380 protein-coding genes, 10 tRNA genes, 1 other RNA gene and 6 pseudogenes (2 of these 397 only partly in view) are annotated in these 461,373 nt (G+C 55.0%); 137 read left to right on the forward strand and 260 right to left on the reverse strand.

The window, feature by feature from the left end; all coding sequences use genetic code 11:
- From WJU22_RS24310 to WJU22_RS24330, 5 genes are all read right to left on the reverse strand, one after another.
- Nucleotides 1-859 carry the 5' portion of an amidohydrolase family protein gene (locus WJU22_RS24310; protein WP_341840769.1) on the reverse strand. 227 nt of this gene lie to the left of the window's left edge, so 859 of the gene's 1,086 nt are visible here — the first part of the coding sequence; its start codon is at nt 857-859; its stop codon lies beyond the left edge, outside the window.
- A gap of 37 nt (nt 860-896) precedes the next feature.
- Nucleotides 897-2,084, reverse strand: coding sequence for a glycoside hydrolase family 130 protein (locus WJU22_RS24315; protein ID WP_341840770.1), 1,188 nt, complete (start codon nt 2,082-2,084; stop codon nt 897-899).
- 33 nt (nt 2,085-2,117) lie between these two features.
- A complete protein-coding gene (locus tag WJU22_RS24320; protein WP_341840771.1) occupies nt 2,118-2,471 on the reverse strand; it encodes a hypothetical protein in 354 nt (117 codons plus the stop codon).
- A gap of 33 nt (nt 2,472-2,504) precedes the next feature.
- Entirely contained in the window at nt 2,505-4,919 is a 2,415-nt protein-coding gene (locus WJU22_RS24325) for a TonB-dependent receptor (RefSeq protein ID WP_341840772.1), read from the reverse strand.
- Nucleotides 4,920-5,212: 293 nt separating this feature from the next.
- Nucleotides 5,213-6,094 carry an SMP-30/gluconolactonase/LRE family protein gene (locus WJU22_RS24330; RefSeq protein WP_341840773.1) on the reverse strand — a complete coding sequence of 294 codons (882 nt, stop codon included), beginning with the start codon at nt 6,092-6,094 and terminating at the stop codon, nt 5,213-5,215.
- Nucleotides 6,095-6,220: 126 nt separating this feature from the next.
- Between WJU22_RS24330 and WJU22_RS24335 the strand changes: the two genes are divergently transcribed.
- Complete coding sequence (locus tag WJU22_RS24335) at nt 6,221-7,732, forward strand: PQQ-dependent sugar dehydrogenase (RefSeq protein ID WP_341840774.1); 1,512 nt, start codon at nt 6,221-6,223, stop codon at nt 7,730-7,732.
- Nucleotides 7,733-7,782: 50 nt separating this feature from the next.
- On the opposite strand, the gene WJU22_RS24340 is transcribed toward WJU22_RS24335, so the two are convergent.
- The 12 genes from WJU22_RS24340 to WJU22_RS24395 form a co-directional block, all read right to left on the reverse strand.
- A complete protein-coding gene (locus WJU22_RS24340; protein ID WP_341840775.1) occupies nt 7,783-8,130 on the reverse strand; it encodes a hypothetical protein in 348 nt (115 codons plus the stop codon).
- A gap of 106 nt (nt 8,131-8,236) precedes the next feature.
- Nucleotides 8,237-9,808 carry an SLC5 family protein gene (locus tag WJU22_RS24345; protein ID WP_341840776.1) on the reverse strand — a complete coding sequence of 524 codons (1,572 nt, stop codon included), beginning with the start codon at nt 9,806-9,808 and terminating at the stop codon, nt 8,237-8,239.
- Nucleotides 9,805-11,193: a hypothetical protein gene (locus tag WJU22_RS24350; protein WP_341840777.1), complete on the reverse strand. Its 1,389-nt coding sequence runs from the start codon at nt 11,191-11,193 to the stop codon at nt 9,805-9,807. Before WJU22_RS24350 ends, WJU22_RS24345 begins: the two co-directional genes overlap by 4 nt.
- Before the next feature lie 15 nt (nt 11,194-11,208).
- On the reverse strand, nt 11,209-11,967 hold the full coding sequence (locus WJU22_RS24355) for an SDR family oxidoreductase (protein ID WP_341840778.1): 759 nt from the start codon (nt 11,965-11,967) through the stop codon (nt 11,209-11,211).
- Between the two features lie 28 nt (nt 11,968-11,995).
- Nucleotides 11,996-13,174, reverse strand: a complete 1,179-nt coding sequence (dgoD, locus tag WJU22_RS24360) for a galactonate dehydratase (RefSeq protein ID WP_341840779.1) — start codon at nt 13,172-13,174, stop codon at nt 11,996-11,998.
- The gene (locus WJU22_RS24365) at nt 13,171-14,493 is read right to left on the reverse strand and encodes an aspartate aminotransferase family protein (protein WP_341840780.1); all 1,323 of its coding nucleotides are present in this window, start codon (nt 14,491-14,493) and stop codon (nt 13,171-13,173) included. Before WJU22_RS24365 ends, dgoD begins: the two co-directional genes overlap by 4 nt.
- A 110-nt stretch (nt 14,494-14,603) precedes the next feature.
- Nucleotides 14,604-14,825 carry a hypothetical protein gene (locus WJU22_RS24370; RefSeq protein WP_341840781.1) on the reverse strand — a complete coding sequence of 74 codons (222 nt, stop codon included), beginning with the start codon at nt 14,823-14,825 and terminating at the stop codon, nt 14,604-14,606.
- A 5-nt stretch (nt 14,826-14,830) separates the two neighbouring features.
- Complete coding sequence (locus WJU22_RS24375) at nt 14,831-16,309, reverse strand: RagB/SusD family nutrient uptake outer membrane protein (RefSeq protein WP_341840782.1); 1,479 nt, start codon at nt 16,307-16,309, stop codon at nt 14,831-14,833.
- Nucleotides 16,310-16,320: 11 nt separating this feature from the next.
- Nucleotides 16,321-19,407, reverse strand: a complete 3,087-nt coding sequence (locus WJU22_RS24380; RefSeq protein ID WP_341840783.1) for a TonB-dependent receptor — start codon at nt 19,405-19,407, stop codon at nt 16,321-16,323.
- A 1,052-nt stretch (nt 19,408-20,459) separates the two neighbouring features.
- Nucleotides 20,460-21,092, reverse strand: a complete 633-nt coding sequence (locus WJU22_RS24385; RefSeq protein WP_341840784.1) for a GntR family transcriptional regulator — start codon at nt 21,090-21,092, stop codon at nt 20,460-20,462.
- A gap of 72 nt (nt 21,093-21,164) precedes the next feature.
- Nucleotides 21,165-22,136: a YihY/virulence factor BrkB family protein gene (locus WJU22_RS24390; protein WP_341840785.1), complete on the reverse strand. Its 972-nt coding sequence runs from the start codon at nt 22,134-22,136 to the stop codon at nt 21,165-21,167.
- Complete coding sequence (locus WJU22_RS24395) at nt 22,129-22,899, reverse strand: alpha/beta hydrolase (protein WP_341840786.1); 771 nt, start codon at nt 22,897-22,899, stop codon at nt 22,129-22,131. The genes WJU22_RS24390 and WJU22_RS24395 overlap by 8 nt, the downstream gene beginning before the upstream one ends.
- Nucleotides 22,900-23,924: 1,025 nt before the next feature.
- On the opposite strand from WJU22_RS24395, the gene WJU22_RS24400 reads away from it, so the two are divergent.
- From WJU22_RS24400 to WJU22_RS24415, 4 genes are all read left to right on the forward strand, one after another.
- The gene (locus tag WJU22_RS24400) at nt 23,925-26,360 is read left to right on the forward strand and encodes a tetratricopeptide repeat protein (protein ID WP_341840787.1); all 2,436 of its coding nucleotides are present in this window, start codon (nt 23,925-23,927) and stop codon (nt 26,358-26,360) included.
- Nucleotides 26,361-26,683: 323 nt separating this feature from the next.
- On the forward strand, nt 26,684-27,283 hold the full coding sequence (locus WJU22_RS24405; protein WP_341843792.1) for a sensor histidine kinase: 600 nt from the start codon (nt 26,684-26,686) through the stop codon (nt 27,281-27,283).
- 40 nt (nt 27,284-27,323) lie between these two features.
- The gene (locus WJU22_RS24410; RefSeq protein WP_341840788.1) at nt 27,324-29,255 is read left to right on the forward strand and encodes a sigma 54-interacting response regulator; all 1,932 of its coding nucleotides are present in this window, start codon (nt 27,324-27,326) and stop codon (nt 29,253-29,255) included.
- A 70-nt stretch (nt 29,256-29,325) separates the two neighbouring features.
- Nucleotides 29,326-30,246: an NAD(P)/FAD-dependent oxidoreductase gene (locus WJU22_RS24415; protein WP_341840789.1), complete on the forward strand. Its 921-nt coding sequence runs from the start codon at nt 29,326-29,328 to the stop codon at nt 30,244-30,246.
- On the opposite strand, the gene WJU22_RS24420 is transcribed toward WJU22_RS24415, so the two are convergent.
- From WJU22_RS24420 to WJU22_RS24440, 4 genes and pseudogenes are all read right to left on the reverse strand, one after another.
- Nucleotides 30,247-30,918, reverse strand: coding sequence for an NAD-dependent epimerase/dehydratase family protein (locus tag WJU22_RS24420; protein WP_341840790.1), 672 nt, complete (start codon nt 30,916-30,918; stop codon nt 30,247-30,249). It abuts the gene before it with no gap.
- Nucleotides 30,919-30,970: 52 nt separating this feature from the next.
- Complete coding sequence (locus WJU22_RS24425; protein WP_341840791.1) at nt 30,971-32,176, reverse strand: multidrug effflux MFS transporter; 1,206 nt, start codon at nt 32,174-32,176, stop codon at nt 30,971-30,973.
- Nucleotides 32,177-32,296: 120 nt separating this feature from the next.
- Nucleotides 32,297-33,456 (reverse strand): annotated as a pseudogene (gene uxuA / locus WJU22_RS24430) (mannonate dehydratase).
- Nucleotides 33,457-33,479: 23 nt separating this feature from the next.
- Nucleotides 33,480-34,700 carry a molybdopterin molybdotransferase MoeA gene (locus WJU22_RS24440; protein ID WP_341840792.1) on the reverse strand — a complete coding sequence of 407 codons (1,221 nt, stop codon included), beginning with the start codon at nt 34,698-34,700 and terminating at the stop codon, nt 33,480-33,482.
- A 94-nt stretch (nt 34,701-34,794) separates the two neighbouring features.
- On the opposite strand from WJU22_RS24440, the gene WJU22_RS24445 reads away from it, so the two are divergent.
- The 8 genes and pseudogenes from WJU22_RS24445 to WJU22_RS24480 all read left to right on the forward strand — a co-directional run bounded on the left by WJU22_RS24445 (nt 34,795) and on the right by WJU22_RS24480 (nt 42,764).
- The gene (locus WJU22_RS24445; RefSeq protein WP_341840793.1) at nt 34,795-35,838 is read left to right on the forward strand and encodes a cyclic nucleotide-binding domain-containing protein; all 1,044 of its coding nucleotides are present in this window, start codon (nt 34,795-34,797) and stop codon (nt 35,836-35,838) included.
- Between the two features lie 368 nt (nt 35,839-36,206).
- Nucleotides 36,207-37,562: a mercuric reductase gene (locus tag WJU22_RS24450; protein WP_341840794.1), complete on the forward strand. Its 1,356-nt coding sequence runs from the start codon at nt 36,207-36,209 to the stop codon at nt 37,560-37,562.
- Nucleotides 37,559-38,290, forward strand: a complete 732-nt coding sequence (locus tag WJU22_RS24455; protein ID WP_341840795.1) for an ABC transporter ATP-binding protein — start codon at nt 37,559-37,561, stop codon at nt 38,288-38,290. The genes WJU22_RS24450 and WJU22_RS24455 overlap by 4 nt, the downstream gene beginning before the upstream one ends.
- A pseudogene (locus tag WJU22_RS24460) lies at nt 38,287-39,319 on the forward strand (ABC transporter permease/substrate-binding protein); the annotation flags it as partial. The gene WJU22_RS24455 and the pseudogene WJU22_RS24460, both read left to right, overlap by 4 nt.
- Before the next feature lie 150 nt (nt 39,320-39,469).
- Entirely contained in the window at nt 39,470-39,829 is a 360-nt protein-coding gene (locus WJU22_RS24465) for a glycine betaine ABC transporter substrate-binding protein (protein WP_341843794.1), read from the forward strand.
- A gap of 1 nt (nt 39,830) precedes the next feature.
- Entirely contained in the window at nt 39,831-41,018 is a 1,188-nt protein-coding gene (gene egtB / locus WJU22_RS24470) for an ergothioneine biosynthesis protein EgtB (protein WP_341840796.1), read from the forward strand.
- Complete coding sequence (gene egtD, locus WJU22_RS24475) at nt 41,015-41,998, forward strand: L-histidine N(alpha)-methyltransferase (protein WP_341840797.1); 984 nt, start codon at nt 41,015-41,017, stop codon at nt 41,996-41,998. Before egtB ends, egtD begins: the two co-directional genes overlap by 4 nt.
- Before the next feature lie 124 nt (nt 41,999-42,122).
- Nucleotides 42,123-42,764 (forward strand): hypothetical protein, encoded by a 642-nt coding sequence (locus tag WJU22_RS24480; RefSeq protein WP_341840798.1) that lies wholly within the window; start codon nt 42,123-42,125, stop codon nt 42,762-42,764.
- Nucleotides 42,765-42,854: 90 nt separating this feature from the next.
- Here the strand turns inward: WJU22_RS24480 and WJU22_RS24485 are convergent, their stop codons facing one another.
- From WJU22_RS24485 to WJU22_RS24510, 6 genes are all read right to left on the reverse strand, one after another.
- On the reverse strand, nt 42,855-44,672 hold the full coding sequence (locus WJU22_RS24485) for a SusD/RagB family nutrient-binding outer membrane lipoprotein (RefSeq protein ID WP_341840799.1): 1,818 nt from the start codon (nt 44,670-44,672) through the stop codon (nt 42,855-42,857).
- A gap of 26 nt (nt 44,673-44,698) precedes the next feature.
- Nucleotides 44,699-48,307 (reverse strand): SusC/RagA family TonB-linked outer membrane protein, encoded by a 3,609-nt coding sequence (locus tag WJU22_RS24490; protein ID WP_341840800.1) that lies wholly within the window; start codon nt 48,305-48,307, stop codon nt 44,699-44,701.
- 175 nt (nt 48,308-48,482) lie between these two features.
- The gene (locus WJU22_RS24495) at nt 48,483-49,682 is read right to left on the reverse strand and encodes a FecR family protein (RefSeq protein WP_341840801.1); all 1,200 of its coding nucleotides are present in this window, start codon (nt 49,680-49,682) and stop codon (nt 48,483-48,485) included.
- Between the two features lie 89 nt (nt 49,683-49,771).
- Nucleotides 49,772-50,365: an RNA polymerase sigma-70 factor gene (locus WJU22_RS24500; RefSeq protein WP_341840802.1), complete on the reverse strand. Its 594-nt coding sequence runs from the start codon at nt 50,363-50,365 to the stop codon at nt 49,772-49,774.
- A gap of 90 nt (nt 50,366-50,455) precedes the next feature.
- Entirely contained in the window at nt 50,456-51,346 is an 891-nt protein-coding gene (locus WJU22_RS24505; protein WP_341840803.1) for an aldo/keto reductase, read from the reverse strand.
- A gap of 4 nt (nt 51,347-51,350) precedes the next feature.
- Nucleotides 51,351-53,576, reverse strand: coding sequence for a beta-N-acetylhexosaminidase (locus WJU22_RS24510; RefSeq protein WP_341840804.1), 2,226 nt, complete (start codon nt 53,574-53,576; stop codon nt 51,351-51,353).
- A 110-nt stretch (nt 53,577-53,686) separates the two neighbouring features.
- Here WJU22_RS24510 and WJU22_RS24515 point away from each other — a divergent pair, with 110 nt between their 5' ends.
- The 7 genes and pseudogenes from WJU22_RS24515 to glsA all read left to right on the forward strand — a co-directional run bounded on the left by WJU22_RS24515 (nt 53,687) and on the right by glsA (nt 62,430).
- Nucleotides 53,687-55,213 carry an amidohydrolase family protein gene (locus WJU22_RS24515; protein WP_341840805.1) on the forward strand — a complete coding sequence of 509 codons (1,527 nt, stop codon included), beginning with the start codon at nt 53,687-53,689 and terminating at the stop codon, nt 55,211-55,213.
- Between the two features lie 591 nt (nt 55,214-55,804).
- Nucleotides 55,805-56,137: pseudogene (locus WJU22_RS27325) on the forward strand (DJ-1/PfpI family protein); the annotation flags it as partial.
- 74 nt (nt 56,138-56,211) lie between these two features.
- Complete coding sequence (locus WJU22_RS24525) at nt 56,212-56,661, forward strand: GlxA family transcriptional regulator (protein WP_341840807.1); 450 nt, start codon at nt 56,212-56,214, stop codon at nt 56,659-56,661.
- Between the two features lie 569 nt (nt 56,662-57,230).
- Nucleotides 57,231-58,622, forward strand: a complete 1,392-nt coding sequence (locus WJU22_RS24530) for a glutamate decarboxylase (protein WP_341840808.1) — start codon at nt 57,231-57,233, stop codon at nt 58,620-58,622.
- Nucleotides 58,623-58,658: 36 nt separating this feature from the next.
- A complete protein-coding gene (locus WJU22_RS24535; protein WP_341840809.1) occupies nt 58,659-60,110 on the forward strand; it encodes an amino acid permease in 1,452 nt (483 codons plus the stop codon).
- A gap of 24 nt (nt 60,111-60,134) precedes the next feature.
- Nucleotides 60,135-61,412, forward strand: coding sequence for a DcaP family trimeric outer membrane transporter (locus WJU22_RS24540; RefSeq protein ID WP_341840810.1), 1,278 nt, complete (start codon nt 60,135-60,137; stop codon nt 61,410-61,412).
- 19 nt (nt 61,413-61,431) lie between these two features.
- The gene (glsA, locus tag WJU22_RS24545; RefSeq protein WP_341840811.1) at nt 61,432-62,430 is read left to right on the forward strand and encodes a glutaminase A; all 999 of its coding nucleotides are present in this window, start codon (nt 61,432-61,434) and stop codon (nt 62,428-62,430) included.
- Between the two features lie 83 nt (nt 62,431-62,513).
- On the opposite strand, the gene WJU22_RS24550 is transcribed toward glsA, so the two are convergent.
- Together WJU22_RS24550 and WJU22_RS24555 are read right to left on the reverse strand one after the other, a co-directional pair.
- Nucleotides 62,514-63,404 (reverse strand): 3-hydroxyacyl-CoA dehydrogenase family protein, encoded by an 891-nt coding sequence (locus tag WJU22_RS24550; protein ID WP_341840812.1) that lies wholly within the window; start codon nt 63,402-63,404, stop codon nt 62,514-62,516.
- 62 nt (nt 63,405-63,466) lie between these two features.
- A complete protein-coding gene (locus WJU22_RS24555; RefSeq protein WP_341840813.1) occupies nt 63,467-64,105 on the reverse strand; it encodes a carboxypeptidase-like regulatory domain-containing protein in 639 nt (212 codons plus the stop codon).
- Between the two features lie 111 nt (nt 64,106-64,216).
- Here WJU22_RS24555 and WJU22_RS24560 point away from each other — a divergent pair, with 111 nt between their 5' ends.
- A complete protein-coding gene (locus tag WJU22_RS24560; RefSeq protein ID WP_341840814.1) occupies nt 64,217-65,317 on the forward strand; it encodes an Mrp/NBP35 family ATP-binding protein in 1,101 nt (366 codons plus the stop codon).
- Here the strand turns inward: WJU22_RS24560 and WJU22_RS24565 are convergent.
- Nucleotides 65,314-65,754 (reverse strand): RDD family protein, encoded by a 441-nt coding sequence (locus WJU22_RS24565; RefSeq protein ID WP_341840815.1) that lies wholly within the window; start codon nt 65,752-65,754, stop codon nt 65,314-65,316. The two genes, WJU22_RS24560 and WJU22_RS24565, sit on opposite strands and share 4 nt — an antisense overlap.
- Nucleotides 65,755-65,807: 53 nt before the next feature.
- Here WJU22_RS24565 and WJU22_RS24570 point away from each other — a divergent pair, with 53 nt between their 5' ends.
- Nucleotides 65,808-66,434 (forward strand): FMN-binding negative transcriptional regulator, encoded by a 627-nt coding sequence (locus WJU22_RS24570; protein ID WP_341840816.1) that lies wholly within the window; start codon nt 65,808-65,810, stop codon nt 66,432-66,434.
- A 43-nt stretch (nt 66,435-66,477) separates the two neighbouring features.
- Here WJU22_RS24570 and WJU22_RS24575 read toward each other — a convergent pair whose 3' ends face one another.
- A complete protein-coding gene (locus tag WJU22_RS24575) occupies nt 66,478-67,845 on the reverse strand; it encodes a Gfo/Idh/MocA family oxidoreductase (RefSeq protein ID WP_341840817.1) in 1,368 nt (455 codons plus the stop codon).
- 30 nt (nt 67,846-67,875) lie between these two features.
- Nucleotides 67,876-68,739, reverse strand: coding sequence for a sugar phosphate isomerase/epimerase family protein (locus WJU22_RS24580; RefSeq protein WP_341840818.1), 864 nt, complete (start codon nt 68,737-68,739; stop codon nt 67,876-67,878).
- A gap of 116 nt (nt 68,740-68,855) precedes the next feature.
- Here WJU22_RS24580 and pyrF point away from each other — a divergent pair, with 116 nt between their 5' ends.
- Nucleotides 68,856-69,656: an orotidine-5'-phosphate decarboxylase gene (gene pyrF / locus WJU22_RS24585; protein ID WP_341840819.1), complete on the forward strand. Its 801-nt coding sequence runs from the start codon at nt 68,856-68,858 to the stop codon at nt 69,654-69,656.
- Nucleotides 69,657-69,732: 76 nt separating this feature from the next.
- Here the strand turns inward: pyrF and WJU22_RS24590 are convergent, their stop codons facing one another.
- The gene (locus tag WJU22_RS24590) at nt 69,733-70,176 is read right to left on the reverse strand and encodes a hypothetical protein (protein WP_341840820.1); all 444 of its coding nucleotides are present in this window, start codon (nt 70,174-70,176) and stop codon (nt 69,733-69,735) included.
- Between the two features lie 78 nt (nt 70,177-70,254).
- Between WJU22_RS24590 and WJU22_RS24595 the strand changes: the two genes are divergently transcribed.
- From WJU22_RS24595 to WJU22_RS24605, 3 genes are read left to right on the forward strand one after another with little or no spacing between them, the layout of a single operon-like run.
- The gene (locus WJU22_RS24595; RefSeq protein WP_341840821.1) at nt 70,255-71,118 is read left to right on the forward strand and encodes an acyl-CoA dehydrogenase family protein; all 864 of its coding nucleotides are present in this window, start codon (nt 70,255-70,257) and stop codon (nt 71,116-71,118) included.
- Complete coding sequence (locus tag WJU22_RS24600; protein WP_341840822.1) at nt 71,040-71,432, forward strand: acyl-CoA dehydrogenase family protein; 393 nt, start codon at nt 71,040-71,042, stop codon at nt 71,430-71,432. Before WJU22_RS24595 ends, WJU22_RS24600 begins: the two co-directional genes overlap by 79 nt.
- Nucleotides 71,433-71,452: 20 nt before the next feature.
- Complete coding sequence (locus WJU22_RS24605; RefSeq protein ID WP_341840823.1) at nt 71,453-72,433, forward strand: FAD:protein FMN transferase; 981 nt, start codon at nt 71,453-71,455, stop codon at nt 72,431-72,433.
- A 72-nt stretch (nt 72,434-72,505) separates the two neighbouring features.
- Here the strand turns inward: WJU22_RS24605 and WJU22_RS24610 are convergent, their stop codons facing one another.
- The 9 genes from WJU22_RS24610 to WJU22_RS24650 all read right to left on the reverse strand — a co-directional run bounded on the left by WJU22_RS24610 (nt 72,506) and on the right by WJU22_RS24650 (nt 78,323).
- On the reverse strand, nt 72,506-73,129 hold the full coding sequence (locus WJU22_RS24610) for an outer membrane beta-barrel protein (protein WP_341840824.1): 624 nt from the start codon (nt 73,127-73,129) through the stop codon (nt 72,506-72,508).
- 47 nt (nt 73,130-73,176) lie between these two features.
- The gene (locus WJU22_RS24615) at nt 73,177-73,821 is read right to left on the reverse strand and encodes a DUF4136 domain-containing protein (protein ID WP_341840825.1); all 645 of its coding nucleotides are present in this window, start codon (nt 73,819-73,821) and stop codon (nt 73,177-73,179) included.
- A gap of 266 nt (nt 73,822-74,087) precedes the next feature.
- Nucleotides 74,088-74,732: an HAD family phosphatase gene (locus WJU22_RS24620; protein WP_341840826.1), complete on the reverse strand. Its 645-nt coding sequence runs from the start codon at nt 74,730-74,732 to the stop codon at nt 74,088-74,090.
- A gap of 63 nt (nt 74,733-74,795) precedes the next feature.
- A complete protein-coding gene (locus WJU22_RS24625) occupies nt 74,796-76,109 on the reverse strand; it encodes a DUF2130 domain-containing protein (RefSeq protein ID WP_341840827.1) in 1,314 nt (437 codons plus the stop codon).
- Nucleotides 76,110-76,254: 145 nt separating this feature from the next.
- Nucleotides 76,255-76,338, reverse strand: a tRNA-Leu gene (locus WJU22_RS24630).
- A 107-nt stretch (nt 76,339-76,445) separates the two neighbouring features.
- Nucleotides 76,446-76,703, reverse strand: coding sequence for a Txe/YoeB family addiction module toxin (locus WJU22_RS24635; protein WP_341840828.1), 258 nt, complete (start codon nt 76,701-76,703; stop codon nt 76,446-76,448).
- 2 nt (nt 76,704-76,705) lie between these two features.
- Nucleotides 76,706-76,960, reverse strand: a complete 255-nt coding sequence (locus WJU22_RS24640) for a type II toxin-antitoxin system prevent-host-death family antitoxin (protein ID WP_341840829.1) — start codon at nt 76,958-76,960, stop codon at nt 76,706-76,708.
- Between the two features lie 90 nt (nt 76,961-77,050).
- Nucleotides 77,051-77,134 (reverse strand) — tRNA-Leu (locus WJU22_RS24645).
- 46 nt (nt 77,135-77,180) lie between these two features.
- Nucleotides 77,181-78,323, reverse strand: coding sequence for a HAMP domain-containing sensor histidine kinase (locus WJU22_RS24650; RefSeq protein ID WP_341840830.1), 1,143 nt, complete (start codon nt 78,321-78,323; stop codon nt 77,181-77,183).
- 126 nt (nt 78,324-78,449) lie between these two features.
- Between WJU22_RS24650 and WJU22_RS24655 the strand changes: the two genes are divergently transcribed.
- Together WJU22_RS24655 and WJU22_RS24660 are read left to right on the forward strand one after the other, a co-directional pair.
- Entirely contained in the window at nt 78,450-79,487 is a 1,038-nt protein-coding gene (locus tag WJU22_RS24655) for a glycosyltransferase family 2 protein (RefSeq protein WP_341840831.1), read from the forward strand.
- 59 nt (nt 79,488-79,546) lie between these two features.
- Nucleotides 79,547-79,741: a hypothetical protein gene (locus WJU22_RS24660; protein WP_341840832.1), complete on the forward strand. Its 195-nt coding sequence runs from the start codon at nt 79,547-79,549 to the stop codon at nt 79,739-79,741.
- Between the two features lie 823 nt (nt 79,742-80,564).
- Here the strand turns inward: WJU22_RS24660 and WJU22_RS24665 are convergent.
- Nucleotides 80,565-80,637, reverse strand: a tRNA-Gly gene (locus WJU22_RS24665).
- 195 nt (nt 80,638-80,832) lie between these two features.
- Between WJU22_RS24665 and WJU22_RS24670 the strand changes: the two genes are divergently transcribed.
- Nucleotides 80,833-82,041, forward strand: a complete 1,209-nt coding sequence (locus WJU22_RS24670) for a DUF6786 family protein (RefSeq protein ID WP_341840833.1) — start codon at nt 80,833-80,835, stop codon at nt 82,039-82,041.
- Here the strand turns inward: WJU22_RS24670 and WJU22_RS24675 are convergent, their stop codons facing one another.
- Together WJU22_RS24675 and ribD are read right to left on the reverse strand one after the other, a co-directional pair.
- Entirely contained in the window at nt 82,042-82,638 is a 597-nt protein-coding gene (locus WJU22_RS24675; protein WP_341840834.1) for a YigZ family protein, read from the reverse strand.
- A gap of 9 nt (nt 82,639-82,647) precedes the next feature.
- The gene (ribD, locus tag WJU22_RS24680) at nt 82,648-83,637 is read right to left on the reverse strand and encodes a bifunctional diaminohydroxyphosphoribosylaminopyrimidine deaminase/5-amino-6-(5-phosphoribosylamino)uracil reductase RibD (RefSeq protein WP_341840835.1); all 990 of its coding nucleotides are present in this window, start codon (nt 83,635-83,637) and stop codon (nt 82,648-82,650) included.
- 99 nt (nt 83,638-83,736) lie between these two features.
- Between ribD and prmC the strand changes: the two genes are divergently transcribed.
- Complete coding sequence (prmC, locus tag WJU22_RS24685) at nt 83,737-84,591, forward strand: peptide chain release factor N(5)-glutamine methyltransferase (protein ID WP_341840836.1); 855 nt, start codon at nt 83,737-83,739, stop codon at nt 84,589-84,591.
- Nucleotides 84,592-84,647: 56 nt separating this feature from the next.
- On the opposite strand, the gene WJU22_RS24690 is transcribed toward prmC, so the two are convergent.
- From WJU22_RS24690 to WJU22_RS24705, 4 genes are all read right to left on the reverse strand, one after another.
- A complete protein-coding gene (locus tag WJU22_RS24690) occupies nt 84,648-85,061 on the reverse strand; it encodes a biopolymer transporter ExbD (RefSeq protein WP_341840837.1) in 414 nt (137 codons plus the stop codon).
- 24 nt (nt 85,062-85,085) lie between these two features.
- Complete coding sequence (locus WJU22_RS24695) at nt 85,086-85,805, reverse strand: MotA/TolQ/ExbB proton channel family protein (RefSeq protein WP_341840838.1); 720 nt, start codon at nt 85,803-85,805, stop codon at nt 85,086-85,088.
- Between the two features lie 74 nt (nt 85,806-85,879).
- Nucleotides 85,880-87,130: a peptidase T gene (gene pepT, locus WJU22_RS24700; protein ID WP_341840839.1), complete on the reverse strand. Its 1,251-nt coding sequence runs from the start codon at nt 87,128-87,130 to the stop codon at nt 85,880-85,882.
- An 83-nt stretch (nt 87,131-87,213) separates the two neighbouring features.
- The gene (locus WJU22_RS24705) at nt 87,214-87,642 is read right to left on the reverse strand and encodes an FKBP-type peptidyl-prolyl cis-trans isomerase (RefSeq protein WP_423737748.1); all 429 of its coding nucleotides are present in this window, start codon (nt 87,640-87,642) and stop codon (nt 87,214-87,216) included.
- Between the two features lie 100 nt (nt 87,643-87,742).
- Between WJU22_RS24705 and WJU22_RS24710 the strand changes: the two genes are divergently transcribed.
- Both WJU22_RS24710 and fmt read left to right on the forward strand, forming a co-directional pair.
- Entirely contained in the window at nt 87,743-88,903 is a 1,161-nt protein-coding gene (locus WJU22_RS24710) for a DUF1343 domain-containing protein (protein ID WP_341840840.1), read from the forward strand.
- Between the two features lie 19 nt (nt 88,904-88,922).
- On the forward strand, nt 88,923-89,840 hold the full coding sequence (gene fmt, locus WJU22_RS24715; RefSeq protein WP_341840841.1) for a methionyl-tRNA formyltransferase: 918 nt from the start codon (nt 88,923-88,925) through the stop codon (nt 89,838-89,840).
- Between the two features lie 92 nt (nt 89,841-89,932).
- Here the strand turns inward: fmt and WJU22_RS24720 are convergent, their stop codons facing one another.
- The 6 genes from WJU22_RS24720 to hemH form a co-directional block, all read right to left on the reverse strand.
- On the reverse strand, nt 89,933-90,982 hold the full coding sequence (locus WJU22_RS24720) for a LysM peptidoglycan-binding domain-containing protein (protein ID WP_341840842.1): 1,050 nt from the start codon (nt 90,980-90,982) through the stop codon (nt 89,933-89,935).
- Between the two features lie 123 nt (nt 90,983-91,105).
- A complete protein-coding gene (locus WJU22_RS24725) occupies nt 91,106-92,488 on the reverse strand; it encodes a methyltransferase RsmF C-terminal domain-like protein (RefSeq protein ID WP_341840843.1) in 1,383 nt (460 codons plus the stop codon).
- Nucleotides 92,489-92,515: 27 nt separating this feature from the next.
- Complete coding sequence (locus tag WJU22_RS24730) at nt 92,516-94,087, reverse strand: NAD(P)(+) transhydrogenase (Re/Si-specific) subunit beta (RefSeq protein ID WP_341840844.1); 1,572 nt, start codon at nt 94,085-94,087, stop codon at nt 92,516-92,518.
- 7 nt (nt 94,088-94,094) lie between these two features.
- A complete protein-coding gene (locus WJU22_RS24735) occupies nt 94,095-94,403 on the reverse strand; it encodes an NAD(P) transhydrogenase subunit alpha (protein WP_341840845.1) in 309 nt (102 codons plus the stop codon).
- 29 nt (nt 94,404-94,432) lie between these two features.
- A complete protein-coding gene (locus tag WJU22_RS24740) occupies nt 94,433-95,566 on the reverse strand; it encodes a Re/Si-specific NAD(P)(+) transhydrogenase subunit alpha (RefSeq protein WP_341840846.1) in 1,134 nt (377 codons plus the stop codon).
- Nucleotides 95,567-95,703: 137 nt separating this feature from the next.
- The gene (gene hemH, locus WJU22_RS24745) at nt 95,704-96,747 is read right to left on the reverse strand and encodes a ferrochelatase (RefSeq protein ID WP_341840847.1); all 1,044 of its coding nucleotides are present in this window, start codon (nt 96,745-96,747) and stop codon (nt 95,704-95,706) included.
- A gap of 306 nt (nt 96,748-97,053) precedes the next feature.
- Here hemH and hemA point away from each other — a divergent pair, with 306 nt between their 5' ends.
- From hemA to hemL, 7 genes are read left to right on the forward strand one after another with little or no spacing between them, the layout of a single operon-like run.
- Nucleotides 97,054-98,307: a glutamyl-tRNA reductase gene (gene hemA / locus WJU22_RS24750; RefSeq protein ID WP_341840848.1), complete on the forward strand. Its 1,254-nt coding sequence runs from the start codon at nt 97,054-97,056 to the stop codon at nt 98,305-98,307.
- A gap of 13 nt (nt 98,308-98,320) precedes the next feature.
- On the forward strand, nt 98,321-99,238 hold the full coding sequence (gene hemC / locus WJU22_RS24755) for a hydroxymethylbilane synthase (RefSeq protein WP_341840849.1): 918 nt from the start codon (nt 98,321-98,323) through the stop codon (nt 99,236-99,238).
- Nucleotides 99,222-99,944: a uroporphyrinogen-III synthase gene (locus WJU22_RS24760; protein WP_341840850.1), complete on the forward strand. Its 723-nt coding sequence runs from the start codon at nt 99,222-99,224 to the stop codon at nt 99,942-99,944. The genes hemC and WJU22_RS24760 overlap by 17 nt, the downstream gene beginning before the upstream one ends.
- Complete coding sequence (hemE, locus tag WJU22_RS24765) at nt 99,941-100,969, forward strand: uroporphyrinogen decarboxylase (protein ID WP_341840851.1); 1,029 nt, start codon at nt 99,941-99,943, stop codon at nt 100,967-100,969. The genes WJU22_RS24760 and hemE overlap by 4 nt, the downstream gene beginning before the upstream one ends.
- Nucleotides 100,962-101,876, forward strand: coding sequence for an oxygen-dependent coproporphyrinogen oxidase (gene hemF / locus WJU22_RS24770; RefSeq protein WP_341840852.1), 915 nt, complete (start codon nt 100,962-100,964; stop codon nt 101,874-101,876). The genes hemE and hemF overlap by 8 nt, the downstream gene beginning before the upstream one ends.
- A 26-nt stretch (nt 101,877-101,902) precedes the next feature.
- On the forward strand, nt 101,903-102,874 hold the full coding sequence (gene hemB, locus WJU22_RS24775; RefSeq protein WP_341840853.1) for a porphobilinogen synthase: 972 nt from the start codon (nt 101,903-101,905) through the stop codon (nt 102,872-102,874).
- Nucleotides 102,875-102,887: 13 nt separating this feature from the next.
- Entirely contained in the window at nt 102,888-104,177 is a 1,290-nt protein-coding gene (gene hemL, locus WJU22_RS24780; RefSeq protein ID WP_341840854.1) for a glutamate-1-semialdehyde 2,1-aminomutase, read from the forward strand.
- Nucleotides 104,178-104,273: 96 nt separating this feature from the next.
- Here hemL and WJU22_RS24785 read toward each other — a convergent pair whose 3' ends face one another.
- A complete protein-coding gene (locus WJU22_RS24785) occupies nt 104,274-105,047 on the reverse strand; it encodes a dienelactone hydrolase family protein (protein WP_341840855.1) in 774 nt (257 codons plus the stop codon).
- 70 nt (nt 105,048-105,117) lie between these two features.
- Nucleotides 105,118-105,909, reverse strand: coding sequence for a hypothetical protein (locus tag WJU22_RS24790; RefSeq protein ID WP_341840856.1), 792 nt, complete (start codon nt 105,907-105,909; stop codon nt 105,118-105,120).
- Nucleotides 105,910-106,083: 174 nt separating this feature from the next.
- Between WJU22_RS24790 and WJU22_RS24795 the strand changes: the two genes are divergently transcribed.
- Nucleotides 106,084-106,677: a DUF4142 domain-containing protein gene (locus WJU22_RS24795; RefSeq protein ID WP_341840857.1), complete on the forward strand. Its 594-nt coding sequence runs from the start codon at nt 106,084-106,086 to the stop codon at nt 106,675-106,677.
- A 158-nt stretch (nt 106,678-106,835) separates the two neighbouring features.
- Here the strand turns inward: WJU22_RS24795 and WJU22_RS24800 are convergent, their stop codons facing one another.
- The 11 genes from WJU22_RS24800 to WJU22_RS24850 all read right to left on the reverse strand — a co-directional run bounded on the left by WJU22_RS24800 (nt 106,836) and on the right by WJU22_RS24850 (nt 137,765).
- A complete protein-coding gene (locus WJU22_RS24800; RefSeq protein ID WP_341840858.1) occupies nt 106,836-108,038 on the reverse strand; it encodes a hypothetical protein in 1,203 nt (400 codons plus the stop codon).
- Nucleotides 108,035-111,280, reverse strand: a complete 3,246-nt coding sequence (locus tag WJU22_RS24805; RefSeq protein ID WP_341840859.1) for a tail fiber domain-containing protein — start codon at nt 111,278-111,280, stop codon at nt 108,035-108,037. Before WJU22_RS24805 ends, WJU22_RS24800 begins: the two co-directional genes overlap by 4 nt.
- Nucleotides 111,281-111,301: 21 nt before the next feature.
- Complete coding sequence (locus WJU22_RS24810; protein ID WP_341840860.1) at nt 111,302-113,323, reverse strand: tail fiber domain-containing protein; 2,022 nt, start codon at nt 113,321-113,323, stop codon at nt 111,302-111,304.
- Between the two features lie 22 nt (nt 113,324-113,345).
- Nucleotides 113,346-115,991 (reverse strand): tail fiber domain-containing protein, encoded by a 2,646-nt coding sequence (locus tag WJU22_RS24815; RefSeq protein WP_341840861.1) that lies wholly within the window; start codon nt 115,989-115,991, stop codon nt 113,346-113,348.
- Nucleotides 115,992-116,012: 21 nt separating this feature from the next.
- Nucleotides 116,013-118,730, reverse strand: a complete 2,718-nt coding sequence (locus WJU22_RS24820) for a tail fiber domain-containing protein (RefSeq protein ID WP_341840862.1) — start codon at nt 118,728-118,730, stop codon at nt 116,013-116,015.
- 272 nt (nt 118,731-119,002) lie between these two features.
- A complete protein-coding gene (locus WJU22_RS24825) occupies nt 119,003-119,377 on the reverse strand; it encodes a hypothetical protein (RefSeq protein ID WP_341840863.1) in 375 nt (124 codons plus the stop codon).
- 12 nt (nt 119,378-119,389) lie between these two features.
- Entirely contained in the window at nt 119,390-127,843 is an 8,454-nt protein-coding gene (locus WJU22_RS24830) for an RHS repeat-associated core domain-containing protein (RefSeq protein ID WP_341840864.1), read from the reverse strand.
- Nucleotides 127,844-127,911: 68 nt separating this feature from the next.
- On the reverse strand, nt 127,912-128,652 hold the full coding sequence (locus WJU22_RS24835; RefSeq protein ID WP_341840865.1) for a hypothetical protein: 741 nt from the start codon (nt 128,650-128,652) through the stop codon (nt 127,912-127,914).
- Nucleotides 128,653-128,656: 4 nt separating this feature from the next.
- A complete protein-coding gene (locus tag WJU22_RS24840) occupies nt 128,657-132,088 on the reverse strand; it encodes a hypothetical protein (protein ID WP_341840866.1) in 3,432 nt (1,143 codons plus the stop codon).
- A 13-nt stretch (nt 132,089-132,101) separates the two neighbouring features.
- Complete coding sequence (locus WJU22_RS24845) at nt 132,102-132,578, reverse strand: hypothetical protein (protein ID WP_341840867.1); 477 nt, start codon at nt 132,576-132,578, stop codon at nt 132,102-132,104.
- 18 nt (nt 132,579-132,596) lie between these two features.
- The gene (locus WJU22_RS24850) at nt 132,597-137,765 is read right to left on the reverse strand and encodes a PA14 domain-containing protein (protein ID WP_341840868.1); all 5,169 of its coding nucleotides are present in this window, start codon (nt 137,763-137,765) and stop codon (nt 132,597-132,599) included.
- Nucleotides 137,766-137,920: 155 nt separating this feature from the next.
- Here WJU22_RS24850 and WJU22_RS24855 point away from each other — a divergent pair, with 155 nt between their 5' ends.
- Nucleotides 137,921-138,166, forward strand: coding sequence for a hypothetical protein (locus WJU22_RS24855; RefSeq protein WP_341840869.1), 246 nt, complete (start codon nt 137,921-137,923; stop codon nt 138,164-138,166).
- A gap of 110 nt (nt 138,167-138,276) precedes the next feature.
- Here the strand turns inward: WJU22_RS24855 and WJU22_RS24860 are convergent, their stop codons facing one another.
- The 7 genes from WJU22_RS24860 to WJU22_RS24890 form a co-directional block, all read right to left on the reverse strand.
- On the reverse strand, nt 138,277-139,368 hold the full coding sequence (locus WJU22_RS24860; protein ID WP_341840870.1) for a hypothetical protein: 1,092 nt from the start codon (nt 139,366-139,368) through the stop codon (nt 138,277-138,279).
- An 8-nt stretch (nt 139,369-139,376) separates the two neighbouring features.
- Entirely contained in the window at nt 139,377-141,704 is a 2,328-nt protein-coding gene (locus WJU22_RS24865; protein WP_341840871.1) for a hypothetical protein, read from the reverse strand.
- Nucleotides 141,705-141,981: 277 nt separating this feature from the next.
- On the reverse strand, nt 141,982-142,383 hold the full coding sequence (locus tag WJU22_RS24870; RefSeq protein WP_341840872.1) for a hypothetical protein: 402 nt from the start codon (nt 142,381-142,383) through the stop codon (nt 141,982-141,984).
- 4 nt (nt 142,384-142,387) lie between these two features.
- On the reverse strand, nt 142,388-142,804 hold the full coding sequence (locus tag WJU22_RS24875; protein WP_341840873.1) for a hypothetical protein: 417 nt from the start codon (nt 142,802-142,804) through the stop codon (nt 142,388-142,390).
- 55 nt (nt 142,805-142,859) lie between these two features.
- Complete coding sequence (locus WJU22_RS24880) at nt 142,860-143,135, reverse strand: hypothetical protein (RefSeq protein WP_341840874.1); 276 nt, start codon at nt 143,133-143,135, stop codon at nt 142,860-142,862.
- Nucleotides 143,136-143,233: 98 nt separating this feature from the next.
- Nucleotides 143,234-143,392, reverse strand: a complete 159-nt coding sequence (locus WJU22_RS24885) for a hypothetical protein (protein WP_341840875.1) — start codon at nt 143,390-143,392, stop codon at nt 143,234-143,236.
- 30 nt (nt 143,393-143,422) lie between these two features.
- A complete protein-coding gene (locus tag WJU22_RS24890; protein ID WP_341840876.1) occupies nt 143,423-143,632 on the reverse strand; it encodes a hypothetical protein in 210 nt (69 codons plus the stop codon).
- Nucleotides 143,633-143,794: 162 nt separating this feature from the next.
- Here WJU22_RS24890 and WJU22_RS24895 point away from each other — a divergent pair, with 162 nt between their 5' ends.
- Nucleotides 143,795-144,898, forward strand: coding sequence for an ionic transporter y4hA (locus WJU22_RS24895; protein ID WP_341840877.1), 1,104 nt, complete (start codon nt 143,795-143,797; stop codon nt 144,896-144,898).
- Nucleotides 144,899-145,047: 149 nt separating this feature from the next.
- Here the strand turns inward: WJU22_RS24895 and WJU22_RS24900 are convergent, their stop codons facing one another.
- A complete protein-coding gene (locus WJU22_RS24900; RefSeq protein WP_341840878.1) occupies nt 145,048-145,437 on the reverse strand; it encodes a DUF5071 domain-containing protein in 390 nt (129 codons plus the stop codon).
- A gap of 22 nt (nt 145,438-145,459) precedes the next feature.
- Nucleotides 145,460-146,251: an O-methyltransferase gene (locus tag WJU22_RS24905; protein ID WP_341840879.1), complete on the reverse strand. Its 792-nt coding sequence runs from the start codon at nt 146,249-146,251 to the stop codon at nt 145,460-145,462.
- A 191-nt stretch (nt 146,252-146,442) separates the two neighbouring features.
- Here WJU22_RS24905 and WJU22_RS24910 point away from each other — a divergent pair, with 191 nt between their 5' ends.
- The 10 genes from WJU22_RS24910 (at nt 146,443) to WJU22_RS24955 (ending at nt 159,434) form a co-directional block, all read left to right on the forward strand.
- Nucleotides 146,443-147,681, forward strand: a complete 1,239-nt coding sequence (locus tag WJU22_RS24910) for a hypothetical protein (RefSeq protein WP_341840880.1) — start codon at nt 146,443-146,445, stop codon at nt 147,679-147,681.
- A 112-nt stretch (nt 147,682-147,793) separates the two neighbouring features.
- A complete protein-coding gene (locus WJU22_RS24915) occupies nt 147,794-148,744 on the forward strand; it encodes a hydrogen peroxide-inducible genes activator (protein WP_341840881.1) in 951 nt (316 codons plus the stop codon).
- A 51-nt stretch (nt 148,745-148,795) separates the two neighbouring features.
- Nucleotides 148,796-149,356, forward strand: a complete 561-nt coding sequence (locus tag WJU22_RS24920; protein WP_341840882.1) for an RNA polymerase sigma-70 factor — start codon at nt 148,796-148,798, stop codon at nt 149,354-149,356.
- 100 nt (nt 149,357-149,456) lie between these two features.
- Nucleotides 149,457-150,536, forward strand: coding sequence for a FecR family protein (locus WJU22_RS24925; RefSeq protein ID WP_341840883.1), 1,080 nt, complete (start codon nt 149,457-149,459; stop codon nt 150,534-150,536).
- Between the two features lie 238 nt (nt 150,537-150,774).
- Nucleotides 150,775-151,254 carry an STN domain-containing protein gene (locus WJU22_RS24930; RefSeq protein ID WP_341840884.1) on the forward strand — a complete coding sequence of 160 codons (480 nt, stop codon included), beginning with the start codon at nt 150,775-150,777 and terminating at the stop codon, nt 151,252-151,254.
- Nucleotides 151,142-154,027: a TonB-dependent receptor gene (locus tag WJU22_RS24935; RefSeq protein ID WP_341840885.1), complete on the forward strand. Its 2,886-nt coding sequence runs from the start codon at nt 151,142-151,144 to the stop codon at nt 154,025-154,027. Before WJU22_RS24930 ends, WJU22_RS24935 begins: the two co-directional genes overlap by 113 nt.
- Nucleotides 154,028-154,038: 11 nt before the next feature.
- Nucleotides 154,039-155,532 carry a RagB/SusD family nutrient uptake outer membrane protein gene (locus WJU22_RS24940; RefSeq protein WP_341840886.1) on the forward strand — a complete coding sequence of 498 codons (1,494 nt, stop codon included), beginning with the start codon at nt 154,039-154,041 and terminating at the stop codon, nt 155,530-155,532.
- Between the two features lie 21 nt (nt 155,533-155,553).
- Nucleotides 155,554-156,372 (forward strand): LamG-like jellyroll fold domain-containing protein, encoded by an 819-nt coding sequence (locus WJU22_RS24945; RefSeq protein WP_341840887.1) that lies wholly within the window; start codon nt 155,554-155,556, stop codon nt 156,370-156,372.
- Nucleotides 156,373-156,381: 9 nt separating this feature from the next.
- Nucleotides 156,382-157,725: a glucoamylase family protein gene (locus WJU22_RS24950; protein WP_341840888.1), complete on the forward strand. Its 1,344-nt coding sequence runs from the start codon at nt 156,382-156,384 to the stop codon at nt 157,723-157,725.
- Nucleotides 157,722-159,434 (forward strand): family 43 glycosylhydrolase, encoded by a 1,713-nt coding sequence (locus WJU22_RS24955; RefSeq protein WP_341840889.1) that lies wholly within the window; start codon nt 157,722-157,724, stop codon nt 159,432-159,434. The genes WJU22_RS24950 and WJU22_RS24955 overlap by 4 nt, the downstream gene beginning before the upstream one ends.
- 63 nt (nt 159,435-159,497) lie before the next feature.
- Here WJU22_RS24955 and WJU22_RS24960 read toward each other — a convergent pair whose 3' ends face one another.
- Nucleotides 159,498-161,642, reverse strand: a complete 2,145-nt coding sequence (locus WJU22_RS24960) for a carboxy terminal-processing peptidase (protein WP_341840890.1) — start codon at nt 161,640-161,642, stop codon at nt 159,498-159,500.
- A 204-nt stretch (nt 161,643-161,846) separates the two neighbouring features.
- The gene (locus WJU22_RS24965) at nt 161,847-163,025 is read right to left on the reverse strand and encodes a PQQ-dependent sugar dehydrogenase (RefSeq protein ID WP_341840891.1); all 1,179 of its coding nucleotides are present in this window, start codon (nt 163,023-163,025) and stop codon (nt 161,847-161,849) included.
- Nucleotides 163,026-163,151: 126 nt separating this feature from the next.
- On the opposite strand from WJU22_RS24965, the gene WJU22_RS24970 reads away from it, so the two are divergent.
- Nucleotides 163,152-164,408, forward strand: coding sequence for an MFS transporter (locus tag WJU22_RS24970; RefSeq protein ID WP_341840892.1), 1,257 nt, complete (start codon nt 163,152-163,154; stop codon nt 164,406-164,408).
- Nucleotides 164,409-164,549: 141 nt separating this feature from the next.
- Here the strand turns inward: WJU22_RS24970 and WJU22_RS24975 are convergent, their stop codons facing one another.
- Nucleotides 164,550-164,966 carry a YkgJ family cysteine cluster protein gene (locus WJU22_RS24975; RefSeq protein WP_341840893.1) on the reverse strand — a complete coding sequence of 139 codons (417 nt, stop codon included), beginning with the start codon at nt 164,964-164,966 and terminating at the stop codon, nt 164,550-164,552.
- A gap of 250 nt (nt 164,967-165,216) precedes the next feature.
- On the opposite strand from WJU22_RS24975, the gene gcvP reads away from it, so the two are divergent.
- Entirely contained in the window at nt 165,217-168,099 is a 2,883-nt protein-coding gene (gene gcvP / locus WJU22_RS24980) for an aminomethyl-transferring glycine dehydrogenase (RefSeq protein WP_341840894.1), read from the forward strand.
- 287 nt (nt 168,100-168,386) lie between these two features.
- A complete protein-coding gene (locus WJU22_RS24985; RefSeq protein WP_341840895.1) occupies nt 168,387-171,164 on the forward strand; it encodes an outer membrane beta-barrel family protein in 2,778 nt (925 codons plus the stop codon).
- Nucleotides 171,165-171,201: 37 nt separating this feature from the next.
- Here the strand turns inward: WJU22_RS24985 and WJU22_RS24990 are convergent, their stop codons facing one another.
- Genes WJU22_RS24990 through WJU22_RS25000 form a run of 3 tightly spaced genes read right to left on the reverse strand, consistent with a single transcriptional unit; the run spans nt 171,202 to nt 174,081 of the window.
- Nucleotides 171,202-172,530 carry a HAMP domain-containing sensor histidine kinase gene (locus tag WJU22_RS24990; RefSeq protein WP_341840896.1) on the reverse strand — a complete coding sequence of 443 codons (1,329 nt, stop codon included), beginning with the start codon at nt 172,528-172,530 and terminating at the stop codon, nt 171,202-171,204.
- 2 nt (nt 172,531-172,532) lie between these two features.
- Nucleotides 172,533-173,210, reverse strand: a complete 678-nt coding sequence (locus WJU22_RS24995; protein WP_341840897.1) for a response regulator transcription factor — start codon at nt 173,208-173,210, stop codon at nt 172,533-172,535.
- Between the two features lies 1 nt (nt 173,211).
- Complete coding sequence (locus WJU22_RS25000) at nt 173,212-174,081, reverse strand: hypothetical protein (RefSeq protein ID WP_341840898.1); 870 nt, start codon at nt 174,079-174,081, stop codon at nt 173,212-173,214.
- A gap of 55 nt (nt 174,082-174,136) precedes the next feature.
- On the opposite strand from WJU22_RS25000, the gene WJU22_RS25005 reads away from it, so the two are divergent.
- Nucleotides 174,137-174,490 (forward strand): hypothetical protein, encoded by a 354-nt coding sequence (locus WJU22_RS25005; RefSeq protein WP_341840899.1) that lies wholly within the window; start codon nt 174,137-174,139, stop codon nt 174,488-174,490.
- Between the two features lie 8 nt (nt 174,491-174,498).
- Here WJU22_RS25005 and WJU22_RS25010 read toward each other — a convergent pair whose 3' ends face one another.
- The 3 genes from WJU22_RS25010 to WJU22_RS25020 all read right to left on the reverse strand — a co-directional run bounded on the left by WJU22_RS25010 (nt 174,499) and on the right by WJU22_RS25020 (nt 177,410).
- Nucleotides 174,499-175,269, reverse strand: coding sequence for a hypothetical protein (locus WJU22_RS25010; RefSeq protein WP_341840900.1), 771 nt, complete (start codon nt 175,267-175,269; stop codon nt 174,499-174,501).
- Between the two features lie 44 nt (nt 175,270-175,313).
- Nucleotides 175,314-176,837 carry a DUF4955 domain-containing protein gene (locus WJU22_RS25015; RefSeq protein WP_341840901.1) on the reverse strand — a complete coding sequence of 508 codons (1,524 nt, stop codon included), beginning with the start codon at nt 176,835-176,837 and terminating at the stop codon, nt 175,314-175,316.
- A gap of 63 nt (nt 176,838-176,900) precedes the next feature.
- Nucleotides 176,901-177,410 (reverse strand): DinB family protein, encoded by a 510-nt coding sequence (locus WJU22_RS25020; protein WP_341840902.1) that lies wholly within the window; start codon nt 177,408-177,410, stop codon nt 176,901-176,903.
- 86 nt (nt 177,411-177,496) lie between these two features.
- On the opposite strand from WJU22_RS25020, the gene WJU22_RS25025 reads away from it, so the two are divergent.
- The 7 genes from WJU22_RS25025 to WJU22_RS25055 all read left to right on the forward strand — a co-directional run bounded on the left by WJU22_RS25025 (nt 177,497) and on the right by WJU22_RS25055 (nt 184,903).
- Nucleotides 177,497-179,386, forward strand: coding sequence for a CocE/NonD family hydrolase (locus WJU22_RS25025; RefSeq protein ID WP_341840903.1), 1,890 nt, complete (start codon nt 177,497-177,499; stop codon nt 179,384-179,386).
- Nucleotides 179,387-179,416: 30 nt separating this feature from the next.
- Nucleotides 179,417-180,124 (forward strand): hypothetical protein, encoded by a 708-nt coding sequence (locus tag WJU22_RS25030; protein ID WP_341840904.1) that lies wholly within the window; start codon nt 179,417-179,419, stop codon nt 180,122-180,124.
- Between the two features lie 35 nt (nt 180,125-180,159).
- Nucleotides 180,160-180,873: an FKBP-type peptidyl-prolyl cis-trans isomerase gene (locus WJU22_RS25035; protein WP_341840905.1), complete on the forward strand. Its 714-nt coding sequence runs from the start codon at nt 180,160-180,162 to the stop codon at nt 180,871-180,873.
- 95 nt (nt 180,874-180,968) lie between these two features.
- Complete coding sequence (locus tag WJU22_RS25040; protein ID WP_341840906.1) at nt 180,969-181,718, forward strand: LytTR family DNA-binding domain-containing protein; 750 nt, start codon at nt 180,969-180,971, stop codon at nt 181,716-181,718.
- Nucleotides 181,715-183,367 (forward strand): histidine kinase, encoded by a 1,653-nt coding sequence (locus WJU22_RS25045; protein ID WP_341840907.1) that lies wholly within the window; start codon nt 181,715-181,717, stop codon nt 183,365-183,367. The genes WJU22_RS25040 and WJU22_RS25045 overlap by 4 nt, the downstream gene beginning before the upstream one ends.
- Nucleotides 183,334-183,621, forward strand: coding sequence for a hypothetical protein (locus tag WJU22_RS25050; RefSeq protein WP_341840908.1), 288 nt, complete (start codon nt 183,334-183,336; stop codon nt 183,619-183,621). The genes WJU22_RS25045 and WJU22_RS25050 overlap by 34 nt, the downstream gene beginning before the upstream one ends.
- A gap of 112 nt (nt 183,622-183,733) precedes the next feature.
- Nucleotides 183,734-184,903 (forward strand): tetratricopeptide repeat protein, encoded by a 1,170-nt coding sequence (locus tag WJU22_RS25055; protein ID WP_341840909.1) that lies wholly within the window; start codon nt 183,734-183,736, stop codon nt 184,901-184,903.
- 3 nt (nt 184,904-184,906) lie between these two features.
- Here the strand turns inward: WJU22_RS25055 and WJU22_RS25060 are convergent, their stop codons facing one another.
- From WJU22_RS25060 to WJU22_RS25105, 10 genes are all read right to left on the reverse strand, one after another.
- Nucleotides 184,907-185,179, reverse strand: a complete 273-nt coding sequence (locus tag WJU22_RS25060) for a hypothetical protein (RefSeq protein WP_341840910.1) — start codon at nt 185,177-185,179, stop codon at nt 184,907-184,909.
- 33 nt (nt 185,180-185,212) lie between these two features.
- A complete protein-coding gene (locus WJU22_RS25065) occupies nt 185,213-185,887 on the reverse strand; it encodes a WG repeat-containing protein (protein ID WP_341840911.1) in 675 nt (224 codons plus the stop codon).
- Between the two features lie 197 nt (nt 185,888-186,084).
- Nucleotides 186,085-187,083, reverse strand: coding sequence for a chorismate synthase (locus WJU22_RS25070; protein WP_341840912.1), 999 nt, complete (start codon nt 187,081-187,083; stop codon nt 186,085-186,087).
- Nucleotides 187,084-187,087: 4 nt separating this feature from the next.
- Nucleotides 187,088-188,365, reverse strand: a complete 1,278-nt coding sequence (gene aroA / locus WJU22_RS25075) for a 3-phosphoshikimate 1-carboxyvinyltransferase (RefSeq protein WP_341840913.1) — start codon at nt 188,363-188,365, stop codon at nt 187,088-187,090.
- A 2-nt stretch (nt 188,366-188,367) separates the two neighbouring features.
- Nucleotides 188,368-189,393 (reverse strand): 3-dehydroquinate synthase, encoded by a 1,026-nt coding sequence (gene aroB / locus WJU22_RS25080; RefSeq protein ID WP_341840914.1) that lies wholly within the window; start codon nt 189,391-189,393, stop codon nt 188,368-188,370.
- Nucleotides 189,394-189,415: 22 nt separating this feature from the next.
- A complete protein-coding gene (locus WJU22_RS25085; protein ID WP_126247001.1) occupies nt 189,416-190,501 on the reverse strand; it encodes a chorismate mutase in 1,086 nt (361 codons plus the stop codon).
- Nucleotides 190,502-190,537: 36 nt separating this feature from the next.
- Nucleotides 190,538-191,380 carry a prephenate dehydrogenase gene (locus WJU22_RS25090; RefSeq protein WP_341840915.1) on the reverse strand — a complete coding sequence of 281 codons (843 nt, stop codon included), beginning with the start codon at nt 191,378-191,380 and terminating at the stop codon, nt 190,538-190,540.
- Nucleotides 191,377-192,561 (reverse strand): pyridoxal phosphate-dependent aminotransferase, encoded by a 1,185-nt coding sequence (locus WJU22_RS25095; protein ID WP_341840916.1) that lies wholly within the window; start codon nt 192,559-192,561, stop codon nt 191,377-191,379. Before WJU22_RS25095 ends, WJU22_RS25090 begins: the two co-directional genes overlap by 4 nt.
- A gap of 23 nt (nt 192,562-192,584) precedes the next feature.
- Entirely contained in the window at nt 192,585-193,415 is an 831-nt protein-coding gene (locus tag WJU22_RS25100) for a prephenate dehydratase (protein WP_341840917.1), read from the reverse strand.
- A 605-nt stretch (nt 193,416-194,020) separates the two neighbouring features.
- Entirely contained in the window at nt 194,021-194,236 is a 216-nt protein-coding gene (locus WJU22_RS25105; protein WP_341840918.1) for a hypothetical protein, read from the reverse strand.
- A 223-nt stretch (nt 194,237-194,459) separates the two neighbouring features.
- Between WJU22_RS25105 and WJU22_RS25110 the strand changes: the two genes are divergently transcribed.
- The 4 genes and pseudogenes from WJU22_RS25110 (at nt 194,460) to WJU22_RS25125 (ending at nt 197,474) form a co-directional block, all read left to right on the forward strand.
- The gene (locus tag WJU22_RS25110) at nt 194,460-194,933 is read left to right on the forward strand and encodes a sigma-70 family RNA polymerase sigma factor (protein ID WP_341840919.1); all 474 of its coding nucleotides are present in this window, start codon (nt 194,460-194,462) and stop codon (nt 194,931-194,933) included.
- 546 nt (nt 194,934-195,479) lie between these two features.
- A pseudogene (locus WJU22_RS25115) lies at nt 195,480-195,784 on the forward strand (trypsin-like peptidase domain-containing protein); the annotation flags it as partial.
- Nucleotides 195,785-195,820: 36 nt separating this feature from the next.
- On the forward strand, nt 195,821-196,045 hold the full coding sequence (locus WJU22_RS25120; protein WP_341843795.1) for a hypothetical protein: 225 nt from the start codon (nt 195,821-195,823) through the stop codon (nt 196,043-196,045).
- 151 nt (nt 196,046-196,196) lie between these two features.
- Nucleotides 196,197-197,474, forward strand: a complete 1,278-nt coding sequence (locus WJU22_RS25125) for a hypothetical protein (RefSeq protein WP_341840920.1) — start codon at nt 196,197-196,199, stop codon at nt 197,472-197,474.
- 59 nt (nt 197,475-197,533) lie between these two features.
- Here the strand turns inward: WJU22_RS25125 and WJU22_RS25130 are convergent, their stop codons facing one another.
- The 19 genes from WJU22_RS25130 to WJU22_RS25220 form a co-directional block, all read right to left on the reverse strand.
- The gene (locus tag WJU22_RS25130) at nt 197,534-198,292 is read right to left on the reverse strand and encodes a hypothetical protein (RefSeq protein ID WP_341840921.1); all 759 of its coding nucleotides are present in this window, start codon (nt 198,290-198,292) and stop codon (nt 197,534-197,536) included.
- Between the two features lie 108 nt (nt 198,293-198,400).
- Nucleotides 198,401-198,586: a CsbD family protein gene (locus WJU22_RS25135; RefSeq protein ID WP_126246991.1), complete on the reverse strand. Its 186-nt coding sequence runs from the start codon at nt 198,584-198,586 to the stop codon at nt 198,401-198,403.
- Between the two features lie 170 nt (nt 198,587-198,756).
- Complete coding sequence (locus WJU22_RS25140; protein WP_341840922.1) at nt 198,757-199,590, reverse strand: aldose 1-epimerase; 834 nt, start codon at nt 199,588-199,590, stop codon at nt 198,757-198,759.
- Nucleotides 199,591-199,604: 14 nt separating this feature from the next.
- Entirely contained in the window at nt 199,605-200,933 is a 1,329-nt protein-coding gene (gene xylA, locus WJU22_RS25145) for a xylose isomerase (RefSeq protein WP_341840923.1), read from the reverse strand.
- A gap of 11 nt (nt 200,934-200,944) precedes the next feature.
- Nucleotides 200,945-202,432 carry a xylulokinase gene (locus tag WJU22_RS25150; RefSeq protein WP_341840924.1) on the reverse strand — a complete coding sequence of 496 codons (1,488 nt, stop codon included), beginning with the start codon at nt 202,430-202,432 and terminating at the stop codon, nt 200,945-200,947.
- Nucleotides 202,433-202,470: 38 nt separating this feature from the next.
- Nucleotides 202,471-204,117, reverse strand: coding sequence for a sodium/sugar symporter (locus WJU22_RS25155; protein WP_341840925.1), 1,647 nt, complete (start codon nt 204,115-204,117; stop codon nt 202,471-202,473).
- A 148-nt stretch (nt 204,118-204,265) separates the two neighbouring features.
- Nucleotides 204,266-205,681, reverse strand: coding sequence for a RagB/SusD family nutrient uptake outer membrane protein (locus tag WJU22_RS25160; protein WP_341840926.1), 1,416 nt, complete (start codon nt 205,679-205,681; stop codon nt 204,266-204,268).
- Between the two features lie 17 nt (nt 205,682-205,698).
- A complete protein-coding gene (locus WJU22_RS25165) occupies nt 205,699-208,722 on the reverse strand; it encodes a SusC/RagA family TonB-linked outer membrane protein (RefSeq protein ID WP_341840927.1) in 3,024 nt (1,007 codons plus the stop codon).
- Nucleotides 208,723-209,119: 397 nt separating this feature from the next.
- On the reverse strand, nt 209,120-210,589 hold the full coding sequence (locus tag WJU22_RS25170) for an alpha-L-fucosidase (RefSeq protein WP_341840928.1): 1,470 nt from the start codon (nt 210,587-210,589) through the stop codon (nt 209,120-209,122).
- 18 nt (nt 210,590-210,607) lie between these two features.
- A complete protein-coding gene (locus tag WJU22_RS25175; RefSeq protein WP_341840929.1) occupies nt 210,608-212,995 on the reverse strand; it encodes a glycoside hydrolase family 95 protein in 2,388 nt (795 codons plus the stop codon).
- Between the two features lie 88 nt (nt 212,996-213,083).
- Nucleotides 213,084-214,046: an FAD-dependent oxidoreductase gene (locus WJU22_RS25180; RefSeq protein ID WP_341840930.1), complete on the reverse strand. Its 963-nt coding sequence runs from the start codon at nt 214,044-214,046 to the stop codon at nt 213,084-213,086.
- A gap of 219 nt (nt 214,047-214,265) precedes the next feature.
- Nucleotides 214,266-215,522, reverse strand: coding sequence for a threonine ammonia-lyase (gene ilvA, locus WJU22_RS25185; RefSeq protein WP_341840931.1), 1,257 nt, complete (start codon nt 215,520-215,522; stop codon nt 214,266-214,268).
- A 136-nt stretch (nt 215,523-215,658) separates the two neighbouring features.
- Complete coding sequence (ilvC, locus tag WJU22_RS25190) at nt 215,659-216,702, reverse strand: ketol-acid reductoisomerase (protein WP_341840932.1); 1,044 nt, start codon at nt 216,700-216,702, stop codon at nt 215,659-215,661.
- Nucleotides 216,703-216,750: 48 nt separating this feature from the next.
- Nucleotides 216,751-217,293 carry an acetolactate synthase small subunit gene (gene ilvN / locus WJU22_RS25195; RefSeq protein WP_126246979.1) on the reverse strand — a complete coding sequence of 181 codons (543 nt, stop codon included), beginning with the start codon at nt 217,291-217,293 and terminating at the stop codon, nt 216,751-216,753.
- A gap of 25 nt (nt 217,294-217,318) precedes the next feature.
- A complete protein-coding gene (gene ilvB / locus WJU22_RS25200; protein ID WP_317126940.1) occupies nt 217,319-219,067 on the reverse strand; it encodes a biosynthetic-type acetolactate synthase large subunit in 1,749 nt (582 codons plus the stop codon).
- Nucleotides 219,033-220,712, reverse strand: a complete 1,680-nt coding sequence (gene ilvD / locus WJU22_RS25205; protein WP_341840933.1) for a dihydroxy-acid dehydratase — start codon at nt 220,710-220,712, stop codon at nt 219,033-219,035. The genes ilvB and ilvD overlap by 35 nt, the downstream gene beginning before the upstream one ends.
- Nucleotides 220,713-220,975: 263 nt before the next feature.
- Entirely contained in the window at nt 220,976-221,878 is a 903-nt protein-coding gene (locus WJU22_RS25210) for a branched-chain amino acid transaminase (RefSeq protein WP_341840934.1), read from the reverse strand.
- A gap of 432 nt (nt 221,879-222,310) precedes the next feature.
- Nucleotides 222,311-223,378 (reverse strand): aminoglycoside phosphotransferase family protein, encoded by a 1,068-nt coding sequence (locus WJU22_RS25215; protein ID WP_341840935.1) that lies wholly within the window; start codon nt 223,376-223,378, stop codon nt 222,311-222,313.
- 5 nt (nt 223,379-223,383) lie between these two features.
- On the reverse strand, nt 223,384-224,283 hold the full coding sequence (locus WJU22_RS25220; protein ID WP_341840936.1) for a sugar phosphate nucleotidyltransferase: 900 nt from the start codon (nt 224,281-224,283) through the stop codon (nt 223,384-223,386).
- Between the two features lie 260 nt (nt 224,284-224,543).
- Here WJU22_RS25220 and WJU22_RS25225 point away from each other — a divergent pair, with 260 nt between their 5' ends.
- From WJU22_RS25225 to WJU22_RS25245, 5 genes are all read left to right on the forward strand, one after another.
- On the forward strand, nt 224,544-225,878 hold the full coding sequence (locus WJU22_RS25225; protein ID WP_341840937.1) for an alpha-L-fucosidase: 1,335 nt from the start codon (nt 224,544-224,546) through the stop codon (nt 225,876-225,878).
- Between the two features lie 39 nt (nt 225,879-225,917).
- Nucleotides 225,918-228,239, forward strand: a complete 2,322-nt coding sequence (locus WJU22_RS25230; RefSeq protein ID WP_341840938.1) for a family 20 glycosylhydrolase — start codon at nt 225,918-225,920, stop codon at nt 228,237-228,239.
- A complete protein-coding gene (locus WJU22_RS25235) occupies nt 228,223-228,873 on the forward strand; it encodes a hypothetical protein (protein WP_341840939.1) in 651 nt (216 codons plus the stop codon). Before WJU22_RS25230 ends, WJU22_RS25235 begins: the two co-directional genes overlap by 17 nt.
- Nucleotides 228,792-229,304, forward strand: coding sequence for a hypothetical protein (locus tag WJU22_RS25240; RefSeq protein ID WP_341840940.1), 513 nt, complete (start codon nt 228,792-228,794; stop codon nt 229,302-229,304). The genes WJU22_RS25235 and WJU22_RS25240 overlap by 82 nt, the downstream gene beginning before the upstream one ends.
- Nucleotides 229,305-229,435: 131 nt before the next feature.
- A complete protein-coding gene (locus tag WJU22_RS25245; RefSeq protein ID WP_341840941.1) occupies nt 229,436-230,143 on the forward strand; it encodes a hypothetical protein in 708 nt (235 codons plus the stop codon).
- On the opposite strand, the gene lipB is transcribed toward WJU22_RS25245, so the two are convergent.
- On the reverse strand, nt 230,140-230,877 hold the full coding sequence (gene lipB / locus WJU22_RS25250; RefSeq protein WP_341840942.1) for a lipoyl(octanoyl) transferase LipB: 738 nt from the start codon (nt 230,875-230,877) through the stop codon (nt 230,140-230,142). The genes WJU22_RS25245 and lipB overlap by 4 nt on opposite strands.
- Nucleotides 230,878-230,921: 44 nt before the next feature.
- On the opposite strand from lipB, the gene WJU22_RS25255 reads away from it, so the two are divergent.
- From WJU22_RS25255 to WJU22_RS25265, 3 genes and pseudogenes are all read left to right on the forward strand, one after another.
- Nucleotides 230,922-231,986 (forward strand): RluA family pseudouridine synthase, encoded by a 1,065-nt coding sequence (locus WJU22_RS25255; protein WP_341840943.1) that lies wholly within the window; start codon nt 230,922-230,924, stop codon nt 231,984-231,986.
- Nucleotides 231,987-232,202: 216 nt separating this feature from the next.
- A pseudogene (locus WJU22_RS25260) lies at nt 232,203-233,005 on the forward strand (SDR family NAD(P)-dependent oxidoreductase).
- Nucleotides 233,006-233,130: 125 nt separating this feature from the next.
- Complete coding sequence (locus WJU22_RS25265; RefSeq protein ID WP_341840944.1) at nt 233,131-234,792, forward strand: gliding motility-associated C-terminal domain-containing protein; 1,662 nt, start codon at nt 233,131-233,133, stop codon at nt 234,790-234,792.
- 70 nt (nt 234,793-234,862) lie between these two features.
- On the opposite strand, the gene WJU22_RS25270 is transcribed toward WJU22_RS25265, so the two are convergent.
- From WJU22_RS25270 to WJU22_RS25300, 7 genes are all read right to left on the reverse strand, one after another.
- The gene (locus WJU22_RS25270) at nt 234,863-235,777 is read right to left on the reverse strand and encodes a hypothetical protein (protein WP_341840945.1); all 915 of its coding nucleotides are present in this window, start codon (nt 235,775-235,777) and stop codon (nt 234,863-234,865) included.
- 57 nt (nt 235,778-235,834) lie between these two features.
- The gene (locus tag WJU22_RS25275) at nt 235,835-236,692 is read right to left on the reverse strand and encodes an anti-sigma factor (protein ID WP_341840946.1); all 858 of its coding nucleotides are present in this window, start codon (nt 236,690-236,692) and stop codon (nt 235,835-235,837) included.
- Nucleotides 236,693-236,707: 15 nt separating this feature from the next.
- The gene (locus tag WJU22_RS25280; protein WP_341840947.1) at nt 236,708-237,223 is read right to left on the reverse strand and encodes an RNA polymerase sigma factor; all 516 of its coding nucleotides are present in this window, start codon (nt 237,221-237,223) and stop codon (nt 236,708-236,710) included.
- A gap of 135 nt (nt 237,224-237,358) precedes the next feature.
- Nucleotides 237,359-237,937: a peptide deformylase gene (gene def, locus WJU22_RS25285; RefSeq protein WP_341840948.1), complete on the reverse strand. Its 579-nt coding sequence runs from the start codon at nt 237,935-237,937 to the stop codon at nt 237,359-237,361.
- A 46-nt stretch (nt 237,938-237,983) separates the two neighbouring features.
- Nucleotides 237,984-238,397, reverse strand: coding sequence for a Holliday junction resolvase RuvX (gene ruvX / locus WJU22_RS25290; protein WP_341840949.1), 414 nt, complete (start codon nt 238,395-238,397; stop codon nt 237,984-237,986).
- A gap of 3 nt (nt 238,398-238,400) precedes the next feature.
- Entirely contained in the window at nt 238,401-239,273 is an 873-nt protein-coding gene (locus WJU22_RS25295; protein ID WP_341840950.1) for a UbiA-like polyprenyltransferase, read from the reverse strand.
- Between the two features lie 3 nt (nt 239,274-239,276).
- Nucleotides 239,277-239,810 carry an RNA methyltransferase gene (locus WJU22_RS25300; RefSeq protein ID WP_341840951.1) on the reverse strand — a complete coding sequence of 178 codons (534 nt, stop codon included), beginning with the start codon at nt 239,808-239,810 and terminating at the stop codon, nt 239,277-239,279.
- A gap of 86 nt (nt 239,811-239,896) precedes the next feature.
- Between WJU22_RS25300 and mutS the strand changes: the two genes are divergently transcribed.
- Nucleotides 239,897-242,494 (forward strand): DNA mismatch repair protein MutS, encoded by a 2,598-nt coding sequence (gene mutS, locus WJU22_RS25305; protein WP_341840952.1) that lies wholly within the window; start codon nt 239,897-239,899, stop codon nt 242,492-242,494.
- A 152-nt stretch (nt 242,495-242,646) separates the two neighbouring features.
- On the opposite strand, the gene WJU22_RS25310 is transcribed toward mutS, so the two are convergent.
- The 6 genes from WJU22_RS25310 to WJU22_RS25335 form a co-directional block, all read right to left on the reverse strand.
- Nucleotides 242,647-244,407 carry a SusD/RagB family nutrient-binding outer membrane lipoprotein gene (locus WJU22_RS25310; protein WP_341840953.1) on the reverse strand — a complete coding sequence of 587 codons (1,761 nt, stop codon included), beginning with the start codon at nt 244,405-244,407 and terminating at the stop codon, nt 242,647-242,649.
- Nucleotides 244,408-244,427: 20 nt separating this feature from the next.
- Complete coding sequence (locus WJU22_RS25315; RefSeq protein ID WP_341840954.1) at nt 244,428-247,637, reverse strand: SusC/RagA family TonB-linked outer membrane protein; 3,210 nt, start codon at nt 247,635-247,637, stop codon at nt 244,428-244,430.
- Between the two features lie 905 nt (nt 247,638-248,542).
- Nucleotides 248,543-249,745 carry an ROK family protein gene (locus WJU22_RS25320; RefSeq protein WP_341840955.1) on the reverse strand — a complete coding sequence of 401 codons (1,203 nt, stop codon included), beginning with the start codon at nt 249,743-249,745 and terminating at the stop codon, nt 248,543-248,545.
- A gap of 309 nt (nt 249,746-250,054) precedes the next feature.
- Complete coding sequence (locus WJU22_RS25325) at nt 250,055-251,755, reverse strand: SusD/RagB family nutrient-binding outer membrane lipoprotein (protein ID WP_341840956.1); 1,701 nt, start codon at nt 251,753-251,755, stop codon at nt 250,055-250,057.
- Between the two features lie 21 nt (nt 251,756-251,776).
- Nucleotides 251,777-255,004, reverse strand: coding sequence for a SusC/RagA family TonB-linked outer membrane protein (locus tag WJU22_RS25330; protein ID WP_341840957.1), 3,228 nt, complete (start codon nt 255,002-255,004; stop codon nt 251,777-251,779).
- Nucleotides 255,005-256,203: 1,199 nt separating this feature from the next.
- Nucleotides 256,204-257,241 carry a LacI family DNA-binding transcriptional regulator gene (locus WJU22_RS25335; RefSeq protein ID WP_341840958.1) on the reverse strand — a complete coding sequence of 346 codons (1,038 nt, stop codon included), beginning with the start codon at nt 257,239-257,241 and terminating at the stop codon, nt 256,204-256,206.
- Between the two features lie 200 nt (nt 257,242-257,441).
- On the opposite strand from WJU22_RS25335, the gene WJU22_RS25340 reads away from it, so the two are divergent.
- Nucleotides 257,442-258,320 (forward strand): AraC family transcriptional regulator, encoded by an 879-nt coding sequence (locus WJU22_RS25340; protein ID WP_126246952.1) that lies wholly within the window; start codon nt 257,442-257,444, stop codon nt 258,318-258,320.
- 173 nt (nt 258,321-258,493) lie between these two features.
- Here the strand turns inward: WJU22_RS25340 and WJU22_RS25345 are convergent, their stop codons facing one another.
- From WJU22_RS25345 to WJU22_RS25365, 5 genes are all read right to left on the reverse strand, one after another.
- Complete coding sequence (locus tag WJU22_RS25345; RefSeq protein WP_341840959.1) at nt 258,494-260,128, reverse strand: SusD/RagB family nutrient-binding outer membrane lipoprotein; 1,635 nt, start codon at nt 260,126-260,128, stop codon at nt 258,494-258,496.
- A 24-nt stretch (nt 260,129-260,152) separates the two neighbouring features.
- The gene (locus WJU22_RS25350; RefSeq protein WP_341840960.1) at nt 260,153-262,303 is read right to left on the reverse strand and encodes a hypothetical protein; all 2,151 of its coding nucleotides are present in this window, start codon (nt 262,301-262,303) and stop codon (nt 260,153-260,155) included.
- Nucleotides 262,300-263,595 carry a SusC/RagA family TonB-linked outer membrane protein gene (locus WJU22_RS25355; RefSeq protein ID WP_341840961.1) on the reverse strand — a complete coding sequence of 432 codons (1,296 nt, stop codon included), beginning with the start codon at nt 263,593-263,595 and terminating at the stop codon, nt 262,300-262,302. Before WJU22_RS25355 ends, WJU22_RS25350 begins: the two co-directional genes overlap by 4 nt.
- A 4-nt stretch (nt 263,596-263,599) precedes the next feature.
- Entirely contained in the window at nt 263,600-264,631 is a 1,032-nt protein-coding gene (locus WJU22_RS25360; protein WP_341840962.1) for a FecR family protein, read from the reverse strand.
- A gap of 72 nt (nt 264,632-264,703) precedes the next feature.
- The gene (locus WJU22_RS25365) at nt 264,704-265,141 is read right to left on the reverse strand and encodes a sigma-70 family RNA polymerase sigma factor (RefSeq protein WP_341840963.1); all 438 of its coding nucleotides are present in this window, start codon (nt 265,139-265,141) and stop codon (nt 264,704-264,706) included.
- Between the two features lie 393 nt (nt 265,142-265,534).
- Between WJU22_RS25365 and WJU22_RS25370 the strand changes: the two genes are divergently transcribed.
- The 3 genes from WJU22_RS25370 to WJU22_RS25380 all read left to right on the forward strand — a co-directional run bounded on the left by WJU22_RS25370 (nt 265,535) and on the right by WJU22_RS25380 (nt 267,305).
- Entirely contained in the window at nt 265,535-266,404 is an 870-nt protein-coding gene (locus tag WJU22_RS25370) for an SPFH domain-containing protein (protein ID WP_341840964.1), read from the forward strand.
- A gap of 3 nt (nt 266,405-266,407) precedes the next feature.
- Nucleotides 266,408-266,599, forward strand: a complete 192-nt coding sequence (locus tag WJU22_RS25375; RefSeq protein ID WP_341840965.1) for a hypothetical protein — start codon at nt 266,408-266,410, stop codon at nt 266,597-266,599.
- Between the two features lie 148 nt (nt 266,600-266,747).
- Entirely contained in the window at nt 266,748-267,305 is a 558-nt protein-coding gene (locus WJU22_RS25380) for a hypothetical protein (RefSeq protein ID WP_341840966.1), read from the forward strand.
- 71 nt (nt 267,306-267,376) lie between these two features.
- On the opposite strand, the gene WJU22_RS25385 is transcribed toward WJU22_RS25380, so the two are convergent.
- Nucleotides 267,377-269,698 carry a M1 family metallopeptidase gene (locus WJU22_RS25385; RefSeq protein ID WP_341840967.1) on the reverse strand — a complete coding sequence of 774 codons (2,322 nt, stop codon included), beginning with the start codon at nt 269,696-269,698 and terminating at the stop codon, nt 267,377-267,379.
- 6 nt (nt 269,699-269,704) lie between these two features.
- Nucleotides 269,705-270,295: a HupE/UreJ family protein gene (locus tag WJU22_RS25390; RefSeq protein WP_341840968.1), complete on the reverse strand. Its 591-nt coding sequence runs from the start codon at nt 270,293-270,295 to the stop codon at nt 269,705-269,707.
- A gap of 69 nt (nt 270,296-270,364) precedes the next feature.
- Here WJU22_RS25390 and WJU22_RS25395 point away from each other — a divergent pair, with 69 nt between their 5' ends.
- Nucleotides 270,365-270,853: a DUF6702 family protein gene (locus tag WJU22_RS25395; RefSeq protein ID WP_341840969.1), complete on the forward strand. Its 489-nt coding sequence runs from the start codon at nt 270,365-270,367 to the stop codon at nt 270,851-270,853.
- 2 nt (nt 270,854-270,855) lie between these two features.
- Here WJU22_RS25395 and WJU22_RS25400 read toward each other — a convergent pair whose 3' ends face one another.
- From WJU22_RS25400 to WJU22_RS25555, 32 genes are all read right to left on the reverse strand, one after another.
- Nucleotides 270,856-271,353: a hypothetical protein gene (locus WJU22_RS25400; protein WP_341840970.1), complete on the reverse strand. Its 498-nt coding sequence runs from the start codon at nt 271,351-271,353 to the stop codon at nt 270,856-270,858.
- Nucleotides 271,296-272,147: a phenylacetate--CoA ligase family protein gene (locus tag WJU22_RS25405; RefSeq protein ID WP_341840971.1), complete on the reverse strand. Its 852-nt coding sequence runs from the start codon at nt 272,145-272,147 to the stop codon at nt 271,296-271,298. Before WJU22_RS25405 ends, WJU22_RS25400 begins: the two co-directional genes overlap by 58 nt.
- Nucleotides 272,148-272,157: 10 nt before the next feature.
- Nucleotides 272,158-272,520 (reverse strand): holo-ACP synthase, encoded by a 363-nt coding sequence (acpS, locus tag WJU22_RS25410; RefSeq protein WP_341840972.1) that lies wholly within the window; start codon nt 272,518-272,520, stop codon nt 272,158-272,160.
- Nucleotides 272,517-274,193 carry a C45 family peptidase gene (locus WJU22_RS25415; RefSeq protein ID WP_341840973.1) on the reverse strand — a complete coding sequence of 559 codons (1,677 nt, stop codon included), beginning with the start codon at nt 274,191-274,193 and terminating at the stop codon, nt 272,517-272,519. Before WJU22_RS25415 ends, acpS begins: the two co-directional genes overlap by 4 nt.
- 3 nt (nt 274,194-274,196) lie before the next feature.
- Nucleotides 274,197-275,705: an NAD(P)/FAD-dependent oxidoreductase gene (locus WJU22_RS25420; protein ID WP_341840974.1), complete on the reverse strand. Its 1,509-nt coding sequence runs from the start codon at nt 275,703-275,705 to the stop codon at nt 274,197-274,199.
- Nucleotides 275,698-279,525: a 1-acyl-sn-glycerol-3-phosphate acyltransferase gene (locus WJU22_RS25425; protein WP_341840975.1), complete on the reverse strand. Its 3,828-nt coding sequence runs from the start codon at nt 279,523-279,525 to the stop codon at nt 275,698-275,700. The genes WJU22_RS25420 and WJU22_RS25425 overlap by 8 nt, the downstream gene beginning before the upstream one ends.
- 56 nt (nt 279,526-279,581) lie before the next feature.
- Nucleotides 279,582-280,781 carry a DUF2062 domain-containing protein gene (locus tag WJU22_RS25430; RefSeq protein WP_341840976.1) on the reverse strand — a complete coding sequence of 400 codons (1,200 nt, stop codon included), beginning with the start codon at nt 280,779-280,781 and terminating at the stop codon, nt 279,582-279,584.
- A 2-nt stretch (nt 280,782-280,783) separates the two neighbouring features.
- Nucleotides 280,784-281,146 carry a 3-hydroxyacyl-ACP dehydratase gene (locus tag WJU22_RS25435; protein WP_341840977.1) on the reverse strand — a complete coding sequence of 121 codons (363 nt, stop codon included), beginning with the start codon at nt 281,144-281,146 and terminating at the stop codon, nt 280,784-280,786.
- Entirely contained in the window at nt 281,146-281,760 is a 615-nt protein-coding gene (locus WJU22_RS25440; RefSeq protein WP_341840978.1) for a hypothetical protein, read from the reverse strand. Before WJU22_RS25440 ends, WJU22_RS25435 begins: the two co-directional genes overlap by 1 nt.
- Nucleotides 281,747-282,379 carry an outer membrane lipoprotein carrier protein LolA gene (locus WJU22_RS25445; RefSeq protein WP_341840979.1) on the reverse strand — a complete coding sequence of 211 codons (633 nt, stop codon included), beginning with the start codon at nt 282,377-282,379 and terminating at the stop codon, nt 281,747-281,749. Before WJU22_RS25445 ends, WJU22_RS25440 begins: the two co-directional genes overlap by 14 nt.
- Nucleotides 282,372-283,076, reverse strand: coding sequence for a polysaccharide deacetylase family protein (locus tag WJU22_RS25450; protein ID WP_341840980.1), 705 nt, complete (start codon nt 283,074-283,076; stop codon nt 282,372-282,374). Before WJU22_RS25450 ends, WJU22_RS25445 begins: the two co-directional genes overlap by 8 nt.
- 61 nt (nt 283,077-283,137) lie before the next feature.
- On the reverse strand, nt 283,138-284,187 hold the full coding sequence (locus tag WJU22_RS25455) for a beta-ketoacyl synthase N-terminal-like domain-containing protein (protein ID WP_341840981.1): 1,050 nt from the start codon (nt 284,185-284,187) through the stop codon (nt 283,138-283,140).
- A 63-nt stretch (nt 284,188-284,250) separates the two neighbouring features.
- Nucleotides 284,251-285,447, reverse strand: coding sequence for a beta-ketoacyl-[acyl-carrier-protein] synthase family protein (locus WJU22_RS25460; protein ID WP_341840982.1), 1,197 nt, complete (start codon nt 285,445-285,447; stop codon nt 284,251-284,253).
- Nucleotides 285,444-285,707, reverse strand: coding sequence for a phosphopantetheine-binding protein (locus WJU22_RS25465; RefSeq protein ID WP_240646658.1), 264 nt, complete (start codon nt 285,705-285,707; stop codon nt 285,444-285,446). The genes WJU22_RS25460 and WJU22_RS25465 overlap by 4 nt, the downstream gene beginning before the upstream one ends.
- Before the next feature lies 1 nt (nt 285,708).
- Complete coding sequence (locus tag WJU22_RS25470; protein ID WP_341840983.1) at nt 285,709-286,323, reverse strand: hypothetical protein; 615 nt, start codon at nt 286,321-286,323, stop codon at nt 285,709-285,711.
- Nucleotides 286,320-287,567 carry an NAD(P)/FAD-dependent oxidoreductase gene (locus WJU22_RS25475; protein WP_341840984.1) on the reverse strand — a complete coding sequence of 416 codons (1,248 nt, stop codon included), beginning with the start codon at nt 287,565-287,567 and terminating at the stop codon, nt 286,320-286,322. The genes WJU22_RS25470 and WJU22_RS25475 overlap by 4 nt, the downstream gene beginning before the upstream one ends.
- 20 nt (nt 287,568-287,587) lie before the next feature.
- A complete protein-coding gene (locus WJU22_RS25480) occupies nt 287,588-288,655 on the reverse strand; it encodes a class I SAM-dependent methyltransferase (protein ID WP_341840985.1) in 1,068 nt (355 codons plus the stop codon).
- Between the two features lie 23 nt (nt 288,656-288,678).
- A complete protein-coding gene (locus tag WJU22_RS25485) occupies nt 288,679-289,815 on the reverse strand; it encodes a beta-ketoacyl-[acyl-carrier-protein] synthase family protein (RefSeq protein WP_341840986.1) in 1,137 nt (378 codons plus the stop codon).
- Complete coding sequence (locus tag WJU22_RS25490; RefSeq protein ID WP_341840987.1) at nt 289,812-290,237, reverse strand: acyl-CoA thioesterase; 426 nt, start codon at nt 290,235-290,237, stop codon at nt 289,812-289,814. The genes WJU22_RS25485 and WJU22_RS25490 overlap by 4 nt, the downstream gene beginning before the upstream one ends.
- A 27-nt stretch (nt 290,238-290,264) precedes the next feature.
- Nucleotides 290,265-290,918 carry a hypothetical protein gene (locus WJU22_RS25495; RefSeq protein WP_341840988.1) on the reverse strand — a complete coding sequence of 218 codons (654 nt, stop codon included), beginning with the start codon at nt 290,916-290,918 and terminating at the stop codon, nt 290,265-290,267.
- A 13-nt stretch (nt 290,919-290,931) separates the two neighbouring features.
- On the reverse strand, nt 290,932-291,351 hold the full coding sequence (locus tag WJU22_RS25500; protein WP_341840989.1) for a 3-hydroxyacyl-ACP dehydratase: 420 nt from the start codon (nt 291,349-291,351) through the stop codon (nt 290,932-290,934).
- Between the two features lie 13 nt (nt 291,352-291,364).
- A complete protein-coding gene (locus WJU22_RS25505) occupies nt 291,365-292,246 on the reverse strand; it encodes a lipid A biosynthesis acyltransferase (protein ID WP_341840990.1) in 882 nt (293 codons plus the stop codon).
- Complete coding sequence (locus WJU22_RS25510; protein ID WP_341840991.1) at nt 292,246-292,503, reverse strand: acyl carrier protein; 258 nt, start codon at nt 292,501-292,503, stop codon at nt 292,246-292,248. The genes WJU22_RS25505 and WJU22_RS25510 overlap by 1 nt, the downstream gene beginning before the upstream one ends.
- A 118-nt stretch (nt 292,504-292,621) precedes the next feature.
- On the reverse strand, nt 292,622-293,842 hold the full coding sequence (locus WJU22_RS25515) for a beta-ketoacyl-[acyl-carrier-protein] synthase family protein (protein ID WP_341840992.1): 1,221 nt from the start codon (nt 293,840-293,842) through the stop codon (nt 292,622-292,624).
- Between the two features lie 81 nt (nt 293,843-293,923).
- On the reverse strand, nt 293,924-294,652 hold the full coding sequence (gene fabG / locus WJU22_RS25520; protein WP_341840993.1) for a 3-oxoacyl-ACP reductase FabG: 729 nt from the start codon (nt 294,650-294,652) through the stop codon (nt 293,924-293,926).
- Nucleotides 294,653-294,694: 42 nt separating this feature from the next.
- Entirely contained in the window at nt 294,695-296,248 is a 1,554-nt protein-coding gene (locus tag WJU22_RS25525; protein WP_341843796.1) for an aromatic amino acid ammonia-lyase, read from the reverse strand.
- Between the two features lie 259 nt (nt 296,249-296,507).
- Nucleotides 296,508-297,794 (reverse strand): hemolysin family protein, encoded by a 1,287-nt coding sequence (locus WJU22_RS25530; RefSeq protein WP_341840994.1) that lies wholly within the window; start codon nt 297,792-297,794, stop codon nt 296,508-296,510.
- 26 nt (nt 297,795-297,820) lie between these two features.
- Nucleotides 297,821-298,558 carry a ZIP family metal transporter gene (locus tag WJU22_RS25535; protein WP_341840995.1) on the reverse strand — a complete coding sequence of 246 codons (738 nt, stop codon included), beginning with the start codon at nt 298,556-298,558 and terminating at the stop codon, nt 297,821-297,823.
- The gene (locus WJU22_RS25540; protein ID WP_341840996.1) at nt 298,555-299,136 is read right to left on the reverse strand and encodes a phosphatase PAP2 family protein; all 582 of its coding nucleotides are present in this window, start codon (nt 299,134-299,136) and stop codon (nt 298,555-298,557) included. The genes WJU22_RS25535 and WJU22_RS25540 overlap by 4 nt, the downstream gene beginning before the upstream one ends.
- Nucleotides 299,136-299,345, reverse strand: a complete 210-nt coding sequence (locus WJU22_RS25545; RefSeq protein ID WP_341840997.1) for a hypothetical protein — start codon at nt 299,343-299,345, stop codon at nt 299,136-299,138. The genes WJU22_RS25540 and WJU22_RS25545 overlap by 1 nt, the downstream gene beginning before the upstream one ends.
- The gene (locus tag WJU22_RS25550; RefSeq protein ID WP_341840998.1) at nt 299,342-299,884 is read right to left on the reverse strand and encodes a class I SAM-dependent methyltransferase; all 543 of its coding nucleotides are present in this window, start codon (nt 299,882-299,884) and stop codon (nt 299,342-299,344) included. The genes WJU22_RS25545 and WJU22_RS25550 overlap by 4 nt, the downstream gene beginning before the upstream one ends.
- Nucleotides 299,885-299,901: 17 nt before the next feature.
- Nucleotides 299,902-301,923 (reverse strand): LTA synthase family protein, encoded by a 2,022-nt coding sequence (locus WJU22_RS25555; protein WP_341840999.1) that lies wholly within the window; start codon nt 301,921-301,923, stop codon nt 299,902-299,904.
- Nucleotides 301,924-302,170: 247 nt separating this feature from the next.
- On the opposite strand from WJU22_RS25555, the gene glmM reads away from it, so the two are divergent.
- On the forward strand, nt 302,171-303,475 hold the full coding sequence (gene glmM, locus WJU22_RS25560) for a phosphoglucosamine mutase (protein ID WP_341841000.1): 1,305 nt from the start codon (nt 302,171-302,173) through the stop codon (nt 303,473-303,475).
- A gap of 122 nt (nt 303,476-303,597) precedes the next feature.
- The gene (locus tag WJU22_RS25565; protein WP_341841001.1) at nt 303,598-304,725 is read left to right on the forward strand and encodes a cysteine desulfurase family protein; all 1,128 of its coding nucleotides are present in this window, start codon (nt 303,598-303,600) and stop codon (nt 304,723-304,725) included.
- A 549-nt stretch (nt 304,726-305,274) separates the two neighbouring features.
- On the opposite strand, the gene WJU22_RS25570 is transcribed toward WJU22_RS25565, so the two are convergent.
- The 5 genes from WJU22_RS25570 to WJU22_RS25590 form a co-directional block, all read right to left on the reverse strand.
- Nucleotides 305,275-305,964 carry a DUF3800 domain-containing protein gene (locus WJU22_RS25570; RefSeq protein ID WP_341841002.1) on the reverse strand — a complete coding sequence of 230 codons (690 nt, stop codon included), beginning with the start codon at nt 305,962-305,964 and terminating at the stop codon, nt 305,275-305,277.
- 100 nt (nt 305,965-306,064) lie between these two features.
- Nucleotides 306,065-306,757, reverse strand: a complete 693-nt coding sequence (locus WJU22_RS25575; protein WP_341841003.1) for a LytTR family DNA-binding domain-containing protein — start codon at nt 306,755-306,757, stop codon at nt 306,065-306,067.
- A gap of 78 nt (nt 306,758-306,835) precedes the next feature.
- Nucleotides 306,836-307,957 (reverse strand): sensor histidine kinase, encoded by a 1,122-nt coding sequence (locus WJU22_RS25580; protein ID WP_341841004.1) that lies wholly within the window; start codon nt 307,955-307,957, stop codon nt 306,836-306,838.
- A gap of 133 nt (nt 307,958-308,090) precedes the next feature.
- On the reverse strand, nt 308,091-308,393 hold the full coding sequence (locus WJU22_RS25585) for a DUF4907 domain-containing protein (protein ID WP_341841005.1): 303 nt from the start codon (nt 308,391-308,393) through the stop codon (nt 308,091-308,093).
- Nucleotides 308,386-309,408, reverse strand: a complete 1,023-nt coding sequence (locus tag WJU22_RS25590) for a hypothetical protein (RefSeq protein ID WP_341841006.1) — start codon at nt 309,406-309,408, stop codon at nt 308,386-308,388. Before WJU22_RS25590 ends, WJU22_RS25585 begins: the two co-directional genes overlap by 8 nt.
- A gap of 259 nt (nt 309,409-309,667) precedes the next feature.
- Here WJU22_RS25590 and WJU22_RS25595 point away from each other — a divergent pair, with 259 nt between their 5' ends.
- Both WJU22_RS25595 and WJU22_RS25600 read left to right on the forward strand, forming a co-directional pair.
- Nucleotides 309,668-310,888: a DUF4270 family protein gene (locus WJU22_RS25595; protein WP_341841007.1), complete on the forward strand. Its 1,221-nt coding sequence runs from the start codon at nt 309,668-309,670 to the stop codon at nt 310,886-310,888.
- A 73-nt stretch (nt 310,889-310,961) separates the two neighbouring features.
- The gene (locus WJU22_RS25600; protein ID WP_341841008.1) at nt 310,962-312,188 is read left to right on the forward strand and encodes a hypothetical protein; all 1,227 of its coding nucleotides are present in this window, start codon (nt 310,962-310,964) and stop codon (nt 312,186-312,188) included.
- Between the two features lie 71 nt (nt 312,189-312,259).
- On the opposite strand, the gene WJU22_RS25605 is transcribed toward WJU22_RS25600, so the two are convergent.
- Nucleotides 312,260-313,624 (reverse strand): GH1 family beta-glucosidase, encoded by a 1,365-nt coding sequence (locus WJU22_RS25605; protein ID WP_341841009.1) that lies wholly within the window; start codon nt 313,622-313,624, stop codon nt 312,260-312,262.
- Between the two features lie 92 nt (nt 313,625-313,716).
- On the opposite strand from WJU22_RS25605, the gene WJU22_RS25610 reads away from it, so the two are divergent.
- Nucleotides 313,717-314,763, forward strand: a complete 1,047-nt coding sequence (locus WJU22_RS25610; RefSeq protein WP_341841010.1) for a formylglycine-generating enzyme family protein — start codon at nt 313,717-313,719, stop codon at nt 314,761-314,763.
- A 298-nt stretch (nt 314,764-315,061) separates the two neighbouring features.
- Here the strand turns inward: WJU22_RS25610 and WJU22_RS25615 are convergent, their stop codons facing one another.
- From WJU22_RS25615 to WJU22_RS25715, 21 genes are all read right to left on the reverse strand, one after another.
- Nucleotides 315,062-317,056, reverse strand: a complete 1,995-nt coding sequence (locus WJU22_RS25615) for a T9SS type A sorting domain-containing protein (RefSeq protein ID WP_341841011.1) — start codon at nt 317,054-317,056, stop codon at nt 315,062-315,064.
- Between the two features lie 24 nt (nt 317,057-317,080).
- On the reverse strand, nt 317,081-317,437 hold the full coding sequence (locus WJU22_RS25620; protein WP_126246902.1) for a BlaI/MecI/CopY family transcriptional regulator: 357 nt from the start codon (nt 317,435-317,437) through the stop codon (nt 317,081-317,083).
- Between the two features lie 62 nt (nt 317,438-317,499).
- Complete coding sequence (locus tag WJU22_RS25625) at nt 317,500-318,639, reverse strand: carboxypeptidase-like regulatory domain-containing protein (protein WP_341841012.1); 1,140 nt, start codon at nt 318,637-318,639, stop codon at nt 317,500-317,502.
- Nucleotides 318,640-318,760: 121 nt separating this feature from the next.
- Nucleotides 318,761-319,912: a TlpA disulfide reductase family protein gene (locus tag WJU22_RS25630; protein WP_341841013.1), complete on the reverse strand. Its 1,152-nt coding sequence runs from the start codon at nt 319,910-319,912 to the stop codon at nt 318,761-318,763.
- A 73-nt stretch (nt 319,913-319,985) separates the two neighbouring features.
- Nucleotides 319,986-321,071: a TlpA disulfide reductase family protein gene (locus WJU22_RS25635; protein WP_341841014.1), complete on the reverse strand. Its 1,086-nt coding sequence runs from the start codon at nt 321,069-321,071 to the stop codon at nt 319,986-319,988.
- Nucleotides 321,068-321,667 carry a bifunctional phosphoribosyl-AMP cyclohydrolase/phosphoribosyl-ATP diphosphatase HisIE gene (gene hisIE, locus WJU22_RS25640; protein ID WP_341841015.1) on the reverse strand — a complete coding sequence of 200 codons (600 nt, stop codon included), beginning with the start codon at nt 321,665-321,667 and terminating at the stop codon, nt 321,068-321,070. The genes WJU22_RS25635 and hisIE overlap by 4 nt, the downstream gene beginning before the upstream one ends.
- A gap of 38 nt (nt 321,668-321,705) precedes the next feature.
- Nucleotides 321,706-322,461 (reverse strand): imidazole glycerol phosphate synthase subunit HisF, encoded by a 756-nt coding sequence (gene hisF, locus WJU22_RS25645; protein ID WP_341841016.1) that lies wholly within the window; start codon nt 322,459-322,461, stop codon nt 321,706-321,708.
- Between the two features lie 2 nt (nt 322,462-322,463).
- Nucleotides 322,464-323,609, reverse strand: coding sequence for a 1-(5-phosphoribosyl)-5-[(5-phosphoribosylamino)methylideneamino]imidazole-4-carboxamide isomerase (hisA, locus tag WJU22_RS25650; RefSeq protein WP_341841017.1), 1,146 nt, complete (start codon nt 323,607-323,609; stop codon nt 322,464-322,466).
- On the reverse strand, nt 323,606-324,199 hold the full coding sequence (hisH, locus tag WJU22_RS25655; RefSeq protein WP_341841018.1) for an imidazole glycerol phosphate synthase subunit HisH: 594 nt from the start codon (nt 324,197-324,199) through the stop codon (nt 323,606-323,608). The genes hisA and hisH overlap by 4 nt, the downstream gene beginning before the upstream one ends.
- 2 nt (nt 324,200-324,201) lie before the next feature.
- Entirely contained in the window at nt 324,202-324,972 is a 771-nt protein-coding gene (gene trpA / locus WJU22_RS25660; RefSeq protein WP_341841019.1) for a tryptophan synthase subunit alpha, read from the reverse strand.
- A gap of 7 nt (nt 324,973-324,979) precedes the next feature.
- Nucleotides 324,980-326,185, reverse strand: a complete 1,206-nt coding sequence (gene trpB / locus WJU22_RS25665; protein ID WP_341841020.1) for a tryptophan synthase subunit beta — start codon at nt 326,183-326,185, stop codon at nt 324,980-324,982.
- Between the two features lie 7 nt (nt 326,186-326,192).
- Nucleotides 326,193-326,813, reverse strand: coding sequence for a phosphoribosylanthranilate isomerase (locus WJU22_RS25670; protein WP_341841021.1), 621 nt, complete (start codon nt 326,811-326,813; stop codon nt 326,193-326,195).
- Nucleotides 326,810-327,601 carry an indole-3-glycerol phosphate synthase TrpC gene (gene trpC / locus WJU22_RS25675; protein ID WP_341841022.1) on the reverse strand — a complete coding sequence of 264 codons (792 nt, stop codon included), beginning with the start codon at nt 327,599-327,601 and terminating at the stop codon, nt 326,810-326,812. The genes WJU22_RS25670 and trpC overlap by 4 nt, the downstream gene beginning before the upstream one ends.
- Complete coding sequence (gene trpD / locus WJU22_RS25680) at nt 327,598-328,587, reverse strand: anthranilate phosphoribosyltransferase (RefSeq protein WP_126246891.1); 990 nt, start codon at nt 328,585-328,587, stop codon at nt 327,598-327,600. Before trpD ends, trpC begins: the two co-directional genes overlap by 4 nt.
- Before the next feature lie 42 nt (nt 328,588-328,629).
- The gene (locus WJU22_RS25685) at nt 328,630-329,199 is read right to left on the reverse strand and encodes an aminodeoxychorismate/anthranilate synthase component II (protein WP_341841023.1); all 570 of its coding nucleotides are present in this window, start codon (nt 329,197-329,199) and stop codon (nt 328,630-328,632) included.
- Nucleotide 329,200: 1 nt separating this feature from the next.
- Entirely contained in the window at nt 329,201-330,613 is a 1,413-nt protein-coding gene (locus WJU22_RS25690; RefSeq protein WP_341841024.1) for an anthranilate synthase component I family protein, read from the reverse strand.
- 212 nt (nt 330,614-330,825) lie between these two features.
- The gene (gene hisB, locus WJU22_RS25695) at nt 330,826-331,956 is read right to left on the reverse strand and encodes a bifunctional histidinol-phosphatase/imidazoleglycerol-phosphate dehydratase HisB (protein ID WP_341841025.1); all 1,131 of its coding nucleotides are present in this window, start codon (nt 331,954-331,956) and stop codon (nt 330,826-330,828) included.
- On the reverse strand, nt 331,957-333,006 hold the full coding sequence (hisC, locus tag WJU22_RS25700) for a histidinol-phosphate transaminase (protein ID WP_341841026.1): 1,050 nt from the start codon (nt 333,004-333,006) through the stop codon (nt 331,957-331,959). It abuts the gene before it with no gap.
- Between the two features lie 7 nt (nt 333,007-333,013).
- Nucleotides 333,014-334,315, reverse strand: a complete 1,302-nt coding sequence (gene hisD, locus WJU22_RS25705) for a histidinol dehydrogenase (RefSeq protein WP_341841027.1) — start codon at nt 334,313-334,315, stop codon at nt 333,014-333,016.
- Nucleotides 334,316-334,326: 11 nt separating this feature from the next.
- The gene (gene hisG, locus WJU22_RS25710; protein WP_205687034.1) at nt 334,327-335,181 is read right to left on the reverse strand and encodes an ATP phosphoribosyltransferase; all 855 of its coding nucleotides are present in this window, start codon (nt 335,179-335,181) and stop codon (nt 334,327-334,329) included.
- Between the two features lie 267 nt (nt 335,182-335,448).
- Complete coding sequence (locus WJU22_RS25715; RefSeq protein WP_341841028.1) at nt 335,449-336,738, reverse strand: FAD-dependent monooxygenase; 1,290 nt, start codon at nt 336,736-336,738, stop codon at nt 335,449-335,451.
- Between the two features lie 534 nt (nt 336,739-337,272).
- On the opposite strand from WJU22_RS25715, the gene WJU22_RS25720 reads away from it, so the two are divergent.
- Together WJU22_RS25720 and WJU22_RS25725 are read left to right on the forward strand one after the other, a co-directional pair.
- Entirely contained in the window at nt 337,273-338,304 is a 1,032-nt protein-coding gene (locus tag WJU22_RS25720) for a sensor histidine kinase (RefSeq protein WP_126246884.1), read from the forward strand.
- On the forward strand, nt 338,273-338,962 hold the full coding sequence (locus WJU22_RS25725) for a response regulator transcription factor (protein WP_341841029.1): 690 nt from the start codon (nt 338,273-338,275) through the stop codon (nt 338,960-338,962). The genes WJU22_RS25720 and WJU22_RS25725 overlap by 32 nt, the downstream gene beginning before the upstream one ends.
- Here the strand turns inward: WJU22_RS25725 and WJU22_RS25730 are convergent, their stop codons facing one another.
- From WJU22_RS25730 to WJU22_RS25745, 4 genes are all read right to left on the reverse strand, one after another.
- Entirely contained in the window at nt 338,963-339,439 is a 477-nt protein-coding gene (locus WJU22_RS25730; protein WP_341841030.1) for a lipocalin family protein, read from the reverse strand.
- Between the two features lie 203 nt (nt 339,440-339,642).
- Nucleotides 339,643-340,509, reverse strand: coding sequence for an alpha/beta hydrolase (locus WJU22_RS25735; RefSeq protein ID WP_341841031.1), 867 nt, complete (start codon nt 340,507-340,509; stop codon nt 339,643-339,645).
- Between the two features lie 39 nt (nt 340,510-340,548).
- The gene (locus WJU22_RS25740) at nt 340,549-341,214 is read right to left on the reverse strand and encodes an SGNH/GDSL hydrolase family protein (protein WP_341841032.1); all 666 of its coding nucleotides are present in this window, start codon (nt 341,212-341,214) and stop codon (nt 340,549-340,551) included.
- Nucleotides 341,215-341,223: 9 nt separating this feature from the next.
- Nucleotides 341,224-343,086, reverse strand: coding sequence for an FAD-dependent oxidoreductase (locus tag WJU22_RS25745; RefSeq protein ID WP_341841033.1), 1,863 nt, complete (start codon nt 343,084-343,086; stop codon nt 341,224-341,226).
- 174 nt (nt 343,087-343,260) lie between these two features.
- On the opposite strand from WJU22_RS25745, the gene WJU22_RS25750 reads away from it, so the two are divergent.
- From WJU22_RS25750 to WJU22_RS25775, 6 genes are all read left to right on the forward strand, one after another.
- Entirely contained in the window at nt 343,261-344,490 is a 1,230-nt protein-coding gene (locus WJU22_RS25750) for an ROK family transcriptional regulator (protein WP_341841034.1), read from the forward strand.
- 80 nt (nt 344,491-344,570) lie between these two features.
- On the forward strand, nt 344,571-345,464 hold the full coding sequence (locus tag WJU22_RS25755; RefSeq protein ID WP_341841035.1) for a PhzF family phenazine biosynthesis protein: 894 nt from the start codon (nt 344,571-344,573) through the stop codon (nt 345,462-345,464).
- Between the two features lie 27 nt (nt 345,465-345,491).
- The gene (locus WJU22_RS25760; RefSeq protein WP_341841036.1) at nt 345,492-346,169 is read left to right on the forward strand and encodes a helix-turn-helix transcriptional regulator; all 678 of its coding nucleotides are present in this window, start codon (nt 345,492-345,494) and stop codon (nt 346,167-346,169) included.
- A 36-nt stretch (nt 346,170-346,205) separates the two neighbouring features.
- Nucleotides 346,206-347,519 (forward strand): GntP family permease, encoded by a 1,314-nt coding sequence (locus tag WJU22_RS25765; RefSeq protein ID WP_341841037.1) that lies wholly within the window; start codon nt 346,206-346,208, stop codon nt 347,517-347,519.
- A 46-nt stretch (nt 347,520-347,565) separates the two neighbouring features.
- A complete protein-coding gene (locus tag WJU22_RS25770; protein WP_341841038.1) occupies nt 347,566-348,261 on the forward strand; it encodes an HAD family hydrolase in 696 nt (231 codons plus the stop codon).
- Nucleotides 348,258-348,881, forward strand: a complete 624-nt coding sequence (locus WJU22_RS25775) for a CatA-like O-acetyltransferase (RefSeq protein ID WP_341841039.1) — start codon at nt 348,258-348,260, stop codon at nt 348,879-348,881. The genes WJU22_RS25770 and WJU22_RS25775 overlap by 4 nt, the downstream gene beginning before the upstream one ends.
- A 69-nt stretch (nt 348,882-348,950) precedes the next feature.
- Here WJU22_RS25775 and WJU22_RS25780 read toward each other — a convergent pair whose 3' ends face one another.
- Both WJU22_RS25780 and WJU22_RS25785 read right to left on the reverse strand, forming a co-directional pair.
- Nucleotides 348,951-349,574, reverse strand: coding sequence for an alpha/beta hydrolase (locus WJU22_RS25780; protein WP_341841040.1), 624 nt, complete (start codon nt 349,572-349,574; stop codon nt 348,951-348,953).
- A gap of 12 nt (nt 349,575-349,586) precedes the next feature.
- Nucleotides 349,587-350,537 (reverse strand): ring-cleaving dioxygenase, encoded by a 951-nt coding sequence (locus WJU22_RS25785; protein ID WP_341841041.1) that lies wholly within the window; start codon nt 350,535-350,537, stop codon nt 349,587-349,589.
- Nucleotides 350,538-350,767: 230 nt separating this feature from the next.
- On the opposite strand from WJU22_RS25785, the gene WJU22_RS25790 reads away from it, so the two are divergent.
- On the forward strand, nt 350,768-351,625 hold the full coding sequence (locus WJU22_RS25790) for an AraC family transcriptional regulator (protein ID WP_341841042.1): 858 nt from the start codon (nt 350,768-350,770) through the stop codon (nt 351,623-351,625).
- 124 nt (nt 351,626-351,749) lie between these two features.
- Complete coding sequence (locus WJU22_RS25795) at nt 351,750-352,265, forward strand: DUF417 family protein (RefSeq protein WP_341841043.1); 516 nt, start codon at nt 351,750-351,752, stop codon at nt 352,263-352,265.
- A 285-nt stretch (nt 352,266-352,550) separates the two neighbouring features.
- On the opposite strand, the gene WJU22_RS25800 is transcribed toward WJU22_RS25795, so the two are convergent.
- Nucleotides 352,551-352,621, reverse strand: a tRNA-Gln gene (locus WJU22_RS25800).
- 125 nt (nt 352,622-352,746) lie between these two features.
- Between WJU22_RS25800 and WJU22_RS25805 the strand changes: the two genes are divergently transcribed.
- Both WJU22_RS25805 and WJU22_RS25810 read left to right on the forward strand, forming a co-directional pair.
- Complete coding sequence (locus WJU22_RS25805) at nt 352,747-353,850, forward strand: AI-2E family transporter (RefSeq protein WP_341841044.1); 1,104 nt, start codon at nt 352,747-352,749, stop codon at nt 353,848-353,850.
- Between the two features lie 135 nt (nt 353,851-353,985).
- Nucleotides 353,986-354,984 carry a carboxypeptidase-like regulatory domain-containing protein gene (locus WJU22_RS25810; protein ID WP_341841045.1) on the forward strand — a complete coding sequence of 333 codons (999 nt, stop codon included), beginning with the start codon at nt 353,986-353,988 and terminating at the stop codon, nt 354,982-354,984.
- 90 nt (nt 354,985-355,074) lie between these two features.
- Here the strand turns inward: WJU22_RS25810 and WJU22_RS25815 are convergent, their stop codons facing one another.
- A complete protein-coding gene (locus WJU22_RS25815) occupies nt 355,075-356,343 on the reverse strand; it encodes a DEAD/DEAH box helicase (protein ID WP_341841046.1) in 1,269 nt (422 codons plus the stop codon).
- A 247-nt stretch (nt 356,344-356,590) separates the two neighbouring features.
- On the opposite strand from WJU22_RS25815, the gene WJU22_RS25820 reads away from it, so the two are divergent.
- Nucleotides 356,591-357,451, forward strand: coding sequence for a hypothetical protein (locus WJU22_RS25820; protein WP_341841047.1), 861 nt, complete (start codon nt 356,591-356,593; stop codon nt 357,449-357,451).
- 67 nt (nt 357,452-357,518) lie between these two features.
- Here WJU22_RS25820 and WJU22_RS25825 read toward each other — a convergent pair whose 3' ends face one another.
- On the reverse strand, nt 357,519-358,148 hold the full coding sequence (locus WJU22_RS25825) for a M949_RS01915 family surface polysaccharide biosynthesis protein (RefSeq protein ID WP_341841048.1): 630 nt from the start codon (nt 358,146-358,148) through the stop codon (nt 357,519-357,521).
- A 167-nt stretch (nt 358,149-358,315) separates the two neighbouring features.
- On the opposite strand from WJU22_RS25825, the gene WJU22_RS25830 reads away from it, so the two are divergent.
- From WJU22_RS25830 to WJU22_RS25840, 3 genes are all read left to right on the forward strand, one after another.
- Nucleotides 358,316-359,179 carry an AraC family transcriptional regulator gene (locus tag WJU22_RS25830; protein WP_341841049.1) on the forward strand — a complete coding sequence of 288 codons (864 nt, stop codon included), beginning with the start codon at nt 358,316-358,318 and terminating at the stop codon, nt 359,177-359,179.
- A 92-nt stretch (nt 359,180-359,271) separates the two neighbouring features.
- Complete coding sequence (locus WJU22_RS25835) at nt 359,272-359,712, forward strand: MauE/DoxX family redox-associated membrane protein (protein ID WP_341841050.1); 441 nt, start codon at nt 359,272-359,274, stop codon at nt 359,710-359,712.
- Nucleotides 359,713-359,790: 78 nt separating this feature from the next.
- On the forward strand, nt 359,791-360,120 hold the full coding sequence (locus WJU22_RS25840) for a hypothetical protein (RefSeq protein WP_341841051.1): 330 nt from the start codon (nt 359,791-359,793) through the stop codon (nt 360,118-360,120).
- 64 nt (nt 360,121-360,184) lie between these two features.
- On the opposite strand, the gene WJU22_RS25845 is transcribed toward WJU22_RS25840, so the two are convergent.
- Both WJU22_RS25845 and WJU22_RS25850 read right to left on the reverse strand, forming a co-directional pair.
- A complete protein-coding gene (locus WJU22_RS25845; RefSeq protein ID WP_341841052.1) occupies nt 360,185-362,002 on the reverse strand; it encodes a RagB/SusD family nutrient uptake outer membrane protein in 1,818 nt (605 codons plus the stop codon).
- Between the two features lie 11 nt (nt 362,003-362,013).
- Nucleotides 362,014-365,511, reverse strand: coding sequence for a SusC/RagA family TonB-linked outer membrane protein (locus tag WJU22_RS25850; protein WP_341841053.1), 3,498 nt, complete (start codon nt 365,509-365,511; stop codon nt 362,014-362,016).
- A 234-nt stretch (nt 365,512-365,745) separates the two neighbouring features.
- Here WJU22_RS25850 and WJU22_RS25855 point away from each other — a divergent pair, with 234 nt between their 5' ends.
- The 3 genes from WJU22_RS25855 to WJU22_RS25865 are packed head-to-tail and all read left to right on the forward strand — an operon-like array spanning nt 365,746 to nt 367,435.
- Complete coding sequence (locus WJU22_RS25855; RefSeq protein ID WP_341841054.1) at nt 365,746-366,300, forward strand: RNA polymerase sigma-70 factor; 555 nt, start codon at nt 365,746-365,748, stop codon at nt 366,298-366,300.
- A gap of 32 nt (nt 366,301-366,332) precedes the next feature.
- Complete coding sequence (locus WJU22_RS25860; protein WP_341841055.1) at nt 366,333-366,965, forward strand: hypothetical protein; 633 nt, start codon at nt 366,333-366,335, stop codon at nt 366,963-366,965.
- Nucleotides 366,959-367,435 (forward strand): FecR family protein, encoded by a 477-nt coding sequence (locus tag WJU22_RS25865; RefSeq protein ID WP_341841056.1) that lies wholly within the window; start codon nt 366,959-366,961, stop codon nt 367,433-367,435. Before WJU22_RS25860 ends, WJU22_RS25865 begins: the two co-directional genes overlap by 7 nt.
- Nucleotides 367,436-367,499: 64 nt before the next feature.
- Here WJU22_RS25865 and WJU22_RS25870 read toward each other — a convergent pair whose 3' ends face one another.
- Nucleotides 367,500-368,906 (reverse strand): hypothetical protein, encoded by a 1,407-nt coding sequence (locus tag WJU22_RS25870; protein ID WP_341841057.1) that lies wholly within the window; start codon nt 368,904-368,906, stop codon nt 367,500-367,502.
- Nucleotides 368,907-369,319: 413 nt separating this feature from the next.
- Here WJU22_RS25870 and WJU22_RS25875 point away from each other — a divergent pair, with 413 nt between their 5' ends.
- The gene (locus tag WJU22_RS25875; protein WP_341841058.1) at nt 369,320-369,865 is read left to right on the forward strand and encodes a CAP domain-containing protein; all 546 of its coding nucleotides are present in this window, start codon (nt 369,320-369,322) and stop codon (nt 369,863-369,865) included.
- A gap of 265 nt (nt 369,866-370,130) precedes the next feature.
- Here the strand turns inward: WJU22_RS25875 and WJU22_RS25880 are convergent, their stop codons facing one another.
- Entirely contained in the window at nt 370,131-371,306 is a 1,176-nt protein-coding gene (locus WJU22_RS25880) for a hypothetical protein (protein WP_341841059.1), read from the reverse strand.
- A 16-nt stretch (nt 371,307-371,322) separates the two neighbouring features.
- Nucleotides 371,323-371,580 (reverse strand): hypothetical protein, encoded by a 258-nt coding sequence (locus WJU22_RS25885; protein WP_341841060.1) that lies wholly within the window; start codon nt 371,578-371,580, stop codon nt 371,323-371,325.
- On the opposite strand from WJU22_RS25885, the gene WJU22_RS25890 reads away from it, so the two are divergent.
- A complete protein-coding gene (locus WJU22_RS25890; RefSeq protein WP_341841061.1) occupies nt 371,573-371,902 on the forward strand; it encodes a hypothetical protein in 330 nt (109 codons plus the stop codon). The genes WJU22_RS25885 and WJU22_RS25890 overlap by 8 nt on opposite strands.
- Before the next feature lie 210 nt (nt 371,903-372,112).
- Here the strand turns inward: WJU22_RS25890 and WJU22_RS25895 are convergent.
- From WJU22_RS25895 to rplK, 12 genes are all read right to left on the reverse strand, one after another.
- A tRNA-Gln gene (locus WJU22_RS25895) sits at nt 372,113-372,183 on the reverse strand.
- Nucleotides 372,184-372,353: 170 nt separating this feature from the next.
- On the reverse strand, nt 372,354-373,370 hold the full coding sequence (locus tag WJU22_RS25900; protein WP_341841062.1) for a glycosyltransferase family 9 protein: 1,017 nt from the start codon (nt 373,368-373,370) through the stop codon (nt 372,354-372,356).
- Complete coding sequence (locus tag WJU22_RS25905) at nt 373,348-373,959, reverse strand: DUF4254 domain-containing protein (protein WP_341841063.1); 612 nt, start codon at nt 373,957-373,959, stop codon at nt 373,348-373,350. Before WJU22_RS25905 ends, WJU22_RS25900 begins: the two co-directional genes overlap by 23 nt.
- Before the next feature lie 491 nt (nt 373,960-374,450).
- On the reverse strand, nt 374,451-375,881 hold the full coding sequence (locus WJU22_RS25910) for an APC family permease (protein WP_341841064.1): 1,431 nt from the start codon (nt 375,879-375,881) through the stop codon (nt 374,451-374,453).
- Between the two features lie 72 nt (nt 375,882-375,953).
- Nucleotides 375,954-376,550, reverse strand: a complete 597-nt coding sequence (locus tag WJU22_RS25915) for an OmpH family outer membrane protein (protein ID WP_341841065.1) — start codon at nt 376,548-376,550, stop codon at nt 375,954-375,956.
- A 181-nt stretch (nt 376,551-376,731) separates the two neighbouring features.
- A complete protein-coding gene (locus WJU22_RS25920) occupies nt 376,732-377,754 on the reverse strand; it encodes a glycerophosphodiester phosphodiesterase (protein ID WP_341841066.1) in 1,023 nt (340 codons plus the stop codon).
- A gap of 524 nt (nt 377,755-378,278) precedes the next feature.
- On the reverse strand, nt 378,279-382,577 hold the full coding sequence (rpoC, locus tag WJU22_RS25925) for a DNA-directed RNA polymerase subunit beta' (protein WP_341841067.1): 4,299 nt from the start codon (nt 382,575-382,577) through the stop codon (nt 378,279-378,281).
- Nucleotides 382,578-382,746: 169 nt separating this feature from the next.
- Nucleotides 382,747-386,577: a DNA-directed RNA polymerase subunit beta gene (rpoB, locus tag WJU22_RS25930; RefSeq protein WP_425165461.1), complete on the reverse strand. Its 3,831-nt coding sequence runs from the start codon at nt 386,575-386,577 to the stop codon at nt 382,747-382,749.
- Nucleotides 386,578-386,766: 189 nt separating this feature from the next.
- The gene (gene rplL / locus WJU22_RS25935) at nt 386,767-387,138 is read right to left on the reverse strand and encodes a 50S ribosomal protein L7/L12 (RefSeq protein ID WP_109698344.1); all 372 of its coding nucleotides are present in this window, start codon (nt 387,136-387,138) and stop codon (nt 386,767-386,769) included.
- Nucleotides 387,139-387,214: 76 nt separating this feature from the next.
- On the reverse strand, nt 387,215-387,754 hold the full coding sequence (gene rplJ / locus WJU22_RS25940) for a 50S ribosomal protein L10 (protein WP_341841069.1): 540 nt from the start codon (nt 387,752-387,754) through the stop codon (nt 387,215-387,217).
- Between the two features lie 69 nt (nt 387,755-387,823).
- A complete protein-coding gene (gene rplA / locus WJU22_RS25945; RefSeq protein WP_341841070.1) occupies nt 387,824-388,513 on the reverse strand; it encodes a 50S ribosomal protein L1 in 690 nt (229 codons plus the stop codon).
- Between the two features lie 45 nt (nt 388,514-388,558).
- The gene (rplK, locus tag WJU22_RS25950) at nt 388,559-389,002 is read right to left on the reverse strand and encodes a 50S ribosomal protein L11 (RefSeq protein WP_126246850.1); all 444 of its coding nucleotides are present in this window, start codon (nt 389,000-389,002) and stop codon (nt 388,559-388,561) included.
- A gap of 410 nt (nt 389,003-389,412) precedes the next feature.
- Here rplK and WJU22_RS25955 point away from each other — a divergent pair, with 410 nt between their 5' ends.
- Complete coding sequence (locus WJU22_RS25955; RefSeq protein WP_341841071.1) at nt 389,413-390,480, forward strand: lactonase family protein; 1,068 nt, start codon at nt 389,413-389,415, stop codon at nt 390,478-390,480.
- A gap of 75 nt (nt 390,481-390,555) precedes the next feature.
- A complete protein-coding gene (locus WJU22_RS25960) occupies nt 390,556-391,116 on the forward strand; it encodes a DUF1579 domain-containing protein (protein WP_341841072.1) in 561 nt (186 codons plus the stop codon).
- 338 nt (nt 391,117-391,454) lie between these two features.
- Here WJU22_RS25960 and nusG read toward each other — a convergent pair whose 3' ends face one another.
- The 11 genes from nusG to rpsU form a co-directional block, all read right to left on the reverse strand.
- Nucleotides 391,455-392,030: a transcription termination/antitermination protein NusG gene (gene nusG, locus WJU22_RS25965; RefSeq protein WP_298717376.1), complete on the reverse strand. Its 576-nt coding sequence runs from the start codon at nt 392,028-392,030 to the stop codon at nt 391,455-391,457.
- Nucleotides 392,030-392,224 carry a preprotein translocase subunit SecE gene (secE, locus tag WJU22_RS25970; RefSeq protein ID WP_298717379.1) on the reverse strand — a complete coding sequence of 65 codons (195 nt, stop codon included), beginning with the start codon at nt 392,222-392,224 and terminating at the stop codon, nt 392,030-392,032. The genes nusG and secE overlap by 1 nt, the downstream gene beginning before the upstream one ends.
- Nucleotides 392,225-392,354: 130 nt before the next feature.
- Nucleotides 392,355-392,425 (reverse strand) — tRNA-Trp (locus WJU22_RS25975).
- Nucleotides 392,426-392,535: 110 nt separating this feature from the next.
- Nucleotides 392,536-393,723: an elongation factor Tu gene (gene tuf, locus WJU22_RS25980; RefSeq protein WP_126246845.1), complete on the reverse strand. Its 1,188-nt coding sequence runs from the start codon at nt 393,721-393,723 to the stop codon at nt 392,536-392,538.
- Nucleotides 393,724-393,948: 225 nt separating this feature from the next.
- Nucleotides 393,949-394,020: transfer RNA gene (locus tag WJU22_RS25985), tRNA-Thr, on the reverse strand.
- Nucleotides 394,021-394,036: 16 nt separating this feature from the next.
- Nucleotides 394,037-394,109 (reverse strand) — tRNA-Gly (locus WJU22_RS25990).
- 58 nt (nt 394,110-394,167) lie between these two features.
- Nucleotides 394,168-394,253 (reverse strand) — tRNA-Tyr (locus tag WJU22_RS25995).
- 21 nt (nt 394,254-394,274) lie between these two features.
- A tRNA-Thr gene (locus tag WJU22_RS26000) sits at nt 394,275-394,348 on the reverse strand.
- 232 nt (nt 394,349-394,580) lie between these two features.
- Nucleotides 394,581-394,880: an HPF/RaiA family ribosome-associated protein gene (locus tag WJU22_RS26005; protein WP_341841073.1), complete on the reverse strand. Its 300-nt coding sequence runs from the start codon at nt 394,878-394,880 to the stop codon at nt 394,581-394,583.
- 252 nt (nt 394,881-395,132) lie between these two features.
- The gene (locus WJU22_RS26010) at nt 395,133-396,098 is read right to left on the reverse strand and encodes a tyrosine-type recombinase/integrase (protein ID WP_341841074.1); all 966 of its coding nucleotides are present in this window, start codon (nt 396,096-396,098) and stop codon (nt 395,133-395,135) included.
- A 78-nt stretch (nt 396,099-396,176) separates the two neighbouring features.
- Nucleotides 396,177-396,374, reverse strand: a complete 198-nt coding sequence (gene rpsU / locus WJU22_RS26015) for a 30S ribosomal protein S21 (RefSeq protein ID WP_126246843.1) — start codon at nt 396,372-396,374, stop codon at nt 396,177-396,179.
- 123 nt (nt 396,375-396,497) lie between these two features.
- On the opposite strand from rpsU, the gene WJU22_RS26020 reads away from it, so the two are divergent.
- Genes WJU22_RS26020 through truB form a run of 4 tightly spaced genes read left to right on the forward strand, consistent with a single transcriptional unit; the run spans nt 396,498 to nt 399,952 of the window.
- Nucleotides 396,498-397,106, forward strand: coding sequence for a riboflavin synthase (locus WJU22_RS26020; RefSeq protein ID WP_341841075.1), 609 nt, complete (start codon nt 396,498-396,500; stop codon nt 397,104-397,106).
- On the forward strand, nt 397,103-398,092 hold the full coding sequence (locus WJU22_RS26025) for a nitronate monooxygenase (protein ID WP_341841076.1): 990 nt from the start codon (nt 397,103-397,105) through the stop codon (nt 398,090-398,092). Before WJU22_RS26020 ends, WJU22_RS26025 begins: the two co-directional genes overlap by 4 nt.
- Complete coding sequence (locus WJU22_RS26030) at nt 398,089-399,240, forward strand: MFS transporter (RefSeq protein ID WP_341841077.1); 1,152 nt, start codon at nt 398,089-398,091, stop codon at nt 399,238-399,240. The genes WJU22_RS26025 and WJU22_RS26030 overlap by 4 nt, the downstream gene beginning before the upstream one ends.
- Before the next feature lie 19 nt (nt 399,241-399,259).
- A complete protein-coding gene (gene truB, locus WJU22_RS26035) occupies nt 399,260-399,952 on the forward strand; it encodes a tRNA pseudouridine(55) synthase TruB (protein WP_341841078.1) in 693 nt (230 codons plus the stop codon).
- On the opposite strand, the gene WJU22_RS26040 is transcribed toward truB, so the two are convergent.
- Nucleotides 399,940-402,372: a BamA/TamA family outer membrane protein gene (locus WJU22_RS26040; RefSeq protein WP_341841079.1), complete on the reverse strand. Its 2,433-nt coding sequence runs from the start codon at nt 402,370-402,372 to the stop codon at nt 399,940-399,942. The genes truB and WJU22_RS26040 overlap by 13 nt on opposite strands.
- Nucleotides 402,373-402,458: 86 nt before the next feature.
- On the opposite strand from WJU22_RS26040, the gene WJU22_RS26045 reads away from it, so the two are divergent.
- Nucleotides 402,459-403,196 (forward strand): TrmH family RNA methyltransferase, encoded by a 738-nt coding sequence (locus tag WJU22_RS26045; RefSeq protein ID WP_425165384.1) that lies wholly within the window; start codon nt 402,459-402,461, stop codon nt 403,194-403,196.
- Here WJU22_RS26045 and WJU22_RS26050 read toward each other — a convergent pair.
- Nucleotides 403,189-404,412: an ABC transporter permease gene (locus WJU22_RS26050; protein WP_341841081.1), complete on the reverse strand. Its 1,224-nt coding sequence runs from the start codon at nt 404,410-404,412 to the stop codon at nt 403,189-403,191. The two genes, WJU22_RS26045 and WJU22_RS26050, sit on opposite strands and share 8 nt — an antisense overlap.
- 44 nt (nt 404,413-404,456) lie before the next feature.
- Between WJU22_RS26050 and WJU22_RS26055 the strand changes: the two genes are divergently transcribed.
- Nucleotides 404,457-405,749, forward strand: a complete 1,293-nt coding sequence (locus tag WJU22_RS26055; RefSeq protein ID WP_341841082.1) for a DUF5103 domain-containing protein — start codon at nt 404,457-404,459, stop codon at nt 405,747-405,749.
- Here WJU22_RS26055 and WJU22_RS26060 read toward each other — a convergent pair.
- From WJU22_RS26060 to WJU22_RS26085, 6 genes are all read right to left on the reverse strand, one after another.
- On the reverse strand, nt 405,746-407,095 hold the full coding sequence (locus WJU22_RS26060) for an NAD(P)/FAD-dependent oxidoreductase (RefSeq protein WP_341841083.1): 1,350 nt from the start codon (nt 407,093-407,095) through the stop codon (nt 405,746-405,748). The two genes, WJU22_RS26055 and WJU22_RS26060, sit on opposite strands and share 4 nt — an antisense overlap.
- Nucleotides 407,096-407,352: 257 nt before the next feature.
- Nucleotides 407,353-408,060: an MIP/aquaporin family protein gene (locus WJU22_RS26065; RefSeq protein ID WP_341841084.1), complete on the reverse strand. Its 708-nt coding sequence runs from the start codon at nt 408,058-408,060 to the stop codon at nt 407,353-407,355.
- A 38-nt stretch (nt 408,061-408,098) separates the two neighbouring features.
- The gene (glpK, locus tag WJU22_RS26070) at nt 408,099-409,595 is read right to left on the reverse strand and encodes a glycerol kinase GlpK (protein ID WP_341841085.1); all 1,497 of its coding nucleotides are present in this window, start codon (nt 409,593-409,595) and stop codon (nt 408,099-408,101) included.
- 177 nt (nt 409,596-409,772) lie between these two features.
- Complete coding sequence (fsa, locus tag WJU22_RS26075) at nt 409,773-410,423, reverse strand: fructose-6-phosphate aldolase (protein ID WP_126246831.1); 651 nt, start codon at nt 410,421-410,423, stop codon at nt 409,773-409,775.
- Nucleotides 410,424-410,528: 105 nt separating this feature from the next.
- An RNA gene (gene ffs / locus WJU22_RS26080) (signal recognition particle sRNA small type) lies at nt 410,529-410,628 on the reverse strand.
- Between the two features lie 121 nt (nt 410,629-410,749).
- Nucleotides 410,750-411,454: a hypothetical protein gene (locus WJU22_RS26085; RefSeq protein WP_341841086.1), complete on the reverse strand. Its 705-nt coding sequence runs from the start codon at nt 411,452-411,454 to the stop codon at nt 410,750-410,752.
- Nucleotides 411,455-411,560: 106 nt separating this feature from the next.
- Here WJU22_RS26085 and WJU22_RS26090 point away from each other — a divergent pair, with 106 nt between their 5' ends.
- A complete protein-coding gene (locus tag WJU22_RS26090) occupies nt 411,561-412,361 on the forward strand; it encodes a class I SAM-dependent methyltransferase (protein WP_341841087.1) in 801 nt (266 codons plus the stop codon).
- On the opposite strand, the gene WJU22_RS26095 is transcribed toward WJU22_RS26090, so the two are convergent.
- A complete protein-coding gene (locus WJU22_RS26095; RefSeq protein WP_341841088.1) occupies nt 412,362-413,312 on the reverse strand; it encodes a nitrilase family protein in 951 nt (316 codons plus the stop codon).
- A 154-nt stretch (nt 413,313-413,466) separates the two neighbouring features.
- Between WJU22_RS26095 and WJU22_RS26100 the strand changes: the two genes are divergently transcribed.
- The gene (locus tag WJU22_RS26100) at nt 413,467-413,838 is read left to right on the forward strand and encodes a hypothetical protein (protein ID WP_341841089.1); all 372 of its coding nucleotides are present in this window, start codon (nt 413,467-413,469) and stop codon (nt 413,836-413,838) included.
- A gap of 82 nt (nt 413,839-413,920) precedes the next feature.
- On the forward strand, nt 413,921-414,454 hold the full coding sequence (locus tag WJU22_RS26105) for a TlpA disulfide reductase family protein (RefSeq protein ID WP_341841090.1): 534 nt from the start codon (nt 413,921-413,923) through the stop codon (nt 414,452-414,454).
- On the opposite strand, the gene aroE is transcribed toward WJU22_RS26105, so the two are convergent.
- From aroE to WJU22_RS26120, 3 genes are all read right to left on the reverse strand, one after another.
- Nucleotides 414,451-415,173, reverse strand: a complete 723-nt coding sequence (gene aroE / locus WJU22_RS26110; protein WP_341841091.1) for a shikimate dehydrogenase — start codon at nt 415,171-415,173, stop codon at nt 414,451-414,453. The genes WJU22_RS26105 and aroE overlap by 4 nt on opposite strands.
- Nucleotides 415,174-415,241: 68 nt before the next feature.
- Entirely contained in the window at nt 415,242-416,006 is a 765-nt protein-coding gene (locus WJU22_RS26115; RefSeq protein ID WP_126246825.1) for a phosphosulfolactate synthase, read from the reverse strand.
- 197 nt (nt 416,007-416,203) lie between these two features.
- Complete coding sequence (locus WJU22_RS26120; RefSeq protein ID WP_341841092.1) at nt 416,204-417,574, reverse strand: tetratricopeptide repeat protein; 1,371 nt, start codon at nt 417,572-417,574, stop codon at nt 416,204-416,206.
- A 228-nt stretch (nt 417,575-417,802) separates the two neighbouring features.
- Here WJU22_RS26120 and WJU22_RS26125 point away from each other — a divergent pair, with 228 nt between their 5' ends.
- Nucleotides 417,803-418,195 (forward strand): hypothetical protein, encoded by a 393-nt coding sequence (locus WJU22_RS26125; protein WP_341841093.1) that lies wholly within the window; start codon nt 417,803-417,805, stop codon nt 418,193-418,195.
- 550 nt (nt 418,196-418,745) lie between these two features.
- Here WJU22_RS26125 and WJU22_RS26130 read toward each other — a convergent pair.
- The 3 genes from WJU22_RS26130 to pafA form a co-directional block, all read right to left on the reverse strand.
- The gene (locus tag WJU22_RS26130) at nt 418,746-419,408 is read right to left on the reverse strand and encodes a hypothetical protein (RefSeq protein ID WP_341841094.1); all 663 of its coding nucleotides are present in this window, start codon (nt 419,406-419,408) and stop codon (nt 418,746-418,748) included.
- Nucleotides 419,409-419,465: 57 nt separating this feature from the next.
- Nucleotides 419,466-420,239, reverse strand: a complete 774-nt coding sequence (locus WJU22_RS26135; RefSeq protein ID WP_341841095.1) for an enoyl-CoA hydratase/isomerase family protein — start codon at nt 420,237-420,239, stop codon at nt 419,466-419,468.
- A gap of 117 nt (nt 420,240-420,356) precedes the next feature.
- Entirely contained in the window at nt 420,357-422,033 is a 1,677-nt protein-coding gene (gene pafA, locus WJU22_RS26140) for an alkaline phosphatase PafA (RefSeq protein ID WP_341841096.1), read from the reverse strand.
- 140 nt (nt 422,034-422,173) lie between these two features.
- On the opposite strand from pafA, the gene WJU22_RS26145 reads away from it, so the two are divergent.
- The 4 genes from WJU22_RS26145 (at nt 422,174) to WJU22_RS26160 (ending at nt 427,484) form a co-directional block, all read left to right on the forward strand.
- Nucleotides 422,174-423,415 carry a pyridoxal phosphate-dependent aminotransferase family protein gene (locus WJU22_RS26145; protein ID WP_341841097.1) on the forward strand — a complete coding sequence of 414 codons (1,242 nt, stop codon included), beginning with the start codon at nt 422,174-422,176 and terminating at the stop codon, nt 423,413-423,415.
- A gap of 636 nt (nt 423,416-424,051) precedes the next feature.
- Nucleotides 424,052-426,079 (forward strand): TonB-dependent receptor, encoded by a 2,028-nt coding sequence (locus WJU22_RS26150; RefSeq protein ID WP_341841098.1) that lies wholly within the window; start codon nt 424,052-424,054, stop codon nt 426,077-426,079.
- Between the two features lie 8 nt (nt 426,080-426,087).
- Nucleotides 426,088-426,393, forward strand: a complete 306-nt coding sequence (locus tag WJU22_RS26155; RefSeq protein ID WP_341841099.1) for a hypothetical protein — start codon at nt 426,088-426,090, stop codon at nt 426,391-426,393.
- The gene (locus WJU22_RS26160; RefSeq protein WP_341841100.1) at nt 426,393-427,484 is read left to right on the forward strand and encodes a PepSY-associated TM helix domain-containing protein; all 1,092 of its coding nucleotides are present in this window, start codon (nt 426,393-426,395) and stop codon (nt 427,482-427,484) included. The genes WJU22_RS26155 and WJU22_RS26160 overlap by 1 nt, the downstream gene beginning before the upstream one ends.
- Here WJU22_RS26160 and WJU22_RS26165 read toward each other — a convergent pair.
- Together WJU22_RS26165 and purL are read right to left on the reverse strand one after the other, a co-directional pair.
- Nucleotides 427,467-428,051: a hypothetical protein gene (locus tag WJU22_RS26165; RefSeq protein WP_341841101.1), complete on the reverse strand. Its 585-nt coding sequence runs from the start codon at nt 428,049-428,051 to the stop codon at nt 427,467-427,469. The genes WJU22_RS26160 and WJU22_RS26165 overlap by 18 nt on opposite strands.
- A 218-nt stretch (nt 428,052-428,269) precedes the next feature.
- Nucleotides 428,270-430,492: a phosphoribosylformylglycinamidine synthase subunit PurL gene (gene purL / locus WJU22_RS26170; protein WP_341841102.1), complete on the reverse strand. Its 2,223-nt coding sequence runs from the start codon at nt 430,490-430,492 to the stop codon at nt 428,270-428,272.
- 257 nt (nt 430,493-430,749) lie between these two features.
- Here purL and WJU22_RS26175 point away from each other — a divergent pair, with 257 nt between their 5' ends.
- The 6 genes from WJU22_RS26175 (at nt 430,750) to WJU22_RS26200 (ending at nt 439,163) form a co-directional block, all read left to right on the forward strand.
- Entirely contained in the window at nt 430,750-432,945 is a 2,196-nt protein-coding gene (locus WJU22_RS26175; RefSeq protein WP_341841103.1) for a glutamine synthetase III, read from the forward strand.
- Nucleotides 432,946-433,084: 139 nt separating this feature from the next.
- A complete protein-coding gene (locus WJU22_RS26180; protein WP_341841104.1) occupies nt 433,085-434,623 on the forward strand; it encodes a TlpA disulfide reductase family protein in 1,539 nt (512 codons plus the stop codon).
- Between the two features lie 105 nt (nt 434,624-434,728).
- Nucleotides 434,729-436,258 carry a TlpA disulfide reductase family protein gene (locus WJU22_RS26185; protein ID WP_341841105.1) on the forward strand — a complete coding sequence of 510 codons (1,530 nt, stop codon included), beginning with the start codon at nt 434,729-434,731 and terminating at the stop codon, nt 436,256-436,258.
- A gap of 54 nt (nt 436,259-436,312) precedes the next feature.
- A complete protein-coding gene (locus tag WJU22_RS26190) occupies nt 436,313-437,122 on the forward strand; it encodes a hypothetical protein (RefSeq protein WP_341841106.1) in 810 nt (269 codons plus the stop codon).
- A 117-nt stretch (nt 437,123-437,239) separates the two neighbouring features.
- Nucleotides 437,240-437,518, forward strand: coding sequence for a glyoxalase superfamily protein (locus WJU22_RS26195; protein ID WP_341843797.1), 279 nt, complete (start codon nt 437,240-437,242; stop codon nt 437,516-437,518).
- 97 nt (nt 437,519-437,615) lie between these two features.
- Nucleotides 437,616-439,163: a TlpA disulfide reductase family protein gene (locus WJU22_RS26200; RefSeq protein WP_341841107.1), complete on the forward strand. Its 1,548-nt coding sequence runs from the start codon at nt 437,616-437,618 to the stop codon at nt 439,161-439,163.
- A 571-nt stretch (nt 439,164-439,734) separates the two neighbouring features.
- On the opposite strand, the gene accC is transcribed toward WJU22_RS26200, so the two are convergent.
- The 3 genes from accC to efp form a co-directional block, all read right to left on the reverse strand.
- Entirely contained in the window at nt 439,735-441,072 is a 1,338-nt protein-coding gene (gene accC, locus WJU22_RS26205) for an acetyl-CoA carboxylase biotin carboxylase subunit (RefSeq protein WP_341841108.1), read from the reverse strand.
- An 81-nt stretch (nt 441,073-441,153) separates the two neighbouring features.
- A complete protein-coding gene (gene accB / locus WJU22_RS26210; RefSeq protein WP_341841109.1) occupies nt 441,154-441,639 on the reverse strand; it encodes an acetyl-CoA carboxylase biotin carboxyl carrier protein in 486 nt (161 codons plus the stop codon).
- Nucleotides 441,640-441,705: 66 nt separating this feature from the next.
- Nucleotides 441,706-442,272: an elongation factor P gene (gene efp / locus WJU22_RS26215; RefSeq protein ID WP_126246810.1), complete on the reverse strand. Its 567-nt coding sequence runs from the start codon at nt 442,270-442,272 to the stop codon at nt 441,706-441,708.
- Nucleotides 442,273-442,613: 341 nt separating this feature from the next.
- On the opposite strand from efp, the gene WJU22_RS26220 reads away from it, so the two are divergent.
- From WJU22_RS26220 to WJU22_RS26235, 4 genes are all read left to right on the forward strand, one after another.
- On the forward strand, nt 442,614-442,952 hold the full coding sequence (locus WJU22_RS26220; RefSeq protein ID WP_341843798.1) for a hypothetical protein: 339 nt from the start codon (nt 442,614-442,616) through the stop codon (nt 442,950-442,952).
- 118 nt (nt 442,953-443,070) lie between these two features.
- Nucleotides 443,071-444,009: a malate dehydrogenase gene (mdh, locus tag WJU22_RS26225; protein WP_126246808.1), complete on the forward strand. Its 939-nt coding sequence runs from the start codon at nt 443,071-443,073 to the stop codon at nt 444,007-444,009.
- A gap of 144 nt (nt 444,010-444,153) precedes the next feature.
- On the forward strand, nt 444,154-444,729 hold the full coding sequence (locus WJU22_RS26230; protein ID WP_341841110.1) for a YceI family protein: 576 nt from the start codon (nt 444,154-444,156) through the stop codon (nt 444,727-444,729).
- Nucleotides 444,730-444,804: 75 nt separating this feature from the next.
- Nucleotides 444,805-445,269 (forward strand): MarR family winged helix-turn-helix transcriptional regulator, encoded by a 465-nt coding sequence (locus WJU22_RS26235; RefSeq protein ID WP_126246806.1) that lies wholly within the window; start codon nt 444,805-444,807, stop codon nt 445,267-445,269.
- A gap of 3 nt (nt 445,270-445,272) precedes the next feature.
- On the opposite strand, the gene WJU22_RS26240 is transcribed toward WJU22_RS26235, so the two are convergent.
- From WJU22_RS26240 to WJU22_RS26250, 3 genes are all read right to left on the reverse strand, one after another.
- Nucleotides 445,273-446,517, reverse strand: a complete 1,245-nt coding sequence (locus WJU22_RS26240; RefSeq protein ID WP_341841111.1) for an MFS transporter — start codon at nt 446,515-446,517, stop codon at nt 445,273-445,275.
- Between the two features lie 89 nt (nt 446,518-446,606).
- Entirely contained in the window at nt 446,607-447,308 is a 702-nt protein-coding gene (locus WJU22_RS26245) for a DedA family protein (RefSeq protein WP_341841112.1), read from the reverse strand.
- 83 nt (nt 447,309-447,391) lie between these two features.
- Nucleotides 447,392-448,771 (reverse strand): dicarboxylate/amino acid:cation symporter, encoded by a 1,380-nt coding sequence (locus WJU22_RS26250; protein WP_341841113.1) that lies wholly within the window; start codon nt 448,769-448,771, stop codon nt 447,392-447,394.
- Between the two features lie 191 nt (nt 448,772-448,962).
- On the opposite strand from WJU22_RS26250, the gene WJU22_RS26255 reads away from it, so the two are divergent.
- Nucleotides 448,963-450,411, forward strand: a complete 1,449-nt coding sequence (locus tag WJU22_RS26255; RefSeq protein WP_341841114.1) for an amino acid permease — start codon at nt 448,963-448,965, stop codon at nt 450,409-450,411.
- Between the two features lie 140 nt (nt 450,412-450,551).
- Nucleotides 450,552-451,262 carry a YebC/PmpR family DNA-binding transcriptional regulator gene (locus WJU22_RS26260; protein ID WP_126246802.1) on the forward strand — a complete coding sequence of 237 codons (711 nt, stop codon included), beginning with the start codon at nt 450,552-450,554 and terminating at the stop codon, nt 451,260-451,262.
- Nucleotides 451,263-451,452: 190 nt separating this feature from the next.
- Here the strand turns inward: WJU22_RS26260 and WJU22_RS26265 are convergent, their stop codons facing one another.
- The 4 genes from WJU22_RS26265 to WJU22_RS26280 all read right to left on the reverse strand — a co-directional run bounded on the left by WJU22_RS26265 (nt 451,453) and on the right by WJU22_RS26280 (nt 457,758).
- Nucleotides 451,453-452,409 carry a D-2-hydroxyacid dehydrogenase gene (locus tag WJU22_RS26265; protein ID WP_341841115.1) on the reverse strand — a complete coding sequence of 319 codons (957 nt, stop codon included), beginning with the start codon at nt 452,407-452,409 and terminating at the stop codon, nt 451,453-451,455.
- Nucleotides 452,410-453,972: 1,563 nt separating this feature from the next.
- Nucleotides 453,973-454,317 carry a hypothetical protein gene (locus WJU22_RS26270; RefSeq protein ID WP_341841116.1) on the reverse strand — a complete coding sequence of 115 codons (345 nt, stop codon included), beginning with the start codon at nt 454,315-454,317 and terminating at the stop codon, nt 453,973-453,975.
- 20 nt (nt 454,318-454,337) lie between these two features.
- On the reverse strand, nt 454,338-455,270 hold the full coding sequence (locus tag WJU22_RS26275; RefSeq protein ID WP_341841117.1) for a J domain-containing protein: 933 nt from the start codon (nt 455,268-455,270) through the stop codon (nt 454,338-454,340).
- Nucleotides 455,271-455,382: 112 nt separating this feature from the next.
- The gene (locus WJU22_RS26280) at nt 455,383-457,758 is read right to left on the reverse strand and encodes an alpha-ketoacid dehydrogenase subunit alpha/beta (RefSeq protein WP_341841118.1); all 2,376 of its coding nucleotides are present in this window, start codon (nt 457,756-457,758) and stop codon (nt 455,383-455,385) included.
- 217 nt (nt 457,759-457,975) lie between these two features.
- On the opposite strand from WJU22_RS26280, the gene WJU22_RS26285 reads away from it, so the two are divergent.
- Together WJU22_RS26285 and WJU22_RS26290 are read left to right on the forward strand one after the other, a co-directional pair.
- A complete protein-coding gene (locus WJU22_RS26285) occupies nt 457,976-458,380 on the forward strand; it encodes a DUF1573 domain-containing protein (protein ID WP_341841119.1) in 405 nt (134 codons plus the stop codon).
- Nucleotides 458,381-458,494: 114 nt separating this feature from the next.
- A complete protein-coding gene (locus WJU22_RS26290; RefSeq protein WP_341841120.1) occupies nt 458,495-459,688 on the forward strand; it encodes a pyridoxal phosphate-dependent aminotransferase in 1,194 nt (397 codons plus the stop codon).
- 847 nt (nt 459,689-460,535) lie between these two features.
- Here the strand turns inward: WJU22_RS26290 and carA are convergent.
- Nucleotides 460,536-461,373: pseudogene (gene carA / locus WJU22_RS26295) on the reverse strand (glutamine-hydrolyzing carbamoyl-phosphate synthase small subunit) (its annotated part continues 209 nt past the right edge of the window); the annotation flags it as partial.

Here is a 461,373-nt window from a genome sequence, read left to right on the forward strand (position 1 = left end):
ACTTTTCGAAAAACGCGCGCGCCATTTGGGGCTGACGGCCCAGTTCGGCGATCACGGCCCCGAATTCCACCACGATATTTGGCATTTCGTCCATCAACCGGGACAGCTTCGCCAGATCGTTGGCGTACCAGCCGAAGTGCGCGTCGATGAACGTGGTTTTGGGATGCTTTTTGAACATCCGGTGCTGCTCGGCGATGAGCGTTTCCCAGGGCGCGGGATCGTTGGGCCCGCGCTTGCGGCCGGGATGGGTCACGATTTCCAGCCAGCGCTCGTTGTGCTCGTCTACCGGGTCCCAGAAGGGTTTGGGATCGGCGGTGTGGATCAGCACGGGAATTTTCAACTCCCCGCATTTGGCCCAAATCGCGTCCAGCCGGGGATCGTCGACCGTCACGCGGTTGCCTTTATTATCTTTCACGCTGAGGCCGAGGTTCTTGAAAACCTTCAGTCCGCCCGCACCTTCGCGCACATCCTGTTCCAGTTGCGCCACGGCTTTGGCCGTCCATCCCTCCTCCCCGATCCCATTGAAATTAATGTTGTGGAACACGAGGAAACGCTTCGGGGCGCTGGCTTTGATGTTATCCGTCATGGCTTTCAGCCCGCTGCCGTTGCCACCGCTGAGGTTGACCATCACGCGCATATTGAGCTTATCCATGGCGCTGGTCAGGTTCCCGAGCGATGCGGAGCCCATGTTCCATTGGTGGTTATGAACGTCGACGAAAGGGTATTTGGCGCGCGACAACGGATGTTCGGGTACTTTCAGCGTGGATACGGGATCGTACTTTTCGAAATCCATTTTCTGCTGCGCGATGGCGGCGGCGGAGCACAGGAGGCAACCGGCGAAGGCATAAGTTCTGAGCATAAGCGTTAAGGGTAAGATAGCTCACTAAATCTACACATTACAGGGGATTCTGCAAGCCGAAAATGACGAGCGGCGATCCCGGCGCTTCCGGCACGGGGTCTGCCACGCCCGGCTGCGCGGGATCATAAATGGCGACGCCCACCCGGGAATCGGCGCATCCGTAATACAGGTACCACTTCCCGCCGAGGAAAGCCATCCCTTCGATGAACACCGTTCCATCTCGATACTGACCGCTTTTCTCGAAAGGCGCCATGGGCCGGAGGAACGGCACGTCCAGCCGGGCGATGGGCCTGGTCGGGTCGGCCGCGTCGAAAAGCACCTGGCCCGCGCAATAGGCATTGGCGTTGAAACGGGGATCGCGGTTCGGGCCGGACTTGTTCTTCCCGTTATACAGCAACAGGATGCCGGACGCGGTTTTGATGGCCGGAGGACCGCATTCCGTGAGATCGCTGTCGAAATAACCGTTACGTGGACGGATAAACGCCTTCAGCTCGCCCACCGTATCCACCACGGGCTCCCAGTCGGTCAGGTTATCCGACCAGGCCCCGTACACCCCGTTTTCGCCCCAATACATGAAATATCGGCCGTTGATCTTCGAGATCACCTGTTTACCGTCTGCGACCTCCGTCACCAGCGAAGCGGATTTGCTCCACCGTTCCACGAATTTACCGTTGAAAGCCTTCGCGAAAGCGGGCCCGTGCTTTTGCCAGTGCACCAGGTCCCGGGAAGTAGCCACGCCCAGCCGCGCGACCTTGCGGTTCCATTGGGTGTAGAGCATCACGTAAAGCCCGTCGGGCGTTACGGCCACGCGCGGGTCTTCGCATCCGCCGGGGTATTCGTTCACCTGCTGGCTATCCGGCCCGGGAAAAAGCACGGGTGTGCGCATCCTGTCAAAAGTAATCCCGTCGCTGCTTTCGGCATGCCCGAGGCGGGAAGTGCGGAAACCGATGCCCACGCCCGATTTGTCTTCGGCACGGTACAGCAGTACGATGCGCCCGTCTTTCACCGCCGCTGCGGGGTTGAACGTGTCGTTGGATTCCCAGGCCACGGAATCGCCGCGCATGGGGCACCAGAATTTTACAAGACTGTCGGGGGAAATGACGGGATTGACGCCTTCGGGCCTGACGAACCCTCCCATGGCCCATCCGGGAAGGCGATGTTGCGCGATGGCGGGCTGCAGGCTGAGCAACAGCCATAGCACCGCCAGGAAACGTGGAATTTTCATATTCGGAATATACGAAAAAACCCGGCGAATGTATTATTCTCCGGGTTCCAGGGCGCGCCGCATGAAGCTGCGCACTTCGTCGTTGAGATCGTCGGCCGAAAGCATGCGGAAGTGATGGTTCACCTGCTGCTGCCCCGGCACGGGCGCGATCTTCTGAAAGCACAGATTATCCGGAAACGCCCTGGGGAAAGGGAACACCGCATGTATAAAGTTCTTTCCGACCTGCGTCACGTAAGCGGCATGGCCGCCGCGGCCGTTGATGGCGATCATGGATTTGAGGGGCTCCTCACCCGTGGCGCCTTCCTGTTTAAACGCGTCCAGGAAAGCGGCGTACAGTGCGAGGGCTTCGCTGGATTTGCCTTTCAGCAACGGATGTGTATCGCTCATGGGCTTGCATTTCCTGCAAGTTACGAAACGGCATCAACCCGCACGGCGACTTTCCTCCTCGCTGCCCGATTTCCGTTCACGCGCGCCTTCCACTTTCGAATTCCCGAAGCGGTAGGTGAACGAAACGTTCAGCGTCCGGTTTTGCCAGCGGTTGTTCACGTCGAGGTACACATTGTTGAAATCCGCCGTTCCCCGGAAACGGGCGGAAGCGAAAATATCGTTCACGCTCACTTTCAGCGTGCCTTTCTTGTTCATCACCGTTTTCTGCACGCCGGCGTTGGCGGCCCACATCGCTTTCGAGCGCCAGATGCCGTATACGTTCGGTGCTTCGTACCAGCCGCTCAGCTCGATCTTGATCTCCTTCGGCAAAGAAAAGGTGTGGGTGGAATTGAAATGCCAGGAAAGGCTCTTGGTGGAAAAATCCCCGAGAGAATCGCGGATGTAATACTGATTATGGAAAATGGAGGCATTGGTGTTCGCGTTCCACCATTTCGTGAAATCCACCGGCAGCGTCACTTCCGCCGAAATATTCTTCCGCGTTCCCAGGTTCCGGGAAGTGCTCGTCGTCACCCGCGATTTTTCGTTCAGGATCAGATATTCGTCGATCACGTCGTTGGTTTGCGTGTAGCCCGCGGAGAAAATGTATTTATTCTTGAAGGTGTACGACAGTTCGGTGTTATGCGTGTATTCCGGCGTGAGGTAAGAGTTCCCGCGGAAAAAGGTGTATTTGTCGAGGAAGAACATGAACGGGTTCAGTTGTCCGTATCCCGGCCGGTTGATGCGCTTGTTGTAGGTGGCGCCCACCTTGTGATCGTCCGAGATTTTATAGTCGACGGTGAAATTGGGAAAGAAATCGGTATAATATCTTTTGATGCGGTTCTTCAGCGAAATCGAATTTGCATCGGAGGAAGTATGTTCCACGCGGAGCCCTGCCGTCATATCGAGCTTCTTCCAGTTCTTTTTCAGGGTGGCGTAGCCGGCAATTACGTCTTCGCGGTAAATGAACTGATCGTATTGGGAATAGACGGGTTTGTAGCCGCCGCCAACCAGCGAATCGTACGCCATGTTGTTGTCCGTTTCCACGAAACTCCCTTTGGCGCCCGCTTCCAGCTTGGTCGATTTGTTCAGCGCCTGCACCCAGTCTGCCTTGATGCTGCGGATTTTGATATGGGTGAAAGGCAGGGTACGAAGGGCGCTCTGGTTGAGTATTTTGTGATCGGATTCGCGGCGCATGCTGTCAGACAAATACGTGTGCATGCGGTTGTAGAATTTCGCGTAATCCGCGTCCATGGAGAATTCCGACCCCAGTGTATCGATCTTCAGCTTATAATTCAGGTTGGTGGAAATGCCACGGAAACGGTTGTTGCCCGTTACGTCGGAATACAATACCGAATCGATATTCATTCCCGGCCGCATGATCTCCGTGGCACTGGGCGCCGAGCGCCAGAAAGCGTTGGTATACCCGTTGGCCATCACGCCGATGGTTTGCTTGTCATTGAGGAACCAGTCGAACCCGATCTTCCCGGAACGGTTGAGAAAATCGTTTTTCTGGAATACGCTCTGGTGATAATGCAGCGGCTCGTCGCCCCCGGTTTTACGGTTCAGTTCGCGGGTATTGAACCCCTGGCGGTCGCCGAGGTTGAAATTCCCGAAAGCGTTGAACTTCTTCGTTCTCCAGTTGAGCGTTACACCGGTGCTGTAATACATATATCTGCCGTTGCCGCCCGAAAGGCTCACCGAGCCGTTGAAGCCCGTCAGCTGGCCTTTTTTCGTCTTGATATTGATGATGCCCGAAGAGCCGGCGGCGTCGTATTTCGCACTGGGACTGGTAATTATTTCGATGGAAGCCACGCCTTCCGCGTTCATGCTTTTCAGCAGTTCGGCGAGCGCTTCGTTGGACAGGTACGTCAGTTTCCCGTCGATCATCACCGTAACGCCCTGTTTGCCTTTGAGGACGAGGTTATCGTCTTTATCCACGGTAACGCCCGGTGCGCGGCGAAGGAGGTCGAGCACGGAGTTGCCGGCCGCGGCTACGCTGCCTTCCACGTTGAGCACCGTTTTTCCTTCGGCGCGTTCGATGAAGGGTTTCTGCGCCGTTACTTCAACGCCTTTCAGGCTTTTGGGAGCAGCCTGGAGGATGAGGGTTTTAAGGTCTATGTTTTTCTCCTGCAACTGGAAAGCGGCTGTGCGGGCGGTGGTGAACCCCATCTGGGAGGCTTCGATGAAATATTTCCCGGGGCTAACGGACTCGAACTGGATTTTGCCGTCGGTATCGCTCATCTGTCCCTTCACGAGCGATGAATCTGCGGTCTTTTTCACGACCACACTGGCGAAAGGAAGCGGGTTCCCTCCTGCGTCGGTGACCTTGAGGTAGATATTGCGTTGCGCAAACGAGACGGATGTGCACACGACGAGGATCAGCACGGTTAGAATGGAGCGGAGTTGCATAACAAGGTTAAATAATAGTTGCTGTAAGGATGACGCTGTTAAAGTTCGCACGGATTCACGGTTTTCACGGGCCGTTCATCCCAAATCCGCGCTACTGGATTATTTGACGGGATAATCCTGCGGCAGCGGCGTTCTTAATAAAGACGTGCCGCAATGCCGTTAGTTGCAGGCAAATGACGGGTGGTTGGGATGGCCGATGAGTGGCAGGAAACGGCACGGCACCGGCAAACGATTGCGGGCAACGTGCAGCGGGTACGTACGGGCACGTACGGAACTTGAGCTAACTACTTGATTTATAAATCGATGTAACCAGAAGGAACTCCCGAAACACCCGGCTGCACAGCAAACAGGCTGCCGGAAAGGGGGTATTGTGCCAGGTCGGTTTCCTTCGCTGCGGTGGTGATGAGCAGCGTGCCGAGACGGGGACCGCCGAAACAGCAGGCCGTAACATTGGGAACGGGGATTTCGATGAAGTTGATCTGTTCGCCGGTGGCAGGATCGTACCGCCCAACGCCGAAACCGCCCCACAGCGCGATCCACAGCATGCCTTCCGCGTCGCAGGCCATACCGTCCGGCAAGCCGGATGCCGGCGGGATGGTGATGACGATGCGCTCGTTGGCGATCGTGCCGTTTTCTTCGATGTCGAATGCCACGATGGTGCGGGCGAGGCTGTCGGTATAATACATCGTTTTGCCCCCAGGGCTCCAGGTGATGCCGTTTGAGCAGGCTACGGCGGGATAGCGCACTTCAGCGCCCCGGCCTTTCCCGATCAGATACAGATCGCCGCCGCCCGCGCGGTGATCGAACGTGGTGGTACCGATCCAGAGGCGGCCCTGCGCGTCGGCGGCGCCGTCGTTGCACCGGAGATCGTTCCAGCGGAGGCCCATGTCTGTGAGCAGCGTTGTAGTGCCATGCAGCAGGCTGAGGCGGGAAATGCCGCCGTGATGGGCGATGATGAGGTGGTCGCGGTCTTCCGGCAGGGCGAGGGAAACGTGGCGGCCGGGCGTCCATTCGTAGATTTCGCCTGCAGGCGCCTCCCGCACAAAAACCTTTCCGGCGGCGATGTCTACCCATATCCAGCGGTGGTGCGCGCCGTCCCAGCGCGGGCTTTCTCCCAGCATGTTCCCGGCTTCCAGCCATAGCGGCGCCACTATCCTTTCGTGCATTTTCATCATGCGGAAAATTATTAAATAAAATCCTTGTCTGCACACAATTTCAGCAAAATATCCCTATCTTTCGGGTACGTACCCGTAAATCCGGGTTTTCCGTTCCATGTCTGTGATAACGATTATGCATACACGATGAAAAAATGGCTTCCTTACCTGCTGCCGGTTTTACTGCCGGCGGGCGTGATTTTGTCCTGCAGCGGGCCGGGCAAACGATTCAACCAACCCGTAACATCCGCGCTGGCGCTCGATTCCACCACCCTGGGTATTTCTACCGTAGCGGAAGGACTGAACGTTCCCTGGGAAATCTGCTGGGGGCCCGACGGGCATATCTGGTTCACCGAACAAAGCGGCACGGTCAGCAAAATCGATCCGGTTACGGGCGAAAAACAGCTGCTGCTCACCATTCCCGAAGTATACCGCCACCGTTCGCTGGGCTTGCTGGGCATGGCCGTTCATCCCACAGAACCTTACGTTTACCTCGACTACACCCACCGCAATCCCGATTCCTCGATCGTATCGCGCCTCGTGCGCTACACCCGCGGCAACGATACGCTCACCGATCCGAAAATACTGCTGGAATTCCCGGGCAACACGGGCCACAACGGCTCCCGCGTCATCATCGGGCCAGACGGGAAAGTGTATTTCTCGACGGGAGACGCCGCGCACGACGAATTCGCCGGAGACACGGCAAAGCTCAACGGCAAAGTACTTCGCCTCAATGCCGACGGTTCCGTTCCGGCAGACAACCCATATCCGGGGAATTACATGTGGTCGCGCGGGCACCGCAACATCCAGGGCATCGCGTTTACCGACAACGGACAACTCTTCGCATCCGAACATGGCGATGCTACCGACGATGAGCTGAATCACATTCAAAAAGCCGCCTATTACGCATGGCCGCACATCGAAGGGTTTGCCGACCGGGCAGATGAAAAAGCGTATGCCGATACGTTCCCCTTCACCCCGCCCGTCATGGCCTGGACGCCCACCATCGCGCCGGCCGGCATCGACTATTATAACCATCCCGCCATCCGCGACTGGCAGAACACCATTCTGCTCGGAACGCTCAAAGGCGCCAGCCTCCACGTGATCCGGCTCAACGACGCGCGCGATTCCGTGCTGGATGAAAAAATATATTTCACGCAGCAGTTCGGCCGTATCCGCGACATCTGCGTATCGCCCGAAGGCGATATCTACCTTGCCACCAGCAACCGCGACTGGAACCCCGGCAAAGGGTTCCCCATCCCGGCAGACGATCGCATCATCCGCCTATCTCCCATCCGGGATGCGAAAGGCCTCACGATGTTGCCCGGCCCCGCCGCCGCGCCTGCCACGCCTGTAGCGAAAGGACCCGCCATCTACAAAAGTTATTGCGAAGCCTGCCACAAGGCAGACGGCAAGGGCGTTCCCGGCTCGTTCCCCGCGCTCGACCAAAGCAAGGTCGTAACCGGCAAACCGGAAGCCTTGCTGAACATCCTGCTCAACGGCAGCAAATCTTCCGCCACGGAGCAAATGCCCGCGTTCCAGTTTTTGTCTGACGACGATATCGCGGCCGTGGCCACGCATATCCGCAGTTCGTGGGGCAACAAGGCAAACGCCGTTGCGCCCGAAGCGGTGAAATCATTACGGAAACCGGCAAAGTGAAGAAGAAAACCAACCGGCATTTCGAAGCCCTCCCGCGCGGAGGGCTTTTTTTATTCGGTGAAGGCGAGCAATCGTTGGCGGGTGATGACGAGGACACCCCTTTTCCGCGGATCGTCATGATCGAGTTGCGCCATCGTAGCGGTAGACTGTTCCGCCAGCCATCCGATGAATTCTTCGCGGGTACGGAACCGGCGCGGGCGTTGCATCACGCCTTTGTACAGCTCGCCGTAGAGGAAATCCCCGAAATCGTCTTTCTCCATGCCCATCCCGCAATAGCCCGGCCGGCGGTAGCCGATGGAGCATCCTTCTTCCAGGCGTGCGGCCACGTTCCCGGCGAGCGTTTCGCCGAATGGCAGGGTATCCTGCGCCAGTGCTTCGATGGTAGGTTGCGGTTGCATGGCATTCCCGGTTTGGATACATGAAAATAACGGGAATGGCGGACATAAAAAACGGGGGCGAGGATAAATCCCCTCCCCCGCGGTCGTCTATGTGTACAAAAGCTTTTTACGCGAAACGGATGTAGAAAAACAGGACCGCCGCAGTGATGATGGCCCACCAGAATGCGGGGTTGCGGATGCCGCGGTTCATGGCGCGCTGGTCTGCGGGCAGTTGCAGGCTTTCCCTGTTCCAGATGAGCCCGGCCAGTTCTCCGGCCGGTTTGGGTTTGGTGACAAGGCTTACCACCACGCAAACGATCATGCAGGTCCAGAACACGATGCCCGTGCGGTTGAAAAACGGCATGCCGGGCATGGCGCGGTCGAGGATGATCGATAGCGGGATGGTGAGAGTCCCTGCGGCGAGGGCGCCCGCGTTCGTGGTACGTTTCCACAGGATCCCGAGGAGGAACATGGTGGCGATGCCCGGCGTAAACCAGCCATAGGCGTTCATCAGGTACAGGAATACCGGTTTTTCGCTGTGCTGGATGAAAAGCGCCGAACAGGCTACGCCCACCACTATCACCACCGCGCCGGACAGCTTCCCGAAACGGACAGCTTCCGCGTCGGTCGCGTTTTTCCGGAAGTACGGCAGGTAAATATCGTTGGTGAGGATGGAAGTGCAGGAATTGATAGCCCCGCTCAGGTGCGACATCACCGCCGCAATGAGCCCCGCCATCACGAGCCCGACGAGGCCGGACGGCAGCAAATTAGCCACCAGCACGGAAAACAGCTGATCGGGCTTTTCCAGGTCGGGAAAGAGTTTGGGCGCTACGAGCGCCGGAACGGTAATGATGAGTGGCACGAGGAATTTCAGGTAATCGCCGAACACCACGCCCATCCGCGCATGCCACTCGTTTTTCGCCGCCAGCACGCGCTGCACGAGGAACTGGTTGGTAGCGCAGTAGAAAACGCTGATGCAGACGAGCCCACCGAGGTACATCGTCCACGGGAAATCGGGATCGGTATGCGGCAGGATGAGATCCCAGTTTTTGGTGGTTTCCAGCACCGCGGAAATACCGCCCGCTTTGGAAACCGTGGCAAAAGTAAGGATGATGCCGCCCAGTACCAGCACACCGAGCTGCAGCATTTCCGTCCAGATAACGGCGCGGAGGCCGCCCAGTACGGTATACACACCTGTCAGCAGCGCCAGCACGATCACGCAGGGCATGATATCGAACCCGAAAAGCGTATTCAGCGAAACAGCCCCGAGATACAACACCGCCGCGATTTCCACGAAAATGTACGTCAGCAGGATAAGGCCCGCGTAAGTTGTGCGCGCCGCACCGCTGAACCGCCTTTCCAGGAACTCAGGCACGGTATAAAAGCCATTCCGGATATAAAACGGCAGAAAAATCCACAGCAGCGCATTGAAACCGAGCAATATCGCGCCCCATTCCATGGCGATAGCTACGAAACCGCGGTTGTATGCGGCGCCCATGGCACCTACGAGGTGATGGCTGCTGATGTTGGCGGCGATAATGCTGCCGCCGATCATCCACCACGACATCTTATCGCCCGCCAGGAAATAATCCCGGCGCGTCTTTTGGTTTTGGCGGGAGGCGTAAATGCCGAGGGCTATCACCCCCAGGATGTACACACCGAAAATAACGGCGTCGAGAGCTGTCAATTGGAGATTCATGCGTGGATGTTCAGTTGATGGGAAATGTCGATCGCGGTGCGTGTGAGCAGTTCGAGGCCGCCTTCCGCGAAAGGTGTTTGCCAGACGGCGTATGCATCCCGCCCATAATGGCCGGCCGGCGGCAGATATCCCGCATAACCGTTTACGATGTTGATAACGGCTACCGGCGCGGGTGCCAGCTCGCGGCGCAGCTCTATTTGAAAGTCGGAATAGGCTTCGTTGGGTTGGCCGGCGAGGAAAGCGCCTCCCAGTTTCCAGACCCATAGCGGCATATCGGCATGGGAACCATCGCCGAGGGATTTACGGATGCCCCGCTGCCGCCACAGGCGCTCCTTGCGCACATGGTCTTCGCAGGCCGCCCATTCCGCCTCGATGGCTGCGAGGGTGGGCAAATCTTTCAGGGGCATGGAGATCACCTGCATGCTGGTTTTGAGATCGGTGGAAGGTGAAAATTCCCCTTCGCGCCAGATCCCCAGCGGCGCACCGGATTCCACGGCCCCCTGGTACACGAGCTCCCTGCCGGCGGGCAACATCCCGTTGAGCGAAGAAAGTACCGCGTGCCCCAGTTGGCGGCCGTACCGGTCTGCCAACGCCGTATCGCCACTGTATTGCTCCCCGGGCGAAAGCTCCCCGGAAGCGCCCTGCAGGAAAAGGCAAGGCGCCCCGGTGGCCGATTCCACCGTTTCCCGCATGGCGCCCACGTAATCGGGCGAAATGAGTTCGTTATCCCAGGCCAATGTGGTGGGATGGCAGGCGTAATTGACGATCGTTCCGAGCGGTTGTCCGTTCGCGGAAGTGATGCGCCCGGTAAGGAGGGTATCGTCTGCCGGCGTTGCCGGGTCCATCCCCACCACGTACCGCTTACCACCCGGCTCGGGCAGGTCGCGGTTCACGGCCAGCGCGCAATGCCCATACGCCCAATCGAGCGTAGCGGGCGCCGCGGAAGCCAACGCTTCCCTTGCCGCTGCGATGGCCATTTCACGGACGTGGCGGAGATAGGGAACGATGAATTCCCCACCGGGCTTCACGGCGTCTTCACTGAAGGTGCCCGGTCCGGCGTGGGTGTGCGACAGGCAGAACATGAGCCGCGAAGCATCCAGTCCGAGCGCGGAGAGGATGCCTTCGCGAAGTTCCCTTTCGTCCTGCGCGCTTTTCCACCAGCCCAGATCCGCGCCGATGAGCACCAGCGGTTCCGAAGCCGCGTCCGTTTTGAATACCGTGCATACGAGCATGAGCGGCCGGTGGATGCCGGCGGCCACGTCGTGCCGCGCCGCGCCCCAGTTCCGGGCGAAAATGCCGACGGGCGGCGTTATATCTCTTTGTGCCACTCCGATGATGCCGGCGAATGCGGCGGGCCGGAGCGGCGCCATGGCAGAACGGTGCATGGTAAAGGAATTCGTTTAGCGTAATAGGTTGAGGCCGCCGTCCATCAGCAGCGTGGAGCCGGTGATGTGGCGGTTTTGCGGATCGCAGAGCTTGACGATCTCCCGGGCGATTTCCGCGGGCGTGATCAATTTGCGGACAGGCGTTTTCCGGGCGGCGGCTTCCCGCTGCTCGGGGGCTTTTTCCCATACCTGGCGGCTCACGCCGGCGTCTACATACCCCGGCGCAATTTCGTTGACCATTATACCGTGGGGCGCCAGTTCCAGCGCCATGCTTTTGCACAGCATCCGCATGCCCGCTTTCGATACCGCGTACGCCGGAATCCCGGGATGTACTGCCTCCGCCGCCCAGCTGCCCACATACACGATGCTGCCGGGCTGTTGCAGCTCCAGCATGCGCCGGGCCGCGGCGCGCGTAAGGTAAAATGCGCCATTCAGGTTGATATCGATCTCGCGCTGCCACTGGTCTGCCGTTACGTCGAACAGCCCGGCGATGGTCACGGTAGCCGCATTGGCCACCACCATGCGCACCGGCCCGAGGGCCGCTTCTGCCGCGGATATCCAAAGGTCGACCGCTTTGGGATCAGACACGTCTACCCGCGTATAATGGGCAGCCACGCCGCTGCTTTCGATCTCCAGAAGCAGCGGCGCGGCCCTGTCCTCCGGCAATACGTCGCCGATGGCGATGTTGGCGCCGAGCGCGGCGAAAGCCTTCGCCACGGCGCTCCCGATATCTCCCAAACCTCCGCTTACCGCGAGTGTTGTACCGTTGAACATATGAATGATTTGATTTGTCTTTTGCTGATTACCAATCGCCCACAGCGCCGTCGCGGTAGAAGCTCCGTTGCAGCACTTCCTGTTCGAAAGGATGCTTCTTCACTACGGCTTCATTGATCTCGATGCCGAGGCCCGGGCGGTTATTGGGTTTCACGATACGGCCTTTCTTTTCCACCACGAAACCTTCGCTCACCACTTCTTCCCGCCAGGGCACATCGCTGTGCACGCTTTCGCAGATGGCGTAAGACGGGGTGGCAAAACCCAGTTCGATGGAAGCCGCCGTGCTCACGGGCCCCTGCGGGTTGTGCGGCGCCAGCGCCACGCGGTAAGCGTCTGCCAGCGCGGCGATGCGGCGCACTTCGCTCAGGCCGCCACAGTGGGTGATGTCTGGCTGCAACACGCTCACGGCGCGCTTTTCCAGCATATCCTTGAATGCGGCCACGCCCACGAGGCGCTCGCCACTGGCGATGGGCGTGCTCACCGCAGCCTGGATGGCGGCGATGCCGTCCATGGCTTCGGGCCAGCAAGGCTCTTCGAAGAAGTAAAGTCCGTAGGGCTCCAGGGCTTTGGCGAATTGCATGCCCATGAGCGGACTGGGCCGCGCGTGGCAATCCACCATGATGTCGATGTCTTCACCTACCGCGTCGCGCATGGCCTTTACGCAGGCCTCGGCGTAGCGGATGGGGCGCAAACCTTCGAGGGGCATGGTTTCGGGAACGGCCATCGACTTGAAGGCCGTGAAACCCTCTTCCACCGCCTGCTGCGCCAGTTCGCCGAAGCGGTTGGCGTCGTCGGCGCGGGTTTCGTAGAAATCTTCCATCTTACCGCCGCCGAGGTGGCAGTACAGCCGGATGTAATCGCGGACACGGCCGCCCCAAAGCTCGTGGCAGGGCACGTTGTGGATTTTGCCGAGAATGTCCCACAGGGCGAGGTCGATGCCGGAAATGGCCGTGCCACGCACGATGCCGTTGCCGTGCCAGAAGTGCTGGCGGTACATCATCTGCCAGAGGTATTCGATGCGCCGGGGGTCTTCCCCGATGAGCAGTTGCGAAATATCTTCGATGGCGCCCACTACGGAACGGGTATGCCATTCCAGCGTAGCTTCGCCCCAGCCGTACAATCCGGGCTGGTCGGTGATCACTTTCACGAAGATCCAGTTGCGCATCCGCGCGTGGCAGACCTGCGTTTCAATTGCCGTTATTTTCATATGGCCGCAACGATTTTTTGTGTTTTTTCCAATGTTTCCGCGATGTCCGCTTCGGTATGTGCATAAGAAATACTGCCTTGCTTGATGGGTGTGGGGAAATTGAAAATCCCTTCACCGATCAACTTTTCGCGATACAATTTATCGAACGCGAAATCGTGGCTGGTAGCGATGTCGTGAAAATCCACCGGCACATGGTCCATGAAATACACGCAATACGCCGAGCCCTGGCGCGCCACGTAAAACGGACGGCCCTTTTTCGAAAAAATATCGTTCAATCCCTTTTCCAGCGTAGCGCCGAGCCTTTCCACATGCCCGTACACATCGGCTTTCGGATCGGCCAGTTTTTCAACGGTGGCGATGGCGGCGGCGGTTGTGAGCGGATGTGCGTTGTAAGTACCCGCGATGAGCACTCTTTTCTTCTTTTCGGGATGGATGAAGTAATCCATGTACTGTTTTTTCCCGGCGATCACGCCCATGGGATAACCGTTGGCCACGGCCTTGCCGAAAGAGCTGAGGTCGGGCGTAACGCCGCAAATGGATTGGTAACCGCCGATCGCGTGCCGGAACCCGGTTTTCACTTCGTCGAAGATAAGAAGGAAACCTTCTTTGTCGGCGAGGTCGCGGATGGCCTGGAGGTATCCGTCTTTCGGTTTGAGAATGCCGACGTTCTGGAGGATGGGCTCCATGATGACGCAGGCTACCGGGTAGCGTTTGAGCACGTATTGAATGGAATCGATGTCGTTGTAGTTCACCACATGCACGAGGGCCTGGTGGCTGGCGGGGATGCCGGCCGACAGCGGATCGATCGGGTATTCTCCGGGGCTCACGCGTGCGCCGATGTCCGTCAGCGCGCTGATGACGTTGCAAGCCACGTCGTTATGCCAGCCGTTGTACCCGCCCTGCATCACGATCACATGGTCTTTACCGGTAACGGCGCGGGCGATGCGGATGGCGTGATAGGTGGCTTCGGAGCCGGTGGTGGTGATCTGGACGCTGTCTGCCGAGGGCACGTGCTTTACGAACAGCTCGGCGAAAATGCCTTCCAGGTTGGTAGGCCCGGCGCTCATGAGGAGCGAATCGGCGTTCAAAGTGGCTGCTACGGCGTTGTTCACATCGGCATCGTTATGACCGAGGAACGCGGCCGCAAAACCCGCCTGGTAATCGATGTACTCGTTGCCTTCGAGGTCCCAGACGCGGCTGCCTTTACCTTTCACGAAGCAAATGTTAGGTTCGGATTTGCGGTTCAGCGATACCACGCCGCCGGGAATCCATTTTTCATTCTCCTGTAATAATGCGGATGATTTGGGCCATGCATTCATAAACTGTACGGTTATATTCTAAAAAGACTTTTTCCATCGTTGCGCCGCGGGCTTCCTTCCGCCCCGGCGATCGTTGCTCACGGCATACGCGGTCCGCGCATCCCGTAAATTCAAAAAAGACGCACGTAGGGTGCGCCCATTTGAGAATGACCGGCCGGGAGGCATTCCCCCCGGCCATTGGTCATCTCCACTTTCTCCATGGCCGCCTGGGCAGCCCTGCTATCGTATCTTTCATCATCTCCTGCGCAGGCACAGGAGCAAACGTCCACTTCCGCAAACCAACCATGCGTCATTTCCATGCAACCCTCCGCGAAAGTGGACCTGTCTTTCATCTACACTACTTTTTATATCCTTCGTTCTGGTCCATCACACCGGGATTGTACTGGTCTACCTGGCGCTGCGGGATGGGGAACACCGTCATGTACGACTGCGGGCTGAGCGTCACCGTTTCGGCCGCGTTGTTGGCGGGCACGTACAGGCGCTCTTCCTGGGCCATAACGGTCAGGTATTTGCCGGTGCGCACGAGATCGTACCAGCGGTCTCCCTCGAAAGCCAGTTCCAGCTGGCGTTCCAGCAGCAATTTGTCGAGGAAGTCGTTGGCGTTCGCGATATCCCCGGCGGTATAATTATGGCTCGTTCCGGCGAACGCTCTTTCCCGAACGCGGTTCAAAGCGGTCAGCGCGCCGGCTTTATCGCCGGAATTATACAGCGCCTCAGCTTGCAGGAGCAACACTTCCGCGAAGCGGATCATCGGCAGATCGAGGCCGGAAGTATTGTACAGGTGCTTGTTGGCGTATTTGCTGACATAGGGATAGAATGTCGGCGGATCGTTGGGCGCCGTGGGCGTCACCAGCCAATCGGTAATCGTTTTGGCCTTACGGGTATCGCCCGCTACGAAGCGCTTGTTGAGGCTCCAGGAAGGCAGCGCCGTTTCCACGCCACGCTCCACGATGCCGTACACGCCGCCGTTGGGGATGAACGCGGTAGACAGGGTTTGCCCGTTCACGCTTTCCACATACTTCATCGTGAATACGACTTCGCTGTTGTCTTCCGTTGCCGGGTCCCACAGGGTGGCGAAGTTCGGCACGAGGTTGTACCCGAAATCGTTCACCGCTTTATTCAGCACTTCTTTCGCATTGTTATAATCTTTACGGTAGATGTACACTTTGCCGAGCAGGGCCGTGGCCGCGCCTTTCGACGTTCTGCCCTTTTCCATATTCGCCGCCAGCGGCAGTTTGTCGACCGCGTCTTTCAGATCGGCGATGATGAGGTTGTACACTTCATCCACCGAAGCGCGGCGCTGCGCGCGGGCCTCCTCGATGGAAATCTGCGACGTCACCAGCGGCACGCCGCCGAAAGTGCGCACCATGTCGAAGTACAGCAACGCACGGAGGAATTTAGCCTCGCCGATGTACTGGTTCTTCGCGCTGCCGGCGTAATCCGTCGGCTTGTCGATGTTGAGCAACACCTGGTTGGCGCGGTAAATGCCCGCGTAGTTGGATTCCCAGAAGTTGCCGAGCACATTGTTCTCGGTATTCATCGTCAGTCCGTCGAGGTCTACCGCTCCTGCGATGGGCGTGTTGGTAGACATGTAGAGGTTGTCTGACGGGGCGTCCATGATAATGTAATCCGTCATCCGGCGCGCCTGGAGGTTGCTGTAGATGCCGATCACGGCTTTATTCATTTCGGAGGATGACCTGAAATAGTTGGTCGTCGTCAGTATGGACTCCGGTTTCATGTTCAGCAGCGCATCATGACAACCGGCTGCGCCGATGAGAATTGCGAGTGCCTGCAGGGAGAAAAATATTCTTTTCATACTGAATGCGATTAGAAGTTAAAGTTGAATCCGATGGCGTACACACGGCTGATAGGTTCGGAACCGGAATTGTAACCGGGGCGACTGTTCACGCCTCCGATTTCGCCGAGGGTGCTGCCTTCAGGATTATACCCGTGGAATCCTTTTTTCGTGAAGATGAAAGGATTGCCGGCGGAAAGATAAGCGCGGAAAGAGTTGATGCCGAGGCGTTTGAACGCCGCATCGGGCAGGGTGTAACCCAGGTTGATGTTGCGCACGGCCAGGAAGCTCGCGTCTTCGATATAAATGTCGGAACCAGACTGGCGGGTGAGCGTGCTGAGCGCGGACCCGGGCATTCTGCCGTCGCCGGTTTCGGAGGTAGACCACCACTGGTTGGCTACGATGGAGCGGCGCATGGCACCGAGCAGCGCGCCCTGGTAGAACTGGTTTTCGTACGTGAACATTTTGGCGCCGAGGGAAGCCTGCATGGCGATGCTCAGGTCGAAGTTCCTATACGTGAAATTGTTCACCATACCGAGGATGGCCTTGGGCTGGAAGTTGCCGAGCAGTTGCTTGTCGGCCGGGGTGATGAAGCCATCGCCGTTGGTGTCTTCGAAGATGGGATTGCCGGGTTTGGTGCCCGCCAGCGAAGGATATTTGCCGAGCGAAGCGGCGTCGTTGAACACGCCGATGGTGCGGTAGCCGTAGTAGGAGAACATCGGCTCCCCTACCCGCAGGATCCACGACATCTGCGTGGTACCGTCGGTAGAGATGCGCTCGTTCACGCCGCCCAGATCTTCTACCCGGTTCTTGTTCATCGCCAGGTTGAAGTTGGTTTGCCAGGTGAAATTCGGTTTGAGGATGTTCTTGGTCGTCAGTTCGATTTCGAAACCCTTGTTGCTCACGTCCCCGATATTGCTCAGGCCGCTCACGAAGCCGGTGGTGGCGGGAACGGTTACCTGGTACAGCAGGTCGTAGGTACGTTTGCTGTAGTAATCGGCTACGATCTGGATACGGTTTTTCAACAGGCCCAGTTCGATGCCCACGTCCCAGCCTTTGGTTTTTTCCCAGCCAAGGTCGTTGTTTTCGAAGTTGTTTTGTGCCTGGCCCTTGATCGGGGTGTTGTTGGGCGAATAGATCGCGTCCTTGATCTGGCCGAGGTACTGGAAGTCGCCGATGTTGAAGTTACCGGTAATGCCCCAGCTGCCGCGCACTTTCAGGTCGCTGACAACGTTGAGGTCTTTCATGAAATCTTCCTGCTTGATGCGCCAGGCCACGGAAGCCGAGGGGAAGTAGCCCCATTTGTTGTTGGCACCGAAGCGGGAGCTGCCGTCTGTACGGATGGATGCAGACAGGAGGTATTTCTCTTTATACCCGTAATGCACGCGGCTGAAGTAGGAAACGAGGCCCCAGGCGGAGTTCGCAGTGTACGATTTGGTTTGGTCGATCACGGCGTTATTGAGCGTGTGGATCGTTTCGTTCACGAAAGAATTCGGTACGGCATACATGTACGATCCTTTGGAACGGTTTTTCTGGTACGACGCGCCGGCGATGGCCGACAGGTCGTGCCCGCCGCGGAACGAAGTGTTGTAGCTCAGTACGTTTTCGTTCAGCATGTTGATGTTGGACGTGCTGATGTCGTTACCGCTATTCTGGAAGTTAGACAGCGCATAGCTGGTCTGGAAGAAATCGGAATTGTTGTAAGCGATGGTGGAGCCAACAGACGAGCGGAGGGAAAGCCCTTTGGCCAGGTCTACTTTCAGGTAGGCTTCGCCCACATTGGAGAAGGTGGCGCCGTAGCTGTAGGTGCCGTTGAGGATCGCGGAAGGGCTGGTTTGACTGGAAACCGGGCCGCCCCAGTAATCCTTAGGGCGGGGATAGGTGCCGTCGGGCCGCTGAACTTCCACGAAACTGGGTATCTTGGCGAAATCGCTCATGACGCGGTCTGTCATGCGGCGCTTGCTGTACGAGGGGTTCAGCATGAAGCCGATGGAAACGGCTTTGCTGGCTTTCACGTCTACATTGGCGCGAACACCGTAGCTTTTGAACCAGGTATTTTTCATCGTTCCGATCTCGTCTTTATACGTACCGGAAACGTAATACGTCATTTTTTCGGTGCCGCCGCTTGCGGAGATGTTATAGCTCTGCATGGGAGCGGTCTGCATCACTTCATCCTGCCAGATCACGTTGGCACCGTTGTTCAGGACGGGGCTCACCTGGTAGGTGGCGGGGCGGCGGGCGTCTCCCCAGACCGGGATGGAGAGATCGGCGTTGGGATTGGCCCAGAGCCATTCGCGGTTCTGGAATTTCACGGCGTAGTCGTAGTATTCCTGGCCGGTCATCCAGTCGTCGTGCAGGCGGGCTTTGGAAATACCGGCGAAACCGTTGAAGTTGAAACGGGTTTTGCCGGCGGAGCCTTTTTTCATGGTAACGATGATCACACCGCCGGCGGCGCGGGAGCCGTAGATGGCGGCGGAGGATGCGTCTTTCAGTACTTCGATCGACTGTACATCGTTCATGTTGATCATGCCGAGGTTGCCGCCGGGCACACCGTCTATCACCACGAGTGGTTCGTTGCCGGCGTCGATGGAGCTGGCGCCGCGGATGCGGATGGTGGGTGCCTGGCCGGGCTGGGCGCGGTTTTGGGAGATGTTCACACCGGCGAGGCGGCCAACGAGGGCGGCTTCGGGGCGCCCTGCGGGCACCTGGTCGAGGATGGTGTTCTCGACTTTGGTGACGGCTGCGGTCACGGAGCTTTTCTTCATGGTGCCGTAACCGATCACGACGGTTTCATTGAGCATGGTTTTGCTCTGGGAGAGCGTGATGCGGATGTTCGTCCGTCCGCCCACGGGCACTTCGATCTTGTCGTACCCGATGTAGGAAACTACGAGAACGGCGTTGTTGGCGGCGCGGATGGAGAATTCGCCGGTGGGTGTGGTGGCGGCGCCGTTGCTGGTGCCTTTCACGACGATGGTGACGCCGGGAAGCGGCGTTTGACCGATGCTGTCTACCACGATCCCTTTGATTTCGTGGGCATCCTGGGCAAAGGCGGGCCGGGTGGAATAGATGCCGGCGAGCGCGATGAGTAACCCAAAGAGGTAAAGGTGTCTTCCTTTCATGATGCTTTGGTTAATAAAATGATGCGATTAAAAAAATGATGCGTCGCGCCCCTGCGCGAAGTCTTAGCTGGTCTCGGACTGCCGGGGAAGAAAAGGGGCAAAGCCTTCCCTGTCCGCCCGCCGGCAGCGTTTCTCATGTGGTATTTTAAAAATTCGAATGTTGGCTAATGGTAATCCCCTGATCGATCCGCCGAGGCCGGGTACGTACACGCAGCTACTGCAAATAAAAGCGGTGCATTCCGCTATACTGCTCCGGGTACGTACACGTAATATAAACGTGGTTATCCTGGCGAATGTCTTATCCGAATAAAACCGGTACGTACTTGCTGATCCATAACATGATTTTTGTGGCAATTATTCCCCTGAAACAAGTTCCGGGTACGTACACGTATTTTAGACGATGTCTACAAATATAAATTTCTTTCGTAAACAAAAAAATAAAAAAAGAAGAAAATTTCGGGCTATCTCGATCCTGTAAGCAAATTGCATTCATAAAATGTAAACGATTTTCCGCGCCCCGTTCATCCCGCCTGTTCAACGCCTGTAAAAGCCACTTCCCCTGTTTGTTTATTATCCCTGCAACATGCAAAGCGCCATCAATCCCCTCCATTCCAATTCCCACAATTTTCGCCTAATATCCGCCACCATCGGCATTTTCATAATTCAGCCAAGGACTCGTCCTCCCGCAAAAAGGTGAATCTGGCAAGGCGATCCGCCGGCAACGCTTTGAAAGAAAGTAAAATTTACCTACGATTCGCCACCATTGGCATTTTCATGAAATCCTGCCAAGGAATCGTCCTGCAGCAAAAAAGGTAAACATGACAAGGCGCATTCGCCGGAAACACCTTGATAGATAGTGAAATTGCCTACAATTCGCCACCATCGGCATTCTTACAATATTCAAAAGGATTCGCCCTGCTGCAAGGTTGGATCTGCCAAGACACATTCGCCGGAAACGCCTTCCAAGTAATTAAAAATAGCCTGAACGAATGATAGCAATGAAAAAAGGCGCCCTTCCCCGGCGCCTCCTCCTATATAATATGGTGTATCTGTCAAATCAGCCCCAAAGCCGTCTCCTCCCCTCTTTCGAGATGCTTCACCAGCGTGGATTGCGCCAGCTTGAGGTCTTGCTTGCGGAGCGCGTTCACGATCTGGCGGTGCTCCCGGTCGGTCTGCGCATAATCGTCCATCAGCATTTTACCCAGTTTCATATGGAAAAGCGGAATATTACTGAATTGGTACAGCTCCATCAGCTTGGCGTTACAAGCCCCGGAGATGAGGGTTTCGTGGAACTTCATGTCCGCATCGCAGGCGCCGCCGAGATATCCCTTTTCGACCATGGCGGTAAAGTCTTCGCAGATTTTATCGAGCGTATCCAGCAAAGCCGTGTTGGGCTTTTGCGCCAGGAGGCGGAGCGCACCCAGTTCCAGGAGCTCCCGCAGCTCGCGGATCTCCCTGATATCGTTCGGGGTCATCGACTTCACGAAATATCCACCCTTTTCACCGAAAACAACGAGGTTTTCTCCCAACAGGCGCGTCAACGCCTCCCGCACCGCCATCCGGCTCACCGCCGTTTTGCGCGCCCACTCGTCCTCCTTCAGGCGCATGCCCGGAACGAGCTGATTGGATAGGATCTGACGCCGGAGGTCAACATACACTTTATTCGCTAAGGAATCTGTTTTCATGGGTGATTTTGTATACGAATTTCAGCCGTAAAAGTAAACAAGAAAAACCATACCGTCAAGGTCGGCACCCTGCTACTCCGGCCGTACGTCCTGCAATTGGTACTTGATGGCATATTTCCGGGGCTGGATGGGCCGGCCGCTGGCATCGGCCCAAACGTTGGCGAAGGTAGCTCCGTAGTAAAAGATAAGCGAAACGTAGAAAACAAACAATAACAATAATACGGTGGAGGCAGACGCCCCGTAAATGCTGTTGATATTGCTGTACGTCAATAGCCAGCGCAGCACGAGCTTCCCGATGTTGAAGAGGATCGCGGTCACGAAGGCGCCCGTCAGCAGTATTTTCCCGTTCACCCGGCCATCCGGCAGCAGGTAGAATACGAGTGCGAACCAGAGCGTGGCGGAGAGGACGGACAGCAGGTATTGCAGCGCGCTGTTGTAATACATGCCCACATCGGGCCAGTAGCGCAGGAGATATTCGCCGATGAAGGCCGAGGCGGAATCGCCCACGATCCCCAGAACGAACAACACCCCGGTACAAAGGATGAGCGCCACGCCTTTCAGCCGCGACACCATGATCTGCCGGAAATTGCCCCGGACCACCGGCCGGATGCTCCACAACTGGTTCACCGAGCTCGTCATCACCTTGAGCAGCGTTGTGGCCACGAACAACAGGAAAACGAACCCTATCCCCGCGATCAGCCAGTTCTGCGCAATCCCCCGGAACGCCTGGAGGGTTTCCACCACTTCGTGCGTCGCTTCCGGACCGATCACTTCCCGCAGCTCGCCAAATAGCTGCCGCGAGATCAGCCGCGGTTCGAACAGCAGGCGCAGCGCCTGGATAATGATGATGAGGATGGCAGGCAGCGCGAACGTCGTGAAAAACGCCGTGGCACCCGCCATCCGCAGGGGATCGTTCGCCTGCAATACATTGAACGCTTCCCTGAACGCATACACGAACGATTTCCATCGCCCTTCCCTTCTTGTTTCGCTGTTGATCATAAGTGCGGCGGCACCGCCATGGCGGCCCGGCGCGAAATTATACATTTTCCTTCAGCCAGCCGTGGATGTAAGCCGCATTTTCCTGCCAGCCGCTTTGCCCCAGCACGGAGTGCGTTTTGCCGGAAAACAGCTTGTATTCCAAAACACCTTCGCTTTTACCGTACTTTTTGAAATTGGTATGGTTCAGCGAAGCCGGCATGATCTGATCTTTTTCGCCGGCCACGAAAAGTAGCGGCACGTGGGGTTTTCTGAAATCGACCTTCCCTTCCTTGCCCAGCGCATCGCGCGATACGCGCTTGGATTCGGGGATCACGAGCTGGTCGTACGTCGCCTGTTGCTCCTTCAACGGCAACCCGTTCGTAAAGGAAAACTGCCACTGCGGGAACGACATGAGGAAGGTTTTGGAAACCGGTGTGAAGAAGCCCAGCGGCCCCCAGGTAGACCGGAAAAAGGCAGGAGACAGCGTCAATACACCAGCAGGCGGCACGGAATGTATCGCCACGCCCGCCGCGGCAATATCGCGCTGGAGCATGAGCTGAACGAGCAGCCCGCCGAACGAATGGCCGATCAGAATAGGCTTTTCGGGCAACCGGGAAATGATGTCGCTGAAATAGTTTTTTAAATCGGCCAGCCGGATGGATCCAATGGCGGGGTCGGGCTGACGGGCGCGCAGCGTAGCGGGCTGTTCCGATTTGTGGGGCCACGGTGGCACGATGCACTGGTAACCCTCTTGCTCGAAATAAGCTTTCCAATCGTCCCAGCAGGAATGATGGACGAAGCAACCGGTCAGAAAAACGATAGTTTTCATATAGCGTGTTTTGGGATACGTGCCAAATGCGGTGCCATATCGCCTGCCCCTTGTCCAGCAAGCGTTTAGGCCCGAAGCGCTGCGCCCGCGGATCGAAATATCGTGGCGGCGCTCCGGTTTCAACGAAATACAGTCGTCGGTTCCGGGGCCTGTGCGGACGGCTTTCGCCGGACCGTGCGCCGCGCCGTATTGGCCCGCTTTCCGTTTTTCCGCAATAAAACAACAGTATGGCCCGCACATTGTTCGACTTTCGCCTTTCCCCCTTCATTTCACGCATGGCCACGGCGCTTTTGCCGCAGTTGACGGGGCCCCTCCGCGCGGGGGGCTACCGTCGGCGGAAACCGGTTTGCCCTGTCCTCCGGACCGCGGCCCAACCGTCCCGGAACGTCACGAAATTTCGTGGTTTCGCGTCCCTACCTACGAAATAAAGTTGTACTTTGACCGGCGTAGCAGACGGGCCTTCAATTCAACATCAACACCAATCAATCCGGCATCCCGCCGCCATAGCCTCCCCGCCCGGGAGCACCGCGGCCCCGCCAGTTTTTCTATAGCTTTGGCCTGTTTTATGAATTGCCCCTATTAAAATGTCAACATGCTGCACACCTGGACCGCCCCTTGCCTGAATTCAATCCTTCCCGCAACTGCCCTCCCGCAGTCCCGGCCGCAAATGCATGGCTCCATCCCGTCAACCCATCGCTTTCAAACCTGTCGAACCGGAGGTTGCCAGCCATGAAACCCATTCAATTACATACGAGGCTCCCAAAACTCAGCGTTGCGAAATGCAGGCTGAAACCGGCCGCGCAAAACGCTTCAGACCATCGCGCGTCCATCGCCCGGTCAGCGAACGATACGCCGCGCGCGGCTGCCCTCATCGATGCCGGTAAATCCTGCATAAAAAAACCGGGTGGGTTAATTTCCGGTCCCGACAACGCAGCCTACTTCCTGGTTTCCCGATTACATTTGCAACCGCAAGCAACCATATCCACCCATTCCGAACATAACTATCAGCGAGGAGATCTGCAACCATGAGCCCGTTCCGTACATATATCAAGACTATACAAACAAGGCTGCTGATCGCCAGCCTGCTCATCATCGCCTCCCGGGCTTCGGCACAAAACATCCCTGCCCTGCGGGCATCCATCGCCCAGGCGGAGAACGATTCACTGAAAGCCTTCTTCCTCAACGAAACCGGGAAAGCATACCTGTTCAAGCCCGGCGAACTGAAAAACGACCTCGACAGCGCAGGGTACTTCTTCGACCAGGCGCGCATCCTGGCACAACGCACCGGCCATTACAAACAGTATCTTACCAGCCTGTTCAACATGACCAGCCTCTGGATAGAAATGGGAACGCCCTGGCGCGCACGGGAGGTTGTTTCAATATTGAGCGACGATCAGCAGGCCAGTGTTTATGCCAGGCTTAGTTATCATTATACTTTCAAACCGGGAGAATACGCCTACGACCTGGATACCGCGCTGATGTACGGTAAAAAAGCGATCGCCATTTCCCGGAAAACCGGTAATATACCCGTGCTGGGAAACACTGCACAGACGATGTCTACGGCCTACATCGAGGCAAACCAGCTGACCAATGCGCTTACAATGCTGTCAGACGTTCCCGCCCAGGCGCATTACATCATTTACCACCGCGTGGGTTACCAGTACCTGATGCGGCGCGACAAATCTCCCGGCGACGTAGACAGCTCCGAAACCCACATCCGCAATTCCATTCGCCTTGGCATCCAGTTCAACAAGCGCGACCTGGAACATCGGAACTACTACACCCTCGCCCTGATCGAGTTCCACCGTAACCGGCATGTCCGCGCAAAAATGTTCATGCCGCACCTGCAGGGTGTGCTGAAGGCGGATATCTGCATGACGCTCGCCCGCTGGCACTTCATACATACCAACGAGCCGGACAGCGCCCGTGTGTATGCAAAAATGGCCATCGCCAACTGGGACCCCGAGCGTCACCAGCAGCTGATAAAGTCTGCCAGGAATTTTTTATCGGCCGTAGACATCATGGAGGCCTCGCGGCGGGTGGTCGTGGAAACCGTGCCCGGTGCGCAACGGTTCCGGAAGTTTATTGATATGGGAAGGCAATACCAGTCCGGATTCCCGGCGTTCGACGTTACCCAGCTGAGCATTTCCGTCAATTATATACAGAGCGCCATCAAAATTGCCGATTCGCTGAACATCGACACCATGCGCATCCTGGCCTGGAAGGAAATGGCAAAAACGCAATGCCTCCTGGGCGATGTTCCGGAAGCCCGCAAATACATCCTGCTCGCGCTTTCCAAATACAATCACCCGCAAGATACGCGCAACAGGGCCCTGATCTGGATGCATTTCGGCAACATCATCCGCCGCCAGCGCCCGCAATACTGTGACGTCGCCGAAGCATACCTCAATGCCAGCCTGCTGTTCGCAAAGGCGGGCGATATGGAAAACGAACTGAACACCGGCATGGAATCCGCCAGCTTCCTTCAGGAAGACGGCCGGCCCGAAGAAGCCAGCAAGCTCCTGCTCGGTCTCGCCAATAAATACGCCAACACCGATCGCGCCCCCACTTACAAAATCAACCGCCACCTCGCGCTCCTCGCCCAGATGCGCGGCGACCTGGGAGCGGCGCTTCGCTATGCCATGACGGGTTTACGGCAGGCAGAACAACAGAACGATAAACTTGTAACTACCATAATGTTCGTCCGGCTGGGCGAGATCTACCGCGATCTCGTCCAATACGAAAACAGCATCGACGCATACCGGAAAGCGGTCGCCAACGCGCATGGAACCGGCCCGGATTACGACTATTATGCCGCCCTCGCCCTCACGGAACTGCTGATCGAACACCGCAGCGCCGCCGAAGCCCTGGCATTTGTAAAGCAGGTATATAAAGACAATCCGCCCGTGAGCTATTATCCCGAACGCCTCATGGAAGCCGCGCTGGCACAATGTTACAATGCGCTGGGACAAACGGGGGAAGCGGAAAAATATTACCTGTCGTCTATCCGGAACATCGACCATATCCGCGTGGGCGATAAACTCTACACCCGGCTGCAACTCAACGTCGGCAAGTTTTATCTCGGGCAAAAAAATATACCATCGCCTCGGAGCACCTGCGCAAAGCCCTCAGCTACCGGCCAGACATCGCCAGCATATCCCTCACCAACAATGCGCATTACATGCTCTTCCAGTGCGATTCCGCCATGGGCATGTACCGCCAGGCCATCGATCAATACCAGCTCTACAAATACTATAACGATTCGCTGTTCAACGTCGCCAAAAGCCGGCAGATTTCTGAATTGCAAATCCAGTACGAAACGGAAAAGAAAGACCAGTCGCTCCTGCTGCAGGAACAGGAAATCCGCCTCCGCGAACAGGATATCATGCTGCTCATGCGGAAAGAGCTCCTGCAAAAATCACAGCTTAACCAGGCCATCCTCCAACGGGAACAAAGCCTGATGGACGCGCGGCGTAAAGACCAGGACATCCAGCTGAAACAAAACGACATCGCCCTGCTCACCCAACGCGCCGAAATCCAGCAAAGCAAACTGGAACAGGAAAGGCTCATGCGCAACGTTTCCTTCGGCGGCGCGGTACTGCTGCTCGCCATCATCGGGCTGCTGATCAACGGTTACCGCCTCAAGCAGAAAAACAACCAGTCGCTGCAGGAAAAACAGGTGGAAATCGGTCAGAAAAACGCTTCGCTGGAAAAGTTGCTGCACGAAAAGGAATGGCTGCTGAAGGAAATACATCACCGCGTGAAGAACAACCTGCAAATCGTCATGAGCCTGCTCAACAGCCAAAGCGCCTTCCTGCAGAACGATGCCGCGCTCGTAGCCATCCGCGACAGCCAGCACCGCGTGCAGGCGATTTCGCTCATCCACAAAAAACTGTACCAGTCAGACAATGTGGGCGTCATCAACATGCCGCATTACATCCATGAACTGGTGGATTACCTCCTGGATTGCTTCGACGCCGGCCGGAACGTGCGCTTCCGCATCAACGTAGCGCCCATCCGGCTAGACGTTTCGCAGGCCGTGCCCATCGGGCTCATCCTCAACGAAGCCATCACCAATTCCATCAAATACGCATTCCCCGGCAACCGCGAAGGCAACATCCACATTACGTTCGACCGGTCGGCAGCAGGGCATTTCACCCTGACGGTCGCCGACGACGGGATTGGACTGCCGCCGGATTTCGAGCCGGGGCAAAGCCGGTCTTTGGGAATGAGCCTCATGGAAGGTCTCAGCAACGACCTCGGCGGCCATTTCAACATCCGGAACACGACAGACGGCGGAGCGGAAATTTCGGTATGGTTCGAAGATGAAAATTTCATCCGCCCCGAATTGCTCGACCGGCCCGCGGGTTCCGTCAATCAATAAAAAAACGCGTTACTACAGGCTTAACAGGAAACATCGCCATATGAATGAAAAAGTGCTGATCGTAGAAGATCAATTTATCGAAGCCAACGACCTCCGGCTCATGCTGGAAAAAGCAGGGTACAGGGTGTGCGGGATCGCGCGGTCGGTACCACAGGCGCAGGAGCTTATCCGGCAAGACAAGCCCGACCTCGTGCTGCTGGACATATTCCTCAAAGGCAGGCAAACCGGCATCGACCTGGCGCATGAGCTGCGCGAGCAACATATCGCTTTCATTTACCTGAGCGCCAATTCCAGCCAGGACGTGCTTACCGCCGCCAAAGCCACGCAGCCCTATGGCTTTCTCGTGAAGCCCTTCCGCGAGCGCGATGTGCTGGCAACGCTGGAAATAGCCCGGTTCCGGCACGAAAACAGCCTGGAATCGCACCTGCGGCGGGAAACGGCGTTGCGGAAGGAACTGGCGCAATTGCAAGCCTCCGGCGGAACGCCGGAACAGCGGCTGTTGCAGGCGGGCATAGCATTGCAGCCTTACGTTCCCTTCGAATACCTGTCCGTCAGTTTCCGGCGGAACGGCGAGGTGCGCCATCTGCGCGACTATCGACGGATCGGGTTCAACGAATACCAGGAGCTGGGCGCCACGGAGCTGGGGAACATCACCGGTTTGCCGGCCGACGCGCTGGAGAAACTGCTAAGCGCGCAGCCCTGGGAAACCCCTGCATTGTTCAACGGTGCCGATTTCACGCGGGAGCAGCGGAATGTTCCGCTCATGCAACAACTCGCGAAATCCTTCCACCTCCAATCCTCTTTCGTATATCCGTTCACTTTACACAACGGCCATACCTGCATCCTCCATTTCTACAGCAAACTGCCCGACGCTTTCCAGCAACCGCATACCGAGATTTGCCATCGCCAGCGCGACCTGCTGGCCGAACTGGCGGAAAGCAGCGCCGGCGCCGCCCCCGAGCGCGAAGGCACGCCTGCAGCCAGGAAAGCGCCGCCGGCAAAGGTGTTCAACGGCATCGTCGGCAACAGCCACCTGCTGCTCAAAGTGTTCGACCACCTTTCCCAGGCCGCACCGATAGACACTTCCATCCTCATCCTCGGCGAAAGCGGCACCGGCAAGGAAAGGATCGCCGATTGCATCCATCAGCTGTCGCCCAGGCGCAACAAGCCCCTCGTGAAAGTGAACTGCGCCGCGCTGCCCGCCACCCTCATCGAATCGGAATTGTTCGGCCATGAAAAAGGCGCCTTTACCGGCGCGATGGACCGCAGGATCGGCAAGTTCGAACAGGCGCACGAAGGCACCGTGTTCCTCGACGAAATCGGCGAAATGCCCGTGGAACTGCAGGCCAAACTGCTGCGCGTGCTGCAGGAAAGGGAAATCGAGCGCCTCGGAAGCCGCGCGCCCATCAAGATCAACGTGCGCTTCATCGCCGCCACCAACCGGAACCTCGAAAAAGAAGTAGCCGAAGGAAGATTCCGCCTCGACCTCTATTACCGCCTCAACGTTTTTCCACTCACTTTGCCCAGCCTGCGCGACCGGGCCGAAGACATTCCCCTGCTTGTACAGCATTTCATCGATGTGTTCAACAACAAGACCGGCAAACGCATCCAGGGCGTCAGCGATAAAGTGATGGCACAACTGCAGCAATACCACTGGCCGGGCAATATCCGCGAACTGGAGCACATGATCGAGCGCGGCATGCTGCTCAACCGCGGGCCACTCATCGAAGAAATCATGCTGCCCGGAAACCCAAGACCGCCCGAGCCCGTACAAAGTACGACGAACATACTGCCAGACAGCCGGGTGAAAACGATCCATGAGAACGAGCGCGATCACATCCTCAGCGTCCTCAAAAAATGCAATGGCCGCGTATGGGGTGCCGGCGGGGCCGCGGAACTACTACAAATCCCTCCCACCACGCTTCATTCGAAAATGAAAAAACTCGGCATCCGGAAAGAACACCTCAGCTGATCCGTGAAAAGTACAATTTTGACCGGCATTAGCACAATGGTCCGTATCCCGGAAAGCCTATTTTTGCAACATGGTTTCAAATAATAACATCCAGGTTTACGAAGTCGCCATCGCAGGCGGATCGTCGGCAGGCCTCAGCGCCGCGTTGACATTGGGGCGGACGTTGCGCAAGACCGTCGTGATAGACGGCGGATCGCCGCGCAACCGCTTTGCGGCCCATGCCCATAATTTCTTCACGCGCGACAATACCCCGCCTTCCGAACTGCTCCGCATCGCCCGGGAGCAGTTGCAGCCGTATGAAACGGTAGACCTGGTGGAAGGGTACATCACCGCCGCGTCAAAAACGGACGGTGGTTTTCTGCTGGAAACCCGCGCCGGTGATAAATACTTCGCGAAAAAAATCGTGCTGGCCACCGGTTTGAAAGACGACCTGGACGACATTCCCGGGCTGGAGGAACTCTGGGGCAACCGCGTCATCCATTGCCCGTATTGCCACGGCTGGGAAGTGCGCCGGCTGCCGGTTTGCGTGATCGCCAACGGCGAAGCAGCAGAACATTACGCCGTTACATTATCCAACTGGCACAGCGATATCACCTTCCTCACCCAGGGCGAAAGCCGGATCAGCGCGGAAATGACGGAAAAATTCGTGGAGAAGGGATACAAGCTGAACACCGCTCCCATCAAGGGTTTGGAGAAAAGCGGAGAAGGTGTGAGGATCACGCTGCAGAACGGGGATGTGCTGGAAACCGGCGCGGTGTATTACCGGCCGCAGAAACTGTTGTACCACAATTCCCTGGCGGAACAACTGGGCTGCGAAATGAGCCCCGAGGGCGTGGTGACCGTCAGCCCCATGTTCGAGACCACCGTACCAGGCGTTTTTGCCGCCGGCGACCTCACGCATGCGGGGCTTCACCAGTTATACATGTCGGCCATGGGCGGACATCTGGCCGGTACCAACGCCAACCGCCAGCTGACGCAGGAGGCCTGGTGATCAGGGTTTGGCGGCGAGTTTGTGTATGTCCCTCACTTCGATGACATTGGAAGTATAGCCGTTGCGGGAAACTTCGATCATGGCCTTTCCCAGCTCCTGCAGCGTGCTGGCAAAGCCTGGGAAAAGGGAACGGAAGAATGGGAACATCCAGCCGAGGTATTTGTAGATCGTGACGAGGTTCTTTTGTCCTTTCGTTGCTTTCAGCAATCCTGGCCGAAACGCGAAAACCTTGCGGAAAGGGAGTTTCATAAGATCGTTCTCCGTTTTGCCCTTTACCCGCGCCCACATGACGCGGCCATGTTCGGACCCGTCGGTCCCGGAGCCGGACACATAGCAAAATGCGATATCGGGGTTGACGGCGGCCATCACTTCGGCCACGTGCATCGTGAGCACATAGGTTTGCCGGTAATATTCCGGTTCGCTTTTTCCGACGGATGAAACGCCCAGGCAGAAGAAACAGGCGTTGTAGCCGGTAAACTGATCGGCGATGGACTTGACGTTGAAAAAATTCTCATGGATGATCTCCTTCAGTTTGGGATGGCTGTACCCCGACGGTCTGCGATTGATAATCAATACTTTCTCGACATTCGGGTTTTGCAGGCATTCCAGGAGAACGCCCTCTCCGACCATTCCGGTGGCGCCTGTGATGATGACGCTAAGGTTTTCTGGCATGAGGGGTTGGATTTTTTCCGAAAGTAATACAAATCCCTCAAAACCGCGCCCGTCAGGAATGCGCCGTTTTCCGCGAAGCGATGACCGTTCGCCCCACAGCCAGTATCAACAGTGATAGCAAAGCGGCAACCGTCATGCAGGCGGCCATGGGGAATGCGGTATTTTCCTTGAAAAGGCTCACGAACACCGAAGCCAGCGCGCCTGCGCCCATTTGCAGCGCGCCCATGAGCGCGGAAGCCGTTCCTGCATTGCGCGCAAACGGCGCCAGCGAAAGTGCGGCGGTGTTGGGGTTCACGAAACCCAGGCAGCAAAGCAGTACGGCCAGCGTGCCGATCGTGCCCCACAGGCCCAACCATCCCGCACCTGATCCCCAAACAAACAACAGGGCGGCTACGCTCATCACAGACAGCGCCACGGGCAAGATCTGCTCGCTACTGTAGCGTTTCAACATGATGGTATTTACCTGGCTGGAACCGATGAAACCCACGCTCAGCGCGGCAAACACCCATCCATATGCTTTATCGGACAATTGGAACACCTGCATAAAAACTTTCGGCGAACCGGAAACGTACGTGAACAACGCGGAAAACGCCACGGCACCGGTGAGCGCGTAAGTATAGAATTGCGGCTCTTTCCACACCGACCAGAAATTGCGGATAATGGGCGCCGGCTTGAGCGACAGCGAAGTATCGGGCCGGAAGCTGTCTGGCAGCCAAAAGATACACGCCAGCAGCATGAGCGCCCCCATCACGGCGAGTATCGTAAACACCGAATGCCAGCCGATGGCGCTGGTCACATATCCGCCGACGGTAGGCGCTACCATGGGAGACGCGCCCACCACCAGCATCAGCAGCGCAAACACTTTCGCGTTTTCATGGACGGGGAACAGATCGCGCACCATGGCCATCGCCGCCACCGTAGCCGCACAGGAGCCCACCGCCTGGAAGAACCGCAGCCACACGAGGCCGTCCAGCGAGGTGGCGAACGCACAACCTACCGATGCGGCGATGTAGAGCAGCAGCCCTATGTACAGGGGTTTCTTCCGCCCGAAGCGGTCCAGCAGCGGGCCATACAGCAATTGTCCGGCGCAGATGCCGATGAAATAACTGGACAATGTCAGTCCCACTCTTTCCACATCCACCCCCAAATCTTCCGCGATGGCGGGAAAGCCGGGCAGGTACATGTCGATCGTAAAAGGGCCCAGCGCGGTCAGGCTGCCCAAAATGAGAATCAGCGATAAATAAGTCGAACGTTTCAAACCGGGATTCGAATAGACGGTTGTGCTGCGTGGCCGAAAGCCAAACGGCGCAACAGATGATTAGACAATAAATTTCAATGCAGATTGTGAAGGAGAATGCCCGGCAAAGATAGGAATTTTTCAACTCCGCAAAATCCCCATTTCAAGCCCCCTCAGCTCCGCAAGCCCTTTCAGCCGCCCGATGCCGCTGTAACCGGGATAAGTTTGCTTCGCCAGATCGTCGAGCATCTGGTGGCCATGGTCGGGCCGCATGGGCAGCGAAACATTGCGCTGGCGCATCGATTGCGTGAGGGCGCGCACCACGGCGTACATGTCTACATCGCCATCGAGATGATCGGCTTCGTAAAAATCGCCCCCGGCCAGGCGGCGGATGTTGCGCAGGTGGATGAAATGGATACGGTCCCCCAGCCGCGCTACGATCCCCGCCAGATCGTTATCCGGCCGCACGCCCAGCGAACCGGTACAGAAACAGATGCCGTTGGCCGTTTCGGGCGATGCATTCAAAATAGCCGCCAAATCCGCTTCGGTGCTCACGATGCGCGGCAAGCCCAGCAAGGGATACGGCGGATCGTCCGGATGAATGGCCAGGCGGATGCCGTTTGCTTCCGCCACCGGCGCCACCTGGCGGAGGAAGTAAAACAAGTGCTCCCGCAGCTTCGCGGCATCGATGTGGTCGTATTCGGCCAGCGCCCGGAGAACTCCTTCGCGGGTAAAACGGTCGTCGCTGCCGGGCAGCCCCAGGAGCGCGTTGTGGAAGAGGGTTTCACGTTGTTGCGGCGTGAGGGATTGTAATTTTTTTCGGCGGATTGGATTTCCTCGGCCGAATAATCCGCTTTCGCACCGGGGCGGTTCAGCAGGAAAAGATCGAACGCGATGAACGCGGCGCGGTCGTAGTAGAGGGCACGCGCGCCGTTGGGAAGTTCGTAACTCACGTTGGTGCGCATCCAGTCCATCACCGGCATGAAATTGTACGTCACCGTTGACACGCCGCATCGGGCGAGGTTTTCCAGGCTTTCCTGATACCGTTGGATATGGCCCTGAAAATCGCCGCTGGATTTTTTGATGTCTTCATGCACGGGGAGGCTTTCCACTACCGACCAGCGCATGCCTTCGGCTTCGATCAGCGATTTTCTTTTTTCGATCTCTTCAATGGTCCAGGTTTCGCCCACGGGGATGTGGTGAAGGGCTGTCACAACGCCGGTGCAGCCGGCTTGTCGGATATCGCGCAGGGAAACGGGGTCTTTGGGCCCGAACCAGCGCATGGTTTGTTCCATCGGCATGAAAGTGGAATGTTAAGCGGCAATCAAAATGGGGAATTCTGCCTGAAAATCCAAACCGGGAAGGCGTTTCCCGCTTCGAAAACGTTTGAAGTCGATGGAAGGGCCATGAATCCGTCGGCCAGGGCCAGCGCGGAAAGGTCGCCCGAGCCCTGGTGCGGGATGGGCAAAGCCTGCAAAACCGCTTCTCCGGAAACGTATAATTTAACGGGGATGAAGTATTCCAACGGCCGGGCGAACGTCAGGGTTTCGGAGAGTTTCGCCAGCACGGGCTTCCGGTCGGGCAAGCCCAGGCAAACTTCCAGCCACGGCCGGATGTAGCGTGCGTAATTGGTCATGACCGACTGCGGGTTCCCCGGCAGGGCAAATACGACCGGCCCACCGGACATCCTGCCGAAGAGGATTTTCTTCCCCGGCTTCTGCCCTACGCCATCCACGATCTTTTCCATGCCGGCTTCGGCGAGCACTTCGGGGAGATGGTTGAACCGCCCGTCGCCCACGGCGCCGGTACAGATCAACACATCGCATCTATGGAGCAAAGGAAGCAATTCTTCGGCCATGCGCGGCTTTTCATCTGCAAGGTGAACGATATCGGCTGGGATCCCCATTTCCCGCAAACCCGCCGCCAGGCTGTAAACGTTCGACATGCGGACCTGGTGCGGCTCCGGTGTTTCGCGCACCTCCACCAGTTCGTTCCCCGTGGCCACGAGCAGCACTTTAGGCAGGGCGCTAACTTTCACTTCGGCTTTCCCCGTTCCCGCCAGCACGCCGATTTCTGCCGGGCCGATGCGTACGCCCGGCTCCAGGAGCGGCTTTCCGGCATGGGCATCCGCTCCTTTGCGGTGGATGTGATGGCCGGGCTGAACGTTCCCCGGCACGGTGAACCTGCGGAACCCTTCATGCTCGGCAACTTCCAGCTGATCGAACGGAACAATGGTGTCTGTGAGGTCGGGCAGTACCGATCCGCGCATCACTTCCATCCCGTCTGCCAGGTTGGCCAGTTGCAGGCGCGGCATACCCGCGGCCTGGATGCCGCCGGAACCGAAAACACGTTGTCCGCGTTCATAACTTTCAAATGCGATGGCGAGGCCGTTGACCGTGACGCGGTCGTATGGCGGGAAGGGCCTGTCTGCATGCACCGTTTCGCGCAACACGCGGCCTTCCGCCGCTTCGAGCAAAACGGTGGTGACACCAAAACCAGCGGCTGTGCGCAGCATGGCGTTGTAAGCTTCCGATACGGTCATCATAATCGTGGGTTTTGCTTCCTCAATTTATTCAATTAAGGGGAAGGCATCAAATCGGCACCGCCAACAAATGCGGGAAGGGCTTTGTTTATACAGCATGCAAACCATTCTCCTCGCCGAAAGAAAAGACCGCAAACGCGGCAGCCTGGCACCGTTGCTGGAAACGGCGGGATATACGGTGGAAGTGGCGGCCGACGGGCAAGACGGCATCCTCCGGATGCGCAGATCGCCGCCCGATCTCGTGATCTGCGATATGGACATCAAGGGGGTAGACGGGCTGGGGATGCTCCACGTCATGCAGCAGGAAGGCCCCTTGCAGCTGGTGCCCGCCATCCTTCTCATGAACGACTGGGACCCGCGCCGCTACCGTGAAGCGATGCAAATGGGAGCGGATGATGTGATGGTACGCCCGTTTTCCGGCGCCGAGTTGCTGCAAACCGTGGCCATCCGCCTCGAAAAACGGCATCTTCTCCTCCAAAATGCCGCCGCCATTGATCCGGCCGACGAAAACGATTTCCGCAACGTGATCCGCGCCTTCATAACCGACCGCAATACCGTCCGCCTCGCGCCCCATGAAGTGATCTACCGCGAAGGCGAAACGCCGCGGTACATGTTTTACATCATTTCCGGGAAAGTGAAAACCGTGAAAACGCATGAAGACGGGAAAGACCTCCTGATCAGCCTGTACAAAACCGGCGATTTCTTCGGGTACATCGCGCTGCTGGAGGAAGAGCGCTACAAAGCCACGGCCCTGGCGATGGACGAAACCGAGCTGGCCCTCATCCCGCGGAAAGATGCGGAGGAAATGCTGGGCCGCGTACCGCTGATCTTCCAGAAATTCGTGAAAATGCTGGCCAGGAACCTCACGGAAAAGGAAAACCGGCTGGTCGGCATCGCGTATGACACCCTGCGCAAAAAAGTGGCCAGCGCGTTGGTGCATTTGCGGAACAAATATCACCAGGGCACTGGCCAGTATAAGGTCAACATCGCCAGGGATGAGCTGGCATCGCTCGCCGGCACGGCAACGGAATCGCTGATCCGTACCCTCGGCGAATTCAAGCAGGAAAAACTGATCGCCATCAAAGGGCCTTTCATCACACTGCTCGAACCCGGCCGGCTGGAAGATATCGCCTTCCATTAGCGGACGTTATTGGGAATTTTTGCGAATGAATGACAAAGAACGCCCGGAGCAATTTATTATGCTGATGAATTACCATTACTTTCCGTTACCTGTTGCCGCGGGCGCTCTTACTATTTTTTTGGGGAACATCGCCGCCGCCATAACAGCGGCGGAGATGTTTTTTGTATGAAGCGGGTATTATGTTGATGTCAATTTCATATTGCAAATGTAGAAACGGCCCGATATGTGTGGAATGATGCGGATCAGTCGTAAATTGATATTGGTCAGGACGGAACGGTTTTTGGACGCGTGCCCCCTGACCCACGGTCCGAACATTGTACCGGCGCGGCTTGTTATAGTAGCTTTAGCGCCAGCAAAACCCTTTCCGGATGAAGAAATATGATGCCATCATTATCGGGGCCGGCCAGGCGGGAACGCCCCTGGCGCGGAAACTGGCCAAAGCCGGCTGGCGCACCGCCCTGATAGAGCGGCGCAAGATCGGGGGCACCTGCGTGAACGACGGTTGCACACCCACCAAAACCATGATCGGGGCGGCCAGGGAAGCATATATGGCCGGGCGCGCCCAACGCTTCGGCATCCCTTCCGATCCTTCACATATCGATCTCCGCAAAGTAAAGGCACGAAAGGATGAGATCGTGGGCCAGGCGGTGGATGGGCTCACCAAATCCATCGGATCTACCAAAAATCTCGATTACATCGAAGGACAAGCCGCTTTTTCCGGTATGAAAACCATCGAAGTGAACGGAGAAACCCTCCAGGCCGACAATATCTTCATCAACACCGGCGCCCGCCCCGGCATCCCGGATATCGAAGGCCTCCACACCGTGCCCTATCTCACTTCCACCACCATCCTCGACCTCACGGAAACGCCCAAACATCTTTGCATTCTCGGCGCGGGGTATGTGGCCATGGAAATGGGACAAATGTTCAGGCGCTTCGGCGCCCAGGTAACCCTGCTGGAAAAGAATACCCGCATCCTCGGGAAAGAAGACGAAGACGTGGCGGCCGAAATCCATAAAATCCTCGAAGAAGACGGCATCACGATCTGCTGCGGCGCCGAACTGCGGAAGGTCTCAACGTCCAACGATCAGATATTGCTGGAACTGAACGGACGCCAGCTGACCTCCAGCCATTTGCTCATCGCCGCCGGCCGGACGCCCAACACCGGCGACCTCGGGCTGGACAAAACCGGCCTCCGCACCACCGGCAACGGCATCATCCCCGTCAACGAAAAACTGGAGACCGGCGTGCCCGGCATTTACGCCATGGGCGATGTGAAAGGCGGGCCGGCATTCACGCACATCTCTTACAACGATTACATCATCATTTCCAAAAACATACTCGAACAGCAACAACGAACGATCCGGGACCGGCCCGTACCTTACTGCATGTTTACCGACCCCGAGCTCGGCCGCATCGGGCTTACCGAGCAGGAAGCGCGGGAACAGGGGAAGAACGTGCTCATCGCCAAAATCCCCATGACGAAAGTGGCGCGCGGCGTGGAATCGGGAGATACGCGGGGCTTGATGAAAGCCTTGGTGGACAAGGATTCCGGCCTGATACTCGGCGCCGCCATCCTCAGCGTGGCGGGCGGCGAAATTATGTCCGTAGTGCAAATGGCCATGATGGGCGGGCTCCGCTACGACCAACTGCGCGACGGCGTTTTCGCCCATCCAACGTTCTCGGAATCGCTCAATAACCTGTTCATGTCTATCGACCCATGATTGAAGCCAGCCAACTTAACAAATCCTTCGACGGCCGCGTGGCGGTGCAGGACGTTTCCTTCCGCGTGCCGGAAGGCGGGCGCCTCATGCTGCTGGGCACCAGCGGCAGCGGCAAAACCACCACCCTCCGGATGCTCAACCGCCTCATCGACCCCGACGGCGGCACCGTACTCTTCCGCGGACAGGACACGCGTACCTTCCGCCCGGAGATCCTCCGCAGGCAAATGGGTTACGTGATGCAGCAATACGGGCTGTTCCCCCATTACACCGTCGCCGAAAACATCGCCATCGTGCCGCGGCTATTACATTGGGACAAGCCCCGCATCCGACGGCGCACCGAAGACCTGCTCCGGCAGCTCGGTCTTTCCTGGGACGCCCACGCCCATCAATATCCCAACCAGCTCAGCGGCGGGCAACAGCAGCGTGTGGGCCTGGCGCGCGCGCTGGCGGCCGATCCGCCGGTATTGCTCATGGACGAGCCCTTCGGCGCCCTCGATCCCGTCACCCGCACCCGCATCCGCCAGGAGTTCCTGGAGCTGGACGAATTCAAAAGCAAAACGGTGGTGATGGTAACACATGACATCCGCGATGCGCTCGAACTGGGCGATCATATCGGCATTATGGACAAAGGCCGGATCATCCAGATGGGCACGCCCGACGAATTGCAGCAAAACCCCGCGAACGATTTCGTGGCGGCATTCCTTCACGGCCAAACCGATGCGTCATGAAAGAGTTCCTCCAATTCCTCGAAAGCCAGTCGGGCAAGCTGCTGGAACAAACGCTGACGCACATTCACCTTACGCTGCTATCTGTAGCGCTGGCGATATTGGCCGGCGTGCCTTTGGGCATCCTCATCGCACGGAGGCAAAAGCTGGCGGGCGTTACGCTCGGTTTTGCAGGCGTGATGCAGACCATTCCGAGCATTGCGCTGCTGGGTTTTCTCATACCCTTGCTGGGCATCGGCCCCAAGCCGGCGATCTTCGCATTGTTCCTATACGCCTTGCTTCCCATCATCCGCAATACCTACACCGGCATCCGCGGCGTAGACGCCACCGTGCGCGAAGCCGCCGTGGCCATGGGGATGACGCGCAGCCAGGTCTTGTTCAAAGCGGAACTGCCGCTCGCCATGCCCGTGATCCTCGCGGGTATCCGCACCGCCGCCGTCATCAATGTGGGCGTGGCTACGCTGGCGGCGTACATCGCGGCCGGCGGACTGGGCGAATTCATCTTCGGCGGCATCGCATTGAACAATACCAACATGATCCTGGCGGGCGCCATCCCGGCGGCTTTGCTGGCGATTTTGTTCGATTTCCTACTGTCGCGCGCCCAGAAATTAAGCATGCGGCACTTCCGCTGGGCGGGCGCGGCGGCATTGATCGTGTTTGCGGTCTCCGCCATGACGCCTGCCGCCAAAGGCAAACTGCTCGCGGGTTTCACGCCGGAGTTCATGGGGCGTGAAGACGGATGGCTGGGCTTAAAACGGTTGTATGGACTGAAAATCCCGACGGTGGTCATAAACGATGCCGTCATGTACCAGGCCCTGCACGAAGAAAAACTGGATGTAGTGAGCGGATACAGTACCGACGGGCGTATCCGGGCGTTCCATCTCATTACCCTCGACGACGACAAGCTCATCTTCCCCCTACCACGCTGCGCCGGTGGTGCGGAAAGATGCCCTGGAGCGGTTTCCCGAGCTGGGGCCCGCGCTCGGTCTCCTCGCCGGGCGGATCAACGATTCGGTGATGACTTATCTGAATTACCGCGTCGATTTTTTGAAGGAAAGTCCGGCCGCGGTGGCGCGCGGGTTCCTCGAAAAGGAAGGTCTTTTCAAACCCTCGCGGAACGGGAAGAAGGGCGTGGTGCGGATGGGGTCGAAGATATTCACGGAGCAATACATCCTTTGCGAAATGTATAAAATCCTGGTGGAAGGGAACACGGAATTGTCAATTTCTTCGAAAACCGGGCTGGGTGGCACGAAAATTTGTTTTGATGCATTGACGAATGATCAGATCGACTTCTATCCGGAATATACCGGCACGGGCCTGCTCGTCATTTTGCAGGAACCCCTGACCGATAACCTCCGGCATAAAGACAGCGCCTATAATTTCGTGCGCCGGCAATTCGATCAGAAATACGGACTGCAATGGCTGCAGCCCATCGGTTTCAACAACGCATACGCACTGATGATGCGGGAAGAAGCGGCCCGGAAGATGGGTATCCGCAGCATTTCCGATCTCACGCGTTTCCTGGATACGCAAAAAAACTGACATGATAGACGTAACTATTCCCACGGCGCTCCTGCGGCATTACGCACAGGTACGCAAATGGACGGAAACCATTTGCCGTCCGCTACAAAAAGAGGATTATGTGGTACAACCTGTAGAAGACGTGAGCCCTCCCAAGTGGCATCTCGGGCATACCACCTGGTTCTTCGAGACGCTGGTGCTGAAAAAATTCCTGCCGGGCTACATCGAGTTCGATCCCATGTTCAACTTCGTTTTCAACAGCTATTACGAAAGCCTCGGCGCCCGCGTGATCCGGACAGACCGCGGCAACCTCAGCCGCCCCACCGTAGACGAGATCTACAAATACCGTAAATACGTGGACTCCGCCATGGAACAACTGCTCGCCCAGCCGCTCCCGGAAGAGGCCGAAACCCTCATCACGCTGGGCTGCAACCACGAACAGCAGCACCAGGAGCTGTTGTGGTACGATATCAAGTACATCCTCGGCAATAACCCGCTTTTTCCGCCGTACAACGAATCGCCCGCGCCCGAAACGCCCCGTTCCGCGCCCATGCATTTCATCGATATGGAAGCCGGCGTGTATGAGATCGGGTTTGCGGGGGAAGGGTTTTGCTACGACAACGAGCTGGGCCGGCACAAAGTTTACCTGGAGCCTTACGCCATTGCCGACCGGCCCGTCACCAACGGCGAATTCCTCGCTTTCATAGACGCCGGCGGGTACAGGGAATTCTCGTACTGGCACGCCGAAGGCTGGGACTGGGTGAAGCGCAACAACATCCAATCGCCCATGTACTGGCATTTCGACGAAGGCCGATGGATGAACTACACGCTGCAGGGCCTGGTGCCCGTGGATCCCGCTGAAATACTGTCCCACATTAGCTTTTACGAAGCCGCGGCCTTCGCCGCCTGGAAAGGTCTACGCCTGCCCACGGAATTCGAGTGGGAAGCGGCGTCCGGGAAATTCCCCTGGGGGCAGCGTTGGGAATGGACGGAAAGCGCGTATCTCCCCTATCCCGGCTTCGAGCGTGTAGCCGGAGCCGTGGGCGAATACAACGGCAAGTTCATGGTGAACCAGAAAGTGCTGCGCGGCGCATCGGAATTCACGCCCACAGGCCATAGCAGGGCTACTTACCGCAATTTCTTCCATCCGCACCTTCGCTGGCAGCTCACAGGCATCCGGCTGGCTAAAACCTTAAAACCGTCATTATGAGAACAGTAACCGCAACACCGGCGCCACCGCTTTCCCGGGCGCGCCAGGCTTTCCTCCGCGACGTGCTGGAAGGGCTGCAGGCGCATCCCAAAAGGCTGCATTCGAAATACTTTTACGATGCCGCCGGCGACGCACTGTTTCAGCAGATCATGCATTGCCCCGAATATTATCTCACGCGCTGCGAGATGGAAATCCTCGAAAGGCAGTCGCCCGCCATCGTCAGCGCCATCCGCGCCGTGGCGCCGCAGGCCGACCTGGTGGAGCTGGGGGCGGGAGACGCTTCCAAGTCTGTGCACCTTTTGCGGGAATGGATGCGCGCGGGGATGGGGGAACGGTATTTCCCCATCGACATATCTTCCAACATTATCCGTCATTTGCAGGAAACGCTGCCGGAAAGGATTCCCGGGCTCGACGTGCAGGGCCTCAACGGCGAGTACATGGACATGCTGGCCAAATCCGGCCAGGCTGCCGGCTGCGCGCGGGTAGTGATGTTCATGGGCAGCAGCATCGGGAATTTTACGCCGGAGGAAGCCGTGGGGTTCCTCGGCGAGGTGCGCCGGCAGCTGCGCCCGGGAGATATGCTGTTGATCGGTTTCGATCTCCAGAAAAACCCGCGTCAGGTTCTGGATGCGTATAACGATCGCCAGGGCCTCACCCGCGACTTCAACCTGAACCTGCTCACCCGTATCAACCGCGAGCTGGACGCTGATTTCGAGCGGGATCAATTCCTGCACTATCCGACGTACGACCCCTCGTCCGGCGCCTGCAAAAGTTTCCTCATCAGCCTCCGCGACCAGGCCGTTCACATCGGCGGTGCATTGATCCGTTTCAGGAAGGATGAGCCCGTGTTCATGGAGATCTCGCAGAAATACACACCGGAAGGCATCCGCGAGCTCGCCGCGCGAACGGGCTTCTCTCCCATCCGCAATTTCACGGACGAAAAAGGCTGGTTCGTTGATGCGCTTTGGCTCGCCAAATAAAGGAAGCCATCATTCAATCCACTGAAAGTCAATCCAAAAGAACAACAATAGCGTGCACGGATAACTGTTGGCCGCAACAATTCCGCCCAAGGCTTGTTAGCATTGTAGCAAAAGCACCAAAACCATGAAAACTTACAACTATCTTACCCTGTTTGTGATATTTCTGCTGGCGGCCTGCGGAACTACCACACAAGTGACGAATTTCTGGCGGGCGTCTAACCCCTCCCCCGAAAAATCGTACAACACCATTTTTATAGCCGCCATGGTACACAACCAGAACGCCAAGCAATCCATTGAGAACAACCTGGCCGCTGCGGCGCAAGACAGGGGCTACAAGGCGATCAAGAGCGGCGATATCTTTCCGCCCAACTTCACCCGCGAGAACGTTCCGTCGAAGGAAGCCATTCTCAATAAAGTGCGCGAATTGGGCGCAGACGCCATTTTCACCATCGCCGTGGTGGATAAAACCAGCGAAACCCGCTATGTGCCCGGCTCCGGCCCCTACGCACCCTATCCCGCCTGGGGCTGGTACGGCAGCTTCTGGGGATATTATAATTACTATTACCCGATGATGTACAACCCGGGGTATTACACGACCGATAAAACTTACTTCCTCGAAAGCAACCTCTACGACGCACAAAACGAATCGCTGCTGTTTTCCGTGCAGTCGGAAACGATGAACCCCAACGGGATCGACGACTTTTCGCGCAGCTACACCAAGGCGCTTGTTTCCGCGCTGGAAAGACAAGGTCTGCTGAAGAAATAATGATTCGCAGGTTGATATAAAAAGGCAAAGCTGACCGGGAAACCGGTCAGCTTGTCGTTAAAATACAAATGAACAATTGATATAAATTCTTTACTGTTTGTCCCACCAGATACGGCCGCGCGAATCCAGGCGGTCGTTGCCATATGCGGCGTCTTTCGACTTCATATCATTGATGGCGGCTTCCAGGCTGCCGGCCATTTGCACGGTGGTTACCGGCAAAATGTACCTGCGCGGGATCGTCAGGTTCGTAGAACCGTTGAACAGGTTTTCGAGGTACGCGATACCCGAACCGTCGCCGATTTTGTTCGCAGCGCCGGCGCGGTAATCGTCGAACTGCGGATAACCGGTGCGTTTCCACATAGCCCAGGATTCTTCGGGCTGCGTGAGGTAATTCACCCAGGCTTGCGAATAAATGCTGGCGAGGCCGGCGTAGGGATAACGGGTGAGGAAATCGCCGAGCACCGCGTCGGCAGCGCCGGGCAGGTTCTGGCTGATCCCTTTCTGCTTGTAGAAATCGAAGGAAGCCGTCACCCCGTCGTTATACCATTGCGCGGCGGATTTGCCCAATCCGTTGCCGCCTTTCGCTGCAATTTCGGCCATCATGAAGCAGGCTTCGGCGTAATTGAGCAGGTTGGTGCGCATGGGGATGGTGCCGCCGTCTACCACCGTTTCATCGAGATGCAGCGAGGGATTCCCCACTTTGAAGCCGCCGTTTTTCACGAACAGCCGGGTGTTGATGAGGGAAATGTAGCTCAGCGTTCTCGTGGCGGTACCGGAGCCGGAGGTAACGGTGAACTGTTTGGTTTTCGTTTGTCCTTCCCAACCATACGGCGCCGAGGCGGAAGCCGAGAAAACGTGTTTGCCTACGTACCGGCTGTAGTTTACGGCCGCGGAATCGAGCGTGGCTTTGGCGGCCGCGGTGCCGTTGGCTTTCACGTCGTTGTAACCGGCATAGTTGGTGCCCCAGTCGTTCTGGCGAACGAGCAGCGGCAGGCGCGGATCGTTGGTGGAGCGAAGGAATTCCACGAAGGCGAACGAGGCTACGTATCCGTTCTGGATGCCGTCGATATCGTCGATATTGTTATTCCAGTCGCGGGTGTTGGTATATCCGAAAGATTCTTCCTGTTTGGAGATGATCTTTCCGCCGAAGTTGGTGGCAATATCCGTCAACACCGCTGTCAGGTGTGCTGCGTCGCGCTTTTCATAGCGTTGTGCGATCTTGATGCGCAATGTATTGGCGAAACGGATCCATTTGTCTTTATCACCGTTGAAGAAGAAATCCTGTTTCACGAACGGGATCTGTTCTGCGTCTACGGTAGCAGACAGTGCTACTACGGCCGCTTTCAGGGAGTTATCGAAATTCTTGTACAGGTCCCATCCGAAGTCGAATTTCGGCGTGGGGAATTCCGTTACCTTGAAGGCCTGGCTGTAAGGCAGACCGCCGTAAATGTCAGACACTTTCCAGGCGTCGTAGGTGTTCATGATCTCGCAAACGGAGCGCAGGTTGGCGTACCCTTTCTTCACGGCGCCTTCTTCCATCTTGTCGATTTTAGCGATGATGCGGTTATAATCGCGGCCGGTGGAAGTGAAGTAGTCGGAATAGAAGCTGCCGGAGGGGCTGGGGAACGTAGTTTTCCCCGGATCGCAGAAAGCGCCTTCCATTGCGTCTTTATCGACAACGTCGGGCGTGATGTATTGCATATACCGGAGCGATGATCCGTATTTGGAGATGAGCATGCTGCGGCCGGCCATGGAATAGTCCATGGTGGCGGCGGTGAAGAGGAACTCGGGCTTGGTGTCGTTAAGGGCCTGCGGGTTCGTGTTGGCTTCCTGGAAATCCTTTTTGCAGCTCTGCGTCATGATGCCGGTCAGCACAAGGCCCATTGCCAGTTTATTGAAATGCTTCATGTGGATTGTCGTTTTTGATGTGCAGGTTAGAAACTGATGTTAAGGGTTACGGCGTAATTGCGGGAGAACGGTACAGCCCCGGTGATCATGGGATTGAAGGGGTTGTTGCTCTGCAGCGATTCGGGGTTCTGTCCACCGTTCAGGCCGTTGTACAGGTACCCGATATTGCGCGCCGTGAACCGGAGGCCTGCGCCTTTCATGCGGATTTTGCTCACGATGGCTTTCGGCACCTGGTAGCCCAGCGAAACTTCGCGGAGCATCACCCACGATACGTCGGTAACGGAGCCGTTGTCGAGATAAGTGCCCCAGCCATAGGAGTTCAGGTAATAGCTGGCGGCTTTCCAGGGCTCTACGAGACCGGCTTCATATGCCTGTCTGAACGTCATGCCACCGATATCCTTGCCATTGATGGGAGATTTCTCACCCGCTCTGAACACTGCATCGGGAACGGCGCCATCGTAAATCGTTTTGCCGTTGTAAGAATCCGTACGGGCCACGCCGCCGTTTTCCTGGTCGCGGTACTGGAGGCTGTTGAGGAGGTTACCCCGCTGCATGCCGTAGTTGTAGGCTTCGGAGTAAGCCTTGCCGCCTACGCGCGCATCCACCTGCATGTACAACTGGAAATCCTTATAACGCAGATTGGTGTTCACACCAGCCAGCCAATCGGGCTCTACGCGGCCGATGGTTTGGCGCTCACCGGGCTTGAACTGCTTCGGCACCCAGGAATACTGCATGAATTTATGTTTCGTTTCGGGGTCTGTGCTTTCTGCATAACCGCCCACGCTGATCAGCGGGAACCCGGTGGCCGGGTCGCGCTCGCGCCAGGAGGAGTTGGCGGTCAGCACACCAAAATCGCCGCCTTCATAAGCCCAAACGCCTGCGCCATCATAATCGCCCATGAGCTCGCGCGCTTGCAGCGACGGGTGCAGGGAAATGATCTTGCCGCGGTTGCGGGTGAAGTTGGCGGACACGTCCCAGCGGAAGTTCTTGCTGCGCACGGGCGTCACGTTCACCAGCACTTCGATCCCCTGGTTCTGGATATTGCCGGCATTGATACGGCGGAGGCTATACCCGGTCTCGATCGGGTTGGGGATGGTGATGATCTGGTTGAAAGTGTTGGTACGGTACCAGGCAAAGTCCAGGCTCACACGGTCGTTCAGGAACGAGAGGTTGGTACCCAGTTCCAGGGAACGCTGGATCTCGGGCTTCAGGTCCATGATGGGCAGTACGTTCGCGTTCTGCATGGTGGCCGTTACTACAGACTGGCCGGCGCCGTTGAGGGTAGTGCCCTGCAGGTAGCTGCCGAAGCTCGTCTGGTAAGGGTCCGTGCCTTTACCCACCCAGGCCAGCGAAGCACGCAGCTTGCCGAAGCTCAGCCAGGTAGGCATAGCGCTTTTCCACATGTCGCTGAAAGCCCAGGACACGTTCACGGAAGGATAGAATACGGAGAAATTGTTTTCGCCCGGCACGCCTTCGGGATACATGAGGGAAGACAGCCAGTCGTTACGGCCTGTCAGTTCCAGGTTCAGATAATCTTTCCAGCCGAAGTTCAGGATCGCGCCCACGGCTGCGGCGCGCGAATCTGGCGAACGGTAGCTGTAGCGGCGCTGGTTCGTGATATCGTTTACGGAGTTGGTGAGCGTGAACACGTTGGGAACGATGAGGCCGCCGTTGGTATTGGCGCCATATTCTTCGCGCACGCCGTTGCCGTAATACTCGTTGTACAGGCGAACATCGATGTCGAGATCGCCGTTCAGGGCTTTGCGGGCGCCATGGGCCATGAACAGGTAGTTGTAGGAAGAGCGGTAATCGCCGCCTACGGAATAATAGCCACCGGAATGGAATTTCCCGCTGCCTTTTTCCTTCTGTTCGGAGAAGATTTTATAGCTGTTGATGTTGGCTTTCGCAGACACATCGATCCATTCGTTCAGCTGCGCTTTCAGTTGCAGGTACGCCAGCAGTGATTTCTCACGGCGATTGTTATCGCGGTTGTCGAACCGGTTGAAGGCAGCGTTCACGACGTTGTCGTACTGCGAATAACCATAAGAGCGCATGGAGTTATCGGGCAGGCGGTAATTCGCTTTCCAGTCGGCCAGATCGGTATTGCGCGGTACGGAATAATACGTGAGGAAGCCGAGGTTTTCGCCGCCGGTCCAGTAGTAACGGCCTTGTCCGTAAGGATTGCGGGCATCCGTCAAAGCATAGGTGGCGCCGGCTTCCAGGGAAAATACGTTATTGATCTTACCGGTGGTGCGGAAGTCGAAGTTGTTCCTTTTCACCTGGTTGTTGGGGAGCGTTCCGTCGTTCCGGAGGTTGGAATAGGAAAGGCGGTACGTCACGTTATCGCTGCCGCCGGAAATGGCGACGTTGTTGTTGATATAGTTCCCGTTCTGGAAGAAGGTTTTCCAATTATTGGCCTGTGGGGAAAAAGGGACCATTTTGGTGGGATCGTAAATGGAGGGGTGCATGCTGCCGTCCATTTTCGGGCCGAAGCTGTAGGAGGTGGAAACCTGCGTGCCATCGGGCTTCCAGTTGCCTTCGCGGAAAAACGCGGAGCCGGAGCCGTAGACGTCTTGCAGGGGGAGGCCGTTGCGGTAAATTACCTGCGACTGGTAAGTGCTGTTGAACGAAACGCCGATCCCCTGCCCGGAGGAGCCTTTCTTGGACGTGATGACGATCGCGCCGTTAGCCCCGCGGGTGCCGTAAAGGCTCGTGGCCGCAGCGCCCTTGAGCACGGTGATGCTTTCATAATCGTCCGGGTTGAGGTTCTTGAGCTGGGAGCCCTGGTCTACCCCGTCTGCATCGTAAGTATTGGTTTCGATCACCATACCATCGACCACGAAAATCGGCTGGTTGTTTTTGTCCAGCGATTTGGCGCCGCGGATGATGATGGAGGGCGACGATTGTACTCCGGCCGCGCCCATCACGTTGATGTTGAGGCCGGCCACCTTGCCCTGGAGCGCGGTAATGGGAGAAATCGTGTTGGCGCGCTGTACTTCTTCCCCTTTAACGGTGGTGAGCGCATATCCGAGCTTGCGGTCTTTTTTCGTGATGCCGAGCGCTGTTACCACTACGTTTTCGAGCGTCTGCGAGTTTTCGCGGAGCACGATATTGACCTGGAGGCTGGCGCCTACGGTCACTTCCTGGTTGGTGAAGCCGATGAAGCTGAACTGGAGCACGTCTCCGGCCTTCGCCTCTACGGTGAACTCGCCGCGGGCGTTGGTAGACGTTCCGCGCGTGGTGCCTTTCACGCGAACGGTAACGCCCTGGAGCCGCAGGCCGGTGGAGTCAGACACCACGCCGCGCACTTCCGCGAACCGCGCTTCCGCCACGTCTGCCATTGCTTTTTCCTTCACCACCACCGTATTCCCTACGATGGTGTAACCCAGCGGCTGCCGGGCGAAGCAGAGGTCCAGCACCGTTTCCAGGCGTTCGTTGGTGACGTCCAGGGAAACGCTTCCGGCTTTGCGGAGCAGCGATTCGTCATAAAAAAATGCATACCCGGTTTGCTTCTTGATGGCACGGAAAATCTTTTCCAGTGATACATTCCGCTGCGAAATCGTCACGTTCTGGGAAAAGGTTTTGGCGCTGATCTGCAAACAGAAAGCCAGGAGAAAGGCGGCTGTCAGCTTCATACACAAATAGATTTTGGGACTCGGCCCAGGTCGGAAATACCGGGCGCCACGTAGAATTTTTTGCATACTTTCGTACAGGTTTGGGTGATAAAATGCTGTTATCGCTAAATTCTTCCTTTATAGGGACGATACCCGAACTTCCGCCGCCCTGACTCTCACCTCAGGGCGGTTTCCATTAAGGCATTACTATTATTTTCTTGTCTTCTATCCTGAAATGCACGTTGGATGCCTCCAAAATGCGCAGTACTTCCGATGCCTTCGAGTTCCGGGAAATATCGCCCCCGAAACGCCTGTCGGGGATGCGCCCTTCATACTCGATCTCCACGTCGTACCAACGCGCCAACTGGCGCATCACGGCGTAAAGGCTGGTTTGGTCGAAAGAAAAATATCCGTTTTTCCACGCCATCACGGCGTCTGTGTTCACTTCATGCTGTACCTTGATCTCCCCTTCCCCGTTCACGATCGATTGCTCGCCGGGCCGGAGCCTCCGTTGCTGGCCGCCTGCCGAAATCTCCACGCTCCCTTCCAGCAGCGTGGTTTCCATGGCCGCCTCGTCTTCATACGCCTGCACGTTGAAATGCGTGCCCAGCACCCGTACTTCCATTCCGCGGCTCATCACCACAAAGGGTATCCCATCCTGTTTCGCCACTTCGAAATACGCTTCCCCGCTGATCTCCACCCGCCTTTCCGCACCGGTGAACGCCGCCGGGAACCGGATCGATGACGCCGCGTTCAGCCACACGGCCGAACCGTCTGCCAGCAGCAGCCGGAACTGTTTGCCTCGGGGCGTTTGCACGGTATTGAACACCACATCCTTCCCGCGATTTTCCTTCCCGTCATACCGTAACCCGCCACTGCCCTGGATCACGGCCATTCCGCCCTGCACCGCCAGCGTACCCGCGCCGGCACTGTCCAGCACAATACGGTCGCCGTTGCCCAGCGTCAGTATCGCGCCGTGGGTGCCGGGCAGGATGTCGCGCCCGGATTGGGTGGCTATATGTTGAGAGTAGCTTTGATCGGCAGACCGCCGGCTGATGAAGAGCCACGCCGCCAAGCCCAATACGAGCAGCACTGCGGCCGCAGCGGCCAGGCGTTTCCAGGATTGCCGGCGGATGGGGATCTCCTGTCGTATGGCAGGACTGATCGCTTCGGCTTCTTCCATCAACTGGCGGTATTTATCGCTCCAGTCGAGGTGCGAACCGGCGCTGCTTTGCTTCGCATCGTCCCAGTTCCGGCGCATAACGGCCGACAGTCCGGGCAAATCGTCGCCATGCTCCGCCATGCGCAGCATTTCGTCCAGTTCCTCCCGCGAGATCGTTCCGCTGAGGTACCGGCTACAGAGCAATTCCCATTTACTGTGTTCCTGATCGTTCATGCAAATGTTGGATAGGCAGCGTTTGCGGCTGTCAATGAAGTAAGACGGATAAAAAAACGGGAGTAACTAGTGGATGCGGAAATATTTTTTTATACCCTGCCCAGGAAGAGGATCAGCAGGGCCAGGTCCATTTCCCTGGACAGGTAGCTGCGGATGAACCGCTGCGCCGCTACGATGTGGTTGTTGACGGTGGAACGGGATATCTGTAATTGGGTGGCGATCTGGTCGTGGCTCATGTCGGATTCGCGGCTGAGCTGGTATACTTTTCGCGCCTGCGGCGGAAGCAATTCCACCGCCCTGCGCAATTTCCCTTCGAATTCGCGTTGCTGCAACTGCATATCCGGCCGCTCCCCGGCAGCCGCCTGGATGTCGTCCCAGAGGAGCTCGCGGAGGGCGCTGTCTTTGGCCGCTGCGCGCAGAAAGTCGATGGATTTGTTGTGCGCCACCCTGAAAAGGAACGCGTCGAAATTGCGGACCTGCACCAGCAGTTCGCGCCCCAGCCATATTTTCATGAAAACGTCGAGCACCAGCTCTTCGGCCACCTGCTCCGACCGGATGAATTTCGAAACGAACGCGAAAAGCCGTCCGCGGTATTCGTCAAATAATTCCCTGAATGCAGGCTCGTCGCCTCCTGCAATCTTCCGCAGAATCAATTGTTCATCGTATAGCTTGTTGGCTTGCAAGGAGAAATAAATTATCGCTTGGTTGACTGTTGATATACTACCCCTGTACCATCAAACGTAAAAATAAAAGCGAATACTACCAAATTAAAGTCAGACATAATTTTCATATTCCCGCACCGGCACACTGGCGGTAAGCATTTCGTATTCCGCTTCGTTGAACCGCGGCGCTTCCGCGGCCGCGTCCTCCAATTGTTCGATCGTTCGCAAACCCGCCACCGCACTCGTTACCGCGGGATGCATGAGCACGAATTTCATGGCGGATTGCGCGGGCGTACGGTGTTTGCCGGACACTTCTACAATTGCGGCCTGCGCATTTTCCACTTCCTTTTTCGAAAGGTGGAGATAGTCGACGGCGGGCTTCCCCGCCAGCAAACCCTTTGCCAGACTGCCGCGGGCCAATACGCCGATGTTATGGTGCTCGAGAACGGGAAGACAGGAAACTTCGGGCCGGCGGTCGAGCAGGCTGTATTGCATCATCACGCTTACGATGTTGCTGCGTTTCGCATATTCGCGGATCACGTTGGGGCGGATCGAAGAAATGCCGTAATGGCGGATTTTCCCTTGTTGTTTCAGCAGCTCGAACGCTTCGATGGTTTCATCGATCGGGTCATCCATCGTTCCGCCGTGCAACTGGTACAGGTCGATGTAATCGGTTTGCAGGCGCTGCAGGCTTTTGTCCGCACACGCCAGGATGTACTCCTTCCGCGGGTTCCAGTCCCACCCCGACCCGTCGGCCCGCCATTGGTTGCCGGCTTTGGTGGCGATGATGACGTCTTTCCGTTTTTCCTTCAGCGCCTTGCCGACGGTGCTTTCGTTGAAGCCCTTGTCGTACAGGTCTGCCGTATCGAAAAAGTTGATGCCCAGTTCCAGGGCGCGATGGAGGATGCGCGCGTTGGCGGCATCGTCCATCCCGAGCGACATACATCCGAAAGACACTTCACTGATGCGCAGCCCGCTGCTGCCGAGGTTCGCGTAGTTCATACTTCTAATATACGATAATCTCGTCCGTGAACAGGAAACCCTTCTGCACCGGTGCTATCACGCGGATGTAGCGGCCGTGCCTTCCGCTGAGGTTGAATTTAAAATCCTTGAAGATGAGTTTTTCGTGCGTGGGCGGTACGTCGTTTTCCATGGTGACCGTTGCCGTCAACGCCAACTCGCGCACGTCATCAGCTATCTGCACCTGCACATGCGGCGGCATGTACACGCCGGGGCCGGTGAGTTGCATGAACCCGATGGAAAGGCTTTCCAGCGGCTGCGATTCGCCGAGGTCGATGGTTACGTCTACCCCTTTGCCCAGGAACCCCTGCCATTGGCCGTCTCCATAGGTGAGCGATCCGCGGTAGCCGTTGACGAGGGTTTGCGCTTGCTGCGCAGGGTAACTGCCGCTCCAGGGCGCGTTGTAGGTCACGGTTTTGCCGATCGCCTTGTGATAATTGACGGGCACGGTCACGGGGCGGCCCATGAGCATCGTGTCGCGGAAGATGGCGGCTGTGAGGGTTGCAGTGCCGGGGACTTCCACCGGTTTTACGTACAACGTCGAATTCGCTGTGGGGCGCGAGCCGTCGAGCGTATAGCGGACCACGGGTTGGAATTGTTCGGTCTGGAAGGAAACGATCGTTTGTTTGCGAATGGTGTCGATCACCGTTTTCGGTTCCAGCTGCCACGACGGGCGGTAGTAATTCACCTGTTTCCTTTGGAGGAGGCGGTAATGCGCCTGCAGGCGGGTCTTGAAATCTTCCCATCCGCGTTTTTCCTGTTGCGACCACAGTACTTCCGACAGGGCGATCATGCGCGGGAACACCATGTATTCCACCTGGTAGGTGGTGGGCATATATTCCGCCCACACGTTCGCCTGTGCGCCGAGGACGTGATGGGCTTTTTCTGCGGGAAGCTCGGCGGGGATGGGCTCGTAGGCATATACTTTCGAAAGCGGAAGGTAGCCGCCGATGGTGAGGGGCTCGGTAGACGGGTCTGACTGGTAGCTGTCGAAATAACAATAACCGCCGGGCGTCATCACCACGTCGTGCCCTTCGGAAGCGGCCGTGATACCGCCTTTCTCGCCGCGCCAGCTCATGACGGTGGCTTCCGGCGCGAGGCCGCCTTCGAGGATTTCGTCCCAGCCCATCAGTTTGCGGTTGTGGGCGATGAGGAATTTCTCCATGCGTTTCACCGCGTAGCTCTGGAGGGCTTCTTCGTTGGCGAGGCCATGCTCCTTCATGCGGCGCTGGCATTTGGGGCATTTCTTCCAGGCAGATTTATCAGCTTCGTCGCCGCCGATGTGGATGTATTGCGAAGGGAAGATATCCATCACTTCGCGCAGCACATCTTCGAGGAAAGTAAAAGTGCTATCGTTGCCCAGGCAGAACTCCGATTGTTTATAAGGCTCGCCCGCGCAGGAAAGGTGCGGGTAAACGGCCAGTACCTCTTCCGAATGCCCCGGCATTTCGATTTCCGGGATCACGGTGATGCCCCGGCGCGCGGCGTATGCCACTACGGCGCGGGCTTCGTCCTGCGTGTAAAAGCCGCCATAGGCGTTGGGATTGCCTTCTTCCACATAATGCCGCGGGCTTTTCCACCATTCCATGTAATTGGCGTGCGTGCGCCATGCGGCTTTCTGGGTGAGCGCCGGATATTTTTTGATCTCGAGGCGCCAGCCGGCACCGTCGGTAATATGCCAATGGAAAACGTTCATCTTGTACATCGCCATGAGGTCGATGTATTTGTACACGAAAGTGAGGGGGAAGAAGTGGCGGGATACGTCGAGATGCAGCCCCCTGTACCCGAAGCGCGGCCGGTCCGAAATGGCAACCGCCGGTAGGATTTTCGGGTCGGGTTGCGTGGCCATGATCTGCAAGAGGGTATATATTCCATGAAGGGCACCGGCGCGTCCGGATGCGTAAATCCGTATTTCCTTCGGACCGATGAGCAATCTGTACGCTGCGCTATCCGCCACCTGCCGCGTGATTTCGCGGAGGATGCGGACGTTGCCCATGCCGGCTTTCCGGAAAGGCATGCCCGAGTGTTCGGACAGCAGGGCCGCCACTTCGCCGAAAGGCGCATCCGCCGTGATAGCGGTTTGAGGGGTGATGGTAAATTGTCCGGTCTGTTCCTGGACCTGTACCGGCGCGGGAATAACATTCACCCGCCCCGTTTGCGCCTGCGCCTGCATGCCTGCGGCCAGCAGCGCGATCAATCCGAGTCGCTTCATTTGTTCACTGTGTTAATTAACCGGGGTGAAATTACTATTTCCGTATAAAAATGCCGGGATTGTTTCAGCATGTACCATCCGGTGAAACGGGCAGCACGTATTTTCACGGGATGAAACGAACGCTCCTGTTACTATCGCTCGCCGCCGTGTTTTCCGGTGCGCGCGCGCAAAAAGCGCCCGCCGATCTCATCATCCGCTCCGTATCCGTCATCGACGTGGAGCATGGCCGTACCGCTTCCGGACAGGCCGTGGTGGTGAAAAACGGGCGCATCGTGGCCGTCACCCCAGACGGTAAACTGCGCCATACCGCGCCCGTGGTGGTAGACGGTTCCGGCAAATTCCTCATGCCCGGGCTGTGGGACAACCATATGCATTTCGGCGGAGGAGACACCCTTGCCCACGAGAACCGCAACCTGCTCCCGCTCATGCTCGCCTATGGCGTAACCGGCGTGCGGGATTGCGCCGCCGATATCAGTCATTTCGTGCTGCCCTGGCGCGACTCCATCGCCAAGGGGCTCCTGGAAGGCCCGCACATATTCACTTCCGGGCCTAAGCTCGAAGGCTACAAATCTGTCTGGAAAGGCGATATCGAGATCGGAACGAAGGAAGAGCTCGCCAAAGCCCTCGATTCCCTGCAGGGCCTGCACGTCGATTTCGTGAAGATCACCGACAACACCCTCCAGCCCGAACTGTACCTCGAAAGCATCCGCCAGTCGCGGAAGCGCGGCTTCGCCATTTCCGGCCACGTGCCCTACGCCATTCCCATGAAAGCGATCGTGGACGCGGGCCTCAGCTCCGTCGAGCACATCCCTTACCTGCTGAAAGCCGGTTCGTCGGAAGAGGAAAGCATCAGTGCACAGGTAGCCGCCGGCACGCTGAAAGGCCGCGCGCTGACAGACAGGATCAATGCCACTTACGATAAAACCGCCGCGCTGAAAATGTTCCGCTACATGGCCTCCAAAGGCACCGCGGTAACGCCTACGCTGAGCCTCGGGCATATTCTTTCCTATTGGGATGAATACGACCGGAGCCACGACGATTACCTGCGATACATCGGGCGCGGCCTGCAAAGCACCTACACCGGGCGCATCAACAGCATCGGGAAGCATGATGCCACGGCCATCGCGTTTCGCAAGGCGAATTACGAAAAATCCGCCGCCGTACTGGCCGACCTGGTGGAAGCCGGCGTCACGATCCTGGCGGGCACCGATGCGGGGTACCTCAATTCCTACTGCTATCCCGGCCTGGCGCTGCACGAAGAGCTGGCGTTGATGGTGAAATACGGGATGACGGCGCAGCAGGCGCTGAAAGCTTCCGTGATCAACGGGCCGAAGTTCCTGGGGCGGAAAGGCTACGGCGCCGTGGCGCCTGGCATGCACGCGGATTTGCTGCTGCTCGACGCCAATCCGCTGGACGACATCCACAACACGCAAAAGATCCGCGGCCTCGTTTCCGGGGGAAATGGAGAGACCGCGCCTATCTCGATAACCTGTTGGCCGAAACAGCCAGGCGTACAGCCGCAGGTATATAAACCAGCCAAATCCTTTGGAACAAACCAGGGCCGTTTCCTTTACTGGAAGCGGCTTTTTTTTGCCCGTCATTTTTACCGCTCATCACGGAGATTTTTCAATTATTAGTTTTTTAATATATTTAATGAATTAATACTAGCGGATAGATACCGATAGTCTGGAAGTAGCCATTAGCACGACACCGATTACATCAGAAAAAAGGGTAAAATGACGGAAGAAAAGCACAAACCGCTGGAAATTATTGAAAACCTGAAGTTGCCACCGCCGGAGCAGGAAACCCCGAAGCCAGGGAGGGATTGTCCGGCCTGCGGGGCCCGGTCCAGCAAACAGGCGGGTTTAACCCATTGCGTGTATTGCGGGCATGAGTTTTCGTCCGGGCAGCCGTCCGGGGAACGGACCTGACAAGAAATTCAAACATCCGAAGCCGGCCGAAAGTGCCGGCTTTTTCTTTGAAAAGTGCAATGCGGCCGATGGGTTAGAACCCAGCATTGGAGGGGGATTACGCGCCACGGCTGTTGCATAAATATGCGTGCGGCGGGGCCGGTTGTGACGGAAAAATTGTACTTTCGGCATTCACCGCCAATGCCATTTATGAAAAAACTATCCATTCTTCTCACGAAGCATTACAGACCTATCAGCATCGCGGCGCTCCTGGACGTCTTCCAGACGGTTAATCACTATTACCAGGAAAACACAGGTATGCCTTACTTCGACATCCGGTTGATCCGCCATCCTGAAGACGGGACGGTCGCGTTTCCGGACGAGCAGTATCAGCCGCTGCACCATGAGGAGGTGACGGTGTCTGACCTGGTGCTGATCCCGGCATTCCGCCCGGGGAACATTTCGGATTATTTGCGGGAGAACTCGGCGTTCATTCCGTGGGTCCGCCAGCAGGCGGCGAAAGGGGCGGAAGTGGCGAGCTTCTGCACGGGGGCTTTTATGCTGGCCGCTACCGGTTTGCTCGACCAGCGCAGGGCCACTACGCACGTTACGGCCGTTGAGGCGCTGTCGCGCATATTCCCAGAAGTGATCGTAGACGCCGATGTGGTGGTTACGGACGACCGCGGGGTGTATACGAGCGGGGGGCCACGTCCACTTTCCACCTGTTGCTGCACATCCTCGAAAAGTATTGCGACCGCAGTACGGCTATTTACACGGCGAAAGTGTTTGCCATCGACATGGACCGTGCGGGGCAGTCGTATTTCGCGAACTGGTCGCCCTCCCGCGCGCATAACGATGAGCTGGTGACGGCCGCGCAGCAGCGGATGGAAGAGCGTTTCCAGGACCGGGTGACGGTGGAGGAAGTGATACACGACCTGCCGGTGAGCCGCCGCAATTTCATCCGCCGGTTCAAAACCGCAACGGGCATAACGCCCATCGAGTATTTGCAGCGCATCCGGATCGAAGCGGCTAAAAAGCTGCTTGAAGGGAAACAGGAAAACATTACCGGCGTCATGATCCAGGCCGGGTATGAAGACGCGAAGGCGTTCCGCCAGCTGTTCCGCAAGATCGTTGGCCTCTCCCCCAAAGAATACCGCGAAAAGTACGCGGGTTAACCCTTTCCACTGACTCTAAAAATCTGTCTTGCCAGCAAGCCGGGTCTCCCTTCAGGACCGGGGTGGAGAAGGTATGTGCGGATGCATGCAGGTAATGCCTATTACTAATCGAAAAAACCAGCTGATTTATTCAGCCGATAGGCTCTTGCATCAAAAAGATATCCTATGCCTTTCCGTCCGATGACTTCGTCTATAAAAAACTGGACTATACATATCTCGCCGATAGCTTAGTGCGTAAAAAAGATAGCTTATCCGGCCGTTGACACCGTACTCCAGAAAATATCCATTACTATCCCTCCAGTGGCCTCGTGCATCAAAAGCTAACCTCTTCGCCCGATACCCCGTCCTTCAAAAATGGATCTCTTTATCGATCCATTAACAACAATAAGACGATCGTACCTCATCCCCACTGCCGTTGAACAAATCAAATTAATTCCTGTTAATCAAACAGTAAACCCTTTCCGATACATCAGCACTGCACCCTATTATATGCATGCGCCGCCGGCAGCGCCCGGCGAAGCCATGCCCGGTATCACCATATTATCCTTAATCCAATAAATAGTGTTAACATGGCATTACATGAAAAAAACGCGGTTCGGGGATTCTTCAAGGAAGCAGTGTACGCATCCTCCGATCTGACCATCTCGGCGCCCAAATACAAATTCCCCGGCGCGGAAATGGACCCCAGACATGCTTACGCGATCGTGTCAGATGAAATGCTGCTCGACGGCAACTCGCGGCAGAACCTCGCTACTTTCTGCCAGACGTGGGTGGAACCGGAAGTTCACCAGATCATGGACCTCACCATCGATAAAAACATGATCGACAAAGACGAATATCCCCAAACAGCCGAAATCGAAAACCGTTGCGTGCACATGCTCGCCGATCTCTGGAACTCGCCAGACGCATCCAACACCATCGGCTGCTCCACCACCGGATCGTCTGAAGCCGCCATGCTCGGAGGCCTCGCACTCAAATGGCAATGGCGCAACCGCCGGAAAAAAGAAGGGAAAGACACCAGCAAACCCAATATCATCACCGGCGCCGTCCAAATCTGCTGGCATAAATTTGCCCGGTATTTCGACGTGGAAATCCGCGAACTGCCGCTCTCGCCCGATAAACTCACCCTCAACCCCGACGATGTTGCCGCCGCCTGCGACGAAAACACCATCGGCGTTGTGCCCACCTTCGGCGTTACGTTCACCTGTATGTACGAAGACGTAAAAGCCATCAGCGACCGCCTCGATAAACTCCAAAAGGAAAAAGGGCTCGATATCCCCATGCACGTAGATGCCGCCAGCGGCGGGTTCATCGCCCCATTCGTAAACCCCGAGATCGTGTGGGACTTCCGCATCCCCCGCGTGAAATCCATCAACGGCTCCGGCCACAAATACGGTCTTTCCCCATTGGGCGTGGGCTGGGTGATCTGGCGCGATCGGACCGACCTGCCCGAAGACCTCATCTTCTACGTAGACTACCTCGGCGGTAACATGCCCACCTTCGCACTCAACTTCTCCCGCCCCGGCGGACAAATCATCACCCAATACTACAATTTCATCCGGCTGGGCCGCAGCGGCTACAAAAAAGTGCAGGAAGCTGCCCTCGGCCATGCACAATACATCGCCGATGAAATTGAAAAACTGGGCATGTTCACGCTTTTCTATAACGGCAGGGGCGGCTTGCCCGGCGCCAGCTGGAAGATGAAAGACGGCATCAAGCCCGGATTCACGCTGTACGACCTTGCAGACAGGCTGCGCATGCGCGGATGGCAGGTACCCGCTTACCCGCTTCCCGCCCATATGCAAGACGTGGTGATACAGCGGATACTCGTGCGCCATGGCTTCAGCCGCGATATGGCCACCCTGTTCATCAACGACGTGAAGCGCGAGATCGAGTATTTCAAAAACCACCCCGTTTCTTCTTCTGCCACGCAGAAAGAATCCGGCGGTTACCACCACTAACGCGCAACCATCCTATTCCTCATCAACAACAACGATATGGCATCTGCAAATAAATCGATCTCCACCGTTCAGCTGGCTTTAATGACAGCGGCGGCGGTGATCTCCCTCCGGGGGCTGCCCATGATGGCGAAGGAAGAGCTGACGATGTTCTTCTACATCGGGTTCGCCACTTTCCTCTTCCTCATGCCCGCCGCGCTGGTGGGCGCCGAACTGGGCAGCGCCTTCGCCGCGAAAGGGGGCGGTGTATATACCTGGGTGAAGGAAGCATACAACCAGAAACTGGGTTTCCTCGCCATTTTCCTGCAATGGATCCAGAATGTGGTTTGGTATCCTACCGTTCTTGCATTCGCCGCGGCCAGCATCGCCTACATGATCGGCCGGCCGGAACTGGCCCTGAACGGCACTTTCGTGGGTGTCTTCTCCATCGGCATCTACTGGTTCGCGACGTGGATCACGTTTAAGGGGACAGACATCGTGTCGAAGATCTCCAGCCAGGGGTTCCTCATCGGCACCGTGCTCCCCGGCGTGGCGGTCATACTCCTCGCGGCGATCTGGCTCGCGGGCGGCCATCCGCTGGAGTTCCTCAACATCCCTGCGGAGCAGCATTCCCTCGTCCATGAAACCCAGGGCCGCATCCATCCCCGCCTCGTCCCGGGAATTCACGGCATGGGCGATATCGCATTTCTGGCGGGCATCCTGTTGCTGTTTGCCGGCGTGGAAGTACATGCCGTACATGCACAGGAGCTCTCCAATCCGCAGAAACAATTTCCCGCCGCTATTTTCCTCGCGGCGCTGATCTCTTTCGGGCTCTTCACACTGGGCTCCCTCGGCATGGCGGCCATGCTCCCGTACGACCAGATCGACCTGCAGGGCGGATTGCTCGTGGCGTTCGACCAGCAGTTCGCACGGCTGGGCGTGCCCTGGCTTACCAACATCATGGGCGCCCTCGCGGCTTTCGGCGTGCTCGCCGGCGTGATGTCGTGGATATCCGGGCCCAGCCGCGGTTTGCTGTGGACCGCCAAAGACGGGCAACTGCCGCCGTTCCTCGCGCATACCAATAAAAACGGCGTGCAAAGCCATATCCTCATCGTGCAGGGATCCATCGTGTCGGTACTGTCTGGCCTGTATTTCGTGATGGACGATGTGAACGTGGCTTTCTTCCTGCTCAGCGCCCTCACTATCGGGCTGTACCTCATCATGTACATGCTCATGTACGCATCGGCCATCAAGCTGCGGTACACGCAGCCCGACCTGGTGCGCGCCTACAAGGTGCCGGGAGGCAATACCGGGATGTGGCTGATCGCGGGGATAGGGTTCATTGCCGTGGCGTTTTCCTTCGTGGTGGCGTTTTTCCCGCCCACGCAGCTACCAGTCGGCAGTCCAGCCTTCTATGTCAGCGTAGTGGCGATCGGCACCGTCGTTTTCGTAGCGGCGCCGTTCCTCATCAGCGCATCCGTCAAAAAGAAACCCGCACCCGCAAAAACCTGATCCACCAATACGTACATCATGAACATGCGACCAATATTTCGGCTGGCCGCGCGATGTGCGCTCCTGGCCGCCGGCACGCTGGCTGTAACCCACGCCCGCGGCCAGGATCCTAACTCCCAGGCGCGCCTCGACTCGCTCGAAGCCCGCATGCGCAGGCTCGAGCTCCGCATCAACCGCATCGACCCCGATCCCCGCTCCCAAACCAGGAGCGCCATCGAATCGGGCAGGTTCGGCGGTTTCGTGCTGGCAGACAACAAAGGCGTATCGCTGGAAATCGGCGGCTTCGTGCAGTTCGACGCCATTCACGACTTCCACCGCACGTCCAACCACGACGCGTTCCAGCCCAGTTCCATCCTCATTCCCAACGATCACAAAACGAGCACTTCCTACTCCATCCGTCAAACCCGTTTCAACTTCATCGGCACCATTCCCATCGGGAAAAATTCACTGAAAACCATCCTCGAATTCGATCTCTTCAACCCCGACGGTTCCTCCGTTCCCCGCCTCCGACACGCCTGGGGCGAATACGGCCGCTTCGGCGCAGGACAGTATTGGTCCAACTTCATGGACATCGACGTGTTCCCCAACACGCTCGATTATTATGGTCCGAATTCGATGGTTTTCACCCGGCAGGTGCAGGTGCGATACACGCAACCGGTAGGTGAGCATACGAAAATCGCCGTCTCGCTGGAAAAACCCAGCGGCAACATCACCTTGCCCGCAGACAGCGGCTACGCCAGCCTGCAGCAGTTGCCAGACGCGGTGCTGAGCATCCGGCACGATTGGGGGACGGGCAACCACATCAAACTGGCCGGCGCCTTTCACCCGCTCACATACGAAACGCCCGCGCTCGACCGCAAAAGCGCGCCGGGCTGGGGCGTCAACCTCACCGGCGCGTTCCAGTTGCCGAACAAGGATAATTTCGTATACCAGGCCGCGTATGGCGAAGGGATCGCGAATTACCTAAACGACATCGGCGGCAACGGATACGATGCCATCTACCATTCTCCCGAAAAAAAGCTCAATACCGTACCGGCGCTCGGTTTGATGGGGTTCTACGACCATTGGTGGTCAGACAAATGGAGCAGCACCGTGGGATGGGCGTACCTGACGCTGAAACCCAAGGCCTATCAGCCTCCGGCGGATTTTAACTGGTCGCACTACGGCGTGGGCAACCTGCTGTGGTACCCCAACGGTTTCATGAAAGTAGGCATCGAATATCTATACGGTTACCGGAACAACATCGATAGTATGAACGCGGACAATCACCGCCTGCAGCTCTCCGCGATGTTCAAATTCTAAACCTCAAAAACGTGTAACAATGAAACGTTTGATAATGGGTCTGATGGCCGTTCTCCTCCTTCCGCTGGCCGCGCTGGCGCAAGATCTGAACGCGCTGCTGAAGGAAACGCATGCGAAGTTCGCCAACCTTCCCGGCGGCGCCAACGCGAACTACATTCCCTTCCTCGCCAACGTTCCTTCCAACCTTTTCGGCATTGCCATCGTAACGGCGGATGGAAAAGTGTATGAAGTGGGTGATTCGAAATACGAGTTCGGCATCGAATCCATTTCGAAAGCGTTCGTGCTCTGCAAGGCGATGATGGACGTGGGGCCAGACAGTATCATGCACGGCATCGGCGTCAACGCCACCGGCATGCCTTTCAATTCGGTGATCGCCATCGAGCTGGAAGGATATTCTCCGCAGAACCCGCTGGTGAACGCCGGCGCCATGGCGGCCAACAGCATGGTGAAGGGGCCGGATAAAGATGCGCAATGGCAGATCGTGCTGGATTACCTGGGAGCTATGGCCGGGCGGCCGCTGAAACTCATCGATGAACTGTATAAGTCCGAAGCCGCCACCAACCAGCACAACCGTGCCATCGCCATGCTGCTGGAGGCTTACGGGCATATGTGGGCCGACCCGCTCGACGCGTGCGACAGTTACACCAAACAATGTTCCGTGGGCGTTTCCGCCAAAGACCTCGCAGTCATGGCCGGCATGCTGGCCAACGGCGGCGTGAACCCGGTTACGCGTAAACGTTTGCTGAAAGCGGAATACGTACCGAAAGTTTTGGCGGCGATGTCTATGGAAGGATTATATACCACATCGGGGGAATGGCTGTACCAGGTGGGGCTTCCTGGCAAAAGCGGTGTAGGCGGCGGCGTGATCGCCGTGGCGCCGGGCAAAATGGCCATCGCGGCGTTCGCGCCCCCGCTGGACCCTGTCGGCAACAGCGTGAAGGCCATGGCGGCGATCCAGTATATATCCGAAAAACTCGATCTCAACCTGTACAAGTCAACTGCCAGAAAGGAGCAGTAACAAGGATATAGATGTGGGATTTGATGGAAAGACCCGCCAGGCGATCACTGTAGCCGGCGGGTCGATTATTTTGCGGAAGTATTTTATTGACGGAAGCGATCGCTTACCACGAGGTCTTTCCCCGCGCCTTCATATTTGTAGAAACCCTTGCCGCTCTTCACGCCCAGGTGCCCTGCGGTCACCATGTTCACCAGCAGCGGGCAGGGCGCGTATTTCGGTTGTCCCAATCCGTCGTGCAGCACGCGGAGGATGGAAAGGCACACATCGAGGCCGATGAAATCCGCCAGTTGCAGCGGGCCCATGGGGTGCGCCATGCCCAGTTTCATCACCGTATCGATGGATTCCACGCCCGCTACGCCTTCATACAGTGCAATGATGGCTTCGTTGATCATGGGCATGAGGATGCGGTTGGCCACGAAACCGGGATAGTCGTTCACGATACAGGGGACTTTGCCCAGTTTGAGCGACAGTTCCCGCACCGCGGCCGTGACGTCGGGTTCGGTGGCATACCCATTGATGATCTCTACGAGTTTCATCACGGGCACGGGGTTCATGAAGTGCATCCCGATCACTTTGCCGGGGCGCGAGGTGGCGGCGGCGATTTTGGTGATGGAGATGGAAGAGGTATTGGTGGCGAGAATGGTGCCGGGAGCGGTGTGCTGGTCGAGATCGCGGAAGATGCGGAGTTTCAGGTCCACATTTTCGGTGGCGGCTTCCACTACGAGCTCCACGCCTTTCACGCCGGCGGCCATATCGGTAAAGGTGTGAAGATTGGCGATGGTGCTTTGCTTCACGTCTTCCGTAATGATTTCCTTGGCGAGCTGGCGGTTGAGGTTGCGGACGATCGTGTCCAGGGCTTTATCGAGCGCGGGCTGCGCCACATCGATGAGGTGAACGGTGAAACCGTTTTGCGCAAACACGTGCGCAATGCCGTTTCCCATCGTGCCGGCGCCGATCACGGCTACTTTCTGCATAACGTACAATTTTGGTGAATGATGCGGCAATTTAGGAAAAAGCGCGCACCGGGCCGCGGGGGTTAGTTTTTCCTTTTAAAATCGCCCCGTTTCCAGGATTCGATGAACTGGGCCCAGGCCAGCGGGTTGAAGATGTTCTGCGGCGGCATCTGACCAGCGTAGTACAGCGATTGCTGCTGCTTCTGCATGAACACGTTATACGCTCCGCCCGCATCGATCGGCATGCCCTGCGCAATGGCGCGCAGCTTGGCCTGCTCGTTGTTTTTCCTGGCTATTTCGTACATATCGTTCGGAATATCCATGCTCACGAACAGTTTCTCGAATTCGCGGCGGGTAGGGTAAGGCTTGATGATGGTTTCTGTCAGGTACACCGTGTCTTCCGCCATGAGCTGGATCATGGAATAACGGTTGCCCGGCAGGTCGAGCGGGATTTTGTAGTCCTTCTTGCGGAAGCCTACGGCACTGAACTGCAGCGTATCCCCTTTAAACGCAACGATGGAAAAAACGCCCACGCTGTTGGAGATGGTGCCGCGGCCCTGGCCCTTCACGAGGATGCTCACCGCCGGTACGGCACGCAGGCTGTCTGCCGTCATGGTAATACCGGATATCTGTATGATGCTGTCCCTGAACGCTTTGAATTGCGCAGCGGAAAGTAAAGGCAAGCACACCAGGGAAAAAAGTATGACAAGATTTCTATACATGTGTAGGCACTAAGATACAGGAACTGACCCGCAATGTCCAATATAATAGCGACAAATTAAACCTCATTTATGGTTAACTTTGCAGATCGCAATCAAATTTAACAACATTTTATGATCACAAAAGAGAAGGTCCTCGAGGCGCTGTCGAATGTGGAAGAACCCGATCTGGGAAAGGATCTGGTGACCCTCAACATGGTGAAGGACATCGAGATCGAAGGAAATAAAGTTACGTTTACGGTGGTGCTCACCACGCCTGCGTGCCCGTTGAAGGAACTCATCCGCAACGCGTGCATCCATGCCATTCACCACCTCGTCAGCAAGGAAGCGGAAGTAGAAGTTAAAATGACTGCCAACGTCAGCTCCAACAGGAAAGACGGCAATACCCTGCTACCGAATGTCAAAAATATCATCATGGTCGCCTCCGGCAAAGGCGGCGTAGGCAAATCCACCGTAGCCGCCAACCTGGCGATCGCCCTGGCGCAGGACGGTGCCAAAGTAGGCCTCATGGACGCCGATATTTACGGCCCCAGCGTGCCCATCATGTTCGGCGTGCGCGGCCAGCGGCCGATGATGGTGAACGTCAACGGCAAAGGCATGATCGCCCCCATGGAAAAATACGGCATCCAGTTCATGTCTATCGGATTGCTGGTAGACGAAAAACAAGCCATCGTATGGCGCGGCCCCATGGCCAGCAGCGCCCTGAAACAATTCGTGAGCGACGTGCACTGGGGCGACCTGGATTACCTCGTGATCGACATGCCCCCCGGAACGGGCGACGTTCACATCACCCTCGTACAATCCGTGCCCGTAACCGGCGCCGTGATCGTGACCACCCCGCAAGACGTGGCCCTGGCAGACGCCAAGAAAGGCATCTCCATGTTCAGCTCCCCGCAGGTGAACGTGCCCATCATCGGCCTCGTGGAAAACATGGCGTACTTCACGCCCGCCGAACTGCCGGAAAACAAATATTACATCTTCGGGAAAGAAGGCGGCATGCGCCTCGCGGAAGAACTGGAAATCCCGTTCCTCGGCCAGATCCCGCTGGTCCAGAGCATCCGCGAAGGTGGCGACGACGGCGTTCCGGCCATTACCGGCACCGATCCCGTTACGCAGAAAGCCTTCACCGAATTCGCCGGCAATACCGCCCGCAATATCGCGATGCGCAATGCCAACATAGCGCCCACGAAGATCGTGGAGATCACGGAGCGCTAAGGCAACGAATGCTTCAACACCACTACACTCCCGGCGCCGAGGTCGTGAAGGGCCCGGCGCTCGGGGTTGAAGTGGATCGTGATGAACGAAAGCCACCCCAGCAGGCATTTCAACACATAACGCGCATATGCCGCCCAGATCGGGATCTTCTTACGGATATCGGCCGACCGGCGCACCCTGATACCGGTGACCCAGTTGCCGACCGTACACCCGATCGCCGTACACAGCGGTTCATACACGCCCCAGAGCGCCAGGAAAATGACGATATTGATCCATTCCGGCGCCCCCTCGCCCAGGCTGTCCAGCAACCGCGACGCCGGCAACATTAGCAGCACAATAAATAACAGGTCGATGAAAGAAGATTGAATGCGCTTGACCAGCGTGGGGAACGCAGGCTCCTGCCCTTCGGCAGGCATAACGGGAACGGTTGAGTCCATGGTATCGGGATTAATTGTCAAACAATATATCATAAATAATCATACTTATCAACATGTACGCCCCTAAACAAACACAGGAACACGATTTCGAAACCATTGCCGCCTTTATCCGCAAACACGCCTTCGCATTGCTGCTGAGCGTGCGCGACGGCGCTCCCTACGGCACCCACATCCCGGTAGAACTGGAAGAAAAGGGACCGGGCTCCTTCGTGCTGAGAGGCCACCTCGCCAACGCAAATCCCCAAACGGAAGATTTCAGCTCCGGGCAAACATTCCTCGCCGTTTTCACCGATCCCCACGCCTACATCTCCTCCTCCTGGTACGAAAAGGAGAAAATCCCCACCTGGAACTACATCGCCGTGCATATCTACGGCAAACTGCGCATCCTCTCGGAAGCGGAACTGGTCGAATCCCTCACCCGCCTGATGAACAAATACGAAGCCTCGTCCGAACATCCCGTCCGCATGGCCGACGTCCCGGAAAAAGCCATGCAGGCGAGTCTTAAAGCGATCACCGGCTTCGAAATGTCGCTGGATAAAATCGAGACGCGCTTCAAACTGAGCCAGAACCGCAACGACCGCGACTACGCCAATATCATCTCACATCTCAACGCCACGGGCGATACGCAGGCTGCGGAGATCGCGGAGGAAATGGCGAAAAGACGGCAGGCCGGACAGTAACCCGTCCAGCCCGCGCGCCTTCGTTTATGAGTGCAATAAAAAACTACAGGGTAAATACTTTCCCGCCGACCATCACGTCCTGCTTCGCTTCGTCGAACGTAGCGCGCAGCCCCGTGCGGTAAGCCGCCGTGCCCATGATGAGGGCGATGGAGTGGCTGTATGCCGCTTCGATAGGCGCGTTGGTTTTCAGGTCTTGCTTGCGCACGCAATCCATCCAGTTGCGGACGTGGGCGTTGGTGGTATCGTCTCCGCCGGTGTTGGCGCCCGCTTCCACGCCGGCCGCGGCCGCGAGGCTCATTTCGGGCAGCAGGTTCGCTTTCAGGCCCATCGCCGCCGCTTCTTTTTCGCGGAGGCCGCCGTTGGGGGAAATCTTGTTGGTGCTCATGTCAATCATCCCACCGTTGGAATAATACAGTTCTTTGGTACCGCCCGCTGAGTTATGGAAACGCGAGCTGTACACCACCTGGAAGCCCGACGAAGGATCGTTCTGCGGACCATATTCCAGAACCGCAGTGAGCGTATCCGCGTTGGTGCGCCCGTCTTTCCACTGATAAATGCCGCCGCCGGCCACTACGCTGCGCGGATGTTCGAGGCCGGAGAACCAATGCACGGTATCGATCTGGTGCGTCATCCACTGGCCGAAGATGCCGGAGGAATAAGGCCAGAAGAGGCGGTATTCGAGGTATTTGCGGGGGTCCCAGTTTTCTTTCGGGCGGGTGCAATGGAACCGCGCGAAGTCGACGTCGGCCTGGCGGATTTCGCTGACCAGGTCGGGCCGGCGCCAACGGCCGGGCTGGTTTACGTTCCAGGTCATTTCCACCATCGTGATGGGACCGAATTTGCCATCCTGGATGAATTTGGCCGCGGCATGGTACCCCGCGCCGCTGCGGCGCTGCGTGCCCACCTGGAACACGCGTTTGGAGGCTTTCACGGCCTTGAGCGCATTGCGGGCGTCTTCCATCGTTTCGGCGAAGGGCTTTTCGCAATACACGTCTTTCTTGTTATTCACGGCTTCGATGGTATGGAAGGCGTGCTGGAAATCGGCCGTGGCGATCATCACCGCGTCGAGGTCTTTGATCCGGTACAGTTCGTCGTTATTCACACAGGCCTGAACGGAGTGGCCGAACTTGCCTTCCAGTACGGATTTCCCTTCTTCCCGGCGGCGCTTCCAGATGTCGGAAACGGCTACGATGTCGAAATTCAGGTCTTTGTAATTGTTGAGGAAACAGGGCATGAGCGCCTGGCGGAAACGGTCGGAAAAGCCGACCACGCCCACGTTCACGCGGTCGTTCGCCCCCAGGATGCGGGCATAGCTGCTGGCCGGCATGCCCATGGCGCTGAGCGCCACGCCGGCGCCCCCCATCATGGAGAGTTTCAGGAATTCGCGGCGGTTCTTGTTGCTAATAGTCATAGTGGAATGATTTTATGATTGTTGCGTTGATTACTCGTAAGCTTCGGTCAGTTGTTGAGTGAGATATGCCAATGCGGGCCTGCATTCTTCCGGCATGTTCTTCCATCCGCACTCCATGGTGATGCGGCCTTTGTAACCCGCTTTCTTCAGCATGGCGAGATACGGCCTGAAATCCTGGCCCGCCGTGCCCGGGGCACGCCGTCCCTCCTTTTCCGCGATGTGGCAATGCACCAGGTACGGCGCCGCGGCGAGGATCGATGCGGGATCTTCCCCTTCGCGCAGCATGTGGTAAATATCCACCGTTACCCGGAAATTGGGATGGTTGACGGATTTGGCGATGTGGGTGACGATGGAAAGACTATTGATGAAGTTATCTTCTGTCTTGTTGAGATTCTCCATGGCGATGATGCGGTCGTATTTCTTCGCCACATCGGCCATTTTCCGGGAAATAGCGATCAGCTCCCGCAATGCGGTGGCCGAATCCTGCCCTTCCATCAATTTCCGCGCGCCGGCCGAACCGAACACGATGATCTTCACGCCTGCTTCCCGGGCGCGCTGCATGAGGGTATCTACATACCCGAGAATTTCCTTTTCGTTGGCTTCCGGGCCCGTGAGCCGGATGGTGCCGGGAAGGAAGAGGTTGCAGGTGACAAGGTCGAGCTTCATGGCCCGGATCCTGCCCAGAAACCGGTGATAGGCCGTGTCGGGGACAGACGGGGCGAACAGCTTCCGGGCGCCTTCCTCGATATGCGCAAACCCGGCCGCAGCAAGGAGACTGTCGTTCTCCAAAGACGTAGCCACGCCTATTTTCGGCAACCCGCGCTTTTGTGCATTCGATTGCATAAAAGGCAGGCAAAGGAGGAGGGCGAACAGTAATTTTTGATAAAGTTTCATGGAAATCAGTTTTTCGACAATCGTGGACCGGGGAAAAATTAAGAAGGAAAATCGGAAAATCAAAATCAGGAATTGACAAAAATGCCGGAAATTCGCGCTAACACTGAAAACATATTATGAATAGACAGGAATTGGTGCAGCTCATCAGGGACAGGAAATCTTACTTATGTATCGGTCTGGATACGGACATGCAGAAGATTCCCAAACACCTGCATTCCCACCCCGACCCGATGTTCGCCTTCAACAAAGCCATCATCGACGCCACGCAAGACCTTTGCGTCGCCTACAAGATCAACACCGCATTTTACGAGTGCCAGGGCATCCGCGGATGGGAAAGCCTCCAGCGCACCATCGAGTATATTCCCAAAACCGTTTTCACCATCGCCGACGCCAAACGCGGCGATATCGGTAACACCTCTGCCTACTACGCCAAAACCTTTTACGAAACCTACGGCTTCGACTCCGTGACCGTAGCGCCGTACATGGGCCGCGACAGCGTGGAGCCCTTCCTCGGTTTCAGCGACAAATTCGCCATCGTGCTCGGCCTCACCAGCAACGCCGGCAGTGCCGACTTCCAGCTGCAACCCGCCGGCGACGGCCTGCTGTACGAAAAAGTGCTGCGCACCTGCGCATCCTGGGGCACCCCGGACAATATGATGTTCGTAGTGGGCGCCACGCAGGCAGATTCCGTAGCCGCCATCCGCAAGATCGTACCAGATCACTTCCTCCTCGTGCCCGGTGTGGGCGCGCAGGGCGGCAGCCTCAAGGATATTTCCGAAAAGGGGATGAACGGTGATGTAGGGTTGCTGGTAAATGCCAGTCGCGCCGTGATCTACGCCGGTAACGACGAGAAGTTCGCGGAAGACGCGCGCGCCGCGGCACAGGCCCTTCAGGCGGAAATGGCGACTTACCTGTAAGTCGAACCCGGTAAAAGTTATTGGAAATCATAGTGAAACGCTCCCGGCCGGGGGCGTTTCCGTTTTTTGGGCAAGCTTATTTGAAAACGCAGTTGCGGGCCGTCCACCAGGGCTTGATGTTGAACCGGAGGCGGCCCGTCGCCACGGCGGAGTCCGCCATTACCATCTTTACCGCATCCAGGCTGTCGGCCGCTTTCAGGACATATATCCCCCGCAAATCTTCATATTCCGCAAACGCGCCGGCCAGCATCATTTTGCCTTCGCGGGTGAGGTTGCGGATGTGGAGCACGTGCGCTTCGTCTATCAACGCGGCAGACGCGGGGTCTTGCTGCATATGGTCGCCGTTCCGGAAAAAAACCATCCAATACTGCTGCACGATGGCGGCCTGTGCCAGGGAATCCGCCGGGGCGGGCAGAATCGTCACCGTTCCTTCCGGCTTATGTTTCAGCCGGGAAGAAAAACTGGCGATCACGAACGTCAGGAAAACGCCCAGCAGGAACACAGGTATCAATTTGGCCATAAGCGACAGATTTGCCGGCCGAAGGTACAACTTTGACGTAATTCCGTAAATTCGGAGATACAGCAAAAATCTAACACCATGCACCAGGACTTATTCCAATCGCCCGATTATTACGCCATCGACGAATTGTTGACAGACGAACACCGCCTCGTGCGCACCGCAGTGCGCGACTGGGTGAAGAAAGAGATCAGCCCGATCATCGACGATTGCTGCCAGCGGGCGGAGTTCCCTCATCATATTCTCCGGCCGCTGGGCGCCCTCGGCTGCTTCGGCCCCACGATCCCCGCGGAGTACGGTGGCGGCGGGATGGACCATATTTCCTACGGCCTCATGATGCAGGAGCTGGAGCGCGGTGACAGCGGCATCCGTTCTACGGCGTCCGTACAGGGTTCCCTGGTCATGTACCCCATTTTTGCGTTCGGCAGCGAAGAACAGAAAAAGCGTTTCCTGCCGCGCCTGGCCAGCGGGGAAATGATGGGCTGCTTCGGGCTCACGGAGCCGGATTTCGGCTCCAATCCAGCGGGAATGCTGACTTACTTCGATGACGACGGCGACCATATATTACTGAACGGCGCGAAGATGTGGATTTCCAATGCCCCCTTCGCCGACATTGCCCTGGTTTGGGCGAAAGATCCCGAAGGCAAGGTGCGCGGCGTGATCGTGGAGCGCGGGATGGAAGGGTTTTCGACCCCGGAAACCAAAGGCAAATGGAGCCTCCGGGCCAGTGCCACCGGCGAATTGGTGCTCGACAACGTCCGCATCCCGAAAGCTAACCTGCTGCCCGAAGCCCGTGGGCTGAGGGCGCCCTCTCCTGCCTGTCGTCTGCCCGTTACGGCATCGCCTGGGGCGCCATCGGCGCGGCGATGGATTGTTACGACACTGCGCTCCGCTACGCGAAAGAGCGCGTACAGTTCGGCCGCCCCATCGCCGGGTTCCAGCTGATCCAGAAAAAACTGGCGGAAATGATCACCGATATCACCAAGGCACAACTCCTCAACTGGCGCCTCGGCATGCTCCGCAACGCCGGTAAAGACACAGCCGAACAAATCTCCATGGCCAAGCGCAACGCCTGCGAAACCGCGACGCGCATCGCCCGGGAGGCGCGGCAGATCCTCGGCGCCATGGGCATCAGCGGCGAATATCCCATCATGCGCCACATGATGAACCTCGAAAGCGTCATCACCTACGAAGGCACGCACGAAGTGCACCTCCTCATCACCGGCATGGATATCACCGGCCTGAATGCTTTCTCATGACGTTTTATTATTTTGGCCGCATGAAGGGAATTTTTCTGGCCGGATGCCTCCTGGCCTCCATCCACGTAGCCGCGCAACAGACCGTTACCATCTCCGGGAAAGCACAAGGCACCTATTACATCGTGAAATATCTCGGGAAAGACACCACTTCGCTCAAACCCGGAATAGAATCCCTGTTCCGGCAGATCGACCGCTCCCTTTCGCTCTACCAGCCCGGGTCGCTCATCAACCGGTTTAACGAAGGCGAAAAAGTAGTAATGGATGCCTACATGCGCCCCGTGGTCCGGAAGGCGCAGGAAGTGAGCCGTATCACCGACGGATTGTTCGACATTACCGTGAAACCGCTCGTAGACCTTTGGGGCTTCGGCGTGGTGCGGCATAAAAAGGGGCGCCCGTCGGATGCGGATATCCAGCAAACGCTTAAACGGGTGGGTTATGAAAAACTTATCATCCGCGCCAAATACCTGCTGAAAAAACAGCCTGGTGTAGAAATCGACTGTAACGGTATCGCGCAGGGATATACCACCGATGTGATCGCTAAATTTCTGCAGTCGCGCGGGATCAGGAATTACCTGGTAGACGTGGGCGGAGAACTGGCGGCGAAAGGCCACAACGATAAAAACCAGCCCTGGAGCGTGGGGATAGAGCGGAAAGACGGGAACGCGGGGAACGGGGCGCTGCTGCATTTGAGCGATCGCGCGGTGGCCACCAGCGGTAATTATCAACGGTTTTTCGACGAAGGAGGCACCCGTTTCGCCCATACCATCCACCCCAAAACCGGCGAAGCCGTCCACAACAACATCATCACCGTCACCGTTACCGCACCCGATGCCATGACGGCCGATGCTTACGACAATGCGCTCATCCTCCTCGGCGTGGAAAATGGCCTGGAATTCATCCGCCAACACCCGAAACTTAAGCTGGAAGCGTTTTTCATTTATAAAGATACCGACGGTACCATCCGCGAAAAATATTCCGAAGGCTTCTTCAGCGAGCCATAGCGGCAAAAAAATGGGGCCGCCCAAATTGGCGGCCCCTCCACTTCACATGTTCCGTTAAATTGGTGGTCCTTATTACTGGATATGGAACTTCAAACCTATGTTGGCCTGTACCGTGTTGAAATTCTTGATTTCGAACTGTTTGTACGGCGCATAATTATATTGCACGCTGGCGTTGAACATAAACGGTGAATATTTCCCGAAAGGCACGTTCACGCCCACTTCCGGGCTCACCTGGAACGCCCATTTATTTTCTTTCTCCACGAATTCGCCCCAGTATTTCTCGTAATTCATGTTGGCGGTACCGATCCCCAGGCCTGCATACGGCAGCACGGCCGCGTCTGGCTTGGTGAATGTGTATTGCACGGTAGCGAGGATGGGAATGGTTTGCAGCGTGCGCGTTTGCACGGCGGAAATGTCTTCGCCTTTGCCGGGATACACGGCACGCGGCACCCTTTCATAAAAATCCCCGAAACCGGTTTTCAAACCCACTGCCAGCTGATCGTTCAGGTGATATTGCACACCTACGTTCCAGCCACGGAAACTTGTCTTGTCAGCATAATCTTTCAGCGAGCCCAGCGGCTGCGCGATGGAATAATTGACGTTAACGGAAAGGGGCGGACGGCTCTGTGCCTGGGCGGCAACGGCGCCGCCGGCGATCAATGCCAGGCCCATTATGATGGTTTTAATACTTTTCATGACTTGTCGATTTTAACTTTACCTGTCTGTTACAAAATCCCACTCGTTTAGTTGGTGGTTTTCAGATACTGACTCTGGTCGAAAACGGCTTTCACCATGGATTCGACGTTGTTGCCGTTCCAAACGCCGGAACCGCGCAGCATGACGTTCCAGATGGCCGTCAACTTGTTGCCTTCGCCGGTTTTGGCGTTCTTCAGATCGAGCAGGTCTACCGCAACGGATTTCTCGTTATAGCGGAAAACGTTGTAGTAACTGGGGAACCAGTATCCCCATCCGGGATAGCCCCAGTAACCGGTGTCCCAGTAACCTGGCCATCCGGCCCAGTAACCCGGGTTGTATCCGATGGAAGTAGTGGTATTGTCGATGCGGCTAACGTTCATGGCGAGGTCAGGTTTCGCCGCTTTGTCTACCAGCGTATATCCGCGGGCCTGCATCTGTGATTTGAGTTGGGCTAACAGCTGCTGGTCGTACTGGGTCAATTCTTTTTTGGAGCCCTCCCTGTTGCTGATCACCGCAACGGAGTCCACTATACTGAACGTTTTGAATGTGGTGAAATCAGCCTTTTCGTCGTAGTTGGTCACGTAAATGCGCGACTCTTCCGCAGTCATATCGTTCAGCGGCTCTTTACGGCAACTGCTGACCAACACTACGAAAGCGGCAAGCGCACTTAACATCAGTCCTGTTCTTTTCATATGCTTTCGATTTTATTTCCTTATAGTATGCTAAAAATGACCGGCGATGCAGCCCATCCTATCTTCAGGCGGGCACGCATCTTCATTCATCACATCTATCAACAGCACGTTCCGGCCTGTTTCCTATTCAAACGCTATAGACGCGTGAATGTTACCGGCCGTTTACCAGAAAAACGTTAAAGTTGACTAAAGGAAATGTTAAAGCAAAGCCGCCATGGTGGCGGCTTGCATAAATATTTTCGATGATATGAAAACGAGATGGGATATTACTGTTGTTGCTGGATCGCAGCGCTGGAAAGGATTCCGCGGCTAAGAAGGGCTTCGCGCAATTGTTCGGGTGATTGGAAGTGGATGGATTCGATCCCGAATGCTTCCGCGCCTTTCACATTGCGGAGATTATCGTCGATAAAGATGGCCTGGCTTTTGTCGATCGCGTGGCGGTCTGTAAGCAACTGATAAAATGCCGCATGGGGTTTGCGCATTTTTTCCCGGCCAGACACCACGATCCCGTCGAACCACTGCAACCAGGGGTATTCTATCAGCGCGATGGGAAATGTTTCGTTAGACCAGTTGGTGAGTGCGTATAATTTATATTGGCCGCTTTCCTTCAGTTCTTTCAGTATCTCCACCGTACCGGGAATATCGCCGCCCAGCATTTCCTTCCACCTGCCGTAGAACGCGCGGATCTGCGCTTCGAACGCCGGGTGTTCCGCTACGAGCAGTTCCGTACCGTCTTGCAGGCTGCGGCCTTCGTCCTGCATCTCGTTCCAGTCGGATGTGCAGATATTTTCCAGGAAGTAATCCGTTTCTTCCGGCGTTTTGAAAACTTTATTGTACAGGTAGCGCGGGTTCCAGTCTACCAGTACGGCGCCGAGATCGAATATAACGGATTGATACTTTTGGTTTTTCATGTAGTAAATGTATGACGGCAAAATCCGCCGCGCAAGGTTTATATCACATTTTTTTTGAAATTGTCAATCGTTGTTGTTGTCGGGCGAGCCGAGCAATGCTTCGGCGGCATCGTCGAGCAATTGCAGGTCTACCGAATCGCTCCCGGCGATGCCTTCGATGGAGCCTTTGATGTGGGCCGCATTGAGCAATACTTTTTCCAGTTGTTTTTCGCGGGCTTTCCATAGTTTTTCCATGGCTTCGCGTTCTTTCTGGATGGATATTTTCATGGACCGGAACCCTTCGCGGATGGCGCTCCATTGCTCGGCGAACTCGCCGCTGGTGAGGTAATGGTAGAGCAGGTGCATCTTGTCGCCTTTGTTCTCCTGCGTTTTGGCGGCGTTGTAGACTTTGAGGATGGCGTCGCGCAGCACGAACGTGAGGCTTTTCACTTCGTGGAAAGTGCAAACCCATACGCCTTCCTTTTCGCCGAAGCGGTCCATGTCTTTGGGAAGCGCCTGGGTTACCAGCACGGCCACGTCTGCGCCCTGGGAGCGCATGTCTGCCTTCAGCTTTTCGATCCATTCGCGGGAGAAGTCTTTCGTGCGCTTGGATTCATAAATGATCCTTCCGCACTCCTGGCCAAACTGGTTGCGGACGGTCTGGATGCAATCCGCCCCTCTTACGCCTTTGCCGACTTCGCTCACTTCATCGAACGGGAATGCGGCGCGCAGCATTTCTTCCAGCGCCAGTTCCTGCACTTCGCCCTGGAGCTGCATGGAGCCCTGTTCGGCTTTCCGGCGCATCTCTTCGGCGAGGCGGCGCTGATCGTCGAGCTGCTTTTCCATTTCCTTCAGGCGCAGCTGGTATTCGGTTTCGCGGATATTATTGCGTTCGCTTTCTTCCCGGCGGATCTGTTCGGCGATATGGTTCCGTTCTTCGATGATTTTTTTCTGGAGGATGAGGTCGAGCTCCTGTTCGCGGTTCTGGAGCTCCTGTGTTTTGCGGAGAAAGTCCAATTCCTGGAGGCGCGCCTGTTTCAGCTTTTCTTCGTTGGCCATTTGCGCTTCGCGCATGAGGCGGAGCTGGTTTTCGTAATCGGCCGACACGTTTTTGCGGATCTGTTCGCCCAGGGCTTCCTGCATTTTGGCTTTTTCGGCCTGGAGGCGGTTATGCAATTCATCTTCCTGCCGCTGCTTGTCTTGCGAGACTTGCTGGCGTTCCAAAACGATTTGCAGTTTGGCCTGTTCTATTTCTGATTTCTGGGCTTCGAGGGCCTCCACGCGCTTGCGCCACTCGGTCTCCATTTTTCCGCGGAGGTCTTTCTTGATTTCGGCCGCCATGGCGTCTTCCATGACAAACAGGTGTCCGCAGTTCGGGCAGTTGATGTTCGTTCCCATATTTCACATGATTTGGCCTGCGGTCAAATTACAGGCGCTGGTGCGCATTGTATCTGCGCAGTGGTAAAGGTAGCCGATTTTTGGTGACGGTGGTGCATGAAAAAAGGAGTTACTTCTCACGAAATAACTCCTTTTCAGGACGGTGTGCGGAGGAAGAGATTCGAACTCTCACACCCTTTCGGGCTCTACCACCTCAAAGTAGCGCGTCTACCAATTTCGCCACCTCCGCGTTTGTCGGGGTCGCAAAAGTAAATTCTTTTTTGATAATTGCATCATCCGGCCTCTGAAATTTGGAAAAATATATTCCTAAACCATACCGGCAATTTCTTTCAATGCTTAATGATAATGAAATCTACATTGAAGAATATGAAGCCGCTTTTCTCTTACAGCATACACCAGCCTGTGTTCGTCTGTAATACGGCGACTCCAGAAGCCCGCTAAATCTCCTTTCAGCGGTTCAGGTTTACCCAATCCTTTAAACGGTGAACGCAGCGTGTCTTTTATGAGATCATTAATCCGCTGCAGGATTTTTTTGTCTTGGTTTTGCCAATAAAGATAATCTTCCCATGCATGGGTTTGCCACGCTAACTCCATAACTACTTTTCTATAAGTTTACGTTTAACGGATTTTCCTTTATTCATTTCCGTTATTGCTTCTTCTAGTCTTTTACGGTTAGCTTGGGTACTTGTCAAATGTAACGTTTCCTGCAATGCGTTGTATTCATCGAGGTCCATAACCACAACATTTTTCCCTTGTGATCTGGCTACTACAACAATCTCCCTGTCATTATTCACTGCGTTGAGATTTTCGGTGAGATTGCTACGGAATTCGGAATAGTTAACAACTCGCATAAGTACGTATTTAAGTACAAATATACGTACAAATAATAAATATGCCGGCATAAAAAAAGCACCGGCTGAATGTTCTGCCGGTGCTTTTAGTGCGGAGGAAGAGATTCGAACTCTCACACCCTTTCGGGCTCTACCACCTCAAAGTAGCGCGTCTACCAATTTCGCCACCTCCGCGTTGGGGTTGCAAAAATAAAGCCTTTTCACAAATATCCAAATAAAATTATTTCCTAAGCCAGATCCGGAAGGTGGTCCCCTTGTTCATTTCCGACGATTTCACCGTCAGCCGCCCCTTGTGATAATCCTGGATGATGCGCCTGGCAAGGGAAAGGCCCAGGCCCCACCCTCTTTTCTTGGTGCTGAAACCCGGGTGGAACACCTTTTCCTGCAGCCGCTTCGGGATGCCTTTGCCGGTATCGCTTACATCAATAATAAGGTGGGCGGAATGGTTTTCGATGAGCACCTGGATATCGCCTTTCCCTTCCATGGCGTCCAGCGCATTTTTCAGGAGGTTTTCCAGGACCCAGTCGAACAAAGTGGGCGAAATCATCGCCGTAACTTCCTGCTCGGCCGTTTGCAGCGAAAAATTGACTTTCTGGGGCGCCCGCTTCTTGATATATGCCATCACGGACGCCACCTGCTCTACCACATTCCGCTCTTCCAGGTTGGGGACGCTTCCGATCTTGGAAAACCGGTCGGTAATCAGCTTCAGGCGGTCCACATCCTTGGCCAGTTCCGCGGCGAGAGGGCGCACTTCGGCCGTTTCCTTCAGGATTTCCACCCAGGCCTCCATGGAAGACAGCGGCGTGCCCAGCTGGTGGGCGGTTTCCTTGGCCATGCCCACCCAAACCTGGTTCTGGACGGCCCGGTTGGTGGACGACAGCGCGAAGAGCGTCAGCGCAATGAACAGTGCCACCACCAGCAGCTGGATATAGGGATAATACCGCACCTGCCGCAGGATGAGGGAGTCTCCATAATAAATGTAGTTGTTGGAATGCGAATCCACCGCCATGATGAACGGCGGGTGCTGCCGCCGGAAATCCTCCAGCTGGCGGGCCAGGTACCCCGGATCGCGCAGGATCTGCGCGGAATCGAGGTTCGCATGGTCTTTGATCCGGCCCTGCTCGTCTGTGAGGATCAGCGGGATCGTAGTGTTGGTCGTCACGATCTGCACGGCCAGGTTGATGTTCGCGTCGGAGGGCGACTGCAGCAATTCCTGGTTCGCCTCCACCCAGGTGGCCACTTTCTTCGTTTCCTCCTGCCGTATTTTTTCGGACAGGTTGTTGACGAACCAGATGGTGGTGATGATAATGGCGGCCGCCACGGCGATCAGCGAAAATTTCCAGCCGATAATTTGTTTAAACATCAGGATTTGAATAATGACGGCCCGCAAGCCGTTAACAATAAACTAATTTAGTAATATTTGGAGGCTTTGTTGCATATTTGCAACGCTAAAAAAATTCTGAAAAGCCAAAACTTACGTCTTTTGTCAATGCTGCCAACGGTCGCGGTCGTTATCCTCAACTGGAACGGAAAGGGATTCCTCGAGAAGTTCCTGCCCTCCGTGTGCGCGTCTGTGTACGACGGGCAGCTGGACATTTACCTGGCCGACAATGCCTCCACAGACGATAGCGTGGCTTTTACCGAACAGCATTTCCCTGCGGTAAAGATCATCCGAAATGCTTCCAACAGCGGTTTCGCAGGCGGATATAACGAGGCTTTACAGCATGTGAAGGCCGATATTTTCGTATTGCTGAACCAGGACGTGGAAGTGGAGCCCAACTGGATAGGGCCCGTGGTGAAGCATATGCTGGCCAATCCGGACATGGCGGCCTGCCAGCCCAAGCTGCGCGCCTGGGCCGAGCGGGACAGTTTCGAATATGCCGGAGCGGCGGGTGGCTGGATGGACATCCTGGGGTATACTTTCTGCCGCGGGCGCATCCTGTATACCACGGAGAAAGACAACGGGCAGTACGATACGCCGCAAGACATCTTCTGGGCCAGCGGTGCGGCGCTTTTCATCCGGTCTTCGGCGTTTTTCGAGGCCGGGGGGTTCGATCCCTACTTTTTTGCGCATATGGAGGAGGTGGACCTTTGCTGGCGGCTGCAGCGGGCGGGCTACCGGATCGGGTATTGCCCGGATTCGGTGGTGTACCATGTGGGCGGCGGGAGCCTTCCGCAGGGGAATCCGCGGAAGCTGTACCTCAATTTCCGCAACAACCTTATCATGCTGCGCAAGAACCTCCATTTCCAGGAGCAATGGATCATTCTCACGCAGCGCCTGGCGCTCGACATGATGGCCGCCGCCAAGAGCCTCGTTTCCGGCAAACCGAAAGATATGACCGCCATCTTCCGCGCTTACCGCGATTATTACCGCTGGCGCCGCGAAGTGGACCAAAACCAGCCCGATACCCTCCCCCGCAAGCGGCTGTTCGACCTGCAGGGCGTATTCCACGGCATCATGATCTGGCGCTACTACTTCCTGAACCGCAGGAAGTTCTCCGAATTATCGAAGTCTGGGAAGAAATAAACGGGTTATTTGGACTTTGCCGATTTACTTTGTAAGTTTGCACAGCGAAAAAAATGTATATGGAGCATACAGTTGAAAATAAGAATGACTTCACCCGCGACTGGGTATCTTCCTCCCGTTTCCTGTTTTACCTGAAACTGGCTTGTGTACTGGGTTTTGTGCTGGGCGGCTGCTACAAGCTGTCTGAGCATCGTTACAAAAAACCGAAAGTGCATGTAAACGAAAGCTCCCTTTACAACCCGAAATACAAATAATCTCCGGATGTAAAATATTTAAAGCCGTACTGAAAAGTGCGGCTTTTTTTGTGCCGCTTCCCCTCCTTTTTCCCCGTTCCGCAGGATGATTTTCGTCAGTTTTCCCCATCCCGCTTCCCATCCCGCAAAACAATCGTTATTTACCCTTACTTCCAGTGATATTCCTGCCGGATTACATGGTTTGGACTTGATTGACAGCAGCAGATCACGATAGGAATTAAAATTCCGGCTGGATTACATAGGTTGACTTGAATAATAGCAGCAGATCGCTGTAAGAAGTAAAATTTCCTGCCGGATTACGTAGGTTGAACCTGAATGATAGCCGCAGATCACGATATGAAGTAAAATTCCTACCAGGTCACATGGTTTGAACCTGAATGATAGCAGCAGATCACGATACGAAGTAAATTTCTTGCCGGGATTACATGGGTTGAACTTGCATGATAGCAGCAGATCGCGATTTAAAGTAAAATTCCTGCCGGATTACGTGGTTTGAACTTGAATGAAAGCAGCAGATCGCGAAAGGAAAATGAAAGATGAAAATCGGGTAGATGGAAGCTGAAAGGAATAAACCGGCAGATGGAAGCAGGATCCATCAACTGTACCATCAAATCAGCCCCAAACAGCCGCCAAAACAGCTATCGTACGCATCACCTGCCTGTACTTACAAAACGCTTACAAACAAGCCGCTACACATCTAAAATCGAAAGGAAACCCATCCACCGGCTGAACATGCTTAAAAACCGGCGGAACCGCCTGAGAAAGAAAGGATTACATCCAACAAAAAAGCCTGACTGCTATGCAATCAGGCTTCTGTTTTCTGAGCGGAAGACCGGGCTCGAACCGGCCACCCCGACCTTGGCAAGGTCGTGCTCTACCAAATGAGCTACTTCCGCTTGTCCGTTTTGGGATTGCAAAAATAGGAAAGAGTTTGAATTCAGCAAATAATATTCTCAAAAAACTTGAAAAAAATTTTCCGCTGTGCAGTCGAAAACTTTGTAGCCCGCGCCCATACTGCAAATGCGCGCTTACCGTTATTAAAGAAATTGATTTATCATTGTACAATCCTTAGATTGCGAGACCATTCTTCTATGCATAAATCCATTCCGGCCGTATGCTTCCTTTCACTGTTGTTCGCCTGCAACAACAAACCCAGGGAAGCTAAGGCCCCTGTTCAACAGGCAGAAACCATATCACGGCCAGATAATTTCGCGGAAGACCTCGCCTTCCTGCGCGATTTTACATCGCCGGCCATTTTGAAAGACAGCACCAGTAAGTCTTCCATCGCCATCGTGAGCGCCTGGCAAGGGCGTGTCGTCACTTCTACCGTGGCCGACGACGGACGTAGTTTCGGATGGCTCAATTACGCCACCATCGAAAACGGCAAGCAATATCATTTCAGCACTTTTGGTGGAGAAGACCGGCTGCTGCTCGGCCCGTCGCCCGACAGCGCCCTTCAATTCCCCGCGCATGGATCCGCCGATTCGGCAACCGCCACCGTCATTCCCGATCCGCTGCGCGATTCCGCCGTTTTGCGGCAGGTTTCCTCCGCCAAAGGCGTTACCGTCTACGAAGGCAATATCAACCTCCCCAGCGCGAAAGGGACCATTTTAAACGCCGGTATTTCCCGCACCATTTCGCTCCTTTCCCGCCGCGACCTACACAATTATCTCGGCGCAGACATCCACCGGAGCGTGCATGCCGTGGGGTTCCATACAGACAATATCATCGTCAACACCGGCACCCATCGCTGGGATACGGCTTTCGGCACCACGGCGATCCGCGTCCGCGGCATATTCCCCGTCAGCGCCAATTCCATCGCCATCATCCCACTAAAGCCCGGCGGCAACGTTAGTTCCGCAGCACCTTTGCCCAAAGAGCGTTTCGTGGTAAAGAACAACGTCGCGTTTTTCAGGGCCGACGGAAATTTCGAAGCGGAACTTGGAGTAAAACAGGCTGCGGCGTTGAATTTCATGGGTATCTACGATCCGGAGCGCGGTGTGTTGACCGTTATCCAGTTCACCATGCCACGCCAGGCGCAGCTCTACCTCGGCGAAACCGCAACAGATGCGCGCGCGGAAGTTTTCCGCATCCGCAACAACGGGCCCGGCGATACCAATGCCCCCGGCCGTTTCCTGGAAATACAAAGCTCCTCGCCGGCCGCATTGCTGAAGCCCAAAGGCAGGATGCAGCACTTCCACCGCACCATCCACCTGGAAGGTAGCGAGAAGCATCTCGGCGAGATCACGAAGAAAATATTCGGCGTTACGCTGAAAGAAATTACGGCCGCGCTCCCCTGATCAAAGTTGTTTGATCTCGAGGTTGTAGATATCGCGCAGCCGGAGCAAAGTGAGGTCCAGACTGGCTTTGGGGATGCCGATCTCCATGCTGCAGAACAGCTGGATATCCTGTTGCAAAATGGTGCAGTTATTCTGCTTCACCACCATCATCACATCGTTGAGGATCGTATAGTCGAATATCAGCTGGAACCGCGCTTCCACGTTTTTCTGAATGGCCGGCACCAGTTGCAGCACCAGCGCGCAGCTCATTTTGTAGGCGTTGATCAGCCCGGGCACCCCGAGCAATGTGCCCCCGAAATACCGTACCACAACCACCAGCACGTCTGTCAGCTGTTTGCTGTCGATCTGCCCGAGAATGGGTTTCCCGGCCGATCCTGCCGGCTCGCCGTCGTCTACCGCGCGGAACTGGAGGCCGTCGGTCCCCAACCTGTATGCGTAGCAGTGATGCGTGGCTTTGGGGTGTTCCTTCTTCACTTCCTGCAGGCATTCTTTGACCTGTTCGGCATTTTTTACCGGGAAGGCGTATGCGAGGAATTTGCTTCCGCGGTCTTTGAATTCTGCTGTTGACTTCTTCTCAATCGTATAGTAAACGTTCATTTCCTGGGTTTAATGCTCGGCGGGAACGAAGATGTCGATCCGGTCGCCGGCGATGTGGTTGCTTTCGAGCATGCGGGCATTTTTGAGCACGGGCGCGGAAAGGCCGCCGCCCAATGCCGTTTGCCCGGTGATGATGCGGGCCTCGTCCCAATGCCCGCCGCTGATGAATTGCTGCAAGAGTACGGCGCCGCCTTCCACGATCACGCTCAGCACGGATTCTCTGTGCAATTGCGCGAGCACCTGCGGCACGAGGGGTTGGGCGGTGTCGATCTCGGTGGATGTGAGGATGAGGGTGCGCACGGAACCGTCTTTCACATAATGGCTTCCCGGCACTTTATCCTGCAGGTCGAGCACGATGCGGACGGGCGATTTGCCCGGCCAGAGCCTGGCGGTGAGCCGCGGGTTATCCAGCAAAGCAGTTTGTGTTCCGACCATGATCCCCGCTTCCTCTGTTCTCCAGCGATGCACCAGCCGATCCGCAAACGGGTTTGAGATGCGAACGGGCTCGCGGTTGGCGGGGGCGATGTATCCGTCGGCCGATTGCGCCCATTTGAGGATCACGTAGGGCCGTTGTTGTTCGTGGAAGGTGAAAAAGCGCCGGTTGAGGTGGCGGCATTCCGATTCCAGTACGCCCAGGGTAACGTTGATGCCTGCGTTGCGGAGTTTTTCGATGCCTTTGCCGGCCACTTTCGAGAAGGCGTCGATACAGCCTATCACGACTTCCGGGATGTTCTGCGAAACCACGAGATCGGCGCAGGGCGGCGTTTTGCCGTGATGGGCGCAGGGCTCGAGGGAAACGTAGAGGGTAGACCGGGGGATCAGTTCCTGCAGTTCCGGCGGTACGGAGTTGACGCAGTTGACCTCGGCGTGGGGGCCTCCCCAATGGTGGTGATACCCTTCGCCGATGATGATGCCTTCATGCACGAGCACGGCACCCACCATGGGGTTGGGCGCGGCATGACCTGAGCCCTTGAGCGCCAGGTCGATGCAACGTCGCATAAAAAATTCGTGCGGGTGATGGTCTATCATTGCGTCGTAAATGAGATATTTGCAAAAATATCGTTTCAGCGGCGATTTTCCGCTGATTTGCCGTATAACATGACCATCCAATCCGCATTCGCAGACCTGACCAATGCCATCCGCCCCCTGTACGACGCCCGCGAAGCCGCCAACATCGCGCATTTGCTCATGGAGCACATCACGGGGCTTGGCAAGCTGGACCGCATCGTGCATAAGGATATGGACCTCCCGCCCCGGTGGGAATCGCAGTACCAGGAAGGCCTGGCGCAACTGCTTTCCGGCAGGCCCATCCAGCACATCACCGGCAAAAGCTGGTTTTACGGCATGGAGCTCATCGTGTCTGACCAGGTGCTCATCCCCCGGCCGGAAACGGAAGAACTGGTGGAATGGGTGCTGCTCGACCATCCCTCCCACCCCGCCCTCCGCCTGCTCGATATAGGCACCGGCAGCGGATGTATCCCCATCGCCCTGAAAAAACACTGGCCATCTGCCGATATCTGGGCCATGGACGTGAGCCCCGGCGCCCTGGAAATTGCGGCCCGCAACGCGCAAATGCAACACGCGCCCGTTAATTTCATCCGGCAGGATGTGCTCGACCCGCAGGCCGCCGCTCCCCTTCCCGCCCTCAACGTCATCGTCAGCAACCCGCCTTACATCCCCCAAAAGGAAAAAGCCGGCATGGACACCAACGTGCAGCAGTTCGAGCCGGCTACGGCGCTGTTCGTCCCCGACAACGATCCCCTGCTTTTCTACCGCCGCATCGGCCAACTGGCCCAGGAGCGCCTGGAACCCGGAGGCAGACTGTATTTCGAGATACATGAAGATTACGGGGAAGCGGTGAAGGCGGAGCTCCTCCATCAAAAGTTCACAGACGTCATCCTTAAAAAAGACATGTTCGGGAAAGACCGGATGGTGCGGGCCACGAAGGCATAAAAAAACTGCACCCGTTACGGATGCAGTTTATCATGGTTTGTAAGTTTCCTTTTCGTTTACCGCTTTGGCGCGTTTTGCGGCTTGGCGGTGCCCAGTACCGTTTTGGCACCCAGCTCCCGTGCGATCTGCATCACAGAAACCACGGCACTGATGGGCACGGATTCTTCCGCGTTGATGACGATGGTGGGGTCCACTTCGCCGGCGGGAATTTTAGAAGCGAGTGCGGCCTGCAGCTCGCTGAAGTTAACGGGGTTGGTGCCCACGAAATACTTCTGCCCCGCGTCTATGCTCACCACCACCGTTTGCTTGGCTTTGGTGTTGGAAGCGGCCTTCGGCAACGCCAGTTTGATGACGTTGGGATTGGCCAGGGTGGAGACGATGAGGAAGAACAGCAGCAGGATGAACAGGATATCGTTCAAAGCGCCGCTGTGCAATTCCGCATGTCTTTTATTTCGGCTCCGCAGGTTCATGATGCTTCAGTTTCAATTGAAAAATTAACGTTTAACCGGCTCCATCAGCACGTCGATGAACTCGGAGGAAGCGGCTTCCATCTTGTTCACCACTTTGTCTATCTGCGCCTGCAGGTAGCTGTAACCTACATACGCCACGAGGCCGATGATGAGCCCTGCTGCGGAGGTCACCATTTTCACGTAGATACCGCCGGCGATGGTGCTCAGCGTAATATCCGACGTCTGGGAGATGTTGAAAAACGTCTGGATCATCCCGGCGATGGTGCCCAAAAACCCGAACATCGGGGCGATGCCGGCGATGATGGACAGGATCACGAGGTTCTTTTCCATTTTATATACTTCCAGCTTGCCGACGTTCTCCATCGATTTCTCGATGCTGTCTACCGGTTTGCCGATCCGCTGGATGCCTTTATCGATCATCCGCGCGATGGGGCCCTGTGTGTTCTTGGAAAGCGAACGGGCGGCGGAAATGTTGTCGGAAGTGATGTGATCGCGGATCATCGGCATGAAATTGCTTTCGAGCTTGCCGGCGCGGGCGATGGTGAGATATCTTTCCACGAACACATAAATAGCGATCACGGAAAGCACCCCGAGCGGGATCATCAGCGGTCCGCCTTTCACGATCATATCCCACAGCTTCATTTCCTGCGCGGCGGTGGCGGCCCCTTGTGCGGCCGTGGCCACGGTGTCGGCCTTCGGCAACAGCAGCGAGTCCTGCATAAGCGTTACGAGTCCTAGCAACATGTATTAAATTTTCGTTCTTTTTTGTATTAACAAGGGATCAAAGTAATAATAAAAACGCATTCCCCGGCAATAAATTATACGGCGCGCTCCTCCCATACACGAGCGAGCTGGATGATCACATCAACGGCTTTCTCCATATCCTGCACGCTCACGAATTCGTGTTTGGAATGCAGCGCCATTTCACCGGTAAAGATGTTCGGGCAGGGAAGGCCCATGAACGAGAGCCGCGAACCGTCTGTCCCGCCGCGGATGCTCATTTTCAAAGGCTCCACACCGGCCCGGCGGATCGCTTCTTCAGCGTTGGCAGACACCTGCGGGAACTTGTCGAGCACCTCTTTCATGTTACGGTATTGTTCCTTCACCTGGAAAGTGCCCGTGGCACCGGGGTGTTTGGACACTACGTTCTCCATGATCTTGCGAAGATAAAACTCGTGCCCTTCCAGTTCCGCCGTCGTAAAATCGCGGATGATGAATTCGATCTCCGCCTTTTCCACGATCCCTTCGATGCGCACGGGATGAATGAACCCCTGGCGGTCTTCGGTGGTTTCCGGGCTGAGAATGTCTTTCGGCAACGAATGCAAAATCTCCGCAGCGATCTTGATGGCACTAACAAGTTTGCCTTTCGCCGCTCCCGGATGCGCGCTCACACCCTGGATGGTGATCTTGACACCGTCTGCCGAGAAAGTCTCGTCTTCCAGCGCGCCCAGTTCTCCCCCGTCGAGCGTATACCCGAATTCGGCGCCCAGCTTCTGCATATCAACATGCTGCACGCCCCTTCCCACTTCTTCGTCGGGCGTGAAGAGGATCCGGATTTTGCCATGCGGCACTTCCGGATGCTGGATGAAGTACTGCGCTGCGTCCATGATTTCAGCGACACCGGCCTTGTTATCCGCCCCCAGCAAGGTTTTGCCGCTGGCGGTGATGATATCGTCGCCGATCTTCTGCGAGAGGTACGGATGTTCCTTCACGGAGATGATCTGCGAGGGATCGTCGGGCAGGATGATGTCTTGCCCGTCGTATTTTTTATGTACGATGGGCTTCACGTCTTTCCCGGAGCAATCGGGCGCCGTGTCCATATGCGCGCAAAGGCAGATAACGGGCACCGGCTTTTCGGAAGTGGCGGGGATGGTGGCATATACATACCCATGCTCGTCCAGCTCGGCGTCTGCGATGCCGATTTGCTGCAATTCCTGTACCAATATGCGGCCCAGGTCTTTTTGCTTTTCGGTGGATGGGAATGTTTCGCTCTGCGGATCGGATTGGGTGTCTACCGTCACGTAGCGGAGGAAGCGTTCGGTGACGGAGTATGCATATTTCTTGTCCATATGGGAAGGGTCTAAAAAAGTGAAAGTAAAAAGCAGCGGACCACTTTTTACTTTCAGGAATTGTATGATGGAACGATCGTTGATTAAACGATCTCTACCAGTTCGATGTCGAAAACGAGGGGCTCGCCGGCGAGGGGATGGTTGGCATCCAGGGTGATGAATTCCTCTGTGATGGCTACCACCTTCACCGGGAATACCTGGCCCTGGGGGTTGCTCATCTGGAGGTCCATACCTACCTGGGGATTCAGGTCGGCCGGGATGTTCGCTTTGGGGAACTCCATGATCAGCTCGGGGCTTTTTGCGCCGTATGCTTCATCAACCGGGATGTTCAGCGTTCTTTTATCACCAGGCTTCATATCGATGACACCGTTGTCAAAACCCTTGATCACCATACCGGAGCCCACCTTGAACTCAAGCGGATCTCTGCCTTCGGAGGAGTCAAAAGTCTGGCCATTTTGTAACCGTCCGTGGTAGTGCACGCGAACGGTATCACCGGTCTTAACTTGTTGCATATAAATTTTTTAAAATAAGATAATAGAAGGTGAAGGTACGTTTTTTGTTTTTTATTTACGGAATGCCGCCTTATTTTGTTGATTTCAACCCGATTTCCGCATGACACGATTCGTGAAACTACTGATCCTCTGTTGCTTTCCCATGGCCGTTTGGGCGCAAGACGCGAACGTGCGCACCGGCGCACAGCGGACCGACGTTTACCTCCCCCTCCTGAAAGGCAAACGGGTGGGCATGCTCGTGAACCAGACCGCCATGATCAGCCCGAGCGTTCACCTGGTAGACTCGCTCCTGGCGCTCAAAGTCAATATCGTCAAGATTTTCAGTCCGGAGCATGGTTTCCGGGGGATGGCAGACGCCGGCGAGAAGGTCGGCAACAGCCGCGACGCGCGCACGGGCCTGCCGATCGTTTCCCTCTACGGCAAACACCGGCAGGCCGACGCGGCCGACCTGGCGGATGTGGACGTCCTTGTTTTTGACGTACAGGACGTGGGCACCCGGTTCTATACCTACATCTCCACCCTGCAGGAGCTCATGGAATCGGCCGCGAAATTTGGCAAGCCCCTCATCGTCCTCGACCGGCCCAATCCCAACGGCCATTATATCGACGGGCCCATCCTCGATACCGCCTTCCGCTCCTTCGTGGGCATGCAACCCATCCCCACCGTACATGGCATGACCGTGGCGGAATATGCGCAAATGCTTAACGGCGAAGGCTGGCTGGCGGGGAAAGTGCGCTGCCGGCTCACGGTAGTTCCCTGCGAAAACTACGACCATACAACCATGTACCAGCTGCCGGTGAAACCTTCGCCGAACCTGCCCAATATGCGGAGCATCTACCTGTACGCGTCTACCTGCCTTTTCGAGGGAACGGTTTTCAGCCTCGGCCGCGGAACGGACAAGCCTTTCCAGGTGTACGGCCATCCGCTGCTGCCCAAAAATCTCTTCTCCTTCACACCGAAAAGCGTACCCGGCGCGAAATCCCCCGTATTGATGTACTCCACCTGCTACGGCTACGACCTTACCACCATCGACCCGAAGGCAGACGAGATCGATCTGAGCTTCCTCCTCAACGCCTATCGCCTTTTCCCCGAAAAAGCACGTTTCTTCAATAACTTTTTCGATAAACTGGCGGGCAGCGACATCCTCCGGAAACAAATACAGCAGGGCCTTTCCGCCGAGGCGATCCGCAAAAGCTGGGAACCCGGTTTACAACGTTTCGCATCCATCCGGAAGAAATACCTGTTGTATACCGATTTCTAAATTGAATACATTTGCACCCATGAGAATCATTTTTATGGGAACGCCCGACTTCGCCGTTGCCTCGCTCGATGCGCTGGTGAAAGCCGGGTACAACGTAGTGGCGGCGATCACCGCGCCCGACAAACCGGCCGGCCGCGGGCTCCAGCTCCAGCAAAGCGCCGTGAAGCAATATGCCGTGGCGCACAACATCCCCGTGCTGCAACCCGAAAAACTGAAAAACCCCGCGTTCCTCGAAGAACTGCGCGGATACCGGGCCGACCTCCAGGTGGTGGTCGCTTTCCGCATGCTGCCGGAACTGGTGTGGGACATGCCGCCGCTGGGCACCATCAACGTGCATGCCTCGCTGCTGCCGCAATACCGCGGCGCAGCGCCCATCAACTGGGCCATCATCAACGGCGAAAGCAAGAGCGGCGTCACCACCTTCAAGCTCCAGCATGAAATCGATACGGGTAATATCCTTTTCAAATCGGAAGTGCCCATCCGCCCCGACGAAACCGCCGGCGAACTGCACGATGCGCTCATGCAGGCGGGCGCCGAAACGCTCCTCCGCACCGTGGCCGCGCTGAAAGAAGGCAATCTCCAGGGCCAGCCGCAAGACGATATCGACGCCGGCGAGCTGAAACATGCGCCGAAGATCTTCAAAGAAGATTGCAAGATCGACTGGGAACAGCCGCTGGAGCAGGTCTACAATCTCGTTCGCGGCCTCAGCCCCTACCCTACCGCATTCACGACGCTGCAAGACAAAACCCTGAAAATCTACAAAGCCACCACGGATGCCGTTGCGCACGTTCATAAGCCCGGCAGCGTGGTCAGCGATAAAAAAACATATCTCAAATTCGCCGCGCACGGTGGTTTCCTGAATGTGCTGGAGCTCCAGCTGGAAGGGAAAAAGAAGATGGGCGTGGAAGAATTTCTGCGGGGATTCCGGTTTGAATAGCGAATTTCTCTTTTCATATATCGGAGATCCCTGAAATAAAAACGGGGCGCCTGGTGACAGGGGCCCCGTTTTTATTATGCAGTATTGATGTGCTATTTCAGGTCTTCGTAGCTCAGCTCGCAGTAGAAGCGGCCTTCGCTGATACCGAGGGCATCCTGCGCGGCGTCGCTCAGTTTGATGATGAGGTTCGCATTGGCTTTCAGCTGCGGGATGGCGTCGAGCACTTTGGCGTACACGGAGCGGCCGGTGAGCGGGTTGGTTACCTTCACGATGGTGCCGCGCGGCACGGAATTATGCAAGGCGTAATACTTGCCGGAACCTACCACTGCATTGCTTTTGAACCAGGATCCAGGGCCTTTTTCCTTCGTCACGTCGCGGCCATTGCCGGTTTGCTGGTTGAACATCCCCTCGAAGCCACCTTCGGGCACTTCGGGCGTACGGCCCAGGCTGGTCGGCGCTTTTTCTACGGGTTTGGATTCCGGAGCAGCGGTTTGGCTGTTGGAAGAAACGGGCTTGTTTTCAACGGGCGGTTTGGCCACTGGCTTGTTCTCCGGCGCGGCAGACTGGCTCGCAGCCGCTACAGGCTTGCTTTCCACGATTTGCGGCTTTTCCACCGGCTTGGGCACGGCGGCTACCGGGGTTTCTGCGGCGGGAGGCGGCGTAGATGCAGACGCCGTGGGCAATACGACCGACTGGCCGCTGCCTTTCACGTACCCTACGATGAGGAACGCATCTTTCTGCACACCGTCGCCCGAAAGGCGGTTCCATTCCCGCACATTTTCCAGCGGCACTTTACCGTAATTAACATGAATGCGGTATAGTGTTTCTTTTTCGGTGACACGGTGATATACCGGGCGCACGCCGGCGCCGGCGGATTTCGTTTGCACGAAATTATTCTTATTGAGGGGGATGAGGACCGATTTGCCGAGGCTCAGTCCGGCCGCCATATCCATCTTGTTCCTTGCCGCAATCTCTTTGGGGCTCAGGCCATAAGCCCTGCCAAGGCTGTACCAGGTCTCTCCTTTCTTCACGGAATGCGTCAAATAGAGATCGGGCGATGCGCCCTGTACCAACAGCGTATCCTGTGCGGCTACCCTTATCGTACCGGCCATCAAAACACCCAACATTACTGACTTTAACATATTTACTAATACTTTAAGGGAACGAATATAAAAGTTTCCATCCAATTTACGGCTCCTGGCGCGCAAAGTAAATATCCACGCGAATTATGCACATCTGTAAGAACGTTGCGAAGCCCGTCCATATTATGTTTCCGGCATACCGGATTTCAAAATGCGCATTTCTTTGGGATAGTAGTTATTGACACGGTTGGGAAGGATTTTCGCCCATCCCAGATTCATCCCGCGAAAACGCATGAGCGCCCAGCCTTTGAGGGGCTCGCCGAGCCGGAGGTCTTCCCTGCGAAGATAATGCAATGCATCTTCCAAAGTTAGTTCCACACCGGGCAAATCCTGCGAAATAACCGTGCTGAGCGCCAGCTGGTGGTCGGGGATCAGTTCTTTCCCCGTAAGCTGGCCCGCTTTCACGCCCGCTTTCCGGATGTACAACTGTTGCAGCAGCGGCATGTCTTCTGCTACGGCGGGCGACAGCAACAGCACTTCGCCTTCGTGCAGCATCATGCGCACATCCGCGCCAGGCTTGAGCCAGGGCAATACGCGCTCCGCATCTTTCTTCGGCAGTTCCGTGAATTTCTGTTTTCCTTTTTTCGGTGGAACGGCTTCGCCTGCTTTCCGGAAACAGGCGATGAAAAACCCTTCGCCCTTCACTTTATCGGGATAAAACCGGTACCCAAACGCCCGATGCACCGGCGATTCCGTGGCTACGATGTTCCATTCCGGCTGCAATTGCAACGGCAACGAAACGAGTTGTTCGTGGTCCATAAGCCAATCGAGCAGCTGTTCATCTTCTTCGCGCGCGTAGGAGCAGGTGGAGTAAATGAGCACGCCGCCGGGTTTGAGGGAAGGGAGCGCATCGGCCAGAATCCTTTGCTGGCGCTGGCTGCAGAGCATCACATTGTCGTACGACCATTCGTTGACGGCCTCCGGATCGCGGCGGAAGAGGCCGGAGCCGGAGCAAGGCGCATCCACGACCATCAGGTCGAAAAATCCCTCCAGCCGCGAAAAATCCCGCGGGTCGTTGTTGGTGACCACTACGTCGGTAGTGCCCCATCTCGATAAATTATCCGCCAGCAGCGCGGCCCTCGGCCGGATGACCTCATTGGAAACGAGGAAGCTCCCGGCCGGGAGCGCCGCTTGTATCAGCGTGCTTTTACCGCCCGGCGCCGCGCAAAGATCGAGCGCTTTTAACGGCGCTGCCGCGGAAATCGTTTGCCGCAGGGCTTCTTCGAGGAACATCGACGAAGCTTCCTGCACGTAATACGCGCCGGCATGGAATTGCGGATCGAACGTAAAGGACGGGCGGGTGGAAAGATAGTAGCCACCGCTGGCCCAGGGCACGCGCGTAGTTTCCAGCTGGGGGAATACGGACGCAACATCCTGCACCTTCTGCGGCTGCAAACGCACGCTGGTGATCCTTTCCGGAGATTGGTGCACCGCCAGGAAAGCGGCGGCATCGTATCCCGGAAGGCCTGTCAGTGTATCGATAAATGCCTGTGGTAATGCTGGCACGGAAATATTTTCCGCAAATGTAAAGATTTATAACGTCTTCACTTCCGCCACCAGCTGTTGCAGCACCGACTTGGCGTCGCCGAAGAGCATGGAGGTTTTGGGCTGGAAGAACAGTTCGTTTTCGATGCCGGCGTATCCGGGCTTCATACTGCGCTTGTTCACGATCACCATTTTGGCCAGTTCCACCTCCAGGATGGGCATGCCGTAAATCGGGCTGGAAGGATCGTTTTTGGCAGCGGGATTTACCACGTCGTTGGCGCCCAAAACCAGCACCACGTCCGTATTCGGCATGGCGGCGTTGGCGGTCTCCATTTCCTCGAGTTTCTCGTACGGCACATCCGCTTCCGCGAGCAAAACGTTCATATGCCCGGGCATGCGGCCCGCCACGGGGTGGATGGCATAATTCACTTCCACCCCTTTTTCCTCCAGCAGTTTTTCCAGCTCATGGCAAACGTGTTGCGCCTGCGCCACGGCGAGGCCGTATCCCGGTACGATCATCACTTTACTGGCATACCGCATCATAACGGCTGCATCGGCAATCGTCACTTCTTTGTAATTGCCCTGATCTTTCGGACCGCCGCCGGCGGAAGTTGCTTTTGCGCCGAAAGACCCGATCAGCACGTTTTTCAGCGACCGGTTCATGGCCTTGCACATGAGAATGGTGAGGATGGTGCCCGCAGAACCTACGAGAATACCGCCGGTGAGCATCACGGGGTTGTTGTACAGGAACCCGCCGCAGGCCGCGGCCACGCCGGTAAAGGAGTTGAGCAGCGAAATCACGACAGGCATATCCGCCCCGCCGATGGGCATTACGAACATGACGCCGTATACGATAGACAATGCGAGGGTAACGTAAAATAGTGTATTGATCAACGTCGTGTCTGCCATGCTTTGCAGCTCGATGTTGGGGAATGGCGCCGCAGGCGGATTGGACGTCCAGCTCCCGTTGCCGCCGCTGAACTGCTGGTGCACGTCTATCAGCAACCATGCCCCGGCGATAACGATCGCCGCCAGCACGATGAGGTTCACGATATGCTGGCCGTTGAACGAAAAATCCTTCACTTTTCCATTCAGTTTCCCCCAGGCCACCATACTGCCGGCAAAAGAAACGGAACCGATAATGAGGCCCAGCAGGATAATAAGGTACTTGCCGACGGGATTGCCGAAGCCTGCCCCAATGTTGATATCGCCATGCTGTGCGGCCTGGCCGATCGCGTCTTGTATGAACTTACCGATGTTGACGGTGATATGTCCGTTGGCGAGATGATCGAACTCCACGATGGAAATGAGCATCGCGCAGGCGCCGCCCATACCGTTGAAAAGGCTCACCATTTCGGGCATGGCGGTCATTTTCACTTTTTTTGCGGCCAGTACGCCGACAACGGTACCGATGAAGAGCCCGCCGAATAACCAGCCAAAATTATGCAGCCGTTCCCCGTTTTCCTCGTACAGGAAAATGGTGCCGATGATGGCGATGAACATGCCGGCCGCCGCTATGAGATTGCCTTTGCGGGCGGAGGCGGGGTTGCTGAGCATCTTGAGGCCCACGATGAACGTGATGGAGCCGATGAGGTAAGCGAGCGTCAATAATCCGGACATAAGGAGCTTATTTCTTCTTTTTAAACATTTCCAGCATGCGATCGGTCACCACGAAACCACCTACCACGTTGAGCGTGCCGAGTATCACGGCGAGGAACCCCAGCACCAGGGCCAGCCAGTTGTCCGCCTCGGCCTTTCCCATCACGATGATGGCGCCGATGATCACCACGCCGTGAATGGCGTTGGCGCCGCTCATGAGCGGTGTGTGCAGAACGGACGGTACCCGCGAGATCACTTCGATCCCCAGGAAAATGGACAGTATCACGATGTATACCATCTCGATGTGGAGTTGCAGAAAATCCAGGATTGCGGTCATAATTCGGTCTGTTGGAATGGAATGAAATATCAGACGGCCGCGGGTTGCAGCTGTTTCACGCGTTCGTTCACCACTTGCCCTTCCCTGGCGATGCAGGCGCCCTGCACGATGTCGTCCGCAAAATCCGGCTGGCACTGCCCTTCTTTTCCGATGAGCAGTTTCAGGAAATTATGCATGTTTTTCGCGTAGAGCTTGCTCGCATCCGCAGGTGCCGTGCCGGCCAGGTCGGAATTGCCGATGATGGTGATACCGTTGTGGACGATGGTTTCGCCGTTTTTCGTCAGCCCCGTGTTCCCGCCCGTTGCCGCTGCCAGGTCGATAACGACGCTCCCCGGCCGCATGGCTTCCACCGCTGCCGTGGGCAACAGAATGGGCGCGGGCTTGCCGGGAATCTGGGCGGTGGTGATCACGATATCCGCTTTGGCGGCGCTTTCCGCGATGCGGGCCGCCTGCCGTTTTTTGAAATCTTCGGATTGCTCCACGGCGTAACCGCCCGCTTTCGACGCGTCTGCCGCGCCTTCCACTTCCACGAACTTCGCGCCGAGGCTCATCACTTCCTCCTTCACGGCCGGCCGCGTATCGAACACTTCCACCACGGCACCCAGCCTGCGCGCCGTAGCGATCGCCTGGAGGCCGGCCACGCCGGCGCCGAGGATGAGCACTTTGGCCGGCGGAATGCTGCCCGCGGCGGTCATGAACATGGGGAAATAGCGGCTATACGTGAAAGCGGCCAGCAGCACGGCTTTGTACCCTGCAATGTTCGCCTGGGAACTGAGTACGTCCATACTTTGGGCGCGGGTAGTGCGGGGGATGGAATCGAGACTGAAAATGGTGAACTGCCTGCCGGCCAGTTGTTGCATCAGTGTGGGGTTGAACAGGGGCTGGAACACGCCGGCCCAGGTTTTTCCGGGCGGTACTTTTTCGACATCCGCCGCTTCCGGCGGACGGATCGTCAGCAGCACGTCTGCGCCCTTCAGGATATCTTCACGGGATTTGAGGGCTGCCCCGGCTTCGCGGTAACCGCTGTCCGGATAAAACGCCCCGGCCCCTGCGCCTTCCTCCACCCAAACTTCCACCTGTTGCTGAACAAGTTGCTTCACGACTTCCGGAACGAGCGATACCCTGTTTTCACCTGATTTTTCTTTGAGAACGGCCAAGATCATCGGGTTGGAATTTAGCTGATGGAATTTAGTGAAAAAATCCGGTCTGGCCGAAATAAATCTCACCGCGCACCACCGTACCCGCACAAAAAAAGCCGGCGCATACACGCCGGCTTCCGTTTCTATCTTTTTCAAGGTTTTTAAACCATAACAGTTTCCATTTTTTCGCGGCACAGGATGCCGAGGGCTTTCACCCATTCGGGATGTGTGTTCACACAGGGAATCATCGTGAAAGAATCGCCGCCCGATTCGATGAAGGTGTGTTTCCCTTCCACCGCGATCTCTTCCAGCGTTTCCAGGCAGTCGGACACGAACGCCGGGCAAGCCACCAGCAGCTTTTTCACGCCTTCTTTCGGCAGCGAGCGCAGGCGCTCGTCGGTATACGGCCGGATCCATTCTTCCCTCCCGAGGCGGCTCTGGAACGAAACGCTCCATTTTTCCCTCGGGATGCCCAGTTCCTTCGCAACCAGCTCCGCCGTAACGGTCACCTGGTGGCGGTAACACTGCTTGTGCGCGCGGGAATCCACGTGGCAGCAGTCGTTCACCTTCAGGCAATGCCCGCCCGTTACGTCGCCTTTACGTATATGCCTTACCGGTACACCGTGATAGCTGAAGAGAAGATGGTCGAAATCCTGTTCCACATACGGCCGCATGCTTTCCGCAACGGCGTGGATGTAGTCGGGATGGCGGTAAAACGGCTCCACGATCTTCATTTCGAAGGGATACTTTTTCCTGCGGTAGATTTCCTTCGCGTATTCCGCGGCGGTCTCGAAGCTGCTCATCGCGTAGTGCGGGTACAGCGGCACGAGGATGACGTTCTTCACGCCGGGATGTTCTTTCACGATCTTGTTGAACGTGAATTCGGGGGAAGGGTTGCCATATCGCATGGTGATTTCCACCGGCATTTCGAGATCGTGCTGGAGCGCTTTCTGGAGTTGCTGGGTGAGCACGATGAGCGGGGAGCCCTCTTTCCACCAGATACTCTTATAAGCTTCGGCACTCTTTTCCGCGCGTTTCGGAACGATGACGCCGCCCACGAGGATCTTGCGCATCAGCCAGGGGTAATCGATCACCCGTTTGTCCATCAAAAATTCGAGGAGGTATTTCTTCACGTCCGGAACGGCGGTGGAATCCGGCGATCCGAGGTTCATGAGCACGATTGCGGTATCAGATATTGCGACCATATAACTTGTCAAATTCCTGCAAAAGTAAGTGCTTTTACAGGGAACTTCCGCATGATCTGTCATTAAATTGTTAGATTCGTTTTGATGGAACCAGCCACGGAGGCCGACTTTACTATGACATCCATCATGGCTCTACGTCATGCGATTGTTACAATGCGGCAGCAGAACGGCGTTCAGCCACCTGATCAAAATCATTTTTTCACAGCGGCATTCACCATAGGGAGAAATGACAGACCGGTGACAGCCCCTGACGTGGTTTTGAAGGGTATGACAGTATTTTTGCACCCGGAAGCTTTTAAGAAAATCATGCAGGTCAATCAGCCTAAAGACATATCGAATTTTCATATCGTTGGGATCAACTATAAGAAAACTGACGCTGCGATCCGGGGACTTTTTGCCATAAACCAGGACCAATACCAGCAACTTTTACAGGCGGCGCAATCCGCCGGCATGAACGATCTGTTCGTGCTCTCCACTTGCAACCGCACGGAAGTTTACGGATTCGCGACGGACCCTACGGTGCTCATGCGCCTCCTTTGCGATGCCGCCAACGGCAACCCGCAGGTATTTGCGCAGATGGCATATGTCAAATCGGGGGAAGGCGCCGTCAGGCATCTTTACCAGGTGGGCACGGGGCTGGACAGCCAGATCCTCGGCGACTATGAGATCATCGGCCAGATCAAGGGCGCAGCCAAGTTTGCGAAAGCGAACGGATGTGTGGGCACTTTCCTGGAAAGACTGGTGAACAGCGTGCTGCAGGTTTCCAAGCTCATCAAGAACGAAACCGGCCTCAGCTCCGGCACCGTTTCGGTGGCATTCGCCGCCGTCCGGCTCCTGGAAGCCAAAGTGGCCGATATCCAAAATAAGAACATCGTATTGCTCGGTGTGGGCAAAATCGGCCGCAACACCTGCAAGAACATGATGGAATACCTGGGCGTGCGCAACATCACGCTCATTAACCGGACTACGGCCGTGGCGGAAGATTTCGCCGGGAAGCACGGGTTACGGTACGCTCCTTTCGAGCAAATGGACGAATCGCTCCGCGCGGCAGACGTGATCTTGGTGGCCACCAACGCCCCCCAGCCCACGATCCTCCGCAAACATATGGAAGGTACGGCATCCAAACTGGTAGTAGACCTTTCCATCCCCTTCAACGTTGCCCCTGACGTGCGCGAACTGGCCCATGTCGAAGTCGTGAACGTAGACGATCTCGGCAAGATCCAGGACGAAACCCTCGCCCGCCGGCTCAACGAAGTTCCCAAAGCCATCTCCATCATCGAGGAGCATATGGAAGAATTCCTCTACTGGCACAAAATGCGCAAGCATGCCGTGGTACTCAAAGCGGTCAAGGAAAAACTCACCGAAATCCATGCCCGCGAGATCAAGGAACAGAAAAACGGCGCACATTATAACCTGGAAGACATCGAGGAAGTTTCTTCCCGCATCATCCAGAAAATGATCAATCTCATGGCCGGAAAAGTGCGCAAGGAAACTGAAAAGGGCGATATGTACATCGCCATGATCAGTGAAATATTCGAGACCGGCGCAAACCAGGAATAAAACAATGGACAAAATGATCCGAATAGGAACACGGGATAGCCAACTCGCCATGTGGCAGGCTAACCTGGTGAAAGATTTATTGACACAAAACGGCCATGCCGTAGAACTGGTCCCCATCAAAAGCGAAGGCGACATCGACCTGGTAACGCCTCTTTACGAGATCGGCGTTCAGGGCATTTTCACCAAAACGCTCGACATCGCGCTGCTTTCCGGTAAGATCGACGTCGCCGTCCATTCCTTCAAAGACGTGCCCACACAGCTGCCCCAGGGGCTGATCAACGCCGCCATCCTGGAGCGCGGGCCGGTGAAGGATTTGCTCGTCCATAAAGGCAGCACCGCATTCCTCGACGATCCCGCATCCACTGCCAATATCGCTACCAGCAGCATCCGCCGCAGGGCGCAATGGCTCCGCCGGTACCCCCATCACCAGCTCCACAACCTCCGCGGCAACGTCATCAAACGCCTGGAAAAGCTCGCCGCCGAGAACTGGGACGCCGCCATTTTCGCCGCCGCAGGGCTGGAGCGGATCAACGTTCGCCCGGAAAACTCGCTGGAGCTCGACTGGATGATCCCCGCACCTGCACAGGGCGCCATCGTGGCCGCCTGCCGGGAAGATAACACTGCAGTCCGCGAAGCCCTGGCTCCGCTGCACCATATAGATACCGCCATTTGCACCGGCGAAGAGCGCGCTTTCCTGCGCACCCTCCTCGGCGGCTGCACCACGCCTATCAGCGCCTACGCCTACATCAGCGACGGCGAACTGTTTTTCGAAGGCAGCCTCTGCAGCCTCGACGGCAGCCGGTCGCTCCTCGCCACCCGCCGCGTCGCCGTTTCGGCCGCCGCCGGCACGGGGCACGACGCCGCGCTCGACATCATTTCCCAGGGCGGAGACGCCATCATCCAGGAAATCAAACATGCCCAACAGCGATAAATACCGCATATTAAGCACCAAATCCCTCCAGGAATCGCTGCGCCAGGCCGCCGCAACACGCGGCATCGCCCTGGTAGACCAGCCTTTCATCGACATCCTGCCGGTACGCACGCCCCAACTGGACGCGCGGCTGAAGGAAATCGCCCTCGGTGGACAGGTACTCGTTTTCACCAGTCCGAACACGGTAAAATCCGTGACCGGGTATTGGCATAACGGCGTGAAACAGCGGATATACTGCCTCGGCGGCGCCACGCTCGAAGTAGTGCAGGCCGAAATCCCCGGTGCGGAAGTGCTGGCCACGGCAGCCAGTTCCCTGGAACTGGCGAAGCTCATCGTATCGGACGCCTCCATCGGAAAAGTGGTGTTCCTTTGCGGGAACATCCGCCGAAACGAGCTGCCCGAGCACCTTTCCGCCCACCAGATCGGCGTGGAGGAACTGGTCGTGTACCATACCGTGGAAACGCCCGCTTTGCTGGGCGAGCGGTACGACGGGGTACTGTTTTTCAGTCCCAGCAGCGTCCGCAGCTTTTTCCAGCAGAATACGCCTGACGGGGAGACCGTTTATTTCGCCATCGGCGAAACGACGGGGGCCGCTGTGCAGGAAATTACCGGCCGGCAGCCGGTCATCGGTGCGGAAGCTTCGGTTCCCGCGCTGGTGCAGACAGCCATCGATTATTTTGACAACATCAATAATAGCAACGAATGAACGGATTACAGAACGACCTGCTGCTGAAGGCCCTTTCGGGCAGCCCGGTACCCCGCCCCCCGGTATGGATGATGCGCCAGGCCGGCCGCTTTTTGCCTGACTATATCAAGCTCCGTGATAAATATTCCTTCTTCGAGCGCTGCCAGACGCCCGAACTGGCCACCGAGATCACCGTGATGCCGGTAGACCAGGTAGGGGTAGACGCGGCCATCATTTTCTCCGACATCCTCGTGGTGCCGCAGGCGATGGGCATGGAAGTGCAGCTCGTGGAAAAATTGGGCCCCCTCCTCCCCCAGCCTATCAAATCGGCAGCAGACCTTAACCGCATTCACATCCCCGACGTGAAAGACAGCCTGCATTACGTGATGGACGCCCTGCGCCTCACCAAACAGACGCTGGCCGGCCGCGTGCCCCTCATCGGCTTCGCCGGCGCCCCCTGGACGCTGCTTTGCTACATGGTTCAGGGCAAGGGGTCCAAAACCTTCGACGAGGCCAAAGCTTTCTGCTACACCCAGCCCGAAGTGGCGCACGAACTGCTGGACCGCATCACCGAAACCACCATCGCCTACCTGAAAGCGCAGGTGGAAGCGGGTGCAGACGTGGTACAGATCTTCGATTCCTGGGGCGGACTGCTGAGCCCGGATGATTTCGAGAACTTCTCGCTCCGGTACATCCGCCGCATCGTGGCCGCATTGCAGGGCGTTGCCCCCGTGATCGTGTTCGCCAAAGGCGCCTGGTTCGCGCTGGAAGAAATGGCCGCCACCGGCGCGCAGGGCCTCGGCCTCGACTGGTGCATCAAACCCGGACTGGCCCGCCAGTTTGCCGGCCCCGACGTAACTTTGCAAGGCAACTTCGACCCCGCGCAGCTCATGAAGCCCATCCCGGAAATCCAGAAATCCGTGAAAGCCATGATCGACGCATTCGGGCCGCAGCGCTACATCGCCAACCTGGGCCACGGCATTTTGCCGAACATCCCGGTAGATCACGCCAAAGCATTCATCGAAGCCGTTAAGAACTATGCATAATATTTCCGTAAAAGACCGATTCGTCCCCTTCATCCACCAGCTGCAGAACGAGATCTGCGCTGCGCTGGAACAGGCCGACGGGAAAGCGAAGTTCCGTGAAGACCGCTGGGAGCGGCCGGAAGGCGGCGGGGGCATTACCCGCGTCATCTCCGGCGGCAACGTTTTCCAGAAAGGAGGCGTGAATACCTCGGTCGTAAGCGGGAAACTGCCGCCCGTTATGGCACAGCAGTTCAAAGTGCCGGACAACAGCAGCTTCCTGGCGGCGGGCCTTTCGCTCGTCATCCATCCCGAAAACCCTTACGTGCCCACGGTGCACGCCAACTGGCGGTATTTTGAGCTGTACGGGGAAGACGGATCGGTGCGGGATATGTGGTTCGGCGGAGGGGCAGACCTCACGCCGTATTACATCCTGGAAGGTGACGGCGTTCATTTTCACCGTACCTTCAAGGAGGCCTGCGGCGGATATTACGAACAATATAAGCGCCAGTGCGACGAATACTTCGTCAACAAGCACCGGAACAACGAAGCCCGCGGGATCGGCGGCGTGTTTTACGACTACCTTCGTCCATCGGCGGAGCGTACCGCCGAAGACCTGCTGCAGTTCCAGTTTTCCAACGGCAATGCGTTCATATCCTCCTACCTGCCCATCGTAGAAAAGCGGAAAACCGCTCCCTACGGCGAAGCGCAGGTAGAGTGGCAGGAATACCGGCGCGGCCGGTACGTGGAATTCAACCTGATCCACGACCGGGGCACGCTGTTCGGGCTCAAGACCAACGGCAGGATCGAATCGATCCTCATGAGCCTCCCCGCCCGCGCGCGCTGGGAATACGACTACCACCCGGCACCCGGCAGCCCGGAAGCGGAACTGCTGGAATACCTCAAGCCGCGTGAATGGGTAAAACCGTAACAGACGAACTTTAAAATATTTCAGTGATGATCAGAAGAAACAGAATTTTGCGCACCTCCCCCGCCATCCGTGCGATGGTAGCGGAAACCATTTTGACCCCGGCCAACTTCATCGCCCCGCTTTTCGTGGTGGAAGGTAAAGGCGTGAAGGAAGAGATCGCGTCCATGCCCGGATACTTCCGTCATTCCCTCGACGGCACCGTGCAGGAAGCGAAGGAATTGTGGGCCATGGGCATCCGGAGCGTGCTGCTGTTCATTAAATGTGCGGATGAACTGAAAGACAACAAAGGCACCGAAGCCCTGAACCCCGACGGGCTCATGCAGCGCGCCATCAAAGCCGTGAAGGACGCCGTTCCCGGAATGGTAGTGATGACCGACGTTGCGCTGGACCCCTTCTCCATCTACGGCCACGACGGCATCGTGGAAGGGGAAGAGATCGTGAACGACGCTACGGTGGAAGTGCTGGCGCAGATGAGCCTCAGCCATGCGCAGGCCGGCGCGGATTTTGTGGCGCCCAGCGATATGATGGACGGTCGTATTGGCGCCATCCGCGACATCCTCGAAGAAAACAACTTCACCAAAACCGGCATCATGGCCTATAGCGCCAAATATGCCAGCTGCTTCTACGGTCCTTTCCGCGACGCGCTGGATTCCGCGCCTGGTTTCGGTGACAAGAAAACATACCAGATGGATTATGCCAACGCCCGCGAAGCCCTCCGCGAAACGCTGATGGACGTAGACGAAGGCGCCGATATCGTGATGGTGAAACCCGCCATGGCGTATCTCGACATTATCCGCCTGATCAAAGACAGCGTAACCGTTCCCGTGAGCGCCTACCATGTATCCGGCGAATACGCCATGATCAAGGCGGCGGCGAAAATGGGATGGATCAACGAAGAAAAGGCCATCCTGGAAAGCCTGACCAGCATCAGGCGGGCCGGGGCCGACCTCATCGCCACGTACTTCGCCAAAGATGCGGTACGCCTGTTAAACCAATAAAAACCCTGCAAAGATGTTTACAAAGAGCCAAGCATTATTCGAAAAGGCCGGCAAATCGATCCCCGGCGGCGTGAATTCTCCCGTGCGCGCATTCCGCAGCGTGGGCGGCACGCCCGTGTTCATGCAGCACGCGAAAGGCGCGTATATGTACGACGTAGACGGCAACCGCTATGTGGATTACATCAACTCCTGGGGCCCCATGATCCTCGGCCATGCGTATGAGCCCGTGGTGAAAGCCATACAGGAACATGCCACGTTCAGCACGTCTTTCGGCGCGCCCACCGAGCTGGAAGTGACCGTAGCCGAGCTGATCGTAAGCATGGTGCCCAATATCGACATGGTGCGCATGGTGAACTCCGGCACGGAAGCCTGTATGAGCGCCCTGCGCCTCGCACGCGGGTTCACCGGCCGTAACAAGGTCATCAAGTTCGAAGGGAATTACCATGGGCATGCCGACTCGTTCCTCGTGAGCGCAGGCAGCGGCGTGGCCACCCTCGGTATTCAGTCCGTCCCCGGCGTTACGGCGGCTGTGGCGGAAGATACCCTCAGCGTTCCTTACAACAACCTCCCGGCGGTAGAGCAACTCGTCGCCGAAAATCCCGACCAGATCGCCGCCATCATCGTGGAGCCCGTTGCGGGCAACATGGGCTGCATTCTGCCACAGCCGGGATTCCTGGAAGGTTTGCGTGCGATCTGCGATAAGAACGGCATCCTTTTCATCATGGATGAAGTGATGACCGGCTTCCGCCTCGCCAGGGGCGGCGCGCAGGAGCTGTTCAACATCAAGGCCGACATCGTGACCTTCGGCAAGATCATCGGCGGCGGCATGCCCGTTGGCGCCTTCGCCGGAAGGCGCGAGATCATGGAGCACATCGCCCCCGCGGGCAAAGTGTACCAGGCCGGTACCCTCAGCGGCAACCCCATCGCCATGATCGCGGGATACACGCTCCTGAAAACGCTCAACGATCACCCGAACATCTATACCCAGCTGGAAGAAAAAACCAATGCACTGGTAAGCGGCCTGCGCGAAGCGTTGGGCGCGGCCGGCGTCGTTCACCAGGTTAACCACATCGGTTCCATGATGAGCGTGCATTTCGCGGAATATCCCATCGTGGATTTCACTTCCGCTTCCGGCGCCAATAACGAACTGTTCCGCCGGTTCTTCCACGCCATGCTGGAAAGAGGCGTATACCTGCCGCCTTCCGCGTTCGAGAGCTGGTTCATCAGCCACGCCCTCGGCCAGGAAGATATCGACTTCACCATCGATGCCGCCAAAGCGGCGATGCAGGCCATCAAAGCATAAAAAAACAGCCTGGAGCGCCATGCTCCGGGCCTGTTCATACATCGTTAACGATCAATCCGGTATTGTGAGAGTGGAGCTGCCTTCGGGCAGCTTTTTTTATTTCAGCTGATGCGAGAACAGCCATGGCAGTAATCCAGGCTCGGCAAAGGCACTGTCCCAGCTATTGTGGCCCACGCCGGGGTATTCCGTGTATTTCACGTCGGCACCTTTTTCCTTTAATATTTCGTAGAATTTCCGGCTGGAAAACGGCGGCACCACTTTATCGTCGGCCCCATGGAAAATCCAGACCGCCGTGTTTTTGGCGTACCGCTTGGCCAGCTTCTCGTTGCCCGCGCCGCAAATGGGGAACGCGGCGGCGAAGCGCCTGGGGAAACGGGACAGCATATCGAAAGTTCCCATGCCGCCCATCGACAGTCCGCCGACGTACACCCGTTTAGTATCCACGCTGCCGGATGCGATCAGGCTGTCTATCAATTGGTACAGCAAACGAGACGGCGCCGTGGGCGGAAGGGATGCGGGTACGCTGAAAACGCGGTTGCCTTCGGCGTCTTGCGACGTCATTACCGGTGCCCACATGGCATTGTCTGCGCATTGGGGGAATACGACAAATGCGGGAAACTGCTGGCGCAGGGAATCGTTGAGGAAGAACCGGCCGCCGTTGACCAGTTGCTTTTCATTATCGGACCCGCGCTCGCCGATGCCATGCATGAAAATGATGAGCGGATATACTTTCGCGGCGTTGTAGTCTGCCGGCGGAAGGAACCGGTACGGCAGGGTTTCCGTTCCGCGCGTGAACCAGCGGGCCTCATAGCCCTGTGCGCCTGCGAACAACGGAATGATCATCAACAAGGATAGTAAAATTCGTTTCATATCGTCAAGATAAGCAATTACCGGGCCTTTTTGCAGGTGTTAACAATTTGGACACGCAAGCGGATAAACGTTAAGTTTTATCCCGATGCTCCCAGTAAAACCCGCGGACCTGGTTGAACATGAGCTGGCTGAAACTTTCCAGCGTTTCGATGCTGATCTCGCGGAAACGGTTGCGGTAGCGAAGGGCGAAGTAAACGGAGCCGAGCGTCGGGTATTTGACGTCTTCGTACGCCAGTTTAACCTCACGCCCCGCATTGAGCCGGAAACCTTTAAAGCCCCCGCGATTGTACTCATATCTTTCCAGCAGCTGCCTGCCGGATTCATCGAACCGGTACATAAACTCTCCGCCGTACATGGCCACATCGGCCGGCTGCAGGGCAGGCAACAGGTAAATGGAAATGCTGCGGTCGCCGTTGAGGCGGATGAATTTGTTCATCCGTACGTACGAACGCCCCAGCATGAGGCCCGCATACTTGTAAGACGACCGTATGCAGCGGGACACTGCATGCAGCATGGCCGTATCCGGCCTGGGCTCGTTAACGGCCTCGATGGAATCTGAATGATTGATGCGGAAATGCAGCGCCAGGTCGTACGCCGTATCCTGGAACTTGCCGTAGGCCCCGTACCAGAGGCTGTCGCGCCCCTTGTACACGAACCACTCCTTCCCCGTGCGCTGCAACAGGTCCATATCCGCGTGGGTCACGGTATCGGAAAGGCGCCAGGCGGCGCTGTCGTATTCGATCAGCCATTCGGCCGTGCGCACGTGCGCCGAAAACTCCGCCACCGGGAACGCCGGCTTGTGCGCCAGCCCGTTGACATGCAAATGCACCAGCAGAAAAGCCAGGTATTTCCAGAGTATCATAGGACAGGGTACTTAAATCCTTCCCTCAAATATATAAAATATTATAATACATAGAACAGATCAGACATTCCGGGAAGCAAACTCCACACTTTTCCGCAAACTTTGGTTAACAGCAGGAGGAAAACGGGTGGCACAGAATTTTCACTTTGTTACCTGAACCCAAATCCTGCATATATGAAAAGATTGATGGTATATGTGATCCCATTCGCGTTAGGCTTTGCAGCCTGCAACAACGCCGGCACGCAAAACAACAGCGACACTACCCTGCCCTCCGACACGGGCATCACCGACAACATGGCCCGCGACGTGAACCGGGACGTACTCCCCAATGATTCCGTACGCGACGACTCCAAGAACCTCGTGAAAGCCGCTGAAGACGGCCTGTTTGAAGTACGACTCTCGACCGATGCGCAATCTAAAGCCAGCACGGCATCCGTGAAAACGCTGGCCAAACACATGCAGCAGTCGCACGAGAAGATCAATAAAGATTTGAAGGCACTTGCCGCTCAAAAAAGCATCGTGACACCTACGGCCATCAGCGATGGACAGTCGAAAGACATCAGCGACCTCATGGAAAAGAGCGGTAAGGATTTCGATAAGGCATATGTAGACAAGCTCGAATCGGCACATAAAGACGCGATCGACTTATTCGAAAAGATGTCGGAAAAGGCAGAAGATCCGGACATCAAGGCATTCTTTACCAAGCACTTGCCCGAGCTTCGTATGCATCTGGACATGGTGATGAAAGAGAAAGACAAATTGAAGTAATCCATCTCTTCTTCAAGGGTGGCCTACATCAGCGCCTGAGATACAAACCTTTAGGAAAAATACCTGATCCGGGTAATGCCGGCGAAGGGAATGGAGAGATTGGATAAGGGACCGGTCATATTGACCGGCCCCTTTTTTTATGCGGAATAGTTACTGTATCAAGGTCCCGGCGGACGGATCTCCACCCTGAAAGTGCGCGTGGCGCCGGCCGGTATGGTGACGGATGTGGTGGTGGCGGCGGTGAGCAGGCGGTCTTCGACCAGCACTTCATTGGAAAAAATGTGGAGCCTGGCGTTGGAGGCGCCCTGGAAATTAAAGTTCAGCACCGTGTTGGCGTCTGCCGCTAAGTTGACGGGGGCGTTCAGGTTGGCTGAACTTGAGCCGTACGCTACGGTACCAGTTACCGATGTAAAATTACCCACGGTGATGGTCCGCGACTCCGGGTAGCGGCAAATGTTCCCCACGGTCTGAATGTTCCGGGTGGTATACAGGAGGTTCAGTTGTGCTTCTGTGGCGGCTTCCAGCTGCGTGGTGTCGTTGTTGTAGACTTCACATCCCATCTGCCCTTCGTTCCCGGTATTTTTACCGGCGAGGTACAGTTCATGGATGCCGGCCGACAGCGTGATGGGGAAAATATGCCATACCCTGAAAGATTCTTCTGTAAAGGGGTTCAGATCATTCCGGACAAAATCCGCTCCATCGATCTGCAGCCGGAAGTAGTTGTCTGCCGCCACCCCGATGTAATACTTCCCTGCAACGGGCGCATAGAAACGGCCTCTGGTATAGACCCATTCCGTTCCGAGGCCGGCAACGTTATTTCCCCAGATGCCCGACCGGTTGAGCGGGCCGTAGAAGCCGGCTGCCATGAGCGACATGCCCGCGGTAGTATCGCCTTTCGCGGCCAGGGGCTGGTTGGGCGGAAGCGTGGTACAGGTGGCAGATTGATCGCGCCAGGTCGTGTTTGTTGACCCGAACATCCGGCGCTGGAATGCCTGCAGGTTGGTGGAAAAGCTGGAATACAAAAACGCGCTGCAGGAAGTGTATTCCTTCAACGGAACATTGCTCGCCTGCATGTATTGCGGCCCGTGGCAGGGGATGTTCGTTTCCATCGGTACGATCTCCGATTCCCAGGGCATGCGCCCCGCTTGTGCCGGTAAAAAGCGTTCTTCCAATACCAACCAGGTTTTCGAGTTGGCGGTGTTGATGGAAAGATTGTCGTTGGGGATGGTGGTCCCGGTTTTCTGCGTGTACGTTTTATCCGTCACTTTCGTGCGGATGTACTGGTTGGTGACGAGGCGGTTCTGCGCATGGAGCGCGCCGGTCATCAGTAATGCGATCATTAAAACGAGCACTTTCTTCATTTTCCTGCTTTTTGCTGTTTCAAAATATTGTCCATCGCGGCTTCCAGCTTTATGAGCCGTTCTGCCAGCGCTTTATTTTCTGCGGAAAGTTGTTCTTTTTCTGCTTTCAGTTCCTGTACCGCTTTCACCAGGAGGCCTACGGTGCTGGCCTGATCTACGCCATTGCGGCCGGGCGTGGCCATTTCATCGGGCACTTCGTCTGCGATGAAACCGATATTGCGGTGGCCGGTGCTGTCTGCCTTAAAGCGGAAAGTGCGCACCTGCGCTTTGCCGAGCACATCCAGCGCGGAAGCGGAGAAAGGCTGGATATCTTTTTTGAGGCTGCGGAGGGAAGACTGGTAGAATGCGGTGGCGGTGGCCGAACCGGACAATGTCAGGTTACCTGTACCTGCAAGCGAAGCGACGTTGGTGGAACCCGCGTACCACTTGAAGCCGGTACCGGCCGTGGAGGTGGAAAACCATATGTTGTTCGATTCCATGCCGATGGCATAATCTACCGTAGTAGGGCCAAACGACGGGGAAAGGATGATCCTGGTGCCGATGCTCCGGGTGTTCACAACGGGAGCGCCGACGCCTTGTGCAGGGAAAAGGATGTTGTTGGCGCTACCGTGCTTCATGGCGAAGGTGCCGCCGTTGTAGCTCAGTTCCACATTCCCGACGTTCAGGAAATTGCCGCCTTTCGGAAGGATGTGCACGTTACCGCTATCGCTTGAAACTTGCATATCGACCGCGTTCAACGTTCCCTTCCCAACATATCCGTACCGTCTGGTATTCGTACTATCATAAAACCCGAACCAGGATAAAAAATCGTTCCCGCCTCGATCTCCCATAACGCGGCTGCTATTCCCTACCGAAACCCTCCCGGGCATCCAGATATGACCGGTAGCACGGTTCATCGTCATCGCATATTGGGGATTGTTTCCAGCATCGCTGTACCTCCAGATATGCAGGTCGCCGCCCGCATTTGCACCGGTTTCGTTGTTATTGAGGCCGATACCGAACCGTAAAACGTCTGCCGAGTTATGAATCCGGATGCTGGCGTTGCCATTAGCCAGCTTAGTGATCAGGGATGCATCGGTTTTCAGCGTTCCTTTCAACCATAAATTGCCGGTTTGGGACGAATCCACCTGTTTCATTATATAATTCCCGCTGGCGGAGGCTTCCGTCAAAATTGGACTGTTATTGATGCGGCCTTCGGTTTGGGTAAGATAAGTTGTTGCGGTTGCATGGCCTCCATTATTATAAATTGCCAGTTTTGTTTCCGCCTGAACCGGTTTGTTGAAATAGTAGGATTCCCGGTCGGTCCAGAAATGCGCAAAAGTTGCGTTCCGGGCCCCCAATTCCAGGTAACCGGAAGGAGTGGTCACTTTCAGTGAATTGTTGACGCCCTTGGAAAGCTGCGTATTGTCATCGTCCAGGTACAGCTCAGTGGGCCGGCCGGTGGCGATATTTTGCGGTACATTATCCATCCAGGTAGAAGCACTGGCGATCTTAAAATCAAAATAACCCAGGTACCATGTAGTGACCTGCAAAGGCCCGTCGATATAAAAATAACAAAGGGTATTGAATTCGCCTGCGTTTCCTGCGGCATACACGTGGATGTAATCTTCCCATTTGCCTGTGCCCTTATTGCTCGTTAACCAGTAATTATAGGAATTCGTTCCGAATGCGTTCGCCGCGGGCATCAGCGTGTATCCGACGGGGATCAGGGCCCTGATGCGCGTCACGTACACCTTGTTTTCCGAAGAGCTGTAGTTCAGCCTGATCCCGCCCAGCCCTGGCAGAATGTTGTTGGGCGAAGCCCCAGGCGTGGAAGTCACCTTCAGGTAATAGCCAGACGTATTAGGCACCGCCGCGTTCAGCACGGCGTTGCTTCTTTCGATCGTAATGGCGTTGCTTCCACCCACATTATTGTAAATATTGAGCCCGTTCCAGCCTCTTCTGAACTCGGGGTCGATCGTTACCGACGCTCCGCCCATACCGTTCCAGAACTGGTTGATGGTATTGTTTTCGGGGTTGGGGGAAAATCCGTTCTGCAGCAACGCTCCGCCAAATCTCGCCTGGCCTCTTACCTGCAATCCGCTGGTGCTGTCGTCTTCCGAAGGATTGTTCACCAATAGCCGTTGAATGATCTTCGTTGGTGAATTATCGAGGGTATTGATGACGAAAGTATTGTTGACGGAAGAACCATATCCGATATATCCCCTCTCCGAATTATCGCTGTTCCGGAACCGGATAAAAAGATCGCCCGCGGTGGCAGCGGCTTTCTTGATAGTGAGGTTTTCTCCGTTGCGGACAGACACGAACCCCCGGTCTGTCACGCTTTGCAGATCGTCGCCGGAGGCGGGCATGCCCAGGAAACCTCTGACAGACGCGGCATCGAGCGCCCGGATGTAACTATCGTTACTGCCGAATATTTTCGTAGGGGTTATCGTTTGGGTCGGTGCGCTGGTATTGAAATAAGTGGCGAACAGCTGGCCGGTGATGTTGCGCTGCGCAATGGTGCTGACGGTTGCATTGATATCCGGCGCCAATCCATCGAGCAAATCGGCGTCGAGCCCCGATCCTGCGCCATCATTGCCGCTATGCCAGAGTTTGAATTTCGTAGTCCCGTTGTTGCCGGAATACATGGGCCCTGTTCCGTTGAAAGGCATGTAAAACAACTTCCGCAACGAATCCACGCCATTTCCAACGGTCATCGTCAGCGAAGTCATATCGATGCCGAGCCCCAGGGTTCCCGTATAATTCACGCCGGAAAGGTTGCGCATAAGCATATAGTTCAACGAAGTGGTAATACCCGCATCGCCGAGCTGTATGTTGTTCACCGCTTTGTTGCCATTGGCCAGCACGCCTGCGAGGGAAATCGTGTCATTCACCGGTGCATAAATCCCTTTTACGACGCCCCGCTTTACATACCGGAGGCTGTCTCCCACACGGTACAAGGTATCGATCCCCCCCACTCCGCTCATCTGCGACAGGTCGATCGTATCCTGACCGGCGATCGCGAGTTTGGAGCCGCCGATCTGCACGAGGTCGATCTTCCGGAACTCCGTGCGGCCGTTGCTTTTGTTGTAAAGAAACCCGGATACGCCGCGGGTACGGTTTTCAATGATCAGCTCCGCGGTATCGCAAACGTTGTAAATCCTCACACTGTCTGCCCGGATCTGGTATACGTGCTGGGCCCGGGCGCCGGTGAGCAGCCCGAAAAACGAAACAATGAATAATATGACCGGAATTCTCATGGCTTGACTGTTAACTATAGTTTATTTTGATTTCAGTAATGCTTCAATGGCGCTCAGCCGGGCTTCCAGCGCTTCGTTCTTCGCCTTCAGTTGTGCTTCCATGGCGTCTTTTTCGGCTTTCAGTTCCTGGATGGCCTTTACGAGCAGGCCTACAACGTTCGCCTGGTCTACCCCGTTGTTCCCTGGCGTGGCGATCTCCGCCGGTACTTCGTCGGCGATAAAGCCGATGCTGCGATGGCCGGTGGTATCGGCTTTGAAGATGAACGAACGGACTTTGGCGCTGCCCAGGATCCGGAGGGCGCTGCCGGCGAAGGGTTGAATTTCCTTTTTCAGGCTGCGGAGGGAGGATTGATAATATGCCGTGGCAGTGACGTTTCCGTTTACATGCAGGAGGCTCGCGGGGGCGTTGGTGCCGATGCCGACATAGCCGTTGTGCTTGATCCTCATCCGCTCGGTAGACATCGTACCAAAAAACAGATCGGTTTCCTGGCCCACGGCGGTATGGCGATAAGCGCCCAGGTATGCGCGCTGGTCGGGCCCAACATCGAAACCGATGCGGCCCACTTCGCCGATGACATCGGTAATGCCGAGGGTGAGCTTGGCGGAAGGGCTCATGGTACCGATGCCGATTTTACCGTCTTGCATGATGCGCATCACTTCGTTCTGTTGCGTTCCGCCCGATCCCAGCCCGGCATGGAACGTGATCTGCCCGGCGTTGGAAGGGTGCGTGCCTCCGAAAAGCACGATCTGCCCGCCCCTGCCGCCGGAAGGTGCCGTAGAGCCGCCGATGAGCGTGAGGCCTGCATTACTGTTATTACTGAGGAGCAGCTGGGAAATTGTGGTGCCTATGGTTCCCGTGCCCGTGATGTTGAAATTGGCGGTTTGCGCTGCAGTTCCGTTGCGGATAAACGAAGCATCCGTCCATTGGCGGGATGCTACCTGGTACCAGTTCCCCCATGTTGCCGAAGGGTTGCCCTGGCGGTAAAACATTTCGTCTTCGGTACTGTAGGCACCGAGCAGCTGGAATTTGAAGTTGCTGGCACCCGTATTGTTGCCGCCGGCAAACAGGAACGCAGGTTGGGTGGAGGGACGATTGTTCGCCACGCCGATATGGAAAATCCCGGAGTTGGCGATCGAATCGAGATTCCCGGTATGGGGATCGAGGTATGTTGGATTGGTGGTTCTGGCTATTCTCCCGATCCCATCTCCTAAAGACAGTGCACCGATATCCGCCGGCGTGAGCATCCGCGTGGAGATGGCGGTCACATGGCCGGAGGCGTTGGTTTCGATGGATGCAGGTACCTGCGCCGTGGTGAACGTTTTGGTCGATAACGCCCCTGCCGCGTGGTTCCCTGCATGCCAGATCTGGTCCCCCATGTAGAGGAACCTGTCGCGTCCCATAGACAGCACCGAAGTTGTATCCAGCGGCGAATACAGCACGTGCCGGAACACCCATCCTTCCCCGATATCGTCTTTCGCTTCAAAGATGAGATTGCCGGAAGGCTTGTCCTGCAAGGATTCTACATACATTCTCCAGCTATCGGTATTATACTGCCACATCAGTCCGTTTGAAGGATTGGCCATGGGCGCATTGAACAGGATGTTTTGGGTAGTGCTCGATCCACGGGTCGTAACCGCCTGCAGATTGAGGTCGGCGCTGGCGAGCACGGGCGCGTACACGCCTTTGGTGATGCCCTTTTTCACGTACCGGATGCTGTCTCCGGCACGATAGATCGTATCGATCCCTCCCACCCCGCTCAACTGTGCCAGATCGATCGTATCCTGACCGGCGATGGCAAGCTTCGACCCACCAACCTGAACGAGGTCGATCTTCCGGAACTCCGTTCGCCCGCCACCTTTATTAAAAAGATAGCCAGACACGCCACGGGTACGGTTTTCGATGATCAGCTCGGCGGTGTCGCAAACATTGTATATCCGCACACTGTCGGCACGGATCTGGTACACGTGCTGGGCTTTGACGGTGGAGATGGTGCCGGTAACGCATGCCAGCGTCACCAGGAAAGCGGTAAGGGACAATTTCATATGACTCGGTTTCTATCTGTTGCTATCGTTTATCCTTCAGCTCCCGGATTATTTCTTCGAGGGCCTCCAGTTTATCTTCAAGGGTTTTGTTCTTTTTTTCCAGCTCCTGAACGGCAGCCACGAGCAGGGCTACGGTATTGCCCTGGTCCACGCCCTGGCGGCCGGGCGTCGCCATTTCGCCGGGCACTTCGTCGGCGATGAAACCGATATGCAGCTGCGTTTGGTCTGCCTTAAACCTGAAGGTGCGGACGGTGGCGTTGCGCAATACGTCCAGGCCGGATTTTGCAAAGAGTTCGATCTGTGTTTTCAGTTCGCGGCGCGACGTTTGGTAGAAAGCCGTAGCGGTTACTGCGCCGGTGGTGGAAAGGTTCCCGGCGGAGGTGAGCCGCATTTTTTCGGTGACGTCCACGGCATTAACAGGCGTGTTGTAAAAAACGAGGGATGTGGGATGGGAGGTGCCCGTCCAGGCGCTTTCCGTTACCGCATCGATCTGTGCGCCCGGAACGTAGGTGGTGCCGGAAGTATTGGCGCCATACAGCACGGAGCCGAGGCGCTGGTTGGCCGCGGAAGGCGTGCCGCTGTTATACAACCGCATATAGGCCCCGGAAGAAGCACTCAGCGTCTCGGTATTCTGGACGGCCATTCCGGCCGTATTGCCGGTGCTGACGTGAACGGGAAAGAAAGGGTTGTTGTTACCGATGCCCATGTTGCCATTTGCGCTGATGCGCATTCTTTCGGGTTGCTGGCTGGTGCCGGTACCTGCATAAAAAACGATCAGTCCGCCCTTGGTGCCGCTGAACAGCCCGATCTGTCCACCCTGGCTAATGCTGCCGCCGATGAGATGGAGGCTGCTGTCTGACATAGTCGGCATAATGATATTCGTGTGTACATACCCGTTGATCTGCGCCGGGCCCTGTACCTGGAGTTTGTATTGGGGATTGGAGGTCCCGATGCCCAGGCGGCCTTGCTCATCGAGGCGCATTCTTTCTGGTTGGGAGCCGGCACTCGTGCCGGTATGGAAGGTCATCCGTCCCCCGTTCAAGCCACCGAACAGATTAATTTCTCCACCATAATTCGTGCCACCGCCATACATCTGCAAGCTGCTGTCGGAATTGCCGGAGGTGATCTTGCCGGTGATGACCGTTCCCCGCGTCATGATGTTGCCGTTTACGTCCAATGCCTGTGTGGGAGATACCATCCCGATGCCCAATCTTCCGTCTTCGGTCAGGCGCATGGCTTCTGCCAGCCCGGTTGGGTTGGAGATGATGAACGACAGCCCGATCCGGTTGCTGGTGGCGCCTCTCCAGGCCCGGATCGCGGAGTATCCGAGATCGTTGTCCGTCCCGAATTTAATCCCTTTATGCACGGCGCTATTGCTATTACCGTTGCTCTTTACATATATTTCTCCGTTCGCCACCTGTAGCCTTTCCGAGGGCTGCCTTTCGGAAAGACCGATATTTCCCAGTCCATTGACGGCCAGCGCGATGTTATTGACTTCCCCACCCTGACGGTTATACACCGACAATCCCAGGTTGTCTGTTGCGGGCGACCCCGTGGCGCTATGCGTGAACTGGAAAGCGTATGCCGAGGTATCGTAGATAACGCCGTTCCAGACGTTCCTGTTGAAGCCGATGGCGTTGAAGCGCTGGGACATCTTTTCGCCCGTAAATCCATATTCCACCATCCGTTCGTAGGAAACGTACCCGTTAGGCGCGATTTCCATGCGTTTTACCCATGCCGAGCCCGTGTTTACCCAGGTAGCAAGACCGGGAACGGTTGCGGCGGTCAGCTGGAAATTTGCGCCGTACCCGACGTTGGCGGTGCGCAGCATGATGCCGTCAGACACGGTGTCGGCCCCATTCTTCCTCACTTCCAGCATACCGCGGGTAAGTCCTCTTCCGGTGATGTGGAAACCGGCTTCCTGGGGAGTGGGCGACATCTGGTTCTGGATGTATGATGCGGATCCGGCTGCTGGGGCAGCGGAAATGGCGGCAGGCGTGAGGTTATTCTCGTGCCACATCCGGTAATAATTGGCGCCGTTGTTAGGAGAATACCAGGGCTCGTTGGTGGCATTGTCGAGTATCAACAACTTCGATTCGTTCGGAACCGCGTTTCTCGATACGATGGACGTTCCTGTTTTGGAGCCGGAATCTCCGATAACCATATATCCCGTGAAGCCGATCCCCCTTACCAGGCGGTTCACCTGATAAAAGTACTGGATATCGCTCATGTGATTTCCGAGAATGATATTCTTTGTGGCCTGGTTCCCTGTGCCCAACACAGCTTCAAGTCCAGGAACACGCGGCGCGAACACGGTGGTGGTCACTCCTTTCTTTAGATATTTGATACTGTCTCCCGACCGGTAAATCGTATCGATCCCCCCGATCCCGCTCATCTGGCTGAGGTCGAGCGTGTCTTGCCCCGCGATGGCGATGCGCGTGCCGCCGAGGTTTTTCAATTGCAACCTGCGGAATTCGGTTCTACCGGCGCCGCGATTGAAGAGGTAGCCCGTAACGCCCTGGGTGTGGTTTTCCAGGATGAGCTCGGCCGTGTCGCAGACGTTGTAGATGCGCACGCTGTCTGCCCGGATGGAGTAGACATGTTGCGCCTTCGCCGCTGTGGATGCGGTGAGGAGGATGGATAGGGTGACGAGGGTACGGGATAACATAGTTCTTCGGTTCGTATTCGCTTACTGTGACTGTTTTTTGATGAATGCTTCAATGGCCTGGAGTCGTTTTTCCAGTGCCTGGTTCTGCTGTTGCAGGGAAGCGTTGGCGTTTTCCAGTTTATTGTTTTTCGCTTCCAGTTCCTGAACGGCTTTCACGAGCAGGCCCACGGTGCTGGCCTGGTCTACACCATTGCGGCCTGGCGTCGCCATTTCGGCAGGTACTTCGTCGGCGATGAAGCCGATATTGCGATGGCCTGTGCTATCAGCCTTGAAAATAAATGTGCGCACCTGTGCCTTGCCCAGAATGCCGAGGGCGGACGACTGGAAGGGTTGGATATCTTTCTTGAGGCTTCGGAGGGAGGATTGGTAAAACGCCGTAGCGGTGGATGAGCCGGTCACGGTAAAGTTACCGGATCCCGCGAGGGTAGCGATGTTGGTGGTGGCGGCGTACCATTTGAAACTGGCGGAATTGTCTTTTACGGAACTCCAGATCGCCCCTTCCTCGGTCCCCATGGCGTAATCAACAGTCGTAGCGCCGACATTGGGGTACAGGACGATTTTGGTACCGGGGCTTCGCGTCACCAGCGTAGGTTTTGCAACGGTTGCCGCTACATTAACGAAATGGATAATATTCTTCGAGGCGTTAACCATATGGAATTCCCCGCCGTTATAACGCACAGTAGTGTCGTCCACTGCAAATGACGTAGTGCTGTTCTTGGGGAAAAGCACAACGCGGCCCAAATCACTTTTTATGTGGACATCATTATTGAGAAGACTTCCCTTTCCCACATACCCGTAACGGCTTCCCGTTCTATCGTGAAAACCGAGGTAGGAATAGGTGGCCATACCCGTGGAATCGGCGGCGATCCTGGAATCATTCCCCATCGTTACGCTCCCCGGAAACCGCACTGCGCCTGTAGCACGAGTGATGGTCATCGAAACTGTCGCGGAGCCGGATGCCCCCGCATCGCTATATCGCCAGATGCTGAAATCGCTTCCCGTTCCAGCGCCGCTTTCCGCGTTCGACAATCCAATGCCGAAACGCAATGCATCCGCAGCGTTATTCAATATCAATCCCGCTTTACCCGCTCCGATCGAGCTGGAAAATGAATTGTTTGTTTTGATGAAGTTGGTAGTCCACAGTCCACCTGTTTGGGCGCTGGCAACCTGGTTCTGGATAAAACTTCCGGTTGCGTTGGCCTGCGTCAGGATCGGACTGTTGTTGATACGGCCTTCGGTTTGGGCGAGATACGTTGTTGAAGCGGGAGACTGCCCGGAATTGTAGATCGCCAGTTTGTCTACGGCGAGCACGGGGCGGGAGAAGTAAAAGTTCTCCCGGTCGGTCGTGAAGTGCAGGTAGGAATTGTTTTGCGCGCCGATCTGGACTTGTCCGCCCGGCGTCACGATCCGCATGGAATAATTCGTTCCCTGTTCCAGCCGGGTGCTGTCGTTATTGAGGAAAAGCTCCAGCGGCCGCGCGGTGGCGTAGTTCTGGCGAACGTAGTCCGTCCAGGCGGCGGCGGTGGTTTCCTTGATATCGAAGTAGGCGACGTACCAGGTTACCTTTCCCCGGGCGCCGTTCAGGTAATAATAGCCGAGCGGCAGGAAGGTGCCCTGGTTGCCGGCGTGGTGCACATGGATGTAGTCTTCCCACTTGCCGGTGCCTTTGTTATCGGTGAGGAAATAGTGGGAATTGCTCGTCCCGAAAGGATCGAGGCCCACTTGCAAAGTGTATCCCACGGGCAGTTTGGCCCTGATGCGCGATACGTACACCGAGTTCCGCCGGCTGGGCACATCGGCCCGGAAGCCGCCGAGCCCGGGTGTAGGCAGGGCGCTGGCGGAATCGTAGGCGATCTTCAGGTACCAACCCGATGAGTTGGGTACCCGCTCGCCAAGGGAGGCACTGTCGCGCACGAGAGTAACCCCGGGCGAATAATTGTTATCGTATTTGGTGATACCATTGGCGCTGTAGCGGAATTCCGCGTCGGCGCGGAGCTGGGCGCCTCCTACCGAATTCCAGAGCTGGTTGCCCGAGTTGTTTTCGGGGTTCGGGTGGTAGTAGGTTTGTTTGAAGAAACCGATCGTGCGAGTATTGCCGCCAACGATCAATCCATTGGTTTGTTCATTATCGACCGGAGAATTCACCTGCAATTTCCCGGAAACGGCGGTCATTGATCCATCGTAGGTATGGATGACGAACGAGTTGTGGTTGCTACCGCTGTAACCGATGTATCCCCTGTCTGAATTGTCGCTGTTCCTAAACCGGAGCACGAGGTTGCCGGCGCCGGTGGTGGCACGTTTGAGGATGAGGTTGTCACCATCGCGGGACGACACATTGCTGCGCTCGGTCACGGTCTGGAGGGTTTCCTGTGTGGCCGGTGCGTAGAAGCTGGAGACGATGCCCCGCTTCACGAAGCGGAGGCTGTCGCCCGAGCGGTACACGGTGTCGATGCCGCCGATGTGGGTGAGCGTGGCGAGGTCGATGGTGTCTTGCCCGGCGATGGCGAGCTTGCTGTTGCCGATGGCTACCATTTTGAGTTTGCGGAACTCGGTTCTCCCCGCGCCGCGGTTATAGAGGTATCCCTGCACGCCCTGGGTTTTGTTTTCCAGGATGAGCTCGGCGGTGTCGCAGACGTTGTAGATGCGCACGCTGTCTGCCCGGATGGAGTAGACATGTTGCGCCTTCGCGGCGAGGGACGCGGATAATACGAGGGATAGGGTGATGAGGGTACGGGACATAACTAACTTATAACTTATTCACTTAATCAGACTCAGTAAATACTTATTGCGTTCAGTCGAGATTGTAAATTTAGATTGGCAACCCCTTGCTTTGCATAGACCATTTTTAAGGCCGGACTTTAAATTTTGAAAATGGCCATAAGGTCTTCAATCACAATAACCGAATTGTTTACAATAATCCATTGCTTTAGTGGATCATCAAATACATCCTAATCAGTCTTATAATACAATTCCTAGTTCAATCAAATACGCAAAATAATTCCTAACTACTATTATTCTTCGACCCACTTTAAGCTATCGGGAAAATCTAAATCGAAATCTGAAAAATCTTTTCTGAAGATTAAAAGCTCGCTTTTTTCCGGGTTATCGCCATTAATTACTAGGGGAAAGGACTTCCCTACAATTGATGACAAAAACCCTCCGCTACTATTCACCAGTTTCTCACCTTTATACTGTCGTCCATCAAAAACGTACTGGTATGTCAAAGCTCTTCGATAACTACTAGCTATCGAGACATCCGTTATTATCGCCTCTCCGATAATACTTTGGTTACGAACGACTTCCCTATCTCTGGTCTTGATCAAAGCCTGAATCCCGATTACAACTAATAAGACCAATAAAACTATATAAATGATATACTTATTCATAATTCATTTTAATTAATTATTAATTGCTTTTCTCCTTTTTTTATTTGCCTCGAGTTTTTGTTCCTGCTTTTCCTTAAGAATATCACCAATATACGAAAGACCGTTACCATTTATATCTCCCAAAAGGCTAACTAAATAATTAGCTCCCCACTCTGTAACCTTACCGTTCTTTACCACTTTCTCAGTAAACCAGCCACCAAATACATTACCCAATCCGCCAATCAAAGTTTCGAATCCTAAATCTTTAATATCCTTACCAGCCAATTCACTTGGATGAAACATTCTTCCGTCTTTACCCATTGCACCAATAAAAGAAGACATAAATGGATTGCCAGTAACAATTTCACCAACTGTACTCCAATAATTATTCTTGGACAAATCTCCTTTGTTTGTTATTGTTTGAAATATGACATCTGCACTTGCACCACCAAGCCTTCTCGCGAATTCCAACTGGCCTATTTCGGCGAGTCCAACGAGGTGTGGGATTGCAAACGGCGCGGCCAATGTCCAAATAAATACATTTGGAGCTCCATCTGCAAATCCATATAAACCCTTTTGCAGCGAATTGGGTTCTCCCTCATCATAGAATGGTTTCGGCACCCAACCATCTCTGTCATCCTTTCCTGTATACATTACAATACTGGGGTCATACCAATAGTATTTATGTGCAGTATATGACCCCCATTTGCCATTTACTTTGGTATATCTTTCCGTCCAAATCCAATATTGCGCACCAGTTTTATCTTGCACTAACTGCATTGAATTATTACCCCAATTCAATGGCCCTGAATCTTTAATTGTTACCCAATCTGCCGGATTTCCCAATGGTTCCGCACCATCCAAATCGATAAATTTAATTGGTGAATTACCAGCGAACTGGAAAGGAGAAAAGTATGGATACTTATGCATTAATGGATCTAATGATAAGAACCGTCCAACACGCGGGTCGTAAATCCTTAACCCATAGTCTTGTTGACCTCCAACACCTTTAACCTCATTATCATTTTCCTTGCCATTAAAGCCAAACCGATAACCGTCAGTTTCGAATGAACGCCCAGGTATTATCATTCCAAAAGAATAGTAATCTGTGGCTGAACTTATGACTGGCTCATATCTCACAATATCTAGTCCGTTGAGTGAAATAGATTTCTTAACATCAAAAACAGTTGTTAGTACATTCCCCAAATGATTCCCAATTTCGAATTGTTTATACCTTCGAGCAAACCCAGTCATTATTCCGTTCCCCAATAGAGGTAGATTAACCATAGTCTCAGCAGATCTATTTCCAGCTTGTAAATTAAACTTCTGCATTCCAATTCGCTTATTTCCAACTAGCGGAATTTCAGTCAACGTTAGAATTCCTCCATTGTGATTAATATCACCTTCAATGTAAATGCCCAAAAGATTCCCACCTGGATCTCTAATATATCTGGTTTCAACTGCTCCAACTTTTTTACTAATTCGATTACCTCTAAAATCATAAGAATATAAAATTTCTGTTCCGTCAGTTTTTTCAATTTTCGCTATTCTACCATATAAATTCCAATCAATTTTTACCAATCCTTCTTTAATATCATGTATTAAATTACCAGTCATGTCATACTTGTAATTCCCTGGCTGTTGATTATCTATATCACCATCATATGATACACTATCAACTACCGCATCGCTAATATGATCAAGCTTATTTGTGCTCTGTATATAGCTATAGGTAAGGTCATCCATTGAAAGAGGCCTAGAAGCCCATGTTGAATTACCATTTCGCTTGAATAATTTAATATTACCATTTGGATCATATTTTATTCTTTCTTTAAAATCATCAACCAAAATTGGCTCCCAGTGGTTCAATTGAGAATTAATACCCTTACTGGCATTCAACTCTACGATTCGACTTAGCACATCAAACTTATAATTGTACAAGATTGGAGTTCCTAGGGTTGGAATATTCTGACTTAAAGCGCTTATATTTCCATTAAATAGCGGAGAGGTCAAACTTTCAATCCTAGCAAACGGCTTTCGCTGATTAGCATTCAATGGTACATATTCATTATCGCCGTAATAGTAAAGACCGAATCCAACGCCATCTTTTGCTACGAAAGATCCTTCACCACCATCAGCTCCCATATCAAAATTCGATGCAACTGTTGTACTGTTTAATCCTTTGATCCATCCTTCTAGTGTATAAGTAAAATCTAAACCCTGAATTTCTTGTTGTCCCAAAACTGTCCTTGATACAGGCCCATGCATAAAATAGGAATAGTATGCATCCTTCTCCCAATAAACACTATCCTTGCTAGTTTCGACATCTGTTATTCGATTTTCAGCATCATACCTATATCTATGATAAAAAGCATCCCATTGACCAGGTTGGTAGTTTACTTGGTTAACCTTTCCCGTCACTAAGTCATATGAATATGTTATTTTTTTAAATCGGTTACCTTGATCCAGTGTAGATTGAGAATTAAAATCCTGAATTAAAACATCTACATTTCCTAAAATATCATAACTATAAAATGTTCCTGATGCTCTCTTGCCCTGATTAAAATCTGAAGAATTATTATAAACTGCGGACCATGCAACTCTATTTCTAAGGTTTTTGGCATCAAGTGCAAGACCTTGGAATGGAATATGCTTTACATCATAGACATTTTTTGTTATTTGAGTACGACTGTTGGCAACATTACCTAACCATGTTTGAAGTGCATCATAATTCCTGCTTATTCCTACCGACATGCCTGACGCACTCGTTATTTGACCTACTTCAGTAATTCTACTTAAATCATCATACATAGTATACCCGTAAAGATTATTCAGTACTTGTTGTGCGTCTTGAGATAAAATTAATCTACCGAGCCTGTCATACCAAAACAAGGTTGTATTTGCATCCGGCGTACTTTGAGCTATCAGTTGATTTAAAGTATTATGCCTATAATTCGTCGCCATCCCATGCGCAGGCACCAACTTCACGCCCGCTTTCCGCGCAACCGCCACAGAATCCGTCCATGATTTATTCCTCCTCACCACAACACCCGCGGGCGGCACCGTCTTCACCAGGTTCCCCGCCTGGTCGTAATAGTACAAAGTATAGTGGTACTCGCTCTTGATATACGAAACCTTGAACTCCTCCATCCCCGCGGCCTGCTGCGCCATCTGCACATACACCTGGTCGAAGTCGTTGCGGATGGAATCGGTGATGGCCTTGTAGATCACATTGCCCGTGGATTGGGCGTAGTAGGTACTGTCCGTACAATTGTCTTTCTGCACCAACTCAAAATCTTCGAACACCGGCGATGCGTTGCCACACAGCATCAGGCCGTTGGGCACCAGCGTGCAGGTATCCGTACCCGGACAATTCAGCGCCGTCTGCACCGCGGAATTCGTCGTTTCCACCACATGCACGATGCTCAGGTTGCTGCTCTTCAGGGATACGGTGATCTGTGCCGGCACGGCTTTCGCCATGGAAGAACCAGTTATGTCGGTCGTTTGCAGGCCGATCACGGTATCGCGGCAACCCGTTCTACCATAATTATCCGTTTGCATGAGCATGGCGGTCTGGCCATTGTATTCGCCGGCACCGGCCATGCTGCCTTCCGGATTGTTCAGGATGCTGCGCAGGCGCTCGGAACCGCCCGTGCGCACCTGGCGCGCCCATTGAACGGTATTGTCGTCGCGGAGGCGCATCCAGTATACGTCTTCGTTTGATTGGGAAGCAAAATACCCTCCACCGGCGGCCTTTCCGACCGACCAGGTCTCGGGGTTGATATTGCCCGGCCCGCCGACGCGGGAAGCCCGCAGCATGAAGCCGTCCATACGCAGATCGAGCAGGGCGCCGTTCACGTTCACCGTGCTGCCGACGCTCATGTTCACCACGGCCACTTTCAGGCCTTCGGGCGTCGTGAGGATGTTGCGGGCCATGTTGTCGCGGCCTTCGAGATCGTAGGCTGTAATTCCGAGTAACGTTCCGTTATGACGGTTCCAGCCCATGGTAGCCACATCATACTGGCCATTGCCGCGAAGGGAACTGGCGCCGATGAGGATGTCTCCCTGCACGGCGAGCTGCAGGCCACTGCGGTCTTCCGTAGAACCGGTCTGCTTCAGCCATTGGATTTCGCCTTGCGCATCCAGCAACCCGGCCACCCAATCGGTAGCCACGCCGGAAGTGTTGGTCCGCAGACCGCCAAAGGCATACTGGTTACCGCTTACCGGCAGGATGTCGGTCCCCTTTCCACCGAAATTCGCACCAAAATCCACGGCTTTGTTCCAGGCGAGGTTCCCCTGGCCATCGAGCTTCAGGATGAGGATAGCCCCATAATCATAACAGTAGGAATTGGTGGTACCGATGGCGATGTAACCGCCGTCGTCCGTACGCTTGAGGCGCACCAGCTCGTCGTTGGCCTCGGCACCGAAGGTCCGCGCCCAGAGGAGATTGCCGACGCTATCTGTCTTGATGACATATGCGTCTTTACCACCACTTCCCAAACCTGTCGTGGAACCGGCCATGATGTAACCGTTGTCGTGTGTGCGCTGGATGTCGTTGATGACATTCGTTCCGCCGGCGGTATAGGTATTGACGAGTTGCTTGCTGCGGGAGCTTCCTTCCACACAAACGGAAGTATAACCACCCGGCCCCTGTGCAGTACAGCTGTCCATGAACTGGATATACTGGTACGCCAGCAGCCCGTAGCCGAATTTGTTGTTCATGTAGCGGGCAAAGAAATCGTTCTTCGCCTGTTGCAGCGAATCCACCGTGGCGAGCCCCGGCAGGAACGCAGGATAGGAAGCCGCATATTGATCGTACACCGCTTTCACTTCCTCGCACGACACGCAGGCCGGTGCCACCCCGCACTGGATCAGCGTGGGGATTTTAACAGGACTGGGAAGGTATTTGCATGTGAGGTCGCGGTTGGGATTGCAGGTTTCCAGCAAAATATTAAGGGTAGCCTGCGGAATGTTGGCCCCTTTCACCCGGAAGATGTAGGCGGAGAAAGTGGTATCCGCCGCCTTTTTCATCGTTTGGTATTCCTTCTGCAAAAGCGTCAGCGTCTTGCACTCGCAATCCGATGGGGTCGTGAACGTCATTTTTTCCGCGCGCACCGGCTGCTTGCCATACGGCAGCGGCGTGGTGATGAGGTTGGCGTTGCACATCATGTTGGCCGTAATACCATGACGGACATTGAAATCCGTGATCACATCGTCGAAGCTCCGGAAACGGTAATTGCTGGAGGGTTTCACCGTGCTGGCACCATAATAGTGATCCCTGTCGGCGCCCTCCCGGCATACTTTCAGCAGCTCCGGGATGATTTCGGATTTGATGAGGTTTGTATCATATAATTGGCATTGCTTCAATTGCGAGACCCAGATCTGCACATAACTTTCGCAATTCTGCGCGTAGAACTGTTCTTCTTTCCCCTGCGCCAGGGCATTCGCTTTGTTCGGGTCTGCCGCGCCTCCGTTCTTGAAATCGTCCAGACCGGCGTTGTTCAACAGATCGAGGGGATTGCGGATGTGGATGTCGTAACCAGCGTTCATCAACCGTGCGATATCTGCGTTGCAAAGCTGGGCGTTCACCGCTTCGATCATGATCTTGTTGCGGGCATTGATATAGGCGTTGCGGAAATTGCGCCATTGCATGTCGAGGTCGCCGGCGCAGGTATTGGCCGTGTTGAATGCCAGGGCCGGTGTAGCGATGGCGTCCAGGCAAGCCTGATCTCCGGCCCCGCATCGCACCATGGCCGTGGCGGTGGTCCACATGTTCCTGCCGGAAACCGTCATATTGAGGGCGTCGGGCACTTTGTTGCCGGTCATGGACACCAGTGGGTCGTTCCCGTAAGAGAACGGTACGGCCGCCATGTTCGCGGGGTTCAGGTACCCTTTGGCCACCGCAGCGGCATATGTTTCCGTTTTTTCGAAATCGAACTGCCAATCGATGGCCGTGCGGTACACCTCATAATGGCCCAATCTGCAATATTCGGGGTGCAGCGGCAGGAGGTTTTCTGCCCACGACGATTTGAAAGCCGCCATGAACTCATCTCGCTCCAGCTCGTTGGGCAGCACCATTTTGCCTTTGGACGCGCTCCAAACGGTGTCGCGATTGCCGTTGAGGTCGAGGTAAAGGATGTTTCCGCCTTTATATTTATCTCCGTTGAAGATGTTGTAAGTCTCCGCTTCTTTGCTCAGATCGGCATATTGGCCCGTGGGCGCAGTAACGTCCATCAGCATGTTCCGGCGGATCTCGTTCAGCGGGTTGGGGCCTTTGCAAAGCTCGTCGCACCCGCGGATCGCTTCCTGGTAAGCCGTGGAAGCGGCCGCACGATGGCGGGCAGTATCCGCAACGGGGATCCCGGCCTTCGTCATATAATCCACCCGGAACGCTTCCCAGGTACCGATCGCCGCCACGCAACCCGCACAATCGGGAACGCACTGGATGGTCCGCAGCGAAGCGCGCCGCTCTTCCACGATCTGCTCGATGGTGGTGCAGACGTTGCTTTGCAGGAAGATGCTGTCGCGGTAATGGTCCATCGCTTCCTTGCTGATGGTCAGCGTTTTGGTGATGGTATAGTTGCCGGGAGGAAGCTTGCGCGTCACGGTATAGATGATCGGCGCAGGCGTAGTTCCACAGGCAACCGGCAGGTTGGAAACGTCGAGATTGTTGAAGGAATAATTGATGGGATCGGTCAGTTTCAGGTTGAAAGCATCGTCGAACACCTTGATATTCAGTTCATAACCGGCCACATAACAAACATCCTGCCCGTTACAATCCTGTTTGCGCAACACGGGCGGTGTCAGTTTGTATTCGAAAGTATAATCCGCCGTGTCGGAAACGTTGATGGAGGAATGGGTGACAATGCTCCGTTCGTCCACTTTATTTTTTCCGGGGCCCGACAAGGATTCCACCACCGGCAGGCGCTCCGTTTCGGGAAGTTCTTCCAGGTTGCCGCCGGGCGCTACGGATTGCAGCGCCGTTGCGATGGTACGCCCGTGCATGTCGATATAACTTACGGAATACTGGCCATTGGCGTCCACTACCGAGTTCTTGAAATAATGCGAGCTGTTGCCCACTTCTGTACCGAACAGTGCGTCCAGCTCTTCCTGCTTGGGCGTGGTGTAGATATATTTGGTCTCATGGCCGCTGCCCAGCTTAAACGTTTCGCCGAGCCCGCCCTGGCGGGAGATGCGGCCAGTATTGTCTGGCGTATATTCCGTTTGGGTAAAGGCGCGGCCTTTCGCCTGGGGAATATACTGGTGATGGCCAACCGTGGCCAGGGGGTTATTGGCGGAATAGTAAGCGTTGGCACCGGATGCGCTGTCCATGGGAGCCGCGCTGCCGCTGAGATATTCGGCCGGTGTTTCCACCAGGTCGTACTTATCCTTGTCATATTCCGGGCTGTTGATGCCGCGGTTGAATCCCTTCACATACTGCATCACCGTCTGCATCGTGGGCGACGGCAGCACCTGGATGGCCGGCCTTCCCTGGTAGTCGTACATCGTTTCGGCGATGACCAGCGTTTGGGAGGTATTGTCTTTCGTTACGGTCTGGCGGCTACGGAGGCTGCCGTCAAAATATTGCGTCACCACTTTTCGTTTGCCGTCTTCAGCGAAAGTGATGGTAGATTGCCAGTTGAGGTTGGACTGATGCCCTGCGAATTCGAACTGCCCCGTTGCACCGTGCTGCGAGCTCCAGTCGGTCTCGATCCGCCGGTCGTCCGCCCCTACCTGTACGGCCCGCACGCGGAAGAAGAGCGATCCTTTGCCGTCATACATCAACGGCACCTGGTAGCTGTTATCGGCGACGGTGACGCGCGTGGTGTTGTTGTCGAATACCAGTGCAGGTTGCAACGGTGTTCCGTACCTGCCGGACGCGAGGGAGCTGGAATCGACGTAAGTCCATTCCAGGTCGTAAGCATCCGCGCCAATTTCCACGGGCCAGTGGACCAGCAGCTGGTCGGGCGTTCCGGGGCCCTGGGGCAAATCGTAATTGATCGATTTTATTGCATGGGCATGGCAATCCAGCTTATACCTGGGCTGCACTTCCATCTCGTTCTCCAGCATCAGCACGGCCAGCATATTGGCCGGCGCGGTAATGCTCATCACTTTCACCTTTACCTTGTGCGCGTTGTTGAACACGAAGCTGCTGCGCATCCGGTAGGTATTGGCTGTATCGTAGTTGATAGACAGCTGCTGGTCTACGGAATCCACGACGTTGTTGGGCAGGTAATAGTAAATCCTTACCTGTGCATCCGCCGAAAACGGGCCGGGGATGTAGCGGTTGGAATATTCGTTGATCCTGAACGTAATAATGTTCCGGACCGGGTACGGCGTATCGATCCTGACGTTGGAAAAAGCACTGTCGACCACGGTGATCGCGGAATCTGCCACCAGTTGTCCGGCGGCGCCGTCCAGCACTTTCTTGAGGACGATGCTTTTTTCTGCTGCGCCTGCACGGGGGCGGCCAACAGCAACAGGCATGCGGCGGCTATCAGGGAGTAAATGAATTTCAGGCCAGGGATATTCATAATCATAAGTTGGATCGGGGACTATAGGTTCGGGCTTCCTTTGTAAATCTGATAATCGCTGTAGGCGGCTGTAGGGAGGTATTCGCCGTTGCTGAATACGAAATAGGCGCTTTCGTGGAAAGGTGCCCTGTCGGCTGGCAACGTAACATACCGTAGAAAATACATGCTCACCAGCGCCAGCGGGCCAAACTGCTGCCGCTCGGCTTCCGTCAGCGGACGACCGCTTTTCATCATTTCCGTTTGCAACAGGTACCTGGCGGAAGACAGCAAGCCATTAGCCGGCTGAATATTGAGGTCGATGGATTTTACGCCCGCCAGCGAATCGAATGCGATGCTGATCCGGCGGTTCCGTTCTTCCTGCGAGATATCCACTTTTTTCACGAGCCCTGTTTCCATGAGCGCGCGGACCTGCGAAAGCGGATCGGCCGGCGGCAAGCCATTGGGTTTGTAGAGGTACATCACTTTGTCTTCCTTGAACAACACGATGGCGTATCTGGGGTTGGAGACGAACTCCATGTTCGCCATCACCATCCTTAAGCCCGCAGCCGACATTTCGACGCTGCCGCTGAGCGAGTCCAGGACTTGCTCCGGCCGGCCCGCCGCGGCATAGGTGTACCGGAAATCGTAGCGGAGGCCGCTGGCCGAATAGGCCGCATGGAGCTTCCGCATCTCACTGAACAGCTTTGCCGTATCTGCCCGCTGGGCATGCAGCGAAGCAGAGGCTACGCTGCACACCAGGATGATCAGGATTTTCTTCAACATATCTTTATTCTTTTACGAGCGCACTCCTCGTTTCTTTAATCGTTTTAATACCTCTTTCCGTTTCCTTCTTCACCCGGGTCAGCACACCATCATCGTCGTACTCAAAGAACGTCGCGAAGTTGTTCTCGTCCAGCTCAGCCATCATGCGCAGCGTTACGGGGTCGTAGGCGTAGCTCTTCATGTTGGCATTGAACGGATGCAGGCGGATGTCGTCTACATACACCGGGCTATCGCCTGTGGCGATGATCATGACAGACAGCTGCGTGGTGCCCGCGGGCAGGTCTACCGCCTCCTCGTACCGCTGCCAACCTTCGATGATGTTACCAGACGGACGGATTTCGCGAAGCGTCGTGTTCTCGCCATGCTTGACTACCAGCTGCACCACATTGCCGTCGTAGCTGGCGCAGTTGCAGTCTTTAGCTTCCTTCACCCATGCGCTGAAGAGGATCTTTTTCCCCGCCAGCGGGCTGAACGAAGGGATGACCATCGTACTGTCTGCCTTCACTTTTTTCAGCACGTTTCCGGTGATGCCGCAATCTGCCGCCTTCATTTCGAAAATGGGCTGATTGACGGGCGTAGCAGCCGCCACAACCATGTGGCTGGTCTGCAGCGTATCTCTGCCGGGAATTTTGATGGAATAGCGGCCGGTGTGGCGCTGTGTGGTATCCAGCCAGGAAATGTAACGGGTGAAATCGAAGCGCCGGGCAGTTCCGCAGTCGCCGGTAGGGCAACCGTTTCCTTTGAAATAGAAGTCTTCGAAACCTTCGAACGCAGCTTCGCGCAGCATGCTGTTTTGCACCACGGCCATGGGCAATGCGTCTTCAAAGCCATAAATGGCGCTGTTGTAACGGTTGAGGGCATCGCGGTTCTCCAGCTCAAAGCCTTTTTTATTGAAGATGGTAGACTCGCTGTTCCAAACCCAGCGGGTGGTGTCGTACTGGGCCTTCCATCCGTTCGACTGTTTTTTCCAGAAAGACAGGAAGTCTTTGTACGTACCGTCTGTGCGGATGTTGGTGGCGGCCTGCGGATCGGATTCTTTGCGCTCGCCGTAGTAGGCGTACGTGCGGTGTGGCCGCCAGTTGCCGAGGATCCCCGCTGCATAGGGGTTCACGCTGGTATCGGTAACGGCGCTGAAGCAAATGGTCTCGAAAGCCGCCATCACGAGATCTACCGTGTCGCGGATCGGGGCGGAACAAATGTCGGCATCTATCACCACGATGTATTTGCCCTCGCTGGAGTCCGTAAGCTGCGTGATCACGGGGTTCTGGAGATTGCTGGTGAAGTTGTTGGGGCCGGTCCAGCTATAAGTAATGGCTGAGCCGGGAAGGTTGATCACCTGCAGCCGGGCTTTGTCGCCCTGGCAATATGCCGGTTTGTTCAAAGAAGCGAGCTGGGCGGTGGCGAAGTCGATGATCTTGATGGTTTGAACGACGGAGGCTCCGCAGGGGTCGGTCACTTTCACGTCGTAATTCTGGTTCACCATGAGGTCGAAACCGCCGCCGGAGTTGAACCTGCCAGTGGTGTTGGTGGCCAGGTACGGGCCGGTGGCGCCTTTGCCCTGGGCGGCCAGGCTGTAGGTATAGGAAGCACTGATGGGGTTGATCAGCTGCACGATGATACTGCCGGTGTTATCGGCCGCTGCGGGGCAAATCCAGCCGATGGAACGGATAGGATCGATGGCCAGCGGCCTGGCGCTCCATTCCAGCGATTTCATATTTCCCCCGAACGTTTCTTCCGGATGATGGCTGACAGATCCCGAACTGGCACCTACTACCACGCCGTATTCTCCGGGCGTGGTCAGCACTATTTCCGATCCCATGGGATAAATGCCGGTTACCAGAGATCCGCCGGAAGGCTGTGACATGATCCGGTAGTACCCGGGAACGGTAGAATTGTTGAAAGCGACGGTACCATCGACCCGCAGGATTTTCCCTGCGCAGGTATCTCTTGTCGACATTTCCCATTCATAGTCATAAACGTCTTTATTCGCGACCACAACCGTATCGAAATAGGCCGCGCAGGCATCCGTGATCTTCAGGACGTAAGTGCCGGGAATATATGCTTTCTGCGGCGTGCTGTAAAACCAAACGCCGTTTTCGTCATAAGCCGTTGTAGTAGAATGGTAATGACTGGCGGGATACACGACCTCAATCTTCGTTCCGGCACGGATCGATTCGCCGCCGGAGCCCTGGATGAGGAGCTCCCCGAATTTGTGCTGCCCCGAATTCCTGGGCCAAAACATGGTTTTATAGGGCTTTGCGGGAGGCGGTTGCTGTAGTATATCCTGGGTATGCAGCAAAAAGCTGTCTGCCGTCATGACTTGCAGCTTGTACGCCCCATGAGGCAGGGAATCCATGTGCCAGGCATTCCAGTTATAAGTAGTATCCCTTCTCACAACGCCCGTATTTTTATTCTGCACGCTGATCACAAAAGGGTAGCAAGCCCTCACCGGCGTATAGACGGGATTGATGTTGAAGCTATGGCTGCAGTTATTGGAAAACGACAACGCAATATCATACTGGTAGAGATAAATTGGGAAGCTGGTTTCCCCGCCGCAGGGATCCTTGAAATAGTAGTAAACATTTTTGCCCACCATGTCTTTCAACGTCTTGCCCCCGGGAATTTCCAGCTCGAAGAAGCTCGAATCGCATACGGGCTTGAAAGCCGTCTTGGGGCCACCATCATACGAAACGGCGAACGTCCAATTAGTTCCGCGGTAGAAATACGGTCGGTACAGGGAGCTGGAAGGCACCAGCGGCGCATTGAAACGAAGCTTGTTACATCCCGCGCCTGCGATCTGATTTTCAATGATCAAATCCTGGTTAGCCGCCGGTAAAGCCGGGATGACGACCGTACTGGTGGAACTGCTTCCGCAAGAATCGGATAGCACGACCGTATAGGTTCCGGCCGACATGTTCTGGACCTGATAGCCCGCTGCACTGGTATTAAAGACAGTGGGCCCGGAATACGCCGCGGGCTTGCTCGTGATTACGGCCTTGTAACCGCGCCGGCCACCGCTAAATAAAAACGTCATTAAGCCCGAAGAACAATTAGGGAAAGATCCCGATCCCATCTTTGCGCTACCAGTGAAAGGGGTGTAATCTCCCAGAACGGAAACAGACTGTGTGATGGAATCTTCCACACCACCGCAAATCCCCCTCACCGTCACGTAATACGACCCGGGAGCGAGGTTCTCGAAGAGCGGGGCGGTACTGTGTGGTATCTCGAACCCGCCGGACGCCGCCTGCAACCGATATAGCCGGTTCGTGACGGAGCCCGCGTCCTGCCCGGTCAGCGTAATGGATATTTTACCACTGGCCGCACATCTGGACGAGTCGGGCGTGGCCGTGAACGACCAGTTGCACTGCGCCGCCGCCCATGTGGGCAGCAGTACCAGGGCCAATAAGGCAATATATATCTGAAATGCTTTTCTCATAGTTAAGGGATCATCAATCGATTTTGGAATAGGTACAAACGAATGTGGCCTTCACGAAGCGCCCGCTGGACGCTTCCCGGTAAATGGAGGGCTCCGGTTCCAGCGTGAGTATGTTCCCTGTTATTTTCCAGCCATATTTTTTGACGGTGGCCTGCTCCTGGAACCCCGGCGGTAGCTCCTTCCTGCATTCCAGCGTCTGAACACCGGCGCTGCGGTAATCGCCTCGCTCTCCCGCCCCGTTGCGGTCTCCCATGTAAATGAAATCCGTAAACTCCACTCCGGTCCATACATCTCTCCCGGCCTTCACCATCCGGTCCGCATCTGTTGTTTCATAGCTGTCTACCATCACGCCTTCGGGATAAGTCACGATCTTCACCATCAGTTGCTGCGCCGCCCATTTCCCTTTCAGCCGTGCGAACGCGGAGTCTTGCGCGGAAGCCGGAAACGCCGTTACGACCAGGCAGCATATCAAATAAAATATCTTGTGCATAGTTGCGAGTTTTTCGGATTAGAAAAAGCAGACGACCTTTTGTTTCTTCTTGTCTTCCACCTGCCACGACTGTTTATACTCGATCATTTCCGCATGCGTGATCCGCGAGTGTTCGTCGATCTGCAGCTGGTAGCCGTTGCCCACCTTGAGCAGCGGGTTCACCATCATGGAAACGGATCCCGCCAGGGCCGCGATGTTCCTGCGCCCTGAGCGGATGATCTTTAAAGATGCCTCATGGCCGTTGAACGGCTTTCCATCCGCGTCCTGGAAGAAAATCTCGGGTGCGTCTCCGGTATTGGCACTGGCATCCACAGCCCAGATCTTGCTGGCGCTGGGGAAAGTGGCCAGCAAAGGCTGGCAGGGATCGGTGTTCACAGGGTTGCGGGAATACACCAGCAGTTCGTCTCCTCCCGTAAAATATTTGCTCACATCTCCCGCCGCTATTCCGCTTACGATCTTGCCTTCCTTGAAATATACGTGGTCGAACACGGCGCTGATATTCTTGTAGGCACCCGACATACCGTCGTACATCCATCCGGCGGGATATTTAAAATTGTACAGTGTATCGTCGAATTCGTTTTGCGCCGAAGTCAGGATCACGTCGCCCGTTTCCGCGTCGTAAAGCATGTTGTGGGTAGTAACGCGGCTTCCCTTGTCTACCGCCACCACACTGTCTAACAGGCCATGCCGGTAAATGACTTTCGTGGCCGCGGCCGAGCGGAACATCGTTTCCTGCCGCTGCGGGAACACATACCCCGAAGGCCAGCTCAGGAGGAACGGCATGGGGAACGAGAAGATGTCGACGTTGGCGTTGAAATCCACCGAAAGGCTCACCGACCGCTGCTGGCGCATATCGAGCATCAGCTCCATGTCTTTCCCAACTATCGCCGTGCCATCGATCTGGCCGTTGGCGCCCATAGACAGTACATCGTTGCGCAGGCGTTTGTGCTCCGCATTCTGATCGTCTACCCGATAATAATAAGTGGTAGAGGTGATCGGCTCCTTGCTGTCGAGCTGCGAATAACTCGCCTGCGAACGGGGCTTTCCGTGCATATCGTTCAATTCGATCTTGAAGCCCTGCGTTACGCCCACCACGTTCACTGCATTGATCTTCAACATGTTCAGAAGTTTGGGCGTATAGCGCTCCTTCGCGTCTTCGTTCAGCAGCGAATGGTCTGTAAATACGGGGAAATCGTATGCGGTATAGAAAGTCGCCTCTTCGAAACCGTTCGCAGAGCGGGTTTTGGCCGTACGGATAGAGCGGGTCCTCACTTTGCTGTAGCCGACGGAGGGATGCGGGAAAAACGTTTCGCCTAAAGGCATATCCACGAATCCCAGCGTCACCGGCGCCAGCTTGGCGGCCTGGTCGGTATATTTGATCGGCTCGCGCCAGGTGTTTTCCTCACCGCCCATCATGGGCTCGTAAGTAGCCACCCCGCTGCTGATCTCGATCTTCTTTCCACCTACATCGTGCGTGGTCGTATAGAGATATTCGGTACCGTACAGCGATTCCTTCTGCTGGGTCATCGCGTTCCAGTTATCGTAGATCTTGATGCTTTTCACCCGGTGGCCGCCACCCAGCTTGCGGTAGGCCGGCGCATACAGGCGAACGAAAGACCGTTTCAGATCGGCGGTTTGGCCGAACTTGTTAGCACGTGCCAGGTTGTCGAACGATCGGAAAGCGCTCACCACCCCGGTGGCCATACCGGCAATGAGCTGAACCGCGGCCTCGGCGCCCAGGTTATCGCCCATATCCATCCCGGGATAGGCTTTGGTGGGCAGGTTGAGACGGACGAACTGCGCGGCGGTTTTAGCGAACGGACTGTACTTTCCGCCGTAATCGCCGCCCTTGTCGAGGCTTTTCACTTTCAGCCAGATCGTTTTGCCGCTGTTGAAAAATCCGTAGTTCCCAGGTTCCAGCGTGGCGTACCCGCTCACGAACTCTGCCCCGCTACCCCATCGGTCTGACGGCATATTCACATTCAGGCGGAAATACAATTCCTTCATCCCCTGGAGATATTTCTCGTCGATTTCCTTCACGGAGGTTACCGCGTCGGGAATATGGACGGAAATGTAGAGGTGATCGTCGTTGCCGTATAAATATTGGTTCACGTGGGAAAGCGAGGTGGGCACGCTTTTGGAGAAACCCGCCACGTTGCACATGATCCCCGCGCGACGGTTCTGCACGAAAGCATAGTCATCGCTTTCGTACGTTACCTTGATCCGGCCGCCGGAAGGCAGGTGGATGGAATCGAGCCCCCATGCTGCGGCGTTGCGGGCCGCTACTGCGCTGTCTTGCAGGCTGTAGGGGAATTCCGCGTTGGATACGGTGTTGCCGCCAACCGATCCGGGATTATCGGCCGGGGCTTTATAATTACCCCAGCGGTCGGATGCCTGGGAGTTGTATTGCGGGTTTATACCGCTGTAGTTGAACACATATGCGTTCTTCTTACCTTTCTTATTCCCGTTGTAGGAGAACCATACTTTTTTAAGCGTCAGCTTGCCTGTTTCGCGGCCGGGATAAGTAGTATTGTTGCGGCAAAGCTCGTAGGAATACTCGAAGTGAACGGTTTTCACGGGCTTCGCCTTGTCTTTCAGCTGCTGGAATTCCGCCTTCGTGTACAGGTTGATCTCTTTGAGTCTTTTGGCGGAATTATTCCCGGATTCGATCGTTCCGTCTTCGAGCACGGAGAACATATCGTCACGGTCTTCGAGGGTAAAGGTAGCGATCATGTTTTTGGACTCGATGGAGTGGAGGTACCAAAGCTCCTTGGTGCCATAGACATAGTTACCTTTATCATCGCGACTGTCTGTCCGGAGGCCTTCGTTATAACCAGCCGTTACCTGTCCGTGCGGGGTTCTCCATTTGTAAGGGTTCCTGACGCCGGCCGTTTTGGTATAATTGAACTTGATGGCATTTCCCGGATCGTCGTCCGAAATGCCGTTGCCCGTTACGTCTACATAGTCGGAAGACAGGATGCCCGTCAGCAGGAACGAGTGCGCGTATGCGGGGAGGGTTTCCGAGCTGTAGTAGTTGTCTTGTCCGTTGGTATTTTTATCGGGCGTCGCGTCTGTGGCGGGATCGTAGGTTACGGTGCCTTTATCGCGGTTGCCGTTTTCCTTTTTCGCGGCAAACGTAACTTCTTTTTGGGTGAGGTTGTAAACCGGGAGGCCGTATACGTACCGGCGGCCGTCGTTGTTGAGCACGTCTACCTGGGAAATATGGTTTTTCTTGCGGAAATCGTTCACTCTTAGTTCTTTAAAAAGCTTCCCGGGCACGGCTTCAAAAGTATCGGTGGCTGCCGGCCAGTACCATTGCTTGTAATTAAATCCCGGAGGACCGAAAAACAAAAATCTTGCACCTTTCTTCGAGAAATTACCGTGTTGTGCTTCGAACTTGTATATTTTACCTTCTTCGAGATTTACGGTCGTTCTAAACTTTTCATTTCCACCCTGCACTTTCCAGGCGTCTTTGATGAGCACGGAGTCGTTCATTATAAGTTTTCCTCCATCGTCAGACTGCATGATAAATTCATAGCTTCCGGTATAAGGAGCCTTGATCCGCCCGTACCAGCGCTGTACCCATCTTGCATCTTTCCCTTCCATACGGATCAATTGGCCATTTTCCCAGCGATCTTCCCATCCATGCATATTATACCAGTCATCTTCCGTATTCCAGGTGAGTGTCTGCGTGTTTTTGCCCAACCAGTAAACACGATTCCAGTACAGGTCCGAATAGAGATCCCATTTCAGGCCATTTCCTTCCTGGTCGGTATCTACCGGGAATTCAGTTTCACAATTCGCATCCACATATTGGTTCATGCCGTAGTTTTCTATCAGCTTGGGGAACCCCACTTCCGATGCTTCTTCTGCATTCAGATAAGAGATCACCTGCGTACGTTTGTCGCGGTTTTCTTTCCTTGCGCTGGACGCGGGAAGCGGAAAGCGATCCAGCGTCCGGCCGCCGCGATAACGGGCCAGTTGCCCGGTGGTGGCCATGAGCGGAGACATGCCGCCGTTCTTACGGATCTCCGGATACACCACATCGTCTCCCCCGATCGCAGCATGGAAGTTGCCGTCTACAACTGTTTTCTCGCCCGGGTTCCGGAAGTAGGAGGCTTCGTACAGCTTGTCGGAATTCGTGAAAGCCACGTTTTCCGCCAGCGGGTTGTTACCGGTCCACGGATCCGAATCCGTTCGGGAACGGGATGCCGCAAGGTCTACCCCAATGTGGGCCAGATCCCCGAAAGCCACGTCTCCACCGGCGTTGAAAGATTTATCACGCGTGTTCATGTGATGATCGTGCACAAAACCGATATCGCTCCGGTAGGCGCGGAACGTTCCGCCGGTGCCTTCTCCAGACATGCTGAAAATATCGTACGTATATGACGGGATGGCGATATTGGGCACGTCGGACTCGTCGCGGTAAGGGATCTCGCGCTCACGGTTGAAGTCGAGCAGCGCTGATGCATTGTTCTTACCTTTTTCGAAATGCAGGTATCCATATGCCTGTAACTTCTGTGTCCGGTCTTCGGGCTCGATCGTTTGTTTGGACCAATAACCGGTGGCTTCCAGCGAGCTGGCGAGTATCTTCAGCTCTCCGCCCGCCTTCAGGCTGATGGCCGTGCTCCTGCTTGTCCAGGGTACGGTAATTGTAGGCGTGAACCCCGGAGACGCAAAGGAAAGGCGGCTACTGAAAAGTGTGCTGGATCCGGTACGCGTGCCGATTTGATCTTGCCCTACAACTTTGCCATCGTCCTTTATATCTTTCATTATCGCCTGGCTCAGCTGTACGCCGCCCGAAAACTGCAGCGCCTTCAACCCCGACCGGGAATTATATCCCAGCGATGCATTCGCCGTTCCTTTGAACATGCCCGCTTCCTTTCCGTCTATCGCCGCAGTCGTATATCCCAGGCTGGAGCCGGCAGAAAAACCTTCCTGCGAATTATTCGTCAGAGAAAGGCCGGCCGTCAGCGTGCCGAATGAAGCAGAGCCCACATTCACACTAGGCATCAGCATCGTTTCCACGCCCCAGCCATTATAAGAGTTATGGAACACGCCCAGCCCCACTTTCAGGTTGACACCGAATCCCTTCGAAGGAAAACCGGCCAGCTCGAAAACAGCACCAGCCGAGCCGCCGTAAGTATTGTTTTCCTTGATAGACAAGGTTTTCAGTGATCTGTTCATCACCATTAAAATCGTCCGGTATGCCGCGCATATTCCGGATAATGCTCCCGGGGTTGATATTCCACCCGAGCCCGCACCAGCTGGCCTCCTGGTCCATCCCGATGCCGCTGCTGTAACCCAAACCCAGCGGATATCCGCCCACGTCGATCAACGGAATGTTGTACGAGAAATCCCCCGTAAAAAGGTCTACCATATTGGCACTGTTTACCGACTGGAAAGCCTGGCTCTCCGGCTGGGTAGGCCCGCCGTTGAACGGTTTCGGCGCCGGGGCCGGCGGCGCCTTCTCCGGTTTTTCCGCCATGCGGGGCGATGCGTCCGCTACCGGGACAGCCGCCGGAACTTTGGGGGCTTTACGGGCAAAAGTAGCCGGTGGCGGGGCATTGCGAACGCCCAATGCGTAAGCGGGGATTACCGTTTCGAAGTAAAGCATGGCCAGCAATGTCCAGGCAATGATCCTCCGTCCCTTTTCTTCAAAAGCACGCGTCATCTTACAATATTTTTCAGGTATAGGTTATTTTTCTGCTTGATAGTTGAATTTGATCTGCCATTGCTCTCCGCGGCTGTTCTTCAACCGGAAGAGATAGATCTTCCCGTCTGTGAGCCCCGCGCGGCGCGGCAACGGAACATCGATTCGGTTGGCGCCGCGCACCAGCGGCAGCGTGCCCGATTTCACAATGTGGTTCCCTTCGCCCAGGGCCACCAGTTCATACACCGCTTCCTTATCCGCCGTCTCGTTCACATACGCCACCGACAACTCGCGCGAAGCGCCGAGCACGTTCCCGTCCAGCTCCCGCCGGAGTTGCACGTACACTTTGTTCGATTCTCCCAAACCCGCCATCCGCGCACCGTTCAGCCGGAACGTCCAGACCTCCGTCTGCGCCGCATAATGCGCGCCTTCCTTCGCGATCACCGTCCAGGCATAGGTCCTGCCCGTATCGAGCGCCGCATGGCCCGATGGGTACGACAGGAAATTTTCCTGCAACCTGGGCATCCGCAACACGGGAATATTCTGTTGAACGGCCTCCACGGGCGGCTGCCCGTCGTGCACTTCCGTGACTACGATCTCGTACCGCAACTGCCGGAATTGCTGCAGTGGCGCGGGCGGCAGCCAGGTGAACTGCGGAAGCCGCGTATCCAGCGAAGCGCCATTGGCAGGGAGGTTCAGCATCGGCGGACTGATCGGCTCCACCACGATCGGCACGCATTCTTCGCGGCTGAAAGCGGTTTTGCCACCGGTCACTTCGATATTGTAACAGGCGAGATATTTGCCGGGCGGCAGTAACGCGTTCACGTTCCGGTCGATGGCGGGCGAGAGGTATTCGTATTGAACGGGCTCCACATCGTCCTGCTTCAGCTGCCGTGCGCCGCGCGTGAGAGTGAACCCGCGCGAAATGCCCGTCAGCACGGGTTGCCCCTGCTCAGCGTCGAGCAGCCGCAAAACAACCTGCACCTGGAGTGGACGGTCTACCGCCGAAGCGAGCACCACGTTCCACAACTGGTTTTTCTGAAGGATGCCTGCGGGCGGCACCACCGGGGTGATCGTGACCTGCGCCGCAACAGGGAAAGCGGCCAGCAGGAAAAATAGGTATAGGTAACTTTTCATAAATCGGGTTAAAAAGTCCTGGTAAAGGTGGCGCGCCCGGTTTTGTTGGGGACCAGCCTCCTGGCGGTTCCCGGTAAAAAACCCTGGTCGGCCATGAGCGCGATTTCACCGACTTTGGGTACTTCCACCCGGAGGTTCGCTGAGTATCCCAGCTGGCGTATCCGGTAGGTGGTCTGATAATTATACTTGATGCCCGCGCCTACGTCCAGCCAGCTTTTGGCTTTGAACAACGCGTTGCCTTCACATCCGTAAATCCTGTATTCCGTGTTCGAGACCAGGCTGCCAAGGCCGTTGAGGTGCCATTTCCCCAGGAACACCGCCTGCTGCGCCGTGAGGTTCGTGCTATTGAAATACACGAACGCGGTGTCTGACTGGCGATTGTAAAAACGGGTGGCAGACAGCATGGTGTTCATCTGCAGGCCGTTCATCCGGTAAAAATGATTAGCCGTTCCCACCAGCGTGTAAAACATATTTTCCATGAAGGAATGATCGCCCGTTTTGATGAGCTGCGAACTGGGGAAATAGCCCAGTGAAACCGAAGGCCAGTTCCTCCGGCGGAACGTTGCCTGCACGCTTTTGAAAACGGTGTTCGATAAAAACTGCGCGTTCTCGAATACGCTGGCGTAGACGTTTTTGCGGACGGAAGCGCTCAGCGTGAGCTGGTCTTTGAAGAACGGCTGGTCGGCCCGGAACATCCACGCCGTTTGAGCACTGCCGGTGCTGTACAGACTGAACGACTGGAAATTGGCGCCCATCCGTTTGACCATGCCACTCACCTTCGTTCCGGTTGCGGGCAGCATGCCTTCCGCGGAGAGGGAATACGCCTGTGCGGAGTTGTCGCTCAGCTTTACCATGCTACCTGCGAGGTTGCTGCCTTCTTTGGCACGCTCGTGCTGCGGGAGCGACGACCGGGCGATTTCTCCCGTCACGCTGTAGAATTTCCCGAGCTGCCAGCGCCCTTCCACCGAAACGCCCATCAGGCGGCTATCCGGCACTTGCACGTTCGGATTGTCTTGCAGGTTGAAATTGTACGCCTGTTTGCGGCCGGTATAATAGGTTACATACACGTGGCTGCCTTCCTTGAGGCCATAACCGCCCCGGTACAGTTGCAGGAACTGCCTGGGCCCGGCCGACTTGACGAGGTAATCCCTGAACCGGTAATCTACGGCACCGATGCCGACGGCCGCGTACCACGAGGGGTTTACTTCCACGTTGGCGCCTACGATGCTGATGTTGCGGGCGGTCAGTTCCGAGTAATCGATCATGGAGCGACCGATGCCGGCAGACCGGATGGAGAGCAGGGTTTTATATCCTTTGGGCAGCACGGAATCGGGTACCCGCATGCGATCGAGCTCGCTGATGAGCTCTGCGGGCGAGGCATTGCGGTTGAGCAGGGCTACGAGCGATTCTTTCCGGGCGCCGAGTTTTTCCAGGCGGGCGCGGTATTTGGCGTCCATCCCGGCGATCCTGGCTTCCAGCGAATCCGCCTGTGCCTTGCGGGCTTCGTATTCTTTGAGCAGCGGGGCCACGGCACTGTCTGCCTTTCCTTTGTATTTGCCTGCGAGATCGGGCAATTGACGGCCTTTGAGCGGCAATATCCTTTTATCGGGCAGGGTGGGGATTTGCGGCTTTTGCTGGCCATATAGCTCCCTTTCGCGCGCTTCGATCATGCGTTGAATCTGCGACGGTGCGGAAAACCAGGTGCGCATCCGCAGCAGGGAATCCTGCAGCTTGCGGATGTCTGTCTTCATCCCATCCAGCTCCTTCCAGTTGGCGATGCGCCCTGCGTCCCATTTACGGGCTTTCTGGAGGATGGCGTGCCGCAGATCGTTGGCGGAATATCCCAGGTTGAGGCCGGTCATGTTCCGGAGGATGCGGGAATTGCTTTGCGAAGTGCTGAACGTAAACCGCAACGGGTATTGGTCGCGCACGGTGACGGACATACTGGTTTGAACGGTATGTTGATGGATGTCTTTTTCTATATAAGGTGTATCGGTGTTTCCCTGGTAATAATAATCGTACATCACATTGCCGTGGATCACGAGGAACGGCGGGCGTTTCGGCGGAGGCGGAGGCGCGGGGCGCGGAGGGCGCTTGCGATCAGCCACTACCGTTACCAGCATTTCCTGCAGTTCGTACATCTTTACGGGATGAATGCGCATGCCTTTACAGTTCCCTGCGGGGAAAGCGAAGTAACCGGAATCTTTGATTCGATATACAAAGCTGTCCGCCCAGGCAGGAGACCTGTCTGCTTCCAGTTTTACCGGAATACTTTGGGCAAAGGATGCCCTGAAAGCCAGGATGAGTGTGGCGATCAGTAGGTAACGGGATCTCAAATGTCTACGGGTAACGGGTTTACATTAATTAGTTCGTTTCAATAGGTGTACGTTGAACTGTGGCATAGGGCCATAGTGTTTCGATGGAGCTAAGGTATGAAAAGAATCCCTGAATTATGGCATTTTTTCCATGTGTTTTTTTCACATCTTTTCAACTGTATGTGTATAATTTACAATCAGTTTTGTATCGATTTGGGTTATTGCCCAGCATAAATTGCAGGGAGAGGTATAGATAAATTCGGGTGATGTAATTACAGACCAACCCCAAACCAAATTTTCAAATTAACAGCAGAAATTTGTCCAACACATCGATAATAATCCGCTTGTTAACTTTTCCTTTAAACATTAGCGGATGCTCATCATCCGTATACAGGGCATTCAGCTCCTCTATATCCAGCATAGTTTCCATTTCATGCAACTGATGCCTTACATCTTGCAACACTTCAGAAAGCAGTCGCCTCCTTTCTTCCGTTACCAGAAATTCATCGAACGAAAAGTGCATCCATCCCACAAAATAGCCCTTGCTATTGTCTTTTACCAGCTCCTGGAATTCGAGCAACCAATCCGGCTTTCCAGGCAATTCCTGAAGATAGCGCAATAGATATGCGGCAGCGATGCCGGCTGGGCCATCATTCTCCCAAAAACCACGATCTTTAAATTCATGATAACTGCTACTCATTTGTCTATAATTCAGTAATTCCCTGGTAAGTCAGATATGCGTCGAACAACATAATGATCAATCCTGTTGAAACGATATCGCCCTTTGTGTCCTTGATTTTCTGCGCAATGTTAACGACCCCGCTTTTCGGTTCTCCAAACTGGAAATGAACCAGGATAGGGCTATTCAAATCGGGCATTTCCCGCTTGAAGCTGGTATCGAAGAGTAATACACGGTCGCCACCGCTGGGTGTAAATTCAACGATCGGCGCATACCAGTCTCCATCGGAATCGGGTTTCACATGATAATCAATGATGGTGCCGGAAGCCTGAATACCTGTCTCCATGAATTCCTCCAATCGCTGTATTTTATTACGGTTGCTGATCCACATCCATAGGATCAGCGAAAAAGCGATAAGGTTCATGATGATCACATACAACATACATCAATTTTTCAGGGATCGATTTTTCTTTTGATTTGCAAAAACCAGATAGGTATTAAAGAATATAGTTTCGGTTCTTCTCTGCCAAACCTTCCATTAATTCCCTGTTGGCTTGAATGGTTTCCGAAAACTTCGTCCCACAGAAAGGACAGTAAGCGATACCTTGCTGGATGATGGTCAACTTTCCTTCCTTCAGATTGGAATCCTGATTCCTGCCCTGCAGAAAGATGTGAATTTCTCCTGTATCGCAAATATTTGGCAGTGCGGCAAATCCCGATCTCCCCGCATTTCCCAGCATTTCTTTAAACAAACCACAGCATAACTTGTCCATCAATTACTACTTTTTTAATTGAATGAAATTAACCAAACCAGTTCCTGAGATGGTCTGTCTTTAAACCTCAAGCGCCATTTTCCAGGGTTTCCATTATTTCACCCTGCTCCCATAATTCTCACCAGTTTGTAATTCCCGTCTTTGTCTATACGGAAAGTGAAAGTGATCATCGACTCAGACATCAGTTCCCCGTTTTCAACCACCCGGCTCTCGAACGTGATATAATCCGGGTACGATTTCTTTTTCGCTTTGCGCATCCACGATTCCAGTTCACCGGATCTGAACAGTTACTGGAATTTTATCTTTAACTGCGAAGATGTCTTGAAGATCCTGTTTTCGGGAAGGTCGCCCAAATCCATTTCGAAAGGAAGTGCGCAGGCGGCAACCAGGGAATCGGTCTGATGTTGCTTCACCCATTGCAGGATTTTATCGCGGCTCTGGGCGGAAGCGGCCAACTGCGTTACAAACAGCAACAGGCTCAGGGTAAGGGATTTCATGTGGCCGGGCGTAAATTGGTACAATCAAACATACCATCAAATCCCCATATTACAAACATCCATTCAACAAAACGCCTTACTTATCAGTTATATTAGTCATAGTTTCCCGAATTCTAATGGAATTTTAATGTGCCGGGGAACCTCAAATACTTATTTTACACCATGCCATACAATCACATTCTTTCCCGCAAATGGAACATCAAGCTCCCGTTATGGACCCTCGTTTCCCCCATCATCGGGGCCTGTTTCCTCGCGTTTGCAGGAACGGAACTGTCTGGCTGGATGGCCGCGCTCCTCGGCGTTTCCCTCATCAGCGTGGTACTGGCCGCCGTTCACCATGCCGAAGTGGTGGCGCATAAGGTAGGCGAGCCTTACGGCACCCTCATCCTCGCGCTCGCCATCACCGTCATAGAAGTTTCCCTCATCGTGTCGATGATGTTGTCCAAAGACGGCGCCGGCTCCACCACCCTCGCGCGCGACACCGTTTTCGCCGCCATCATGCTCATCAACACGGGTATTATCGGGATTTGCCTGCTCTGGGGCTCCTATCTCCATAAAGAACAGATCTATATCAAACAAGGCGTTTCCGCGGCACTCGTGACCCTCACGGCCATTTCCGTGCTCACGCTCGTACTGCCCAATTTCACGACCACCACGCCCGGGCCCGTCTATTCTTCCAGCCAGCTCATATTCGTGGCCATCATTTCACTGGTGCTGTATGGCGGATTCGTGTCTGTCCAAACCGTCCGCCACCGCGATTATTTCCTGCCCGAAGAAAACGATGAAGATTACCACGCAGCGCCGCCTTCGCGCCTCACCATGTTCATCAGCCTCTTCACCCTCGTTGTTTCACTGGCCATCGTGGTCCTGCTGTCGAAAAAGCTGTCGCCCACGATCGAGGGCATCGTCATGGACCTTGGCGCGCCCAAAAGCCTGGTGGGCGTGATCATCGCCGCCGTGATCCTCATGCCGGAAGGCCTCGCGGCCATCCGCGCGGCCCGCAAGAACCGGCTGCAAACAAGTTTGAACCTGGCGCTGGGGTCGGCCCTCGCATCCATCGGCCTCACCATCCCCGCTGTGGCACTTGTGTCCATCATCGCGGGGTTCGACGTAACACTGGGAATCGATACCAAATCCACTTTACTGTTGCTCTTATCGCTGTTCACGATCAGCATTTCCTTCAATGCCGGGCGCACCAACATCCAGCAGGGTGTGGTGTTGCTGGTGATCCTGGCCACGTATCTGTTTACGACGATCGTGCCGTGATCGGATTTCGATGGCGTCGTCATCGCATTTGTCGGTAGGGATAAACGGTGGTTTCATGCGCTAAAATTACAACGGCCCATTCCGTTGCCGGTGGCAAAAGTGGGGAATGCGACTATGTTTCGGATGAATACGGTTTACCCTTTTACGGGTCAGAGCAGGTTCCATTCCTGCGCCAGCTCCCGCGCCGCCTGCGACGTATCGTGATAGATTTCGCCGGTAGTGGGATTTTCCGCCATACGCAGCAGCATCGCCAGCAGCGGCGGATCTTTCACGGGAACGCGCGCTTTTTCGAGGAGATAAATGCAGTTGGTTTTCCATACATCATCGTCCGTAGCGAACACTGCACAGAATTCCGCGGCCAGTTCGTGAATATGCGGCATGAGGTAATTGTAGATCGGGTTGAAATGCGGGCTATTGATATCTTCCAGCCACTCCATCAGGGCCATGGCATACGGCCTTGCCTCCGACCATTCGGTTTTGCGCAGCAATTCGATCGCCTTGTCGTCGCATTTGTGGGCGGGCACGAAAGAGGGAAGCATACCGGAATTTACGCCGGTTTTCTCAGAATTTGATGGTAAAATGCTGTTTCGCCTTGAAATCGGGGCTTACGAACGCGATACCGATAAAGAAAAGATCGATGGTTGTGGTAACGGAAGGATGGGATTTCACCGTTTCCCAGGCGCGCTCCATCCCCTCCGTCCAATGCACGTCATCGAAAATAACGATGCTGTTGGGCCGGAGGAACGGCAGACTTTCCTCGAAATACCGGACCGTCGGCTCCTCCCGGTGGTTACCGTCTATATACATGATATCGGGGTTCGGCATATTTTGGAGGACTCCCCGCAGTTCATTGTCGAAATTGCCGGTATGCTGGCGGACATTTTCCAGGCCCAGCGACGAAAAATTCATTTTGGCGAGCGCCGCGATGTTGGGACAGCCTTCGATGGTATGCACCGTGGCCCCGGCCGAAGCCATGTAAGCCGTGGAAAGGCCCAGCGAAGTCCCCAGTTCCAGGACGTTCTTTGCATCCAGGTATTGCACGAGGCGGTAGAACAACTGCCCGAACTTGGCCGGTTTGGCCGCGTGCCGCGCAATATCGCGGACGCGCCGGGATTTGGAAGCGCCCGTGAGCGAGCCGGCCCCGAGGTCTGTCACCTCCACCACATCGCTGCTCTGCAACAGCCGCGTGCGCAACTGCTCCACCGGCCCGTATTCCGGACGGAAGCCCTTTTTATTGAGAACTTCTTCCACAAGACCGTACACGAAGGGCGAATGCACATCGTGCCGGTTGCCCGCCGTCATATAATAACGGATATATTTCTTAGCCAATGCCGCCTGGTGCCGTATGCTCAATGTCAATCAGTTTTAATCAAAAAACAGGGGTAATTCAGCCGCCAAAGGTATAAAAAAGGCCTAATACGACGATCGGGATTTATTGACTAGGGGTTATGCAGTAAAATTTATCACTATCTTTACATGTTGGAACTATTTTTGGCATTATATTTTCTTTAAGGTTTTCTTAACATAAAAAGGACATTTCAAGCATGCTCAAGCTAATCAGATGGATGATGCCATTTGCGATGACGGGATTTGTGACATTGACCGCCCTGGCGCAGGACCCTACGCCCACGCCTCCGACGGATATAAAGCCGCCGCAGGTAAGGACCGCCGATACGACCATCAAGAAAATCATGGAGGATCTGCAAAAAGTGTCCGACAGCGATAAACAGAACGCCAAAGCCATCGAACAGCTGTCGCTCGGCCGGGAACTGGACAATATCACCAAATACGACCTGATCAAGAACAACCTCATCCAGGCCACCGAAACCTACTATCTGCTCAACAAAAAGATTATCGACCTCAAATCCAGGACCACCACTTCCAACCTGGACGTGTTCATCACCTCGCTCAACAACCCGGAAAGCAAGGAACTCGGTTTTTCACTGAGCGACCGCGTCGTGGAACTGGTCGAAAAGATTATCCTCAAAGGTAAATCCGACAAGAACGAGCGCAATACCAAGCTGGTGGAATCCACCAAATCCATCATCAACAGCCCGATCTTCAAATCATTCACCTCCCTCACCCCGCCCCTGGCCATCGCCAGCTCGGTGATGAACTTCCTCCACAGCGTGAGCCAATCCAACAAGGCCATTAACCACAAACTGCTGCAGGATTTCGAAAAGGAGCTGAATAAATACGTGATCTATTACACGGCCCTCAACGATGCGAACCAGAAATTCGAATTCGGCCTCAACTTCAATAAAGACCAGCTTTCCCTGCTGCAAGACAATATGTACGACCACCTCGCCTTCACCGCGCAGGTGCTCAAAACGCCCCTTCCCGCACGTGGCAATAAAACCATCGCCGAATCGCTGAACGAATATTTCATCGATTTCCGGAAAGATAAAGTGGTGGATTTCTTCGCAAAACTGGAAGCCCAGTATTCCAAAGGCGGAAAAATCAACTACGAAGGCCTCCTGCGCGACAATCCCAACCTGAAGGAAGCGAACAACCAGCTCGAAGACCTCGTGCTGATGACCAAACGCTTCGAAAACCTCTATAACGAGTACTTCAGCCTCCTGGATTCCTATTATACCAAGGTGAACCACTCGCTCCGCCTCGCGCAAGACAATGCCCTGGCAGAACGCGCCATCGTGGAAGCCAAACAGAACGAGTTCCGCGGCCTCAAAAACGAAGCCGTTCAGGAAATCCAGGCGTCCATCAACATGCGCGAGCTCACCCTCAACGTCGACAAGATCAAATACCGTTACCGGATCTTCTAAAATCAGGCAACGATCACACCATATTCATTACGAACGGCACCCACGCCGTTCGTAATTTTTTTATAGATATCGCCTATTGATCCCTTAACTTGCAATTGATTTTACCAATATCATGACTACGGTACAACTGGAATATGTAGTAGCGGTAGACACGCACAGAAGCTTCGTTACCGCCGCGGAAAAATGCTTTGTGACCCAGCCCACGCTGAGCATGCAGATCCAAAAACTGGAAGACGAGCTGGGCGTGAAGATCTTCGACCGGAGCAAACTGCCGGTGGTGCCCACCGAGATCGGTTCGGCCGTCATCGCCCAGGCGCGCATCATCATCAAGGAAAATGCCCGCATCCGCGAAATCATCGCAGACCGCAAGAAGGAAGTACAAGGCACCCTGAAAGTTGGGATCATCCCCACCCTCGCCCCCTACCTCCTCCCCCGCGTATTAACGGCCTTCCTGAAAAAATACCCGAAAGTGAAACTGGAAGTCTGGGAATATTCCACCGAACAGATCATCCAGCTACTGCGGCAGGAACAGCTCGACTGCGGCCTCCTGGCCACCCCGCTCCACAACCAGCACCTCGAAGAACACCCGCTGTTTTACGAAAACTTCGTCATCTACGCCGCCAAAAGCAACAAACTGTCGGAAAAGAAACTCGTGGACGTGGCAGACCTCGATGCGAAAGACATCTGGGTCCTCAACGAAGGCCATTGCATGCGCAACCAGGTGCTGAACATCTGCCAGGACAAGTTCGGCATGGGCGAATTCAAGAACCTCGAATACAACACCGGCAGCGTGGAAACCCTCAAACGCATGGTGGAGCTCAACGAAGGTTATACCATCCTGCCGGAGCTCAGCCTGCAGGACCTTACCGCCAAACAACTCAACATGGTCCGCTTCTTCCGGTCGCCCGAGCCCGTGCGCGAGATCAGCCTCGTCACGCACCGGTATTTCATCAAACAGGCGCTCATCGAAGCTTTCCGGAAAGAAATACTGGCCAGCGTCCCCGAAAAGATGCGCACCCGCAAAACGCGCAAGGTGATCGACATCCTGCTGGAAAAACCTTAACTTGGTCTTACCGGCTGCCCGCCCTCGCAGCCCGATACAGATGCCACGTTTATGAACACACAGGAATTGCAGCGCCGCATCGCGTTGTACGACGACGAAGCCGCTTACAGGGAACTGTTCGACAGGTTTTACAAGCCCCTGCTCCAGTTTGCCACTGCTTTCACCCGGTCGCGGGAAGCGGCCGAAGAAGCCGTGTCTGACGTGTTCATCAACATCTGGGAACGCCGCCACCAGCTCGATTCGATCGACAATCTCCCCGTTTATCTCTACGTTTCCACCCGCAACGCTTCCCTGAAACATCTCCTCAAACAACAGAAACGATCGTCCGTTCCGCTGGACGATCTGGTGATGGAACCTGAAAGTCCAGCCCCGGACCCGGAGCAGACGCTGCTGACCGCCGAAATGGCCTTACAGTTGCAGCAAGCCATCCAGCAATTGCCGCCGCGCTGCAAGATCGTGTTCAAACTGATCCGGGAAGACGGGCTGCGGTACAAGGAAGTGGCGCAAATCCTCAATATTTCCGTCAAAACGATCGACAATCAGCTCGCCATTGCCCTGCAAAAGATCGGGACGGCGTTGAAAATGAAATTAAAAAAGTCGACAAAAGACTGATTATCAAACCTTCACGATTGAACGAAAAATATTTTTGATTTTCCTTTGGTAGATTTCGGGGGATAGCGGCTCCTTATTGCGTAACACCGACGTTATGCAAATGGAAGACCGTATTTGGGAACTGATTGCCCGGAAGCTGGCGGGAGAAGCTTCGCAGGAAGAGTTGCGGGAGCTGGAAGGGCTCCTGCGCGACCATCCGGAGCTGCACATCCCCGTGCAGGCGGTGGCCGACATGTGGCCCCGGAAGGCCGGCAGGCCCGATGCGGAAACGGCAGCGGCCTGGGACCGGCACCAGGAACGGATGCGGCAGGCGGGCATCCGGGACATGGAGCCTGTTTCCCACGAGCCCTTCCAGCTGGAAGCGGTGCGCGCCCGGCCGTGGAAGCGGTATGCGGGATGGGCCGCAGCGGCAGCGGTACTGGTACTGGCTGCCACCTGGCTTTTCCGTTCGCAGACGGGCCATCCTGAGCTGGCGGCGGCCCCCAGCGAAGTGCTCGTCAAATACGGCAGCAAAACCCGCGTGCAATTGCCCGACGGCACCACCGTTTGGCTCAATGCCGGCAGTAAACTCACCTACGGGCGCGATTTCGGCAGCGGCAGCCGGGAAGTGGACCTTTCGGGCGAAGGGTTCTTCGATGTCGCCAAAGACCCCGAGCGGCCTTTCATCATCCGCACCAGCAGAATGAACGTCCGCGTGCTCGGCACGCGGTTCAACCTGCGTGCATACCCCAACGACAAATCCTCCGAAGCAGCGCTTCTCCAGGGCAGCATCGAAGTTTCCCTCAGCAGCCGGCCGGCGGAGCGCTTCCTCCTCAAACCCAATGAAAAAATCGTGGTGAGGGATGATTCGGCGGCGGCACACAACGCGCCCGTCAAATCGCCGGAACCCATCATGGCCATCCGTAACCTCCGGTACGAACCGGCAGACAGCAGCCTGGCCGAAACTTCCTGGATGAACAATAAACTGGTGTTTACCGACGAATCCTTTGCTGAGCTGGCCCTCAAAATGGAACGCTGGTACAACATCCCCATCCGCTTCAGCGACGTAGAAACGGCGCAGCTGCGGTTTACAGGCTCGTTCGAAAAAGAAAGCGTGGAGCAGGCACTCCGCGCACTGGCGATCACAGCGCCATTCCGTTACCAGGTCAAAGACAGCGAAATAATCATTTCACGTAACTGAACAAACCAAAACTAAATCCACGCGTATGCCGACTTTCAACTCTACTTAGCCAAAAGCAGAAGGGCGAGGCGCCGTTGGTCCGGCACCCCGCCCTGGATCAGACATGTCAATGGCAGCTACCGGCCTGGTAAGCTGAAGGCTGCCCATTATCCAACCCGTTTCAATGTAAAAATATATGAAAAAGAGCAGGATTTTTCCCGGGCTCCCGGGAAAACATTTCCTAATAAAGCTTGCTGTTATGATGAAACTGACGGCTGCCATCCTGTTGACCGGTTTTCTCCACGTTTCCGCCGGTGTGTATTCGCAGGACAGGATCACGCTTCACATGAAGTCTGCCGATCTTAGAAAAGTGCTGAACGCCATAGAACAGAAATCCGGTTACCGGTTCCTGTACCATGAAAATCTGTTGAGCGATATGAGACGGGTGGACGTTTCGGTGGAAAACGCCGAAGTGCTTTCCGTGATGGAGCGCATGTTGCAATATTCTCCCCTCGCTTTCGAGCTGGTCAACGACCGGCTGATCGTGTTAAAAGAAGCCTACGGCGGAAGCGGCGGCCCCGGTCACGGGGCGCGTTACGGGTACCGATGGCCTCCCCATCCCCGGCGTGGCCATCCGCGTGAAAGGCAGCACCACCGGCGCGATCTCCGATGCCCAGGGCATGTACTCCATCAACGCGCCCGAGGGCTCGGTGCTCATTTTTTCGTTCATCGGGTATAACACCAAAGAAGTGACCGTGGGCGGGCAAAGCGTCATCAACGTCAGCCTCGACGTGGCGCAGGCCCAGCTGGAACAGGTGGTCGTAATCGGCTATGGCACCGCGCAAAAGCGCGACCTAACCGGGTCCATCGTTTCCATCAAAGGCAGCGAAGTGGCCGACAAGCCCAGCGCCAACCCCATCACATCCCTCCAGGGCCGCGTGGCGGGCCTCACCATCGTGAACAACGGCCGCATGAACACCGACCCCGACATCCGCATCCGCGGTACCAACACCATCAACGGCGTGAAACCGATTTTTGTGGTGGACGGGATCATCAATGACAACATCAACTTCATCAACCCGGCAGACATCGCTTCCATGGAGATCCTGAAAGATCCCTCGTCGCTCGCCATCTTCGGCGTCCGCGGTGCCAACGGTGTCATCATCATCTCCACCAAAAAGGCCGCCGCCGGGCAAACCGCCATCAATTTCAACTCCACCGTCGGCATCAAAAAAGTGACGGACCGCATCAAACTGACCGACGCCGCACAGTTCAAAACACTGTTCGACGAGCAGCTGGCCAACCAGGGCAATCCCGCCTACGACTATACGAACTGGCAGGCCAATACCAACTGGCAGGACCAGATCTTCCAGGATGGGGTCCTCAACTATAACAACCTGAGCATCAGCAACGCTACCGACAAAAATAAATTCTACGCCGGGATGGGGTACACCACCGAACAGGGCCTCATCAAGCATGAAAAACTGCAAAAGATCACGATCAACCTGAACAACGAGCTCCAGGTCAGCAAAGCCCTGAAATTCGGCGTCAACTTCTCCGGCTACCGCGCGCTGCTGCCCGTCACCAAAGACGTGGGCGGCGCCATCAATGCCGCGCCCATCGCGCCGGTATACAACGAAGAATACGGCTTATACCATACCCTTCCCAGCTTCCAGCGCGCGCAGGTGTTCAACCCCATGTACGACGTGGAGCTGCGCAAAGGCATCGCACGCAACCTCGAATACCGCGCGGTAGGCAGCGTGTTCGGCGAGCTGAAACTCATGAGGGACCTCACTTTCCGGGCATCTTTCTTCGTAGATTACGGTTTCAACGTAAACCGCTCCTACACACCGCTCATTACGTTCTACAACCCGGAAATCAATCCCCCGCGCGATTCCGTGACCAAACTCACTTCCGTTAGCCAGGAACAGAACATCTACACGAAAGTGCAGAGCGACTACCTGCTGACTTACAAGCGCAGCTTCGGCCACCACAACATTACGGCGCTGGGCGGGTTCACCACCTACTACAATTCTTACGAGAAAACCTCCTCCACCGTGCAGCAACAGAAAGGCCGGCCGATCCCCAACGACCACCGCTTCTGGTACGCCAACGGCAATATCGGGGACGCCACCACGCTCCGCGGCGATGGCCGCGCCTGGGACATGGCCACCCTGTCTTACCTCGTGCGCGCGCTCTACGGCTATAAAAACAAATACCTGCTCAATGCTTCCTACCGCCTCGACGGGTCTAACGCCTTCCAGGCCATCGGGAACCAGTGGCAACGCTTTGCCGCCGCCGGCGTGGCGTGGGTAGCCAGCGAGGAAGATTATCTCAAAGATGTTTCCTGGCTGCAATATCTCAAATTCAAAGGCAGCTACGGCGTATTGGGCAACCAGAACGTGGGCGACCGCCGCTATCCGGCCTATCCCAGTCTTACGGGTGCCAATTCCGGCATCTTCGGCGACAACATCGTGGTGGCCCTGCAACCCGAATATTTCGTGGACCCCGATCTCCATTGGGAAACCGCCCGCAGCTGGGAAGCCGGCTTCGAACTGACCACCCTCGGCAACCGGCTCCGCGCGGAAGTCAACTATTACAACAAGCTCACCAAAGACATCCTCGTGATCATCCCCGCCACCGGCCTTTCGGGCGGCGTGGGCGAAATGAAGAACGCCGGGACCGTGTCCAACAAAGGCTTTGAGCTGATGCTCAACTGGGCAGACAAGGTCGGCGAACATTGGAGCTACAACATCAGCGGCAACCTCACTACCATCAAAAATAAGGTGGAAGCCCTCAACCGCAAAGGATTCAACATCATCGACGGCCCCTCGTGGACGCAGGAAGGCTACCCCATCGGGTATTTCCACGGATATATCCACGACGGCATTTACCAGACGCAGGAAGAGATCATGAAATCGCCGGTGAACGAACTGGGCGAAGTGAAACCCGGAGACATCAAGTACCGCGATGTGAACGGCGACGGAAAGATCAATGCAGACGACCGTACCATCATCGGCAACCCCACACCCGATTTCACTTACGGCATTACCGCAACGGTCAGCTACAAACAATTGGATTTCGGCATCGAAGGCCAGGGCGTTTACGGCAACGAGATCTTCCGGAGCTGGGGCAACATCAGCACGTTCGCGCAGATGAATTACCCGCTGTACCGGATGGACCGCTGGCATGGCGTGGGCACCTCCAACTGGGAGCCCATCCTCCACACCGGCCGCGGCAACAACACCTACAACTCTACCTACAACATCGAAGACGGCAGCTATTTCCGGATCCGGAACGTACAGCTGGGGTACACTTTCTCCCGCAAACAGCTGGACAGGATCGGGCTGCAGTCGCTCCGCCTGTTCGCCAATGCGCAGAACGTAAAGACCTTCAAGCGCAATTCCGGGTACACGCCTGAATTTGCCGGAGGTTCCACCTCCTTCGGGGTCGACAACGGATCGTACCCCCTGCCGGCGATTTATTCTTTCGGCGTAAATGTAAACTTCTAAACTGCCGCAACATGAAAAAACTCATTCTTCCCATATTCCTGCTCGGTATCGGCGTTGCCGGCTGCAGCAAGTTCCTCGACCGTAAACCATTAGGCCAATATACCCAGGACGATCTCGGCCTCAGCGCGCTGGAAAGCCAGGTGATGGCCGCCTACGCCGGGCTTCGCACGGAAGGCTGCGCGGGCGTCAAGTTCGGCGCGGTGCACAGCATCCGGTCAGACGACGCCATGAAAGGCAGCATCGCCAGCGACGGCGTGCCGGCCGAACAGATGTTCGATGATTTCATTTACCTGAAAGATTTCTGGCTGCTCAACGACTATTGGGGCGACCATTACAGGCTCGTGAAATTATGCAACGACGTGATCGGCGCGGTAGACAAAACCGCCAACCCGAACCCCGCCGAACTGGTGAACCGCGGCGAAGCCAAATTCCTCCGCGCCTATGCCTACTTCAACCTCGTACGTGCTTTCGGCGAAGTGCCGAAGATCGATTTCGTGGTAACGAATACCACCGAAGGCAACGTGCCGAAGAAGTCCGTCGCGGAGATCTACGCGCTCATCGATGCCGACCTGCAGGAAGCCGCCAACGTGCTTCCTCCCACCTGGGGCCCCGAGTACATTGGCCGTACCACCAAATGGGCCGCCAAGGCCTTGCAGGCAAAAACCTGGATCACCCGTTCCAACTGGGGCTCCGCACTGGGCGCATGCCGTGAGATCATCAATTCCAACCAGTACCGTCTTTTCGAACCGTACTGGAAAGTGTTTTCCGAAGAAGGGGAAAACTGCCCCGAATCCATTTTCGAGATACAGGCGCTGTACAATTCCACACAGGATTACGGCATCCAATACGCCAACTACCAGGGCGTGCGCGGCTCCGGCAACTGGGACCTTGGCTGGGGCTGGAACGTGCCCACACAAGACCTTTACGATGCTTTCGAGACCGGCGATCCCCGCCGCGAATACACCTGCATGGCCAACAACGCGCCCGAGCCGTATGGCATTGCCGGCACCATTACCTCGCAGGCAGGGTTTGTCGGGAAATGGTACAACAGGAAGGCATACACGCATCCAAACGTCCGTAACTCCGCCGGCGGCAACGTTCCCCGTGCAGGGCGATGGCTTAACATGCGCATCGTCAGGTATGCCGATGTGCTGCTCTGGGCCGCCGAAGCCGCCAACGAGCTGGGCGGCGCACAGAATACCACCGACGCGCTGCAGTGGCTGGAACTGATCAGGACGCGCGCCCGCCAGGGAGCGCCCGCAGGCACTTTGCCGAAAGTGGTCACCACCGTGCAGGCAGAACTGCGCGACGCCATCCGCCACGAAAGAAGGGTGGAATTCGGCATGGAGCACGAACGCTTCTACGACCTCGTACGCTGGGGCATCGCAGAACAAACGTTCGGACAGCTGGGCAAAAACTATCAACCCCGCAACCGCTACCTTCCCATCCCCCAGCCCGAAATCGACAAATCCGGCGGCGTGCTGAAACAGAATCCTGATTATTGATCCTTTTAAACGATTACAATCATGTCTATCCATAAATCAATTTCCCTCCTCATCATAGCCGCAGGATTCGCTTCCTGCCAGAAAATGGAAAGGCCCCCGCTCGTCATCATCCCCGACGATGTGGCCAAGCTCAACGGCCCCCTGCAACGCAACCTCTGGTTCGAAGGCAGCGGGATCGACAGTATCTATTACGAAAAAGGCGTGGCCACGAACGTGGCGTACGACAATGGCGTGCAGGGCAAAGCCTACAAAGGCGCCACCAACTCCATGATGGTATTTACCGCCGGCTCAAAGATCGGGTCCATGACCAGCTTCACCGTCGCTTTCTGGATGAACACCCAAAAGCACACCGGCGGCGCCCAAAGCATCTTCATGCTGGGCCGGTCTACCGATTTTTGGGGGAATATGTTCGCGCTGGTGGAAGGGAACGACAATGCAGCCGACAATTCCATGCTGCTCAAATTCAACTTCGCCGGAAACTGGGTGGAGTTCAACAACAACAACGGCCTCAACCGCCTGCCCGACATGTACGGCAAATGGAAGCATATCGCATTCCGGTACGACGAAAAAACATCGGTATTCAGCTTATTCGTGGATGGCGAAAAGTACCCCATTCCCGATGCGGTGGCCAACCGGATGAAAGACAACAAGCCGCTGGGCGCCCTGGCGTTCAAAGACCCGTCGAAGTTCATCATCGGCGCCTTTCAGCAACACGCCGGCGTAAGCGGCAACCCCGACGGCTGGATGCTTCGGTACACCGGGCTGCTCGACCAGTTCAAGGTATATACCGTGGCCGTTACGGACGCAGATATCAAAACATTATTTACCACGAAACGTTAGACCGCAACCATGCTTAAACCCATTCTCTGGGTGTTCCTGTTACTGGGTAGCCTGTCGTCCTGCTCCGGCAAGGGCGACGGGGCTCCCGTTCCGGGGCCCGGGCCGTCGAAAGACACGGCCGACAAATTCGAGCGCATCTCGCGGGATGCGCTGTTGACCAAAGTGCAGCAGCAGACCTTCAAATACTTCTGGGACTTCGGGCACCCCGTCAGCGGCCTGTCCCGCGAGCGCAATACCTCCGGCGACATCGTGACTTCCGGCGGTACCGGCTTCGGCGTCATGGCCATTATTGTAGCCGTTCACCGCCAGTTCATCACCCGTGCGGAAGGGCTGGCCCGGCTGAAGAAGATGACAACATTTCTAAAAACCAAAGCCGTGGCCTATCACGGCGCTTATCCGCACTGGTTCAACGGTGCCAGCGGCGCCACCGTTCCGTTCAGCGCCAACGACAATGGTGCCGATCTCGTGGAAACCTCCTATCTCATCCAGGGATTGTTGTGCGCGCGGCAGTTTTTTAATGGCGCGGGGGAAGAGGAATCCTCGCTCCGCAAAGACATCAACGACATCTGGCACGCCGTAGACTGGACTTTCTTCCGGAAAAACGGCGAACAGAAACTTTACTGGCACTGGAGCCCGGACAAGGGCTGGGCCATGAACATGGCCATTTCCGGCTGGAACGAGTGCCTCATCACTTACGTGCTGGCCGCATCCTCCCCCACCCATGCCATCCCGAAATCCGTGTACGACGAAGGCTGGACCCGCAACGGCGCCATGCGTACCAACCGCACGTATTACGGCCTCCCGCTGCCGCTGGGCCCCGAATACGGCGGGCCGCTCTTCTTCGCCCACTATTCCTTCCTCGGCCTCGACCCTACCGGCCTCCGCGATCCACATGCCGACTATTGGGAACAGAACAAACGCCACGCCCTCATCAACTGGAACTACTGTAAAACCGACCCGCAAAACCGCGGATACTCCGAGAAATTATGGGGCCTCACCGCCAGCGATATCAAAGACGGCTACACCGCCAGCTCCCCCACCAACGATGTGGGCGTTATCGCTCCCACCGCGGCACTGGCATCTTTTCCGTACACGCCCGAACAATCAGGCATGGCTTTGGATTACTTTTATTATAAGCTCGGCGACAAGCTCTGGAAGGAATATGGTTTCATCGACGCATTTTCGCCCAAAACCAACTGGTTCGCCAGTTCCTTCCTCGCCATCGACCAGGGCCCGATCATCGTGATGATTGAAAATTACCGCAGCAAACTCCTCTGGCAGCTGTTTATGGGTTGCCCGGAAGTGAAGGCGGGATTGAAGAACCTGGGGTTTGAAAGTCCGTACATCCCATGATATTACGCAAAACGCTCACCGCACTGTTGTTGCTCGCCGGCGTGGAAACGCAGGCCCAGCAAACGTATTGCAACCCGATGAACCTCGACTACGGGTACACGCCCATCCCCAATTTCTCGGAATGGGGGCGGCACAGGGCCACGGCCGACCCGGTGATCGTTCCGTTCAAGGGCGATTTTTACCTCTTCAGCACCAACCAGTGGGGATACTGGCATAGCCCCGATCTGCTGAACTGGACCTTCGTGCCGCGGAAATTCCTCAAGCCATGGCACAAAGTGTACGACGAACTATGCGCCCCCGCCGCCTGGGCCATGGGCGACACCCTGTTCGTTTTCGGCTCCACCTACACCGGCGATTTCCCCATCTGGATGAGCACCAACCCCAAGGCCAACGTCTGGACGGAAGCACTGGACTCACTCGGGATCGGCGGCTGGGACCCCGCGTTTTTCCCCGACGACGACGGGCGCCTCTACATGTACAACGGCAGCAGCAACCGCTACCCACTGTATGGCGTTGAAATGGACAGAAAAAGGTTTGCGCCGAAAGGCACGCGGAAGGAAATGTACCTGCTGGAAGACTGGCGCTACGGATGGCAGCGCTTCGGCGAATATAACGACAACACCTTCCTCGACCCGTTTATCGAAGGGGCCTGGATGACGAAGCACAATAACAAATATTACCTGCAATACGGTGCCCCCGGCACCGAGTTCTCCGGGTATGCAGACGGCGTGGTGGTCGGCGAAACCCCGCTCGGCCCCTTCACCCCGCAGCCCGACCCCGTCAGCTACAAGCCCGGCGGATTTGCGCGGGGCGCCGGGCATGGCGCCACGTTCCAGGACAACGCGGGGAAATGGTGGCACATCAGCACCATCGCCATATCAGTGAAGAACAACTTCGAACGGCGGTTGGGGCTATGGCCCGCGGGGTTCGATAAGGAAGGCGTCATGTTCTGCAACACCGCCTTCGGCGATTACCCGCACTACGCCGACCAGCGCTTCACCGGTTGGATGTTGCTGAACTACCAGCGCCCCGTCACCGTTTCCTCCACCCTCGGCGCCTATCTGCCCAATTACGCGGTGGATGAAGACATCAAGACCTACTGGAGCGCGGCCACCGGCAACGCCGGAGAATGGATACAGACAGACCTGGGCGCCGTTTCCACCGTACACGCCGTTCAGATCAACTACGCCGACCAGGACGCGGAATTCCTCGGCAAACAAACACATATCTTCCATCAATATAAACTCTACCGCTCCACCGACGGCAAAAAATGGCACCTGTTGGCCGACAAAAGCCGCAACCGCACCGATGTGCCGCACGACTACATCCAGCTGGAAAAACCCCTGGAAACCCGCTTCCTCAAACTGGAAAACGTGCACATGCCCACCGGGAAGTTCGCCATCAGCGGCCTGCGCGCCTTCGGCAAAGGCCACGGCGCCGTCCCGGACACGGTTAAAACCTTCATGGTGCTGCGGACCGAAAAAGACAAACGGAGCGCCTGGCTGAAGTGGTCGCCCTCCAGCGATGCCTATGCGTACAACATCTATTTCGGCACGCATCCGGAGAAGCTGTACAACTGCATCATGGTGCACGGTAAAAACGAATATTACTTTAAGGGAATGGACCGCACGCTGCCTTATTACTTCCGCATCGAAGCGGTAAACGAAAACGGCGTATCGCCGCGCAGCCGGGTATTAAAATCAGAATAATCGGGAATCGTCATCAGCCCAAAACTAAAAAAGGGTAAAGCGCGATGCTTTACCCTTTTTCTTTTATCGTTTCGGTTCGTTGACCTTCGTTTCGGTGTAGTTGTTTTTCAGCTTGGGGAACGATTGCTGCATGATGAGATCGTTCATGACATTGACCGCTTCGCTGAGGTAAGGGTCTTTGTGCCGCGCCTTGATCCAGTCTTTGTTACGGGCCAGTTTCACGGTGTCTGTGCCTATTTTGTCCAGATCGGCCTTGAGGCTGGAGATGTTGAGCGGCTGTACCTTGTCGTTCACGGAATCGTAGCGTTTGAGCGCCGCTGCGTTCTTTTTCTGGTCTGCGCGGTAAGACGCGATGTCCAGCGGGTAGGTTTTCTGCTCGTCCAGCTTTTTAAGGGTGGCGATGTTTTCGTTGATCATGCGGAACGCTTCGTTGTTGGCGACGCGCGCTGCGGATTTGGCTTTCAGCGGGGCCACGTCTACCGGTTCGTTCCAGGCGGTATAATCAGCCTGGGGCACCACGTCCCACTTCAGGGCGTCCTTGTCTTTCTTCTCGCCAACTTCGTAGTAAGGAGAAGGCAGCACCACGTCTGATTCCACGCCTTTCAATTGAGTGGAGCCGCCGTTGGCGCGGTAGAATTTCTGAACGGTGAGCTTGATGGCGCCGAGGCTGCCGCCTACGTCCCCTTTCACGAAGGCGTCGAGGTCGAGGAGGCGTTGCACGGTACCTTTACCGAAAGTGCTGGGGCTGCCGATGATCACGGCGCGCTTGTAGTCCTGCATGGCGGCTGCCATGATTTCCGAAGCGGAGGCGCTGAATTCGTTCACCATGATGGCGAGGGGCCCGTCGTAGGCTACGCCTTTATCGCGGTCGCGCTGCTGCTGCACTTCGCCGGAGCGGGAACGTACCTGCACCATGGTGCCTTCGGGTACGAAGAGGCCCGCCATCTTGATCACGTCGGGCAGCGAACCGCCGCCGTTGAAGCGGAGATCGAGGATGATACCGTCTACTTTCTCGGCTTTCAGCTTTTCGATTTCCCGGGCCACGTCGTCATACGAAAACGCACCCTGGCGGTCGTTGAAATCCGCGTAGAATTCGGGAAGGTAGATATAACCGATTTTATGCTGATTGTTGATCACGGCTGATTTGGCGAACACATCGTCGAGCTTGATCTCGTCGCGCACGATGGGGATCACCTTGATGGTGCCGTCCACGCTTTTCACGGTGAGTTTCACTACGCTGCCTTTGGAGCCGCGGATGTGGGTCACGGCTTCTTCCACGGGGAACCCGCCGATGTCGATCGGTTCCTTATCGCCTTCGCCTACTTTCAGGATCACGTCGTCTGCCTTCAGCTGGCCCTGTTTCCAGGAGGGGCTGCCGGTAACGATGCTCACGATCTTGATGCGGCCTTCTTCCTCCCGGAGCTGCGCGCCGATACCGTAGAACTTGCCGGCCATCGACTCCTGGAAGGAGCGTTTCTCCAGCGGCGGCATGTAATCGGTATGGGGGTCCATGGTGGTGGTGATGGCGTTCACGTAGAGCGAGAAACGGTCGTCGTCTTTCGTCCGGTTTTTCAGCCGGTCGAAATAACGGTCGTAGACTTTCTTCACTTTTTCGCGGGCTTCGGCTTCGAGCTGGGCGTCGGTTTTGCCGTTTTTCTCCTTATCGCGGATGGTGGTGAGATCGGCGTATTTTTCGAGGGTGCGGTACTTGAGGGCTTTCCTCCAGGCTTCCACACGGGCCGCTTCATCGGCCGGCCAGGGAATGGCATCGGGGTCGATATCCATTTTTTCGGCCTTGTTGAAATCGAACGGTTTGGAAAGAATGTCCTGGTAAATGGTCGACACTTCCACCGTGCGCTGCTTGATCAGCTCGGTACTTTTGTTGAAGAAATCCAGCGGTGCGCCGTTCAGTTCGTCGTCCACATGATTTTCCAGTTTCTTCAGTTCGTCGATATCGCTTTGCAGGAAAAATTTCTTTTCGCCGTCGATGTTCTTGAGGTATTTCGTGAATACTTCACGGGAAAAGGCGTCGTTGATCGGTTTAGGCTGATAATGGCCTTCTTTGAGGATCTGCCCCACCAGGGTCATGATCGTCTGGTATCTTCCGGGTGGGTCGTCATTCACTCCGATCTTCGCGAATGCAAATATGCCAGCCAATAAGCAAACGATGAGCATTATTGGAACGACCGCTTTCAGTTTCATCTTCATAACCCTGTCAATTGGATTTTTTTCAAATCAGGCCGCTTTTGCGCCTGCGGATTCTCTAATCAAATATAAGCCTAAATCACGCAGTTCTAAAGGCCTGTATTCGATTTAACATATTCTTGCGGTCAAAAACCGTGCAATATACCATTCCGGCCTACCGCCCGCCTGCCAACGGCGCCATTGGTAAGCCGGAATGGCAGGTTCGTCCTATTTTACGAGCTTGTAAACACCGCCTTTGTTGTTGGCGCCGGCGATCGTCACCAGCATGTAGATTTCGCCCGCTTCATCCTGTCCCCAGCTCAGCAACTGCAGATTCCCGCCGGGTTTGTTGGCGAAAACGAGGTCTTCCCGTGTCCACTTCCCGCCTTTTTCCGTGAGCGTCCAGGTTTTGCCGTTGTAGTCGCCGAAGATATATTTCCCGGTGAGCGCAGGCAATGCTTTCCCGCGGTATACATATCCGCCGGTAATGCTGATTCCGTCTGCATGGTCGTATTCGTGGATGGGCTCGATGAGTTTCGCTTTGCCGGCGCCTTCGGGAACGTTGAATTCGTGGTACCCTTCCATGATCCGCCAGCCGAAATTCCCGCCTTTGGTCACGATGTCCACTTCTTCATACTTGTTTTGCCCGACATCGCCCGCAAACAGCCGTCCATTGGCCTTGTCGAACGATATGCGCCAGGGATTCCGGAGCCCGTACGCCCAGATTTCCCCTTTCGCGCCGGCCGTGTTCAGGAATGGATTGTCTTTCGGAATGCCGTACGGCGAACCGTTGACGTCGATGCGGAGAATTTTCCCCAGCAGCGTGCCCAGATCCTGCCCGTTGCCGATGGTCCCGTGCTTGTCGCCACCACCGCCGCCATCGCCGGACGCGATGTAGAGGTAACCATCGCGGCCGAAGATGATATCTCCGCCGTTATGGTTGCTTTCGGGCTGGTCGAATTCCAGCAGCACACGTTTGGTGGAAGGGTCTGCCGAATTGTCGGCCGCCTTTCCCACCCGGTATTCCGCCACCACCGATTTATGGTTGAGGCCTTTGCGGGGATTGGCTACGGGCGCGCTGAAATAGAGGTAGAATTTGCCGTTCTGTTTGAATTTGGGATGGAAGGCCATGCCGAGCAGCCCGCGCTCGTCGTACGCGGGGTTTACCTTCACCATGTCGGCACTCACGTCGATAAAGGGTTTGGGCTGCAATTTACCGTTCTGGACGATCCAGACCCGGCCTTCTTTCTGGACGATGAACTGGCGGTTGGATCCGTCTCCCGGAACGGCCATGCACACGGGCGACATGACTTCATCCGTCACCAGCTGGAGCCGCGCCTGTTGTGCGGAAACGAAAAGAGGGCAGGTGGAAAGCGCGCCTGCGAAAATCAAACTGACTAGTTTCATTAAATGGAATTTTAGCGTGATAAAAATAATGCTTCCGGCTATACGCTGCCAGAAAAATCTGGTGGAAGGACGGGAAAGGCTTTGGCGGGAAACGCTTACCTTTGGCACGGATTAAAACAGACCCGCTTGGAAGAAGCTTCAGTACCCCGGAACGACCCGTACGCCTCGATGCGGAATGTGGAATTCAGGTATTTCCTGGTGATCCGTTTTGCGACGATCTTCGCGCTGGCGATGCAATTCGCCATTATCGAATGGAAGGTGTACATCCTTACCCGCGACCCGCTCAACCTGGGCCTCATCGGCCTGGCGGAGTTCATCCCCGCTTTCTGCCTGGCGCTTTTCGCCGGGAATATCGTTGACAAGAAGGAAAAGCGCGGCATGGTGCTGAAGTGCCTGCTGGGTTATGTTTTCGTGGGAACGGGGCTGTTCCTCCTCACCTGGGACGATGTCATGCGCGGCGTTCCGCAATCCTGGGTGCTTTTCATGATCTACTTTTTTGTTTGCTGCGGCGGGATCATCCGAGCGTTCGTGAGCCCGAGCAACTTTTCGCTGCTGGGGCTGCTGGTGCCGCGCGAACTGTATGTGAACGCCACTACCTGGAGCACATCCGCCTGGCAGATCGGCGCTATCGCCGGGCCTGCGCTGGGCGGGCTTTGCATTGCGGCGTTCGGCGTGCACTGGTCGATGCTCCTGGTGCTGGGATGCATACTGGTGGCGCTCTTTTGCATATTACAGATCAAGCGCAAGCCGGTACATTATAAGGAGATGGGGGAAACGGTGAAGGAGCGGTTGACGAAGGGGTTGAAATTCGTGTGGGACACGAAGGTGCTGCTGAACGCCATGACGCTCGATATGTTCGCCGTACTTTTCGGCGGCTCTGTGGCCATGATCACCATATATGCGAACGATATCCTGAAAGTGGGGCCCGAAGGCTTCGGGGCTTTGCGCGCTGCGCCGGCGATCGGCGCTTTCCTGACCATGATGGCCCTGGCCTACCGCCCGATCGTGACCAAACCCGGCATCAAGCTGCTGGCGGCGGTGTTCGGGTTCGGGCTTTGCATCATCGTGTTCGGGATTTCGAAGAATTTCATCCTGTCGATGGCGGCGCTGTTCGGCAGCGGGATGCTCGACGGGATCAGCGTGATCATCCGGCAAACGATCCTCCAGCTCAAAACGCCGGACGATATGCGGGGCCGGGTATCTTCGGTGAGCTCCATTTTCGTGGGGTCGAGCAACGAGCTGGGATCGTTCGAGAGCGGGGTGGCGGCGCGGATCATGGGGCCCGTGGGCTCGGTGGTGTTCGGCGGCTGCATGACGCTCGGCATCGTGATCACCACTTACATCATCTCCCCCGCCATGCGCAAACTCGATCTGAAGGCGTAGCGGAAGGCGCGCTGTGTTCATTCTGGCCACATCCATCTTTCCAAACCAGACGGCCTGTACTGCCGCCTCACCGGTTTACATCCTATGGCAACGCAGGCCACGGCTTCGCCGGCCATGCGACCGCAAAAAGCATAGCTTCCTTTATTTAATGATGGATTTCAGCCGTTCCAGCACGTAAAACACGGCCGGGCAGATCGTGCTGTTCAGCAGCGTGGTGTTCGGGCGCTTGAAGAATTCGTAGCTGTCGGTGTAGGGATAATTGTGGCAATCGCCGGGGCGAACGTCGTAAATCCCGCAGTAGTTGTCTTCGCCGAGGAACGGGCAGGGACTGCGTTTCACGACGTAATCGCCGTCTTCGTCCAGCCGCAGGTACGTTTCAATGAACACGCTTTCGCGGAGGCCGAGGTGTTTGGAGATGCGCTTGATGTCGGGGGTTTTGAAGCGGGGGCTGATGGTTTTGCAGCAACCGGCGCACTGGAGGCAGTCGATCTGGGAAAACGCCTCCTCATGCAGGCCGGGCAGGTGCTTTTCGACGCCTTTTCCCTTTCGGTTCTGCATTTTCTGAAGGAACTGTTTGTTCGCTTTCTGCTGTTCTTTCGCTTTTTTTCCCAATCCGTAAGACTGACTGACATGTACGCTGTTTGACCGCAAAAATAGGATAATCTCCCGGTATGAAAATCCCATGACAATCTGCGGCGCGGAAGGCCGGGTAATATCAGCCCTATATCCCCTGTAGACCGGGTGTTTTGGCCATTGTGGAAAAACATCATAGCTTTGCGCATTCTTTCAATTAATACCTGCTTACATCATGAATTTATTGAATACGTTCAAGCATGCTTTCATTGGCCGCCACATCGGGCCGAATGAGGCGGAAACCCGCGCCATGCTCGAAAAGATCGGCATCGGAAGTGTAGATGAACTGACGGGCAAAACGGTACCCGCTTCTATCCGGATGCAGCACGCGCTAGACATTCCCGAAGGGATGAGCGAGTATGATTACCTGGCGATGCTGAAAGACATTTCGCTGAAAAACAAAGTATTCAAGAATTATATCGGCCAGGGATATTACGACACGATCACGCCGAGCGTGATTCTGCGGAATATTTTCGAGAACCCGGGATGGTATACCCAATATACGCCATACCAGGCCGAGATCAGCCAGGGCCGTCTCGAAAGCCTCCTGAACTTCCAGACCATGGTGAGCGACCTCACCGGCCTGCCCATCGCCAACGCCTCCCTGCTCGACGAATCTACCGCTGCGGCAGAAGCGATGACGATGTTCTTCAACGCCCTGAACAAAGACCATGAGCATATTACCCGCGGCAAGTTTTTCGTGGACGAGCGCGTGATGCCGCAAACCAAAGACGTGGTGCTGACCCGCGCCATGCCTTTGCAGATCGAGGTGGTATTCGGTAATTACGAGACCGTTGCCATCGACGAGCAGTTCTTCGGTGCGCTGGTACAGTACCCCGGTGCCGAGGGCACCGTGGCAGACTACCGTTCCTTCATCGAAAAGGTACACGGTGCCGGCGCTTACGTGGCCATGGCTACCGACCTCCTGGCGCTGACGCTCCTCACGCCTCCGGGCGAGCTGGGTGCAGACGCGGCGCTGGGCAGCGCACAGCGTTTCGGCGTTCCCCTGGGCTTCGGTGGCCCGCACGCGGCGTTCTTCTCCACCAAAGATGAATTCAAACGTTCCATCCCCGGCCGTATCATCGGTGTGAGCATCGACGCGCAAAACCAGCGCGCCCTGCGCATGGCGCTCCAGACCCGCGAGCAGCACATCAAACGCGAAAAAGCCACTTCCAATATCTGTACCGCACAGGCGCTCCTCGCCAACATGGCCGCCATGTACGCCGTGTTCCACGGGCCGGAAGGGCTCAAAAACATCGCCCTCAAAACCAGCCTGCTCACTTCCGCGCTGAAAGCCAAACTGGCCGCAGCCGGCGTTCAAACCGTGAATGCAGGCCATTTCGATACCATCACCCTTTCCGTAACCGACGCACCCGCCATCCACGCCAAAGCACAGGCAGCCGGCATCAACTTCCGCAAAATCTCCGCTAACCAGCTGGGCATTTCGCTGGACGAGACCGCTTCCGTGGAAGACGTGAACGCCGTGCTCGCCGTTTTCGGCGCCGGCAAAGTAACCGAAGCCGATGTGGAAAGCGCAGCCAGCGGCATCCCCGCCGATCTGCAACGTACCAGCCCCTACCTGCTGCACCCGGTGTTCAACACCCACCACAGCGAAACGGAAATGATGCGTTACATCAAATGGCTGGAAAATAAAGACCTTTCGCTCAATACTTCCATGATCTCCCTCGGTTCCTGCACCATGAAACTGAACGCAGCCACCGAAATGATCCCCCTCACCTGGAGCCACTGGAGCAAAATGCACCCCTTCGCCCCGGCAGAACAGGCCGGCGGTTACCTCCAGATCATCCGGGAACTGAGCGATTACCTTTGCAAAATCACCGCGTTCGACGCCTGCTCCCTGCAGCCCAACTCCGGCGCACAGGGCGAATACGCCGGCCTCCTCGCCATCCGCAACTACCACGAAAGCCGTGGTGAAGCGCACCGCAACGTGATCCTCATCCCCATCTCCGCACACGGCACCAACCCCGCATCCGCCGTTATGGCCGGCTACAAGGTAGTGATCGTGAAAGCCCTCGAAAACGGTTATATCGATATCGCCGACCTGAAAGCGAAAGCGGAACAACATAAAGACAACCTCGCCGGTGTCATGATCACTTACCCCTCCACCTACGGCGTTTACGAAGAAGGTGTGAAAGAGGCTTGCCAGATCATCCACGACAACGGCGGACAGGTATATATGGACGGCGCCAACATGAACGCCCAGGTAGGCCTCACGGCTCCCGGCCTCATCGGTGCCGACGTTTGCCACCTGAACCTGCACAAGACCTTCGCGATCCCCCACGGCGGTGGCGGTCCCGGCATGGGCCCCATCTGCGTAGCCAAGCACCTTGCACCGTTCCTGCCCGGTCACGTAGACCTCCAGGCAGCCGGTAACGGCAGCAAACAGGCGCATGCGGTTTCCGCAGCTCCCTTCGGCAGCGCCTCCATCCTGCTGATCTCTTACGCCTACATCCGCCTCCTCGGCCGTACGGGCGTGAAGAAATCCACCGAATACGCGATCCTCAACGCCAACTACATGAAAGCAAGGCTCGAAAATGCCTTCGACATCCTGTACACCGGCGTGAGCGGCACCTGCGCCCACGAATTCATCGTAGACCTGCGCCCCTTCAAAGGCACCGCAGGCATCGAAGCGGAAGATGTGGCCAAGCGACTGATGGACTACGGTTTCCACGCCCCGACCATGAGCTTCCCGGTTCCGGGCACGATCATGATCGAGCCTACGGAAAGCGAGGACAAAGCCGAACTGGACCGCTTCTGCGACGCACTCCTTTCCATCCGGGAAGAAATCCGTGCGGTGGAAGAAGGAAAGGCAGACAAGGCGAACAACGTGCTGAAAAATGCGCCCCACACCCAGGCAGTGATCACCGCCGACGAGTGGACGCGCCCCTACGGCCGCCAGCAAGCCGCCTTCCCGCTCGATTACGTGAAAACCAGCAAGTTCTGGCCTTCCGTTTCCCGCGTGAACAACACCTTCGGCGACCGTAACCTCATCTGCACCTGCGAGCCTACCAGCGCCTACGCAGAAGCCGAAGCATAATCACGACTTCCTTACAAATGGATACCAAAGGGTGACTACCACATGTAGTCACCCTTTTTTTATTTGGAACGAATTGCTCAGCAATAGTTGATTATCAAATACTTATTTATTACCTACCAATTCCGGCTTAACAATTTCAGCCGCTGGCGTGTGGATTTTTTCCGCTCATGCATCTTTTAACTACTATATTCGTTTATCTACGAAAGTTTCGTAATTTGCTATCTAGAAACCAATTCGCTCCGATGTACCGTAGTAATGCATTCCTGATTATCCTCTTATTGTTTTGTTTGACTGCTACCGCCCAGCAGCGGACCGAAGTCAAGGGCGCCGTGGCGGACTCCGCCAGTAACGAGTTCCTCGAAATGGCCACCGTTACCGCCCAGGACGCGAAAGACAGCAGCCTCATCACTTACACCCTTACCGACAGGAAGGGTGCTTTCCGGTTGACGGGCCTGCCCGCCGGCAAACCCGTCCGCATCCTCATCTCCTACACCGGCTACCGCACCTGGATCCGGACGGTGGGGACGGATCACGCGCCAGACCTGGGCCGCATTTCCCTCGCCCCCGCGCCGCGCGAACTGGGCGTGGTCGAAGTAGCCGGGAACCGCCCACCCATCAGTATCCGTAAAGACACCATCGAGTTCAATGCTGATGCGTTCAAGACCCGGCCCAACGCCGTTGTAGAAGAATTGCTCAAGAAATTGCCCGGTGTGGACATCGATCAGGACGGTAAGATCACCGTGAACGGCAAACCCGTGTCGCGCATCATGGTAGACGGGAAAGACTTTTTCGGCGGCGATTCCAAAATCGCACTGAAGAACCTCCCCACCCATATCATCGACAAAGTGCAGGTGTCTGACACCAAAACGAAGATCGAATCGAAAATGGGCGTCGAAAAGGACGGGGAAGACAAGACCATCAACCTCACCCTCAAGCCCGGTAAAAAGAAGGGCCTCTTCGGCCGGGTGACCGGCGGATATGGGACCGACGAGCGGTACGATGCCAGCGGTATGATCAACTTCTTCAACGGATCACGGCAGGTCAGCCTGCTCGGCTCTTCCAACAACCTGAACAAATCCGGGTTCAGCGTCAATGAGATCATGTCGGCCGCTCCCATGCGCGGCGGCGGCATGACCGTATCTTATGGCGATGGCGGCATGAATGTCAACGGCATGAGCTTCAGCGGCGGCGGCGAAGGCATCCGCACCGGCTCCATGCTGGGCGTGAATTACAACGACGAATGGTCAAAAGACCTGAAATCCAACACCAGCTATAACTTCAACAACACCAATTCAAAATTTTCCACCCTTTCCGAAAACCGGTTTAACGACGACCGCAGCGTATTTGGCAACCGCGAAGGTTACGGCCGCAACCAGGCGCACAACGTCAACCTGAACATGGAATACCAGCTGGATTCCATGACCATCCTCAGCATCGTTCCCCGGTTCTCGAACACCCGCCAGTCTTCCAACACCACCAGCGAAGAAACGACCTTCCGCGACCTCGACGATAAAGCCAACGAACGCAACGGACGGAACACTTCGCGGAGCGATCAGAATAATTTCTCGCTGGATTTCAACGCCATGCGCACGCTGAACAAAAAAGGCAGAAGCATCAGTTTCCGGTTTAACGGGAACTACGGAGAAACCACCGGCAATGCGTTCAATTATTCCGATCAGAAATTCTATGTCGATAACGTGCTCGATTCCACCAACATCCTCGACCAGCAAAGCATCACTTCCGGAAAAAGGGAAAGCCTCGATGCGGCCATCACCTACGTGGAACCCCTGTCTGACCGCTGGCGCATGAACGCTTCGTACAGCTATCGCTACAACATCAATAACTCACGCCGCGAAACGTATAATTTCGATGAAAACGAGAAAGGGTATTCGGAATTCGACAGCCTGTATTCCAACCGCTTCAACAACAAGCAGATGACCCACTCGCCCACCGTCAATTTCCAGTTCAGCAACAAGAAAAAGAACATCAACGCCACCATCGGCGGCGGCGTCCTGTTCAACACGCTGGAAAACTACTCGTTCTATGACAAACAGGCGTTCCGGCAAGAGCAGGTCAACTTCAACCCGAACACCCGCATCTCCTACACCTTCGCCGACAAAGGCCAGTTGACGTTTTCCTATAACGGCTTCAGCCAGCAGCCCAGCATCGAGCAGTTGCAGCCCGTGCCCGATAACAGCAACCCGCTGAACGTCCGCCTCGGCAACCCGGACCTGAAAACCGTGTTCTCCCAATCGTTCAACCTGAACTACAACAAGTTCAAACCGAACGGTTTCGGCATGTTCTCCTACGCCAGCTTCCGCCCGATCAATAACCAGTTCTCGACCATGACCCGCGTGAACAGCGACGGTAGCCAGGTTACACAAGCCATCAACGTGAACGGCGTGTACAACGCGAACGGTAATATCAACCTCAGCTACAACAAGGTGAAAAAGGATTACCAGTTCCGGATGAACGGCGGCGTTTTCGTCAACTATGCCAACAACGTCAACTATTCCAATATCAACAACAAACGGGGCGATACTGCCGTGCATAAAAACGTCAGTAAAAACTTCTCCATCGGCCCGAACGTGAACGCATCGTTCTCCTGGAAAGAGCTGCTGGACCTCACCATGAATTACCGCCCCAATTATAACCAGGTGACCAACGACCGTACAAACGTCAAAACGAGCAATTTTACGCAGCGTTTTACGGCGGGCGGCACGCTCTACTGGCCGAAGAATTTCTTCATCGACAACGATCTGCAATACACCTACAACTCCAACATCGCGCCGGGTTTCAAAAAAGGTGTACCGGTGTACAGCGCCGCCATCGGGTACGAATTCATGAAAAGATCCGCCAACATCAAGCTGTACGGCTACGATCTTTTCCGTCAAAACACCAACATCCGCCGCATGGTGTCGGAACTCGGCACTTTCGATACGCGGACGGCCATGGTAGACCAGTATTTCATGCTGTCGTTCACCTACAATTTCGCGAAGTTCGGTTCCAAGATCGGCAGCAACCGCCGCCGCGACGGGGCCCGCTCGATCGACATCATGTTCTAGCTTCTCCTTTCGCCATTCTGAAATATAAAGGGCCACCCTAACCGGTGGCCTTTTTCATGCCCGTTAGCGGAAACCATACAGTGAATGCAGAACCCTTACCCTCCACCGAATCCACTTCCAGGGAAATATCATGATATTTCGCAATCGTAGCTACGATAGACAAGCCTAATCCCAGCCCCTCTCCCGCCCCGAGTTTCCGGAAACGCTCGAATATGGCACTGATCGAATGTTCCGGGATCCCGATACCTGTGTCTTCCACGATAATGGCATATCGGCCATCTTTCCCCCTTACATCGCGGATGCAGATATCACCACCGGGGCGATTATAGCGTATCGCATTATTGACGAGATTATGAAAAAGTTGAAAAATCAGGTCGCGGTTCATATTAATTACCATCGCCCCTTTTACCTCCATTTTCAACTGAAGCTGCTTATCCTCCAGCCGGTGCCGCAATTCTTCCACTACTTCTTCCAGCAAATCAGCCAGCGCAAATTCTTCATCCCGCGGAAACTGATCGTTCTCGATTCGTGATATCAGCAACAAGGACTGTACGATTTTCCGGAGCCGGTGAACAGTATTCATCATTGCGACCAACCTCGCCTCCGTCTGCTCTTCCATGCCCTCTTCCAGCATCAGGTTCTCGATCTTGTGCTGCAAGATGCTTATCGGCGTCATCAGCTCATGCGATGCATTGGCGGTAAACTCCCTTTCCTTGTCGAAAGCCTCCCGCACTCTTTCCATGAGCCCGGAGATCGAACTGTCCAGATACCGGAAATCCCCGGACGTTGTTTTTACCGGTGGCACAACGTCCTTAAACGGAAACTTGCGGCCGAGTAGCTGGTTCCTGATGATGTCTCCCAACGGCCTTAACAAGACACGCGTGTAGATGAGATCCAGCAACACCGTAGTAAATAGCAGCCCGGCAAGAACATAGATGGCCATTTTCTGCAGCGGCCGGTTATACTGCCCGATAGTGGCCGCCGTTTTTCCCACTTCCAGTATGTATGGCGTGTCTTTATCGGAAAAAATGTGCGTCAGCACCCGGTAGGTAAGTGTATCGTTTTCCACCACCCGCCTGACGGTTGCTATCGTATCTCCGCCTGCCCTCAGGCCGGCGGGCTCGATCGAAATGTATTCCTCTTTCAGCATCGTGTAACTGCCGTAATCCATTTCGCCCGCCAGGTAATACTCCAGCCCGTTCTTCCCAATTACTTCCAACACCTTTTTCTTTTGCTCCCGCAGATAAAAATCATTGTACTGAAATGCGATCCTGTCTACCAGGAACGGCAGCGCCAGGACGAACAACGTCACAACGGCCAATTTAGACAACGTAATATACAGCGTAAGCTTCGTCCGTAATTCCATATTCAGATACAGATTTTATACCCGATGTTTCGGATGGTCTGTAACCAGTCGGTGGAAGCCCTTGCAGAAAGTTTCTTCCGGATATTCTTGATGTGTACATCGATATAGTTGGAATCGTATTCCTCCCCATCGTAGTTACCCCAGATATGCTCGCTCAGCTGCATCCGCGTGATGGGGCGGTTCTTGTGCAGCAACAGGTAACTCAGCACATCGATCTCCTTCTTCGACAACGGCAACGCTTTGCCTTCGAACAGCACCTGCCGGTTGCCAAGATCCACGTGGAAGTCGCCCAACGGAACCAGCATTTCCCTTAGCCCGAATTTGCGGCGCATAACAGCCTGCAGCCGAGCGTGAAGCTCCGGAAGCGAAAAAGGCTTCGGCAAATAATCATCCGCCCCGAGATCGAGCCCGCGGATGCGATCCTCGACCTGGCCGCGCGCCGACAAAATAATGCACGACAAATCCGGCAAGTCCTTTTTCGCCTCATACAAAACCGACAACCCGTCTTTGTCGGGCAAGCCGAGATCCAGCAACAGAAAATCGTAGTTGCCGGATTCCAGCTTGCGGGAAGCCTGTGCCGCCGTGTACGCGATATCACAATGGTATTTCAACTGCACCAGAAACTGTTCCATCTCCCGTGCAATCAACACCTCGTCTTCTACGATCAATACTTTCGTCATATCAGAACTGGTAATAAAAACTGCATCCAAAAAAATGGTTGGTCTTCCCCCCGCCTATCTGCGCCCGCTTGTCCAGCACCGAAACCTGGTACGCCGCCTCGATCATGTAATGTGCACGGGTGTACGATAACGGCAGGCGCAATGAGTAAGACAACATATCGAACCGGGTGTTAGCGACGTTTGAAACGGAAGTGGATCCGCCTCCGCCGGGAATTCCTGGAATCACTGGCAATGGAATACCCAAAACGCTGTCACGATATTTTTTCTCCGTTACATAGGTATCGTAAAAATGCTGGGTACCACCTGTGATCTCGATGGATGGCGTAACGGCCAGCAGGTCTTTCCCCGCGGCAAATGAACCCAGCCGCACCAGTTTTTCCGTAGAGAAAGTCACAAAAACATCCTGCTCCTTTCCGAAGTTATAATCAATCCCCAACCCAGACGTGGCCCAATAATCATATTGTACCGAAGCGCCCGCGTTATCTGGGCTGGCAGCTTGCAGCAGGGGCGAATTTTCCGGATAAAAAGCGTGACTGTAGCTGAAGTCGGCCGTCCATTTTTCCCCCAGCTTGAACGTATACCCTACGCCCAGGCTCCCTGCAGACACGATAGAGATAGTGTCATCAAGCAAGCGGTACGCCATTCCCGTAAAGTAAAATCCGCTCCGGAGCTTTAATTGCGCAACACCTGCCACATACGGCGCCCTCACTTCCGCCTTTTGCCCGTAATAACTCGCGTCGCTGACACCCGTAACTGCAAGCGTCAGCGTCAACGGCGGAGCTTTAGCACCAGCACTGTCTTGTGCGCGAACAGCAAGCGCAGAAAACCCCGTCAACCATAAAGAGATGGTTAAAATGCATAAGTTTTTCATATGGTCATGTTTCTAACCGATCACCCTGATCGTCTTCCGGATAACACCCGGCCGGATGATCCGGATCGGCTTTACCGGCATCGGTGCCGGAACAGCTATAGGTTTTATTTTTCTTCTCGATTTTGGCACTTCCTTAATGATATCCGGCAACGGCGCCGTCTTTGCCTCTGGCAACGGAACCGTTTTATTCTCCGGAACTTCTTGTTGCTTGCCCGCCGGCTTAACGGCAGGCGGTATTGTGTCTACAAGGTCAATGCCATGTACCGGCCCACTCCGGCCAAATACAGGACATATTCTTCCAATGAACACAACTACTAATAAACTTGTGGGTATAAAAACGGCTAATCTCCGCATCTCGGTAAAAATAACAGGTCTATGCCATTTTCTAAGACAACATAAACCTGTTTAAGTTTAATATCATAATATGCTAATTCGTCCGGCGGTAATATTTCGCACCTGCCCTCTTAAGGGAGTTACATTGATCTTCATTGCATTATTCACTGCACCGGCCGCCTCCAGCTTCATGGGAGCCACACCCTTTAACGAGCCATTCACAAGCGTATTGGCGTTCATTGCAGGCTTCACCGGCAATTCTCCCGCTCCTTGCAACACCTCGCCCGCTTGCGGCACCGCCAGCGCACCTTTCACCATTCCTTCCAGCGCCGCATTCGCATTCGTTGCGGTTTTTACCGCGCCGCCAACAGATGAAGCCGCCACTGAAGCCGCCTGTTGTACTTTCGCCGATCCCTCAGCAGCCGTGGCTGCCGTTGCATTTACCGATGCCCCCGCACTGCCGGCAACCTGCCGGGTAACTTCCAGCCCTTCTTTTTTGGCTGCACCCACTTCTTCCCCTACAGCCACCACGCCATCATTCATGGCATCCAACTCCCGCTTCAGTTCAACCTCCGTACTTTGGCCTACCCGCGTATCCGATTTTGCAGACGCCTTCCTATCCTGCTGTTTTGCAACCGATGCCTCCCCGGAATGCTCCACACGCGCAGACGTTCCCGCATTCCCCCCTTCTTGCCGGCACGCACATCCGCACTGGTTTGTATCGTTGCCTGCTGCTTGTTCGTAACCTGCTGCGCTGCTGCAGCCGAAGTCATGGCAATAAATGCTGCTAATAATACATTTCCTTTCGTTTTCATAATGTCGATTGTTGGTTAAAATTTGATGTTGACAATGCAAACATCGATCGACAAGATGAAAAAAAGATGAAAAATAGAAAGATGCTATTTCGATGATCGTTTCTCCGCCAACCGCAACCCGAGCTGGGCATCGAAGAGGCTTTGCGGCTCCACGCGCTTGCCGGGCGAATCGTTGCGACCTTCGTTTTTGAACTGGATTTTCCTGTCGGCCGTAAACCCGACGAAAACCGGTTGTGCGAAAGTATGATTCTTCCGCTTCTGCAAATCCCAGAAATCATACGTGAAATCCCAGGTGGAGCGATGTTCGAAATTCCAGAAAACGAGGTCGCGGCCATGATGCGGGAACCCCGGCTGCGGCCCGCCGATATTACGGAACACGCCGCCGCGCACGTTATCGAATAATGTGGCGTAGGGTTGCCCGGAATGGCTGTCGATGTTCTGGTCTACCGCCATGCGGCACCCCGTTACCACTGTATTCACGCCGGTATAACCCGTTCCGGGGCCGTGGTGGCCGGAAAGGAAGTCGCAGTTTCGGACAAGCACCCCATAGCCGGAGCGCGCGTGGATGGTGCTGTGGCCGCCTTTTCCGCCGAAATGGTTGTTTTCCAGCGTAACGCGGTAACCAGCACGGATAAAGATGCCTTCGTTCCAGTGCTCGAACGTGCAGGAGCGTACCCACGCGTCTTTCACATATTCCATCGCGATGGCGCACCAGCCGCCGTCGTGGATACTGTCTTTGTGATGGACGAATTCCTCCGGATAGCTGTTCCAGTTGCCGGTGAACCGGATATTTTCGATGCCGCATTCTTCCAGGGCTTCGTACCGTTCGAGGATGAAATCGTGGCCTTCTACCGGTTCGATGGCGATGTGGAGCGGGTTTTCGAAACGCACACGGTTGCCTTTCACTTCGGCGATGGTGTGGATTTCCTGGATGACCATGCCGCCATTGCTGCCGAAGAGGCGCGACCAGTCCTGCTTCAGCTCCTGCGGTGCGAAGTAGCGGCGGGTGAAAGTTTCACTTTTGTGGCGGAGGGTAACGTCTTGTCCTGCTTTGAGGGCGGAAGCGTCGGCCACGTTCACCCAAAATCCGCCGCGTTCCGCTTTGCCGGTGATCACGGCGAGTTTGCGGGTGTCGCGGGAAGCAGGTTCGAAGCGGAACTGCCGGCTGTTGATCCGCATTTTACTGGCGAAGATTTCCGTGCCGCCGGTTTCGCTGCCGGCTCCCCGCAGTACGATCCCCGATTTGTTGATCGTGATTTTTTTGGATTTGTCTTCGTCTGGCGCGATGAGAAATTTCCCTGCGGGGAACAATACGATCCCTCCGCCGGGGTTGGCCTCTGCGGCGCGAATGGTTGCCTGGATGGCGTCATCGTCGTACCGCTCGTCGTTCGGCTGCGCTCCGTAATCGGTGACGTTGAAGATTTTCCTGAAATTGCCGGACGGCGGCTGTTTTTCGGAGAAGTGGTACCCTGCGTAGGAGAAATCCGGCAGGGTGGCCGTTTTGCCCGTTTTCCGGGCGGCGAGGAACTCCTTCCAGAGCGGAGATTCCTGCGCATAAGTGGTTGCGCCCGCGCACAAACATGCGGCAAGGGCATAGCTAATTTTCATCGTGGACATAAAATTTGCGTAATGCTACCGATTTTTAACGGCCCGAACTGATAGAAATTTGCTTTACAGGTATCTTTCTTTCACCACTTCCATATGGTGAATGGCGTGGCCGAGGATAATGAACCCCAGGGCCCTGACGCTGATGGGATTGCCGCTGGCAACGCCCGTACGGGAAAGCTCCTCTTCGTTCAGCGCGCGGAAAAAATGGTCGGACGCATTGCGGACGAACTGGAATTCTTCCACCATATCGTTCCACTCGCGATGTTCCGTGCGCGCCACGGCGGCGAATTCGTTTTCGTCGAATCCCGGCAGGGGGTTTGCGTCTTTCCGCGCGAAATTAAGGGCACGGTAGGCGAAAACCCGCTCGGCGTCTATGATGTGCTGCAGTACTTCCTTGACGGTCCATTTGCCGGGGGCATAAGCGAATTCCCTTTTGGCGGCGGGGATTTTGTTGAGGAACACCAGCACGGATGCGGTGTGTTTGCGGAATGCGGCGGTCAGATCGTCTTCGGGCACCCTGCTTACGTAAGTCTCGTAAAACACGGCGTACTCCGGCTTCGTGGGTCTGGGCATAGATGCTAAGTTTGTGGTGGGAAGTTAGGTAAAATCCGGTCATGTAAAGCAGACACCGTATATTTAAACCCGATCAATTAAAAGACATGCTTAAACAAATCCTGGCCTTTTTTGTGGCCATGCTGGCATTTTCCGCCAGTCGCGCGCAACAGGAATCAGAACCCTCCTGGCTGCACGAAAATTACACCAAAACGGAAGTTCAGATCCCCATGCGCGACGGTACCCGGCTCTTCACCGTGGTCTATGCGCCCAAAAACGCGCCGGGCCAACATCCCATCCTCATCGAGCGCACGCCCTACAGCTGCGCGCCCTACGGCGAAGGCCTGTTCCCGAAAATGCGCGCCAGCTTCGCGCATTACCTCCGCAAAGGGTACATCATCGTAAAGCAGGATGTGCGCGGCCGGTGGATGAGCGAAGGCAAATTTGTGGACGTTCGCCCCTATAATCCCGCACCCAAAAAGAACGAAACCGACGAATCCACCGATACGTACGACACCATCGACTGGTTGGTAAAAAACGTGAAAGGCAACAACGGGAACGTGGGCGTTTCCGGGATCAGCTATCCCGGGTTTTACTCCACCATGGCCGCTTTGAGCCATCACCCCGCGCTGAAGGCCGTAAGCCCCCAGGCGCCGGTGACCGACTGGTTCCTGGGCGACGATTTCCACCACAACGGCGCTTTCATGCTCAGCGACGCCTTCGCTTTTTACAGCGGCTTCGGCAAACCGCGGCCTTATCCCACAACGGAGGGGCCAACAGGCTATCCTTATCCCACCAAAGACAACTATAAGTTCTTCCTCGAAGCCGGCACCCTGCCGCAAATCGCGCAACTGATGGGCGATAGCATCGCTTTCTGGAAAGATCTCTACGGCCATCCCGACCTCGATGCCTGGTGGAAAGCCCGCAACGTGCGCCCCCACCTTCAAAAGCTGCGCCCCGCCATGCTGGTAGTGGGCGGTACTTTCGACGCGGAAGACTGCTTTGGCGCATGGGCCACCTACAAAGCCATCGAAAAACAGAACCCAGGTATCAGCAACCGCATTGTGATGGGCCCCTGGTACCACGGGCAATGGTCTACCAACGACGGCACCTTCCTCGGCAATGTGAAATTTGGCGCAAATACCGCCGAATGGTACCAGGAAAACATCGAGCACCCGTTCTTCGACCATTATCTCCTCGGATCGCCCGAAAAAGCGATCCCGGAAGCTACCGTATTCTTTACCGGCGAAAACCAGTGGCTCCATTTCGACCAGTGGCCTGCCGCCGGCATTACCGAAAAGGCGATGTACCTGCAGCCGGGCGGCGGGCTGTCGTTCAGCAAACCCGCGTCGGGCAAGGAATCCAGCCGTTATACGAGCGATCCTTCCAAACCGGTGCCCTACGTTCCGGAAATCCATCATACCCGTACCATCAGCTATATGACGGACGATCAGCGATTTGCGGCCCGCCGGCCGGATGTGCTGGTGTTCCAGACCGGCGTGCTGACCGAAGACATGACGCTTGCCGGCCCGGTGGTGGCGGAGCTGCTGGCCAGCATCAGCACTACGGATGCCGATTTCGTCGTAAAGGTGATCGATGTGTTCCCGGATGATTTCAGTTACGGGGGGCCGGATGCCCCAACCGCTCACGGGCGTTACGTTTCAGCGACTTACCCCATGGGCGGGTACCAGATGCTGGTGCGCGGCGAAGTGATGCGCGGCAAATTCCGGGAGAGCTTCGAAAAACCCGTGCCTTTCGTGCCCGGGAAAGTGACGCCGGTGAAATTTACGCTCCCCGATGTGGCGCATACCTTCCAGAAAGGCCACCGGCTCATGATCCAGGTGCAAAGCAGCTGGTTCCCGCTGGTAGACCGGAATCCGCAGACTTTTACGGATATTTACAAAGCCGGGCCGGAAGCGTTCGTGCCGTCAGACATCCAGATCTGGCATAGCGCCGCCAACGCTTCGCGGATTTTGCTGCCCGTTCTTTCGAAGTGATCCATCCACCACGTTAAAAAATACGCAACCATGAAAACACTGTTCACCGTATTTCTGTCTGTCCTGCTCACCGCGGGCTACGCGCAATCGGGCACCAACGGCGCCTGGATCTACCAACCAGACGCGCCCACCGATACCATGGCGGTATTGCTGATCGAAGACGGTTATTTTTCCGTGACGCATTTCACGCCCCAAACGTTCATCGGCACTTTCGGCGGCGCTACCAAAGTGGATAATGGCAAGATGATCAGCACGTTCGAGTTTTCGAGCACGGATAAGGGAATGGTGGGAAATCCCAACGAAGTGACGTTCCAGCACAACGGCGACGATCTATCCGTGACCCTGCCCGACCAAACCACGGTACTCCGCTGGAAAAGGGCGCCAAACTCAACACCGAACGGACTTACCGGCACCTGGCGCATTACCGGAAGGGTGACCGAAGGGAAAATGTCGGAAATGAAGCCCGGTCCGCGTAAAACCTTCAAAATGCTTACGGGCGGAAGATTTCAGTGGATCGCGATGAATACCGAGACCGGGGAATTCTTCGGTACCGGCGGCGGCACTTACACGTTCGAAAACGGTAAATACACAGAAAACATCGAATTCTTTTCGCGGGACAATAACCGGGTGGGCAAACAGGTGCAGTTCGACGCGAAAGTGGAAGACGGAAAGTGGCACCACAGCGGCAAAAGCACCGCCGGCGACCCGATGTACGAAATCTGGAGCCGGATCAAATAATTGGTTATATTGCGCTACAAATTTTATGTATCTGTATGATTTCCAGAAAAAGCCTGTTTATCTGTTTGCTGGGCGTTTTGACCGTCCAGGCCGCCTATAGCCAAAAAAGGAAGAAGAAAGGCCCCGAAGTGCCGCCCCCTCCCGCCCTCGTTACCACGCTCGATTCCGTGTCGTACACCATCGGGAACGATATGGGCGAAATGCTGAAAAAGCAGGGACTGGATACGCTGAACCTCCAGCTTTTCTTCAAAGCCATCGAAGATATCTACAAGGGCGATTCTGCCATGATCACCACTGAAAAAGGGATGAGCGTTGTCAGCAATTACCTGCAGCAGATCAAGCTGGAAAAAGCCACTAAGAATAAAGCCGCCGGCGAACAATTCCTGGCCGCCAACAAAACGAAGGAAGGCGTGAACACCACGCCCAGCGGCCTGCAATACCAGGTGCTGGTGAACGGGACGGGCCCCAAACCTTCGCTGCAGGACAAAGTGAAAGTGCATTATACCGGCAAGCTGATCGATGGTACTATTTTCGATAGTTCCGAACAGCGCGGCGAGCCCATCGTACTGCCGCTGACGGGCGTGATCAAGGGATGGACGGAAGCCCTCCAGCTGATGCCCGTTGGTTCCAAATGGAAGCTCTTCATCCCGGCAGACCTGGCCTATGGCGAACGTCAGGCCGGTGCCAAGATCCAGCCCAACAGCACGCTCGTGTTCGACGTGCAGTTGATCGAAATCGTGAAAGAATAGATCTCGCATATCAATGCATAAAACTGGCCGGTACCCTGTTCCGGTCAGTTTTTTTTATGAAGACATCCGCAGCACCTTTCTACCATCACCTACTTATGCGACGTTTCAAAACCATTATCGTTGAAGACGAACCTTCGCCTCGCAAGGAACTGGAATGGCTCGTTGAACGAACGCCCCAACTGGAGCACGCCGGAACGGCAGACAGCGTTGAAGCCGCACGGGAACTCATTATCGCACGACAACCCGACCTTCTCCTGCTCGACATCCAGCTGAAAGACGGCACTGCCTTCGATCTGTTGCACCACTTCCCCAACCCAGCTTTCCGCATCATTTTCATCACCGCATTCGGCCACCACGCCATCCGCGCCATCCGTTTCGGGGCGCTCGACTATCTGCTCAAACCCCTTTGCCATGAAGAATTCTCGCAGGCCGCAGAACGGCTGCAGGAACAGGAATTGGCGTACCAACAGCGGCTGGAGCTGGCCCGCGAAATGGCGCTGCCGGGCAAGCCCGCAGACCCCGACGACCGGATCTGCATCCCTTCGGTAGACAGCCTTCATATGATCCGCCTCGGCGATATCGTGCACCTGGCGGGCGACGGCGCCTACACGAGCATTACCCTGCATCCCGGCAAAAAAATTACGGCTTCCCGCCCCCTCAAGCACTACGAATCGCTACTGCCGCCAGAGCAGTTCATCCGGCCGCACCAATCGTGGATCGTGAACCGCAGCCGCATCGCGAAATACCTGAAAAGCGGATTCCTCGTGATGGACGACCAATCCGAAATTCCCGTGGCCACCCGCAAGCGCGACCTCATCATTCAACTCCTGAGCACTTACCGATGATTTCCAGACGGCTCCCTGTATGGGGAATATGCTTCCTGGCCGCCTGCAGGCCGCCGGCCACACCTCCTGACGTCACTGCTTTCGATCAGCTGGAAAAAACGGCGGACAGTCTGCAAACGGCAAGCCCCCAAATCCAGGAGCACAGCTGGCGACAAACGTTGCAGACCGCAACGGCCAGACACGATACCACCGCTATCGTTTACGCCCGGTACCAGCTCGCCAAGGCCGTCGCCAGAACGATTCCCGATAGCGCGGAATACCATATCGGCGAAGCGCTACGGCAACTGGGGCCCGATGAAGCGAACGATATACTGCGCTTCATGCTGTACAATGGTGCGGGCATTGTGGCAGAACAGCAGCGCAAATACCACCAGGCGGCATGGTGCTACAATGCTTCCGCCGCGATCATCCTCAACGGGCAAGCTCCCGGCACCAGGCCCCTGGCGAAAGTCATTTGCCTGCTGAACGCGGGCCAATACAATACGAAGCAGGGCCAGCATCCACGGGCCATCCGGCAAATGAGGGAAGCGCTGGCCATCCTCCATCAAATGCCCGAGCCCAGTACCCGCCACCTTTTCCGCGCGCAATCGCAGTTGTTTGCCGCCATGGCGGAAGATGGAACGCCGGTGGATTCGTTGCGCCACGTATTGCAAAACATCCGCAACATCGCACAGCAAACCGGCGACACCCTGCAGCTGCGGTTTTCGGAAGATCACGCCGGGCTTTTCCATACCCTCGCGTTTCAGTTCGACAGCGCCATCGTGCATTACGGGCGTGTCCGCGGCTTCGACGAAGCCGCCCTGGCGGCGCATCAGCCCAGCGCGCCGCGGAACCTGTACACAACCCTGGCTAACCTCGTTTCGCTGGAATCCCGCGCAGGCAGGCTATCGGCAGCCCGCCAATTGACGCAGCGGATGAAAGAAATTGAGCGGTCTTTCAGTGAAATGTTGGCGGACGACGAAAGGGCCATAGGCCTCAAAGCCTTGTCAGACCTTCAATTCGCCGAAAAAGACGTACAGGCTGCGCAGGCAACGACAACGGAATTGCTGCAGCTGAAAGACCAAATTTCCCGCAACGCCGGCGTGCAGTCTGCCGCCGAGCTCGACGCGCTCTACGAATTACAGGCCAAAGACCGCACCATCCGTCAAATGGACCTTCAGGCCGCCGAAACCGGCGAAACGCTCGCCATGCAGCGGTTGCTGCTGCTGGTTGCAGTGCTCGGCGGTGTGCTGGCGGTTTCCTGGCTGGTGATGGCTTATTATTTCCAGCGGCAGAAGCGCATGCGGGAGGAACAGGCGGGGGTGTTGCTGCAACAGCAGCTGCTGCGGGCACAAATGGAGCCGCATTTTATTTTCAATACGCTTGGTGCCTTGCAACGGTTCATCCGGTTCAACGAACAGGAGCCCGCCATCCGGTACCTGGGTCATTTCAGCCGGTTGCTACGCAGCAACCTGGAACTGAGCCGGCAAAGCTATGCGCCGCTGACGGAGGAAATCGAGGCGCTTGAAAATTATCTCGCGCTGCAGCAAATGCGCTTCGAACAGGCGTTTCGTTATGAGATCGTTTGCCCCGACGCCGAGGGCGCTTTCATCCCCCCATGCTCATCCAGCCGTTCGTGGAAAACTCGATCCTGCATGGGATCAGGTTGATGGGCGAGCAGGGGATGGTACGGATAACGGTGGAAGTGAATGAGAAATGCGCGGTGGTGTGGATTGAGGATAACGGTGCAGGAATGAAAGGAAGAGCCGAAGAGAAGGAGCACCCTTCGCTGTCGGGGACCATTGCCCGGGAACGCCTGGCCATGCTGGCCCGCGAAGAAGGGATAGCTGCGGGCGTGGAGATACTCGACGGAAGCCCCGGCACCATCGTGCGCCTCGTATTACCGGTCAGGAACGGTAGCTGAAACGGATATAAAACAGCGCGCAGCGAATGACAGGAAAACCCTTTCAAATCGCAAACCCGCTCCCGCCGTTTGATCATATTGCCGCAAATTCGCCGGGCATATACCTGATCTTATGGATATAAAAATCATCCTGATTTTAATTGGTCTCGCCATCGCCTCCGGCCCCGTAACCGGACAAACCCTTGCACCGAAAGGGGGTGAACGGACCGAAGTGAATTACGTCCGCGGCGTGCGCGCCCTGGCTGCCGGCGATGTTGAAATCCTCGAACTGGGGCACCATCCGCAGCTGTGTACGCTCTTCGTGGCCGGGAATCCAGATCATCTGCAAATCCAGCGCGTGCTGAAAAACGGCAACGAAAATGGCGGCTATTCCTGCAACCGGCTTTTCTCCATCACTTTCAACCCCAATGGCCAACTGGCATCCATGCGCCCCCTCACTGATGCCGAAAACGAAAAGTACAGCGATCTCCAGCCCATTATGGCCCTGGCGGTCGCTGCTCCTTCGGCCGATGAACCAACGCTGTCTGGCCAATACAAAAAAGCACAAACCCTGTACGACGAAGGAAAATCCGATGCTGCCATCACGCTCCTCAACAACATCATATCCCGCAACACCCAAAACCCCGACTACCACTTCCTCAAAGCCAAATGCCTGGCTAAAAAGGGACTACACGCGCAAGCGCTCCGCGAAGCCGCTTTCGCCTTGAAGATGGATCCCCAAAACCCCGAAATGCTCCATTTCTCCGCGGTGAGCGCATATTTCCTGAAAGACTACCCCAAGGCCGCCGAATACTTCGAAAAAGCGATCCAGCATGATTATGTATACAGTGCGCTCCCCTTCCACAATTACGTTCGGATGCTCATCGAGATCCCCCGCCCCGATCGCGCCATCGAAATTTACAACGTCTGGAAACACAGGGTAGATTTACTGTGGGGCGCGCAAGGTTACCAGGACCAATACACGGAAGACCTCGATTTTTACGCTGCGCAAGCCTTCGAGCTGGACCATCAATTCGGGACCGCCCTCTTCATGTATGAGGAGCTCCTCGTCATAGATCCCCTGTTCTTCGGTTACCACGCCCAACGCGCCCGGGTGCTCATGAAAAAAGGAGAAGGCATCGAAGCGCTGCAATCATTCCACGAAGCGCTTCGCCTCGCCCCGAAAGAAGAGAAAGACGCCCTTTGCGGAGAAGCCGCGCAAGCTTATGCCGACTATTTCCGCAACAAGCCCGCCAACGAAACGCTGGCCTTCCCCTGCGCCCCAAAGCCCCGTGCACATTGAGGATCACCCCATCATCTTCAAGACCAGCATCCATGAAAATCCGGACAAAAAACCACCCGCGAGCAGGTATACTACCTGTCCGCGGGTTTTGTTCATCAGCATCACCAGAACATACAATACCGACCAGATCCCGACGGCGGCGGCTACATATAGCTTGGTGAGGTCGTAACTCCCTCCGCTCCCGGAAATACCTTCCCGTAGCCAGTATACATATACCAGCAGGAAGGCAGGAATGACCAGGGAAGCGATTTTCAGAAATGTTGATGTATTCTTCATCCGACAGGCGATTTAAAAGTGGACAATTGTGTGCTATTTTTTCTTGACAGTTCCATTCGCATACACCAGATAATCTTCCCCATCGGCCTGCTGTAACGTAACCACGCCATTCACGAAACGGTCTGTATAGGTAAAAACCGGTGGATGGATCCTTTCGTTTTTCAGGTTCACGATCCCCCAGCGCTGCGGTTCCTTCATCACCGCCACCATTCCTTCCCCGACAGATTTTACATCGGCATATTCCAGCGGGATCACCACTTTCCCCTGCAGATCGATCAAACCATACTTATCGTTCATCCCGATCCGGATCAGGCTGTCTTCCACATCCATGGCGATATAGTCGTATACCGGCGGCACCACTTCCTGGCCGTATTCGTTCACCAAACCGTGCTTGTCCCCTATCCCTACGTTATTGAGACCGTACGCAAAACCCAGGCTGATCTGGTGGTACCGGATGGGCACCACGATCTCGCCTTTGCGGTTGATAAGGCCAACAACCGCCGTATCGCCCGGGATGGAAACCGTGGCGTACGGGCTTTCGGGGCTTGAAAACGGATCAGGTGAATATCGCGTATCGTCCGCGACCCAGATGTTGTTGACGGAATCCAGGTGACCGGCGAGCTTCTCCAGCTTTGGGCGGAGCGTATCTGCTTTGCTTTCCTGCCGGGAAGACGGCTGTTTCGGCTGGCATCCTGATGCCAAAGCCATACATATGATCACTAAAATGTTGATGTGCATCTAAAGATTTTTGGTTAAACATAAGCCAAGGTTTCGCCTTTGGCGTGCACCGATTTATATCCGCCGGCGGCCTGGCCGGATTGGCCGCCCGGAAATCTAAATCCGCGGAAAAGCAAAAGCCCGGCAGTCTGGCCGGGCTTTGTATCCAATAACCGATTGTTTCGATGTTACGCTCCAAACACCCTGGGCCTGCGTTGCTCCAGCAGCATGAAATCCGCCAGCACCATGGCTGTTACGGCTTCCAGCACCACGGGCACACGCAGCGCGATGCAGAGATCGTGACGCCCCTTCACCGAGAAAGTTTCTACTTCTCCCGTCGTGATGTTGAGCGTTTGCTGCTCTTTCGGGGTGGAAGAGGTAGGTTTCACCGCGATGCGGAACACCAGCTGGTTGCCGTTGGTGATCCCTCCCACCACGCCACCGGCGTGATTGGTAGCGGTTTTGCCTTCCATATCGATGATGGGGTCGTTATGTTCGAGGCCTTTCATTTTCGCCGCGGCGAAACCTGCGCCGAACTCGATGCCCTTCACCGCCGGGATGGCGAACACGGCATGCGCCAGGTTGGATTCGAGGGAATCGAAAAACGGTTCTCCCAACCCGATCGGCAACCCGTCTACCCTGCACTCCACGATGCCGCCCACCGAATCTTTGGCTTTGATGGCTTCCTCCAATCCCTGCTCAGGATCGGCGATGCCGCCTACTTCGGTGATCTCGGCTCTCACGGAGATGCTGTCTCCCAATATCTTCTTCGCGATCACGCCTGCCGCCACGAGGTTGAGCGTCAACCGGCCGCTGAAGTGCCCGCCGCCACGGTAATCCTCGAATCCGCCGAATTTCTTCGCCGCTACGAAATCTGCGTGGCCGGGCCGCGGAAACTCCCGCAGCTTGGCATAATCCGCGCTCCGGGTATTATTGTTTTCGAAAAGGATCGTAATGGGCGCGCCGGTTGTACGGTCGTTGAACACGCCCGATTTCAGGAACGGCAAATCGTCTTCCTTCCGGGGCGTGGTGCCGCGCGCACCGCCTTTGCGGCGCTCCAGGTCGGCCAGAAAATCGTCCTGGCGCAGGGAGATGCCCGCAGGAACGCCGTCGATGTTAACGCCGACGCTTTCCCCGTGCGATTCTCCGAATACATTCACCCTGAATAATCTGCCGAAGCTGTTCATGTTGTCAGTGTTTTACGGTTTCCCCTTCCGTTACTACGGTCACACCCAGCTGTTGCAGGTGGTCGTAGAATTCGGGGTAAGATTTATTGATGGCTTCCGCGTTGTCGATCACAACGGGCCCGTCGGCCGTAAGCGCCGCTACGGCGCAGGCCATGGCGATCCGGTGGTCGTTGTGCGAGCTCACCCGCGCCCCCTTGATGCCGGTCCCGCCATGCACATGCATGAGGTCGCCGTCGAGGTCGATACGGATGCCCATTTTGCCGAACTCCTGCTGCAACGTAAGCCCACGGTCGCTTTCCTTATGCGCCAGGCGGCTCACGCCTTTGATCACGGTAGTTCCCTGGCAATTGGCGGCCAGGGCCACCAGCGGAGGAAACAGGTCCGGACAGTCGGTCGCGTCAATTTCAAAAGGTTTCAATCCGTCCTTGCCGACGATGATGGTGAACATGCCCGGCAGGATGTCGGCGCCCGCTTTCTCGAGGGCTTCCATGATCGCCTTGTCCGACTGTGCAGACTGTGTATTGAGATGGTGCACTTCCGCCTTTCCGGCCACGGCGGCGGCTACGAGGAGGAAAGCCGCACCGCTCCAGTCGCCTTCTACGGTGTATTCGCCGGCGCGGTAGGTTTGTTTGCTTTCGAAATGGAATTTTTCGAAGTTCTCGTTTCTCACCTTCACCCCAAAATGCGCCATCAGCTGGAGCGTCAGGGCGATGTAGGGCTTACTTTTCAGGTTATCTACGGTGATGGTGGCTTTTTCGGCCACGCTGCCGAAGGCCATGAGGAGGCCGGTGAGGAACTGCGAGGAAAGGGAACCGTCGATGGTAATGTCTTTCGCTTGCAGCGGTCCGAGGATTTCGAGGGGCAGTTTGCCTTCGTTGCTTTTGATCTGCACGCCCAGTTGCGGGAGCACTTCCTCGAAGAAGTGCATGGGCCGCGTAGTGAGGCTGCCATGGCCGCTGATGGTGATGTTGCGGTCGGCGAGGGCTGCGATGGGCGTGAACATCCGTATGCCGAGGCCCGATTCGCCGCAGTTGATCTCGTCGTAGAAGGGCGCCACGCCACGGCTGGTGATGTGGATCTCTTCGTCTACGCGTTTCACCATGGCACCGAGGTTTTCGGCCACTTCCAGGGCGGCGAGGCAATCGTTGCTGAGGCCCGGGTTGCGGATCACCGTTTTCCCGTTGGCCAGGAGCGCCGCCGCCACCGCGCGCTGCATGGCGCTTTTGGACGGATTGGCAGTTACGTTGCCGCTGATGTTACCGGGTTGTATCGTTGCTATCATGGCTATATTTCTTGTAAGATCTGTTTCAGCTCGTCGAGCAGGATCGGCTTGGTAATGGCCTCGCCGATCCTGTTCAGGAGCACGAAATGAATATGGTCTTTTTCACGCTTCTTGTCCAGCCTGAAAATATTGAACACCGCTTCCTTGTCGGAAGTCATGGTCACCGGCAGCCGGTAATCATTGATCAAACGGATAAGGCGGTTGGTTTGTTCGGGCGGCAGCTGGTTGTATTTTTCGGAGATCTTAGCGGCTGCTACCATCCCGATGGCCACTGCTTTTCCGTGTGCGATGCTCTCGATCTTTTCTACGGCATGGCCAAGCGTATGCCCGAAGTTCAGCCAGCGGCGTACACCGCTTTCGAACTCGTCTTCCAATACGAATTTTGTCTTGATCTCCACAGACCGCTGTACGAGGAATTGCAAAACTTCCACATCCTGCGCCAAAGCCTTGTCTTTATTGACTTCCAGGTAGGTGAACAGTTCTTCGTCGTAGATGCATGCGTATTTGATGATCTCGGCGAAACCGTTGCACCACTCCCCTTCCGGCATGGTGGAAGGCAGTGAATAGTCGAACAGGATGAAAGACGGCTGGCGGATGGTGCCCAGCATGTTTTTATGCATGCCGTGGCTCACGCCGTTTTTTCCGCCGATGGATGCGTCTACCTGTGCAAGCAAGGTAGTGGGAACGAAAGCGAACGGAATGCCCCGCATGTAAATGCTCGCGGCAAACCCGGTGACGTCTGTCAACATCCCGCCACCGATGCCGATCAGCATCGTTTTGCGGTCTGCCTCCAGCTCAATCAGCCCGTCAATGATCTGCTCCATCACCTCCATGTTCTTGTGCTCTTCCCCGTCGGGCACTACCAGCTTCTTCCAGCCGGTAAAAAGATGCCCGTAATGTTGGTCCACGTTTTCGTCTACCAGCAATACCGACCGTGATTTGTCGGCGTATTCGCCCAGGTTGGCGAGACTTCCGCCGAGGTAATAATCGCAGCTCGATTGCTGGAAACGGTGAGATTGTTTAATCATATTCGTACCGGAAAATATTGGCTTAGTCGTTCATCACTTTGTTCTGACGGTTGATGGATTCCAGGTGAACTGCATCGAAATACTTCAGGATGAATTCTTTGCTGAGGCCCAGTTTCTCGCCTGCGCGGATGGCGCGGTCGAGGATCTCGTTCCAGCGGTTGGTCTGAAGGATGGTGATGTTGTTTTCCTTTTTGTATTGACCGATTTTCTCGGCGATTTTCATGCGGTTGCCCAGCAGCAGCAGGATTTCGTCGTCGATACCGTTGATCTGGTTGCGGAGTTTTTCCAGCGCGGTGTTGAATTCCTTGTTTTCGGAACGCTCGTGCTTCCAGGTGATGTTGTCGAGCATTTCACCGAATTTCTCGGGCGTGATCTGCTGTTTCGCATCGCTCCAGGCGTTATCGGGATCTACGTGCGTTTCGAGCATGAGACCGTCGTAATCCAGGTCGATGGCTTCCTGTGCCACGGCCTGCAGGATGTCGCGGCGGCCGCTGATATGGCTCGGGTCGCAGATCATCGGCAATTCGGGGTGGCGGCGTTTCAGTTCGATCGCCAGGTGCCACATGGGCGCGTTGCGGTATTCGGTATTGCCGTAGCTGGAGAAGCCGCGGTGAATGAGGCCCACTTTCTTGATACCGGCCTTCTGGATACGCTCAACAGCGCCGATCCAAAGCTCCAGGTCGGGATTGATGGGGTTTTTGATAAGCACGGGAACGTCAACACCTTTCAGCGCATCGGCTACGTCCTGTACGGAAAACGGGTTTACCGTTGTACGGGCGCCGATCCAGAGGATGTCTACACCGAAATGCAGCGCATCTTCCACCTGCTTGGCGGTAGCCACTTCCACGGTCAAAGGCATGCCGGTCAGTTCACGGGCTTTTTGCAGCCAGGGCAGGCCTTTTGTGCCAATACCCTCGAAAGAACCGGGGCGGGTACGGGGCTTCCAGATGCCGGCGCGCAGCACGTCCACCTTGCCGGTTTTGGCCAGCGCCAGCGCGGTCGCCAGCACCTGTTCTTCCGTTTCGGCCGAGCAGGGGCCGGAGATGATCAGCGGCTTCTTGTCAGACGCCGGATCTGCGAATTTCGTTTTTGCTAAGATCTGTTCCATTTGTTATCGTGATGTGTTAGTTGATGAAAAGGGTGATTACTTCAGGATTTTTCTGATTTTATTGCTCTTCTGGATGAGCTTGTAGAACGTTTCATAGTCTTCCGACTGCAATAGTTCCTTCATCTGCTCCAGCTGCCGGATATGCTCGTCGAGCACGTCCAGCACATTGTTACGGTTATGCTTGAAAATGGGCACCCACATATCGGGCGAGCTTTTGGCCAAACGCACGGTAGATTCGAAACCACCGCTCGCCAGCTCGAAAATCCGGCCCTGCTCTTTCTCTTTCTTCAACACCGTCAGCGCCAGCGCAAACGAAGTGATGTGCGAGATGTGCGACACATAAGCCGTATGCAGGTCGTGCTCTTCGCCGTTCATATATACGGTGCGCATGTTCAGCTTGTCTACCATCGCTTCCACCATTTCCACGGCGTCTTCGTCACTGTTCTTCACGTCGCAGAGCACCATGGTCTTACCGGTGAAAAGCCCCTTCACAGCTGCTTCCGGCCCGGAATACTCGGTGCCGGCCATCGGGTGGGCGGCAACGAAGCGTCCCCTGTTGGGATGACCGGCAACGAGTTGCAGTAATTTATGTTTGGTAGAGCCTACGTCCATGATCACTTGTCCGTCCTTCACCTTGTCCAGAATCCCTACTACCGCGCCCAGCGTGGCATCCACCGGGATCGCCAGCACCACGAGGTTACTGCGGTCCATCGCGTCTTCGAGCGTGGAGCCCTCGTCGATGATCCCCAGTTCCTGCGCCTTGGCCAGGTTGGCCGTGTTATTGTCTACCCCGATGATCCAGTTGGCCACGCCCCGCTCCTTCAGGCTCAGGGCCAGCGAACCGCCGATGAGGCCTACGCCTACTACAGCTGCTATCATACGAGGGCTTTTTTATGGTCAACGATTTGTTTCCGCACCCGGTCGATCGCTTCGGCAAACACCTGCTCGTCCCGGCAAAGGCTCACACGGATGTAGCCCTTCCCGTTCTCCCCGAAAATCCCGCCGGGCGTGATAAAGACATGCGCCTGCTGCAACACTTCGTCGCTCACCGCAAACCCGTCTGCGTATCCCGCGGGGATCTGCGCCCACACGAACATGCCCACCTGGTTGCGGTCGTACGTACAACCTATGAGGTCCAGCAGTTCGAAGACTTTCTTCCTGCGGCCGGCGTAGATGGCGTTCAGTCCGTCGTACCAATCTTTCCCCAGCTCCAAAGCAGCCACTGCGGCCATTTGTACGGGTTGAAACATGCCGGAGTCCATATTAGACTTAAACCTTAGCACATCGTTCAGGAAAGCCGCCTTGCCTACGAGCATGCCCACGCGCCAGCCGGCCATGTTGCCGGATTTGCTGAGGCTGTTCAGTTCCAGGGCCACTTCCCTCGCGCCGGGCGTAGCCAGCAGGCTGGCGGGCGCGTCGTTGAGGATGAAGCTGTACGGATTGTCGTGGCACAGCAGGATATTATGTTTGGTGGCGAAGGCCACGAGTTTTTCGAATGTATCCGCCTTGGCCTGGGAGCCGGTCGGCATATGGGGATAGTTCACCCACATGAGTTTCACCTTGCTGAGGTCGCGCTGCTCCAGTGCCGCGAAGTCGGGCTGCCAGTCGTTGTCCGCGCTGAGCGTGTAAGTTACGGGCGTGGCGCCGGAAAGCTGCACGGCAGAGCGGTAGGTGGGGTAGCCGGGATCGGGGATGAGGGCTTCGTCGCCTTCCTGGAGGAAGGTCATGCAGATGTGCATGATGCCTTCTTTGGAGCCGATGAGGGGCAGCACTTCCGAATCCGCGTCGAGCGTTACGCCGTAGAAGCGGTTGTACCAACCTGCCATGGCCTGCCGCAGGGCCGGGATGCCTTTGTAGCCCTGGTACGCATGGGTATCGGGTTTGGCCGCGTATGCGTTGAGGGCGGCGGTCACGGAGGGGTGCGGCGGGAGGTCCGGGCTGCCGATGCCGAGGTTGATCACGCGGGCGCCGGCTTTGTTCATGTCGTCGATCTCCCGGAGTTTCCGTGAAAAGTAGTATTCCTCGGTATGCTGCAATCTTTTGGCTACGGATGGTTGCATTTGGTGTTAGATTATTGTTGGTATCAGGTATGCGTATTGCCTTTTTTGTAAATCCCCAGAACGGTCAGCTGCTCTGTGAGCGGCTCGATTTTGTTGAGCGCCTGCTGGAAGTGCTCCGGAGAATCGAATTCCATGTCTGCGTGGAAGTAATAATGCCATTCCTTCGCAGGTATGGGAAAACTCTGGATCTTGCTCAGGTTGATGCCTTCCTGCGCGATCATGGTGAGCACGCGGGCGAGGCTTCCCCGCTCGTTGGACGTCTGGAAATATACGGAAGATTTGTTTGCATCGGCGGGCGTCTTCACGCCGTTCCGGGAAATGGCTAGGAAGCGGGTGTAGTTGTTTTTAGCCGTGTGGATATTTCGCCCGATCACTTCCAGCCCGAAAATATCGGCTGCGAGCTGGCCGGCGATGGCCCCGGTGGTCTTCAGTTTTTTCTGGCTCACGTGTTTGGCGCTGAGGGCGGTATCTTCTGTTTCCACCAGTTTGATGTGGGGATATTGGGCGAGGAAGTCCATGCATTGCAGCAGCGCCATGGGGTGCGAATGTACTTCGCGGATATCGTCGATCGTTTGCCCGGGCAGTACCATGAGGTTCTGGTTGATCTGGAGGTACAGCTCGCCAACGATGTGAAGCCCGGAATTTTTGAGCAGGGAGTAATTGGGCAGGATGCTGCCGGCGATGGAGTTTTCGATGGCCATGATGCCGGCGTCTACGTCGGCCTCGCCGTTCTTCACTTTACGGACGAGCTCCGAAAACGAGGCGCAGGCCTCGATGGTGGTCTGTTTGCCGAAGTAATTCTGGGCGGCTATCTGGTGGAAACATCCTTCAAATCCCTGGATCGCGATGCGCATATATGTTGTTTAAGATACTGTTGAGCAATAAAAAGGGCCCCGCTGTGTGGCGGGACCCTTCCATTCATTCTACCGGTTTTGACCGTTATCACAAGAGAGTCCCGCTTTCTTTTGCGTAAAAGAAAAAGTAAAAATAGCAGGCATAAAATCGATTCTGTGACATATCTGGCTTTTACCGGTTTGCATAATTTTAAAAAGAAAAGGCCCCCTTTTGCAGGAGGCCCGTTATATTTTTTTATCTGTTTGGATCAGCTAAAACGAACCTCCTAATTCTGGTACCAGAAAAAGTAAAAGCCGTAAAAGTATCCAAAAGTATGCTGTTGCATCAGATAATGTATTTGCGTTGTTTGATAGAACAAAAGTAAGGCACGATTTCATTTTTTCAAACAGCGGAGTAAAAAAATCAATTTCGTCTAACAAACATCAATATCGATTGAAAAATGTTCAATAAACCACGAAAAATGCCCTTCAGTTGGCTAGTAAAACGGTGGATTGAATGCTATAGCAAATAATTCCGGGGGATGGGAGAACGGAGGCGGAGGGGCAAAAAAAAGCCCCGGCGTAACGCCGGGGCCGGATAAATATCCTTTAATGCTTGCCTATAATTAGTGAGCTTTAGCAGTAGAGTCGATAGCTTTAGCAGTAGAGTCAACTACCTGAGCAGCGGAATCAACTACCTGAGCAGCAGAGTCAACAGTGCTCTGAGCTGCCTGAACCAGGCTGTCAACTTTAGTGGAATCACCTTCAGTGGCAGTACCAGCGTTGTTGCAAGCTACAGCGAACAGACCCAGGGCGAGAGCGAGGAAACCGAATTTTTTCATTTTGATACGTTTTAAGGTTTATTTGAAATGAGATTTAACCTTTATACCCGGTTTCGGAGAAAGGTAACCCGCAATCTGAAAAAAAATTTATTTTGCCTACTTTGGGTTACTAAACCGGCCCAAACCGTATTAATCAGTGAATAATCTTTTGCACATAGAAAAGGATCAGGAATTACTGCACAGATTAGCCGTCAACGATGATAAAGCTCTGGAAATCATTTATTTGGAGCATTACCCGATGGTTGAAAGGATGATTTTGCAGCATTATGGATCGGCGGACGATGCCAAAGACATCTTCCAGGAAGCGATGATTGTATTATATGAAAAGGCAAAAGAAGGGAATTTCGTACTCTCCTCCCGGTTGAAGACATTTTTATATGCCGTTTGCCGGAGGATGTGGCTCAAAAAGCTCCAGAGCGGCCCCAACAGCGCCCCCCTGACAGACGACGTCGAGGAGTCTGCAGACGCGGCCGAGGCCCTGGAGGCCCATCTCGAAAAGGACGCCCAGTTCCGACAGATGGAAACAGCCATGGGAAAGATCGGGGAGCCCTGCAAAACCATCCTGGAGGAATATTACATCCGCCACCGGAGCATGCAGGAAATCGCGGAGCAATTCGGGTATACGAACGCCGAAAATGCCAAGAACCAGAAGTACAAATGCCTCATGCGCCTGAAGAAATTATTTTTTGCGAACTAATATATTAAAAGAGCACGATCAGCCGTGATGAACGAATTACATAAAATACAGGAAATAGAACGCTACCTGGACGGAGAAATGGCCGCCCCGGAAAAAGAAGCGTTCGAAACCCTCCTGCGCCGGAACCCCGACCTCCAACGGGAAGTTTCCGACCACGAGGCGTTCCTTTCCCAGCTCAGGGGCCACGGCCAGCGCCAGGACCTCCGCGCCCGGATGAACGCCATCCACCCCCGCGCCGCCGCTGCGGCCCAACAGGCCCAGCCTGCCCAGGCCACCATCGTTTCCATGACCAGCCGCCGCCGCACCTGGTACTCCGTTGCCGCCGCCGCATCCATCGCGCTGGTCACCTCCCTCGCTACCATGGCCATCATGCAGCGTTCCGCCAAAATCTCCTACACCGCCAAATATGAAGACGTCCGCCGTGTGCTGAACAACATCCAGCGCTCGCAGAACGCCCTCATCCGCGATATCAACAATAAAAACACCGGTCCCGCCAACCCCGGCACCTACGGTGGCACCTGCTTCGCCATCAGCCGGAACGGCTATATGGTCACCAATTATCATGTGATCGCCGGGGCGGATTCCATTTACCTGCAGAATAATAAAGGAGAAGCCTTCAAGGCCGTGAGCGTGTTCGAAGACGTGTCTTCCGACCTGGCGGTGCTCCGCGTGGCAGACAGCACTTTCCGCACCGCCCCCTCCCCTATACGCTCAAAAAAGACCCCTCCCGCCTCGGGCAGGAAGTGTTTTCCATGGGCTACCCGAGAGACGAGATCGTTTTCGGTATGGGCTATATCAGCGCACAAACCGGTTTTAATGGCGATACCCTGGCCTACCAGGTTTCCATCCCCGTCAACCCCGGCAACAGCGGCGCGCCCCTGCTCGATATGAACGGCGAGCTCATCGGCATCATTACCGGCCGCCAGTCTACCTCCGAAGGCATCGCCTTCGCGGTGAAATCCGGCCACCTCAAACGCCTCCTCGAAGAATTACCGAAAGAAAAATTCAACCGCAAAGACCTCAAACAGAAGAACCAGCTGATCGGCCTGCCCCGTGTAGACCAGGCACGAAAACTGGAAGAATTCGTATACATGGTGAAAGTTTACAACTGAGCGATTGAAAAATGAAAAATAGAAGGACCGGCCGCAAGGGAACACCCCGAGCAGCCGGTCCTTCGCTTATTTATTGATTTACGGGTTTTTACGGAGAAGTGCGCTTTTTACGCACGCTAACTTTGCACTACTTTAATTTTAATAGTGCATCATGAAAAGATTTATTTGTTTCCCCCTCATCATCTCCGCGATATTTTTCTCGCAATGTTCCAAGCCCCAACCCGAAAATCCCGCCAATCCGCCAGGCAACGGCGGGGGAGGCGGCAGCCAGCAAACCGGGACTCCCCGGCCCAAGGGCACGCCTAGCGGTACCGTATTCAGCAAAAAGATCGGTACGGCGGGCGGTACGATCGAATACCCCGGCGCCCGGCTAACGATCGACATCCCCGCGGGCGCAGTGGAAAAGGAGACGGAATTTTTCATCCAGCCAATTTCCAATACCGCTCCCGGCGGCAAAGGCATCGCGTATCGCCTTCAACCTGAAGGTGTTACGTTCAAAAAACCGGCCACGTTGAAGTTCAGGTATACGGCAGACGACCTCCAGGGCACATTTGCCGCCGCACTCGGTATTGCCACGCAGAAGGCAGACGGCGTTTGGTACGGTTTAGGTACCATTCAAAATGAAGCTGCCAAAACCCTCGAGGTGAAAACCACCCACTTTTCAGACTGGAGCTTCTTCGAAGCCATTTCGCTGGAGCCCGGTATTTCCATGGCCGACCCCGGGCAACAGATGCCATTGGTAGTGAAATGCGTGCTCCCGGGGGACGATGACCTGCTGGTGCCGCTGACCAAAGAAGGCCAGGAAGCCGCCCTGCTCGATCCTAAAACCCATCTCAACGCGAAGTTCATCGAAAAATGGACGCTCCTGGGCACAGGGCAACTCGCACCCACCGGCAATACCGCCAAATATACCGCCCCCGCTAAAATCCCGGCTGTGAACCCGGTGGTGGTTTCCGTCAACGTCAAATCCAAAGGAAGGGCCGTCGGGATACTCATCGCAAGGGTGTTTGTGGCGCCGGAAGGTATTTCCGTATCCATCGCCGGAGGAGATTATACGACTTATGGTAATTCCGGCGGACAGGTTACCCCGGGTGAAAGTTTCGCGATGGCGCAGCAGGACGGTATTACAGCCAGCGTGAAATGGCAGGGAAAAACGACCGGCCAATTTAGCTGGGATGCTACCAAAATTCTGTTCCTGCTGAACATCGGCACCACCAAAACATATGCACAGGTATATAATTCCGGTGGGAAGGCGGTGCCCAGCCCCGGAAAGCTGGATGTCTTCGAAATCGGCAATTTCGGCTGGGTGTTAGGCAGCTTCGAGCTGGAAAAGTCAGGGTATTACATATTCAGTAACCCGCCGTCTACGGGCACCACGAAAATCAAAGGGTACTTCAGGGTGAAAAGGTTGAATATCGGTTCGGAATAATGAAAACAAAAAACGGCTGACCATCATCTGGTCAGCCGTTTTTTTATGGAATTAATACATTAATCGTTTTCCTTGATGCGGACAGCCGGATTTTGGCGCCATTGTTTGGCGCGGACGGAGATCCACATGATCAGGTCTTCCTGGTTGATGGTGCGCAGCATCTCGTAGCTGGGGGTGTACGCCTGAGTGAACCGCATGAGCGAATCGCCCTTCAGGCCGGTAACGGTGCTCACGAAGCTTTTGGAATAGCGGTAGTCCATGAACTGCTGGCGCTCGTTCTCTTCATAAAGTTTCTTGAATTTACGCAGGTCTTTCTGCTCGCGGGAGCCGCGGGTGAAAGGACTGAGCACCAGTCCAAATCCGCCCTGGCTACGTTTTTCGGTGTTGACGAGCGTTTGTTCCTTCGCTTCGAGGAAGGGCTTGAACTCTTCGTACCGCGCCAGGGAATCGAGCTGATAGGCGTTCCATTTGCCGGATACTTCCACCTGGGGCAGGAACCTTTCCCGGGCATTGAGGCGGATATTGGCCACCTGCGTGCCGGCGAGGTTGATCACCTTCACACTGTCAGACACATAACCGATAAAAGATACCACGATCTCATCACCCTGCCGGGCCGAAATCCGGTAATACCCTCCCTGGTCGGAAAAAACGCGTGCGCCGGTGTTTTTGTTCCGGATCGTGGCGGGATATAAGACAAGCTTGCCGTCGAAACTGGTGACCTGCCCGCGGAGGGTAACGGGAGTTTCGGTCTGCGCCATTGCCGCCCTGCCCGTCAGGGTCAGGAGCAAGGTTACCAGGTACAATCTAATGGGTTTCATATTATTCTAACATTTGCGTCCGGAAAATAGTTAAGACACGAAAGTAGTTAAAAAAGCAATTCCCGCAGGAATCGCTTCCCCGGGAATTACCGTTTTTCGTTCGACTTATTACAGGGAGCGGATCAGCGAGATCACTTCGTCCCTGGATATACCGAGTCTTATTTGTATCTGGCGGATGAGGCGGTCATCTTTCCCCTGCTCATAGGTAAGATCCGTCTCCGTCAGATCGGCGAAAAGTTGTTTCAGCTTCGATCTGATCTCATTCCACCGGTCCTTGATCATCAGGATGTCCATGACATGACAATTTATGGGTGAATAAAGAGGGGTTACCCCATAAATCCAAAGTCTGTGCCAAAACAACTGTCAGAACCCGGTTACCTGCAGGCCCGTCCGGAAAATTGCGCTGTGGCCGGGCTCAACCGTCACCAGTCCGATGCCGTTATTGAAAGCATTGGGGGCACCGGTCAGGTTTTCGATCGCGATGCTGTTCCGGTGCGGCGGTGTATATACCTGCAACACGGGATAGCTCTTCTCGGGGAAGAAAGCGATCCTGACCCTTTTTCGGGATCCGTGAGGGTGCACACCGGCTGTGCCGCTTCAAAATCCACCAAAAATGAATTATCGAGCGATACGCCGTTCATGCTTTTCCCGCCGTTGAACTCCGTAAAGGGCAGCGTTTTGCCCGTGGGGATGAGTTTTTCGTCGAACTCCACGATGGCGGTGCTGCTGAACTGCAACTCCAGCCTGTCTACCGGCGTGCCCGTCGAGAAGTACGGATGCCAGCCGTCCATCATGGGGATGGGCGCGTTGTGGAGGTTGAAAACCGCGGTGGTGATCTGCAGTTGCTGATCGGCCAGCAGGCGGTACTGTACCTCGCAGCGGTAAGGGAACGGGTATCCCGGATCGTCGCCGGCGTAATGATGTTCCAGCGAGATTTCGGCGAAGCTGTCGGCCGCCTCTTCCTTGATGAGGGAGAAAGGCTGATCGTAGAGCAGCCCGTGGATGGGGGATTTCCTGATCGTATAATCCTTCCCCTCCCAACTGTACGCCGCGTCCTTGATCCGGCAGGCGAACGGGCTCAGTTTCACGCTTTTGAAACTGTTCGTCACGCCTGCGTTCAGATCGTCCGAACTGCTGTAACTGTCTATCACATTGATGTTTGCGCCTCCCTGCGGTATGATGAATGCATGCAGGAGGGCGCCGTATCCGGGTATGATCTGCACTTCCGCGCCTGCGTCGTCTTGCAGCGCGATGATGGAAAAGCCGTTCTCTTCTTTATGCGTGATACTGAATGCCATGCTTTGATTTTGCCCTAAATATACTGATTGATGATGTTTTCCAGCCATTCCTGCCGGCCGCTGGTCTGTTTCGGCTCACCATTGGCCACGGCGAAAGCGCGAAGGTCTTCGAGGGAAAGCTTGCCCTGCTCGAATTCCTGGCCTTTGCCGGAGTCGAAGGAAGCGTAGCGGTCTTTGCGGAACTGGCGGTAGGGCGATTCGCGGAGCATGCGGTCGGCCACGAAAGCCGCGCGGGCGAAGGCGTCCATGCCGCCGATATGGGCGTGGAAAATATCTTCGAGGTCGGTGGAATTGCGGCGCGCTTTTGCGTCGAAGTTCACACCGCCGCCGGCGAACCCGCCGGCTTCGAGGATCACCAGCATGGTTTCCACGAGCTCGTTGAGGTTCATGGGGAACTGGTCGGTATCCCAACCGTTCTGGTAATCGCCGCGGTTGGCGTCTATGCTGCCCAGCATGCCCGCGTCTGCCGCTACCTGTAGCTCGTGTTGGAAGGTATGGCCGGCCAGGGTGGCGTGGTTCACTTCGATATTGAGCTTGAAATCCTTGTCGAGGCCATACTGGCGGAGGAACCCGATCACCGTGGCGCTATCGTAATCGTACTGGTGCTTGGTGGGCTCACAGGGTTTGGGCTCGATGAAGAACGTACCCTTGAAACCCTGCTTCCGCGCGTAATCGCGGGCCATGGACAGGAAGCGGCCGAGATGGTCGAGCTCACGTTTCATATCGGTGTTCAGCAGCGTCATGTACCCTTCGCGGCCGCCCCAGAACACGTAATTTTCGCCGCCCAGGGCGATCGTTGCGTCGAGGGAATTTTTCACCTGCGTGCCGGCATAGGCCACCACGGAAAAGTCCGGGTTGGTGGATGCGCCGTTCATGTAGCGCGGGTTGCTGAACACGTTGGCGGTGCCCCAGAGGAGCTTCACGCCGGAGGCTTTTTGTTTTTCTTTCGCGTAGTCCACGATCGACTGCATCCTTTTTTCGTATTCGGCGATCGAAGCGCCCTCGTCGATGAGGTCGATGTCGTGGAAGCAGTAATATGGCACCCCGAGCTTGGTGATGAACTCGAAAGCGGCGTCCATTTTATCTTTTGCCGACTGGATCGGGTCGGAGGAAACGAGCCATGGGAAGTCTTTGGTACCAGGGCCGAAGGGGTCTCCGCCCGTTCCGCAGAAGGTGTGCCAGTAGCTCACGGCGAATTTGAAGAGCTCTCTCAGCGTTTTGCCGTTAATGGTCGCGTTTTCGTTGTACCATTTATACGCAAAAGGGTTGTCGGATTTCGGGCCTTCGTATTTGATGGCGCCCACTGTGGGGAAGTACGTTTTGTTTCCTGTTATGATCTGCATTTGAAATGATTTTATCGGTTCGACAATATTTGCTGGAGTTTGATTTTCCAATCTGCATACGCGTTTTGGTAGACGGTTTGTTTTTCGTCGGGCGAAATGGTAGCAAGGCAGTCCATTCCCCGGAAAGCTTCCCCGAAAGATGCGAAAACGCCCGCTCCTACCCCGGCTCCGCGCGCAGCGCCCTGGGCGCCGTCGGTATTGTACAATTCTATTTCGGCGCCGGTGGCGTTGGCGAAAGCTTCGCGGAAGAGGGGACTGAGGAACATATTCGCTTTTCCGGCGCGGACGCGGTTGATGCGCAGGCCCATGTCGCGCATGATGTCCATCCCGTACGCCAAAGCGAATACGATGCCTTCCTGGCCGGCGCGGAGCAGGTGCCCCTGGCTGTGGATACCGAAGTCGAGCCCATGCACGCTGGCGCCGGGGAGCCTGTTTTCGAGGATCCTTTCGGCTCCGTTCCCGAAGGGAAAAATGCGAAGCCCTTCCGCCCCGGGAGGCGCTTTTTCCGCCAGCTGGTTCATCCTGTCATAGGAAATCCCGCCGGAAACCTGCCGCAGCCAGCTGTTGAGGATGCCCGTTCCGTTGAGGCACATCAGTACGCCGTTGCGGACTTCTTCCTCCGAATTATTGACATGCATAAAGGTATTGACACGGCTTTGCGCGTCGAACGCAGGCTGGTCGTGCACGGCGTACACCACGCCCGAGGTACCCGCTGTTGTGGCGGCTTCTCCGGGCTGGAGCACATTGAGGGAAAATGCGTTGTTGGGCTGATCGCCGGCGCGATAGGTCACGGGTGTGCCTTCCTGCAGGCCGAGCAATTCCGCCGCCGCCTTCGACACGCGGCCCTGTTCGCCGAATGTGGGCACCACGGGCGCGAGGAGCGACGCATCGATATCATATAATTCCAGCAACCGGCCAGATACTTTCCTTTCCTTGAAATCCCAGAAAATACCTTCCGAAAGCCCGGAGTTGGTAGTGGCAGGAACGCCGGTGAGGCGCATGGCGATGAAATCGCCCGGCAGCATGATGTGCCGGATTTTCGCATATAGTTCCGGCTCATTTTGCCGGACCCATCGGAGCTTGGAGGCCGTGAAATTGCCCGGCGAATTGAGGAGATGCGGCAGCGTATAGTCGTGACCGAGTTGCTGCGCGGCTTCGTCGCCGGTTTGTACGGCGCGGCTATCGCACCAAATTATCGATGGACGTAAAACTTCCAGCTTTTCATCCACACACACCAGCCCGTGCATCTGGTAAGCGATGCCGATCCCTTTCACGGCCGAAGCGTCGAAAGGGAATTGTTGTTGCAGGCGGCGGGTGGCTTTTTGGACTTCCTCCCACCACATTTCCGGGTCTTGCTCCGCGAATCCCGGTTTGGGAACGCGGATGCGCAGCTCTTCGTCGGAGCCGGTGGCAGAAGCAAGGCAGCGCCCGCTCTCAACGTCGAGCAGGGCTGCCTTGATGGAAGAAGATCCGATATCGTAACCTAGTAAAAATGACATGATCGTAGACGTGGTAAAAAGATGCTATCGAAAAAAAACTACCAGAAAATGGTGTAAAGTGCTGTCAGGATACCGCAAATGATGATGGCGCCCACGGCGAAGCCTGGAGCCAGTTTGAACATGCCGGTATCGATCTGGAGCGCTTTCGGATTGTCTTTGCTTTTCGGGTCCATGAGGCTGATGATCACCATCAGCGCCACGATGATCACAAACACCCAGCCCATGCGGTTGATGAACGGCAGGTCGGGGAAGATGAGCATGAGGGCTACAGACAGCGGAATGGCCAGCGCGGCGCCAACCAGTGCGGCGGCCGAGGTGGTGCGTTTCCAGAAGAAGCCCATGATGAAAATGGCGAACACGCCCGGAGAAATGAAGCCGGTGTATTCCTGGATGAACTGGAACGCCTGGTCGAGGTTCCCCAGTGCAGGCGCTACCAACGCGGCGATGATGCAGGAAACTACGATGGCGATGCGGCCTACGTTCACCTGTTCGGCGTCTGTGGCTTCTTTCTTGAAGTGTTTCTTGTAAATATCCAGCGTGAAAATGGTGGCGATGCTGTTGGCCTTTCCGGCGAGGGAAGCCACGATGGCGGCGGTGAGCGCGGCGAACGACAAGCCTTTCAATCCGGCGGGGAGCAGATTGAGGAGGATGGGATACGCGCGGTCGGGTTTTACCTGTTTCACACCGTCTACCACGCCCTGCATTTCATCGGCGAACATGCCGTTTTTCCACAGTACGTAGGTGGCGATGCCGGGCAGTACAACGATGATGGGCATGAGCAGTTTGAGGAAACCGGCGAAGAGGAGACCGTTGCGCGCGGTTTTAAGATCGGCGCCCAGTGCGCGTTGCGTGATGTATTGGTTGCAGCCCCAGTAATTGAGGTTCACGATCCACATCCCGCCGATGAGCACGGCCAGGCCGGGCAGTTCTTTATAGTTGGCGTTGCTCTTGTCGAAGATCATGTGGAAATGTTCGGGGGCTTTTTGCCGGAGGAGCCCAAGCCCGTCCCACATGCCATTCATCGTATTGGCAGCCGCTCCGGTAGACCCGCCGAAATGGTGGGACACCAGGTTCAGCGCCAGGTAAGTGGTGGCCAGCCCGCCGAGGATCAGGAAGAAAACCTGGATCACGTCCGTGAACCCGATCACCTTCATCCCACCCAGGGTGATGATGATGGCAAACACCGCAAGGCCGATCATGCAGGCCGTGAAACTAAAGCCAGAGATCGTGGAAACCGCCAGCGCACCCAGGTAGAGGATGGAGGTGAGGTTCACGAAAACGTACAGCAGCAGCCAGAAAACCGCCATGATGGTGGCCACCGTTCCGTTGTAGCGTTGACTCAGGAACTGCGGCATGGTGTAAATCTTGTTCTTCAGATAAATGGGCAAAAAGAAGATCGCGACCACGAGCAAGGTGGCGGCCGCCATCCATTCATAGGTGGAAATGGCCAGGCCCATCTTGAAGCCGGAACCGCTCATGCCGATGAATTGCTCCGCGGAAATGTTAGACGCGATGAGCGATGCGCCGATGGCCCACCAGGTGAGGGAACCTTCGGCGAGGAAAAAATCTTTCGTGTCGGCGCTGGCCTTTCTTTTCCTGTTGTAAATGTAATAACCGTATCCGGCTACGATCACGAAGTAAATCGCGAACACGATGTAGTCGGATGTTACAAGTTGATGGTTCATATTAGTATCAGTATAACGTGAAGTGGATTAGTGTGTCAAGATAACAACAAATTTTTAATTGTTAAATCTACAGTTAAAAAAATGGGCAAAAAAAGGCCGGGCGTAGTAACGCCCGGCTTAAATAGTTCATTATCAGAATATTACTTCTTTATTGCTGCCATTTCGGATGTTGTGCGATATTCTCGTTAGCGAAGATTTCCGCCTGCGGAATGGGCAGCCAGTATTCCCGGTCGTCTTGCGTCAGATTTACGGCATCCTGTGCCAGGGCAACGTCTTTCGGGCCGCGGTTGATCTGGCGGTTATTTCTCCGCAAGTCCACATAACGGGCCGCTTCAAAAGCCAGCTCCTTGAAACGTTCCTGGATCACGGCGTCGAGCAGTGCGGCCGCGGTGGGGAAGATTTCGGGGACATAGCCGGTGATGCGTGCCGTGCGCAGCGCATTGAGGTCTGCCGCTCCGGCTACAACGTTGGGAGTGGCTTTGCGCGCATTCGCTTCTGCGCGGATCAGGTACATTTCAGCGGTACGGAACAACTTGGCGTCTGCCAGGTTTACAAGGGCCGCCTGCCCGCCCACGAATTTTATGGCCGTCCAGCGGGGCGCATCTACTGTTCCCAGGTTTCTGAAATAGTTCGCGAAGCGGATATCGTTTACCGGATCGAACGACTCCATCAATTTAAACGAAGGCGCCCAGATGATGCGGCCGGTATTGTCGCGGTAGTTGACGCCAAGACGTTCCTCGCCGTTATCGCGTTTCAGTTTCCAGATCACTTCGGCGGTGGAAAGGTCTGTCCAGATATTGGGGAAAGCGGCAGCGGAAGCCAGCGGGCGGGCATCGATCACCTGGGTGGCGAAGTTGATGGCCGCATCATAGTTCTTTTGCAGCAGGGAAGCGCGGGCCTGGATGGCCGTTACGATCAGCGGATCGATGCGCTGGCGGTTCGTTACGACGTAGTTGGCCGGGAAAAGGCCTTTTGCGGCAACCAGGTCTGCATTGATCTGCTGGTAAACTTTCGACACCGCGTCGCGGGGAGGTTTGCTCAGTTTGGACTCGGTCATGACCGGTACGCCGGGCGATGCCGGTTCATAGTCCACGCTGTAATAGCTCAGCAGTTCCAGGTGACTGAACGCACGGAGGGCCAGCAGCTCGGCCTTCAGCCGGTTGCGGGTGACCAGCTCCTCGCCTGTGGCGGGAACCTGATCGATGACGGCGAGCACGCGATTGGCGCGGTCGATCACGTCGTAATATGCGCCCCATGCGGCGGCGGGCTCAGCAGAAGTGCCCGGGTCGTACTGCCAGCGCCAGGGGATCACGCCGCGGCCGGTATTGTTCTCACGCGGCATGGTAGCCTCGTCTGTGAGCAATGTGGTGATGTATTGCGTGGCGCCGTAGTTAAGGCCGGCGTAAACGCCCAATACACCGGTATTCAGCGCGGTTACGTTATTGAATGCGCCTTGCTGCGGAACGCGGTCCTGGGGTTTGATCCCGAGATCACCCAGGCAGCCCGTGCCCAGTAAAGCGACAGCGAGCAAAATATATGCGAGTTGATATGTTCTTCTTTTCATGATGTAAGTGCTTGAGATCAGAAATTCAGTCGGAGACCGGCGGTGTACGTACGTGCGGCCGGATATTCAAACAGGCTGATGTTGTTATTGTCTTCCGGGTCGAAACCTTTCCAGCTGGTGATGGTCAGGATATTCTGCGCCTGAACGTATACCTGTATCTTGCTGAAAATCCGGGTGCGCTCCAGCAGGCTGGCGGGCAGATCGTAAGACATGTTCAGGTTACGGAACCGCAGGTAGGAAGCGTCCTGGATATCTTTGGAATTGAAGCGGCGCGGATCGGAAGTGGAGGGAACGTCGGTGATATCGCCCGGTTTCCGCCAGCGGCGCAGCCAGTCTGTACCCTGGTTGGACGTAGCGAACGAGGGGTTGACGTTGAAGAAGTCTTCGTTGTTGAAGCGTTTGAAGCCCTGTGCGAAGGAGAACAGCGCCTCTACAGACAGCCCTTTCCAGCGGGCGCCCAGGTGGAAGCCTCCGGTAAACGGCGGGTTGAAGGTACCGAATTCGGCCACGCTCATCGTAGAAGCATTATACTGGGCATTCGGCACGATCTTGCCTTCGCGGTCGTAATACTGGCTGCGACCGGTTTCCGGATTCACGCCAGCCCATTTCACCATGTAGTGCGAACCCAGCGGCAGGCCTACGCGGATGATGGAAGTGCCCTGCTCAAATTCGTTCACCGCACCCAGGTTGGTCACTTCATTCTTGTTATAGTTGAAGTTGGCGCCTGCATACAGCGTGAAGTTGCGGGTGCGTACGATATCGCCGCTCAGGTCTACATCGATACCGCGGTTGCGAACGCTGCCGGCATTGATGCGGCGAACGGAGAAACCGGTGGTACGGGAAAGCTGTTCGTCCACGAACAGGTTATCGGTTACCCTGTTGTACCAGTCGAACGACAGGCTGATCCGTTTTTTGAACGCGCTCACATCAAAGCCCACGTTAAACTGCTTGGTGTATTCCCAATCGTAATTCGGATTGCCGATGGCGGCGGGCACTACGCCGGCGGCGCCTGCATACCGGGTGGGCGAATAGGTAGCCATGTACCCGAATGCGCCGGTGCTGGTGAACGCGAACGGTGTCGCGGAAACGCCGTAGCTGGCGCGCAGGCGGAGCACATCCAGTTTTTCGGTAGCGTTGAACATGAAATCTTCTTTCAACACGTCCCAGCCAGCACCTACCGACCAGAAGTTATGCCAGCGGTTATCTTTCGGAACGGTGGAAGAACCATCGCGGCGGAAGGCCAGGTTCAGCGTATACTTGTCGGCGTAGCTGTAACGCCCCATAAAGATGAAAGATGCAAGCCCCGTCCCGAACTTGCCGCCACCCAATACCGGGATGAAACCATTGGTGGAATTGCCCGGCGTGATACCGGCGGGCGTTTCGGGGAAGAGGCCGTTGATGCCGTAGCCGGTCATGGTGGAGTTGGAAGATTTGGTACGGATGAATTCGTAGATCAGCGACGCTTCATAATCGTGCTTGTTTTTATTCTCATGGAAGGTAAGCCCGTAGTTGCCCGTGAACTGCCAGTATTTATCAAAACCTTGTTGATAGGAGCCCTGGCGGCCGGTTTGCTGGCTTCCGGTGTAGGAGTCGGGGTTGATGTAGCGCGACAGGTCGTGCTGGCGGTAATCCATACCCATGGTGGTACGGGCATAGAGATTCTTCAGCAGGTCGTACCGCAGGTTCATGCTCAGCGTTCCCTTGAGCTTATTGGTCTGGTTCGTGGTATTGAGCGTACGCTCCAGTGCATCCGATCCCTCGCGCAAATCGTATACACCGCCAAACCGGTCAGCGTTCCCGGAATGTACCAGCACGCCGTTGATATAGGGCGCTTCATACGGCAGGCCATAATATGCCGCCGCGAAGGTATTTACGACCGAAGAGGAGTTTTCATTTTCGATGCCGCTGACTTCGGAATAGCCGACCGCAGCGTTTACAGCGCCGGTGAAACGGTCGCCCTTAAAGTCTACGTTGGAGCGGAAGCTGTAGCGCGTCAATCCGGAACGGAGCGCGATACCTTCCTGGTTGAAGTAATTGAGGGATGTATAGAACCGGGTGTTTTCGTTCCCGCCGGAAAGGTTTACTTCGTGTTCCTGGAATTTCGCACGGTCGCGCAGGAAGATCTTGGACCAGTCGGTATTGATATTCCGGAGACTGTCCAGAATTTTCGCTCTTACTGCTTTGTCGGGCTCGGACGAGGCATCGTTTTTCGGGGAGAACTCCCATCCTACCCCAAATTCTTCTTCCTCTTCGAATTGGAGGCGCTGGTCGATATTCATGATATCGAATTTCGGGCGGGTGCGCTCCGACCATCCGTACTGCGTTTTGGCGCCGAGGCGGAGTTTGCCGGCCTTACCGCGGCGGGTGGTGATAACGATCACGCCGTTTGCCCCGCGGGAACCGTAGAGCGCGGTGGCCGTCGCATCCTTGTATACGTTCACCGTTTCGAAGTCGGCCGCGTTCAATGTCGCGAACTCACCGCCTTCCAGGGCAATACCGTCGATAATGTACAACGGCGCGGTGGTGCCGCTGATCGAGCCCGGGCCGCGGATCACTACGCGGTTGGCCGTGCCCGGCTGGCCGCTGCCCGAAGTACTGTACAGGCCTGCAACACGGCCCTGCAGCATCTGGTCGAACGTGGCAGCGGGCACATCCTTGAGCTTTTCGCCGGAAACGGTCCCAACGGAACCAGTGAACTTGCTGCGTTGCGTAGCGCCGTATCCGCTCACCACATATTCGCTCAGCTGCTTTTCATCTGCGCTCAGCGTCATATTGATCGTGGACTGGTTGCCGATAGCCACTTCGCGGGGCGTGTACCCCACAAACGAAAACACCAGCGTGCCGTTGGCCGGTGCAGTCAACTGGTAATCGCCATCGGAATTCGTAACGGTACCCCGCGATGTACCTTTAATGGTTACGGTTACTCCGGGAAGAGGGGTTCCACCAAGACCATCGGTGACTCTGCCGGAAATGGAACGGTCTTGCGCGATGGCCGGTATACACGCCATCATCGCAAGCCATAGGGAAAGGACTTGCTTCATAATCATTCGCATTTAGATTTTGACTTTGTTAGTACATAGGGCTACATGCAGGGTGTACGGGACATACGGGTTACTCACCTTTCCTGAAGCTGAGGAGAAGAAAGGTAAAATACTGCCACGGATGAAAAGTGCGTACAATTCTTACATGCGCTGAATTAAAAAATTGGTAAAAGTGTAAAAATTGGATGAAATCTGGCTTTGCTCACAGGAGACCACATTTTGGTTAATCACAATGCTAGGCTACAAATAGTCGTTAGGGCATGGTCTCCCTCCTGTTACTCGATTTAGATTTGACACAAATGTAATGAATGTTCGTTCACAAGAAAAAAATTCCGTGTCATTAGATAAAAAAAGCCAGCGGGCGCTGGCTTTTTCATTTTATGCGATGCGTTACCGGTTAACCGGCTTTCGTGATCTTGAACGTCCAGGCGTGCTCGCAGGGCGTTTCCTTCGCGGTGAGTTTCGGAACGGTTACGGTGATGCCTTTCGCGGTTTTCGTCCACTTCAGATTGCCGGGCCTGCCCAGCATCTGCACCGTGGTACCGCTGGCGGGCGTAACGCCGTTGATCTCCAGTACGCCTTCCGGCATTACCGGTGCGATGGCGTACACCACATCTCCCTTGCGGGTGAAGAACAGTTCTTTGCGGGCGTATCCCGGCGCGGGGTCTACCGTTTGCTTCAGGAGCACTTCGGCGCTTACGTATCCCTGGTGCTTGGGCTGCTCGCGGCTGCCGGCGGTCCATTGCACCGGGGTTTTCCAGGCACGGGTATCATAGATCGCTTCTCCGTTCACATCCAGCCACTTCCCGATCTGCAGCAATCTTTCCTGCATGATGGGCGGGATCTTGCCGTGCCCGTCGGGCCCGATGTCGAGCAACAGATTGCCGCCGCTGCTCACGATGTCGAGCAGCAGGTAAATGAGCGACTGCGCGCTGTTGTAATCTTCGATATCCTCGTTACGGTTATATCCGAAAGAATACCCCATGCCACGGCACTCTTCCCAGGGCTTGCTGAACGTTTTCCCGACTTCGTACTCCGTCGTGAAATATCCGCCGTGATGCTGCCGGATGCCTTTGCCCCAGCGGTCGTTCACCACTACGGTACTTTTCACCGGCGATTCGTTATACAGCCAGGTGAGGAACTCGCGCGATTTCCAGAGCGTATCGGTCTGGTCCCATTCGCCGTCGGGCCACACGATATCCGGCTGGTACCGGTTCACGAGGTCTTTCAGCTGGGGGATCATGTGGGAGTCGACATACTCGTCGTATTTTTTGTTCGCGTACAGCGGGTTATACCATTCGTACAGCGAATAATAGAAGCCCATTTTCACAGGGGTCTTCTTCACCGCAGCGGTCAGATCGCCGAGCACATCGCGTTTGGAAGCCGCGTCCATGGCGTTCCATGGGCGACCGAAGGCTTTCGTCGCTTCCTTGCTGGGCCACAGCGCGAAGCCGTCGTGATGTTTGGAAGTGAGCACTACGTATTTGGCGCCCGATTTTTCGAAGAGTTTCGCCCAGGCATCGGGGTCGAAGTCTTCGGCTTTGAAAAGATCAGCGAACTGGTAATACGAAAAATCCTTTCCGTACACGCTGTTGTGATGATCAAGCACCGCGGTGGTGCCGTTTTGCCCGTTGCCGTACGTCTTGCCCGACTGCAGCCAGTGCTGGTACCATTCGGAATACACGCCCTTAGGCGCCCATGCCGGAACGGAATACACGCCCCAGTGAATGAATATCCCGAATTTCGCGTTCTCGAACCAGGCGGGGACCGGCCTGCTATCCAAAGATTCCCAGGTGGGCTTGTACTGCGCCATGGCGGTTGCCGGGAGCAGCGCCCATACCAGGAGCTTCAGCCATTTTCTCATCATATGTGGTTTTATTTTTTTCTAGAGTAACTGTTCTACCGGCACGTTCATCGTCTTCCCCCTTTCCATCGACAACGGCAGCAGATGTTGCCCGTACTTCAACACCAGGTTGCGGCCGGTGGTAGACCGCAGCGTGATGGCGGTCAACTGTCCGTCTGCCCAGGCCAGGTCCACTTCAAACCCGCCCCGCACGCAAAGCCCCGTCACTTTCCCCGTTTTCCATTGCGCGGGCAATGCGGGCAACAGTTCCACGTAGGCGCCGTGGCTTTGCACGAGTGCTTCCGCGATGCCTGCCGTGCCCCCGAAATTCCCGTCTATCTGGAACGGCGGATGGTTATCGAACAAATTGGGCAGCGTACTTTTCGACAGCAGGGCCTGCATGTGGTTGTAAACACTGTCTCCCTGCTTGAGGCGTGCGTAGAAATTGATGATCCACGCGCGGCTCCAGCCGGTATGTCCGCCGCCTTTGCCGAGCCTCCCGGTGAGGGTGCGCATCGCGCCTTCGAAGAGCGACGGTGTTTGTTCGGTGATCTCGCTGCCGGGGTACAGGCCGAACAGGTGCGAGATGTGCCGGTGGCCGGGCTCCACTTCTTCATATTCGTTGATCCATTCCAGGATGCGGCCGTCTTTGCCGGTGCGGGTAGGCGGCAATTGCCGGATGATGCTTTCCCAACGTTGGGCGTCGGCGGAATCGATACGGAGCGCATGCGCGGCGGCTACGCATTTGGAAAGGAATTCGCGGAGGATCTGGTTGTCCATCGTAGGCCCGTACGTCAGCCCTGTCGGTTTGCCGGTAACGGGGTGCACGAACTGGTTTTCGGGGGAACTGGCGGGCGATGTCACGAGGTATCCTTCCGGGCTTTTCACGAGAAAATCTTCCACGAATTCGGCATGTTCCTTCATGATGGGATATGCTTTTTCGCGGAGGAATTTATAATCGAGCGTGAAGGCGAAGTGTTCCCAGAAATGGAGGCACATCCAGCTGGCGCCCATAGGGAAAGTGCCCCACCCTACGCCGTTCTGGACACCGGTTTTGCCGAATGCGTCGGTGCAGTGATGCACTACCCATCCGCGGGCATTGTACATTTTTTTTGCGGTGATGCGGCCTTCCGGGCGGATGCGGTCCATGAAATCGAACAGGGGCGCGGTGGTCAGGGAAAGGTTGGTGACTTCCGCGGGCCAGTAGTTCATTTGCAGGTTGATGTTGGTATGGAAATCCGCGTTCCAGGGCGCGTCCAAATGCTGGTTCCAGATCCCCTGGAGGTTGGCGGGCAGCACGCCCGGCCCCCGCGAGCTGCTGAGCAGCAGGTAACGGCCGTATTGGAAATACAATTCGGTAAGGTCTGCATCTTCCCCGCCTTTCCGCACCAGGGCGAGGCGCTCGTCTGTTGGGAGGCTCGCGTTGACGGAGGTGCCGAGATCCAGGCTCACACGTTGCATGACAGGACTAAAATCCGCGATATGTTTCGATTTGATGGCGGCGTACGGCTTCGCAGCAGCGGCGGTGAGCAACCGGCGGCATTTGGCCATGGCTGCGGCTACGCCGGGATCGAGGTCCATTTTTGCGGCATTGTAGCTCGTAGCGCCCTGGATGTAGAGTGTAACGGCGCCGGCGCCCTTCACCTGAATCGTCCCGTTTTTCGCTACGGCCGTTCCGCCGGACGGTGTTACCTGCACGATGCCCGCAAAGCGCATGTGCGCACCTTCGGGGCCTTTATTCTCTTTTTCGTTTTTATCGATGATCTGCCCGTCCATCACCAGTTGCCGGCCGATGGCCGTCACCTTCGCGTCTTTGAGCTTTTGCGCCGTATCGCGCGGGTCGGGGCGGGAGATGGAAATTATAGCATTGAGGGCGCCCGGTTTGGAGGCGGAAATATGAACGGCGATGATGTTGTCGGGGTTGGATGCGATCACTTCCTGCCGGTATTCCACGCCGTTGACCGAAAAAGTGGTAAGCGCCACGCCGGTTTGCAGATCGAGGCTGCGGCGGTACCCTTCCGTTCCATCGAAACCATAATCGATGTTGACGTTCATGAGCGTCTGGTTGGAACGGAAGCTGCGGGCGGGGCGCGGCGGATTGCTGCCGTCTGTGGCGAGGAAATACTTGTCTGCCAGTGCGAACGCTTCGGCGTTTTTGTTTTCGAAGATAAGTTTCCGGATGGTGTCGAGATACTGACCGGCATTGGCGTTACCATCGTTGAATTTGACACCGGCCCAAACGCTTTCTTCGTTGACCTGGAGGATTTCTTTGCCGGTGCGGCCGTAAACCATGGCGCCAAGGCGGCCGTTCCCTACGGGCAAGGCTTCTTCCCACCGCGCGGCGGGCCTGGCGTACCAGAGTGTTTGAGGAGTCTGTTGCGCCAGGGCCGAATTCCCCAGCACCATCATGAGTACAAGGATCTTTTTCATAACCGTTAACGTTGCTTGAACAATATACTGCGCCACCGCGGCGATTACAAGCCACGGTGAATTAAACATCAATAATGGATATAATCTGTCATGCCGGAACGAGCCCCGCCAGCATGCGGCCCGCTTCGGAACCGATGGCGATGCCCATCCCTCCCATTCTCACGGCAAGGAATATACGATCAGAATGTGCCCTTATGACGGGTTGTTTCGTTCCACCGAAAGCCATAATGCCCGACCAGCGGTGTTCTACAGTTACATCGCGGCCCGGAAGGATGATGGTCCGCAGTTTCTCTTCCAGGTCTGCCTGGATGCGCGCGTTCAGTTGCAGTTCGGTCGTAGTTTCTCCTTCGAAGTCGAGATTGCGGCCGCCGCCGAACAGCACCCGGCCCTGCAATTCCCTGAAATAGTAATATCCTTTGTCGAAATGATAAATCCCCTTGAACGGCAAGCCTTTCACGGGTGCCGTCACCAACACCTGCCCGCGGCCGGGGGAAATATCCAGCCCGGAAACTAATGCAGGCGTGAAGGCGTTCGTGCAAACGGCCACGTAATCCGCGGTCAGGGAAAGGCCGCCCTGCAGGTGAACGGTTACGGAGCCGGGAGATTCATCCATCCCCTTCACCTCGCATCCCGTTTTTATTTCTATCCCCCGTTCGATAGCGAGATCGATGAGGGTGCGCATCATTTTTCCGGTGTTCAGTTCTCCTTCGAAATTGTTCTGTACCAGGTGTTTGGCAACGATCCCCATGCCCGGGAGCTTGCCGTCGGCGATGGAAAATGCCGGCCCGGGCAAAATGCCGCCCAGGAGCTCGTTCACTTCATCGAGCCGCGCCAGCGCAGGCGCTTCGGCGTCGGAGATCAACTCGTAACTGCCGTTCTCGCGGTAATCCATCCGGTCGTCGCCGATGCGGGAACGCAGGAGCTGGAGGCCCTTACGCCGCAGGTTCACCAGCTGCACCACCGCGTCGGCGGGCATGTGCTCCAGGTCGTCGAGGATTTCGGTGAGGCTGCCGATGCAGGCGAACCCGGCGTTGCGGGTACTGGCCCCCACGGGCAAAAGCCCCCGTTCCAGCACGGCGATCCGCCGGCGGGGGATTTTTCCTTCAGGCTGATCGCCGCCGAAAGCCCTACGATCCCGCTGCCGATCACGATGCAGTCGTACGATAGCAAACTTTCCTTTTCCCAGTAACTGAGCATATGGCGAATGTAATAAAAAAAAGCCCCGGTCCTCTCAGACCAGGGCGCTACACTACTATAGGTTGAACCAATACTAAACGAGGTAGCCGAACAAATTGTCGTCTTTATTCAGTTCGGTGTAATGAATATTGTATCTGGTGAGGTTGGCCAGCAGTTTATCGTAATCTTCCCTGTACTTCAACTCCACGCCAACGAGCGCCGGACCGGTCTCCTTGTTATGTTTCTGGATGAACTCGAACCGGGTGATATCGTCGTCCGGCCCCAGCACATGGTTCACGAATTCCTTCAGCGCGCCGGGCCGCTGCGCGAAGCGGACGATGAAGTAATGCTTCAGCCCTTCGTACAGCAACGACCGTTCCTTGATCTCCTGCATGCGGTCGATATCGTTGTTGGAACCGCTGACCACGCACACGACCGTCTTGCCTTTGATCGCTTCGGCGTAATCGTCGAGCGCGGCCATTGAAAGCGCGCCGGCGGGCTCTACCACGATGGCGTCTTCGTTGTACAGGCGGAGGATGGTGGAGCAGATGCGCCCTTCCGGCACGAGGCTCATTTTGTCGAGCACGTCCTGGCAGATGCGGAAGGTGAGATCGCCGACCCTTTTCACGGCGGCGCCGTCTACGAACCGGTCGATTTCCGGGAGGGTGACGGGCGCTCCGTTTTCGAGGGCGCGGAGCATGGAAGGCGCGCCTTCGGGCTCTACGCCGATGATTTTCGTAGCCGGGCTGAACGTCCTGAAATACCCGCCCACGCCGGAAGCGAGGCCGCCGCCGCCGATGGGCATGAAGATGTAATCCACCTTCGGCAGGTCTTCGAGGATTTCGAGGCCAACAGTCCCCTGTCCGGCGATGATGCGATGATCGTCGAACGGCGGGATGAACGTCATTTTATGTTCGCGGGTGAAGGCCTGGGCTTCGGCGGAGCAATCGTCGAACGTATCGCCTACGAGGCGTATTTCGATATTTTCGCCGCCGTGCATTTTCACCTGGTTTACTTTCTGTTTGGGCGTGATGATGGGCATGAATACGACGCCTTTCACGTTGAGGCGGCGGCACGACCAGGCAAAGCCCTGCGCATGGTTGCCCGCGCTGGCGCAGGTAACGCCGTTGGAGAGGGTGGCGGGGTCGAGGGTGCTCATCATGTTGTAAGCTCCGCGGAGCTTGTAGGAACGTACTACCTGCATGTCTTCGCGTTTGAGGTATACGTTGGCCTGGTATCTTCTGCTAAGGTTGGTGTTGTACGTGAGGGGTGTGCGGGTTACCACGCCCTTGAGGCGGGCTGCTGCTGCTAAAACTTGCTGTGTATCGATCGTATGGAGCGTTTGAGACATTGTAATGATTGGTTAAAAAATAAAAAAGAAAAGTACCGGGAAGAAAAGGGGCCTGCTTCAAATCAAGCAAACGCCGCCGCAGCCGGCTCCTTTCAATTTCCTGGTACTTTTCATATTTTATTTTTTTGTGGCTTTGTTATTTGCCGGGGCGGAGCTGACGCACTGCAGCGCCTGCCTGCCACATTTCGCTGTTGCGCAGCTCTTCGAGCTCCTTGTTCAGCTTCTCGCGGTAATCGGCCTGGCTGTTGAGGTCGATGGAACGTTGCGCTTCCTTACCGGTAGCAACGGAAGCGTACAGCTCATCGAACACGGGTTGGGTAGCGTCACGGAATTTCTTCCACCAGTCGAGCGCACCGCGCTGAGCGGTAGTGGAGCAGTTGGCGTACATCCAGTCCATACCGTTCTCGGCTACGAGGGGCATGAGCGACTGGGTGAGCTCTTCTACGGTTTCGTTGAACGCTTCGGAGGGAGAGTGGCCGTTGTTGCGGAGGGTTTGGTACTGCGCAGCAAAGATACCCTGGATGCAACCCATGAGGGTACCACGCTCACCGGTGAGGTCGGAGAACACTTCTTTTTTGAAGTCGGTTTCGAAAAGGTAGCCGGAACCAACGCCGATACCGAGGGCGATCACGCGTTCGCGGGCTTTGCCGGTAGCATCCTGGAAGATGGCGAAGGAAGAGTTCAGGCCCTGACCTGCGAGGAACAGGCGGCGGAGGGAAGTGCCGGAGCCTTTGGGGGCTACCAGGATCACGTCTACATCTGCCGGGGGGATGATGTTGGTTTGCTCTTTATAGGTGATGCCGAAGCCATGGCTGAAATACAGGGCTTTACCTTTGGTGAGGAACGGCTTCAGGGTCGGCCACAGCGTGATCTGTCCGGCGTCGCTGAGCAGGTACTGGATGATGGTGCCTTTCTGGGCGGCTTCTTCGATTTCGAAGAGTGTTTCGCCGGGTACCCATCCGTCAGCAACGGCTTTGTCCCAGGTTTTGGAATTCTTGCGCTGACCGATGATCACGTTAAAACCATTGTCTTTCAGGTTAAGCGCCTGGCCGGGGCCCTGTACGCCGTAACCGATGATAGCGATCGTTTCGTTCTTCAGCACTTCTCTTGCCTTTTCCATGGGGAATTCTTCTCTGGTTACTACGTCTTCCAGAACCCCGCCAAAATTGATGGTTGCCATGTTGTGATAGTGTTGTTTAAAAGTTTTTGTGTTTTTGTTACTGATAAGTTAGTCCTTCAGGTTGTCTGCCTCTTGCAGGCTGAGGTCCTTCAGGTGTTCGTGGAACCGGCGGCTCCATTTCACGATGGCCACCCTTCCGCTTTTTGTATACTCGATGAGGCCGTATGGCTCCAGCTTTTGCAGCATGCCGATCAGTTCCTGCGCATGGCCCGTTTTCTCCAGCACGAAATAATCGGGCGTGATGGTGAGGATGCGGGCGTTGTTGTCGCGGATGATCTTTTCGATGTCGCCGTTGTGGAGCGCCTTGGTGGAGATTTTGTAGAGCGCCAGTTCCTGGTACACCACTTCATCTTCTTCATGCACGAACGCGCGGTGGATTTCGATCAGCCGCTCGATCTGGCCTACCACTTTCTCCAGCAGCTCGCGGTTGCTGAGTACGGTGATCACGAATTTATAAACGCCCGGCACCTCCGTTTCGGCGGTGGTAAGGCTGGTGATGTTGATGCCACGGCGGGTGAAGATCACGGTGATGCGGTTGGTGATCCCGATCCGGTCTTCCGTATACACCGTAACGGTATATTCTTTATGCATTGTTGGTCCTGTTAATGGTTATGAACTACTCGAGGCGGATGTTGGAGATCGGTGCGCCTGCGGGCACCATCGGGAATACGTTGTCTTCCTGCTCCACCACCACTTCCAGCAGATAGGCGCCGGGCGTGTCGAGCATTTCCTTAACGGCACCGGCGATCTCGCTGCGCTCGGTCACTTTCCTGCCGGGAACGTAGAACCCTTTCGCGATTTGTACGAAGTCGGGGTTGATCATTTCGGTGGATGAGTAACGCTTGTCGAAGAACAGCTGTTGCCATTGCCGTACCATGCCGAGGAAGTTGTTGTTGAGGATGACGATCTTCACGCCGATCTGCGTCTGGTAGATGGTCCCCAGTTCCTGGAGCGTCATCTGGAAGCATCCGTCGCCGATCACCGCCACTACCGTTTTATCGGGAGCGCCCACTTTGGCGCCCATGGCCGCGGGCAGCGAAAAGCCCATCGTGCCCATACCGCCGCTGGTGATATTGGTGTTCGGGTCCTTGAAACGGTAATATCTGCTGGCGATCATCTGGTGCTGGCCTACGTCGGTAACGAGGATGGCCTTCCCTTCCGTCTGTTCGGAAATGAGGCGTACCACTTCCGCCATTTTCAGCTGTCCTTCGGTCGGGTACAGCTCGGCGCGGGTTACTTTCTCTTCTTCGGTACGGTCTGCCGCGCGGAAGGTTTCCAGCCACGCTGCGTGCTCGGCCTTGTTGATGAGGGGCAGCAGGGCGGTGAGGGCTTCCTTCGCGTCTGCATGCACCGCCACGTCGGCGTTCACGATCTTGTTGATCTCCGCTTTATCGATCTCGATGTGAATGATCTTGGCCTGGCGCGCATAGCTCGCCACTTCGCCGGTCACGCGGTCGTCGAACCGCATACCGATCGCGATGATCACATCGGCTTCGTTGGTGTTGATGTTCGGCCCGTAGTTGCCGTGCATACCGAGCATCCCCACATAATTCGGGTGTGCGGTAGACATGGCAGACAGTCCCAGCAACGTAGACCCCACGGGGATCTGCGCCTTTTCCGACAGTTGCACCAGCTCCTGCTCCGCACCGGAAATCAGGATGCCGTGGCCCGCCAGGATGTAAGGCTTCTTCGCTCCGTTGATGAGTTCGGCGGCCTTCTGAACGGCCTCGATATCGAGCGTGGGAACGGGTTTGTAGCTGCGGATATAATCACAGGCCTTATATTGGAAGTCGAGCTTGCTCACCTGCGCGTTCTTGGTAATGTCTACCAATACCGGGCCGGGGCGGCCGCTCTTCGCCACATAAAAAGCTTTGGCGATGGCGCCCGGAATGTCTTCCGGACGGGTCACCTGGATATTCCATTTGGTGATGGGCGTGGTGATGCCGATCACATCGGTTTCCTGGAAAGCGTCGGTGCCGAGGAGCACGGCGGCTACCTGGCCGGTGATGCAGACCATGGGAGTAGAGTCCATGTAAGCGTCTGCCAGGCCGGTCACCAGGTTGGTGGCGCCGGGGCCGGAAGTAGCGAACACAACGCCTGTTTTGCCGCCGGCACGGGTGTAACCCTGGGCGGCATGCGTGGCGCCCTGTTCGTGGCGGACGAGTATATGGTGCACTTTATCCTGGAAATCATACAGGGCGTCATAGATGGGCATGATAGCGCCCCCGGGGTAACCGAAAATGGTGTCCACGCCTTCGGCAATCAGCGACCGTATCACGGCTTCCGCGCCAGTGATGATCTGGGGCGTAGTGGCCCGATTGTCAGCGTCTTCACGCTTCATCGGTAACACATCCTTCTGTTGCATTTTTAACTTGTTTAGCGTATTTAAATAAGATTCCTTTCGTTGCCTTAAGCGGCGGTTGTTTCCAGGCCGCCTTGCGTTTTGCCAGCTCTTCGTCCGACACGTTCACTTTAATCACATTGTTCACCGCATCGATCTCGATGATGTCATCGTCGTTCACCAGCGCGATGGTGCCGCCGTCATAGGCTTCAGGACAAATGTGCCCAACCACGAAACCGTGGGTACCGCCGGAGAAACGGCCGTCGGTGATGAGCGCAACGCTCTTGCCCAGGCCAGCGCCCATGATCGCACTGGTAGGCTTGAGCATCTCCGGCATGCCGGGTCCGCCTTTGGGGCCTACGTAGCGGATAACGACGACGTCGCCGGGTTTCACGCGACCGTTCTGTATACCTGCGATCAGTTCGAATTCACCGTCGAATACACGGGCGGGCCCGGTGAAGGCCTCACCTTCCTTGCCGGTGATCTTGGCCACGGAGCCCAGTTCGGCGAGGTTGCCGTACAGGATCTGAATGTGGCCGTTGGCTTTGAGGGGTTTTTCGAGCGGAACGATGATGGGTTGCTGCTCGAATTCGATATCAGGTACCGATTCCAGGTTCTCCGCGATGGTTTTGCCGGTTACGGTGAGGCAATTGCCGTGGAGCAATCCTTTCTTCAGGAGATATTTCATGACTAAGGGAACACCGCCGATCTCGTGCAGGTCCTGCATCATGTAACGGCCGCTGGGCTTGAGGTCAGCGATGAGCGGCGTTTTGTCGCTCAGTTCCTGGAAATGGTCCATGGTAAGGTCCACTCCTACCGATCTGGCGATGGCGATGAGGTGAAGCACGGCGTTGGTGGAGCCGCCGAGCGCCATGATCACTACGATGGCGTTCTGGAACGCTTCGAAGGTCATAATGTCGGAAGGCTTGATGTCTTTTTCCAGCAGCAGGCGGATGGCCTTGCCGGCGGCGAGGCATTCTTCCTGTTTTTCCTTGCTGGTGGCCGGGTTGGAGGAGCTGTACGGGAGGCTCATGCCCATGGCTTCGATGGCGGAGCTCATGGTATTTGCCGTGTACATGCCGCCGCAGGCGCCGGCGCCGGGGCAGCTATGTTGAATGATTTCCTTGAAATCGTCTTCTTCGAGGTTGCCCGCCAGTTTCTGCCCGAGGGCTTCGAAGGCGGAAATGATGTTGAGGTCTTGCCCTCTCCATTTGCCAGGGGCGATGGAGCCGCCGTAAACCATGATGGACGGGCGGTTGAGGCGACCCATGGCCATCAGCGAGCCGGGCATGTTCTTGTCGCAGCCGGGCACGGTGATGAGGCCGTCATAATATTGTGCGCCGCAAACGGTTTCAATGGAGTCTGCAATTACGTCGCGGCTCACGAGGGAGTAGCGCATACCGTCGGTACCGTTGCTGATCCCGTCGCTCACGCCGATGGTGTGGAACATCAGGCCTACGAGATCGTTGGCCCATACGCCTTCTTTCACTTTTTTGGCCAGGTCGTTCAGGTGCATGTTACAGGTATTGCCGTCGTAACCCATGCTCACAATGCCTACCTGTGCCTTTTTGAGGTCACCTTCCGTCAGTCCGATCCCGTACAGCATTGCCTGTGCGGCGGGCTGCGTCGGGTCTTGCGTAATCGTTTTGCTGTATTTGTTTAACTCCATGATCAGATTATCGGTTAAATACCGTTGTCGGCTGTCTTAAAATCGAATTATTGTACAAGTTATTTCCGGTGGGCGTGAAATTCAAACCTATAATTTGGCTGCTCCCGGTCTTCAAAAGGTGGCACTGAGAGCCAAAAACCGCTATGGGTGAGGATTGGAGGAAAAAGCGTTTACGCCATTCAACGGCCGTATATGCTTTTTGGAGAGGGGGAAGGTCTCCCCTGCCTTCGGGGCCCCGAAGGCAGGGGGTATCTCCTTCATTATCAGGCGGGAATAGCCGCTCTGTCGAATTCTTTCTCCAGCACTTTGGCTTTGTAGGCCTGCTGAATGACTTTTCCGAGGGATTGGGCCCAGGGTTTGGCGAATCCTTTGTTGTTGAAGCTGTCCCAGCCCACCACTTCGGCGGCTGTACCGCAGTAGAACACGGCATCTGCCTGCTCCAGCTCGGCCACGGTGATCTGCTTTTCCACGAGGGGAATACCCAGCTCATGGCAGATCTCGATCACGGTTGCACGGGTGATGCCCGGCAGGATGTTGCCCGGTGCGGGCGTATAGATAGTTCCGTCTTTTTCGTAGAACAGGTTGGCGCCGGGGCCTTCCGCCACAAAACCTTCGATATCCAGCAGCAACGCTTCGTCGAACCCTTTCGACTTCGCTTCCTGGGAAGCCAGGATGGAGTTCACGTACAGACCGGCAGATTTGGACTCGATCTTGAACGCTTTCGGGTTCGGGCGCTGGTAGGAAGAAAGCATCACGCGAAGGAGCTTCTCGCCCAGGTACGCACCCCACTCCCATGCACAGATCAGCACGTGGGTCTCTTCAGCCGCTTTCAGCGTCATGTTGGGAGGACAAATAGCCAGCGGACGGATGTACGCCTCTGTCATGTTGTTCAGTTCCAATACTTTGTAGCATGCTGCGATCAGTTCATCGTTGTTGAATTCATACGGCATGTGGATCAGTTCGCAGGAGCGCTTGAAACGGTCGAAGTGCTCCTTCGCTTTAAAGATCTTCACTTCCCCGCTTTCGGTTTTATAAGCGCGGATACCTTCGAACACTGCGTAACCATAGTGCAGCGACTGGCCGTACAAATCGATTTTGGCCTCGGTGGCTTTCAGATACTCACCGTTGAAATAAAGAATCGTGTTTTCGTTGTAATAGCTATACATAATATTGGAATTTGCGTACCCAAAAAAAGCCTTCCTGGTGGAGGAAGGCGTTTTATTATTCGTTATGATTATACACGCTTATCTATCCTCCAATTGGCTGGCGGGTAATAATGACAACGACGATCACGACGAGCGTAATGGCCCAGTTGAGCTGAGCTACGATGTGATTGACTGCGTTATTGTCTTTGTTTACCCACATGGAGGTGCTTGTGATTTTTATTATCAACACAAATGTATAAGTGATCAAAATAAAAAACAACACAGTGGCCAAGATTTTGAGAAATATCAATCCCGATCCCGTTTTTTAACAAAATCGAAAAAACTACTGGCGTTTTTAAACGAATTTCAAAAATACTGCTATATACCAGCATACTATCTAAACAAAAAAGCCTCCCTGTCCGGGAGGCTTTTCGGAAAATATGATCGTTCCCCTCAGGAAGCGAGGCAATTGTCGATGATTTCCTGCAACTGCGGTTCTTTGGCGATGAGCGCCTGCAAGAGCGTCAGTTGGTTCTTCGCACGGTTGTAGTTGTGCTCCGGGTACTTGATCGGGTAGTAAACGTCGCCGTTCAGGTAATCGGTCAGGAAACGGATGCCCTGCATGTAGATCATGAATTTACCGGCGTAGAAAAGGTGTTGCTTTTCCGTTGCCGTCAGGGTACTGCCCACTTCGGAGAGGTACCCTTTCATGAGGGCTTCATAATATTCGTCCCGCACCATGATCTGGCTGAAATCGCGCTCTTCTTCGGATACGGGGCACACGTAGGTGCGGACCATATCGCCCAGGTCGGAGATCACCTTGCCGGGCATGAGCGTATCCAGGTCGCACACGCAGATGCCTTCGAAAGTTCCCTTACGGAGCAGCACGTTGTTGATCTTGGTGTCGTGATGCATGAGGCGGTCGGTAAACTCGGGGTTGGTCTTGAGCGATTCGAACGTTACGGCGATGTCGCTGTATTGCAGGAACTGCTCCACCAGGCTGTCGGCAAACTGCTTCCGGTCTTCCTTCGCCGTGCGGATGGCCTCCTGGAAGGAAGCATAGCGCAGGGTCAGGTTGTGGAAGTTAGGGATAGACGCCCTGAAATCGTGCAGGTCGATGCCGTGGAACATCCTGGCCATGAGGCCGAACTGTTTCGCAGCTTCGAAAGCCTGCCGGGTATTGTCTGCCTGGTCTACCGACGTGGAATCGGGGATGAAGGGGATCATCCGCCAGAATTCTTCCCCGTGCAGGTACATCTCGGCGCCCGCAGTGGTGGGAATGGCTTTGATGAAGAGGTATTCCGGATGGTGCTTATCGAGGTAATCGCCTGCCAGCTTGAGGTTGCGGGCAATCACATCGGGTTCGCGGAATACGTAGGTATTGATCCGCTGGAGGATATAACGCTTGTCATCGGGCCCAGTCAGCAAAAACGTGTTGTTGATGTGACCGCTCCCGAATTTCTGCATGCTGAAATCGGCGGGCTGGAGCCCGAATGCGCTGAGAATGTCGGTATGTACCATTATGCTTATTTCCAGAGATTGTCGGGATATTCTCCGCCGTTCACGAGTGCGGACAGGGAAGCCTGCACGCCCGGAGCGTCTTCTTTATAGGTAACGCCGAACCATTGCGAACTGGTGGGGATCACTTTCACGGAACCGGTACCGGATGCGATGAAGGAATCTACCACGATCGGGATGAAGAATTCGGATTTCGGGTTGGAAAGGTTTTGTTCGAGGAACTGGCTGAAGAGTTTTTCGCTCACTTCGAATACGGAAGGTGCGAAGCCCCAGAAGTTCATGGATACGGGCGTTTGGGGGCCGAGCTCCACTTTTTTGTCGCCGTCTTCGTACACGATCTTACCGTCTATCACTTCTATCTTGGTACGCTCCACGATGCCGGCCAGGTTGCCTTCGGCATTCACTTCGCATACGCCGCGGGATACGGAACCGTAATCGCTCACGGTTTTACCCAGCTGGTAGCCTACTACGCTGAAGCGGTCGGATTTGCATTCGTTGCGGAGGAATTCCGCCATTTTCTCGAATGCGTCGCGGCCGTAGAAATCGTCGGCGTTGATCACGGCGAAAGGCTCGTTGATGGCGTCTTTCGCGCAAAGAACGGCGTGAGCGGTGCCCCAGGGCTTGGTGCGGTCTGCCGGCACTTCGAAACCGTCCGTGAATGCGTTCATATCTTGAAATACGTAAGCCGTTTCCACTTTTCCGTTGAGTTTCGGCTCGAAAATTTCCTTGAATTCTTCAGCAAAGTTTTCGCGGATGATGAACACGATTTTCCCGAACCCGGCGCGGATAGCGTCGTAGATGGAGTAATCGATGATCGTTTCACCGCTGGGGCCAAACTGCTGGATCTGTTTCAAACTTCCGTACCGGCTGGCCATTCCGGCTGCCAGGATCAATAAAGTCGGTTGCATTAGCTGATATTAGTTTAAATTTTCAAGTCGAATTAATATCGGGGGCTAAAATTAAACATTAATTTTTCCTAAACCGTGTTAATCCGTTATTTTTTCGACCAGTTATACAAAAAAGGCGCCGTTTTTATTGAATCCGTCTATTTTTGTGAATCTACCCCCCATGGGGCCACCAGCAATCGGTTGATGCCAACTGCACTTATGATAAGCAGCGGGGGATGGAAAACAGTGAACATGAATTTTTGGTTAACAAACAGCTTCAAATGAAAAAACTAGTAGTGGCATTAGCCGCCGCGATGCATTTTGTGTCTTGCGCCCAGGCGCAGCAGCAAACGCGGCCCGAAGAGATCAGTGAGAAAATGCAATGGTTCGCCGACGCCAAACTCGGCATCTTCATCCACTGGGGTATTTACTCCGTGAACGGGATCGACGAGAGCTGGAGCTTCCACAACAAAAAAATCTCCCACGCCGATTATATGGCGCAAATGAAAGGCTTCACCGCCGATAAATACGATCCCCAGGCCTGGGCAGACCTCATCGCCGAATCCGGCGCCAAATATGCCGTGATCACCACCAAGCACCACGACGGCGTTGCCCTGTGGGACACTAAGTTTAATAAACTCTCTACCGCCAAAGGCACGCCCGCCAAGCGCGACGTGCTCACGCCCTTCTTCCAGGCCATCCGCCAGCGCGGCATCAAGGCCGGTGCGTATTTTTCGCTGCTCGACTGGACCAGCAACGATTATCCCGGATTCCTCAAAGACAGCAGCCGCTATAAGATCAAAGACGATCCCAAACGCTGGGAACGCTTCAAGAAATTCTACCAGGGCCAGCTTTCCGAAGTCATGACCCAGTTCAACCCCGACCTCTGGTGGTTCGACGGCGATTGGGAACGCAGCGCCGAGGAATGGGAAGCCGTGAAAGTGCGCAACATGCTCACCGGCCACAATCCCAAAACCATCATCAACGGCCGCCTCATGGGCTACGGCGATTACGACACGCCGGAACAGAACTTCCCCGTGCAACGCCCCAGCTTCCATTGGTGGGAGCTCTGCATGACCATCAACAACAACTGGGGATGGCAGCCGCAAGACACCAACTGGAAAACGCCCTACGAAGTGATCACCATTTTCGCGGACGCCATCAGCAACGGCGGCAATATGCTGCTGGACATCGGCCCCAAAGCGGACGGCACCATTCCTCCCGAACAGGTGAACGTGCTGCGCGAACTGGGCAAATGGAACAAAAAACATGCGGCCGCCATCTTCGGAACGCTCGGCGGCATCCCGCAGGGCCACTTCTACGGACCTACTACTTTAAGTAAGGATTCCACATCACTTTACCTTTTCCTCCCCGGCAAAGTTTCCGGACAGATCATGGTCAAAGGGCTCGATAACCAGATCAAAGACATCACCGTTGTCGGCAACGGAACGAAGCTGCAGCACAAGATCGTCGGCAAGATCAGCTGGAGCCCCGTGCCCGGGCTCGTGTACATCACCGTTCCGGAAAACGTGCAGGACGAGTACATGACCGTGATCGAACTGAAGCTGGACAAGCCCGTGAAACTGTATCGCGGCAAGGGAGGATTGCAGGGATAACCCGCAGCCAACAATTCCACCTTTCATAAAAACGCACAGATGAAAAAAACGCTCCTATCCGCTTTAGCCCTGTGCCTGACGCTCGCCTCGCAGGCGCAGCAGACGGTAAAACCCCAGGTGAACGTGGTGCCCGCTCCCGCCTCCGTGGAGGAAAGAACAGGCACGCTGACCCTGCAGGGCACATCCGCCCGGTATTTCGCCAACAGCGAAACCGCCGAACGGATGGCGAAGCTCTATGCCGCCTATCTCGACGCCAACTTCGGACTGAAATTGCAGAAAGGGACCATGCAAGACGCACAGGTGATCTTCTCCGACGACGATCAGCTGCCCAAAGAAGGTTACCAGCTAACGGTCACCAACCGGAAAGCAGTGGTGCAGGGGCATGAAGCCGGCCTGTTCTACGGCCTGCAAACCCTTCAGCAGATTTCGCGCAACAAGACGAAGACGGGGCTCGTGCTGCCGGCGGTAACCATCAAAGACCAGCCACGCTTCGGCTACCGCGGCGTTATGCTCGACGTAGGCCGGTATTACCTGCCTGTCCCCTATATCAAGCAGTATATCGACGTCATCGCTTCCCTGAAGCTCAACCGCTTCCACTGGCACCTCACCGAAGACCAGGGCTGGCGCATCGAGATCAAGAAGTACCCGCGCCTCACCACCGTGGGATCGCAGCGGAAGGAGACCTCCAAAGGCCATCTGAGCGAAAATAAATTCGACGGCAAACCGCATGGCGGATTCTATACGCAGGAAGAAGTGAAAGACATCGTGGCCTACGCCGCGGAACGCTTCGTGACCGTGGTCCCCGAAATCGAAATGCCGGGCCACGCAACCGCCGCCCTCGCTTCGTACCCCCAGCTCGGATGCACCGGCGGGCCGTATGAAGTATCCACCAAATGGGGCGTTCATAAAGAAGTGTTCTGCGCCGGCAACGACGAAACCTTCACTTTCCTGGAAGACGTGCTCACCGAAGTGCTGCCCCTCTTCCCCAGCCAATATATCCATATCGGTGGCGACGAATGTCCGAAAGACCGCTGGAAGCAATGCCCCAAATGCCAGGCCCGCATGAAAGCGCTCGGGCTGAAAGATGAACACGAACTGCAAAGCTATTTCATCCGCCGGATGGAAAAATTCCTCGGCAGTAAAGGCCGCAAGATCATCGGCTGGGACGAAATCCTCGAAGGAGGCCTCGCGCCCGAAGCCACGGTGATGAGCTGGCGCGGCGAAGCCGGAGGCAAGGAAGCCGCCCGCCAGCGGCACGACGTCATCATGACGCCCAACACTTACCTCTATCTCGATTACTACCAGGGCGCCCCCGGCAGCGAGCCCCTCGCTATCGGCGGATATCTCCCGCTGGACAAGGTGTATAGCTACGAGCCCCTGCCCAAAGACCTCACGCCCGAAGAACAGAAACACATCATCGGCGTACAGGGCAATGTGTGGACGGAATACATTCCTTCCGGCCCGGTTTCCGACTACTTTACCTTCCCCCGCGCCATCGCGCTGGCGGAGATCACCTGGAGCCCGAAAGAGAAAAAGGACTATACCGACTTCCGCAAGCGCATGCGCGGCGTGCTCTACGATCTGGACAAACGCGGTGTCAACTACCGCATCCCCGAAGCGATCGGCGCTGAAAACGCCGTGATCGTAGACCCCGTGAGCAGCGGCGGCGAAGGCGTAGGCGCATCCGGCATTTCCACCGCGGCGCAACGCGCAGTGGTGAAACTGGAGCCGCCCATGGCCGGCGCGGTGATCCGCTACACGACAGACGGTTCCGAGCCTACGGCGCAAAGCCCAGTGGCCAGCGGGCCCATCATCATCGCCCCGAAAAAAGACGAGACCATCACGCTCAAATACATCGTTACGATACCTGAAACCGGCCGCAACAGCGCCGTATACAGCAATACGTACACCCGCAAATCGTACAAATCCGCGGTAAACGTAACGCCAGCCGGCAAAGGCCTCAAATTCCAGGGATTCTTCAAGGAATTCAACGCCGCAGCGAAAGTGGGCGGAACGGCTGATACCTCCGGCGTGATGACCGACATCTCCATCCGCGCGTTCCAGCGCCACCCGGCTTTCGGGGCTGTTTTCGAAGGATTCGTGAAAGTGGAGGAAGACGGCCTGTATGAAATCGCAGCTACTTCCGACGATGGTTCCCTCGTGTTCATCGACGGCGACCTCGTGGTGGATAACGACGGGGAGCATGCGCCCGTTACCCAAACCGGCATCATTCCCCTCCGCAAGGGTTACCACCGCATTAAAGTGCAGTACTTCGACGCAGGTGGCGGAGACATGCTGAAGATCAACATCGGCGTGAAAGGCAAACAAAGCCTTAACTTGCGGAATGCGCTTTTCAACTAAGGATTTACTGCAACCTTTCCATACAACATGGCTGCCCGGCGAGATCCAGGCAGCCATGTTGCGTTTGGACCTTGTCCACCCGCTCGTCCAGGGCAACAAGTGGTTCAAGCTGAAGCGTAACCTCGAAGCCGCGGGCCCTTTGCCGGTGGTCACTTTCGGCGGGCCATGGTCTAACCACCTGCACGCGGCCGCCGCGGCCTGCAAGCTGCTGGGCAAGCCCGTTACCGGCATCGTGCGGGGCGAAGCGCCGTCTGCGCCTTCGCGCACGCTGGCGGAAGCGGCGGCCCTGGGCATGGAGATCGTGCACGTTCCCCGGGCGGTGTATGACGCCGTTAAAAAAGGGGATTTGTCGGCCAGGGAGCTCGACTTCCCCATCACGGCCCGCCTTCAAGCTGCCGATGGGCCGCAGCACCCAAGGAAAAAAACATTGATCCAGGTGAAACGAATCCACAGATCGGAAATGCGGCCAGCGAGCCCGACATTCCCATCGCGGCCCACCTTCACGCAGCCGATGGGCCGCAGCTCCCAAAGGAAAATACCACCCTGCGCGCCTTGTTGGGAACGGCGTTCGTTATCCCGGAAGGGGGTGGCAATGCGGAAGGGGCGGCGGGATGTGAGGAGATCCTGGATTTAGGGGATTTCCGGGCGTTCACGCACATCCTTTGCGCGACCGGCACCGGCACCACGCTCGCCGGCCTGATCAACGGCGCCGCGAAAAGAGGGATCGGTGCGGAGATTTGGGGGATTTCGGCGTTGAAAGGGGCTTTTTCCGTGGAACCGGAGATCCGGGCGCTGCTCGCGGAGGATCGTGGGAACTGGGGGATGTTCCACGATTTCCATGAAGGCGGCTTCGCGAAAATTTCTCCCGCGCTCATCGCCGGAATGAACGATTTTTTCGACCAGACCGGCATCCCTACAGACCGGGTCTACACCGGAAAACTGGTGCTTGCGTTCCGTAAAATGTGCGCCGATGGCCGTTTCCCGCCCGGCAGCCGCCCGCTTCTCATCCACACCGGCGGATTACAGGGGAACGCTTCCCTTCCACAAGGAAGTTTGCATTTTTAACGGCTGTATAAGGAATCATGGCAAGGTTATGGATGCTTTATGCGTGCCGGTAAACTTTTACAGACCGGCAGCGTATATTTGGCCTTCAGATCCTAAATTTGCCAACTTAAGAGACTAGACAGATGTACTGTATGAAGCAGATGGTTAGATGCCTGATCGTGTTGATGTTCGTTACGGGAGCCTTTTCCGCCGCCAGGGCGCAGGAAGCCGTTCCGCCTGTATTGCCTGAATTTTCGGCCCTTATCAAAACAGGGAAGATCCAGCTGGACTGGATTTCCGGTTTCCCTAACGCCGTGCAGATCGGCGTGCAGCGGTCGTTGGACAGTGTGCTGAACTTCACCACCATCGGCTATGCCACCAATCCCACCTCCCAACGCAACGCGTATCTCGACAACAAGCCCCTTCCCGGGAAGAACTATTACCGCCTTTTCATTCTTTTCAAGAACAACACCTACCTCCATTCCAAGGTGGTGCTGGCCACAACGGATTCCACCATTGCGGCAGATACCAAGCTCGGCGCGTCAGACATCCCGACGATGACTACTACGAATGCGGAAGGAGAAAAACAGGTAATTCCCTGGAAGCCATCCAATTACATATACACCACGGCAGATGGCAACGTGAATATCAAGTTGCCGATGGCTTTGCAGAAAAAATATTCGGTGAAATTTTACGAAGCAACAGGACAGTTCCTGTTTGAAGTGGAACATGTGGCCGAGCCATTCCTCATCCTGGAAAAGGCGATTTTCATGCACGCCGGCTGGTTTGATTTCGAAGTATTCGAAAACGGCAAACTGCTGGAAAAATGGAACCTCTACATTCCGCTGAGCTACCGCTAACGACCGTTTTCAGCCGCAAATAAAGCGCCTTCCACCATTTCCGCGCCGAAGATATCGGCGAAATGGTGCACGATCCGGGCCCGCACTTCCTCCACCGGCAGTGTGCGCCCGGTTTCTTTTTGCATGGAAGTGACGGATTTGTCCTGTATCCCGCAGGGAATGATATTATTGAAGTAGGAAAGATCGGTGTTGACGTTGAGGGCGAAGCCGTGCATGGTGACCCACCGGCTGCAGCGCACGCCCATGGCGCAGATCTTGCGGGCGCGCCCCGGCACGCCGGGCTCCAGCCAAACGCCGGTTTCCCCCGAAGACCGCTCCCCGGTCAGCCCGTAATCCCCGATAGTACGGATGATCACCTCTTCCAGGTTCCGGAGATACCGGCCAATATCCGCGTAAAACCGCTCCAGGTCGATGATCGGGTACCCCACGATCTGGTCTGCCCCGTGAAACGTAATATCTCCCCCACGGTTGGTCTGCACATACTGGATGCCTTTGGCCGCCAGCTCCTCGTCGCTCACCAGGAGGTTTTCCGGATGGCCGCTCTTGCCGAGCGTATACACCGGCGGATGTTCGCAAAACAGCAGGTGATGCCGGGTTTGCGGCACCGCGCCCTCCCCTTCCGCCCGGGCGGCCGCCTTGGCGTCGGTATTCTCTTTCAGAAGCTTTTCCTGCAAATCCCAGGCTTCCTGGTAAGGGATCCGCCCCAGGTCATTCACGATTATCTGCTGTTTCATCGCCTGCAAAGATAACTTAAAGTATCTTTGCAAAAATTTTAGCGATGACCGATCAACTGCCGGAACTGGAAGATGAACTGGAAAACGGGGATGGAAGCGAGGAAATATACGAACGCGTGAACCTTGTCGTAGACAAAGGACAGGAACCCCTGCGTATCGACAAATTCATCCAGGCCCGTATCGAAGGCGCCACCCGCAACAAGGTGCAGCAGTCCATCGAAAAAGGCATGGTCCTCGTCAACGATAAACCCGTAAAGGCCAATTATAAGGTCCGCCCGCTGGACCGGCTCATCGTCTATTCCACCAAAAATCCCGAATCCACCGAAATAAAACCCGAAAACATCCCGCTCGATATCGTGTATGAAGACGACGACGTGATGATCGTGAATAAACCCGCCGGCATGGTGGTGCACCCGGGATGCGGCAATTACACCGGCACCCTGGTCAACGCCCTGGCCTGGTACCTCGGCGACGAAAACGACCGTTCCGCCACCGAGCCCGAAATCCCGCGGTTCGGACTGGTACACCGGATCGATAAAAACACGAGCGGGCTGCTGGTGGTCGCCAAGTCCGACAAAGCCATGAGCGACCTCGCCAAGCAGTTCTTCGACCATACCGTGGAGCGCCGCTACATCGCCCTCGTCTGGGGCGATTTCGAGGAAGACGCGGGCACCGTGGTCGCTCACGTAGGCCGCCACCAACGGTTCCGCAAGATCATGGACGCCTATCCCGACGGCGAATATGGTAAGGAAGCCATCACGCATTACGAAGTGCTGGAGCGCTTCAATTACGTATCCATGATCGCCTGCAAACTGGAAACCGGCCGCACCCACCAGATCAGGGTGCACATGCAGCATATCGGCCATTCCCTCTTCAACGACGATACCTACGGCGGTGACCGCATCGTGAAAGGAACGGTTTTCGCGAAGTACAAGCAGTTCGTGGATAATTGTTTCGAGATCATGCCCCGCCACGCGCTGCACGCGCAAACGCTGGGGTTCACCCATCCGCGCACGCGCAAGCACATGCAGTTCGAATCACCGTTGCCGCCGGATTTCACGGGCGTGCTGGAGAAATGGAGAAGATACCGCAGGAACGGGGACGATTGATCCGCAGATATAAGATTTTTGAAACGAAAAGTCCGTTGCAGTGGTGCAACGGACTTTTCGTTTTATACGGGCCTGCATCCGTCCGCACATGAGAATAACCGGTCCGTTTTCCACTTTCCGGGCATTCCCGGCTTTGTCTCAAATTGCCCCTCAAATTGGCTAATACGCACAGGTTGGTTGCCGGTTGATTTCGGTAAGTTCGATAAAACTTTCATTATGTTGTTAGCTGGAAAAACCGCGGTGGTGTACGGTGCGGGCGGATCGCTCGGAGGTGCCGTTGCTGCTGCTTTTGCGAAAGAAGGTGCATTCGTGCATTTGACGGGCCGTAACCTGGATTCGGTGGAACGGACGGCCGATGTTATCCGGAAATCGGGCAGCCGCTGTCATACCGCTGTGGTAGACGCGCTGGATGCGGGCGCCGTTGCCCGGCACCTCGAAGAAACGGGGCGGGTCGATATTTCCTTTAATGCCGTTGGGTGGGAAGACCGGCAGGATCAGCCGCTCGCGGAGATGGCCCCGGAAGACTTCCTGCGGCCGGTGCTCCGCGCGATGGAAACGGAATTCCTGACCTGCACGGCGGCGGCGCGCGCGATGATGAAGCAGCGATCGGGCGTGATATTAACGTTGACGGCTACACCGGGTGGGATCGGATATCCGCATGTGGGGGCTTCGGGCCGGCGTGTTGCGCGGTGGAAAGCCTGACGCGCAACCTCGCTTCGGAACTGGGGCCATATGGCGTGCGTGTGGTGAACATCCGTTCCGGCGGCTCGCCAGACTCGCGCGTGTTCCGGGAGGCGCTGGAGAATGGAGGGGATGTAGTGGCGGGGTTCGTACAAAAAATCGAGGCAGACACCATGTTGAAGAAAATGCCCCTGATGGAAGATATCGCCCAGGCCGCGGTGTTCCTCGCGTCCGACAACGCCAGCAAAATCACCGGCGTTACGCTCGACGTCACCTGCGGTACCACGGCTGCGTTGAATTACGCGATCCCGAAGATCCCGTTCCTACAAAATGCATAATCCTCCATTCCTCATGCCCCCGCGCCTCACAGCCCGGGGGCTAAATATTTTATTAAAAACATTCTACATATCAGAAATTCCGCTAATTTAGCGGTGTCATGGTTCCTATGTTCAACCGATCCGGGGTGCGCCTATTCGCCCTGATCATCTTATTTGTGGCCGTATCTTTTTCCGCCGCCGCGCGGCCACGCCTCACTAACTTCACCTGGAACACCACCTGCCTCAACGACAGCGTCTCCTTCATCATTACCGACGATATCGCCGGCATCGATTCCGTGAAATGGTACTTCGTGAGCCCGCCCGTGAACCGGGAAGATTCCAGCAACCGCATCACCGGCGCAAAATACCGCTACACCACGCCCGGCACCTACTCCGTCACCCTCAAAACCTACCGCAATGGCGTGGAAGACGTGACGGTACAGCAGATCAACATCGTTGCCCCCCAGAACATCGACCTGGGGCCGCAGAACATCACCATCTGCGAAAACACCAACATCACCCTCACCGCCCCCTCCATCCCCGGCGCCACCTACACCTGGTATTACCTTGAAGACACGGTAGTGGGCACCAATACTTTCACCGCCACCGAAATCGGTACCTATCACGTAGCCATCAACGGTTGCCGCGAAATCGACTCCGTCAATCTCTTCATATCCCCCATTCCTACGTTCGACCTCGGACCAGACCGCATCCTCTGCACAGGGGAATTGTTCACCCTCGATGCCACGGCCCAAAATGCCACCTACGTCTGGAACACGGGAGAAACCTCCCCTACCGTGGTAGCTTCCGGCGCTGGCGGCACCTACCGCGTAACGGCCACGATAGACGGCTGCGGGGATTATACCGACGAGGTAAACATCACGTTCACCGGCCCGGCGTTCCCTTTCAGCCTCGGTAACGACACGCTCCTCTGCGCCGGGGAATCCGTTACGCTCGACGCCGCCCGGCCCGGCGCCACCGCCTGGGCATGGAACAACGGCTCCACCAGTCCGCGCGTTACCGTCCGCAGTAACGGCACCTACGCCGTGTTCGTCAACATCAATAACGTTTGCGCAGTCGTTGATACCATCGAAGTGCGATATAGCCGCCTCCGCGATTTCAGCCTGGGGAACGATACCACGCTGTGCCGCGGCAACTTCCTCGTGCTGACGGCCGATCATGGGACGGGTAATTACCTCTGGCAGGATGGCTCCGACCAGGCTACATACCACGTAGACTCCACCGGTTATTACAGCGTTCGCGTACAGATCGGGCGGTGCGTGGAAATGGATACCATCCGCGTTACCTTCCAGGATTCCCTACGGGTTTACCTGGGCGAAGATACCGTGATGTGCGCCGGGGAAACCCTGCTGCTAAGGCCCATGAACGCCGGCATGCAATACAAATGGCAGGATAGCTCCTCCGTCAATACATTCCCCGTTACCCAACGCGGCTGGTATGCCGTGGTGGCGGAAAATGCGTGCAACCGGTCGGTGGATTCCATCCGCGTGAACTTCGCGCCATGCGACTGCCAGCTGTATTTCCCTACCGGTTTCTCCCCCAACGGCGATGGTTACAACGATTTCTTCCGGCCGCGCTTCCGGTGCAACATCGGTCAGTATCGACTGAGCATTTACAACCGCGTCGGCAATTTCATTTTCTTCACGTCAGACCCCACCGTGGGTTGGAACGGGATGCAGAACGGCAAAAACGCAGCCGTGGGCACCTATGTCTGGATGGTGGAATATGTCGATCTCGCCGCCGCGAAATTCTACCGGAAAACCGGCACGATCACTTTGGTACGATAACATTCCCGATAAACGAAAATCCCCTCCAGGCCAGGCCTGGAGGGGATTTTTTTATGATTGGGCGATACCGTCAGTTCCTGAATTCGGAGAAACGCGCGGTGAACACGGCGGTCTCCCGTTTTTTGAAGGGAACGTTCCAGGTGCCGTCGTACGTGATGACGGCGGGCAGCAGGAGATCATCGAGCTTAGTCATTTGCACGTTCATTTTTACGTTGAAATCGAAGATGAGGGTTTTGTACGACAGGGAATACCGGCGCCCTACGATTTCCATGGTTTCCTTGCTGAACCAGGTGATGAGCTCGTCGTACACGATTTCGGCGCGGTCGATGGAATTGAGGTTTTTCTTCATCACGGCCCCGAACACATAGCAATCCGTTCCCGCGAAGGTGCCCGACGTTACGCTGAAATCGTAATAGCGCATGAGGTTGCGGTCGAACACGGCTACTTTGCTGCCGACTACCGGCACGCCGGTGATGGGTTTGCCGGGGTTGAAGATGAGTTGTTTGAGTTGGGAGCGGTGACGGGCGAGGCTCCCTTTCGCCGGGCCGCTTTCGTCGCCGCAAACCGTTCCTTTCGTGAAGAAGAGGTTGGCGTAAAGTTCGGCGGTGTAATAATTGTAATCGCCTTTGCGGTCGTAGAAATTGCCGGTCGTTTTTTCGCTGATCACCTGCATGCTGCGGCAGCCGTTCTGCATGTGCTGCTGGGTGCGGGAAACGAGCGAGGCGATGGTTTTGCCGCCTTTTTTATCGGTGATGCGGATGTCGTTGTCGGCCGTAAACCCTACGATGCGGAGATTCTTGAAAGCGCGGTAAAACGTTGTGTCTTCCTCCACGCGGCGAATGAAACCATTTACGTCGAAGCCTATACGTTTGGCTTTCACGACGTGTTCGTCGAGATTGACGGTCATGCCTTTATATCGGGCGGTATCCTGTGCGGAAGCGGATATGGCGGGGATGACGAGTAGCGTCAGGATGATTTTTCGCATTGCTCAAATGTAAGAATTTCCGGTAAGGCACCTGCAAGAATCGGGCCTGCGGGGTTATCAGCCGGCCACTTTGCCTGCGAGGTACATGGCGGTGAGGGTGGGCGTGGGCGATCCGCCTTTCTTTTCGAGGGTAACGGCGAACATCTGGGCGCCGGGAACGGCTTTCATTTTCTGGAAGCCGGTGGCGGCGCTGCCCATTTCGAACACGCCGGCGTCTACGGGTTTACCGTTGACGATGCTCCACAGTTGGTACTGCTGATCGGCGGCGGGCTCGGGGAGGTTATGAACGGTGAGGAGAACTTCCTGTGTTTTCTGGTTCCAGTAAACGGTGGCGAGCAGGCCGGGCCTGGTGGGCGTAACCGTGTACATGTTGACCGTTTTCATGTTGCGGATAGTGGTGAGCATGGTCTGGCTTTCCTCCATCCGGGTTTGGAAGGTTTTGTTTTCGGCGAGCATGGTCTCCTTTTCGAGGACGATCGCTTCGTACTTCGCTTTCCATTCGTTCTGCTGGCCGGATTGCTGGAAGATGTAATATCCGCAACCGATGAGCCCGGCGATGGCGGCGGCGGCCACTACCCTCCATGCGGGATGCACGAGTTGCAGGGGCTTGCGCTCACGGGGAACTTCGGCCTCATAGGCGTATGCGGGCACGGGGCCTGCGGCCATGACGTCTACCATTTCGGCAGACTGGTCATTATTGATGAGGAGGAATAATTTATCTTTTTCAGTGGGCGGCGGCGGAACGCTCTGCATTTCGACATACCGTTCCATATCGAGCTGAACCGCGTCTACGGCGGCTTTCAGCTCCGGCGACTGGGCCATGGCGCTGTGCAGGTCCCGAACCTCAGGGTCGGTGGCCAGCCCGGCGACGTAGCTTTCAATGATACCGGATGATATGTAACGTTGAACGTCCACTTTGCTATTTACTGATTACAACTGTTTTAAAATGTTGCGCAACTGGATAATGGCGTTGCGCATCCGTGTCTTCACCGTTCCCAATGGAATATCCAGCAACCTGGCGATTTCTTCCTGGGTGCACCCCTTGTAGTAGGCAAGATCAATAATCGTCCGCTGTTCTTTGCTCAGCTTTTCCAGCACCTTGGTGAGGCCAAGATGATCCACGGATGGATGAACTGCAAGCTGACTTGTTTGTAGATATACGTCATTCGTGAGTTCATGGATTTTTTGATCCAGCTTGTGGGCTTTGGAACGGAGTGTGTCTATGGCGGTATTGCGGGCTATATTGAGCATCCAGGTAAACAGACGCCCCTTCTCTGTGTCGTATTTTTCTATCCCCCGCCAGATTTTTAAGAATACTTCCTGCAATACATCACTGGCAGCATTTTCATCATTGAGCACTTTCAGCACCACACCATACAGCGCAGGCGAATAGTGATCGTACAGGTACCCGAATATCTGCTGGTCTCTCGCGCGGAGGCCTTGCACCAGTTCGATTTCGGTATATGTATTAGAGGTTCCCAAGTGTTGGATTCGGAAATAGTGGCCCTAAAATAATAAAAATTATTACAATATCAATTAATCAGGCATAAATATATTTTTTAATGCCTTTTCTTGAAGGGATTATTTGGGGAAGATCATCTTATAATCCACACGGATCTTTCCTTTGGAAATATCGTCGAGGCGGCTTTTGATGAGGCGCTTCTTCAGCGGTTTCAGGTAATCGATGAACAGTTTGCCCTCGATGTGGTCGTATTCATGGAAAATCACCCGGGCCGTTACGCCATGGAAGGTTTGCTCGTGCGGCTGGAAGTTTTCGTCTACATACCGCAGCGTCACTTTTTCGGGACGGTACACATCTTCCCGCACTTTCGGGATGCTGAGGCATCCTTCGTTATACGCCCAATCGTCGCCATCGGTATCAACGATGTGCGCGTTGATGAACACCTGCTTCACACCCTTATCACCCGGAAAATCGTTCTGCTCGTCTTCCTCCAGGTTATCGATGATCTGCTTGCTGTCGATCACGAACAGGCGGATCGGCTTGTTGATCTGCGGCGCAGCCAGGCCCACCCCGTTGGAGGCGTACATGGTTTCCCACATATTATCGATCAATTGCGGCAGATTCGGGTAATCGGGCGTGATGTCCGGACAAACTTCCCGGAGCACGGCAGCTCCATAGGCTACGATTGGTAATATCATTGTTAATGCTAATCTGTTGGAAAATGCAAATTTACGAAAATTCCGGTCATCCGTTGAACTGAAGGTATTCCTGCAGCAGGATCGTGGCGCTGATCTCGTCTACAAGTCCCTTCTGCTGGCGGTCTTTCTTCTTCAACCCGCTGTCCAGCATACTCTGGAAAGCCATTTTGGAAGTGAATCGCTCATCCATCTGCTTAAGAGGCATTTCCGGGAAGTGCTTTTTCAGGATGCGGATGCACTCCTGCACCAGGGCCGTCGCGTCTGTCGCGGAACCGTCCAGGTTGCGGGGCATACCGATGATGATCAGCTCCACCGCTTCCCCAGCGAAATACTTCTTTAAATAAGGAATCAGCTCATGCGAAGGCACCATCCCCAACCCGGTGGCGATCATCTTCAAAGGGTCGGTCACCGCCAGTCCCGTACGTTTCTTGCCATAATCGATGGCCATTATTCTCGGCATTCGTCAGTTTTTGAAAATAAACATATCGGCGATGGCGAACACGGCGTATACGACGCTCGCGATCCCGTTGGAAGTCATGAAAGCGATGTTCACCCGGCTCAGATCGTCGGGTTTCACCAGTTTATGCTGCGTGATCAGCATGCCGATGAATACGGCCGCCCCGATCCAGTACACCCAGTGGAACCCGCCCATGAGCCCGATGGCGATGGCCAGCGCCGCCGTGATGACGTGCAGCACTTCCGAAAACCGGAGCGCACCGGGCTTGCCCAGCCATGCGGGAATGCTGTGCAACTGCTGCGAACGGTCGAAATCTTCGTCCTGCAGGCTATATATAATGTCGAACCCGCTCACCCAGCAAAGCACCATCACGCTCAGGAGCACCGGCAGCAGGCTGAAATAACCCGTTACCGCGAGGAAAGCCCCGATGGGCGCGAGCGACAGCCCCACACCGAGCACCAGGTGGCAAAGCGGCGTGAAGCGTTTGGTATAGCTGTATCCCAACACCACGATAATGGCTACCGGCGACAGGAAAAAGCAGAGCAGGTTAATGAACCAGGTGGTAGCCATGAACAGGACCACGTTGCCGATAATGAAATACAGCGCGTTGCCGGGGCTGATGATGCCCGCGGGGATCTCGCGCTTGGCGGTGCGGGGGTTGCGGCGGTCGATTTCCGCGTCGAGCCAGCGGTTGAACGCCATGGCGGCGCTTCTCGCAAAAACCATACAAAGTACCACCAGCCCGAAAAGCTTCAGACTGAAGGGCTCCCCTGCCCAGGTGACCGCCAGGAAAAAGCCGGTCAGCGCGAAAGGCATGGCGAAAATGGTGTGGCTGAATTTAACGAGCGACAGGTAATTCCGGATAGTCTGAGATGCCATGGTCTATTGAGCTTTGGTCAGTTTACAAAAAAGGTCCCAGATAACGATCCCCGTGCTGACGGAGATGTTGAGGGAATGTTTCATCCCGAGCTGCGGGATTTCGATACAGCCATCGGCCAGTTGCATCACGGCCGGGTCAACCCCGCTCACTTCGTTCCCGAAAACCAGCGCCAGTGGCTTGTCTGCCGGCTGAAAACCATCGAGCATCACGCTGCTGGCGGCCTGTTCGATGGCGATGATGGCGAAACCCTCGGCCTTGAGGGCTTCCACGGCTTCCACGGTAGAAGCGAAATACTGCCATTCAACCGTATCGGTGGCGCCCAGCGCGGTTTTCTGAATGTCGCGGTGCGGGGGAACGGGCGTGTACCCGCACAGGGCGACGCCCTGGAGAAGGAACGCGTCGGCCGTCCGGAACACGGAACCTACGTTGTGCATGCTTCGTACATTATCCAATACCACTACGAGCGGCGTCTTGTCTGCCGCCTTGAATTCCGCGACCGATTTCCGGCCAAGCTCGTCCATTTGTAACTTCCGCATGCCGCAAAGATACTTCAAGGGGGCATATTGCCCTCATTTTTTCCACCGTCCATCGCCCTTCGCCTCCGGCGCCCTATATTTGCCGCATGGCTAAAAGCAAAACGGAAGAAACGCCCCTGATGCAGCAGCACAACGCCATCAAAGCCCGGTATCCGGATGCCGTGCTGCTTTTCAGGGTGGGAGATTTTTATGAAACGTTCAACCAGGACGCCGTTATCGCGTCGAAAGTACTCGGTATCGTGCTCACCAAAAGGGCCAACGGCTCCGCTTCGTTCGTGGACCTGGCCGGTTTCCCGCACCATTCGCTGGACTCCTACCTCCACAAACTCGTAAAAGCCGGGCATCGCGTGGCGGTGTGCGACCAGCTGGAAGACCCGAAAACCGTGAAGGGCATCGTGAAGCGCGGGGTGACCGAAATGGTGACGCCCGGCGTGGCCGTCAACGATAAAATCCTCGAAAACAGCCAGAACAACTTCCTGGCCGCCGTTCATTTCGGGGGAGACGTGACCGGCGTGGCTTTCCTCGATATTTCCACCGGCGAGTTCTACATCGCGCAGGGCAGCCTTGAATATATCGACAAATTGCTGCAATCGTTCCGCCCCGCAGAAGTCATCTTCGCGCGGCAACAGCAGAAGCATTTCCGGCAAACGTTCGGGTCGAGGTTTTATACCTATAACCTCGACGAGTGGATTTTCACGGGCACCTACGCCCGCGAGATCCTGCTCAAGCATTTCGAAACGCATAACCTGAAAGGGTTCGGTGTGGAGGAACTGGGTGAAGCGATCATCGCCGCAGGCGCCACCATGCATTATCTCAAAGACACTGAGCATCCCAACCTGCAGCATATTACCAGCTTGCAGCGCATCGACCAGGATGATTTCCTGTGGATGGACCGCTTTACCATCCGCAACCTCGAGCTGCTGCAAAGCACCGTGGAGCAAGGGAAATCGCTCATCGGCACGCTCGACCATACGCTTACGCCCATGGGCGCGCGCCTGCTCAAACGCTGGATCGTGTTCCCCCTTCGCGACATTCAGAAGATCAACGAAAGGCTCGATGCCGTGGAAACCCTCATCCGCGAAACCGACCTCACCCATAAATTACAACTGCACCTCCGCAACGTGGGCGACCTCGAAAGGCTGGTGTCCAAAATCCCGCTCCGCAAGATCAATCCGCGCGAAGTGATGCAGCTGGCCAGGGCGCTGAAAGAAGTGGAAGACGTTTCCGCCCTCCTCGGCGACGTGCAAGACCCCATGCTGCGGCAGTTACAGGAACAGCTCGATCCCTGCAGGCCTATCCTGGACAGGATTTTGCAGCAGATTTCCGATAACCCGCCCGTGCTGGCTAACAAAGGCGGCGTGATCCGCGAAGGGGTAGACGCTACGCTCGACGATCTCCGCGCCATCGCCTCCAGCGGCAAGGAATACCTGCTCCGCATCCAGCAGCAGGAATCCGAGGCAACGGGGATCCCTTCCCTCAAAGTGGCGTTCAACAACGTGTTCGGGTATTATCTCGAAGTGACCAACACGCACAAGAACAAGGTGCCCGACAACTGGATCCGCAAGCAAACCCTCGCCAACGCCGAACGTTACATCACGCCGGAGCTGAAGGAATATGAAGAGAAAATCGTAGGCGCGGAAGATAAGATCATGGCGCTGGAAATACAGCTGTACGATGCGCTGATCCTCGCCCTGCAGGAATTCATCGTGCCCGTGCAGCGCAACGCACAGGCCCTTGCGCGGCTCGACTGCCTCCATTGCTTCGCGCATAACGCCGTGCAGTTCAAATACCGCCGGCCGGTGGTGAACGACGGTTTCCAGCTGAACATTACCGAAGGCCGCCACCCCGTGATCGAACAGGGATTGCCGCCGGGGGAAAGCTACGTCAACAACGATCTGTTGCTCGATCACGAGCAGCAGCAGGTGATCATCCTCACCGGGCCCAACATGTCGGGTAAATCGGCATTGCTGCGGCAAACGGCGCTCATCACGCTCATGGCGCACATGGGCAGTTTCGTGCCTGCCAGCGCGGCGGAAATCGGGCTGACCGACAAAATATTCACCCGCGTCGGCGCGAGCGACAATCTCAGCGGCGGGGAATCGACCTTCATGGTGGAGATGAACGAAACGGCGAGCATCATCAACAACATTTCGCCGCGCAGCCTCATCATCCTCGACGAGATCGGCCGGGGAACGAGCACCTACGACGGGATTTCCATCGCCTGGAGCATCGTGGAGTACCTGCACGATATGACGGAACACCGTCCCAAAACCCTTTTCGCCACGCACTACCACGAACTGAACGAACTGGAGAACACGCATTCCCGCGTGAAAAACTTCCATATCACCAATAAAGAAGTCGGCAACAAGATCATCTTCCTCCGGAAACTGGCGCCGGGCGGCAGCAGCCAAAGCTTCGGTATCCACGTGGCCCGTATCGCCGGGATGCCGCCACAGCTCATCAAGCGGGCAAATGAAATCCTCTCCCAGCTGGAAAGCCAGCATATCGAGGCGCCCATGGAGCAGATCGCCGCGCCGGTGCAGAAGATGCAGCTCAGCATTTTCGATTCGCACAGCGATACGTTCAAGGCCATCCGTGAAAAGCTCAGCGAGATGGACATCAACCGCCTCACGCCCGTGCAGGCTTTGATGAAACTGAGCGAGATCAAGGACATGCTGCAATAATCCTTTTCGACCGAACGCATAAAGGGGCGACTAAGAAATTAGTCGCCCCTTGCTTTTTGAACGGCAGCTGTAATAATTCCGGCCGTACCTTAAAAAAGCAGGGGCCGGCTTTTCAGCCGGCCCCTGTATGCATTGTCTACAATTCACTTATCTTATTCGTAGTTGTAATTGTCCCAATACGGTTTAACGCCTCTCAGTGCGGTAGGCACCCAGAATATCGGGGTGGTGAAGTTATCCTGGCTCTTAACGGTAGCGTAGTTGTCAGGATTGGTCTGCTGCTCTGAAGTAGGATATCTCAAACGTTCCGGGAGCGGCTTCATCACTTTGGCGTTGAAGGTCATGGGCTCCAGTTTGGGATGGCGCGTCCTTCTCAATTCTGCCCATAATTCGTAAGGGCACATGAGGTTCAGGTGGATATACTTCTGCTGCATGATCAATTCCATCTTATCCTCTACGTTCCCTCTGCTGTTGAACCTGGTAACAATGGAGTCAGCAAAGGTACCGATAACAGCTGCGGAAGGTTTGGCAGGATGCATAATCGGATTTCCTGCGGCAAAGGGGCTGTTCTTGTTCAGCGTATACCAGAAATCCGTGGAATGGCTGATCGCGTCTTTAATATGCTCTGCGGCCGTTTTCCCGGTTGCGCCGAGATTTTTGAGGGCCACTTCCGATAACAACAGGTCCGTTTCCGCCAACGACATCATATACACCGGAAATGTTTCGTTACGTGCAAACGTAGCGAGGCTATACATGGAACGGGAGTTCTGTTTCAAGTGCTCGGCCAATTCGCCATACGGGCCGCCGGTATAATACCTTTCGCCGGCAACATAGGCAGCTTTCTGGCCATCAGCGTTCATGTTTACGCCACGATAGTCCAATATAGCCGGAATGGCAGTAAATTCGCTGAACTTCGTAGGCATTGCCAGAACGGGCAGCCGCGGGTCGTCGATACCCGGCTCGTAACGGGGATTGTTCCGGCTAATCCTCCGCATGATAATATCGGGGATGAATGTGGCGGGCCAGCCTTCGCTGATACCGCGGATCCATTCGCCGCCACCATTGCCCATCAAAGCATATGGCATGGCCCATACCTGGTCTGCCGTGGGAAGATTTTTCTTGGAAAGTACATCCTGGATATGCCCTTTGGCAAACGCTTCCTCAACTCCTGAAATCCTTACTGCAAATTTCAGCCGGATGGCATTGATGTATTGCACCCATGCGTTTACATCGCCACGGAACGCAATATCCTGTGTATTGAATACTGCTTTCGCGGATACGGACATTTTATCATATTCCCCGGGCAGCTCATTTGATATTTTTTTCAGCTCATCCAACACGCTTTTATAGATTTCCTTCGGATCGTCATATTTGGGGAAAAACAGCCTGTCTTTGCCCTTGAACGCTTCCGAGTAGGGAATACCATTATAAAAGTCAACCGCCAGCAACGCCGCATAATCCTTCATCACGGTTGTAAGCGAGTAGTAGATCTTGTTATCGTCCAGCTCGGCGCCAGTTACCGTTGCGATATTGTCTTTAATAACGGCCCACGCGTTTACGCTGCCGTAGAAGGCGCCCAGCCTGTTCTGCCAAAGCTGGTTTTCGGAACCGAAGGCCGTAGTGCCGGTAAGGTCGTCGAAAGTCGAGAACCAGGCGTACCGGTCGGTAATATAGCGCTGACATACCTGTGAGTAACCGGCAACGCCCATCGAACCGGTGCCAGCCAGCTCCCACCACCATTCGCCATAATCCTGCACATACAGCTTCCAGGAGTAGAGGGTTTTGGTGAACATCCCGGCAAACAGGTTACCGGTTTTGTCATAGTTTTCCGGGTTGGGGAATTCTTTTTCAAGCGACTTCTTGCAAGACGAAAGCGCTATTGAAAATGCAATTATCCCTATGATTATCTTTTTCATGATTTTCCTTTTGAAGCTTTTTAGAAACTAACATTTACACCGAAACTGAAGGACCTGATAGAGGGATAGAATGAATTCTCGATATATCCCTGTGCACCCAAAGCTCCTTCCGGATCTACGTTGGGCAAGGTCTTATAAATATATCCCAGGTTTCTTGCTGCAGCAGTCAGCGAAAGTTTCTGCAACTTCAGCATATTCGAAACTCTCTTGGGCAGTGCGTATTCGAGGGAAAGCTCGCGCAGTTTGATGTAATCGTTTTTGAACAGGCGGTCCGGAGGCCAGGAAGTGCCAAGGTCGTTGATATAGGTCTGGTAGTAAGACGGAGCGCTGATGATGCGATCGTTCTTTTCAAAAGTGGTAGAACCGCCCGTAGTCACTTCCTTCATGCCATCCAGCACGATACCGTCGTGGTAAACGATACCATCGCGTGCATTACCGGGAGCCGGTTTATTGTGTTCCCATTTCACATTGGCGCCGGAAGTATTATCTACGTAATAGGCCAATCCACCGGATGCTTCATCCCTGCCGGCAACCGATGCCTTGATCACGCCCGTACCCATGAGGTAGTTGTTAGTGTAGGAGAAGATGGTGCCACCGAATTTGTAATCGATGCCGATATGGAAATTGAAGCCTTTAAACGAGAAGTCGCTGTACAAACCGCCAAACACTTTGGGGTTTACGTTCCTGCCGGTGTTGGTCACCTGATCGCTCAGTGCATACAAACCATTTTCGCCAACGATCTTGTTGCCATCGGGTGTGCGTTTGTAGTCATACGCACGGATTTCACCTATGCGCTCCCCTTCTTTTGCCCAAACCTGGAACCCGGAGTTGCCGTCAATGTATTTCTGGGTAATGCCGGGATACAGCTTCTTAACCTTGGAAAACTGGTTAGCAGCCGTAAAAGTCAAATCCCAGCGGTATTTCGAGGTAGCGAGCGGTGCTCCTTTGATCAAGAGCTCGAGGCCCCAGTTTTTCACGTTACCGGTATTGATTTTTGCCGAGGTGTAGCCGGTTGCCGGTGTGATCGGCTGTTGTACGATCTGATCGTACACATTGTTGGTGTAGAAAGAGAAGTCGATCTCAACACGGCTTCTGTCAAACCATCTTGTATTGAAGCCCATTTCAAATTCACGCTTCCGGAAGGGTTTCAAAGGCTCCAGGAAGAGTGCCGAAGGAGGCGTTACGGAAGTAGGCCCATAACCGTAGGGAAGCTGGCCCACGCTGTATGCATCGTTGGCGAAATACCTGTTGCCAACCGCTGTGGTAGGCCCACCACCTACGTCTGCCCATGCGAAACGGAGCTTACCGTATTGGAGGTAGGGAACTTTAAAGTCGTTCGAGAAATTATAGGTGAGCGACACGCCCGGGTAGAAGTAAGAGTAGTTTGGTGCCTGCAGCGTGGAGTTCCAGTCGTTCCTTGCCTGCAATTCCAGGTAGAACGTTTCTCTCCAGGAAAGCGTTGCAGAGCCTAATGCGCTATACAATGCGTCGGAGCCCCTGCTCAAACCGGATACTTTGCCTCTGTCGCCAGAGGTAGGCCAGAACCTTGTATCTGCGTTGCCGAGCGAAAACCAGTCGGGGAAAATCAGGCCCATATCGCCAGTGGAGGAGTACATATTGTTCTCAGACACTTTCTGATAAGCACCGCCACCGAAAGCGAAGAAACTGAAATCCTTGCTGAAGTCTTTTTCATATTTCAACAGGGCCTGGTAGTTCTGTACGGTCATGTTCCGTTTGGTCCAGCTGTACTTACCACCTACCCTTACTGGTGCCATGCGGATGATTTTATTTTCGGTAATGAAATCCGTATTGGTATAATCCAATGAAGCCTGCGCAATCATGGATATATTTTTTGTAAACTGGAGCGTAGACCGGATAGAGCTTACGAGGTGCAACTTTTTGTCCTGATCTTTATTATCATTTTGCTCCCACATGATCCCTGCAACTGCGTTAGGCCATAAACCGGGGGAGTTAGCTTGAAGCCCCCAGGGCTCCAGGTCTCTTCTAAAGCCTTCCGCGTCGTGGTAGAACGATTTCATCCAGTTATAGTCATAGTCCCTGTTCAGACCCGTTGCTACAAACTGTTGAATGTTGGGGCGACGGTTTTTCGTTTGCACGCTGTACAGGTTATTTACGAATTCAAAAGTTGCGAACGGCGAAACCTTGAAATTACCGTTAAAGCTGAAGGTATTGTTCTTCTGTGTAAACCCTGGAATTACGTCTTCGTAGGTATTGCGGGTGTAGGAAGCTCTCACGCTACCCATAGCACCGCCTCCCGAAATCGCAACGTTGGTGCGGTTCGACAATGCGGTATTAAAGAAATCGATAAAGTTATTGGGATAAGCTTTGTAAGTGCCCATGGTGCTATCGTAGAGCATCACTTTGCTGTTATCGAACCTGGGCCCGAAACTGAGGCGGTTCTTCGGAAGTACCCTTGTATTTACCCCGTTGAGCACCGTGTATTGGGTATCGCGTACCGAGGCGCCCGTTCCGAATTCATTTTGAAAATCAATGAAGGTAAACGGTTTGTCAACAGTAATCTGGTGAGACACCTGAATGCCGAGCCCTCTTGTCTGTTTCCCGTTTTTCGTAGTGATGAGCACCACGCCATTGAGCGCCTGGCTGCCGTAAAGCACGGTAGCTTTTGCGCCTTTGAGGATTTCTATCGATTCGATATCGTCGGAGTTGATGTCGTTCACGCCAGATCCGTAGTCGAAAGAGTTGAGCGGGTCATATCCCCTGCTTTCCATCGAAGTTTTTTCATCATACAGCGGCACACCATCCACTACGAACAACGGCCTTGTGTTCGTATTCGATTCCAGACCGGCAGCGCCGCGGATACGCACGTTCACACCGCCGGTGGGGCCCGACGAGGAAATGTTGATTCCCACGCCTGCGGCCTTGCCATACAAGGCGAGGAAGGGGTTCAAAGTGGCGCCGGCTTTCGTCAGGTCTTCCCCTTTGATCGTGGAGATAGCGTACCCAACGGCTTTCCGTTCCCTTTTAATGCCGAGAGCGGTTACCACCACATCGTCCAGGCCGACGGCGCTCGTTTCGATCACGACGTTCACTTCGTTGCTCTGGCCGAGCGTAATCTCCTGGGGCTTGAAGCCGATGGAGCTAAAAACCAATATGGCATTGGGTTTATCAGTGGTAATGCTGTATTTCCCGTTTGCATCGGTAGCGCCACCAGTGGAGGTACCTTTAACGAGAATCGTGACCCCAGGCACGGCTTCTCCATTTACATCGGTAACCCTTCCCGAGATTGTTCGTTTTTGCTGAGCCATCGCAATGCCCACCCAAAAACAAAATAACAGGATCATTGAGATCCGCCGTTTTGCATCTTTCATGTTGCAGTTGTTTTAGATTAGAAAGTTTAATAGCGATTTGTCTATGTTTGGTTGATTAATACATCGAAGCCCATCCGGGCCGTTCCCTTTCAAACTGATCCTGGTTGTTTCAGCTGATGTTCCAATTTGTTCACTGTCTGTATTTTGATTGATTATTCATGCATAGCAGCATTCTTTCGGGCCGAATTTAATCGACCGATGGCGTCATGTGTGATGATGCGTTCTTGTTCACCGTTGATAATTGATTGATAACTAATACAAAGTAGCAATTGGCAGGCCTATACTTGTTCACCGGGATGCGATAACGCCCAACGATGCCGACCGCTGTTACGATCAACACGACTGTCTGTTACTGCATCAAAACCCATTCTTCGGGACCTTCTTGTTCACTGATACTGAATGTATAGGGGATGCCAAATCTGCCCGTTGTCAATTGTTCATCTGTTTTTGATTTAAAGCCCCATCTGCGGGCGTGCTCCGTTCACTGATCCTGGTTGTATCTGGTAGCCCTATTACTACATCATAGCCCAATCTGCGGGCGTGCTCCTTTCACTGATTCTGGTTGTATTTGGGATGCCAATTCTATCTGTCGTCAATTGTCCATCTATAATTTTAGTTGCCTCTACTTCTTCCAAGCCTTCTTTCGGCTTTTTCCTTTCGTCTGATTCTGGTTGTAAAAAATATATTAATATTCGTTCACTATTATTATTCGACTACATATTGCTTCTCTATAATGCTTTCGCCGGGAATTTTACCTTCCCGCCTGACGATGTTCGCGCGGGTGATCATACCAACACGCGGTCCACCTTATTTTTCACCGGTTGCCTGTCAAAATTTTCAATGACCAACGCCGCTGCACCGATCAGTTCTGCGCGTTGATGGAATGCAGACACGGTTAATTCCGATTTGGATGCCAGCCGCGGTATGCAATAATGGTTAATTGCCTGCTGTACCGGCGCCAGCCAGAGTTTGCCCGCTGAAGCCCCCCGGCCGCTCAGTACGATCAATTCGGGATTGAGCACATGAATGAGGATGGCAATCCCCTTTCCGATGTTATAGCCGGCTTCCGAAAGCAGTTCTACAGCGAAGGTATCGCCCTGAATAGCTGCATTGATAATTGCATGGCAGGCTTCCTCAATATCTTCAGGCAAGGCTTCCATGGTAGAAACGCGCCCTTTTTTCAATCCTTCCACTGCCTTTTCGATGACTACCAGCATGGATGCTTCGGTTTCCAGGCAACCACTTTTGCCGCAGGCGCACAATTTATTATTAACGAAAAGCGGGATATGGCTGAACTCCCCGGCAAACCCCGTGCATCCACGGAACAAAACGCCATTCAAAACGAGCCCCAGGCCTATCCCCCAGTTAATATTGATCACCATTACGTCGTTCCGGCCCCGGGCCGCGCCCAGCCTGAATTCCGCCAATGCGATCAGACTGGAGTCGTTGTCTATGTGGACCGGTATCCCTACCCGCTTCTCCAAAAAATCGACGATGCTGGTCTGGGTTTCCAGGAAGGAATAGTTGATCCCTTTGGAGACGTCCACAAAACCAGGCATCCCGATGCCCATCCCAATGATTTTATCGCGGGCGATCGTCGAATTGTCGATGAACCGGTTCAGCTGATTGGCCAATGTTTCCAGCACATCCGGATTCTTCGCCAACGGCAGCCCGATTTTTTCGGTGCAGATAATATCGCAATTCTGCATATCGATGACGGCCATGCGCGTCACCAACTGGTCCATCGCCACCGATACCACATACATCTTGCCCGGTTTTAGGGCATATATCTGTGGCCGCCTGCCGCCGGAAGAAGGTGCATATCCCTTTTCCTCCACCAGCCCCTCATTCACCAGTTCACCCAACAGGCGGACCGTCACGGGCATGCTTTTATCTATCCGCGAACTGATCTCCGTACCAGACAAGGCATTGCCGAAGCAGAGCTCCTTCAAAATCCTTTGTTTGTACAGGTCAGTTTTGCTTAACATTAACTTAAAGGTAAAAAGAAATGGAATAAATAACAATTGTCTGAAGAAAAATCGCAAAAGTTAATACTACTTCCTAAAAATATCACAAAGTCCAACTAGAAAAGAATAAGTTGCCGGCACTTCCGTACCTATAATTATAAAGTATTGTAGCTGAAGTCGCTAAAGCAAACGGCGAATATCCGGCCGGCGGCGCAACAGGATAAGCTGAACACCACCGTTATATTAAATAAAATTACAGTACATCATGACAAACAAAAGGGGCCGACCAAAATAAATTGGTCAGCCCCCTTTTATCATTATTAACTGTGGCTATTTTTTATCCCACCAAACACGGCCGGTGATTTCTTCCACGGCGGTGCCATATTCGCCGCCGGCGATCATTTCCTGCACGGCTGCGTTGTAGTTCGGGCGGTTGAGCGTCTGCGGCACCGGGAGGGCCCAGCGGCGCGGGGTTTCACGGGTGGTTCCGTCTGCCACGAACGCTTCGCGGTTCAGGATGCCGCCCACTTTGGGATACCCCAGGCGTTTCCAGCTGCCCCAGGCTTCCCAGGGTTGCTTGAAGTGGTTCAGGTATTGCTGGATGCCGATTTTCTCGAGCAGCACTTCCGTAGTACCTGTGAATGCCACGTTCGGTTTGGCAAGGTAGGCATCGATATCCGCTTCGTTGATGGCCGCGAATTCCACGATGTTCGCGTCTTTGCCCATTTGCTCATAAGCACGGATGGAAGCTTTCACTCCTTTCACGTACCAGGCCTGCGCATCTTCGGTGGAGATACCACGCACCGACAGCTCGGATATCAGGAAGCACATTTCGGCGTAGGAAGCGATCGGCTGCGTGTAACGGCCGTCGCCAGCGCCATCCGAACCGAGGTCGAACAGGCGGTTCTGGTAAGTGGAGAGCGTATCGTAGTTAACGGTTAAAGAAGCCCCGTTTTCCGTGATCTGGTAGCTCTTCACACCAAACAACTTCGCGTTGGCGGGCAGCTTGGACGCATCCGGAGAAGCCGGAACACCCACGTACTGGCGGGGGTTCCAGGTGGCGGACGCAGGGAACGCGCCGCCTGCTTTCAGCCGGTTGAACACAGACTGGGTAAAGGCGTTCTTCTTGAAGAAGAGTGCCAGGCGCGGATCGGCGTTATCGTACAGGTAATTCACGACGGCCTGGCCACCGCGGGTAGCGAAGCCCTGCGCATTCCAGTTACCGCCACGGGCGAAGTTCTGGTTACCGGAAATGAATTTCCATTCTTCCGCGTTACCGGCGAAAAGGCCTGCAGGGCTGGCCAGTACTTCGGCCACGATCTGACGGGTCTTCTGCTGGTCGCGCTCCAGGAGGCGCATGGCGATTTTGAGGCGCAGCACGTTGGCGGCTTTTGCCCATTTCGCAGCGTCTCCGCCATAGAACACGTCGGCATTACCGAAGCTGATCTGTCCGGCGGCGGGCGTTGTCAGCGCGGCGATCGCGCCTTTGAGCTCGGCATCGAACTGTGCGTACAGTGCAGCCTGGTTATCGTATTTCGGCGTGAAGTTCTGATCGGTGCGGGCGCCCATGGCCTCGGAGTAGGGAATGCTGCCATTCACGTCTGTCGTGCGCCAGGCGCCCCATACCTTGTGTACGGTGGCGATAGCGGCGATGTGCGCGTAGCGGGCCCTTTCTTCCCCCGCCATGGCATTTACCTGGCGCTGGATATCGGCCAGGTTGCGGCCGAAGTCGTTATAGAACGCAGAGTAAAACCCGTTTACGTTGGAAACCAGGTTGAAAATGGAAGCCGGGTTACCGTTCGGGTAAGATACGGTGAACTGCATCCAGGGCATGATGTATGAATAGTTATCGTAGAACCACTCGAAATCGCGGTCTACCATCGTTTTTTGTGTCAGCGTGATGAGTTGCTCCGGCTTCATGTCTTTGCTGATTTCCGGGCTCGTGTTCATCTCGGCAAAGTCGCGGGTGCAGGCGGAAGCGAAAGTAGCCAGTGCCAGCGCACCCATTCCGAATTTATGCATTGCTTTCATGATAATCTTTCGTTTTTGATGTTAGAAACCAACCTGAACGGTGAACGCCATATTCCGCACGAACGGCGTACCGCCATATTCTGAGAATGCGGAGGTGGCGTTGTTACGGATGCCTTCGGGATTAATGTTGTCGGGCAGATTGTTGAACAGGTAGCCGAGGTTACGGCCAACCAGCATCACGCGGAGCTTGCTCAGTTTCAGTTTGCTGGTGATGGAAGAAGGCATGTTGTAGCCTACGGATACTTCGCGGAGCGCCACATACGTTGCGTCGAACACGGAAGCCTCGCGGATACCGATACCCCAGTCGCCGATCATGGAATAATAGTTGAAGGGGCTCATGGCGGTCACATATCCTTTGTTATATGCGTCGCGGTAAGTCATGCCGCTCAGGTCTACTTCATTTCCGTTAACCGTACGCTTGGTGCCGTTCTCGAACACACCATCAGGGATCATGCCATCGTTACGCTGGCGGCCCTCTGCGTCTGTCCAGGCAAGACCACCGCTGGCGGCGTCGCGGCCGGGCAGGGTGCTTTCCAGGGTACCGCGGCCGGTGCCGTACTGGTGCGAAGCGGAGAAGATATCGCCGCCGATGCGCGCCTGGATGAGGAATCCGAGGCTCCAGTTCTTGTAGGTAAAGTTATTGTTCAGGCCGAGGTTGAAATCCGGCGTGATATTACCTACGGATGCGAACCCGCGTTTGAAGGAAGTTCCGCCGTTGTTGATAACGGGCAGACCGGTTTTGGGATCACGAACGTACGCGTAGTCGGTCACCAGTTCACCATAAGCTTTGCCTACCTGCGCGATGGCGCGAACGTCCTGGTCGCTGCTCAGCTCGTAAGTGCTGATGGCGGGGTCGAGCTTGATGATGGTATTGATGTTGCGGCTACCGTTCAGCGTGAGGTCCCATCCGAAATTCTTCCCTTCGATGGGGCGTGCGTTGATCGCCACCTCGATCCCCCTGTTACGGAAGTGACCGGCGTTGATGATCTTGCGTTTCACACCGGATTCGTAGGGAACGTCGAGCTGGATGATCTGGTCTTTAATGTCTGCCTGGTAAACGGCAACGTCCAGGCCCAGGCGGTTGTTCAGGAAACGAACGTCTGCACCGAATTCGAAGTTACCCGCCATGGAAGGCTTCAGGTTCTGGTTCGGCAGCAGGTCGGGCTGGAAAATGTTGTTGATGGGCAGGTTGGCCTGGCCGGCACCGTTCCAGATAGAGCCGGTCACATAACCGGTGTTGTTCAGGAACGGATCGAGGTCGCCACCCACATAAGCATAGCTCGCACGGAGTTTACCATAAGTAACCCAGGAGGGCATGCTTTGCTTGAAAGTTTCGGTGAATTCCCACGCTGCGCTCACGGAGGGGTACAGGTAAGAATTGTCGCCGGAACCATTGGGATAGGTCAGTGCGCTGGACCAGTCGTTACGCGCCGTTACGTCCAGGAAGTAAGCGTTCTTGTAGGAAACGCTGGCGGCGGCAAACAACGAATTGATGCGTTTGCGGCCCAAAGCGTAGTAGTTGGAATTTACCGTTCCCACGCTGTTCTTCATGTCGTAGAGACCGGGGGTACGAAGACCGTCGCGGGTGTTCATATCCCATTTATTGCCGATCCCGGAGTTCCACATTTCTGCGCCTACGTTTACGTTGGCCGTCCAGTCTTTGTTGCGGATTTTCGGGGAGATCATGGCGATACCGGTGAGGGTATACTGCGTTTTGTTCTGCCCGGCGGTGGCGAACATACCGCGGGAACCGCCAAAGTTGGGGCCCCAGCCGAGCTGGCGGCGGTCGTCAGACAACTGTTCGTTGCTGAAGTTACCGCGAAGCACGAATTTCATCCAGTCGGTTGCAGTGATGTTGAAAGCGAGGTTACCCATGAAAAGGCTTTCCTTGCGTTTCCAGCTGTCTTCGTTCAGCGTCCACCAGTAGTCGATACCGGGATATTCACCGAGTGCGTCCAGGAGGTCGCGGCCGTTCTGGGTAGGCACTTTGTAGCGGGATTTCCAGAAGTCTACGTTATAGTTACGGGGGAACACGTAAATGAATTTACGGCCCACGTTTTCGTTGGTGTAGTCGCCACCCTGGCGGGTGGGGTTCAGCGAAGTGGAGGTGGCGTAGGATGCGCCGCCTTCAACGGAGAGGTATTTGGAAACGATGGCAGACGACTTCAGGGAAAACACATCGCGTTTGAAGCCGTTGTTGGGCATTACGCTGTTATTGTCCAGGTGGGAGTACGAAGCGCGGAAGTTCGCGTTTTCGTTCCCGCCTTCCACCGCAACGTTGGTGTTGTAGTATTTACCGGTCTGGTAAGAATTTTTCCAGTTGTTGGGTTGTGCGCTGAAGGGGGCGAATTCGCCGTTGGGCAGCTTTACGTTCTGGCCGAGCATTTCAGGGCCGTAGCTGTAGCCGCCAACCCAGTCGATCGCCTGCACGCCGCCTGCTTCCTGGCGGAAGTAGGGGTTTTGGCCGGCCCCGTATTTGTTTTGCAGGGCGATGGGCGTTCTGTACACGCTTTCCATTTGAACGGTCTGACTCACGTCTACACCAATCCCTTTGCGGGAGGTGCCTTTTTTGGTGGTGATGAGCACGGCGCCGTTGATGGCGCGGGAGCCGTAGAGTGCTGTGGCGGCGGCGCCTTTCAGTACGGTAACGGTCTCGAAATCGTCCGGGTTGAAGTTTTTCAGGACGTTACCGAAATTCACGGCATTGTCTGACGCGTCGTTCTCGAAGATGGTACCGTCGATCACGAAGATCGGCTGATCTTTCCCGTTGAGCGATTTAGCGCCGCGGAGTACGATGCGGCTGGCAGCCTGGGGGCCGCCGGCAGCGCCGGAGATGTCTACGCCGGCTACTTTACCCTGGAGGGCGGCAACCGGGTTGATGGAATTCGTTTTGGCGATTTCGGCGCCTTTGAGCTCGGTAACTGCGTAACCGAGTTTACGTTGTTCGCGCTTGAAGCCCATGGCGGTTACCACTACTTCGTTGAGCGAGCGTTGATCGTCTTTCAGCACGATGTTGAAAGAGGATGCGGAGGCGGGTACTTCCTGCTGGGCGTAGCCCATGAAGGTGAAAAGCAGCGTGGCGGAGGGCTCTACGCTGATTTTGAAGGAACCGTCGGCGGTGGTGACGGTACCGTTGGAAGTACCTTTTTCCAGGATGGTGACGCCTGGGAGTGGCGTTCCGGTGGCATCTTTAACCGAGCCGGATACTGCTTTTTTTGCTGCGCCCAGGCGTGCGGGGCGAGGCAGCATAACAGCAACGTGGCAAGCAGAAGAATTCTTCGCATAGCTTCCTTAGATTTTAATTTGTGATACTTGAATGAAAAACATTAAAAAATAGATAACCCTTATCGTCTTGAACGAAGCGATGCGGAGGTCATAACGGGTATGCGCATCCAGGCATAGCGATCATTCATGGCAATGCAATTCCATCCGGCGTGGAAGGCCGGTCTACATACGGTTGAATCGGTGGCTGATAATAAATGGAGGGTGATGGTTTCCGTTAATTGGCTTTATATCCCCTGTTCACTGTTAATGTCTAATAAATCGTTTTAGCGGATCGATCCAAATAAAACCTGTGCAGCCTTCCTCTCCCCTGGCCTGTTTTCCTTATTGATAAAACGTTTTAGCGTTTTGGCAATAAAAAAAACCTGTGGCATCCCGGGAGCACTTTTCATTTTCACGCACAGATTTGCATTCGAATTACGAACGGATGCAACTTAGTCAAAGTTGCGTTACCTCCAAAATAAAAAATTAACTTTTTTTGACGTAGCGTTAAAATTCCCATAATGTTTATGAAAATTCCATCAACGTCCGTGAATTTGACATCACTGCCAGCTACACCAGCCATCACCGTGAGGATATCTGACTGTTGAACCGGCGTTGCACCGATAACGTTACCAAACTGGAAATTATATCCCGTCCTGCAGGCGGAAAGCATCCGCCACGCCATATTTCAGCTCCCCAAAAGCAATCCTTGATCCATCATTTGCGGGAACGCCTCCCAACATAAAAAAACGCGGCCACGCAAAGCGCAGCCTGATCCATCATTTCCGGGAATACCACCCAACATAAAAAAACGCAGCCTGATGCATCATTTCCGGGAATGCCCCCCAACATAAAAAAGCGAATCCTGATCATCATTTGCGGGAACGCCTCCCAACATATAAAAGCGCAGCCACGCAAAGCGCGGCCTGATGCATCATTTCCGGGAATGCCACCCAACATAAAAAAGCGAATCCTGATCATCATTTGCGGGAACGCCTCCCAACATAAAAAAGCGCGGCCACGCAAAGCGCAGCCTGATCCATCATTTCCGGGAATACCACCCAATATAAAAAAACGCGGCCACGCAAAAGCACAGCTGACCCCATCATTTGCGGGAATGCTTCACCACATAAAAAAAGCGCGGCCCTGCAGCCGCGCTTCCCAAATAAGTTAATATATCAGATTCAGACCGTACCCGCCTTCGTGCGCTTGCGGCAGCTTTCCCGCTTCACAAGCGTTGCCGGCAGCACCACCTGGTTGATCTGGTGCTGATGCTGGTTCAGCTCGTTCATCAATACCTGCACCAGGTGCTGCGCGATCTCGTGGATAGGTTGCGACACACAGGTAATGCCCGGCGTATGCAGCCGGAAAAGGTCGTGATCGTCGAAACTGATGAGGGCCACATCCTCCCCGATTTTCCAGCCGAGGTCTTTGATGGACTCAATCCCGAATACCCCGAGGTAGTTAGTGGCGAAAAAGATGGCGTCGAGGCCAGGCACGCCCTTCATGAATTCCATGATCTGCCCTACCGCTTCTTCCTTAGTGATGGAGAAGGGGATTTTTTTGATCATTTTCCGGGGGAAGGCTGCGCCATGCGCTTTCATGGCGGCCGTAAAGCCGTTCATGCGCTCCTTCATCTGAATTTGCTCGGAAGTGGTGGTCACGTAAGCGATCTTGCGGTAACCAAGGTTCAGGAGGTATTCCGCCGCGTCGTATGCGCCCTGAAAGTTGTTCACCATCACGTAGTTGGTAGGGATCTGCGGGAGGTAACGGTCCATCAGCACCATGGGCTTCCGGCTGTTCTTCAGGATCTCGATCTCCTTGTCCAGGTTCGGCGTAGGCGTGATGATATACCCGTCTACCTGCCTGTATTCCAGCACTTCCAGCAGTCCGCGCGCCTTGTTAAGGTTATCTTCCGTACTGCCGTACAAAACCTTGTACCCGAATTTATCCGCTTCTTCCTCCACTATTTTAGCAACGTTGGCGAAGAAATGGTTGGCGATATCTTCGACGATAAGCCCTATGGTCTTGGTTTTGCCCGTCCGGAGCCCCCTTGCGAGCTGGTTCGGCTTGTATTTAAGTTTAGCAGCCAGTTTCAGGATTTTCTTGCTCACCTGTTCACTGATCCTTTTTTCCCGGCCTTTGCCGTTCAGCACGAACGACACGGTTGTAGGCGATACGCCGGCCTGTTTGGCGATATCTTTAATGGAAATCCCCTTCATGATTTGGTTGTTGCGAATGCGCTCAAACGATTTAGCATTGACAAATTACGGAAAATCCATGAAAACAAAAAAGTTCTGCGAAAATCAACTAGACTAGTATTTTTTTAACCTAATTTTCATAATTTGCCAGAATAGAAATTAAAATGGCAAAAAACCTTGCCGACTTATTCACAGGACTTTAATCATATAAGGAAGCAAACATGAAACCCATTCTCATCAAAGTGGGGGCCTTTGCCGACAATCAGATCACCATCATCGAGCGGTGCGATCCCTATTTCAACACCCCCTTCCACTTCCACCCGGAATGCGAACTGGTTTACGTAACCGAAAGCCAGGGGAAGCGGATCGTAGGCGATAGCATCGAGAGCTTCGACGTGGGCGATATGGTTTTCCTCGGTCCGAATATACCGCATGTGTGGTATAACGACGAGGCGTACCATCGCAACGACGAGTCCCTCAAAGCCCGTTCCGTCGTGATCTATTTTCCCAAAGACATCTTCGGCGACAAATTCTACGGCCTTCCGGAAACCAAAGCGTTGACAGACCTCTTCCACCGTGCCCAGCGCGGCATGAAGATCATCGGTCCCACCCAGGAAAAACTGAAAGACGAAATCCTCGCCCTCCCCCGTAAAGAAGGCCTGGAACGCATCATTTCCCTGCTGGAAATCCTCAAAACGCTGTCCGAAACGAAGGACTGCTACTACCTCGCGTCTACCGGCTATTCACATGCCTATAATGTGAAAGACAACCACAAGATCGACGAGGTGTTCAAATACGTTATGAACAACTTCTCGAAGGAAATTTCCCTGCAAGACGTTGCCAGCATCACCAACCTGTCTCCCCAGTCGTTTTGCCGCTTCTTCAAGAACCGGACTAAAAAATCGTTCGTGCAGTTCCTCAACGAGGTGCGCATCGGGCATGCCTGCAAAAGGCTTACGGAGGAAGACTGGTCTATCGCCGAAATCGCCTACAGCTGCGGATTCAAGAATCTGTCCAACTTCAACCGCTTTTTCAAGGAAATCGTCGGAAAAACACCAAAGGAATACAAGAACGAGCTTCGCCTGAAAGAAGCGCTCTAGGCCCAAATTCACTTAACACGCTATCCTTCCCTTACCTCCCTGCACACCGCCCCTCCGGGCGCGGGCGTCCTTTCTTTGCCCTGAAACCCGCCAACTAAACGTTTAAGCACATAAAAAAAGCCGGCCCGAAAGGGCCGGCCGGTCATTCTTAGATGAGCTATGTCTATTTATTGCTATGGCTTGTCCCACCAGAGGCGGGTGCCGCCGTTATCGGGGCCACCTAGTAAATTGATTGCCTTCTGCACACCTTTCGGGTTCGTTTCATACTCCGTGCTCACGAAATTCACACGGCGGATGAACGTTCCGTTGGGGATCTTTCCACCGCTGTTGTTGATCTTCACGGGGAAAAGCTTCGGGTAACCGGTGCGGCGGAATTCCGCCCAGGCCTCCTGCCCTTCCGGGAACCCGGCGATCCATTTCTGGGTGATGATCCGCTCGCGCTTGCGCTCCTTGGTTGCGCCGTCTTCCCAGGCCACGGTTATGGTACTGAGCAGGGGATCGCCGTTGGGAATGCTGTTGGCCCCATTCTTCGGATCCACATAAGGCGCGGGCTTGTTAGTGGTATTGGCGATGTAATCGTCGTACTTCGTGGCGATGCCATGCTGGTCGAACGAGGTTTTCACGCCCATCGCGTAATTGGTTTTCGCGTCGCCGGCGCCCTGCCAGCCTTCAACGGCGGCTTCGGCTTTGAGGAACCAGGCTTCCGCGGCGGTCATCAGCAGGATTTTCTTATTGGAGAAAAGGAGCTTGCTGAGGGCCGAGAAGTTCTCGTAACGCGCTTTCGTCGTCATTTCCACGCCCTGGCGGATGCCTTTGTACTGGCCCGGATATTCTTTCGATTCTTCGAAGTAGACGTTGAGCCGGGGGTCTTTCAAACCGGTCAGGTACGATTCCATGGCGGCAGACATGCGCACGTCTCCCCATCCGCTGGAAATCTCCAGCAGCGGGTGCTCGAGCGGCCGGGTGTTGATCACGAACGTTTCCTCCGCCTTCTCCAGCAATCCCAGCGGATGTTTCAGCGCCAGTTCCCCTTCGGCTTTCGCCTTGTTGGGGTCGATCTTGCTGATCCGCAACGCCAGGCGCAAACGCAGCGTGTTGGCCATCTTGCACCACAACCGGTAACTGCCGGCGTAGTCGGAAAGGTCGAACCCGGCGAAAGTGATCTCCTTCCCTTCGGTCACATATTGGCTGAAAATTTTGATCGACTCGTCCAGGTCGGCGAAGAAAGCGTAATACGCATCTTTCTGCGAATCGTAATCTACGCTCCCGTCCGGGTTAATAACGCCGTATTTGGTGTAGATGACAGGGCCGTATGCGTCGGCGACCCGGTGCATGGTAAACACTTTCAGGACTTTCATCCAGGCGTAATACTGCGGATAGTCGGTCTTCGTCAGCTTTTCGAGGTAACGGCAAACGGGCATCACCGATTGCTCGGGCGAGCCGGCATAGGTGCCGTAAGCGCAGCCCCAGAGCACCTGGTTCCAGCCGTCTACGAGGTTGTAGGTATTGTTGTTGTTGTTCAGGTTACCGAATGGATTGGGCACCGCGGTATATTGCGAAAACAGGTCGCCCATAAGGTTTTGCTGCACCTGTACCACCCACGATGGCGAGTACACGTAAATGCTGCGCTGGATTTGCCCGAGCGGTTCGCCGATGTGCATGAAGTCCTGCTTCAGCTCTTCCTCGGAAATACCGTTGGGGTTCGTATTGAGATCTTCAAAGTTCTTGGTGCAGGCGGTGGCGAACATCGCTGCTGCAACGCCGGCCAGTACCGTTTTCCGTTTGAAGATGTATTGCAATGATTTCATCGTCTGTTGATTTTATTGGTTGAATCAAAACCCGACTTTCACACTGGCGCCGAACGTACGGGTGGCGGGCATGCCGAACACGTCTACCCCCTGCAGGCGGTTGTCGCCGCCGGCGGAAACTTCCGGATCGAAGGGCGCATCGCGTTTCAGGAAGGCGAGGTTGCGGCCGATCAGCCCTACAGAAAGGTTGCGCACGGCTTTCGATTTCAGGGGAATTTTATAGCTGAGCGAAATTTCGCGCAGGCGGATGCTGGTGGCGTCGTACATATACACGTCTCCGTTACCATCCCGGCCGGCCACGTCAACGTAGTACTGGTAAGGATTGTACAACGGCTGAACGGCTTTGCCTTCGTGGTTCACCGCATCCAGCCGGATGCCGCCCTGGTCGCGCAGTTTGGCGCTTTCCTCGCTCACGCCGTAGCTGTCGAGGATGGCCTGCGTCAGGCTCATCACCTTTCCACCGAAACGCCCGTCTATCAGGAATGTCAGCGTGAAATTCTTATAATCGAATTTGTTGTTCCATCCCAGGTTGAATTTCGGGTTGGGATTGCCGACGAAGAAAGTGCCCGTTGTATCCATGAGCTTGCCGTCCGCATCGAGCTGCAATCTTCCCTGCCCGTCGCGCTTCAGGATGCGGGGCACGAAAATATCGCCCCACTGCCCTCCTTCCCGGATGCCGGAACCGTACATGTTGGAGCCGGATTCGGTGAGCCGGAAGATGGTGGCAGACGATACGCGGTCGATGTCTGAGAGCGAAACCACCTTGTTGCGGTTCGTGGAGAAGTTGATGTTCGACGTCCAGGTGAAACCGCCCTTCTTCACGGGAACGAGCGTCAACATGGCTTCCACGCCGGTGTTGCGGATATTCCCGAGGTTGAGGTAATAGGTGGCGTAACCGGAGCCCGTTGGCGCGGGGATCTCGATGTACTGCTGGAAGTTGTTGTTATTGTAATAGGTAACGTCGATACCGATGCGGTCGTTGAAAAAGCGCGCTTCAACACCGGTTTCGAAAGAACGGTTGTCTTCCGGCTTGATGTACTCGCCGGGATAAGGCACCCGCGAGTTGAAGCTCAGCTGCTTCGCACCGCCGAGGAAACGGAGGCTGTAGGTGGAAGGCCGCGTGATGTAGGCCGGCAGGTCGTTCCCCACTTTGGCGTACGAAATGCGCAGTTTCGCGAAGCTGATGGGCTCGGCCAGTTTGAACATCTCGCTCAGCACGGCCGTAAGACCGGCGGAATAATAGAAATATCCCTTGTTCATGGTCGGCGTGAACGCGAAGGTGCTCGACCAGTCGTTGCGCCCCGTCAAATCCAGGAACAGGTAATCCTTGTAACCCAGGTTGGCGCTGGCGAAGAGGGCCTGTACCTGCTTGCGCTCCAGCCCCTGCTGCACGGTGATCGACGCGGGGTCGATATTCGCCAGTTGGAAGATGTTGGGATACAGCAAGCCGTTGGCCGACCCGATGCCCGCATCGTTGAGGGTGCGCTCGCGCAGTTTGTAATCGGTGATGCTTCCGCCCACGAGGCCGGAAAGTTTCAGGTCTTTGGTGAGGTCTTTGTTGAAGTTCAGCATGAGATCGCCGTACATCTGCGTATTGAATTCGCGCTCAAACGTATAACGGCCGCGGGCCGCAGCGATACGCGTATCGGTAGAGGCATTCGCTTTCAGCTCGAACTGGTCGTACGACCGGTCGAAGTTGCCGCGCGCCTGCACCGAAAGCCAGTCTGCGATCTGGTATTTAATGGCCAGGGAGGCCATTCCGCGGGTGCGCTCTTCGTCGCGCACGTTGCGATGCAGCGTCCAGTAAGGGTTCTGGACTTCAGCTTCCCCAACTTTCCCTGCGTCGGTATTGATATTCCACCAGTTCTGCGTCATCATGTTCCGCTGCACGGAAAACACTTCGAAATTGTCTTTGTAATAGTTCCAATCCTGACCACGGGGGAAAACATACGCCGGAATGAGCGGGTTGTAGTACAAACCGCTACCAGGCCGGTTCCGCGCGTCCTGCTTGATGAAGGTCACGTTCGCATCGAGGCTGAGGCGGTCTTTGAGGAGCTTCAGCGTTTCGCGGAAGTTGAGGGTGTGGCGGTTGAACTTGCTCGTGGGGATAACGCCTTTGCTGTTCAGGTTGGAATAAGAGAAGTAGGACTGCGCGATCTCGTTGCCGCCGCTCACGGAAATCCCGTTCGTCCAGGCGCCGCCGGTGCGGAAGAATTTATCGAGATGATCGTCGAACTGTCCTTTTTCCCCCAGCTGGCCGGGCCGGCGTCGGGGGTTTTGGTTTGACCGTAGCGGAACTGCAGGTCGGGCGTGAGCATGACTTTCTCGAGGTTGTAATCGGAGGAGAAGTCGATGCGCATCCTGCCGGCGCGGCCGCGTTTGGTGGTGATGACGATTACGCCGTTGGCGGCCTGGCTGCCGTATTGTGCGGCGGCGGAAGCGCCTTTGAGGATGTTGATGGATTCGATATCGTCCGGGTTGATGTTGGAGATACCGTCGCCACCGTCGCGGCCGGGGCCGGACTGAATATCGTTCGACTGGCCGAAGGCGTTGGCGGGCTGCGAGGGGGAATAGTTGGCCATTGGCACCCCGTCGATCACGTACAGCGGCTGGTTTTCGCGGGTGGATTTGTTGCCGCGCATGATGACGCGGGCAGATCCGCCGAGGCCGGAGGCGCTGCGGTTGATGGTGACGCCGGCGGCTTTACCGGCGAGGCTGTTGATGACGTTGGCGTCTTTCACGCGGGAAAGGTCGTCGTTATTCAGCTGTTGCGTGGCGTAGGTGAGCTCCTTGGCCTTGCGCTGCACGCCGAGGGCGGTCACTACGATTTCGTTGAGTGAGCGTGTATTTTCCTGTAGAACAACATCATAGGTATCGCCGCTGCCCACGGATACTTCCTGGGCGGTGAACCCGAGGAAGCGGATAACGAGCACATCGCCGGGGTTGGCGGAGAGGGAGAAATCTCCCTGGCCGTCGGTCTGCGTGCCTTTGTTGGTGCCTTTTATCACAACGGTGACCCCGGGCAGCGGGTTACCGTTGGCGTCCTTTACCTTTCCGCGGATCTCCTTGTCCGCGCGGGCGGCATCGCCCGTTTTGTCCGTAACGGCCGTTGAGCTGCCGCCTGCGGGGGCCTCAAGGTTTACGATAATCTTATTGTTTTTTCTCGTAAATTTCAGTCCGGTTTGTTCCGTGAGCTGAGCGAGCACCTCTTCCAAAGGCAGCTTCACGCAGTTCAGGTTGATCTTCTTCTTCAGGTTCAGATCGGATTTGTCGTAATGGAAACTGAGACCTGTCTTGGCGGCAATTTCAGTAAACACCTCCTCCATGTTCTTGTTCTTGACCTGGATGGTGATACTGATGTTTCGGGGTTCCTGCGACTCGGCACGAGCACTGGCGGTGTAAGGAGCCGCCAGTGCGATGGCCATCGCAAGCCCTGCCATCAACACAAGGTGTAGGCATTTTTTCATACATCTAGTTTTTGCGGGTAAGGAAAATTGTGTCGTTCTTCAGTTCGTAGCTGATGTTTTTGATTTGACAAATTGTTTCGATAATCTCCTGCAGGCTCTCGTCCCTGAAAGAGCCGGAGTAGTTCCAGTCCATATTCCCCGATTCGTTCACCATCGTTACATTATACCTGTTCTCCAGTTCCGTGGCCACTTCGTTGTAGGAAGCGTCCCTGAAGTTGAGGATGCCGTGTTTCCAACCCACGATATCGTCTTCCTGGTGGAAGTTGGACTTGGCAACTGCTAACGACTGGCAGTCGAAGCTGAGTTGCTCGCTCGGCAGCAGGATCACCGTTTCCTGGCGCTCTGCGTGGTCCACTTTCACCTTGCCCGTCAGCAACGCAACGGTGATGCGCTGCTCGCGGGAATATGCGCGGATGTTGAAGGATGTGCCCAGCGCGGTGGTGGCCAGGCCACGGCTGTGCACGATGAACGGATGGCGGGGATCTTCGGCCACCTTGAAGAAAGCTTCGCCCTCTTCGAGATATATGTCGCGGTTGGCACCGCTGAAACTGACAGGATAGCGCAGCCGGGAACCGGCGTTGAGGTTGACGGTAGACCCGTCTGCCAGCACGATCTTCTCCGTTGCCCCCCTTGCCGTGGTGATTTCCACGTAACCGTTGCGCACCACGCGGTTGGTTTTGGCCGGGGCGTGATGCATCGCCAGCGGCACCGGGTTCTCAGGCCGGGCGGAGGGTGCGGGTTTATAGAGGAAAGACAGGGCGATGGCGCCGGTCATGAGCGCCGCGGCGCCCGAAATGGCCCAGGTGCGCCAGCGCCGCGGGCGGAGGGGCACCACCGGCGTTTCCGACGTGGCAACATGGTCCTGGAGGCGCATCTTCACTTCCTCCAGCTGCTCCTGCAAAAACTCCTCCTGTATCATGGCCGAACGGTGCCGGTTCACACTGGCAAACCATTGCTCGATGATACGCGCCTCCTCATCGGTGCATTTCCCCTGCGTGTACCGCTCCAGGACTTTTCGGATCTGTTCAATATCCACGGCGATTGTTTTTTAGTTGGTGATACAGGGATGTCGCACCAACAAAAAAAAGTACCATCCGGCCGGGAATTTTTAATGTAACAAGGTAAGAACGACCGCAACGGTCAGCAGATCTGTCTGCGTGTAATGGGTACGCAGTATTTTCAGGGCTTTGGAGATTTGATTCTTAACGGTTTGCTGCGATAATTCGAGCCGCGACGCGATCTGTTCGATGCTCAGGTTTTCGAACCGGCTCAACATGAAAATTTCCTTCATCTTTTCCGGCAACCGGTTGATAGCCTCAAAAACCTCTGTGGCCTTGGCTTTGTAGTCGTACGTTTCGGAGATGTTATGGGGCTGCGCGTCGAAATGCTCGATCAGTTGCTGGAGATATTTACGATAGGTAGCGTCTTTCCGGTACAGGTCGATGATCTTGTGGCGGACGCTCTGGTAGAGGTAAGACCGGAGCGAGCAGTGGATATCCAGGGCCTGGCGCTTTTCCCATAGCGTGGTAAAAAGGTCCTGCAGCACGTCTTTGCTGGTTTCCCCCTATCCGTCTTGCTGAGGATGTAGAGGTACAACGGCCTGCTGTACCGTTCGTAGATGGCATTGAACGCCCCCGCGTCGCCATTGCGCAACAGGGATAACAATTGCTCGTCTGTAAAGCTATGGTACATAAAAGATTGTGGTTGATAAAATGCGATCGATTTTGGCCAGTCCCTGATTTCTTAGCGTGTTCCTAACGTGACAATTCCGGTTAACCTCAAGGGCAAAATAGTAAATCCTCCACAATTTCAAACTTTTTTAACACCGTAAATTTTCCAGTCCCCCCTTCATGTTCTTTTTACACACTGTGATGGAAATACAAAATCTTTTAATTAAATTTGATATCAAATTGATATCATTCTAAATTAACCTCGTACCATGGAAAAAGTTTCTTCGCCGATATCCGGCTACCTCGCATTCGTCATTGCCATCCTGCTCGTCATCGGCGTAGCCGTCTGCATTTTCATCAGTGCCGACACGGGCATCGCTTCCCTGCGATTGCTGGCCGTATTACTTGGGATCGCTTTCATTTTCACCGTAAAAGGCATCATGATCGTAAACCCCAACCACGCACGGGTACTCACTTTCTTCGGGAAGTACGTAGGCAGCGTAAAACAGAACGGCCTGCTGTGGATCAATCCCTTCTTCCGCTCGCAACGCATTTCACTGCGCGCCAATAACCTGAACGGACAAACGCTGAAAGTGAACGACAAGATGGGCAACCCCATCGAGATCGCCGCCGTGATCGTCTGGCAGGTGAGCGATACGTATAAAGCGATGTTCGAAGTGGAAGGGTACCAGCAATACGTACAGATCCAGAGCGAAGCCGCGGTACGCCACCTCGCCACCAGCTGCCCTTACGATAAAATGGAAGACGAAACCGCGGAAATCACCCTCCGCGACGGTGGCGAAAAAGTGAACGACCTGCTGGAAAAAGAACTGAACGAGCGCCTCTTCGCCGCAGGCATCGTTGTCCGCGAAGCGCGCATCAGCCACCTCGCCTACGCCCCCGAGATCGCAGGCGCCATGCTCCAGCGCCAGCAAGCCACCGCCATCGTGGCCGCCCGCTCCAAAATCGTGGAAGGCGCCGTAGGCATGGTGGAAATGGCACTGGAACAACTCTCCCGCAAACAGCTCGTTACGCTCGACGAAGAGCGCAAAGCCGCCATGGTATCCAATCTTATGGTAGTGCTCTGCGGCGAGAAATCCGCTACGCCCGTTCTTAACACCGGTTCACTTTACGCATAAATCATGGCTGGGAAAGAACAGAAGAAATCATTCGTCCTCCGCCTCGACGGCAACACCTACGAAGCCCTCGAACGTTGGGCCGCCGACGAATTCCGGAGCGTCAACGGCCAGCTGGAATGGATCATCGCCCGCGCCCTCCGCGAAGCGGGCCGCGACAAGAAAAAACCGAAAGACAAAAAGGACGGGCCTGCCTGAACACCGCCCCCTTCCCATAAAAAGGCCCGCCGCATCCCACGGCGGGCCTCTTCGTTTCCCTCCCAAACCCAACTTTCCTTGAAACTTTCCGCGCTACCGCTCGTCTTTTTGGTGAAATCCATCCATTCCATCCTTAAACAAACGTCAAATGAAATCGCTCCTTCCCTTACTATGCATGCTGTTGTGCGCGTCCGCCTATGGCCAGGACAAGTACAACTACAACACTTTCAACAAATTAACACCCCTTGCAGGTTCTGATTACGTGATCGCCAGCGTGGAAAGCGTCGGCAAAATGATGGCCAGCCACGGCGATGCGCTGCTGTTCATCAATACCCGTACCGGCGAGCAAAACCGGGTAGACCTCCCGGCAGATGCATCCATCCACCGCTGGGAACATGTGAAAATGGACAGCCTGGGCATCAATCTCATACTCCTGACCGGCCGCACCGTCAATCTCGACAACAACAAAAAAGGCATCGACTGGAACGATCCCATCCAGATCATCGCCGTGTCTACCGACGGGAAGCAGAAAACGCAGCTGACGGAAGACAAATTTTTCGCGGCGCAATGGACCATCCATCCCCGCACCGGGGCGATCGTGATCACGGGATATTACGATTCCAACAACAACGGCAGATACGACAAAACCGACAAAGACGAGATCCTGGTATTCGATTTAAGGACGCTGAAACGTGTTAAGGTGTAACCCCATCGTTCACTGTATTTCATAAAAAAAGGTGCGGATTTCCGCACCTTTCCCTTTTGTATTTTTCGCCGCTACTGACGTGCCTGCTGCATGGGGTTGCCGCCGGTAGACGTGCCCCTGGCCGCGCGTTCCGAGCGAAACAGCTCGAACCGCGACGGTGTGGCCTGGCGGGGCCAGCTGTTGTTGTTTTCGTCGATATCCGCCGTTTCGCGCAAGGGATCGAGTTTCATGGAAACCACCTGTTTGTCTTTGGCGAAAACCTTGGTCACTTCCTGCTCGTTGTGGCGCCAGATGTATGCGGAGATGCGGTCTGTTTCCTTCGTACCGTCTGCGAACGTCCATTCCACGATGATGGGCATTACGTTGCCGCCGATGTTGCGGAACGTTACTTCATAGAAGTTCTTTTTGCTGTCGTACAGCTGCTTTTCCTCGGGCGTGAGGGATGCCTGCATTTGCTGCCACGCAGCGCTCTGGGCGGGCGTTACGGCGAAACGGTCCCATTTGCTGTAGAAGTCCTGCAGGCTGGTATCCTGTTCCACGACGGTTTTCATCCCTTTTTCCTTATTCCGTGTTTTGGCGATGTGCGTGTCTTCCCGGATCGCGGCGGCTTCGGCGGCTTTGTTGGTTTCAGCCGGCTCTTTGGCGTCCATCCGGTACCACTTCACATTGTCGATGGCGATATCCACCGGTTCGATGCCGAAGAACCATCCGCGCCAGAACCAGTCGAGGTCTACGGCGGAAGCATCTTCCATGGTACGGAAGAAATCGGTGGGTGTAGGATGCTTGAAAGCCCAGCGGCGCGCATATTCCCGGAAAGCATAATCGAACAGCTCGCGGCCCATGACGGTTTCGCGGAGGATGTTCAGCGCCGTGGCCGGTTTGGCATAAGCGTTGGGGCCGAACATGATGATGTTTTCGGAATTGCTCATCACGGGCTCCAGCTTGTCTTTCGGCATGCTCATATATTCCACGATGTGGTGCGCGGGGCCCCTGCGCGAGGGGAAATTGGCATCCCACTCCTGCTCCGCCATGAACTGGCAGAAGGTGTTGAGCCCTTCGTCCATCCACGTCCACTGCCGCTCGTCGGAGTTCACGATCATGGGGAAGAAGTTGTGGCCCACTTCGTGGATGATCACGCCGATCATGCCGTTCTTCGTGGATTCGCTATAGGTGCCGTCCGCTTCGGCGCGGCCGTAGTTGAAACAGATCATCGGGTATTCCATCCCGTTGGCCGCTTCCACGGAAATGGCCACCGGATAGGGATACGGAATGGTATGATTAGAATAGGAGCGCAGCGTATGCCCCACAACTTTGGTGGAATAACGGCGGTAGAGCGGATAGGCTTCGGGGCCGTAGTAGCTCATGGCCATGACGTGCTTTCCTTCGATATTCACGCCCATGGCGTCCCACACGAGGCGGCGGGAAGCTACCATGGCGAAATCGCGGACGTTGGTGGCTTCGAATATCCAGGTTTTTTTGCGGTCGGATTTATGTTTGATGGCATCCTGCGCTTCGGCGAGGGTCACGATCTCGACGGGCTCGGTGGACTTCTGCGCCTGCTGCCAGCGTTGGAACTGTGCGGGAGACAGCATTTCCTTATAGTTGCGGCATTCGCCGGTACCGCCTACCACATGGTCTGCCGGAACGGTCATTTTCACTTTGAAGTTGCCGAAGGTGAGGGCGAATTCGCCGCGGCCGGTGAACTGTTTGTTCTGCCAGCCCTGGAAGTCGGAATACACGGCGAGGCGGGGGTACCACTGCGCGATGGTGTACAGATCGTTGCCATCGGCCGCGAAATGCTCGTACCCGCCCCTTCCGCCGAGGGTCATGCGGTTGGGGACCTTGTACCACCAGTCTACCTTGAACACGATTTTTTCGCCCGGTTTGAGCGTTTGCGGCATCTCGATGCGCATCATGGTCTGGTTGATGGTATAAGGGAGCGTTTTGCCGGAGGCGTCGGTCACTTTGGTGATGTTCACCCCGTGGCCCTGTTCCATGCCCAGGAGCCGGCCGATCTCGCGGCCGCTCATCCGGTCTTTCATATTGCTGCCGTCGAAGCTGTTGTTATCCGACTTCGGGTCGTGCTCGTTTTCGTCGAGCTGCAGCCAGATGTAGGTAAGCGGATCGGGGGAATTGTTGTAGTAGGTCACGGTTTCGGAACCGTTGAGGCGGCGCTGCACTTCGTCGAGCTCCGCGGTGATGTCGTAATCCGCGCGCTGCTGCCAGTATTTCGGCCCGGGCACGCCGGAGGCGGAGCGGTACATGTTGGGATCTGCGAGCAGGTACCCCAGCTGTTCGAAGCGGTTGCCGTGGTTGGACCCCGGGTTGTTTTGCGCCATCGTTGCGAGGGGCGCGGCTACGAGGAGGCTTCCTATGATGGAACGTATGGTCATCTCGATTTATTTTTCCAGTATAATTCCGAATCTTTCAATGCTCATGACGAACGCCACCCCGAAGATAGCGGCGGAAAGGAACAGGGTCCAGTCGCGGCGGGGGGCCTTTCCCACCAGGATCACCAGCTGGGAAATCAAAAGCACGATGGTTACGATGATCAGTTGCCCGAATTCCAGGCCCAGGTTAAAGGCCAGGAGCGGTTGCAGGATATCGGTCTGCGAGCCGAGCATGCTGCGGAGGTAGTTGGAGAACCCCATCCCGTGGATCAACCCGAAAAACAGCGCGAAAAAGTAATTCCATTTCACGCGGCCCGGCTCCTTCCCGCCCCTGAACACGTTCGCCAGCGCCGTTAAGACGATGGTGACGGGGATGAGGAACTCGATGAGGTCGGTAGGTACCCGCACAATGTTGAGCACACTCAGCGCCAAAGTCACGGAATGACCAAGCGTAAAGGCCGTCACCAGGATCAGCACCTTCTTCCAGTCTTTCAACGTATACACGGCACAAAGCGCCATGATGAACAAAATGTGGTCGTACCCTCCAAGATCTGCGATATGTTGCCAGCCCTCCTCGAAATACATGCTGAACTCCTGCATGGCATAGATTTTTGCGTAACTTCGTAATGTTAAACAGTTACCGGTAAATATAAAAATTTTTAAGGGCCAATGGGAGTAATGCTATTTAAATGGTGCCTGCCCGCGATCATGACCGCAGTGCACCCTTTCTACATGAGTGTCACGGAAATACGCTATAATTCCCCCCGCAAGTCCCTGGAAATCAGTTGCCGCATCTTTTCCGACGACCTGGAGAACGTCCTGAAAAAGGAATCGAAGCAGCCGCTGGACATTATCCATCCCAAGAACCGCCCTGCCGCCGATTCCCTCGTAGCGCAATATCTCCGCAGGCATTTGTTCCTGTCGGCCGATGGCAAACCCGTTTCCCTCAAATACCTCGGCTACGAAATCTCCGAAGACGCCACCTGGTGCTACCTGGAATGTACGCCCATGGCCCCGTTCCGGAAGCTGGACATCAAAAACGATATCCTGTATGCGGAACACGGCACCCAAAGCCACATGCTCCATGTGATCGTGAACGACCGCCGGCAAAGCACGAAGCTGGACAATCCCTCGTCCAGCGCCACTTTCAGCTTCTAAAACTATTTCCTGTTATCGATGAATTTGACCGGTTTGCGGCTGCTTTCCGGGAACTGCATTTTGAGGATGTCCGGCATGGCGCAATAGCGCACCTGCGGGATGACGCGCAGCTTGGCCTGGAGGTACGATTTGATGCGCCGGTCCGTGTCTTCCGACTCCTCGCGCGGGTGCAGGTGCAACAGGATTTCGTCGGTCCCGATCTCGTTGGAGAACACTTCCACCACGAATTCCCGCACATCTTCCATATCGCTCAGCAGGTCGTACAGCGCCGGCGGATACAGCGTAGTGCCCTTGTACTTGATCATCTGCTTGCGCCGCCCGATCACGGGTGAAAGGCGAAGCGTCTGGCGGCCGCAGCTGCAGGGCGTTGCATCGTACTGGCAAATGTCTCCGGTCTTGTAACGCAGCAGGGGCATGGCTTCCACGCCCAGCGTAGTGATGGTCACCTCGCCCGGCGCGCCCGGCGGAACGGGGCGGTCCTGCTCATCGAGCAGCTCCACGATGAGCAGTTCGGGATGATGATGCCCCCTTTGCTTTGGCGGCATTCGGTGAAGGCGGTCTGCATTTCGGTGGATGCGTATGTGGAAAACAGATCGATGTTCCATTTGTCCGTGATCTTCTTCCCCAGCACGTTGTACGAGAAATCGGTGTTGCGGATGTTCTCGCCGATGCAGACGGCTTTTTTCACGGAAGAAGCGTTGATGTCGATCCCATGTTCCTCCGCGAAAGCGATCAGTTTGAGGATGAAGGAAGGTACGGCAACGATGACGGTGGGCTGAATGCGCTGGATGTTTTCCCATTGGAGCGACGGTACGCCCGGCCCCACGCGCAGCACGCCCGCGCCCAGCTTGCGGATGCCGTTGTAATAGGCCATCCCGGCCATGAACTGGCGGTCGAGGGTGAGCATCAGCTGGTAAATGTCTTCGTCGGTGCCGCCGGCGCAACTGAACGAGATGAATTCGTTGTAACTGAGGCGGTCGAGGTCTTTTTCCGTGAGCGGGATGACCACGGGGCGGCCCAAAGTGCCGGAAGTGGAAGTATATTCGGCGATCTTGCTTTTGTCGACACAGAGAAAATCCCAGTTCCGCTGCTGCAGGTCTTCCTTAGTGACCGTTGGCAGGCGCTGCAGATCGTCGAGCGAACGGATGTTGTCCGTATCGATGTTGTTGGCGGCGAACCATTCGCGGTAAAAGGGCGAAAACTGGCGGAGATAGCCGACCAGGTGCTGCAGCTCCTTGTTCTGGAACTGGCGGATGGCGGCGGGATGTTGAAGTTCTATATCCGGGATATACATAATTCCTTGGTTATAAAATGACCACGGTGGCCATGGCCACGGTTTTCACGTGCGACAGCGACAGCAATACCTGCGTGCCTTCGGGCAGCGGCGCGGCGTTGCCGATGAGAAAAATCTCGGGTTTTCCGGAGGCGTTGTTCCGCACTTCGATCTCGTTGAATTGCATGCCGCTGCCGGCCCACCCGGTGCCGAGGGCTTTGAGGAAAGCCTCCTTGGCGGCGAAGCGGGCGGCGTAACTTTCGTACTTGTTGACCTGCTTTTCGCAATACGCGATCTCGAGCGGCGAAAACACCAGCTCGCGGAAGCCCTGGCTTTTGCCGATCTTCTCCGCGATGCGGTCTACTTCCACGATATCTGTTCCGAGCCCTTTCATTTTAGTTTATCGCATTGTTCGATTTGACGTTGGATGTGCTCCTTTTCCGGGACCGTAGCGATCTCTTTCGTCAACGCCTGCTGGTAATATTTTTTCGCTTCGGCGAACTGTTTCCGTTTGAACAGGTAATCTCCGGCGATCACCCAGGCGTGGTAATACGCCGGGTTGTCGGCCGTGATCTGCTTCACGTCGATCTCCTCCCCGTCCATCACGGCTTGTTTGAGCCGGCGGAAGTCCATGAATTTACGATAGTTGTCGGTAAGCAGGAAGGAATCTTTCGGGACGATGAGGCTGCTGTCGCAGATTTCGTGGTCGGAAACGAGGCCGTTCATGGCGAAAACCTTGTTCAGGTCGTACGCTACGAATTCGCCCAGTTGCCAGGGCGCGGCAGATACCCACACGATTTTTTCTTTGGGTTTGAAGACGATGGCGTGATGGGCGATCAGTTGGTTGAGGGCTTTTTCGTTCCCCATCCCGATGTCTGCATCGTTCAGGCCGCGCTGGTCGCGGAGGATGGCGATGGTTTTGGCGACGCTGTTCTTCCCGTTCCGTTCCAGCAATTGTTGCAATCGTTCGTACCGGTACGGCGACGCGCTTCCCGCCAGCTGTTCCCGGTTGGCCTGGGAGGCGCCCAGCTGCTGGCTCTGGAAATGGTTGGCGCAGGAGATCTCGCTGCCTTTGGGATCGTACAACGCAATGCCGTCGGGCGTTTTCTCGATGATGGCGGCGCGATTGTCGGCCGCAGAACCGATGAGGAACGATTCGCTCACGAACATTTTCCGCTTCGCCGCGATGGCGTACGCTTCCTGGATGTTCCCCGCATATTGCAGTATTTCCCGCGCCACGAGCGATACCGGCGTGGCCGATCCCGAAGGGATTTCGCTCTTTGCGGCGTTGATGGTCACCGTCAGGCCCTGCATGTTCATCCCCGACACCACGCCCGTAAATCCGCCCCAGGTGATCATCACGAACGGATGCCCTTTGTCTGGCCGGTAAAACGCCACGATCTTGTCTTCCGCGAATTTATCGCCCACATAAAAATCGAAATTCCGGCCGATGATAAGGGAACTGTCTTCCGAACGGTCGTTCCACGTCCCGAACGACGTGCAGCCTACCAGCGCCAGATTCTGCAGCGCATGGCCGATGTCGTGCGCCGCATGATAGTTCATGATGCGCTGGTAATTGGTGCCGATAAATCCGTAGTTCGGCGATGCGGAGAACGATACGCCGTAAATTTCTTCCTTGTATTCTTCCGGCACGTTTTTGTCCATATTCCGGTTGAACCAGCCGATGAGGTATTTCAGGAAATGCTGGTACGTTTTCGAAGGGATCATTTTGCCGATCTGTTCGGTGAAATGATCTTCCTGGCGCTGCACCAGTTCTTCGGCGAGCTTTCCGTACACGACGCCCCTTTCGAAAGGTTTCCCTTCCACATACATTTCGTACAAACCGCTTTTGCTCTTCCGGAACCAGCTGTTTCCCAGGGTATACGCCGTGGAATCGAGTTGTTTGCGCTGCCATTGGAGCGCGCTTTTATCGGCGATCTCCGGCGGCTGCATCCGCGCCACGATCCAGAGGTAGATGAACAGCCCCAATATCAGCAGCACGAAAAACCCGGCAGTGTACGCCAGTATCTTCCCTAATCTCCTCCAGATGCTCTTTTTCTTTGCCATTGTTTATGCTTCAGTTATCTCGTGCAATAGTTTTTCCATGTCCAGTAATTCGCCGCAGGTGAGCAGGGCCGTCATCGTAACGCCCAGGATGCCGTGCAGGTTGAGATTCTGCCCGGTGAGGAACAGGTTGTTCAGTTTGGTGCGGGCGCTGATGAAGGTGCGCAGCGGATCGTTACAATCTTTCAGGATGCCGTACATCGACCCGTCGTTCGTGCCGATGTAGTCGCGGAAAGAAAGCGGCGTGGCTACGGAGTAGCTTTGGATGCACTGGCGCATCACTGGGAAACGACGTTCCACGATATCGAGCAGTTTTTCGGCTTTCCGTATTTTGAACGCTTCGTAATCTTCGCCTCTCGGGCCTTCCTTGGAAACGGTGTTGAACGTATGTTTCCAGGGCTCCAGTTCGCTGATGTTCATGTAAGCGAGGATGGAGCAGCTGTTGGCGAAGCGGTGGTCTTTGGGATCGGGGGTGATGAACATGGAGTAATTCAGCGGCCATGCATCTTCCGAATAATCGTGCCCGCTCCACACATCTTCCACGTCGTGATAATAGAAATTGTAATTCATGTGGGGGAACAGCCCGGGCTTGAGCACGGCGTTCAGCATGAGGCAGCCGTTCCCGTTTTCCAGGGTGCTGATACGGCTGCGGTAAGCCTGGCGGATGACGTCGCTTTCCAGCATGTCCAGCGTATTGGCCGGGTGGATGTTGGAAATGAAGTATTTTCCGTGATAGCGCTCCCCGTCGGCCGTTTCCACGTATTCCACATCGCGCCCTTCGGCCACGATCCTTTTGACTTCCTTATGTTTCAGCAGGGTGCCGTTGTTTTCGAGGATCACGCGGGTGAGCCATTTCCCGATCTGCGATCCTCCGTTCAGGCATTTCCACGAGCTTTCTATGTAACTATTCAGCACCAGCGCATGCACGTACATGGGCGTTTTCCCGCGGACGCCGGCGTACAGCGAGCTATTGGCCCCCAATACCGCCGTGAGCTTTTTATTGCTGCTCAGCCCCTCGATATAGGTAGCCGCATCCATCCCCAACACCGATTCCTTCTCCCCGTAATCCCCCATCCGCAGGTTGTACAGCGGGAATTTACCGCAGATGTGTTTGAGCATCTCGCAATATTCGCGCAGGGCTTTTTCCTCGCCGGGGAAGTCGTGCAGCAGATTTTCGATGAACCCCTCGTACCCCTGTGCCATTTTGTATTCCCGCGGATCGTCTCGGAAAGCGATGCGGTCGAAACAATCCATGTCGAGCCGCTTCAGCTTCAGTTTGTCCATGATCCCGAGGTATTTGAACACCTGGTACAGGTTCTGCCCCGGCGCCAGGCCGCCCACATAATGCACGCCGGAATCGAAGATGGTCTTATCGCGGCTGAACGTTTGCAGGCATCCGCCGATCTGTTTGTTTTTTTCGAGTACGAGCACGCGATAGCCGTTCTTGCTGAGGATCGCTCCGCAAACCAGGCCACCGAGGCCGCTGCCGGCTATGACTACGTCGTACTTATGCATGTTCGTTCGTATCTGGCTTTCTGATGATGAAAACAACATTGGATGTATATTTCGTCTGATCGATCCGCTCCATGGTGCCGCCGTGGCTTTCCACGGTCTGGCGCAGGGTGGCGGACGAAAAGAAGGACAAGGGATGTTCGGATGTTTTGTTGAAACCGAGCAGTTTGGTACTGAACAGTTCCGTGAGCTTTGTGCCGCGGTGTTTCTTTTCCATGGCCGCATCGCCGTCGCGGACGATGATGATGCCGCCGGGCCGGAGCTTGTCCATGCACCGGCGAATGAGGCTGGCCTGCTGTTCCGGCTGCAGGTAATGCAGCACGTCGAGCATCACGAAAGCGTCTTTTTCAGGAATGTCGAAGGTGGTGATATCCGCCGCGCGGAACTGCACCTGCTCGTTGCGGATGTAGCAATGCTGCGCCACCGCGATCTTTTCCTCGTCATGGTCCACTCCCAAAATATTCCTTTCCGGCGCCACGAAATGGAGCATATAGCTCATAAACCCGTATCCGCAGCCGATGTCCATGATATCGCCTTTTTCCGGCAGCATCCGGTGGAAATCTTCGTAATTGCGCTCCATTTTCGTCTTGATGCGCATGTACCATTCCAGCACCGGGCCTTTGTAAATATACTGATACATCAGCTGTTCGCGGTAATAAGCCGGCGTTTCCAGCGTTTCACTCAACTTTTTGTATTCTTCCCTGAAGTACCGGCTGATGGATTTGGTGCGGGCCGCATAGCCTTCGCCCCAGGCGGGATCGCCGGCTTTGATGCGGGGGAGGATTTTCATGGTCATCGTCCCGTCTTTCAGCAGGAAATCGCCTTTGGACATGCAGTACGCCGTGCCGTGGATTACCGCGGGCACGATGTCGAGCCCCAGTTCTTCGGCCAGGAAAAACGCGCCTTTATGGAACCGCTTGATGTTTTTATCCTGGGAGCGCGTGCCTTCCGGGTACACCACTACCGAATAGCCCTGGGCTACACGGTCGCGGAGGTGATCGATGGCGGTTTCGGCGCCTTCGGCCACGGGGTAATAATCCGCCATCTGCACCACTTTCCCGAAAACGGGGGAATTATACACCCAGTTGTTCGTGAGCAGCACCACGTTGGGATGCATGCTGGTAGACATGAGGATGTCGAGGAAAGACTGGTGGTTGCTGATGATGACCGCCGGTTTTTTGAAATCTTCCCGGCTTTCGTTGATCGTTACTTTTTTGGTGTTGCCCATGATGTGGAGCACGCTCCAGGTGCATTTCGACAACAGTTTGTGGTAGATTTTCTTGCCTTTTTCCTTGTTGAAAGGGTTCAGCTTAATGATGATGAAACCGATGCCCGTGAGCACCAGCGCACCAAAGGCGAAGTAGATGAACGAGAACATCGATTTCGACCAGCTCCAGAGCGTCCAGGGCGGGCGACTGTTCTTCCCTACCCGGTTGGCGATGAGGAAATTGAAAAGGAAAGGAATTAATACCTGTGAAGTGATGACCACGCACAAAATCCCGATCACCGCGATCGCCGCGATGGATTGCAGGGAAGGATGCTGCGCGAAGATGAGCACGCCCAGTCCCAAAACCGTTGTGATGGCGGAAAAGAATATCGACGATTTGAAGGAAGGCAGATGTTTGCTGCCGTTCTTGTATTCCTGCAAAAGCCCGTCCATCGTGAAAATGCTGTAATCATCCCCCAACCCGAAAATAAAAGTGGAAAGGATGATGTTGACGATATTGAACGGAATGCCCAGCAATCCCATAATCCCCAGAATCCACACCCAGCTGATGGCCATGGGGATGAAGGTGATAAGCGCCAGCTCGATGCGGCCGTAGGTGAGCAGCAGCGCAAAGAATACCAGGGCAGACGTCATCCAGGCGATGGTGTTGAATTCATCGCGGATCACGACGGCCAGGCGGTTGGCGGTGTATTGTTTATCGATCACGACCGTGCCGGGCAATGCGTCCAGCGCGGCGTATACTTCGTTCTTCCGGGACGGGTCTACCTTCAGAATACCCGACAGGGAAGCGTTCCCGGGCTTCAGCGTCACGAAATCGCTGATGGTGGGCAAATCCATCAAAGGTGAATTTTCCGGCTTCGTGACGGAATAGTCTTGGGTGATGAGTACCTGGAATTGATCGAACGCTTCCGGTTTGAAACCGAATTTTGCGCCTTCCTGCCGCAAAGCCGCCATCACAGCGCCGGCGCGCCCGGCCGACCAGTAATTTTTCCACCGTTCGATCCGTATTTGCTGTTCCTGTTCAGACAACAGCAAATGCCCGGGCCCACCGGTTTTCTTCAGCGCTCCAGTTGCCAGGAGGCGCTGCAACGTTGCGTCCGCTCCCGCCCTGCGTTCCAACGCTTCGTTAAGGCTGGCGCCTTCAGACAGCATGTAAACGGTTTGGGCGGTATAATCGTTGAGGCGGTTGAGTTTGGCTTCGGCGTCGCGAAGTTTTTGTGGCATGTAGTTCATGCGCATCATATCGCTTTCGAAACGCACCTTTCCGGCGGTGAAGAAAAACACGACGGTGAGCGCCAGTATGCCGTATACGAGCCATTTATTGCGTTCCGGCCGCCATTCGGAGAACCGGTCGATGATGTTGTGTTTGACGGGCGCGTCTTTCGCCGGCGCCTTGCCCATGACGATGAAATGCGGCAGCACGATGAGCGAAAACAGCGAAGCCCCCACGAGGCTAAACCCGGCGAACAGCCCCATGTCCTGCAGCATGGGCGACTTCACGAATTGCAGGCAGAAGAAGCCGCCAACCGTCGTGAAGCTGCCCACGGTCATGGGCATGGCGAGGTCGCGGAGCACCTGGCGGATGTCGGGCAAATGGCGGTAATGGTTGAAAACGTGCAGCGAATAGTTCACCGCAACGCCCAGCACCACACAACCCGCGCCCATGGCGATCACGGAGATGCTTCCCTGCACGAGGTACACCATGGCCAGGGAAAACAGCGCACCGAATACCACGGGCAGCATCACGAGCAATGGCGCGCGCTTGCGGCGGAAAAACAGGGCAATGAGGACGATGAGCAGCAGCACGGTGATGCCCTGCGTCAGCATCGTATCCTGGCGCAGTTGCACCGCGTTCCCCACGGCCACGGCAGTTGCGCCGAAATAGGTGACCTGTGCGGCGGGAACTGCCGCTGCCACGGAATCGATGAGATGATCGAGGTACGAAAGAAAAGCTTTGTTATCGGCCGTTTTACCGGGCGCGAATTTCGGGGTAACGAGCACCAGCAGGTTGCGCTCGTCTTTGCTCATGAGGTAGCCGTCGTACAAGGTCCAGGAATCGTCTGCCTGGAGCTGCTGGAGCTTCTTCATCCCGATCCACGTGATCCCGAGCGGATCGGCGGCGATAGACCTTTTGAGGACCATGCCGGCCGGGGAAACGAGCGTATTGTAATTCCCTTCCATGGCGCCGGCCACGCGGGCGGGCGATGTAAGGGTATCGAGCGTTTTGTAGTCTTTTTCTTCGAGGAACAGGGGCAGGTTGGCCTGCACACGGTTGAGCAAGCTGAACAGCAGCGTGTCTTCCATTTTACCGGTGACGGCAGACACGTAGGGCGCCACGGGGTTTGCCTGCAGGCCGGCGGTGAGTTGCTCCGCGGCGAGGATAAGGCTGTCTGGCGCTGCTGCGGCCGAACTGTCTTTCTGTGAAACGATGACCGCCAGTTTATCCGTGAACTTGGAGTTCTGGAGGAACTGGTTGAGCCGGTCGATCTTGGGATCCTGCGGCAGTATGCGCGTAATGTCTTCCTCCAGTTTCACTTTAGAGGCGAAGAAGGCGGCGGATAAAAAAGGAAAGCCGTAAACAGCCACAGCAGCCATTTACGGGCGTTAAAAAAATTGTAGATCGATATGAAGAATGTGCCCATGGATCGGTTTTAAGTTTGCGCCGCGGCCCGCTTTCGCCGGAAAACCGACAGCGTCAGCCACGTAACGAGGCCCGCCACGAGCCCCGCCGCTACGGCCAGCGTAATACTGCCCGTGATATACTGGAAAAGGTTTTGCTTGACGTCGTCCAGCGTCAGGGATTTGCTGAAAATGAGCCAGGTCGCGTCTTCCGCCACATACATCCTTCCCATGAGAAAACTGCCGTACACGATCAGCGGGATCATGGGCGGAATGCTGATATTGGAAGCGATGAGCACCAAAGCCTTGTTGAGCTTCAGCAATTGCGCGATCACCACGGCGATGAGCATCTGGAACCCCCACACCGGGAAAATCCCCATGAAAACGCCGAACCCGACAGACGCGGCTTTCGTTCCATTGCTCTCCCCCGCTGCCAGCAACTGCTCGCGCCAGATGTACCGCAACCCGTCTTTCGAAAAAATGAACCGCAACAGGTTCCGCGGATGGATATACAGGAAAGCGATGGTCACCAGCACGGTATTGAGCACACTGATCCGCGAAAAATCCCGGAACGGCCGGAAGTGCGACACCCTTTCCTCCGCCGGCGGATAATACACGCCCACCGGCACCCAACCGATGCGGATCCCTTTCCAGCTGCAGCGCACCAGTACTTCGATCTCGAATTCGTACTTGGTACAGGCGAACCGCATCCCCTTCATAGCGAACAACGGGTACAACCGGTAACCAGACTGCGTGTCCGGCCCTTTCAGCCCCGTTTCCACGTAAAACCAGAAGTTGGAGAACTTGTTGGCGAAAGTGTTTTTGCCGGGCATGTTCTCCTGGTGCAGGTTCCGTGCGCCGATGAGGATCGCGGGATCGCTTTTGTCGGCTTTGTCGAGGAACGTCAGCAAATCGCTGGCGTAATGTTGCCCGTCCGCATCCATCGTAATGGCGAAATCGTACCCCTGCTCCAGCGCGTACCGGAACCCTCTGCGCAAGGCGATGCCTTTGCCGCGGTTGGGCTGGTAAGCGAGCACATTGATCTGCGGGAACCGCGCCAGCACGGCCATCGTATCATCCGTTGCGCCGTCGTTCACCACGATCACGTGCTGCGTATACGCCAAAACCTGCCCCAGCACGGCCCCGAGGGTGCCGGCGTTGTTGTAGGTCGGGATCAGCACGCAAACCCTGCGCTCACCGAACCGTGCGTCGTATGTGCCCTGTTGCTCCATGATCATTTGAAACGGCCCTGGAACTTCAGGAACGTAGTGGCTTCGTGTTTGATGACGGCATTGGTCTTATATCCCCCTTCCTCTTCCGTATAACCGATCTCCACGGTCACCTGCGGGCTCACGCGGGGGTCGATCATGTTGAGGAATTTCATGTTCGTCGCTTTTTCCACGAGCAAAGTCTTGCCCACGGCGGCCGACAGCAGCTCCTGGATCGTCTGCATCATGCAAACGCCGGGAACAACGGGCTGCCCGGGAAAATGCCCTTCGAAAATGGGATGCGCGCCGTTCCAGTCGATCGTATAGTGGATCGAATTTTCAGCCGGTTGCTGTTGGGATACGACGGTAAAGAATTTTCCTGTTAACATTATTTTTCTACGCGTTGTAATGAAATATTGAATTTGACGGCATGATGGCGAATGTCTATGCTATCCGGCACACCATTCCTGTATTGCTTCAACCACACGTCTACCACGGGCTTGCGGCGCGAGCCGTTTTCCACGCGCACCAGTTGGGTACAAGCCGTGTCGGTGATATAATAAATCTTCCCTTTCGGCAGATCGAAGGCGGTGTAGCGCAGGCCATTCCCCGTGAAGGTTTTGGCCGTAGCCGGATCGCGGCGCATGAGCACCATATCGAAATCCTTCCGCAGCGTTTTCACCACCGCTTTTTTGTCCATTTTCGGGAGCATGTAGTGTTTGATGAAGGAACCGTCTTTCGTGAATTCGAAATCGAAAAACTTCATCCCCATTTCGCTCATGAACAATACGCGCATGCTGCCGTTGTCCATGGGCCGGAAATACAATAAGCCCGACAAATGATGCTGCAGAATATCGACCTGCGTGCTGTATAGTGCGGGCGAATCGATCTTCGGCCGGAACTGCTCCAGGCACGAAGTCGCGTCCGCATCGGTGCGCTGCAGGCCTTTGTAGGCCGATCCGCAGGAAGCGAGCCCCAGCAGCAATACGCTATTTAACAGCAAACATCTCATCCGGTATGGCGGCGTTCAGCTCCTTTTTGGTGAAAATCATTTCGGTACGGTCGCCCGAAGCTTCGTGCATGACGATCTTCGCCACGCCCAGGTCTTTCTTGTCGACCAGCAGCTCGATCGAGGAGAAGAAATCCTTCATCCCCTTCGCCACGGGCGTCAACTGTAACAGATATTGTTTATCGTTTTCCTGCACTTTGGCGGTAAAGTCTTTGTTGTTCAGCACATTTCCCTGCACACAATCGGCCGTGATCCGGCTGATCTGCTCAAACAGTTTATTGCCGCCGGTGGAAATGCTCCTGTCTGTCCGGGAATCCTTGATGCGGACATTCTTCCCGTTGATGATCATGAGGTAATAGGTGGGCGACGCATATTCCATCCGCACCCGGTTTTCCTTCTTGAACCAGAATTTCCCCTTGCTGGTGATTTTATCGGCCAGCAGGCTGAGGTGCTTTTCCTGGACGAAATCGCTTTTGATCGACTGCGTCTGCTGCGCCGTGCGGGCAAATTCCTGTTTAAACTGTTCGAGGTTCGAAACGGGCCTGAACCCGCTCTGGGCGGCAACTTGCAGCGTAATGAAAGTCGCTGCCAACATCATGGTCCATCTACGCATAAGCCGGAATGTTTAAAAGTTCATCCAATCGTTTGATGGCGAAGCCATCGCGTTTGAGTTGCTTGATGAGCGCGGGCAAAATCCTGACGGTGGCCGCGGCGGTATCGTGAAAGAGGAAGATGTCTCCCGCTTCGATTTTCTTCGTTACGCGCTCGAACAGTTTGTCTTCGTCTTTGATGACGGTGTCGAACGAGCGGACGCTCCATCCCACGGCGATGAATTTCCCTTTCCGGATCGCGCGGGCGAGCATGGGATTGGTGACGCCGTATGGCGGGCGGAACAGTCTGGGTTGCAGCCCTGTAGCGGATTTGATGACTTCATTCGCCCTGGCGAGGTCTGTTTTCATGGCCGCGGTGGTTTGCAGATCGAAAGTTGGGCTGTGGGAAAAGCTGTGGTTGCCGACGAGGTGCCCTTCGCCCACGATCCTTTTCATGAGCGCCGGCTCCTGCTCCACGCGGTGGCCGATGCAGAAAAACGCCGCGCGCACGTTGAACTGCGCGAGGATGTCGAGGATCTGCGGGGTGAACTCGGTCAGCGGCCCGTCGTCGAACGACAAGGCGACCGATTTATCGGAGCGTTTGCCTTTGCTGTGGGTGCGCACGAAATAGTTGGACCGCACGTTGATGGCCCCCAGGCCGCAAATCCCGAAGCTACGAGCAAAGGTATGAGCAGCTTCCAGGCAGGCGTGGCCGCCCATCCGCCGTGTAGCAGGATGATGACGCCTGCGGCTGCCGCCGCCGCTGCTATGACGAATGCCCTCAGCATTTCTCCAGCAAAATAAATGAGTGATGGGTGCCTTGATGATGGTTCCAGACGAGGATGCGCTCCGGGCCTGCCGGGGCGTCGCCTTTAACCATGGCTTCCTGCGGAACTGCGCCACGGTGGAGGCATCCCGCAGCCATCCATACGGCGAAGGCCGATGCGGTGGGATATTCTCCGCAGAAATGTTTGAATGCCGCTACCGGCGTAGATCCGAAGAGCCGGTTTTCTATGCTTTCGTAGTACCGGTCGCCGGCATCATCGCCATTCCGGCCGCTGAGCACGAGCGAAATATCTTTCGGCGCCAACCCGTTGCGGCGCAGGAAATCCAGCAAATGGTCCGCCGTTTCCTGTTCGGATGCGGGGCGGTACAGCATGTCCACGGCGGTTAGTTGCGCGAGGGATTTGTCGTCCTTCCCTGAAGCCAATACAAAAAATGCGGCGCCCTCCCCTGCCATGGTGCCCGGTGTCCCGGAACGTTGCAATGCGGCGGTGGAGGTGTTTTTATACAATCCGAAACGGCGCAGGATGGTGTGCGAATATTCGGTGATTTCGTCTGTTGCGCCGGCGAGAATTTTCCGCGAAGGGTCTTCCGCCAGCATCAGCAGACTGTCCTGCAACGCGTTTTCCAATGAAAATGCGGTGTGGACGAACGTGTTGTTATACGCGTGGCAACCCAGCAGCAGGGCGATCTGGCCGGCTACGGTGTTGTGCGTGCTCTGGATGAAAGCGGTGGGCGTGAGCATGTCTTCGTGCTGGCTCACCAGTTTCTGCAGGAACACGCCCGTATCGGCGAGGCATCCGTAGGCCGTGCCCATGATGATGGCGTCGGGGGATTGGATGCCCGCGGCTTCCAGGCTCATGTGCGAGGCGGCAACGCCCATTTTGATGGCGCGGCCCATCCGGCGGATCTGCTTGATATCGATCCACTGTTTGTAATCCGGGTCGGCCACGGGCAGGCGGTCGCCTTCGTAATGCCGGATCTCACCCGGAAAAACGTGGCCGTCCTGTGCCGATACGCATCCTGTTCCTTGTATGAAAGCTGTCATCCGTTAATTTTTATTTTTGACATTTTTGACGGATGGAACTTCGCATTTGCTCCGTTTCATGTGTTATTCCTTTGAAAAGACCAGGCTGGAACAGTTACCGCCGAACCCGAAGGAGTTCGACATCACGTTCCGCAGGCCGTTGCCCCGTGAAAAAGCAGTGACCGGCGAAAAGGCCAGTTCCTTCATCTGCACGGAGAAGTTGGCGTTGGGATAAATGATCCCTTCGCGCAGCGCCCACGCGGAAAATACCGCTTCGATGCCGCCGCTGGCGCCCAGCGTGTGCCCAGTGAAGCTCTTGGTGGAGCTGGCGGGCGGCACGCCATTTCCGAACAGCCGGGAAATGGCCAGGCCTTCCGAGCTGTCGTTGTTCTGGGTACCGGTGCCGTGCAGGTTGATGTAGCCGATGTCTTCCGGCTGCAATCCCCCCATTTCCAGGGCGCCTTTCATCGCCATGAAATTACCGATGCCATCGGGCGATGAAGCCGTCTGGTGATAGGCGTCGTTGGCATTGGCGAACCCCGCGAGGCGGCACCATGGCTGGATCTTCTCCGCCACGGCGTCAGACACGAGCACTACGTACCCCGCGCCCTCACCGAGGTTCAGGCCGGTCCGGGTATTGTCGAACGGGCGGCAGTTTTGCTGATCGAGGATCATGAGGGTGTTGAAGCCGTTGAGCGTGAAGCGCGTCAAGGCGTCGGTCCCCCCGGCGATCACCACGTCCAGCATCCCCGCGCGGATCATGCGGGCGCCGTACATCAGCGCGTTGGCGCCCGATGAGCAGGCGGTGCTGATGGTGGAAACGTGGTGGCGGATGCCCATGGCGTCGGCCACCAGTTCTGTCACGGCGCCACATTCGTGGTGTACCACCTGGCGGAGTTTACCTTTGGAAGTGTCTGCCAGGAAGGCTTCCATGAAATCTTCCGTTTTGTCCATCCCGCCAACGGTGTTCGCCGACACGAGCCCGACACGGTAGTCGGCAATGCTGCCCAGGCCCGAAGCGTCCCAGGCTTCCTGCGCGGCGATGCGACTCAGGAGGGCGGTGCGGCTCCAGTGGGCGGGCATTCCCGCAATTTCGGCCAGTTCTTCGTTGCCGGCTTTCACTTCGACGACGGGGAAGGTTTGGGCGTGTGCGGACCGCAGGTGCTGCATGTACGCCATGCCCGGGCGCATCGCTTCAAACGAAGCCATGCACTCGCCAAGGTCCCGGCCAATGCCGGAAATGACGCCGCCTCCCGCTATCCATACATTCCCTTTCATCATGCCTGCTTCGCTTTCTCTGCGGTGATGTATTCGGCCATGGTACGAACGGAATAGAAAATGTTCGGACCATCTTCCGGTTTGGCGATGCGGATGTTATGATGCTGCTGCAGCAACACGATCAGCTCCAGTGCATCGATGCTGTCGAGCCCAAGCCCTTCCTTGAAAAGCGGCTGGTCGTCACCGATGTCTTCAGGTTTCACTTCCTGCAAATTCAATTGTTGAATGATCTGTTCTTTCAGATCCTGCATCAACTTTTCCATATTATCTATACAATTTTTCCGCTGTTTCCGCGCTGAACGGCAAAGCCATGCCGCGCGGGGTTGTTTCCAAAAGGTAAAAAGCCGCTTCGTGCCCGGCGTGGTATTGCTCCACCCATCCGCACACCACGGCTTTCACGGCGCCGCTTTCCAGCAGTTGCGCCGCATAACCCGTTATAAATGCTGTATCGAAACGTTCCTGCACGAAGAAGGCATTTTCGCCCTTGAACTTGTGCCGGATGCTGATCTCCCCGATCACGATGTTGGGGAGGGTGTACACGAACAGCGCCGGACTGGCGATGTCGTGCACCGTTTCGAAATATTTCTCGTCCGTATCCAGGCTGCTGCTCGCGTTGGCGAGGATGACGCCGGTGTCTTCGGGGGCATAGATATCCATCGGCATATCCTGCAGCAAGATCTCCGTGGCGGCCCATCCCAGCTTCGAGAGCAGATCCATCTTGTGGAACTTGGGATATTGGCCGCTGAAGCGGTCGTACAGCCCGCGGAGGAAGTCCGGCAGGTCTGCATGCCGCGCCTCGTACACGGGCTGGCCGTTTTTCTCCGCCGAATGGTGGCGGATGATGCAGGATGCGTTGATATAAATGCCTGTTTTTATCATGATAGGCTACCCAGTTTTTCCGTCAGTTCGATTTTGCGCGCGAGCCTTTTCAGCTCGGTGGCGTGCAGTTCCACGTACGGGTTGCTCTGATCCCACACATATCCTGCCAAAACGGAGCAGATCTGTGCTTTAACGACGGGATCGGGATTTTTGGAGAAGAAGATGGTGTCGAGGGTACCTTCGTACCAGGCCATCACGTAGGAGCGGAAAACGTTCACGCCCTGCATGGTGGGCTCCATGTATTCTTTCTCCCAGTCGATGTTTTCGCCCTGCAGCTTGCGGATCACCAGTTTGGCCGCGGTTTGCGCGGAAACGGTGGCCAGCGTTACGCCGGAGGAGAATATGGGGTCGAGGAATTCGGTCACGTTGCCGGTGAGCACGAACCCTTCGCCGTAGAATTTATCGGTGGTAGCGCTCCAGGCTTCCAGTTTGCGCGGCTCGAAGATGAGCTCCACGTCTTTGAAACGCTCGGCCGTATAAGGTTCGGAGGCCAGCATGGCGCGGAACATTTCTTCCTGGGTGCCGGAGAATTTGTCGTGAAAAGTGTGATCGCCGACGAAACCGACGGAAGTGATGCCGGTCGAGAACGGGATGATCCAGATCCATACGCCTTTGTCGTGCACAACGGCAGTGATGCGGTTGGGCTCGTCGGCCATGGAACGGCGCACGTCGTTGGTGTGGGCGAATAATGCTTTACGGGGTTGTAAAACGGATTCTTTTTCGAGGTTGAACAGTTTGGGGATCACGCGGCCATATCCGCTGCCGTCTACGATGAACCGGGCTTCGATCTGTTTTTTGTTGCCGTGGATGTCTTCCACCGTGGTTACGGAGTCGGAACCGTTGAAGACGATCCCCGTCACGGTGGTTTCATATTCCACCGGCACGCCCATCTTTTCGACGGTTTGCGCGAGGGTATGATCGAAGTCGGCGCGGGTTACCTGCCATGTCCATTGCCAGCCCGGGGTGTACTGCTCGGCAAAGGTGAAGTCGCAAATCTTGCCTTGTTTAACGAATTTTGCGCCGGATTTTTGCTGGAAGCCTTTTTCGGATATGGCATCGATGAAGCCAGCTTCGGTGAGCGCGTCCATGCATCGGGGTAACAGGCTCTCGCCGATCACGAATCGGGGGAACTTCAGCTTTTCAACGATCTTCACTGAATAGCCGGCCTTGTTGATTATGGATGCGGCTACCGTGCCTGAGGGGCCGGCGCCAATCACTAATACATCCACCTTTTCAGTTGTCATATGGAAGGGTTTTTAATTGCTTATGCTTTCACGCAACGCAGCAGGGTATAGCTCAGCCCCACGTTGTTGTTCTCCATCACCACTTCCAGCCCGGCCGCACGGATGCAGTCGTAAAACTCATCGGTGTGGTACATCTGGCTGTTGCCGTTGGCGATGGCGGTAAAATACAGCGACGTCTGCTGCAGGCAGAACGCGGCGGATTTGAATTGCTGTTTATTCCAGAAGGGCTCCAGGATGAACACGCTGCCGCCATCGTTGAGCGCTTCGCGGCAACGGCGGAGAATGCTGATGATCTGCTCTTCGGAGAAGCAGTCCAGGAACTGGCTCATCCAGATCACGTCGAAGCCCTGTGCAAAAGGCAGGCTCTCGTCGAGGATGTTCGTCTCGAAGAAGGAAACCCGGTCCTGCAGGCCCGCTTCGTTGATATTCTGGCGCGCTACGTTGATCTGAACGGGCAGGTCCATGATGGTCACATGCACGTCTTTATCGTATCCTGCGCAGGCCATCGACCATTTCCCGGTATTGCCGCCGATGTCCAGCAGCTTTTTGGGCTTGTGCTCGAACACGATGGGCAGCACGCCGGGGAAGGCGAGGTCGGAATAGTAATGGTCGAAGTTGAACCAGCTGGTGCGGGCAGGTTCGGGAAGGATGGAAAGTCCCTGGTAGATGGTTTCCCACGGGCCCAGCTCCTGCAGCCCCGCCGGACGGTTCTCCGTCAGGCTGTCTTGCAGATGGTACATGGCCTTGTAGCACACATCGTGCGAAAAGTCCATATTGATGCGGGTGAGCTCGTCGTTCAGGATGAAATATCCGGTTTTGGAAAGGGTGTAGCGTTTTTCGTTCACCAGCAGCATATCCATGCCCAGGCCCGCTTCCAGCAGCACGCGCAGCGAATACCGGGAGAGGTTCACTTTGGGAAGTATCTCGTCGATGGTGGCGCCTTGCATGCCCGCGTCAGACACGGCTTTGAGGACGCCCATGTCTCTCAGCGCCTTGGAAGCCTGGAAAGCAATGGGTGCAAAAGCCAGCCAGAGGGCCTGTTCTTTCGCCTGTAATGCGGTTTTCGTTTCCTTCGTGAAAAAGTTCATGGGTGATCTGCTTTTTTAATTTTTTACAATGTCACATGGCTGAACACCATCGCGGCATTGCACCCTCCAAAACCGGATGTGGTTTTGAGGAAATGACGGATGGTGCGTTGTTCCAGTTGACTGCTCACCATCAATGGATGGCTGATTCCGGATGATTCAAAGCCGGCGGTCGGCAATACCACACTGTGTTTCATGGCATATATCCCGGCCACCGTCTCTATGAGCCCCGCCGCGCCAAGGGTATGGCCGTAGTTGCCTTTGAGACTGTTGACCGGAACATCCTGCAAACCCGACAAATGGAAAGCCTTCGCCTCCATTTCGTCGTTATACAGCGTGGCGGTACCGTGCGCCGATACGAACCCGATATCCGCGGGCCCCAGGCGGCTCCGGTGCATCGCGGAAACAAGCGCGGAAGAAAGTTCGGCGCCCGTTCTCGACGGACCGGAAATATGATTGGCATCGTTGCTGGAAGCGCCTTCCCCGAGGAGGATGGCTTCGCCGGCCGGCAACAATGTCGTGTCCTTCGTTAAAACGACCGTAGCCGCGCCTTCCCCCAGGGTCACCCCTTTGCGCGCCGCGTCGAACGGGCGGCAGGGCTCGTCGGAAACGGCCTGGAAAGACTGGAAGCCGGACAAAACGAACCTGGTCAGTTCGTCGGCCCCGCAAACCACGGCATGGTCGTATTGCCCGGCGCGGATGAGGCGCTGGGCGATGAGGATGGCGAGGAGACCTGAAATACAGGCGTTGCTCACCACGATGGGCTGTGCGGCCGCGCCAACGGTTTTGGCAACCTGTGCGGCGGTGGCGTGCAGCAGCATGGAGGCGCCGGGCTGGCCGGCTTTCCCCTGTTCCAGCAAGGCGATGTTGCCTTTGGTGGTAGACAGGATGAAGGCGGTGCGCGGATCGCCGATGGGCACTTTCGTGCGGGAAAGCGCGTCTTGGATGCTGAGTACGATCAGCTGCTCGAAACGGGTGTTGTCCGCCAGGCCGGCCGATGCCGCGGCGGGGCGCAGCAGCTCTTCGGGCAGGGCGGAAGCGAAAAAGCCGCCGGGTTGCCGGCGGATACCGCTTTCTCCGGCGAGGAGCCGGTCAAAGTTGGCCTGGGCCGTGAGCCCCAGGGGCGACACGATGTTTTCCGCAGCTACGTACACCTTCGTCATGACAGCCCCCACTGTTTTTTCCATTCCGCAAAAAATGCCGGAACGGTAAGTTGCAGGATGTCGGCTTCCTTGTCGAGGAACACCTGCACGGAGGCGCCCGTGCAAACCACTTCGCTGGTTTCGGCGTTGTACAGGGTGTACTCGAAACGGATCTTGGCGGCTTCCGTAGGGATGTAGCGGGTTTCTACCCGAACTTTATCGCCATACCGCAAAGGCCGCTTGTAATTGCATTCCACGTTCACGACGGGCACCGTGTACCCATGCGCGAAAATGTCGAGATAACGCAACCTGTATTTCGCGCCGAAGGCTTCCCTGCCGTCTTCGAAATACCGGATATAATTGCCGTGCCACACAATGCCCAGCGGATCTGCTTCATTAAACCGGACCAGCACTTCCGCCTCTTCGCTCAATACAGGTTGCATGAATGATGTTGATGTTTTCAATTAAAATTATCCTCCGTAAGTGGATTTCCACTCTTTGTACTTGTCTTTCTCGATGTCGTCGAGGATGGATTTAACGCCGGACAGGTACATGTTGGCATACCCGAAGGCCACGCCGAACTTGCCGCCCATCTTTCCTACCATGCGCTCGGTGAACAGTACTTTTTTGGTTTTCATGTCTACCAGCGTTACGTAGGCCGACATTTCCTTCTTGGTTTTGTTGATGCCTTCCACGAACCAAACGATACCGATACCGGTTTTGCCGTTGAAATCGAACCCTTTCACGAGGGTGGTGATGTCTTCAGGCTTGAGGTGCTGGTAATCGTCGGAGTTGTCGGACAGCAGGTTGTCGGGATCGATTTTCGCGGTCCGTTTGTTAACCGGCCCGATGTCGGTGCTCACTTCGCTGCGGCGGAAAGCTTTGGCAACGTCGAACTTCTTGTATTCGTTCACCACTTTCTGGTTTACTTCCACGAAGTTTTTTTCTACGATCTGATCGGCTTTGGCGGCCGCGTCGCCGATGAGGCGGGTTTTGGTCCAGTCGAGGCCGATCCAGGTCAGCTTGGTTTCCGTGTCGAATACGTCTTTGGCGGTCTGAGCGTTTGCGGCGGATGCGCTAAGGGCGAAAGCGATCACGGGCAAAACGAGATTTTTCAGTTTCATGGTGACTCTTGTTTTATGGTTTTTGGGCGATGAAAATTTTCATGTCGCATTGCGCCAGCGTGCGGCCGTTCAGTTGAACGGAGCCTTTGACCACGGTGGCGTTGAAGAGTTCATGGGTGATAAGGATTTCTGTCTGGAGGGTTGCGCCTGCGGGCGGGAGCTCCAGTATTTCGAGGTTTTGAATGGCGCCGATGAAGCCGAGGGGCACGGGCACGTTGTCGCGCTTCGCGAGAAACCCGACCCTGGCCGCAGCCGTCTGCGCGATATTCTCTACGAGCCCCGGGGCCATGAGCGTTCCGTTTTCGACGAACACGTTGTCGGCCGCCACGTCGAGCTCGGTGCGGATGTTCTTTTCTCCCGCTTCGATGAGCCTGCTGATCATGACGATCGGCGGGCGCTGGGGGATATATTCGGTAATGTCTTCGTGATGCATATGTTGCGTATTGTCAGTCTTTCGACCAGAAATCATAATAATTGAACCATTGCAGCGGATATTTCCGCACTTTCTCTTCCATTACGCTTACAAAATCTTCCATCGACTGGTCTAAACCACCCTGTTTGGCGCCGGGGTATACTTTGGGATCGGTGGCATAGAGGTGATAATGCGTAGCGGTTTCCTTAAAAGCAAAAACGAACGATACGGGCACCCTGAACGTGGAAGCCAACAGGAAAGGCCCTACGGGAAAGCGCGCCGGCTCTCCCAGGAACATTTTCTCCGCCGTCTTGTTGCCGGTCAGGAATCGGTCGGCGTGCATGCATACCAGTTCCTGCTTGCCCAGCGCATCGTTGATGGCGTAAATATGCGAAAGATCGTCTTTCAGTACAATGACATTCACATTCCTTCCGCCCGTTACCCCTTCGAGGTAACTTTTTATTCTTTCGTGTTCCCCGTCGAACATCACGATGTTGATCCGGGTGTTCAACCGGGTGAACAGGTGGCCTGCCACTTCCCAGTTGCCCAGATGCGCACTGAGCATGATGCCGCCCTTGCCGCTGCTGACCATCGCGTGGAGCCGTTCTTCACCATCGAAATCGAAGCTGAAACGATTGGGGATCCCGGCCATCACCACCACTTTGTCTATCAACGTCTGGCCGAATATATAGATATTCCGGTAAACGGACGCTATGGCGCGCCACCGGGGGTATTGTATCTTATAACGAAAAAACCGGTACATAGACCGGGCAGTGTTCCAGGAGAACAGGCAATAATAAACCGAAACGAATACCAGCAGGAAATAAGCCGGACGAATGCCTCCGTAACGCAATACACCAATGAAGATCCGGTAACCGAGCTTATTTCCTTTGGATTTACCCTGCCACGATGGCATTATACCAGTTCTTTTTGTTTAACACGTTCAATGACATAATCATAGAAGTCCTGGAAGGTAACGATGCCCTGGAAGTCTTCCGGTTTCACTTTGAATCCGAAATTGTTCTCGATGGCCACTACCAGGTCAATATAGTCCAGGCTGTCCAGTTCCAGCGTGGCCTTCAGATCGGCCTCGGGGGTAATGCTTTCGGGGGAAACTTCGAATTCGTCCGCCAGAAAAGCATTGGTTTTTTGAATGATCTCCTTGATTTCCATAAACTTTAAGTGTTCCAGATATAGGTTAGATAGCTTTCACTTTGCATCCCATGGGTTCGCATGCGGGCTACGGGGCAAAATTATAGAAAAACCGCCCATAACCGGCCTCATGTCCGAATTATTCCCATTTCCTGACAATAAGGGAGGAGTTAGTTCCCCCAAAGCCAAAGGAATTAGACAAAAATATATTAAAATTTTTATTAAGTGTATTCGTAACGATGTTCAGTTTGGCCGAATCATCGTCGGGGTTTTCGAAATTGATGTTGGGCGCCATGAACCCGTGCTGCATCATGAGCATGGAATACACGATCTCGCTGGCGCCGGCCATCCAGCATTCGTGCCCCGTCATCCCTTTGGTGGAGCTGACCGGCGTGCGGCATTCGCCGAACACGGAATGGATGGCTTTGGCCTCGCTGGCGTCTCCCGCGGGGGTCGACGTGGCGTGGGCGTTGATGTAACCGATGTCTTTGGGCGACAGGCCCGCATCGCGCAGGGCCATTTCCAGGCTGCGGGTGGGCCCTTCCACGCTGGGGTTGCTGATATGCGCCCCGTTGCTGGAGAAACCGTATCCCAGCACTTCTCCCAGGATGGGTGCGCCGCGGCGCTGTGCCGATTCCAGGCTTTCCAGGATGACCGTGGCCGCACCGCCGGAAGGCACGAGGCCGTCGCGGTCGCGGTCGAACGGGCGGGAAGCGCGTGTGGGGTCGTTCTCACGAACGGAAAAAGCGGCGATGGCGTCAAAATTGCCCATGGCGTACAGGTTGATCTCCTGTGCGCCGCCGCAGATCACCGCGTCCTGCATGCCCGAGCGGATGAAGCTATACCCCACCCCGATGGCGTGCGAGCCGCTGGCACAAGCCGCGCTGATGCTGAAATTCACGCCTTTGAGCCGGAAAATGGTGGCAAGGTTCATGTTGACCGTGGAGTTCATGGTCTGGAACACCGACCCCGAGCCCACGAGCATGGTATCTTTCTTTTCGCGGATAATATCGGTAGCTTCTACGACGGGCTTGGCGGAACTGTCGTTCCCGAACAGCAGCCCTACTTCGTTCGAATCCAGGTATTCCTGGTCCATTTTAGCCACGGCCAGGGCTTCCCGGGTGCTCATATAGGCATATTCCGCCTGTTCGGGCATCATGAGCCGGGAGCGCCGGTCCAGCAAGCCTTTCAGCTCCGGACGGTCTACCCACCCGGTCAATCCCGAGCGGTAACCGAACGCTTTGCGATCGGCATCCAGCACGATGCCGGAACGCCCCTGGAAAAGGGATTCCTTCACCGTCTCCAGGTCTTTCCCGAGACAGGAATATATACCTATGCCTGTGATCACTACTCTGTTCATGCGCTGTGTTAATTATCATCGCGGGGCCATGGCCCCGTATTTTTCGTTACTGTTTGATATGCTGCGGAAATGGCTGCCGGGTCAGGAATAAAGACCGCCGTTGATGTTGAGCACTTCTCCCGTGATGTAGGACGCGCCTTTGGACGACAGGAAGGCCACGGCTTCTGCCACTTCTTCGGCCGTTCCGAAGCGTTGCATGGGCACCATGGCGGAAAGCTCTTTTTCGGGCAATCCGTCCGTCATGTCCGTCCGGATGAAACCGGGGGCCACGGCGTTGACGGTTACGTTGCGCTTGGCGACTTCCTGGGCGAGGGCTTTGGTGGCGCCGATGAGGCCGGCCTTGGCGGCGCTGTAGTTCACCTGGCCGGGGGTTCCCTTCAATCCGGAAAGCGACACCATGTTCACGATCCGGCCGTAGCGTTTGAGCAGCATGCCGGTGAGCACGAGCTTGGTGACGTAGAAAAACCCGTCGAGGCTCGCGTCCAGTACGCTTTTCCATTTTTCGGTCGACATCTGGAAAAGCATCATGTCTTCCCGGATGCCGGCGTTGTTGACCAGCACTTCGATCTGTTTGTCTTTATTGGCTTCGAGCCAGGCGCCGAGCACTTCGTTCACTTCGCTTTCGTTCCCTACGTCGAATTTGAGCAGGGTGCCATCGGTGCCTTTCTGGCGCACGGCTTCGAGGGTTTCTTCCGCCGCGGCCGTGTTGCCTTTATAATTGATCAGGATATGGTAGCCCTGTTCCGCCAGTTTGATGCAAACCGCCCTGCCGATGCCGCGGGAACCTCCTGTTATCAATGCGCATTTCATCCGTGTAATTGTTTCTTATGCTGTTGTTTCGTTAAAATATTGCTACTGAACGGAAGATTTCTTCCGCTTCTCCACGGTCGGCTCCGCCACCACGGGCTCGTGCCGCATGAGGTAAGCCTTGATGCGCTGCACGTCTGCATAACGGGGCGCGTCGTCGATAAATTTAGGGAAAATAGCCCTGATGTCCTGATAGATCTTGTGGGTAAATGCGCCCAGGCGGTCCTGGCAGTTGAGGAAATCCACTGCCTGGAGGAGCGTCATCACCTGAACGGTCAGCACTTCGAAGGTATTTTCGATCACTTTGTAGGTCAGCTGAGCCGCATTGCAGCCCATGCTCACGATATCCTGGTTGTCGTTGTTGTTCGGGATGCTGTGCAGGTACATCGGGTAGCTGAGGGTCTGGTTTTCCGCTACGGTAGAGGTGGCGGTGAACTGCACGCCCTGCATGCCGAAGTTGAAGCCCAGCTTGCCGAGGTTCATGAACGGCGGGAATTTGTGGTTCAGCTTGTCGTTCATGAGATAGTTGAGCTGGCGCTCGCTGAGCATGGAAAGCTTCGTCATGGCGATTTTCAGCTTGTCCATTTCCAGGGAGATATAGTCGCCGTGGAAGTTGCCGCCGTGGAACACGTTCTGTTGCCGGTGGTCTACCACGGGGTTATCGCTCACGGAGTTAAGTTCGCCGACGATGATGGTTTCGGCCTGTACGAGGATGTCGTAAATGGGGCCGAGTATCTGCGGAACACAGCGCAGGGAGTAATATTCCTGTACTTTGTCCTTGAAAATCTCTTCTTCCAGTTCTTTGTAGAAGTGATCGGGCCGGTGGCGGATCATTTTGGACCCGGTGAGCATGCCGCGCATCATTTCCGCTACTTTATTCTGGCCGGTATGGCGTTTCACGACGTTGAGCTCGTAGCTGAGGTGATCGTCGAACGCTTCTACCACTTCGTTGATCATGGCGCTGAGGGCGCAGCTCCAGAGGAGGAGTTTGCGCGCTTCGATGAGGTTCACCAGGGCAATGCCCGTCATGGCGGAAGTGCCGTTGATGAGGGCGAGCCCTTCGCGGACGCGCACCGTGAGCGGCTGGAGGCCCAGCTGCTCGAAAACTTCCGCCGCGGGGCGGATTTCGTCCTCATACAACACGTTCCCCTCCCCGATCAGCGCATGGGCCAGGTGGGCCAGCTGAACGAGGTCGCCGCTGGCGCCAACGCCACCGTGCTCGTAAATGCAGGGATATACGTTATGGTTGATGAGGTCGCGGAGGAGGTATACCAACTCGGTATGAACGCCGGAAAAGCCCTGCATGAAACTGCTGAGCCGGGCGATCATCAAAGCTTTGGTGTGGATGGGCGCCAGGCATTTGCCGGCTCCCGAACTGTGGCTGCGGATGAGGTTATACTGCAGCTGCAGCGTATCTTTTTCCGGGATCCGGTACTGCGCCATGGGGCCGAAACCGGTGTTGATCCCGTAAATAAGCTTTTTCGCGGAAAATATCTTGAGAAACTCGAAGTTGTCATTCACTTGCTGTACGGCTGTTTCATCGAGTACCAACTCTTCCCCTTCAAACAATACCCTGTGTACTTCTTCCAAAGAAAGCACCTTACTTCCTAGTACAACCATTATTTTAAATTAAATTATTTGTTTATGTAAAAAAGCGCTCAAAATTAGTATAAAGATGTTTTTTTCCTAATATCCTTGCTTCCTATTTTTAACGGACGGTCAGGGGTTACCATACTCCTTTGGCATTCAACTAGTTACAACTTGCAGTGATAGTAGGTGGCTTCCTGTCGCGTTCAATTCCGGTCTGGCAATACATCCCGAAGTGCCGTTTTGCCGGTCATTTCGGGATGTAAATTTATTACTCTTCTTCAATATTCGCAGGGGGCGTCACCAGAATTTTGTCGATCCGGTGCGCGTCCATGTCCACAATCTCGAAGGTAAAGCGGCGCCATTCCAGCTTTTCGCCGGTTTGGGGAATGTGTTCCAGGTGGTGAAGAATGAATCCGGCCAGGGTATCGAACTCCTGTTCGAACTCGGCCATCTGGTCTTCCATATCGAATTCGGAGAGAAAATCGTAGAAAGGTATCTGTGCGTCAATGAGATAGCTTCCATCCTCCCGTTTAACCATGTTATAATCATCCTGGCCCGTTTCTGGCATATCGCCCACGATCGCTTCGAGAATATCGTTCAGGGTGATCATCCCAAGAAAAGTGCCATATTCGTCAACGATGAACGCGGCGTGGATCTGCGTTTCCTTGAACTTTTCAAGCACCTGGTAAGCGGAGTTGTTTTCGGGGATGAAGAGGGGTTTCTTCATGATGTCTTTCAGCACGGCCACGTTGCCGGCGGTATAGAGGTCCTTGATCGTAAGGATGCCCCGGATATTGTCGATCTGCCCTTCGCAGACGGGGTACACGGAGTGGGGTGCCTGTTTGATCTTGCGCTTGTAGCTTTCCACTTCCTCGTTCACGTCCAGCCAAACGATATCCGTCCGGTGGGTCATGAGGGAAGTGATATTGCGGTCGCCCAGGTGGAACACGCGTTCGATGATTTCCTGTTCGGTTTCCTCGATGGCGCCGGAAGAGGTGCCTTCGGAAATGATCGCCTTGATCTCTTCCTCCGTCACATTGTTATCCGACGAGCGTTTCAGCCCGAAAAGGCTCACCAGTGCCGCGGTGGAGCGGCTCAGCAGCCAAACGAAAGGAAAAGTGAGGCGGGAAATGAAGTACATGGGCTTGGCCACGTTCTTCGCGATAAGCTCCGGATTGGCCAGGCCGATCCTTTTGGGGAACAGTTCGCCGAGCACGAGGGTGAAATACGTAACGCAGATAACGATGATGGCGGTGGCGATGGCATTGGCGTAAGGCACCAGGGACGGCATTTGCATCACGAAGCCCTTTACGTCTTCCTTCAATTGTTCGCCGGAATATAAACCGGTCAAAATGCCGATCAGCGTAATGCCGATCTGGACGGTGGACAAAAACGTGTCCGGGTTGTTGGACAGCTTCAGGGCTGCCCTGGCTTTTTCGTCCCCCTGCTTGGCTGCGCTTTCGAGGCGCGCTTTCCTTGCGGAAACCAGGGCAATCTCCGCCATAGAGAAGATGCCGTTGAGCAAAATGAGGACGAGGATAATGACGACTTCCATAATATATAAAGCCTAAAAATAATTAATTATTCAAATATCAGGGTAACAAAAGCCATACCGAGGCCAATCGCGATGGCCAGCACCTTTCTGCCGCTCAGTTCATGATGTTTGGTGCCCGACTCGTAGAAAATGGTGGTCGAGATATGGAGGAAAGCGCCGATAACGAGCGCCACGATGTAGATCAGCGAATGGGTGACGGCTTCGGACTTGTCTCCCAGCCACCCTGCCAGCAGCGCCGAAAAAGGCGTGACGAGGGAGAAAATGACGAGGATGCGCCAAAGCCTGGCGCGGGATTGCCCGGCGTGGATCATCACGGTGATGAGCGTGAGGGATTCCGGGATCTTATGGGCCATCACGCCCAGCATGAGCGAGGGCAGCGCGGATTTGTCTTCATAATGGAAACCCAGCGGGATGCCTTCCATGAACGCGTGGATGGAAAGCCCCACCAGCAGCGGCGTTACCGCGATGTGATGATGGTGCCCGTCGGCAGCCGGCAGATGGGTATGCCCATGCTCCATGCCGTGGCTCAGCTGCTGGAGGAACACCTGCAGGAAGAACCCGATCACGATGTAAATACCGGCGGAATGCCCCAGCTCGTGGTACACTTCCGGCAGCAGGTGCATGATCGTGACGCCGAACAGGAACGCCCCGGTGAACGCCAGCAGGTAAATGGGCAGGCCTGGACTGATCCGCTTGAATATCACGGGGATCATGCCGCCAAAGATCGTGGCGGCCAGGATGAGTATGAGGTATGCTATGTTCATGTTGTTTTTTCAGGTAATGGCTCCAGCCCGATACGCCTGGTAAAGAACCCTCCGCTCAGCGAGCCCGCCAGGCAGCCCAGCAGCGCCCCGCCGAGGATATCGGTCGGGTAATGCACGCCCACATACACCTGTGCGTAGCAAATAACCGCCGCCCACACGAAAAAGAGCCAGGCCCAGCCACGGATGTAACGCCGCAGGGTTATAAATGAAAACATGGCCAGTCCGAAATGGTTGGCCGCGTGAGAAGATGTGAAACTGCCGCTTTGGGGGTAATATCCCACCATGATGCGCACATATGGGGCAATATTGGGATCGTTGCCCGGGCGCAGCCTGCCTACGGCGCCTTTGAGGAAACTGCTCGCCTGGTCGCACAGGGCAAAGGTCAGGATGAAGAAAACGATCCACCAGAAACCTTTCCAGCCCCAGTTCCAGGTCACGAAAACCATGAGGAACAGGTACAGGGGCGCCCAGAGGTAGGGTTCCCGCATCCAGGGCAGCCAGCTGTCCAGGAAAGGGGTCGCCCATTTACTGTTGATGTTGAAAAACAGGATCAGGTCCCAGGTGAGCAAGGTTCCCATCAGGATGTCGGTTTTTGGGCGATGAGGATCAGCCGCGGAGAATGCGCCTCATCGAAAGTGTTAAAATGATAATCCCCGAACACATCGGTGATCTCGAGCTTCTGCAACGCGAACATCTCCCGGAAATCGGCCAGGCCGAAGGCAGACACCCGCTCGGCGAAACTCGTCCTGAACAGCTTCTTTTTGTCGAGGATACGGATCTCCTTCATAAACTTCCCCCTTCCACCTCGCGGTGGATGTCGAACACCACATCGTCGATCTCCTTGATCTCGTTCGGCACCAGGTGCGCCGCAGCAAAAGGACTGTTCAGGTAATCCAGCACCAGCCTTCCGCCCGGCTTCAGGCTGTTGGTCAGCGTGCGCAGGGCGTTATCGTTCTCGTGCCGCGTCTCGAAATACCCGAAACTGGTAAAAAAATTGAATACGATATCGAAATAGTTGATGCGGAAAGGCAACCGCATATCGTGCTGGAAAAAGCTCAGGCGCTCGTTTTCCAGCTTCCGCGCAGCGGCGATGCTTTCTTCCGACAGATCGATGCCGGTAACGTTGAACCCTTTGTCTGCCAGGTACCGGGCATGCCTCCCGCGACCGCAGGCCACGTCGAGCATCAGCGCGCCGGCGTCCGGGCGCAGGTAATCTACCAGCTTGTCGATGAAGGCAGACGCTTCCCGCTCATCCCTGTTGTTGTACAGCAGGTGATAATACGGCGAATTGAACCAGTCTTTGAACCATTGTTTCGGCACTTCCATTTCGTGTCGGTCGAAAATTATTTCGGTTTTTTATTGTTAAACATCAAATATCGGGATGATTCGTAAAATCCGCGGGTTAATTTCTCCAGTTCCCCGGCAATTTGCGGCTGCACGGCGCTCACGTCTTTCATGGGATCGCCCTCCAGGTCGTACAACCGCATCTTGCCACTGTCCATCCCGATCTCGCAAAAATATTTTTTCCCCATGAGCCCGTAATAGTTTTCGCCGCGGTTATACACCACGAAAGCGTAGCGCTCCCCGGCGAAGGTGGTATCGAGCATGTCCACGCCCATCGTGTAGTTCGTAAAGTCTACCCCGGCCATTTTCGCCACGGTGGGGTACACGTCCAGCAAACTGCTCATCCGGCTGATCCGCTGCGGCTTTGCCATTTTCGGCGCCCAGATGATGCAGGGCACGTGGTCTACGAACGTTCCCATCTCATATTCGGGCAGGGGCATATGCTTGAACGGGTTCAACCGGGCGGAATGATCGCCGAAAAATACGAAAATCGTATTGTCGAGGTACCCGGATTTTGCCGCCAGCTCTATGAGGTAGCCCACGTTGTAGTCGAGGTAGCGCATGGCGTTGAACTGGTCGATCGACAGCCAGCCGGCTGATTTGAAAGCCTTCATGTCCACCTCTTTCCCGGTCACTTTCTTAAAATCGCCCTTTCCGGCGGTGGTGGTATAAGGTTCGTGGTTGTCTGCCGTTTGCAGGAATGCCACGAAGGGCTTGCCGGCCTGGTGGGCTTTCCGGAATATTTCGTCAGACTCAGTAATGAGGTCGAAGTCCGAAACGCCCCACACATCGGCCTTTGGCGCCTTAAAGTAGCCTTCCTCGAAAATCTGGATGCTGTCCACGTTATTGGTAAAAACGGCGCGGATGTTGGCCCAGTTGGTGTTTCCGCCGAGGAGGTAATATTTTTCGTATCCCATGAACTGGTCCATCACCACCCGCTGGTCCACGATCCCGGGGTGGCGCGAGGCGGTTTTGAACTTGCAGATATCGGGGAGGCCGGTGGTAACGCCGAAAACGGTTCGGGCGGTGCTCATGGCCGGTACGTAGAAATGGTCGAAAAACAGGCCTTCATCTGCGAGCTTTTGCAAATTGGGCGTGGCTTTCATGGGATTGTTGAACATGGATGTCATGGCCGCCCCGCCCGATTCGAGCATCACGATGATGACGTTGGGCCGGCCGGCCAGGGAATCGCCTTTTACGAAGCGGGCGTAGTTCAGCGCCGACGCGTCGGGCTTGTCGACCCCGAGGTATTCCGCCACGGGCGCGTAATATTTGCGGGTGAGCTCGATATCGTAGGTATCGTCTTTCACCGAAAAGTTCGACACGAAATACAGTACGGGGTTGAGCGCGAGGGACGTGATCCCGTTGTCGCGCGTGAACATGGCCTGGCTCCAGCGGAGCGGGAAATAGGCGACGTTGCCGTAAATCCCGGCGCCGAACAGCAGTACGAGGGCAACCACCCATGCCGCGAGGCCTTTGGGGCGCACGGGAACGCCTTCCTGGTTGGCGAAATGGCGGAAGATGGAGCGGTACGACCAGATCACGAAGGCCATGAGCAATACGAGGCCGATGGCGCCTTTGATGACGGGGTAGCTTTCCCAGAGCATCCGGGCGTTGGTGCCACGCTCGCCGTGGGCGAGGAACCGGGTGACGGAGGGCTCTATGCGGATGCCGAGGTAGCTGTAATGCCCCAGGTCGGTCACGTAAAATAAAGTAAGGAATGCGTACAGTATGAAAAGATAGGCGAAATGCAGCCTGCGGAGCCACCCGGGGCCGAAGAGGCGGTCGCGCGTGAGCAGCGCCAGCAGGGCGATGGGGGCCATGCAGATGAGGGCCAGGCGCATGTCGAACTTCAGGCCGAGATGCCAGGCTTTGGCGATGGCACCGCTATCTTGAATGGTGGTGGTGAAAAAGAAGAAATAGAAGATCAGGCGCCACGCTACCAGGAAACCGAACAGGTACAAGGTTTGGGTGAAAATATACCGGATGTATCTGGGTATCCGTGACCAAAGCTGAATCATCTTAATAATTGGTTATTCGCTAAACTTATATTCCCGTAAAATTTTATACGTAGCGGCAAATATACACTAATTGCGCCAACATACCGGTCGGCGATCGGCGACCTGACAAAATAGCGGGGCCGATAAATACGGAATCGATTATCTTTGCCATCCTAAAAAAATCCAATAAAGTGGCACTGATTAAATCAATTTCGGGAATTCGCGGCACCATCGGCGGCAAGCCCGGCGAAGGACTTTCCCCCTCGATGTGGTGAAGTTCACCGCGGCTTACGGCACCTGGCTGCTGAAGCAGAACGCGGAGAACAGGAAAGTGGTGATCGGAAGAGATGGCCGGATTTCCGGGGAAATGGTCAAGCAACTGGTCGTTTCCACCCTCAACGGCCTGGGCATTGACGTAGTGGACCTGGACCTCAGCACCACCCCTACCGTGGAAATCGCTGTTCCCCTGGAACAGGCAGCGGGCGGCATCATCCTGACCGCCAGCCACAACCCCCGCGAATGGAACGCCCTGAAGCTCCTGAATTCGAAAGGCGAGTTCATCTCCGGCGCAGACGGCGCCGAAGTGCTCGATATCGCCGAGCGGGAAGACTTCACCTTCGCAGACGTGAACAAACTCGGATCGTACAGGAAAGACGATTCCTACCTCCAGAAACACATCGACCTGGTGTTGAATTACCCCCTCGTAGATAAGGCAGCCATCGAAGCCGCCGGTTTTAAAGTGGTGGTAGACGCCGTGAACTCCACCGGCGCCATCTTTGTGCCCGCCCTGCTGAAGGCGCTGGGTGTGAAGGAAGTGACTACCCTGTTCGACGATGTTTCCGGCAAATTCGCCCACAATCCCGAGCCCCTGCCCGAAAACCTCACCGCGCTCAGCAACGAGGTAGATAAAAGCCAGGCGGATTTCGGTATCGCCGTAGACCCGGACGTTGACCGCCTCTGCTTCGTTTGCGAAGACGGCAGCATGTTCGGCGAGGAATATACCCTGGTGGCCGTGTCCGACTACGTGCTGAAGCACCGGAAAGGCAATTCCGTGTCCAACATGAGCTCCACCCAGGCGCTGAAGGATATTACCCTTAAAAATGGCGGGGAATACCATCCTTCTGCCGTTGGCGAGGTGAACGTCGTGAACAAGATGAAAGCCGTTAACGCCGTGATCGGCGGCGAAGGCAACGGCGGCATCATCGTTCCCGACTTCCATTACGGCCGCGACGCCCTCATCGGCATCGGCCTCTTCCTGAGCCACCTGGCGCAGAGCAAAAAGACGATGAAAGCCCTCCGGAACTCGTATCCGGACTATTTCATCAGCAAAAACAAGATCGAGCTGGACAAAGGCATCGACGTGAAGGAAATCTTCGAAAAGATCAAGGGAAAGTACAAAAACCAGCCCCTGAACACCGAAGACGGGCTGAAAATCGAGTTCGATAAGGACTGGGTACACCTGCGGACGTCCAACACAGAGCCCATTATCCGGATCTATGCGGAAAGCCAGAATGAGACCACGGCAGACAATATCGCCCGTAAGATCATGCAGGATATCAAGGAATTCATATAATTCCTATAGACTTATAGATGGATGAACGGATGGCGGAATTAACTGCCATCCGTTTTTCTTTGTCGGCAATTCCTTAATTTTGTGGCACTTTTTTAATCAAAAACCACCAAACCCGCACGACCTTGGAAAGAATTTATTTCGACAATGCCGCAACCACGGCACTCGACCCGGCAGTTCTTGACACCATGCTGCCGTATATGACAGAAAAGTTCGGCAATCCGTCCTCCATTTATTCATACGGCCGCGAATCGCGGCTGGGCATCGAAAATGCGCGGAAATCCGTCGCAAAGATCCTCAACGCCCATCCCGGTGAGATCTTCTTTACCTCGGGCGGTACCGAAAGCACCAACACGGCCGTTAATGCGGCCATCCGCGACCTGGGATGCCGTCACATCATCAGCTCCCCCATCGAGCACCACGCCACCCTCCACACCGTTGAGCATGTCTATTGCCGCGACGAGGTGCGCCTTTCCTGGGTGAAACTGCTGCCGAACGGGCATGTGGACCTGGAAGACCTGCGCCGCCTCCTCGCCGAAAGCAAGGAACGGACGCTGGTGAGCCTCATGCATGCCAACAACGAGATCGGCAACCTGCTCGACATCCATGCCGTGGGCAACCTCTGCAAGGAATTTGACGCCATTTTCCATTCCGATACGGTGCAGACCGTGGGCCATTATCCCTTCGACCTGCGCAATACGCCGGTACATTTCATCAACGGCGCCGGCCACAAGTTCCATGGCCCCAAAGGCGTGGGCATCCTGTACATCAATGAGAACGTGAAGATCCAGCCCTACCTTATGGGCGGCTCGCAGGAGCGCAACATGCGCGCCGGCACCGAGAACCTTTACGGCATCGTAGGCTTCGCCAAAGCCCTGGAAATAGCGACGGCCAACCACGAAGCGCACAGCGGTTACATCAACGATCTCCGCATGTACATGGCCCAACAGCTGGAGCAGCACATCCCGGGCGTGAGCTTCAACGGCGATCTCCATGGCCGCAGCCTCTACACCGTGCTGAACGTTTCCTTCCCGAAAACGGAAAAAAGCGAGATGCTCCTCTTCAACCTGGACATCAACGGCATCTGCGCTTCCGGTGGCAGCGCCTGCACCTCGGGTGCCGACGCGGGCTCGCACGTGATCCGCTCCCTCAGCAGCGATCCCAACCGCATCGCGGTACGCTTCTCCTTCGCGCACACCAACACGAAAGCAGAAGTAGACGCGGTAGTGACGAAGCTGAAAGAACTGATCTAAGTTTATTTCATTTTGATATCGTGAAAAAAACCGGCGGAATTTTCCTGCCGGTTTTTTTTGTGCATGAGAATTTTGGTTTCAATATTTTGAGTGGAATAATTTTGATATTGAATATTGATTTACTTTTGAATTCACCAGGAAAGTGGTTCAACTTGCATAACTCGTTTCGAACGGGGGGTGCCTGAAAAGGCACGGGGGTTGAGAGATTTTCCTGGCACATTGAAGCAGTTAGAAGGCCCTTCACTTGCATAACTCTTCTCATGAAGGGGGTTGCCTGAAAAGGTACGGGGGTTGAATGTGAGTCTTCTAGCAGCCTCTTTTGAGAAAAATTTGATCAATTTATTGAATCAACTTTTTTCTTATCTTTGAAAAGGCCAAGAAATTGTTCAACCTTCATAAGTTGAATAATTAAAGCCGAAATGGATTGCCAGGTGCAAATCCTCATTTGTTAAAAGATTCTTCAGCTTGCATAACTCTTTCCATAAAGGGGGTTGCCTGAAAAGGCACGGGGGCTGAAGGATCTTTTACGTTTCTACACGTATCCCAAGCCTACATTTCTATTATCTGACCGAACTTGTCTTTTAAGGCATCAAAATACCTGCTTTCGCTTTTTAACAATTTTCGTTGCACTGCCCAGATCATATAATCGGTTACACTTAATTCCAGAGAAGAGCTGCTCAGAAGCATATCCAGCATAAAACGTTCGCCCTCCAATTCCATATGACTTACCGCATTCTTCAATTGAGTCAATCCATGATTCCCACAATTTGCCAGGTATAAATTATGCATGTGCGATTCCCTGATTAAACATTTATTCAACAAGCATTGTAAAACATGAAAATAATAAGCCGTTGAATTTCCATTAAACTGATGCTGGAATGTTTGCAAGTCTTTCTTCGCAATTACTACATGCACTATAAATCCGGAAAGCTTCCTTAGAAATTCAAAGAATTGAATTCTTAATTCAGGATGATCACTTCTGGCATGTAAATACCAGTCGCTTTCTGCAAAAGAATAAATCGAATTATACAACACGTCCGCCTTCATTTTTTGTATAAACTTCGCAATAGCCTTTCGCAACTTCTGTCTATTACAGGTTTCCACTACCCCTATGATTAAGTATGGCTGAAACCCACCTGTTTCCGTGAGTAATTTTCTCCCCTTTCCATAAAAACCGGCATCCCCACTTTCATCGATAAAATAGAATTTGTTCGTAAGATTAACTCCTGCTGTTTCCATCGTTGGTTTTCCAATTAGGAAGAAAATGTAGGAATTAAACTGACGCAAATGCTTGTTCAGTTTATCTATTCCTGAGTGCGGGTATTAATACCTTTTACATTTAAGAATGCCGTGTAATTACGTCGTAAAACTTGTCGCGGTAGCCTTCGCTGATGGGGATGGACTGATTGGCGATCATCACCGTGTTGCGCTCCACGGAATTGATTTTGTTCATCGCCACGAGGTAGGAACGGTGCACGCGCATGAACTTGTCTTTCGGCAAACGCGACTCGAAAGATTTCAGGCTTTTCAGCGTGAGAATGGGCTGGCTGCCCGTGTATATCTTGATGTAATCTTTCAGGGCTTCGATGTAGAGGATGTCTTCGAGGTTCACTTTGATGATGCGGTACTCCGTTTTCACGAAAATGTAATCCGTTTCCGGCGGGCGGGGCGATGCGATGGAACGGTACTCCTGCGCCTTGGTGACCGCTTTGATAAAACGCTCAAATGGAATGGGCTTGAGAAGGTAGTCCACCACATCCAGGTTATACCCGTCCAGCGCGTATTCCTCGTAAGCGGTGGTAAAAATCACCATAGGCGGCCGTTTCAGCGATTTAATGAACTGAATCCCCGTGATGTCGGGCATCTTGATATCCAGGAAAATCAAGTCCACCGGCTCCTGCTGCAAAAAACCCAGCGCCCGGGAGGCATTCGTAAACGCCGTCAACTCCATCTGGAAAGGCGCCTTGGCCGCGAAATCCGCGATGATCTCCAAAGCCAGCGGCTCGTCATCCAACGCAATGCACTTCATCATGTTTCAAAGCGATTTTTAAGTCTGCAATAAATTCGTCTCCCTGCTCTCTGATTGTGATCTCGTGTGCATCTTTGTACATTAGTTCGAGGCGCTTGAGGGTATTCCCCAATCCCACGCCCCCTTTTCCGCCAGGCGCCGCTCCAGCAACCGGTTCCGCACCGTCAGCCGCAACTGCCCTCCTTCCGAAATATCCAGCCCCACGCGGATCCATGCGGGCTCTTCATAACTCACGCCGTGCTTGAACGCATTCTCCACGAACGGGATGAGCAGCATCGGCGCAATGCGCAGCCCTGCCGGATCGCCGGTAACGCTGACTTCGACGGGAATGCTTTTCGCCAGGCGAAGGCGCTGCATGTCGATAAAATCTTCCAGGTAGCGGATCTCGTTGGCCAGGAGCACCTGGTCTTCGTTACTCTGGTAAATCATGTAACGCAATATATTCGACAGCTTCACCAGCGCATGCTCCGTTTCCGGGCTTTGCCGGTGCGCAAGGGAATATACCGTATTCAGACTATTGAACAGAAAATGCGGATTGATCTGCGATCGCAGGAAACGTAATTCTGCATTGAGGTTCGCCACTTTCAGGGCTTCCTTCTGCTGCTCGCTTTTGAACCATTCCATCGCCACTTTGATAAACCCGCCGATGAACAGCACCAGCAAAGTAAACGTGGCCGATTTGCGGAAGATGTCGGGGAAAAGGAACATCCCGGAAATCCCCCGGTCGCGCATTCCCCTGCGGAAAACAGGCGCAGCCGGCATCGAATCATCGCCCAGGATCACCGTTTTCGAAAACGCGACGGCCGAATCATGCCCGAACTGCACGGTATGCCCCGGCCCGGCGGCATCCGCCCAGGCCACTGCAGGCCGCGCCCGCACGGCAAACACGCCTCCGCCGCCAAACCTTCCGGATATGACGAACGGCCGCCCGTCGCGCAAGCCCAGCTGCCGGAGGAACGTGTATTCCACCAACACCTGCTGCAACCCGATCCCCGCCAGCGCCAGCAACACCAGTCCGATGTAAATGCCGATACGCCTGCGCGTGAAGAAACGGGGGATCAATACGTAATAATTCAGATAGAACAGTCCAACGATGAACAGCGTGTTCACCCCTTCCTTCCAATAAAACAAATGATCGTCTACACGGATCCGATATACAAAAAACGGGAAGAGGAACAGCAACACCCAAACCGCGATATGCAAACTAATTACGACGAGCCGGTTACCGAATATTTTCCTCCAAAATACCATAGGTGTGATGCGGCGTAAACTTACGCCACAATAGTCTTAACCAAGTGTTAAAACAGGTTCCCGGGTTCTTAACCAAGTGTTAAAATTACCTAGTGATCTGTAAACTGTCGATCTCGTCCAGGCTAAGCGCGGGCATGGTACCGCTTTCGAGTTTCCGCAGCACGAGGGTGCCTGTCCGGCGTGCGTCTGCCTGTGAGCGGAACGGGTGAAAACCCGGCACCGCGGGGATATGCGCCTGGTAAATCATGGGGCGGCCGCGGTAAGTAATGCGGTATGCCCACCCTTCTTTCCATGGCTCCGTCACCAACCGGTACGGCCGCTCCCTGCACGAAAACAGGGAGCCGGCCGCGGCCAGTGCGAGCAGTATTGCGATGGACTGCCTAGTCATTTTCGTTGTAGGTTGCGTTCGGTTCGAAGAGATAGATATCGTCGAGCTGGAGGCTGCCCGTTCTGCCGGAAGCCACGTGCCCCTTGCCTCCCAGCACGAAAGACACGGCACCGTACCGGGCGGCGCCTTCGAAATCGCGCACCTGCGTCCACCGGTCGGAAACGCCGTCGTATTCCCAGGTGGCTTTGCTGACGCCGTTTCCGGTACCGGTTACCACATAGGCTCTGTTGTTGACTGTGAAGGCCACGGCCTGGGTGGTCACGATGTTGTAATCATCGTCGAACGAGTCGTCGGAAACATTGGCGATCTTATTCTTCTGTGTCCAGTTGTCGGAATCGGCGTCATACATCCACAGGTCGTTTTTTAGTTCGCTGTTGTTGGTGCCGGTTACGATGTAGGCGTTTTTGCCGAGCACGAAAGCCACGGCTTCGGTGCGTTTGCTTCCGCCGAAACTTTGCCGTGCGATCCATTTATCGGCCAGCGGATCGTACATCCAGACGTCTTTCGTGCCGCTGCCATCGCTCCCGGTGGCCACATATCCTTTTCCGTTGACGGTGAAGCTGACCGCATCGCGGCGGGCGAGGTTGATGGAAGGATCGGGGCCCACGAGCGGCGCTTTCTTTTCCCAATAGCCTTTGTCGGGATGGTAGCTCCAGAAATCATTGAGGCGCACCTTGCCGTCGAACCCCGTTCCCACATACGCGTTCTTATCTATGACGAAAGCGGTGGCGCTGCTGCGCGCGGCCGCTGCTGCCGGGAGGCTCGCCGACTGGCTCCAACCGTTGGCCGGATTGTATTTCCAGAAATCACGCAATTGCTTTTCGCCGTCGAACCCCGTGCCCACGTATGCCGTATCGCCGATAACGAATGCCACGGCTTCGGAACGGGGCGAGGCCGACATCTCCGGCAGCTCCTTCCAGTTACCGTTGTTCTCGTCTTCCGTATCGTCACTTTTTTTACATGCCGACAAAAGTACCGCCGCCAGCATCCATCCTAATAATTTTCCTTTCTGCATAGAAATAGTGTTTTAACCCGGTCAAAATTATCCGGCGAACTGTTACAGGTACTTTAAAATAGACGGATCAGTCGTGGGGCATGACCAATCCCGTGTTTTCATCTGCCAGTCAGCCGCTTTTGTCGTTCAGCCCCAAAACGCCCTTTCCCGGCTGGTTTCAGGCGTTGGACGGATAATTCCGGGGAATGATCGATAAAAAACCCCGGGCCGCATATTCCCGTCTTCCGCGTGCGCCTCCGTCTTTTATCATTGCGGCGATATGAAATGGAAACTTCTGGCGATGGCCGCGCTCACCGGTCTTGCGGCTTGTGACAAAAGCGGGTTCGAATACGAGGATGCAGCCCCCGGCGGCAACGTCCGCTACTCGCTCATAGATACGATCGGCATCGGGATGCGCACCATCCAACTCGATTCCGTCCCCTCTTCGGGCACCGGCTACCTGGTAGTTGGCGGATATTCCGATCCCGAAACGGGCCGTATCGATGTGGCAGCCAACTTCCGCGTGGCACGGCCCTATTCATTTCCGGAGCTGGACGACCGCGTTGTTTACGATTCCATCGAAATCATCTTCCGGCCCGACGCCTATTCCTATGGCGATACCCTTCCCGACCAGGAATGGAGTGTTTATCAATTGGCGCGGCCGCTGGAGCTGGACGATGATCAGACACGATTCTACACGCACCATGTATTCCCTCACGCCGCCACGCCGCTCGCCCGGGAAAGTTTCCCCATCCTTCCCCACCGCGGCGATTCCATCCAGCTGCGCCTCCGCGATAATTTCGGGCGGGAGTTGATGGAAAAGATCCGCACCAAATCGGAAGACGTTTCCACCGACGTGCTTTTTCTCGATTACATGAAAGGCCTGCAATTGCGCGCTACGCGCGGCACCGCGGTGTTCCGCGTTCCCGCGGCAGACAGTGCGGTGGTGATGCGGCTGCATTATCACATCTCCACGACCGAAATCGAAAAGTATACTATTGATTTTCCGATCGGCAATCCGGAACTGCAATTCAACGAAGTGCATGTTGACAGGAGCAACACCCCGCTGGCCAGTTTGATTCCCGGGCCGGCGGGCCTCCTGAGCAGCGACGCCGGAAACCGTACCTGGGTACAATCGTTGTCGGGCATGGTGACGCGGCTCGATTTTCCGTCGCTCACGGGACTGCCGTTGCTAGGCAAATATGGAAAGGTGATGCAGGCGACGCTGGAGCTGCGGCCCATCAGTGGCACGTATCCGCAATACGCCCTTCCACCGCGGATCACGTTGTGCACTGCTACCAAAGACCAGGTGGTGACCGATACGCTGTCGACCGTTTCCGGCTATCAATACGGCGACCTGGTGACCGACCTGCTGTATCCCGAAAACACGAAATACGCCTACGATGTTACCACGTATTGCGCGGCCATTGCAAAGGGGGAGACGCCAATTACCAGGGGCTCCTGGCGATCCCCTCTTCCGGCGATTATTACTCGCAGCTGAACCGCCTGGTGCTGGGAGATGCCAAACATGAAGGATACCGGGCTTATTTGAAGATTTATTACCTCTTGTACAAATGATGCGTTTTTATATCACCGCCGGTTTTGTAATGTTTTTGAGTGGCAGCGCCGTTGCACAGAAAGGCGTCAACTCCCTGTATTCCGCTTTCGGTATCGGCGACCTCGACGAGCGCGATTACAGCCGCAACTTCGGCGTGGGAAGCGCCGGCATCGCGCGGCCGTCGGGGCAGTTCCTCAACGAGCAGAATCCCGCGTCGTACAGCGCTTTGCCCATGCAGATGTTTTATTTCGAGGCGAGCATGGCCGGCAAATCCGTCAGCTATCAAACCGCCGACAATACGCAATCGGCCGGCGACATCGCCTTCAAGCGTTTCGCCATCGGATTCAAAGCGCACGAACGCTGGGGGATCAGCGTGGGACTGATGCCTTACAGCCGGATCGATTACAAACTGCTCAATACCACGCCCATCGAAGGCACTTCCGAAAACGTGCGGAACGCGATCGACGGCAGCGGCGGATTGAACCGGTTTTATATCAGTAACTCCGTCCGGATCACGAAAAATTTCAGCGCGGGGGTTTCTTCCGCCGTCATATTCGGGCCCGTCAATACCATAGACAGCCTGGCCAACGACGAAGTGCATACTTCGCAGGACGTGTATTACCGCAACCTGAACTTCACCGCTGGATTGCAATACCAGGGCCGCATCGGCGAATGGACGATCGGGGCGGGCGCCACCTATCGCTTCGGCACCACGCTCAACGGCAGCGGTACGCTTTCCATCCGCGCGGCAGACGAAACCATCCTGTATCAGGACAAAAGCGTGGCGGCATCCTACAAACTGCCCGAGCAGCTTGGGTTCGGGCTCACGGCAACCAGCGGGAACATCACCTGGCTGGCGGATTACAAGCGGCAAAACTGGGAAGGCCTGAATAAAAGCAATACCAATTTCCAATACAAAAATTCGGAGCGATACGCCGGTGGATTGGAGTATACCTTCAAACGGCTGGATTTTTACGGGCGCGAAGCGGAAGGCGCCGTGATCCAGCTCGGTGCGGCGTTCCATAAAAACTATATTTCCGTGAAGAATCAGCCGCTGGAGGATTTCAGTGTTTCCGCGGGGCTTTCGCTGCCCAGCAGAACGGGGCACCTGCGATATTATCTGGGCCTCGAAGGCGGCCAGCGTGGGGTTTCGGCCAAAGGGCTGGTGCAGGAAAATTATCTGAACGTTGTGCTGCATCTTTCGCTGCGCGACAACTGGTTCTATAAACGAAAAGAAATGTAACCGGCCCCGGCGGGTAATCAGTCAAACCACTCTATAAACCTTTATACGGCGAACCCCAAAAAACCGGTTTGCTATTGCCCGCCGGGGGACCGTTCCCCATTCCCCAACAGCTCCGCGAACCACCGGCCGGAGGATTTGATGGTCCGCCGCTGGGTTTCGAAATCCACATGAACGAGCCCGAACCGGGCATTGTACCCTTCCGCCCATTCGAAATTATCGGTCAGCGTCCACGCGAAATACCCTGTGAGCGGCACGCCCGACTGTTTGGCCAGCAGCGCCGCGCGCAGGTATTCATCGTAATAAGCGATGCGTTCCGGATCGTGGACCTTCCCGTTTTCGGCCATGTCGGCGAATGCAGCGCCGCCTTCCGTGATCATGATCTCTTTTACGCCGGGATAGGCGGCGAACTGTTGCAGGATGCTGTACAGGCCATTTCCGCTGATTTCCCATCCCAGCGCCGTGGTCGGCACTTTCCGGTAGCGGGCTTTTACTTCCGACGCGTTGAGGTAGGGCATGAAGGGATTGTAGCGAACTACGAGCGGAAAATAGTTTTGTATGCCGATGAAATCGAAATCAAAGGGCAGCTGGTCCCAATCGCGCCAAAGCGCGTATCGCCTTGCGATGCGGGCCAGCAGGGGAAAATCGCCGTCAGGATATCCCATTCCCAGTGCCGGTTCTATAAACAGCCGGTTGAAGAGCGCGTTGATGCGGGAGGCGGCGGCGCGATCGTTTTCGTTATCGGTGAAGGGGATGATCTGCGAGCAGGAATAGGCGACGCCGATGCGTGCACCGGGCACCTCCGCGCGGAGGGCCCTCCCGCCTATCGCCTGGGCCATCGCCACATGGTGAACGGCCGGCAGGAAATACGACAGCCCGAACTTGCCCGGCGCATGCACGCCCAGCATATAACCCAGCGAAGTGAAACCGAAAGGCTCGTTCAGCACGATCCAGTTGCGCACTTTGCTCCCGAACTCCCGGCCGCAGGTGGTGGCGTACGATTCGAACGCGTGGACCGTTCCCCGGTGGCACCATCCCCCTTTTTTCTCGAGGGCGAGCGGCAAATCCCAATGGTAGAGCGTTACGTAAGGTTCCATACCGGCGGCCAGCACAGCGTCGATGACACGATGGTAGAAAGCGATGCCCGCGGGATTGAGGGCGCCGGTGCCTTCGGGAATGATGCGGGGCCATGAAAGGGAAAAGCGGAAAACCCCGAAGCCAAGGCTCCGGGCCAGCAGGATATCGTCGAGATAGCGGTTGTAAAAGTCGGTCGTAGTGCGGGCGTGGCTGCGGTCTTTGATCTTGCCGCGCCTTTCCGTAAAAGCGTCCCAGATGCTGGGGCCTTTGCCGTCGGCATCATGTGCACCCTCGTTCTGGAAGGCCGAGATCACGACGCCCCACCGGAAATCCGGCCCGAAATCAGCGCGCGTAATTGCCATATCAGTTACAAGTTACGGATAAACGCCCTACGGATCGGCTGACAAAGGAAATTAACAATTTAACAATGCGGATGCCTAATTTTGTGGCCATTATGATCCGGAATCAAACATCAACCATCGTTGTTCTGTGCGCCATGCTGGCCGCCTGCCAGCAGCCCGCCGCCAAACAGCCGGGCCGGGCCGCAGTGCCGCCTGCCGTAGACAAACTCAATCCCATGGTACTGATCCCCGGTGGAACGTTCCGGATGGGGGCCGACGACGACAGCGGCATGCCCGACGAATATCCCGCGCACACCGTTCAACTCGATTCCTTTTACCTGGACGCCCACGAAGTCACCAATGCGGAATTCGCGGCATTCGTAGCGGCTACCGGGTATGTGACCATCGCCGAGCGCCCGATTTCCAAAGAGGAGCTGATGGCTTCGCTGCCTCCCGGCGCCGAAGAGCCGGATAGTACCATGCTGCTCCCCGGCTCGCTCGTTTTCGTGCCCACGAAAGGGCCCGTAGACCTCCGCGACGTGACGCAATGGTGGAGTTTCGAGCATTATGCCGATTGGAAGCATCCCAAGGGGCCGGGCAGTGACATCAAGGGATTGGAGAACCATCCGGTGGTGCATGTGTCGTGGGAAGACGCGCAGGCATACGCCAAATGGGCGGGCAAGCGCCTCCCGACGGAAGCCGAATGGGAATATGCGGCGCGCGGTGGCAAGAGCGGGGTCCCTTATCCCTGGGGGACGGAAGCCCCCCAGACCGGCAAACCCAAAGCCAACATCTGGAACGGACATTTTCCTTACGAGAATACCGAAACCGACGGGTTCTACGGGACTTCCCCCGTCAAATCCTTTCCGGCCAATGGTTTTCAGTTGTTTGACATGTCCGGCAACGTTTGGGAATGGACGGCCGACTGGTACGATGCGCGCCATTATGCATCGGAGCCTGCCGAGACGCACAATCCTACGGGCGCCAATGCTCCCCATGACCCGGACGATCCGGCCAACCCGAAGCGCGTGATCCGCGGGGGGTCTTTCATGTGCAGCGATGAGTATTGCCGCGGTTACCGGGTTACCGCCCGTATGAAAACCACGCCATCGTCGGGCCTCGAGAATTTGGGGTTTCGTTGTGCCCGGAGTATCCGGTGAGGTAGTGTTGGGTAAATCTGAATCCATAAAAGCATCTGGATAAACCTAACACCATAAAGGCATTCGGTTTAGCTGGCTCCATAAAGGCATCCGGATAAACCTGACGCCATAAAAGCTTTCGGGTTTAGCTGGCTCCATAAAAGCATCTGGATAAACCCGACCCCATAAAAGCATTCGGTTTAACTGGCTCCATAAAAGCATCCGGGAATATACTACTTCAATAAAAAAAGCAGCCCTCAGGCTGCCTTCTATCAGATATGCAAAAGCAGGCTTCCGGCTAACCGGAAGCTTGCTTTTTTTATTGTTTCACGATACGGGATGTCATAGTAGCGCGATCATGTGTCAGGGTTACGATGTAAGTGCCGGCGGGTTTACCGGAAAGGTTGATCTGTTCTTTCTGGCTGCCGGTTAAACCATCGATGGATTTGCGGTAGATTTCGCGGCCGTTGATATCGGTTACCCGAATATTCCCTTTGCCTGGCTTGCTCAGGCTGTAGGCGAAAGTTACGACACCGTCTGTCGGGTTCGGGTAATGCTCGGTCTGAATGGAAGCTGCGGCTGGTACATTGCTGGTCAACGCCTTTGAATAGGTGTCTACGATTAGTCTATACACACTGTCTTTGGAGTTGCCGGTGCGGATCCGATAATTCGGGTCATTCTTTTGTTCCATCGCCCGCATGGCTGCTACGGTCCGCCTGCGGCGGTCGCTGCTGTCTGGAGAAACGGCGAGTGAATAGCCGGTAACCGTTATTACCGGAACTTCTTTCACCGTCTGTGCAGCATCTGATTTCAACGCCGTGGCTTGCGGCCGGCGTGTACCCGTTACCGTGATGACGGAATTCCTTTTTCCGGTTGCGGAATCTACCCATACTCTTTCTTCGCGCACTTCATCGTATTCATTTTTAGAAACGGTGGTCGCCAAAGTCTTGCCTTTCTTGGTGGTGATGATAATTACGCCCTCTTTACCCGCGGGGCCATAAATAGAAGATGCTGCGGCATCTTTGAGCACGGAGATAGATTCGATGTTATTGGGATCGATGCTTTTGAGCGGGTTCCCGGACGCATCGGATTTTTGGGGCACGCCGTCTACCACGATGAGCGGCTCCTTCCCATTGCCCGGGGGGCCGATGATCAGCACTTCCTTGACGTTTTTACCGGATGCGGGTTTGCCTTCCACGACTTTCGGCTGCACTTGTACACCGGATACGGTGCCTGCAAGTTTGGGCTGCTCAGTTACCCGACCGGAGCGGGGCGTAACCGTGTCTTTTACGGACTTGCCTTTCACAGTGATGTAATTATCGGTCGTGGATCCGAATTTGCCATGAACGGTTTTATACGTGTCTCCTGCGCTGGCAGTGGAAGCTACATCGTCTTTCTCCGCCGCGCCGGGAACAAGCGCCGTTTTCACTTCCTGGAGGGCATCATGCACTACGGCGCCGGCTTTGGTATAATTAAGCGTCAGCAGCACTCCGCACACGATGCAGCCCAACACGCCGTAGCGGTAAAGCTGGATGCCGGAGGTACGGGATTTGTTCATCATAAAAATGCGGTTTTTAATGTGGGATAAATTGAAGCTGTTGGTGATACCGGCCGCGTACTGCGATGCGTTCACCTGTATAAGACTATACTGATACTCTTTACGATTAATGCCGCTGCGGAGGATAGCCCTGTCTGCCAGGAACTCCAGGTTCTCGCGGATCGCGCTCTTCATCAGCCAGGCGCCCGGGTTGAACCAGTAAAAAACATTATTGACCTCGCCCATCATGATATCGGCCGTATGCCACTCCTTCACATGCACCTGTTCATGCTTCACGATCGAGAACAATTCCGTTTCCGTATGCAATTCAGGATTCACGTAGATCTTGCGGAAGAAGGAAAACGGCGTCACCGACCCCTTCATCCTGCGCACCTCCTGGCCGAACAACCGGTCCGGCTCCGTACGAAGGTGCAGCACCAGTAACGATACCATCTGCACCAGGAGCCTGAAAGCCATCACGGCCACGCCCGCCCAGAAAGTATATTCCATCAAAGTCCACACCGTGAAGGATTCCACCTTTTGCAGGGTGGTCCAGTCGGGAACATAATAGGTCACCTGCGCCGCGAGGGTCACATTCCGCGAAAAGAAATCGTTGACGTCCACCAACGGGAACATCGACGAAAAGGCGATACCTCCCAGGAGGAAAAAGCGGTTCAGCGTGTAAAACGTCATCCTCCGCAACCCCAGCCGGTACGCCAGGTAGAACAAACAAAGCGCGATATTGGCTTTGAGCAGATAAATAAATAGAGCCGACATGCTAGCGGTTTATAGGTACTGCAATTATTTCGATTCGATCATGCGGATGATCTCCTTCAGATCGTCCGGGCTGATCTTTTTATCTTTCGCGAAAAACGTCACGAGGTCTTTGTAGGAATTCTCGAAATAGTCTTTCACGAAACTGTTCATAAACTTCTTCGCGTATTCATCTTCCGCGATGGCGGGAGCATATTCATACACGTTACCGATCTTCTTCGCCTCCACGAACCCTTTCTTTTCAAGGTTCTTGATCGTGGATGCCAGTGTGGTATAAGGCGGAATGGGATCCGCATGCGATTCCAGGAAATCCTTCACGAAACCTTTCCCTGCTTTCCAGATCGCCTGCATCGCGGCTTCTTCCTGTTTAGTCAGTTTATCCATACATTTTCCATTTGGCGCGACGCTTATTTTTTCTTTGACTTCGGCGTCGCTATGATGAGATGTCAGAGCCGGTAATCCAGCGGCAGCATCACCGCCAGTTTTTCCCAGGCCCAATAATTTTCGAATATCACGTCCATGGGCGCTTCCAGGTTGCCATTCCCGTCCATCCGCACTTCCGGCGCCAGCAATTTCATAATGGACACCTGCGGCCCGGGCTTATCGTTACTGCGGAGGTACTTTTCGATATATAGCCTTTCTTCCTTTTCCTTCCCGTAAACAACATACAAATGATCGCTGAAACGCAGCACATAGTCCCGCCCGCTTTTCCGCAACACACTGTCTACCGGCAACTCCTTCCGCGCCAGGTAACTCACAGACCGCGAGAACATCGGGCTTCGCATGATCCCCATCACCGAATCCGGCGGCGCCTGGATCACCTGCCCCTGCTCCTTCTGCCTGCGCACCAGCTTCCGCATCGTAAAACCCTCGCCCCGGTAACTCCCCGCAATCAGGCTACGGCAAAAATGCAGCGCCGACCCACGGTATGCCTTTTCCCGGTTCTTCTCCCACCGCTTCTCCTGCGCCTTGCTGCGCGGCTTCATCGGCTCGAACAACGGATTACCATAGTACATCGAATAACCCGTACGCGGACTATGCTCAAAATGGATTAACAAAAAACGGATGTTATATCCTAACGAGGGGTTCGATACTTCCAGGAAATCATCGGCCTTCGCCTTCAGTTCCATCGTGCCCCGGTCATATTCAAACTCCACCCTGTCCGGGTTGAGCAGTTTACATTGTTGCGCCACCGCCCCTTCACCGATGAATACCTTTTTGAACAACTGCATATAGTATTCCCGGTCCTTGTCCGGCCGCACCACCAACTCTTTCAACACGCCCGGTTTCTCTTTCAGCACAATGTCCAGCGTCCTGTTCTCCACCAGCTCCAGGGGCAAGATCTGCGGCTCATATCCCAAATACGATGCGATCACTTCATATCGCCCCGATGGAACGCCTCCGATCTCATAACTTCCCGACTCCGTCGTTCTCGCTCCCATCGTTGTCTGGTTCAGGAACACACTGGCGAACGGAAGCGGCTTCCCACCAGCATCTTTCACCGTCCCCCGCAACGTCACCACCGTTTGCGCATACACATTGGCGATCAGCAAAGAACAGGCGGTCAGCAGGAAACACAACTTCATAACTACGATACTATCGTAAATCTACGAATTATTCGTAGAACACCAAATTTATTTTGAGGAACGGCATAAAAAAAGGGCAACCGATCACCGGTCACCCTTCCCCATATTTTTATATCTGGTTCTATTCCTTAGGCAGCAACTCTTCCAGCTTTTTGCCCAGCTCTTCCGCCCGGAGGTTCCGCGCGATGATCTTGCCCTGCGGGTCGATCAAGAGGTTCTGCGGAATAGCGCGGATGCCATACAGCTTACCCACTTCGTTCTTCCAACCCTTGAGGTCGGAAACGTGCGTCCAGGTCAGGTTATCGGTACGAATAGCCTGCTTCCAGCGGTCCTGCTTCTCGTCGAACGAAACGCCGAGGATCGTGAAACCCTTGTCCTTATATTGCTGGAAAGCCTTCACCACATTGGGATTCTCCGCCCGGCAAGGCCCGCACCAGCTGGCCCAGAAGTCCACCAGCACGTATTTCCCCCGGAAAGATGCCAGGGTCACCGGCGCGCCGGTCGTATCGTTCTGCGTAAATTCAATCGCCGGCTGGCCGATCGCGATCTTTTTCGCCAAATCTATCCGGTAAGCAAATTCCTTTGCGGACGGGTACCGGCGAACGGTTTTGGACAGCGATTTAAATAACGGCTCCGCCACGTCCACATCCAGCTCATACCCCACCACCTGGTTGAGCACGAACATCCCGATCGGGCTGGATGGATTGTCTTTCAAATACTTCTGCATAATAGCCGTTTTTGATGCGTCGATCTGCTCGATGCGCGTTTCGGCCTTTTGCTTCCTGGCATCGTTCTTCGATTCCCAGGCTTTGCGGTATTCTTTCTCCGCCGCTTCCATGTCTTTATCCACGGCGCGGGTAAGGTCGTTGAGCTGATTGAACGCATCCTGGACGGCCGTCCCGTCTGCCGACGCCTTCTGGTCGGGAGCAGGAACATGCACGCGGGTGGTGCCTTTCCCGATGAAAAGCAACGCCACTTCCTTCCGTCCGCCGGGCGCTTCTTTCGAAACGGGGATCACGGAAAAAAGCTGTGCCTGCTGCGGCTCGGGAACCTTTCCCTTGAAGGAAAATTTGCCATCATTGGCCACTGCGCTGTCGATCACGAACTGACCGCCGATGCGCATCCGGAGGTAGAATTTGGTGGGGGAAGACTGCTCTCCCACTGTGCCTGAAACGGTAAACGGAATGTGTTTGATCTTTTCGTCTGGCTTATCCTGTGCAAACAACATTGCAGCCGGGCTGAAAAGCATGGCTGCAAGTATCCAATTCTTCATGATGTGACTGTTTAGATTCTACCGCAAATTTCTCCAATCCGGGCCCGAAAAGCAAGCCCAATTTGATAAGCGGTCACTTGAGGACTTCCGCCAGCTTCTGTTCCAAAGCCGATCCGCGCAGGTTGGCGGCGATGATGTTGCCCTGCGGGTCGAGGAGGAAGTTCTGGGGGATCCCGCGAACGCCGTACATGGCGGCCGCTTCGTTGCCCCAGCCTTTCAGGTCGGAAACCTGCGTCCAGCTGAGGTTATCCTGTTTGATCGCACGCAGCCAGTCGGATTTCTCCTTGTCCAGGCTCACGCCGAAAACGGTGAAGTTCTTGTTCTTGAATTTGTTGTACGCCGCCACCACATTCGGGTTCTCCTGGCGGCAGGGCCCGCACCAGCTGGCCCAGAAATCGATCAGCACATATTTCCCGCGGAAGGAAGAAAGGCTCACCATTTTGCCTTCCGGATCGGCCTGCGAAAAATCGGGCGCAGCCACCGGACCGGAGGTTTTTCCTTCAGACGCGAGGCTCATGGCTACGGTTTTGCCCAGTTTGGACATTTTCACTTTCGGATCGAGCGACTCGAAAATGCCGGCGAATTCGGATTTGGGCAACCGGCTTTGCAGATCGCCGTACAGGAGGAACAGGCTGGCCATCGCCTGCGGGCGTTCCTTGATGAATTGCCTGGCCGTATTTTGCAGTTTCTTATCGAAAGCATCGGCCTTCGAGCGGAAAGCTGTTTGTTTTTCGGATTCGTCCTGCCCGATGGAACGGGCTTCGTTGTTCAGCGCGATCGCCTCGTTCTGAAGGGGCCGCATGGTTTTATGGTATTCCTGCATCCAGCGGGTTTGCTGGCCGGCTTTGACGGACTGCGCAACGGGAAAATCCTTCGCGTCCAGGTCGATCGTAATTTCCGGCTGATCGCTCACGAGGAGCGAGGGAAAGTCGACCCCGGCGAGGAACAGCGCGTACATGGCATCTGCAGCGGGTTTCACGTTCGTCACGAAAGCGAATTTCCCGTCCGCCTTCAACTCGGTAGAATCGGCCCAGTTGCCGTCTTCGCTGACGAAGTAGAGCTTCTGACCTGGTGCGCCCTTCAGCGTCCCGTTCACTTTCATTTGCGCCTGTGCCGCCGTTGCTGCCGTTACCGCCAGCAGGAATACGATCTTTTTCATTTTTTATGTCTTTCTTTCAGGATCGAAGTTACGTCTTCGAGGGTAAAACCTTTGGCCTGCAGCAGGATCATGTAGTGGAAAAGCAGGTCGGCCGCTTCGCCGAGGAACAAGTCGCGGTTATCGTCTTTCGCTTCGATCACCAGTTCCACCGCTTCTTCCCCTACCTTCTGCGCTACTTTATTGATGCCTTTGGCGAACAGCGAAGCCGTGTAGGATTTCTCCGTGGGATTTTCCTTCCGGTCGCGGATCACCTGTTCCAGCCGGTTGAGGAAATGGCCGTCGTCTTCATTGGCTTCGTTCCAGCAGGTATCGGCGCCGGTGTGGCAAACGGGCCCAACGGGATTGGCTTTGACGAGGATCGTGTCCTGGTCGCAATCCACCGCCACGCTCACGAGATGCAGGAAATTCCCGCTTTCCTCGCCTTTCGTCCACAGCCGGTTTTTGGAACGACTGAAAAAGGTCACTTTCCTGTCGGCCAGCGTTTTATCCAGCGCCTCGCGGTTCATGTACCCGAGCATCAACACCTTCCGGGTGATGGCATCCTGCACGATGGCGGGTACCAGTCCGTCGGGAGATTTCGAAAAATTCACCTCCATGGGTAAATCGTGTTTAAAAATAATAAAAATTTATAATACTAAAACCGGATCTGCACGCCTCTTTGATAGAGGTAATTTTTCAGATCGGGTATTTCCATTTCCTTATAGTGGAAGATGCTGGCGGCGAGCGCAGCGTCTGCCCCGGCTTTTTCGAACACATCGGCGAAATGCTCCATGGTCCCCGCGCCGCCGGAAGCGATCACGGGCACGTTGAGGTTCCGGGATAGGCGGCCGGTAATATCCAGCGCAAATCCCTGTTTGGTGCCGTCGTTGTTCATGGACGTGAGCAGGATCTCCCCCGCCCCGCGCTCCACGGCTTCGCGCGCCCAGTCTTCGGTGCGGATGTCGGTTTTCACGCGGCCGCCGTTGAGGTACACGAACCAGTCGCCGTCTTCGAAACGGGTGTCGATCGCTAGTACCACGCACTGGGAACCGAATTCCTTCGACAGGTCGTTGAGCAGTTGCGGGGTGCGGAATGCGGCGGTGTTGACAGACACCTTGTCTGCCCCGGCGCCCAGCAGCACGCTCACGTCGTCTACGGCCGCAATGCCGCCGCCTACGGTGAACGGGATGTTGATGTGCCGCGCGATGTCGGTCACGAGGGCGTGGAGGGTTTTGCGGCGCTCGTTGGTAGCGGTGATATCGAGGAACACGAGCTCATCGGCGCCCTGGGCGGCGTAGAGGGCGCCCAGTTCAACGGGGTCTCCGGCATCGCGGATGTTTTCGAAATTAACGCCCTTCACGGTGCGCCCGTCCTTGATGTCGAGACAGGGTATGATTCTTTTCGTGAGCATAGCTACAGCAGTTTCTTCAGTTCAGACATTTGAATGCGGCCTTCGTAAATGGCCTTGCCGATGATGACGCCGGCGAGCCCCGCGGCGCGGAGCTCTTCCACATCGCCCATATGGCTCACACCGCCGCTGGCTGTGAGGCGGATGCCCGGCAGTTCGGCGATGATCTTTTTATACAGTTCGGTACTGGGGCCTTGCAGCAGCCCGTCTTTGGCGATATCGGTACAGAAAATTTCCTTCACGCCTTTTTCCATGTTGCCGCGGAGGAAGTCGAATACGCTGACGCCCGTGGTTTCCAGCCATCCGCCTACGGCGATTTTCTCATCCTTCACATCGGCCCCGAGAAAAATTTTCTCCGCGCCGTATTGCTCCACCCAACCGAAAAACAGTTCCGGCTGCTTCACGGCCACACTGCCGATGGTCGCCAGTTTCGCGCCGGCTTCGAACACCACGCGGATATCTTCGTCCCGCTTGATGCCGCCTCCAAAATCCACGACCAGTCCTGTTTTCCCGGCAACGGCCTCCAATACTTTCCAGTTCACGACCTGGCCTTTTTTGGCCCCGTCGAGATCTACCAGGTGCAGGCGCTTCACGCCCGCGTCTTCGAATTCTTTCGCTACTTCGAGCGGATTTTCGTTGTAGATTTTCTTTTGATCGTAATCGCCCTGTGTCAGCCTTACGCATTTCCCGTCGATGATATCGATGGCGGGAATAATGGTAAAAGTGTCTACGGATGCGGATTTCAGTTCTATTTCCATTTTGTAGAATGCGATATTGTCTTTGTAAAACAGGCCACTGGTGACATGGTACCCCAATGCTTCGTAAAACCCGGTGGCGGATGCGCGCGCATTGCACCAGAGGCGGGAAACGCCATGATCGCGGCACACTTTTTCGAGATGTGCCATCATGATCTTCCCGAATCCTTTTCCCTGCTGATCATTGGCGGTGGCGAGCTTGCGGAACTGCGCGCTGCGGCCGTCGATGAAAAGGGAAACGACGGTCACCTGCCGGGCGCCGTCGTACAAGCCGAAATGCAGGCCGTCCACATCGTGCGGAAGCGTTACCCGGTCCAGCGGCCAATCCGGGTACATCACGTCGCGCCGCAGCTGCAGCGTGTCTTCCGTGGTGATATTCCTGATCGTTACGCTCACAGTTTCAGGAAGCTTTCGATGAGGCTTTGGCCTGCGTCGGCCGACTTTTCCGGATGAAACTGCACGGCGTAGAAATTATCTTTCTGCAGCGCGGCGCTGTAATTGATCACGTAATTGGCGATGGCGGTCGTATCCGGCCCCAGTTCCACGAAGTAACTGTGCACGAAATACATATAAGCATTCTGCGGTACATGTTCGAAAATCACGGAATGCAGGCCGGTGATATTGTTCCAGCCGATTTGCGGTATTTTCAGCAGGTTGCCCGCCGGCGATTCGAATTTCTTCACATCGAGGTCGAACACCCCGATGCAATCCGTATCGTTTTCTTCCGAATGGCGGCACAGCAGCTGCATGCCCAGGCAAATACCCAGCACGGGCTGCCGGAGGTCTTTAAGCACCTGGTCCAGCTTCCGGTCGCGCAGGTACTTCATGGCGGTGCTGGCTTCGCCCACGCCGGGGAAGATCACTTTATCGGCCGAACGGAGCGTTTCCGGATCGTCTGTCACCACGGCTTCCGCGCCCAGCCTTTCGAGGGCGAAGAGGACGGACTGCGTATTGCCGGCGTTATATTTCAGGATGGCAGTTTTCATGGCTATTGTTTGATGTTGCGGACGAACGTCTGAACGGTTTCCTGCAAGTTAGCACTGTTTTCGATGGCTTTCACGAATGCGCTGCCGATAATGGCGCCGTTGCTGTATTGGCAAGCCGTCTGGAAAGTGGCTTTGTCGCGGATGCCGAAGCCCACCAGCACAGGGTTCTGCAGTTTCATCGACTGTAACTTCTCGAAATAGGATGCCTGCAGTTTCATGTCCTTGTCTTTCCCGGTGGTGGAGGAAGACGACACGGCGTACACGAATCCCCGGCTCAGGGAGTCGATCTTGCGGATGCGGGCTTCGCTGGTTTCGGGCGTTACGAGGAAAATGAGGTGCTGGCCGTATTTTTCGAAGAGCGGTTTATATTCGGTTTCGTATTCATCCATGGGCAGATCGGGCAGGATAAGCCCGTCCACGCCCACTTCCTGGCAACTGCGCAGGAAATTTTCCACACCGTATTGCAACACGGGATTGATGTACCCCATGAGCACCACGGGTATCCGGATTTTGCTGCGGAAGCCTTTGAGCTGTTCAAAGAGGACGGCGAGCTTCATCCCGTTCGCGATGGCGCGGGTGCTGCTGTCCTGGATAACGGGCCCGTCTGCCAGGGGGTCGGAGAAGGGCATGCCGATCTCCGCCATGTCGGCCCCGCCGTCTTGCAGCGCCTGCAGTACGGTGAGCGTATCGCCGAGCTGCGGGAAACCGGCGGTGAAATATATGTTGAGCACTTCTTTGGGCTTTTGCTGGAAGAGCTGGTCGATGCGGTTCATATTGCCGTTATTTCAGGTGTTTGATATAGGTTTCGAGGTCCTTGTCGCCGCGGCCGCTGAGGCACACCACGGTTACATCGTCGGGCTGAAGACCGAGGTCTTTCAGCTTGGCGAGGGCGTGGGCCGATTCGAGGGCGGGGATGATGCCTTCGAGGAGACTGAGCTCATAGGCGGCAGCCAGGGCTTCGTCGTCGGTGGCGTTGAGGAATTTCCCCCGGCCGGAGGCGTACAGGTGTGCATGCATGGGGCCAACGCCCGGGTAGTCGAGCCCGGCGGAGATGGAATGCGGTTCCACGATCTGGCCGTCGTCTGTCTGCATCAGCAATGTTTTGCTGGCGTGGATGACGCCGGGTTTGCCGAGCTGGGAGGTAGCCGCGGAAAATCCGCTGTCCACGCCTTTACCGGCCGCTTCCACAGCTACGAGCCGCACGCTTTCGTCGTCGGTGAAATGGAAGAAAGTCCCCGCTGCGTTGGAGCCTCCGCCCACGCAGGCGATCACGTAATCGGGCAATTCCTTGCCGGTCTTTTCTTTCAGTTGTTTTTTGATTTCTTCGCTGATGACCGACTGAAACCGCGCTACCATATCCGGGTACGGGTGGGGCCCTACCACGGAACCGATGATATAATGGGTGTCTACCGGATTGTTGATCCAGTCGCGGATGGCTTCGTTCGTGGCGTCTTTGAGGGTTTTGGAGCCGCAGGTGGCGGGCACTACCGTGGCGCCGAGCATTTTCATGCGGGCCACGTTAGGGGCCTGGCGCTGGATGTCTACACTGCCCATGTACACGATGCATTCCAGGCCCATGAGGGCGCAGACGGTGGCGGTGGCCACGCCGTGCTGGCCGGCGCCGGTTTCGGCGATGATGCGCTTTTTGCCGAGGCGCTTGGCGAGCAATATCTGGCCGATGGTATTGTTGACCTTGTGGGCGCCCGTGTGGTTGAGGTCTTCCCGTTTCAGGTAAATCTTCGTGTTGTATTTTTCGGAAAGCCGGCTGGCGAAATAGAGCGGCGACGGCCGGCCCACGTAATCTTTCAGCAGTTGTTCGAATTCCTGCTGAAAAGCAGGCTCGCGCATGATCTTCAGATAGTTTTCCCGCAGCTCTTCCACGTTGGGATAGAGCATTTCAGGAATATATGCGCCCCCGAATTCGCCATAGTAGCCTTTTTCGTTGACGTGGTATTTGGAATGGGAAGTATTGACGGCAATATCCATAATACGGTTATTTTTTGATCTGTTTGATGAATGCCTCCACGAGGCGCATATCTTTTATTCCGGGAGCGGATTCAAATTTACTGTTCACATCCGCAGCAAACAAGTGCGGCTCCCGCCATCGGAGGAGCGCATCCGCATCGCCCGGCCCGATCCCTCCGGCCAAAAAGTACGGCTGCTCCGAAGCGTACCCTTCAAAAAGGTTCCAGTCGAATTGCTTTCCCGTGCCGCCATGCCCTTTCCCCGCGGTGTCGAACAGCAGGAAATCGAACGCTTCCGTTCCGGCAACCGGCAATTCCGTCGCGCTTTCAGGAATGGAAACGGCTTTCATCACTTTGACGGATTTCTTCACTTCCAGGATGAATTCACCCGGAAAATCCCCGTACAACTGCACCATGTCCAGCCCGTAATCCGCGATCGTCCTCTGCAGCGTGGGCAAATCGGGTTGCACGAACACGCCCACTTTCTCCAGTTTCCCATTCCCCGTTTCCCGCACCGTTCTGCCGGAAAGTTTGTCGCCGGCGAAGCGGGGAGATTTGGGATAGAAGATGAAACCCGCATAGTCTGCACCGATTTCGGCCAGCGCCGCGATGTCTTCCGCCCGGGTGATGCCGCATACTTTTACTTTCATAGCGCCGCGAGTTGACGGGTGAAGTTTTCGAACGCCTGCGCAGGGTGCTCCGCTTTCATGAAATGCTCCCCGATGAGGAACCCGCTGAAGCCTGCGTTGCGCAGCTCTACAATGGTTTTCGGATCGTCCATCCCGCTTTCGGCCACTTTCGGGTAGCTGTCGGGTATCTGTTTGAGGAGCTCCATCGAGCGGTAAATATCCACCTGGAAGGTTTTCAGGTCGCGGTTGTTGATGCCCACGAGATGGGTATGCGGCGTGATCTTTTCCAGCTGGTCTGCCGTATGCACCTCCAGCAGCACTTCCAGGCCCAGGTTGTGGGCGAATTCCGCGAGGTGCTTTACTTCCGCTTTCGTGAGGCATTCGGCGATGAGCAGGACCACATCCGCCCCGATCGCTTTGGCTTCCACGATCTGGTATTCGCCGATCACGAAATCTTTCCGCAGGATGGGAATATTATTGGCGGCACGCGCCTGCTGCAGATCGTCCATCGAACCGCCGAAAAACTCGGTATCGGTCAGCACGCTCAGTCCGGACGCGCCATTGCGGGCATACGCCGTGGTCACTTCCACCACCGTAGCGTCGGCATTGATCACGCCCTTCGACGGCGATTTCCGTTTGAACTCGGCGATGATCCCGTTGCGGCCGGGCTGCGTGAGGAAACTTTTCAGGGAAAGCGCCTCCCGCCCGAACATGGGCAAGCGCTCCAGCTCCTGTACGCTCCTGCCCTTCTCGCGTTCCGCTACTTCTCCGTGCTTGTGGGCTACGATCTTGTCGAGGATATTTTTCATTGGAGGGAAACGAGTTTTTGGAATGATTTGTATGCTGCGCCCGATTCCAGCGACTCCACCGCCGCCAGGAAACATTCGTCGTAAGTCGGGTACTTTTCGAGGCAGAACAGGCCCATGGCGGCGTTGGCCATCACCACGGAATGTTGCGCCCAGCTGCCTTCGCCTTTCAATATCTTCACGAACAGCTTCGCCGCTTCTTCGGTGGAATTGCCGCCGTAAATATCGGCCGCGCTCACTTTCCGCTTGCCCAGCGCCTCCGGCGTCCAGTCCTGTTCGCCGTTGTTGGTGATGATCCGGGTATCGCCCGTCAGTGAAATTTCGTCGTAACCGTCCATGCTGTGGAGGATGGCAAATTTCTTGTCGGTTTGCTGGAACAGGTAATTGTACACCCGCGCCATTTCCAGGCTATACACGCCGATCAGCTGGTGTTGCGCGAACGCGGGGTTCACGAGCGGCCCGAGCATGTTGAAGAACGTCCGCACGCCGAGCTGCCTTCTCACGCCCGCCACGTTTTTCAGGGCCGGGTGGAACAGGGGCGCGTGCAGGAAGCAAATCCCCGCTTCGTCCACTTCCTGTTTCAATTTTGACGCGTCGCTCTTGAATTTGTACCCGAGGTTCTCCATCACGTTGGAGGCCCCGCTGATGGAAGACACGCCATAGTTGCCGTGCTTGGCCACCTTCCCACCCGCGCCGGCCACGATGAAGCAGCTGAGGGTCGAAATGTTGAAGGTGTTTTTACCATCGCCGCCAGTGCCCACGATATCGAGCACGTCGTGCTCCAGCTGAACGGGCACGCACATCTCGAGCAATGCGTCGCGGAAACCGAGCAGCTCGTCGATGGTGATGCTGCGCATGAGGAACACGGTCATGAAAGCCGCCAGTTCGCTTTCGTTGTACACGCCCTTGCCGATGCTGGTGAGGATCTCGCGGGCGCCTTCGCGGGTGAAGGTTTTATGTTCGAATAAATAGTTGAGTATTTTTTTCATCGGGATGATTTTTAAACGTTGAGCAATGCGGTTGAAGGTGGATCAAAGCCCCAGCCAGTTCCGCAAAATCTGCTCCCCTTGCGGCGTGAGCACGCTTTCGGGGTGGAATTGCACACCGCTGACGTCGAACTTTTTATGTTGCAGCGCCATGATGTACCCATGCTCGTCGCGGGCCGTGATCTCCAGTTCGGCCGGCAACGATTTTTCATCCACCACCCAGGAATGATAACGCCCTACTTCCAGCTCGTCGGGCAGGTTTTGAAAGATGCGCCCGCTGCGCGAAGTCACCGTCACCGGCGTAGCCACGCCATGATACACTTCCGTCAGATTGGTGAGCTTTGCGCCGAAAGCCTCGCCGATGGCCTGCTGGCCAAGACAAACACCGAAGATGGATTTGGTGGGCGCGTATTGCCGGATGAGCGGCAGCAGCAATCCCGCTTCTTCGGGGATTCCAGGGCCGGGCGACAAAATAATACGGTCGAAGTCGTTCACCTTTTCCAGCGCGATCTCGTCGTTGCGGACAACGGTCACTTTCCCGCCGATGATCTTCTCCACGAGGTGGACGAGATTATACGTGAATGAATCGTAATTATCGAAAACCAGGATGTTCATGTCAAATATTTTGCGCCTTGATGATGGCCTGTTTTAATGCGTTGAGTTTGTTGTTCACTTCCTGCAGTTCGGAGCTGGCGACGGATTTCGCCACCACGCCGGCACCTGCCTGGTAGTAGAGGGTGTTATTGCGGCTGAGCATGGAGCGGATCATGATGGCGTGGTTGAAATCGCCGTTGAAGCCTACGAACCCGACGCAGCCGCCGTAAAAGCCCCGTGCCGTGGGCTCGTAACTATCGATCAGTTCCATGGCCTTGTATTTCGGCGCGCCAGACAGTGTGCCTGCCGGGAACGTGGCGGCCAGGATATCGAAGGGCACTGCATCCTTGGGCAATTGACCCGTCACTTCGCTCACGAGGTGGATAACGTGGGAGTAATATTTGATCTGGCGGTAGGTTTCCACTTCCACATCCGTGGCGTGGCGGCTCAGGTCGTTGCGGGCGAGGTCTACCAGCATCACGTGCTCAGCGTTTTCCTTGGGGTCTTCGAGGAGCTCGGCGGCCAGTTTGGCATCTTGCTCGTCGTTGCCCGTGCGGCGGAAAGTGCCGGCGATGGGGTGGATCACCGCTTTGCGGTCTTTGATGATGAGCTGCGCTTCCGGCGAAGATCCCATCAGTTTATAATCGCCGTAGTCGAAGTAAAAGAGGTAGGGGGAAGGATTGATGGAGCGGAGCGCGCGGTACACATTGAACTCGTCTCCGGTAAAGCTCCGCTGGAACCCGCGCGACAATACGATCTGGAAAACGTCTCCGCGGAAGCAGTGCTGGCGGCCTTTTTCGACCATTTCCATATACTGCTCGTCTGTCTGGTTAGAGGTTTCCTCGCCCTTTGCTGCAAACGAATAGGCGGGAACATCTTTGTTGCGGATGATGGATTCCACGAAATCGATCTCGGAATCCTGCCCGTCTACCAGGTTCTCGATCAGCGTCATTTCGTCTTTGAAATGGTTGATGGCGATCACGTACTGGTAGAAGCGGTACCGCATGAGGGGAATGGTGTTGCCGGCGGCGGGGCGTTTCCGGAAGGCGATCTTCTCGAAAAACTGGACGGAATCATACGTACTGTATCCGTACAGCCCTTTGCCGAAGGCGACGCCGTTGGCATCTTCCGGGAACTCGAAGCTTTTCAGGAACGCATCCATTTCACGCAGCACTTCGCTGCGGCCGCTGAGCTTTTTCCGCTCTACGGGCTGGCCGGGGTATTTGAACTCGAACACGTCGGTAGACGTAACTTCAATACCCGCAATGGGCTTGATGCCGATAAAGGAATAGCTATTATCTCCGGCGTTGGAATCGGTGCTCTCCAAGAGGATGGAGCCGGGGAACTTGTCGCGGATGCGGAGGTAAATGCCGACGGGGGTGAATACGTCTGCCAGCATTTGCCTGGATTGTGTTTTTACCTGGATTTTTTTCATTCGAGTTTATTTATTCGGATGCGGCCAAAAACGAAGAAGGCCCGCTGTGTACAGCGAGCCTTCTTTAAAGTATTTGAAATACAAACATGGCACTGCTACACAGCGGAGATATCCATTGCGTGCCACCAAAGTTTGTATGTGTTGTTCATTTTCATGATGAAAGCAAAGATGGAACGTTTTCCCGAAAAATGCAAATTTTATTTTGACCATTTTTAAAGGACACCTTTTGTGCTGGGAAGCTGCATATTATCGGGGTTCCGCTTTACCGCCATCTTGATGGCCTTGGCGAACGCCTTGAAGATCGCTTCGATCTTGTGGTGCTCGTTTTCCCCTTCCGCCTTGATGTTCAGGTTGGCGCGCGCGCCGTCCGTAAAGGATTTGAAGAAGTGGAAGAACATTTCCGTGGGCATCTCCCCTATCTTCTCCCGCTTGAACGCAGCATCCCACACGAGCCAGTTGCGCCCCCCGAAGTCGATGGCGGCCTGGGCCAGGCAATCGTCCATCGGCAGGCAGAAACCATATCTTTCCATGCCCTTCTTGTCGGCCAGCGCCATGGCGAAAGCCTCGCCCAGCGCGATGCCGGTATCTTCGATGGTATGATGTTCGTCGATATGCAAATCCCCTTTCGCATGTACTTTCATGTCGATACTGCCGTGCCGCGCGATCTGGTCGAGCATATGGTCGAAAAAGCCAAGCCCCGTCTGGATATCGGCCTTCCCGGTGCCGTCGAGGTTCAGCTCGATGCGGATGTCGGTTTCCTTGGTGGCACGAACATGGCTCACCGTCCGCAGCCCGATTTTCAGGAATTCGTAAATCTTCGCCCAGTCGGTGGTTTCGAGGGCTACTACGTCTTTCAGGTCGGCCCCGTCCACTTCCGCGGCGCCGAGGTTGGCGTCCTGCTTGAGCCAGATGGCCTTCGCACCGAGGTTCTGCGCCAGTTTCACGTCGGTAATGCGGTCGCCGATCACAAACGAGTTGGCGAGGTCGTATTCCCCGTTGAAATATTGCTGCAGCATCCCGATGCCCGGTTTGCGGGTGGGGAGATTGTCGGCCGGGAAGCTCCTGTCGATATGTTCCCGCACAAACACGATGCCTTCGCCGGCGAAGGTTTGCATGATATGGTTGTGCGCGGGATGGAAGGTTTCTTCCGGGAAACTGTCCGTCCCCATCCCGTCCTGGTTAGACACGAGCACCAGCTCGTAATCCAGTTCGGCGGCGATCTTGCCCAAATATTTGAACACTTTCGGATAGAACACCACTTTCTCCAGGCTGTCGATCTGGTAGGTGGGCGGCTGCTCCAGGATCATGGTGCCGTCGCGGTCGATAAAAAGTACGCGTTTCATTTAACTGGCGATATTTTGAAGGGCCTGCAATAAGGTTACGTTTTCTTCGGGTGTGCCGATGGTGATGCGCAGGCATCCGGCGCATAGCTCCACTTTGGAACGGTCGCGGACGATGATGCCCTGGTTGGTGAGGATGCTGTAAATCCCTTTGGCGTCGATCGTTTTCACGAGCAGGAAATTCGCGTCGCTGGGGTAAACTTTCTCTACGATAGACAACTTCGCCAGTTCCCCCGTCAGCTTTTCCCTTTCTTCCACCGTTTCCTTGATCCACGCATTTACCTGCTCCACGTTGCCGAGCGCCTCGAGCGCCAGCTCCTGCGAAGCCTGGTTGATGTTGTACGGCGGTTTGATTTTATTGAAGATATTGATGATATCCTCGCTGGCGAACGCCATCCCCATGCGCAACGCGGCCAGGCCCCAGGCCTTCGACAGCGTTTGCAGCACCACCAGGTTCGGATATTCGGTCAGTTCCTGGATGAAGGATTTGTGCCGGCTGAAATTGATGTACGCCTCATCCACCACCACGATCCCTTCGAAATTATTCAGGATCATTTCGATCGCTTCCTTATCGATCGCATTGGCCGTAGGGTTGTTGGGCGAACAGATGAAAATGAGTTTGGTATTTTCGTCGATGGCCGATTCGATCGCCTCCAGGTCCAGCTGAAAATCTTCCGTGAGCGGGGCTTTGCGGATTTCGATATCGTTGATGTTGGCAGACACTTCGTACATGCCGTACGTGGGCGGGCACAGCACCACGTTGTCTACACCCGGCCGGCAGAACGCGCGGTACAGGATATCGATCGCCTCATCGGACCCGTTGCCGAGGAAAATATTCTGGGGTGGAACGCCTTTGATATCCGCGAGGCGGTATTTCACCTTCCATTGCAGCGGATCGGGATAGCGGTGATAGTTGGTAGGAAGCGGGGACCCGAAACTGTTCTCGTTGGCGTCGAGATACACGGAGGCTTCGCCTTTGAACTCGTCGCGGGCGGAGGAGTACGGCGTGAGCCGTTTGATATTGTCTCTTAAAAGTGAATTCAGGTCGAACATGGTCGTATTACTTGAAAGATGAATCGTTTTGAATATACCGCACCCGGATGGAAACGGCCTGTTTGTGCGCATCGAGCCCTTCCGCTTCTGCCATGGCTTCGATGGCCGGGGCGATGGTTTGTAAACCTGCTGCGGTCAACCGCTGGAAGGTGATCTTTTTCACGAAGCTGTCTACACTTACGCCGCTGTACGCCGTGGCATAGCCGTTGGTGGGCAGGGTGTGATTGGTGCCCGAGGCATAATCGCCCGCGGATTCGGGGGAATAGTTGCCCAGGAACACGGAGCCGGCGTTCACGACCCTCGTGGCGAGGGCTTCGTCGTTTTCGCAGGCCATGATCAGGTGCTCGGGCGCGTAATCGTTGAGCATGTCCATGGCCTCGTCGCGGTCGCGCACCAGTACCAGCTTGCTGTTATCCAGCGCTTTTGCGGCGAGGTCGCGGCGCGGGAGTTTTTCCAGCTGTGCTTTAACTTCCGCTTCCACGGCCGAAATCACCGCTTCGGAAGTAGTCACCAGCAACACCTGGCTGTCTGCCCCGTGCTCTGCCTGCGACAGCAGATCCGCCGCCACAAAGGCTGGCACGCAGGCGTCGTCTGCAAAAACCGCCACTTCCGAAGGCCCGGCCGGCATATCGATGGCCGTACCCGCGGCATTGACGAGCTGTTTGGCGCAGGTCACGTACTGGTTGCCCGGCCCGAAGATCTTATAGACTTTCGGAACGGTTTCCGTGCCGTAGGCCATAGCGCCGATGGCCTGTACACCGCCCACGGAAAACACCTGTTTGATGCCCGTGAACCTTGCAGCCCAGAGCACCGCAGGGTGGATAACGCCGTCTTTACCCGGAGGCGTGCAGAGCACTATTTCGCTGCAACCCGCCAGCCGCGCGGGAATAGCGAGCATGAGGATGGTGGAGAACAATGGCGCGGTGCCGCCGGGAATATACAGCCCTACCTTCTCGATGCCGACCGGTTTGCGCCAGCATTGCACGCCGGGCATGGTTTCGATGACGGTTACGTCTTCGATCTGCGCGCGGTGGAATGCTTCGATGTTGGCGGCGGCGGTGCGGATGGCGTTTTTCAGGTCTTCGCCGAGGAGTTTGTCGGCGATCTCGAACGCTTCCGCCGGCACGGCGATGCTGGTGAGGGGAACTTTATCGAATTGAAGGGTGTATCGGCGAAGGGCTTCGTCGCCATACTTTTTAACGTCTGCCAGCACGGCGGAAACGGTGGCTTCCAGCTGGGAGTTGTCGAGCACGGGCCTTTGCAGGAGCGTGTTCCAGGTATTTTTTTCCGGGTAGCGGATGATTTGCATGACAGGCGTTTTTAGATGACCATTTTCTCGATGGGAACGACGAGGATGCCCTGTGCGCCGGCGGCTTTGAGGCTTTCGATGATATCCCAGAAATCGTTTTCGTTCAGTACGGAGTGAACGCTGCTCCATCCGGCTTCGGCGAGCGGCAGCACGGTGGGGCTCTTCATGCCCGGGAGCAGGCCGATGATCTCGGGCAGCTTGTCGTTGGGCGCGTTCAGCAGTACATATTTGGTATTCTTGGCCTTCTTCACCGCCTGGATGCGGAATACCAGCTTGGCGAGCAGCATTTTCTGCTCGGCGGTCAGCTTGCTGTTGGCTACCAGTACGGCTTCCGAGCGAAGCACGGTTTCCACTTCCTTGAGCCCGTTCATGAACAGGGTGGAGCCGCTGCTGACGAGGTCGCAGATGGCTTCGGCCAGCCCGATGCCCGGGGCGATTTCCACGGAGCCGCTGATCTCGTGGATCTCGGCCTGGATGCCTGCTTTCTTCAGAAAATCATTCACGATCACGGGGTAACTGGTGGCGATGCGCTTGCCATGCAGATCCTGCACGGTAGCATATTCCATCGATTTGGGCACGGCCATCGCCAGCCGGCACTTCCCGAAACCGAGTTTCTCTACGGTTTCGAGGGGATAGCCCTTTTCCAGCACCACATTCTCTCCCACGATCCCCAGGTCGGCCACGCCGTCTTCCACGTACTGCGGAATATCGTCGTCGCGCAGGAAGAACACTTCCAGCGGGAAATTCGTGGCCTCTGTCTTGAGTTTGTTCACGCCGTTATTGATGTCTATCCCGCATTCTTTCAGCAGTTTGATAGAGTCTTCGTGGAGGCGTCCTGATTTCTGAATGGCAATTCGCAGTTTCATGATGATTCCTGTTTGAAACAAAAAAGGCTTACCGGGAATCGGTAAGCCTTTCATGGTGAATATCTGTTTGCGTACAATTACAGCATCCCCTGCTTACCGGTTTGGCAAGTATGATGATGATGCGTATGTACGTTAATGTTCATGAGTATTTCTAAGTCGAGTGCAAAGGTAGGAAGTAATTCCAGATTTCAAACCATTCCGCCATTTTTTTGATAAAATCTCTTCCACATACTTGTTTGATGGAAATTTTCTAACAACCGGGCAATTTTACGACAGGTCTACCGAATAGAGGATTTTGAGCTGCCGGCGGAAAACGGCTGCCGGTGTGCACCTGAAAACGGCGTTTCGCAGCCCGATGAGCACCGGGTTTTGCAGCTGGGCCATATTGCCGAGGGTGCGTGAGCGGCGGATGATCATGCGCGTCCGGGCCAGCCGCCTGTTTTCATACGCGCGGAACGCGTCTTGCGGGTCCGTATGGCGGGACAGTTCCGCTGCCAGGATCACCGCGTCTTCGATCGCCTGGCAGGCGCCCTGGCCCATGTTGGGCGTGGTGGCGTGGGCGGCGTCTCCGATGAGGACGATATTACCATGATGGAAACGGTGCGTGGTGGGAAGATCGGCGATATCGCCCCAGATGAGCGGCAGGTCTTCGCTGGCTTTCAGGAGTTTTTGCACCCGTTCCGGGTAACCTGCGAAAATTTCGCTCAATTCCGCCGTGGTCATGGCTTTCATGCGGGCGTCCTGTGCGGGGGCGTTGATGCAGGCGAACCAATACACCCGGCCATTGGGCAATGGAATGATGCCGAAACGGCCCGCCCGGCCCAGGATCTCCTCCACTTCCCGGGCGATGGTCGTCCCTTCCGGTACCACGCACCGCCAGCAGGTGTAACCGGCGTAACGCGGCACCACTTCGGGCAGCACGGCGCGGCGCACGGCCGAGTGGATGCCGTCGGCCGCAATGAGGTAATCGGTTTCATGCTCGCTGCCGTCGTGGAAATGCAGGCGGATGGGGGATCGGGAGAGACTGGACGATTTGCCGGGCCCGGGCGTATTGCCGGTGATCCCTGGCTGCGAAGCGTGTTGCACCGGATTGGCGGCTTCCGTCGGCGTACTGCCTGTGGTTCCCGGCAGCGAAGCGGGGTACCCCGGATTGGTGGCGCCGGTTATTTCGAGGGATTCGAGGGCCTTACCGGTGAAAATCATCGAAGGATCGAGGTGAGACAGCAGTTGTTCGTGAAGATCGGCCCGGTGGATGACGAAGTTGTCCTGCCCATAAGCCCTGCTGACGCGGGTAGTGTCTGCATGCGTGAGCAGGGAATCCTTATCTGTGCGGAACGACAATCCATCGAGAAACTGCCCTTTCGCCACGATCCCCTTTTCGATCCCCAGCGCGGCCAAAGCGCGGATGGCGTTGGCGCCCAGCCCGATCCCCGCGCCAACGGGCCTCAGTTCCGGCGCGGCTTCGAAGATGAAGGGGTCTATCCCCCGCTGCCGCAGGGCGATGGCGGCCGTGAGCCCGGCGATGCCGCCGCCTATGATCGTGAATCGTTTTTGCATGTGGGTTACGATAGGGTTCGTGGTGTGAAGGTCAGTTTTTTTCCTGTTCGGCCATATGACTGTTATCAGTATTACGGTCGGGAAATCGCCCCTCCGCGCTTAAAAATCGTCCCTGTGGCTATTACGCCAGCTCGATATTCACACCCTAAAAGCCTTGTCTTGCTTACTTTCCATCCTGGCTATTCAATCACTAAGCCCGGTTGCTTGAAATCCGCGCCATTAAAGCCATTTTCCTGCTTTCCCATCGTGGCTTTGCCGGGAGACAAAATCGTGGAAAATCCGACCCGGCAAACACCAGGCAAAAAAACAGGGCCGGCGTGGCCGCTTCTTCAGCTGCCGGGCCGGCCCGTTTATGTTACGATCAACAAACAAATAGTCAGGTTTACATGGCGGAAACAATGACGATGCAAAGGTGCGGCAAGGCCAGGACACCGGCAAGCGCCGATTGATCAACCCTGCTGGGGAAATGACGAACGCCGGATATCAGAAAACCGGTACGGAATACGGCCGGTTCGTCTTAAATTGCCCCCTGTTATGGCATTCAGAAATTTTTTCCAGAACGGGCTTGTAGTGAACCTGCTGTTCCTCATCGTGTTAATGGTGGTGAATACGCTGGTAAACCTGCAGAACCCTGGGAATAACATGCAACTGTTCATCTACCAGAACGTTTCACTGGCGTTCATCTACATCATGTGCGTAGTGCACAACAAGTTCATTTTGCGGTTGCTGATCCTGAAAAACCAGTATTGGCAGTATATCTGGACGGTAGTAGGATGGCTGGCACTGGTGACGGCGGTGACCTACACCCTGCGCGTGTATGTTTTCAGGACGGATATAGAAGTGATGTGGCTGGGCGACCTGGGTTTCGCCGCCTCCTGCCTGCTCATCGGGGTGGGGATGTGGTTTTTATACCGCGGGGCAACCCTTCAAACGATGGAACTGCGCAACTCCCTGTTGCTCAAAGAAAAAGAATTGCAATACCTGCAAAGCCAGCTCAATCCGCATTTCTTCTTCAACACCCTCAATAACCTCTACGGCGTGAGCCTCCGCTATCCGAATAAAACGCCGGAACTGATCCTGAGCATCAGCGAACTGATGCGCTACCAACTGGAAAGCTCCCGCAAACAACTGGTGCCGCTGGAAGACGAGCTCCAGTTCATCCGCAACTACGTTCACCTCGAACGGGCCCGCGTGCGGCAGCGATGCCAGGTTACGTTCAAGAAAAAAGGGCATGAAAAGGATCTCCTCATCACGCCGCTCATCCTCATCGCTTTCGTGGAAAACGCCTTTAAGTACGCGCCTTCCAGCATGTCGGCCTCGTACATAAAAGTGGAACTGGAAATAAAGGGAGAAACCCTCCTGCTCAAAATCCGCAATACCGTTCCGTCCAACAAACAATCCGTATCTTCGACCGGGGTTGGACTGAACAACGTGCGGCAGCGGCTGGCCCTCGCCTACGCCAAGCGCCACACGCTGATCTCGTACGAAGAAAACAACATTTATTATACAGAACTTCAATTAACGCTCGACCGCCATGCAAACACTCCGTTGCCTGATCGTAGATGACGAACCCGGAGCGCACTACGTGCTGGAAGCCCACATCGAAAAAGTACAGGCCCTGCAGGTGGTAGGCCACTGCTACAATGCCATGGAAACCGCCAACTTCCTCCACCGGGAAAAAGTGGACGTCGTTTTCCTGGACATCAACATGCCCGAACTGAGCGGGCTCGATCTGCTCAAAACCCTCGGCCCCACGCGCCCCAAGATCATCCTCACCACCGCCTACAGCGAATTTGCGCTGGAAAGCTATGAATACGACGTGGTCGATTACATCCTCAAACCCATCTCCTTCCCGCGCTTCCTCAAAGCCGTGAACAAGATCCTCCAGCAGGAAGCTCCCGTCGAGAAACCCGCCGTGGAACCCCTCGTCCTTAAAACCGGTTCCACCCAAACCACGGTTGACCCGGCAGACATTTACTACGTCCAATCCATGGGCAACTACGTAAAAGTGTACCTGGAAAATAAGTGCCTTATCGTGAACGCAACTACCGCCGAAATGGAGAAACTCCTTCCCGCCAGCTGCTTCGTGCGTATCCACAAATCCTATATCATCGCTACCGATAAGGTCGAAGAATGGGGCCCGCGGCATGTGGTGATCCTCGACGAAAGCCTCCCGGTCGGGCAAACCTTCAAAATCAATCTCAACAAGCTGAAGGAAAAATAATCAGGACTTTACACGCGTTTCGGTGACCTGGATGTTCTTGCCGTCCATCACTTCGGTATAACGGATTTTCAGCTCCGACCCGGAAATGCTGATGATCTCCGCTTCGAAAGAACCGTCTTCGTCGGTTACACGGAGCGATTTATCGTTATTGTACAACACCCAGGTGCCCGGCGCTTCCTGCGTTTCGGTACATTTCTTCTGTCCTTCGAACAGCTGATATACGCCACCGGTGCTGAATACCACGTAATCATCTTTCGCACATGCAGGCGTAAATGCGAACATATCGGAATCGGGAACGCCGTCGCCGGTAACATCCACTGCCGGATTGATGGTTTGCGCGGTCAGGCGCCATTTCGTGCCCACGAGCATTTTGGTGACGCTTCCGGAAGGCCCCGCTTCGTCTTTTTTCTTTTTGCTGCAAGACACGGCGCCTGTCAACACAATAGCGCAACTGAAGAGAATGGTGATCTTTTTCATCGTAATGTTTTCTTTTCCTGAGGTTAAATAATGTTTGAATTATGACCGCAAAACTAGCCTGCGCCGCCGGGTGGGCGCAGCGGGAGAAAACGTAATTTGGCAGCTACGTGAAACACGTAGGCCGCGAGGTTAACCCTTGTCCAGATAAAAAAAGTCCGGGCGAAACCATCGCCCGGACTTTCATAATTTATATTCACATCAGCTCATTTCCCTTTCGGTACCATGATCTGCGTAGCGCCTAATTTCTTTCCGGCGTTTACTTTTTGCAGGAAGTCGTGGATCTTGCCGGCTTCCCGGTTCATGTAACCGCTCACTTCGTGCCCGCGGCCTACATACGTGTATAAAATGGCGTCTTTCTGCATTCTTCTGCCGGTGTCATAAATCGTCTTATCGCCGAACATGATCATCCATCCCGGCTGATCCGCGCGGCAGAAGCGATGCGCCGCCGTTCCGAAAGGCACCAGTTCGTCTGCCGTTCCGTGCATAAACAACGTCGGCACCCAGTTCGACGGCTGCACGGGATTGATATCGACCAGCCCGCCGGCAAATACCAGCGCGCCTTTGAACCGCTGCCGCTTCGTGAAGTAATCGTACCGCGCGGGGTCAGATGCCGCGAAGGGATTGTACAGCAAATGCAGGATCGCTTCGGCGCCCGCGCTGCTGCCGGAAAGATAGAGTTTCGACGTGTCGACTTTCAGTTCCGTTCCTTTATCCAGCAGGAACTTCGCAGCGTCTGCCACATCTTCCACGGCGGTGGAAATGGCTTTCAGCTTCACCGGCGTCATCGTTCCACAGCCGAAATCGCTGCCTTTGAGGAAAAGCCGGTAGGAAATGGAGAAAACGTTGTACCCCCGTTCCTGCATGCTGGTGGCGAATGCTTTGTCGCCCTCTGGCGTGCCGCCGGAAAACCCGCCGCCATGTACGTGCATGATGGTCATGCCGTTTGGCGTTCCCTGGGGCTCATAATGCAGCATGTACAGCGTGTCCTGGTCTTTGACCGCGTAATCGATCCGGTCTTGTGCGGAAGCGGCGGTGGCACAGCCGAGCAGTAGCGTCAGTAATCTCATCATGATTCAAATGTAAGGATTAGCGGAACGTTTCGCAATCGCTTACAGTACTTTTTGACCTTTCAGCCAGGCTACCCAGGCAGCATAAGCCGGCGGTGTGAGGTGGATGCCATCTACGGTGTAGTCCGACTTCAGCTCGCCCTGCGCGTCTGCCGCCCATTCGTGGAGGTTGAGGAAAGGAAGGCCGAATTCCTTTGCCAGCGCGGCGATCCCCACGTTCAGGGATTTCACTTTTTCCGCTTTGTTCTTCAAATAGTCGGGCAATTTGCTTTCATGCATGGGGAGCACGCTCTGGACGTAGATCTTCGTTTTCGGCGCGCCGCTGCGCAACCGCTCCAGGATGCGGCGGTAATTGGAAAGGATCACGCTTTCGGGAAGGCCGCGGCCGAGGTCGTTGATCCCGATGAGCAGGAACAATTTCGCAGGTCTGGAAGCGATGACATCGTTCAGCCGTGCGAGTACCCCGAAGGTGTTGTCTCCCCCGATGCCGCGGTTCACGGTCTTTTTGCCTGGCAGCAATTCGTGCCAGGCGCCGCGCTCCGTGATACTGTTGCCCAGGAACACGATAGCGCCGCGCTGCTGGGGGAATGTAGCGAAAAGGGCCATCCGGCCTTTGTAGTAGTCGTTGGCATAGGAACTATCGATCTGCTGCGCGCTCGCGCCCAGTGCCAGCAACAGGCCGGTGGCCATCAAGGTGCTATATTTCATGTGGAATTATTATCGGGTCTTACCGCTGAAATCAACGGGAATGTTAAACGGTTGCAGGAAATGGTCGACCAGTACCGCCGCGCTTCCGCGATGGAGGACGGTTTCCGGGGCAGGCGTGCCGGGAAGCGCCAGCTGCCGCCAGTTGTCGGCCAGGATCTGCTGCGTCACCGAAACGCCGGCTTTGCTGAAAATCTCCAGCAGCGCGGCTACGGTGAGCGGGTCTCCCGAAGCGCCCCAATACGTGCGCAGTTCCGGGAACAGGGGGCGCAAACCTTCCACCAGCTCGAATGCCGACACTTCGCGCGCGGGATAGAACCAGGTCTGGTTGGCCCAGTTGAACGCTACCCCGCTGCCCCGGAGCACGCCAGCCGCGCCCACACGCTGGATGGCGGCGAAATGCGGGCTTTCGGCGGGAACGTCGAGGAAGGGCATGATATAGGCTTTACTGTCGAGCAGCGACTGCTGAACAGCACGTATATCCGTTACCGATGGGTCGGTTCCGTTGCGGAGCGCCACGGCCGCGAGGGCTCCTGCGGCCTGCCCGATGCCCATGACAACGGGTTGCAGGCGGGTGGCGCCGTTCACGATATTGGTGACGCCGATGCTTTTTTCGGCGACGATGAGCCCTTCCACACCTTCGGGCACCAGCGCGCCCATGGGCACGTTGTAGGAGGGCACGCGCATCTTCACGAAATCGATCTGCGGCGCATCTGTATTTTTATCGTGGTGATGATCGATGGTATAATCTCCGACGGCGATGCCCGTCCGGTAGAGCGGGAGCGCCTGGTCGTAGGGTTTGGCAACGTGATTCGCGGTAAAGAGGGCTTTGCCTTTCACCCGGCGGGATTCGCGGTGGTAGGGGATCATGGGGAGTTTGTCGGCCGTCGGGAATTCATCGTCGGCGATGCCGAGGTGTTTCATGCCCAGTTCCGTTTGCAGGTAATAGACGAACCGCAGGGTATGGAGTTTCGCGGCTTTGAGGGCTTCCGTCCTTTCCGCCGGCGTTTTTTCTATGATATTGAGGTAATAATCGTTGCCGTGTTTGGGCCAGTTGATCATATATTTTCCGTTGGGCAGGCGGCCGTATTGCATCATCATGTCGCAATTGTTCTTCGGCGCGTCGTACGAAGCGGGGTCCGCGATGCCGCAGCAAAGGCGGAAGGGCGCGGGGTCGTAGCCGGCGGGCTTGGGGATGGTTTTGTCGGCGCCTTTCCCGTAATCTTTCAGCACCACTACATAGGTGAGATCCTGGATGATGTTGTTGGCGGCCGGCGGCGCGAGGGCTTCGCCGGTGATATCGCGGTTATCCATCCCGATGCTGTACTTCGCTCCTGCCGCGGCCATGACATCGCCGAGCTCGGTGGCGTCTATGACGATGCGGGCCGAAATCTCGCGGGATTTTTTCCCCTGCCGAACGGTGACGGTCCACCTGCCGTTGGCGCGCCGGATGGCGGTGAAGCTCGTCTGGAACTCGATCCGGAGGTTTTTCTCCGCTGCGGCCAGCTGGCGGAGCAGGGTGTTCCCGACGTGGGGCTCGAAGAGGGTGTTGCTCACCCATCCCGTGGCCACTTTGTCTGGCCCGCCGTAATGATCGTAGAGTTTTTTGCGGAATTCGCCCCAAAGCCCGGATGGCATGCGGTGGTTGCCGTCTATCGCCGCTACGCCTGCGCTGGTGAGCATGCCGCCGAGCCAGGTGGTTTCTTCAACGATGAGGGTTTGGACGCCCATGCGCGCGGCCTGGATGCCGGCCATGGTGCCGCTGGCGCCGCCGCCTACGATGAGGAGGTCGGTCTGCTGCTGCGCCTGGAGGAATAAGGGAAAAAGCAGGGCCCAGCCGGAAAGGCGGGCTATTTTGCGGAATCTGTTCATCATGCCGTGGATAAGGCGCCTAAATAACAATATTTTTTACCTTCCTGCAACATCTTATTAATTTTTTTCAAAACAATCTTCAATTACCCTTCTCCATTTTTATTTTTTTAAAAACAATAGCTTTGTATCTTGACAGGATATTGAGGTTAAACTGAGGACCACTCCCAAATCGCATATATGGGTCAACCGACATTTTTTGAAGAACTGAACGATGAGAACATCGGCGGGGTAGCATACAAGAATCTAAATCTGAAAAAGAAAATCCTGGCATATTTCACCCAGCACAACGATGCCACGATCGCCGACCTGGCGCGGGAACTGAACGCTTCCACGCCCAAGGTGACCCATTTGCTGAACGATCTGCTGCAGGAAGGGCTGGTGAACGATTACGGAAAGATCGACAGCACCGGCGGCCGCAAACCCAACATTTACGGCATAGCGCCCGACGCGGGATTTTTCGTGGGGGTGGAAGTGAAGAAATTCCATATCAACATCGGCCTGCTCGATTTCAAGCGCAACCTCGTCAAAAGCATGGAAAAGATACCGTACGAACTGCAGAATACGGCCGCATCGCTCGACGAGCTTTGCAGCATCATTTCCCGGTTCATCGACGAACTATCTGTTCCCCGCGAAAAGATCATGGGCATGGGCGTGAACCTCACCGGCCGCATCAACTACGCCACCGGTTACAGTTACAGCTTCTTCCATTTCAACGAAGAGCCCCTCAGCAAGGTGATCGAGTCGAAAGTCGGCATCCGCACCTTCCTGGAAAACGACTCCCGCGCCATGGCCTACGGCGAATTCAGCAGCGGCACCGTCAACCAGGAAAAAAACGTCCTTTTCATCAACCTCGACCACGGCATCGGGCTCGGTATTCTCATCAACGGACAGCTCTACTACGGCAAATCCGGCTTTGCGGGAGAATTCGGGCACATCCCTTTTTTCAATAACGAACTGATCTGCCATTGCGGGAAGAAAGGTTGCCTGGAGACGGAAGCCTCCGGGCAGGCGCTCGTCCGGAATTTCCAGGCCAAACTGCGCGAAGGTTTCTCCACCGTAGTAATGCGCAAGCACAAGCAACCCGACCAGGTGACGCTGGACGATATCATCCAGGCCGCCAACAGCGACGACACCCTCGCCATCGAGCTCGTAGCCGAGATCGGGGAAAAACTGGGCAAAGGCATCGCCGTCCTCATCAACCTTTTCAACCCCGAGCTCGTGATCCTCGGCGGCAGCCTGAGCACCACGGGCGACATCATCCGGCTTCCCATCAAATCGGCCATCAATAAATATTCCCTCAGCCTCGTCAACAACGATACGCAGCTCATGCTGTCGCGCCTCGGCGAAAAAGCGGGCGTCATCGGCGCTTGCCTGTTGGTGCGCAACAAGTTATTATCCCTCGCCTGATCCGATTTTTCATCGCGCAATTCATAAAACGTTGTACATTTAACGGCCAACTTTTTGATTGAATATCTAGTGAGAATGCTATGAAATCCGAACAGAACACCATGCCCTATTATGTTCTCGATGTTTTTACCAATGAACGTTTTAAAGGCAATCCCTTACCCGTGGTGGTAACCGGCAAACCGCTGGAAACCTCGCTTTACCAACAAATCTCCCGCGAATTCGGCTACCTCGAAACTTCTTTCATGCACTATTCGAAAGAAGACAAGGCCCTCCGCGTCCGCTCCTTCACCCGCAACGGCCGCGAAATTTCCGGCGCGGGGCATAACCTGCTGGGCGCCGTTTGCCTCGCCGTGCTCAAAGACATGAACGTTTTCCGCGTACAGGAAGGCGTTCCGTCGGTCATCATGAAAGACCGGCGCATCCAGCTTAACATCGAAAACAACAGTAACGACCTCCCCTTCATCGGCATGCTGCAACAGGCACCCCGCTACGGCAACACCGTTCCCGCGGAAGACATCGCCGCCGCGCTGCACCTGGAACCGGAAGACGTGAAGCTGTTCGACTGGCACCCTACCGTTGTGACCACCGAAGTATCGCACCTCATGGTGCCCCTCCGCAATATCGACGCGCTCAACCGCGCCACGCCGAACACCGGCGCCCTGCACAACATCGCCACGGGATACGGGTTCCAGGGCTGTTACTGCTTCGTGATCACGGACAAGGACACGCCGCAGATCGCGCAGGCGCGATTTTTCCACCCGGCCGGCGGGGAAGACGCGGCTACGGGATCGGCCGCAGGGCCGCTGGGCGGCTTTCTTTTCCAGAAAGGGTACATCCACAAAGACAAGGAATACGCCATTTTACAGGGCGTGAAGCTCCAGCAACCCTCCATACTGCGATTCCGCTTCACCGGAGCGGGGATCTGGGTGAGCGGGGCGTCGACCATTGTAATGGAAGGTATTTTACACGTGTAGCTTTCTGCGTATCTTGCGCAGACATACATGAGCATCCCTACCATGGAAATGGAACTGTCAACCAAGATCGCACAACTGGAGCTGGTCAGCGAAGATCTCCCGGCCGTCATTATCATACATAATATTCTCACGCAAACGGTGGAGTACATGTCTCCCTGGGGCCAGCGGATCCTCCGCACCAACCTGCAGGAACTCAAAGACATGGGCATCGCCTATTTCCACCGGTTCTTCAATCCCGCGGAGATGGACGATTACGTGCCCCGCATCATGCAGATGATACAGGAAAACAAGGAGCGTGAATTCGTCTCTTTCTTCCACCAGGTGCGGCCTTCCGCAGCCGACGAATGGCAATGGTACCTCGGCGCCACGCGCATTTTCTTCCGCAACGCCGACGGGTTGCCCACGCATTGCATCACCTTCGCCCTGCCCGTAGAACAGGCGCATTACATCAACGCGAAAGTGAACCGGCTGCTGGAAGAAAATACTTTCCTGCGCGCCAACAAGCATATCTTCGGCGGGCTCACGCACCGCGAAAAGGAAGTGCTGACGCTCATGGGCCTGGGCCGTAATACCGCTGAAATGGCCACCCAGCTGAACATTTCGGAGAAAACGGTGTCTACCCATCGCCGCAATATCAAAAACAAACTGCACGCACAATCCAGCTACGACGTTACGCGGTTCGCGCAGGCGTTCGACCTCATTTAGGGTTTCCCCGGGAGCGGAGAATGTTTATATTGTGGAATGACTGCTTCCTTCATCCAGGTACTGCTGTCTTTGGCGGCAGGTATCGGCCTGATCGTACTGCTGACGGTAAAATTCCGCGTTCATGCGTTCTTCGCGCTTTTCCTCGCCTGCTTCGCCGTAGGGCTCGGCGTGCAACTGCCGTTCCCGAAAATCATTTCCGTCATGAAAGAGGGTTTCGGGCACATCATGCAAAGCCTGGGCTTCATTATCGTGCTGGGCACCATGCTCGGCGTGATCCTCGAACACACCGGCGCCACCCGCGTGATGGCTGCCGCCATCCTGAAGCTCGTTGGGGAGAAAAGGGCCGCCACGGCCATGGGGATCACGGGTTTTATCGTGGGGCTGCCCATTTTCTGCGATAGCGGCTACATCGTGCTGAGCGGGCTGAACCGTTCCGTAGCCGGGCGAAGCGGCGTGCCGCTGCTGGTGATGTCCGTTTCCCTCGCGTCGGGCCTCTACGCGGTGCATTGCCTCATCCCCCCGCACCCGGGCGCTACCGCCGCCGCGGGAACGATCGGGGCAGACATTGGCCGGCTGATGCTGATCGGGTCTGCCGTGGCCATTCCGGCTGCCATTGCCGGTTGCTGGTGGGCTTCCTGGATGGGGAAACGCGTAGCGGGAAACGTTCCGCACGATGCGCATGAAGACGAGCCGCTTCCCGCAACGCCCGCCTGGAAAGCGTTTTTGCCCATCGCGGTGCCCATTCTGCTCATTGCGCTGGGCGCGTTCATGAAAATGGAACATGGGTCGGATGTGTTGCAGATATTGGGTGATCCGGTAGTGGCCCTGTCGGTAGGGGTTTTGCTGGCATTGTACACGGGAACGGGATGGAAGAAGGCGGAAGTGAGCCGCCTGATGCTGGAAGCTTCCGAAAAAGCGGGCGGCATCCTCGTGATCATCGGCGCCGGCGGCGCTTTCGGGGCCATCCTCGCCACCACCGACCTCGGCACGCACCTTTCCGACGCACTGCCGCTGGGCCAACTCGGGCTTTTCTTCCCGTTTTTACTGGCCGTGCTCCTGAAAACGGCCCAGGGATCGTCTACCGTAGCCATCATCACCGCCGCGGCCATCGTAGGGCAACTGCTGCCCAAACTGGGGCTCGACAGCGATACCGGCCGCCTGCTTTGCATGCTGGCCCTCGGCGCGGGGAGCATGGCGATTTCGCATGCGAACGACGCCTATTTCTGGGTGATCAGCAAATTCTCCGGGCTCGACATGCAGCCCATGCTCAAAGTCTATTCCGTGGCTACCCTGCTGATGGGGATCACCGCTTTCCTCGCCGTGCTGGCGCTTTCCGCGGTGATGATGTAACCGGGAAAAACCTACCTTTGCTTTCCCCATTCTTAAAACGGAAATCATGATAACGAACATCACAACGATCGCTTTCGACGCCGACGATACACTCTGGGTCAACGAGCCCTATTTCCAGGAAACCGAACAGAAATGTTGCGCCCTCCTCGAAGATTACCTCCCCCATCACACCGTTTCCCAGGAACTGTTCCGCACCGAAATGCAGAACCTCCCCCTGTATGGTTACGGCGTAAAAGCCTTCATGCTCTGCATGGTGGAAACCATCCTCCGCGTCAGCAACAACACCGCCAACCCGGAAATACTGAACAAAGCCATCGAATTCGGGAAGGAGCTCCTCGCCAAACCCGTGGAACTGCTGGAAGGTGTGGAAGACGTCCTCAAAGCCCTCAAAGGCAAATACCGCCTCGTGGTAGCTACGAAAGGCGACCTGCTCGACCAGGAGCGCAAACTCCTCAAATCCGGACTGGAACATTATTTCCATCATATCGAGATCATGAGCGAAAAAGGTGAGAAAGACTATAAAAAGCTCCTCCGCCATCTCGACTGCAAGCCCGAAAATTTCCTCATGATAGGAAATTCCCTCAAGTCTGACGTGCTGCCCGTGCTGGCGCTCGGCGGCCACGCCATCCACATCCCCTATCATACCACCTGGGCGTATGAAAGGATCGATCACAATGTGGAACATGAAAACCTCCGGCAAGTGATCTCCATTCCTGAAATCTTACCGCTATTACTATCATGAAAAAACAGTTAGACATCGCGACATGGGCGCGCAAAGACCAGTTTGCGTTCTTCCGCCGGTTCGAAGAGCCATTCTTCGGCGTAACCGTGGAAGTGGATTGTACGGCTGCATATAACAAAGCCAAAGCGGGCGGGCATTCCTTCTTCCTGGAATACCTCCATTGCTCGCTGGTGGCGGCCAACGAAACGGAGCCTTTCCGGTACCGCATTTCCGGGGACGATGTCTGGATCTTCGGCCAGGTGAACGCCTCCCCTACCATCAATCGCCCCGACGGCACCTTCGGCTTCGCGTATATGGATTTCCGTCCCGCCATGGCCGATTTCCTGCCCGCCGCCAACGCGGAAATAGCGCGGGTACAGGCTTCTACCGGACTAGTGCCGGCCGTTTCCGGCGAAAACGTCATCCATTATTCCTCCATCCCCTGGATCAATTTTACCGGTATTTCCCACGCGCGCAGTTTTTCCTTCCCCGATTCCTGCCCGAAGATCTCTTTCGGCAAAATGACGGAAAAGGCCGGCCGGCGGGTGATGCCAACGTCCGTTCACGTACATCACGCGTTGATGGACGGTTTCCACGTGGCCCAATACCTGGACCGTTTCCAGGTGCTGCTGAACGCATAGCGCATTCAATCCGCCCATAAAAAAAGCCTGTCCACAAAGACAGGCTTTTTGATTTCCACATAAGCATATTTAAATTTTGCCGAAGATTTTTTCGTTGGCGATGTTGATTTCGTCCCCGGAAATGGTATGTCCCATGTTCGGGTATATTTTGACGGTGATGCCGGCATTGAGGTCTTGATAAACGTTTTCGGTTTCGCGCACGCGTTTCACGGGAACGTGCATATCGGGATCGCTGCTACCGATGAAAACCGGTGTCCCGGCAAAATCTCCCGAATAATTGGAGCGGTGCACATGATCGCCGATGAGCCCGCCGGTAAACGCCGCGATGCCGCCGTACTTCACCGCGTGGCGCGCCGCGAATTCGAGCGTGAGGCAGGCGCCTTGCGAGAAGCCCGTAAAATAGATGCCGCTGTGCGGAATGCCGGTGTCCAGGATATCTTGCACCGTGGCGGAAAGCACGTCTATGGCGGAGGAGAGCCAGGGCTCATTGTCTTCCTGCGGCATGAGGAACGAATGCGGGTACCATGAATTCCCGTTGGCCTGCGGCGCCAGCAGCGCGTAATCTCCCACGGCCAGCAGGGGCGCCAGTGTGAGGATGTCATCGGCCGAGCCGCCGCGCCCGTGAACCAGGACCAGCGCCCGCGATGCCTGTTTGAGCGGGGTCCCTGATGTGATGATTCGCTTGGTGTGCATAGCAAGATCGGTTTAGCGGAATTTATCGGGGTTGACGGAAACTTCGGGCAGCGACGCAAGGAGCTCCGCGCGCATGGGCTCGTATTGCGGCGGCAGTTTGAGCGCCTCGCCGAGGTGCGCTGGCGGTTCGTCGATCGCGAAGCCCGGTCCGGACGTAGCGATCTCGAACAGTACGCCGCCCGGTTCGCGGAAATATATCGAAGTGAAATAGTTGCGGTCGAGGATGGGCGTGGGATTGAAGGATCGTTCCATGAGCTTCGTGCGAACGGCCATTTGCGCCTCCCTGTCGGGCGTTGCGAAAGCGATGTGGTGCACGGTGCCGCCGCCGCTGAGGGCGCGCAGGCTATCGGGCGTACAAAGCACGTCTACGTAGCTCCCCGGCACGTCGCTGGCTGCGAAGCGGAAGCGGTTTTCGTGTTCGGAGATGAGCGTATGGTTGAGGAGGCCCGTGAGCAAATCTGCCGTTTTCTCGTAGCCTTCTTCCCAGATTTCAGCGGAAAAGAAGCCCCGGACCGAGTGTTCCAGGGGGATGTGGCCGTAGGAGAACGGCGGACGGGGATCGGCGTCATTGAAAACGAGCTCGAGGCCGAGGCCGTCGTGGTCTTCGAAATAGATGAAGGTTTCGCCGAAGCGTTCCTGCGGCGGTTTGGCGTTTACGTTAAAGCGTTTGAGGCGTTGCTGCCAGTAGTCCAGCGACGCGGTGGGAACGGAAAAAGTGGTGGTATTGAGCATTCCCTTTCCTCTTCTGCCTTTAGCGATGCCGGCGAAGGGAAAGAAGGTGAGGATGCTGCCGGGGGCGCCGGCTTCGTCGCCGTAATAGAAGTGATACACGTCTGGAGCATCGAAATTCACTGTTTTTTTCACGAGTCGGAGGCCAAGGATGCCGCAATAGAAATCGATGTTGCGTTGTGAGCTGTCGCACATGGCGGTGATGTGATGGATGCCGGTGACGAGTTGTTGCATGACAATGGTTTTGAGCCTCAAATGTAGTGTAGCCTGTGGCCCTTGGCGATGTATGGATCGTGGGATGTGGTGGTTCCATTTTTCCTGGTGCCGGGGGCTTGGGCTGGTATATGGTTAACACGGGGATGGGGGATTTGTTGAAGGAAGGATGGTGTTAAGGGTTGGTGAGGGTAAAAATTTTGTTTAAGTTCTGCTTAAACAAACCATGCCCGCTACCTTATCTTTAGGGAATGGAAACGGCCCACAACATCCGGCGAGCCGCCGACGGCGCCCTGCTCGCCAGCCTCCGCGAAATCGACGGAACGGCCGACTGGCATCGCGCCCCGCTTTACGCGGTGGTCCACCTGCGGACCGGTTCGGCCGTCTGTGAAACCGGAAATGCCCGGTTCACGCTGCATGCCCCTGTCCTCCTCTTCTTCACGCCCTACCAGGAATACACTTTCCATGGAGAATTTTCCGGCAGCCATCTCAGTTTCCACGGCGATTTCTATTGTATCGAGAAACACCGGCACGAAGTAGCCTGCAACGGCGTCCTTTTCAACAACATTTATACGCCGCCGTTCGTTCCGCTAGACGGTGAACAGGCCGCTTCGGCCGACAATTATCTCCGCCTGCTCCGCGATGCCATGGCTGGCACCGACGATCTCGCGCGGGAAGATCTCGTCATCGCCCATCTGAAAATCCTCCTCATTATCGCCACCCGCGTCAAAAGCCGCCAGATCGAGGAAACCCTCACACAACTCCCGCCAGACGCCGGCCCCCGGCTGCAACAGTTCCATCAGCTGCTCGAAGCGCATTTCACCCAATGGAAAAAACCGGCGGATTATGCCGCAGCGATGCACATCACCGGCAAAGCCCTTTCCCGCCTCACCGCAAAATACCTTTCCAAAACCCCGTCGGACCTCATCGCCGAGCGCGTGGTGCAGGAAGCCAAGCGGGCGCTGCATTTCTCGCACCAGCGCGTGAATGAGATCGCCACGGCACTGGGGTACAACGATCCCCTGTACCTGAGCCGCCTCTTCCGCAAGCAGACGGGTGTTTCGCCGCGGGAATTCCGGCAGCAGGTGGGTGTTTCGATCCTTGTCTGATCCGTCCATGTTTTGGCGACTTCCCGCTATTTTTGCAGGGAGGCAACAGCCGTACCTTCGGTACATGAAATCCGTTACTTCTTTTCTCGCCTTCGCCGCCCGCCTGGACAAAATCGGCGTCCGTATGTTGCGTATAGCTGTTTCCGTTATATTGATCTGGATCGGCGCGTTGAAATTCGTGCCGTATGAAGCGGAGGGCATCACGCCCTTTGTGGCCAACAGTCCGTTTATGCGCTTTTTCTATCAACATCCCGATGAATACGGGCAGCACCGCAATAAGGAAGGGGAAGTTCACCCGGCGAACATCGCGTGGCACGAGGCGAACAATACTTACGGTTATGCTTATGGATTAGGGATACTGCTGGTGGCCATGGGTGTGCTGCTGCTTCTGGACCGGGCGCATCCGTTGTTCGGGACGGCAGGCGCACTGCTCACCATCATCATGGGCGTGGGTACACTGTCGTTTCTCGTGACGACGCCCGAGACCTGGGTCCCCGATCTCAGCGGTGCCCATCATGGGTTTCCGTACCTTTCTGCGGCGGGGAGGCTGGTGCTGAAGGATCTTATTATGCTCGCGGGGGCCGTGGTTTTGCTGGCAGATTCCGCGAAGGCGGCGCTTTTGCGACAGCGCAACAGGTAGCTGGGTCAGTCAAACTCAAACTGTATGTTGGGAATGGAATCCATATGATTCAGCATCAGGTATGGTTACATTTTGCGAATAGCTGCCTTCCTTTAGCGCATAATTCTCCTACAATTCCGCCTGGTAATATTTGTTTGATGGGGAAAAATGGAGAAATATTGCTGACTTTTAAAAAAACAGCATTGGTCTTCGAATTCAACCAAGAAAGAATAATCAAGATATGAAACGGGTTGAGAAGCAAGCCAGAAGACATAAAAAAAGCCGCTGAAACAGCGGCTTTTTTTGTTGCCCAACATGGATTCGAACCACGACACTCAGAACCAGAACCTGATGTACTACCCTTATACTATTGGGCAAGAATTCTCTGAAAGAGGGTGCAATATTACAAAACATTTCGGTAATCTCCAAAATTTTAGTCGCAAGTTTCTTTTCGGGCGAACCCTCCGCCCCGGGGAATTGTTGTAATTCGCAAAGTCTCCGCATGCTGCCGACCCACCGCTCCTCTTCCCGGAATACCGTGGAATCCGTTATCGTGCTACTGTTACTGCTGGCCCTGTTCGTAGCCGTTTACGATGTGCTCCGCGTGTTTTTCGGCGTCTTCACCTTCGCCATCATCTTCGCCGTTTCCCTCGCACAACCGTTCGAACGGCTTTGCAGGCGCACCGGGCAGCGGCGCACCCTTGCCGCCATCATCTATTCCATATTGTTGCTGGCCATTGTGGCATTGCCTTTCATCCTGATCATCAGCGCCCTCGGCAAACACGCCTCGCAATTGCTGTCGTTCGCCGGCGAAGTGCGCGAGCATGGCCTCCCACCCCTCCCCGACAACATTGCCTCCCTGCCGGTCGTGGGCAACAGCATCGCGGAGTTCTGGCAGCAACTGCGCGACAATCCCCGCGAAGCGCTCGTGGGGCACGATCGCCAGATCAACCTCCTCCTGCACCGGCTGCTCACCGGCGGCGCAGGGATCGCGGGGGCCACGATCCAGTGTGTGCTGGGCATTCTCGTGTCTGCCATGCTCCTGGCGGCAGGGCCCAAAACGCTGCTGCCGCTTAAAAACATCCTGCGCCACCTGCTGGGCCGCAGCGATGCGCAAACCCTTATCCAGGCAAGCCTGAGCGCCATCCGTGGCGTTTCCATCGGCGTCATGGGCACCGCGTTCATCGCCAGCGCATTGTCGTACATCGGGTTCGCCATCGCCGGCCTGCATTTCAAAATGCTGTTTACCGCCGTCATTTTTTTCCTCGTGCTGATCCAGGTAGGCCCGCTGCTCGTCTGGCTGCCGCTGGTGATCTGGGCGGCCGTGGAAGGGCATACCGGCCTGGCCGTGTTCCTCGCGGTGTACGGCGGCTTCGTGCTGGCGGCGGATGCCATATTGAAACCGATCCTCATCGCCAAAAGCGGTGGACGGCTGCCTTTTCTCGTGCTGTTCATCGGCGTAGTAGGCGGGCTTGCCGCCTGGGGTTTCACCGGTATGTTCAAAGGCGCCATCATCCTATCGGTTGCGTATACACTGTACGATTCGTGGCTGGAACGGAAACGGCAACACAACCGGCCAGGGCATCTTCCGTCAACCGGAACATGAATTATCCATCGACAATAATTCCAGGATTTCACTTTACACCCCTCATCCATCCATTCAACCCAACTAACCTTCATATCACCTTCCCTAACCCCTACCGAACCGTTGACGAAGATAATTTTGCGGCAAATCATCATCATGAAACGGATCACTTCACTCGCGTTCGTCGCGCTCACATGCTGCATGGCCTGTTCGAAAAGCGGCGACAAAAACCCCGACAACCCCAATCCCGACAATCCCGGAAACGAAGGCGTGCCCACGATCGTATCGGTGCCCGTGCTCCGCGGAGACACCACCATCACCATGGGCCCCACCACCAATTACGCCATCGTCATGAAAGGACTGCCCACCATCCGCCCCGTATTCCCCAAACTGGCGCTCAAACCGAAAAAAGTACGCGGCTACGTGACAGACGCGTCTGGCAACCCCATCGAAGGCGCAGAACTGGGCCTGCTGAAAAAGGTATCGGGCTTCCAGCAACTGGTCACCACAACTACCAACGACAAAGGATATTATGAAATCGAGTTCGAAGGCGCCGCGGAATTCAAGCACGCGTTCGCCGTCATCAATTATGTCGGAAAACCCGTGCCCATCAGTCTTTTCACGGCAGACAGCGTAGCCAGCGTCTACACCTACGACAAAGGCGGCGTGGAACACTGGATGGCCCTCGGCCACGGTACCGCCAATGCCGCCGATGCCGCCCATCGCCCATGGTATTCCAACAACTACTTCGGCGGATCGATCTACCTGAACTGGGATGTTTACGACGGACCACTCAGCACCGATGGCGCGCTGCCGAAAAATGCCGAAATCATCCTGAAACTGACGCCCGCCGGCGGTATGCTCTACGATGCCAGCCGGACGTTCACCATCCGCCAGAAATTAGGCAACAACTTCCTCAGCTGTAACATCAACAATATTCCCATCGGTATTTACAAGATTGAAGCGAAACTGGCCGATGGCCGTGCGCTGAAAATGGAGGTACATGGCCCGTACAGATCGGACACTTACGGTCTGCAATACGATACGGACACCAAAGCCTGGTATGTTTCCTTCGTACCGGGTTTCAACGCCACCTCCAAGCCGATGCCCAACCGCAGCGAGTGGGACCAGGCCAATGTGTATGTGAGATTATAACAGGGAGATACTATAAACGCCGACCGGCATCCTGCTTCAGTGAACACTGTTGCGGGATGCCGGTCGGGTATTTTTAACGCAGCGGGCGCGTTAGATTTTCTGTTTGTTCTGCTGCGGACGGCCGTGCCATTTCCGCTTTTGCTGCTGCTTGCGATTGTTCGCCTGCTGGGAAGAAGACTGGCGCAGCTGTACGGCGGGAGCCGGGGCTGCGGGCGCTTCCAGAGCCGGGAAAGGATGATCGCTGACAACGGGGATCTGCTGCTTGATGAGCTTTATGATATCCTTCACATATGCCCTTTCTTCATCGTCGCAGAAAGAAAGCGCGATGCCGCTTGCGCCGCCGCGACCGGTACGGCCGATGCGGTGAACATACGTTTCAGGCACGTTGGGGATCTCGAAGTTGATCACATGCGACAGGTTGTCTACGTCGATACCGCGCGCGGCGATGTCTGTAGCTACCAGGCAACGGATGCGGCCCGCCTTGAAATCGGTGAGGGCGCGCTGGCGCGAGTTCTGGGACTTGTCGCCGTGAATGGCGCTGGCGGTGATGCCAGACTTGCTCAGTTCTTTGGCGACGCGGTCTGCGCCGTGCTTGGTACGGGTGAAGACGAGTGCGCTCACGATGGATGCGTCATTCAACACATGCACGAGCAGTTTGCGCTTGCTCGCTTTATCGGTGTAATACAGCTGCTGCTCCACTTTCTCCGCCGTGCTGGAAACGGGCGTTACGGCCACTTTTTCAGGGTTGGAGAGGATGGAGTTCGCCAGGCCGGCGATTTCGTCGGGCATGGTGGCGGAAAAGAACAGGGTCTGTCTTTTCTGCGGCAGTTTGGTGATCACACGCTTTACGTCGTGGATAAAGCCCATGTCGAGCATACGGTCGGCTTCGTCGAGCACGAACTGGCGGATGTAATGCAGGTTGATGTGCCCCTGCTGCCAGAGGTCGAGCAGCCGGCCGGGCGTGGCAATGAGGATATCCGTTCCGCGTCTCAGTCCATCGATCTGGCCTTGCGCGGAAACGCCCCCGAAAATAACGAGGTGGCGGATGCCGGTGTGCGCGCCATAATCCCGGATATTCTCCGCGATCTGGATCGCCAGTTCACGCGTTGGCGTAAGGATGAGCGTTTTGATATGACGGTCGGGCGCCTGGGCGGCCTCTTTTTCCTTATAAAGCAACTGCAGGATCGGAATAGCGAACGCTGCGGTTTTGCCGGTACCGGTCTGGGCGCACGCCAGCAGGTCCCGTTTCTCCAGCACTACAGGGATCGCCTGTTCCTGGATGGGAGTTGGTGTTGTATAGCCTTGTGTTTCCAGTGCGCGAAGTATGGGTGTAATGAGGCCTAATTTCTCGAATGACAATTGATATGATTTTATGTAACGTTGATAACTGCCTGGATGTCAAATTAAAGGGAAGGAAAAGCTCGAATTGTATATCCAGGAGCATAAAAAAACTTTACAAAGATACGGAAAATCCCCCAATGCGCCGGTTTTGCATTAGGATTGTTTATAATACCACTCAGACGACCAATCTTCCACTCCGTCGGAAAAGCCTTTCCGGCGCGGGTTTTAATCGGTAGCTTACCTATACTCAAAACCATGCTTTTTTATGAAAACCAGACTATTGCTCACCGCGCTGGCCGCCTTTTCCCTGGCCGCCTGCTCGAAGAAAAAGGACCCTGAGCCCCAGGCGCCCGATTCCCCCAAACCCATTCCCGTACTCACAAAAGTCGTGAAAGGGCATCTCCTCAAATCGTGCGACATCGCCCTCGTTCCCGGCGCCAACTTCCGGGTCGAATATACCTGGAACACGGATAGTTCCCTGAAAAAGTACAAATCCATCAATCCCGCCACCCAGCAGTCCGCCGATGTGGATTTCCACTACGAAAACGGCATGCTGGCCCGCATCACTACCCAAAACTCCCTTTCAGAAGGCGTGTACGTTTTCAAAAACGGTAAAGTGGACCGGATCACCAGCCGCCATCTCATCAACCCCACCGGCAGAAATTACTACTTCACCTACAACGCCGCCGACAACACGCCCGCCCGCATCCGATACTACAACTTCAACGAAGCGGGCGAGCAGCTCGTTACCGAGGTCAACTATACGTACGACGCGCAAAAGCGCCCGGTGGAAATCACCAGCACGCAACCCAACGGCAACAAACGCATCATCAGGTTCCAGGAATGGAGCGAGCCGTTCCTTTTCAGCCCCTGGATATTTTCCGAATCGGAAATGGACCTCGAAAACTATGAACTATACAACGTTCCGCTGATGTTCGTCCTCGACCGGATGCCCACCAAATTCTCCGAGCACCAGCAAGCCGCCGGTGCTGCGGAAACCATGACGCGCCGCTGGGAAATCAGCTATACCGTCCAGCAGGAAAAATTGCAGTTCCGCCGCGCGAAGGTTTTTTATCCCACCCAGCCGCAACTGGACCGAACGGTAGAGCATACCTTCCATTATTGATGCATAGCGCCATATAAACACGAAGGCCCGCCGGAACCGGCGGGCCTTCGTGTTTATGCAATGTGTTTTAGCCGTTTTTCAGCAGGAGCCCCCGGTCTTTCCGCATGCGCTGCAGCAGGGTTTCCACCGTGCTGCGGATGGGTGCCGGCAGTTTGTCGAACCCCGGCGCGTAGCGCAGCGACCGGCCATTATCGAACTCATTTTCCACGGCGCGGACGGCGAATTTTTCGTTTTTGTACACCACGAACACTTTCACGCGGCGGATTCCGTTGCCGTCTTTCGTCATGTACACGATGATGGGATCGATGCGGCCATCGGCGTCGAGATCGCGGAAGGAGCAGTAGCTCGTCGTGAACCAGATATGGGATTCCTCCATCTCTTTTTCGATGAAATCGTTCAGGGTCCATTTCTCGAGGTAGCCGCCATGGTCTTCGAGGAGGCAGACGGCCTGGAGCGCGGTGTTGACGGTATCTTTGGCGGTTATTTTATCCTGGTTTTCGCAGAGGAGGATTTTCCAGCTGCCGGAATTATCGACGTAGCTGAAGCCCCTGAACACGGGGAACTTCGTTTCGTATTCTGCATCGATTTCCGCGCGGGGGATAATTTTCACTTCCTGCGCGAAGGCGAATGCAGGGAGAAACAGGAGGATGGAGGTAATGAAGCGGCGCATCCGGCGAAAATAAGAAATCTGCTGCATTCAATATCATTCTCCGCTGAAAACTGGCTGTCGTTATGGAAATACACCGCCACGGGGCTCCCTGCGTTCCTGCCGCACCCTGCCCTTTTACCTTAGCTCCTCCACGACCTTGTTCCGTTATTGTCAGCTACGCTTAAGAGATCATCCAACCATAAACAGCACAGACAATGAACGGAATTTCGCATCCCAGCATACGGTTGCACGCTGCCGATCCTTTGCTGGTTGACTCACACGAAGGACGCATCGCCGCATATACAGACACCACCATTTCCGGCCACCTGGCGTGCCGGAGCGTGTTGCTACCGGGAGGAAGCCTTAGCTGGGTGCACCTCATCCTCCACGAGCCCGCACCGCTTTACATCAGTTCTTCAATCGCTGCCCATTTCATTTGCTTCGGATTACGGGGAAATATGGAAGCCGATGGCTTCCGGAGCATCGCCCATCATGCCGTACGCCAATTTGTTCAGCCGGGTGTGATTGCCGGCGTGCATGCAGGGGAATATGAGTTTTGCTGTATATCTATCGATGAAGGAAAGGAAACTTCCTGGCGGGAAACCGCTTTGCTGCCCGAAACAATTACCGTGCTGGAACAGATCCGCCGCATACCGTGGTCGGCCGCCAGCATCCCGGTGCTGAATAGTTGGGTGCAACTGCTTTCCCGCCTGATGGAAGCCACTTCGCAAATGCCCGCTGGTATACGCACTACACTACGGCACATTGCCGACAATTATGCGGAGCCCATCAGCGTAAAGCGCCTGGCCAGGATGGCGGGCCTCAATATCAACGCCTACACGATCCGATTCCGCGAAGCTACTGGCAGTACGCCATCGGCCTACATCCAGCGGGTACGAATCGAAGCAGGCAGAGAATTGTTAAAGGATAAACGCCTGACGATCGATGTCATCAGCGCCAGCAGCGGTTTTACAAGCAGACATTACTTCTCCCGGGTGTTCCGTCACCATTTTGGCCTCTCCCCCGCCGAGTTCAGGCGCAACGCACAGAAAAGTGAAAAACTCCACCTGAAAAATTGAAATATTAAACCACATTTCCTATAAATCTTGTGAACTTTACTTTGTCACCAACGGAAAAAACTGATACGATCGCCACCATTAAAAACACAAACATGCCCCTTTCCATTAAAACCCGCACCGCATCTGACCTGGCTTCGGCCCTGCTGCTGATCTTTTTCCTGCATAGCGCCATCGGCAGCATCGCGCAGCACCAGACGGCGGTGAACGTACTCGCGTTCTACACACCTGTCAACGCCCCGCGCCACGCCATCGCCTGGGCGATATCGGCCTGGCAATTCATCACAGCGGCATTGTTGTTTTTCCCCGTAACAAGGCGGTACGGCCTGGGCGCATCGCTGGGTTATTTCGTTGCACTATCTGTACTGGCCTGGCTGTTCCCCGGCGATCCGGCGCAGTTCGGCGGATTACTGAACCACATCACCCGGTTCCAGACGCAGGCCCTGGCGCTTTCAGGGATAGCGGTATCAGCAGCAGGCATCGTGCTCCGCTACTTCTCCCGCATCAAAAAACAAACAGAAATCATTGCGCAATAACGCCGTTGTCCGGCGACAGGTGGTATGCCGAAAACCCTGTTCAATAGAGTAGGCATTATTCTCAAAAACCCAACTAACATGAAAAGGAATCTTTTTGCCCTGGCAGCCGTTGTGTTCGCCCTCACGCTCTCTTCTTTCACCACTACCCGCGTGTCTACTTTCTTCCTGACTTACAAAGGCACCGGAAACCAGTTCCAGGTGGCTAACTACAACATCCTGTCTTCCGCCAGCCGTGTAAGCGGTACCGGCAGCTTCAACTGGATTTCCGTTCAGGCTGAAGATGAATTCGAAATCGACGATGCACTCGTATCTGCGACCGTAACCGCTGAAAACAAAGTTGCTGGCGGCTCTCCCCACATCCTGTCTAACGAAACGGCAGACACCCCGGCCCTCGACGTTAAACTCTGATTTGGCTTCGATACGACAATTTCGGAAAAGCGACCGCCGTTGACGCAAGTCAGCGGCGGTTTTACTATTCTTTTACCGGCTCCACAAACTGTTTGCTGATTACGATGTAGAGATGGTCCCATTTCACGGTATCCATCCAATTACGGTTTTCCTCGTAGGGAATTTTCAGGATCACTTTATCCACGGCTTGCTTCATCGTCGGCGTTGGCGTGGTTGTATACGCGGCGATCTGATAAAGTTTCAGTTCGTTCATCTTATTGATGAACTCCGCGGAATCCCGGTTGGCCATCAGCCGTGCATGCGTCCACGACATTTCTGGTGGCTTGCTGACCCAGGGGTCGTAGGTGGCGAGCTGGTCGAAATCTTCCGGCGGAAGCTGGCTACGTACTTTTTCTTTCACGATCGGCCACCATGTTGGCGGCAGTGCGGCAGAAGCGCGCCGCCAGTCAGTTACCCTTACCCGTATGGGCTTCACCTGGCAGTTGGCGTAAACGGTTATGAAAACCAGGCTCATCGTTGATAGTAAACGTATCATATGGTTGGATTTTTTTATCTCGGCGTTTGTGCCACCTGGCTCCGCGCTATCACTTCTTTCGGCAACAGCCAGGCAAAACGGAGATCGCCCGGTGGTAACTGTATCTCCTGTCCGCCAATTTTCCGGCGAAGCGTGATGGCGGTTGCCGGTTCCGTATTCAGCCGCTTGATGTCCGCCCAACGCCCCCCGCATCACCAGTTCCTTTTTCCTTTCACGCAGCACGATGCGCAAGGCTTCTGCGGCGCTGGTGGCGGTTTCCGGCACAAACGCACCCGCCGTCCAACGATGGCGGAGCAATTCATTCAAATCGTCCATCGCAGCCTGTACCTTTCCCTCCCTGGCGAGGCATTCTGCCCGGATGAGGTACACTTCGTCTGTCGCAACGCCGGTAAATGGTTTGAACACACCGGCATAGGAATTCCGGAATGTTTCCGTTCCGTCGCCGATCTCCCTGAAATAGTACACTCCCCGGAGATCGCCCGTTGCATAGGAGGAACGAAGCGCTGTGTCTGCCCTCGGATAATTTTCGACAGATACCACCTGTGTTTCCGAAGCCACCTGATAATAGAGGATTTCGGGGTTGGAAGTGTAATTCCCCAGCGGAAAATCCCCTTCCTGCAAAGTGCTGAAATCCAGCAATCCGGAATGCAGGGCGAGGCAGGCCGAAGCTGCATCCCGCGCGCGGCTGAATTGCCTGGTCTGAAGGTAAAATCTCGCCAGTAGCGCATGCCCGGCGGCTTTGATGGGCAAATTCTTATACGGAGCGTTCTCCGGCAAAAGCGTTACCGCCGCCTCCAGGTCTTCCTGGATCTGCCGGTAGGTTTCTGGAAGACCGGCCCGAACGCTCGGCACATTCGGGTCTTCGTTCAAGCGTAAAATGATTCCCGGACCATTTCCTCCCACGCCGGAAGTGTATTGCAGCGCATACAGCTCCGCCGCCTGGAGGAACGCGAGCCCGCGCAGAAAAAGCGCCATCCCCTTCAACTCGTTCCGCTGCCGCTCGCTGCTTACTTTCACACGCGCCACGTTCGACAAAATCGTGTTGGCATAAAAAACCCTGTTGTATTGCTGGAAATAATCTGCGAACAACTGCTCCCGGTCGTTCCAGCGATACACATCGCGGTAAATCTCCGGGAGCGCCATCAGTTCCGCATCCGGAATGTAATATTCGTCGGACGCCGCAATCCCCAGGCTGGGGCCCACATACAGGGATTCTGTGTTCAACAGCAACAGCAGATCATTCGCTGTTTCAATGGTGGACGTCGTTTTGTCGGATTTTTTATCTAGGTACTTGCTGCATCCCGCCATCGACAGGGATATTGCACAAAACATGATCAGTTTCTTCATGATACGGTTGTTTAAAAATCTACCTTGATACCGCCACCGATGCGGACGGGCGTCGGGTATGCATTGTTGCCGAACTGCACGTCCGGGTCCAGTTTTTCACGATTGGCGCGCCAGACAAACCCGAGATTTTCGCCGGAAGCGTACACCGATGCGTTTTTGATTGTGTTCCGGGTGAGGCGTTGCAGCGGAACGCTGTATTCCAGGCGGATTTGCTGCAGCCGGATGTTGTCGGCCTTGAAAACATTTGCGTCTGACAAGGCATAGAAATTATCCCGGTCCGGATTTGCCGGATAAACCATGGATGGAACTGTTGTATGGCGCTCGTCTCCCGGCTGCTGCCAGCGTTTTGTAAAATCGGGATGCGCGGCATTGGCGGAAAACAGGCCGGAATAACTGATCGATTTGCGCAGATTGGAATACCGGAAACGGTATTGCAGCCCCACGATCAGCGTGATGCTTTTCCAGGTGAAAATATTGTTCAGGCTGCCAAAGACGCGGGGCAGGAACGAACCGCGATCGATCAGCCGGGCGGAGTCTGCATGCTGGTTCAATATGGCATAATAATCATTCGACGGTTTGCCGTTCAACAATCCGATCGGGTCGCCGGTTTCCCCATCCAGCCCCACAAAGGGAAAGGAATACAATGCAAATGGGTCCCGACCTTTCGCCGCCAGCTGCAAAGGTGTTATGCCCGCCAGATTACTGGCAATAGACTCCGGCGTGAAGTTCCTGTCTAATTCCAGCACCTTGTTCTTTATCGTTCCTAAACGCCATTCGGTGGCCCATCTGAGCGGCCCCTTCAGGTTAACGGAATTAAGCAGCACTTCCAGCCCATGGGCTTTCAGGGAAGCCGCGTTCATCCGCGCGGTAGGGATGCCGGTGGAAGGATCGAGTGAAACCGGGTAGATAAGGTCTACCGACCGCTTGGTGAAGTAATCGAAGGAGAAATTGAGCCTTCCCTTCCACAATCCGCCATCGAGGCCGATGTTGAACTGCCGCTGCCGTTCCCAGCTGAGGTCGCGGTTGGCGGGACTGAGGATCAGGTATTGCTGCGGACCGAACCTCGGGTCTACCGGGTCCACGATCTGCGTAATGGTCATGGGTGAAAGGGTATTATTCACGTTCCCCTGGAATCCGTAATTCGTGCGCAACCGGAGTTGTTCGACCTTGTGGATGTTCCAGAAGTTTTCTTCCGTTATGTTCCACGATACCCCGGCCGACCAGAAAGGCTTCCATTGATCGTTGGTAGCCACACCGAAGAGATTGGCCGCGTCTCTCCTGCCGCTTGCCGTAAATACATACCGGTTATCGTACACGTAAGAAGCGTTGGCAAAATATGATACGAACCGGTTCAATACACCGGTGAAGGGAGTATTCAGCGTCGGGATTTTCCTGAGCCCGCGATTGCCATAGTTGGGGAAGCTCGATGTATAGTTGACGGGAACGGAGGTCCGGGTGTTTTCATCATATCCATATGCCAGGGAAGCTTCTGCGTCCTGGCTGCGTTCCCTGATTTCTCCGCCGGCAATCACGTTTACCTGGTGAAGGCTACTGAATAATTGCTGGTAATTCAACTGCGCCCTTCCCATGTGCGACCGCCATCGCGAAACCATACCGGTGCGCCGCCCGCCGATGGGCATGGGATGCTGTTCTTCGGCGGTAGTCGCATTGAGGTTCGTGAACAGGTTGATCTGGTTTCTTACCGAATATATTTCCAGGCTTTCCAGCGAAACTTGGTTCCCGTTTCCGGAGATGTACTGGTATTGGATTTCAGCCGTCAGGTGCCTGGTAATTGTTCCGCGAAATCCCGTATTCAGCATCAATTCCTTTTCGGAATTCACATCGTTCGCGTTGCGGAGGTCTTGCAGATACCGGTACTTCCAGTCGAGTAATTTTCCACCGCCGGCAGTGTCTGTATAGCCTTCCCGGTAATCTTTGGAATAGGATAACGGGTTCCCGTATTCATCCGCCAGCTTTGTGTAGGGAACGAATGCGAGCGTTCCGAGCTGTCCGCCATCGTTGCTCTCCGCATTCAATTCCGAATAGCGCATACCGAGCTGCCACGACAAAAAACGGTTGATCTTCAGTTGGTTCTCACTGCTCAACGAAATCCTGCGTTGCGAAATCCCGCGCAAAAAAGAGGGTGTCATATCAAAACTTCCCGACATTGCGTACCGGATGCGGTCACTGCCGCCGCTTACATTCACGGCGTATTGACTGGCAACGGCGGTCCGGTACACATACCGTTCGAGGTCGTGGCGGAGGTCTTGCTGCCGGAGCGCATCCAGCCTGGATGCGGAGTCTGCAGCCGATATTTTCCCCTGTTTCCGGAGTTCAAAAATCTCCACGGCCTGCGATATGGCGCGGTTGCGGCGGAGCGCGGCATTATAAAAACCTTTCCCGTGTAACATCGCTTCTACCCCGATGAAGTCTGAAGCCGGCATAACGGGGTATTTGAACAGATCGGGTTTGAGCTGCGCATTTACATTAATATTCAGCGATACCTCCAGCGGCTGGTTGAAGCGTCCTTTTTTGGTGGTGATGACGATAACGCCGTTGGCCGCTTTGGCACCCCAGATGGCGGCTGCGGCCGCATCTCGGAGGATGGAAATATTTTCGATGTCGTTGGGGTTGATGGATTGAAGATTCCCTTCGTATGGGAAATTATCCAGCACTATCAACGGTCCTTCGATCGATGAAGTGAGTGTGCTCAGGCCGCGCAGGCGGAGATTTGCGGGCTGGAGCGGGGTTTTGCCGGGAGTTAAGCTGTTGCGGTCGAACAGGATGCTGGATGAAAGGCCTTCTATCCGGTTGAGCACATCGGGCCCGAGTTTCCTGTTTAACTGTTCGTTGTTCACAAACTCGAACGCACCAGTGGCCCTTTCTTTCGGAACATCCTGGTAGCCGGAGGAAAAAACTTCCACTTCCCGGATTTTTGTGACGTCGCGTTTTAAGGCCAGGAGCAACGTTTCGCTGTTGCGGAGGGGCCATTCCTGCGAAACGTATCCCGTAAAACTCACCACCAGCACCGCGCCGCGGGGCACACCGGCCACAATGAACCGGCCGTCGCTATCCGTAGTGCCGCCACGCACCGAATGTTTTACCTGTACCGTGGCGCCGGCCAGGGCCTGCCCTTCTGCATCGGTAACTTTCCCGCGGGCTACGAGCAGCGTATCTTCCGTTGGCCCCATAAGCGCAGCGGCTTTCGGGCGAAGGATGATCACCTCGTCGCGAAAATCCCATTCCACCGGCTTCCCTTTAAACAATTCGGCAAATACATCCGGTAATTTTGACTGGTGAAAACGGACCGTCCACGTTTCGGCATCATTGACGAGCCGGTCGGCATACATCACGCGGAGCCCTGTTTGCCGGTGGATCTCCCGGAATATTTCCCGTAACGGCATTTTTACGGCGTTCAGCGTCAACACCGCGTCGGCCTGCCTGGAACCGGCTCCCTGCGCGGCGGGTGAAAGAAGCCATGCGCATACAAAACAGTAGAATAGTTTCATGTCAATTCGGTTCTGATTGAAATTCGCCCAGCTAAGGAGAAAGGAGTCTGACTGCTTTGAATGGTAACGGGAATTGCGTATATAACCTTTAATACCGGAAATTTCAGGCGAAGGAGTAAGCAACCCTCCCATAAATTTTAACAAACAAGTTTGAGTACATCTGCAACGTAAATTATACCTACATTTATTATCCATACGCTCCAACATTTTTAGCCGCAATACCATCCAAACCGTATGGCCGACGTTTGCAACGAGGTGGCCCTGTTGTTGCATGTACAGCAGGGAACCGGCGACTATGAGACATTTTACCACTATTACCGCAAATGGCTGCTGATCGCCGCCACCGCCATTCTGCAACACGAACAGGAGGCGGAAGAGCTGGTACAGGAGTTTTTCATCGACTGTTGGGAGCAACGGCTGGTTCTCCGCATTCCCGCCACCAGTCGCGATGCTATCCGGAATTACCTGTTCATCAGCATCCGCAACCGCTGCCTGAACCGCATGGCCGTAAACGATACACGCCGTCGCCGGCTGGCCATGCTCACCGGGTTGTTGGACGACTACCAGGCGCCAGAAAACCGGCTGGAGTCGCGGGAACTGGGGCGCTCGCTAGAGGATGCCATTGAGCAGCTCCCGCCCCGGCAGGGATCGGTGTTCCGTTCCGCATACCAGCACGATAAGAGCCGGCGGGAAATTGCGGTGGAAATGAATATCAGCGAAAAGACCGTTAAGAAGCAGATGCAGCTGGCGTTGAAGAACCTCCGCACGCTGCTCAGGCATTTACATTGAACTTACTCCATGTCAGGGAAAAATCTGTATTCATGAAGATGACGAAAGGAGAACATCTATTCACGTTAATGACGATGCGGCTTTCCGGGGAACTTACTCCCGGGGAAGCGGAAGAACTTGACCGCCTCATTGCTACCGATCCGGCCGTAAAAGCCCGGTGGATGGAGCTTTGCAGAACATTCGCCCCATCCGATATCGCCAATCATTTCGAAAGGTTGAACGAGCCGAAATTGCCTCGCCGGCGTGCCCCGCGTACCCTGCGCTTCGTGCTCGCCGCGGCCGCAGCTGCGATGGTGTCGGGCCTTGTGTGGTGGGTTGCAACACCGGTATTCCGGAACCGGGAAATCGCCCGTAAAAATGAAGCACCTTTGCCCGGGGGCGTTGTACTATCTACCGCATCCGGCCAAACGGTGAACCTTTCCCACCCTTCATCCGCCACCCTATCCGGCTGGCAGGCAACCACCAGCGCACAAACGCTCAACATCACCACTGCAGACGACGCCGCTGGTTGGAACCGCCTCTCCGTTCCCCCCGGCCTCACTTACCGCGTCATACTGCCCGACGGCAGCAAAATTTGGCTAAACAGTGCAACTAGCCTTCAGTTCCCCGGCACCTTCCCCCCACCGAGCGCCGCGTACGCCTCCAGGGAGAAGCCTGGATGGTAATTGCGCCCGATCCCTCGAAAATCTTTATCGTAGAAACAGATAGTATGGAGGTAACCGTGCTGGGAACTACCTTCAACCTGAAAGCCTACGAATCCGGCGCTGCCGAGCTCTCCCTTGTAAATGGCGCCGTGAAAGCCGCATCAATGGGCAAACAACTCACCCTCCGCCCGGGACAACAGGCATTTCTGCACAACGGCACCCTCAACACCCGATTATTCGACGTCCCGGAAATAGCCGCATGGCGCGACGGAAAATACTATTTTGAGCAAATCCCACTCACAGAAATTGCCGCCATCCTTCAAAGAGCTTACAACCTTGAAACTGTATTCGACGATCAGAATATCGCCGCACAAACGTTTACCGGCCTCCTCAATCAACACAAACCGGTAGGCACTTTCCTCGAAAACCTCCAAAGCACCACCGCCGTTCAGTATTATTTCGACAATTCCGGAAAACTGCACCTGCACTAGCTTTCAAACAAATAAAAAAGTCCGGCGCCGCAGCAGCCGGACCTCCACTATATCACCTAAAAAATCATTTTCGCTTCCGCGACATCGATGCCATCATCATTTTGGCCATCATCGGTTGCAGGGCGCCGAAATCACTGAAATTATACCGGTTCGCCACTTTGAACTCGATAGAGAAATTCCCGACGCGGATGGCCTCGCAACCACCGGCATCGCGCCATACCGACCCCGTTGCCGTTCCCCTCACATATTTCCGGCCAAACACCGTCGTCACTTCCGTGATATTCACCGATCCCGGGGAAGGTATCCATTTCAGCCCGTCCGGCGGACATTCGACGTGATAGGTAGCCGCGTTCTGGGGCAGTTTCATCCCCAGTACCTTTCCGGTCTCCTCAATGTCATGGTCCATGCTGTAGTAGGGATGGGAGCCGGCCGAATATCCTTTCCCGAAAACCTCCAGCGTATAGCCGTCTACCGGTTCTACATCGTCGATAATTCCGTTGATGATCATATCACCTTCGTGGATCATTACGTTATTGCGCAGGGGAATCCCTTCCGACAGCACATTGTTGTAGGTGGAAAGCCAATACGTTCCATCGTCGATCGTGATGTCTTGCACAAGCGTCAGCACGGGGTTCGATCTGCCGGGCCGCAGCTCCGGCGGCACCCAGTCATGGATTTCCACGGAAACGCTGGCGATATTATCGAACTGCAGGGTTTCCGGGGCTTTGAAGAGGGCTTTCAGTCCGCGGGGCTCCAGCGTCCCGCCTGCTTCTCCGGCAACTTTCCAGTTTTTCACGTTGTTGGGATTTTCCAGCACTTTCGCCGCGGTGATCGCGATTTCCGGATGTTCACCGATGGGGCGGCCGGGCTCGTTCATCATCGAGAGCACCTGCAACTCGGTAGTTTTCCCGATGCTGAGATAATCGAGGTCGGCATGCAGCCAGAACAGCGCATACAGTGCCCAGTCGGAGAAATGGTCGGTTTCCACCTTCACCGTTTTACTGGCTTTATCTACCCGCGATTTCGCCATGAACCGCCATCCGCCGGCTTTGTCCTGGTATGCGAGGAACAGCGCGTCTGGGTGAATGGAATCCGCCAGCAGCGCGTCGGTATATGGAATGGTCAGCGTGATGGGCTTGGCGAATTTGATGCCTTCCGGTTGGAGGCGGAACGATTTACCGGGGCTCCCCGGCAGCGTGTTCGTCACTTCCTGCAACGTGAGCTCCGTATTGGCAACCAATGCGCCGGCAGGAATATCCACCGTGATCCGCCCACCTGTAGCGACGATGGTGCCGCCTGCCGCCCCGACCGTCTTTTTGATCGAGGTGCCGACGGGCGTTCCGTGCGGACGAACAATCGGTTGCTGTGGTTGCGGCTGGGGCTGCGGATCGGGCTGTCCGCCCGGTGAGCCTGACTTCTTGCAGGCAACGAATCCGGATGCCAGGAAAAGTACCCAAATGAGGTGCTTCATATGCTTGTAATTGATGATTTCCGATGGATGGGGTTTGGGGTAATCTGGCACGAAACTCCGCAACTGCGGCCAGTTTGGCAATCAATTTCCGTTGACATGTCGGATGAAGGCGGCAGAATGCATCCCCACCTTTTCCACGATCATCGATTTTGATGACGATGGTCATTGAAACCAACATGCCGGCCAGCTACATTTGTATCGAAATGTGAGCATAGCATTATTGATCAGATGACCCGCCCGCACTGGGCTCTCATAACTTCTCCGACAGTCTTTCTCCCACAAGCCTTTCTTTTCACCGAATTACTGAACCTGCTGCTTGCGGCAGCCAGGCCTGCGCTTGCCATGTAGATCCACGGCCGTTCCCATCCGGCCAAGCGCTACCTGTGCGCCCTTCGCACAACCAAAAATTCCATATGAAAAATTCAATACTTGCCTGCACTGCAGGCCTGCTCCTCCTTTGTGCCTGCACCAAAGAACCCCTGGAAGAATGGATTTTGCCCGAAAACGGGAAAGCCACAATGCCTTTCGCATTCAAAGACACGAGCTTCACGATGACCCAGCGGGTAGACAGTGCCAACATGCTCCGCCTGATCAATGCCTATCGCAGCAAAGGCTGCAATTGCGGCGATATATACATGGCACCGGCTCCTCCCCTCTACTGGAACATCCGGTTGGAAAGGGCTTCCTGGTTACATAGCAAGGAGATGAACGACAGCGTGTACATGAGCCATATCGGGCGGAACGGAAGTAACGGCGGAGACCGCATCCGGAAAATGGGATATAACTGGAAATGCTACGCGGAAAACATCGCACTGGGCATTTTGACGGAAAAGTCGGTTGTTGACGGATGGATGGGCAGCAAAACACACTGCATGGCAATGATGAATCCCACGCTGAAAGAGACCGGCATCGCCCGATTCCGCAACTTCTGGACACAAGAGATCGCATTGAGCTATTAAGAAATAGCAGCTGCCCCAGATCGCTCGCTCCAGAGAAGATTTCCCCGACTTCTGGGACGACCGGCAACTGGATTCCCATCCCGATTGGGTGATCGCACGGCAAATGGCAACCGCAATTATTCAAGCCATGCGGCTGGATCATCTTACCATCAAGTTTGAGCGGGAAGAAACGTATGAAACTTCGTCAAACGGCCGGCAGCGATGGATGCAATCCACCAATACTTTTCTTGTCCCGAAAGCATGAGTGTTTTTCTTAAACATCCATTCAAAGCTGCTTCGCAATATTCCCCAGCGCCGTGAAGTTTGCGCGGATGTTGATGAACCCGAGGAAATTCCCGTTTTCCGGATCATACCTGAACTCCAGCGGCACCCACACTTCCGGGAACACCCGGAGGCGCACCGTGGCATTGAGCGAGAGGCGATCGCGCTCCTCCTCCGCGTACAGCTGCGCGAAATTGCGGTAATAAGATCCCGAGAACTTGATCTCCAGGTAACTCCGCTTGGTCGTTTTTGCTTTAAAAACCACGTTCATCCCCGTTTCCAGGTTAAACAGCATGCGCTTGAGGTCTCTGCCCGACTTGAGCGTATCGTCTACGAACTGAAGGCCGGATTTGATGTCCAGCTCCCAGTCGTGCGTCGTTTCCGGCGATTGCGTGAGGCCTTTGAGGAATTGGGTATGCAGCACCAGGTTGGAAAACACGAATTGATCTTTGTAGGTAGTGTCCGTTACGCCAACGGTCCATAGCACTTTCTTCTGGAGGTCTTCCTTCAGTTGGCTGTAAATCGCTTTGGCCGTATCGGTGAAATTGTAATCGCCTTTTTCGTTGAGTTCCTGGCGGAGCGGCTCGTCTGCCGCTTTCAAAATAATTTCCTTCAGTTCGGGGCTCAGTGATTTGAAAGGTGTTCCCTGGTTGACGAATGCATCCAGTTCCAGCAGTAACGCACCTTTCACATTCATGTCCTGAATTTTGCTGATCTCCTTTCCAGCGGCGGTGTTGGCGGCATATAGCTGCTGTACCCGTTCGTTGTTTTCCACTGTTTTCAGAAATGCTTTGCTGACGGTTTCGTCGCGCTTGTTGACGATGGCGAAAGTGATGCCGGATGTAAACCCATTGAACCGGAAAGAACTGTCTAACCGAAGTCCCACGGCATAGTTGAGGTTCCTGAGAGTGGTGTAATTTCGGTAGTTTTTATCGACCAGGAGCGTAGTGTCCAGTTTGGCCATCACGGCGAAGGGCGTGCCTTTGAAACGGATTTCCTTGTCGGGGCTGGTCAATCGTTCCAACCCGAGCTGGAAGAAACTGTTCAGCACGTCCTTATAATTCCCGGAAGCCAGCGAATCGGCCGTGAATATGGGGTTGGGCGATTTTTGCTGGGCCATGAGTTGTGCGGATAAGCATAGCATCAGCAAAAGGACGAGACCGGCGCGTTGCGTTTTCATATGAAGTATTCAGCGGTTATTTGATCAAGAAGTTGGCCATCATGAGGCCTGTCGGGAAGTTTTTCGGATTTGCGGGAATGGTGGGCGTGCTGAGTTTGACGGTAGCGGTGCCCGTGCAAACGCCGTTGATGGTGACCACATCGCCCGACTGCACATCCGAAAAAACGATGATGCCGGTTTCGCTGATGCTTTGCATGTTGATGAGCACGCCATTGCGGAACAGGATAGCCGTAGCCTGGCCGATGCCACCTGTAAAAGTAAAATCGATGGACACGTTTTGCGAAACGGCCGACTTAACGGCAACCAATGCTTCGGTGCTCAAATTTCCCGCCGGCGCCGCTGCGGGTACCGACCTGGAGACGGGCGCTTTCCCGGGGATGGATTTGGCCTTTGCACTTTTTTTAGGGCTGGCTTTGGCGGATGCTGCTTTTTTGCTTTTTGCCATGGCTTATAGGATTGAAAACGTAAAATTAACTGGAATACAGGCTGGAAAAAACGGTTATGCTGTTGAATTGGATTTGGGGCAGAAGATTCAGTTGATGCCGTTTCAGGATGGCAGGTCCATGCTTTCGACACATTACAATGTTATGCAATGATAGCACAACTTTATGCAATCCCGGCTTCACCGGAGAAAATAATCCGGATGGCGTAGATTTTTGTTAGGGATGGATGGGATGATCCGATAATTGAAATTTTTCATGATTCAAGACCTGCCGGTGCAAAAACGCATAGAAAGCAGGATGGTGGCGGATCGGGGGATGGGTGTAAAAACGAAAAAGCCGCTTCGTAAAGCGGCTTTTTCTTTGTTGGCCTACCAGGATTCGAACCTAGACAAACAGAACCAAAATCTGTCGTACTACCATTATACTATAGGCCAAACTATCTTTCCCAACTTAGCTCATCGTTCAACCAGGATTCGCACCTGGCTATACTTTCGAGCACCGTTCGTTGGGATTGCAAAAGTATCAATTTTTTTATTTCTGCAAAAAAAATGTTCGGAATTTTCTCATTTTTTTACTGAAACGCCCTCCTGCCAAGGCTTTCACGCTACAACAACCGCATCACCGCCGCCACGATCCTTTCCGGTGCCAGCTCTTCCATACACGCATGGTCTCCACGGAAACAGGGCTTGCTGCCAAACACTGAGCATGGCCGGCAATACAGGTCCAGCTGCACCGCGTTCTCTTCCTGCTGCCCGAAGCCCATGAACCCCGCAAATGGATGCGTAGCGCCCCATACAGACACCACCGGCACGCCGTACAGCGATGCCAGGTGCATGTTGGCAGAATCCATGCTCACCATCACGGTAAGACTGCTGATTACGCGCAATTCCTCCTCGAGGGAATGTTTCCCTGCCATCACTTCCACACCCGGGACGCGCTTTGCCAGGGCTTCCAGTTTCGCGGTTTCTTCCTTACCGCCGCCGAACAGCAGGATGTCTGCGTCCGTTTTCCCGCGGAGCGTGCGGATGGCCATTTCCATCTTTTCGATGGGATACGTTTTTTCGCGGTAAGTGGCGAACGGCGCGATGCCGATCCGCTGTTTGGCGGAAGGCCGGCGCGGCAATGTGCCGGGCGCGTCTGCATTTACCGGGTACCCCAGTTCCGCGAATACGGCGCGGTAGCGGTCGAGGGTAGAAGTCAGCGGCTGGAGGATTTTATCGTCCTTCCGCGTCAGCGCCTTCTTCCCCGCCCTTCCCTTGTCGATCACGGCTATTTTTACGGCTGTCATCCGGAAAAAGGAACGGAGTATCTGGCTGCGCAAAACCTGGTGAAGGTCTGCCATGGCGCGAATGCCGGGGAATTGGGCACGGATGGAACGGAACAGGCGGAAAAGTCCGTTTACACCTTTGTGCTCGCCTTTTACATCGGCCGGCACGAATATGAGCCGCGGGATGCCCTGGCACAGGGCTCCCCAGTTCTTATTGGTGACGAAAACGATGGTAAGGTCCGGATAAGCATCCAGCACCTGTTTCATAACGGGAATGGTCATGGCCACGTCGCCCATGGCGCTCAGGCGCAGGGCCAGCAGCGTCGTGGGCTTATTGCCCGGATTTTTGCCCATACAGAACGGGGTTGAGCGAAGGATCGTTGTACATTTTCATCTGCTTGTACACTTTCATGTACTTGCGGCCTTTGGAAATATCTTCCAGCAGGGCTTCGATGGCGGTAGACAGGTCGCGCTGCTGTTCCAGTAACACTTCCAGCTTGCGGGCGCAGGCCTGGCGGTGCTCTTCGGTAGCATCGGGCCGAGTTGCCTCTTCCCGCATGTGATAAATTTTCAGCGCGAGGATAGACAGCCGGTCGATGGCCCAGGCGGGGCTTTCGGTGTTGATCGTCGCATCCGGCACGGGTATCACGTCTTTATATTTTTCGAGGAAAAAACTGTCGATATATTCTACCATGTCTGTCCGTTCCTGGTTCGATTTATCGATCCAGCGTTTCATGCTGAGGGCGTTCACGGGGTCGATGGCCGGGTCGCGGATCACGTCTTCCAGGTGCCATTGCACGGTGTCGATCCAGTTTTTGGCGTACAGCAGGTGTTCTACGGAGGTGTTTTCATAAGGGTTCCGGATCGCCTGGTGGATATCGTTGGCCACATGGTAATCGCGGATACTCTGGTCAAAAATTTCGATGCAAAGTGCGGTAAACATGCAGCAAATGTAAATAAAAAAGCACGCTGTGGAAACAGTGTGCCGGGCATAAAATCATGTGAATGTTCGAGAATGCAATTGTGTAGGCTTTCAATGGTTCTCTAAAGAGGGCTTCGAGTTATTTTCAGACAACGAAACCATCCGCTGACCATATGGTGCCGGCATGTTGGAGACGCCCGCAACACGGCCGGCAACAATAGTCAGATATTATTGATAGGAAAACCCGGTAAGTGGAGATTTTCCGTGCCTTTCTGGTTAATACATATGTTTTCAGGAGAATGCGATCTGGGGGTACTGGGTCGTTATGCGGTCTAAGCTAAATTGGCATTTCCTGGACATCTGGTACTAAATTACGTCGAACGCCTGTATTATTCTTGCAGTGATGAAAAATCTGTGTTACCACATTCAAATGATTGTTTACTAACGCCTTCCTATACGAAAAAGCCGCGCAGAACGGGTGTCTGCACGGCTTTCCGGATATTTCGAAAGACTTATTTCATTTCTTTCCTGGCGGCGTAATACAGCGGAATGCCGAGCAGGATGATGCCCAATCCGGGCACGGCGTACTCCGGTTCGTAAATGAGCAGCAGAACGGCCAGCGAAAGGGCTACCAGCACGTAAAGCGCCGGCAACACCGGATATCCGAAGGCTTTGTGGCTCCGGGGGATCTCCGGGCGGGTCCTCCGCAGCACGAAAATCCCGATGATCGTGATCACATAAAACAGCAGCACGCCGAAAATCACCATGGTGAGCAGATCGCCGTACTTGCCGCTGAGGCAGAGCAGCGAAGCCCACAGGCACTGGATCCACAGGCCCGTGCCGGGAACGTCGTATTGGTTGAGCTCGCCCGCCTTGCGGAAGAAAAGCCCGTCTTTGGCCATGGTATAGTAAATCCGGGCGCCGGAAAGGATCAAACCGTTATTGCAGCCGAACGTGGAGATGATGATCATCACCGCAATGGCCATAGCGCCTACTCCGGGGCCGAAAATCCGCTCCGCGGCGGCTACCCCTACCCTTTCCTGCGGCGCAAACGCGATCTCGTTAAAGGGCAGCACGGCGAGGTACATGAGGTTGGCGGAAACGTAGATGATGGTCACGATGAAAGTTCCCAGGAACAGGGCGCGGCCGATATTCTTCTCCGGGCTCTTGATCTCCCCGGCAATGAACGTCACGTTGTTCCACGCGTCGCTGGAAAACAGCGTCCCTTTCATGGAAACGGCGATAGCGCCCAGGAAGGCCATGCCACCGAGCGCCGTGGTCACCAGCTGGCCGTCTACCATCTTCAGGTTGGCCGTTTGCCAGGCGTTTTCCCAGTTGGCGTTCCAGATTTCGGCCTTGGCGCCGATCATCAGGCCGAAAACGATCAGCCCGAACAGGGAGAACAACTTGGTGAAAGTGAATACGGTCTGGATGATCTTCCCGTTTTTCACCCCTTTGGTATTGATCCAGGTCAGCAGTACGATGGAAAGGATGGCGATAATTTGGGCCATGTTGACGGAAAACGCCCAACTGCCCAGGGGTATTTTAAGCAAAACGTTGGTTTCTCCCAGCCCCGGGGCCAGATAGCCGAGGTATTTGGCAAACGCCATGGCTACGGCTGCGATGGTCCCGGTCTGGATGACGCCGAACTGCGTCCACCCGAAAAGGAAAGCGATGAATGGATTGTAGGCTTCACGGAGGTAAACGTACTGGCCGCCGGCTTTGGGGAACATACCCGACAATTCGCCGTAACTGAGGGCTGCGATCAGGGTTACGACCCCGGCCAGCACCCACATGGCCATCATCCAGCCCGAAGAGCCCATGGAGCGGGCCACTTCGGCAGAAACGATAAAGATGCCGGAACCGATCATGGACCCCGCCACGATCATCGTAGCGTCCACAAGGCTCAGCGTGGGCTTGAAGGAGTGTGTCTGGTTGGACATAGAGGTTGATAAAATGGTTGATAAAAGAAAATCCCGGTTGTTACACCGGGATCAAACGTAGAAATCGTTTAATTATTTGCTCGGAGTCGCATCATTGAGCGCCTTGATCACTTCTGCTGTAATGTCGTACGCTTCATCTTTGTACAGGATGTTGGAAGCACCTGCGCGGTAAGAGAAAATGAATGCGTAACGGTTGCCGTTTACGGTCTTGATCGTTTCTTCCAGCCGCTTCTGCAGATCTTCGGAGAACTGCGCTTCCTGGGTTTGCAACTGTGCGATGAGGCTCTGGCGGTTCTGCTCGTGCTGCTGGGCCTTGCGCTGGAGGCTGGCTTCCGCCGCCTGGCCTTCTGCCTGCGTCATGGAAGGGGCCCTTTGCTGAAGTACCTGCAATTCGTTCTGCAATGCACGCTCACGACCGGCAATGTCGTTCTGCGCGGCTTCTTTCTTACGGTCCAGCTCCGCTTTTTTGTCCTTGAAATAAACGTAGTGAGCTTCCAGCGAATCAATATCTACATAGGCAAGCCTTTGCGCGCCGCCAGCCGCCTGAACGGAAGAATCAGCACCGGCTTTGGGGGCAGATTTACCATTGTTTTGCTGACAGGCTGCAAATACGCCGGCGATCGCCATCAGGAATAAACCATTTTTCACAATAAGTTGACGGGTGTGCATGTTGATCGATAGATTTTAATACGCTTGGATATAATTAGATTGTTGCGGCGGCTAAAATAAGATTTTTGGGATATAAAAAAACGTTAAAAACAAAATAGTGGAAAGATAGGTTCGGCAAGGGTTTGAGGTCGATTCTCCTCTGAAAAACGAAAAAGGGGGACATCGTCCCCCTTTTTTATCATTATTTTTTTGACTTTTCCAGTGCGATTTCCGGCTCGTCCGTCGTCAGGAAATCGGCCCCGGCCTTGAGATACGTCTCCATTTGCGCCGGGTCGTTGACGGTCCAGATGTTGACGGTCACGTTGTTCTTTTTGGCTTGCTGGAAGATGGTCATGTCCTTGTCGATGGTCTTCCAGTTGTAATCGAAGCCCCAGATCCCGTCGGCCTTCAGTTCCGCGGGCGATTTGTCGCCGTTGAGATAGGCCACCTTGGCGTGGGGATCGAGCGCCACGATCTTTTTGCAGATATTGTAATCGAAGCTGATATACAGCATCCAGGCCTGCGATTTGTGCTGGCGGATGAGGTCGTAGCATTTTTGGGCCAGTTCTTCGCCACGACCGGTTTTCGAAGGCTTCAGCTCCAGCACGAGGCGGGTGATGTTCTGCTTTTTGCCTTCTTCGAGGTATTGCTCGAATGTGGGCACTTTATCGCCGTTTTTGAGGTCGATGGAAACGAGGTCCGCGATGTTCGTCTCTTCCACGACTTTACCGCCGATATGGGGGTCGTGGGACAGTACCGGGATGCCGTCTTTCGACAGCCATACGTCGAACTCGGAGCCTTCACAGCCCAGGCGCGACGCTTCGCGCAGCGATGTAATGGAATTCTGGCTGCCTTCTGTATGTTTCCAGGCACCGCGGTGCGCAACGATCTTGTTCCGCGCGAAATCGTCCTTCACGAAAATGAACGATTCCTGCTGGCCACCCAGTTCCAGGGTTACCGCATATTGTACGGCAGATGATTCGCCGATGCTTTTCTTCTTCTTTAACCGCACTTCACCTTTTTTCCCGATCATGAAAAGCCCGGAAGTGTCTTCCGCAACTTTCACGCCCGATGCAGGCCCCTGCGGCGTGAACACCTGTCCGATCACCGCGCCGGACTTGCCTTTCGGAATGGTATAATTGTCCAGATGGAATGCGGGTGCCTGCCCGTTCACCGCTGCTGCGGCCAGTAATGCCGGAATCATGAATCGATAACGTAGACGCATGGTAATGTGTTTTCTATGCTTGTTTAATATTTCGTCAACTTACGGATTATTATGTTCTGCTTTCAAATCAGTTACATAAGCTTACAAAATACGGTGGCGAACGGATAAATCAAAGGCCTCGCGGGAGATTTTAATGAGAACTTAATATGTTCCCGGAAAACAAAAAAAGCTGCCCCGATCGGGGGCCACACAATCATCCCCTACCTTCTAACTTCACAATCCCTTCCTTCTCCGGAAAACAAAAAGGCCGTCCCAACCCGGGGCCAAACGATCATCCTCCCTTCAAACCTCACAATCCCCTCTTCCACCGGAAAACAAAAATGGCCACCCTTACCGGGGCCAAACGATCATCCCCACCTTCCAACGTCACAATCCCATCCTCTACCGCAAAACAAAAATGGCCGTCCCAACCCGAAGCCAAACGATCATCCTTCCTTCCAACGTCACAATCCCATCCTTCCCCCGGAAAACAAAAAAAGGCCGCCCCTCGCGGGGCGGCCTTGGAATATGATCGGATACAAGATCTATTCTTCTTCGTCGAACTGGAACACTTCTTTCGAAGATGCGAGGATGTCGTATTCTTCTTTCGAACCTACGATCATGTTCTCGAATTCTCTCAGACCTGTACCAGCCGGGATCAGGTGACCGGTGATAACGTTCTCCTTCAGACCAAGCATGTCGTCGGTCTTGCCGTTGATGGCTGCGGAAGACAGTACCTTGGTCGTTTCCTGGAAGGACGCTGCGGAGATCCAGCTGTGCGTACCCAGAGAAGCCTTGGTGATACCGAGGAGGAGCGGGCTGGAAGTAGCCGTTTCCGCATCACGGTATTCCACCAGTTTCTTGTCGGAGCGGCGCAGTACGGAGTTTTCTTCACGTACCTGGCGGAGCGTAACGATCTGACCAGCCTTCATGTTAGCGGATTCACCGGCTTCGGTTACCACTTTCTTGTCGAAGATCTGATCGTTCTCTTCAAAGAATTCGAATTTGTCGGTAGTATCGCCTTCGAGGAAGCGGGTATCTCCCGGATCTTCGATGGTTACCTTGCGCATCATCTGGCGTACGATCACCTCGATGTGTTTGTCGTTGATCTTCACACCCTGCAGGCGGTATACCTCCTGGATCTCGTTCACCAGGTATTCCTGTACGGCGAACGGACCTTTGATGGAGAGGATATCGGCCGGAGTGATGGAACCGTCAGACAGTGCGGTACCTGCTTTCACGAAGTCGCCGTCCTGAACCAGGATGTGGCGGGTCAGCGGAACGAGGTACTTTTTCACATGGCTTTCGCGGCTTTCGATGATGATCTCACGGTTACCGCGCTTGATATTACCGAATGCTACTACACCGTCGATCTCGGATACGATGGCCGGATTGCTCGGGTTACGCGCTTCGAAAAGCTCGGTAACACGGGGCAGACCACCGGTGATGTCGCGGAGCTTGCCGATCACGCGGGGGATCTTCACGATCACCTGGCCAGATTTAACGGATACGCCCTCTTCCACGATGATGTGGGAGCCAACCGGCAAGTTGTAGGATTTTACTTCCTTATTACCGTCTACCAGGAGAGACGGGATCTTGTTCTTGTCTTTCGTTTCGATAACCACTTTCTCGCGGTGACCGGTCTGTTCGTCAGCTTCTTCACGGAAGGTAATACCCTCGATGATGCTGTCGAAACGAACCTTACCGGCGATTTCGGATACGATAACGGCGTTGAAGGGGTCCCATGTGCAGATCACGTCGCCTTTCACCACTTTCTGGCCATCTTTCACGTTCAGGGTAGAACCGTAAGGGATGTTGTTGGTGATGAGCAAGCGGTCGTTCTTCACGTCCATGATCCTCAATTCACCCGTACGACCGATTACCACCTGCAGTTTCTCGCCTTCGTTGTTTTCGAAGGTAGTGGTGCGGAGGCCGTCGAACTGTACGGTACCGTCGAATTTCGCAGCCAGGGTAGATTCTACCGATGCGGAACCGGCCACACCACCTACGTGGAACGTACGCAGTGTCAGCTGTGTACCAGGCTCACCGATAGACTGTGCAGCGATGATGCCCACGGCGTCGCCACGCTGCGCCGTGTAACCGGTCGCCAGGTTCTTGCCATAGCATCTTACGCACACGCCGCGTTTGCTTTCGCAGGTCAGCACGGAACGGATTTCCACCGTTTCGATCGTGCTTTCCTCGATCTTCCGGGCGATCTCTTCCGTGATCTGCTCACCTGCTGCAACGAAGAGCTCTTCGTCGTTGGCGGGGTTGAATACGTCGTGGAGCGACGTACGGCCGAGGATACGGTCGTACAGCGGTTCTACTACTTCTTCATTGTCTTTCAGCGCAGAAGTAGCGATACCACGGAGGGTGCCGCAATCTTCTTCGGTGATTACCACGTCCTGCGCAACGTCTACCAGACGGCGGGTCAGGTAACCCGCATCCGCCGTTTTCAGTGCCGTATCCGCAAGACCCTTACGGGCACCGTGCGTGGAGATGAAGTATTCCAATACGTTCAGGCCGTCCTTGAAGTTGGAGAGGATCGGGTTCTCGATGATCTCGGAACCGGAAGAACCGGATTTACGCGGTTTCGCCATCAGACCTCTCAGGCCGGCCAGCTGTTTGATCTGCTGTTTGGAACCACGGGCGCCGGAATCCAGCATCATATATACAGAGTTGAAGCCCTGTTTATCGGTTGCCAGTTCGCGGATCAGCGTTTCGGTCACTTTCGTGTCCACACGGCTCCAGATGTCGATGATCTGGTTGTAACGCTCGTTGTTCGTGATAAGACCCATGTTGTAGTTATCCCACACTTCGTCCACCTCGCCGGCAGCACCGTCGATCATGAGCTGCTTGGCATCGGGGATGATAAGGTCGTTGATATTGAAGGACAGACCACCACGGAATGCCGTACGGAAACCCAATTGCTTGATGTCGTCCAGGAATTTCGCGGTTTTCGGAATGTCGGTCGCTTTAATGATATCACCGATGATCTCACGCAGCGATTTCTTCGTCAGCAGGGCGTTTACGAAACCTGCTTCCTTCGGAACGTATACGTTGAAAATCACACGGCCCACCGTAGTTTCGATCAGCTTGCGCTCCAGGGTACCGTCTTCCTTGCGTACGTCCGCTTTCACACGGATGTGCGCGTGCAGGTCTACACGGCCCTCGTTATGCGCGATGATCACTTCTTCCGCGGAGTAGAAGGCCATGCCCTCTCCTTTCACGATTTCGGTAGCGGTGGTTTTCTTACCCTTCGAAATGTAGTACAGACCGAGTACCATGTCCTGAGAAGGCAGGGTGATCGGCGTACCGTTCTGCGGGTTGAGGATGTTGTGCGAAGACAGCATCAGCAGCTGTGCTTCCAGGATCGCGGCGTTGCTCAGGGGCACGTGTACCGCCATCTGGTCACCGTCGAAGTCGGCGTTGAACGCGGAACACACGAGCGGGTGCAGCTGGATCGCTTTACCTTCCACCAGTTTCGGTTGGAATGCCTGGATAGACAGGCGGTGAAGGGTCGGAGCACGGTTGAGCATCACAGGGTGACCTTTCAATACGTTTTCCAGGATGTCCCAAACCACCGCTTCCTTCCGGTCAACCAGCTTTTTAGCTGATTTTACGGTTTTTACGATGCCTCTTTCGATGAGCTTACGGATAATGAACGGTTTGAACAGTTCCGCAGCCATATCTTTCGGAAGGCCGCACTCATGCAGTTTCAGTTCAGGGCCTACCACGATAACGGAACGACCGGAGTAGTCCACACGTTTACCGAGGAGGTTCTGACGGAAACGGCCTTGCTTGCCTTTCAGTACGTCGGAGAGCGACTTCAGCGCGCGTCCGCCTTCCGCTTTCACGGCGTTGGATTTACGGCTGTTATCGAACAGGGAGTCTACCGCTTCCTGGAGCATACGCTTTTCGTTACGCAGGATCACCTCGGGCGCCTTGATCTCGATGAGACGCTTCAGACGGTTGTTACGGATGATCACGCGGCGATAAAGGTCGTTCAGGTCGGAAGACGCGAAACGGCCACCGTCCAGGGGAACGAGCGGGCGCAGTTCCGGCGGAACAACGGGGATGTATTGCATCACCATCCATTCCGGGCGGTTGTCTACACGGCCATTGGCATCGCGGAAGGCTTCCACCACGCTGAGGCGTTTGAGGGCCTCTGCTTTACGCTGCTGGGAAGTTTCCGTGGCAGCCTGGTTGCGGAGTTGGTAGGAAAGGCCGTCCAGATCGATCCGGGCCAGCATCATTTCCACCGCTTCGGCACCCATTTTCGCGATGAATTTATTCGGGTCCTCGTCGGGCAGCAGCTGGTTGTCTTTCGGAAGGGTATCCAGGATGTCCAGGTACTCTTCTTCTGTCAGCAGATCTGCATAGTTGAGGCCTTTCTCTTGCTTCACGCCAGACTGGATCACCACATAACGTTCGTAATAAACGATGGTTTCCAGTTTCTTGGAGCTCATGCCGAGCAGGTAACCGATTTTATTGGGTAAAGATTTGAAATACCAGATATGAACAACGGGCACTACCAGGCGGATGTGGCCCATTCTTTCACGACGCACTTTCTTCTCGGTCACTTCCACACCACAGCGGTCGCACACAATGCCTTTATAACGGATACGCTTATACTTTCCGCAATAGCACTCGTAATCCTTTACAGGACCGAAGATCCTTTCGCAGAACAAACCATCGCGCTCCGGCTTGTAAGTCCGGTAGTTGATGGTTTCGGGTTTCAGCACCTCTCCATAAGAACGCTCCAGGATCGTGTCCGGCGAAGCGAGGCTGATGGTAATGCTGTTAAAATTTGATTTGGGACGATTTTCTTTCTTGATGGCCATTGTATGTTGTTTAAAGAAAACTCATTGTCTTGCGTGAAGCCGGTTGGTCAGGTTTCCTTTCCTTTTCTCTTGAACATTCACGCTATTACTCCTGCATTCTGCTACGACGGTATCGGAAGGAGGCCCGGGCGGTTTGTCAACCGTCCAGGCCTCTCCTTTAATACAGTTATCAGTCGAATTTCAGGTCGAGACCCAGGCCTCTCAGCTCATGGATCAATACGTTGAAGGACTCGGGCACACCGGCTTTCGGTATGTTGTCGCCCTTAACGATCGATTCGTAAGCTTTCGCGCGGCCCACGATGTCGTCAGACTTGATGGTGAGCAGTTCCTGCAGGATGTTGGCAGCACCGTACGCTTCCAGGGCCCACACCTCCATCTCACCGAAACGCTGGCCACCGAACTGGGCTTTACCACCCAACGGCTGCTGCGTAATGAGGGAGTAGGGTCCGATCGAACGGGCGTGCATCTTGTCGTCCACCATGTGGCTCAGTTTCAGCATGTAGATGATACCTACCGTTGCTTTCTGGTGGAAGCGCTCGCCGGTTTCGCCATCGTACAGGTACGTGTGGCCGAAGCTCGGCAGTTTCGCTTCGGAAATGTATTCCGCGATTTCTTCGGTACTCGCACCGTCGAAGATCGGCGTCGCGAAACGCAGGCCCAGTTTCTGACCAGCCCAACCGAGTACGGTTTCGTAGATCTGGCCAAGGTTCATACGGGAAGGTACACCCAGCGGGTTCAGTACGATATCCACAGGAGTTCCGTCTTCCAGGAACGGCATGTCTTCGTCACGCACGATCTTGGCTACGATACCCTTGTTACCGTGGCGGCCCGCCATCTTATCACCCACTTTCAGCTTACGTTTGCTGGCCAGGTAAACCTTCGCCAGTTTCAGTACGCCTGCAGGCAGTTCGTCCCCGATGGAGATATTGAATTTCTCGCGTTTATAACGGCCCAGTTCCTCGTTGTACTTGATGTTGTAGTTGTGGAGCAGGGTATTGATCTGGTCGTTGGTATCCTGATCGGTCGTCCAGCCCAGGGGGTTCACGTTCTGGAAATCCACGTTCGCCAGGTTCTTCGCGGAGAACTTGGAGCCTTTGGAAATCAGCACTTCGCCGTAGGTGTTGGTGATGCCCGCGGAAGTTTTTTCCTTCAGCAGGGTCAGCAGTTTGCCCATCAGTACTTCCAGCAGATCTTCCTCGTTTTTCTGGTGGATTTTCTCCAGTTTTTCGAGGGCTGCTTTCTCGCGTGTTTTGGAGTTTTTATCCTTCTTCGCACGGGAGAACAGTTTTTTGTCGATCACCACACCTTCGGTAGACGGGGGCGCTTTCAGGGATGCGTCTTTCGCGTCCGAAGCCTTGTCGCCGAAGATCGCGCGGAGCAGTTTTTCTTCCGGAGAAGGATCGCTTTCGCCGCGGGGAGTGATCTTGCCGATGAGGATGTCGCCTTCTTTGATGTGAGCGCCCACGCGGATGATACCGTTCTGGTCCAGGTCCTTCGTAGCTTCTTCGCTCACGTTCGGGATATCCGGCGTCAGTTCTTCTTCACCCAGCTTGGTGTCGCGCACTTCCAGCTCATACTCGTCGATATGGATGGAGGTAAACCAGTCTTCCTTGGCTACGCGCTCGGAGATTACGATAGCATCCTCGAAGTTGTAACCTTTCCAGGGCATGAACGCCACTTTCAGGTTGCGGCCCAGTGCCAGCTCGCCGGCGCGGGTTGCGTAACCTTCCGTGAGGAAGTCCCCTTCTTCCACCTTCTGGCCTTTCTTAACGGCAGGGCGAAGGTTGATACAGGTGCTCTGGTTGGTTTTTACGAATTTGGTCAGTTGATAAACGATCAGGTCGTCTTCGAAGCTCACCAGTTTCTGCATTTCGTCGCGCTCGTAACGTACATGGATCTCGTTGGCGTCAACGAATTCCACAACGCCCTTGCCTTTCGAAGTGATCTGCAGACGGGAGTCGCGCGCTGCCTTGCCCTCGAGGCCGGTACCCACGATGGGGACCTGCGGAGCGATCAGCGGAACAGCCTGGCGTTGCATGTTCGAGCCCATGAGCGCACGGTTGGCGTCATCATGCTCGAGGAACGGGATCAGGGAGGCGCTCAAACCAACGATCTGGTTCGGAGCCACGTCCATGAACTCTACTTCCTGCGGGTCCAGGATGGGGAAATCGCCCGTCTCGCGGGATTTAACTTTATCACCGGTAAACGCGCCTTTCTCGTCGAGCGGGGCGTTCGCCTGTGCGATTTTAACGGAGTCTTCTTCTTCTGCGCTCAGGTACTCGATCTTGTTCATATCTACTTTACCGTCTTTCACCTTGCGGTACGGCGTTTCGATGAAGCCCATCTCGTTCACCATGGCGTGTACGCACAGGGTGGAGATCAGACCGATGTTCGGACCTTCAGGGGTCTCGATGGTGCAAAGACGGCCGTAGTGGCTATAGTGTACGTCACGCACCTCGAAGCCTGCGCGCTCACGGCTCAGACCGCCGGGCCCGAGCGCGGAGATACGACGCTTGTGCGTGATCTCAGACAGCGGGTTCGTCTGGTCCAGGAACTGCGAAAGCTGGCTGGTACCGAAGAAGGAGTTGATCACGGAAGACAGCGTCCTCGCGTTGATCAGGTCTACCGGTGTAAACACCTCGTTGTCACGAACGTTCATACGCTCGCGGATGGTACGGGCCATACGCGCCAGGCCTACGCCGAACTGCGCGTACAATTGCTCGCCTACGGTGCGTACGCGACGGTTGGACAGGTGATCGATATCGTCGATCTCCGCCTTGCCGTTGGTCAGCTGCACGAGGTATTTAATGATCGAAATGATGTCTGCCTTGGTCAGCACCTTCATATCGAGCGGTGTGGACAGGCCGAGTTTGCGGTTGATCTTGTAGCGGCCTACGTCGCCCAGATCATAACGCTTGTCGGAGAAGAATAATTTATCGATAATGCCCCTTGCTGTTTCGTCATCCGGCGCATCGGCACCGCGCAGTTGGCGGTAGATGTGCTGAACGGCTTCCAGCTCGGAGTTGGAGGTGTCTTTGTTGAGGGTATTGTAGATGATGGCAAAGTCGCCGCTCACTTCTTCCTTCTGCACGAATACGGATTTAACGCCCATATCGGTGATCAGTTCGATGTTGTTTTCGTCGAGGATGGAATCGCGCTCGAGCACGATCTCGTTCCTTTCGATGCTCACCACCTCGCCCGTGTCTTCATCCACGAAATCTTCCACCCAGCTGCGTAAAACGCGGGCAGCCAGCTTTTTGCCGGCATATTTCTCGAGGTTCTTACGGTCTGCTTTTACTTCGTCAGCCATGCCGAACAGCTCCAGGATGTCCTTGTCCGTTTCATAGCCGATCGCCCTTAACAGGGTAGTAACCGGGAACTTCTTCTTACGGTCGATGTAAGCGTACATCACGTTGTTGATGTCTGTCGCAAACTCCATCCAGGCACCTTTGAAGGGGATCACCCTTGCAGAGTAGATCTTGGTGCCGTTCGGATGCACGGACTGTCCAAAGAACACACCGGGCGAACGGTGAAGCTGGGATACAACTACACGCTCAGCGCCGTTGATAACGAAAGTACCTCTGGGGGTCATGTAGGGGATGTTCCCAAGGAACACATCCTGCACAATAGTTTGGAAATCAACGTGTTCCTCATCGTTACAGCTGAGGCGGAGTTTCGCTTTCAGCGGAACGGAATACGTCAAACCCCGCTCAATACATTCTTCGATGGTATAACGCGGAGGGTCTACGAAATAGTCCAGGAACTCCAGATTGAAGATATTTCTGGTATCCGTGATCGGGAAGTTTTCCTTGAATACTTTAAAAAGGCCTTCGTTGTTACGCTTGTCTGGTGTGGTTTCTAATTGGAAGAAATCCTTGAAAGATTGGATTTGGATAGCCAACAGATCCGGTGTCTCAGCAACTTGTTTGATCTTTCCAAAATTTACTCTTTCGTTAGTTTGGGCTTTTTTAGAGACATATTCGAAGTTAGCAGTTAATATGACTTGTATTGAATAAGGGAAATTAACGATTCTTTGCCAAAAACATCCAAATTATTGTAACTCAACCATCACGGCCGGTAATTTCCCGTTTGCCGGACCATCAGGAAAAGATACGTTCCCAAAGGGAATAAGGCCAAAAAGTACCGGAGCACTTTTTGACCTTAAAAAGAATGTATATTATGCAAAGAATTACTGAATTTCTACGTCAGCGCCTGCTTCAGTCAGCTTCGCTTTCAGATCTTCTGCTTCAGCCTTGCTAACGCCTTCTTTCACTGATTTCGGAGCACCGTCAACCAGTTCTTTGGCTTCTTTCAGACCGAGGCCAGTCAGGTCTTTTACAACCTTAACTACGTTCAGTTTGCTGGCACCTGCAGATTTCAGAACTACGTTGAAAGCAGTTTTTTCTTCAGCAGCAGCAGCAGGACCGTCGCCAGCAGCTACAACAACTGCAGCAGCAGCAGGTTCGATACCGTATTCGTTCTTCAGAACGTCTGCCAGTTCCTGTACTTCCTTAACAGTAAGACCTACTAATTGTTCAGCTAATGCTTTTACGTCTGCCATTGTATGATATTTTTTGTGTTGTTTTAAAATGTTGAATTAGAATATATTGTGACTTGGAAGCCAAAGTTGTAACCGATTACTCGGCGGCGGGTGCGGCTACTTCTGCAGCGGCTTCTCCACCTTCTTTCTTGCCTTTCTCGAGCAGGGCAGCGATTACGCGCTTTGCAGGAGATTGCAGCAGACCGATAACTTCGCCGATGAGCTCGTTCTTGGTCTTGATCTTCGTCAGGTTCGCCAGCTGGTTGTCGCCCAGGTAGATTTCGTCAGCCACGAATGCAGCTTTCAGAACGGGTTTTTCCAGTTTCGCGTTCGCCTTGCGGAAGGTGCTGATGATCACAGCAGGCTCTTTCGGGCTGTCGGAGAACATCAGGGCCGTAACACCGTTCAGTGCTTCGTAGATACCTGCATATTTCTCGTTGTCCAGGCTTTCCAGTGCCTTTTTGATCAGGGTGTTCTTCGCCACTTTCATTTCCACGTTCTTGTCGAAACAAACCCTTCTCAGGTGGTTCACCTGCGCTACCGTCAGTGACTCGGTATTGGTAATATAGAAGTTGCTGTACTGAGAGAACTTGCTTTTCAGCACCTCAATCACTTCATTCTTTTGGTCTTTGTTCATTGCTTAATGTTTAACATTGACTGCTTACTGCCTTCACTGCCTTTCGGCTCCGGCACCAACGGCCGTCAATTAGTTTTGAACAGATTTAGTGTCGATTACGATGCCCGGGCTCATGGTCGCTGCCATGCTCAGACCTTTCAGGTAAGTACCTTTGGCGGTGGAAGGCTTCAGCTTGATGATCGCGTTGATCAGCTCCTGGCTGTTCTGCTCGATCTTCTCGGGAGCGAAGGATACACGGCCGATAGACGCGTGGATGATACCAGCTTTGTCTACCTTAAAGGTAATTTTACCACCTTTCACCTCGGTAACCGCTGCTGCCACGTCGTTGGTAACAGTACCGGTCTTCGGGTTCGGCATCAGGTTACGGGGGCCCAGGATCTTACCCAGCTTACCGATCTTCGGCATCGTTGCGGGCGTCGCAATGATAACGTCTACATCGGTCCAGCCAGCTTCGATCTGCGCGATGAAATCATCCAGACCTACGAAGTCAGCACCGGCTTCTTTCGCAGCAGCCTCTTTGTCGGGCGTGCAAAGTACCAGCACTTTCTTGGTTTTACCAGTACCGTGAGGAAGCGTAACGGAACCACGGATCGCCTGGTCGGCTTTCTTCGGGTCTACGCCCAGACGGATATGCAGATCGACAGAAGAGTCGAATTTCGTGCAGTTGATATCTTTTACAAGGGCAGACGCTTCTTTCAGGCTGTAAGACTTGTTCTTGTCCACCTTCGCGTCAGCTACTTTTCTTTTTTTCGTTGCCATTTTCAGAATGTTTTACTTAATTCCTGCTTTCACAGGGTGAACAATTTAGTTTTCCCAGGGCGCTTTACCGTCTACGGTGATACCCATGCTGCGCGCAGTACCAGCCACCATTCTCATGGCGCTTTCCAGCGTGAAGCAGTTCAGGTCAGGCATCTTGTCTTTGGCGATTGCCTCAACCTGATCCCAGGATACTTTACCCACCTTGTTACGGTTAGGCTCTTTGGAACCACTCTGAACTTTCGCAGCTTCCAGCAGTTGAACCGGAGCCGGAGGAGTTTTGATAACGAAATCAAAGGATTTGTCAGTGTAAACAGTCAGTAACACCGGTAATACCTTACCCATCTTGTCCTGGGTACGGGCATTGAACTGTTTGCAGAACTCCATGATGTTCACACCTTTCGAACCCAGTGCAGGGCCAATCGGAGGAGCAGGGTTGGCTTGGCCACCTTTCACCTGGAGTTTCACGTACGTTGCGATCTCTTTTGCCATTGTGTTGTTTTTAATTTGGTTAAACGTTTCCCCTCCCGTCACCGGAAGCAGAAACTCCCAAAACTCAAAAGTCGTTCGTTAAAAGACATTTTAAGGGGGATGCAAAGGTAGGTAATATTTAATTGATTCGCAAAAAATATTTGGACTTCGGCATTTTTTTTGCTACTATACGGGAATAGGGATTTTAATTCATGACTAACTGCCTGTAAACGAATGTGATACATCCGGGCTGCCGAACCGTGCAAAGATACGGATTTTCCCCCTCTTCCCTCCCCCATCCACCCTTCCTTCCATTATTTTCTCCCCATCCCTTCCCGCTTTTTTATAAATTTATCCCCCATAAGCTTTTCCACATGCTATTGCTCCTGTTATCGCTCTTGCTCAACTCACCAGAAAACCTATCGACCGGCATGAAAAACACCGTACTCTTCATCGGCTCCTACTCCGAAGCGTCCAAAGATGGCATCCACGCACTGATCCTCACCGACAAAGCTCCCTGGTTCGGGGCCGACCGGAAAGGCTTCAGCGGCATCGCCAACCCCTCCTTCCTGAAACTGTCCACCAACCGCAAAATGCTCTACGCCGTCTCCGAAATCGGTGAAGGCACCGTTCAGGCATACGCCATTCAACCCGCCGCCGGCCAGGCCCCTCCCGGCCTCACGCCCGCAGGCACACCGCAACCCGCCGGAAACGGCCCCTGCCACATCTCCGTCGACGCACAAGACCAACATATCATCGTCTCCAATTATAATGGCGGCAGCCTTACCGTTTTCCCGCTCGACGCAAACGGCATCCCCCGCACCGCCGTACAACGCCTCCACTTCAGCGGCAAGGGCCCCAACCCCTCCCGCCAGGAAGCCCCACATGCCCATTCGACCCTCTTCTCGCCCGACGGCAAGCAGGTCTTCGCCGCCGATCTGGGCACCGACCGCATCTATATATATGATTACGACCCGAAGCACGATAAACGCCCGCTGACGCCTGCCAAACAGCCTTTCGCCACCACCACGCCCGGAGGCGGCCCCCGGCACATGGCCTTCTCGGCCGACGGAAAACTCCTCTTCGCCGTGCTGGAGCTCAACGGCCAGGTCCAGACTTTCCGCTATCAAAACGGCAGCCTCACGCCCCTGCAAACCGTTTCCGCAGCGCCCACAGATTACAAGGGCGACAATTTCAGCGGAGCAGACATCCATCTTTCCCCCGATGGTAAATTCCTCTATACTTCCCTCCGCGGCGATATCCACCAGATCGCAATATTCAAAGTGCAGGCCGATGGGTTACAACTCGTTAAAAATCAGCCCCTTCCCGGGAAAGAACCCCGCAACTTCTGCCTGTCGCACGATGGAAGCCTCCTGTACTGCGCCCTCCAGAAAAGCGGCACGATCGTCGTTTTCAAGCGCGATCCAGCAACGGGGCTGTTGACGGACACGGGCATGTCGATGGAAACACCTTCCCCCGTGTGCCTGGAAACCATGTGATAATTGCATGTGGCAACAGGCAAAAAGTTGCTGATGCATGTATTTCGTAACTTCATAGCCTTAAACCCCTTCGTTATGAAACGCATGTGTTTGTTCATCGCAATCGTCTGCAGTACTGTTATTTCCGCCCGCGCGCAGGATGAAGCCGCCCAGAAAGCCTGGATGGATTACATGACGCCCGGCCCCATGCACAAAATGATGGCCATGGCCAACGGTACCTGGAATACGGACCTCACTTTCTGGATGTCGCCCGGCGGGCCTTCCTCCAAATCTACCGGCAGCTGTACCAATCGCATGATCCTTGGCGACCGTTACCAGGAAACCGTTCACACGGGAGACATGGGCGGTATGCAATTCGAAGGGCATGGGATCCTGGCGTACGATAACGCCAAGAAGGTGTTCCAGTCTGTTTGGTACGACAATATGGGTACCGGCGTCATGATGCTCGAGGGCAAGTACGACGATGCTACCCGCAGCATGACGCTGACGGGCTCATCTGTGGACCCAACGGGCAAGCCCATGGGCATCCGCGAGGTGTTCAAGTGGATAGACGACAACACCCAGTTCATGGAAATGTACATGATGCAGGACGGTAAGGAATTCAAGAGTATGGAAATGAAGCTGACCCGTAAATAAAGGTTGGCGATCTTTCAAAATTTTCGGCGGCTGCGCGATGGCGTGGCCGCTTTTTTATTTGGGGTATTCAATTGAATGCGGGGATAGAGTGGTCGCGGTGATGGACGATAACGCATCCAGAGGCGTGCATGCGTTGCAGTTAGGGCTGGAAAGGCTTGTCTACCGGGTATACTGGCAGGATGGGGTAAATAATGCTTTCTATGCGGGATGTAGATGGGGCTGGTTTATCGGGTGTTCCGGCAGCAGCGGGTAAACATTGCGGTCTATACGGGATGCAGGTGGGATAAAAAAAGAGGCTGCCGGATGGCAACCTCTTCGAGTATGGTGGAAAACCAGGGTTAGCTGATTTTTTCTACCTGCATAAAGTTCAGCTCTACTGGTGTAGCGCGGCCGAAGATCTTAACGGTTACTTTCAGTTTCTTCTTGTCTTCGAGTACTTCTTCGATGACGCCGTTGAAGTCGTTGAAAGGGCCGTCGATGATCTTGATGGTTTCGCCGACGATGAACGGTTCGCTCATGGTGAGGCCCTGATCGGAGATCTCGTCAACTTTTCCGAGCATTTTATTGACTTCGGATTTGCGGAGAGCGATGGGTTTTTCCTTACCGAGGAAGTGGATAACGCCAGACACGTTTCGGATGGCCTGGATCACTTCGTCGTTCATTTTCCCTTCGATGGCTTCGATCATCACATAACCGGGGTAGAAGTTTTTTTCGCGCATTACCTTTTTACCGGCTTGCACTTTATAAACTTTTTCCACGGGGAGGAAAACCTGGGTGATAACGTTGGCCCAATCACTGCGGCGGATCTCGATATCCAGGTATTCTTTGACTTTCTTCTCTTTGCCACTTACCACGCGCAGCACGTACCATTTGGTTTCCTGAGCGGGCTGAGTGGGGATTTGGGCTTCATCCATTATTGAAACAGTTTATAGTATTGCGATAAAACCAGGTGGGAAGCCGTGTCCATACCCCAAACCATCAGGGTGATAATGATGGTGGCGATCAGAACGATCATGGTAGAGGACTGCAGTTCCTTCCAGGTAGGCCAGGATACTTTATGTACCAGTTCGTGGTAGGATTCTCTGAAGTAGTTGGTGACTTTGTTCATGTGATAATTTCTTGGGACTGAAGTTAAAAAACAATCCTGTTATGAACGATAAAAATTGCCTTCAAGGGAAATTGCGGATTTGTTGAGGAAATCTGCAATTTAACTTTCCGGCAATTTACATTTTAATCAGCACGGGCACTAGGATTCGAACCCAGATCAAAGGTTTTGGAGACCCGTATGCTACCGTTGCACCATGCCCGTGTGTAAGCCATCAGCACCTTTCGTTTTCACCGTCTGCAAAGATAATCTTTGGGAGATTACTTACGCAAGAACTGATGGCTTTTTTTATTTTCTCAGTAGTGGACTACTGATTATTTCAGGATTTCAGTCACCTGACCAGCACCTACGGTACGGCCACCTTCGCGGATAGCGAATTTCAGACCTTTTTCCATAGCGATCGGTTGGATCAGTTTAACAGTCAGGCTGATGTTATCACCAGGCATAACCATTTCAACACCTGCCGGCAGTTCAACCTCACCAGTTACGTCCGTGGTACGGAAGTAGAACTGAGGACGGTATTTCTGGAAGAACGGCGTGTGACGGCCACCTTCTTCTTTGCTCAGTACGTAAACTTCGCATTTGAAGTCGGTGTGCGGAGTGATAGAACCGGGCTGGCAGATAACCATACCGCGACGGATCTGAGTTTTCTCAATACCGCGGAGGAGCAGACCGGCGTTGTCACCAGCTTCACCTTCGTCCAGCAGTTTTTTGAACATCTCAACGCCGGTGCAGGTAGATTTCATAGATTCTGCTTGCAGACCTACGATCTCAACGTTTTCACCAACTTTGATACGACCGCGCTCGATACGACCGGTGGCTACAGTACCACGACCGGTGATAGAGAACACGTCTTCTACCGACATCAGGAAGGGTTGGTCAACCGGGCGGGGAGGCAGGGGAATGTAAGTATCAACTGCTTCCATCAGTTCCTCGATCTTAGCGATCCACTGGGGATCACCTGCGAGAGCGCCGGTAGCGGAGCCTTGGATGATGGGCACATTATCGCCGTCGAAACCATAGGAAGACAGCAGTTCGCGCAGCTCGATCTCAACGAGTTCCAGCAGCTCGGCGTCATCAACCAGGTCTACTTTGTTCATGAATACAACCATACGGGGAACACCTACCTGGCGAGCGAGCAGAACGTGCTCTTTCGTCTGGGGCATCGGACCGTCGGTAGCAGCTACTACCAGGATAGCACCGTCCATCTGGGCGGCACCGGTGATCATGTTTTTCACATAGTCAGCGTGGCCAGGGCAGTCAACGTGAGCATAGTGACGGTTTGTAGTCTGATACTCTACGTGTGCTGTATTGATGGTGATACCTCTTTCTTTTTCTTCAGGAGCCGCGTCGATCTCGTCATAACCTTTCTTCTCAGCCAAGCCCTTGTTTGCCAGAATTGTAGTAATGGCAGCAGTCAAGGTAGTTTTACCGTGGTCAACGTGACCAATGGTACCAATGTTAACGTGGGGTTTATCCCGCTTAAAGGTTTCTTTTGCCATTGTATTTTTTTTAAGATGGTTTGTAAAGTTTATTGCTTTATAGTTGTTTTAAAACTTACTTAACAAACTGGAGCCCGCCGCAGGAATTGAACCCGCTCCTTCTCGCTTACTGGCGAAACGCTCATCCATTGAGCTTACCGGCTGCGTTAAACTTCGAATTTCGGATACCGGCCACAGAAATTTCCCAGAAGGACTTTCCGGTTACCCAGCATCCGAATTCTTTTGAGCTGTTGATGAGAATTGAACTCACGACCTCTTCCTTACCAAGGAAGTGCTCTACCCCTGAGCTACAACAGCGTTGAAGGTGCTTTAGAGCGGGAGACGAGGTTCGAACCCGCGACCTACAGCTTGGAAGGCTGTCGCTCTACCAACTGAGCTACTCCCGCACATCGCTTTGCCTCATCTACATTTCTACCAAAACACACTACGCAAAGCTTGCATTTTTGGTGGGCAGGACAGGATTCGAACCTGTGAAGTCGAAAGACAGCGGATTTACAGTCCGCCCCATTTGGCCGCTCTGGAACCTGCCCGACTTACTTAATAACCTTTTGAGCCAGCAGAGGGATTCGAACCCCCGACCCACTGATTACAAATCAGTAGCTCTGGCCAACTGAGCTATGCTGGCATTCTTTTGTCAAGAAAAAGATTAACATTCTTGCTTAAAGGGAGTGCAAAATAAGGGTGAAAATTTTATTAAAACAAATATTTTTTTTCACTTTCCCAAGATTTTTCAAAACTCTCTTGTTTCGGCTAAAATGCCCTACAGCAAAGAACTTTACTACCTTCGCCGATCCCTTTTTGAATCGGGATGGCAAAGGTAGTAAAGAGAATATTAATTCCAAAATATTTTTGAGATTTTAATGTAAATTCTTCTCTTTCTTACGCTTGATCTGGTTAACAAGGCTGTCAAACGCAAGATCGAAGGACTCTTCGAAGGATTTGCTCTCATGCTTTACAAAGAAGCTGTGACGGGGTACATTTACGCGGATCTCCGCTATTTTGTCTTTTACCTGGTGGGCTAACTGATCTAATTTCAGGAAAATCTCTACATGTACAATCTTGTCGTAAAAGGTGGAAAGTTTCTGGACTCTCTTATTCACATGATCAATTAATTTGGCGTCAGCATCAAAACGCACAGTTTGAATTTGAACATTCATAGCACTAAAATTTTACATTTAACAATCTGATTTCAAATTAGTAGTCATACATCATAGGCGCATTTTTTATCTAAAGAACTGTATTACTAATATACTAATTCTTCCCACTCAAATCAATGTGTCTGCCCCTAAAAATTTTGTTAAAATGAACATATCCAATATTAACGCTTCCTTCCACCATAACGGATGACGCACATCATTCACCAAACTGTCTTTGATTAGTGCATTTTTCTGTCAATAAAAGCTTTGATACTACCCCCGCGGATGCGCCTGCTTATGCACCCGGCGCAGCTTCTCGATCGTATTATGGGTATACACCTGGGTAGACGCCAGGCTCGCATGGCCCAACAACTCCTTCACCGCATTTATGTCCGCCCCATTGTTCACCAGGTGCGTCGCGAATGTATGCCGCAACACGTGCGGGCTCCGCTTTTTCAAGGTGGTCACCCGCTCCAGCACGCGGCGCACGGTACGGTACACGTCCCAGGCCTGAACAGGCTTGCCATTGGGCAGGCAGAGCATCGCCTTTCCGGAATATCCCGGAACGGCTTCTTCACGCTTATCGAAGTAATTCCTTATGTCTTTCATCAACACGGTCCCCACCGGGATGATCCGCTCCTTATTGCCCTTTCCGAGCACTTTGATCTGCCCGTTGGAAATATCGACGCTCCTGTCTTCCAGACCGATCAGCTCCGCACGCCGGATACCGGCATGGTACAGCAAGCGCATGATAAGGCATTGGGTAACCCCGGCGAAGTCGTCGCTGAAAAGCGGGAGCTCCTCCCCTGCGGGTGGCTGCGTGAGCTTTTCCATGGCCATTTCGTCTACGAACACGGGCAGCCTTTCCGGCAGTTTGGGGCCGGTTACGCGGGCCATTGGGCTTTGCTGGACCACGCCTTTTCGCAGGGCGAACTTAAAGAAAGACCTGAGGGCCGACATCTTCCGGCGGATGGTGACAGCGGAGGCGGGCGTTGGCACTCCCTTGCGGGCGTCTTCTGCTTTTTTACGGCCTTCCAAGCCAAGGGCGAGCCACGACTTGATATGAGAAGCCTTCACGCTCCCGAGCGGGATGCCGTCGTACTGACTTTGCAGGTATTGAAAAAACTGGTGAAGATCAAGGGAATAGGATTGCACCGTATGCGGCGAGTACCGCTTTTCGAGGGAGAGCCAGGCGAGGAAATCCTGCGCCAGAGGAGGAAGGTGCACTTGATCCAACACAAAAAAATTGATGATTGTAAAGATACATTAATCCTTTACAATCATCAATTTCGTGTATAAAAAGATGTAACTATCTAATTATTGATCGAACTTGCCGGTTGCTACCTGCTGCTTATATACAGCCTTCAGCACCTGGGTGCGACGGCGGATAGAAGGCTTGGTAAACGACTGACGCTCTCTCAGTTGCAGCAGAATTTTCGCTTTCTCAAATTTCTTTTTATACTTTTTGAGCGCTTTGTCGATGTTTTCGCAATCTTTGGAATCGATGATTAACATATTTCTCCTTTATTCTGTTTTACAGTATATTTTTACGGACAGCAAAGGTAATCATAACTTTTTTATTCGCAAAATATATTCGTCATTTCTTCTGCCGGCAATTCTCCATTAAATTTGTGTATTATGTTTACCGGCATTATTGAAACGACAGGCATCGTGGCCACCGCCACTACAGCGGGCGGCAACCTGGAACTCACCATCAGCACGCCCCTGGCGCAGGAATTGAAAATCGACCAGAGCGTATCCCACAACGGCGTTTGCCTGACCGTCACGGCAGTGGAGGCAGACCGTTACACCACCGTAGCGGTAGCGGAAACGCTGCAAAAGACCAATATCGGCGACCTCCAACCCGGCCATGCCGTGAACCTGGAAAGGGCCATGATCTTTAACAGCCGGATCGACGGGCACATCGTCCAGGGGCATGTAGACGGTACGGGGACGTGCCTGTCTGTTGACCCGCAAGACGGCAGCTGGCTTTTCCGGTTCGGTTTCGACCCTTCCTTTGCGCCGCTGATCGTCGAAAAGGGATCTATCTGCCTGAACGGCGTGAGCCTCACGGTGTTCGACATTTCCGGCGATGCGTTTTCCGTGGCGATCATACCTTATACATACGATCACACCAATATCCGGCACCTGAAACCCGGCAGCACCGTAAACCTGGAGTTCGACATTCTGGGCAAATACGTGGCGCGCCAATTACAAACCCGAGCGAAATCATCCCTCACAACATGAACCATCCCATCACCGACCTGTTGGGCGTCCGGCATCCTGTGATCATGGCCCCCATGTTCCTCGTCAGCAACGAGGCCATGGTCAGCGCCGCGATACAGAGCGGCATCGCAGGCACATTCCCTTCCCTGAACTACCGGAAGGAAGGTGAGCTGCACGCCGTGCTGGAAAGGCTCAACGCCGTCCGTTCCGCCCATCCCGGCGGCAACTACGGCGTCAACCTCATCGTACAAAAAACGAACCCACTCTATAAAAAGCACCTGGAAGCCTGCGTGGCAGCCAAAGTTCCGTTTTACATCACCTCCCTCGGCAATCCCCGCGAAGTGATCGACGCCGCCCATTCCTATGGCGCGAAAGTCTTTTGCGACGTCACCAACCTCGAGCACGCCCATAAAGCGGCGCAGGTAGGCGCAGACGGGTTCATCGCCGTATGCTCGGGCGCAGGCGGCCACGCCGGTCCCTACCCCATGCACATCCTCGTTCCCGCATTGCGGAAAGCCTTCCCGGACATGCCCGTGGTAGCCGCCGGCGGCATCGCTTCCGGCCAGCAAATGGCCAGCGCCATGATACTCGGGGCAGACGGCGTCTCCATCGGCACACGCTTCATCGCCAGCCCGGAAGCCAATGTGAGCGACGAATACAAGCAAGCCATCGTAGACCATGGCATGGAAGACATCGTGTTGACCGAACGCCTTTCCGGCACGCCCTGCAATATCATCAATACCCCCGCCGCCCAGAAGCTCGGTTACAAGCAAAGCAGCTGGGAGAAATGGTTGTCGCGCAACCCGCGCACCAAGAAGTATTTCAAGATGATGGTGCAGCTCAAAGGCATGAAAATGCTGGAAAAAGCGACCAAACCCAATTACTATAACCAACTGTGGAGCGCAGGTCAGAGCGTGGAAATGGTAGACGGCATCGAGCCCGTGGCAACCATCGTATCCAACCTGACGGAGGAGTACCGGCAAAGTTTTCAGCCCTTCTGCAAATGACTGTAATCGATAAACAAAAGGCCCGGCTGTCTGTCGCGGCCTTTTTCTTTCTCAATGGACTTTGTTTCGCCTCCTGGGCATCCCGCATTCCGGCCATTCAGGAGCATTTGAACCTGAGCGAAGCGGCGCTGGGAAGTTTGCTGCTTTGCATTCCCGTGGGCGCGCTCATTTCGCTGCCGATAGCTGGATGGCTCGTGACGAGGTCGGGCAGCCGCCCCGTGATGATCCTGGCGGCGGTTTTGTATGCCGTTTTCCTGTTCTGCATCGGCCAGGCGGGCAATCCCTGGATATTGGGGTTCGTCCTTTTCCTTTTCGGGTTTGCCGGCAACCTGGGCAATATTTCGGTGAATACGCAGGCCGTGAGCGTGGAAGCGTTGTACGGCAAATCGATCATGTCGTCGTTCCACGCCGTGTGGAGCCTCGCGGGGCTCGCGGGCGCGGGGATCGGCACGCTGATGGTAAACCTTAAAACGCCGCCATCCCAGCACTTCATGATGGTAGCGGGTTTCGCCATGCTGATGATCATCCTGTCTTTCCGCAATTCCCTTCCCCACACCAAAACCGCCGGCGAGCGCCAGCCGATTTTCGTGAAACCCGACAAAGCTCTCGTCAGCCTGGGCATCATCGCCTTCTGCTGCATGATCTGTGAAGGCACGATGTACGACTGGAGCGGGGTTTACTTCGCGAAAGTAGTGGAGGCCGATCCCGGGAAAGTGACCATCGGGTACACCGCTTTTACCGCTGCAACGACATCCGGCAGGTTCGTGGGCGACTGGCTGACCAAACGGTTCGGAATTTCGGGCATGCTGAAAGGCAGTGGCGTGCTGGCGGCATCGGGATTGTTGCTGGCCGTGGCTTTCCCGACGGTATGGATGTCTGCATTGGGATTTTTCCTGGTAGGACTGGGCGTTTCCACCGTTATTCCCCTCGTGTACAGCCAGGCGGGGCGCACCAAGACCATGAGCCAGAGCATGGCGCTCGCAGCTGTGAGCACGTTCGGGTTTTTCGGGTTCCTGCTGGGGCCGCCGCTCATCGGGTTCATCGCCCAGGCGTCGGGACTGCGGATATCGTTCATCTTCATCGCGCTCATGGCGTCCATGATTACCGTAATGGCGATGAGACGGCAGGCAGGCGGGGAAGGCAAGTAAAACTTATTATCTTTGCGCCATGTCAGAAACACCGAATTTTCAGGAAGGCGCAGTGCTGTTGATCAATAAACCCTTGACCTGGACGTCGTTCGACGTTGTCCGCAAGATCCGCAATACCACCAAAGCCAAGATAGGCCATGCCGGCACGCTGGACCCCTTAGCCACGGGGCTTCTCATCTGCTGCACGGGCAAAATGACGAAGAAAATCAACGAATACCAGGCTAAAGAAAAGGAATACACCGGCACCTTCACCCTCGGCGCCGTAACCCCTACGTTCGACCTGGAATCCGAACCGCAAGACCATCAACCCGTTCCGGAACTGGACCTCGCCGCATTGCAGGCCATCGCCGATACCTTCACCGGCCCCCTTCAGCAACTGCCGCCCATCCACTCCGCCATCAAACAGAACGGAAAACCCATTTACCACCTCGCCCGCAAAGGCGTGGAAGTGAAAGTTGAGCCCCGCGCCATCACGATCCATGCTTTCGAGATCACGAAAGTGGAACTGCCCGTCGTTCATTTCCGCGTGGAATGCAGCACCGGCACCTATATCCGCTCCCTCGCCAACGATTTCGGCGCAGCCGCGGGATGTGGCGGCTATCTCAGCAGCCTGTGCCGCACCCGCATCGGCGACTTCAAGCTGGAAGACGCGATGGATGTGGCCCAATTCATCGATGATTACAAGAAAAAACAGGAAACTCAGAACGGATAGCCGATCGCTACGTTCCAGATAACGTTGTCGCGGCGCCAGCGGCCGTCGCCCAGCGCCCATTCGCTGATGAACCATTTCTTGCCGCCTTCGGCAGGATATGGTTTCTTGAGCGGGATGCCCCAATCGAGGCGGATGACGAAATAACTGAAATCCAGCCGCGCGCCGGCACCGGTACCGATCGCCAGGTCGTTGTACAGGTTCTTGATTTTGAACGCCGCACCGGGTCTGCTGGTATCTTCCTTCAACATCCAGATATTACCAAAATCGAGGAAGGTAGCGCCTTTCAGCATCATCGACCCACCAAACAGGCGGAGGATGTTGAACCGGTATTCCACATTTCCTTCGAAACGCATATCGCCCGTTTGATCGGGGAAGATGGCGGATTGCGCCAGCGTATCGCTGCGGAACGAGCCCGGGCCCAGCGTGCGCAACCGCCAGGCACGAATGCTGTTGGGGCCGCCGGAAGTAAATTGCCTCACGTAAGGCAGCACATCGCTCTGCCCGTAAGGCAGGCCCAGACCGAGATAGGCGCGGGTGGCCACACTGCTGCGGTTGTAATTCCAGTAATGGCGATAATCGAGATCCAGCCGCACGAACCGCGAAATATTCACGTTGGCGGCCGATTCCAGGTCGTCGCGCTTATTGGTCAGCACGTTCAGCAAACTGTTCACCCCTTCCAGCCAGGCGCCCGATTCCTCGATGGCGGCGCGGAAATAGGTGTTCTGTCTTTTATGGAAAATATCGTCGTTACTGAAGATGAACGCCGCCGCTTCGCCACCGATGAACGCCGGCTCGAAACTGCGCTGCAAATAAGGGTTCTTGCTCACCACCGTATCCTTGAAACCCTGTACCAGCGTAACTCCCACGTAATTCAGGTTAAACGGTTTCACGCTCCAGCGCTTGTAGATAGATTCGTTCCACTCATATCCCAAAGCGCCGGTCACCGTCCGAATATTGAAACGGTCGATACGGCGGAGATTGTTGTACCCCGCGGAAATGCGCGTTTTAGCCGTAGACCGGTAATTCTGCCGCACGCGGAAAGGCAGCATGAACCGCGGGAGCACGTAATCGGCGTTGATCCCGTATTCCTGCGACTGCAGCGAAAGCCCCGCGCGCGACTGGTTCCGCAGTTCCAGGCCGCCTTTCACGGTAATATGCAATTCGTTGGCCGCCCGGTTGAGGTTGAAATGGCGGTACCCTACGGAAACGGCACTACCCACGGCATAGTCGTTGGAAGTGGTTACGTCGAAGTTAGTGCTCATTTCCTGCTTCTTGCGCGGCGATAGCTGGATGTAGGCGTCCAGTTTCTGGACGGTATCTTTCACGTCTTTATACTGCAAACTCACGAACTGCCAGAGGTTGAGATCGTACAGCCGGCTGATGGTATTGCTGTAGTTGGACGTGGAATATCTTTCTCCCGGCCGCAGCTGGATGGCGCGGGTGAGCACGCGCGGGCGAACGATGTTCTGGTGGTATTTGATGGTAAGGTTGCGCGTGGTGGTGGTGTGGAAAGTACTGTCTTCGGTGCTTTCCTGCAGCGTCATGTCGGGATAAACGAAAATTTTATTGAGGTAGAAAAGTTTCGTCTGGTCGCTGGCGGAGTCTTCCGGCGGGAGGATGGCCACTTCCACGTCGAGCGTCGGCTTCTGATCGGCGCGCAGTACCCCGGGCATCACCTCGAAAGGGTTGAGCGGGTCAACGAAGAGGGATTTATTGAGGGTGTCGACGGTGAAAACGACCAGGTCGCGGTTGAATTTGTAATACCCGGCGTCGCGGATGAGGCGGGTGAGGCGCTCGCGCTCGCTGCTGAGGTTGGATGCTTTGTAGGGGACGTCGGTTTTGAGGAGCGACAGCTTCTCCCCTTCCTTCACGACCTGCGCGATGGCGGTGTCGGGGATATCGTAAATGATCTTGCGGACGATGAAATTCTTGCCGGTGTTGACCTGGTAGGTGACCGCCGCTTTCTGCCCGTGATCGCTCTGGCGGGATTGGACGGTGGCGTAGAAATAGCCCTGGTTGTTGAGATAGGCGACCATCCGGTCCATCGACTCCTTGGTTTTAACCGAGTCGTAGATGACAGGGGCTTCGAGGTTCCGTTCGCTCAGCATGAGGTTCCAGAGCCAGTTGCTTTTCTTTTCGTAATTCTTTTGATTGTAGAGCCAGACTTTGATGCGGGAACCGAGGAATTTTCGGTTGGGCTGCTGCAGCATGAGCGAGCGGCTGGACAGGTCATTTTTCAGGTCCGTTTTTTCGTTGGACGACAGTGCGCCGTTGATCTCGACTTTCGTTCCTACCAACAGGCTTTGATTTTCCTGGAGGTAGCGGGTGTTGGAGCAGGCAGCCAGGAACAGGCATACCGTCAGCCAGAGCGCACGCTGCAGGGGCTGTCCGAAAGGGGATGGGTATGTCGGTTTCTTCACTGTCAGACTGAATTAACGGGTAAGTACCGGGCCCGCCGTGGCGGGACATGTTGGCTGAATGCCGGAATTCACGTAGGTTTGACCCTATGTTATCAAAGGCGCAAATTAAATATATTACCGGATTACAGCACAAAAAATACCGTCAAAAATTTGGCCAGTTTGTGGCCGAGGGCGACAAGATCGTCCAGGAATTACTCGGATCGGGTGTTGGCGTCAAGGCAGTGTATGCCACGCAGGAGTGGCTGCTCGATAACCGGGAACTGGCGGAAAAGGCCACTGGTGTGGATGTGCTGGAAGTGAGCGCCGAGGTCCTGAAGCAGCTGTCGTCCCTTTCCGCCCCCAACCGCGCCGTGGCTTTGGCAGACATGCCGCCCGCGCGCGACTTCGTTCCCGAAGGTGTTTCCCTTGCGCTGGAAACCATCCAGGACCCCGGGAACCTGGGCACCATCATTCGTATAGCCGACTGGTTTGGCATCCGGCAGGTGGTATGCTCGCCCGATTGTGTAGACGCCTTCAACGCCAAAACCATCCAGGCCACCATGGGCAGCTTCCTGCGCGTGAGCGTCATCATCCGCGACATTCCGCAGTTCCTGGAAAAACACGCGTCCCTCCCCTCCTACGCCGCTACCCTTCATGGCAAGGATATCACCCTTACAAAAAAAATCGATTCGGGAATTATTCTCATCGGCAATGAATCCCGTGGACTGAGCGACGAAACCCTCCGCCGCAGCAGCCATCACATCACCATCCCGCGCATCGGCCAGGCCGAATCCCTGAATGCCGCCGTGGCCGCAGGGATCATTTGCGGAAGGCTCCTTATTTGAACTGAATGGCCCGCACCGGCAATATCCGCCGGATGAGCAAAGACGGGATAATGAGCACCAGCACGCATATCACCAATGTTCCCACATTGATCAGCGCTACTTTCCACCACTGAATGGCGATGGGCGCCACAGACATGTAATACGCTTCTTCCGGCAGCCGGATGAAGCCCGTGTATTGCTGCAGGAACGCCAGGCCCAGGCCCAGCACGTTCCCGATCACGATCCCGGCGATCACGATGTAGCCGGCCTGGTACAGGAATATCCGCTGGATGGATCCGTTGCGCATGCCCAGGGCTTTGAGAATGCCGACCATGTTCGTTCTTTCCAGGATGAGGATCAGCATCGCCGTGATCATGTTGAACACCGCCACGATGGTCATGATGATAAGAATGATCTGTTCGGATTTATTCTGCAACCCAAGCCAGTCGAAGATATTGGGATAAATCTCCTGCATGCTGCGCATCCCCAGCTCGGCCGTGGTCAGCTCGTCGCTGATGCGCTCGCCCGCCGTGGCCATGTCGCCGAACTGGTTCAGGTGCACTTCGTAGCCGCCGATTTCGTCAGGGCTCCAGTCGTTGAGGCGGCGGATGAGGTTGATATCGCCCACCACGTATGTTTTATCGTATTCTTCGATGCCGGTTTTATAAATGCCGCAAACACTGAGCTTCCGGGCGCGCGGCGAAAGGCCGTCGCCCCGCATGAAATACATCACCAGCGCGTCTCCCAGTTTCAGGTGGAGGGATTTGGCGGTGCTGGCCGAAATGATGACTTCGGATGCGTAACCGCTGTCCTGCGCCTTTGTGGTGCGGCCTTCGATGATGAAAGGAAGGGCTTGTCCGGCCGGGGAGCCTTTAAAGATCATCCCTTCGGTTTCGCGGCCTTTTTTAACGATGACGGATTTGGTGGCGAAGGGACTGATGAATTTGACCTGCGGAAGGGCGGCGATGCGCTTTTCGAGGTCGGAATCCTCGGGAAAGGGGGCCTGCTCGGTGAGCGGGCCGCCGGGGGCGCGGTAGTCGGTGATGTGGTAATGGCCCCAGAAGCTGAAGATCTTCTCGGAGATCACGTGCTGAAACCCGTTGATCATTGCCGTGGCGATGATCATCACCGCAACGCTGAAGCCCGTGGCCGCCATGGCGATGTTGATGATGAACCGCGAAAAGGACGAAGACCGGTTGAAAGCGATCCTTCCGGCAATAAACATGGAGATGCGCATGGCGCGAATTTATACATTTTAGAAATTCATTGTAAATTACAGCTATGAGGATAGTTGCTTTCGTTTGCTGCTCCCTGGCGGCACTATTGTTTTTCCCCGGCGCCCACGGTCAGGCGGGCAACATCACGCCCGACCATATTTACCACCAGAACATCGCTACGGTTAAACTGACGCCCCCAGGCGAAATGCTCGGCCTGCCCATCATCGCGCTCAATTCCGGCGACCAGCTGGAGCTGCAGTTCGACGATCTGCAGAACGTCATCAAATCCTACTACTACACCCTCCAGCTCTGCAATTCAGACTGGACGCCCGCCCAGGTCAACACCATCGATTACCTCCGCGGCTTCTCCGAAGTACAGATCCGGGATTACCGGTTCTCCAGCGTTGCGCTGCAGAAATACGTGCATTACAAAGCCCGCATCCCCGGTAATAACTCCACGCCTACACGGGCCGGCAATTACCTGCTGAAAGTGTACCTGGACGGAGATACCAACCGCCTGGCCTTCACCCGCCGGCTCATGGTCATCAACAACAAAGCCGGCGTGGCAGGATGGATTTCCCAGCCCACCAATCCCAAATTTTTCCGCAACTCACAGAAAATCAACGTTTCCGTCAATACGAAGGGCCTCAACCTCCAGAATCCTTTCGATCAGCTGAAAATCGTCATCCAGCAGAATTTCCGGTGGGACAACGCCATTACCGGCATCAAACCGATGTTCATCAAGGGAGACGTGATCGAGTACAATGCGGAGCAGGACTGTATTTTCCCCGCCATGAAAGAATGGAGATGGGTGGATTTAAGGAGCTTCCGCCTGCAAACCGAGCGCGTCCGCAACACGGAATACCTCCGCAACGGTACCGTCGTGAACGTGATGCCCGATGTACCGCGGGATAATACGGTATATCAGTACCTCCGCGACATCAACGGCATGTACGATCCTTCCACCATCGAGGATTACAATATCCAGTTCGAGGGCGACTACGCCCGCGTCAACTTCAATTTCCCCATGAAAGAGCCTTTCGCCGGCTACGATATGTACATTTTCGGGGAACTGACGCAATATGAACTGAACGACCGCAACAAAATGACCTGGAACGGCGAAAAAGGCGCTTACGAAGGCGCGCTTTTCCTCAAACAGGGCTACTATAACTACGTGTATGGCCTGGTAGACCGCACCCAGCGCGATGCCGCCATGAGCACCGACCTTACGGAAGGGAACTGGTGGGAGACAGAAAATGCCTACACGGTCCTCGTATACTACCGCACGCTCGGCGGCCGCCACGATGAACTGGTAGGCATGCTCCGGATGAATTCCCTCACCAACAGGCAACGTTAGGGCGTTTGCGTGATATGCGGCACCTGCGGGTCTGTCTGGTAAATCGACTGTCTTAATTTCACGATGTTAGCTGCGCCGCGCTTAATGATGATGCGCGTACCGCGGTCGTACGTGAAATAGCGGTATACCCAGTTGATCATCACCACCAGCTTGTTCCTGAAACCCAGCAGGTTGAGCAGATGCACGACCATCCACGCGATCCAGGCGATGTACCCGCTCAGCCGGATGCCGGCGAATTCCGTTACGGCGCGGTTGCGGCCGATGGTGGCCATGGAGCCGAGATCCTTGTACTTAAAGGGTTTCAGCGTATCGCCCTTCAACATTTTCGAGATGTTTTTGCCCAATTGCTTGCCCTGCTGCATCGCTACCTGCGCTACCATGGGGTAACCTTTGGGGAAGCGCTCATCGTTCACCATCATGGCGATGTCGCCGATGGCGTAAATATTTTTCGTGTCTTTGATGAGGTTCAGGTCGTTGACATGGACGCGGCCGTTCGGGAGCATCGCTGCTTCCGGCAAACCGGGTACCGACATGCCTTTCACGCCCGCGGCCCAGATGAGCGATTGTGTTTCCAGCGCATCTCCGTTGCCCAGTGTGAGGTGCAGGCCGTCGTAATCCTTCACGGCCACGTTGGTGAGCACTTTCACGCCGATGTGTTCCAGGGCGGCCTGGGTTTTACGGCTGGTTTCTTCGGACATACCCGCCAGTACGCGGGGCCCCGCTTCGATGAGGTACACGTCCATGAGGTGGATGGGCAGTTCGGGATAATCTTTCGGAAGGATGTATTTCCGCAGTTCTGCAAATGCACCAGCCAGCTCCACGCCCGTAGGCCCGGCGCCTACCATTACGAAGTTCAATTTGGGGCGGATGGCCGCGTCGTCGGAGATCAGCAACGATTCTTCGAATTGTTTGAGCACGTAATTCCGGATTTGCACGGCCTCGATGAGGGATTTCATCCCGATGGCGTGCTCTTCGATCATTTTATTGCCGAAAAAGTTGGTGTTGGAGCCGGTGGCGAGCACGAGATAGTCGTAACGGATATCGCCGATATTGGTTTCCAGGACGTTATTGGCCGCGTCCACTCCTTTCACTTCGGCCATGCGGAAATGGAAATTCTTTTGCTTTTTGAAGATGCCGCGGAGCGGGAAAGCGATGCTGTCCGGCTCCAGGCCTGCCGTTGCTACCTGGTACAGCAACGGTTGAAAAAGATGATAGTTGTTCCTGTCCAGCAGTACCACCTGAACGGCAGTTTTTTTCAGCGTTTTGGCCAGATTGATCCCGGCAAATCCGCCGCCAACGATCACCACCCTGGGAAGCTTTGAATCCGGTATGTTCGGTTGTATCATGGTATTTGCGTTTAAGATGGTACAACATCGTGGCCACAAATGCCATACCACCAAAAGTTTCTCAAAATTACAAAACTTTCAGGATAAAATGAAAGATTTGAAAATAATGAATAAATATTCCGGTGGAAGGGAGGCCTGTTGGGGATGTGCCATATAGATGAAAACAGCCATGGGGGCGGAATTGTTGGCGGAAAAAGAAAGGCGCACCCCGAAAGGGATGCGCCGTTTTTAGTTGTGTATGTTTATGAAAGATCGAACTATTTCAGTGCCAGGTACAGGGCCGTGGCGAGCAATGCGCCGATGATAGGGCCCGCAACCGGGATCCAGGCGTAGCCCCAGTCGCTGTCGCGCTTACCTTTGATGGGCAAAATGGCGTGCGCGATGCGGGGGCCGAGATCGCGCGCCGGGTTGATGGCATAACCTGTGGGCCCGCCCAGCGAAAGACCGATGGCCAGTACCAGCAATGCCACGGGCAGCGCGTCTACCGCACCGAGCCCAACATCTCCCTTCGAAATGTAAAATACCCCGAAAATGAGCACGAACGTGCCGATGATCTCGGTCACGAGGTTGGGAATGGTGCTGCGGATGGCCGGAGCGGTGCAGAAAATACCCAGTTTGGCGTCTGGGTTGTCCGTAATGTCGAAATGCTGTTTATAAGCGGCGTACACGCCGCATGCGCCGAGGAACGCACCCAGCATTTGTGCACCGATGTACATGGGCACCTGGTCCCAGGTGATGTTGCCGGCAACGGCCATGGCAATGGTTACCGCCGAATTGAGGTGCGCGCCGCTGTAGCTGCCTACGGCGAATACGCCTACGAAAACGGCCATGGCCCAGCCCATGGTGATCACGATCCAGCCGCCGTTCTGGCCTTTGCTTTTATTGAGCAGACAGTTGGCCACCACCCCGTCGCCGAGGATAATGAGGAGCGCCGTGCCGATCAGCTCTGCGAGGAAAATTGACATAGAAGGGTTTGTTTTTTGATCAGTTCTGGATTATGGAATTATTGTTCAGCCCATACTTTGGCGGCTTTCACGGCGCGCGCCCATCCTTTTGTAAGCTCCGCCCGCTCGGTTTCCGGCATATCGGGCTTGAAGCAGGCGTCTTCCTGCCATTGCTGGCGGATGGTATCGATACTATCCCAGAACCCGGTGGCGAGGCCCGCCATGTACGCAGCCCCCAGCGCCGTGGTTTCCGTTACTTTCGGGCGTACCACATCCGTTCCGAGGATATCGGCCTGGAACTGCATGAGCAGATTATTGGCCGTAGCGCCGCCGTCTACCCGCAATTCACGGATCGGCATACCGGCATCGGCTTCCATGGCCTTCAGCACGTCCATCGTCTGGTATGCGATACTGTCCAGCGCAGCCCGGGCGATGTGCGCGTCTTTGGTACCGCGGGTCATCCCCACGATCGTGCCGCGTGCATACTGGTTCCAGTGCGGAGCGCCCAGCCCGGCGAACGCGGGCACGAGGTACACACCGTCGGTATGTTCCACTTTGGCGGCCAGGGCTTCCACATCGGCGCTGTGGCGGATGATGCCCAGCCCGTCGCGGAGCCATTGCACCACGGCGCCGCCGATGAAGATGCTGCCCTCGAGGGCGTACACGGTCTTCTCCCCTATTTTCCAACCGATAGTGGTGAGGAGGTTATTGCCTGACGAGATGGCTTTTTCGCCGGTATTCAGCATCATGAAGCAACCCGTCCCATATGTATTTTTAACCATGCCCGGTTCGATGCACATCTGCCCGAAAAGCGCGGCCTGCTGGTCTCCCGCGATGCCGGCGATGGGGATGTTGAACGGCGTGAGCGTGGCTTCCGTTTGCCCGTACACTTCGCTGGACGCGCGCACTTCCGGCAGCATAGACGCGGGAATGCCCATCAGTTCCAGGAGCGACGTATCCCATTTCAGGTCGTGGATATTGAACAGCATCGTGCGCGAGGCGTTGCTCACGTCGGTGATATGCAGTTTTCCTTTGGTGAAGTTCCAAACGAGCCAGGAATCCACCGTCCCGAAGGCCAGTTCGCCGGCCTCGGCTCTCGCACGGGCGCCTTCCACATTGTCGAGGATCCATTTCACCTTGGTGCCGGAGAAATAAGCGTCCACGATGAGCCCGGTGCGGGAACGGATGTCTTCCGCCAGCCCTTTGGCGCGCAGCTCGTCGCAATACGCCGCGGTGCGGCGGTCTTGCCAAACGATGGCGTTATACAGCGGTTTGCCGGTTTTCCGGTCCCACACGATGGTGGTTTCCCGCTGGTTGGTGATGCCCATGGCGCCGATCTGGTCGCCAGTGGCGCCGGCCTTCACGATCACTTCCGCGGCAACGCCGGCCTGGGTAGACCAGATCTCGTTCGGGTCGTGCTCCACCCATCCCGGCTGGGGATAAATCTGTTTGAATTCCTTCTGTGCAACGGCTACGATATTCCCTCCGCGGTCGAAGAGGATGGCGCGGGAACTGGTGGTTCCCTGGTCCAGGGCCATGATGAATTTTGCTTCCATGCGAAAGTGTTCTGGCTATTGTTTAATATGATGAAATGTATTGCCTAACGTGGTACCTAGCTTTACGAGGTAGTAAGATACTAGGAATATTCTAAAAGTAAAAAAAATTTCAGGGGCATGAAAAAAGGCCGCTCCGGACGGGTGTCCGAAACGGCCTTTATAACAATAAATTAAAGATTACATTTTCTTGGCGTCTTCCAGGAACTTGGCCAGACCGATGTCGGTGAGGGGGTGTTTCAGGAGACCGAGGATGGAATCGAGCGGGCAGGTGCATACGTCGGCACCGTTCTCCGCACATTTTACGATGTGGAGGGCGTTGCGGATGGATGCGGCGAGCACTTCGGTCTTAAAGCCCTGGATGCTGTAAATCTGCGCGATCTGGGCGATCAGTTCGATACCGTCCCAGCTGCTGTCGTCGATACGGCCGATGAAGGGAGACACGTAAGCCGCGCCTGCTTTTGCGGCGAGGATGGCCTGACCAGCGGAGAAAACGAGCGTACAGTTGGTTCGGATACCGTTTTCGGTGAACCAGCGGATGGCTTTCACACCGTCTTTGATCATCGGCACTTTCACCACGATATTGGGATGGATGGCGGCGAGCTTCTTGCCTTCTTCAACGATGCCGGCAAAGTCGGTCGACAGTACTTCAGCGCTCACGTCGCCATCTACCATTTCACAAATGGTTTCGTAATGTTTCAGGATGGCTGCTTCGCCTTTGATACCTTCCTTGGCCATGAGGGAGGGGTTCGTGGTTACACCGTCCAGGATGCCGAGGTCGTGCGCCTCCTGGATCTGCGCCAGGTTAGCTGTATCAATAAAGAATTTCATAAAGAAAGATTTAGTATTTCAGTTTTTGCGATCTGCAAAACAACGAACTAATTTCGGAAAATAAAAGGAGAATAAAAGGTGCGGATGCTTGCCTGAGGGGAAAAAAAGTGGCAAGTTACTTATATCGCACCGCTTCAACCGCCTACCCTTGCTACATTCCTGTCCTGGGGGAGTTCAGCAGGAGCTGGTCGTATAAGACTTGCCGTTGCAAAGGTAACGGAAAGCCACATTACTTGCAAATATTTTCATCGACAATTTGCGGTCGTTCTTATCAAATCCGCTCCCCTGCTCCGTTTCAGCGCGTTATTTTTTATGCGGCACCGTTGTTATTGCCGCTTTTTCTTCTTCTTTGCGGGCTTGAAAACGTCGTCGGGATTCTGGATGATGAGCGATTCATCGTCCGGCAAAATCTTCACCGGGATGTCTGACTCTGCGCGGATGGCGGCATCGCCGCGGTATACTGCGGTAACGTGTATGTTTTGCGTGGAGGAATCGGTCAGGGGGATGAGGAGGTCTTGCCCCAGGATCTTTCCCTGGTCTGCGTTAAAGCGGATCCGTGTCGTATCCAGCGGATAGATTTTCCCGCTGTTGTAAATCCCTTCCACGTTCAGGTAAAAATGAATGCCGCGCTTCAGGCTGTCTGCGTAATGCCGGAATCGGATGCCCGTGAGATACGGGAGCTGGAGATCGGTTTCGAATTGCTTTCCCGGCCGGTCGGAAAACGTGACCTGGAGCCGGAGTTTGTAATTATCCGGCCGTGCCGCGTTGCGGGAGAATTGCAGCACGCCGTTGCGGACATCGCCGTGCGGGGTTTGCACCTGCACCTGGTTCCAGCGGATATCCCCGCCGAGAAGCCCCGCCGTCCTACGTTCCGAGCTGTCGGCATACTTCACCGTCAGCCCGATACGGGTACTGCTGTAGAGTTCCGCCACGGAGGAAGAATCATACGTCGCCCAAATCCGGGCGATTTCCTTGTGCTGCGCCAGGGAAGGTATTGCCCAAAGCAGGGCGATCATCATCATTCTGAACATGCTGAAATCAGACTAAAATCATTCCAAATGTAATGAAACCGGATCAAGCGCATTGTCACTTGAAAAAAATTATATTTTCACGGCATTTTTCAGCTATCACACCTTCATGGCACTAAAACAGCACAGCGACGCAACGCTCAGATATCAACAGCAAGTGGATAATTCCAGGAATTATGTACTGCCGTTCATCGCCCAGGAATTCCCCGATATGAAAGGGCTCCGGGTCATGGAAATCGGCTGCGGCGAAGGCGGCGTGCTCACCCCTTTCCTGGAGCAGGGAAGCTTTTGCGTGGGGGTCGACCTCTGGCCCCAGCGCATCGAGCTGGCGAAGGAGTTCCTCGGCGATTACGTGGCCAGCGGCCAGTTACAGCTGATCGCCAAAAATATCTACGACGTGGATTTCGCCGGCGAGTTCCGGCATTCGTTCGATCTCATCATTCTCAAAGACGCGATCGAGCACATTCCCGACCAGGACAAGCTCATCGCCTACCTGAAAGAGCTGCTCACGCCCAATGGCCAGGTGTACTTCGGGTTTCCGCCATGGTACATGCCGCACGGCGGGCACCAGCAAATCTGCGCCAGCAAGGTGTTGAGTTTCCTCCCCTACATACATTTGCTGCCGCGCCCGCTGTACCGCGGTTTACTGAAATCTGCCGGAGAAAGCGAAGGCACGATCACCGAACTAATGGAGCTCGTGGATACGGGCATTTCCATCGAACGGTTCGAGAAAATCGCGGGGCGCACGGGTTATGACATCACCCGCCGGAAATACTACCTCATCAATCCCATCTACAAATACAAATTCAACCTGCAACCGCGCGAGCAGTTCGGCTGGATGAAAAAGCTGCCGTTTGTCCGCAACTTCTTCACCACTTGCATGTATTACATGATCAAGCCGAAGGCCTAGTTATTTCTTATCCATCCACACCACTTTCTGCTCCGGTTGATGCGGTTGCGCGATGATGCTGCCGTACAAATCCGGGCGGCGCGCGCGGATGTAGCGGTACCCGCCGGCCTGGGTGAGCTTTTCACGCGTGAGGGTCGCCATTACGTAGTCGTTATCGAGCTTGCGGCATTCTGCGAGCACATCGCCGAAGGGGTCCACGATCATGGAACAGCCATTCTTCAGCTGGTCGTCGTCCATACCGATCGGATTGGAGAAAACGCAGTACATCGCGTTGTCGTAAGCACGCGCAGGCAACCATTTCATTAACCAAGCACGGCCTTTCATGCCATCGAATTCCAGTCGCAACGACGTGGGATCGTTTTCACGGTCGTGCCAAAGCGCAGGGTCCACGAAACCCGCGCCGGGCCGGGTAGACGGCGTGCACATGGTAACGTGCGGCATGAACAGCACCTCTGCGCCCAGGAGCCTCGTGGCGCGGACGTTCTCCACCACATTGTTGTCGTAACAGATCAGGATACCGCACTTCCAGCCATACAGATCGAACACGCAATATTCGCTGCCCGGCGTCAGGTACGGATTGATGAAAGGATGCAGCTTCCGGAACTTCGCCAGGAGCCCCGTTTTGTCTACACACACATATGCTTTGAACAAATTCCCTTCCGCATCTTTTTCGAAAAGCCCCGCCAGAACGGCCACCCCATGTTTGGCGGCGATTTCCTGCAGCCTTTTTATGCTCGGCCCATCTGGAATGAATTCCGCGATGTCCGTCAACTGTTCGCGGTCGAGATGCCGGGCGAAGGTATACCCCGTGATGGAACATTCGTGGAAGGCAACCGCTTGCGCACCTTCACGGGCGGCCTTTCCGGCGATTTCGTCGATCATGTTGAGATTATATAGCTTGTCGCCGCTGCGGTTCTCGAATTGTACAGTGGCGATCCTGAGCTTTTCCATGGTTTTCGTTTGAGGGGTGAACTTCGAAATTAGTGGTTTTCTATCAGCGGCATCTATCCCCCGCCGAATATTTTAACTTTTCATCAACACGCCGCATCGGCCGTCAACGCGTACCTTTATCGCTCCAGTCATCAAACCCGAAAACTGCTCCAGCATGCAACAACAAATGATATTGGTAGCCGGCCCTTACCGCAGCGGCACCAACGACGATCCGGCGCTCATCGAAGCCAATGTGAAACAAATGACGAAAGCCTCGCTGGCCGTGTACCGCCGCGGCCACATCCCCATGATGGGCGAATGGGTGGCGTTGCCACTGATCGAAGAAGCAGGCTCCCGCGAAATGGGCGATGCTATTTTCAACGAGATCTTCCACCCTATCGCCGCGAACCTCATCAATTTTTGTGACGCGGTAGTGCGCATCGGAGGCGCTTCCGCCGGGGCAGACTACATGCTCCAGGTAGCGAAGGAAAAAGGAAAATCCGTGTATTTGAGCCTGGACGAAATCCCCGCGTTCAAAAGCCTCTGAACATCAGCAAGTCAACATGCAACAGCGACCGATATTTAAAAACTTATTACAACTCCTTCGGAAACACGGGTTTACCATATTGATGGGCATTGCCGTAGTGGTGCTGTTCGTAAGCCCCGACGCCAAATCCTGGACGCTGCGGCAACTCATGCGCACCGGCTTTTTCAATGCCAGCATGGAAAAGGAAGCACCGGCCGCTCCGGCCGTTGATTTCGCGTTCGAAGACGGGAAAGGGAATTTGCAACACACTTCTTCGTTGAGAGGGAAAGTCGTTTTCATCAACTTCTGGGCGTCGTGGTGCCCGCCTTGCAGGGCGGAATTCCCCTCGATCGAGTCGCTGTATGGCCAATTCAAAAACGATCCCGGGATTTTCTTTCTGACGATCAACGAAGACGACAACGCTTCCGCCGCGTTCAATTACCTGCAAAAAGAGCAATTCACGGTACCTTTCTACAAAGCCAGCGGCCGGGTGCCCGCTGAAGTCTACAGCGGAACGCTGCCCACCACGGTGGTGCTGGACAAACAGGGCCGCATCCGCTTTCACCATACGGGTTTTGCGAATTATGGTTCGGAAAAGTTCGTGCAGCAGGTGGAAGCACTGATCAGGGAAAACTAATCATTCCATATCTCCCAGGACGCTTCTGCCTGGAGGATCAGCATTTCATGTCCGTTCTTGGCGGCGGCACCGCGTTCCAGGCCTTTTTTCATGAAAAGCGTTTCGGCGGGGTTGTAGACCAGGTCGTAGAATAAATGCTCCGGTCCCGCGAACGCGTACGGCAGCGGCGGAGCCGCGTCCACATTGGGATACATGCCCAGGGGCGTAGTGTTCACGATCAGTTTGTGCGACCGCATCATATCTTCCGTCACCGCTTCATACGTGACGGGCCCGCTGCGGCTCACTTCGGTGTATGGGATGTTCAGCGAAGTCAAAGCATATTTAACCGCCTGTGCCGCACCGCCGGTACCGAGTACCAATGCCTGTGTATGATGGGCCGTCAGCAAGGGTTGCAGCGACCTGCCAAACCCCAGCACGTCGGTGTTATGGCCGATGAGGCGTTTCCCGTTCCTACGGATGCAGTTGACGGCGCCGATAGCTTTGGCCGCATCGGTCAGTTCGTCGAGAAAGGGCATGACGGCCTGTTTGTACGGAATGGTGACGTTGAGGCCTTCGAGTGCGGGGTTATTTTCCCAGAGGGATGGAAATGCGGAAATATCGGGAATGGGAAAGTTTTCGTAGGCGCAGCCGGGGATGTTTTCGCGGGAGAATTTGTCCGTGAAGAATCCTTTGGAGAAGGAATGGCTGAGCGGGAAGCCGATGAGGCCGAATAATCGCACGTTGGAGGGTTTACGGTCATTGAAAAAGGCCAGGGCACCGGGCCCTGGCCTTTCGTTCGGTATGAAAACTATTCTTTGTCGAGGAAAAGGTGGAAAGTATCTCCACGAAGCCCGACGCGCATGGCTTCCAGGGGAATTACCTCGTTGGGCGCCAGGTTGCCGAGATTGGCGTTGCAGCCCACGAGCTCCAGGAAGTACAGCTGCTGGTCTTTCTGCGGCGCTTCCCAGATGATTTTTTCAGCGGGGATCTGGGTGAGGATTTCCTGTACCAGCCCTTCACGAACCTCGCCGCTGCCGCGGTAAATGCCTACGTTGCCACCTTCGCGCGCTTCCGCGATCACGTAGCTGGAACCGGCTTCCAGTTCGGCGCGCATCAGTTCGATCCACTTGTAGGGAGGAATGATATGCTCGGCGTCTTTACTGCCCACTTCGCTCAAAACAAGACCGTGCTTGGTCAGTTTTTCGATATACCCACATTTTTCTGCGTGCGGGATGGTGATCGAACCGTCAGACACTTCCATGTAGCTGATCCCGTAATCCTTGATCACACGAACGTATTCGTCGAACTGGTTACGGATGAGGAAAGCCTCGAACAGGGTGCCGCCGAAATAAACGGGTATGTTGGCGGCCTGGTACATTTCAATCTTGGTGCGCAGGTTGGGCGTGACGAAGGAAGTGCCAAAGCCGAGTTTCACGATATCCACATGCGGGCCCGCGGCGGACAGGAAATTCTTTGCCTCTTCTACGCTCAGGCCTTTGTCCATCACCATGGTAAGGCCATGGCTGCGCGGCTTGCTGGTTCTCTCCGGAATTTGCGTCAGATTAAAATTCATTTTTCACGGTTTATATTCTTCTGAAAGGTCATCACCACTCTTCTAAGTATCGGACAATGTGTTGTTTACAATCCTCCGTACAGAGCGATGCCTGCTCTAAAATGGATTGGTCAGTTGGCTTTTAAAGTCGTAACAAAATAAAAAACCGCGGCAAAAATAAGAAGTAATACCGATAGGTGGGGAAAAAATGACGACGATCAGCGTTTCCGCCTGTACCTGGCGATCAATTCCACGATAACGGGATGTTGCAGGATGGATGGGTCCAGTTCCAGGAACCGCTTCACCTGCCGCGGGAAGAGCTGCAGGGCGGTTTCCAGGTGGAGGAGCCCGTCTTTGGTGCGCCCCATGGCAATAAGGATGGCGGCCTTGTAATAGGCGAACACGGGCTTGCGGCCCACTTTCGCTTCGGCATCGTCCAGCTGGCGCATGGCTTCGTCCAGATGGCCGCCGAGGAACAGGCCGCGGATCAGCTCTTTCCAGGCAGAAGTGCTGGAGGGCCTCAGGCGCACTGCGTTCAGGAAATGGACGAGGGCTTCCTTGTCCATCCCGATCTCGAGGTAACACTGGCCGAGGGTAATATTGTATTCGGCGCTTTGCTTGTTGATCCGGAGGGCCGACTGGATGGCGCGCACGGCGTGTTCCCAGTTTTCCTCCGTCATGTAGCATTTGGCGATCTTGAAATACAGCTTATCGTCGCTCGGGCTCAAATGGACGGCCTTGCGATAGTAATAGCGCGCCTGGGTGTATTTGCGCATTTTTTCGTAGCAATGGCCGATGGCTTCGTAGATAACGTCTTCCGGTTTGGCGATCTCCAGGTGTTTCTGGAGCACCTCGATGGCGTCGTTGTACTTACGGAGACGGATATATGCGTCGCCCATGTTCCGGTAGGCGTAATCGAACTTTTCGTCGATCACGACGGCGTACTGGTAGGCGTCGATGGATTTTTCGTACAGTTTGAGCCCCTGGTAGGCGGTGCCGAGGTTGAACCAGGCGAGCTGGTTGTAAGGGTGCTCGTTGATGATGTTGGTATGGAGGCGGATGCTTTCCTCGTTACGGCCCGTAAACTCTGTCCAGAAGCAGATTTTGTGGAGTGCTTCCTCGTTGTTGGGATCGTATTCGAGGAGCATTTTCAGGCAATCGAACACTTTTTCGAATTCTTCCCAATCGTCGTACACGTCTGCCAGTTCGAGGAGGAGATCGGTGCGGTCTTCGCCTTCGAAGTGCTGTATCTGTTCTTCCAGCAGGGCAGCGGCTTTCTCGTGCTGGTTCATGGCGAGATAGACGTCTGTCTTGAGGATGTACAGGTTGATATCGTTGGAATCGAGGAGTGCGGCTTTTTCGAGGAGATCGAGGGCTTCCCGGTATTTCTTGGTCTCGATCAGCAGTGCGGATTTTTTCAGGAGCAGTGCGGAAGAAAAGGGGAACTGCTCGATGGCGAACTCTACGGCCTGGAGGGCGTTGTTCAGTTCGTCGTGCTCATCATAGTAGTCAATGATCTGTTCAAAGGAATCTTCGTCCAGAAAGGCGTGGGATCGCCCTTCCTTAAGATTTTCAAATTGCTGAAGCAAGTCCCTCAAATCTTCAAAATCCTCGTTAAACTCGTTAAATGATGGGAAATCGTGATTCATTAATGTAAATATATGGGATTTTAACACCGCCACCAAACCAGTTGGTGTGTACCGTTCGTGTATTTTTTAACATTTTTTTAAGATAAGTGCTTATCTTGCATTAGGATTATCTTATGATAGATAAATAATTCGTATATTTGCAATACCATGACAACGATCAAAATCATAATGCGCACAGTTTCAATGTCTTGCCTTTTGGTGAGCGCGTTGTTCCTTGTTGGCATCCGGGTGCACGCCCATGATCTTGGCGTAGCAGAACCGGAATACTTCGACAACAACGACAAAACGAAGAAAACCGAAGGGGAAGGCACGTATCGCTTTACGGCGATGCCCAAAACCAGCCTCAGCCTGGACGCCAGCTCCCGCGCGAGCGGCTTTTTGAAACAAACTTTCAACCTGAGCTCTGACAATGCCGTGAATGTGAAGTCTACCATGACGATCAGGAAAGGCAACGTTACCTATATCCTCCCTTACGCTGGCAAGGTAGCACCACAGGTTACCCCGGTACCTGATATGCAGTACCATCATCTGCAGGTGAAACTTCCGTTCAGAAAAGGGTAAGGTTCCTTTTGAAAAGAGATTTTATGGAAAGGCTGCCGCAAGGCGGCCTTTTTCATGTTAGGGAAGTCCGGCTGCGGGAGAATGTCCGTCGCTATGGAAAGGCTGCCGCAAGGCGGCTCATTTCGTGCTTTGGGAGTTCCGGCAGCTGGCTGACCTTCCGGCGCCATGGAAAGGCTGCCGTTTGGCGGCTTTTTTCATGCCCGGGGAGCTTGGCCGCCGGATGACTGTCCGGTGCTAAAACCTGGCCCTGCTATAGGTTTACACTGTATGTTAGAAAACTCCAATACCCATTTCATTACATTGGAAGCCTCAGGTTAAAATTGGCGTGCAACCAACAGATAGTCTTCATTGTCGGCCCGGCAGTAGGCGACTATTTCTCGCTTAAAAGCCTGACCATGGCAGCTGGCGACAGCCGCTTTTCTTTGACGGATGCGATGGTTTACAGTTTTGGATGTAAACCTATCTTAGGATGTGGCCCGCCGCAACCTGCCGTCTCCCGGCATAAAAAAACCGCGGAACGGTCCGCGGTTTCGATAAGTTGATGTTTCCATTATCCCCTGATCCGTTTCAGCTCGTCGGCCGTGATCTCGCGGTAGCCGCGGGGCACGTCGAACGTGGAGGCCGGAACGGGACTGAGGTCTACCCGCGTGGCGATTGCGCGCATTTTAGCGCCCGTTTTCGTCACGATCTCGTATTCCAGCGGTATACCCTTCAGGTTCTGGAAACGGCGGTTGTAATAGGGGTTCTCGGGGATGATGTCTGTTGTGTAATACACTTCGAAAGTGGCCCCGTCGGGCATCGTCCCGATCGCCTTCCGGCATTTGTAGCCGGCGATCTCGCGGGTTTCAGCCTGGTCGGCGAAGGTAATGGCCGAGAATTTCTTCACATCCGCTTCGTAAGTCTTTTTATCGGTACGGATGAGGTACTTGTCGCCGTGGTTGTCCATCAGCGTAATAACGTCTTCCTTCTCGGAATTGATGAGGTAGATGTAGTTCACCACGTTGAAGTTCATGTCTACCCGGCTGAGGTTGCCGCGGATATATTGTGTCATGGAACTTCCGGCGAACATGGCCTCCATCTGCAATTGTTCGGGCGGCATTTCCACCTTATAGGCGATCCTGGCGTCCGAAATGGTCCGCTGCGCCGAAGCCGGCAACGATGCGGCCAGGATCATGGCCAACACCAGCAGGCGGAGAGGTGACATTTTTCGCATATGAGTTGATTGTTAAGGATGGTAAATGAAAAATCTATGCCAAACGGCTGTTTTCCCTTACCATTCGGGTTTCTTTTTGTCCAGGAAAGCGGCGATCCCCTTCTGGCAATCGGGATGGCGCCGGGTTTCGGCATTGGTACGGGCAGCTGCTTCGAGCCCGTCTTCGAGCGATGTATCGAATACGTTGGCAATCAATTGTTTGGTGACCATCAGGGAATTTGCCGAAGCCTCCGTGCAGAGGCGCTCCGCCATTTCCCGCACATGCCCGGCGATCCGGTCTGCCGGCACCACGGCCGTAATGAGCCCAAATCTTTCCGCCGTTTCCGCCGGCACGAGGGCACCTGTCAGCATGAGCTCCCGGGCCCTGCCCTCCCCGATCTTGCGGACGAGGAAAACGCTTACCAGCGCCGGCACGAACCCGATCTTCACTTCCGTATACCCAAACCGGGCTTCCGGAACGGCATAGCTGAGATCGGCCACCGTAGCGAGCCCGCAGCCTCCCGCCAGGGCATCCCCTTCTATCTGCGCGATCACGGGTTTCTTAAGTTCGTAAATTTCACGGAATAACTGCATCAGTTCCCGCGAATCGGCATAGTTTTCCTCGAAATCGAACTGCTGGAGCTGCCGGAGATAATCCAGGTCGGCCCCGGCGCAGAACGCTTTTCCGTTGGCGGCCAGCACCACCACTTTTACCTGTCCGTCTGCCTCCGCCTGCGCAAAAGCCTTGCGCAGCGCATGCACCACCTCCCCGTTCAGCGCGTTGCGCTTCTCCGGCCGGTTGAGCGTGATGGTGGCGATCCGGTCCGCCACCGCATAGGTAATACCTGACATGCGCCAAATGTACAGGAATTATTTTTAACGTTTTATACCCATGTATAACTAGATGAAAAACAAAGCGCCCCAACTGTTTTACAGCCGGGGCGCCCTGATTTTGCATTATCTTTTTCCTTAGTGGGAAACCTCTGTGATCGGGTGCCCGACGTTACCGCTCGGCATCTGGATCCGGAGCATGGCAGCCACGGTAGGCGCGATGTCGGTCATATGCGTGGTACGGTTGGTTTTGCCCGGTTTCACGCCCCAGCCCATCCATACGAGGGGAATGTGCGCGTCGTAAGGGTTCCACTGGCCGTGGGTGGTGCCGGTCTTGCCGCCGTCGAACCAACCCGGTTGCAGCATCACCATGATATCGCCGGAGCGCAGCACGTTGTAACCGTTGGTCAGCATCCCGTGTTGCGGATCGGGCAGCGCGGTGGAGCCCAGTGCGTGATGGTCCACGATGTTGGACACACCGGGGTATTTCAGTCCTTCGCGGAGGATGAACGCCTTTACATCCGCCAGTTTCCCGGCTTTGATGAGGCCTTCGTTATCCAGCCAGAACTGGTAGTTATAGGAGGAAATGATGGCTTTTTTGAACCCGAATTCCTGTTCGATCGCGGCATTCATCGCTTTTACCATGGCACCATCGTCCCACAGGCCGGCGTGCATCCTGTTCTCCTGCATGAAGCCGGGAACGTGCGCCACACCGTGATCTGCCGTGATGAAGAACAGCCACTGGCCTTTGCCGACTTTCTGGTCGAGGTACTTGAAGAAAGCGCCGAGGTCTTTATCGAGGCGGAGGTAGGCATCTTCCGTTTCTACCGAGTTGGGGCCGTGCTGGTGGCCGATGTAGTCGGTAGACGAAAGGCTTACGGCGAGGAAGTCGGTGAGGGGGCCTTTTCCAAGCTCATGGCCTTCGAGCGCGGCTTTGGCGAACTCGAGGGTGTAGGTGTTCCCCAAGGGAGAAGAGGCGAGGATACCGAAAGCGTTGCCTGCGGTGCCGGCCAGTTCGTGCGGGAAGCTGGTGTTATCCTGGCCTTTGAACTTGCCTTCGTAGGGCTTTTCATCGGCGGTAGACTGCACGTAGGTATCTACAGGATACAGTGTGGTCCAGGGTTTGGAGATATATTCACGGGGAAGCTGGCGGCGGTTGAAGGCGTTGGCCCAGGCCGGCAGTTCGTTCATGTAGAAATTGGAAGTGATCATGTTGCCGGTCACCCCGTCGAACCAGTACGCCGCGTTGGCGGTGTGGCCTGCGGGGAGGATGGCGCCGCGGTCTTTGATGGCCACGCCAACGGTTTTGCTGCGGAAGTTGGTAGCGATGCGCAGTTCGTCGGTGATGGTGGTGGTCAGCATGTTTTTGGGGCTCATGCGGCCGGCGGCGTCGCTGCCGCCAACGGAGGTGGCGTCGGAGTCTTCTGTGCAGTACATAGACCGGCCGGTGTTGCGATCGTACCAGTTATTGCCGATGATGCCATGGATGGCGGGAACGGAGCCGGTGTAGGCGCAGGTGTGGCCGCAGGCGGTGATGGTCGGAGTATAAGGGATCAGCGTGTTTTCGCAGGAAAAGCCTTCGCTGATGAGGCGTTTAAAACCGTCATTGGTATAGCGGTCATAATAACGGTAGAGGAAATCCCATCTCATTTGATCCACTACCATGCCCACCACTAATTTGGGTCGGGCCACATGATTTTCTGCTTTTTTCCCGTAATTGGGCGGAAAGCCCTTGGTCGGCGAGGTGGCTTTTTGTCCAAAAGCAACCGGGGCCGCCATTAACAGGAATACGGCTAACATTTTAATACGGCTCATATTACGCTTTGAATTAGTTCCTTTTTACGAATGGGTCCGTTCTGACGTGGAAAAAATAGGGTGTAAAAGTAACCTAAGTTTACAAAAAAATATATTTTAATACCTTTGTGGTCAAATTTTAATTTCATTTTAATCATCACATGGACATATTCGAGAAACTGCTGAAGCATATGGGTCCGATCGGGGAGCACTCCGAGCGCGCCCATGGATACTTTGCTTTCCCTAAGCTGGAAGGCGAGATCGGCCCCCGCATGCAATTCCGGGGCAATGAAAAGATCGTATGGAGCCTTAACAACTACCTGGGCCTGGCCAACCACCCCGAGGTAAGGGCTACGGATGCCAAAGCGGCGGCGGATTACGGTCTCGCCACGCCTATGGGCGCCCGTATGATGAGCGGTAACACCAATTACCACGAGCAGCTCGAAAAAGAACTGAGCGATTACATGGGCAAGGAAGACACTACGCTCCTCAACTACGGCTACCAGGGCATCATGAGCGCCATCGACGCCATCTGCAACCGCAGGGACGTGATCGTGTACGACGCGGAATGCCATGCTTCCATCATCGACGGCCTGCGCCTCCACCAGGGCCACCGCTACGTGTTCAAGCATAACGATATCGAAGACCTGGAGAAACAACTCCGCCGTGCCACCGAATATATCAAAACCAGCGGCGGCGGCATCCTCGTTGTAACCGAAGGCGTATTCGGCATGGCGGGCGACCAGGGCAAACTGAAAGAAATCGCAGCACTGAAAGATAATTTCGAATTCCGCCTGTTGGTAGACGACGCCCACGGCTTCGGCACCATGGGCAAAACCGGCGCGGGCACCGGCGAAGAGCAGGGCGTTCAGGACAAGATCGACCTGCTGTTCAACACCTTCGCGAAAAGTGGCGCATCCATCGGGGCGTTCATGAGCGGCGACAAAGCCATCATCAACTACCTGCGCTACAACATGCGCTCGCAGATCTTCGCCAAATCCATCCCCCTGCCGCTCGTGATCGGGCATCTGAAACGCGTGCAGCTCATGCGTGCGCACCCCGAAATGAAAGCCAAGCTCTGGAGCAACGTGAACAAGCTGCAGAAAGGCCTGCGCGACAGGGGTTTCAACATCGGCAGCACCAACTCCCCCGTTACGCCGATCTACCTCGAGGGCGATATCCCCGAAGCAACGGCTATGTGCCTGGACCTTCGCGAGAATTACAACATCTTCTGCTCCATCGTGGTGTATCCCGTTATCCCGAAAGGGCAGATCATCTACCGCCTCATCCCCACCGCGGCGCATAACGATGAAGACATCGAGCTGACGCTCAAAGCCTTCACCGAAACCAAAGCCAAGCTGGACGCGAAAGCTTACGCCGTAGCGGAAATCCCGGTAGTATAATAAAATATTCGAGACACTTCGAAGGCTGAGAGGCGTTCCCGCAGGGAGCGCCTCTCTTTTTTTGCGCGGCTTTACATAAAAAGCTGAAGGGAGTGACACAACGGCGGACGGGCCTTGCACAGCTGCCGGCTCAACAATAATTGATTAACAATTCGGGAAAAGTCCGGGCAAAAAAGGGGGCTGATGGTTAGTCAGCCCCAAGCAAACAAATCGTTCTTTCACTAGGTGTAATACATGATCTTAAGAATCGATCGTTCAGTAGGACATGGTAATAAAAACTTCAAATAAGTTTACGGGCTGTCATAGAACAGGGACGGCACGCGCCCTATCTAAAATGAATATGATAAGTCAGTTTGTTCAAAGAGTTGAAAACCTTGTGTTTGCATGCACTTTTGCATGGGTATTCCGAACATTCACAAGCTTACCAAAAATAGCATTCCTGCCGGTATGCAGCCATAACACGAACGTTGTATTTCGTTAAGGAGCTGTTAAAATGACAATTGCTACTTGATTGTCGTTCAAAGCCTTGCTGCTGCTGTATTTCCGCATATGATCGATATTTTTCCCGATTGCGTAAACAGCGGGGGAACGGATGAAAGTACTTTTGCGGAGCTTTTTTCCGTAACCAATATCTGCATGAGATCTGTAATCATCACTGTTTTGCTGACGGCCGGCGCTTCGGGCGCCTTTGCGCAGCAAGGTGTCATCAAAGGCACGGTCCGCAACGAGCAGGGCCAGCCCGTTCCATTCGTCAACATCAGCATCCCGCAACTTAAAAAAGGCACCGTAGCCAATGCCAACGGGGCTTTCATACTTTCTGCGCCCCAGGGCGGACATACCATCCGCATTTCCGGCGTAGGCCAGAAAAGCCTGGAACAGGTAGCACAATTTTCGAAAGATACGACCATCACCGATGTTACGCTGCAAGCCAGCGGCGATCTGAATGAAGTGGTAGTGTCTGCCAGCCGCAGAAAAGAAACGCTCGACGAAGTGCCTTCCTCCATCACCATCGTGGGCCCGAAAGAACTGGAGACCCAGAAAGGCATCAGCAACAATATCATGGACATCCTCGCCGCCACCGTTCCCGGCCTCGGGTTCAGCGGCAACCAGACCGGCAATACCGGACAAACGCTGCGTGGCCGTAACCTCCTCGTGATGGTGGACGGCATCCCGCAATCCACGCCCCTGCGCGCCGGCGGCCGCGACATGCGTACCATCGACCCCTCGGCCATCGAGCGGGTGGAAGTCATCAAAGGCGCAACATCGATTTACGGTAACGGATCAGACGGCGGGCTGATCAACTACATCACCAAAAAAGGCGAGCCCGGCAAGCCCCTCAGCGGCAAAACCACCGTGGGCGTTACAACCCAGCTGAAAGACGCGCAACATACCGGCGGCCTTCAGCTCGGCCAGCTCCTTTCCGGCGCCGTGGGCAAATTCGATTTCGTCGTTTCCGGACATTACGAACAGACCGGCGTGTACAAAGACGCGAAAGGCGGCATCATCTCACCGGAATATGGACTGGGCGAAACCCAGCTCTGGAACGGCTTTGCGAAGATCGGGTACACCATAAACCCCAAAAACCGCGTGGAAGTGATGTACAACTTTTTCGGCAGCCAGCAGAAAAGCGATTACATCCTCAAAACCGGGCGTTACCTCGACACACCGTCTATCGGCGTTCCCGGCGTACGCCCCGGATCGCCCGAAGGCACGCCCTACAACCACAACGCCAGCGTTCATTGGAGCAGCCAGGGCATCGTGGGCGGAACGGACCTCGACGTAAACCTTTACATGCAGCGCTTCCGGACGATCTACAGCTTCGTGGATTCCTGGAAAGGCGGCGGGCAATCGCAGATCAACAGTAAGAAAAGCGGCCTGCGCATCAACCTCAGCAGCCCTGTTCATGCAGGAAAGAACGTAGACATCCAGGCGGTGTACGGGCTGGATTTCATGAACGATATCACGAACCAGGACCTGGTAGACGGCCGCGTTTGGGTACCTGAAATGGACATGCGCAACTACGCGCCCTACGCACAACTGAAAACCACCTTCTTCCGCCACTGGGTACTGAAAGCCGGCGCGCGTTTCGAGAACATCAACATCGACGTTCCCGATTTCACGACCATCATCAGCAAGAATAACAACACCGGCGAATACAATGTGGGCGGCGTGGCCGTGAAAGGCGGGACGCTCAACTACAACGCCCTGGTATACAATGCAGGGCTGCGTTACAACGAATGGACGTTCTTCAAGCCCTTCGTGAGCTATTCCCAAAGCTTTTCCATCGCCGACCTGGGCCGTACGCTGCGCTCCGCGAAGGAAAACACGGTGTCTTTGGTGAAAACCAAAGCCGTGATCGCGCATAACTACGAAGTGGGCGCCAGCAGCACCCTCGGCCCCGTGAGCCTCGAAGCCAGCTACTACATCAGTAAGTCGGCTCTCGGTTCCGCCTACACGGAGATCGACGGCCGGTTCGAGATCGAGCGCAATCCCGAAAAAGTATACGGTTTCGAATTCGCGGCAGACGCCCGCATCCTGAAAAACCTCTCCGCCGGCGGCTCCTACTCCTTCGTGGAAGGCAAGATCGACAAAGACGGCAACGGTAATTACAAAGATGAAAAAGACGCCTGGATCGGCGGCGACCGCATCTCCCCCAAAAAGTGACGGCTTACGTGAAATATAGTCCCGTTGAAAGCTGGAGCCTCCGCCTCCAGATGCTCCAGGCCCTGAAACGCGACCGTTTCAAACCCGGCGCCAACGGCAAATACGCCTACGCACAGGGGCCGGTGAACAGCTTCGCGATCTTCAGCCTGTATTCCAACCTGAAGCTCGACAACCACAGCGGACTTTCCCTCGGGGTCGACAACCTGTTCAACAAAGATTACTATACCGTAACTTCGCAGTGGAACGCCCGCAACGAGAATTATATCAAAGGCAACGGTGTGCGGCTTAACTTACAGTACACGTACGACTTTTAATGAAATTATCGCAACAGATATTCAAGTGGCACCGGGTCACAGGTTTAATAGCAGGGGGCTTCCTCCTGCTATTGAGTTTTACGGGCAGTTTGCTCGTGTTCAGCGACGAGATCGATCATGCGCTGAACAAGCGGTATTTTCAGGTGGGGCCGCAGGGCGAGCGGCAATCGCTCAACACGTTGTATGAGGCCGGTTCCAAAGCCCTTCCCGGCAACCCTTACCTTACTTTCCAGCGCATGCCGCAGGCGCCGGAAGAAGCCCTCGTGATGCGTGCGGAATACAGCGCGGAGAACAAGGTGTACGTGTACGTGAACCCCTACACCGCCGAAATCCTGCATACGCGCGGCAATAAAGACTTTTTCACGGGTTTTCTCCTCTACCTACACTTCACGCTGATGAGCGGGCGCAACGGGTCGATCATTATCCTTTTCATGGCGGCGGTGATGCTGGTGGCCATTGCCACGGGGCTGTACGTGTACCGGAAGCATTTATGGAAAGTGCTTACTTTCCGCGATAAGATCGAATGGAAATTCCGCCGCCGGCGATGGAGGAACCTGCATCGCATCGTGGGCGTATGGTCGCTGGTGTTCAACCTGCTGATCGTCATCACCGGTATCCTTATCCAATGGAAGGTGGTGGGTGCGAGAGTCGGCAAGAAAGCCCCGTCTGTAGCGGTTTCCACCTCCATCGACTTCGAATCGCTGACCGCGAAAGCCCATTCCGCCATCCCCAATTATACCATCATGGCCATCCGGCCGCCACGAACGGAAAGCGGGCCCGTCCTTTTTCTCGGGAACGCGGGCGAGCCGCTGGTTTTCGGAGAATACGGCACCACCGTTTCTCTTTCTTCGGACAGCGGGAAAGTGTTGAAGAAAACCATTTTCAGCGACGCACCCTTATCCGTAAAATGGGACGCCGCCGTGAAGCCGCTTCATTTCGGCAACTACGGCGGCATTCCGCTGAAAATTCTCTATAGCATACTGGGATTAACGCCTGGGGCGCTTGCGTTGTCCGGCATCCTTATCTGGTACCGCCGGAAATGGATGACAGGCCGGGGCCGAAAGTCCAAACGTTTACAATCCGCCACTTAGCGCCAGTTCTACGGCAACGGGGTCCTGGGTATTTACCCCGGATGCTTTCATTTTGTCTGTCATTACGCCTGAAGCTACCACGTACCGGAAGTTATAAAACGGCATGAGCGTGGTTTCCAGTCCATCGGGCACCAGTTTCCCGGTGGTATTGGCGGTCCAGTAATAATGAATGGTGAGTGTTCCCTGCCGGTATTCATATGCGAAATTATGCACCACGTCTGACGGCGATGCGGCCTGGAAAGACAGTGGCAGCGGCATCCAGTTGTGGACGCCTTTCGGGATCATGTAGACGAGCACCAAACCGTTGTCTATCACGTCTTTCGTGATTTCGGGGGCCTCCACGGTGATGTACTTGCTGAAATGCAGTTTCACCTGGTTGTTGCCGTAATCGAGGGCGTAATGGCCGGGGTATTTCCAGGTAGACGCCATGGTGGTGAATTTTTTTGCCGTGATGTTGGCATTTCCGTTTTCTCCGTCTTTTCCCGCAGGCCCGGCGGGGCCTTCCTTTCTGCAGGCGCATAAGGTGAAAAGGACGGTCGTCAAAAGCATTACAAAAATGTTTTTCATAACTGTTGAAGGTTGATGGGGTGATTTTTCAGGGCGCAAGTTAAAACCCGGAATGCAGGCTGTGGAAGGGAATTAACGGATGGGGGGATTGGGTTTATGGAAGTGCTTTTTGGTTGATTCCGGGTGTTCTCTCTTGATATATTAAAACAAGGGCGACCAGTCAAAACGGAAAAGGGCTGGTCTTCCGACCAGCCCTTCGCTATTATGTAAGGTTGAAATTACAGGTGGCTTTCGAGCGCGGTGTCGTATTTCATTTTCCAGTCGGCGGTGTTGCCCCAGTTTTCGCCGTCGATGATCATGCTGTCACCTTTGACGGTACCGAGCAGTTCGAAGCGAACGGAAGTGGCGGAGGCGTCTACCAGGCCGTGGAGCAGCGATTCGAATTTCTCCTTGTCTGCCGGGTTTATGGTCACAACCACGCGGGATTGCGCTTCGCCGAAGAGGAAGGCATCTTTGCGGAATTTTTTATTGGTGTGAACGTCGAAGCCGGATTTACCTGCCATGGCGCTTTCCAGGAGGGTGATGAAGAGGCCGCCTTCGCTCACGTCGTGCGCGGACTGGATCAGGCCGGCGCCGTTGAGCTTGGTGATGGTTTGCTGGAGGCGGTGTTCTTCTTCCATGTTAAAGTGCGGGGCAGGGCTGAATTCCACGCCTACGAGCTTGTGGAGGTATTCGGAGCTGCTGATATCGTTGTAGCTGCGGCCTACGAGGTAGATGAGGTCGCCGTTGTTTTTGAAATCGAGGGTAATGCGCTGGTCCATGGTGTCGAGCACGCCGAGCATACCGATGGTGGGCGTGGGGTACACGGGGCCGTCGGGGCTTTGGTTGTAGAAGCTCACGTTACCGCCGGTAACGGGGGTGTTGAACTTGCGGCAGGCTTCGCCCATACCCTGGATGGCGTGTACGAACTGGTAGTATACTTCCGGATCGTAAGGATTACCGAAGTTGAGGCAGTTGGTGATGGCAACGGGCTCACCGCCGGAGCAAACGATGTTGCGGGCAGCTTCCGCCACTGCGATCTGGCCGCCGGTGTGGGGATCGGCGTGTACGTAGCGGGAGTTACAGTCGGTGGTAACGGCGAGCGCTTTCTTCGAACCTTTCACGGCAACGATAGACGCGTCTGAAGGGGCGTTGGTGCTGGCGTTGGCGGTACCTACCATGCTGTCGTACTGCGTATATACCCAACGCTTGGACGCGATGTTGGGAAGCTGCGCGATCTTCTCGGCTACTTTCTTCGCATCGGCGATGTCGGGAACGTTCTGGATATCGAACTGTTTAACTTTCTCGAAGTATTTGGGCTCCACGTAAGCGCGGTGGTACTGGGGGGCGCCGCCGCCGAGCACGAGGCTTTCTGCGGGCACTTCGGCTTCGAGTTCGCCGTTCATGTAGAAACGGAGGATGGGCTCCTTGGTCACTTCGCCGATCTGTACGCAGTGGAGGTCCCATTTCTCGAAGATATCGAGGACTTCTTTCTCGCGGCCTTTGTGTACCACGATGAGCATGCGTTCCTGGCTTTCGGACAGGAGCATTTCCCAGCCTTTCATGTTAGCCTGGCGGGTGGGCACCTTGTCGAGGTGAATGATCATGCCGTGTTCGCCTTTGGCAGACATTTCGGCGGTGGAGCAGGTGATGCCTGCTGCGCCCATGTCTTGCATACCAACGAGTGCGCCGGTGGGCACGAGCTCGAGGCAGGCTTCGAGGAGTTTCTTTTCCTGGAAGGGGTCTCCTACCTGAACGGCGGGGAGATCTTTGGCGGATTCTTCGGTGATGTCTGCGGAAGCGAAGGAAGCGCCGCCGATGCCGTCTTTACCGGTGGCGGAGCCTACGATGAATACGGGGTTGCCGGCGCCGTGGGAGGTGGCGGAAACCATGGTACCTACTTTCAGTACGCCCACGCTCATGGCGTTCACGAGGGGGTTGGTGCCGTAGCAGTCTTCAAAATATACTTCACCGCCCACGGTAGGTACGCCGAAGCAGTTGCCGTAATGGCCGATGCCGTGTACCACGCCTTTGAGGAGGTGCTGGTTCTTTTTATCGTTGATATTGCCGAAGCGCAGGGAGTTGAGGGCCGCGATGGGGCGGGCGCCCATGGTGAAAATATCGCGGTGGATACCTCCTACCCCGGTGGCTGCGCCCTGGAAGGGCTCGAGGGCCGAGGGGTGGTTGTGCGATTCAATTTTGAATACGCAGGCCCAGCCGTCGCCGATATCTACCAGGCCGGCGTTTTCCTCACCAGCTTTCACGAGCAGCCTACCGCCTTCCCGGGGCAGACTTTTCAGCCACACGATGGAGTTCTTATAGCTGCAGTGCTCGCTCCACATCACCGAGTACATGCTCAGTTCGGTGAAGTTGGGGGTACGGCCCAGGATGGATTTTATGCGTTCAAATTCGTCTGCTGTCAGTCCTAACTGTTCGGCGGTTTCAACTGTGGTCGTTTGCATGAATTGAGAAGGTTTATAAAAGAAGATGCAAAACTACATAGATTTCTATCAATTGACAAGACGGAACACGAAAGCCCTTAATACGAATTACAAATTTTTTAATATATCAGTTTGAAGGGCTCAAGCCTCCGAATATTTGGCCGAATTTTAAAAAACACCTGTTTTTTCCGGTGAAATGCAATTTTTTGGTAACATTCTGTCGATTTGCTTGCATTTTAAACCAAACTGGCGTTTTTTTGTATAAAATTTTTCACATCATGCAATCGTTACGCTTTCAAGCGCTGGAAAATCTGACCGGCGTTGACTTCAAAGTAAAGCCTGAGCTGAATGGCAAAATTACCGACGTGTTCGGCAGCAACGTGTTCACGGGTAAAGCCATGCGCGAACACCTCAGCGACGAGGCTTATAAAAGCCTGATGAATTCCATCAAGGGCGGCAATAAGATCGAACGCAAAATGGCAGAACAGATCGCTTCCGGCCTGAAATCCTGGGCTATGAAGAAAGGCGTAACCCACTATACGCACTGGTTCCAGCCGCTGACCGGCACTACTGCCGAAAAACACGACTCCTTCTTTACTATTAAAGGCGACGGTTCTTCCATCGAAACTTTCGACGGAGACGCCCTCGTTCAACAGGAGCCCGACGCTTCCAGCTTCCCCAACGGCGGCATCCGCGCCACCTTCGAAGCACGTGGCTACACTGCCTGGGACCCCTCTTCCCCCGCCTTCATCATCGAGCAAGGCACCGGCAAGACCCTCTGCATCCCCACCATCTTCGTAGCGTACACCGGCGAATCGCTGGATTACAAAGCGCCCCTGCTGAAAGCCCTCTCTACCCTCGATAAAGCTGCGGTAGACGTGTGCAACTACTTCGATAAAAACGTTACCAAAGTTACCGCCACCCTCGGCTGGGAACAGGAATATTTCATGATCGACGAAGGTCTGGCCAACGCCCGTCCCGACCTGCTGCTCACCGGCCGCACCGTAGTAGGCCACGCGCCCGCTAAAGGCCAGCAGCTGGAAGATCACTACTTCGGCGCCATCCCCGAGCGTGTATACGCTTACATGCGCGATTTCGAAGAAGAATCCTACAAACTGGGCATCCCCCTGCGTACCCGTCACAACGAAGTGGCGCCCGCACAGTTCGAGTGCGCTCCCATCTTCGAAGAAGTGAACATCGCAGTAGACCATAACTCCCTGCTGATGGACGTGATGAGCAAAGTGGCCAAACGCCATAAACTGAAAGTGCTCTTCCACGAAAAACCCTTCGCAGGCATCAACGGCTCCGGTAAGCACAATAACTGGTCGCTCGCTACAGACACCGGCGTGAACCTGCTGGCTCCCGGCAAAACGCCGAAAACCAACCTGATGTTCCTCACGTTCTTCGTGAACACCATCAAAGCGGTTCATGACTACGCCGATCTGCTCCGCGCTTCCATCGCCACTCCGAGCAACGACTTCCGCCTGGGCGCCAACGAAGCTCCCCCGGCCATCATCTCCGTTTTCACCGGTAAATACCTCTTCGAAGTACTGCAGGAAGTTAAATCCCGCGTGAACAACAAGTTCGACGAGCAGGACGAAGCCATCCTCAAACTGGACCTTCACCGTCACATCCCTGAGCTAATGCTCGACAACACCGACCGTAACCGTACCTCTCCGTTCGCGTTCACCGGTAACAAATTCGAGTTCCGCGCCGTAGGTTCCACCGCCAACTGCGCTTCCGCTATGACCGTTCTCAACACCATCATGGCGAAAACACTGACCGAATTCAAGAAGGAAGTTGACGCGCTGATCGAAAAAGGCGAAAAGAAAGAGATCGCCATCATGCAAACCCTCCGCAAATACATCGTTGATTCCGAGAAGATCCTCTTCGAAGGCGACGGTTACAGCGAAGACTGGGCAAAAGAAGCGGAAAAACGTGGCCTCGCCAACGTAAAAACCACGCCGAAAGCCCTCGATGCATTCGTAACTCCGAAAGCGACCAAACTCTTCACCGAAATGGGCGTTTACAACGAGAAAGAACTCCACGCTCGTCATGAAATCCTCCTGGAAGATTACGTGAAGAAAGTGCAGATCGAAGCCCGCGTGATCGGTGACCTCGCCACCAACCACATCCTCCCCGCAGCCGTGAATTATCAGAACACGCTGCTGAACAACATCAAAGGACTGAAAGACGCAGGTTTCGGCGACGACGCTTCCAAAGCGCAACGCCAGATCGCGACCAAGATATCTGAACACATCAATGTCATCAGCGAAAACGTGCAGGCCATGATCGAAGCACGCAAAGTAGCCAACAAGCTCGAAGACAGCCGTCAGAAAGCCATCGACTACTGCGAAAAGATCAAGGAACCGTTCTTCGACACCATCCGTTACCACTCCGACAAACTGGAGTTCCTGGTGGATGACAAGATTTGGGGTCTTCCCAAATACAGAGAGCTGCTTTTCTTGCGATAAAAACCGTAAGATTGTTTTGGTGTATGATGGCCCCCGGTATTCACCGGGGGTTTATCTTTTTCAGGGAATGCCATCCAACGTAAAATCCTTCCGAAATCCTCGTATGAATGATTATATTGGATAAAATTCGCAAACCCGTATGATAAGAACCCTGCACCTGTTGCTACTCGTTTGCCTGCCCCTATCCCTTTTCTCCCAGCAGTCAGACAAATCGATGAAAATCCAATCCCGAAAAGAGCCGCCGCCCTTCGGGCCGCTCCGCTTCCGCGAGGATTCTGTCACCATTATCGGCGAATACAAAAACTTTACATCCGGCCAGCCGTTCACCGTTATCTATACGAACTGGATCACCAGGGAACAGGTTACCTATTCCACGCCGATCAGCGCTTCCGGGAAATTCAGGCTCACGTTCCCCCTTCCGGCGGAAAGCTCCATCCTCCTCGATTGGGGACGTGCTTACCTGGGCACTGTAGGCATACCCGGCGAAACGATATACCTCTTCGCCGATGCGAAATCCTTTTCCGAAAAAGCCCCGGAAGATTCAGCAGGCATCGTGGCGCGGGCAGATAAGCCCGCCGTGCGTTACGAAGGACAAAACGCCCGGATGCACAACGAGATCCACCGCTATTTCCAGGTTTCGAAGCTGCTGCGGCTGCCGAATTACGGGGATTTTGATTGGGGGAAACAATTCAAAAGCATGGCGGAATATGCTGATACCATGGCCGGACTGTACCGCGTCAAAATGCGTTATTTCGAAGCGTATGCCCAAAAGCACAAGCTCGAAACCCGCACCCGGCAATTCATTGAAGCCCGCATCCGGTACGACATCGGGTCGCGGCTGACGCAGCAGTATTTCATGATGCCCGGCAAAGACAAATACAAAACCGATAATTCGTTTTTTGAAACCATCGATACCATCGCCAGCCAGCGCTTCGGCACCGGCTACCTGTCTGACGATTACCTGGTCGTGATCGACAACATCCGCAGCCATACCGAATCCAAAGCCTGGGCGCTGAACCTGAAAGCCGATTCGCTGTACGAAGAACGGTACCGGCATCCGATAGAAAAAATCCTGACGGATGCCTGGAAAGTGTCCGGAAAATTCAGCCAGGGCCAGGTTTACAGCGACAGCATGCTGGCGGATGTGCGTAGGAAAGTAACCGATACTTTCCTGCTGAACCGGCTGTACCGTCAAAACGATTCGCTCAAAGCCCTCAATGCCAACGATGCGCTGGTGGCCGGTACGCGCTTCGTCACCGAATTCCCCGACCTGAAAACGGCGGAAGAGATTTTCAGGCATATCACCGAGCCGTACAAAGGCAAAGTGATCTACCTCGATATCTGGGGCACCTGGTGCGCTCCCTGCCGCAAAATGATGGGCTTCATGCCCGATATCAAAAAGAAGTACGAGGATAAAGACGTCGTTTTCCTGTACCTCGCCAATCATTCCCCGGAAGCCGCGTGGAAAAACGCGATCAGGCAGTACCATATCACCGGTACCAGCGTCGTCCACTACCGCATGCCGGATATGATGCAGCAAGCTTTTGAAAGACAATACCTTTCGGGCGGATATCCCAGCTATTTACTCATCGACAAAACAGGAAAACTGGTCACCAAACAGGCGCCCTGGCCCTGGGCCCCGGATGCGCTGTACGAAGCCATCGATAAACTTTTATAAGGAAATACATCCACTCAAATCCTCCGGAAAATAAAACTACGAAATTTTCGTAACAATCTACGATAATTTCGTAGAAAGGTGTAAATTGGATGAAATTCCACCTGTATGAATAAATTCCTTTTTGCGATTTGGCTGATCGGATGCGGGTTTCAGGGTTATGCGCAGCCTGCCGGAACGGATACCGCGGCTTTTGGGCCTTTACGGTTCCGGGAAGATTCCATCACCATTATCGGCACGTATAAAAACTTCCGGTTTTCGCCGGGGTCGTATTTCAAAGTTTCTTACCAGGATTGGGTCACCGCCCGTGAGGTGACCTTTTCCGCCCCTATCGACGAGGCTGGCAAATTCCGGATCCGGTTCCCTCTGCCGGTGGAAACACAGTTATTTATCGATTATGACCGGTTGTATGAAGTCAATCTGGGCATTCCGGGTGAAACGGTTTACCTCCAGGCCGATATGAACAACTACCAGGTGCCCGACAGCATCGGCGGCTCTTACCGGAAAAGTGTGGCCTGGCTCGGAAAATGGTCTGCCGCGCAATATAAAGGCACACATGCGAAAATGCACAACGAGATCCTCGCCTGGCACAGGCACCAGGCCAGGCTTGTATTGCCCGACTATCCCGATGGAACCTGGGAACCGCAATTCCCTTCCACACAGGCTTACCTGGATACCATGGCCGGGATTTTCCGGGGAAATATGAAGGATTTCAGCAGCTACGCAAAGTCGCGCAAGCTGGAAAGCCGCACCCGGCAATACATTGAAGCTAACATCCGGTATGATGCCGCGTATGCGCTCACGCAAAGTTATTATTCGATCGCACGGTCAGATAAACAGGCGGTTTTTCCCGCATATTTCACGACCACCGACACGATCGCCTCCCTCCGCCACGGAGCCCCTTACCTGACCCGCAACTACATCGTAGTGCTGCGCGACATCCGCGGCCACAGCCAATCGCACGCCAGAAAACTGAAGCTGGACCCCGATTCTGCTTACCGCGCGTGGGTCCGCCATCCCATCGAATACGATTTAACCACCACATGGCTCGCCTCGCAGGCTTTCAAGGCAGGAAAAACGCTGGACGAAACCGCACTTTCAACACTGCGATCGCAGGTAAAAGAGCCGTTCCTTTTGCAGAAGGTCACGGAGCGGAACGAGGCGCAGAAGGCTATCGAGGCCAATGAAAAGCTGCTTGCCGGCACCCGGCTTATCACCGAATTCCCCCACCTCAAATCGGCAGAAGAGATTTTCCAGCACATCACTTCGCCATATCGCGGCAAAGTGATCTATCTCGATGTATGGGGCACCTGGTGCGGCCCTTGCATCGAAATGTTCCAGTACATGCCCGCCATTAAAAAGCAATATGCCGAAAAGGACGTCGTATTCATATACCTCGCCAACCATACGCCCGAAACAGCCTGGAAGAATGCCATCAAACTGCACGGGATCACGGGCGCCAACGTGGTGCATTACCGGATGCCGGAAACCATGCAGGCGATGTTCGAGAAAGGATACCAATTACGGACTTTCCCGAGTTTTCTGCTCATCGACCGGGATGGCAAACTGGTGACCGGCCGCGCACCCTGGCCCCGGCATACGGAGAACCTCCACGCGGCCATTAACAAACTTTTATGAGTGCGCGGTTAAACCTGTGTTCTTTACAACGGTCTATGTAAGAAATTAATCGCCATGATGAAACAAATTGTATGGATGGTGCTACTGACCGGAAGCGTTTCCCTGGCCAATGCCCAGGAGAAGCCTGCCGCCAAAGCAGACCTGAAACTCACTGAACAGCAGACCACAAAAATCCGTGATATCAACAAATCGTATATGGACGGATTGAAGGACCTGCGAAGCAATCAATCGCTCAGCAAGGAAGACCGTAAATCCAAATCCGACGCCCTGCGCACCACCCGCCAGGACCAGATCAAAACCGTACTTGACAAAGAACAGTTCGCCAAATGGGAGAATAACCAAAAACTCCTTGCCGACCGTAAAGGCCGCCATCATGGCAAATTCGGGAAAGACGGAAAGTTCGGCCAGGAAGGCAAAGACGGTAAAATGGCCCGCCGCCATCACGATCGCAGCCAGGAAGCCGTAAAAGCGCTGGGCCTCAGCGAAAAACAAGGCGCCGACCTGAAAGCCATCAACAAGGAATACATGGACAAAGCCATGGCCCTTAAAGATGCCGACAAAACCGAGCGCAGGGACAAAATCAAATCCCTCCACAACGAACGCCTCGAGAAAGTGAAACTCGCCCTCGGCGACGAAAAATTCACCCAATACAAAGAATGGCGTGAAAAAGAAAGAATGCAACACAGATCCGGTATGCGCAAAGGAAGGCATGATGAAAAGGAAAGCAGCCACTCCCGCAGCCGAAAAATTATAAACTGCCCGTCCACGGTTCAGGACAGCAATTTAGTGTCAATCAATTCGTCTGAGAACGTTTTAAGGTTTAATGCGACAGGCCGTCCGAAAGGATGGCCTTGTTGTTTTTAGGCTTACATTTACCGGGCATCAAACTTTCCGACATGCAAACGAAAGTAATACCCGTTCTGCGCATCTTCGACCTCGCCAAAATGCGGGAGTTTTATATCGACTGGCTGGGGTTCACTGATAGACTGGGAGCACCGGTTCGACGCGGATGCGCCGGTTTATATGCAGGTTACGCGGGGCGATGTTACCCTGCATCTTTCGGAACATCATGGCGATGCGTGTCCCGGCGCGAAGGTGTTCATCGAAACGCAGGGCGTGCGGGAGCTTCATGCCGAACTGACGGAGAAGCGGTATAAATACAACCATCCCGGGCTGGAGGAGGCGTTCTACGGTGCCTGGGAAGTTACCCTGCACGACCCTTTCGGCAACCGGCTCGTGTATGTGGAGCGGTTCCAGTGAATAGTACACCAATATCAACTTTCCAAGTAACAAACTTTTCCGGCCTGAATTTGCGATTCTACGAACTTTTCGTAGTTTGGAAGAAATATTATCCCGGATGATCCGATTTGCTTTCACGTTAACCGCGCTGCTGCTGGGGTTTGCTACCTACGCCCAGCACGAAAAACCCGCGAAAATTTCTTCCGCTTCGCTGCAGGAAGGGTTTGGCCCGCTTCGGCTTGGTAACGATTCCATTACCATTATCGGTAAATACTTGAATTACCAACCGAAAAAGGGGGATGAATTCAGCGTTTCGGTATACGATTTCCTCAGCACCCGGCAAATGGAATTTAAGGCGGCGATCGATGCGAACGGACAGTTCTCAATAAAAGTACCGGCGCAGGCGCCTTGCGATATTTTTCTCGACTGGGGCGTAACCTGGCAACGTACCATCGGCGTCCCCGGCGAAACCATTTACTATACGGCAGACCCTTCCGAATATAATGATTTGAATTGGGAGGATCCTTCCTTTTTCAACCGGAAGTTCTCCACCCGCTTCCAGGGCACCAACAGCCGCCTGCACATGGAAATCCTGGCATTCAACAACGCCTATGACGGCTGGTTCGACAACAGTTATCATTCCTGGAGCGACGAAAATCTGCCCGACCTCGCTTACCGGGATAAAGTCGTCCATAAAAAGCTGCTGCCCGAGTGGGCGTTTCTCCAGTCCTGGATCAAACAGCACCGACCGGAAAAGCGGACCATTCAGTACCTGGAGGCCCGGGTGTTATGCCAAACCAACTACATGCTGATGCAATACCTCTACAAACTGGATAAGCTGAAGCAAAGGCAGTTCAGCCCGGGCTACCTGGCTACGGTGGATTCCATCCGGAATGTGCTCCCGCAGCTTGGTTATCTTTCCCGTGATTACCAGGTCGTTATCCGCGATATGGCCACCTATGGCAGTTTGGTGACCGGATGGAACCGCCCCCAGGCGGCAGATTCCGTTTACAACACTTTGAAACCATTGGATATTGAGCGGGAACTGCGTCTTGCCCGGGAAATTACCGCACAATACAGCAGCACCAGCAGTCCTTTGCCTGAAGCGGATTTCCAGCGGGGCTTAGCGGCATTGAAAGATCCCTTTGTGCGGGAAGCCATTCAAAAGCGCCAGCAATACTTCAAAGACCTGGACGCCAGGATGGATGCGGAGATGCAGCTCACCGGCCTGTTCAGCGATACCACGGGCCTCGGTCAGCTCACGACCACCGAAGCCGTCTATCGCCACATTACAGCGCCTTACAAGGGAAAAGTCATTTACCTCGATGTGTGGGGCACCTGGTGTGCGCCTTGCCGCGACGAAATGCAATTCGCGGGCGAACTGAAGAAACGGCTGGAAGGAAAAGATGTGGCGTTCATCTACCTCGCCAACAATTCCGCGGAAAAGTCCTGGAGAAATTTCATCAAAGACCGGAAGTTGTACGGCAAATCCACATTCCATTACAATCTGCCCAGGGCGCAGCAGCAATTGTTCGAAAAACAGTACCTCAAAGGCGGATATCCCACTTTCATCCTCATCGACAAAAGCGGGAAATTCGTGACCAACACTGCACCGAGGCCCAGCAATACGGACGAAGCCGTGAAAGCGATCGAAGCCTTGTTGTGAACCGATAAGTCACTTTCAACTAGCCGGACCATAACAGGTGATTGATTCGTAACGGATTCGCGGTGGTTCATCCCATTTCGGAAAAGTGCGTTGCCCGGTGGAGTAAATTCGTTCCATTACCGATCGAACGAATTATGGCGGCCGCCAGTTCCCTGGCGGGCCCAAGCAATTTCACTGGCAACGATAGTGTTGCGTGTTAATCAAACTGTCATTACAAATAATTCTGGCGGACTGCTTTTGCGGTCCGCTTTTTTATTGCCGGGGTCTGTAAAAGGGAACGGCTCGCGCAGATGCGGATTACTTTTGCGGGTCAATTTTTATTGCCGGGGTCTGTAAGGGGAAACAACTCACGCAGATGCGGACTGCTTTTGCGGTCCGCTTTTTTTATTGCCGGGGTCTGTAGAAGGGAAACGGCTCGCGCAGGTAAAACCAGCGCACGAAGATGAGCAGATAAACGGCCCAAAGCCAGGCAACGACGATCATGCAAATGGGAAACATAGGCGGGGCAAGGGATGTTAAAAAAGCAGGGCCGCTCTACTGGAGCGGCCCTGGGCAATATTTTCAAATAAAACTATTGCAGTTTGAAGGTTTCGGTGAACTTGGTGGTAAAGTTGCCTTTACGGAAGTTCTCGTCCTGCATGAGTTGCTGATGGAAGGGGATGGTGGTTTTCACACCTTCGATCACGAATTCGGACAGGGCGCGTTCCATCGTGTTGATGGCTTCTTCGCGGGTTTGTGCAACGGCGATCACCTTGGCTACCATGGAATCGTAGTACGGAGGGATCACATAACCGGCGTAGATGTGTGAATCCACGCGCACGCCGTGGCCTCCGGGAGTGTGGAGGACGGTGATTTTGCCCGGTGAAGGACGGAAATCGTTATGCGGATCTTCCGCGTTGATGCGGCACTCGATGGCGTGCATCTGCGGCGTATAGTTCTTCCCGGAAATGGGGATACCGGCGGCGATCTTGATCTGTTCCTTAATGAGGTCGAAATTGATCACTTCTTCGGTTACGCCGTGCTCCACCTGGATACGGGTATTCATTTCCATGAAGTAGAAATTACGGTGCTTGTCTACCAGGAACTCGATGGTGCCTACGCTTTCGTAATTGATGGCGGAAGCTGCTTTGATGGCGGCTTCACCCATTTTCTCACGCAGTTCGGGCGTCATGAAGGGTGAGGGAGATTCTTCCACCAGTTTCTGGTGACGGCGCTGGATGGAGCAGTCGCGCTCGGAGAGGTGGCATACTTTGCCGTATTGGTCGCCGGCAACCTGGATTTCGATGTGACGGGGCTCTTCCACGAATTTCTCCATGTAGATGCCATCGTTACTGAAAGCGGCGCGGGCTTCATTTTTGGCCATGTTGTAGGCGTTCTCCACTTCACTTTCGTCCCAAACCACGCGCATACCTTTACCACCACCGCCTGCGGTGGCTTTGAGGATGACGGGCAGGCCCATTTCCTTCGCCAGTTTCTGGGCTTCTTCCACGCTTTCGAGGAGGCCTTCGGAACCGGGGATTACCGGAACACCGGCGGCGATCATGGTTTCCTTGGCGGTCATCTTGTCGCCCATTCTGCGGATCATTTCCGGAGTGGGCCCGATGAACTTGATACCGTGCTCACCGCAGATCTCTGCGAAGCGGGCGTTTTCGGCGAGGAATCCGTAACCGGGATGGATGGCGTCTGCGTTGGTGATCTCGGCAGCAGCCATCAGGTGAGGGATATTCAGGTAAGAATCGCTGCTTTGCGGCTTTCCGATACACACGGCTTCGTCGGCGAAACGGACATGAAGGCTGTCTTTATCCGCCGTTGAATAAACTGCCACTGTCCTGATCCCCATTTCCTTACAGGTACGGATGATGCGCAGGGCAATCTCGCCACGGTTGGCGATCAATATCTTTTTGAACATGTTACGCAAATAGTGTTATAAAAAACGGCAAAAGGAAAAGGTTGCAAGCAAACTTACAACCTTCAACCGTTATGGAATGATTTACGGTTCTACAAGGAACAGCGGCTGGTCGTACTCAACCGGGGAAGCATCCTCCACCAGTACTTTCACGATCTTACCGCTCACTTCGCTTTCGATTTCATTGAACAGTTTCATGGCTTCGATGATGCAAACTACTTTGCCGGATGCCACTTCGTCGCCCACGTTCACGAAAGACGGTTTGCCCGGTCCTGCGCTGCGGTAGAAAGTACCGATCATGGGAGATTTGATGGTGATGAGGTTGCTGGCGGCGGGAGCTCCAGCGGGGGCCGCAGGTGCGGCGGCAGCGGGTGCAGCGGCGGCGGCTACGGGCTGGGGAGCCGCTATTACCGGTTGAACCGCGGTTACGGCCGGTACGGTAACGATCTGCTGTACTTCTTGCTCTTTCTGCTTTATCGTAATCTTAAACTGGTCCTGCTCAATGCTCAGTTCGCTGATATTTGACTTGTTGATCATTTTAATCAGCTCCTGAATCTGTTTAAAGTCCATGTAGACAGTTTTTGGTTTTAGTAATTTTGCTGTTCGCGAAAATGATGAATATGAGATGGTATATGGCTATTCTTTTACGCGCTCGATGTATTCACCGGTTTTGGTGTTAATGCGGATCAGCTCGCCTTCGTTCACGAACAGGGGCACCATGATGGTAGCGCCGCCTTCAACGGTAGCAGGCTTCAGGGTGCGGGTAGCGGTATCGCCCTTCATGCCGGGCTCGGAATAGGTCACTTTCAGGACGATCTTGTCGGGCAATTCCACGGCCATGGGCAGTTCGGTCTCCGTGTTAATGGCGATCGCCACCTCGTCCCCGTCTTTGAGGAACTGGGGCGCGTCGATCATCTGCTCATTCACTACGATCTGCTCAAAAGTTTCTTTATCCATGAAATTGTACCCGCTTTCGTCCTGGTACAGAAACTGGTATGCTTTTTTCTCCACACGTACCGGATAGATGGTATCGCCGGAGTTCCAGGTGTGCTCGATAGAACGGCTATTGTCAACCCCCTTCAATTTGGCCCATACCTTGGCGGCTGCACGGGCGGTTTTATTCTGACCAAACTCTACAACAGAATATAAGCTGTTATCCAGCTTAATGATTAATCCTGTTCTGATATCTGCGGTGGTAGCCATAAAAGGTCAAAGATTTAAAGTTAAAAATTTACATTAAGGATTGCAAAAGTAAAAATTTTAGAATATGAACAAACAATTCTTGCCGGATTTCCCACAAAAGCGGTATAGATTTGACGGCGAACCGCTTGTGCGGATGATTACTTTAACAATAAAACAAATATAAAGATGCGTACATGGTTATTCGTGCTTTTATGCCTCCCGACCCTGTTGAAGGCCCAATCCGGGCATAATCATGCTCATGAAAAACAACCGGGCGCCCCGCTCCCCCTTTCAAACAGTACAATTTCATCGCGCCTTTCCAGCTGACGGCCTATACCGGCCAGGTTTTCACCAAGAACGACATCCCCAAGGGCAGGCCGACCATGGTTTTCCTCTTCAGCGTGGAATGCGACCATTGTGCGCATATGACGGAAGACATTCTCCGGAACATCGACAAATTCAAAAAATCGAACATCCTCATGGTAACGCCTTTCAAACTCGAAAGGATGAAGGCCTGGTACGACCAATACAAGATCGGGAATTACCCCAATATCATCATGGCGGCAGAGCCTACACGGCAGATCGTATATTACTATGACCTGCACAACTTTCCCGGTGTTTACCTCTACAACAGGAAAGGCCAGCTGGAAGCGGATTACGAAGGTACGGTTAAACTGGACACCGTGTTAAAGCATTTGTAAATTTTCCGGAAGGGCCGCCGAAAGGGGAAATTTTAGCAGTTTCCTCCGAAATTACGGTTCCGATATCCTATTTTTGTTACCCAATTAATTCTTCACCTTTTTAAAATATTCAGATACGATGAAAGTAACTGTTGTAGGAGCTGGAAATGTGGGCGCAACATGCGCTAACGTGCTGGCCCACAGAGATTTCCTGCAGGAAGTAGTTTTGCTGGACATCAAGGAAGGAACCGCAGAAGGCAAGGCACTCGACACCTGGCAGCAAGCGCCGATCGATTACTACAGCACCAAAGTGACCGGCGTTACCAACGACTATGCTAAAACCGCCAACAGCGACGTGGTAGTGATCACCTCCGGCCTCCCCCGCAAACCGGGCATGAGCCGCGACGACCTGATTTCCACCAACGCCAATATCGTTAAATCTGTTACCGAGAATATCGCCAAACATTCTCCCGACGCCATCATCGTTGTGGTTTCCAACCCGCTGGACGTTATGACGTACTGCGCGTTCCTCACCGCGAAGAAAGACAGCTCCAAAGTGTTCGGCATGGCAGGTATCCTCGATACCGCCCGCTACCGCGCTTTCCTGGCAGACGAGCTCGGCTGCTCCCCGAAAGACATCCAGGCCATCCTCATGGGCGGTCATGGAGACACCATGGTGCCCCTCCCCCGCTACACCACCGTTGCCGGTATCCCCGTTACGGAACTGATCGCCAACGATAAACTGGAAGCGATCATCCAACGCACCAAAGTAGGCGGCGGCGAAATCGTGAACCTGCTCGGCACTTCCGCCTGGTACGCTCCCGGCGCAGCTGCAGCTCAAATGGTAGAAGCCATCCTGAAAGATGAAAAACGCATCTTCCCCGTTTGCGCTTGGCTCACCGGCGAATACGGCCTGAAAGACATCTACCTCGGCGTGCCCGTAGTACTCGGCAAGAAAGGTATCGAGAAAATCATCGAACTGGACCTGAACGAGGGCGAAAAAGAACTCCTCAACACTTCCGCCAAACACGTGAAAGAAGTGATGGACGTACTCGACAACATGAAAACTCCTGCCTAACCAAGGCGCAATATCTTCCGGAAAGCACCTGGCAACAGGTGCTTTCCTTTTTCCATTCAGCCCCGCCCGTTCATATCATTGATTATCGTACCTTTGGCCCGGGCTATATCAACTAAAATCATCACCGGCCCCCAAAACCATATCATGAGCAGGCTCCTGATTGCCATACTGTTATGCTCTTCGTTGGCCTCGATTGCACAAAGCCCGGTCTGGAAAGCGGACCGCGAAAGATCGTCTGTGTCCTTTTCCGTCACCCATCTCATGATCTCCAAAGTGGAAGGCCACTTCCGGGAATTCGACGGCGAAATCTCCGCCGCAAAACCCGACTTCACCGACGCCTCCATCAAATTCGATGTAGACGCTTTCAGCATCACAACGGGAGACGATAAGCGCGACAACCATCTCAAATCGAGCGATTTCCTCCATGCAGAACAATTCCCCAAACTGTCTTTCCGCAGCACCGCCTTCCGCCGCATCACCGAAGGCAGATACCAGCTGGAAGGAGACCTCACCATCCGCGACGTCACCCGCCGCGTCAAATTCAACGTCGCCTACGGCGGCACCACCACCGAAGGCAACCGGCAAAGAGCCACTTTCAAAGCCACTACGTATATCAACCGGTTCGATTATAATTTACAGTGGGACAAACTGACCGAAGCAGGGGGCATGGTAGTAGATAAAATGGTCAGCATCATACTCAAACTCGAGTTCGTAAAATAGTAAAGGGCCGCCACAGGGTCGAGGAAATCTCTGTTTGCCGCCAATCCGTTAATTTGCAAGATATTATTGCCGCATATGTCCAATATCGAAAAATTGATCTCTATCAGGAATTTCACCAGTGAACACCATAAAGGTCTGGTCAGCCTCATCTTCGTAGGCAACTGGATCATCTCCAAACACCAGAACTTTTTCAAGGAGTACGACATCACCATGCAGCAGTTCAACATCCTGCGCATCCTCCGCGGTCAACACCCCAAATCCGCCAGCATCAACACCCTCAAGGAAAGAATGCTCGATAAAATGAGCGACGTTTCCCGCCTCGTGGAACGGCTCCGCAAAGCCGACCTCGTGGAAAGAAAAAGCTGCGAGGCAGACCGCCGCGCCGTAGATGTGAAAATTACCCAGAAAGGCCTGCAACTATTGAAAGAAATCGACGAGAAAATTTTCGTACTGGAAGAAACCCTCAAAACCACGTTGACAGACAAGGAAGTAGCACAACTGAACAAACTGCTCGATAAACTCCTTGGCGCCTACGAATAGCCGTTACTCCTCCACATAATCCAGGTCTTTCCCGAACGTTTCCTCCATGGAATACGCGAACCCGAACGCCAGCACGATGCAGATCACACCCGTGGCCAGGCCGCTCTGGAGGTAACTGAGCCCTGCCGTCTGCAAACCGCCGAACATCAGCGAGATCACCGGCAGCATGCCCCGCGCGTAATTGGGTACCGTAGTAGCCGCCGTGGCGCGGAGGTTGGTACCGAACTGCTCGGCCGCCACCGTTACGAAAATCGCCCAGAAGCCCACGCTGAAACCCATGACGCCGCAAACCGTGTAGAACAGTTGCACGCTGGCGCCGTACAGGTTGAAATACAGCACCACGCTGATCAATACGAGGGTATAAAAAATATACAGCACCTTTTTCCGGCTGCGCATGATTTGACTGAGGTACCCGCTGGCCAGGTCGCCGAACGTCAGCGCGGCGTAACAGATCATAATGGCCTTACCGGGGTTGATAGGCCCCTGCACGCCCATTTTCTCCGCAAACGCGTTGGAGAACGTCATGAGGATGCCCACCACGTACCAGGTCGGCAGCCCGATCATGATACATTTCAGGTAACGGAAGAACCGCTCCTTGCTGGTGAAGAATTTGAAATAATTGCCGCGGCTCACACTGCTTTGTTTGATATTGTTGAACATCCCCGACTCTACTACGCTGATGCGCAGGATGAGGAGCGCCAGGCCCAGGCCACCGCCGATGTAATAGCAGATCCGCCAGTTATCGCCGAAATATTCCGACACGAAATAAGCCGCCACGGCCCCGGAGATGCCCACACTCGCCACGATCATCGTGCCGATGCCCCGCTTTTCCTTCGGCAGCACTTCCGACACGAGGGTGATCCCCGCGCCCAGCTCGCCCGCCAGGCCAAGCCCCGCGATGAACCGCCAAACCATATACCAGAAAATGGCATTTTCTCCCCCTATCATCCCGTTGGCAACATTCGCCACGGAATAAAGCAGGATCGATCCGAAAAGTACAGAAAGCCGGCCGCGCTTATCGCCCAGCACGCCCCAGATAATACCGCCGATCAGCATCCCGATCATCTGGATATTGATCAGCCACATGCCCACGGAATCGATTTTGTCGGCCGAAACGCCCAGCGAGGTAAGACTTTTAATACGGATGATGCCAAAAAGCAACAGATCGTAAATATCGACGAAGTAACCCAGGGAAGCCACGATCACGGCGGCGTTCAACAATTTGACGGGTTTGCTGGCGGAATTCATAAAGGACAAGATTTTCGGTTGATACGTGGACTTTATACAAAAAAGAAAGAGACGCAAATTTATTGCGTCTCTCTAAATATCAAAATTTATTATGATTTTATTTCTTCCCGCTTTTCCGGCGTTTCGATCGGATGCCCTTCTTCATCGAAATTGGCGTGGATGCCCGATTTGCCGAAAATCAGCTTGATCGCCACCGGCAGCGTCGTGATCACCACGATGATGACGATGATCCATTCCAGGTGGTCTTTCAGGGTGGGGAAAGCTTTATCGAGGAAGTGGCCGGCCAGCATGAGCGAGAACACCCAAGTGAACGAGCCGATGATGTTCCAGAACATGAATTTTTTCCGTTCCATCCCTACGATCCCTGCGATGATCGGGGCGAATGTGCGGACGATGGGCAGGAAACGGGCCACGAAAATGGCACCGCCACCATATTTGTCATATACTTCCTTCGCCTGCCAGAGGTGTTTTTTCTTGAACAGGAAGGTATCTTTTCTTTTAAACAGGATGGGCCCGGTCTTGCGGCCGAACCAATACCCCACGATATTTCCGAGCACGCCCATGATCGCGATGAGGGTCATCATCACCAGGAGCGGCATATTGAAAAAGCTTTCGGCCAACAGTTCGGCATAAATACCGGCAACAAAAAGCAGGGAATCCCCCGGGAGGAAAAATCCAATAAACAAGCCCGTTTCCGCGAAAATGATCGCGAGAATCAGGTAATATCCTCCGTTTGCAATAATCCACTCAGGGTTAAGAATGTGCTTGAAAAAATCTATGATCTGGTCCATGCTAATGTTTAAAAACTATAGTTAAGCGGCTAAAAATAATCTTTTATATGTCAAGAGGAAGTTAATATTTCCTGAAATAGGCCTTAGGCCTTGGTTTCAGGCGGGAGTTCCTTAAAATCGACCTCTCCTTCCCACTTCCCGATCACGGCGGTGGCCAAACAGTTGCCGATCACGTTTACCGAGGTACGGGCCATGTCCATCAGCTCGTCGATCCCCAAAATGAGGAAAACCGGCCAGGTGGGCAGGTGGAACGAGGCCACGGTGCCGAGGATGATCACCAGGGTGGCGCGGGGAACGCCGGCTACGCCCTTGCTCGTGAGCATGAGCGTAAACACCATGAGGATCTGCTGGGGCCAGGTAAGCGGGGTGCCGGCCGCCTGGGCCACGAACACCGACGCCAGGGCCAGGTACAGGGTGGAACCGTCGAGGTTGAAGCTGTAACCGGTCGGCATCACGAACGCGATGATCTTCCGCGGAACGCCCATTCTTTCCATGGCTTCCATGGCTTTCGGCAGGGCGGATTCCGAGCTGGTGGTGGCAAAGGCGATGGAAACGGGCTCGGAAATTTCCTTGATGAACCGTTTGATGGGCAGGCCGATGATCAGCGCCACCGGTACAAAAACCAGCAGCACGAACGCAATGAGCGCCACATACAGGGTAAGGAGCAGTTTCAAAAGGTTCCCCAGCACATCGAGCCCTCCATGGCCCACGGTATAGGCGATGGCCGCACCCACGCCCACCGGCGCGAAGTACATGACGATGTTGGTGAATTTGAACATGGTCTCGGAAAGACTGCCGCAGAAATCCAGCATGGGCTGGCGCATTTTGTCTTTCACCATGAGCAGCGCGATCCCGAAGATGACGCTGAACACCACGATGGGGAGGATTTCGCCATGATAGATCGATTTGGCGATGTTTTCGGGGAAGATGTGGAGGATGATATCCTGCCAGTTCTGCGGTTTGGTGGCCGGCAGCACTTCATGGCCTGCGGGAGGCTGCGGAACGCCGACGCCCGCCTGCGAAATGTTAATGGCGGCCAGGCCGATGAACAGGGCGATGGTAGTAACGATCTCGAAATAAACGAGTGATTTCCAACCCATACGGCCCACCTGTTTAATATCGGAGTGCCCGGCGATGCCCACCACCAGCGTGGCGAAAAGCAGCGGGGCGATGATGGTTTTGATCAGTTGCAGGAAGACTTTACTGAGCACCTGGAAGTTCACGGCGATGGCCGGCCAGTCGTGCCCCAGTTCTCCGCCCACCAGCATGCTCACGAGGATCCAGGTGGTGAGGGATTTTTTAGCGATGGCAAACCAAACGAATGCCGCAACCGTGATCCAGCGGGTGATCACAAGGATATCCTGCGGAATGGATAACGCAGTGTATATATCAATGACATGCAAGATGGCAACGATCGTTAAAACGATAAATGCGGTGATGCCTGCCTTCCGTTTATTCATCATGAAATAGAGGTGATTTTAGGTTTAGATGCGACAAAAATTGCCCAAAAATAAGGTTCTCGGTCGAAAATTCCCGCAGATGGGCATTACCGCTCGTACATAAAATAAAATATGGGGTTTATCATTAAGACACTATATTTGGCGATCTATAAAACAAATCTAACCGCTAATATCAACCACAACCCTCTATTTGTATGAGTAGACTCTTTGTCAAAAAGCCGCTTGCACAGTTATTCTCGGAAGCTTCCGATTCTGAAAAAGGGCTTAAAAGGTCTTTAACTGCCACCAGCCTCGTCGCACTCGGTATCGGCGCCATCATCGGCGCGGGCCTCTTTTCCCTTACCGGGCTGGCCGCCGCCAACAACGCCGGCCCTGCCGTAACGCTTTCCTTCGTGATCGGCGCCATCGGATGCGCATTCGCCGGCCTTTGCTACGCCGAATTCGCTTCCATGATCCCCATCGCGGGCAGCGCCTACACTTACAGCTACGCCACCATGGGCGAATTCCTCGCCTGGATCATCGGGTGGGACCTCGTGCTCGAATACGCACTCGGTGCCGCCACCGTTTCCATCAGTTGGTCGCAATACCTTGTCAAATTCCTCCATCACTACAATATTCATTTGCCGGCGCAGCTCACCGCCTCGCCGTTCGAAACCGTCACTATGCTCGACGGGTCTACGGTAACCGGTATCATGAACCTTCCTGCAGTCCTGATCATCATCGCGCTGTCGCTCCTGCTGATCCGCGGCACCCGTGAATCTGCCCTGCTGAACGGTTTGCTCGTTGCCCTGAAAGTTGTAGTGGTACTGGTATTCATCGCAGTAGGCTGGGGCCACGTAAACCCTGCCAACTACGATCCCTACATTCCCGCCAACACCGGCGAATTCGGTCACTTCGGCATTTCCGGCCTGTTCCGCGGCGCTGCCGTGGTGTTCTTCGCCTTCATCGGGTTCGATGCGGTGTCTACCGCCGCCCAGGAAGCCAAGAACCCCAAGCGCGACATGCCCATCGGCATCCTCGGCTCCCTCGCCATCTGTACCATATTATATGTACTGTTCGCGCACGTGATGACCGGCCTGGCCAACTATACCGAGTTCAAGGACAGCGCCGCCCCCGTAGCCATCGCCATCGCCAAAACGCCCTACGCCTGGCTGCAACAGGCTATCATCCTGGCCATCCTCGCAGGTTACACTTCCGTGATCCTCGTGATGCTCCTGGGCCAAAGCCGGGTGTTCTATTCCATGTCGCTCGACGGCCTCCTGCCCAAAACCTTCTCGCAGGTACACAAAAAATACCGCACACCGTATAAAGCCAACATCCTGTTCATGGTGTTTACCAGCCTTTTCGGCGCCTTCGTTCCCGTACATATCGTGGGCGAAATGGTGAGCATCGGTACCCTGTTCGCTTTCGTGCTGGTTTGCGTGGGCGTGATCGTGATGCGCAAAACCGATCCTGATGTACCGCGCGCTTTCAAAGTACCCCTGGTACCGGTGGTGCCCATCATCGGCATCATCATCTGCCTGGCGCTCATGGCATCCCTCCCGCTCGATACCTGGCTGCGCCTCGCCGCCTGGATGGGCCTGGGCCTCGTGATCTACTTCGCCTATAGCAAGAATCACAGCAAACTCGGCAACAAACTGTAACCAAACACCCATCATACAAAATCCCGCCAGCCATGGCGGGATTTTTATTTCCGGTAATCCCAGATTTGACGGGAATTTAATATTTTTGCAGCCTCCTTATCACCGGCCTCCGGAGCATAAGGCAAACTCTTTCAAACATTATGGGACGTATTTTTGAAGTAAGAAAAGCGACCATGTTCGCCCGTTGGGACCGCATGGCCAAACAATTTACCCGTATCGGCAAGGAAATCGCCATGGCGGTGAAACAAGGCGGTATGGACCCCGATAACAACCCTGCCCTCCGTCGATGCATCCAGAACGCCAAAGGCGTGAACATGCCGAAAGACCGTGTAGACGCCGCCATCAAGCGCGCGATGGGGAAAGACAAGACTGATTACGAAGAAGTTGTATACGAAGGATATGCCCCTCACGGCGTCGCCGTTATGGTAGACACCGCCACCGATAATACCACCCGTACCGTTGCCAACGTGCGCATGCACTTCAACAAATGCGGCGGCAGCCTTGGGAACAGCGGTTCCGTAGGCTTCATGTTCAACCGCCTCGGTGAATTCAAGATCAAAAACGCCGGCCAGAACCTCGAAGACCTCGAACTGGAACTGATCGATTTCGGCCTGGAAGAAATCGGGGAAGACAGCGAAGGCAACATCATCGTTCGCGCCACCTTCACCGAATTCGGCAATATGTCGAAAGCGCTGGAAGAAAAAGGACTGGAAGTGATCGCCGCCGAATTGAAGCGCATCCCCGCCACCACAGTGGAACTGAACGAGGAACAAGCCAAGGAAGTACTGGAGCTGATCGACCGCCTGGAACAGGACGACGACGTACAGCAGGTATTCCACAACCTGAGATAATCGTACCCACGAAATAACAAAAAGGCCCACCATCTGGCGGGCCTTTTTTATTATCCGGAAACGCCCGTCGGGAGGCGCTTATAGCTCGTTTCGAACGTATCACGGCTGCACAGCGGCCATGCGCATTTTTTCCAGTTAACCCGGATACTGTTATTGAAGCAGGAAATCCTAAGACAACTCCCCTTTTCAGCTATCCGCCGATTACATTTTGCGGTGCCCCGTCCAGGAAAGCTTTTACATTCTCCACCACCTTGTTCATGAGGCGGGAACGCGCTTCGCGGGTGGCCCAGGCGATGTGCGGCGTAACGTAGCAGTTGCGGGCCGTCAACAGCGGATTGTCTGCGGAAGGGGGCTCCACCGATAAAACATCCAGTCCTGCCCCGGCAATTACCCCGTTATTGAGCGCATCGGCAAGTTCCGGCTCGTTGATGAGCGGCCCGCGGCTGGTATTGATCAACATGGCCGAGGGGCGCATCGTGGCCAGCAGCGCCGCATTCACGAAACCTTTGTTGGCCTCGTTGAGCGGACAATGCAGGGAAACGATGTCCGCTTCGCGGAAGCAGATTGCCTGGTCCAGGAAAGTGACACCTTCCATCCGGTCGCGCTCCGGGTGCTTATGGCTCACGATCACGCGCATCCCGAACGCCAGGGCGATACGCGCCACTGCCTGCCCGATCTGCCCGAAACCGATGATAGCCAGCGTTTTCCCGGATAGTTCGGTGAGGGGCATTTTCCAATAGCTGAAATCGGGACTGGCCGCCCAATCGCCGTTCCGGACGCTGCTCGCATGCAAACCCACGCCCTGGCAAAGTTCCAGGATGAGGGAAAAAGTAAGCTGGGCCACGGAAGCCGTGCTGTATGCGGGAACGTTGGAGACGACAATGCCTTTGGCGCGCGCTGCGGCAACGTCTACCACATTATAGCCGGTGGCCATGACGCCGATGTAGCGAAGGGTTGGCAGCTGGTGGATGACGGACGCGGGGATGAGGGATTTATTGGTGAGGAGGATTTCCGCTCCGAGGGCGCGGGCCGCCACATCGGCGGGGGCCGTTCTGTCGTGGACGGTTACGGTGCCGAGGGATTCCAACGCATCCCACGACAGATCTCCGGGCTGTAAAGCATATCCATCCAGTACTACGATTTTCATATGTGCCGGCTTTTTGATGAAGGACTAAAAATAGACAATTCCTCCATCGATCAAAAGCCTGCACGGCAATATGCCCCCTTGAAATAAAACCGTTGCGGCCAGGAATCTGAAGTGAATCCCACACCCAACCAGGAAAGACCGATCGCCCGCCGTTCAACGGGAGAGCACCGGCCCCTCACTGATAAAACCAACATGGAATGGATGTTCGACCTATGCAGACAACCGCAGGCAGATCAACATAACTATTGCGGCCAGGAATCTGAAGGGAATCCCACATTCAACCAGGAAAGACCGATCTCCGCCGTTCAACGGAAGAGAACCGGTCCCTCATTGATAAAACCAACATGGAAAGTAGTTTCGACCTGGGCGGATAAATGCAGGTACATCAACATAACCGGGCAATTAAAAAATCCGCACAAATCAAGAAGGTGGTTAACAAACAACATCACCCTTTTATAAATCATGGGAAACCCATAAAAAATCCTTGGTACAGGAACATTCCATTTGGGCTTGTATGAACAGCAGGCCTCGTGCGTGCATTCGCGCTGGAATGCATCTGTCGATCCCAATTCCCGTTGTGCCACTATCAACGGGCGCAACCGTCAGTATCCGGATCCGCAGGTACAATTTGTTCCATCGTACGGGCAGAAAAAATCCAGCTCCCGGCTCACCTGGCCTTGCAGCTTACCTCATGCGAAAACTCATACTTAACAGGGAAAAAATTCGCATGGGAAGCGAAGCCTCATGTCAACCAGTCCATCATTTAAAAGGAGAAAAACGAGATCGTACAGCTGTGACGAAATTCACGCATCATCGCAACAGCGTCACTTTATGGAATTGATTGTTCAATTTGTCGACCACGAAATTTCCATAGATCGACCGGTAAGTACCATAACAAAGTTTCCCCCTACTTCCATATTATGTTCCTTACCCAGCGGGTGAAGCCCCTCTATCAGCCCCACGAACCGCATTCTTTGCAATTGGCCACCACAGCGGCATTTGATTTCAGAAAGCCTCTTGTGAGAGTGTACGATCGTACTGCATCTGATACATCTTGCTTCCATAATTCAGTTACGTTTTAATAAATTTTGGTTGTTGTCCCCTAACGCATGGATAGATGTTCTTTTGATATAAAGAGGTTAACAAAGCGCACACGCGTTTGTATAGACTAAAGAGGAGAAAAATGTAGCAGAGGGTTAAAAAAAGAGAAAACCTGCACCTGTTTTTTCCGGGTGGTTAATCCGGCGATCATAGGAAATGGTTAAAAATCTTTTAAAAAACCAGGCCAGGTCCGCACAGAAAAATTCAGAGGATATGGGTAAACAATCTTTTCGATCTGGCGCCTGGGTAACCCCACTGGAATGAAAACTGAAAGAAGGCCGCCCCTTTCAGAACGGCCCCCGTTTTCAGCCTATTTGAACCGTCTAAGCAATTTTCATTTTGATTATGCCTGCAATTTATCTCATTCCATTAACCAATGAATAGCAACGGGAGAATGAACAGACAATGAACATTACGAAAGACAATGAACATACAATTGGCTGATAATAAATATGTTATAGATTAAAATGAATAACTTTTCTTGAAGAGCAACCACTGTGCTTGCGCCACCGCAGGGTTCCTGGGGTCACTGTTAACAATCAATAAATAACCCGCCAACCGGCTCAACTGCCAGTCTTCCGACATTTCCCCGCCCTGCCAGCAATAAATCCGCCGGAAATTCAACGTCACCGGCATCCGCAACGCCGCACAGGCCTGCATCGCACGTTCCAGCGCCATCCGCAGCCCCTCCCGCGTATACCCCAGCATCTCCAGCAACTCGCTCGCATAAAAATCAGGCACCGCCTCCGACTCCGCCCGGTGCTGCTGCTCGAGGATTTCTTCCAGGTAATCGATCGTTTGTAACATAAGCTTCCATTTTTCGTGATTTACTGATCCCGGTTCGCCAATTTCCGGAACATCGCCTTCTCTTCATCCGTAAGATTTTGCGGCACCGTGATCCTGATCCGCACATAAAAATCCCCCGGCTCCCCATTCCCTCCTTCCGCAACAGGCATCCCCTTCCCTTTCAACCTGAACATCCGCCCGCTATCCGTCCCCTCCGGGATCGTCAACTGCAACGCACTTCCCGGCACCGGCACCTGCACCTTCCCGCCCAAAATCGCCGTATACACGTCCACCGGCACTTCCAGGTACACATCCTTCCCCTTCAACTCAAATCCCGCTCCGGGCACAACACTCACCTCTATCAACAAATCTCCCGCCTCACCTCCGTTCAAACCCGGACTCCCCTTGCCTTTCAGCCGCAACACCTGTCCATCCGCCGTACCCTTCTTTATCTTCAGATTCAACTTTTGCCCGTTCACATTGATCTGCCGCGTAGCGCCCGTGTAGACGTCTTCGATACTCACGTCCATCGTAGCATGCAAATCCCCGCCACGCCGCGTGCGCGAACGCCCCTGCTGCGCGCGGCTGCGGAACCCGCCGCCGAACAGGTGCTCGAAGAAATCGGAAAACTGCCCGCCTTCCCCGAACATATCCTCAGCGTTGTACTGCTGTCCGCCGCCCTGCTGCTGCTGCTGCGCCCGCCAGCGGTTCCAATCGAAATCGCCCTGCTGCGCGCCGGCCTGTTCATAATACTTCCAGTTCTCGCCGAACTCGTCGTACTTTTTCCGCTTCTCCGCGTCGCCCAACACTTCATATGCCTCGTTCAATTCCTTGAACTTCTCTTCCGCGAGCTTGTCGTCGGGATTTTTGTCCGGATGATACTTGACCGCCAGTTTGCGATAAGCCTTCTTGATCTCGTCGGCACTCGCCTTTTTATCTACGCCCAGTATCTTGTAATAATCTTTATAGTCCATATTTCCAGTATAACAATTTGTGCGCCGGCCTTGTTTGGCCCCGCTGTCCATAAAAAATGCCCCCTGCGCATACAGGGGGCACGTACCTTCACGGCATATCGTTGCAGGTCCGTTATTCCCTGATCATTTCCATAACTACTTTCACCACATCTTCCACGTTGGGCTTGGAGAAGTAATCGCCGTCGGAACCGTAAGCCGGGCGGTGCGCCTGGGCAGACAGGGTGCGGGGCGCCACGTCGAGCCAACGGTAACCGCCCTGCAGCTCCATCACTTGCTGGAACATGTAAGCGGTGCCGCCGCCGGGAACGTCTTCGTCCACGAAAAGGATGCGGTTGGTCTTTTTCAGCGAATCCAGGATGGAGTGGCTGGTATCGAAAGGCAGGAGCGTTTGCACATCGATCAGTTCGCAGGAAACACCAAGCCCGGAAAGGGTTTGGATGGCTTCCTCGATGATGCGCAGCGTGCTGCCGTAAGAAACGATGGTAATGTCGGTACCCTCATGCAGGATTTCCGGAACGCCCATGGGCACCGTGAAATCTACGAGGTTCTCCGGCATGCGCTCTTTCAGGCGGTAACCGTTGAGCGATTCGATGACGATCCCCGGTTCGTGGGCGCGGAGGAGCGTGTTGTACATCCCTGCCGCCTGCACCATGTTGCGGGGCACGCACACGTAGAAACCGCGCAGGGAGTTGATGATCATTCCCATGGGGCTGCCCGAGTGCCAGATCCCTTCCAGCCGGTGGCCGCGGGTGCGGACGATGATGGGACAGAACTGCGTGCCGCGGGTGCGGTATTGCAGGGAAGCCACATCGTCGCTCAGGGGCTGGAGGCCGTACAGCAGGTAATCCAGGTACTGGATTTCCGCGATGGGCCGCAGGCCGCGAAGCGCCATCCCGATCCCCTGGCCCATGATGGTCAGTTCGCGGATGCCGGTATCGGAAATGCGGACTTTGCCGTGTTTGGCCTGGAGGCCGGCGAAGCCCTGGTTCACGTCGCCGATCTTGCCCACATCTTCGCCGAAAGCGAATACCAGCGGGTTGTCGGTGAACAGTTGATCGAAGTATTTATTCAGCACTTCGTAGCCGTTGAGCACGGGAGCGTCTGCCGCGTATTCGGCCGGCACTTCCGGCACGTTGAGCGCCGAATTGGCGCCGGTGGCGTACAGGAGGCTGTTGTAATTTTCTTTTTCGGTGACGAGCTGGTTGTCGTAAAACAGCTGCAGATCGTTCAATACCGGCGAAAAATCGCGCGGGTAGCGGAACAGGATATGTGCAGCGGATTTGAGGATATCGCGGCGAAGGGGCTCCCGGTTGGCGGCCAGCTCCTGGATGGTATGTTGTACCAGTTCCGTTTCCACCCGGCCTTCCTCGACGAGGTTCTTGAGGATGGCGGTCAGGCCCTGCACCTGGCCCCGGATGGGCGCGATGTATTTTTCCCAGGCGCGTTTGCGGCCTTCGTGGGCGAGCACTTTGGCTTCGGCTTCCACTTCCTGGAGGGCGCCTTCGTCGGCCAGGGCGTTCACGACGATCCACTGGCGCATTTTGCTGTTGCAGTCGAATTCCTTTTCCCAGGCCAGGCGTTCCTTGCTTTTGTACCGCTCGTGCGAGCCGGAAGTGGAGTGCCCCTGGGGCTGGGTGATCTCTTCTACGTGGAAGAGCACGGGCACGTGGGTTTCACGGGCTTTGCGGATCCCTTCCTCGAACACTTCGCAAAGGCCGGCGTAATCCCATCCTTTTACATTATATATCTCCAGCCCGTTGGTCTGCTCCCCTTTCCGGAAGCCTTCCAGCGCGGCGCTGATAGAACCTTTTGTAGTTTGATACTTGCGGGGAACGGAAATACCATATCCATCGTCCCACACAAAAATGCAAAGCGGCACCTGCAACACGCCGGCGGCATTCACGGTTTCCCAGAAATGGCCCTCGCTCGTAGATGCGTCGCCGATAGTGGCGAAGCAAACTTCGTTGCCCTGGTGGGAAAGGTGCGTCAGCCCCTCCAGCTCCGGCACTTCGCGGAACAGCTTGGAAGCATAGGCCAGGCCCAGCGCACGCGGCATCTGTGCGGCAGTGGGCGCCATGTCTGCGGCGGTGTTCTTCTGCGCGGTGAGCGGCAGCCAGTTACCGTCCATATCGATATTGGGAGTGGCGAAATGCGAATTCATCTGGCGACCGGCGGAAAAAGGATCGTTCGCCAGGTCCGGATCTGCATACAGCTGGGAGAAAAACTGCTCTACATTGGCCACGCCCGTTGCGAAAGCCCACGTCTGATCGCGGTAATAGCCCGAACGGAAATCGCCCGGTTTGAAATATTTGGACATCGCGATCTGCGCCACTTCCTTGCCATCGCCAAATATCCCGAATTTGGCCTTGCCGGTCAATACTTCCCGGCGGCCCAGCAGGCTTACTTCCCTGCTGATGCAGGCCAGCCTGTAATCATTCAAAACTTCCCTGCGGAACTCCTCAAATGACAACTGGCTTTGCATATTCATAGCTAATTCGTTGTTTTCGATCATGCCATCCTTGTTAAAGCACAAATGTAGGGGAAATTGATGAATGGGTAAATGCCCGCACTCATCCCGTAAAAATTAAATTTTTAAGAAATTTTTAATATCTTGATATGCACGGTTCAGTTTTTGGCCGTAAATTTGAATTGGAAACTGGTAGAAACGTAAATGTTTAACCAATCGACTAAAAACCAATATTATCATGAAAAAATTCGTTGTATCCCTATTTGCAACTTTACTGGTTACCACTTCACTGTGGGCGCAGGCACAGAACGGCGGCGGAACGACTAATGCAGTAGACGCCAAGCTCAAATTCAAGAAAGAAACAGTTGATTTCGGTAAAACCAAGCTCAACAAACCCGTAACCGTTACTTTCGAATTCACCAACGTCTCCAAAGAGCCCGTGCTGATCGAAGCTGCCAAACCCAGCTGCGGTTGCACCACCCCGAAATGGACGGCAGAGCCCATCCTTCCCGGAAAGGCAGGTACCATCACGGCCACCTACAGCGCGAATGCGGTAGGCAAACCGATGAAAACCATCTACCTGAAGTTAAAGGGAGTTGACCAGGAGAAGGAACTATTCCTCACAGGAACGGTTGAAAACTAAAAAAAGCAACAGCAAATAGCAATGCCTCCCGGACAACCGGGGGGCATTTTTGTTTAATATCGTCCATAACATAGCGAGTTGCCTTACCTTTGCCTCGCTAAAAACCAACACCAAATGCCGAACATCAGTCAGCGCGGCCAGATCATGCCGCCCTCTCCGATCCGAAAACTGGTACCGTTCGCGGAAGCAGCTAAAAAGAAAGGAGTTACGGTTTATCATCTCAACATCGGGCAACCCGATATCGAAACGCCGCAACCCGTGCTCGACGCGGTGCGCAATTCCCATTTCAAAGTCCTGGAATACAGCCACAGCGCAGGCAACGAATCTTACCGCCGCAAACTCACCACTTATTACGACCGTTTCGGCATCCAGGTGGATTACAACCAGATCATCGTGACCACCGGCGGCTCCGAAGCCATTATCTTCGGTTTCATGGCCTGCCTCGACCCGGGCGATGAAGTGATCATCCCCGAGCCCTTCTACGCCAATTACAACGGCTTCGCCGTGGAAGCGGAAGTGAAAGTGGTGCCCGTGACCTCCGGTATCGAATCCGGATTCGCCCTGCCGCCGATCGCCGACTTCGAAAAGAAGATCACGCCCAAAACCAAAGCCATCCTCATCTGCAATCCCAACAACCCGACCGGTTACCTCTACAGCCCCGAGGAACTGAACGTGCTGCGGGATATCTGCAAAAAACATAACCTCTTCCTCTTCTCCGACGAAGCGTACCGCGAGTTCGCGTACGACGGCACCACCCTGTCTGCCCTGCAGCTGGAAGGCCTGGAAGACAATGTGGTGGTGTTCGACACCATTTCCAAGCGCTACAGCGCCTGTGGCGGCCGTATCGGCGCCCTGGTGACCCGCAACAAAACGCTGCTGGATTCGGTGATGAAGTTCGCCCAGGCCCGCCTGAGCCCGCCGAGCTTCGCGCAGATCGCCGCGGAAGCTGCCGTAGACCTGCCGGAAGACTATTTCGACGGCATCAAGGCGGAATACAAGAGCCGCCGCGACCTGCTGGTGAAGCGCCTCAACGGCATTCCCGGGGTGTTCTGCCCCAATCCGGGCGGAGCGTTTTATGCCATGGCGAAGCTCCCGATCGACGATGCGGACAAATTCTGCCAATGGCTGCTGGAAGATTTCAGTGTTGATCAGCAAACGGTGATGCTGTCTCCCGGCACGGGCTTCTACGCCACTCCGGGCCTTGGCAAGCAGGAAGTGCGCCTGGCGTACGTCTTGAACCTGGAAGCGATCGATAAGGCCATGACGGCACTGACAAAAGCGTTGGAGGTGTATCCCGGCCGCCGCTAAACTGTCAGCATATCCTGTCAGTATGAGTTAAAAAAGTATTAAATCTGAAAAACTGACAAAAATCATGTTTTTGCGATCGATTGGCTGGAAAGCTTGGCAACAGCAAGATTTTACATTATAAATAATTCTATATAACATTTTTCAGACGATAAATAGAAATTTTAACGGTTCGATGTTTTGAAATTTGATTTTTATGCCTACATTTACTGTGTAATCAGGACGCAAAGGTGCAAATAGATCAAATAACAAAATTCGATATACATGTTAGGCAAATTTCTAAACCTGCTTTGCAAAAAATTAACTTGTATAATTTTGACAAATGGGAAAATGGCCCGACCTTTGCATTATCAACATTATGTAAAAAATCGGCGACTAACTAAAACGTTTTAGCCAAACAACATATTTTTGTATCAGTTTTTCATAACGTGGAATTTATAAAGGCAAACGGCTCTGTTCACAGAGCCGTATTTTTTTCCCGTATAATTTCAGCCGCCTCCAACCGATTGCATTTTGAAATCCTCTATTTCAAGAAAACTTAGCCCCTTTTTAAATCTTCATCTCGCCGAATTTTTCCTATTATTGTCATGTAATGAAAAGACAAGGTAGGGTATCGTGCTTTACCGCATGGTACCTTTCGCTAGTTTTCATAACGTGGAATTTTAAAATGCAACGGTCCTGACTCCTCAGGACCGTCTATTTTTCCCCTACCCTTCATTTCAGCGCATAAAAAAAGGCCCCCGGTGCGGAGGCCTCTTCCCTATCTTGTCGCATTCACACCTTATTTGGTATGATTGCGGATCATTGTAAAGAAATCATCGAACAGGTAACGCGAATCGTGCGGACCAGGCGTGCTTTCCGGGTGATATTGCACCGAAAACGCCGGTTTATTCTTGATCCGGATACCTTCCACGGAATTGTCGTTCAGGTTGATATGGGTCACTTCCACGTTCTCGGAAGCTTCCACCGCCTGCTTGTCGATCGCGAAACCGTGGTTCTGCGTAGTGATCTCGCATTTGCCGGTCTGCAGGTTCTTCACCGGGTGGTTCAGGCCGCGGTGACCGTGGTGCATTTTATACGTCGGGATCCCGTTGGCCATAGCCAGCAGCTGATGCCCGAGGCAGATGCCGAAGAGCGGGCGCTCGGCGGCCAGTACTTTCTTGATGGTTTCCACGGCGTAAGTCAGCGGAGCAGGGTCGCCAGGGCCGTTGGAAATGAAATAAGCGTGCGGTTTGAACTCCTCGCAGGTTTCGAAAGACGTTTGCGTGGGGTGCACTTTCAGGTAAGCACCTTTTTCGGAGAGGCATTTCAGCATGTTGCGCTTCACCCCGTTGTCGAGCACCGCGATACGGATCTCGGCGTTGGGGTCGCCCACGAAATAAGGTTCCTTGGTAGACACTTCGGCGCAAAGCGCGAGACCTTCCATGGAGGGAACTTCTTTCAGGCGATTGGCCAACTCCTGTTCGTCGAGGATTTCGGAGGAGATGATGCAGTTCATGGCGCCCTTGTTGCGGATGTGGGCTACCAGCGCACGGGTATCCACTTCGTGAATAGCGACCAGGTTATTCTCTTCCAGGAAAGTGGCGAGGCTCTGGTCGGCCATTTTACGGGAGTAGTTGGAAGCGATGTTCTTGCAGATCAGACCGCTGATCTTTACGGAACTGGATTCCACGTCTTCCTTTTTGGTG

It is taken from the genome of Chitinophaga caseinilytica (assembly GCF_038396765.1).
GTDB lineage: Bacteria > Bacteroidota > Bacteroidia > Chitinophagales > Chitinophagaceae > Chitinophaga > Chitinophaga caseinilytica.

Coding starts and splice junctions, on each gene's coding strand:
- WJU22_RS25125 (WP_341840920.1), top strand. CDS start 196,197: ATGAAAAGATTTATTTGTTTCCCCCTCATCATCTCCGCGATATTTTTC.
- WJU22_RS24625 (WP_341840827.1), bottom strand. CDS start 76,109: ATGGGAACGAACATCAACTGCCCGAACTGCGGACACCTGTTTGTCATG.
- WJU22_RS24580 (WP_341840818.1), bottom strand. CDS start 68,739: ATGAAACTTTATCAAAAATTACTGTTCGCCCTCCTCCTTTGCCTGCCT.
- fmt (WP_341840841.1), top strand. CDS start 88,923: ATGAGAATCATTTTTATGGGAACGCCCGACTTCGCCGTTGCCTCGCTC.
- WJU22_RS24900 (WP_341840878.1), bottom strand. CDS start 145,437: ATGCTTCCCTCTTTCGTGCCCGCCCACAAATGCGACGACAAGGCGATC.
- ilvB (WP_317126940.1), bottom strand. CDS start 219,067: ATGCAACAGAAGGATGTGTTACCGATGAAGCGTGAAGACGCTGACAAT.
- WJU22_RS24870 (WP_341840872.1), bottom strand. CDS start 142,383: ATGAGTAGCAGTTATCATGAATTTAAAGATCGTGGTTTTTGGGAGAAT.
- ilvC (WP_341840932.1), bottom strand. CDS start 216,702: ATGGCAACCATCAATTTTGGCGGGGTTCTGGAAGACGTAGTAACCAGA.
- WJU22_RS24880 (WP_341840874.1), bottom strand. CDS start 143,135: ATGGACAAGTTATGCTGTGGTTTGTTTAAAGAAATGCTGGGAAATGCG.
- glsA (WP_341840811.1), top strand. CDS start 61,432: ATGAAACGTTTGATAATGGGTCTGATGGCCGTTCTCCTCCTTCCGCTG.
- secE (WP_298717379.1), bottom strand. CDS start 392,224: ATGAACAAAGTCACCAACTACTTCAGAGAATCCTACCACGAACTGGTA.
- WJU22_RS24705 (WP_423737748.1), bottom strand. CDS start 87,642: ATGCAACAAGTTAAGACCGGTGATACCGTTCGCGTGCACTACCACGGA.
- WJU22_RS25920 (WP_341841066.1), bottom strand. CDS start 377,754: ATGCGTCTACGTTATCGATTCATGATTCCGGCATTACTGGCCGCAGCA.
- WJU22_RS25100 (WP_341840917.1), bottom strand. CDS start 193,415: ATGCGCATCGCGATCCAGGGATTTGAAGGATGTTTCCACCAGATAGCC.
- WJU22_RS25065 (WP_341840911.1), bottom strand. CDS start 185,887: ATGGCTTTGGCATCAGGATGCCAGCCGAAACAGCCGTCTTCCCGGCAG.
- WJU22_RS26125 (WP_341841093.1), top strand. CDS start 417,803: ATGCGCACAGTTTCAATGTCTTGCCTTTTGGTGAGCGCGTTGTTCCTT.
- WJU22_RS24610 (WP_341840824.1), bottom strand. CDS start 73,129: ATGAAAAGTATTAAAACCATCATAATGGGCCTGGCATTGATCGCCGGC.
- WJU22_RS26100 (WP_341841089.1), top strand. CDS start 413,467: ATGCAACAACAAATGATATTGGTAGCCGGCCCTTACCGCAGCGGCACC.
- WJU22_RS25575 (WP_341841003.1), bottom strand. CDS start 306,757: ATGATGAAGTGCATTGCGTTGGATGACGAGCCGCTGGCTTTGGAGATC.
- WJU22_RS25535 (WP_341840995.1), bottom strand. CDS start 298,558: ATGAACATAGCATACCTCATACTCATCCTGGCCGCCACGATCTTTGGC.
- rplK (WP_126246850.1), bottom strand. CDS start 389,002: ATGGCAAAAGAGATCGCAACGTACGTGAAACTCCAGGTGAAAGGTGGC.
- WJU22_RS25055 (WP_341840909.1), top strand. CDS start 183,734: ATGGATATAAAAATCATCCTGATTTTAATTGGTCTCGCCATCGCCTCC.
- WJU22_RS24975 (WP_341840893.1), bottom strand. CDS start 164,966: ATGCAGAACCGAAAGGGAAAAGGCGTCGAAAAGCACCTGCCCGGCCTG.
- WJU22_RS26280 (WP_341841118.1), bottom strand. CDS start 457,758: ATGAATATGCAAAGCCAGTTGTCATTTGAGGAGTTCCGCAGGGAAGTT.
- WJU22_RS25435 (WP_341840977.1), bottom strand. CDS start 281,146: ATGTTAACAGGAAAATTCTTTACCGTCGTATCCCAACAGCAACCGGCT.
- rplL (WP_109698344.1), bottom strand. CDS start 387,138: ATGGCAGACGTAAAAGCATTAGCTGAACAATTAGTAGGTCTTACTGTT.
- hemB (WP_341840853.1), top strand. CDS start 101,903: ATGATCAGAAGAAACAGAATTTTGCGCACCTCCCCCGCCATCCGTGCG.
- WJU22_RS24690 (WP_341840837.1), bottom strand. CDS start 85,061: ATGAACCTGCGGAGCCGAAATAAAAGACATGCGGAATTGCACAGCGGC.
- WJU22_RS25905 (WP_341841063.1), bottom strand. CDS start 373,959: ATGTTTACCGCACTTTGCATCGAAATTTTTGACCAGAGTATCCGCGAT.
- WJU22_RS25805 (WP_341841044.1), top strand. CDS start 352,747: ATGCTGCCGACCCACCGCTCCTCTTCCCGGAATACCGTGGAATCCGTT.
- WJU22_RS25605 (WP_341841009.1), bottom strand. CDS start 313,624: ATGGCAATTACGCGCGCTGATTTCGGGCCGGATTTCCGGTGGGGCGTC.
- WJU22_RS25445 (WP_341840979.1), bottom strand. CDS start 282,379: ATGCGTAGATGGACCATGATGTTGGCAGCGACTTTCATTACGCTGCAA.
- hisH (WP_341841018.1), bottom strand. CDS start 324,199: ATGAAAACTGCCATCCTGAAATATAACGCCGGCAATACGCAGTCCGTC.
- WJU22_RS26025 (WP_341841076.1), top strand. CDS start 397,103: ATGAACCATCCCATCACCGACCTGTTGGGCGTCCGGCATCCTGTGATC.
- nusG (WP_298717376.1), bottom strand. CDS start 392,030: ATGGATGAAGCCCAAATCCCCACTCAGCCCGCTCAGGAAACCAAATGG.
- WJU22_RS25025 (WP_341840903.1), top strand. CDS start 177,497: ATGCTTAAACAAATCCTGGCCTTTTTTGTGGCCATGCTGGCATTTTCC.
- xylA (WP_341840923.1), bottom strand. CDS start 200,933: ATGCAGATCATAACAGGAAACAAAACGTACTTCCCCACAGTGGGCGCC.
- WJU22_RS24575 (WP_341840817.1), bottom strand. CDS start 67,845: ATGACTATTAGCAACAAGAACCGCCGCGAATTCCTGAAACTCTCCATG.
- hemH (WP_341840847.1), bottom strand. CDS start 96,747: ATGGTCGCAATATCTGATACCGCAATCGTGCTCATGAACCTCGGATCG.
- lipB (WP_341840942.1), bottom strand. CDS start 230,877: ATGAAACAGCAGATAATCGTGAATGACCTGGGGCGGATCCCTTACCAG.
- trpD (WP_126246891.1), bottom strand. CDS start 328,587: ATGAAAAAAATACTCAACTATTTATTCGAACATAAAACCTTCACCCGC.
- WJU22_RS25490 (WP_341840987.1), bottom strand. CDS start 290,237: ATGCAACCTGTATTGAGCGAAGAGGCGGAAGTGCTGGTCCGGTTTAAT.
- WJU22_RS25860 (WP_341841055.1), top strand. CDS start 366,333: ATGAAGATGACGAAAGGAGAACATCTATTCACGTTAATGACGATGCGG.
- mutS (WP_341840952.1), top strand. CDS start 239,897: ATGGCTAAAAGCAAAACGGAAGAAACGCCCCTGATGCAGCAGCACAAC.
- WJU22_RS24605 (WP_341840823.1), top strand. CDS start 71,453: ATGAAGGGAATTTTTCTGGCCGGATGCCTCCTGGCCTCCATCCACGTA.
- WJU22_RS25310 (WP_341840953.1), bottom strand. CDS start 244,407: ATGAAAAAGATAATCATAGGGATAATTGCATTTTCAATAGCGCTTTCG.
- WJU22_RS24805 (WP_341840859.1), bottom strand. CDS start 111,280: ATGAGAATTCCGGTCATATTATTCATTGTTTCGTTTTTCGGGCTGCTC.
- WJU22_RS24370 (WP_341840781.1), bottom strand. CDS start 14,825: ATGAAAGACAGGTCCACTTTCGCGGAGGGTTGCATGGAAATGACGCAT.
- WJU22_RS25540 (WP_341840996.1), bottom strand. CDS start 299,136: ATGGGAACCTTGCTCACCTGGGACCTGATCCTGTTTTTCAACATCAAC.
- WJU22_RS24420 (WP_341840790.1), bottom strand. CDS start 30,918: ATGCCAGAAAACCTTAGCGTCATCATCACAGGCGCCACCGGAATGGTC.
- WJU22_RS26105 (WP_341841090.1), top strand. CDS start 413,921: ATGGGCATTGCCGTAGTGGTGCTGTTCGTAAGCCCCGACGCCAAATCC.
- WJU22_RS24810 (WP_341840860.1), bottom strand. CDS start 113,323: ATGAAATTGTCCCTTACCGCTTTCCTGGTGACGCTGGCATGCGTTACC.
- WJU22_RS25340 (WP_126246952.1), top strand. CDS start 257,442: ATGAAACCCATTCTCATCAAAGTGGGGGCCTTTGCCGACAATCAGATC.
- WJU22_RS25730 (WP_341841030.1), bottom strand. CDS start 339,439: ATGAAAAAGATCACCATTCTCTTCAGTTGCGCTATTGTGTTGACAGGC.
- WJU22_RS24535 (WP_341840809.1), top strand. CDS start 58,659: ATGGCATCTGCAAATAAATCGATCTCCACCGTTCAGCTGGCTTTAATG.
- WJU22_RS25255 (WP_341840943.1), top strand. CDS start 230,922: ATGACCGATCAACTGCCGGAACTGGAAGATGAACTGGAAAACGGGGAT.
- WJU22_RS26175 (WP_341841103.1), top strand. CDS start 430,750: ATGCAATCGTTACGCTTTCAAGCGCTGGAAAATCTGACCGGCGTTGAC.
- WJU22_RS25910 (WP_341841064.1), bottom strand. CDS start 375,881: ATGTCCAACCAGACACACTCCTTCAAGCCCACGCTGAGCCTTGTGGAC.
- fsa (WP_126246831.1), bottom strand. CDS start 410,423: ATGAAATTCTTTATTGATACAGCTAACCTGGCGCAGATCCAGGAGGCG.
- ilvN (WP_126246979.1), bottom strand. CDS start 217,293: ATGCATAAAGAATATACCGTTACGGTGTATACGGAAGACCGGATCGGG.
- WJU22_RS24480 (WP_341840798.1), top strand. CDS start 42,123: ATGAAAACTTACAACTATCTTACCCTGTTTGTGATATTTCTGCTGGCG.
- ribD (WP_341840835.1), bottom strand. CDS start 83,637: ATGCGACGTTGCATCGACCTGGCGCTCAAGGGCTCAGGTCATGCCGCG.
- WJU22_RS25475 (WP_341840984.1), bottom strand. CDS start 287,567: ATGACAACTGAAAAGGTGGATGTATTAGTGATTGGCGCCGGCCCCTCA.
- WJU22_RS24960 (WP_341840890.1), bottom strand. CDS start 161,642: ATGAAGATGAAACTGAAAGCGGTCGTTCCAATAATGCTCATCGTTTGC.
- WJU22_RS24875 (WP_341840873.1), bottom strand. CDS start 142,804: ATGTTGTATGTGATCATCATGAACCTTATCGCTTTTTCGCTGATCCTA.
- WJU22_RS25135 (WP_126246991.1), bottom strand. CDS start 198,586: ATGGACATCCTGATGATCAAGGACCGGTGGAATGAGATCAGATCGAAG.
- WJU22_RS24485 (WP_341840799.1), bottom strand. CDS start 44,672: ATGAAGCATTTCAATAAACTGGCAATGGGCCTTGTGCTGACCGGCATC.
- WJU22_RS25465 (WP_240646658.1), bottom strand. CDS start 285,707: ATGGAAAAGTTGATGCAGGATCTGAAAGAACAGATCATTCAACAATTG.
- WJU22_RS25020 (WP_341840902.1), bottom strand. CDS start 177,410: ATGCCCAGACCCACGAAGCCGGAGTACGCCGTGTTTTACGAGACTTAC.
- WJU22_RS25670 (WP_341841021.1), bottom strand. CDS start 326,813: ATGAAAGTAAAAGTATGCGGCATCACCCGGGCGGAAGACATCGCGGCG.
- WJU22_RS24790 (WP_341840856.1), bottom strand. CDS start 105,909: ATGATACTCTGGAAATACCTGGCTTTTCTGCTGGTGCATTTGCATGTC.
- WJU22_RS26115 (WP_126246825.1), bottom strand. CDS start 416,006: ATGAATTTTAATCTGACGCAAATTCCGGAGAGAACCAGCAAGCCGCGC.
- WJU22_RS24820 (WP_341840862.1), bottom strand. CDS start 118,730: ATGTCCCGTACCCTCATCACCCTATCCCTCGTATTATCCGCGTCCCTC.
- WJU22_RS26250 (WP_341841113.1), bottom strand. CDS start 448,771: ATGATGAATAAACGGAAGGCAGGCATCACCGCATTTATCGTTTTAACG.
- WJU22_RS25750 (WP_341841034.1), top strand. CDS start 343,261: ATGGGTCAACCGACATTTTTTGAAGAACTGAACGATGAGAACATCGGC.
- WJU22_RS25955 (WP_341841071.1), top strand. CDS start 389,413: ATGAAAAACACCGTACTCTTCATCGGCTCCTACTCCGAAGCGTCCAAA.
- WJU22_RS24885 (WP_341840875.1), bottom strand. CDS start 143,392: ATGCGCAAAGCGAAAAAGAAATCGTACCCGGATTATATCACGTTCGAG.
- WJU22_RS24380 (WP_341840783.1), bottom strand. CDS start 19,407: ATGAAAGGAAGACACCTTTACCTCTTTGGGTTACTCATCGCGCTCGCC.
- WJU22_RS25390 (WP_341840968.1), bottom strand. CDS start 270,295: ATGCAGGAGTTCAGCATGTATTTCGAGGAGGGCTGGCAACATATCGCA.
- WJU22_RS24440 (WP_341840792.1), bottom strand. CDS start 34,700: ATGATGACCGTATCGGAAGCTTACAACGCCATGCTGCGCACAGCCGCT.
- aroA (WP_341840913.1), bottom strand. CDS start 188,365: ATGATAGCAACGATACAACCCGGTAACATCAGCGGCAACGTAACTGCC.
- WJU22_RS25225 (WP_341840937.1), top strand. CDS start 224,544: ATGAAAAAACTAGTAGTGGCATTAGCCGCCGCGATGCATTTTGTGTCT.
- WJU22_RS24995 (WP_341840897.1), bottom strand. CDS start 173,210: ATGACGAAAGTATTGATCGTAGAAGACGAGGTGTTGATTGCACGGGAG.
- WJU22_RS24730 (WP_341840844.1), bottom strand. CDS start 94,087: ATGTCCGGATTATTGACGCTCGCTTACCTCATCGGCTCCATCACGTTC.
- WJU22_RS24860 (WP_341840870.1), bottom strand. CDS start 139,368: ATGAAAAGTTACCTATACCTATTTTTCCTGCTGGCCGCTTTCCCTGTT.
- WJU22_RS26265 (WP_341841115.1), bottom strand. CDS start 452,409: ATGAAAATCGTAGTACTGGATGGATATGCTTTACAGCCCGGAGATCTG.
- WJU22_RS25460 (WP_341840982.1), bottom strand. CDS start 285,447: ATGATGAAAGGGAATGTATGGATAGCGGGAGGCGGCGTCATTTCCGGC.
- WJU22_RS24990 (WP_341840896.1), bottom strand. CDS start 172,530: ATGGAATTACGGACGAAGCTTACGCTGTATATTACGTTGTCTAAATTG.
- WJU22_RS25720 (WP_126246884.1), top strand. CDS start 337,273: ATGGCATTCAGAAATTTTTTCCAGAACGGGCTTGTAGTGAACCTGCTG.
- WJU22_RS24720 (WP_341840842.1), bottom strand. CDS start 90,982: ATGTTAAAGTCAGTAATGTTGGGTGTTTTGATGGCCGGTACGATAAGG.
- WJU22_RS25480 (WP_341840985.1), bottom strand. CDS start 288,655: ATGAACTTTTTCACGAAGGAAACGAAAACCGCATTACAGGCGAAAGAA.
- WJU22_RS25000 (WP_341840898.1), bottom strand. CDS start 174,081: ATGAAAAACTTATGCATTTTAACCATCTCTTTATGGTTGACGGGGTTT.
- WJU22_RS24890 (WP_341840876.1), bottom strand. CDS start 143,632: ATGAAATCCCTTACCCTGAGCCTGTTGCTGTTTGTAACGCAGTTGGCC.
- hisB (WP_341841025.1), bottom strand. CDS start 331,956: ATGAAACGCGTACTTTTTATCGACCGCGACGGCACCATGATCCTGGAG.
- WJU22_RS24570 (WP_341840816.1), top strand. CDS start 65,808: ATGTACGCCCCTAAACAAACACAGGAACACGATTTCGAAACCATTGCC.
- WJU22_RS24930 (WP_341840884.1), top strand. CDS start 150,775: ATGATGAAACTGACGGCTGCCATCCTGTTGACCGGTTTTCTCCACGTT.
- WJU22_RS25295 (WP_341840950.1), bottom strand. CDS start 239,273: ATGGCATCTCAGACTATCCGGAATTACCTGTCGCTCGTTAAATTCAGC.
- WJU22_RS24835 (WP_341840865.1), bottom strand. CDS start 128,652: ATGTTGAAGAAAATCCTGATCATCCTGGTGTGCAGCGTAGCCTCTGCT.
- WJU22_RS25755 (WP_341841035.1), top strand. CDS start 344,571: ATGAAATCCGAACAGAACACCATGCCCTATTATGTTCTCGATGTTTTT.
- WJU22_RS25775 (WP_341841039.1), top strand. CDS start 348,258: ATGAAAAAACAGTTAGACATCGCGACATGGGCGCGCAAAGACCAGTTT.
- efp (WP_126246810.1), bottom strand. CDS start 442,272: ATGGCTACCACCGCAGATATCAGAACAGGATTAATCATTAAGCTGGAT.
- WJU22_RS26020 (WP_341841075.1), top strand. CDS start 396,498: ATGTTTACCGGCATTATTGAAACGACAGGCATCGTGGCCACCGCCACT.
- WJU22_RS25840 (WP_341841051.1), top strand. CDS start 359,791: ATGAAAAGGAATCTTTTTGCCCTGGCAGCCGTTGTGTTCGCCCTCACG.
- WJU22_RS24530 (WP_341840808.1), top strand. CDS start 57,231: ATGGCATTACATGAAAAAAACGCGGTTCGGGGATTCTTCAAGGAAGCA.
- WJU22_RS25745 (WP_341841033.1), bottom strand. CDS start 343,086: ATGATGAACAGATTCCGCAAAATAGCCCGCCTTTCCGGCTGGGCCCTG.
- ilvD (WP_341840933.1), bottom strand. CDS start 220,712: ATGGAGTTAAACAAATACAGCAAAACGATTACGCAAGACCCGACGCAG.
- WJU22_RS24515 (WP_341840805.1), top strand. CDS start 53,687: ATGAAACGAACGCTCCTGTTACTATCGCTCGCCGCCGTGTTTTCCGGT.
- WJU22_RS25620 (WP_126246902.1), bottom strand. CDS start 317,437: ATGGATAAACTGACTAAACAGGAAGAAGCCGCGATGCAGGCGATCTGG.
- WJU22_RS25395 (WP_341840969.1), top strand. CDS start 270,365: ATGGGAGTAATGCTATTTAAATGGTGCCTGCCCGCGATCATGACCGCA.
- WJU22_RS25635 (WP_341841014.1), bottom strand. CDS start 321,071: ATGAAAAAGATCGTATTCCTGCTGGCGGTAACGGCAGCAACGGCGGCA.
- WJU22_RS25320 (WP_341840955.1), bottom strand. CDS start 249,745: ATGTTAAGCAAAACTGACCTGTACAAACAAAGGATTTTGAAGGAGCTC.
- WJU22_RS25760 (WP_341841036.1), top strand. CDS start 345,492: ATGAGCATCCCTACCATGGAAATGGAACTGTCAACCAAGATCGCACAA.
- WJU22_RS25890 (WP_341841061.1), top strand. CDS start 371,573: ATGGACACGTTTTGCGAAACGGCCGACTTAACGGCAACCAATGCTTCG.
- WJU22_RS26260 (WP_126246802.1), top strand. CDS start 450,552: ATGGGACGTATTTTTGAAGTAAGAAAAGCGACCATGTTCGCCCGTTGG.
- WJU22_RS25485 (WP_341840986.1), bottom strand. CDS start 289,815: ATGACGAAGGTGTACGTAGCTGCGGAAAACATCGTGTCGCCCCTGGGG.
- WJU22_RS25715 (WP_341841028.1), bottom strand. CDS start 336,738: ATGCAAAAACGATTCACGATCATAGGCGGCGGCATCGCCGGGCTCACG.
- WJU22_RS24895 (WP_341840877.1), top strand. CDS start 143,795: ATGCCATACAATCACATTCTTTCCCGCAAATGGAACATCAAGCTCCCG.
- WJU22_RS25140 (WP_341840922.1), bottom strand. CDS start 199,590: ATGGCATTCAGTATCACGCATAAAGAAGAGAACGGCTTTTCCATCATC.
- WJU22_RS25850 (WP_341841053.1), bottom strand. CDS start 365,511: ATGAAACTATTCTACTGTTTTGTATGCGCATGGCTTCTTTCACCCGCC.
- WJU22_RS24465 (WP_341843794.1), top strand. CDS start 39,470: ATGTATAAAATCCTGGTGGAAGGGAACACGGAATTGTCAATTTCTTCG.
- WJU22_RS25610 (WP_341841010.1), top strand. CDS start 313,717: ATGATCCGGAATCAAACATCAACCATCGTTGTTCTGTGCGCCATGCTG.
- WJU22_RS24670 (WP_341840833.1), top strand. CDS start 80,833: ATGCATAAATCCATTCCGGCCGTATGCTTCCTTTCACTGTTGTTCGCC.
- WJU22_RS25405 (WP_341840971.1), bottom strand. CDS start 272,147: ATGTATATCCCGGATATAGAACTTCAACATCCCGCCGCCATCCGCCAG.
- WJU22_RS25545 (WP_341840997.1), bottom strand. CDS start 299,345: ATGAAGGAGATCCGTATCCTCGACAAAAAGAAGCTGTTCAGGACGAGT.
- rplA (WP_341841070.1), bottom strand. CDS start 388,513: ATGGCAACGAAAAAAAGAAAAGTAGCTGACGCGAAGGTGGACAAGAAC.
- WJU22_RS24540 (WP_341840810.1), top strand. CDS start 60,135: ATGCGACCAATATTTCGGCTGGCCGCGCGATGTGCGCTCCTGGCCGCC.
- fabG (WP_341840993.1), bottom strand. CDS start 294,652: ATGAAATGCGCATTGATAACAGGAGGTTCCCGCGGCATCGGCAGGGCG.
- WJU22_RS24405 (WP_341843792.1), top strand. CDS start 26,684: ATGAGCCTGCTCAACAGCCAAAGCGCCTTCCTGCAGAACGATGCCGCG.
- WJU22_RS25590 (WP_341841006.1), bottom strand. CDS start 309,408: ATGCAGAAAGGAAAATTATTAGGATGGATGCTGGCGGCGGTACTTTTG.
- WJU22_RS24955 (WP_341840889.1), top strand. CDS start 157,722: ATGATATTACGCAAAACGCTCACCGCACTGTTGTTGCTCGCCGGCGTG.
- WJU22_RS25615 (WP_341841011.1), bottom strand. CDS start 317,056: ATGTCGGCTCTATTTATTTATCTGCTCAAAGCCAATATCGCGCTTTGT.
- aroB (WP_341840914.1), bottom strand. CDS start 189,393: ATGATTAAACAATCTCACCGTTTCCAGCAATCGAGCTGCGATTATTAC.
- def (WP_341840948.1), bottom strand. CDS start 237,937: ATGATATTACCAATCGTAGCCTATGGAGCTGCCGTGCTCCGGGAAGTT.
- WJU22_RS26145 (WP_341841097.1), top strand. CDS start 422,174: ATGGACATATTCGAGAAACTGCTGAAGCATATGGGTCCGATCGGGGAG.
- WJU22_RS26230 (WP_341841110.1), top strand. CDS start 444,154: ATGAGCAGGCTCCTGATTGCCATACTGTTATGCTCTTCGTTGGCCTCG.
- WJU22_RS26055 (WP_341841082.1), top strand. CDS start 404,457: ATGAGGATAGTTGCTTTCGTTTGCTGCTCCCTGGCGGCACTATTGTTT.
- WJU22_RS25495 (WP_341840988.1), bottom strand. CDS start 290,918: ATGAAACTGAAAAATCTCGTTTTGCCCGTGATCGCTTTCGCCCTTAGC.
- WJU22_RS24965 (WP_341840891.1), bottom strand. CDS start 163,025: ATGAAACTAGTCAGTTTGATTTTCGCAGGCGCGCTTTCCACCTGCCCT.
- WJU22_RS24635 (WP_341840828.1), bottom strand. CDS start 76,703: ATGGAGTTAGCGTGGCAAACCCATGCATGGGAAGATTATCTTTATTGG.
- egtB (WP_341840796.1), top strand. CDS start 39,831: ATGATAGACGTAACTATTCCCACGGCGCTCCTGCGGCATTACGCACAG.
- gcvP (WP_341840894.1), top strand. CDS start 165,217: ATGAATTTATTGAATACGTTCAAGCATGCTTTCATTGGCCGCCACATC.
- truB (WP_341841078.1), top strand. CDS start 399,260: ATGTCAGAAACACCGAATTTTCAGGAAGGCGCAGTGCTGTTGATCAAT.
- WJU22_RS25215 (WP_341840935.1), bottom strand. CDS start 223,378: ATGGTACATACCGACATTCTCAGCGCATTCGGGCTCCAGCCCGCCGAT.
- WJU22_RS25735 (WP_341841031.1), bottom strand. CDS start 340,509: ATGATGAGATTACTGACGCTACTGCTCGGCTGTGCCACCGCCGCTTCC.
- WJU22_RS25500 (WP_341840989.1), bottom strand. CDS start 291,351: ATGCATCACGAAGACATTACCGAATATATCCCCCAGCGCCCGCCGATC.
- WJU22_RS25810 (WP_341841045.1), top strand. CDS start 353,986: ATGAAACGGATCACTTCACTCGCGTTCGTCGCGCTCACATGCTGCATG.
- WJU22_RS25470 (WP_341840983.1), bottom strand. CDS start 286,323: ATGATAAAAACAGGCATTTATATCAACGCATCCTGCATCATCCGCCAC.
- WJU22_RS26180 (WP_341841104.1), top strand. CDS start 433,085: ATGATAAGAACCCTGCACCTGTTGCTACTCGTTTGCCTGCCCCTATCC.
- WJU22_RS25060 (WP_341840910.1), bottom strand. CDS start 185,179: ATGAAGAATACATCAACATTTCTGAAAATCGCTTCCCTGGTCATTCCT.
- tuf (WP_126246845.1), bottom strand. CDS start 393,723: ATGGCAAAAGAAACCTTTAAGCGGGATAAACCCCACGTTAACATTGGT.
- WJU22_RS25625 (WP_341841012.1), bottom strand. CDS start 318,639: ATGAAGTTGTGTTTCCTGCTGACCGCCTGTTCTTTGCTGATCGCCAAT.
- WJU22_RS25345 (WP_341840959.1), bottom strand. CDS start 260,128: ATGAAATCATTGCAATACATCTTCAAACGGAAAACGGTACTGGCCGGC.
- accB (WP_341841109.1), bottom strand. CDS start 441,639: ATGGACTTTAAACAGATTCAGGAGCTGATTAAAATGATCAACAAGTCA.
- WJU22_RS25210 (WP_341840934.1), bottom strand. CDS start 221,878: ATGTATAGCTATTACAACGAAAACACGATTCTTTATTTCAACGGTGAG.
- WJU22_RS26065 (WP_341841084.1), bottom strand. CDS start 408,060: ATGTCAATTTTCCTCGCAGAGCTGATCGGCACGGCGCTCCTCATTATC.
- hemL (WP_341840854.1), top strand. CDS start 102,888: ATGTTTACAAAGAGCCAAGCATTATTCGAAAAGGCCGGCAAATCGATC.
- WJU22_RS24920 (WP_341840882.1), top strand. CDS start 148,796: ATGAACACACAGGAATTGCAGCGCCGCATCGCGTTGTACGACGACGAA.
- WJU22_RS24615 (WP_341840825.1), bottom strand. CDS start 73,821: ATGAAAAGAACAGGACTGATGTTAAGTGCGCTTGCCGCTTTCGTAGTG.
- WJU22_RS25770 (WP_341841038.1), top strand. CDS start 347,566: ATGATAACGAACATCACAACGATCGCTTTCGACGCCGACGATACACTC.
- WJU22_RS26190 (WP_341841106.1), top strand. CDS start 436,313: ATGATGAAACAAATTGTATGGATGGTGCTACTGACCGGAAGCGTTTCC.
- WJU22_RS26235 (WP_126246806.1), top strand. CDS start 444,805: ATGTCCAATATCGAAAAATTGATCTCTATCAGGAATTTCACCAGTGAA.
- WJU22_RS25455 (WP_341840981.1), bottom strand. CDS start 284,187: ATGACAGCTTTCATACAAGGAACAGGATGCGTATCGGCACAGGACGGC.
- WJU22_RS24675 (WP_341840834.1), bottom strand. CDS start 82,638: ATGAACGTTTACTATACGATTGAGAAGAAGTCAACAGCAGAATTCAAA.
- WJU22_RS24555 (WP_341840813.1), bottom strand. CDS start 64,105: ATGTATAGAAATCTTGTCATACTTTTTTCCCTGGTGTGCTTGCCTTTA.
- WJU22_RS26245 (WP_341841112.1), bottom strand. CDS start 447,308: ATGGACCAGATCATAGATTTTTTCAAGCACATTCTTAACCCTGAGTGG.
- WJU22_RS26085 (WP_341841086.1), bottom strand. CDS start 411,454: ATGTTCAGAATGATGATGATCGCCCTGCTTTGGGCAATACCTTCCCTG.
- WJU22_RS26185 (WP_341841105.1), top strand. CDS start 434,729: ATGAATAAATTCCTTTTTGCGATTTGGCTGATCGGATGCGGGTTTCAG.
- WJU22_RS25600 (WP_341841008.1), top strand. CDS start 310,962: ATGATGCGTTTTTATATCACCGCCGGTTTTGTAATGTTTTTGAGTGGC.
- WJU22_RS24550 (WP_341840812.1), bottom strand. CDS start 63,404: ATGCAGAAAGTAGCCGTGATCGGCGCCGGCACGATGGGAAACGGCATT.
- hisG (WP_205687034.1), bottom strand. CDS start 335,181: ATGAAACTGCGAATTGCCATTCAGAAATCAGGACGCCTCCACGAAGAC.
- WJU22_RS24640 (WP_341840829.1), bottom strand. CDS start 76,960: ATGCGAGTTGTTAACTATTCCGAATTCCGTAGCAATCTCACCGAAAAT.
- WJU22_RS24510 (WP_341840804.1), bottom strand. CDS start 53,576: ATGAAGCGACTCGGATTGATCGCGCTGCTGGCCGCAGGCATGCAGGCG.
- hisF (WP_341841016.1), bottom strand. CDS start 322,461: ATGCTCACGAAAAGAATCATACCCTGTCTCGACATCAAGGACGGGCGC.
- WJU22_RS25595 (WP_341841007.1), top strand. CDS start 309,668: ATGAAATGGAAACTTCTGGCGATGGCCGCGCTCACCGGTCTTGCGGCT.
- WJU22_RS25355 (WP_341840961.1), bottom strand. CDS start 263,595: ATGAAAAAATGCCTACACCTTGTGTTGATGGCAGGGCTTGCGATGGCC.
- WJU22_RS24495 (WP_341840801.1), bottom strand. CDS start 49,682: ATGAACGATCAGGAACACAGTAAATGGGAATTGCTCTGTAGCCGGTAC.
- WJU22_RS25430 (WP_341840976.1), bottom strand. CDS start 280,781: ATGGAGCAACAGGGCACATACGACGCACGGTTCGGTGAGCGCAGGGTT.
- WJU22_RS24740 (WP_341840846.1), bottom strand. CDS start 95,566: ATGATCTTGGCCGTTCTCAAAGAAAAATCAGGTGAAAACAGGGTATCG.
- WJU22_RS24315 (WP_341840770.1), bottom strand. CDS start 2,084: ATGAAAATTCCACGTTTCCTGGCGGTGCTATGGCTGTTGCTCAGCCTG.
- WJU22_RS25425 (WP_341840975.1), bottom strand. CDS start 279,525: ATGGCTGCTGTGGCTGTTTACGGCTTTCCTTTTTTATCCGCCGCCTTC.
- WJU22_RS25015 (WP_341840901.1), bottom strand. CDS start 176,837: ATGAAAATTAGCTATGCCCTTGCCGCATGTTTGTGCGCGGGCGCAACC.
- glpK (WP_341841085.1), bottom strand. CDS start 409,595: ATGGAAGCAAAATTCATCATGGCCCTGGACCAGGGAACCACCAGTTCC.
- WJU22_RS24940 (WP_341840886.1), top strand. CDS start 154,039: ATGAAAAAACTCATTCTTCCCATATTCCTGCTCGGTATCGGCGTTGCC.
- WJU22_RS26090 (WP_341841087.1), top strand. CDS start 411,561: ATGGCACTAAAACAGCACAGCGACGCAACGCTCAGATATCAACAGCAA.
- WJU22_RS25725 (WP_341841029.1), top strand. CDS start 338,273: ATGCAAACACTCCGTTGCCTGATCGTAGATGACGAACCCGGAGCGCAC.
- WJU22_RS25515 (WP_341840992.1), bottom strand. CDS start 293,842: ATGAACAGAGTAGTGATCACAGGCATAGGTATATATTCCTGTCTCGGG.
- WJU22_RS25820 (WP_341841047.1), top strand. CDS start 356,591: ATGAAAACCAGACTATTGCTCACCGCGCTGGCCGCCTTTTCCCTGGCC.
- WJU22_RS25150 (WP_341840924.1), bottom strand. CDS start 202,432: ATGTCATTTTTACTAGGTTACGATATCGGATCTTCTTCCATCAAGGCA.
- trpC (WP_341841022.1), bottom strand. CDS start 327,601: ATGAAAAATATCCTCGACAAGATCGTAGCCCACAAGCACGGAGAAGTA.
- WJU22_RS24825 (WP_341840863.1), bottom strand. CDS start 119,377: ATGAATAAGTATATCATTTATATAGTTTTATTGGTCTTATTAGTTGTA.
- hisIE (WP_341841015.1), bottom strand. CDS start 321,667: ATGGAGGTGAATTTTTCGAAATCTCCCGACGGACTGGTACCCGCCATC.
- WJU22_RS24445 (WP_341840793.1), top strand. CDS start 34,795: ATGCAAACCATTCTCCTCGCCGAAAGAAAAGACCGCAAACGCGGCAGC.
- WJU22_RS25245 (WP_341840941.1), top strand. CDS start 229,436: ATGAAGCAGATGGTTAGATGCCTGATCGTGTTGATGTTCGTTACGGGA.
- WJU22_RS25105 (WP_341840918.1), bottom strand. CDS start 194,236: ATGAAAAAATTCGGTTTCCTCGCTCTCGCCCTGGGTCTGTTCGCTGTA.
- WJU22_RS24915 (WP_341840881.1), top strand. CDS start 147,794: ATGACTACGGTACAACTGGAATATGTAGTAGCGGTAGACACGCACAGA.
- WJU22_RS24590 (WP_341840820.1), bottom strand. CDS start 70,176: ATGGCCAAATTGATACCTGTGTTCCTGCTGGGCGTTTTCCTGACGTTC.
- WJU22_RS24355 (WP_341840778.1), bottom strand. CDS start 11,967: ATGTTCAACGGTACAACACTCGCGGTAAGCGGAGGTTTGGGAGATATC.
- WJU22_RS25865 (WP_341841056.1), top strand. CDS start 366,959: ATGGTAATTGCGCCCGATCCCTCGAAAATCTTTATCGTAGAAACAGAT.
- WJU22_RS26240 (WP_341841111.1), bottom strand. CDS start 446,517: ATGAATTCCGCCAGCAAACCCGTCAAATTGTTGAACGCCGCCGTGATC.
- WJU22_RS24600 (WP_341840822.1), top strand. CDS start 71,040: ATGGATTGTTACGACACTGCGCTCCGCTACGCGAAAGAGCGCGTACAG.
- WJU22_RS24375 (WP_341840782.1), bottom strand. CDS start 16,309: ATGAAAAGAATATTTTTCTCCCTGCAGGCACTCGCAATTCTCATCGGC.
- WJU22_RS25740 (WP_341841032.1), bottom strand. CDS start 341,214: ATGAAATATAGCACCTTGATGGCCACCGGCCTGTTGCTGGCACTGGGC.
- WJU22_RS25880 (WP_341841059.1), bottom strand. CDS start 371,306: ATGAAAACGCAACGCGCCGGTCTCGTCCTTTTGCTGATGCTATGCTTA.
- WJU22_RS25380 (WP_341840966.1), top strand. CDS start 266,748: ATGAAATCGCTCCTTCCCTTACTATGCATGCTGTTGTGCGCGTCCGCC.
- hisC (WP_341841026.1), bottom strand. CDS start 333,006: ATGTTCGACCTGAATTCACTTTTAAGAGACAATATCAAACGGCTCACG.
- WJU22_RS24950 (WP_341840888.1), top strand. CDS start 156,382: ATGCTTAAACCCATTCTCTGGGTGTTCCTGTTACTGGGTAGCCTGTCG.
- rpsU (WP_126246843.1), bottom strand. CDS start 396,374: ATGTTAATCATCGATTCCAAAGATTGCGAAAACATCGACAAAGCGCTC.
- WJU22_RS25570 (WP_341841002.1), bottom strand. CDS start 305,964: ATGGAAACAGCAGGAGTTAATCTTACGAACAAATTCTATTTTATCGAT.
- WJU22_RS24350 (WP_341840777.1), bottom strand. CDS start 11,193: ATGCACCGTTCTGCCATGGCGCCGCTCCGGCCCGCCGCATTCGCCGGC.
- WJU22_RS26135 (WP_341841095.1), bottom strand. CDS start 420,239: ATGTCAGGTATTACCTATGCGGTGGCGGACCGGATCGCCACCATCACG.
- WJU22_RS25450 (WP_341840980.1), bottom strand. CDS start 283,076: ATGGGCGGCCACGCCTGCCTGGAAGCTGCTCATACCTTTGCTCGTAGC.
- WJU22_RS25420 (WP_341840974.1), bottom strand. CDS start 275,705: ATGCATAAGTACGACGTAGTCATAGCCGGCAGCGGCCTCGGTGGCCTG.
- WJU22_RS26165 (WP_341841101.1), bottom strand. CDS start 428,051: ATGAAAAACATTTTTGTAATGCTTTTGACGACCGTCCTTTTCACCTTA.
- WJU22_RS26050 (WP_341841081.1), bottom strand. CDS start 404,412: ATGCGCATCTCCATGTTTATTGCCGGAAGGATCGCTTTCAACCGGTCT.
- WJU22_RS25835 (WP_341841050.1), top strand. CDS start 359,272: ATGCCCCTTTCCATTAAAACCCGCACCGCATCTGACCTGGCTTCGGCC.
- WJU22_RS25415 (WP_341840973.1), bottom strand. CDS start 274,193: ATGGCAAAGAAAAAGAGCATCTGGAGGAGATTAGGGAAGATACTGGCG.
- WJU22_RS25330 (WP_341840957.1), bottom strand. CDS start 255,004: ATGCTGCCTCGCCCCGCACGCCTGGGCGCAGCAAAAAAAGCAGTATCC.
- WJU22_RS24385 (WP_341840784.1), bottom strand. CDS start 21,092: ATGAAAACAGATTCCTTAGCGAATAAAGTGTATGTTGACCTCCGGCGT.
- WJU22_RS26095 (WP_341841088.1), bottom strand. CDS start 413,312: ATGGAAAAGCTCAGGATCGCCACTGTACAATTCGAGAACCGCAGCGGC.
- WJU22_RS25795 (WP_341841043.1), top strand. CDS start 351,750: ATGTTGCGTATAGCTGTTTCCGTTATATTGATCTGGATCGGCGCGTTG.
- WJU22_RS24910 (WP_341840880.1), top strand. CDS start 146,443: ATGCTCAAGCTAATCAGATGGATGATGCCATTTGCGATGACGGGATTT.
- WJU22_RS24850 (WP_341840868.1), bottom strand. CDS start 137,765: ATGAACAGATCACTGAAAACCTTGTCTATCAAGGAAAACAATACTTAC.
- WJU22_RS26030 (WP_341841077.1), top strand. CDS start 398,089: ATGACTGTAATCGATAAACAAAAGGCCCGGCTGTCTGTCGCGGCCTTT.
- WJU22_RS25385 (WP_341840967.1), bottom strand. CDS start 269,698: ATGACCATACGTTCCATCATAGGAAGCCTCCTCGTAGCCGCGCCCCTC.
- WJU22_RS24595 (WP_341840821.1), top strand. CDS start 70,255: ATGCACCAGGACTTATTCCAATCGCCCGATTATTACGCCATCGACGAA.
- hemE (WP_341840851.1), top strand. CDS start 99,941: ATGAACGGATTACAGAACGACCTGCTGCTGAAGGCCCTTTCGGGCAGC.
- WJU22_RS24320 (WP_341840771.1), bottom strand. CDS start 2,471: ATGAGCGATACACATCCGTTGCTGAAAGGCAAATCCAGCGAAGCCCTC.
- WJU22_RS25130 (WP_341840921.1), bottom strand. CDS start 198,292: ATGAAACCCATTAGATTGTACCTGGTAACCTTGCTCCTGACCCTGACG.
- WJU22_RS25765 (WP_341841037.1), top strand. CDS start 346,206: ATGACTGCTTCCTTCATCCAGGTACTGCTGTCTTTGGCGGCAGGTATC.
- hemF (WP_341840852.1), top strand. CDS start 100,962: ATGCATAATATTTCCGTAAAAGACCGATTCGTCCCCTTCATCCACCAG.
- WJU22_RS24505 (WP_341840803.1), bottom strand. CDS start 51,346: ATGAACTACGCGAACCTCGGCAGCAGCGGGCTGCGCATCAGTGAAGTG.
- WJU22_RS25915 (WP_341841065.1), bottom strand. CDS start 376,550: ATGCACACCCGTCAACTTATTGTGAAAAATGGTTTATTCCTGATGGCG.
- rpoC (WP_341841067.1), bottom strand. CDS start 382,577: ATGGCCATCAAGAAAGAAAATCGTCCCAAATCAAATTTTAACAGCATT.
- WJU22_RS25375 (WP_341840965.1), top strand. CDS start 266,408: ATGGCTGGGAAAGAACAGAAGAAATCATTCGTCCTCCGCCTCGACGGC.
- WJU22_RS25300 (WP_341840951.1), bottom strand. CDS start 239,810: ATGCGGAAGTTACAAATGGACGAGCTTGGCCGGAAATCGGTCGCGGAA.
- WJU22_RS25085 (WP_126247001.1), bottom strand. CDS start 190,501: ATGGAACAGATCTTAGCAAAAACGAAATTCGCAGATCCGGCGTCTGAC.
- WJU22_RS24855 (WP_341840869.1), top strand. CDS start 137,921: ATGTTGTACGAGAAATCCCCCGTAAAAAGGTCTACCATATTGGCACTG.
- WJU22_RS25585 (WP_341841005.1), bottom strand. CDS start 308,393: ATGACTAGGCAGTCCATCGCAATACTGCTCGCACTGGCCGCGGCCGGC.
- WJU22_RS25165 (WP_341840927.1), bottom strand. CDS start 208,722: ATGAAGCAAGTCCTTTCCCTATGGCTTGCGATGATGGCGTGTATACCG.
- WJU22_RS25035 (WP_341840905.1), top strand. CDS start 180,160: ATGATTTCCAGAAAAAGCCTGTTTATCTGTTTGCTGGGCGTTTTGACC.
- WJU22_RS25045 (WP_341840907.1), top strand. CDS start 181,715: ATGATTTCCAGACGGCTCCCTGTATGGGGAATATGCTTCCTGGCCGCC.
- WJU22_RS25960 (WP_341841072.1), top strand. CDS start 390,556: ATGAAACGCATGTGTTTGTTCATCGCAATCGTCTGCAGTACTGTTATT.
- WJU22_RS25870 (WP_341841057.1), bottom strand. CDS start 368,906: ATGAAGCACCTCATTTGGGTACTTTTCCTGGCATCCGGATTCGTTGCC.
- WJU22_RS25170 (WP_341840928.1), bottom strand. CDS start 210,589: ATGATGAGAAAATGGCTGAAGCTCCTGGTATGGGCGCTGCTCCCGGCA.
- WJU22_RS25630 (WP_341841013.1), bottom strand. CDS start 319,912: ATGAAGAATTGGATACTTGCAGCCATGCTTTTCAGCCCGGCTGCAATG.
- WJU22_RS24800 (WP_341840858.1), bottom strand. CDS start 108,038: ATGAAGAAAGTGCTCGTTTTAATGATCGCATTACTGATGACCGGCGCG.
- WJU22_RS25790 (WP_341841042.1), top strand. CDS start 350,768: ATGGAAACGGCCCACAACATCCGGCGAGCCGCCGACGGCGCCCTGCTC.
- WJU22_RS25370 (WP_341840964.1), top strand. CDS start 265,535: ATGGAAAAAGTTTCTTCGCCGATATCCGGCTACCTCGCATTCGTCATT.
- ruvX (WP_341840949.1), bottom strand. CDS start 238,397: ATGCCGAGAATAATGGCCATCGATTATGGCAAGAAACGTACGGGACTG.
- hemC (WP_341840849.1), top strand. CDS start 98,321: ATGATCCGAATAGGAACACGGGATAGCCAACTCGCCATGTGGCAGGCT.
- WJU22_RS25120 (WP_341843795.1), top strand. CDS start 195,821: ATGAACGGCGAGCTCATCGGCATCATTACCGGCCGCCAGTCTACCTCC.
- pepT (WP_341840839.1), bottom strand. CDS start 87,130: ATGGACAAGAAATATGCATACTCCGTCACCGAACGCTTCCTCCGCTAC.
- WJU22_RS24330 (WP_341840773.1), bottom strand. CDS start 6,094: ATGATGAAAATGCACGAAAGGATAGTGGCGCCGCTATGGCTGGAAGCC.
- WJU22_RS25070 (WP_341840912.1), bottom strand. CDS start 187,083: ATGAACAGCTTCGGCAGATTATTCAGGGTGAATGTATTCGGAGAATCG.
- pyrF (WP_341840819.1), top strand. CDS start 68,856: ATGAATAGACAGGAATTGGTGCAGCTCATCAGGGACAGGAAATCTTAC.
- purL (WP_341841102.1), bottom strand. CDS start 430,492: ATGCAAACGACCACAGTTGAAACCGCCGAACAGTTAGGACTGACAGCA.
- WJU22_RS25530 (WP_341840994.1), bottom strand. CDS start 297,794: ATGGAAGTCGTCATTATCCTCGTCCTCATTTTGCTCAACGGCATCTTC.
- WJU22_RS24365 (WP_341840780.1), bottom strand. CDS start 14,493: ATGAATGCATGGCCCAAATCATCCGCATTATTACAGGAGAATGAAAAA.
- WJU22_RS25510 (WP_341840991.1), bottom strand. CDS start 292,503: ATGGAAATCAAGGAGATCATTCAAAAAACCAATGCTTTTCTGGCGGAC.
- ilvA (WP_341840931.1), bottom strand. CDS start 215,522: ATGTCTCAAACGCTCCATACGATCGATACACAGCAAGTTTTAGCAGCA.
- WJU22_RS26005 (WP_341841073.1), bottom strand. CDS start 394,880: ATGAATGTTCAAATTCAAACTGTGCGTTTTGATGCTGACGCCAAATTA.
- WJU22_RS25855 (WP_341841054.1), top strand. CDS start 365,746: ATGGCCGACGTTTGCAACGAGGTGGCCCTGTTGTTGCATGTACAGCAG.
- WJU22_RS26285 (WP_341841119.1), top strand. CDS start 457,976: ATGAAAAAATTCGTTGTATCCCTATTTGCAACTTTACTGGTTACCACT.
- prmC (WP_341840836.1), top strand. CDS start 83,737: ATGACCATCCAATCCGCATTCGCAGACCTGACCAATGCCATCCGCCCC.
- WJU22_RS25160 (WP_341840926.1), bottom strand. CDS start 205,681: ATGAAAAGAAGAACATATCAACTCGCATATATTTTGCTCGCTGTCGCT.
- WJU22_RS26150 (WP_341841098.1), top strand. CDS start 424,052: ATGAGATCTGTAATCATCACTGTTTTGCTGACGGCCGGCGCTTCGGGC.
- WJU22_RS25175 (WP_341840929.1), bottom strand. CDS start 212,995: ATGAAAAAGATCCTTGTACTCATGATGGTGCTGGGGAATTCGGCCCTG.
- WJU22_RS26275 (WP_341841117.1), bottom strand. CDS start 455,270: ATGGACTATAAAGATTATTACAAGATACTGGGCGTAGATAAAAAGGCG.
- WJU22_RS24735 (WP_341840845.1), bottom strand. CDS start 94,403: ATGACCGCAATCCTGGATTTTCTGCAACTCCACATCGAGATGGTATAC.
- WJU22_RS25845 (WP_341841052.1), bottom strand. CDS start 362,002: ATGAAGAAACTGATCATGTTTTGTGCAATATCCCTGTCGATGGCGGGA.
- WJU22_RS25690 (WP_341841024.1), bottom strand. CDS start 330,613: ATGAAAAAAATCCAGGTAAAAACACAATCCAGGCAAATGCTGGCAGAC.
- WJU22_RS24395 (WP_341840786.1), bottom strand. CDS start 22,899: ATGAAAACTATCGTTTTTCTGACCGGTTGCTTCGTCCATCATTCCTGC.
- WJU22_RS24565 (WP_341840815.1), bottom strand. CDS start 65,754: ATGGACTCAACCGTTCCCGTTATGCCTGCCGAAGGGCAGGAGCCTGCG.
- pafA (WP_341841096.1), bottom strand. CDS start 422,033: ATGAGCCGTATTAAAATGTTAGCCGTATTCCTGTTAATGGCGGCCCCG.
- WJU22_RS24840 (WP_341840866.1), bottom strand. CDS start 132,088: ATGAGAAAAGCATTTCAGATATATATTGCCTTATTGGCCCTGGTACTG.
- WJU22_RS26200 (WP_341841107.1), top strand. CDS start 437,616: ATGATCCGATTTGCTTTCACGTTAACCGCGCTGCTGCTGGGGTTTGCT.
- WJU22_RS25785 (WP_341841041.1), bottom strand. CDS start 350,537: ATGCAACAACTCGTCACCGGCATCCATCACATCACCGCCATGTGCGAC.
- WJU22_RS24760 (WP_341840850.1), top strand. CDS start 99,222: ATGCCCAACAGCGATAAATACCGCATATTAAGCACCAAATCCCTCCAG.
- hemA (WP_341840848.1), top strand. CDS start 97,054: ATGCAGGTCAATCAGCCTAAAGACATATCGAATTTTCATATCGTTGGG.
- WJU22_RS25155 (WP_341840925.1), bottom strand. CDS start 204,117: ATGAACCATCAACTTGTAACATCCGACTACATCGTGTTCGCGATTTAC.
- WJU22_RS24335 (WP_341840774.1), top strand. CDS start 6,221: ATGAAAAAATGGCTTCCTTACCTGCTGCCGGTTTTACTGCCGGCGGGC.
- mdh (WP_126246808.1), top strand. CDS start 443,071: ATGAAAGTAACTGTTGTAGGAGCTGGAAATGTGGGCGCAACATGCGCT.
- WJU22_RS24795 (WP_341840857.1), top strand. CDS start 106,084: ATGAAAAGATTGATGGTATATGTGATCCCATTCGCGTTAGGCTTTGCA.
- WJU22_RS26060 (WP_341841083.1), bottom strand. CDS start 407,095: ATGATACAACCGAACATACCGGATTCAAAGCTTCCCAGGGTGGTGATC.
- WJU22_RS24455 (WP_341840795.1), top strand. CDS start 37,559: ATGATTGAAGCCAGCCAACTTAACAAATCCTTCGACGGCCGCGTGGCG.
- WJU22_RS25550 (WP_341840998.1), bottom strand. CDS start 299,884: ATGGAAGTGCCGAAACAATGGTTCAAAGACTGGTTCAATTCGCCGTAT.
- WJU22_RS25235 (WP_341840939.1), top strand. CDS start 228,223: ATGCGCTTTTCAACTAAGGATTTACTGCAACCTTTCCATACAACATGG.
- WJU22_RS25095 (WP_341840916.1), bottom strand. CDS start 192,561: ATGCAACCATCCGTAGCCAAAAGATTGCAGCATACCGAGGAATACTAC.
- WJU22_RS25505 (WP_341840990.1), bottom strand. CDS start 292,246: ATGCCATCGTGGCAGGGTAAATCCAAAGGAAATAAGCTCGGTTACCGG.
- WJU22_RS24415 (WP_341840789.1), top strand. CDS start 29,326: ATGGTTTCAAATAATAACATCCAGGTTTACGAAGTCGCCATCGCAGGC.
- WJU22_RS26255 (WP_341841114.1), top strand. CDS start 448,963: ATGAGTAGACTCTTTGTCAAAAAGCCGCTTGCACAGTTATTCTCGGAA.
- WJU22_RS25900 (WP_341841062.1), bottom strand. CDS start 373,370: ATGGGCAAAAATCCGGGCAATAAGCCCACGACGCTGCTGGCCCTGCGC.
- trpB (WP_341841020.1), bottom strand. CDS start 326,185: ATGGATATTGCCGTCAATACTTCCCATTCCAAATACCACGTCAACGAA.
- WJU22_RS24450 (WP_341840794.1), top strand. CDS start 36,207: ATGAAGAAATATGATGCCATCATTATCGGGGCCGGCCAGGCGGGAACG.
- WJU22_RS25325 (WP_341840956.1), bottom strand. CDS start 251,755: ATGAAAGCAATGCATAAATTCGGAATGGGTGCGCTGGCACTGGCTACT.
- WJU22_RS25780 (WP_341841040.1), bottom strand. CDS start 349,574: ATGCACACCAAGCGAATCATCACATCAGGGACCCCGCTCAAACAGGCA.
- WJU22_RS24650 (WP_341840830.1), bottom strand. CDS start 78,323: ATGTTTAAACAAATTATCGGCTGGAAATTTTCGCTGATCGCCGTGGCG.
- WJU22_RS24400 (WP_341840787.1), top strand. CDS start 23,925: ATGAGCCCGTTCCGTACATATATCAAGACTATACAAACAAGGCTGCTG.
- accC (WP_341841108.1), bottom strand. CDS start 441,072: ATGTTCAAAAAGATATTGATCGCCAACCGTGGCGAGATTGCCCTGCGC.
- WJU22_RS24830 (WP_341840864.1), bottom strand. CDS start 127,843: ATGCCTGTTGCTGTTGGCCGCCCCCGTGCAGGCGCAGCAGAAAAAAGC.
- WJU22_RS25040 (WP_341840906.1), top strand. CDS start 180,969: ATGCGACGTTTCAAAACCATTATCGTTGAAGACGAACCTTCGCCTCGC.
- WJU22_RS25555 (WP_341840999.1), bottom strand. CDS start 301,923: ATGATTCAGCTTTGGTCACGGATACCCAGATACATCCGGTATATTTTC.
- WJU22_RS24345 (WP_341840776.1), bottom strand. CDS start 9,808: ATGAATCTCCAATTGACAGCTCTCGACGCCGTTATTTTCGGTGTGTAC.
- WJU22_RS24815 (WP_341840861.1), bottom strand. CDS start 115,991: ATGTTATCCCGTACCCTCGTCACCCTATCCATCCTCCTCACCGCATCC.
- WJU22_RS24390 (WP_341840785.1), bottom strand. CDS start 22,136: ATGTATAATTTCGCGCCGGGCCGCCATGGCGGTGCCGCCGCACTTATG.
- WJU22_RS25005 (WP_341840899.1), top strand. CDS start 174,137: ATGATCCGGATCGGCTTTACCGGCATCGGTGCCGGAACAGCTATAGGT.
- hisD (WP_341841027.1), bottom strand. CDS start 334,315: ATGCAAATCATCCGCTACCCGGAAAAAAATACCTGGAACACGCTCCTG.
- WJU22_RS25230 (WP_341840938.1), top strand. CDS start 225,918: ATGAAAAAAACGCTCCTATCCGCTTTAGCCCTGTGCCTGACGCTCGCC.
- WJU22_RS24845 (WP_341840867.1), bottom strand. CDS start 132,578: ATGCACAAGATATTTTATTTGATATGCTGCCTGGTCGTAACGGCGTTT.
- WJU22_RS24695 (WP_341840838.1), bottom strand. CDS start 85,805: ATGTTGCTAGGACTCGTAACGCTTATGCAGGACTCGCTGCTGTTGCCG.
- WJU22_RS25685 (WP_341841023.1), bottom strand. CDS start 329,199: ATGAACATCCTGGTTTTCGATAATTACGATTCATTCACGTATAATCTC.
- WJU22_RS24340 (WP_341840775.1), bottom strand. CDS start 8,130: ATGCAACCGCAACCTACCATCGAAGCACTGGCGCAGGATACCCTGCCA.
- WJU22_RS24945 (WP_341840887.1), top strand. CDS start 155,554: ATGTCTATCCATAAATCAATTTCCCTCCTCATCATAGCCGCAGGATTC.
- WJU22_RS24655 (WP_341840831.1), top strand. CDS start 78,450: ATGCTGCCAACGGTCGCGGTCGTTATCCTCAACTGGAACGGAAAGGGA.
- WJU22_RS25830 (WP_341841049.1), top strand. CDS start 358,316: ATGAACGGAATTTCGCATCCCAGCATACGGTTGCACGCTGCCGATCCT.
- WJU22_RS25030 (WP_341840904.1), top strand. CDS start 179,417: ATGAAAACACTGTTCACCGTATTTCTGTCTGTCCTGCTCACCGCGGGC.
- egtD (WP_341840797.1), top strand. CDS start 41,015: ATGAGAACAGTAACCGCAACACCGGCGCCACCGCTTTCCCGGGCGCGC.
- WJU22_RS25825 (WP_341841048.1), bottom strand. CDS start 358,148: ATGCAGCAGATTTCTTATTTTCGCCGGATGCGCCGCTTCATTACCTCC.
- WJU22_RS24560 (WP_341840814.1), top strand. CDS start 64,217: ATGATCACAAAAGAGAAGGTCCTCGAGGCGCTGTCGAATGTGGAAGAA.
- WJU22_RS24785 (WP_341840855.1), bottom strand. CDS start 105,047: ATGAAACGAATTTTACTATCCTTGTTGATGATCATTCCGTTGTTCGCA.
- WJU22_RS25220 (WP_341840936.1), bottom strand. CDS start 224,283: ATGCAACCGACTTTATTGATCCTGGCAGCCGGAATGGCCAGCCGGTAC.
- WJU22_RS24660 (WP_341840832.1), top strand. CDS start 79,547: ATGGAGCATACAGTTGAAAATAAGAATGACTTCACCCGCGACTGGGTA.
- WJU22_RS24620 (WP_341840826.1), bottom strand. CDS start 74,732: ATGAAAAACCAAAAGTATCAATCCGTTATATTCGATCTCGGCGCCGTA.
- WJU22_RS25875 (WP_341841058.1), top strand. CDS start 369,320: ATGAAAAATTCAATACTTGCCTGCACTGCAGGCCTGCTCCTCCTTTGT.
- WJU22_RS24490 (WP_341840800.1), bottom strand. CDS start 48,307: ATGAAGCTGACAGCCGCCTTTCTCCTGGCTTTCTGTTTGCAGATCAGC.
- WJU22_RS26160 (WP_341841100.1), top strand. CDS start 426,393: ATGAAATTATCGCAACAGATATTCAAGTGGCACCGGGTCACAGGTTTA.
- rplJ (WP_341841069.1), bottom strand. CDS start 387,754: ATGAACAAAGACCAAAAGAATGAAGTGATTGAGGTGCTGAAAAGCAAG.
- WJU22_RS25335 (WP_341840958.1), bottom strand. CDS start 257,241: ATGAAGGGGATTTCCATTAAAGATATCGCCAAACAGGCCGGCGTATCG.
- WJU22_RS25270 (WP_341840945.1), bottom strand. CDS start 235,777: ATGCGAAAAATCATCCTGACGCTACTCGTCATCCCCGCCATATCCGCT.
- WJU22_RS24325 (WP_341840772.1), bottom strand. CDS start 4,919: ATGCAACTCCGCTCCATTCTAACCGTGCTGATCCTCGTCGTGTGCACA.
- WJU22_RS24710 (WP_341840840.1), top strand. CDS start 87,743: ATGACACGATTCGTGAAACTACTGATCCTCTGTTGCTTTCCCATGGCC.
- WJU22_RS24925 (WP_341840883.1), top strand. CDS start 149,457: ATGGAAGACCGTATTTGGGAACTGATTGCCCGGAAGCTGGCGGGAGAA.
- dgoD (WP_341840779.1), bottom strand. CDS start 13,174: ATGAAAATAACGGCAATTGAAACGCAGGTCTGCCACGCGCGGATGCGC.
- trpA (WP_341841019.1), bottom strand. CDS start 324,972: ATGAACCGCATCGACCAGCTCTTCCAGCAAAAGCCCAAAGAAGTGCTC.
- WJU22_RS26290 (WP_341841120.1), top strand. CDS start 458,495: ATGCCGAACATCAGTCAGCGCGGCCAGATCATGCCGCCCTCTCCGATC.
- WJU22_RS26045 (WP_425165384.1), top strand. CDS start 402,459: ATGTTATCAAAGGCGCAAATTAAATATATTACCGGATTACAGCACAAA.
- WJU22_RS26270 (WP_341841116.1), bottom strand. CDS start 454,317: ATGTTACAAACGATCGATTACCTGGAAGAAATCCTCGAGCAGCAGCAC.
- WJU22_RS25090 (WP_341840915.1), bottom strand. CDS start 191,380: ATGATAGCAGCTGTAGTAGGCGTAGGCCTCATCGGCGGTTCGCTGGCC.
- acpS (WP_341840972.1), bottom strand. CDS start 272,520: ATGAAAGGGCTCGGAACAGATATCGTGGAAGTAGACCGCATCGCGGAG.
- WJU22_RS24410 (WP_341840788.1), top strand. CDS start 27,324: ATGAATGAAAAAGTGCTGATCGTAGAAGATCAATTTATCGAAGCCAAC.
- WJU22_RS26130 (WP_341841094.1), bottom strand. CDS start 419,408: ATGCGAAAAATGTCACCTCTCCGCCTGCTGGTGTTGGCCATGATCCTG.